General features: G+C 66.1%; 444 protein-coding genes, 11 tRNA genes, 1 other RNA gene and 1 pseudogene (2 of these 457 only partly in view). 231 read left to right on the top strand and 226 right to left on the bottom strand.

The genetic code is table 11. The annotated features are described in order from the left end of the window. The 9 genes and pseudogenes from ectB to B9C43_RS18790 form a co-directional block, all read right to left on the bottom strand. Positions 1-945, bottom strand: partial view of a diaminobutyrate--2-oxoglutarate transaminase gene (gene ectB, locus B9C43_RS18830; protein WP_084427900.1) — the 5' portion only. Its footprint begins 306 nt before the window's first position; 945 of the gene's 1,251 nt are visible here — the first part of the coding sequence; its start codon is at positions 943-945; its stop codon lies beyond the left edge, outside the window. Between the two features lie 24 nt (positions 946-969). Beyond that, positions 970-1,476 carry a diaminobutyrate acetyltransferase gene (gene ectA / locus B9C43_RS18825; protein WP_033392481.1) on the bottom strand — a complete coding sequence of 169 codons (507 nt, stop codon included), beginning with the start codon at positions 1,474-1,476 and terminating at the stop codon, positions 970-972. A gap of 162 nt (positions 1,477-1,638) precedes the next feature. Next, positions 1,639-2,667, bottom strand: coding sequence for an L-glyceraldehyde 3-phosphate reductase (mgrA, locus tag B9C43_RS18820; RefSeq protein WP_084427898.1), 1,029 nt, complete (start codon positions 2,665-2,667; stop codon positions 1,639-1,641). Positions 2,668-2,730: 63 nt separating this feature from the next. Next, a complete protein-coding gene (locus tag B9C43_RS18815; protein ID WP_143446400.1) occupies positions 2,731-3,465 on the bottom strand; it encodes a hypothetical protein in 735 nt (244 codons plus the stop codon). Between the two features lie 154 nt (positions 3,466-3,619). After that, entirely contained in the window at positions 3,620-4,330 is a 711-nt protein-coding gene (locus B9C43_RS18810) for a Crp/Fnr family transcriptional regulator (protein WP_160096565.1), read from the bottom strand. A gap of 95 nt (positions 4,331-4,425) precedes the next feature. After that, positions 4,426-5,665 (bottom strand): annotated as a pseudogene (locus B9C43_RS18805) (DUF445 domain-containing protein). Next, the gene (locus B9C43_RS58515; protein WP_084427892.1) at positions 5,662-6,387 is read right to left on the bottom strand and encodes an Abi-alpha family protein; all 726 of its coding nucleotides are present in this window, start codon (positions 6,385-6,387) and stop codon (positions 5,662-5,664) included. The pseudogene B9C43_RS18805 and the gene B9C43_RS58515 overlap by 4 nt, the downstream one beginning before the upstream one ends. Positions 6,388-6,445: 58 nt before the next feature. After that, positions 6,446-7,534 carry a viperin family antiviral radical SAM protein gene (locus B9C43_RS18795; protein ID WP_160096563.1) on the bottom strand — a complete coding sequence of 363 codons (1,089 nt, stop codon included), beginning with the start codon at positions 7,532-7,534 and terminating at the stop codon, positions 6,446-6,448. Between the two features lie 365 nt (positions 7,535-7,899). Then, entirely contained in the window at positions 7,900-9,426 is a 1,527-nt protein-coding gene (locus B9C43_RS18790; RefSeq protein WP_143446399.1) for a prenyltransferase/squalene oxidase repeat-containing protein, read from the bottom strand. Between the two features lie 254 nt (positions 9,427-9,680). Between B9C43_RS18790 and B9C43_RS18785 the strand changes: the two genes are divergently transcribed. From B9C43_RS18785 to B9C43_RS18745, 10 genes are all read left to right on the top strand, one after another. Next, positions 9,681-10,244 carry a TetR/AcrR family transcriptional regulator gene (locus B9C43_RS18785; RefSeq protein WP_200825569.1) on the top strand — a complete coding sequence of 188 codons (564 nt, stop codon included), beginning with the start codon at positions 9,681-9,683 and terminating at the stop codon, positions 10,242-10,244. A 61-nt stretch (positions 10,245-10,305) separates the two neighbouring features. Then, a complete protein-coding gene (locus B9C43_RS58510) occupies positions 10,306-11,118 on the top strand; it encodes a molybdopterin-dependent oxidoreductase (RefSeq protein WP_235038681.1) in 813 nt (270 codons plus the stop codon). Between the two features lie 42 nt (positions 11,119-11,160). Continuing rightward, positions 11,161-12,510, top strand: coding sequence for a molybdopterin dinucleotide binding domain-containing protein (locus B9C43_RS58505; RefSeq protein WP_235038680.1), 1,350 nt, complete (start codon positions 11,161-11,163; stop codon positions 12,508-12,510). Positions 12,511-12,550: 40 nt separating this feature from the next. Continuing rightward, positions 12,551-13,186, top strand: coding sequence for a hypothetical protein (locus tag B9C43_RS18775; RefSeq protein ID WP_084427880.1), 636 nt, complete (start codon positions 12,551-12,553; stop codon positions 13,184-13,186). 58 nt (positions 13,187-13,244) lie between these two features. Then, a tRNA-Thr gene (locus tag B9C43_RS18770) sits at positions 13,245-13,317 on the top strand. Between the two features lie 208 nt (positions 13,318-13,525). Continuing rightward, positions 13,526-14,905 carry a threonine/serine exporter family protein gene (locus B9C43_RS18765; protein WP_084427878.1) on the top strand — a complete coding sequence of 460 codons (1,380 nt, stop codon included), beginning with the start codon at positions 13,526-13,528 and terminating at the stop codon, positions 14,903-14,905. Between the two features lie 91 nt (positions 14,906-14,996). Beyond that, positions 14,997-16,421 carry an alpha,alpha-trehalose-phosphate synthase (UDP-forming) gene (locus tag B9C43_RS18760; RefSeq protein ID WP_235038678.1) on the top strand — a complete coding sequence of 475 codons (1,425 nt, stop codon included), beginning with the start codon at positions 14,997-14,999 and terminating at the stop codon, positions 16,419-16,421. Between the two features lie 67 nt (positions 16,422-16,488). Continuing rightward, positions 16,489-19,026: a trehalose-phosphatase gene (gene otsB, locus B9C43_RS18755; RefSeq protein WP_084427876.1), complete on the top strand. Its 2,538-nt coding sequence runs from the start codon at positions 16,489-16,491 to the stop codon at positions 19,024-19,026. 92 nt (positions 19,027-19,118) lie between these two features. Next, the gene (locus B9C43_RS18750; RefSeq protein WP_084427874.1) at positions 19,119-19,664 is read left to right on the top strand and encodes an RNA polymerase sigma factor; all 546 of its coding nucleotides are present in this window, start codon (positions 19,119-19,121) and stop codon (positions 19,662-19,664) included. Then, positions 19,661-20,818, top strand: a complete 1,158-nt coding sequence (locus B9C43_RS18745; RefSeq protein ID WP_084427872.1) for a hypothetical protein — start codon at positions 19,661-19,663, stop codon at positions 20,816-20,818. The genes B9C43_RS18750 and B9C43_RS18745 overlap by 4 nt, the downstream gene beginning before the upstream one ends. Here B9C43_RS18745 and radA read toward each other — a convergent pair whose 3' ends face one another. After that, a complete protein-coding gene (radA, locus tag B9C43_RS18740; protein ID WP_084427870.1) occupies positions 20,819-22,186 on the bottom strand; it encodes a DNA repair protein RadA in 1,368 nt (455 codons plus the stop codon). A gap of 277 nt (positions 22,187-22,463) precedes the next feature. Beyond that, positions 22,464-23,171: a hypothetical protein gene (locus tag B9C43_RS18735; RefSeq protein WP_084427868.1), complete on the bottom strand. Its 708-nt coding sequence runs from the start codon at positions 23,169-23,171 to the stop codon at positions 22,464-22,466. Positions 23,172-23,446: 275 nt separating this feature from the next. On the opposite strand from B9C43_RS18735, the gene B9C43_RS18730 reads away from it, so the two are divergent. From B9C43_RS18730 to B9C43_RS18655, 14 genes are all read left to right on the top strand, one after another. Beyond that, complete coding sequence (locus B9C43_RS18730; protein WP_033392499.1) at positions 23,447-23,941, top strand: CarD family transcriptional regulator; 495 nt, start codon at positions 23,447-23,449, stop codon at positions 23,939-23,941. A gap of 15 nt (positions 23,942-23,956) precedes the next feature. Continuing rightward, a complete protein-coding gene (locus B9C43_RS18725) occupies positions 23,957-24,532 on the top strand; it encodes an IspD/TarI family cytidylyltransferase (RefSeq protein WP_327222589.1) in 576 nt (191 codons plus the stop codon). Then, a complete protein-coding gene (ispF, locus tag B9C43_RS18720; protein ID WP_084427864.1) occupies positions 24,529-25,023 on the top strand; it encodes a 2-C-methyl-D-erythritol 2,4-cyclodiphosphate synthase in 495 nt (164 codons plus the stop codon). Before B9C43_RS18725 ends, ispF begins: the two co-directional genes overlap by 4 nt. A 9-nt stretch (positions 25,024-25,032) precedes the next feature. Beyond that, positions 25,033-25,428, top strand: coding sequence for a PPOX class F420-dependent oxidoreductase (locus B9C43_RS18715; protein ID WP_033392501.1), 396 nt, complete (start codon positions 25,033-25,035; stop codon positions 25,426-25,428). A gap of 18 nt (positions 25,429-25,446) precedes the next feature. Next, complete coding sequence (locus B9C43_RS18710) at positions 25,447-26,112, top strand: HAD family hydrolase (protein ID WP_084427862.1); 666 nt, start codon at positions 25,447-25,449, stop codon at positions 26,110-26,112. 31 nt (positions 26,113-26,143) lie between these two features. Then, positions 26,144-27,535 (top strand): cysteine--tRNA ligase, encoded by a 1,392-nt coding sequence (gene cysS, locus B9C43_RS18705; protein WP_033392503.1) that lies wholly within the window; start codon positions 26,144-26,146, stop codon positions 27,533-27,535. Between the two features lies 1 nt (position 27,536). Continuing rightward, complete coding sequence (gene rlmB / locus B9C43_RS18700; protein WP_084427860.1) at positions 27,537-28,496, top strand: 23S rRNA (guanosine(2251)-2'-O)-methyltransferase RlmB; 960 nt, start codon at positions 27,537-27,539, stop codon at positions 28,494-28,496. Between the two features lie 701 nt (positions 28,497-29,197). Beyond that, positions 29,198-30,631: an MBOAT family O-acyltransferase gene (locus tag B9C43_RS18695; protein ID WP_033388383.1), complete on the top strand. Its 1,434-nt coding sequence runs from the start codon at positions 29,198-29,200 to the stop codon at positions 30,629-30,631. 121 nt (positions 30,632-30,752) lie between these two features. After that, positions 30,753-31,190 (top strand): hypothetical protein, encoded by a 438-nt coding sequence (locus B9C43_RS18690; protein ID WP_051896752.1) that lies wholly within the window; start codon positions 30,753-30,755, stop codon positions 31,188-31,190. Beyond that, positions 31,190-32,920 carry a hypothetical protein gene (locus B9C43_RS56730; protein WP_160096561.1) on the top strand — a complete coding sequence of 577 codons (1,731 nt, stop codon included), beginning with the start codon at positions 31,190-31,192 and terminating at the stop codon, positions 32,918-32,920. The genes B9C43_RS18690 and B9C43_RS56730 overlap by 1 nt, the downstream gene beginning before the upstream one ends. Next, positions 32,917-33,672: an ESX secretion-associated protein EspG gene (locus B9C43_RS18670; protein ID WP_084427852.1), complete on the top strand. Its 756-nt coding sequence runs from the start codon at positions 32,917-32,919 to the stop codon at positions 33,670-33,672. Before B9C43_RS56730 ends, B9C43_RS18670 begins: the two co-directional genes overlap by 4 nt. A 12-nt stretch (positions 33,673-33,684) precedes the next feature. Further along, complete coding sequence (locus B9C43_RS18665; protein WP_235038677.1) at positions 33,685-34,197, top strand: YbaB/EbfC family nucleoid-associated protein; 513 nt, start codon at positions 33,685-33,687, stop codon at positions 34,195-34,197. A 15-nt stretch (positions 34,198-34,212) separates the two neighbouring features. Beyond that, positions 34,213-34,524, top strand: coding sequence for a type VII secretion target (locus B9C43_RS18660; RefSeq protein WP_084427850.1), 312 nt, complete (start codon positions 34,213-34,215; stop codon positions 34,522-34,524). After that, complete coding sequence (locus B9C43_RS18655) at positions 34,521-36,011, top strand: WXG100 family type VII secretion target (RefSeq protein ID WP_051896748.1); 1,491 nt, start codon at positions 34,521-34,523, stop codon at positions 36,009-36,011. Before B9C43_RS18660 ends, B9C43_RS18655 begins: the two co-directional genes overlap by 4 nt. Before the next feature lie 236 nt (positions 36,012-36,247). Here B9C43_RS18655 and B9C43_RS18650 read toward each other — a convergent pair whose 3' ends face one another. From B9C43_RS18650 to B9C43_RS18640, 3 genes are read right to left on the bottom strand one after another with little or no spacing between them, the layout of a single operon-like run. Beyond that, on the bottom strand, positions 36,248-36,979 hold the full coding sequence (locus tag B9C43_RS18650) for an SDR family NAD(P)-dependent oxidoreductase (protein ID WP_084427848.1): 732 nt from the start codon (positions 36,977-36,979) through the stop codon (positions 36,248-36,250). Positions 36,980-37,034: 55 nt separating this feature from the next. Further along, positions 37,035-38,210, bottom strand: coding sequence for a DUF445 domain-containing protein (locus B9C43_RS18645; RefSeq protein WP_084428324.1), 1,176 nt, complete (start codon positions 38,208-38,210; stop codon positions 37,035-37,037). A gap of 53 nt (positions 38,211-38,263) precedes the next feature. Beyond that, positions 38,264-39,202, bottom strand: a complete 939-nt coding sequence (locus B9C43_RS18640) for an oxygenase MpaB family protein (RefSeq protein WP_084427846.1) — start codon at positions 39,200-39,202, stop codon at positions 38,264-38,266. 96 nt (positions 39,203-39,298) lie between these two features. Between B9C43_RS18640 and B9C43_RS18635 the strand changes: the two genes are divergently transcribed. Together B9C43_RS18635 and B9C43_RS18630 are read left to right on the top strand one after the other, a co-directional pair. Beyond that, positions 39,299-40,075 (top strand): hypothetical protein, encoded by a 777-nt coding sequence (locus B9C43_RS18635; protein ID WP_084427844.1) that lies wholly within the window; start codon positions 39,299-39,301, stop codon positions 40,073-40,075. A 21-nt stretch (positions 40,076-40,096) separates the two neighbouring features. After that, complete coding sequence (locus B9C43_RS18630; protein ID WP_084428322.1) at positions 40,097-41,281, top strand: DUF445 domain-containing protein; 1,185 nt, start codon at positions 40,097-40,099, stop codon at positions 41,279-41,281. Here B9C43_RS18630 and B9C43_RS18625 read toward each other — a convergent pair. The 4 genes from B9C43_RS18625 to B9C43_RS18610 form a co-directional block, all read right to left on the bottom strand. Beyond that, a complete protein-coding gene (locus B9C43_RS18625; RefSeq protein ID WP_033388368.1) occupies positions 41,278-42,111 on the bottom strand; it encodes a metal ABC transporter permease in 834 nt (277 codons plus the stop codon). The genes B9C43_RS18630 and B9C43_RS18625 overlap by 4 nt on opposite strands. Next, entirely contained in the window at positions 42,111-42,899 is a 789-nt protein-coding gene (locus B9C43_RS18620) for a metal ABC transporter ATP-binding protein (RefSeq protein WP_200825568.1), read from the bottom strand. The genes B9C43_RS18625 and B9C43_RS18620 overlap by 1 nt, the downstream gene beginning before the upstream one ends. Before the next feature lie 14 nt (positions 42,900-42,913). Next, positions 42,914-43,831: a metal ABC transporter solute-binding protein, Zn/Mn family gene (locus tag B9C43_RS18615; RefSeq protein ID WP_084427840.1), complete on the bottom strand. Its 918-nt coding sequence runs from the start codon at positions 43,829-43,831 to the stop codon at positions 42,914-42,916. A gap of 148 nt (positions 43,832-43,979) precedes the next feature. Beyond that, complete coding sequence (locus B9C43_RS18610) at positions 43,980-45,080, bottom strand: ABC transporter ATP-binding protein (RefSeq protein WP_033388365.1); 1,101 nt, start codon at positions 45,078-45,080, stop codon at positions 43,980-43,982. 268 nt (positions 45,081-45,348) lie between these two features. On the opposite strand from B9C43_RS18610, the gene B9C43_RS18605 reads away from it, so the two are divergent. Beyond that, positions 45,349-46,449 carry a LacI family DNA-binding transcriptional regulator gene (locus tag B9C43_RS18605; protein ID WP_084428320.1) on the top strand — a complete coding sequence of 367 codons (1,101 nt, stop codon included), beginning with the start codon at positions 45,349-45,351 and terminating at the stop codon, positions 46,447-46,449. Positions 46,450-46,518: 69 nt separating this feature from the next. Then, entirely contained in the window at positions 46,519-47,715 is a 1,197-nt protein-coding gene (locus B9C43_RS18600) for a serine hydrolase domain-containing protein (RefSeq protein ID WP_084427838.1), read from the top strand. Positions 47,716-47,756: 41 nt separating this feature from the next. Here B9C43_RS18600 and B9C43_RS18595 read toward each other — a convergent pair whose 3' ends face one another. Then, a complete protein-coding gene (locus tag B9C43_RS18595; RefSeq protein WP_033388363.1) occupies positions 47,757-48,434 on the bottom strand; it encodes a hypothetical protein in 678 nt (225 codons plus the stop codon). A gap of 131 nt (positions 48,435-48,565) precedes the next feature. On the opposite strand from B9C43_RS18595, the gene B9C43_RS18590 reads away from it, so the two are divergent. Beyond that, positions 48,566-49,057: a beta-class carbonic anhydrase gene (locus B9C43_RS18590; RefSeq protein ID WP_033388362.1), complete on the top strand. Its 492-nt coding sequence runs from the start codon at positions 48,566-48,568 to the stop codon at positions 49,055-49,057. Positions 49,058-49,071: 14 nt separating this feature from the next. Next, positions 49,072-49,938 carry an HhH-GPD family protein gene (locus B9C43_RS18585; protein WP_084427836.1) on the top strand — a complete coding sequence of 289 codons (867 nt, stop codon included), beginning with the start codon at positions 49,072-49,074 and terminating at the stop codon, positions 49,936-49,938. On the opposite strand, the gene B9C43_RS18580 is transcribed toward B9C43_RS18585, so the two are convergent. Then, positions 49,935-51,380 (bottom strand): M1 family metallopeptidase, encoded by a 1,446-nt coding sequence (locus tag B9C43_RS18580; protein ID WP_084427834.1) that lies wholly within the window; start codon positions 51,378-51,380, stop codon positions 49,935-49,937. The genes B9C43_RS18585 and B9C43_RS18580 overlap by 4 nt on opposite strands. Positions 51,381-51,420: 40 nt before the next feature. Between B9C43_RS18580 and B9C43_RS18575 the strand changes: the two genes are divergently transcribed. Further along, positions 51,421-52,164, top strand: a complete 744-nt coding sequence (locus B9C43_RS18575; protein ID WP_084427832.1) for an alpha/beta fold hydrolase — start codon at positions 51,421-51,423, stop codon at positions 52,162-52,164. On the opposite strand, the gene B9C43_RS18570 is transcribed toward B9C43_RS18575, so the two are convergent. Then, positions 52,157-52,678 (bottom strand): 2'-5' RNA ligase family protein, encoded by a 522-nt coding sequence (locus tag B9C43_RS18570; RefSeq protein ID WP_033388358.1) that lies wholly within the window; start codon positions 52,676-52,678, stop codon positions 52,157-52,159. The genes B9C43_RS18575 and B9C43_RS18570 overlap by 8 nt on opposite strands. 36 nt (positions 52,679-52,714) lie before the next feature. On the opposite strand from B9C43_RS18570, the gene B9C43_RS18565 reads away from it, so the two are divergent. Both B9C43_RS18565 and B9C43_RS18560 read left to right on the top strand, forming a co-directional pair. Then, the gene (locus tag B9C43_RS18565) at positions 52,715-53,023 is read left to right on the top strand and encodes an antibiotic biosynthesis monooxygenase family protein (RefSeq protein WP_033388357.1); all 309 of its coding nucleotides are present in this window, start codon (positions 52,715-52,717) and stop codon (positions 53,021-53,023) included. Next, positions 53,020-53,829, top strand: a complete 810-nt coding sequence (locus B9C43_RS18560) for an SIR2 family NAD-dependent protein deacylase (protein ID WP_235038676.1) — start codon at positions 53,020-53,022, stop codon at positions 53,827-53,829. The genes B9C43_RS18565 and B9C43_RS18560 overlap by 4 nt, the downstream gene beginning before the upstream one ends. On the opposite strand, the gene B9C43_RS18555 is transcribed toward B9C43_RS18560, so the two are convergent. Next, a complete protein-coding gene (locus B9C43_RS18555) occupies positions 53,816-54,814 on the bottom strand; it encodes an endonuclease/exonuclease/phosphatase family protein (RefSeq protein WP_235038675.1) in 999 nt (332 codons plus the stop codon). The two genes, B9C43_RS18560 and B9C43_RS18555, sit on opposite strands and share 14 nt — an antisense overlap. Positions 54,815-54,916: 102 nt before the next feature. Between B9C43_RS18555 and B9C43_RS18550 the strand changes: the two genes are divergently transcribed. Then, a complete protein-coding gene (locus B9C43_RS18550; protein ID WP_084427830.1) occupies positions 54,917-55,864 on the top strand; it encodes an ATP-binding cassette domain-containing protein in 948 nt (315 codons plus the stop codon). Further along, on the top strand, positions 55,861-56,652 hold the full coding sequence (locus B9C43_RS18545; RefSeq protein ID WP_033388354.1) for an ABC transporter permease: 792 nt from the start codon (positions 55,861-55,863) through the stop codon (positions 56,650-56,652). Before B9C43_RS18550 ends, B9C43_RS18545 begins: the two co-directional genes overlap by 4 nt. A gap of 4 nt (positions 56,653-56,656) precedes the next feature. On the opposite strand, the gene B9C43_RS18540 is transcribed toward B9C43_RS18545, so the two are convergent. From B9C43_RS18540 to lysS, 5 genes are all read right to left on the bottom strand, one after another. Further along, positions 56,657-59,917 carry an AfsR/SARP family transcriptional regulator gene (locus tag B9C43_RS18540; protein WP_143446395.1) on the bottom strand — a complete coding sequence of 1,087 codons (3,261 nt, stop codon included), beginning with the start codon at positions 59,915-59,917 and terminating at the stop codon, positions 56,657-56,659. A gap of 75 nt (positions 59,918-59,992) precedes the next feature. Next, a complete protein-coding gene (locus B9C43_RS18535) occupies positions 59,993-62,545 on the bottom strand; it encodes an ATP-dependent Clp protease ATP-binding subunit (RefSeq protein WP_084427827.1) in 2,553 nt (850 codons plus the stop codon). Between the two features lie 811 nt (positions 62,546-63,356). Continuing rightward, the gene (locus B9C43_RS18530) at positions 63,357-64,178 is read right to left on the bottom strand and encodes an ABC transporter ATP-binding protein (RefSeq protein ID WP_084428313.1); all 822 of its coding nucleotides are present in this window, start codon (positions 64,176-64,178) and stop codon (positions 63,357-63,359) included. A gap of 149 nt (positions 64,179-64,327) precedes the next feature. Continuing rightward, positions 64,328-64,681, bottom strand: a complete 354-nt coding sequence (locus B9C43_RS18525; protein WP_033393583.1) for a histone-like nucleoid-structuring protein Lsr2 — start codon at positions 64,679-64,681, stop codon at positions 64,328-64,330. Between the two features lie 98 nt (positions 64,682-64,779). Next, positions 64,780-66,234: a lysine--tRNA ligase gene (lysS, locus tag B9C43_RS18520; RefSeq protein WP_143446447.1), complete on the bottom strand. Its 1,455-nt coding sequence runs from the start codon at positions 66,232-66,234 to the stop codon at positions 64,780-64,782. A 117-nt stretch (positions 66,235-66,351) separates the two neighbouring features. Here lysS and B9C43_RS18515 point away from each other — a divergent pair, with 117 nt between their 5' ends. Beyond that, positions 66,352-67,110, top strand: coding sequence for a class I SAM-dependent methyltransferase (locus tag B9C43_RS18515; protein ID WP_235038674.1), 759 nt, complete (start codon positions 66,352-66,354; stop codon positions 67,108-67,110). On the opposite strand, the gene B9C43_RS18510 is transcribed toward B9C43_RS18515, so the two are convergent. The 16 genes from B9C43_RS18510 to dacB form a co-directional block, all read right to left on the bottom strand. Next, positions 67,100-67,885, bottom strand: a complete 786-nt coding sequence (locus tag B9C43_RS18510) for a type III pantothenate kinase (protein ID WP_033393585.1) — start codon at positions 67,883-67,885, stop codon at positions 67,100-67,102. The genes B9C43_RS18515 and B9C43_RS18510 overlap by 11 nt on opposite strands. A 1-nt stretch (position 67,886) precedes the next feature. Then, positions 67,887-68,360, bottom strand: coding sequence for an aspartate 1-decarboxylase (panD, locus tag B9C43_RS18505; RefSeq protein ID WP_084427822.1), 474 nt, complete (start codon positions 68,358-68,360; stop codon positions 67,887-67,889). A 15-nt stretch (positions 68,361-68,375) separates the two neighbouring features. Next, entirely contained in the window at positions 68,376-69,272 is an 897-nt protein-coding gene (panC, locus tag B9C43_RS18500) for a pantoate--beta-alanine ligase (protein ID WP_084427820.1), read from the bottom strand. Further along, positions 69,269-70,159, bottom strand: a complete 891-nt coding sequence (locus B9C43_RS18495) for a Rossmann-like and DUF2520 domain-containing protein (protein ID WP_084427818.1) — start codon at positions 70,157-70,159, stop codon at positions 69,269-69,271. Before B9C43_RS18495 ends, panC begins: the two co-directional genes overlap by 4 nt. Positions 70,160-70,197: 38 nt before the next feature. Then, complete coding sequence (locus tag B9C43_RS18490) at positions 70,198-71,271, bottom strand: PrsW family intramembrane metalloprotease (protein ID WP_235038713.1); 1,074 nt, start codon at positions 71,269-71,271, stop codon at positions 70,198-70,200. Between the two features lie 165 nt (positions 71,272-71,436). After that, the gene (locus tag B9C43_RS18485; RefSeq protein ID WP_200825567.1) at positions 71,437-72,840 is read right to left on the bottom strand and encodes a DUF6779 domain-containing protein; all 1,404 of its coding nucleotides are present in this window, start codon (positions 72,838-72,840) and stop codon (positions 71,437-71,439) included. Between the two features lie 79 nt (positions 72,841-72,919). Continuing rightward, a complete protein-coding gene (locus tag B9C43_RS18480) occupies positions 72,920-73,378 on the bottom strand; it encodes a DUF3180 domain-containing protein (protein WP_084427816.1) in 459 nt (152 codons plus the stop codon). Next, positions 73,375-73,860, bottom strand: a complete 486-nt coding sequence (folK, locus tag B9C43_RS18475; protein ID WP_084427814.1) for a 2-amino-4-hydroxy-6-hydroxymethyldihydropteridine diphosphokinase — start codon at positions 73,858-73,860, stop codon at positions 73,375-73,377. The genes B9C43_RS18480 and folK overlap by 4 nt, the downstream gene beginning before the upstream one ends. Then, positions 73,857-74,219, bottom strand: a complete 363-nt coding sequence (folB, locus tag B9C43_RS18470; RefSeq protein WP_033393596.1) for a dihydroneopterin aldolase — start codon at positions 74,217-74,219, stop codon at positions 73,857-73,859. The genes folK and folB overlap by 4 nt, the downstream gene beginning before the upstream one ends. Further along, positions 74,216-75,052 carry a dihydropteroate synthase gene (gene folP / locus B9C43_RS18465; RefSeq protein WP_084427812.1) on the bottom strand — a complete coding sequence of 279 codons (837 nt, stop codon included), beginning with the start codon at positions 75,050-75,052 and terminating at the stop codon, positions 74,216-74,218. Before folP ends, folB begins: the two co-directional genes overlap by 4 nt. Continuing rightward, complete coding sequence (gene folE / locus B9C43_RS18460) at positions 75,049-75,660, bottom strand: GTP cyclohydrolase I FolE (protein ID WP_051898007.1); 612 nt, start codon at positions 75,658-75,660, stop codon at positions 75,049-75,051. Before folE ends, folP begins: the two co-directional genes overlap by 4 nt. Positions 75,661-75,680: 20 nt before the next feature. Further along, positions 75,681-77,846, bottom strand: coding sequence for an ATP-dependent zinc metalloprotease FtsH (ftsH, locus tag B9C43_RS18455; RefSeq protein WP_084427810.1), 2,166 nt, complete (start codon positions 77,844-77,846; stop codon positions 75,681-75,683). Positions 77,847-78,072: 226 nt separating this feature from the next. Further along, positions 78,073-78,627 (bottom strand): hypoxanthine phosphoribosyltransferase, encoded by a 555-nt coding sequence (hpt, locus tag B9C43_RS18450; protein WP_033393597.1) that lies wholly within the window; start codon positions 78,625-78,627, stop codon positions 78,073-78,075. Positions 78,628-78,659: 32 nt separating this feature from the next. After that, positions 78,660-79,586: a tRNA lysidine(34) synthetase TilS gene (tilS, locus tag B9C43_RS18445; protein WP_084427808.1), complete on the bottom strand. Its 927-nt coding sequence runs from the start codon at positions 79,584-79,586 to the stop codon at positions 78,660-78,662. Next, positions 79,562-80,623: a zinc-dependent metalloprotease gene (locus B9C43_RS18440; RefSeq protein WP_084427806.1), complete on the bottom strand. Its 1,062-nt coding sequence runs from the start codon at positions 80,621-80,623 to the stop codon at positions 79,562-79,564. Before B9C43_RS18440 ends, tilS begins: the two co-directional genes overlap by 25 nt. A gap of 48 nt (positions 80,624-80,671) precedes the next feature. After that, positions 80,672-84,862, bottom strand: a complete 4,191-nt coding sequence (gene dacB, locus B9C43_RS58500; RefSeq protein ID WP_084427804.1) for a D-alanyl-D-alanine carboxypeptidase/D-alanyl-D-alanine endopeptidase — start codon at positions 84,860-84,862, stop codon at positions 80,672-80,674. Positions 84,863-84,981: 119 nt separating this feature from the next. Here dacB and B9C43_RS18430 point away from each other — a divergent pair, with 119 nt between their 5' ends. Then, positions 84,982-85,485: an inorganic diphosphatase gene (locus B9C43_RS18430; protein ID WP_033391861.1), complete on the top strand. Its 504-nt coding sequence runs from the start codon at positions 84,982-84,984 to the stop codon at positions 85,483-85,485. A gap of 61 nt (positions 85,486-85,546) precedes the next feature. On the opposite strand, the gene B9C43_RS18425 is transcribed toward B9C43_RS18430, so the two are convergent. The 3 genes from B9C43_RS18425 to B9C43_RS18415 form a co-directional block, all read right to left on the bottom strand. Further along, positions 85,547-87,169, bottom strand: a complete 1,623-nt coding sequence (locus B9C43_RS18425; protein ID WP_084427802.1) for an MDR family MFS transporter — start codon at positions 87,167-87,169, stop codon at positions 85,547-85,549. Beyond that, positions 87,169-87,702 carry a MarR family winged helix-turn-helix transcriptional regulator gene (locus B9C43_RS18420; RefSeq protein ID WP_051897412.1) on the bottom strand — a complete coding sequence of 178 codons (534 nt, stop codon included), beginning with the start codon at positions 87,700-87,702 and terminating at the stop codon, positions 87,169-87,171. The genes B9C43_RS18425 and B9C43_RS18420 overlap by 1 nt, the downstream gene beginning before the upstream one ends. 150 nt (positions 87,703-87,852) lie before the next feature. After that, a complete protein-coding gene (locus B9C43_RS18415) occupies positions 87,853-88,716 on the bottom strand; it encodes an ROK family protein (protein WP_235038673.1) in 864 nt (287 codons plus the stop codon). Positions 88,717-88,731: 15 nt separating this feature from the next. Here B9C43_RS18415 and B9C43_RS55645 point away from each other — a divergent pair, with 15 nt between their 5' ends. Beyond that, on the top strand, positions 88,732-89,466 hold the full coding sequence (locus B9C43_RS55645) for a copper homeostasis protein CutC (RefSeq protein ID WP_143446393.1): 735 nt from the start codon (positions 88,732-88,734) through the stop codon (positions 89,464-89,466). On the opposite strand, the gene B9C43_RS18405 is transcribed toward B9C43_RS55645, so the two are convergent. The 4 genes from B9C43_RS18405 to B9C43_RS18390 form a co-directional block, all read right to left on the bottom strand. Continuing rightward, positions 89,453-91,018, bottom strand: a complete 1,566-nt coding sequence (locus tag B9C43_RS18405; RefSeq protein ID WP_084427798.1) for an ABC transporter ATP-binding protein — start codon at positions 91,016-91,018, stop codon at positions 89,453-89,455. The two genes, B9C43_RS55645 and B9C43_RS18405, sit on opposite strands and share 14 nt — an antisense overlap. Continuing rightward, positions 91,018-91,869 carry an ABC transporter permease gene (locus B9C43_RS18400; protein WP_033391857.1) on the bottom strand — a complete coding sequence of 284 codons (852 nt, stop codon included), beginning with the start codon at positions 91,867-91,869 and terminating at the stop codon, positions 91,018-91,020. Before B9C43_RS18400 ends, B9C43_RS18405 begins: the two co-directional genes overlap by 1 nt. Continuing rightward, a complete protein-coding gene (locus B9C43_RS18395) occupies positions 91,866-92,819 on the bottom strand; it encodes an ABC transporter permease (RefSeq protein ID WP_033391856.1) in 954 nt (317 codons plus the stop codon). Before B9C43_RS18395 ends, B9C43_RS18400 begins: the two co-directional genes overlap by 4 nt. A gap of 261 nt (positions 92,820-93,080) precedes the next feature. Next, complete coding sequence (locus tag B9C43_RS18390) at positions 93,081-94,856, bottom strand: peptide ABC transporter substrate-binding protein (RefSeq protein ID WP_084427797.1); 1,776 nt, start codon at positions 94,854-94,856, stop codon at positions 93,081-93,083. Positions 94,857-94,996: 140 nt separating this feature from the next. Here B9C43_RS18390 and B9C43_RS18385 point away from each other — a divergent pair, with 140 nt between their 5' ends. After that, positions 94,997-96,115 (top strand): ROK family transcriptional regulator, encoded by a 1,119-nt coding sequence (locus B9C43_RS18385; protein ID WP_084427795.1) that lies wholly within the window; start codon positions 94,997-94,999, stop codon positions 96,113-96,115. A 3-nt stretch (positions 96,116-96,118) separates the two neighbouring features. After that, the gene (locus B9C43_RS18380) at positions 96,119-97,534 is read left to right on the top strand and encodes a M81 family metallopeptidase (protein WP_084427793.1); all 1,416 of its coding nucleotides are present in this window, start codon (positions 96,119-96,121) and stop codon (positions 97,532-97,534) included. Here B9C43_RS18380 and B9C43_RS18375 read toward each other — a convergent pair. Together B9C43_RS18375 and B9C43_RS18370 are read right to left on the bottom strand one after the other, a co-directional pair. After that, entirely contained in the window at positions 97,531-98,874 is a 1,344-nt protein-coding gene (locus tag B9C43_RS18375; RefSeq protein ID WP_235038672.1) for a hypothetical protein, read from the bottom strand. The genes B9C43_RS18380 and B9C43_RS18375 overlap by 4 nt on opposite strands. Before the next feature lie 77 nt (positions 98,875-98,951). Then, positions 98,952-100,214, bottom strand: a complete 1,263-nt coding sequence (locus tag B9C43_RS18370) for a serine hydroxymethyltransferase (RefSeq protein WP_084427791.1) — start codon at positions 100,212-100,214, stop codon at positions 98,952-98,954. Positions 100,215-100,265: 51 nt separating this feature from the next. Here B9C43_RS18370 and B9C43_RS18365 point away from each other — a divergent pair, with 51 nt between their 5' ends. After that, on the top strand, positions 100,266-100,712 hold the full coding sequence (locus B9C43_RS18365; RefSeq protein ID WP_084427789.1) for a DUF4442 domain-containing protein: 447 nt from the start codon (positions 100,266-100,268) through the stop codon (positions 100,710-100,712). Between the two features lies 1 nt (position 100,713). On the opposite strand, the gene B9C43_RS18360 is transcribed toward B9C43_RS18365, so the two are convergent. Then, a complete protein-coding gene (locus B9C43_RS18360) occupies positions 100,714-101,787 on the bottom strand; it encodes a hypothetical protein (RefSeq protein ID WP_143446392.1) in 1,074 nt (357 codons plus the stop codon). Between the two features lie 76 nt (positions 101,788-101,863). On the opposite strand from B9C43_RS18360, the gene B9C43_RS56725 reads away from it, so the two are divergent. Then, entirely contained in the window at positions 101,864-102,010 is a 147-nt protein-coding gene (locus B9C43_RS56725) for a hypothetical protein (RefSeq protein ID WP_160096559.1), read from the top strand. On the opposite strand, the gene B9C43_RS18355 is transcribed toward B9C43_RS56725, so the two are convergent. From B9C43_RS18355 to B9C43_RS18345, 3 genes are all read right to left on the bottom strand, one after another. After that, complete coding sequence (locus tag B9C43_RS18355; RefSeq protein ID WP_033390015.1) at positions 102,011-102,400, bottom strand: uL11 family ribosomal protein; 390 nt, start codon at positions 102,398-102,400, stop codon at positions 102,011-102,013. It abuts the gene before it with no gap. A gap of 65 nt (positions 102,401-102,465) precedes the next feature. Then, positions 102,466-103,311 carry a hypothetical protein gene (locus B9C43_RS18350; protein WP_084427785.1) on the bottom strand — a complete coding sequence of 282 codons (846 nt, stop codon included), beginning with the start codon at positions 103,309-103,311 and terminating at the stop codon, positions 102,466-102,468. 74 nt (positions 103,312-103,385) lie between these two features. Next, a complete protein-coding gene (locus B9C43_RS18345; protein WP_084427783.1) occupies positions 103,386-104,387 on the bottom strand; it encodes a LysR family transcriptional regulator in 1,002 nt (333 codons plus the stop codon). Between the two features lie 254 nt (positions 104,388-104,641). On the opposite strand from B9C43_RS18345, the gene B9C43_RS18340 reads away from it, so the two are divergent. The 3 genes from B9C43_RS18340 to B9C43_RS18330 all read left to right on the top strand — a co-directional run bounded on the left by B9C43_RS18340 (position 104,642) and on the right by B9C43_RS18330 (position 108,296). Beyond that, positions 104,642-105,871, top strand: coding sequence for an MFS transporter (locus B9C43_RS18340; RefSeq protein WP_033390010.1), 1,230 nt, complete (start codon positions 104,642-104,644; stop codon positions 105,869-105,871). A gap of 262 nt (positions 105,872-106,133) precedes the next feature. Beyond that, positions 106,134-107,261: a GGDEF domain-containing protein gene (locus B9C43_RS18335; RefSeq protein WP_235038671.1), complete on the top strand. Its 1,128-nt coding sequence runs from the start codon at positions 106,134-106,136 to the stop codon at positions 107,259-107,261. Between the two features lie 51 nt (positions 107,262-107,312). Continuing rightward, positions 107,313-108,296: a serine hydrolase domain-containing protein gene (locus tag B9C43_RS18330; RefSeq protein ID WP_084427781.1), complete on the top strand. Its 984-nt coding sequence runs from the start codon at positions 107,313-107,315 to the stop codon at positions 108,294-108,296. Here the strand turns inward: B9C43_RS18330 and B9C43_RS18325 are convergent. From B9C43_RS18325 to B9C43_RS18315, 3 genes are all read right to left on the bottom strand, one after another. Continuing rightward, positions 108,293-108,661, bottom strand: a complete 369-nt coding sequence (locus tag B9C43_RS18325) for a hypothetical protein (protein ID WP_084427779.1) — start codon at positions 108,659-108,661, stop codon at positions 108,293-108,295. The two genes, B9C43_RS18330 and B9C43_RS18325, sit on opposite strands and share 4 nt — an antisense overlap. 250 nt (positions 108,662-108,911) lie before the next feature. Beyond that, positions 108,912-112,841 carry a discoidin domain-containing protein gene (locus B9C43_RS18320; protein WP_084427777.1) on the bottom strand — a complete coding sequence of 1,310 codons (3,930 nt, stop codon included), beginning with the start codon at positions 112,839-112,841 and terminating at the stop codon, positions 108,912-108,914. A gap of 179 nt (positions 112,842-113,020) precedes the next feature. Next, positions 113,021-113,308 (bottom strand): hypothetical protein, encoded by a 288-nt coding sequence (locus B9C43_RS18315; protein ID WP_143446391.1) that lies wholly within the window; start codon positions 113,306-113,308, stop codon positions 113,021-113,023. A gap of 200 nt (positions 113,309-113,508) precedes the next feature. Here B9C43_RS18315 and B9C43_RS18310 point away from each other — a divergent pair, with 200 nt between their 5' ends. From B9C43_RS18310 to B9C43_RS18295, 4 genes are all read left to right on the top strand, one after another. Continuing rightward, a complete protein-coding gene (locus tag B9C43_RS18310; protein ID WP_033390012.1) occupies positions 113,509-114,081 on the top strand; it encodes a TetR/AcrR family transcriptional regulator in 573 nt (190 codons plus the stop codon). Next, positions 114,068-115,423: a nitrilase-related carbon-nitrogen hydrolase gene (locus B9C43_RS18305; protein WP_143446390.1), complete on the top strand. Its 1,356-nt coding sequence runs from the start codon at positions 114,068-114,070 to the stop codon at positions 115,421-115,423. The genes B9C43_RS18310 and B9C43_RS18305 overlap by 14 nt, the downstream gene beginning before the upstream one ends. Before the next feature lie 153 nt (positions 115,424-115,576). Further along, positions 115,577-116,407, top strand: a complete 831-nt coding sequence (locus tag B9C43_RS18300) for a hypothetical protein (protein ID WP_143446389.1) — start codon at positions 115,577-115,579, stop codon at positions 116,405-116,407. Next, on the top strand, positions 116,407-117,000 hold the full coding sequence (locus B9C43_RS18295) for a class F sortase (protein ID WP_084427771.1): 594 nt from the start codon (positions 116,407-116,409) through the stop codon (positions 116,998-117,000). Before B9C43_RS18300 ends, B9C43_RS18295 begins: the two co-directional genes overlap by 1 nt. Before the next feature lie 49 nt (positions 117,001-117,049). Here the strand turns inward: B9C43_RS18295 and B9C43_RS18290 are convergent, their stop codons facing one another. The 4 genes from B9C43_RS18290 to B9C43_RS18275 form a co-directional block, all read right to left on the bottom strand. Continuing rightward, the gene (locus tag B9C43_RS18290) at positions 117,050-117,718 is read right to left on the bottom strand and encodes an ABC transporter ATP-binding protein (RefSeq protein ID WP_084427769.1); all 669 of its coding nucleotides are present in this window, start codon (positions 117,716-117,718) and stop codon (positions 117,050-117,052) included. Between the two features lie 11 nt (positions 117,719-117,729). After that, positions 117,730-119,772 carry a hypothetical protein gene (locus B9C43_RS18285; RefSeq protein ID WP_084427767.1) on the bottom strand — a complete coding sequence of 681 codons (2,043 nt, stop codon included), beginning with the start codon at positions 119,770-119,772 and terminating at the stop codon, positions 117,730-117,732. 68 nt (positions 119,773-119,840) lie between these two features. Then, the gene (locus tag B9C43_RS18280) at positions 119,841-120,143 is read right to left on the bottom strand and encodes a lactococcin 972 family bacteriocin (protein WP_051897046.1); all 303 of its coding nucleotides are present in this window, start codon (positions 120,141-120,143) and stop codon (positions 119,841-119,843) included. A gap of 327 nt (positions 120,144-120,470) precedes the next feature. Then, complete coding sequence (locus B9C43_RS18275; RefSeq protein WP_084427765.1) at positions 120,471-121,262, bottom strand: TauD/TfdA family dioxygenase; 792 nt, start codon at positions 121,260-121,262, stop codon at positions 120,471-120,473. Positions 121,263-121,388: 126 nt separating this feature from the next. Between B9C43_RS18275 and B9C43_RS18270 the strand changes: the two genes are divergently transcribed. Continuing rightward, positions 121,389-121,826, top strand: a complete 438-nt coding sequence (locus B9C43_RS18270; RefSeq protein ID WP_084427763.1) for an NUDIX hydrolase — start codon at positions 121,389-121,391, stop codon at positions 121,824-121,826. A gap of 4 nt (positions 121,827-121,830) precedes the next feature. Further along, positions 121,831-123,102, top strand: coding sequence for a helix-turn-helix transcriptional regulator (locus tag B9C43_RS55635; protein WP_143446388.1), 1,272 nt, complete (start codon positions 121,831-121,833; stop codon positions 123,100-123,102). A 213-nt stretch (positions 123,103-123,315) separates the two neighbouring features. Here the strand turns inward: B9C43_RS55635 and B9C43_RS18260 are convergent. Further along, positions 123,316-123,392: transfer RNA gene (locus tag B9C43_RS18260), tRNA-Thr, on the bottom strand. A 122-nt stretch (positions 123,393-123,514) separates the two neighbouring features. Between B9C43_RS18260 and B9C43_RS18255 the strand changes: the two genes are divergently transcribed. Then, positions 123,515-125,149 carry a hypothetical protein gene (locus B9C43_RS18255; RefSeq protein ID WP_143446387.1) on the top strand — a complete coding sequence of 545 codons (1,635 nt, stop codon included), beginning with the start codon at positions 123,515-123,517 and terminating at the stop codon, positions 125,147-125,149. Here B9C43_RS18255 and B9C43_RS18250 read toward each other — a convergent pair. From B9C43_RS18250 to B9C43_RS18205, 10 genes are all read right to left on the bottom strand, one after another. Then, positions 125,140-126,327 (bottom strand): DNA polymerase III subunit delta', encoded by a 1,188-nt coding sequence (locus B9C43_RS18250; RefSeq protein WP_084427761.1) that lies wholly within the window; start codon positions 126,325-126,327, stop codon positions 125,140-125,142. The two genes, B9C43_RS18255 and B9C43_RS18250, sit on opposite strands and share 10 nt — an antisense overlap. Continuing rightward, a complete protein-coding gene (locus tag B9C43_RS18245; RefSeq protein ID WP_084427759.1) occupies positions 126,324-128,405 on the bottom strand; it encodes a bifunctional MFS transporter/dTMP kinase in 2,082 nt (693 codons plus the stop codon). Before B9C43_RS18245 ends, B9C43_RS18250 begins: the two co-directional genes overlap by 4 nt. 33 nt (positions 128,406-128,438) lie before the next feature. Next, entirely contained in the window at positions 128,439-128,918 is a 480-nt protein-coding gene (locus B9C43_RS18240; protein WP_143446386.1) for a hypothetical protein, read from the bottom strand. Beyond that, on the bottom strand, positions 128,900-130,156 hold the full coding sequence (locus B9C43_RS18235) for a hypothetical protein (RefSeq protein WP_143446385.1): 1,257 nt from the start codon (positions 130,154-130,156) through the stop codon (positions 128,900-128,902). Before B9C43_RS18235 ends, B9C43_RS18240 begins: the two co-directional genes overlap by 19 nt. Next, entirely contained in the window at positions 130,146-130,418 is a 273-nt protein-coding gene (locus B9C43_RS60115) for a response regulator transcription factor (protein ID WP_084427753.1), read from the bottom strand. Before B9C43_RS60115 ends, B9C43_RS18235 begins: the two co-directional genes overlap by 11 nt. Before the next feature lie 426 nt (positions 130,419-130,844). Beyond that, positions 130,845-133,637 (bottom strand): type I DNA topoisomerase, encoded by a 2,793-nt coding sequence (topA, locus tag B9C43_RS18225; protein ID WP_084427751.1) that lies wholly within the window; start codon positions 133,635-133,637, stop codon positions 130,845-130,847. A gap of 321 nt (positions 133,638-133,958) precedes the next feature. Then, a complete protein-coding gene (locus B9C43_RS18220; RefSeq protein ID WP_327222592.1) occupies positions 133,959-134,525 on the bottom strand; it encodes a hypothetical protein in 567 nt (188 codons plus the stop codon). 49 nt (positions 134,526-134,574) lie between these two features. Beyond that, positions 134,575-135,294, bottom strand: a complete 720-nt coding sequence (locus tag B9C43_RS18215) for a hypothetical protein (protein ID WP_143446384.1) — start codon at positions 135,292-135,294, stop codon at positions 134,575-134,577. Beyond that, complete coding sequence (locus B9C43_RS18210; protein WP_084427745.1) at positions 135,270-135,905, bottom strand: hypothetical protein; 636 nt, start codon at positions 135,903-135,905, stop codon at positions 135,270-135,272. Before B9C43_RS18210 ends, B9C43_RS18215 begins: the two co-directional genes overlap by 25 nt. Before the next feature lie 114 nt (positions 135,906-136,019). Continuing rightward, the gene (locus tag B9C43_RS18205) at positions 136,020-138,287 is read right to left on the bottom strand and encodes a sodium-translocating pyrophosphatase (RefSeq protein WP_084427743.1); all 2,268 of its coding nucleotides are present in this window, start codon (positions 138,285-138,287) and stop codon (positions 136,020-136,022) included. Positions 138,288-138,575: 288 nt separating this feature from the next. Here B9C43_RS18205 and B9C43_RS18200 point away from each other — a divergent pair, with 288 nt between their 5' ends. Genes B9C43_RS18200 through B9C43_RS18190 form a run of 3 tightly spaced genes read left to right on the top strand, consistent with a single transcriptional unit; the run spans position 138,576 to position 142,116 of the window. Next, positions 138,576-140,888 (top strand): DEAD/DEAH box helicase, encoded by a 2,313-nt coding sequence (locus B9C43_RS18200; RefSeq protein ID WP_235038670.1) that lies wholly within the window; start codon positions 138,576-138,578, stop codon positions 140,886-140,888. A 43-nt stretch (positions 140,889-140,931) separates the two neighbouring features. Next, the gene (locus tag B9C43_RS18195; protein WP_235038669.1) at positions 140,932-141,594 is read left to right on the top strand and encodes an MOSC domain-containing protein; all 663 of its coding nucleotides are present in this window, start codon (positions 140,932-140,934) and stop codon (positions 141,592-141,594) included. Next, positions 141,595-142,116, top strand: coding sequence for a GNAT family N-acetyltransferase (locus tag B9C43_RS18190; RefSeq protein ID WP_084427741.1), 522 nt, complete (start codon positions 141,595-141,597; stop codon positions 142,114-142,116). 479 nt (positions 142,117-142,595) lie between these two features. Here B9C43_RS18190 and B9C43_RS18185 read toward each other — a convergent pair whose 3' ends face one another. From B9C43_RS18185 to ssd, 8 genes are read right to left on the bottom strand one after another with little or no spacing between them, the layout of a single operon-like run. Then, complete coding sequence (locus B9C43_RS18185; protein ID WP_084427739.1) at positions 142,596-143,225, bottom strand: bifunctional DNA primase/polymerase; 630 nt, start codon at positions 143,223-143,225, stop codon at positions 142,596-142,598. A gap of 52 nt (positions 143,226-143,277) precedes the next feature. After that, the gene (locus tag B9C43_RS18180; RefSeq protein ID WP_051897040.1) at positions 143,278-143,838 is read right to left on the bottom strand and encodes an Rv3654c family TadE-like protein; all 561 of its coding nucleotides are present in this window, start codon (positions 143,836-143,838) and stop codon (positions 143,278-143,280) included. After that, a complete protein-coding gene (locus B9C43_RS18175) occupies positions 143,835-144,152 on the bottom strand; it encodes a TadE family type IV pilus minor pilin (protein WP_200825566.1) in 318 nt (105 codons plus the stop codon). The genes B9C43_RS18180 and B9C43_RS18175 overlap by 4 nt, the downstream gene beginning before the upstream one ends. Next, positions 144,149-144,331 carry a DUF4244 domain-containing protein gene (locus B9C43_RS18170; RefSeq protein WP_033389970.1) on the bottom strand — a complete coding sequence of 61 codons (183 nt, stop codon included), beginning with the start codon at positions 144,329-144,331 and terminating at the stop codon, positions 144,149-144,151. The genes B9C43_RS18175 and B9C43_RS18170 overlap by 4 nt, the downstream gene beginning before the upstream one ends. Before the next feature lie 45 nt (positions 144,332-144,376). Further along, positions 144,377-145,081, bottom strand: coding sequence for a type II secretion system F family protein (locus B9C43_RS18165; RefSeq protein WP_235038668.1), 705 nt, complete (start codon positions 145,079-145,081; stop codon positions 144,377-144,379). Next, positions 145,078-145,848 carry a type II secretion system F family protein gene (locus B9C43_RS18160; protein ID WP_235038711.1) on the bottom strand — a complete coding sequence of 257 codons (771 nt, stop codon included), beginning with the start codon at positions 145,846-145,848 and terminating at the stop codon, positions 145,078-145,080. The genes B9C43_RS18165 and B9C43_RS18160 overlap by 4 nt, the downstream gene beginning before the upstream one ends. Beyond that, positions 145,845-146,999, bottom strand: coding sequence for a TadA family conjugal transfer-associated ATPase (locus B9C43_RS18155; RefSeq protein WP_084427735.1), 1,155 nt, complete (start codon positions 146,997-146,999; stop codon positions 145,845-145,847). The genes B9C43_RS18160 and B9C43_RS18155 overlap by 4 nt, the downstream gene beginning before the upstream one ends. Next, complete coding sequence (gene ssd, locus B9C43_RS18150; protein ID WP_084427733.1) at positions 146,996-148,057, bottom strand: septum site-determining protein Ssd; 1,062 nt, start codon at positions 148,055-148,057, stop codon at positions 146,996-146,998. Before ssd ends, B9C43_RS18155 begins: the two co-directional genes overlap by 4 nt. A gap of 932 nt (positions 148,058-148,989) precedes the next feature. On the opposite strand from ssd, the gene B9C43_RS18145 reads away from it, so the two are divergent. The 7 genes from B9C43_RS18145 (at position 148,990) to B9C43_RS18115 (ending at position 159,476) form a co-directional block, all read left to right on the top strand. Beyond that, positions 148,990-149,793, top strand: a complete 804-nt coding sequence (locus B9C43_RS18145) for an HAD-IB family hydrolase (RefSeq protein WP_033389965.1) — start codon at positions 148,990-148,992, stop codon at positions 149,791-149,793. A gap of 691 nt (positions 149,794-150,484) precedes the next feature. Continuing rightward, on the top strand, positions 150,485-152,173 hold the full coding sequence (locus B9C43_RS18140; protein WP_084428290.1) for a glycoside hydrolase family 3 protein: 1,689 nt from the start codon (positions 150,485-150,487) through the stop codon (positions 152,171-152,173). Further along, positions 152,167-153,417, top strand: a complete 1,251-nt coding sequence (locus B9C43_RS18135; protein WP_084427731.1) for an exo-beta-N-acetylmuramidase NamZ family protein — start codon at positions 152,167-152,169, stop codon at positions 153,415-153,417. Before B9C43_RS18140 ends, B9C43_RS18135 begins: the two co-directional genes overlap by 7 nt. Positions 153,418-153,425: 8 nt before the next feature. Next, positions 153,426-155,171, top strand: a complete 1,746-nt coding sequence (locus tag B9C43_RS18130) for a serine hydrolase domain-containing protein (RefSeq protein ID WP_200825565.1) — start codon at positions 153,426-153,428, stop codon at positions 155,169-155,171. Positions 155,172-155,339: 168 nt separating this feature from the next. Beyond that, positions 155,340-156,257, top strand: a complete 918-nt coding sequence (locus B9C43_RS18125) for a MurR/RpiR family transcriptional regulator (protein WP_033389962.1) — start codon at positions 155,340-155,342, stop codon at positions 156,255-156,257. A 16-nt stretch (positions 156,258-156,273) separates the two neighbouring features. Further along, a complete protein-coding gene (locus B9C43_RS18120) occupies positions 156,274-157,200 on the top strand; it encodes an N-acetylmuramic acid 6-phosphate etherase (protein ID WP_033389961.1) in 927 nt (308 codons plus the stop codon). 74 nt (positions 157,201-157,274) lie between these two features. Further along, positions 157,275-159,476 (top strand): penicillin acylase family protein, encoded by a 2,202-nt coding sequence (locus tag B9C43_RS18115; RefSeq protein WP_084427729.1) that lies wholly within the window; start codon positions 157,275-157,277, stop codon positions 159,474-159,476. On the opposite strand, the gene B9C43_RS58490 is transcribed toward B9C43_RS18115, so the two are convergent. From B9C43_RS58490 to B9C43_RS18100, 3 genes are all read right to left on the bottom strand, one after another. Then, positions 159,463-159,621: an excalibur calcium-binding domain-containing protein gene (locus tag B9C43_RS58490; protein ID WP_235038666.1), complete on the bottom strand. Its 159-nt coding sequence runs from the start codon at positions 159,619-159,621 to the stop codon at positions 159,463-159,465. The two genes, B9C43_RS18115 and B9C43_RS58490, sit on opposite strands and share 14 nt — an antisense overlap. A 268-nt stretch (positions 159,622-159,889) precedes the next feature. Then, on the bottom strand, positions 159,890-160,447 hold the full coding sequence (locus tag B9C43_RS60110; RefSeq protein WP_084427725.1) for an excalibur calcium-binding domain-containing protein: 558 nt from the start codon (positions 160,445-160,447) through the stop codon (positions 159,890-159,892). A gap of 147 nt (positions 160,448-160,594) precedes the next feature. Further along, on the bottom strand, positions 160,595-161,335 hold the full coding sequence (locus tag B9C43_RS18100; RefSeq protein ID WP_033389957.1) for a Fic family protein: 741 nt from the start codon (positions 161,333-161,335) through the stop codon (positions 160,595-160,597). 186 nt (positions 161,336-161,521) lie between these two features. Between B9C43_RS18100 and acs the strand changes: the two genes are divergently transcribed. Beyond that, entirely contained in the window at positions 161,522-163,498 is a 1,977-nt protein-coding gene (acs, locus tag B9C43_RS18095; RefSeq protein WP_033389956.1) for an acetate--CoA ligase, read from the top strand. A gap of 7 nt (positions 163,499-163,505) precedes the next feature. Here acs and B9C43_RS18090 read toward each other — a convergent pair whose 3' ends face one another. Beyond that, positions 163,506-163,982: an OsmC family protein gene (locus B9C43_RS18090; protein WP_084427723.1), complete on the bottom strand. Its 477-nt coding sequence runs from the start codon at positions 163,980-163,982 to the stop codon at positions 163,506-163,508. Next, complete coding sequence (locus B9C43_RS18085; RefSeq protein ID WP_084427721.1) at positions 163,982-164,767, bottom strand: carbon-nitrogen hydrolase family protein; 786 nt, start codon at positions 164,765-164,767, stop codon at positions 163,982-163,984. Before B9C43_RS18085 ends, B9C43_RS18090 begins: the two co-directional genes overlap by 1 nt. 61 nt (positions 164,768-164,828) lie before the next feature. Here B9C43_RS18085 and B9C43_RS18080 point away from each other — a divergent pair, with 61 nt between their 5' ends. After that, entirely contained in the window at positions 164,829-165,452 is a 624-nt protein-coding gene (locus B9C43_RS18080; protein ID WP_084427719.1) for a GntR family transcriptional regulator, read from the top strand. On the opposite strand, the gene B9C43_RS18075 is transcribed toward B9C43_RS18080, so the two are convergent. After that, a complete protein-coding gene (locus B9C43_RS18075; RefSeq protein ID WP_084427717.1) occupies positions 165,442-166,731 on the bottom strand; it encodes an MFS transporter in 1,290 nt (429 codons plus the stop codon). The two genes, B9C43_RS18080 and B9C43_RS18075, sit on opposite strands and share 11 nt — an antisense overlap. Before the next feature lie 77 nt (positions 166,732-166,808). On the opposite strand from B9C43_RS18075, the gene B9C43_RS18070 reads away from it, so the two are divergent. The 4 genes from B9C43_RS18070 to B9C43_RS18055 all read left to right on the top strand — a co-directional run bounded on the left by B9C43_RS18070 (position 166,809) and on the right by B9C43_RS18055 (position 170,162). Continuing rightward, complete coding sequence (locus B9C43_RS18070) at positions 166,809-167,489, top strand: DUF2848 domain-containing protein (protein WP_033389951.1); 681 nt, start codon at positions 166,809-166,811, stop codon at positions 167,487-167,489. A gap of 74 nt (positions 167,490-167,563) precedes the next feature. Then, the gene (gene nhaA, locus B9C43_RS18065; protein ID WP_084427715.1) at positions 167,564-168,724 is read left to right on the top strand and encodes a Na+/H+ antiporter NhaA; all 1,161 of its coding nucleotides are present in this window, start codon (positions 167,564-167,566) and stop codon (positions 168,722-168,724) included. 24 nt (positions 168,725-168,748) lie between these two features. After that, positions 168,749-169,228, top strand: a complete 480-nt coding sequence (locus B9C43_RS18060; protein WP_033389950.1) for a phage holin family protein — start codon at positions 168,749-168,751, stop codon at positions 169,226-169,228. Continuing rightward, positions 169,215-170,162 carry an alpha/beta fold hydrolase gene (locus B9C43_RS18055; protein ID WP_084427713.1) on the top strand — a complete coding sequence of 316 codons (948 nt, stop codon included), beginning with the start codon at positions 169,215-169,217 and terminating at the stop codon, positions 170,160-170,162. The genes B9C43_RS18060 and B9C43_RS18055 overlap by 14 nt, the downstream gene beginning before the upstream one ends. Here the strand turns inward: B9C43_RS18055 and B9C43_RS18050 are convergent. The 4 genes from B9C43_RS18050 to nth are packed head-to-tail and all read right to left on the bottom strand — an operon-like array spanning position 170,159 to position 173,297. Further along, positions 170,159-171,343, bottom strand: coding sequence for a MarP family serine protease (locus B9C43_RS18050; protein ID WP_084427711.1), 1,185 nt, complete (start codon positions 171,341-171,343; stop codon positions 170,159-170,161). The genes B9C43_RS18055 and B9C43_RS18050 overlap by 4 nt on opposite strands. Before the next feature lie 3 nt (positions 171,344-171,346). Beyond that, entirely contained in the window at positions 171,347-172,027 is a 681-nt protein-coding gene (locus B9C43_RS18045; protein WP_084427709.1) for an NUDIX hydrolase, read from the bottom strand. Continuing rightward, positions 172,024-172,590, bottom strand: coding sequence for a TlpA family protein disulfide reductase (locus tag B9C43_RS18040; protein ID WP_084427706.1), 567 nt, complete (start codon positions 172,588-172,590; stop codon positions 172,024-172,026). The genes B9C43_RS18045 and B9C43_RS18040 overlap by 4 nt, the downstream gene beginning before the upstream one ends. After that, positions 172,587-173,297 (bottom strand): endonuclease III, encoded by a 711-nt coding sequence (gene nth / locus B9C43_RS18035; protein WP_084428286.1) that lies wholly within the window; start codon positions 173,295-173,297, stop codon positions 172,587-172,589. Before nth ends, B9C43_RS18040 begins: the two co-directional genes overlap by 4 nt. A gap of 171 nt (positions 173,298-173,468) precedes the next feature. Here nth and B9C43_RS18030 point away from each other — a divergent pair, with 171 nt between their 5' ends. From B9C43_RS18030 to B9C43_RS18015, 4 genes are all read left to right on the top strand, one after another. Further along, positions 173,469-173,717, top strand: a complete 249-nt coding sequence (locus B9C43_RS18030; RefSeq protein WP_033389958.1) for a hypothetical protein — start codon at positions 173,469-173,471, stop codon at positions 173,715-173,717. 118 nt (positions 173,718-173,835) lie between these two features. Further along, the gene (locus tag B9C43_RS18025; RefSeq protein ID WP_033389944.1) at positions 173,836-174,510 is read left to right on the top strand and encodes a Crp/Fnr family transcriptional regulator; all 675 of its coding nucleotides are present in this window, start codon (positions 173,836-173,838) and stop codon (positions 174,508-174,510) included. Positions 174,511-175,204: 694 nt separating this feature from the next. Then, on the top strand, positions 175,205-176,443 hold the full coding sequence (locus B9C43_RS18020) for an MFS transporter (RefSeq protein WP_051897289.1): 1,239 nt from the start codon (positions 175,205-175,207) through the stop codon (positions 176,441-176,443). Between the two features lie 15 nt (positions 176,444-176,458). Then, entirely contained in the window at positions 176,459-177,397 is a 939-nt protein-coding gene (locus B9C43_RS18015; protein ID WP_084427704.1) for a nucleoside hydrolase, read from the top strand. Here B9C43_RS18015 and B9C43_RS18010 read toward each other — a convergent pair. Next, positions 177,394-178,761 carry a CehA/McbA family metallohydrolase gene (locus tag B9C43_RS18010; protein ID WP_084427702.1) on the bottom strand — a complete coding sequence of 456 codons (1,368 nt, stop codon included), beginning with the start codon at positions 178,759-178,761 and terminating at the stop codon, positions 177,394-177,396. The two genes, B9C43_RS18015 and B9C43_RS18010, sit on opposite strands and share 4 nt — an antisense overlap. Before the next feature lie 60 nt (positions 178,762-178,821). On the opposite strand from B9C43_RS18010, the gene dnaN reads away from it, so the two are divergent. Further along, complete coding sequence (gene dnaN / locus B9C43_RS18005) at positions 178,822-179,919, top strand: DNA polymerase III subunit beta (RefSeq protein ID WP_084427699.1); 1,098 nt, start codon at positions 178,822-178,824, stop codon at positions 179,917-179,919. Between the two features lie 177 nt (positions 179,920-180,096). Here the strand turns inward: dnaN and B9C43_RS18000 are convergent, their stop codons facing one another. Then, complete coding sequence (locus B9C43_RS18000; RefSeq protein ID WP_143446383.1) at positions 180,097-180,864, bottom strand: MBL fold metallo-hydrolase; 768 nt, start codon at positions 180,862-180,864, stop codon at positions 180,097-180,099. 9 nt (positions 180,865-180,873) lie between these two features. Beyond that, the gene (locus B9C43_RS17995) at positions 180,874-181,719 is read right to left on the bottom strand and encodes an NUDIX hydrolase (RefSeq protein WP_084427697.1); all 846 of its coding nucleotides are present in this window, start codon (positions 181,717-181,719) and stop codon (positions 180,874-180,876) included. Positions 181,720-181,829: 110 nt separating this feature from the next. Here B9C43_RS17995 and B9C43_RS17990 point away from each other — a divergent pair, with 110 nt between their 5' ends. Then, entirely contained in the window at positions 181,830-182,717 is an 888-nt protein-coding gene (locus B9C43_RS17990) for a Gfo/Idh/MocA family protein (RefSeq protein ID WP_084427695.1), read from the top strand. 30 nt (positions 182,718-182,747) lie between these two features. Here B9C43_RS17990 and B9C43_RS17985 read toward each other — a convergent pair whose 3' ends face one another. Genes B9C43_RS17985 through B9C43_RS55625 form a run of 4 tightly spaced genes read right to left on the bottom strand, consistent with a single transcriptional unit; the run spans position 182,748 to position 185,351 of the window. Continuing rightward, complete coding sequence (locus B9C43_RS17985) at positions 182,748-184,058, bottom strand: hypothetical protein (protein WP_084427693.1); 1,311 nt, start codon at positions 184,056-184,058, stop codon at positions 182,748-182,750. A 35-nt stretch (positions 184,059-184,093) separates the two neighbouring features. Further along, positions 184,094-184,717 (bottom strand): hypothetical protein, encoded by a 624-nt coding sequence (locus tag B9C43_RS17980; protein ID WP_033391304.1) that lies wholly within the window; start codon positions 184,715-184,717, stop codon positions 184,094-184,096. 26 nt (positions 184,718-184,743) lie between these two features. Then, entirely contained in the window at positions 184,744-185,199 is a 456-nt protein-coding gene (locus B9C43_RS17975) for a RidA family protein (protein WP_084427691.1), read from the bottom strand. Next, positions 185,196-185,351, bottom strand: coding sequence for a Sp36 family protein (locus B9C43_RS55625; RefSeq protein WP_125728025.1), 156 nt, complete (start codon positions 185,349-185,351; stop codon positions 185,196-185,198). The genes B9C43_RS17975 and B9C43_RS55625 overlap by 4 nt, the downstream gene beginning before the upstream one ends. Positions 185,352-185,412: 61 nt before the next feature. On the opposite strand from B9C43_RS55625, the gene B9C43_RS17970 reads away from it, so the two are divergent. Genes B9C43_RS17970 through B9C43_RS17960 form a run of 3 tightly spaced genes read left to right on the top strand, consistent with a single transcriptional unit; the run spans position 185,413 to position 187,841 of the window. Beyond that, a complete protein-coding gene (locus B9C43_RS17970; RefSeq protein WP_033391302.1) occupies positions 185,413-185,664 on the top strand; it encodes a hypothetical protein in 252 nt (83 codons plus the stop codon). A gap of 45 nt (positions 185,665-185,709) precedes the next feature. Continuing rightward, on the top strand, positions 185,710-186,714 hold the full coding sequence (locus tag B9C43_RS17965) for an ATPase BagA (RefSeq protein WP_084427689.1): 1,005 nt from the start codon (positions 185,710-185,712) through the stop codon (positions 186,712-186,714). After that, entirely contained in the window at positions 186,711-187,841 is a 1,131-nt protein-coding gene (locus tag B9C43_RS17960; protein WP_084427687.1) for an ATPase BagB, read from the top strand. Before B9C43_RS17965 ends, B9C43_RS17960 begins: the two co-directional genes overlap by 4 nt. A 3-nt stretch (positions 187,842-187,844) precedes the next feature. On the opposite strand, the gene B9C43_RS17955 is transcribed toward B9C43_RS17960, so the two are convergent. Next, a complete protein-coding gene (locus tag B9C43_RS17955; protein WP_033391300.1) occupies positions 187,845-188,147 on the bottom strand; it encodes a WhiB family transcriptional regulator in 303 nt (100 codons plus the stop codon). Positions 188,148-188,345: 198 nt separating this feature from the next. Here B9C43_RS17955 and B9C43_RS17950 point away from each other — a divergent pair, with 198 nt between their 5' ends. Continuing rightward, positions 188,346-190,835 (top strand): transglycosylase domain-containing protein, encoded by a 2,490-nt coding sequence (locus tag B9C43_RS17950; RefSeq protein WP_084427685.1) that lies wholly within the window; start codon positions 188,346-188,348, stop codon positions 190,833-190,835. A gap of 665 nt (positions 190,836-191,500) precedes the next feature. Here the strand turns inward: B9C43_RS17950 and B9C43_RS56720 are convergent. Both B9C43_RS56720 and B9C43_RS17940 read right to left on the bottom strand, forming a co-directional pair. After that, positions 191,501-191,573 (bottom strand) — tRNA-Pro (locus tag B9C43_RS56720). Positions 191,574-191,899: 326 nt separating this feature from the next. Further along, positions 191,900-192,265: a hypothetical protein gene (locus B9C43_RS17940; RefSeq protein ID WP_200825562.1), complete on the bottom strand. Its 366-nt coding sequence runs from the start codon at positions 192,263-192,265 to the stop codon at positions 191,900-191,902. Between the two features lie 65 nt (positions 192,266-192,330). Here B9C43_RS17940 and B9C43_RS17935 point away from each other — a divergent pair, with 65 nt between their 5' ends. Next, positions 192,331-193,077 carry a DUF5131 family protein gene (locus B9C43_RS17935; protein ID WP_084427681.1) on the top strand — a complete coding sequence of 249 codons (747 nt, stop codon included), beginning with the start codon at positions 192,331-192,333 and terminating at the stop codon, positions 193,075-193,077. On the opposite strand, the gene tcmP is transcribed toward B9C43_RS17935, so the two are convergent. After that, positions 193,067-194,317, bottom strand: a complete 1,251-nt coding sequence (gene tcmP, locus B9C43_RS17930; protein ID WP_084427679.1) for a three-Cys-motif partner protein TcmP — start codon at positions 194,315-194,317, stop codon at positions 193,067-193,069. The genes B9C43_RS17935 and tcmP overlap by 11 nt on opposite strands. Positions 194,318-194,878: 561 nt before the next feature. Here tcmP and B9C43_RS17925 point away from each other — a divergent pair. Continuing rightward, positions 194,879-195,670 carry a TIGR02391 family protein gene (locus B9C43_RS17925; RefSeq protein WP_160096555.1) on the top strand — a complete coding sequence of 264 codons (792 nt, stop codon included), beginning with the start codon at positions 194,879-194,881 and terminating at the stop codon, positions 195,668-195,670. Between the two features lie 2,031 nt (positions 195,671-197,701). Here B9C43_RS17925 and B9C43_RS17915 read toward each other — a convergent pair. From B9C43_RS17915 to B9C43_RS17910, 4 genes are all read right to left on the bottom strand, one after another. Continuing rightward, complete coding sequence (locus tag B9C43_RS17915) at positions 197,702-198,016, bottom strand: hypothetical protein (protein ID WP_084427674.1); 315 nt, start codon at positions 198,014-198,016, stop codon at positions 197,702-197,704. 268 nt (positions 198,017-198,284) lie between these two features. Next, entirely contained in the window at positions 198,285-198,467 is a 183-nt protein-coding gene (locus B9C43_RS60105; protein WP_407657103.1) for a DUF6355 family natural product biosynthesis protein, read from the bottom strand. A gap of 1,122 nt (positions 198,468-199,589) precedes the next feature. Continuing rightward, a complete protein-coding gene (locus B9C43_RS56715) occupies positions 199,590-199,751 on the bottom strand; it encodes a hypothetical protein (protein WP_160096553.1) in 162 nt (53 codons plus the stop codon). A gap of 265 nt (positions 199,752-200,016) precedes the next feature. Beyond that, positions 200,017-200,442 (bottom strand): tetratricopeptide repeat protein, encoded by a 426-nt coding sequence (locus B9C43_RS17910; protein WP_084427672.1) that lies wholly within the window; start codon positions 200,440-200,442, stop codon positions 200,017-200,019. A gap of 2,171 nt (positions 200,443-202,613) precedes the next feature. Here B9C43_RS17910 and B9C43_RS17905 point away from each other — a divergent pair. Next, positions 202,614-203,321: a hypothetical protein gene (locus tag B9C43_RS17905; RefSeq protein WP_143446382.1), complete on the top strand. Its 708-nt coding sequence runs from the start codon at positions 202,614-202,616 to the stop codon at positions 203,319-203,321. A gap of 180 nt (positions 203,322-203,501) precedes the next feature. Here B9C43_RS17905 and B9C43_RS17900 read toward each other — a convergent pair whose 3' ends face one another. From B9C43_RS17900 to B9C43_RS17890, 3 genes are all read right to left on the bottom strand, one after another. Next, complete coding sequence (locus B9C43_RS17900; protein ID WP_084427668.1) at positions 203,502-203,840, bottom strand: hypothetical protein; 339 nt, start codon at positions 203,838-203,840, stop codon at positions 203,502-203,504. A 455-nt stretch (positions 203,841-204,295) separates the two neighbouring features. After that, positions 204,296-204,859: a GNAT family N-acetyltransferase gene (locus B9C43_RS17895; protein ID WP_084427666.1), complete on the bottom strand. Its 564-nt coding sequence runs from the start codon at positions 204,857-204,859 to the stop codon at positions 204,296-204,298. Continuing rightward, the gene (locus B9C43_RS17890; RefSeq protein WP_200825561.1) at positions 204,856-205,626 is read right to left on the bottom strand and encodes a GntR family transcriptional regulator; all 771 of its coding nucleotides are present in this window, start codon (positions 205,624-205,626) and stop codon (positions 204,856-204,858) included. The genes B9C43_RS17895 and B9C43_RS17890 overlap by 4 nt, the downstream gene beginning before the upstream one ends. 976 nt (positions 205,627-206,602) lie before the next feature. Between B9C43_RS17890 and B9C43_RS17885 the strand changes: the two genes are divergently transcribed. The 23 genes from B9C43_RS17885 (at position 206,603) to B9C43_RS17785 (ending at position 224,993) form a co-directional block, all read left to right on the top strand. Then, positions 206,603-207,010 (top strand): hypothetical protein, encoded by a 408-nt coding sequence (locus B9C43_RS17885; protein WP_084427662.1) that lies wholly within the window; start codon positions 206,603-206,605, stop codon positions 207,008-207,010. 118 nt (positions 207,011-207,128) lie between these two features. Beyond that, a complete protein-coding gene (locus B9C43_RS17880) occupies positions 207,129-207,449 on the top strand; it encodes a hypothetical protein (protein ID WP_084427660.1) in 321 nt (106 codons plus the stop codon). Then, complete coding sequence (locus tag B9C43_RS56710; RefSeq protein WP_235038665.1) at positions 207,446-207,595, top strand: hypothetical protein; 150 nt, start codon at positions 207,446-207,448, stop codon at positions 207,593-207,595. Before B9C43_RS17880 ends, B9C43_RS56710 begins: the two co-directional genes overlap by 4 nt. Positions 207,596-207,886: 291 nt before the next feature. Continuing rightward, complete coding sequence (locus tag B9C43_RS17875; protein ID WP_084427658.1) at positions 207,887-208,450, top strand: hypothetical protein; 564 nt, start codon at positions 207,887-207,889, stop codon at positions 208,448-208,450. Continuing rightward, positions 208,437-208,931 (top strand): GIY-YIG nuclease family protein, encoded by a 495-nt coding sequence (locus tag B9C43_RS57545; RefSeq protein ID WP_200825560.1) that lies wholly within the window; start codon positions 208,437-208,439, stop codon positions 208,929-208,931. The genes B9C43_RS17875 and B9C43_RS57545 overlap by 14 nt, the downstream gene beginning before the upstream one ends. A gap of 487 nt (positions 208,932-209,418) precedes the next feature. Next, entirely contained in the window at positions 209,419-209,925 is a 507-nt protein-coding gene (locus B9C43_RS17865) for a hypothetical protein (protein WP_084427656.1), read from the top strand. Between the two features lie 116 nt (positions 209,926-210,041). Next, on the top strand, positions 210,042-210,239 hold the full coding sequence (locus B9C43_RS55620; protein ID WP_143446381.1) for a hypothetical protein: 198 nt from the start codon (positions 210,042-210,044) through the stop codon (positions 210,237-210,239). 89 nt (positions 210,240-210,328) lie between these two features. Then, positions 210,329-210,511 carry a hypothetical protein gene (locus B9C43_RS17860; RefSeq protein ID WP_084427654.1) on the top strand — a complete coding sequence of 61 codons (183 nt, stop codon included), beginning with the start codon at positions 210,329-210,331 and terminating at the stop codon, positions 210,509-210,511. A gap of 6 nt (positions 210,512-210,517) precedes the next feature. Then, positions 210,518-211,033, top strand: coding sequence for a M23 family metallopeptidase (locus B9C43_RS17855; protein WP_084427652.1), 516 nt, complete (start codon positions 210,518-210,520; stop codon positions 211,031-211,033). Between the two features lie 37 nt (positions 211,034-211,070). Beyond that, positions 211,071-211,256, top strand: coding sequence for a hypothetical protein (locus B9C43_RS17850; protein ID WP_084427650.1), 186 nt, complete (start codon positions 211,071-211,073; stop codon positions 211,254-211,256). A 265-nt stretch (positions 211,257-211,521) separates the two neighbouring features. Continuing rightward, positions 211,522-212,682, top strand: coding sequence for a hypothetical protein (locus B9C43_RS57540; protein WP_084427648.1), 1,161 nt, complete (start codon positions 211,522-211,524; stop codon positions 212,680-212,682). Beyond that, the gene (locus tag B9C43_RS17840) at positions 212,682-212,906 is read left to right on the top strand and encodes a hypothetical protein (protein WP_084427646.1); all 225 of its coding nucleotides are present in this window, start codon (positions 212,682-212,684) and stop codon (positions 212,904-212,906) included. Before B9C43_RS57540 ends, B9C43_RS17840 begins: the two co-directional genes overlap by 1 nt. Positions 212,907-212,921: 15 nt before the next feature. Beyond that, positions 212,922-213,278, top strand: a complete 357-nt coding sequence (locus B9C43_RS17835) for a hypothetical protein (protein WP_084427644.1) — start codon at positions 212,922-212,924, stop codon at positions 213,276-213,278. Beyond that, on the top strand, positions 213,271-215,502 hold the full coding sequence (locus B9C43_RS17830; RefSeq protein ID WP_084427642.1) for a P-loop nucleotide/nucleoside kinase family protein: 2,232 nt from the start codon (positions 213,271-213,273) through the stop codon (positions 215,500-215,502). Before B9C43_RS17835 ends, B9C43_RS17830 begins: the two co-directional genes overlap by 8 nt. A gap of 240 nt (positions 215,503-215,742) precedes the next feature. Further along, on the top strand, positions 215,743-216,183 hold the full coding sequence (locus B9C43_RS17825; protein ID WP_200825559.1) for an NUDIX domain-containing protein: 441 nt from the start codon (positions 215,743-215,745) through the stop codon (positions 216,181-216,183). Positions 216,184-216,190: 7 nt separating this feature from the next. Continuing rightward, positions 216,191-219,163 (top strand): hypothetical protein, encoded by a 2,973-nt coding sequence (locus tag B9C43_RS58480; protein WP_235038664.1) that lies wholly within the window; start codon positions 216,191-216,193, stop codon positions 219,161-219,163. Positions 219,164-219,393: 230 nt separating this feature from the next. Further along, positions 219,394-219,609 carry a hypothetical protein gene (locus tag B9C43_RS56705; RefSeq protein ID WP_084427638.1) on the top strand — a complete coding sequence of 72 codons (216 nt, stop codon included), beginning with the start codon at positions 219,394-219,396 and terminating at the stop codon, positions 219,607-219,609. Next, the gene (locus B9C43_RS17810) at positions 219,578-220,363 is read left to right on the top strand and encodes a hypothetical protein (protein WP_143446380.1); all 786 of its coding nucleotides are present in this window, start codon (positions 219,578-219,580) and stop codon (positions 220,361-220,363) included. Before B9C43_RS56705 ends, B9C43_RS17810 begins: the two co-directional genes overlap by 32 nt. Positions 220,364-220,479: 116 nt before the next feature. Further along, the gene (gene ssb, locus B9C43_RS17805; protein ID WP_084427634.1) at positions 220,480-220,914 is read left to right on the top strand and encodes a single-stranded DNA-binding protein; all 435 of its coding nucleotides are present in this window, start codon (positions 220,480-220,482) and stop codon (positions 220,912-220,914) included. A 183-nt stretch (positions 220,915-221,097) separates the two neighbouring features. After that, a complete protein-coding gene (locus B9C43_RS17800; protein ID WP_084427632.1) occupies positions 221,098-222,084 on the top strand; it encodes a bifunctional DNA primase/polymerase in 987 nt (328 codons plus the stop codon). Positions 222,085-222,115: 31 nt separating this feature from the next. Further along, positions 222,116-222,430, top strand: coding sequence for a hypothetical protein (locus B9C43_RS17795; protein WP_084427631.1), 315 nt, complete (start codon positions 222,116-222,118; stop codon positions 222,428-222,430). 95 nt (positions 222,431-222,525) lie between these two features. Further along, positions 222,526-223,185: an HD domain-containing protein gene (locus B9C43_RS17790; RefSeq protein WP_084427629.1), complete on the top strand. Its 660-nt coding sequence runs from the start codon at positions 222,526-222,528 to the stop codon at positions 223,183-223,185. Positions 223,186-223,328: 143 nt separating this feature from the next. After that, the gene (locus tag B9C43_RS17785; RefSeq protein ID WP_084427627.1) at positions 223,329-224,993 is read left to right on the top strand and encodes a DNA cytosine methyltransferase; all 1,665 of its coding nucleotides are present in this window, start codon (positions 223,329-223,331) and stop codon (positions 224,991-224,993) included. Between the two features lie 176 nt (positions 224,994-225,169). Here the strand turns inward: B9C43_RS17785 and B9C43_RS56700 are convergent, their stop codons facing one another. After that, positions 225,170-225,316, bottom strand: coding sequence for a hypothetical protein (locus B9C43_RS56700; protein ID WP_160096549.1), 147 nt, complete (start codon positions 225,314-225,316; stop codon positions 225,170-225,172). 680 nt (positions 225,317-225,996) lie between these two features. Here B9C43_RS56700 and B9C43_RS17780 point away from each other — a divergent pair. From B9C43_RS17780 to B9C43_RS17755, 7 genes are all read left to right on the top strand, one after another. Then, positions 225,997-226,512: an AAA family ATPase gene (locus B9C43_RS17780; RefSeq protein ID WP_084427625.1), complete on the top strand. Its 516-nt coding sequence runs from the start codon at positions 225,997-225,999 to the stop codon at positions 226,510-226,512. Positions 226,513-226,605: 93 nt separating this feature from the next. After that, on the top strand, positions 226,606-227,187 hold the full coding sequence (locus tag B9C43_RS55610) for a hypothetical protein (protein WP_143446379.1): 582 nt from the start codon (positions 226,606-226,608) through the stop codon (positions 227,185-227,187). Between the two features lie 200 nt (positions 227,188-227,387). Next, positions 227,388-227,510: a hypothetical protein gene (locus tag B9C43_RS59595; RefSeq protein WP_268811568.1), complete on the top strand. Its 123-nt coding sequence runs from the start codon at positions 227,388-227,390 to the stop codon at positions 227,508-227,510. Between the two features lie 88 nt (positions 227,511-227,598). Then, on the top strand, positions 227,599-229,212 hold the full coding sequence (locus tag B9C43_RS17770; RefSeq protein ID WP_235038663.1) for a hypothetical protein: 1,614 nt from the start codon (positions 227,599-227,601) through the stop codon (positions 229,210-229,212). A 117-nt stretch (positions 229,213-229,329) separates the two neighbouring features. Beyond that, on the top strand, positions 229,330-229,524 hold the full coding sequence (locus B9C43_RS17765; protein WP_143446378.1) for a hypothetical protein: 195 nt from the start codon (positions 229,330-229,332) through the stop codon (positions 229,522-229,524). A 605-nt stretch (positions 229,525-230,129) separates the two neighbouring features. Further along, positions 230,130-230,453, top strand: coding sequence for a helix-turn-helix domain-containing protein (locus tag B9C43_RS60100; RefSeq protein WP_084427621.1), 324 nt, complete (start codon positions 230,130-230,132; stop codon positions 230,451-230,453). A gap of 72 nt (positions 230,454-230,525) precedes the next feature. After that, positions 230,526-232,037, top strand: coding sequence for a tyrosine-type recombinase/integrase (locus tag B9C43_RS17755; RefSeq protein ID WP_084427620.1), 1,512 nt, complete (start codon positions 230,526-230,528; stop codon positions 232,035-232,037). A 128-nt stretch (positions 232,038-232,165) separates the two neighbouring features. Here the strand turns inward: B9C43_RS17755 and B9C43_RS17750 are convergent. Beyond that, positions 232,166-232,239: transfer RNA gene (locus B9C43_RS17750), tRNA-Pro, on the bottom strand. Between the two features lie 21 nt (positions 232,240-232,260). Next, positions 232,261-233,187 carry a metallophosphoesterase gene (locus B9C43_RS17745; protein ID WP_033391296.1) on the bottom strand — a complete coding sequence of 309 codons (927 nt, stop codon included), beginning with the start codon at positions 233,185-233,187 and terminating at the stop codon, positions 232,261-232,263. A gap of 100 nt (positions 233,188-233,287) precedes the next feature. Between B9C43_RS17745 and B9C43_RS17740 the strand changes: the two genes are divergently transcribed. After that, positions 233,288-233,764, top strand: coding sequence for a GatB/YqeY domain-containing protein (locus B9C43_RS17740; RefSeq protein ID WP_084427618.1), 477 nt, complete (start codon positions 233,288-233,290; stop codon positions 233,762-233,764). A gap of 212 nt (positions 233,765-233,976) precedes the next feature. On the opposite strand, the gene B9C43_RS17735 is transcribed toward B9C43_RS17740, so the two are convergent. After that, positions 233,977-234,786, bottom strand: a complete 810-nt coding sequence (locus B9C43_RS17735; protein ID WP_084427617.1) for a DUF4231 domain-containing protein — start codon at positions 234,784-234,786, stop codon at positions 233,977-233,979. A gap of 410 nt (positions 234,787-235,196) precedes the next feature. On the opposite strand from B9C43_RS17735, the gene B9C43_RS17730 reads away from it, so the two are divergent. Both B9C43_RS17730 and B9C43_RS17725 read left to right on the top strand, forming a co-directional pair. Next, positions 235,197-235,436, top strand: coding sequence for a hypothetical protein (locus B9C43_RS17730; protein ID WP_084427616.1), 240 nt, complete (start codon positions 235,197-235,199; stop codon positions 235,434-235,436). Positions 235,437-235,501: 65 nt separating this feature from the next. Next, the gene (locus tag B9C43_RS17725) at positions 235,502-237,343 is read left to right on the top strand and encodes a S9 family peptidase (RefSeq protein WP_084427615.1); all 1,842 of its coding nucleotides are present in this window, start codon (positions 235,502-235,504) and stop codon (positions 237,341-237,343) included. 73 nt (positions 237,344-237,416) lie between these two features. Here the strand turns inward: B9C43_RS17725 and B9C43_RS17720 are convergent, their stop codons facing one another. Genes B9C43_RS17720 through B9C43_RS17710 form a run of 3 tightly spaced genes read right to left on the bottom strand, consistent with a single transcriptional unit; the run spans position 237,417 to position 238,971 of the window. Continuing rightward, positions 237,417-237,893 carry a Dps family protein gene (locus tag B9C43_RS17720; RefSeq protein ID WP_033391293.1) on the bottom strand — a complete coding sequence of 159 codons (477 nt, stop codon included), beginning with the start codon at positions 237,891-237,893 and terminating at the stop codon, positions 237,417-237,419. A 45-nt stretch (positions 237,894-237,938) separates the two neighbouring features. Beyond that, on the bottom strand, positions 237,939-238,364 hold the full coding sequence (locus B9C43_RS17715) for an organic hydroperoxide resistance protein (protein ID WP_084427614.1): 426 nt from the start codon (positions 238,362-238,364) through the stop codon (positions 237,939-237,941). 52 nt (positions 238,365-238,416) lie between these two features. Continuing rightward, the gene (locus tag B9C43_RS17710; RefSeq protein ID WP_033391291.1) at positions 238,417-238,971 is read right to left on the bottom strand and encodes an NADPH-dependent FMN reductase; all 555 of its coding nucleotides are present in this window, start codon (positions 238,969-238,971) and stop codon (positions 238,417-238,419) included. Between the two features lie 74 nt (positions 238,972-239,045). On the opposite strand from B9C43_RS17710, the gene B9C43_RS17705 reads away from it, so the two are divergent. Further along, the gene (locus tag B9C43_RS17705; protein ID WP_084427612.1) at positions 239,046-240,122 is read left to right on the top strand and encodes an alpha/beta hydrolase; all 1,077 of its coding nucleotides are present in this window, start codon (positions 239,046-239,048) and stop codon (positions 240,120-240,122) included. 47 nt (positions 240,123-240,169) lie between these two features. On the opposite strand, the gene B9C43_RS17700 is transcribed toward B9C43_RS17705, so the two are convergent. Continuing rightward, on the bottom strand, positions 240,170-240,694 hold the full coding sequence (locus tag B9C43_RS17700) for a hypothetical protein (protein ID WP_143446376.1): 525 nt from the start codon (positions 240,692-240,694) through the stop codon (positions 240,170-240,172). Between the two features lie 364 nt (positions 240,695-241,058). Further along, entirely contained in the window at positions 241,059-241,502 is a 444-nt protein-coding gene (locus B9C43_RS17695) for a Fur family transcriptional regulator (protein WP_033391288.1), read from the bottom strand. A 192-nt stretch (positions 241,503-241,694) separates the two neighbouring features. Here B9C43_RS17695 and B9C43_RS17690 point away from each other — a divergent pair, with 192 nt between their 5' ends. Further along, complete coding sequence (locus B9C43_RS17690) at positions 241,695-242,891, top strand: MFS transporter (protein WP_235038662.1); 1,197 nt, start codon at positions 241,695-241,697, stop codon at positions 242,889-242,891. A 78-nt stretch (positions 242,892-242,969) separates the two neighbouring features. Here the strand turns inward: B9C43_RS17690 and B9C43_RS17685 are convergent, their stop codons facing one another. Next, a complete protein-coding gene (locus tag B9C43_RS17685) occupies positions 242,970-243,164 on the bottom strand; it encodes a hypothetical protein (RefSeq protein ID WP_033391287.1) in 195 nt (64 codons plus the stop codon). 105 nt (positions 243,165-243,269) lie between these two features. Between B9C43_RS17685 and B9C43_RS17680 the strand changes: the two genes are divergently transcribed. After that, positions 243,270-243,917, top strand: a complete 648-nt coding sequence (locus B9C43_RS17680; RefSeq protein ID WP_084427608.1) for a helix-turn-helix domain-containing protein — start codon at positions 243,270-243,272, stop codon at positions 243,915-243,917. Here B9C43_RS17680 and B9C43_RS17675 read toward each other — a convergent pair. The 3 genes from B9C43_RS17675 to B9C43_RS17665 form a co-directional block, all read right to left on the bottom strand. Then, positions 243,914-244,906 (bottom strand): IS481 family transposase, encoded by a 993-nt coding sequence (locus B9C43_RS17675; RefSeq protein ID WP_084427606.1) that lies wholly within the window; start codon positions 244,904-244,906, stop codon positions 243,914-243,916. The two genes, B9C43_RS17680 and B9C43_RS17675, sit on opposite strands and share 4 nt — an antisense overlap. A gap of 198 nt (positions 244,907-245,104) precedes the next feature. Then, positions 245,105-246,163: an aspartate-semialdehyde dehydrogenase gene (locus tag B9C43_RS17670; RefSeq protein ID WP_084427604.1), complete on the bottom strand. Its 1,059-nt coding sequence runs from the start codon at positions 246,161-246,163 to the stop codon at positions 245,105-245,107. Then, entirely contained in the window at positions 246,163-247,428 is a 1,266-nt protein-coding gene (locus tag B9C43_RS17665) for an aspartate kinase (RefSeq protein WP_033391284.1), read from the bottom strand. Before B9C43_RS17665 ends, B9C43_RS17670 begins: the two co-directional genes overlap by 1 nt. 123 nt (positions 247,429-247,551) lie before the next feature. Here B9C43_RS17665 and B9C43_RS17660 point away from each other — a divergent pair, with 123 nt between their 5' ends. Both B9C43_RS17660 and B9C43_RS17655 read left to right on the top strand, forming a co-directional pair. After that, positions 247,552-248,763 carry a hypothetical protein gene (locus tag B9C43_RS17660; protein WP_200825558.1) on the top strand — a complete coding sequence of 404 codons (1,212 nt, stop codon included), beginning with the start codon at positions 247,552-247,554 and terminating at the stop codon, positions 248,761-248,763. Between the two features lie 11 nt (positions 248,764-248,774). Further along, a complete protein-coding gene (locus tag B9C43_RS17655; protein ID WP_084428276.1) occupies positions 248,775-249,329 on the top strand; it encodes a nitroreductase family protein in 555 nt (184 codons plus the stop codon). Here the strand turns inward: B9C43_RS17655 and B9C43_RS17650 are convergent. Further along, positions 249,313-250,095 (bottom strand): S1 family peptidase, encoded by a 783-nt coding sequence (locus B9C43_RS17650; protein WP_033391283.1) that lies wholly within the window; start codon positions 250,093-250,095, stop codon positions 249,313-249,315. The genes B9C43_RS17655 and B9C43_RS17650 overlap by 17 nt on opposite strands. Before the next feature lie 247 nt (positions 250,096-250,342). Then, an RNA gene (gene ffs / locus B9C43_RS17645) (signal recognition particle sRNA small type) lies at positions 250,343-250,439 on the bottom strand. An 89-nt stretch (positions 250,440-250,528) separates the two neighbouring features. On the opposite strand from ffs, the gene B9C43_RS17640 reads away from it, so the two are divergent. Further along, entirely contained in the window at positions 250,529-252,466 is a 1,938-nt protein-coding gene (locus tag B9C43_RS17640) for a DNA polymerase III subunit gamma and tau (RefSeq protein ID WP_084428274.1), read from the top strand. 187 nt (positions 252,467-252,653) lie between these two features. On the opposite strand, the gene B9C43_RS17635 is transcribed toward B9C43_RS17640, so the two are convergent. Further along, on the bottom strand, positions 252,654-253,508 hold the full coding sequence (locus B9C43_RS17635) for an N-acetylmuramoyl-L-alanine amidase (RefSeq protein ID WP_327222588.1): 855 nt from the start codon (positions 253,506-253,508) through the stop codon (positions 252,654-252,656). Between the two features lie 20 nt (positions 253,509-253,528). Here B9C43_RS17635 and B9C43_RS17630 point away from each other — a divergent pair, with 20 nt between their 5' ends. From B9C43_RS17630 to B9C43_RS17570, 13 genes are all read left to right on the top strand, one after another. Then, positions 253,529-253,903 carry a YbaB/EbfC family nucleoid-associated protein gene (locus tag B9C43_RS17630; RefSeq protein WP_051897285.1) on the top strand — a complete coding sequence of 125 codons (375 nt, stop codon included), beginning with the start codon at positions 253,529-253,531 and terminating at the stop codon, positions 253,901-253,903. Next, positions 253,903-254,499 carry a recombination mediator RecR gene (recR, locus tag B9C43_RS17625; RefSeq protein WP_033391277.1) on the top strand — a complete coding sequence of 199 codons (597 nt, stop codon included), beginning with the start codon at positions 253,903-253,905 and terminating at the stop codon, positions 254,497-254,499. The genes B9C43_RS17630 and recR overlap by 1 nt, the downstream gene beginning before the upstream one ends. A 24-nt stretch (positions 254,500-254,523) precedes the next feature. After that, the gene (locus tag B9C43_RS17620; protein WP_084427600.1) at positions 254,524-255,078 is read left to right on the top strand and encodes a uridine kinase family protein; all 555 of its coding nucleotides are present in this window, start codon (positions 254,524-254,526) and stop codon (positions 255,076-255,078) included. 110 nt (positions 255,079-255,188) lie between these two features. Then, on the top strand, positions 255,189-256,877 hold the full coding sequence (locus tag B9C43_RS17615) for an ABC transporter substrate-binding protein (protein WP_084427598.1): 1,689 nt from the start codon (positions 255,189-255,191) through the stop codon (positions 256,875-256,877). Positions 256,878-256,901: 24 nt separating this feature from the next. After that, a complete protein-coding gene (locus B9C43_RS17610) occupies positions 256,902-257,924 on the top strand; it encodes an ABC transporter permease (protein ID WP_084427596.1) in 1,023 nt (340 codons plus the stop codon). Next, entirely contained in the window at positions 257,921-258,850 is a 930-nt protein-coding gene (locus B9C43_RS17605) for an ABC transporter permease (protein WP_084427594.1), read from the top strand. Before B9C43_RS17610 ends, B9C43_RS17605 begins: the two co-directional genes overlap by 4 nt. A 7-nt stretch (positions 258,851-258,857) precedes the next feature. Next, the gene (locus B9C43_RS17600) at positions 258,858-259,862 is read left to right on the top strand and encodes an ABC transporter ATP-binding protein (RefSeq protein WP_084427592.1); all 1,005 of its coding nucleotides are present in this window, start codon (positions 258,858-258,860) and stop codon (positions 259,860-259,862) included. After that, complete coding sequence (locus B9C43_RS17595; RefSeq protein WP_084427590.1) at positions 259,859-260,986, top strand: ABC transporter ATP-binding protein; 1,128 nt, start codon at positions 259,859-259,861, stop codon at positions 260,984-260,986. The genes B9C43_RS17600 and B9C43_RS17595 overlap by 4 nt, the downstream gene beginning before the upstream one ends. Before the next feature lie 289 nt (positions 260,987-261,275). Beyond that, a complete protein-coding gene (locus B9C43_RS17590) occupies positions 261,276-262,274 on the top strand; it encodes an ABC transporter permease (RefSeq protein ID WP_033391271.1) in 999 nt (332 codons plus the stop codon). Between the two features lie 39 nt (positions 262,275-262,313). Continuing rightward, positions 262,314-264,071, top strand: coding sequence for an ABC transporter substrate-binding protein (locus B9C43_RS17585; RefSeq protein ID WP_084427588.1), 1,758 nt, complete (start codon positions 262,314-262,316; stop codon positions 264,069-264,071). Between the two features lie 81 nt (positions 264,072-264,152). After that, positions 264,153-265,160 (top strand): ABC transporter permease, encoded by a 1,008-nt coding sequence (locus B9C43_RS17580; protein WP_033391269.1) that lies wholly within the window; start codon positions 264,153-264,155, stop codon positions 265,158-265,160. Positions 265,161-265,163: 3 nt separating this feature from the next. Further along, complete coding sequence (locus B9C43_RS17575) at positions 265,164-266,252, top strand: ABC transporter ATP-binding protein (protein WP_033391268.1); 1,089 nt, start codon at positions 265,164-265,166, stop codon at positions 266,250-266,252. A gap of 4 nt (positions 266,253-266,256) precedes the next feature. Continuing rightward, complete coding sequence (locus B9C43_RS17570) at positions 266,257-267,306, top strand: ABC transporter ATP-binding protein (protein WP_084427586.1); 1,050 nt, start codon at positions 266,257-266,259, stop codon at positions 267,304-267,306. Positions 267,307-267,764: 458 nt separating this feature from the next. Here the strand turns inward: B9C43_RS17570 and B9C43_RS17565 are convergent, their stop codons facing one another. Then, positions 267,765-268,793 carry a LacI family DNA-binding transcriptional regulator gene (locus B9C43_RS17565; protein ID WP_235038661.1) on the bottom strand — a complete coding sequence of 343 codons (1,029 nt, stop codon included), beginning with the start codon at positions 268,791-268,793 and terminating at the stop codon, positions 267,765-267,767. 74 nt (positions 268,794-268,867) lie between these two features. Between B9C43_RS17565 and B9C43_RS17560 the strand changes: the two genes are divergently transcribed. The 4 genes from B9C43_RS17560 to B9C43_RS17545 all read left to right on the top strand — a co-directional run bounded on the left by B9C43_RS17560 (position 268,868) and on the right by B9C43_RS17545 (position 271,446). Beyond that, a complete protein-coding gene (locus B9C43_RS17560; protein ID WP_084427582.1) occupies positions 268,868-269,722 on the top strand; it encodes a LysR family transcriptional regulator in 855 nt (284 codons plus the stop codon). A gap of 101 nt (positions 269,723-269,823) precedes the next feature. Beyond that, entirely contained in the window at positions 269,824-270,123 is a 300-nt protein-coding gene (locus B9C43_RS17555; protein WP_084427580.1) for a tyrosinase family oxidase copper chaperone, read from the top strand. Positions 270,124-270,139: 16 nt separating this feature from the next. Beyond that, positions 270,140-270,955, top strand: a complete 816-nt coding sequence (locus B9C43_RS17550; RefSeq protein WP_084427579.1) for a tyrosinase family protein — start codon at positions 270,140-270,142, stop codon at positions 270,953-270,955. Positions 270,956-271,122: 167 nt separating this feature from the next. After that, complete coding sequence (locus B9C43_RS17545) at positions 271,123-271,446, top strand: hypothetical protein (RefSeq protein ID WP_143446375.1); 324 nt, start codon at positions 271,123-271,125, stop codon at positions 271,444-271,446. Here B9C43_RS17545 and leuA read toward each other — a convergent pair. Further along, the gene (gene leuA / locus B9C43_RS17540; protein ID WP_033392912.1) at positions 271,427-273,214 is read right to left on the bottom strand and encodes a 2-isopropylmalate synthase; all 1,788 of its coding nucleotides are present in this window, start codon (positions 273,212-273,214) and stop codon (positions 271,427-271,429) included. The genes B9C43_RS17545 and leuA overlap by 20 nt on opposite strands. 235 nt (positions 273,215-273,449) lie before the next feature. On the opposite strand from leuA, the gene B9C43_RS17535 reads away from it, so the two are divergent. After that, positions 273,450-273,749, top strand: coding sequence for a hypothetical protein (locus B9C43_RS17535; protein ID WP_051897710.1), 300 nt, complete (start codon positions 273,450-273,452; stop codon positions 273,747-273,749). A gap of 53 nt (positions 273,750-273,802) precedes the next feature. After that, entirely contained in the window at positions 273,803-274,138 is a 336-nt protein-coding gene (locus tag B9C43_RS17530; protein WP_084427575.1) for a hypothetical protein, read from the top strand. On the opposite strand, the gene B9C43_RS17525 is transcribed toward B9C43_RS17530, so the two are convergent. Further along, on the bottom strand, positions 274,119-274,691 hold the full coding sequence (locus B9C43_RS17525; protein WP_084427573.1) for a TetR/AcrR family transcriptional regulator: 573 nt from the start codon (positions 274,689-274,691) through the stop codon (positions 274,119-274,121). The two genes, B9C43_RS17530 and B9C43_RS17525, sit on opposite strands and share 20 nt — an antisense overlap. A gap of 63 nt (positions 274,692-274,754) precedes the next feature. Between B9C43_RS17525 and B9C43_RS17520 the strand changes: the two genes are divergently transcribed. Beyond that, positions 274,755-275,345: an NADPH-dependent FMN reductase gene (locus B9C43_RS17520; RefSeq protein ID WP_084427571.1), complete on the top strand. Its 591-nt coding sequence runs from the start codon at positions 274,755-274,757 to the stop codon at positions 275,343-275,345. On the opposite strand, the gene B9C43_RS17515 is transcribed toward B9C43_RS17520, so the two are convergent. Further along, complete coding sequence (locus B9C43_RS17515) at positions 275,342-275,746, bottom strand: RpiB/LacA/LacB family sugar-phosphate isomerase (protein ID WP_084427569.1); 405 nt, start codon at positions 275,744-275,746, stop codon at positions 275,342-275,344. The genes B9C43_RS17520 and B9C43_RS17515 overlap by 4 nt on opposite strands. A 102-nt stretch (positions 275,747-275,848) precedes the next feature. Between B9C43_RS17515 and B9C43_RS17510 the strand changes: the two genes are divergently transcribed. Together B9C43_RS17510 and B9C43_RS17505 are read left to right on the top strand one after the other, a co-directional pair. Continuing rightward, positions 275,849-275,938: transfer RNA gene (locus B9C43_RS17510), tRNA-Ser, on the top strand. Positions 275,939-276,009: 71 nt separating this feature from the next. After that, positions 276,010-277,329, top strand: a complete 1,320-nt coding sequence (locus B9C43_RS17505) for a pentapeptide repeat-containing protein (protein WP_143446374.1) — start codon at positions 276,010-276,012, stop codon at positions 277,327-277,329. A 35-nt stretch (positions 277,330-277,364) separates the two neighbouring features. Here B9C43_RS17505 and B9C43_RS56695 read toward each other — a convergent pair whose 3' ends face one another. Further along, positions 277,365-277,514 (bottom strand): hypothetical protein, encoded by a 150-nt coding sequence (locus B9C43_RS56695; RefSeq protein ID WP_160096547.1) that lies wholly within the window; start codon positions 277,512-277,514, stop codon positions 277,365-277,367. A 31-nt stretch (positions 277,515-277,545) separates the two neighbouring features. Next, the gene (locus B9C43_RS17500) at positions 277,546-279,936 is read right to left on the bottom strand and encodes a lamin tail domain-containing protein (RefSeq protein ID WP_084428272.1); all 2,391 of its coding nucleotides are present in this window, start codon (positions 279,934-279,936) and stop codon (positions 277,546-277,548) included. Between the two features lie 212 nt (positions 279,937-280,148). Between B9C43_RS17500 and B9C43_RS17495 the strand changes: the two genes are divergently transcribed. Next, positions 280,149-281,471 (top strand): BNR-4 repeat-containing protein, encoded by a 1,323-nt coding sequence (locus B9C43_RS17495; RefSeq protein WP_084427567.1) that lies wholly within the window; start codon positions 280,149-280,151, stop codon positions 281,469-281,471. Between the two features lie 497 nt (positions 281,472-281,968). On the opposite strand, the gene B9C43_RS17490 is transcribed toward B9C43_RS17495, so the two are convergent. From B9C43_RS17490 to B9C43_RS17480, 3 genes are all read right to left on the bottom strand, one after another. Further along, the gene (locus tag B9C43_RS17490) at positions 281,969-282,772 is read right to left on the bottom strand and encodes a hypothetical protein (RefSeq protein ID WP_084427565.1); all 804 of its coding nucleotides are present in this window, start codon (positions 282,770-282,772) and stop codon (positions 281,969-281,971) included. Between the two features lie 235 nt (positions 282,773-283,007). Beyond that, complete coding sequence (locus B9C43_RS17485; protein WP_143446372.1) at positions 283,008-283,784, bottom strand: hypothetical protein; 777 nt, start codon at positions 283,782-283,784, stop codon at positions 283,008-283,010. A 121-nt stretch (positions 283,785-283,905) separates the two neighbouring features. Beyond that, positions 283,906-284,616 (bottom strand): hypothetical protein, encoded by a 711-nt coding sequence (locus tag B9C43_RS17480; RefSeq protein WP_033394274.1) that lies wholly within the window; start codon positions 284,614-284,616, stop codon positions 283,906-283,908. 364 nt (positions 284,617-284,980) lie between these two features. Here B9C43_RS17480 and B9C43_RS17475 point away from each other — a divergent pair, with 364 nt between their 5' ends. Continuing rightward, a complete protein-coding gene (locus B9C43_RS17475; RefSeq protein WP_084427561.1) occupies positions 284,981-285,982 on the top strand; it encodes an ArsR/SmtB family transcription factor in 1,002 nt (333 codons plus the stop codon). A 187-nt stretch (positions 285,983-286,169) separates the two neighbouring features. Here the strand turns inward: B9C43_RS17475 and B9C43_RS17470 are convergent. From B9C43_RS17470 to B9C43_RS17450, 5 genes are all read right to left on the bottom strand, one after another. Further along, a tRNA-Ser gene (locus tag B9C43_RS17470) sits at positions 286,170-286,256 on the bottom strand. Between the two features lie 32 nt (positions 286,257-286,288). Beyond that, positions 286,289-286,852, bottom strand: a complete 564-nt coding sequence (locus tag B9C43_RS17465) for an RNA polymerase sigma factor (RefSeq protein WP_084427559.1) — start codon at positions 286,850-286,852, stop codon at positions 286,289-286,291. A gap of 60 nt (positions 286,853-286,912) precedes the next feature. Beyond that, on the bottom strand, positions 286,913-287,125 hold the full coding sequence (locus B9C43_RS17460; protein WP_033392708.1) for a CsbD family protein: 213 nt from the start codon (positions 287,123-287,125) through the stop codon (positions 286,913-286,915). Positions 287,126-287,175: 50 nt separating this feature from the next. Continuing rightward, positions 287,176-287,631, bottom strand: coding sequence for a nucleoside deaminase (locus tag B9C43_RS17455; RefSeq protein ID WP_268811567.1), 456 nt, complete (start codon positions 287,629-287,631; stop codon positions 287,176-287,178). Then, positions 287,628-288,116 carry a tRNA adenosine deaminase-associated protein gene (locus tag B9C43_RS17450; protein WP_033392707.1) on the bottom strand — a complete coding sequence of 163 codons (489 nt, stop codon included), beginning with the start codon at positions 288,114-288,116 and terminating at the stop codon, positions 287,628-287,630. The genes B9C43_RS17455 and B9C43_RS17450 overlap by 4 nt, the downstream gene beginning before the upstream one ends. Before the next feature lie 122 nt (positions 288,117-288,238). On the opposite strand from B9C43_RS17450, the gene B9C43_RS17445 reads away from it, so the two are divergent. From B9C43_RS17445 to B9C43_RS17435, 3 genes are all read left to right on the top strand, one after another. Continuing rightward, the gene (locus B9C43_RS17445) at positions 288,239-289,444 is read left to right on the top strand and encodes a M20 metallopeptidase family protein (protein WP_033392706.1); all 1,206 of its coding nucleotides are present in this window, start codon (positions 288,239-288,241) and stop codon (positions 289,442-289,444) included. 70 nt (positions 289,445-289,514) lie between these two features. Next, positions 289,515-290,486 carry a prephenate dehydrogenase gene (locus B9C43_RS17440; protein WP_327222587.1) on the top strand — a complete coding sequence of 324 codons (972 nt, stop codon included), beginning with the start codon at positions 289,515-289,517 and terminating at the stop codon, positions 290,484-290,486. Positions 290,487-290,549: 63 nt separating this feature from the next. Continuing rightward, positions 290,550-292,337, top strand: coding sequence for a fibronectin type III domain-containing protein (locus tag B9C43_RS17435; RefSeq protein WP_143446371.1), 1,788 nt, complete (start codon positions 290,550-290,552; stop codon positions 292,335-292,337). Positions 292,338-292,552: 215 nt separating this feature from the next. Here the strand turns inward: B9C43_RS17435 and B9C43_RS17430 are convergent, their stop codons facing one another. The 6 genes from B9C43_RS17430 to B9C43_RS17405 all read right to left on the bottom strand — a co-directional run bounded on the left by B9C43_RS17430 (position 292,553) and on the right by B9C43_RS17405 (position 298,936). After that, positions 292,553-293,146: a putative glycolipid-binding domain-containing protein gene (locus B9C43_RS17430; protein WP_033392700.1), complete on the bottom strand. Its 594-nt coding sequence runs from the start codon at positions 293,144-293,146 to the stop codon at positions 292,553-292,555. Further along, positions 293,143-293,337 (bottom strand): antitoxin, encoded by a 195-nt coding sequence (locus B9C43_RS17425; RefSeq protein ID WP_033392699.1) that lies wholly within the window; start codon positions 293,335-293,337, stop codon positions 293,143-293,145. The genes B9C43_RS17430 and B9C43_RS17425 overlap by 4 nt, the downstream gene beginning before the upstream one ends. A 31-nt stretch (positions 293,338-293,368) precedes the next feature. After that, positions 293,369-295,315 (bottom strand): FUSC family protein, encoded by a 1,947-nt coding sequence (locus B9C43_RS17420; RefSeq protein WP_235038660.1) that lies wholly within the window; start codon positions 295,313-295,315, stop codon positions 293,369-293,371. 75 nt (positions 295,316-295,390) lie between these two features. Continuing rightward, positions 295,391-296,557, bottom strand: coding sequence for a Cys-Gln thioester bond-forming surface protein (locus B9C43_RS17415; protein ID WP_033392698.1), 1,167 nt, complete (start codon positions 296,555-296,557; stop codon positions 295,391-295,393). A 181-nt stretch (positions 296,558-296,738) separates the two neighbouring features. Beyond that, positions 296,739-298,415, bottom strand: coding sequence for a DUF885 domain-containing protein (locus B9C43_RS17410; protein ID WP_084427551.1), 1,677 nt, complete (start codon positions 298,413-298,415; stop codon positions 296,739-296,741). A gap of 11 nt (positions 298,416-298,426) precedes the next feature. Next, entirely contained in the window at positions 298,427-298,936 is a 510-nt protein-coding gene (locus tag B9C43_RS17405; RefSeq protein WP_033392696.1) for a GbsR/MarR family transcriptional regulator, read from the bottom strand. Positions 298,937-299,029: 93 nt separating this feature from the next. Between B9C43_RS17405 and B9C43_RS17400 the strand changes: the two genes are divergently transcribed. Both B9C43_RS17400 and B9C43_RS17395 read left to right on the top strand, forming a co-directional pair. Next, positions 299,030-299,917, top strand: a complete 888-nt coding sequence (locus B9C43_RS17400) for an ABC transporter ATP-binding protein (RefSeq protein ID WP_033392695.1) — start codon at positions 299,030-299,032, stop codon at positions 299,915-299,917. Beyond that, positions 299,914-301,500: an ABC transporter permease gene (locus B9C43_RS17395; RefSeq protein ID WP_084427549.1), complete on the top strand. Its 1,587-nt coding sequence runs from the start codon at positions 299,914-299,916 to the stop codon at positions 301,498-301,500. The genes B9C43_RS17400 and B9C43_RS17395 overlap by 4 nt, the downstream gene beginning before the upstream one ends. Before the next feature lie 50 nt (positions 301,501-301,550). Here B9C43_RS17395 and B9C43_RS17390 read toward each other — a convergent pair whose 3' ends face one another. Together B9C43_RS17390 and B9C43_RS17385 are read right to left on the bottom strand one after the other, a co-directional pair. Continuing rightward, positions 301,551-303,146, bottom strand: coding sequence for a tachylectin-related carbohydrate-binding protein (locus B9C43_RS17390; protein WP_084427547.1), 1,596 nt, complete (start codon positions 303,144-303,146; stop codon positions 301,551-301,553). A 17-nt stretch (positions 303,147-303,163) separates the two neighbouring features. Beyond that, the gene (locus B9C43_RS17385) at positions 303,164-303,664 is read right to left on the bottom strand and encodes a hypothetical protein (RefSeq protein WP_143446370.1); all 501 of its coding nucleotides are present in this window, start codon (positions 303,662-303,664) and stop codon (positions 303,164-303,166) included. A gap of 484 nt (positions 303,665-304,148) precedes the next feature. On the opposite strand from B9C43_RS17385, the gene B9C43_RS17380 reads away from it, so the two are divergent. Further along, positions 304,149-308,198, top strand: a complete 4,050-nt coding sequence (locus B9C43_RS17380) for a polymorphic toxin-type HINT domain-containing protein (RefSeq protein ID WP_160096544.1) — start codon at positions 304,149-304,151, stop codon at positions 308,196-308,198. Positions 308,199-308,211: 13 nt separating this feature from the next. Next, positions 308,212-308,943, top strand: coding sequence for a HEAT repeat domain-containing protein (locus B9C43_RS17375; protein ID WP_084427543.1), 732 nt, complete (start codon positions 308,212-308,214; stop codon positions 308,941-308,943). Between the two features lie 86 nt (positions 308,944-309,029). Here B9C43_RS17375 and B9C43_RS17370 read toward each other — a convergent pair. After that, positions 309,030-309,103, bottom strand: a tRNA-Arg gene (locus B9C43_RS17370). Between the two features lie 316 nt (positions 309,104-309,419). Between B9C43_RS17370 and B9C43_RS17365 the strand changes: the two genes are divergently transcribed. The 4 genes from B9C43_RS17365 to B9C43_RS17350 all read left to right on the top strand — a co-directional run bounded on the left by B9C43_RS17365 (position 309,420) and on the right by B9C43_RS17350 (position 313,525). Next, positions 309,420-310,640: an ABC transporter substrate-binding protein gene (locus tag B9C43_RS17365; protein ID WP_084427541.1), complete on the top strand. Its 1,221-nt coding sequence runs from the start codon at positions 309,420-309,422 to the stop codon at positions 310,638-310,640. Further along, positions 310,640-311,668 (top strand): ABC transporter ATP-binding protein, encoded by a 1,029-nt coding sequence (locus B9C43_RS17360; protein ID WP_084427539.1) that lies wholly within the window; start codon positions 310,640-310,642, stop codon positions 311,666-311,668. The genes B9C43_RS17365 and B9C43_RS17360 overlap by 1 nt, the downstream gene beginning before the upstream one ends. Positions 311,669-311,798: 130 nt before the next feature. Then, complete coding sequence (locus B9C43_RS17355) at positions 311,799-312,695, top strand: ABC transporter permease (protein ID WP_084428264.1); 897 nt, start codon at positions 311,799-311,801, stop codon at positions 312,693-312,695. Then, positions 312,692-313,525, top strand: coding sequence for an ABC transporter permease (locus B9C43_RS17350; protein WP_033386063.1), 834 nt, complete (start codon positions 312,692-312,694; stop codon positions 313,523-313,525). Before B9C43_RS17355 ends, B9C43_RS17350 begins: the two co-directional genes overlap by 4 nt. On the opposite strand, the gene B9C43_RS17345 is transcribed toward B9C43_RS17350, so the two are convergent. Then, the gene (locus tag B9C43_RS17345; protein WP_084427537.1) at positions 313,476-314,060 is read right to left on the bottom strand and encodes a GNAT family N-acetyltransferase; all 585 of its coding nucleotides are present in this window, start codon (positions 314,058-314,060) and stop codon (positions 313,476-313,478) included. The genes B9C43_RS17350 and B9C43_RS17345 overlap by 50 nt on opposite strands. A gap of 72 nt (positions 314,061-314,132) precedes the next feature. Between B9C43_RS17345 and B9C43_RS17340 the strand changes: the two genes are divergently transcribed. Next, positions 314,133-314,735: an SRPBCC family protein gene (locus B9C43_RS17340; protein ID WP_084427535.1), complete on the top strand. Its 603-nt coding sequence runs from the start codon at positions 314,133-314,135 to the stop codon at positions 314,733-314,735. A 39-nt stretch (positions 314,736-314,774) separates the two neighbouring features. On the opposite strand, the gene B9C43_RS17335 is transcribed toward B9C43_RS17340, so the two are convergent. Both B9C43_RS17335 and B9C43_RS17330 read right to left on the bottom strand, forming a co-directional pair. After that, entirely contained in the window at positions 314,775-315,704 is a 930-nt protein-coding gene (locus tag B9C43_RS17335; protein WP_084427533.1) for a M28 family metallopeptidase, read from the bottom strand. 175 nt (positions 315,705-315,879) lie between these two features. Beyond that, positions 315,880-315,951: transfer RNA gene (locus tag B9C43_RS17330), tRNA-Asn, on the bottom strand. A gap of 559 nt (positions 315,952-316,510) precedes the next feature. Here B9C43_RS17330 and B9C43_RS17325 point away from each other — a divergent pair. The 4 genes from B9C43_RS17325 to B9C43_RS17310 all read left to right on the top strand — a co-directional run bounded on the left by B9C43_RS17325 (position 316,511) and on the right by B9C43_RS17310 (position 323,003). After that, positions 316,511-317,374, top strand: coding sequence for a class I SAM-dependent methyltransferase (locus B9C43_RS17325; RefSeq protein ID WP_235038659.1), 864 nt, complete (start codon positions 316,511-316,513; stop codon positions 317,372-317,374). A 199-nt stretch (positions 317,375-317,573) separates the two neighbouring features. Beyond that, a complete protein-coding gene (locus B9C43_RS17320) occupies positions 317,574-319,856 on the top strand; it encodes a YfhO family protein (RefSeq protein WP_084427531.1) in 2,283 nt (760 codons plus the stop codon). A 15-nt stretch (positions 319,857-319,871) separates the two neighbouring features. Then, entirely contained in the window at positions 319,872-321,740 is a 1,869-nt protein-coding gene (locus B9C43_RS17315; protein ID WP_033386035.1) for a glycosyltransferase, read from the top strand. Positions 321,741-321,854: 114 nt separating this feature from the next. Then, positions 321,855-323,003 carry a serine/threonine-protein kinase gene (locus B9C43_RS17310; RefSeq protein ID WP_143446369.1) on the top strand — a complete coding sequence of 383 codons (1,149 nt, stop codon included), beginning with the start codon at positions 321,855-321,857 and terminating at the stop codon, positions 323,001-323,003. 36 nt (positions 323,004-323,039) lie between these two features. Here B9C43_RS17310 and B9C43_RS17305 read toward each other — a convergent pair whose 3' ends face one another. Next, positions 323,040-324,197, bottom strand: a complete 1,158-nt coding sequence (locus tag B9C43_RS17305) for an LCP family protein (RefSeq protein ID WP_084427527.1) — start codon at positions 324,195-324,197, stop codon at positions 323,040-323,042. A 123-nt stretch (positions 324,198-324,320) separates the two neighbouring features. On the opposite strand from B9C43_RS17305, the gene B9C43_RS17300 reads away from it, so the two are divergent. The 3 genes from B9C43_RS17300 to B9C43_RS17290 are packed head-to-tail and all read left to right on the top strand — an operon-like array spanning position 324,321 to position 326,909. Next, positions 324,321-324,731 (top strand): DUF6542 domain-containing protein, encoded by a 411-nt coding sequence (locus B9C43_RS17300; protein WP_143446368.1) that lies wholly within the window; start codon positions 324,321-324,323, stop codon positions 324,729-324,731. After that, positions 324,682-324,861, top strand: a complete 180-nt coding sequence (locus B9C43_RS17295; RefSeq protein ID WP_033386024.1) for a hypothetical protein — start codon at positions 324,682-324,684, stop codon at positions 324,859-324,861. Before B9C43_RS17300 ends, B9C43_RS17295 begins: the two co-directional genes overlap by 50 nt. After that, on the top strand, positions 324,837-326,909 hold the full coding sequence (locus B9C43_RS17290) for a bifunctional polysaccharide deacetylase/glycosyltransferase family 2 protein (protein ID WP_084427523.1): 2,073 nt from the start codon (positions 324,837-324,839) through the stop codon (positions 326,907-326,909). Before B9C43_RS17295 ends, B9C43_RS17290 begins: the two co-directional genes overlap by 25 nt. Positions 326,910-327,025: 116 nt before the next feature. On the opposite strand, the gene B9C43_RS56690 is transcribed toward B9C43_RS17290, so the two are convergent. Both B9C43_RS56690 and B9C43_RS17280 read right to left on the bottom strand, forming a co-directional pair. Then, the gene (locus tag B9C43_RS56690; protein ID WP_084427521.1) at positions 327,026-327,418 is read right to left on the bottom strand and encodes a hypothetical protein; all 393 of its coding nucleotides are present in this window, start codon (positions 327,416-327,418) and stop codon (positions 327,026-327,028) included. Between the two features lie 81 nt (positions 327,419-327,499). After that, positions 327,500-328,639: a phosphotransferase family protein gene (locus tag B9C43_RS17280; RefSeq protein WP_084427519.1), complete on the bottom strand. Its 1,140-nt coding sequence runs from the start codon at positions 328,637-328,639 to the stop codon at positions 327,500-327,502. A gap of 129 nt (positions 328,640-328,768) precedes the next feature. Between B9C43_RS17280 and B9C43_RS17275 the strand changes: the two genes are divergently transcribed. The 14 genes from B9C43_RS17275 (at position 328,769) to B9C43_RS17210 (ending at position 340,808) form a co-directional block, all read left to right on the top strand. After that, positions 328,769-329,494 (top strand): hypothetical protein, encoded by a 726-nt coding sequence (locus tag B9C43_RS17275; protein ID WP_235038658.1) that lies wholly within the window; start codon positions 328,769-328,771, stop codon positions 329,492-329,494. A 68-nt stretch (positions 329,495-329,562) separates the two neighbouring features. After that, on the top strand, positions 329,563-330,030 hold the full coding sequence (locus B9C43_RS17270) for a YbaB/EbfC family nucleoid-associated protein (protein ID WP_235038657.1): 468 nt from the start codon (positions 329,563-329,565) through the stop codon (positions 330,028-330,030). A 2-nt stretch (positions 330,031-330,032) separates the two neighbouring features. Further along, on the top strand, positions 330,033-330,353 hold the full coding sequence (locus B9C43_RS17265; RefSeq protein ID WP_033386042.1) for a type VII secretion target: 321 nt from the start codon (positions 330,033-330,035) through the stop codon (positions 330,351-330,353). Then, positions 330,350-331,051, top strand: a complete 702-nt coding sequence (locus B9C43_RS17260; protein ID WP_084427513.1) for a WXG100 family type VII secretion target — start codon at positions 330,350-330,352, stop codon at positions 331,049-331,051. The genes B9C43_RS17265 and B9C43_RS17260 overlap by 4 nt, the downstream gene beginning before the upstream one ends. Then, complete coding sequence (locus tag B9C43_RS17255) at positions 331,052-331,720, top strand: hypothetical protein (protein ID WP_084427511.1); 669 nt, start codon at positions 331,052-331,054, stop codon at positions 331,718-331,720. Then, positions 331,717-332,070 (top strand): DUF6086 family protein, encoded by a 354-nt coding sequence (locus tag B9C43_RS17250; protein WP_033386011.1) that lies wholly within the window; start codon positions 331,717-331,719, stop codon positions 332,068-332,070. Before B9C43_RS17255 ends, B9C43_RS17250 begins: the two co-directional genes overlap by 4 nt. Positions 332,071-332,457: 387 nt before the next feature. Next, positions 332,458-333,705: an ATP-binding protein gene (locus B9C43_RS17245; protein ID WP_084427509.1), complete on the top strand. Its 1,248-nt coding sequence runs from the start codon at positions 332,458-332,460 to the stop codon at positions 333,703-333,705. After that, positions 333,702-334,100, top strand: a complete 399-nt coding sequence (locus B9C43_RS17240) for a roadblock/LC7 domain-containing protein (RefSeq protein WP_033386008.1) — start codon at positions 333,702-333,704, stop codon at positions 334,098-334,100. The genes B9C43_RS17245 and B9C43_RS17240 overlap by 4 nt, the downstream gene beginning before the upstream one ends. Further along, positions 334,097-334,450 (top strand): DUF742 domain-containing protein, encoded by a 354-nt coding sequence (locus tag B9C43_RS17235; protein ID WP_033386006.1) that lies wholly within the window; start codon positions 334,097-334,099, stop codon positions 334,448-334,450. Before B9C43_RS17240 ends, B9C43_RS17235 begins: the two co-directional genes overlap by 4 nt. Further along, positions 334,428-335,024, top strand: coding sequence for a GTP-binding protein (locus tag B9C43_RS17230; protein WP_084427507.1), 597 nt, complete (start codon positions 334,428-334,430; stop codon positions 335,022-335,024). Before B9C43_RS17235 ends, B9C43_RS17230 begins: the two co-directional genes overlap by 23 nt. Further along, the gene (locus B9C43_RS58475; protein WP_235038656.1) at positions 335,021-336,397 is read left to right on the top strand and encodes a cytochrome P450; all 1,377 of its coding nucleotides are present in this window, start codon (positions 335,021-335,023) and stop codon (positions 336,395-336,397) included. The genes B9C43_RS17230 and B9C43_RS58475 overlap by 4 nt, the downstream gene beginning before the upstream one ends. After that, positions 336,379-337,485 (top strand): cytochrome P450 family protein, encoded by a 1,107-nt coding sequence (locus B9C43_RS17220; protein ID WP_084427505.1) that lies wholly within the window; start codon positions 336,379-336,381, stop codon positions 337,483-337,485. The genes B9C43_RS58475 and B9C43_RS17220 overlap by 19 nt, the downstream gene beginning before the upstream one ends. 994 nt (positions 337,486-338,479) lie before the next feature. Further along, entirely contained in the window at positions 338,480-339,115 is a 636-nt protein-coding gene (locus B9C43_RS17215) for a DUF4231 domain-containing protein (RefSeq protein ID WP_160096542.1), read from the top strand. Between the two features lie 166 nt (positions 339,116-339,281). Beyond that, the gene (locus B9C43_RS17210) at positions 339,282-340,808 is read left to right on the top strand and encodes an AlbA family DNA-binding domain-containing protein (protein WP_084427501.1); all 1,527 of its coding nucleotides are present in this window, start codon (positions 339,282-339,284) and stop codon (positions 340,806-340,808) included. 532 nt (positions 340,809-341,340) lie between these two features. On the opposite strand, the gene B9C43_RS17200 is transcribed toward B9C43_RS17210, so the two are convergent. The 7 genes from B9C43_RS17200 to B9C43_RS17170 form a co-directional block, all read right to left on the bottom strand. After that, positions 341,341-341,416 (bottom strand) — tRNA-Arg (locus tag B9C43_RS17200). A 37-nt stretch (positions 341,417-341,453) separates the two neighbouring features. Beyond that, positions 341,454-341,542: transfer RNA gene (locus tag B9C43_RS17195), tRNA-Ser, on the bottom strand. Positions 341,543-341,609: 67 nt separating this feature from the next. After that, entirely contained in the window at positions 341,610-343,559 is a 1,950-nt protein-coding gene (locus B9C43_RS17190) for an acetoacetate--CoA ligase (RefSeq protein ID WP_084427497.1), read from the bottom strand. 9 nt (positions 343,560-343,568) lie between these two features. Beyond that, complete coding sequence (locus tag B9C43_RS17185; protein ID WP_084427495.1) at positions 343,569-344,321, bottom strand: ESX secretion-associated protein EspG; 753 nt, start codon at positions 344,319-344,321, stop codon at positions 343,569-343,571. Beyond that, positions 344,314-345,369: a hypothetical protein gene (locus B9C43_RS17180; protein ID WP_084427494.1), complete on the bottom strand. Its 1,056-nt coding sequence runs from the start codon at positions 345,367-345,369 to the stop codon at positions 344,314-344,316. The genes B9C43_RS17185 and B9C43_RS17180 overlap by 8 nt, the downstream gene beginning before the upstream one ends. Continuing rightward, positions 345,366-345,806 (bottom strand): hypothetical protein, encoded by a 441-nt coding sequence (locus B9C43_RS17175; RefSeq protein WP_033385988.1) that lies wholly within the window; start codon positions 345,804-345,806, stop codon positions 345,366-345,368. Before B9C43_RS17175 ends, B9C43_RS17180 begins: the two co-directional genes overlap by 4 nt. Before the next feature lie 25 nt (positions 345,807-345,831). After that, entirely contained in the window at positions 345,832-346,503 is a 672-nt protein-coding gene (locus B9C43_RS17170) for a dienelactone hydrolase family protein (RefSeq protein WP_033385985.1), read from the bottom strand. Between the two features lie 165 nt (positions 346,504-346,668). Between B9C43_RS17170 and hisC the strand changes: the two genes are divergently transcribed. Then, a complete protein-coding gene (hisC, locus tag B9C43_RS17165) occupies positions 346,669-347,739 on the top strand; it encodes a histidinol-phosphate transaminase (RefSeq protein ID WP_084427492.1) in 1,071 nt (356 codons plus the stop codon). Here hisC and B9C43_RS17160 read toward each other — a convergent pair. Further along, on the bottom strand, positions 347,729-348,478 hold the full coding sequence (locus B9C43_RS17160; protein WP_084427490.1) for a sulfite exporter TauE/SafE family protein: 750 nt from the start codon (positions 348,476-348,478) through the stop codon (positions 347,729-347,731). The genes hisC and B9C43_RS17160 overlap by 11 nt on opposite strands. A gap of 108 nt (positions 348,479-348,586) precedes the next feature. On the opposite strand from B9C43_RS17160, the gene B9C43_RS17155 reads away from it, so the two are divergent. After that, entirely contained in the window at positions 348,587-349,648 is a 1,062-nt protein-coding gene (locus tag B9C43_RS17155) for a DUF1906 domain-containing protein (protein ID WP_084427488.1), read from the top strand. Here B9C43_RS17155 and B9C43_RS17150 read toward each other — a convergent pair. Further along, a complete protein-coding gene (locus tag B9C43_RS17150) occupies positions 349,641-350,636 on the bottom strand; it encodes a polyprenyl synthetase family protein (protein WP_084427486.1) in 996 nt (331 codons plus the stop codon). The genes B9C43_RS17155 and B9C43_RS17150 overlap by 8 nt on opposite strands. A 141-nt stretch (positions 350,637-350,777) precedes the next feature. On the opposite strand from B9C43_RS17150, the gene B9C43_RS17145 reads away from it, so the two are divergent. Next, positions 350,778-351,227: an excalibur calcium-binding domain-containing protein gene (locus B9C43_RS17145; RefSeq protein ID WP_084427484.1), complete on the top strand. Its 450-nt coding sequence runs from the start codon at positions 350,778-350,780 to the stop codon at positions 351,225-351,227. Between the two features lie 55 nt (positions 351,228-351,282). Beyond that, on the top strand, positions 351,283-351,579 hold the full coding sequence (locus B9C43_RS17140) for a hypothetical protein (protein ID WP_084427482.1): 297 nt from the start codon (positions 351,283-351,285) through the stop codon (positions 351,577-351,579). On the opposite strand, the gene B9C43_RS17135 is transcribed toward B9C43_RS17140, so the two are convergent. From B9C43_RS17135 to B9C43_RS17125, 3 genes are read right to left on the bottom strand one after another with little or no spacing between them, the layout of a single operon-like run. Then, on the bottom strand, positions 351,566-352,699 hold the full coding sequence (locus B9C43_RS17135) for a nucleoside 2-deoxyribosyltransferase domain-containing protein (protein WP_084427480.1): 1,134 nt from the start codon (positions 352,697-352,699) through the stop codon (positions 351,566-351,568). The two genes, B9C43_RS17140 and B9C43_RS17135, sit on opposite strands and share 14 nt — an antisense overlap. After that, complete coding sequence (locus B9C43_RS17130; protein ID WP_160096538.1) at positions 352,699-353,922, bottom strand: methyltransferase; 1,224 nt, start codon at positions 353,920-353,922, stop codon at positions 352,699-352,701. Before B9C43_RS17130 ends, B9C43_RS17135 begins: the two co-directional genes overlap by 1 nt. A gap of 38 nt (positions 353,923-353,960) precedes the next feature. Then, complete coding sequence (locus B9C43_RS17125; RefSeq protein WP_033385957.1) at positions 353,961-354,296, bottom strand: avidin-fold protein; 336 nt, start codon at positions 354,294-354,296, stop codon at positions 353,961-353,963. A gap of 222 nt (positions 354,297-354,518) precedes the next feature. Here B9C43_RS17125 and B9C43_RS17120 point away from each other — a divergent pair, with 222 nt between their 5' ends. The 3 genes from B9C43_RS17120 (at position 354,519) to B9C43_RS17110 (ending at position 356,563) form a co-directional block, all read left to right on the top strand. Further along, entirely contained in the window at positions 354,519-355,892 is a 1,374-nt protein-coding gene (locus B9C43_RS17120) for a hypothetical protein (RefSeq protein WP_143446367.1), read from the top strand. 89 nt (positions 355,893-355,981) lie between these two features. Next, on the top strand, positions 355,982-356,443 hold the full coding sequence (locus tag B9C43_RS17115) for a MarR family winged helix-turn-helix transcriptional regulator (RefSeq protein ID WP_033385951.1): 462 nt from the start codon (positions 355,982-355,984) through the stop codon (positions 356,441-356,443). 33 nt (positions 356,444-356,476) lie between these two features. Then, a tRNA-Ser gene (locus B9C43_RS17110) sits at positions 356,477-356,563 on the top strand. Positions 356,564-356,776: 213 nt separating this feature from the next. On the opposite strand, the gene B9C43_RS17105 is transcribed toward B9C43_RS17110, so the two are convergent. Next, entirely contained in the window at positions 356,777-357,265 is a 489-nt protein-coding gene (locus B9C43_RS17105) for a MarR family winged helix-turn-helix transcriptional regulator (RefSeq protein ID WP_084427474.1), read from the bottom strand. A gap of 426 nt (positions 357,266-357,691) precedes the next feature. Here B9C43_RS17105 and ypfJ point away from each other — a divergent pair, with 426 nt between their 5' ends. Continuing rightward, positions 357,692-358,615 (top strand): KPN_02809 family neutral zinc metallopeptidase, encoded by a 924-nt coding sequence (gene ypfJ / locus B9C43_RS17100; RefSeq protein ID WP_084427472.1) that lies wholly within the window; start codon positions 357,692-357,694, stop codon positions 358,613-358,615. 71 nt (positions 358,616-358,686) lie between these two features. Here ypfJ and B9C43_RS17095 read toward each other — a convergent pair whose 3' ends face one another. Together B9C43_RS17095 and B9C43_RS17090 are read right to left on the bottom strand one after the other, a co-directional pair. Next, positions 358,687-359,124: a M28 family peptidase gene (locus tag B9C43_RS17095; protein ID WP_327222586.1), complete on the bottom strand. Its 438-nt coding sequence runs from the start codon at positions 359,122-359,124 to the stop codon at positions 358,687-358,689. Positions 359,125-359,201: 77 nt separating this feature from the next. Then, positions 359,202-359,840 carry a GNAT family N-acetyltransferase gene (locus B9C43_RS17090; RefSeq protein ID WP_084427468.1) on the bottom strand — a complete coding sequence of 213 codons (639 nt, stop codon included), beginning with the start codon at positions 359,838-359,840 and terminating at the stop codon, positions 359,202-359,204. A 43-nt stretch (positions 359,841-359,883) separates the two neighbouring features. Between B9C43_RS17090 and B9C43_RS17085 the strand changes: the two genes are divergently transcribed. After that, entirely contained in the window at positions 359,884-360,861 is a 978-nt protein-coding gene (locus B9C43_RS17085) for an NAD(P)H-quinone oxidoreductase (RefSeq protein WP_084427466.1), read from the top strand. A 209-nt stretch (positions 360,862-361,070) separates the two neighbouring features. Here B9C43_RS17085 and B9C43_RS17080 read toward each other — a convergent pair whose 3' ends face one another. Next, on the bottom strand, positions 361,071-362,273 hold the full coding sequence (locus tag B9C43_RS17080) for a cysteine desulfurase-like protein (RefSeq protein ID WP_084427464.1): 1,203 nt from the start codon (positions 362,271-362,273) through the stop codon (positions 361,071-361,073). 104 nt (positions 362,274-362,377) lie between these two features. Here B9C43_RS17080 and B9C43_RS17075 point away from each other — a divergent pair, with 104 nt between their 5' ends. From B9C43_RS17075 to glfT1, 5 genes are all read left to right on the top strand, one after another. Further along, on the top strand, positions 362,378-362,920 hold the full coding sequence (locus B9C43_RS17075) for a bacterial proteasome activator family protein (RefSeq protein ID WP_200825556.1): 543 nt from the start codon (positions 362,378-362,380) through the stop codon (positions 362,918-362,920). A gap of 120 nt (positions 362,921-363,040) precedes the next feature. Further along, a complete protein-coding gene (locus B9C43_RS17070) occupies positions 363,041-363,517 on the top strand; it encodes a D-alanyl-D-alanine carboxypeptidase family protein (protein WP_160096536.1) in 477 nt (158 codons plus the stop codon). Between the two features lie 130 nt (positions 363,518-363,647). Further along, positions 363,648-364,547, top strand: coding sequence for a galactan export ABC transporter permease subunit Wzm/RfbD (gene wzm / locus B9C43_RS17065; RefSeq protein ID WP_084428258.1), 900 nt, complete (start codon positions 363,648-363,650; stop codon positions 364,545-364,547). 17 nt (positions 364,548-364,564) lie between these two features. Next, on the top strand, positions 364,565-365,371 hold the full coding sequence (gene wzt, locus B9C43_RS17060; RefSeq protein ID WP_033385916.1) for a galactan export ABC transporter ATP-binding subunit Wzt/RfbE: 807 nt from the start codon (positions 364,565-364,567) through the stop codon (positions 365,369-365,371). Then, on the top strand, positions 365,368-366,267 hold the full coding sequence (gene glfT1 / locus B9C43_RS17055; protein ID WP_033385914.1) for a galactofuranosyltransferase GlfT1: 900 nt from the start codon (positions 365,368-365,370) through the stop codon (positions 366,265-366,267). The genes wzt and glfT1 overlap by 4 nt, the downstream gene beginning before the upstream one ends. On the opposite strand, the gene lanKC is transcribed toward glfT1, so the two are convergent. Beyond that, positions 366,221-368,809, bottom strand: a complete 2,589-nt coding sequence (gene lanKC / locus B9C43_RS17050; protein ID WP_084427460.1) for a class III lanthionine synthetase LanKC — start codon at positions 368,807-368,809, stop codon at positions 366,221-366,223. The two genes, glfT1 and lanKC, sit on opposite strands and share 47 nt — an antisense overlap. Before the next feature lie 490 nt (positions 368,810-369,299). Between lanKC and B9C43_RS17045 the strand changes: the two genes are divergently transcribed. After that, positions 369,300-370,217, top strand: a complete 918-nt coding sequence (locus B9C43_RS17045; protein ID WP_235038655.1) for a DMT family transporter — start codon at positions 369,300-369,302, stop codon at positions 370,215-370,217. Further along, entirely contained in the window at positions 370,214-370,486 is a 273-nt protein-coding gene (locus B9C43_RS17040; RefSeq protein ID WP_033385912.1) for a hypothetical protein, read from the top strand. Before B9C43_RS17045 ends, B9C43_RS17040 begins: the two co-directional genes overlap by 4 nt. A 176-nt stretch (positions 370,487-370,662) precedes the next feature. On the opposite strand, the gene B9C43_RS17035 is transcribed toward B9C43_RS17040, so the two are convergent. Next, positions 370,663-372,558, bottom strand: coding sequence for a glycosyltransferase (locus B9C43_RS17035; protein ID WP_084427456.1), 1,896 nt, complete (start codon positions 372,556-372,558; stop codon positions 370,663-370,665). A gap of 26 nt (positions 372,559-372,584) precedes the next feature. Beyond that, positions 372,585-373,010 carry a GtrA family protein gene (locus B9C43_RS17030; protein WP_033381127.1) on the bottom strand — a complete coding sequence of 142 codons (426 nt, stop codon included), beginning with the start codon at positions 373,008-373,010 and terminating at the stop codon, positions 372,585-372,587. A 61-nt stretch (positions 373,011-373,071) separates the two neighbouring features. Between B9C43_RS17030 and B9C43_RS17025 the strand changes: the two genes are divergently transcribed. Together B9C43_RS17025 and B9C43_RS17020 are read left to right on the top strand one after the other, a co-directional pair. Next, positions 373,072-374,418 (top strand): decaprenylphosphoryl-beta-D-ribose oxidase, encoded by a 1,347-nt coding sequence (locus tag B9C43_RS17025; RefSeq protein ID WP_084427454.1) that lies wholly within the window; start codon positions 373,072-373,074, stop codon positions 374,416-374,418. After that, positions 374,415-375,173, top strand: a complete 759-nt coding sequence (locus tag B9C43_RS17020; RefSeq protein WP_033381129.1) for a decaprenylphospho-beta-D-erythro-pentofuranosid-2-ulose 2-reductase — start codon at positions 374,415-374,417, stop codon at positions 375,171-375,173. Before B9C43_RS17025 ends, B9C43_RS17020 begins: the two co-directional genes overlap by 4 nt. On the opposite strand, the gene B9C43_RS17015 is transcribed toward B9C43_RS17020, so the two are convergent. From B9C43_RS17015 to glf, 4 genes are read right to left on the bottom strand one after another with little or no spacing between them, the layout of a single operon-like run. Next, positions 375,170-376,156, bottom strand: a complete 987-nt coding sequence (locus tag B9C43_RS17015; protein ID WP_084427452.1) for a suppressor of fused domain protein — start codon at positions 376,154-376,156, stop codon at positions 375,170-375,172. The genes B9C43_RS17020 and B9C43_RS17015 overlap by 4 nt on opposite strands. Positions 376,157-376,167: 11 nt before the next feature. Further along, positions 376,168-377,088: a decaprenyl-phosphate phosphoribosyltransferase gene (locus B9C43_RS17010; protein WP_084427450.1), complete on the bottom strand. Its 921-nt coding sequence runs from the start codon at positions 377,086-377,088 to the stop codon at positions 376,168-376,170. After that, positions 377,060-377,599, bottom strand: a complete 540-nt coding sequence (locus B9C43_RS17005; RefSeq protein ID WP_051894985.1) for a phosphatase PAP2 family protein — start codon at positions 377,597-377,599, stop codon at positions 377,060-377,062. Before B9C43_RS17005 ends, B9C43_RS17010 begins: the two co-directional genes overlap by 29 nt. Further along, on the bottom strand, positions 377,592-378,782 hold the full coding sequence (glf, locus tag B9C43_RS17000; RefSeq protein ID WP_033381133.1) for a UDP-galactopyranose mutase: 1,191 nt from the start codon (positions 378,780-378,782) through the stop codon (positions 377,592-377,594). Before glf ends, B9C43_RS17005 begins: the two co-directional genes overlap by 8 nt. A gap of 405 nt (positions 378,783-379,187) precedes the next feature. Between glf and B9C43_RS16995 the strand changes: the two genes are divergently transcribed. Further along, positions 379,188-379,403 (top strand): hypothetical protein, encoded by a 216-nt coding sequence (locus tag B9C43_RS16995; protein WP_084427448.1) that lies wholly within the window; start codon positions 379,188-379,190, stop codon positions 379,401-379,403. A 47-nt stretch (positions 379,404-379,450) separates the two neighbouring features. On the opposite strand, the gene B9C43_RS16990 is transcribed toward B9C43_RS16995, so the two are convergent. After that, complete coding sequence (locus tag B9C43_RS16990) at positions 379,451-380,323, bottom strand: LLM class flavin-dependent oxidoreductase (RefSeq protein WP_084427446.1); 873 nt, start codon at positions 380,321-380,323, stop codon at positions 379,451-379,453. Between the two features lie 109 nt (positions 380,324-380,432). On the opposite strand from B9C43_RS16990, the gene B9C43_RS16985 reads away from it, so the two are divergent. After that, positions 380,433-381,245: an HAD family hydrolase gene (locus tag B9C43_RS16985; RefSeq protein ID WP_084427444.1), complete on the top strand. Its 813-nt coding sequence runs from the start codon at positions 380,433-380,435 to the stop codon at positions 381,243-381,245. On the opposite strand, the gene B9C43_RS16980 is transcribed toward B9C43_RS16985, so the two are convergent. The 9 genes from B9C43_RS16980 to B9C43_RS16940 form a co-directional block, all read right to left on the bottom strand. After that, positions 381,242-382,507 (bottom strand): acyl-CoA reductase, encoded by a 1,266-nt coding sequence (locus B9C43_RS16980; protein WP_084427442.1) that lies wholly within the window; start codon positions 382,505-382,507, stop codon positions 381,242-381,244. The genes B9C43_RS16985 and B9C43_RS16980 overlap by 4 nt on opposite strands. After that, positions 382,471-383,529: a LuxE/PaaK family acyltransferase gene (locus B9C43_RS16975; protein ID WP_084427440.1), complete on the bottom strand. Its 1,059-nt coding sequence runs from the start codon at positions 383,527-383,529 to the stop codon at positions 382,471-382,473. The genes B9C43_RS16980 and B9C43_RS16975 overlap by 37 nt, the downstream gene beginning before the upstream one ends. After that, on the bottom strand, positions 383,526-384,911 hold the full coding sequence (locus B9C43_RS16970) for an AMP-binding protein (RefSeq protein WP_084427439.1): 1,386 nt from the start codon (positions 384,909-384,911) through the stop codon (positions 383,526-383,528). The genes B9C43_RS16975 and B9C43_RS16970 overlap by 4 nt, the downstream gene beginning before the upstream one ends. Next, positions 384,908-385,645: an SDR family NAD(P)-dependent oxidoreductase gene (locus tag B9C43_RS16965; RefSeq protein WP_084427437.1), complete on the bottom strand. Its 738-nt coding sequence runs from the start codon at positions 385,643-385,645 to the stop codon at positions 384,908-384,910. Before B9C43_RS16965 ends, B9C43_RS16970 begins: the two co-directional genes overlap by 4 nt. Before the next feature lie 17 nt (positions 385,646-385,662). Continuing rightward, complete coding sequence (locus tag B9C43_RS16960) at positions 385,663-385,899, bottom strand: acyl carrier protein (RefSeq protein WP_037271333.1); 237 nt, start codon at positions 385,897-385,899, stop codon at positions 385,663-385,665. Positions 385,900-385,908: 9 nt separating this feature from the next. Beyond that, positions 385,909-386,607 carry an acyl-ACP--UDP-N-acetylglucosamine O-acyltransferase family protein gene (locus B9C43_RS16955; RefSeq protein ID WP_033381143.1) on the bottom strand — a complete coding sequence of 233 codons (699 nt, stop codon included), beginning with the start codon at positions 386,605-386,607 and terminating at the stop codon, positions 385,909-385,911. 205 nt (positions 386,608-386,812) lie between these two features. Then, a complete protein-coding gene (locus B9C43_RS16950) occupies positions 386,813-388,531 on the bottom strand; it encodes a hypothetical protein (RefSeq protein WP_143446365.1) in 1,719 nt (572 codons plus the stop codon). A 260-nt stretch (positions 388,532-388,791) separates the two neighbouring features. Then, positions 388,792-390,561 carry a spermidine synthase family protein gene (locus tag B9C43_RS16945; RefSeq protein ID WP_084427433.1) on the bottom strand — a complete coding sequence of 590 codons (1,770 nt, stop codon included), beginning with the start codon at positions 390,559-390,561 and terminating at the stop codon, positions 388,792-388,794. Between the two features lie 135 nt (positions 390,562-390,696). Next, complete coding sequence (locus B9C43_RS16940; protein WP_033381146.1) at positions 390,697-391,692, bottom strand: lysylphosphatidylglycerol synthase transmembrane domain-containing protein; 996 nt, start codon at positions 391,690-391,692, stop codon at positions 390,697-390,699. A gap of 296 nt (positions 391,693-391,988) precedes the next feature. Here B9C43_RS16940 and B9C43_RS16935 point away from each other — a divergent pair, with 296 nt between their 5' ends. The 4 genes from B9C43_RS16935 (at position 391,989) to lhgO (ending at position 396,257) form a co-directional block, all read left to right on the top strand. Next, the gene (locus B9C43_RS16935) at positions 391,989-393,092 is read left to right on the top strand and encodes a DegT/DnrJ/EryC1/StrS family aminotransferase (RefSeq protein ID WP_084427431.1); all 1,104 of its coding nucleotides are present in this window, start codon (positions 391,989-391,991) and stop codon (positions 393,090-393,092) included. Beyond that, positions 393,089-394,072 (top strand): Gfo/Idh/MocA family protein, encoded by a 984-nt coding sequence (locus tag B9C43_RS16930; RefSeq protein WP_084427429.1) that lies wholly within the window; start codon positions 393,089-393,091, stop codon positions 394,070-394,072. Before B9C43_RS16935 ends, B9C43_RS16930 begins: the two co-directional genes overlap by 4 nt. Before the next feature lie 260 nt (positions 394,073-394,332). Then, positions 394,333-395,082: a glycosyltransferase gene (locus B9C43_RS16925; protein WP_084427427.1), complete on the top strand. Its 750-nt coding sequence runs from the start codon at positions 394,333-394,335 to the stop codon at positions 395,080-395,082. Continuing rightward, entirely contained in the window at positions 395,082-396,257 is a 1,176-nt protein-coding gene (gene lhgO, locus B9C43_RS16920) for an L-2-hydroxyglutarate oxidase (RefSeq protein ID WP_084427421.1), read from the top strand. The genes B9C43_RS16925 and lhgO overlap by 1 nt, the downstream gene beginning before the upstream one ends. Here lhgO and B9C43_RS16915 read toward each other — a convergent pair. Together B9C43_RS16915 and B9C43_RS16910 are read right to left on the bottom strand one after the other, a co-directional pair. Next, positions 396,254-396,604: a metallopeptidase family protein gene (locus B9C43_RS16915; protein ID WP_084427419.1), complete on the bottom strand. Its 351-nt coding sequence runs from the start codon at positions 396,602-396,604 to the stop codon at positions 396,254-396,256. The genes lhgO and B9C43_RS16915 overlap by 4 nt on opposite strands. Positions 396,605-396,608: 4 nt before the next feature. Continuing rightward, the gene (locus B9C43_RS16910) at positions 396,609-397,595 is read right to left on the bottom strand and encodes a septum formation family protein (protein WP_033381152.1); all 987 of its coding nucleotides are present in this window, start codon (positions 397,593-397,595) and stop codon (positions 396,609-396,611) included. Between the two features lie 122 nt (positions 397,596-397,717). Here B9C43_RS16910 and B9C43_RS16905 point away from each other — a divergent pair, with 122 nt between their 5' ends. From B9C43_RS16905 to B9C43_RS16895, 3 genes are read left to right on the top strand one after another with little or no spacing between them, the layout of a single operon-like run. Next, entirely contained in the window at positions 397,718-398,341 is a 624-nt protein-coding gene (locus B9C43_RS16905; RefSeq protein WP_235038653.1) for a hypothetical protein, read from the top strand. A gap of 1 nt (position 398,342) precedes the next feature. Continuing rightward, entirely contained in the window at positions 398,343-399,509 is a 1,167-nt protein-coding gene (locus B9C43_RS16900; protein ID WP_084427417.1) for a glutathionylspermidine synthase family protein, read from the top strand. Positions 399,510-399,551: 42 nt separating this feature from the next. Continuing rightward, on the top strand, positions 399,552-400,010 hold the full coding sequence (locus tag B9C43_RS16895; RefSeq protein WP_235038652.1) for a DUF350 domain-containing protein: 459 nt from the start codon (positions 399,552-399,554) through the stop codon (positions 400,008-400,010). Positions 400,011-400,055: 45 nt separating this feature from the next. On the opposite strand, the gene B9C43_RS16890 is transcribed toward B9C43_RS16895, so the two are convergent. Then, a complete protein-coding gene (locus B9C43_RS16890; RefSeq protein ID WP_084427415.1) occupies positions 400,056-400,970 on the bottom strand; it encodes an RCC1 domain-containing protein in 915 nt (304 codons plus the stop codon). A 137-nt stretch (positions 400,971-401,107) separates the two neighbouring features. On the opposite strand from B9C43_RS16890, the gene serS reads away from it, so the two are divergent. After that, positions 401,108-402,373: a serine--tRNA ligase gene (serS, locus tag B9C43_RS16885; protein ID WP_084427413.1), complete on the top strand. Its 1,266-nt coding sequence runs from the start codon at positions 401,108-401,110 to the stop codon at positions 402,371-402,373. A gap of 7 nt (positions 402,374-402,380) precedes the next feature. Continuing rightward, entirely contained in the window at positions 402,381-403,145 is a 765-nt protein-coding gene (locus tag B9C43_RS16880; protein WP_033381154.1) for a GntR family transcriptional regulator, read from the top strand. Here the strand turns inward: B9C43_RS16880 and B9C43_RS16875 are convergent. From B9C43_RS16875 to B9C43_RS16860, 4 genes are all read right to left on the bottom strand, one after another. Further along, a complete protein-coding gene (locus B9C43_RS16875; protein ID WP_084427411.1) occupies positions 403,133-404,464 on the bottom strand; it encodes a hypothetical protein in 1,332 nt (443 codons plus the stop codon). The two genes, B9C43_RS16880 and B9C43_RS16875, sit on opposite strands and share 13 nt — an antisense overlap. A 22-nt stretch (positions 404,465-404,486) precedes the next feature. After that, positions 404,487-406,100 carry a PTS system mannose/fructose/sorbose family transporter subunit IID gene (locus B9C43_RS16870; RefSeq protein WP_084427409.1) on the bottom strand — a complete coding sequence of 538 codons (1,614 nt, stop codon included), beginning with the start codon at positions 406,098-406,100 and terminating at the stop codon, positions 404,487-404,489. After that, positions 406,097-406,582, bottom strand: a complete 486-nt coding sequence (locus B9C43_RS16865; protein WP_033381157.1) for a PTS sugar transporter subunit IIB — start codon at positions 406,580-406,582, stop codon at positions 406,097-406,099. The genes B9C43_RS16870 and B9C43_RS16865 overlap by 4 nt, the downstream gene beginning before the upstream one ends. A gap of 98 nt (positions 406,583-406,680) precedes the next feature. Further along, a complete protein-coding gene (locus B9C43_RS16860; protein ID WP_084428256.1) occupies positions 406,681-407,775 on the bottom strand; it encodes an RtcB family protein in 1,095 nt (364 codons plus the stop codon). Positions 407,776-407,999: 224 nt separating this feature from the next. Between B9C43_RS16860 and shbA the strand changes: the two genes are divergently transcribed. Beyond that, entirely contained in the window at positions 408,000-408,617 is a 618-nt protein-coding gene (gene shbA, locus B9C43_RS16855; RefSeq protein WP_084427408.1) for an RNA polymerase sigma factor ShbA, read from the top strand. On the opposite strand, the gene B9C43_RS16850 is transcribed toward shbA, so the two are convergent. Further along, entirely contained in the window at positions 408,604-408,927 is a 324-nt protein-coding gene (locus B9C43_RS16850) for a nucleotide pyrophosphohydrolase (protein ID WP_084427406.1), read from the bottom strand. The genes shbA and B9C43_RS16850 overlap by 14 nt on opposite strands. Positions 408,928-408,931: 4 nt before the next feature. Continuing rightward, a complete protein-coding gene (locus B9C43_RS16845; protein WP_084427404.1) occupies positions 408,932-409,126 on the bottom strand; it encodes a hypothetical protein in 195 nt (64 codons plus the stop codon). A gap of 393 nt (positions 409,127-409,519) precedes the next feature. Between B9C43_RS16845 and B9C43_RS16840 the strand changes: the two genes are divergently transcribed. From B9C43_RS16840 to B9C43_RS16820, 5 genes are all read left to right on the top strand, one after another. Then, the gene (locus tag B9C43_RS16840; RefSeq protein ID WP_084427402.1) at positions 409,520-411,235 is read left to right on the top strand and encodes a sensor histidine kinase; all 1,716 of its coding nucleotides are present in this window, start codon (positions 409,520-409,522) and stop codon (positions 411,233-411,235) included. A gap of 10 nt (positions 411,236-411,245) precedes the next feature. Further along, complete coding sequence (locus B9C43_RS16835; RefSeq protein ID WP_033381184.1) at positions 411,246-411,857, top strand: response regulator; 612 nt, start codon at positions 411,246-411,248, stop codon at positions 411,855-411,857. A gap of 104 nt (positions 411,858-411,961) precedes the next feature. Then, positions 411,962-412,381, top strand: coding sequence for a YciI family protein (locus tag B9C43_RS16830; RefSeq protein WP_033381166.1), 420 nt, complete (start codon positions 411,962-411,964; stop codon positions 412,379-412,381). A gap of 19 nt (positions 412,382-412,400) precedes the next feature. Beyond that, on the top strand, positions 412,401-413,645 hold the full coding sequence (locus B9C43_RS16825) for an RNA polymerase sigma factor (RefSeq protein WP_084427400.1): 1,245 nt from the start codon (positions 412,401-412,403) through the stop codon (positions 413,643-413,645). Between the two features lie 197 nt (positions 413,646-413,842). Further along, positions 413,843-414,391 (top strand): DUF1062 domain-containing protein, encoded by a 549-nt coding sequence (locus tag B9C43_RS16820; RefSeq protein WP_084427398.1) that lies wholly within the window; start codon positions 413,843-413,845, stop codon positions 414,389-414,391. A 40-nt stretch (positions 414,392-414,431) separates the two neighbouring features. Here B9C43_RS16820 and B9C43_RS55600 read toward each other — a convergent pair whose 3' ends face one another. Further along, positions 414,432-414,791: a PASTA domain-containing protein gene (locus B9C43_RS55600; protein WP_143446364.1), complete on the bottom strand. Its 360-nt coding sequence runs from the start codon at positions 414,789-414,791 to the stop codon at positions 414,432-414,434. Positions 414,792-414,801: 10 nt separating this feature from the next. Next, positions 414,802-415,959 (bottom strand): L,D-transpeptidase, encoded by a 1,158-nt coding sequence (locus tag B9C43_RS16810; protein WP_084427396.1) that lies wholly within the window; start codon positions 415,957-415,959, stop codon positions 414,802-414,804. Positions 415,960-416,114: 155 nt separating this feature from the next. On the opposite strand from B9C43_RS16810, the gene B9C43_RS16805 reads away from it, so the two are divergent. Beyond that, on the top strand, positions 416,115-416,855 hold the full coding sequence (locus B9C43_RS16805) for an SDR family NAD(P)-dependent oxidoreductase (protein WP_084427394.1): 741 nt from the start codon (positions 416,115-416,117) through the stop codon (positions 416,853-416,855). Here the strand turns inward: B9C43_RS16805 and B9C43_RS16800 are convergent. Together B9C43_RS16800 and B9C43_RS16795 are read right to left on the bottom strand one after the other, a co-directional pair. Continuing rightward, positions 416,843-417,478 carry a DUF4232 domain-containing protein gene (locus B9C43_RS16800; RefSeq protein ID WP_033381171.1) on the bottom strand — a complete coding sequence of 212 codons (636 nt, stop codon included), beginning with the start codon at positions 417,476-417,478 and terminating at the stop codon, positions 416,843-416,845. The two genes, B9C43_RS16805 and B9C43_RS16800, sit on opposite strands and share 13 nt — an antisense overlap. Before the next feature lie 57 nt (positions 417,479-417,535). Further along, positions 417,536-418,138 carry an FMN-binding negative transcriptional regulator gene (locus B9C43_RS16795; protein ID WP_084428254.1) on the bottom strand — a complete coding sequence of 201 codons (603 nt, stop codon included), beginning with the start codon at positions 418,136-418,138 and terminating at the stop codon, positions 417,536-417,538. A 134-nt stretch (positions 418,139-418,272) separates the two neighbouring features. Here B9C43_RS16795 and B9C43_RS16790 point away from each other — a divergent pair, with 134 nt between their 5' ends. Next, complete coding sequence (locus B9C43_RS16790) at positions 418,273-420,030, top strand: phosphocholine-specific phospholipase C (protein ID WP_084427392.1); 1,758 nt, start codon at positions 418,273-418,275, stop codon at positions 420,028-420,030. On the opposite strand, the gene B9C43_RS16785 is transcribed toward B9C43_RS16790, so the two are convergent. After that, the gene (locus B9C43_RS16785) at positions 420,016-420,624 is read right to left on the bottom strand and encodes a histidine phosphatase family protein (RefSeq protein WP_033381173.1); all 609 of its coding nucleotides are present in this window, start codon (positions 420,622-420,624) and stop codon (positions 420,016-420,018) included. The genes B9C43_RS16790 and B9C43_RS16785 overlap by 15 nt on opposite strands. After that, the gene (gene pheA, locus B9C43_RS16780; protein WP_033381174.1) at positions 420,624-421,532 is read right to left on the bottom strand and encodes a prephenate dehydratase; all 909 of its coding nucleotides are present in this window, start codon (positions 421,530-421,532) and stop codon (positions 420,624-420,626) included. Before pheA ends, B9C43_RS16785 begins: the two co-directional genes overlap by 1 nt. Before the next feature lie 52 nt (positions 421,533-421,584). Between pheA and B9C43_RS16775 the strand changes: the two genes are divergently transcribed. Further along, entirely contained in the window at positions 421,585-422,193 is a 609-nt protein-coding gene (locus B9C43_RS16775) for a macro domain-containing protein (RefSeq protein WP_033381175.1), read from the top strand. Here B9C43_RS16775 and B9C43_RS16770 read toward each other — a convergent pair. Continuing rightward, positions 422,182-422,667, bottom strand: coding sequence for a GNAT family N-acetyltransferase (locus B9C43_RS16770; protein WP_084427390.1), 486 nt, complete (start codon positions 422,665-422,667; stop codon positions 422,182-422,184). The two genes, B9C43_RS16775 and B9C43_RS16770, sit on opposite strands and share 12 nt — an antisense overlap. A gap of 69 nt (positions 422,668-422,736) precedes the next feature. Here B9C43_RS16770 and coaA point away from each other — a divergent pair, with 69 nt between their 5' ends. Both coaA and B9C43_RS16760 read left to right on the top strand, forming a co-directional pair. Then, positions 422,737-423,660, top strand: coding sequence for a type I pantothenate kinase (gene coaA / locus B9C43_RS16765; protein ID WP_033381176.1), 924 nt, complete (start codon positions 422,737-422,739; stop codon positions 423,658-423,660). 2 nt (positions 423,661-423,662) lie between these two features. Beyond that, positions 423,663-424,298 carry a response regulator gene (locus tag B9C43_RS16760; protein WP_033381177.1) on the top strand — a complete coding sequence of 212 codons (636 nt, stop codon included), beginning with the start codon at positions 423,663-423,665 and terminating at the stop codon, positions 424,296-424,298. Here B9C43_RS16760 and B9C43_RS16755 read toward each other — a convergent pair. Genes B9C43_RS16755 through B9C43_RS16740 form a run of 4 tightly spaced genes read right to left on the bottom strand, consistent with a single transcriptional unit; the run spans position 424,284 to position 431,406 of the window. Beyond that, the gene (locus B9C43_RS16755; protein WP_033381178.1) at positions 424,284-425,417 is read right to left on the bottom strand and encodes a GAF domain-containing sensor histidine kinase; all 1,134 of its coding nucleotides are present in this window, start codon (positions 425,415-425,417) and stop codon (positions 424,284-424,286) included. The two genes, B9C43_RS16760 and B9C43_RS16755, sit on opposite strands and share 15 nt — an antisense overlap. A 14-nt stretch (positions 425,418-425,431) precedes the next feature. Next, the gene (cydD, locus tag B9C43_RS16750) at positions 425,432-428,923 is read right to left on the bottom strand and encodes a thiol reductant ABC exporter subunit CydD (RefSeq protein ID WP_235038650.1); all 3,492 of its coding nucleotides are present in this window, start codon (positions 428,921-428,923) and stop codon (positions 425,432-425,434) included. Next, positions 428,920-429,927 carry a cytochrome d ubiquinol oxidase subunit II gene (cydB, locus tag B9C43_RS16745; RefSeq protein ID WP_084427388.1) on the bottom strand — a complete coding sequence of 336 codons (1,008 nt, stop codon included), beginning with the start codon at positions 429,925-429,927 and terminating at the stop codon, positions 428,920-428,922. The genes cydD and cydB overlap by 4 nt, the downstream gene beginning before the upstream one ends. Before the next feature lie 9 nt (positions 429,928-429,936). Continuing rightward, the gene (locus B9C43_RS16740; RefSeq protein WP_033381181.1) at positions 429,937-431,406 is read right to left on the bottom strand and encodes a cytochrome ubiquinol oxidase subunit I; all 1,470 of its coding nucleotides are present in this window, start codon (positions 431,404-431,406) and stop codon (positions 429,937-429,939) included. An 84-nt stretch (positions 431,407-431,490) separates the two neighbouring features. On the opposite strand from B9C43_RS16740, the gene B9C43_RS16735 reads away from it, so the two are divergent. Next, entirely contained in the window at positions 431,491-432,678 is a 1,188-nt protein-coding gene (locus B9C43_RS16735; protein ID WP_143446363.1) for an MFS transporter, read from the top strand. On the opposite strand, the gene B9C43_RS16730 is transcribed toward B9C43_RS16735, so the two are convergent. Genes B9C43_RS16730 through B9C43_RS16720 form a run of 3 tightly spaced genes read right to left on the bottom strand, consistent with a single transcriptional unit; the run spans position 432,596 to position 435,266 of the window. Continuing rightward, entirely contained in the window at positions 432,596-433,243 is a 648-nt protein-coding gene (locus B9C43_RS16730) for a helix-turn-helix domain-containing protein (RefSeq protein WP_037271421.1), read from the bottom strand. The two genes, B9C43_RS16735 and B9C43_RS16730, sit on opposite strands and share 83 nt — an antisense overlap. Beyond that, the gene (gene fahA, locus B9C43_RS16725; RefSeq protein ID WP_084427384.1) at positions 433,240-434,403 is read right to left on the bottom strand and encodes a fumarylacetoacetase; all 1,164 of its coding nucleotides are present in this window, start codon (positions 434,401-434,403) and stop codon (positions 433,240-433,242) included. The genes B9C43_RS16730 and fahA overlap by 4 nt, the downstream gene beginning before the upstream one ends. Further along, positions 434,400-435,266, bottom strand: coding sequence for a hypothetical protein (locus tag B9C43_RS16720; protein WP_268811566.1), 867 nt, complete (start codon positions 435,264-435,266; stop codon positions 434,400-434,402). The genes fahA and B9C43_RS16720 overlap by 4 nt, the downstream gene beginning before the upstream one ends. A gap of 67 nt (positions 435,267-435,333) precedes the next feature. Between B9C43_RS16720 and B9C43_RS16715 the strand changes: the two genes are divergently transcribed. The 7 genes from B9C43_RS16715 to B9C43_RS16685 all read left to right on the top strand — a co-directional run bounded on the left by B9C43_RS16715 (position 435,334) and on the right by B9C43_RS16685 (position 444,686). Further along, the gene (locus tag B9C43_RS16715) at positions 435,334-436,512 is read left to right on the top strand and encodes a homogentisate 1,2-dioxygenase (protein ID WP_084427382.1); all 1,179 of its coding nucleotides are present in this window, start codon (positions 435,334-435,336) and stop codon (positions 436,510-436,512) included. A gap of 189 nt (positions 436,513-436,701) precedes the next feature. Then, on the top strand, positions 436,702-437,538 hold the full coding sequence (locus B9C43_RS16710; RefSeq protein ID WP_084427380.1) for a helix-turn-helix domain-containing protein: 837 nt from the start codon (positions 436,702-436,704) through the stop codon (positions 437,536-437,538). Positions 437,539-437,613: 75 nt separating this feature from the next. Beyond that, positions 437,614-438,897 (top strand): SWIM zinc finger family protein, encoded by a 1,284-nt coding sequence (locus tag B9C43_RS16705; RefSeq protein ID WP_084427378.1) that lies wholly within the window; start codon positions 437,614-437,616, stop codon positions 438,895-438,897. Then, positions 438,894-440,270 (top strand): DUF5691 domain-containing protein, encoded by a 1,377-nt coding sequence (locus B9C43_RS16700; RefSeq protein WP_084427376.1) that lies wholly within the window; start codon positions 438,894-438,896, stop codon positions 440,268-440,270. The genes B9C43_RS16705 and B9C43_RS16700 overlap by 4 nt, the downstream gene beginning before the upstream one ends. After that, complete coding sequence (locus B9C43_RS16695) at positions 440,267-441,358, top strand: ATP-binding protein (protein WP_033381192.1); 1,092 nt, start codon at positions 440,267-440,269, stop codon at positions 441,356-441,358. Before B9C43_RS16700 ends, B9C43_RS16695 begins: the two co-directional genes overlap by 4 nt. Beyond that, entirely contained in the window at positions 441,313-443,541 is a 2,229-nt protein-coding gene (locus tag B9C43_RS16690; RefSeq protein ID WP_143446362.1) for a DUF5682 family protein, read from the top strand. The genes B9C43_RS16695 and B9C43_RS16690 overlap by 46 nt, the downstream gene beginning before the upstream one ends. Next, positions 443,538-444,686 carry a VWA domain-containing protein gene (locus tag B9C43_RS16685; RefSeq protein ID WP_084427372.1) on the top strand — a complete coding sequence of 383 codons (1,149 nt, stop codon included), beginning with the start codon at positions 443,538-443,540 and terminating at the stop codon, positions 444,684-444,686. The genes B9C43_RS16690 and B9C43_RS16685 overlap by 4 nt, the downstream gene beginning before the upstream one ends. Here B9C43_RS16685 and B9C43_RS16680 read toward each other — a convergent pair. After that, positions 444,683-445,306 carry a LysE family translocator gene (locus B9C43_RS16680; RefSeq protein WP_033381196.1) on the bottom strand — a complete coding sequence of 208 codons (624 nt, stop codon included), beginning with the start codon at positions 445,304-445,306 and terminating at the stop codon, positions 444,683-444,685. The two genes, B9C43_RS16685 and B9C43_RS16680, sit on opposite strands and share 4 nt — an antisense overlap. A 293-nt stretch (positions 445,307-445,599) precedes the next feature. On the opposite strand from B9C43_RS16680, the gene B9C43_RS16675 reads away from it, so the two are divergent. Beyond that, positions 445,600-447,873 (top strand): glycosyl hydrolase family 95 catalytic domain-containing protein, encoded by a 2,274-nt coding sequence (locus tag B9C43_RS16675; RefSeq protein ID WP_084427370.1) that lies wholly within the window; start codon positions 445,600-445,602, stop codon positions 447,871-447,873. An 89-nt stretch (positions 447,874-447,962) separates the two neighbouring features. Here the strand turns inward: B9C43_RS16675 and B9C43_RS16670 are convergent, their stop codons facing one another. From B9C43_RS16670 to B9C43_RS16660, 3 genes are read right to left on the bottom strand one after another with little or no spacing between them, the layout of a single operon-like run. Continuing rightward, positions 447,963-449,162, bottom strand: coding sequence for an RNA polymerase sigma factor (locus B9C43_RS16670; protein ID WP_235038648.1), 1,200 nt, complete (start codon positions 449,160-449,162; stop codon positions 447,963-447,965). After that, positions 449,153-449,467 (bottom strand): YciI family protein, encoded by a 315-nt coding sequence (locus tag B9C43_RS16665; protein WP_084427366.1) that lies wholly within the window; start codon positions 449,465-449,467, stop codon positions 449,153-449,155. Before B9C43_RS16665 ends, B9C43_RS16670 begins: the two co-directional genes overlap by 10 nt. Position 449,468: 1 nt before the next feature. Continuing rightward, a complete protein-coding gene (locus B9C43_RS16660) occupies positions 449,469-449,798 on the bottom strand; it encodes a YciI family protein (RefSeq protein WP_200825604.1) in 330 nt (109 codons plus the stop codon). 313 nt (positions 449,799-450,111) lie between these two features. On the opposite strand from B9C43_RS16660, the gene B9C43_RS16650 reads away from it, so the two are divergent. Together B9C43_RS16650 and B9C43_RS16645 are read left to right on the top strand one after the other, a co-directional pair. Further along, positions 450,112-450,873 (top strand): DUF2470 domain-containing protein, encoded by a 762-nt coding sequence (locus tag B9C43_RS16650; RefSeq protein ID WP_235038647.1) that lies wholly within the window; start codon positions 450,112-450,114, stop codon positions 450,871-450,873. 73 nt (positions 450,874-450,946) lie between these two features. Continuing rightward, positions 450,947-451,495 carry a CHRD domain-containing protein gene (locus B9C43_RS16645; RefSeq protein WP_084427362.1) on the top strand — a complete coding sequence of 183 codons (549 nt, stop codon included), beginning with the start codon at positions 450,947-450,949 and terminating at the stop codon, positions 451,493-451,495. Between the two features lie 71 nt (positions 451,496-451,566). Here B9C43_RS16645 and B9C43_RS16640 read toward each other — a convergent pair whose 3' ends face one another. Further along, entirely contained in the window at positions 451,567-452,031 is a 465-nt protein-coding gene (locus tag B9C43_RS16640) for a PPOX class F420-dependent oxidoreductase (RefSeq protein ID WP_033381204.1), read from the bottom strand. 22 nt (positions 452,032-452,053) lie between these two features. On the opposite strand from B9C43_RS16640, the gene B9C43_RS16635 reads away from it, so the two are divergent. After that, entirely contained in the window at positions 452,054-452,857 is an 804-nt protein-coding gene (locus B9C43_RS16635) for a CPBP family intramembrane glutamic endopeptidase (protein WP_084427360.1), read from the top strand. Here the strand turns inward: B9C43_RS16635 and B9C43_RS16630 are convergent. Further along, positions 452,854-453,744, bottom strand: coding sequence for an SDR family NAD(P)-dependent oxidoreductase (locus tag B9C43_RS16630; protein ID WP_084427358.1), 891 nt, complete (start codon positions 453,742-453,744; stop codon positions 452,854-452,856). The two genes, B9C43_RS16635 and B9C43_RS16630, sit on opposite strands and share 4 nt — an antisense overlap. Positions 453,745-453,753: 9 nt before the next feature. Continuing rightward, on the bottom strand, positions 453,754-454,563 hold the full coding sequence (locus tag B9C43_RS16625) for a glutamate ABC transporter substrate-binding protein (RefSeq protein ID WP_084427356.1): 810 nt from the start codon (positions 454,561-454,563) through the stop codon (positions 453,754-453,756). Positions 454,564-454,848: 285 nt separating this feature from the next. On the opposite strand from B9C43_RS16625, the gene B9C43_RS16620 reads away from it, so the two are divergent. Together B9C43_RS16620 and B9C43_RS16615 are read left to right on the top strand one after the other, a co-directional pair. Further along, a complete protein-coding gene (locus B9C43_RS16620) occupies positions 454,849-456,069 on the top strand; it encodes an arginine deiminase (RefSeq protein ID WP_051894996.1) in 1,221 nt (406 codons plus the stop codon). A gap of 130 nt (positions 456,070-456,199) precedes the next feature. After that, positions 456,200-456,730 (top strand): ferritin, encoded by a 531-nt coding sequence (locus tag B9C43_RS16615; protein WP_033381207.1) that lies wholly within the window; start codon positions 456,200-456,202, stop codon positions 456,728-456,730. A gap of 22 nt (positions 456,731-456,752) precedes the next feature. Here the strand turns inward: B9C43_RS16615 and B9C43_RS16610 are convergent, their stop codons facing one another. The 8 genes from B9C43_RS16610 to B9C43_RS16575 form a co-directional block, all read right to left on the bottom strand. Then, a complete protein-coding gene (locus B9C43_RS16610; protein ID WP_084427354.1) occupies positions 456,753-457,334 on the bottom strand; it encodes a DUF3558 domain-containing protein in 582 nt (193 codons plus the stop codon). Then, entirely contained in the window at positions 457,331-458,275 is a 945-nt protein-coding gene (locus B9C43_RS16605; protein ID WP_084427352.1) for a hypothetical protein, read from the bottom strand. Before B9C43_RS16605 ends, B9C43_RS16610 begins: the two co-directional genes overlap by 4 nt. A 2-nt stretch (positions 458,276-458,277) precedes the next feature. Continuing rightward, positions 458,278-458,568: a hypothetical protein gene (locus B9C43_RS16600; protein ID WP_084427350.1), complete on the bottom strand. Its 291-nt coding sequence runs from the start codon at positions 458,566-458,568 to the stop codon at positions 458,278-458,280. 125 nt (positions 458,569-458,693) lie between these two features. Further along, entirely contained in the window at positions 458,694-459,482 is a 789-nt protein-coding gene (locus B9C43_RS16595) for a hypothetical protein (RefSeq protein ID WP_051894997.1), read from the bottom strand. A gap of 1 nt (position 459,483) precedes the next feature. Next, positions 459,484-460,002, bottom strand: coding sequence for a SigE family RNA polymerase sigma factor (locus B9C43_RS16590; RefSeq protein ID WP_084428246.1), 519 nt, complete (start codon positions 460,000-460,002; stop codon positions 459,484-459,486). A 57-nt stretch (positions 460,003-460,059) separates the two neighbouring features. Next, entirely contained in the window at positions 460,060-460,404 is a 345-nt protein-coding gene (locus B9C43_RS16585) for a DUF952 domain-containing protein (RefSeq protein ID WP_084427348.1), read from the bottom strand. After that, complete coding sequence (locus B9C43_RS16580) at positions 460,401-461,354, bottom strand: DUF5926 family protein (RefSeq protein ID WP_084427346.1); 954 nt, start codon at positions 461,352-461,354, stop codon at positions 460,401-460,403. The genes B9C43_RS16585 and B9C43_RS16580 overlap by 4 nt, the downstream gene beginning before the upstream one ends. A gap of 9 nt (positions 461,355-461,363) precedes the next feature. Continuing rightward, positions 461,364-461,373, bottom strand: partial view of a glycerophosphodiester phosphodiesterase family protein gene (locus B9C43_RS16575; protein WP_235038646.1) — the 3' end only. 719 nt of this gene lie beyond the right edge of the window; 10 of the gene's 729 nt are visible here — the last part of the coding sequence; its start codon lies beyond the right edge, outside the window; its stop codon occupies positions 461,364-461,366.

Genomic DNA, 461,373 nt, shown 5'->3' with positions numbered 1-461,373 from the left:
GTCGTCCTGCCAGTAGACCTTCAGCGCTTCGGTTGCCGCGACGAAGGCAGGGTTGATGCCGCGGAAAGTTCCGTTGTGCTCGCCCGGTTCCCAGACGTCCAGCTCGGGCTTGAGCAGAGTCAGCGCGAGCGGAAGCCCATATCCGCCAATGGATTTGGAGAGGCACACGATGTCCGGCTGGATGCCGGCGATCTCGAAGCTGAAGAACGGCCCGGTCCGGCCACAGCCCATCTGGACGTCGTCGACGATCAGCAGAATTCCGTTGCGCTGGCAGAGATCGGCCAGTCCGCGTAGCCATTCGGCTCGTGCGGCGTTGATCCCGCCTTCACCCTGCACGGTCTCGACGATGACCGCTGCAGGCTCGTTCAGCCCGCTGCCGCTGTCGGCAAGAAGGCGTTCGAAGAACAGGAAGTCCGGAGTCTGGCCGTCGAAGTAGTTGTCGTACGGCATAGGCGTCGCGTGCACGAGCGGAATGCCTGCGCCGCTGCGCTTCATCGAGTTCCCGGTCACGGACAGGGCGCCGAGAGTCATGCCGTGGAAGGCGTTGGTGAAGTTGATGATCGCCTCACGGCCGGTCACCTTGCGGGCCAGCTTGAGCGCCGCTTCGACCGCGTTCGCACCGGCCGGGCCGGGGAACATCACCTTGTAGTCGAGGTTCCGCGGCTTGAGCACGATGTCCGCGAAGGACTCAAGCAGGTCGCGCTTTGCCGCGGTGTGCATGTCAAGCGAATGCGTGATCCCGTCGGCGAGCATGTAGTCGATGACGGCCCGCTTCAGCAGCGGATTGTTGTGACCGTAGTTGAGCGATCCCGCTCCAGCGAAGAAGTCCAGGTACTCCTTGCCGGTTTCGTCGTAGAGCAGGCTGCCGGTGGCCTTGTCGAAGGTGGTCGGCCAGCCACGGCAGTAGCTGCGTACCTCGGATTCGAGCGTCTCGAAAATGTTCACGGTTCTCCGTGTGATTCAGATGAGCTAGGAAGGCGCGTTGACCGGCACGAACGGGCCGATTCGGAACAGGAACTCGGCCGCGTGGTCGTCAGGGAACTGGTCGGCGCTGAACAGCTGGTTGCCGGTGAGGCCCGCACCCCAGCGGGCGGCGAGCGCGCGGAACATCGCGATGGACGAGTCGTTGTCCGAAGTGACAGTGGCTTCGAGATGTCTGGCGCCGGTGCGGCGCACCAGGCTGTCCAGCAGCGCCGTCGCGAAACCTCTGCCGCGATGTTCGTCCGCCACGGTGATCTGCCAGATCACCAGCGTGTCGGGCTGGTTCGGGCGCAGGTATCCGGTGACGAAGCCGATCACCTCACCGTCGATCTTCACGACCGCGGAGGTACCGGCGAAATCTCTGCACCACAGCAAGTAGGAGTACGAAGAGTTCAGGTCGAGCGTGCGCGAATCGCGCGCCAGCCGCCACATTCCCGCACCGTCCGAAGTGGACGGCACATCCACTACCGCCTGGCCGAAGGTTTTTCCGGACATGCCAAGGGAACGTAACAGAGGTGTTTCCACCGATCAGCCCATCGGGTCTCGCCCGGACGGCCGACCTGGGGGAACGCGAAACGGCCTGTGTTGATCAGTACAGACTGTTGAACGGCGCGTGCGCGCTTGCTTAGCGTCGCGCGCACGCGCGTTGCCAGAACGTCAGCCGGCTACACGTGACGGCCGCCACAGGTCCAACCCGGACTCCACGGCGTACTTGTCGATCTCGGTCAGCTCCGCGTCGGTCAGCGGCGGGCCGTCCAGCGCGGCCAGGTTCTGCTCGAGCTGCTCGACCGAGCTCACGCCGATCAGCGCGGAAGTGACCCGCGGATCGCGCAAAACCCAGGTCAACGCCAGTTGCGACAGGCTCTGACCACGCTGCTGCGCGATCCCGTTGAGGCCACGCACCCGGTTGAGATTCTCCTCGGAGAGGTGGTCTTGCTGCAACGAGCCGTGCTGCGACGCACGCGACCCCTCGGGCACGCCGGTCAGGTACTTGTCGGTCAGCAGGCCCTGCGCCAGCGGCGAGAACGCGATGCAGCCAGCGCCGACGTCCTCGAGGGTGTCCAGCAGCTCCGGCTCGATCCAGCGGTTGAGCATCGAGTACGACGGCTGGTGGATCAACAGCGGCACACCGGCCTGTTTGAGCAGCTCAGCGGCCTCTTTGGTCTTGGCGGGCGAGTACGAGGAGATGCCGGCGTACAGCGCCTTGCCCTGCTGCACGGCGCTGACCAGCGCACCCATCGTCTCTTCCAGCGGTGTTTCCGGGTCGAACCGGTGCGAGTAGAAGATGTCGACGTAGTCAAGGCCCATCCGGCCAAGCGATTGGTCGAGCGAGGCCAGCAGGTACTTCCGCGAACCGTGGTCGCCGTACGGGCCAGGCCACATGTCGTAGCCCGCCTTGGTGGAGATCACCAGCTCGTCGCGGTACGGCCGCAGGTCGTCGCGCAGGATCCGGCCGAAGTTCTCCTCGGCGGACCCGTATGGCGGACCGTAGTTGTTGGCCAGGTCGAAGTGCGTGACACCGAGGTCGAACGCGCGCCTGGCGATCTGCCTGCCGTGCTCGTACGGCCGGGCACCGCCGAAGTTCTGCCACAGGCCCAGCGAGATCAGCGGCAGTTTGAGTCCGCTGCGCCCACTGCGCCGGAATTCCGCTTTGTCGTATCGCCGTTCATCGGCTTGGTACACCACAGCGCTGAATATAGGCCGCGAAAGGCGAGGTGGCCTGGCGTTGGGGGCAAGGCCACCCCGACCTCATCCGCTGATGAACCCGCGCTGCGCAGTGGTCCGGTGCCGCCCTCGGACAACTACATCGGACACCTCATCGGCACTGACCACATAGGGCCGCGCTTGCACACCGGCGGAGTCCCACCTCGACACGATCGGACGTGCGTACATGTCGATCGTGTCCGAGCAACCGGGCAGCCACAGCCACCCGTATCCCTTGAATTCCTTCTCCCGCACGGCAAGCCGGCGGAACTGGTCGGTACGCAGCGAAGTGTGCCCCGCTTCGACGACCGACCGGTAGACCAAATCGGACAGCATCACCGCGAGGTTGGCCTCCGGCCACTGTTCGAGCACCCCGCGCAGTGGCTTGGAGTCGAGCAACCTGCTCACCACCACCGCGTCCCGGCAAGGATAACCGTTGGGACCGTTGACAACCACGCCGTGGTGCACCGCCATCCGCATCCGCAGCCGGGCCCACGGCAGCATGTCCTCGTTGTGCTGGCGCAGTTCGGCTTCCAGACGGCGGGTGAAGCCGTCGACCACCAGCGGCTCAGGTTCGTCGTGGGGAAGAACGGCCAGTTCGGCGTCGCCGTGTTGCTGACGAGACCAGCGTGTCCGGTTCAATCCCATTGACGACGCGGCGCGATCAAGAGATCGCAGCAGGGTCTCCTGCCATTTCTGCTGGCGCTGCTCCGGCGCGGCGCCGTACCCGCGAATATCAACTCCGACATAGAGCGACCGCCGGAAGCCCGTATCTGCCATACAATTAGACCCTTCGTGGACGGATCCGAGGGATGCTGGTGCTCTGCGTAATCATGCAGTAGGTCGTTCGTATGAAAGCGGCACTGGTACGGGTTCGTGTCCATTTAACGCAACAAGCTCGCCCGCTTGGTTCAACTTTTTAACAGTACAAGAGTCACGCTATTTCGGCGCGCTGTCTCAGCCTGCTCATATCGAGAACCGCGATGCCCCGGTAACGGCCGCTGACCAGGCCTTCCTGTTGAAAAGTCCGAATGATCTTTTCCGCGGTGGACAGTTTGATACCGGCGATCGACGCGAGTTCTTCCCTGGTGAGCGGCACACTCAGATCCCAGTGACCACCGGAACGGGTGCCATACGCCTCATATAGGTCGACAAGAACCCTTGCCACCCGCACGCTCGCCGGACGACCGTGTTCGATTCTTCGACGGTCGGCCCATCGAAGGCGTTCGCTCAACATCGTCGCCACCTCGATGGCCGCATCCGGGTGACGGGCCAGGAAGTTCCGCAGCTCAGCCTTGGTCATCCGCTTGAAGAAAATGTCGGTGCACGCGATCACTGTCGCAGATCTCGGGCCGACATCGAGTGCCGCCATCTCGCCGATGAGATCACCACCGACCCTGATCGCGAGCAGGGTCCGTTCCCCGGCCGGGTCCGTGGCCTGCACTTTCACCGATCCGTGCAGCAACAACAGTGCTGAGGAATCTGTTTCCCCCTGACTGATGATTGTCATACCTGCCGGCCTGCTTTCCGAAACGCCGACCGCGAGGAAATCCTCCCTGGTCCGTTCCGACAGCCGCCCGAGCAGGCTGGCCTGTGGGTACGCCAGCGACCCACCGGCCACTCGTCTTGGAATGATCTTTCCCACCTCGCCGATTGTCGAGTCTGCCGGAGAATGCGACCACCGGACCATCGACGCGTTTCCGCGGACTGTTAACAATAGTGGCACACGGATAACACGGGTCAGTTGGCCAGGTTCTCGACGAGCAGGACCTGCAGCTCGCCGACGGCGAAGCCGAGTACGGCGCCGACGGTGATCAAAATCCATTCATCCTGCTGGAAGGCCGGCCTGATCAGATCTTCGAACTCCTCGGGCGAAAGCTCTTGCATCTTCTGGACGAGCGTGTTGCGGATATCCATCGCCTCTTCGGCGTAATCCTCGATGAAGGCGAGCGTGTCCGGCATCCGCCGCATGACCTTCTCGGCGACGCTGTGCTTCAGCTGTTGATATCGGCGGCTGCCGACCGTGATCGCCACAAGCGGGCGAGCGAGCCTGGTCTGCCGGTCCATGGCGTTGGTGATCTGCCGTTCCACCACTGCGAACAGCCGATCGGCCAATGGTCCGCGCAGGACAGCGTGCAGAACGTTGTGCGGTGTGATGATCTCCTTGGCGATCAGTGCGCCGTAGTCAGCCGCGACTTCCTTGCGGCGCTTGAGAAAAAGCCCCTGCCAGGTGAACAGCCCGAAGTAGCGCCTCGGCTCACGCGGATGGAAGATCATTTTCAGTGCGAGCCAGTCGGTGAACCAACCGGTGAGGCCACCGAAGATCGGCATCACCCACGGCGATTTCAGCGTGGCCCAAGCAAGCATTTGAATGAGGCCGATGGCGAAGCCGAACACGATGCCGGACCGCGCGATGAACTGGAACTCCCGCTTGCCCGCCTCGAGAAAGATCCGGTTGAGCAGTTCCTTGTCCTTGACGAGGTTCTCGACCACCATGCCCTTGAGGTCGAACACAGAGTCCACATCGGACTGAATAGTGGCCAGAATGCCCTTGACGACCTTGGGCGCCTCGGCCTGGACCCGGCGGACGACGAGGTCCTGCGCCTGCGGCGGCAAGGACTCCCAAAGCGCGGGCTGGTACTCCTCGGCGATCTCGCGGGTGATCTCGTCAACCGCCTCGAGCAGCGGCTGCTCCAACTCCTTGGCAACCCCGCTCGGGATCGAGTCGTCGCACGACCTCACCGGCGGAGATGAGCCGATCGGTCATGGTGTCGCACGCGATGGCCGCCATCCGCGCGGCCTTGCGCGGAACGATGCCTTGCCAACCGAAGAACGGCCGGATTCCCCGGAACTCGATGGGCCGGAACATCATCCGGATGGCGACGACCTTGGTGACGTACCCGATCAATGCGGCGATGAGCGGCATGGAAGCGTAAACATGCCAGTTCCGCTGGAAATCGGCGACGATCTCGTCGATCATCCCGGCCGCGCCGCGTCCCAGAACTGCGTGCCCAAAGTAGACAGTTTGACGGTTCGTTTCAGGTACCGCGGGCTGAGCTTGTGGACAGTGCGAACCTCGGTCTCGGCGGTACGAACCCGATCCTCGGTGAGCAGGATGTCGTACTGAGTGCTGAGAGCCTGGTCCTCAGGTCCAGTTTGGACAACGCCGAGACTCAGCAGCCGCGTGACGTAGTCCGGAACGAGATCCGGCAACATCACACCGGCCGCCCGCCCAACCGAGGAAGCGTTCCGCAGCACAATCCGCTGCGGTCCACCCAACGTCGACCGCCCAGCCACATGCACAAGGGCATACACCTCACCATCGCTCAACGCAGCGAGGATCCGCGCCTCATCGGGAACGAGCTGGCGGACGATCGACATGAAGAGGTGGTGCCGCCCCTGCTCCCGATCAAGCTCGGTGGAAAGCCGCAACAACTCGGCCATCGCCGACCGCACCGGATCAACGTGCCCATCGACCACAGCGGGAGGGGCTTCGATCAGCTTGCCCGTGAAGGTTCCTTCTTCGTCGAGGCGCTTGCGTACCTGGTCGAGAACGGCCTTCTCGGCTTTCCGGAACTGCCGTTGCGCGGCTTCGCCACCTGGCAGACGGCCAGCCGCCTGCCAGCTCGTCTTGGCCAGCCAGCCCGCGAGCCTGCTCGCCTGCGCCACCACCCGGTCGACCGGATCCCGCTCCTCAGCCACGACGCCTCCCACCCTTCAGCGTCCCAGGTGTACCACACGTCCCCGCAGGTCAGCGCCCTCAGGTTGAGGATATTACGGCCGTAGCCTGACCAGACTCGAGTACATCGGTCCGCCGCGAAATCCGGGCCTGGAGCCACACGGGTTCGGCCGTCGCCGCGGTCGTCAACGGCGTTGCGCTCGACACGGCGGATGGCCGCCACCTGTTGCGCAGATAGCCCCGCAGCTGCGCCCAGCTGCCGACGCGGCGCCACTTCCACCCGCCCCAGAAGTCGTACAAACCGTCACGAGCGAGAAATCGGGCGGCCGAAACGTCCACTTCGGAGAAGGCCGCGCGAACTCCCACGTCCAGAATCGGCTGACTGTACTTGTACTGCCCGGAGACATTGTCGTAAAAGCGCCCAGCCGGGTCGATCATCGCGTAGCTGCCGACCATGTCCGAACTCGTCTCGGGAACCACGACGATGCCGTTCTTGCGCACTCGGCGATTCTTCGCGACAAAGTGGTTGAAACCGTCGCGATCCACGATCAAATCCTCGGCACACCGCGAATCGGGACCTTGAAGTGGAAGCATCTGCATGATCTTCCACCGACGAGGCCGGGCCCTGATGATGAAGTCCCTGAAGTCCTCACCGTAGTTCGCCGAGGTGACGACGGTATTTATCTTCAAATTGACACCGGCGGCGTGCACTCGCTCACAGATGGCAAGATACTGCCGCTTGGAAATTGGCTTGTGAGCCTTGACCCGGCCGATCCGAATGGCTGTCGCCGGATGCAGGCTGTCCACGCTCAGCACCAGCCAGTCGAGATGTTTCAGCAGGTCAGACGCTACAGATCGGTCGAAGTAGCTGCCGTTGGTGACCACCGAGGTCACCATGCCGAGCTTCTTGGCGTAGACGACCAGGTCGACGAGCCATGGACACAAGAACGGTTCGCCGCCTGCGAAATTGATTTTCGTGAATCCGGCCCTGGCCAGCGCTCGCACAATCCGCATGGCGTCAGGACGATCCAGGTGTCCAGCAGGCAGGACATTCTTGCGCACACCTTGGAATGTCGCGAAACAGAACCGGCAGCGCATGTTGCACGCCTGCCACACGTGATAGTTGACCGACGGCACATGTGGCGACTCGGGCGGTCCCGACGAGACCATCCGTCGAAACCTCGACGAGACCATGCGCGGGATTATCGCACCAGCCGCTCAAGGCTAAAGTAGAGGGTTGATACATAGAGACCCGCGAGCATGTCGAACTGCGACTTGCCCCTGAACAGCAGGTGACGTTCGTTCGCGAAGGCCGATTCCACCACACCGTCAGCCCACGAGCGCGACGGGTACTCACATCGGCGGGCGCCCGCCGGAACCAACGCGCTACGACCCACGGCGTTGCGAGTTACCCATGTGGAGGCACCTCGCCCAACGACTGCTCGTATCCGATAAAACCACCGTCTCGAAGCAGGCCTTCAGGCGTCGTCGCGTCCGATTTGGACGAAAAAATGATCATCGGGCTGGCCGCACGATCACGCTCCCATTGCTTCTTGAGCACCCGGCCACGGCGATCCATTGGTCAACAGAAAACTCATCATCATTGACTCGAGTGATGCGGTGGTCAGCCCGAGGACCGGTGCCGATTGGAGAATTCGTACGCCTATTGAAACCACGGTCTTCAGCGCGAAAACCGTGTCATGCGCGGCCCACATTGTCGGCGAGGCGGGCACTGTGGCGTTGCATCGCCACGCACCGCTGGGCATCTGCTGGGCGAGTAGTTGCAAGATGCCGCGCTGGACGAGCGGATCGCTCAAGCTCGCGCCTGCCTGACTCAAGGCCACCAGCGCCCATGGCGTCGTGTAGTGCCGAAAGATCAAGCGAGAGTCGGTTCGAGGATCGACAAGCGTGTCGGACAGCGCCGAACGCCACGGTTCGACGCCAGCGCTGTTGAACCGTCGACGCAAGTACGCGACGCCCTGGATGATGGCGTTGTCATTGGCGGGCACGCCTGCTGACAGCAAAGCGATGACGGCATGGGCGGTTGGTGCCGGTGGCGAGAGGTCTGGCTCCGTTGGTGAGACCACCGCACGGTCCAGTGGCCAGGAACCGTCCTCGCGTTGGTTGTCACGAAGCCATTGGACTCCTCGACCTACCGCACCCCGGTTGCCGAGACGGGCCAGCATTCTGACCGCAAAAGCCGTTGCTATCACTTGCGCTTCGGCGCTGCGTTCGGAGACACCCCAGCCGCCTGACGGTCGTTGGGTGTTCATCAGCCACGCGGCCCCGCTTGAGACCGCGATGCATTCCTCGGTACGTCCCGACTCGACCAAGGCCCACAGGCAGTAGCACGTGCTCTCCGTGATGGAGATCTGAGTGGGCTCGCCGTGCAGCGAATGTTTCACTTGCCAGCCGCCATCAGGGTTCTGCGCTTGCTCGAGGCACCGGGCGACAGGCTCGATGTAACGACTTGCGACAGACGCGTGCGCCAAGGCCAGCAGTCCTTGCGCGGAGGACATTACGCCGACGGCGTCGTTGCTCAGGTACTGCGACCAACCTGCGCGACCGTCCTCCACTGTGAAGCGCTCCTCGAGGTGCTCGACAGTTCTGGCGAGGGCGTGACGCACAGGGCCGCCGATCTTCAAAGCGAATCGTTCGGCCTCGGCCCGGCTCGCGGCTGCTTGGAAGAGGCCGATCAAGGAGATGTCCGCGCCTGCTCGAACGAGCTCCGGCAGGGTCATCAGCGTTGTACCGATGGGCCAGGTGGCCGGTTCACGGGCGCTGACCAAGACGTACATGTCTATCGCGGTTGAGGTGACTTCGAAGGACATCACCCCGACATAGGTCACAACCAAGCCGAGCGCGGACTTGGTCGCGGATTCGATGCCCGGGCCCAGTTGCTCCAGTCCGCCGGGCCCGGCGGCTAACGCGACACGGGGGCAACTGGGCCCAACCGGTCCGAGTTGCACGAGAAAGCACTCGTAGGTGTCGAATGAAATGATCAGGTTGACCAGCGGCACTCGGCCGGTACCGACCAGGCCCTGTGGGATACGGTCGTTCATCTCCACCTCCCCACCTCGAAGATGAAGACAGCAGGGAGGTTGACCGTGCGCCAAGACTGCGACCCGACTCACGGTATGGCCACGCTGACTCACGGCAATTCTACTGACAAATCTCTTGGCTACCAAGAGAACAACGCGGCAAGTCTCCGTGACGCAATTGGCTGAATTGACGGTCGGCTTCAGCTGGCTTGAAAAGATGACAGTGAAACGTCAGAGCATTTCACTATGCTGATCGTCATAGTACGCTGGTCGCCGTGGCAGGCGATGTCCGTAAGGCGATGGTGCACAGTGCGGTGACGCTCTTCCGGGAGCGGGGGATCGCGGGTACTTCCCTTGCTGACGTCATCGAGCACAGTGGGGCGCCGCGAGGGTCGATCTATCACCACTTTCCCGGTGGGAAGAACCAGCTTGCCGCCGAGGCCACCGCATGGGCCGGCGAGGTGATGAACCGGATGATCGGCAAGTTCGACGATCCCATCGAGTTGACGCGGGCGCTCTTCGAGTTCTGGCGGGCGGAGCTCTCCGAGAACGTTCAGACCAGCTGCCCGATTGTCGCTGCCGCTCTCGGCGCGGCCGAGTCCGTCGATGCTTATCGGGCTGCGGGTGAGGTCTTCGGCAAGTGGGAACGGACCATTGCGGATTTGCTGGTCAGGCGGGGTGTCTCCGAAGAACGGGCGGTGTCCGCGGCGACCTTGCTGATCACGTCGATCGAGGGGGCGACGGTGGTCGCGCGTGCTCGGCAGGACACCAGGGCTCTTGACCGGGTTGAGCGGGAGATGACTCGGATGCTTGGGCATCTTCTCGTCGACTCCGCTTGACGCCCGTGCGGAACCGGTCGAGTATGACGGTTGGCATAATCGACTCTTCCGGAGCGCTGCGATGGACCAGTGGCACAAGTCGGTGTGCATCCTCTGCGCGTGCAACTGCGGTATCGAGGTGCTCACCGAGGACCGGCTGTTCAAACGGATCCGGGGCGACAAGGACCATGTCGCGTCGGCGGGATACACCTGCAACAAGGCACTGCGCCTCGACCATTATCAGAACGCGTCCGATCGGCTGACAAGCCCGTTGCGCCGCAAGGACAATGGCGAGTTCGAGGAGATCAGCTGGGACACCGCCATCGCCGAGATCGCCGAGCGGCTCAAGGCGGTCCGGGACGCGCACGGCGGAGAGTCGATCTTCTTCTACGGCGGTGGCGGGCAAGGCAATCACCTCGGCGGCGCCTACAGCGCCGCGCTGATGCGTGGGCTTCGCGCGTGGCATCGGTCGAATGCCTTGGCGCAGGAGAAAACCGGCGAGTTCTGGGTGGACGCCCAGCTCCACAGGGGACATACCGCGCCCGACTTCGAACACGCCGAGGTCTCCGTCTTCGTCGGCAAGAACCCTTGGCAGTCACACGGTTTCCCGCGCGCACGGGTCGTGCTCAAGGAGATCGCACGGGATCCAGCGCGGTCGTTGATCGTCATCGATCCGGTCCGGACCGAAACCGCCGACCTCGCGGACATCCACTTGCAGGTCAAGCCGGGCACCGACGCGTGGTGTCTCGCCGCCATGGTGGCGGTCGTCGTCCAGGAGGACTTGGTCGATCACACTTTCCTCGCCGAGCACACCACTGACTCCGCCCAGGTGCTCGAGCACATGGCCCACATCAAGGTCGCCGAATACGCGCAGCGCTGCGGTGTTTCCGAGTAGCTGATCACCAAGGCTGCCAGGCAGATCGCCACCGCGAGCAGTATGTCCATTTTGGAGGATCTCGGTGTCCAGCAGGCACCGCACAGCACGCTGAGCTCCTATCTGGAAAAGCTGCTGTGGGCGCTGACCGGCAACTTCGCCAAGCAGGGCGCGGTGAACACGCACTCGTGGCTGGTCCCAGTCGCCAAGCACGACCCGCGCCGCGACCGCCGTACGCCGGTCACCAACACGCCGATGTTCGCGAACCTGGTGCCGTGCAACGTGATCCCGGACGAGATCCTCACCGATCACCCCAAGCGGTTCCGGGCGATGATCGTGGAATCCGCCAACCCCGTCCACTCGCTCGCCGACTCGCCGCGGATGCGCGAAGCGTTGGACGCGCTCGACCTTGTCGTCGTGATCGACGTGGCCATGACCGAAACCGCCCGGCACGCACATTACGTGCTGCCCGCGGCAAGCCAGTTCGAGAAGTGGGAAGCCACGTTCTTCAACCTGGAGTTCCCGCGCAACACGTTCCACTTGCGGGCCCCGGTGCTCGATCCGTTGCCGGGCACACTCAACGAAGCGGAGATCTACGCCCGTCTGATCCGTGCGCTCGGGCTCGTCACTGCCGAGGATCTCGCGCCACTGCACGAAGCCGAAACCCGCGAAGCCTTTGCCCAGGCGATGCTGCGGGCGATGAGCGGCAAACTCGCGCCGCTCGCACCCTTCGTGCTCTACGAAACGCTGGGTCCGAAGCTGCCCAACGGTGCTCGTAACGCCGCGGTTCTCTGGCTCGCAGCGCAGAAGTGTGCGATGACGTACCCCGACGCCGTCAAACGAGCGGGGCACGCCGACGGTGAAGCGTTGTTCGAGGCGATTCTCAACTCGCGCTCCGGCATCACGCTCACACTCGACGAGTACGCCGACGCCTGGCGCTACGTGGGCACCGACGACGGCCGGATCCACCTCGCGATCCCCAGTCTGTTGGACGAAATCCGCAAGCTGGACACCACGCAGGCCTGGACGAGCGACGAATTCCCGTTCGTACTGTCCGCCGGTGAACGACGGTCGTTCACCGCCAACACAATCTTGCGCGACCCTGCATGGCGCCGCAGGGACACGCGTGGCGCGCTGCGCATCAGCCCGCAGGACGCCGAAGCCCTTGGCCTGCAAGACGACGGCACCGCCATCGTCACCACCACACGCGGATCGGTGGAAGCAGCCGTGGAAATCAACGACCGCATGCAGCCCGGCCACGTCTCTCTGCCCAACGGCCTTGGCCTGAATTACGACAACAAGCTGACAGGCACTGCGCCCAATGAACTAACCGACTCGAACTGGCGGGATCCGATCGCCGGAACTCCTTGGCACAAGCACGTTCCCGCCAAGATCGAGAGGTTGACTGCCTGACTAGGTTGTGGGGAAAGTTCCCGCCCTGCTCGGAGCAACGATGATCACCCGCAAGCTCGATCCGTGGCAGCAAGCCCTGCTTCGGGAGTTACGCACCAGGGATCTGTCCAGCGAACGGATCGAGCAGCTGCTCGACTCGGTCGAGGCGTACTGCGCCGACACCGGCAAGACACCACAGCAGGCGTTCGGCGATCCCGCCTCGTACGCGCGGGTGTTCGCGCCAGGCCTGCAGCCGGTGAAGTTCGTGCCCGCCGCGATCCAAGGCACTTTGGGTATCGCTGGTCTGGTCATCCTGGCGTCCGGGGTTCCGGCCGTGATGAACGAGCTGCCGACGGCGGTCATCAGGACCGGTGCGGTGGTGTCCTTCGGTGCCGCCCTGGTGGTGTTCATCGCGTTCCTGGCCGTGAAACGGCACTTGGTGATCTCGGCGGGTGCCCTGTCGCTCGGGATCGTCGCTTTGGTCGTGCCGTACTTCCTGTGGCCGACGACCTTTGTCGAGATCCCTGTGTGGCCAGCGGTCACCGGGAGCCTGTTCTTGATGTCGGCGGCCTGGGCGGTGTCGGTGTACCCGGATCACGTGCTGGACCGCGACACGAAACAGCGCCAGATCAACACGATGCGCTGGTGCCTGCCCACCCTGATGGCCTGCGGAGCCCTGCTGAGCTGGTTGCGCTAAACGGGAGCCGGTGTACTTAACCGCTCGACTGTCTGCTTACGATGTTGTCGGACAGTTCGCCGGTGTAGCTCAATTGGCAGAGCACTCGCCTTGTAAGCGAAAGGTTACGGGTTCGAGTCCCGTCACCGGCTCGGGCGGCGTCAGCCGCTGGCCGGCTCCCAGCGTGGGCCGCCCAAGACGCGGTGTCTTCTGGGGGCCGAGCCCCCAGACCCCACGGTGCGAGCTCCTTCCGATCCAGCGCTGGGCACGTTGCGCTTGAACCAGCCCGGGGCGTTGGGCCGTTTCCCGCTAAACCTGTTTGTGGTGCACGACACTGTTACACCTCTTCTTCCTCCTGCGATGCCACGCGGGAAACGAGGCACGGGAGGAGTGGTAGTGGCGCAGTTCGTGCCGGCCGAGTCGGTTGTCAATCAGGTGCTCGACCTGGCGTTGCGGATCGGAGAAGTGCAGTTGAGCTCCGGTGCGGGCGCCTCCGATGTGACCGCGACGATCATTGCTGTCGCAAACGCTTGCGGCCTTGAGCAGTGCCAGGTGGATGTGACGTTCACCTCCATCACCGCGTGCTGCCATCGGGGCGCTGAGTTCGCACCTGTGACGTCGTTGCGAGTCGTGCGGTCAAGGGGGTTGGACTACACGCGCCTCGCCGCCGTCGAGCAGCTTGTCCGGGACATCACGCGACGCAGGACGACGGCAACCGAGGCTGCGCGTCGGCTCGACCGGATCGTCAACGCACGGCACCCCTACCCACGATGGGTAGCGACGGCCGCATGGGCCGGTATGGCCGCGAGCGTCACCGTGTTGCTGGGTGGCGGGCCGCTTGTCGCGTTGGCTGCCGCCGTCATCACCGCTGTCATCGACCGCATCGGACGGATTCTCAACCGGCACAATCTGCCGTTCTTCTTCCAGCAGGTGCTTGGCGGCGCCCTCGCCACGGGTGGGGCGCTCGCGGTTGTGTCGACAGGGTGGCTCGGTGAGTCACCAACGCTCGTCGTGGCCGCTGCCATCACGGTCCTGCTGTCCGGACTTAGCGTCGTCGGCACCGTGCAGGACGCCATCACGGGCTACAACGTGACGGCCGCAGGGCGCGCGATGGAGGTCGCGTTGATGACCGCGGGCCTCATTGGCGGGGTTGTGCTGGCACTGAACATGGCCTCGGAGTTGGGCTTGCCACGGGTGCCCATGGCGGAGGCGCTGCCGCCGACCGCGCTGCGGCTGCCGTTGCAGACAGTGGCCGGTGCTGCCGCGGCGGGCTGCTTCGCCCTGGCGAGCTACGCAACGATGCGGTCGATGATGGTCGCCAGCGCGGCGGGTGCGCTCGGCGCGTTGGGCTACGGCGGACTCGTGCTCGGTGGAGCCGGGCCGATCGTGGCGTCGGCGGTTGCCGCGGCGGGGATCGGGTTCTGCGGCGGAGTGATGGCGCGACGACTGGGCGTCACTCCTCTTGTCGTCGCGGTCTCCGGGATGACACCCCTGTTTCCTGGACTTACGACATATCGGTCGCTCTACGAGCTCGCGGTCGACGGCACCTCGGCCGGTGTCGTGACGCTGATGACGGCCCTCGGCATCGCCCTGGCGCTGGGCGCGGGCGTGGTTCTCGGCGAATACCTGGCACAACCTGTACGAGTGAGCCTCGGTAGGTTGGAGCGACGGCTCGGTGCCATCAGACTGGTCGGGCCGACGTGGCAACGGCTGGAGCTGGAGACAACGGCGTCTAAGTGAGACTTACCACCTGACCGTTTGCCGGACGCGCTCAGCGGCCTAACTGGCTACTGTCTTTTAGTCAGTGTCATCACAAGGAGGCTCTCTCCCGGTGAACAGCGGTGCGGACTTCATCGTCGTGGCCAACCGGCTCCCGGTTGACCTCGAGCGTGCGGAAGACGGCACGCAACGTTGGAAGCACAGCCCAGGCGGACTGGTCAGTGCCCTCGAGCCGTTCTTGAGATCCAAGAGCGGCGCGTGGGTCGGCTGGCCGGGTGTGCCGGACGTGGACGTGGAGGAGTTCGAGGACGACGGCCTGCGACTGATCCCGGTCACCCTGTCGGCCGCCGACGTCCGCGACTACTACGAAGGCTTCTCCAACGCCACCCTGTGGCCGCTGTACCACGATGTGGTGGAACCTCCGGTGTTCGACCGGGCGTGGTGGGACAGCTACGTCAAGGTCAACCACCGGTTCGCCGAGGCCACCGCGGCCGTCGCCTCGCCGGGCGCGACCGTGTGGGTCCAGGACTACCAGCTCCAACTGGTCCCGCAGTTGCTCCGCGAGCAGCGGCCGGACCTGCGGATCGGTTTCTTCCTGCACATCCCGTTCCCGCCGGTCGAGCTGTTCATGCAGCTGCCGTGGCGGACCGAGATCGTGCGCGGACTGCTCGGCGCTGACCTGGTCGGGTTCCACCGACCGGGTGGCGCACAGAACTTTCTGTGGCTGGCACGGCGGTTGGTCGGCCTTGAGCCGAGCCGTGCCGCGGTCGGCGTGCGGACCAGGCCCGGCCTGATCCACGTCGGCGACCGGCCGGTCCGGGTCGGCGCGTTCCCGATCTCCATCGACTCGGCCGGACTGGACGGGATGGCCCGCAAACGGGACACCATCCAGCGTGCCCAGCAGATCAGGACCGACCTGGGCAACCCGAAGAAGATCTTGCTCGGGGTCGATCGCCTCGACTACACCAAGGGCATCGACGTGCGGCTGCACGCGTTGCAGGAGCTGCTCATCGAGGGCCGGGTGGACCCCGATGAGGTGACCATGGTCCAGCTGGCCACCCCCAGCCGCGAACGGGTCGAGCACTACCAGCGGATGCGCCAGGGCATCGAGCAGGTGGTCAGCCGGATCAACGGCGAGTTCGGCAAAGTGGGTCACCCGGTCGTGCACTACCTGCACCAGTCGGTGGACCGGCGCGAGCTGGTCGCGTTCTTCTCCGCCGCGGACGTCATGGTGGTCACACCGGTGCGCGACGGGATGAACCTCGTGTGCAAGGAGTACGTGGCGTGCCGGCATGACCTGGGCGGCACCCTTGTGCTCAGTGAGTTCGCCGGCGCGGCCGCCGAGCTCACCAGCGCGTTCCTGGTCAACCCACATGATCTTGATGGGGTGAAGAACGCGCTGCATGCGGCCCTTACGATCGACCCTGCGGAGGGCCGCCGTAGGATGCGCGCTCTGCGACGCCAGGTGCTCACCCACGACGTCGACCGTTGGGCACGGTCGTTCCTGGAGGCTCTGGGGTCACAGGGGTTGAACTGAATCAGTTCAGATCGTAACTTCACCCGATAGTGGCAATGGCTGCCACGCTGGAGCACGAGGAGAAGGCGTGACTGCCGAGGCTCTCCCCGCCGAACTGAGGCGGGCGATCGTTCAGCTCGCACGCACCCCCCGACTGTTGGTCGCGTGCGACTACGACGGGACGCTTGCGCCGATCGTCGAAGACCCGGAGAAAGCACGGCCCCAACCGGAATCCGTGCACGCGCTGCGTTCGCTTGCCGGTCTGCACGAGACCACCACCGCGGTGATCTCCGGCCGGGCGCTGCGCGACCTCGCGACGATGTCGCGGCTGCCCGCCGAGGTGCACTTGGTCGGCAGCCACGGATCCGAGTTCGACATCGGCTTCGTGCACTCGCTCAACGGACCCGCGCGGGAACTGCACACCAAGATCGAGGCCGAGCTCGAGCGGCTGGTCGACGGGGCCGAAGGCGTCCACCTCGAGGTCAAGCCGGCCAGCATCGCGGTGCACTACCGGCGGGCCGAGCAGTCGATCGCCGACCGGATCGCCGAGGCCGTCCGCACCGGTCCGTGCACCTGGGAAGGTGTGCAGGTGACCGAAGGCAAAGCGGTCATCGAGCTCGCCGTGGTGCAGACCGACAAGGGCCACGCCCTGGACGTGCTGCGGCACCAGATGGGTGCGACGGCGGCGATCTTCGTCGGTGACGACGTGACCGATGAGAAGGCCTTCGCCCGGCTGTCCGGGCCGGACCTCGGCGTCAAGGTCGGCGGCGGCGAGACGCTCGCGCAGTTCCGCATCGACGACACCCCCGCGGTGGCCGCGATGCTCGCGTTCCTGTTGGAGGAGCGCAGGAACTGGCTGTACGGCGAGCAGGCCACCCCGATCGAGCGGCTGACCATGCTGGCGAACGAGCGTTCGGTCGCGTTGCTGACACCCGAAGCTCGCGTCACCTGGTTGTGCCACCCGGAGCCCGACTCGGCCGCGGTGTTCGCCGACCTGCTCGGCGGCCCGAGCGCCGGGCACCTGTCGATCACGCCGGAACGCGGCGGTCTTCCGCTGGGGCAGCGTTACCTGCCGGGCACGATGACCGTGGAGACCCGCTGGTCGGGCCTGCTGGTCACGGACTACCTGGAGCACTACGCCCAGCCGCACCGCACGGACCTGATCCGCACGATCACCGGCAGCAGCCGGGCGATCGTCGAGTTCGCGCCGCGCCCGGAGTTCGGCCAGGTGCCGGTCAAGCTGGTGCGCAACGAGAACGGCCTGCGCGTGGTCGGCACGTCCGACCCGATGGCGCTGCACTCCCCCGGCGTGGACTGGGAGATCACCTCGGACGGCATGCACGACACCGCCCGGGCGATCGTCAGCCCGAACGGCGAGCCGGTGCTGCTGGAACTGCGTTGCGGCACAGACGATCTGGCACCGGACCCGATCCCGGAGCCGGAGCGCAAGAACCGCGCCAACCGGTACTGGACGGAATGGCTCGGCTCCTTGCGGTTCCCGGAGGTCGAGCGGGAACTGGTGATCCGCTCGGCGCTGACGCTGCGCGGCCTGTGCCACAGCGAGACCGGCGGGATCATGGCCGCCGCCACCACTTCGCTGCCCGAGGAGATCGGCGGCATCCGCAACTGGGACTACCGGTACTGCTGGCTGCGTGACGGCGCACTGACCGCGAAAGCGTTGGTGTCGCTGGGTTCCACCGCCGAGGCCGAGGCGTTCCTCAACTGGGTGCACGGGGTTCTGGCCACGGTTCCCGGCCCGGAGCGGCTGCACCCGCTGTACACGTTGGCCGGCACCGGTCTTGGCCCTGAGGCCGTGATCGACACGCTGCCCGGCTACGCGGGTTCGCGGCCCGTGCGCGTCGGAAACCTTGCCAACCAGCAGGTTCAGCTCGACGTGTTCGGCCCGGTCGTCGACCTGGTCGCGGCGCTTTCCCTGGCACGCGGGAAACTCACCGACGACGACTGGAAGATGACCAACGCGATGGCCGAGGCCGTCGCGCGCCGGTGGGAAGAGCCGGACCACGGCATCTGGGAAGAGCGGCACCGCCCGCGCCACCACGTGTACTCCAAGGTGATGTGCTGGCTGACCATCGACCGGGCCATCACGTTGGCGGAAACCTATGGCCGCCAGCCGAACCCGGAATGGCACGCGCTGCGCGACAAGATCGCCACGGACATCCTGACCAAGGGCTGGAACGACGAGGTCAAGTCGTTCACCACGGCCTACGACGGCACGGACCTGGACGCGGCGTCGTTGTTCGTCGGCCTGTCCGGCCTGCTCGACCCGTCGGACGAGCGGTTCGCCTCGACCGTCACCGCGATCGAGGCGGAGCTGCGCAGTGGGTCCACTGTGTACCGCTACCACCGGGACGACGGCCTGCCGGGCAACGAGGGCGGCTTCCACCTGTGCGCCGCCTGGATGATCGAGGCGTACCTGATGTGCGGCCGCCGGACCGAGGCCGAGGACCTGTTCGCGCAGATGGTCGACTGCGCGGGCCCGACCGGTCTGCTTCCGGAGGAGTACGACCCGATCGCCGAGCGCTCACTGGGCAACCACCCGCAGGCGTACAGCCACCTCGGCCTGATCCGCTGCGCGCAGCTGTTGAGCGGCGAGAAGCCAGTCTGACCAACTGAGCACAGAGGCCGGGAGTCGAGTTTCGATTCCCGGCCTTTTTCTCGGAACGATCGGGCAGGCTGCGGGCAATACCCGTTGTGACGATGGCGAGCGTGGAACGGCCGGATCTCACGGGCTCCGACGCGGACAGGGTGCTCGCGCGGCTCTACGACGAGCACGCGCGTGGTCTGCACCGATATCTGGCGCGGCGGCTCGACCCGGCGACTGCGGACGATCTCGTGGGCGACACGTTCCTGCTCGCGTGGGAACAACGCGACCGCTACGAGCCTGAACGGGCAACAGTCCGTGCATGGCTCTACGGCATAGCCACGAACCTGTTACGTCGGCACGCCCGTAGCGAAGTTCGGGGGTTACGGGCGACTGCACGTGACATCGGCCGCGCTGATGTCGGCGAAGGCACCGACGCCGTGGCTGTCTCCCGTGCGGATGCCAGCGTGCAGGCTCGCAAGTTGGGCACCGCGCTCGCCAAGTTGCGCCAAGAGGAACGGGACGTGCTGCTGCTCGTGGCCTGGGCTGGTCTCAAGCCCAGCGAAGTGGCCGAGGCACTCGACATCGACGGTGGGACCGTCCGGTCGCGGCTGCATCGCGCCCGCTCCGCACTTCGGGACCACCTGGGAGCAGAGCGATGAACGACGTTGACCTGGACGAGGCGCTGGCCGCATTCCGTGCGGACGTACCGGAGATGACCGAGGACGCGTTCCTGCTCGGCAAGGTGCGCCTGGAAGCGGCGACCGAGCCATGCCCGGAGCCGTTGCCCGAACCAACCCCACTCACCGTGCGGACCGAGGTGCTCAACGTCCAACGTCGGCGCAGGCCGTCGATGCGTCGGCGGTTGGTCCCTTGGCTGACTGCCGCGGCTGCAGTGCTCATTGCGGTAGGAACGACGGTCGCGTTGCGGAGCAACGATCACCAGCCAGCCGCCGGTCGGCCGGAAGTGAACAAGACCTATCCGAAGGCGCCACAACGCCCGGCACGGATCCCCAGCGCCACGCGTGGCACCCCATTGCCTCCGGTCAGCGTCGTGTACAACGCAGCAGGCGAACTGACCGCCAGCGACCTGCCACAACAGCCCGGCCAATACCTGACCATGGGCAGGTACGAGTGGGGCATGCCGGGCATGGTGCGCGGGGATATCCGCGGTGCGATGGACATGGACAGCGAGGGCTTCTGGGAGGAATGGGTGCCCGCTGACCGGTCCGGTGTGTGGCGGCTGGTCAGGGACGTCGACACCCGGCGCGCCAACACCCGGGACCAAGACGAGCCGCAGTGGCCGACCATGGTCTCCGGATTGTCCTACCAGGAGGGCACGTTCGAGGCGCCGAAGGGCGAGTACTTCCCGCCGACGCAAGGCACGTGGACCGATCCGACCGAGCAGTTCATCGCCGGCCTGCCCCGCGACCCCCGCGAGCTGTACACCCGGCTTGCCGCGGACGCCGCGGAAACACCCGACCCACCTGGCGTCGCCGTGCAGTTGGCGGGTTCGTTGCTCAACCGGCCCGTACCCGCCGACGTACGCAGGGCGATCTACCAAGCGCTCAGCTATCACCCGTGGGTTCGGGTGTCGACAGACGCGCGAACCCGTGACGGCCGGGCCGCCGTGTCGCTGACGGTCGACAACCTGGAAAGCACTCGGTCGGTCGTGCTGCTGATCGACCCGGCGAACGGCTTGCTGATCGGCACGCGGGAAATCCGGATGGTGGCCGACCACCCGGACTCCCCTGCCGGGACGGTGGCCAGCGAGACCACCACCCACTGGGCCGTGGTCGACGGCCTCGGGAAGTAATCAGCGCTTGGACAACGTGTCGACGAGCGTGCGCAAGTCGGGGACGACGGTTGCCCTGATCTCCGGGGGCAACCGGCCGGAGTCCGGCGGGATCAGCGCGCGTTTGAAACCAAGGCGCGCCGCTTCGGCCAACCGCCTGCCGACACTGCCGACCCGGCGTACCTCACCCGCGAGACCGACCTCGCCGATGATCACCATGTCGTTGGGCAACGGGATGTCCAGCTTGGCGCTCGCGACCGCCATCGCGAGCGCCAGGTCACCCGCCGGTTCGATGATCCGCATGCCGCCCACGGTCGCCGTGAAGACGTCTGATTTGCCCAACGGCAGGCTCGCGCGCCTTTCCAGTACTGCCAGCACCTTCGCGACCCTCGACGCCTCGAGGCCGTTCACAGCGCGCCTCGGCATCGGCGCTTCGGTGTTCGCCACGAGCGCCTGAACTTCGCCCAGCAGGGCACGTTTGCCTTCGGTGATGACCGTGACGGCCGTGCCCGCGACACCTTCGACCCGGTTGCTCATGAAGATCCCGGACGGGTCAGGCACGCCGACGATGCCTTCCTCGACCATCTCGAAACAGCCGACCTCGTCGGCCGCGCCGAACCGGTTCTTCACACCGCGGACGAGCCTCAGCGACGAATACTTGTCGCCTTCGAACTGCAGAACGACGTCGACGAGATGCTCAAGGACCCGCGGACCGGCGACCGATCCCTCTTTGGTGACGTGGCCGACCAGGATCACCGGCAGGCCGCGTTCCTTGGCCAACGCGACAAGCGCCGCGGTCACCGCTCTGACCTGCGTCACGCCACCCGCCGAACTCTCGACCGCTGGCGAGGACATCGTCTGCACGGAGTCGATCACGAGCATGGCCGGCTTCACGGCGTCGACGTGACCGATCACTGTGGCCAGGTCGCTCTCCGACGCCAGAAACATCTCCTGGTGCACGTTGCCCGTGCGCTCGGCGCGCAGACGGACCTGGCCCGCGGACTCCTCGCCGGTGATGTACAGCGCGCGGCCAGGCGAATCCTCCCGCGCGACCCATTGGTAGGCGACCTCGAGCAACAGAGTCGACTTGCCGACGCCGGGCTCGCCGGCCAGCAGGACGACGGCCCCCGGGACCAGACCGCCGCCCAGAACCCGGTCGAGCTCGGGGACTCCGGTGCGCTGGGCCCTGGCGGACTCGACGTCCACTTCGGCAATCGGCCGTGCCGGGGACGCCGGGGCGCCCGCGACGACCTTGGCCAGGGCCGGCCTGGCCGCCGCGACTTCTTCGATGGTCCCCCAGGCTTGGCACTCGGGGCACCTGCCGAACCACTTGGCAACGACAGCACCACACTCGCCACACCGGAAGGCCGGGCCCGACTTCTTCGCCACGCAAGGCAACCTATCGGCAAGGTCCGACAGTGTTGGATTGTCCTCGCTTCGCTCGGACGGGCTTGGTCGCCAAAGCAGCCCCGTCCACAACAGCAATTCTCGAGGGGGTCCCCCTAATTTTCACGCTACCGCAGGGATCCGACAGTTTCGGCGTTGGCGCAGGTCAGAGCCGAGCTGGGCGGACTGCGGGACTCTTGGCACGCGGAGTGCGATCAGGCGCCGGGTAGCCAAAGGGCCCGGCATCGCAGTGATGCCGGGCCCTTCGCCTTTTGCTTTGTCAGTGGCCTCCGCCACCACCGCTACCGCCTGCGGCGGGCTGGCGCGGCGTGGTCGGCACGGCGATCGGGACCGGGATGGTCACCGAGCCGCTGCGGAAGGTGAAGGTCAGCTCGATCGTCTTGCCCGAGCGGATCTCCTCGCCGATGCCGGTCAACAGCACGGTCACCTTGCCGATGGTCACCGGCCGCTGCGTGGTCGTCGTCGGCCGCGGCGTCGTGGCGGTGGTCGTCGCACCCGAAGCCGGAGTACCGGAGCCCGAAGTCGCAGCCCCGGAAGTGGGCGCTCCGGAAGTCGGGGTGCCAGAGGTCGGCGTGCTGCTCGTGGTCGTCGGGCGCGACGAAGATGTCGGCAACCCGCCCGCGGGCATCTCGAGGATCAGCGACCGACCGGCCGGGAGGCTCTTGTCACCCGTGATCGTCACCTGGCCCGCCGGCGACGTGATCGAGACCAGTTCGTCGTCGGTCAGCGCACTGTTCACGAGCGTCCCGAGCACCACTGCCGTCGAGCCGGGCTCGTAGACGCCCTGCGGTGGGTACGCGAGCTGGATGTCGCGGACGGCGATCGGGCCGACGTCTCCTTCACCGCCGTTGACGGCCGGCTCCATGCCGGCGGTCTGCGAGATCTGGCCGGCGCCGCAACCCGCGAGTGCGAGCGCGATCCCGACCGCCGCTGTGGCGTAGCGCAGGCTGTGGCGTACACGACTCACGTTGCCGGTCCTTCCTGGGGAAAACGCGTCGGCCCGAAGGGTATCCGGCGGCTTGGTGCCCCTCGCGGGCACCTCGCCGAGATGATGTCCACAAAGGATCCGGGAGTATCCCATCAAGATCGTTAATTGTCATCTTGATGCATGCCCACATGTATTTTGTCAACCCCCAGGCGGTCCATCCTCGTGCCGCTGACCTGCGCTTACCCGTCTCACACCGGGCTGAGGGGGATTGCGGGACGTGTTAGAATGGAGTCAGCGAAAGGGGCAGAGGACACATGGTTTTCAAGGTCGGAGAGACCGTCGTCTACCCGCACCACGGTGCCGCTCTCATCGAAGCAATCGAGACACGCGTGATCAAGGGCGAGGAGAAGAAGTACCTCGTTCTCAAGGTCGCGCAGGGTGATCTCACGGTTCGCGTACCCGCAGACAACGCCGAGATCGTAGGCGTGCGGGACGTCGTCGGCCAAGAGGGTCTCAACCGCGTCTTCGATGTTTTGCGCGCTCCTCACACGGAGGAGCCGACCAACTGGTCACGGCGGTATAAGGCCAACCTGGAGAAACTCGCCTCTGGCGATGTGAACAAGGTTGCCGAAGTGGTGCGAGACCTCTGGCGGCGTGAGAAGGACCGTGGCCTATCCGCTGGCGAGAAGCGGATGCTGGCCAAGGCTCGACAGATACTGGTGAGCGAGTTGGCACTGGCGGAGGGCACCGACGAGGACAAGGCCGAGGTCCTCCTCGACGAGGTTCTCGCCACAGCCGCGGCGGTCTAGTCCACCCCGCAGTACGTGAAACACAGCAGAGTGCAGAGTTCCGTCGCGCTCGCGGTCGTGCCGGCGACCGGAGTGGTTTCCGTACATGGCATGCCATTGACAGAGCGTGCCGTGCGTTCCCTGCTCACAGCAGGGTGCGTACGGCACGTTTTCATTTGTACCCCCATTAACCTCGAATTCACGCGGCCCGACTGCACAGTTGTCGTCGGTGATCTTCATACCGCGCTGAATACCGCGATCGAGATGTTTCCGGACATTCGGTTCGGCTTGATCCACGACATCGAACGCGCGGAAACGCCGACCGAAGTGATCGAGTCCGTCGTCGACGAACTCGAGCGCGGCGCGCAAGCCGTCATCCCGGTTCTCCCGTTGACCGACACGGTCAAAGAAGTCGATCCGGACGGCCGGATCCTCGGCACCAGGGACCGTTCCGAGCTGCGAGTCATGCAGTCCCCGCTGGGTGCGCCGATCGAGCTGTTGCTGAACGCCGAAGACCCGCGACGTCTCGGTGTTCCACTCAGCACGGTCCCTGGCCATCCGCATGGGCTGCGCATCCGCACAGAGATCGACGTCGCTAGCGTGACCCCGTGATCCCACGGGTAGGAACCGCCACTGACGTCCATCCCATCGCCGCCGGTCGTGACTGCTGGATCGCGGGACTGCTATGGGAAGGCGTCGACGGTTGCGACGGCCACTCTGACGGCGACGTCGCCGCGCACGCACTCTGCGACGCGCTGCTCACGGCCGCCGGGCTCGGTGACCTCGGGGCTGTTTTCGGCACCGGCGACCCGCGCTGGGCCGGGGCGCACGGCGTGCAGTTGCTCACAGAGGTCCGCCGCCGCCTCGACGAGGCCGGTTTCCAGGTCGGCAACGCGTCCGTCCAGGTCATCGGGAACGCACCGCGGATCGGCAAGCGCCGCGCCGAGGCGGAGACAGTCCTGTCCGAGGCCGTCGGCGGCCCCGTGTCGGTGTCCGGGACGACGACCGACGGGCTCGGCCTGACCGGTCGTGGCGAGGGCATCGCCGCCATCGCGAGCGCCCTCATCGTGGAACGTTCAGTGGACGGCGGACAACCGCACTAACCTGGCCGCATGGTTGCTCTCCCAGACAAAGTCCGTGCCATCGTCGACGGGAAGAACTTCGCGACGATCGCGACCGTCAACGCCGACGGCAGCCCGCAGACGTCCGTGGTGTGGATCACGCGCGATGGCGACGACCTGCTCGTGTCGACCGTGAAGGGCCGGTTGAAGGACCGCAACCTGCGGCGCGACCCGCGGGCGAGCATCTCGGTCTTCGACAGCGAGAACCCGTACAGCTACTTCGAGGCCCGCGGCACGGTGACGTTCACCGAGGAGAACGGCTTCAAGCTGATCAACGACCTGTCGCTGAAGTACACCGGCAAGGACTACACCGGTGACGAGGGCACCGACAACGTGCGCGTGATCGTCCGGCTCACTCCGGAAAAGCTCACCGGCTACGCCGTCTGAAGCGCTTAAGATGGGTGCATGAACTTCCGAGGGGTCCTGTTCGACTACTCCGGCACGCTGTTCCGGCTCGAGCCCGATCTGTCCGGGCTGGTCGACCACGACGGCAACCCGCTGGACGGCGAGCGGCAGGCCGAGATCATGCGCCGGATGACGGCTCCGACCGGACGCCCGGAAGGGCTGCCCGAGCGGCTCTACGACCAATGGCACCGGCGTGATCTTGACCCGCCGCTGCACCGCGAGCTCTACCTCGCGGTTCTGCACGGTTCGGGGGTCGGCAACCCGGAACTGCTCTACCACCGGATGCTGGATTCCACGAACTGGGAGGCGTACCCGGATACCGCGGCCGCCTTGAAAACCTTGGCGGCAGCCGGAATTCCGGTCGGCGTGGTCAGCAACATCGCGTGGAACATCCGGCCCGTGTTCGAACGGCTCGGAGTCGCCGATCTGGTCACCGAATTCGTGCTGTCCTTTCAGGAGGGTGCGGTCAAGCCGGATCCGCGGATCTTCAGCGTCGCCTGCGAACGCCTTGGCCTGCTGCCCGAGCAGGTGCTGATGATCGGCGACAGTGAAGAGGCCGACGGCGGCGCGGCCAAGATCGGCTGCTCGGTCGCGATTGTCGATCCGCTGCCCGTCGGTCAACGGCCGAACGGACTGCTTGACGTACTGGCCGAGAACGGTTGGTAAAGCCGATTCACGGCTCCCGTACCATCTCTTTGTGACCCTTCACCTGTACGACACCGCGACCCGGAGCACGCGGGAGTTTCATCCCGCGCGGAACGGAACGGCGTCTATCTACGTGTGTGGGGCCACTGTGCAGGGAATTCCGCATATCGGCCATGTCCGTGGCGCGCTGAACTACGACGTGCTGCGTCGTTGGCTGGCGCATGGCGGCCTGGACGTCGTTCTTGTTCGCAATGTCACGGACATCGACGACAAGATCCTGAACAAGGCGGCCGAAGCGGGCAGGCCCTGGTGGGAGTGGGCACAGACACACGAGCGCGCGTTCGAGGACGCGTACGACGCGCTCGGCTGCTTGCCTCCCTCGTACATGCCGCGCGCGACCGGGCACGTGACCCAGATGGTCGAGCTGATGCAACGCTTGATCGACAAGGGGCACGCGTACGCGGCCGCGGGTGACGTCTACTTCGCCGTGAGCACGTTCCCTGCGTACGGCGCGCTTTCCGGCCAGAAGCTGGAAGAGGTGCAGCAGGGCGAGAGCGCGGCCGAGGGCAAGCGGGACAGCCGCGACTTCACGTTGTGGAAGGCCGCCAAGCCCGGCGAGCCGTCGTGGCCGACGCCGTGGGGACCTGGTCGTCCCGGCTGGCACCTGGAGTGCTCGGCGATGGCGACGACGTACTTGGGCAGCGAGTTCGACATCCACGGCGGCGGGATCGACCTGATCTTCCCGCACCACGAGAACGAGCAGGCGCAGTCGCACGCGGCCGGTGACGGGTTCGCCCGGTACTGGCTGCACAACGCCTGGGTGACCATGGCGAACGAGAAGATGTCGAAGTCGCTGGGCAACGTGGTCTCGATCCCGGCGATGCTCGACAAGGTGCGGGCCCCGGAACTGCGCTACTACCTGGTCACGCCGCACTACCGGTCGACGATCGACTACTCGGAGCCCGCACTGGCCGAGGCCGTGTCGGCGTACGGGCGGATCGAGACGTTCGTGCGCAACGTGACCGGCAGGCTCGGCGCTGTCGAGCTTGGCGAGGTGCCTGCCGAATTCACCGCGGCGATGAACGACGATCTCGGTACACCCGCGGCTATCGCGGTTGTGCACAACACGGTCAGGGAAGGCAACATCGCGCTGGCGTCCAACAAGGACGCCGAGGCCCGCGAAGCAGCGGCATCGGTTCGCGCGATGATGGACGTTCTCGGACTCGACCCGTTGTCGGACAGGTGGTCAGAGGAGTCCACAACGGACGCAGCACACCGCAACGCGCTGGCCACATTGGTCGACGCGATGTTGGAAGAGCGGCAGCGGGCGCGCACGGAGCGAGACTTCGCGGCCGCCGACGCGGTGCGGGACCGCCTGCTCGCCGCGGGAATCACCGTCGAGGACACCCCCGACGGTCCACTATGGACATTGAAGGACAGTTAGCGTGGCCGGGAACTCAAGGCGTAAGGGCGCGATGCGAAAGCCCGGCACCAAGAAGGGCGCGGTGGTCGGCTCCGGCGGACAGCGCCGCAGGGGCCTGGAAGGCAAGGGCCCGACGCCCAAGGCGCAGGATCGCCCCAATCACAAGGCTTACCGCAAGTCAGCATCGACGACGCAGAAGCGCCCGGAACGGCGCAAGGACGCCGGCCCGACCTCGGAGTTGGTGGCCGGGCGCAACCCGGTCGTCGAGTGCCTGCGGGCCGAGGTGCCCGCGACGGCGTTGTACGTCGCACTGGGCGTGGACGCGGACGATCGCGTCACGGATGCGGTGCGAATGGCCGCGGACCGGGGCATCTCGGTGCTCGAGGTCTCGCGTCCCGAGCTGGACAAGCTCACGCACAACGCCGTGCACCAGGGGCTGGCGCTGCAGATCCCGCCGTACGAGTACGCGCACCCGGACGACTTGCTCGAAGCAGCCAAGAACTCCGGTGAAGACGCGCTGCTCGTGGCGCTGGATGGTGTGACGGATCCCCGCAACCTGGGTGCCGTGATTCGTTCCGCAGCGGCTTTCGGCGCGCACGGAGTGGTTGTGCCGCAACGCCGTAGCGCGAGCATTACCGCCGTCGCATGGCGGACGAGCGCGGGCACGGCGGCCAAGCTGCCGGTGGCCGTTGCGACTAACCTCACTCGGACGTTGAAGGACTGGGCTGACACTGGGTTGATGGTTGTCGGTTTGGACGCCGACGGGACGATCACTGTTGATGAGCTGGAGCTGGCGAACGGGCCGATCGTGGTTGTTGTTGGGTCTGAGGGTCGCGGGTTGAGCAGGCTCGTTCGTGAGCGGTGTGATAAGACGGTGTCGATTCCGATGGCTGCGGGTGTTGAGTCGCTGAACGCTTCGGTGGCTACGAGTGTTGTGCTGGCTGAGATCGCTCGGCGACGCCGGATAGTTGGCCGGATCTAGCAGGGGCTGAGACGGGGCGCTCGGCTCACTGCGGCGCTTCACGGTGGTCACCACGGCGCGCTGTGTTGTTGGGTCGGCGCGCTATGGCTCACCGCGGCGCGCGCTGTGGTCGCCTTCGGCGCGCTGTGGGCCACCTGCGGCGCGCGCTGTGCCTACTTCGGCGCGCTGTGGTTCTTTCGGCGCGCTGCTGTGAGGGGTCGGCGCGATTTGGTGTGGAGCCTCTGCGCCGCAAAGGACAGGGAAAGCGGGCAGGACCTGCGGCCCTGCCCCGCCGACAAGCTTATTTGCGGCGCCACTCCACACAAAATCGCGCCGACTACTGCTTAGGGCGCGCCTCCGCTTCGGTTGGGGCGCGCCTCGTTGGTGGGCCGGGGCGCGCCTTCACTCTGGTTGGACGCCCCTTGGGCGTTGGCACCTTTGGCTGCGGGTTGAGCGCTCCTTCGTTGTGATTGGGGCACCTTCGCTGTGGACTGGGCGGTCGCCTCTGCTTGTCTGCCCCTCTTTCTGTCAGACCCTCTCGGTACTTTGGGTCATCGGGGGGTGCTCAGGTCAGGGGCCGATTTGTGTCGGTGGTGTGCCGTAGGCTCGCCGGGTTGGCTGTGCCTTGCTGTCGGTCTGGGGTTGGCGTGCGGGATCTGACCACGTTCACCCATTTGGTCGGATAGGGTCTTCGAGGCCCTGTCCTTCCAACGAGGTACTCGATGTCGTTCGCCAGCCCGCTGTTCCTGTGGTACTTCATGCCGACGGTGCTGGCTGCTGTCCTGATCGCGCCGCGTAGTTGGCGTAACGGCATCATCGCGGTCGCCAGCATCTTCTTCTATGCGACCGCTGCGGGTTCGGACACTTGGCTGCTGTTGACCACGATGGTGGTCAACTTCTTCGCTGGGCCGTTCCTCGAGCCGGATCAGTGGGATCGCAATCGCAAGCAGCGCAGGGCGATCTTGTTCGCGGTGATCGCGTTCGACCTCGCTGTGCTGGCGGTCTGGAAGTATGCGGGGTTCGCTACTCAGCAGATCGCCGCGTTGGCGCAGATCTTCGGGGGCGATTTCCCGGTGGCGGAGCTGGCGCTGCCGATCGGCATCTCGTTCTACACGTTCCACCACATCTCCTACGCGGTCGACATCTATCGCGGTGAACGGCACGCGGCTCGCAACCCGGTCTCGTTCGTCACGTACATCGCGATGTTCCCTCAGCTCATCGCTGGTCCGATCGTCCGGTACCGGGAGATCGCGGATCAGCTGCCGCAGCACCGCAGTCATCGGCTCGACGACATCGCGGCCGGCTTCCCCCGGTTCGCGCTGGGGATATGCAAGAAAGTCATCATCGCTGACTCTTTGTCGCCGTTCGTGGACGCGTGTTTCAGCACGCCCGACGACCAGATGACGTTCGCGATCGCCTGGCTCGGCGCGATCGCGTACACGCTGCAGCTGTACTTCGACTTCTCCGGGTACTCGGACATGGCCATCGGGCTTGGGCGGATGCTGGGTTTCCGGCTGCCGGAGAACTTCGCTCGGCCGTATTCGTCGGTGACGATCACCGAGTTCTGGCGGCGCTGGCACATGTCGTTGTCCCGCTGGTTCCGTGATTACGTCTACATCCCGCTTGGTGGCAACCGGCACGGCGCCGCGAAGACGTACCGCAACCTGTGCATCGTGTTCGTGCTGACCGGTTTCTGGCATGGCGCGAACTGGACTTTCCTGGTGTGGGGCATGTTCCACGGGGCGCTGCTGATCATCGAGCGCGGCTTCCACCTTGAGGAGGCGCCGTCGCGCCAAGGCGCCAAGATCGCTCGCCGCGTGCTGACGATGCTGCTGGTGGTGATCGGCTGGGTCTACTTCCGCGCCGATGACCTGACCAGCGCGATGAACATGGTCGGCCACATGTTCCTGCCGGACTTCGACGGCCTGACCGACATCGCCGAGAGCGCATTGACCAACCAGCGTCTGGTCGTCATGGTGGCGGCGTTGGCGATCCTGTTCATGCCCGCGCACCCGGTCACCGGACCGCTGATCGAGTCCTCGACCAGCAAGCCTGCCACGATCGTCCGCGTCGGCGTGATGACCGTCGGCCTGGTCTACGCCGCGATCCTGGTGGCGTCCGGCACATTCAGCCCGTTCCTCTACGTCAAGTTCTAGGCCCGTGGCGAATTTGTGCCACGTGTGCCGCTGGGCATTTCTGACGCTCTGTCGATAACCTGCGCGCGTTATGTGAGAGCGCTTCCGACCCTCATCGGGTCTCCCCTGCGAAGGAACTTCCATGTACGTCGACGAACCCGCCGACGCGCCGAACACCCCTGCCAGCCATGCCGCGACGACCTTGAGCGAGCGGATGGTGGATGTCGCGGCACTGGATACCGCGGTCAAGTCGGGCCAGGTCACACTCGAACCCGAAGCGGGCCAACGGTTATTGACCACGTTACGAGGCCAGGCTGACGCCGCCGCCGAGTGGCTGACCAGGCTGCGTGGCATGTCGCGTCCGGTGCCGCTGGGCACCAACTGGGTCGGCGAGGCCATGTCCGGCAAGTTCGAACGCCGTGCCGACGGCGAAGACGTCTCGTTCGTGAACGTGCTGGCGCAGTACCACCAGATGCTGCTGAAAGCGCACGACGCGGTCGATCACGCGATCCGCGGCTACCAGTCCACCGAGCGCGGTTCCGCGCAGGCGTTCCACGGCGTGTCAGGGGAGTTGGCCTGATGGCGGACGATCGGCACCACAGCGGGTTCGACCAGGACGAGTTCGAGCGCTACGACACCTTCGACGCACCGGTGTCCGACCAGGCCAACCCTGGCCGTGAAGGGCTCTTCGGCGACCTCGGCCGGTTGTTCGACCAGATCAGGATCGACAACGCGGCGAACAAGCTGGACGACAACGTCTCGCTGGGCGAGGACCGTGTGATCACCGAGTCCGGCAACTGGGCGGGCGTGCCGCACCGGCAGCTGTACGAATCGGTGCACACCAACAACAACCCGGCCGAGGCGTACGCGCTGGCCAAGGAGTGGACCGACCTCGGCAACATGATGGCGGAGAACTCCCGCGCCATGGACGAGGCGATCCGCAGCACCGAATCGGGCTGGACCGGCGTCGGCGCCCAGATGGCCCGCGAGTCCACGCTGAAGCTCGCGACCTGGGGCGGCGACGCGGCGCAGACCTCGCAGTACATGGGAACCCGGATCGCGGACCAGGGGCTGGCCACCGAACGCGCGAAGGCTTCGATGCCCGAGCCACTCGAGTTCGACTACCGGGCGATGCTGGAGCAGGGCTTCCGCTCGGGTGGCCTCGCCGGTTTCATGGCCGCTGCCAAGGACGTTCAGGTCGCCAGCGAGCAGTCACGTGCCGCGCATGAGCAGGCTGTCCGGGTGATGACCGAGATGGAGAACGAGTCTCGGTCCGTTGACCAGACGACTCCACGGTTCGTCGTCCCGCCGGACGCGACGTCCGATGACAGCAGCGCGATGAACGGCCTGATGATGCGTTCGCCAATGGCCACCGCGACGGGAGCCCCGACGTCGTCTGGTCCCGATGGCGCGATGATGGCGATGTCCGCTGGAGGCGTGCCGACGGGCCAGTCCGGAACACCCATCAGTTCTCCGAGCGGGTTCAGCGGCGGTGGTGCCCCCGGCGGTGGTGTCCCCACTGGTGTCCCTGGTGGCGTTCCCGGTGGTGGTGGCGGTGTTCCGCAGGGCGGTTTCGGGTACAACCCGGCGGCCGCGTCGGCCGGACCGTCCAATTTCAACAGTCCACAGTCGTACACGCCACCGAACATCCAGGTGCCCGACGTTCCCAACCTCGGCACCAGCACGTCCGGTTACACCCCGCCGACGATTCCGGGAACCGGCGGTGGCTATCCCAACGACTCCACGCACCGCGGCGTCAACTACACCCCGCCCAACCCCAACCTGCCCGGTGGGACGTACACGCCGTACAACCCGAACCTCACCGGGTCGAAGAACCCGACCATGCCTCCGAGCTACACGCCAGGAACCACGCCTCCTGGTTACGTGCCGCCGAAGGTGCCGAATTTCTTCTCCCCTCTGACCGGGGATCCCAACGCACCACGCCTGAACTACGCCGGCGGCGGTATTCCCACTGGCGGTGCGAGCAGCGGTGGGTTCGTGCCTCGTGGCATGGGTGGCGGTGCCGGCTTCAGTTCACCCGGCGGTGCCGCAGGTATCGGTGCTTACGCTGCCGAGGAAGCGGCGATGCGCGGCGGAAACAATGCCGCTGCGGCTCGGGCTGGCGCTGCAGGCGCACCTGGGATGGGCATGGGTCCGATGGGTGGCGCGCAGCGCGGCGAGGAGGACAAGGAGCACCGCTCCAAGTACGCCACCGGTGAGAAGATCGTCGAGGAGCCTGGCCGGATGGTGCCGCTCGTCATCGGTGAGAAGACAGCCAAGCAGCACAGGGAAGAACGGCAGGATTCGTGACGGACTTCAGCGTGTCCGCGCGGGAATTCGACTTCCTGTGGGAACACCTCGAACTCGGGCGCATGCCGTATCCGATCGACGTACCCAGCAACGGCACGACGATGAGCGAGCGCGACAGGATGCGTACCGAAGCTCTCGACGCATTGGCGGACAGAGGTTTGCTGCGCGGTCGCTTGCCCGAGTTGCTGCGGGTGCTGGCCGCACCGACGGTGTCGGTGGACACCGTCGGGTTCGCCGACGGCCCGATCCGGGGTTTGGCCGCGTCCGACGGCAGTCAAGGAGTGCTGGCCACGGTCGAAGACGACATCGTGTCGTTCACGGCCATCCGCCACACGTCACTACCTCGTTCCATTGTGGACGTTCTACCTGTCGGGGAGCCCGGCACCGGCAGCGCGATTTCCGTGCCGCATCAGGCCGTGCAGCGGGCGATCGACGGCGACGACGACGATCCGTTCGGCGATGACGACGAGCGCAGCATCCTGGTGCGCAACGGGGTCAGCGAGCACGACGCGAGGGAACTGCTCGAGCTGGCCAACCGTCGTGTCCGAGGTGGACAGTTCGGCGTCACCACCGCCAGCAGGGCGACCAGCATGCGTGCCAGCCGGCGAACCCGGTCCAAGACCATGATCACGTGGTTCGACACTGGTGCCGGGCGCTACCTGATGGTGCACGACGGGACGTGGGTCAGCATCGCGCCCGCCGGTGCCGACCGGATCGCAAACCGTATCGACGAACTGCTGCGCGCAGCCTGAAAGCGAGACCTGGTGACCGAAGCGATCAACGACTGGATGGCCGGGTTCGAGGCCCGGATCGCCGACCTCCAACGCAAGTCGGCGGACCTGCAGCAGAACATCGCCGCCTCCGGCGCGACCGCCACGTCGCCGGACGGTGGCGTGCGCGTGACCGTCGGCCCGACCGGTGCGCTGCAGGACCTGCAGCTTGCGCCGTCGACCACACGGTATCCGCCAGCCGAGCTGGCGGGGATCATCATGCGTGTTGCCGCGGAAGCGCAGCGGGAGGCCGCCCACCGCGTTGCCCAGGCATTCGCTCCGGTTGCCGAGGGCACGGACGCGATGCGGATGTTGCAGGAATTCCTGCCGCCACCACCCGAACACGTCTCCGACGCGCCAGTCGACGGCCTGCCCGGAGTGGACGACATCGACGAGCCTCCCCAGCCGTCCACACCGCCTCCGTCTCCACCTCCGCCTGCCGCGCCACCGCGGCCACCCCGCCGTCCATCCACACAGGACGACGACGACTTCGAGCAGCCTTGGTGACGTTGGGAGAACACCGTGCCTGATCAGAGCTTCGCAGTCGTCGACGACGAACTGCGTGCCTTCGCGAAGGCGTTGCGGGACACCGCCGACAAGGTGAACTCGTCGGCCAACGTGGTGCGTGGCGTCAGCTACAACGTGACCACATGGGGCATCGTCGGCCAGCTGTTCTCCATCGGCGCGCGCAAGGCCACCGGTGACGCGAGCGCCGCGCTGGAGAAGGGCGCGAACAGCATCCGGGACGCCGCGACCGGCGTGGACAACTCCGCGCAGGCGTACGCCGACAACGACACCTTCCTCGCGAACAACAACTTCGGGGGCAACCAGTGAGTACTGAGGCGAAGACCGAGGAAGAGGTCAGGGAGGCCTACGAGTACTCGAACTTCCGGCTCGACGACGAGAACAAGTTCGCCGGCGGCGGCATCGTCGAGTCGTTCTCCGAACTGGTCGGCGCGATCAAGAAGGAAGGCGAGAACGACGCCGCCCAGATCGCGGTCGCGAGCGTCACCGTCGGCCTTGACGTCCTCGGCATGGTGCTCGACCCGCTGGGAACGGTGTTCGCGGCCGGTGTCGGCTGGCTGATCGAACACATCGGCTTCCTGCGTGAACCGTTGGACCTGCTGATGGGCGATCCGGACGCGATCAAGGCCAACGCGGCCCTGATCCAGATGGAGGCCGCGAAGTTCAAGCAGTACGCGGCGGAACACGACCAGGCACTGGCCGCGGTCGCGGGCTGGAAAGGCGAGGCCGCCGACAAGTTCCGCAAGAGCATGCAGGACCTGTCCGAGGAACTGCAGTCCTACGGGGAAATCGTGTCCGGCGCCTCGGACACGACGGTGAACATGGGCGTGGCCGTCGCCGCGACTCGTGCGCTGGTCCGGGACATCATCGCCACGCTGATCGGCGGCCTGGTCGCCGGAGCGCTGGCCGCGGTGGCGGCGGCGTTCTTCACCTTCGGTGCGTCGATCGCCGGTTTCATCGCCACGGCAATCGGTTTGGCCGCGTCGACAGCGGCGAAGATCGCCAAGTTGATCTCGAAGCTGACCGGCATCGTCGGGCGGATGTCCAAGCGGATGGCGGACCTGTCCCAGTACATGGCCGACGTCGCCAAGCGGATGGAACGCTTCGCCGACGCGGCACGGCGTAACCCATGGCGGCCGGGCGGCAGCTGGAAGAACCCGTCGGACGACCTGGCGAACCTGCCACCGTTCAAGACCTCCCCCAGCTCCTCCGCACCGCCACCGCCCAAGCGTTCGGACACCGCGCCGCCCGACTTGGCCGTGCCGCCACCCAAGACCCCAGACCCAACGCCAACTCCGCCGCCCCGGTCGAACTCGCTGCCCGCCGACGGAACCCCGCCACCGCCGCCCAAGCGGCAGGACACAGCACCCGCAGGCACGTCGACATCGAGCACGACGCCCAAGGTCGAAGACCCGCCACCGCCACCGCCGAAGCGGGCGGACACGATGCCGAACATGCCTCCGCCCAAGGCAGTCCCGGAAAGTTCCTGGGCCGCGTGGACAAAGGGCGGCTACCGCAATCAGGAACAACTGATGCGGCCGATCAACGAGCTCAACCGCTTGCCACAGCAGGCAATCGCGGACATCGCCCGCAAACTGTTCGGCAACAAGCACAGCAATGAGGTCATGCACGCGTTGGAGACCGCGAAGAACGTCCGCGAACCGAGTTACATGGTGAGCGTCGGCGGCATGCAGATCCCGCTTGGTGCTTTTGGTGCTTCGTTCAGCCAGATGGCGAACGAGGCGACCAAGGCGGACGATGGTCGCGAGGATGCCCGCGAAGCCGCAGGCGCCTAGCCCCTCGCCAAAGGAGATGCCCCCGCCGTTCCCCGGCGGGGGTTCGTCAAGATCGGTGGCCGTAGCGGGACGGTGGTTCGGATGGCTTTCCTTGGTGAAAGCCCCTCCCTCTGAGTGGCTCCCTGCAATTCTTTTCAAGAACCCGAAACAAGAGCGTCACCGAGACACCCAACCAGCGCCGCGACTCCCGGCTCGCCAGTGACCGTGTCCCCAAGTAGCTCAGGACTTTGTCCCGGTCAGGTCGTGTAGCCGCCGTCGACGGCGATCTCCGCGCCGGTGACGTACCGGCCGGATTCACCTGCGAGGTACGAAACCATAGCGGCGACGTCCCATGCCTCGCCGTATTTGCCCAGCGCCACGTGGCCGCGGTTCTCGTCGGCCATCGGGCCGTCGGCTGGGTTCATCTCGGTGTCGATCGGGCCGGGGTGGATCAGGTTCGCGGTGATCCCCCGTGGCCCCAGATCCCGGGCCAAGCCCTTGTTCAGGCCGATCAAAGCCGTCTTGCTGAGTGAGTACAGCGAGTACGCGGGACCGGTGACGCGGGTTGCCGCGCAACTTCCGATCGTGATGATCCGGCCGTCCGGGCCCAGATGGGCGGCTGCGGCTTGTGCGGCGACGAACGCGGCCTTCACGTTGACGTTGACCACGTGGTCGAAGTCCGATATGGACAGTTCGGTGATCGGTGCGAACGCTGCCGTGCCCGCGTTGTTGACCAGGATGTCCAGTCGTCCGAACTCGGCGACGGTCTGGGATACCGCTTCTTTGACCGCTTCGGGCGATGCGCTGTCGGCTTGGATCGCCAGTGCGCGGCGGCCGGTTGTCTTGATCTGCTCGACGACGTCCGCCGCGCGTTCCTTGCTCTGGTGGTAGGTGAACGCGACGTCGGCGCCGTCCTGGGCGAGACGGATCGCCGTTGCCGCACCGATTCCCCTGCTGCCCCCGGTGATCAGGGCGACTTTTGTGTTCATGTCTCCATGAAAACTTGCTGAGGCAAGGAATTCTGGCGGCTATCCGCCACGGCGCTCAGTGCAGCAGGAGCAGCACTTGCAGTTCACCGACCAGGAAGCCGATCACCGCGCCGACCGCGATGAGTTTCCACTCGTCCTGCCGGAACGCCGGGCGCAGCAGGCCTTCGTACTGGATCGGGGTGAGCTGCTGCATCTGCGTGATGATCGTGTTGCGGACGTCGAGCGCGTTGCTGGCGTAGTCCTCGACGTGTTTCACCGTGGTGGGCAACAACTCGATCGCGCGCTTGGCGGCCACCTTCTTCATCTCCTGGTACCGGCGCGAACCGACGGTCAGCACCACCAGCGGCTTGACCAGGCTGACCTGGGTGTCGATCGCGCATTGCACCTCGCGCTGGACCAACGCGAACAGCCGGTCGGACTTCGGTCCGGTCAGCACCGCTTCGAGGACGTTCTGCACGGTCAGCACTTCGCGGGCGATCAGGTCGCCGTAGTCGTGGGCGACCTCCATCCGGCGGCGCTGGAACATACCTTGCCACGTGAAGAACAGGAACTTCTTCGGCTCCCGCGGGAAGAAGATCATCTTCAGCGCCAGCCAGTCGGTCAGCCAGCCGGTCAGGCCACCGAAGATCGGCATGATCCACGGGCTGTGCGTCAGCGCCCACGCGCCGAGTTGCACCAGGCCGATGACGAAACCGAAGTAGATGCCCGAGTGCGCGATGAACCGCATCTCCGGCTGGGCGACGTCCCGGATCAGCCGGTTGAGCAAAGCCTTGTCGCGCACCAGGTTGCGCACGGCCATATCGCGCACGTCGAGGACTTCCTCGATGTTGCCCGCGATCTCACGCATCAGCTTCTCGACCACACGCGGCGCGTCCGCCTGGATCTGCTTGATCAGCCGCTGCTGTGCCTGCGCCGGCAGCATTTCCCACAGCTGCGGCTGGTACTCCGCCATCAGCTCACGGGTGACGTCCTCGACCGCGCGCAGCAGCGGCTCGCGCAGTTCCTCCGCGACGCGTTGCGGGTCCAGCCGCGCGAAGATCTCCTTCGGCCGGATCAGGTTGGTGGTCAGCAGTTCCATCGCCACGCTGGCCATCCGGTGCGCGTTGCGCGGGATGACGCCCTGCCAGCCGATGAACGTGCCCTTGACGCCGACGAACTCCACCGGCCGGTACATCATCTCGATCGCGACACGCTTGGTGACGTAGCCGATCACCGCCGCGATGAACGGCATCGACACGTAGACCACCCACTGTGGAATCAGGATGGCCTCCCCGAGTCACGACACTATCCAGTCTGTGACAGTACCTCCGGGCGGGCCGTCGCGCGTTCGACTGCCTGCGTTTTGATCGGCGATTCACCGACGCTGTCGCGCAACAGCTGCAGCAGCACCCGCAAGGAACGCCGGGTGATCATCTGGTCGATCGGGTTGTCCGGCAGGCGGTACAGCTTTTTCGCCCACGGCGGCAGCAGGTCGAACGCGGCCTTGTTGAGCAGTTTGCTGCCCGCGCGAGCGGTCGCGGTCTTGCCGATCGGTCCGGTGAAGAAGCGGACCACATCGGCGGTTTCCTCGGAGAACGTCAGCTGCGGGCGCATCTCGGCGAAGTAGGCTTCGACGTCCGCCGCGGTCTTGGGCACGTCGGTCGCGCCGAGCATCTCGGTGATCACGGCGTACTCCGCGTAGTACCGGTCGACGTCCGCCTTGGACACCGGACGCGGGTGATAGCGCAGGTGTGCCTGGATGATCCCGTAGGCCTGCGTCACGCCGGTCCACGTCAGGTCCTCGGAGGACGAGGCGTCGTACGTGCGCCCGTCGGGCATGGTCCCGTGCACGTGTTTGTGCATACGCCGCACGGTCTGCACCATTTTCTCGGCGACCGGGGTGCTGGCCCAGCACATCGTGTTGACGAACGAGACCGTGCGGCCGAGCCTGCCGAGCGGGTCGTCCTTGTAGACCGAGTGCTTGTTCGTGCCGTGCATCGTCGGCTCGTGCAGTGAGCCGAGGATCAGCCCCATCACGCCGCCGACCACCCCGGACGGGTCGTCGTGCACGTACCACATCACCGACTTCGGGCCGAACAACCCGGGATCGCCTGCCGGGCCGGTGTACTGCTCGCCGGGCAGCTTGTCGGCGTTCAAGGCTTTCGCCCAGGTCAGCGCGATACCGCGCTTGAGGTTGCCCATCATCGCGAGGTCGCCGAGGTCGAGCAGTCGCGAAACCAGCACCAAGACCTCCCTGAGACAAAGCGGCTATGTTTGTTTCAATGTCTCACTCGATCGCGACCCTGTCAACGCGAGCCGACCAGCGGCGATAAAGCGAGTGTGAGCACGCCGGGGTACTTGTTCAAGGTTTTCGCCGGGCTGATCGGCGCATTCACGCTGATCGGCCTGGGTTACGACATCGAGAACGGCCGTGCGGACTCCGACAGCTGGCTGGCAGTGCTCGTTGTCGGGACGGTCGCCGCATGGCTGGCCGTACTGGGCCACAAGTGGCACGAACCTGAGTCAGTACGTGACTGCGATGTCGCCGATCGGCCAGGTACCCGCCGTTTCCGGCCGCCGCGGCAGCCGGAATGGCTGCCGCACGAGGCGTGGTTCGACTTCCCCGACCCGTTGCCAGACGTGCCCGACGTGACCGGAGTGCCAGAGACGGACGTCCCAGTCGGTGACGTCCCACCCGACCACACATTGCGGCGCCTCTGGCTCGTGCGTGCCCAGCTCGCCGCGCACTTGGACCCGAAGATCGCCCGGTCCCGGAAGAAGTTCCCCGGGGCGGAGGCCTTGGCGATCGCGTCCGTCGGGCTGGCCGTTTGCGCGGCCCTGGCCTTGATCGGAGCCGAGCAGCAGCCCGGGGATCGGTTCGTGTTGGGCCCGTTGCTGGCATGCGGGCTGCTGCTGTGGCCGTTCGCGCGGTGCCTTCTGCACTACACCGAGGGCTTCACGCTGGCGGCCAAGCGCAAGCGGGCACTGGAGTACGCCGAAGCCCGGCTGATGGAGATGGATCGCAAGCGGCCCGGTGGTCCACTGGGCGGCCCGGCCGTCCAAGCCGGAGAGTTCCCGTACGTCCCGCCGAGCGTGCCGCCAGGCAGACTGCCCTGAACCCTCGCTACCGTGATCGTCATGGCGGACTGGGTGGTCTACGTGGCGATGCCGTTCGTCGCGGCCGCGCTCGGATACGTCACCAAACGGATCGCCATCGAGATGATGTTCCGGCCGCTGCGGTTCATCGGGATCCCCGGTACATTCCTTGGCTGGCAAGGAGTTGTCCCCCGCAACGCCGAACGGATGATCCGGATCGCCGCGGAGATACTGACCACGCGGCTGGTCGACGCCCGTGAAGTGTTCGCCAGGGTCGATGCGGATCGGTTGGCTCACGAGCTCGAAACGGCGTTGCTGCTCGAAGTGGACGCGATCACCCGCGAGGTGATGGCCAAGCACCATCCCGGCTTGTGGGAAGCGTTGCCCGTGCTCGCCCAGGATGTGGTCGTCAAGCAGGTCCAAGCGGGCGCACCGGAAGCCGTCCGCAAGATCGTCGAAGCGTTGCAGGACAACATCGACCAGGTGCTGGACATCAAGGAGCTCGCGGTCGGCGTGCTGCGCCGTGATCCCGCGCTGATGGTCCGGCTGATCAAGGACATCTCCACACCGGAGATGGCGTTCATCGCCCGGTCGGGGATCTACTTCGGCTTCGCGCTCGGTCTGGTCCAGACACTTGTCTGGGCGCTGACCAAGGAACCGCTTGTGCTGCCGTTGTTCGGGATGTGCATCGGCTGGTTCACCGACTGGCTGGCGATCAAGCTGGTGTTCTTCCCCAGGGAACGCAAGCTCGGCTTCCAGGGGATTTTCCAGAAGCGCCGCGACGAGGTCGCCGAGCAGTACGGCCTGCTGGTGGCCAACGAGGTCATGACGGTGCCGAACATCCTCGAGTCCGTCCTCAATGGACCTCGGGCCGACCGGCTGAAGGCGTTGGTCGAGAAGGTGGTCTGGGAGACGGTCGACGAACAGGCCGAGCTGGCGAGACCGCTGGTGATCAGCGCGATCGGCGAACACCGCCTGCGGCAGATGAAACGGGACGCGGCGATGAAAGCCGTCCAGCGGCTGCCCGACACGATCCGGCACGCCGAGGACTACCTGACCGAGACGCTGGACGTCGGCAACACGATCGCGACGAAGATGCGCGACCTGACCAGGGTCGAGTACGAAGGCCTGCTGCGGCCGGCGTTCCGCCGCGACGAGTGGAAGCTCATCGCGGTGGGCGCGATCATCGGGTTCGCCGTCGGCGAGTTGCAGGTGTTGCTGCTCTAAGCGGTCGCACGGACCCGGGAGAAGGCGCGGGCGACCATGTAGATCAGGAACGAGATCGCGGTGACGAACGCGCTGACCGGGACACCGGGAGCGAGCGACAGGATGATCCCGCCGAGCACGGCCACCTCGGCGAACACGACCGAAAGAATCGTTGCCCGCAAAGGGTTCGCGGTGATCCGGCAGGCGGCCGCGGCAGGCGTGACCATCAACGCGAGCACCAGCAAGGCACCAACAGTCTGCACGCCAAGCGCCGTCGCAACGCCCACGAGCACGGCGAAAATCGGGGACAGCACACCGGTCGGCACGCCACGGGCCTTGGCCACGTCGGGATCGACCGACGCGAACATCAGCGGCCGGTATATGAACGCCAGCACGGCGAGCACCACCACCGCGCACACCGCCAGCAGCACGATCGAGCTGGAGTCCACGCTGACGATCTGGCCGACCAGCAAGCCGAACTTGTTCGACGCCCGCCCCGGATACATCCACAGGAACAGCACACCGAGGCCCAGCCCGAACGCCAGCACGACACCGATCACCGAGTCGTGCTCGGAACCCCTGCGTGCCAACAACCCCAGCACCAGAGCGGCAATGATCGCGCCGGCCAAGGCACCCAACCCGACACTGAACCCGAGCAACAAGGCCGCGGCACCACCGGTCACGGCGAGCTCGCTGGTGCCGTGCACCGAGAAAGCCATGTTGCGGCTGACGATCAACGGACCGAGCACACCGGCGAGCAGACCGAGGATCGCCGCGGCGATCAGGGCGTCACGTACGAAGCCGTACTGCAGGACCTCGATGGTCTTGTCGAAGTCGAAGAACTTGTCCATCAGTCCACCTGCAGGTGATGCGGCTGGTTGGACTCGACCGCGCCCTGCGCGCCGACCACGATGATCTGGCCGCGCACCCGGACCACGTCGATCCGAGTGCGGTAGAGCTCGGAGAGCACCTCGGAGGTCATCACCTCGTCCGGCGTGCCGATCCGGAACCGCCCGTCGACCAGGTAGAGCACCCGGTCGACCAGCGGCAGGATCGGGTTGATCTCGTGCGTCACGAACAGCACCGAAGTCCCCGCGTCGGTCCGGCGCTTGTCGATCAGCTGGCTGACCGCCTGCTGGTGCGCCAGGTCCAACGACAGCAGCGGCTCGTCACAGAGCAGGACGTCCGGATCGCAGACGAGCGCCTGCGCGACGCGCAACCGCTGCTGCTCGCCACCGCTGAGCAGGCCGACGGGCCGGTTCGCGAACGCCTCCGCGCCGACCGCCCGGATGGCCTCGTCGACGCGCTGCTTGCGCTCCCGCATGCCTTTGAGGCCGACTCCCCATCGGTGACCGTCGTAGCCCAACGAGACCAAGTCGCGGCCACGCAACGTGATCGTCGGGTCGAGCGCCCGCTGCTGCGGGATGTACCCGATCCCGGTGCCCTCCGGGGTCTGTATCGAGCCGCCGGACAGCTTCTGCAGGCCCAGCAGCACCCGCAGCAAGCTCGTCTTGCCCGAGCCGTTGGGCCCGAGCACCGCGACGAACTCGCCCTGCTTGAGCTCGAGGTCCAGGCCGGACCACAGGGTGCGCTTGCCGTAGGCCAGCGTCGCACCACGCAAGGCGACTCGCGTCGGCACCTGCGCCGTCGTCGTTACTTCGTCAGCGCGCTGGATAGCGCATCCACCTGCTTCGTCATCCAGTCCACGTAACCGCTGACTCCCTCCGGCAAGGTCTCGCTCACCTGCACGATCGGGATCCCAGCCGACTTGGCGGCTTCGTCGAGCTGGTTGGTCACCGGCGTCTCGGTCTGCTCATTATTGACCAGCGCGGCGACCTGCTTGTTCTTGACCAAGTCCGTGGTCTGCGCGATAGCGGTCGCGGGCGGGTCGGTCTCCTCCTCGACGGCCTTGGAGAACTCCTCCGGCGTCGCGTTGCGCACGCCCGCAGTCTCCAGCAGATACTCCGGCACGGGCTCGGTGACCACGACCTGAGCACCGGGCTTGGCCTTGCCGATCTGCTCGGCCTTGGCGATCAGCTGGTCGATCTGCCCGTCGAAGGCCTTGGCGTTCGCGGTGAAGGCGTCCTTGCGGTCTGGCGCGATCGCGCCAAGTTCCTCGGCGATCTTGTCCGCGACCTTCTTGACCGTCGGCAGGTCGTACCAGACGTGCTCGTTGGTGCCGTCCGGCTTGCCGGACACCTCGAAGGTGACGATCTTGCGTGCGTCCTGGCCGGACTCGGTGACCAGCTGGCTGAAGAAGTCGTCGTAGCCGCCGCCGTTGAAGATCGCCAGCTTGGCGTTCTTCAGCGCCGTCGCGTCGGTCGCGCTGCTCTGGTACGAGTGCGGGTCCGCGGCGGGGTCGTTGAGGATCGACTTCACCTCGACCTGGTCACCGCCGACGGCCTGCGCCACGCTGCCCCACACGTTGGTGGACGCGACCACCGCGATCTTCGCCGCTCCGCCCGCTGCCTGGGGCTGTTCGGGCTGGTTGTCGGCACTGCTGCCGCAACCGGCCAGCGTGAGCGCGAGGGCGGTGACGCCCGCGACGGGCCAAGCAAGGCGGGGGCTCATGCGTACTCCTGCATGGAAATGGAAACCGTTGTCGATTACGAAGTCTACGACACCTTTTGAGTTTTCCCTCCGCCGATCGAGTGACGCCCGCTACAGAAAGCGACCCCCACCGAATGTCGGCAGGGGTCGCTTTCGGGACTGCTGTGTCTCAGTCGGTGAGACGCTCGCCGGTCTCCGGGTGGAACAGGTGCACCTCGCTGGCGTCCCGGACCGCGATCTTGACGTTCTGGAGGAGCTGCGGCGGGGTACGGCCATCCACACGCACGACGAACCGCTCCGAGCCTTCGCCGATCTTCACGGTGCCGTGCACGAGGGCGTCGGCACCGAGCTCCTCGACGAGCTCGACGGTCATGTCGATGCCCTCTTCCTCCACGCTGGCCAGCCGCAGTGCTTCCGGCCGGATGCCGAAGGTCACCGTGGTCAGGCCCGCGCTCTCGGCGGCCGTCATGGCCGAGCGCTCCAGCGGCACGACGATGCCGTCGAGCCTGGCGCCCTCAGCCGCGAGCGGCACGGTCTTGAGGTTCATCGCAGGCGAGCCGATGAAACCGGCCACGAACGCGTTGGCGGGCTTGTCGTACAGCGCACGCGGGGTGTCGCACTGCTGGAGGATCCCGTCCTTCAGCACGGCGACGCGGTGCCCCATCGTCATGGCCTCGACCTGGTCGTGCGTGACGTAGATCGTGGTCGTGCCGAGGCGCTGCTGGAGAGCCGCGATGTTCGCGCGGGTCTCCACACGGAGCTTGGCGTCCAGGTTGGACAGCGGCTCGTCCATCAGGAAGACGCTGGGCTCGCGCACGATGGCGCGGCCCATGGCGACACGCTGCCGCTGGCCACCGGAAAGGGCCTTGGGCTTGCGGTCGAGGTACTTGCTCAGGTCGAGCATGGCGGCCGCCTCGGCCACCTTCTCCTTGATTTCGGTCTTGGGTGTGCCACGCAGTTTGAGAGCGAAGCCCATGTTCTCGGCGACCGTCATGTGCGGGTACAGCGCGTAGGACTGGAACACCATGGCGATGTCCCTGCCCTTCGGGGGCACGTTGGTGACGTCCTTGCTGCCGATCTGGATCGTCCCCTCGTCGACGTCCTCAAGACCTGCGAGCATTCGCAGCGCCGTCGACTTACCCGACCCGGACGGGCCCACCAGAACCAGGAACTCGCCGTCAGCGACATCCAGGTCAAGCTGGTCCACCGCGCGCACCGGCGGGCTGCCGGCGAACACCCGGGACGCGCCCACGTACGAGACCTCGGCCATCTGTTGTTCCCTTCGGTTACTGCTGTGTTCTCGCTCACCGTAGCTGGTCTTTTGTGATACGTCAGCCATCAGCGCGTATCGAAGTGGTGTAGACCAAAGTAACCGGTTACCCACTGCTATCCGACGTTTCTACCAGCATTCTTGGTCGATTTGAATGGTCTAGACCAACAGATGGAATTTCGCCGCCTGGACCTCGGCAAACAACGAAGTGATCTAGTCACCCTTCGGCGGACTTCTGCAATTGGTTCTGAACCGTTACCGTCACCGCATGGCGCGGTCAATACATGTACGGCGACCGGCGACGCTGGCCTCGCTGGCGGCCGAACTGGGGGTCTCCCGGACAACGGTCTCCAATGCCTACAACAGGCCAGACCAGCTGTCTCCAGAGCTTCGCCGAAGGGTGCTGGAGACCGCGAGACGGCTGGGCTATCCGGGCCCTGACCCGGTGGCCAGATCATTGCGGACCCGCAAGGCGGGCGCGGTCGGGCTGCTGCTGACCGAGAACCTGTCCTACGCGTTCCGCGACCCGGCTGCGCTGGGATTCCTCGAGGGACTGGCGCTGGCGTGCGAAGGCGCGGGCCAAGGTCTGCACCTCGTGCCGGTGAACCCCGAGCGAGAAGACGTCGCGGCCGTCCACCGGGCCGGAGTAGACGGTTTCGTGGTGTATTCCGTACCGGACGACGACCCGCATCTGGCGGCGGTGCTCTCCCGCCCGGTCCCGACGGTGATAGCCGACCAGCCGCACATCGAAGGCGTTGACCGCGTCGGCATCGACGACGGCACAGCGATCACCGAACTGGCCCAGAAGCTGATCACGCTCGGACACCGCCGCATCGGCGTGGTGTGCATGCGGCTCGCCCGTGACCGAAACGACGGCTTCGCCTCGGTGGAAAGGCAACAGAGCGCGCATTTCCACGTCCAGCGGACCCGTCTTGGCGGGTTGGCGACGGCCTTCGAGACCGTCGGCGTGGACTGGGCCTCCGTGCCCGTGGTCGAGCGGTTCGACCACAGCAGCGCGATGGGAGCCTCGGCCGCGGCCCAGTTGCTCGACGCAGACTCGCAGATCACGGCGTTGATCTGCACTTCGGACATCCTGGCCCTCGGTGCCTTGGCCGAGGCCAAGCGCCGCGGGCTGCGGGTTCCTCAGGACCTGACGATCACCGGGTTCGACGGGATCATCGAGGCCGAGCGGGTCGGGTTGACGACCGTGCGCCAGCCGGTGCTGGAGAAGGGCAAAGCCGCCGGGCGGCTGTTGCTGAGCCCTTCCGAGCGGACCCGGCCCCGCAGCATCACGCTGGAGACCGAGTTCCTGCCGGGCACGACCGCCGCGCCGCCTCGGACGACCGAGGAACGCTGGTTCGGGCCCTGACAGTCACGTCTGGGGCGGCGTCAGTGCGGTGACGGCACGGCGTCAGGGCGGCTGGCGATCGTTGCCGCCATGACACACACAGCCAAGAACACGAGCCGGATGACACGGGTCTTCCGGCGAATGGGAGTCACAGCGCTGGCGGTCACACTGCTGGCCGGGGCGGCCACTCCTGGCGTGGCCACCGCTGAGGTCTCGAAGGACCGCCCCGAACTGCAGCAGGCCGTCCAGGCGTGGGTCGATGCCGGTTTCGCCGGGATGCAGATGCGCGTGCACGATCAGCGCGGCGACTGGGTCGGCAGTGCCGGGGTGCGCAAGCTGGGCGCGGCCGCGAAGCCGCCGACGAACGGCCGGTTCTGGATAGGCAGCACCACCAAGACCTTCACCGCGACCCTCGTGTTGCAACTGGTGGCTGAGGGCAAGGTCGGGCTGGACGCCCCGGTGGCCGGCTATCTGCCTGAGCTCGGTGTTGACAGCCGGATCACTGTGCGGATGCTGCTGCAGCACACCAGCGGGTTGTTCAACTACACCGGCGACGTCTACGACGGGAAGTACGAGCCGGGGATCGCCGCCGTGGGCAAGGACTGGGTGGACAACCGATTCCACTACTACCGGCCGGTGGAGTTGGTGCGGCTCGCGTTGGCCAAGCCGCTGACGTTCCAGCCGGGGACGGACCAGAACTACTCCAACACCAACTTCACGCTGGCCCTGTTGCTGGTCGAGAAGGTCACCGGCCACTCGTACGACGAGGAGATGAAACGGCGGATCCTGTGGCCGCTGGGGCTGTGGGCCACCAAGGTGCCGGGCACCTCGCCGCAGCTGCCCGGACCGCACGCGCACGGCTACTTCCGCTACCAGGACGCCGGCGAGTGGAAGGTCGTCGACGTCACCCATCAGAACCTTTCCCTGCTGGCCGGCGCGGGCGACATGATCTCGACCACCGAGGACTTGCGGACGTTCTTCTCCGCACTGCTGGGCGGCAAGCTGCTGCCGGCCCCGCTGCTGGCCGAGATGCGCAAGCCGGTCGGCAAGTTCAGCCTCGGCCTCGGACTGTGGGTGCAGGACCTCGGCCCGGGCTGCGGCACCATCGTCCACCACAACGGCAGCCCGCCGGGTGGCTACGGGGCGTTCATGATGAGCACGCCGGACGGCAGCAAGATGCTGACCGCCTCGGTCACCATGGGCGACGCCGCGATCGACCCGGCAACGGAGTACCGCAAGGCGTTGGACGGGCTGCTCAAGACGGTGTTCTGCGGCGGGCAGGGCTAGCGGGTGACCCGCGCCGGAGGGGACCGGGATCGGCGCGGAGGTCAGGTCAGGACGAGCGGCACGGCGCCGCTCGTCAGACCGCCCAGTTTGCCGACGACGTGATACGTGCCCGCCTGGACGGTCGTGCGTCTTGTCGGACAGCCGGGAGCCGAAGTTCTCCCGGCCCATTTCACTTCGTACTGCTGGCGTTCACCAGGCTGCATGATCCGCAGGTCAGGTTCGTCGGACTGGTAGCAGTCCTTGCTGGACCACAGCCGGTTCGCACCGTCCACACTGGTCACGAGGACCTCGCGGAGTGAGCGGCTGAGGTCTCTTGTGCACGGGACTGTGCCCGCGTTGGCGACTACGAGTCTGAGGACCGGACGCTGGCCCACCCGGTACTGCGGTGCGCCGAGTTCCACGGTGACCTGCATCGCCGTGTCGGGGCATGGCAGGTTCGGGTCCGGCGGAGGTGGCGGCGGTGTGGTGGTTGTGGTGGTTGTGGTGACAGCGCTGGTCGGCGCTGCCGACGAAGTCGAGGACGTCGTTGACCCCGGCGGAGGTGGCGGCGGTGGGCTGGACGGCGGCTGCGATTCCCGCACGCCGGCGTTGGTGTCTTCGACCTGTGACCCGTCGCCGAAGAATCCACCGGCGGCCCAGCCGAGCACTACGAGCGCGACGACCACACCGCCGATAGCGACCATGCGCCGACGCCAGTAGATAGACGTTGGCTCATTCATGTGGGAAAAGTAACTCCGCGACTACCGCGGGTTGTGGATCTTACATTCACTAGATCGGGTTGTGTTCAGCTACGTGACGTCCATCTACCGACAATTGCGCTACCCCCACCCGAGACGGTTCCATCGGTGTCATGAGTGCCATCGACGAGCTGTTGCGCCGCAATTCGAACCTCACTGAGCGCACGCTGGGTGACCGCTCGACTCCGCAACCGTCGATGCAGATCGCGCTGCTCACCTGCATGGACGCCCGGATCAGGGTATTCGCGATCTTCGGCCTGCAGGAGGGCGAAGCGCACGTTCTGCGCAACGCGGGCGGGGTGGTCACCGACGACGTGGTGCGTTCGCTCGCGCTGAGCCAGCGCAAACTGGGCACACGCGAGGTGATGATCGTCCAGCACACCAACTGCGGACTGCAGCAGGTCACCGAGGACGGCTTCAAGGACGAGCTCGAAGAGGCCAGCGGACTGCGGCCGACCTGGTCGGTCGAGGCCTTCCGTGAGGTCAAGGACAGCGTGCGGACGTCGATGAACCGGGTCAAGCACGCGATCTACCTCCCGCACAAGGACTTGGTCCGCGGCTTCGTCTACGACGTGCACACCGGCGAGCTGACCGAGGTCGTCTGACAGAATTCCGGTCGATGGACGCACTGCTGATCGACTGGTACTCACACAACAGACGCGACCTGCCTTGGCGTCAGCCGGACACGACCGCGTGGGGCGTTCTGGTCAGCGAGATCATGCTGCAGCAGACCCCGGTCGCCCGGGTCGAGCCGATCTGGCTGGAGTGGATGGCCCGCTGGCCGGTGCCGTCCAAGCTCGCCGCGGTGTCCCAGGGCGAAGTCGTGCGGGCGTGGGGGAAACTCGGCTATCCACGCCGGGCACTGCGGCTGCACGAGGCCGCCGGTGTGATCGCCAAGGACCACAACGACATCGTTCCGTCCGATGTGGACACTCTGCTCAGCCTGCCGGGCATCGGCGCGTACACCGCGCGTGCCGTGGCGGTTTTCGCTTACGGGCAACGGGCTCCGGTCGTGGACACGAATGTCCGGCGGGTTGTCGCACGGGCCGTGCACGGCGCCGGTGACGCGGGTCCCGCGTCGAACACCCGAGACATGGCTGACGTCGAGAAGGTGCTGCCCATAGACGTTTCATCGGCCGCGACAATGTCGATCGCGCTGATGGAACTCGGCGCTTTGATCTGCACCGCGAAGAACCCACGCTGCGTCGATTGTCCACTGTTGACAGATTGCGCGTGGCAGAAGGCGGGCAGGCCGGAGTACACCGGACCGCTGAAGCCGGTTCAACGGTTCGCCGGAACCGACCGTCAGGTCCGTGGTCTGCTGCTGGATGTCCTGCGGGACACCGACGGGCCGGTCGAACGCGCCCGGCTCGACGCGGTCTGGGCGGACTCCGCACAGCGCGACCGTTGCCTGGACTCCCTGCTGGTGGACGGTTTGATGGAGCAGACCTCCAGCGGCCTGTTCGCCTTGCCTGGCGAGCACTAACCGCGCAGCGAGCCCGGGTACAGGTACTGGTCGGCTGGGATCTTGTCGCCGTGGAACCACGCGTCGTAGAAGCCGCGCAGGTCCTGACCTGCGATGTTCTGGACGAAGTCCTCGAACTGCTTCCATGACGCGTTGGCGTCCTTGTGCGCGGCCGGCCATTCCTTCAGCACGCGGTTGAACGCGTCCTCGCCGATCTGCCTGCGCAGCGCGTGCATCGCGAGCACGCCCTTGTCGTAGACGCCGTGGAACTCGTTGCCCTTGCCCATTCCGTAAAGCTTGTTGCCCCAGAACGTGTCGCGGCCTTTCACCCGGTCGATGGCTGTCCGGTACCGCTGGTCGAGGTTCTGCCGTTCCTTCGCTTCCGTCCACAACCATTGGGAATAGCTCGCGAAACACTCGTTCAGGCAGATGTCGGCCCACGAGTCCACCGACACCGAATCACCGAACCACTGGTGCGCGTTCTCGTGCACCACGGTCTCCAGATTCGTCCACCGCGCGTAAATCGGCCTGCCCTGGGTTTCCAGCGAGAACCCGATGTCCTCGTTCAGGTAGATCCCGCCCGCGACCTTCTGCGGGTACGGCCCGAATTTCGAGCCGAGGAACTCGAGGATCTCCGGCAGCCGGGCTTCGAGCTGCTTCTTGTTCTCCACGCCGGGTGCGTACGCGGTGACGACAGGCGTGCCATCAGGCAATGTCGAGCGCTCGTAGATCCATTTGTCGATGCCGATCGTGGTCAGGTACGTCGCCAACCGGGTCTCTTCCACCCAGCGGAACGTGGTCCACCCGTCCGCCGAAGTACTGGGTTCCTCGCGGCCGTTGGAAACCACTGACCACCCGTCAGGAACCCGTGCGGTCAGCCGGAACGTGGCCTTGTCGCGCGGATGGTCGTTGGCGGGAAACCAGAACGTCGCCGAATGCGGCTCCCCGGCCACGAAAGCACCGCCCGACCGGGATTTCTGCCAGCCGTTCTTGCCGAGCTGACCGTCTTCCCGCAACGCGGGCTTGCCCTTGTACCGGATGCGCGCTTTGAACGAAGTGCCCTTGGCGAGCGGTTCCGGCGGCGTGATCGACAGTTCGTGCTCGCCTTCGCGGCTGAATTGGGCGGGCTTGTCGTTGACGTCGACATTCGAAATGTCGAACCCGATCAGGTCGAGGTTGAACTTGCTCAGGTCCGACGTGGCGTTCGCGGTGACGGTTGTGTCGCCGTCGAGGTCACCGACAGCTGGGTCATAGCTGATCGAAACGTGGTAGTCGGTGACGTCGTATCCGCCGTTGCCGTCCTGCGGGTAGTACGGATCCCCCGCGCCGTCCGCGCCCGCGCCTGCGGCGTTGACAGTCGGCTGGGGTGACGGCGGGGAGTCAGGTGGTGAGCTGGTGCATCCCACGACCATGATGGATATCGCGATCAAGGTCGTCGCGAGGCGGCCGGGTGAGTGCTCCATGCGGCCTAACGTAACGAACGTGGTGTAAGGAAGAAGTCGAATGCGTCGAGTGGTCGAATTCGGGGGCCGTGGCCAGGGCATCCTGCTGCTGCACGGACTGATGGGGCGGGCGACCATCTGGTGGCCGGTGGCGCAGTGGCTGACCCGCTACGGCCGGGTCGTCGGGATCGACGCTCGCGCGCACGGCCGTAACCCCGTTCTGACCGGCCGGACCGAGGACTTCGTCGCCGACGCCGCCGAGGTGGTCCGGGACCTCGGGCCGTCGGTTGTGATCGGGCATTCGATGGGCGGACTGCACGCGTGGGCGCTTGCCGCGACCCATCCTGAACTGGTCAAAGGCATCGTGGTCGAGGACATGGCGCCCGATCAGCGCGGCAAGACCGTGGACAAGTGGAAGGCCTACTTCGACTCGTGGCCGACGCCGTTCCAGTCGCTGGCGCACGTGAAGGAGTTCTTCGGCCAGTACGGCGACCACTTCATCGAATGCTTCGAGGAACGCGACGACGGCTACCACCTGATCGCCGACCTGGAACGGCTCTACCCGATCGCCAACGAGTGGGGCGAACGCGACTACTGGGACCTGATCGAGAAGATCCAGTGCCCGATGCTGGCGATCGAAGCGGCCAACAGCGCGATGCCGCCCGGGCAGATGGCACAGATGCCGGTCCGCTCCCCCGGCGGCGGCACGCACATCGTGGTCGAGGGTGCAGGCCACGTCGTGCACCGCGACCAACCGGAGATCTATCGAGGCGCGGTCGAAGCGTTCCTGTCGTCGCTCACTTGATGATCTCTACCTCGGCGGTCTGCGTGTCCACGATCCCGACGTGCTCGACGCGCGCCTCGATCCGGTCGACCGGGTGCACCGCGGCGAACCCCTCGACCAGCTGGTGATGGTCGACGCCCTGGGTGAGCGTGCAGTGCGGCGTCCACGACCCCGGCATGAAATAAGCCTGCGGCGACTGCACGCGGCCAGCGAGCACGTCGTGGATGGCCGAGTGCACGGCGAGCAGTTCGTTGTCCACGACCGCGCCGAGCATCAGGACGTTCTCGGTGTCCGGGAACGTGCCGAGGTTCGACAGCCACAGGTTGGGGATGGCCAGCGTCCGCAGCTCGTCCTTGAGCAGATCACGGGTCTTTCGCGGAATCTGCTTGGCCGCGGCGAACGTCACACGCGGCGCCCACCGGCCGTTCGGGTGCTTGGCCAGGCTCGGCACTCCGGCCTGGTCAAGCCGCCGCCACAGCGCCCTGATCTTGCGTTCGGCCTCGTCGTCGAAGAAAACCGCCACGGTGTGAGCCACAGGTGAGCATCATGCCGGGTCAGTAGGCTGGGGCTCATGGCAGTCGTGAAGATCAACGCGATCGAGGTGCCCGAAGGCGCGGGCGCCGAACTGGAGAAGCGGTTCGCCGCACGGTCGAGCACCATCAAGGACTCCCCTGGTTTCCTCGGCTTCGAGTTGCTGCGTCCGGTCAGCGGCGACACCAGGTACTTCGTCCTCACCCGGTGGGAGAGCGAGGAGGCGTTCCAGGCTTGGCGGCAGGGGCCCGCGATGGCGGCGCACTCCGGCCCGCCCAGCGACAAGCCGGTGGCCACGGGTGCGAGCCTGCTCGAGTTCGAGATCGTCGAATCGATCCAGCCCGAGTGAATGGGCTCGACCGCGCCGCGGAGCTGATCCGAGGCGCAAGTGCGTTATTGGTGTGCGCGGGTGCCGGTATGGGCGTCGACTCCGGTCTGCCGGATTTCCGTGGCGACGAAGGGTTTTGGCGTGCGTACCCGCCGTACGCACGCCTTGGCCTGAGCTTCGTCGAGCTCGCCGATCCGGTGCACTTCCGGGAGGATCCCGAGCTGGCGTGGGGTTTCTACGGCCACCGGCTGCGGCTGTACCGGGAGACCAAGCCACACCAGGGTTTCCGGATCATCCAGTCGTGGGGCAAGCCCGTCCGCGTGTTCACGTCCAATGTGGACGGGCAGTTCCAGAAGGCGGGATTCACCGAAGGGCACGTCGCCGAGGTGCACGGGTCGATCCACCACCTGCAGTGTTTCGGCCACTGTGGACAGCCGATCTGGCCCGCTGGTCCCGATGTCGAGATCGACGACGACACCATGCGTGCCGTCGGCCAGCTGCCGTCGTGCCCGGGCTGCGGCGGCCTTGCCCGGCCGAACATCCTCATGTTCGGCGACTGGGACTGGGAAGGCGAACGCAGCGAGGACATCCTGTCCGAGGTGGCGCGTTGGCGGGCGAGGCAGGACAACCTCGCAGTGATCGAACTGGGCGCGGGCAACGCGGTCCCGACCGTTCGCCGGATGTCCGAACTGGCCTCGGCTCGTACCGGCGCGCTGATCAGGATCAACCCGCGTGAACCGGAAATCCGGCACGGCCGCGGTGTCGAACTGCCTCTCGGCGCGCTCGACGCGTTGACCGAGTTGGACAAACGGCTTACGGCAGGTTGACCGACGCGACCGCGGCCCGGTGGTCGCTGCCTGGCAAGTCGAAAACCTGGTAGTCCAGCACAGCGCAGCGGCCGTCGAGCAGGATGTGGTCGATGGCCACTGGCGGCGGCCAGATCCCCGCGGGCCAGGTCGGCGTCAGGCCCGCCCCGCGCCGCTCGGCCGCGTCCACGTAACCGCGGTCGACCACGTCCCTGAGGTCGGGGTGGTCCAGCGTGGCGTTGAAGTCGCCGACCAGCATCCTGGGCCTGTCCTTGCGCTCGGACGCCGACGGCAGCTCGGCCAGTTCCGCCTTCCACGTCCCGGTCCACTGCGCCTCGACGCCCGGCGCGGTGTGCACGACCATCACCTCGGGGTCGACCACGCCGGGCAGGTCGACGATCGCGCTTGGCTGCGCGAACGTGGCCGGGCCGGCGATCTGCGTCTGCTGCAGCGGGAACTTCGCCGCCAACCCCGAGCCGGAAGCCCCGCGCTGGGCCTCGAACAGCCGGTACGGCAGCACCCGGTCGATGCCCGCCCGGTCGAGATCCTGCACCATCGCCGGGCTGAGTTCTTGCAGGCTGAGCACGTCCACGTTGTGCTGCTTGACCAAATCCAGCAACGCCACCGCATCCGCCCGGCCGACGTACAGATTGGCGGTCATCACAGTAAGTTGCGGCCCGAACACAGTGGGCTGATCGTCGGTCACCAGCCGCGGCACCACGGCCGCACTGGCGATCATCGCGAACGCCAGCACGATCCCACCGAAAATCCAGCGGCGCATGAACAGCCCGACAACCCCCAGCGCCAACCCGACAACACCGATGTACGGCGTCAACGCCACCGTCGCGATGATGTACCGGTTCCCGGTCACACCGAGCAGCCGCAGCGCTGCGAACGCCAGGAACACCACCGACGGCACCGCCCACACCACGACGATCCAGGTCTTCACCGGCTGCCGGGCCGAGGCCCGGGGCGCCTTCGGTGCCATCTTCTGGGTCGCTGTCACGTCACCAGCTTGCCCGAAACCTTCTGACAGCGTCTTGTGCGCGGCTCAACAGCGATATCCGAGACAGTCCTCCCCGAGATCGATGAGCGAGAGGGGGACAGGGTGTCCTATGCGATCGAAGCCGAAGGCTTGGTGAAGCGGTTCGGCGAGACGACCGCGCTCGACGGGGTGGACCTCGCGGTGCCGGCAGGCGCGATCCTCGGCGTGCTTGGCCCCAACGGCGCCGGCAAGACCACGGCGGTGCGGATTCTGGCGACGTTGCAGCGCCCGGATGCGGGAACGGCGAGGGTGGGTGGGTTCGACATCCTGCGTGAACCGGTCGCGGTCCGCAGGCTGGTCGGGCTCACCGGCCAGTACGCCTCTGTGGACGACGACATGACCGGCCGGGCCAACCTTGTGTTGTTCGGCAGGCTGCATGACATGTCCAAAGTGGATGCACGTTCTCGGGCGCAGGAGTTGCTCGACCGGTTCGAGCTCAGTGACGCCGCCAACCGGCCGGTGAAGACGTATTCCGGTGGTATGCGTCGGCGGCTTGACCTGGCCGCCAGCCTGATGAGCCGTCCGCGTGTGCTGTACCTGGACGAACCGACGACCGGGCTGGATCCGCACAGCCGCAACGAGGTGTGGGACATCGTGCGCAGGCTGACCGACGAGGGCGTGACGGTGTTGCTGACCACGCAGTACCTCGAAGAAGCCGATCAGCTGGCCGATCGGATCACGGTCTTCGACCACGGCCGGGTGGTCGCGGACGGCACGTCGAACGAGCTGAAACGCAAGATCGGCGGCCAGACCCTGCAGGTACGGCCAAGCCGGTGGCAGGACATGGACGTGGTCGCGCAGATCCTGCGGGAGCTGACCGGACGGCAGCCCAACCGCGACGACGACAGCCGAGTGCTCAACACCCCGGTGGACGACTCAGGCGTCCTGTCCACAGTGGTCGATCGGCTTGATCGGGCCGGCGTGGAGGTCGACGAGCTGGGACTGCGGTTGCCGAGCCTTGACGAGGTGTTCCTGGCGATCACCGGCAGCAAGGAAGGAGTCGAGGCATGACAACGGTTTCCCCGACGGTCCCGCCGGCACAGGCGATCCGGCACGGGTTCGTGCTCGCCGGTCGCGCCTTCGGCAAGCTGGTCAAGAACCCGACCGAGGTGATCGGGCTGGTGATCCAGCCGCTGATCATGTTGGTGTTGTTCGTTTTCGTGCTCGGCGGCGCGATCTCCGGCGGCAACACCGACGCGTACGTCCAACAACTGGTGCCCGGGCTGATGGTGTACTCCACCCTTCTGGTCAGCCTCGGCACCGGTGTCGCGCTCTGCACGGACGTCACCAACGGCGTGTTCGACCGGTTCCGCAGCATGCCGATCGCACGGTCCGCGCCGCTGATCGGCGCCGTGCTCGGCGACCTGCCGCGTTATGCCATCTCGGTCGCGCTCACGCTCGGCTTCGGCTTCCTCGTCGGCTTCGACGTGCAGACGAACGTGTTCGCGGTCCTGCTGGACCTGCTGCTGATGGTGCTGTTCGCGCTGAGCCTGTGCTGGATCTCGGTGTGGATCGGCCTGCTGGTGAACAGCCCGCAGACCGTGCCGAACCTGCTGTTCCTGTTCATCATGCCGCTCAGTTTCGGCAGCAGCATCTTCGTGTCCGGCTCGACCATGCCGGGCTGGCTGGCAGCAGTCACCGAGGTCAACCCGGCGAGCTTCATGACCGAGGTCAACCGTGGCCTGCTGCACGGCGGCCCGGTCGCCGAACCGTTGCTCGGCGGTCTTGCGTGGATGGCCGGTTTGATCGCGGTGTTCTACCCGTTGGCGATGGTCGCGTATCGGCGGCGGATGCGCTGAGGGTTCAGGGTGTCTCTGGAGGGGGAACAGAGACACCCTGTCTCAGCACCTCAAGTGCCTTGTCCGGCGGCAGCTTCCTGGCTTGGGCCAGGATTTCGTGCTCCGCGGGTCCGAACTTCGCCAGCAGTGCGAGGTTTTCCGGCGAGCCGACATCCAATGCTCCGGCGATGGCGGCACTGGCACCCAACAGCCGGGCCGCGGCCCGCAAGTCACCTTCGGCGGCCACGACCACCGCCAGGCACTCGCCGACATCGGAGATGCTCTGCGCGTCGCGCATGTAGCCGATTCCGTGCTGGACCGCGTCCAACGCCTCGGCCGCGATCAGTCTGTTCTTCTCCAGATCCTGCCGCGCTTCGGTGATGTACCCGATGCCGCTCGTGGTCACGTCCAACGCCTCGGCCACCACCACTTTGGCCCTGGCCAGATCTCCTTCGGACACCAGCAGAAGACCTTCGACGATGCCGACCCAAGCACAGAACGGGTCGCTGAGGTTCTCCGGCCAGTTCCGCAACTCCCGCCGTGCCGCGGTGACGTGTGCCCGCGCGCCGACGAGATCACCACTGGCCCTGGCGACCAGGCTGAGCCGGGCCAGCACGCCCATGGTGATGGCTCGTTGCCCAGTCTTGGCCGTGAGCGCCACCAAGCGCTCCAACTCACTGCGAGCACGGTCCAAGTCACCGAGCCGGTAGTACTGCTCGGCCAGCCTGCTGGTGGTCATCGCCGGGTCCGGCAACTGCCCCAGTTCGAGCTCCAACGCGCGCGCCTCGGTGTGCAGTTCGATCGCCCCGGCGATGTCCCCGATCGTGGATCGGTGGACTGCCAAGCCGTTCAGCGCCATCGACAGTCCCCACCGGTCGCCGATCTTGCGGAACCGCCGGATCGCCGCGGTGTGCCAGCGCTTCGACTGCTCGAACTGGCCGAGGTTCTCGGCCATGATCGCCCCGCCGAGCACGACCGACGCTCGTGCCCACGGATCCGGGTTGCGCAACGCATGCCGGAAGGCCACCCCAGCGCCCGCGAAGTCCCCCAGCATCCCCAACCCGGTGGTCTCCATCAGCACTGTCAGCGGAGACGCCTTCTCGTACCCTGCTCGACAAAGCTCGACGATCCGGTTGATCTCGTGCCACCGCGGTTCTTCGATCCCGCCCAGCACCGACAGCATGCGGATCAGCACCACGGTGTGCTGAGGCGCGCGGTCCTCCAGCTGCAGCATGCGGCCGATCGGCAGGATCTGCTCGGTCAGCGTTTCACCGAAGATGCCTTGGCGCACCAGCCAGTACCACGCCCAGCTGTGCACGATCCGGAACGACGTCTCAGCGTCGCCCTGGTCGACCGCGTACCGGACCGCGGCCACCACGTTCTCCCGCTCAGCATCCAGCATTTTGAGCCATTGAACCTGATCAGGGCCGCGCAGCAGCGGATCGGCGTGTTCGGTCGTCACCATCACCCATCTGGCGAACCGGTTCATCACCTGTTCGGTGTCGCCAAGTCGTTCCGCCGCGAAGGCTTTCACCGTCTGCAGCATCCGGTAGCGCGGCGGGCCGTCGGGTCCTTCTCCCGCCTCCACAAGCGATTTCTCGACAAGTGAAGCGAGCACGTACAACACGTCGTCCGCGGGAAGCGCTTCGTCGGCGCAGACCGCCGTGATGGCCTCCAAAGTGGACGGATTGGCGAACACCGACAGCCTGCTCGCCAGGGTCTGTTCGGCTTCGGTGAGCAGGCTCCAGCTCCACTCCACCACCGCACCAAGGGTTTGGTGCCGCGGCAAGGACGTCCGGCTGCCACCGGCCAGTAGCCGGAACCGGTCGTCCAGCCGTTCGGCGACTTGCCCGACTGTCATCGAACGCAGTCGTGCGGCGGCCAGTTCGAGAGCGAGCGGCAGACCGTCGAGTTGACGGCAGATGGACACGACGTCCACGACGTTGGATTCGTCCACTGTGAACCCAGGGCGCACGGATCGAGCGCGGTCGAGGAAAAGCCGCACCGCGGCGGATTCGATCGCTTGGTGCGCCGACGCGTCTTCCTCCGGCAGTTCCAACGGCCCCACCGGGAAAAGGGTTTCGCCCGTGATCGCCAGCGGTTCCCGGCTGGTGGTCAGGATGCGCAGCCGCGGGCAGCCGGCCAGCAGCGCCTCGGCCAAGTGGGCCACCGCGGAAACGACGTGCTCGCAGTTGTCCAGCACGATCAGCTCGGACCGGTCTTCCAGAGCGTCCAGCAGCCGGGTCATCACGTCGACCGAACGGTGCCAGCGTCGCGGGTTGTCGGTGACGGTCGAGTCGCCAAGGCCCAGTTCGGTCACCAGCGCGACGGGAACGTCGACCGCTTCCCTGAGCCCGGCCAGGTGCACAAACCACACCCGATCCGCTATCCGGCTGGCTGCTTCCGTTGCCAGCCTTGTCTTTCCGGCACCGCCAGGGCCGACAAGGGTGATCAGCCGGTCGCGGTCAAGCATCCCTTCCAGCTCGCCCAGCTCGTGCGCCCGGCCGACGAAACTGGTCAACTGCGCGGGCAACCTGGTGCCGCTGTTGGGCACTTCGGCCGGTGTCGACCGCAGCAGTGAGAGGTGGGCTTCCTGCAGTTCCGGGCTCGGGTCCACGCCGAGTTCGGCGGCCAGGTTCTGGCGTGCGGTCTCGTAGGCAGCCAAGGCGTCCGCCTGACGGCCGGTCTTCCGCAAGGCCCGGATCAACAGCGCTGTCAGGCGTTCCCTGAGCGGGTTCTCTCTGGTCAGGGCGTGAAGTTCGGCGATGACGTCGACCTCGTGGCCACGCCGGATGTCCGCCTCGATCCGGTCTTCCAGCGCGGTCAGACGAAGTTCGGCCAGCCGCGCCACGGCAGCGGCCGCGAACGGGGCGTCAGCCACATCCACAAGCGCCGGACCACGCCACAGGTCCAGTGCGCGGGTGAGGACTTCGGCGGCCCGAACGACGTCGTTCTGTTTGAGCAGGCGACTTCCTTCGGCGGCAAGGCGTTCGAACGTGTCCGCGTCGACTTCCGTTGCCGCCAAGGAGTATCCGGCGGGGTAGGACTCGATCCGCTTGGCCAGTCCGGTTTTCCGCAGCCGGGACACCAGAGACTGCAAGGCGTTCGTGGCGTCGACGGGTGGCTGCGTGCCCCACAGGCCGTCGATCAACGCCTCGGTCGGCACGATCCGGTTGGCCTCAAGGGCAAGCCGGACCAGCAGCATGCGCAGCCGTGGACCGCCGACCTCGATTTGCTGGTCGGCGCCGTCGGTGAGGCTCAACGGCCCCAGCACAGCCACGCGCACTGTCCCAGCATCCCAGATACGCGAACGGGCCCCGGCTTCACCAGGAAACCGGGGCCCGTTCGGGCTATTCGGATATCAGCCGTGGTCCTCGAGACCCTCGGGCTCACCCGTGCCGGCCGAGGCGGCCAGGTCGACCGGCGGCGAGTCCGGGACGTTGCGCGGCTTGGCTTCGCCACGGAAGACGAAGTGCGCCTTGTCGTCGGAACCTTCGCCGGTCCAGCCCTCGACGTCGCCGATCACGATCTGACCCGGCTCGAGCTCGCCGAACAGGATCTTCTCGCTCAGCTGGTCCTCGATCTCGCGCTGGATGGTCCGGCGCAGCGGCCGGGCACCGAGCACGGGGTCGAAACCACGCTTGGCCAGCAGCTTCTTCGCCAGCGGAGTCAGCTCGAGAGCCATGTCCTTGTTCCGCAGCTGGACCTCCACCCGGCCGATCATCAAGTCGACCATCCGGATGATCTCGTCCTCCGAAAGCTGGTGGAAGACGATGATGTCGTCGATACGGTTGAGGAACTCCGGGCGGAAGTGCTTCTTCAGCTCGTCGTTGACCTTCTGCTTCATCCGCTCGTAGTTGTTCGACTGCTCCTGGCCACCCGCGAAGCCGAGCGACACGGCCTTCGAGATGTCCTGCGTGCCCAGGTTCGAGGTGAAGATGATGACCGTGTTCTTGAAGTCGACCGTACGACCCTGACCGTCGGTCAGGCGGCCGTCTTCCAGAACCTGCAGGAGGGTGTTGTAGACCTCCTGGTGCGCCTTCTCGATCTCGTCGAACAGCACGACGGAGAACGGCTTGCGGCGGACCTTCTCGGTCAGCTGGCCGCCCTCTTCGTAGCCGACGTAGCCGGGAGGGGCACCGAACAGCCGCGAAGCGGTGTAGCGGTCGTGGAACTCGCCCATGTCGATCTGGATCAGGGCGTCGTCCTCGCCGAACAGGAAGTTCGCCAGTGCCTTCGACAGCTCGGTCTTACCGACACCGGACGGGCCGGCGAAGATGAACGAGCCGCTCGGGCGCTTCGGGTCCTTCAGGCCGGCCCGGGTCCGGCGGATCGCCTTGGAGACGGCCTTGACGGCTTCCTCCTGGCCGATGATCCGCTTGTGGACCTCGTCCTCCATCCGCAGCAGGCGGGTGGTCTCCTCCTCGGTCAGCTTGAAGACCGGGATGCCCGTCCAGTGCGCGAGGACCTCGGCGATCTGCTCCTCGTCGACCTCGGCGACGACGTCGAGGTCGCCGTCCTTCCACTGCTTCTCCCGCTCCGCCTTCTGACCAAGGAGTTGCTTCTCCTGGTCACGCAGCTTCGCGGCACGCTCGAAGTCCTGAGCGTCTATGGCCGATTCCTTCTCCCGGCGCACGTCGGCGATCTTCTCGTCGAACTCGCGCAGGTCCGGCGGTGCGGTCATCCGGCGGATGCGCATCCGGGCACCGGCCTCGTCGATCAGGTCGATCGCCTTGTCCGGCAGGAAGCGGTCGTTGATGTACCGGTCGGCCAGAGTGGCCGCCTGCACCAACGCGCCATCGGTGATCGAGACGCGGTGGTGCGCCTCGTACCGGTCACGCAGACCCTTCAGGATCTCGATCGTGTGCTCCAGGTTCGGTTCACCGACCTGGATCGGCTGGAACCGCCGCTCGAGAGCGGGGTCCTTCTCCACGTACTTGCGGTACTCCTCAAGGGTGGTCGCACCGATGGTCTGCAGCTCACCACGAGCCAGCATCGGCTTGAGGATGGAGGCCGCGTCGATCGCGCCCTCGGCGGCACCCGCACCGACGAGCGTGTGGATCTCGTCGATGAACAGGATGATGTCGCCGCGAGTGCGGATCTCCTTGAGCACCTTCTTCAAGCGCTCCTCGAAGTCACCGCGGTAGCGGGAACCCGCGACCAGCGACCCGAGGTCCAGCGTGTAGAGCTGCTTGTCCTTCAGCGTCTCGGGCACCTCGCCCTTGACCACCATCTGCGCCAGACCCTCGACGACCGCGGTCTTGCCGACACCCGGCTCGCCGATCAGGACTGGGTTGTTCTTGGTACGGCGGGACAGCACCTGCATGACCCGCTCGATCTCCTTGGACCGGCCGATCACCGGGTCCAGCTTGCCCTCCCGGGCACTGGCGGTGAGGTTGCGGCCGAACTGGTCCAGCACGAGGGAGGACGAAGGTGTGCCCTCTCCGCGGCTGCCCGGCTCGGTCTCCGGCTTGCCCTGGTAACCCGACAGGAGCTGGAGAACCTGCTGGCGGACCCGGTTGAGGTCGGCACCGAGCTTGACCAGCACCTGGGCGGCAACGCCCTCGCCCTCACGGATCAGCCCGAGCAGGATGTGCTCCGTGCCGATGTAGTTGTGCCCGAGCTGCAGCGCCTCGCGCAGTGACAGCTCAAGCACCTTCTTCGCCCGAGGCGTGAAGGGGATGTGACCGGAAGGCGCGTGCTGCCCTTGGCCGATGATCTCCTCGACCTGCTGACGCACGCCTTCCAGGGCGATCCCGAGCGACTCGAGCGCCTTCGCCGCGACACCTTCACCCTCGTGGATCAAGCCCAGGAGGATGTGCTCGGTGCCGATGTAGTTGTGGTTGAGCATCCGGGCCTCTTCCTGGGCCAGGACAACCACCCGCCTCGCGCGGTCGGTGAACCTCTCGAACATTCGCACTCCCTGACTGCTGCGCCGGCGGCCCTTCACCACTCGTCATGTTGGTGGATTCAGCACCGTAGGACCACTGTAGTCGCCCGGCCTGTCGCGCTCAGTGCCACGCACGACCACAGATTGGTGACGGACCAGGAACATCACCTGACGTCACCGCCGAACACCCCTTACAACGTGGGTTCTCCGGCATCGATTCCACCCAATGGAACGTGTCCGCTATCCGCGAACACCATGCGTCCAAGCGTGACCGCGATCACGTTCTCACTCATTCGGCGCAACTTGGACCAACTTTCGGCCGGTCGACACATACGGGCAAACCGGACACTGGAGGTTGAGGTGGTTGTGGCGGAGTCGCTGCTGGGGTTTTGAGGAGGGTTGAGCGGCGCTTCGCTGTGGTTGGTGTCGGCGCGCTTGTGGGTTGCTGCGGCGCGCTCTGTGCCTACTTCGGCGCGCTCTGTGGTCACCTTCGGCGCGCTCCTGTGACTGGTCGGCGCGATTTGGTGTGGAGCCTCTGCGCCGCAAAGCAGGACCAACACCGCGGGCAGGACCTGCGGCCCTGCCCGCCGACAAGCTTATTTGCGGCGCCACTCCACACAAAATCGCGCCGACCACTGCTTAGGGCGCGCCTTTCTGTGCCCGGGGCGCGCCTCCACTTGGGCACGGGCGCGCCTTCGCTGTTGGTTAGGGCGCGCCTTCACTGTGTGCAGGGCGCACCTTGTTGGTGGGTTGGGGCGCGCCTTCGCGCTTTGGTCGGGCGCGCCTCCACTTGGGCCGGGGCGCGCCTTCGCTTTTGGTCAGGGCACCCGCCGGCTCAGCTCGCTGCCGCCGCCGTCGCCGCCGCACGGTGGCGCGAGCCGATCGGGACCACCATCGGCGTCCCCGCGACCGGATCAGTGAGGATCTTGGCGTCCAGATCGAAAACGTCCCGGAGCAAGTTCTCCGTCAGCACGTCGTTCGGGTCCCCCTGCGCCACGATCTTTCCGGCGCGCATTGCCACGAGCCGGTCCGAATAGCGCGCGGCCAAGTTCAAATCGTGCAACACCATGACCACCGTTGTGCCACGGGTCGTGTGCAGATCGTGAACGAGGTCCAGCACGTCCACCTGGTGCGCCAAATCCAGATAAGTGATCGGTTCGTCCAGCAACAACAACTCTGTTCCCTGGGCCAGGGTCATTGAAATCCACGCGCGTTGGCGTTGGCCGCCGGAAAGTTCGTCGACCACGCGGTTCGCGTGCTCGTCCATCTTGGTCAGCCGGAGGGCGTCGGTGACTGCCGCTTCGTCTTCCACCGACCATTGGCGGTACCACGTCTGGTGTGGGTGCCTGCCGCGCGCCACCAGGTCCGCGACGGTCAGGCCGTCGGGGGCGACCGGGGTTTGCGGGAGCAGGCCGACCGTTCGCGCCACTTCTTTGGTCGGCAGCTTGTCGATGCGCTTGCCGTCCAGCAGCACTTGCCCAGCCCTGGGCGCTAACAGGCGGCCCAGTGCGCGCAGTAGCGTCGACTTGCCGCAGCCGTTCGGGCCGATCACCGATGTCACTGTGCCGGTGGGGACGTCGAGGTCGAGGCCGTCGACCACGAGCCGCTCGCCGTAGCCGAGCGCCAGGTCGCTCGCCTGTAACCGAACCTGAGTCACCAGCACCTCCTACAAGATCCACCCGGGAGCATAGCCCCGCCGTGGTTAGGTAAGGCTAACTGACCCTCCTGGCCTGGCCCAACCCCGGAATCACCGCCACTAAAAAGGCCCGCAGCTGCTGCCGCGGGCCTTTGGGGACTTCGTGGTTATCAGTCCCTGTTGTTGTGGTAAGCCTCGGTGACTTCCTTCGGGATACGGCCGCGATCGGAAACTTTGTATCCCTTCTTCCGCGCCCACTCCCGAATTGCCTGGTTCTGGTCCCTGTCCACCGCGGCCGTCCGCGCGACCCGGCCACCGACCCCAAGCCGACCTGCTGCTCGCTTACGACCACCGGAACGGCGGGCGTGGTCCACATAGTCACTCAGGATCTCCCTGAGCTTCCCGGCATTGTCGCCAGACAGGTCGATCTGGTACGAAACGCCGTCCAGTCCGAACTCGAGCGTCTCTTCGGCTTCCGAACCGTCAATGTCGTCAACGAGGGTCACCGTGACCTTCTGCGCCATACGCCGCCTCCTCGGGGTGATTCCGGTACGGAATGATTCTCGCGTGGACGTAGGCTAGCGCAAATCCAGACGAATTTGCATAGTCACTCACCCATGTTTCATTGCGGGCGAACGAGTGGGAACAGGATCGTCTCCCTGATCCCGAGTCCGGTGAGTGCCATCAGCAGCCGGTCGATACCCATTCCGACTCCACCGCTGGGTGGCATTCCGTACTCCAGTGCGCGCAGAAAGTCCTCGTCCAACTGCATCGCCTCATCGTCGCCGGCAGCTCCCAACCTGGCCTGATCCATCAGCCTTTGCCGTTCGACCACCGGGTCGACAAGCTCGGAGTAACCGGTACCGAGTTCGAAACCGCGCACGTAAAGATCCCATTTTTCCGCGACTCCCGGCGTGTCGCGATGCTGGCGTGTCAACGGCGAAGTCTCGACCGGGAAATCCCGCACGAAAGTCGGCGCGTGCAGGTCGTTGCCGACCAGGTGCTCCCACAGCTCCTCGACCAGCTTGCCGTGTCCCAGCTTGGGCGGCACTTCAAGGCCGTGCCGCTCGGCGAACTTGCGCAACTGCTCGACAGAAGTCTCCGGGGTCACCTCTTCACCCAGGGCGCCCGACAACGATCCGTACATTGTCAGCGAGGTCCATTCCCCGGAAAGGTCGTACTCGGAACCGTCGGCAAGGGTGACCACCTGAGTACCGAAAACCGCCTCGGCGGCCTCTTGGATCAGCTCACGGGTCAGCACGCCGACCGAGTCGTAAGTCGCGTACGCCTGGTAGAACTCCAGCATCGCGAACTCCGGCGAATGCGATGAATCGCTTCCCTCATTGCGGAAGTTCCGGTTGATCTCGAACACCTTCTCGATGCCGCCGACCACGCACCTCTTCAGGTACAGCTCCGGCGCGATCCGCAGGAAGAGGTCGATGTCGAAGGCGTTCGAGTGGGTCGTGAACGGGCGCGCCGCCGCACCGCCGTGCAGCGTCTGCAGCATCGGCGTCTCCACCTCGGTGAACCCGCGGCGGTGGAAGCTGTCCCGCAACGCGCGCATCACCCCGGCCCTGGTCTGCACCACGTTGCGGGCCTGCGGGCGCATGACCAGGTCGACGTAGCGCTGCCGGATCCTGGTCTCCTCGGACAGCTCCTTGTGCGCGACGGGCAGCGGGCGCAACGCCTTGGCAGCCATTCGCCATTCCTCGGCCATCACCGACAGCTCACCGCGCTTGGAGGTGATCACCTCGCCGCGGACGAACACGTGGTCACCCAGGTCGACGTCGGCCTTCCACGCGGCCAGCGCCTCCTCGCCGACATTGGCCAGGCTCAGCATGGCCTGCAGTTCCGTGCCGTCGCCTTCGCGCAGCGTGGCGAAGCAGAGCTTGCCGGTGTTGCGCAGGAACATCACCCGGCCGGTGATTCCGACCACTTCGCCGGTGGCCGCCCCCGGCTCCAAATCCGGGTATTTCGCCCGGATCTCCGCCAGCGTGCTGGTCCTGGGCAGTTCGACCGGATAAGCCTCGACACCGGCGGCGAGCAGCCGTTCGCGCTTCTCCCGGCGGATGCGCATCTGCTCGGGGAGGTCGTCTTGCTCGGGCGCTGGGGAAACGTGCTCGTCACTCACGCCTGCAAAGGGTACGGAAAAGCCCGGCGGCGAAGCGAACCGGATATCACTAGCGTGACGGGCGTGACCGAACTCTCCGATGCCGAACTGTGGGCCAGGCGAGCGAACTCCTTCGGCGCACATGCCGAGCTGTACGCGCGGTACCGGCCTGGCTATCCATCCGATGCGATCGACTGGGTGCTGCCGGAAGGCGCTGCCGACGTTCTTGATCTCGCGGCTGGTACCGGAAAACTCACTGAATCTTTGGCCGTCCGTGGACTGAACGTGACCGCGGTCGAACCGGACGAAACCATGCTGGAGGAACTCAGAAAACGATTTCCGTCGGTCAAAGCGGTGGTCGGCAGCGCGGAACAGATCCCGTTGCCCGATTCGAGTACCGATGCCGTACTCGTCGGGCAGGCCTTCCATTGGTTCGATCAGCAACCCGCCCTTACCGAGATTGCCAGGGTGCTGCGGCCCGGCGGGATGTTGGGGGCACTGTGGAACCATGAGGACGAACAGGTCACGTGGGTTTCCACATTCGACAAGGTGGCCCGCGGCCGGGACCGCGGATCACGGGCACAGCCGGCGCCGTTTTCCGATCATCCGCTGTTCGGCCCGTTCGAACGACAGGTTTTCCGGCACACCGTCCGGCATACCGTGGAAAGTTTGACGGCCATGGTCGGCACGCATTCCCACATGCTTGTCGCCAGTCCCGAAGAACGCCAGGAAGTCAACCAGCGGATGCGCGCATACCTGTTGGCGCAGCCGGAAACCAAGGCAGGCGAGTTCGACTTTCCCTTTCAAACCACGGTTTTCCGGGGGAAACGAGTCACGTCCTGAGGTTGCGTTCGAACACCAGCCGCAAGCCAAGCAGGGTCAAATCCGGATGGTGGTGCTTGATCGTCTCCGACTCGGCGATCACCAGTGGCGCGAGGCCGCCGGTCGCGATCACGCTGACCGGCCCGGCTTTGTCATGCCCTTGGGAATGCAGTTCCGCGATGATCCGTTTCACCAGGCCGTCGACTTGTCCGGCAAAGCCGTAGAGAATGCCGGACTGCAGGCATTCCACTGTGTTCTTGCCGATCACCGAGCGGGGCCTGACCAGTTCCACCTTGCGCAGCGCGGCCGCCCGGGCGGCCAGCGCGTCCACCGAGATTTCGATGCCCGGCGCGAAAACCCCGCCGAGGAACTCGCCTTTCGCCGATATCACGTCGATGTTGGTGGACGTGCCGAAGTCGACGACCACGCAGGCGGTGCTGTACAGGTGGTGCGCGGCCAAGGTGTTGATCACCCGGTCGCCGCCGACCTCCTTCGGATTGTCCACAAGCAACGGAACGCCGGTGCGGATCCCTGGCTCCACAATGATCTGCGGCACGTCGGCGTAGTAGCGGCTGAGCATGACCCGCAGCTCCCGCAGCACGGCGGGCACCGTCGACAACGCTGAAACCGCGGTGACCCGGTCGGCGTGCTCACCGAGCAGGCCGCGCATGGTCAGGGCGAGCTCGTCCGCGGTCATCCCGGCGACGGTCCGCATTCGCCAGTCGCGGACCAGTTTCTCGCCGGAGTACAGGCCGAGGACGATATTCGTGTTGCCGACGTCGATCGCGAAGAGCACGTCAGGAATTCTCCGGCTGGAGCAAGGCGTCCAGCGCGGCAGCATCCGCCGTCTCCGCCGTTTGCTCCACGACAGCCCCGCTGACCAGGCCGGATCCCTCGGGCGCGTGCGCGGGGTCAGCGCCGAGGTCGACGATCTTGTTCTGCTCGTCCACGAACACCACTCGCGGCTGGTAGGACGCGGCCTCGGCGTTGTCCATCAGCCCGTAGGCGATCATGATCACGATGTCACCGGGGTGCACCAGATGCGCTGCCGCGCCGTTGATGCCGATCACGCCACTGCCGCGCTCACCTTCGATGACGTAGGTCTCCAGGCGTGCGCCGTTGGTCACGTCCACGATGGTGACCTGTTCGCCGACGAGCAGGTCGGCCGCTTCCATCAGGTCGAGGTCCACCGTGACCGAGCCGACGTAGTGCAGGTCGGCCTGGGTGACCGTGGCCCGGTGGATCTTGGACTTCAGCATGGTGCGCAGCATCGCGGTTACCCCCTTTTAGTGCCCGGGCTCAGGCGGTTCGCCGAGCCGTAGGCCGGTGTTGTCGATGAGTCTCGTGGTGCCGACCCGGGCAGCCACGAGCAACCTGGCTTCTCCTTGTTCCGGCGCGGGACCGAGGTCAGGGGCGCGTAGTTCGAGGTAGTCGACGGCGATCTCCGGGTGCGCCGCCAGGACCTCCCGGGCAGCTTTGATCACCTCTTCGCGCCCTTGGCGCCCCGCGTACGCGCCTGCGGCCAACGCGGCGGACAGCGCGACCGCGCTCTCCCGCTCGGTGGCGCTCAAGTAGACGTTCCTCGACGACAGCGCGAGGCCGTCGGGTTCGCGGACCGTCGGCACACCGATCACGTGCGTGTCCATGTCCAGATCGGCGACCATCCGCTTGATCAGCATCAGCTGCTGGTAGTCCTTCTCGCCGAACAGCGCGTAATCCGGCCGGACGATGTTGAACAGCTTGTTCACAACGGTGAGCACACCCGCGAAGTGTCCTTTTCGGACGCTTCCTTCCAGCTCGTCACCCAATGGTCCAGGGTGGACAGTCACTTGCGAGCCCGGCGGGTACATGTCCTCGCGATCCGGCGTGAACACGATCTCCACGCGCTCGTCGCGGCACGCCTCCAGGTCCGCCTCCAGCGGACGGGGGTAGCGCTCCAGGTCCTCGTTCGGCCCGAACTGCAAGGGGTTCACGAAGATCGACGCGACCACCACGGTGTTCGGGATGTTGCGCGCGCGTCGCAACAATTCGCGGTGACCGGCGTGCAACGCGCCCATCGTCGGCACGAGCACGACCTTGTTGCCGACCGCACGCAGCGCTCGGGTGACCCTGGCGACCTCTTTCGGGCTGCTGTGCACATGCAGCGCGCCACGGGTGAACTCGGGTGCCTTCGGTGCCGTCACTCGTGCTCCTCGTCAATGGCCTGGAAAACGTCCGGCGCGAGATCCCCGCGCAGCAGTCCGCTGTCGGTCGCCCGGCGCGCGGTCCGCCGCGCCATTTCCCGGTAACTGGGAAGCAGCTCGGGCGCGTTGTCCCGCAACACATTCAGATGCTTGCGCACAGTACCGGCATCGCCTCTGGCGACTGGACCGGTCAGCGCACGATCGCCGTGCCGCAGGGAATTGTCCAGCGCGGCCGACAAAAGCGGGCCAAGCAAGCGTTCCGGATTGCCGACACCGGACTGCCGCAGCAGGTCCGCCGCGTCGGCGACCAAGGTGATCAGGTGGTTCGACGCGTGTGCCAGTGCGGTGTGATACGCCGGACGAGCCGACGACGGCACCCGGATCGGGTCCGAACCCATCTCGACAACCAGGGCTTCGCCGACGTTCCACGCTGCTTCGTCGCCGTCCTGCGCGGTCACACCGACCGAACATGCGACAAGCCGGTCAAGATCCTCAGCGCGTCCGGTGAATGTCATCACGGGATGCAGAGCCAAAGGCAGCGCACCATGATCCGCCGCGGGCTGCAGCACGTCGACGCCGTACGCCCCGGACGTGTGCACCACGATCTGCCCAGGCCGCAGCGTTCCCGCGGCCGCGAGGCCACGAACCATGCCTTCCAGCGCGTCGTCCGGCAACGCGAGCAACACCAGATCGGCCTTGCTGACGACCTCGTCCGGCGGCAACAGCGGGACACCAGGCAACAGGTCTTCGGCGCGCCGAACGGAGTCGCGCGAAACCCCGGACGCGGCGACCACCGCGTGTCCGGCCCTGGCGAGTGCGGCGCCCATCACCGCACCGACTCGGCCAGCGGACACCACGCCCACTCCGAGGCGCGCGGGACGGCTCATTGCCCTTGTCCTTTCGTCAAGCCAAGGTCAGAGCGTAACTATTGCTGCTTTGCAGCGCTGACCGCCGTGGCCCGGCTCACGCGAACTGCCTGTATGAGCAACTGCTCAACCTCGCCGCCGGAATGGCTGTTTCGGTAAAACGCCAGTTCAGAGACGGCTGTCTGGTAGTCCGCGACGGCCCGTCCGGCATCCGGTCCGGCTTTTCGAGCGACCTTCTTGCGCCATTGCCTGCGACGTTTGAGGTTGGCCAGCACGTCGACCTCACCGGGCGCGATGAGCCCGTCACCGACCATTCGGGGCAAGGCGACCGCGATGATCTTCTGCTCCCGTTTGCGTGCCCAGTTCACCAGCACGCCCGCGCCGATGAAGACCGGCAGCATGATCAGGAAGTACACGTTGAGGAACGTGGTCGCATTGCCCAGCGTCGCCGCGGAGTTCCACAACGAATGCAGGACGACGGCACCCAGATAACCGCCCAGCGGCGCCGCGACCTTGACCCAGTTCTTGGCGGACCCCGCCGCCACGCCGATCCCGATGCCCGTCATCACGGTGAACAGCGGATGCGTGAACGGTGACATCACCCCACGCAGGATGAACGCGGCGACCACACCGGCGGAGTCGACCGTGCCGAAGCCGTGCTCGCCGAAGATGCGCCCGAAGTAGTAGATGTTCTCGGTGAACGCGAACCCGGCCGCACACATCCCGGCGTAGACGATGCCGTCGACGACACCGTTGAACTCCTGCCGCTTCCACAGGTAAACGCCGAGGACGAACGCGGCCTTCGCCGCCTCCTCGATCAGCGGCGCCGAGACCACCGCCGCGACGGCGTCGCCACCGCCCTTGCCAAGCAGGAGGTCACCGACAACCTCGGCGGTGTTGTTGATGAGCAGCGCGGTCAACGTCGCGCCACAGGCGCCCCACGCGAACGCCAACCACAGCAGACGGGCAGGTTCGGGCTCCCACCTGTCGATCCAGAGAAACGCGGCGACAACCGGCCCGACCGGCAACAACGCGACTGCCAACCCGACGAGTTCGGCGACGACGCCAACACTCGCGGTGAGGTAGGCGAACACGCCAAGCCCGGCCATGCTCAGCAGAATCAGCCCGACCATGGGCAGCAAAACGGTCTTACGCCGTGGCGTCGGCCGAACGGGCACGGCCGGCTCCTGGATCATCACAGCGGGGAACATTAGCGCCCAGAACAAACGTGCGCCCCCGAACGCTCGCCGAAGGCCCCGGCCAGCGAACTCACCGTGCGGGAATGGTGGACACGGCGGTCAGTCCTCCCGCCGCCTCCTCCTTCGAGGCGTGTCTCCTGAGGAGCCGTATGCGGCCAGGAGTTCGTTCACGGACTTGCCCTCGGCGTGCGAACCCGACGGCTGAGCAGGAGCTGCGGGCTTCGCGTGGCTTCCGGAGGCCTGCTGTTGCTGGCGTGCCTGGAACGTCTCCTGCCACGAAGGCGCGTCGTCGGGCTTGCGGCGTCGCCCGCCACCGGCGGCCTCGGCTGCCGGGGCTTCTGGCGCACGCCGACGTCCGCCGGTCTCCTCCGGGCTGGGCGGCACCTGGACAACCCGGGTGGACGGTTCGGGCTTACGCACCGGAGGCGGTGGCGGAGGAGGTTCGGGCGTACGAACCACCGGCCGCTGAACGGTTGGCTCCACGGGCTCCGGCAGCGGCTGGATCTGCGTCGGTGACTCCGGCTCCGGGCGCTGCATGGGCTGACTGGCCTGGGCCACCGGGCGCATCATCGGCTGGCTCGGCTGAGGCTCGGGTCGCTTCGGCGGCCGAGGCGGACGGCCTGCCTGTTGCCGGGGCGGCGGGGGCGTGTTGCTGCGCTCCCACGACGGAGTCCAGTTCGGGTCGATGCCCTCGCCAAGGCTGTTGGCCGAGTCCCCGGCCACCGGCTGGTGGTACGGGTTCTCGCGGCCCACCGGCGTCACCGGGTCCCACCAACCCGACCCTGGATTGCTGGGGTCGTCCCGGCGAGGCTGACGGATTTGGACCTGGCGCTCCGCAGGCTCACGCGGCGGACGCTGCGGTTGCGGCCGCTGCGGCTGTGGGCGGGCGTTGCCGCCGCGCGGCCGGTCGGGCACGCGGTCGATCAGTTCGGTCTGCGGCTCGCCGGGAATAATCACCGGCTGCTGCTTCGCGGACGGGTTCAGGCGTTTCATCATCTGGCCCTGCTGCGGCAACTGGTGCGACTCGTCGGGCAACGAGCGCATCCGGGTCGCCTGCGCCTGCAGCGCGAACCGTTCGACCAGCACCTCGCCGCCAAGCAGCGTCTGCAGGGTTTCCCTGAGCTGGCCCAGTTCGTTGCGCAGGGCTTCGATGTCCGCCCTGGACTGTTCTTCGGCCTTGCGCTTGGCCTCCGCTTCCAGCTCCAGCTCGAACTCGCGCCGCGCGGCGATCTCCCGCTCGAGTTCGAGCTCATAGATCGCCTGCATACTCTGCGCGTCATCGGTCTTGTCGGCCACCTGACGGCGGAACCGCGCGGCCAGGAACGCACCCACCAAGGCGGCCCACAACGCCGCCAGGATGCCCATCTTGAGGAACCGGGCGTCGTCGGTCAGCACCAGGATCAGCGTCGCGCCGAGTACCAGGACCAGCGCGCCACCCAACAAGAGCCGAGCCGTGCTCGGCACCCTGCTGGAGTCGCGCGTCGAGGCGGCACGGCCGGACATGCCTAACACCGTACCCGTCAGTTATCGGTCCGAGACCTGCTCGTGGCCGAACGTGCGTTAAATCCACGCTTTGCATCGATCAACGGTCGTCCGGCTCCTTCGGTTCATCCGGAGTCTTGAGACAGTGCTCCAGCCACAGACCTGCCGCGATCAGGGCGGCTGAACACACCGCGCCGATGACCGCACTGGAGGTGTCGTTCGACGCCGCGACTATGTCCCCCCGTTTGGGCAAGACGTAGACCAGCACACCGATCCAGGCGCCGAGCATGATCGCGCCGAGCACCGACGACGCCTTGGCCAACGCGACCGCACGGGCCGCGGTCAGCGCTTGGACTGGCTTTCCCGGCTTGGTCCCGCGGATCCGTGACCGCAGTGAGAAACCCAACACCACGTCGACGATCGCGATGACGACCAGCGAGACGCCGGCCAATGTGGGCAACGGCGGCAGCGAGCCGTACGCCGATTGCATGATCAGATAAAGCACGACCGCGGCGAGCAGCCCTGCGATGACCAGGTCACGCGGCCTGGTGAACCTCACACTGCCTCCAGCTTGAGATCGTCACGGCGCCGCACGCCCTCGTCCCCCAGGGCCGCCACCAGGTCGGCGATCGGGCCGTGTCCAGGCAGCTCGGCGTCCGGCTGCAACTCCAGCCACGGCACCAGGACGAACGCCCGCTCGTGGGCACGCGGGTGCGGCAGTTCCAGCCTGGGATCAGTGCTCGTGACGCCGGTAACGGTAATCACGTCCACATCGAGCGATCGCGGGCCCCACCGGACTTCTCGGACACGCCCGGCGGCGTTCTCCAGATCCTGGGCGAGTCGAAGCCAGTCCCACTCACCGAAGTCCTCACGGGACGCGATCACGATCGCGTTGAGGAAATCGTCCTGGTCGGTCACACCCCACGGCGCGGTCTCGTACACAGAAGACACAGCCAGCGCGGGCAGTCCGTCCACGGCGGACTGCAGGTGAGCGAGCCGGTCGCCCATGTTCGACCCGATCGACAGCACAGCGGTGGTCATCCGCGGTCCCGCCGCACGGTGACAGCCACGTCGGCGAACGTCAGCGGGATCGGCGCCGACGGCTTGTGCACGGTGACCTCGACCGCCGTGACCCGCTCGTCGGTCAGTACGTCGTCGGCGATCTCCCCGGCGACCGATTCGATCAGGTCTCGTGCGGGTCCGGCGACGATCGCCGCCGCCCGCTCGGCCAGTTCGCCGTAGTGCATCGTCTTGGCGAGATCGTCGGACTTGGCGGCCTCGGTCAGGTCGAGCCAGACCGTGATGTCGACGAGGAAGTCCTGGCCGTCACGCTTCTCGTGCTCGAACACACCGTGGTTGCCACGTACCCGCAGCCCGGTGAGCGTGATCCGGTCGCTCACACCCGCCCCCATTCCGCCACCACACGTACCGCGTCGAGCGAACGCATCACGTCATGTACTCGGACACCCCAGACGCCTTTCGCGGCGGCCAATGTGGAAATCGCCGCGGTCGCGTCCTCACGGCCGTCCGGCGGGCGCGGCGTGCCGTCCTTGTCGGCCAACAGCCTGCCGATGAAACGTTTGCGCGACGCACCGACCAGCACCGGATACCCGAGGTCCATGAAGACGTCCAGGGCACGCAACAACGCCCAGTCATGCGGGGCGTGTTTGGCGAACCCCAGGCCCGGGTCGATCACGATCGCGTCCGGCGAAACGCCTGCGTTCAGCGCGTCGTCGACACGCTCGCACAACTCCGCCTTCACCTCACCGACCACATCGGTGTAATCGGCCAGCGAGTTCATGTCCTTGCTGTGGCCACGCCAGTGCATCAGGATCCACGGCACTCCGGCGTCGGCGACCACCCGCGCCATGGCCTTGTCCGCCAAGCCACCCGACACGTCGTTGACGACCGTCGCACCCGCGGCCAACGCCGCCTCCGCGACCCGCGCCCGCATGGTGTCCACGCTGATCCGGATCCCGGCGGACGAAAGTTCCTTGATCACCGGCTCGATCCGGCCGATCTCCACCTCGGCGGCGACCCGCTCGGCACCGGGCCTGGTCGACTCGCCGCCGATGTCGATCAGGTCCGCACCGGCATCCCACATCTCATGGGCATGGCGCAGTGCGTCGTCCACAGTGAAATAACGGCCGCCGTCGGAAAAGGAATCCGGGGTCACGTTGAGGACACCCATCACCACGCAGCGGCCAGGATCAGGCAGCAGCCGGTGCGTCATCGACGGGCCTTGATCAGGTCCAACGCCTCCGCACGCGACGACGCCGAAGTCTTGAACTGCCCACGTACAGCGGATGTTGTCGTCCGTGCACCGGGCTTGCGAATGCCGCGCATCGACATGCACAGGTGCTCGGCCTCGACGACCACGATCACGCCGCGCGGCTCCAGCTTGCGCATCAACGCATCGGCTATCTGGGAGGTCAGCCTTTCCTGAACCTGCGGGCGCTTGGCGTAAGCGTCCACCAGTCTGGCCAATTTGGACAGTCCGGTGACCTTGCCGCCCTCGTTCGGGATGTAGCCGACGTGCGCGACCCCGTGGAACGGCACCAAATGATGTTCGCAGGTCGAATACATCGGGATGTCGGTGACCAGGACGAGTTCCTCGTGGGACTCGTCGAAAGTCTTTGCCAGTACGGCATCCGGATCCATGTACAACCCGGCGAACATCTCGCGGTACGCACGGGCCACCCGGGCCGGAGTGTCGGCCAGACCGTCCCGGTCGGGATCCTCACCACAGGCCAGCAGCAGCTCACGCACGGCTTTTTCGGCGCGAGCCTGGTCGAAAACGGGACGAACGGAGCGGACGCCGTCCGAAGAGGCGGCACCCACTCCGTTCTGTGACTCGATGCTCAGTTCTTACCGTCCCGGTCATCCTGCTCCGGCTGCGGCGGCGAGGTCGCCGGACGCCAGCCGGGAGGCGCGCCGTAGTTCGGCGGGCCACCAGGCCTGCCCTCGGCAGGCATGTACGGGCCAGGGCTGGCCGGCAAGCCGTTGGGTACCTGCCCGTTGTTGGCTTCCTTCGGCAGGTCCTTGGCCCCGCCGACGGCACCGACCGGGGTCGGCTCCGGCTCTTCCTGGATCGGCGGCCACGGCTCGCCCCGCTCCATCGCCAGCTCACCACGGGTCTTGATCGGCGGCTTGTCGGACGGCACGCGCTCGCCGAAGTCGTTGAACGCGGTGATCCGGGGCCGCTTCTCCACCCGGGAGAAGATCCGCTCGAGGTCCTTGCGCTGCAAGGTCTCCTTGTCGAGCAGTTCGACCACGAGCTCGTCGAGCACGTCGCGGTAGGTGTTGAGCACCTCCCACGCCTCGGTGTGCGCAGCTTCGATGAGCTTGCGCACTTCCTCGTCGATCTCGTGCGCCACCTCGAGCGAGTAGTCCACTGCGTGGCCCATGGAGCGGCCGAGGAACGGATCGCCGTGCTCCTGGCCGTACTTCACGGCACCCAGCCGGGCGCTCATGCCGTACTCGGTGACCATCGCCTTGGCGATCTTGGTGGCCTGCTCGATGTCCGAGGACGCGCCGGTGGTCGGCTCGTGGAAGACGAGCTCTTCGGCCGACCGGCCACCCAGCGCGAACACCAGGCGGGCGATCATCTCCGAGCGGGTCATCAAGCCCTTGTCGTCCTCGGGGACGACCAGCGCGTGCCCACCGGTGCGGCCACGCGGCAGGATCGTCAGCTTGTACACCGGCTCGAGGTCCGGCATCGCCCACGCGGCCAGCGCGTGCCCACCCTCGTGGTAGGCCGTGATCTTCTTCTCCTTCTCGGAGATGATCCGGCTCTTGCGGGCCGGACCGCCGATCACGCGGTCGACCGACTCCTCCAGCGCGGCGTTGTCGATCAGCGAGCCGTTCTGGCGCGCGGTCAGCAGCGCGGCCTCGTTGAGCACGTTGGCGAGATCCGCGCCGGACATACCGACGGTGCGCTTGGCCAGGCTGCCCAGCTCGACGTCCGGAGCCATCGGCTTGCCCTTGGCGTGCACCTCGAGGATCTTGCGGCGACCGGTCAGGTCCGGTGCGGACACCGGGATCTGCCGGTCGAAGCGGCCAGGCCGCAGCAGCGCCGGGTCGAGGATGTCGGGCCGGTTGGTCGCGGCGATCAGGATGATCCCACCGCGCGCGTCGAACCCGTCCATCTCGACGAGCAGCTGGTTGAGGGTCTGTTCGCGCTCGTCGTGCCCACCACCGAGGCCTGCGCCTCGCTGACGGCCGACGGCGTCGATCTCGTCGACGAAGATGATGCACGGCGCGTTCTGCTTGGCCTGCTCGAACAGGTCACGCACACGCGAGGCACCGACACCGACGAACATCTCGACGAAGTCCGAGCCGGAGATCGTGTAGAACGGCACACCAGCCTCACCGGCGACGGCCCTGGCGAGCAGGGTCTTACCGGTTCCCGGCGGCCCGTAGAGCAGCACGCCCTTCGGGATCTTCGCGCCGAGGGCCTGGTAGCGGCCCGGGTTCTGCAGGAAGTCCTTGATCTCGTACAGCTCTTCGACGGCTTCGTCGGCCCCGGCCACGTCGGCGAACGTGGTCTTGGGCATGTCCTTGGACAACTGCTTGGCCTTGGACTTGCCGAAGTTCATCACCCGGTTCCCGCCGCCCTGGACGTTGTTCATCATCCAGAGCAGCAGCAGGCCGAGCAGCACCAGCGGGATCGCGAACAGGAGGATCTGGGTGAAGATCGACTCCTGTGTGACCTTCGTCTCGAAGTTCACGTTGTTCGTGCGCAGCAGGTTGAACACGTCACCGCCGGCCTGTGCCGGGAACGACGTGATGATCTGCTTCTGGTTGTTCGCCTTCGCCGCGTCCTTGAGGACCAGCTTGAGCTGCTGCTCTTTGTCCTCGAACGTCGCGGACTCCACGTTGCCCGTGGTGATCTGGGTGATCGCCTGAGTCGTGTTCACCTGGGCGAACCCGCGGTTGGAGTCAAAGATCGTGCTGAACGCGAGGTACAGCAGGACCACTGCCAGGATCCAGAGCAGCGGGTTACGGAGCAGTCGCTTGCGGTCCATTCACTTACGGCCGCCGGGCGGCCTCGACCCTCCCTGACTTGCATTTCGGGTAGTGAGCCCCACTACCCGGCCGGCGGGGCAATCCGGTCCATCCAGCGTACCGCCCACTTCCAGCGCTTCACGCGCCAAGTGACTGAGGGTAGCTCGTCACGGCGGCTCCGCGCTGGACTGAAACTGATAACGGGTGAATTCCCCTGTTCGGTTCCCGACCATCCTGAGGGGTTCCTCAGGATGAGTAGACGGCCGGTTCCAGCGTGCCGATATAAGGCAGGTCGCGATAGCGCTCGGCGTAGTCCAGGCCGTATCCGACGACGAACTCGTTCGGGATCTCGAAGCCGATGTACTCGACCGGGACGTCCACCTTGACCGCTTCCGGCTTGCGCAGCAGCGTGCAGACCCGCAGCGTGGCGGGGCCGCGCGAGGCCAGGTTCTTCAGCAGCCACGACAGCGTCAGCCCGGAGTCGATGATGTCCTCGACGATCAGCACGTCCCGGCCGGCGATGTCGCGGTCGAGGTCCTTCAAGATCCGCACGACACCGGAGCTGGACGTGGCCGAGCCATATGAGCTGACGGCCATGAATTCCAGTTGGACGGGCACGGGCAAGGCACGCGCGAGGTCCGTCATGAACATCACTGCGCCTTTGAGCACACCGACGAGAACAAGGTCCTGCCGGGCGCCGCCAGCCGGATAGTCCTCGGCTATCTGCTTGGCGAGTTCGGCGATCTTCTCGTTGATCTCTTGCTCGGTGATCAGCACAGAGGCGATGTCGCCGTCGTACACGCCTGCTCCCTCTCGAATTGAGCTGTTTACTTCTACTGGCCGGGCGGTTGCACGCAGAGCCTGCCATGCGAGCGGCACGCCACAAAGCCGCCTGGCAGCCAGACGCCACCCTGACCACGCCATTCACCCACCAGAGCGTCGACCGAACGCAGATGGCCGTCGGTGAGTTCGGGCACTCCGGCCTGGATCAGCCAGCTTCGGATGACCCGCCGGCGCAGCGCGGGAGGATGCGGCCGCAGGTCCGCTACCAGCATGTTTTCGTTGTCCTGGCGGATCTTCACGGCCAGTGCGTCCAGCGCGTCGAGGTCCTCGCGGAGTTGGTCAGCGGTCCGTGCGAGCGCGCCGGCGACCCCGCCTTGCAGAACCTCCTCCATGAGGGGGATCACGTCATGCCTGAGACGCACGCGCGTGAACGCCGGGTCGCTGTTGTGCGGATCGGACCACGGTTCGAACCCGAGTTCCGCACAAGCCTGCAGAGTGACCGTCCGGCGGATCTTCAGCAGCGGCCGTCCCCACGGCGGGTCGTACGCCCGCATGCCCGCGATCGACCGTGGGCCCGATCCCCTGCCGAGTCCGAGAAGGACGGTCTCGGCCTGATCGTCGAGGGTGTGGCCGAGCAGGATCAGGCCGTCGTGCGCGGCCCGCAAAGCCTGGTAACGCGCCCGTCTCGCCGCAGCCTCCATGCCGCCGCGGCCGGTCACGTCGACCTTGATGATCTTGGCCTGGATGTCCCTGGTCTTGAGCTGACCGGCGGCCCGCTCGGCGGTCTCGGCCGAGCCGTCCTGCAGGCCATGATCGACGATCAAAGCCGTGACATCGGTCAACATCGCCGTGGCCGCGGCGAGGGCGAGCGAGTCGGCGCCACCGGAGACGGCGACGGCGACCGGACCGGACGGTGTTGTGCTCAGCAGATCCTTGACGGCCTTGCGGACGGTCAGGGTCGCACTCGACGAAGCCATGCGTCCGGGTCCGTGATCTCCGAGCGGAGCGGGAGCGTCTCGGCGGACGTCCACACCGCGTTGAAACCGGCCATCCCGGCCTGGTCCACGACGTGCTTGGTGAACTTGGCACCGGCGGCGTACTGCTTGACCTTGGCGTCCACCCCGAGCAGCGTGCGCAGCACCCGGTCGAGCAGACCGCCGCCACGGCGGCGCTCGGTGAACCGGCTGCGGATGACCTCGACAGTCGGCACGACCGACGGGCCGACCGCGTCCATCACGAAGTCCGCGTGCCCTTCGAGCAACGTGGACAGTGCGATGAGCCGGTCGAACACCTCACGTTGTTCGCTGGACTGCAGCAGTTCCATCAACGTGACCGGCCCGGAGGACGCGTCCGGGTCGAGCGACCGGCGGCGCGCCTCCTTGATCACGTCAGGGAACCGGTTGAGCGCACTGGCGGCGCTGTCGTCCATTCCGGACAGGAACTTGCGGACCTGGCCGGAGAAGTAGTCCTTGAGCCACGGCACGGCGGTGAACTGCAGCCGGTGCGTGCACTCGTGCAGACAGACCCACATCCGGAAATCGCCGGCCGGGACGTCCAAAGCCCGTTGCGCGCCAATGATGTTGGGCGCGACGAGCAGCAGGCGGCCGTCGTTGAACGGGTCGTACTGACCGAGCACGCGCGCGCCGAGGAAAGCGAGCACCATGCCGGCCTGAACCCCGGCACTGCCGGACATCACGGCACCGACCGGGCCGGAGTACGCCCGCGGCAAAGCGCCTTCGGTCAGTACCTCAAGGCCTTCTGCAGCGGCCCGGATCCAGCCAGGCCGGTCGACGACCTCGCCGGGCGGCAGCGGGAGCCCGTGGCCGAGCCCGGTGAGCTCGCGGACGTGGCCTTCGGCGACGTCGGTGGCGTCCCGCAGTTCACGGACGGTGACCTCCGCCTCCGCCATCGGAACGTCGGGTCCACGCCGCACCAGGCGTTGCCCAGTCGAGATGGCCAAAGACCAGTCGACCGGCGAGGACGCACCCCGCTTGAACTCCGTCGCCGCTTCCACAACACCGACGCTACCTGAGCATTTGCGCTCTGTGTGATTGCCTGCTCATTATTTGCAGCCGCAAGATCGCAGAGTGGCCGCGACCGCGTCGAGTGCCGGGCGAGCGGCGAGGGTGTCGCTCTGGCTGGTCATGAGGGCGAACACCAGAATCCGCCCGTCGGCGTCGAGGACGACGCCTGCCAGCGAGTTGATCCCCGCCAAGGGAAGAGTGCCAGTCTTGGCCCGTACCCAGCCACGACCGCTCGCGGCCTGGCCGTCGCCGAACCGGCCGGCCAACGTGCCACTACCGCCCGCGACCGGCAGCCCGCCGAGCAACGGCCGCAGCTTCGCGGTCCTCGGGTCCTTGCCGTCACCGGCGGCGACCGCGAGGACCTGCGCGAGCAGGCGGGCGGGTGTCTTGTTGCTCGTGGACATCCCGCTGCCGTCGAACAGTTCGGCGCCCGTGACGTCAAACCCGTTCTCGGACAACACCTTCAACGTCGCCTTGTGCACACCGGCGAACGACGCCTCCTCACCGGCAGCCTTCGCGACCTCACGGGCGATGACGTCGGCGAGAACGTTGTCGGAAGCCTGCAGGAACTGGTCGACGAGCTCGGTCAGCGGCGCGGACTTCACCTCGCCGAGAACCTGTGCGTCGGCCGGAGCGGTGACCGCCGGCTGGGCGGCGACGGTGGCGCCGAGGCGCTTGGCGAACTCGGTCGCGACAGTCTTGGCCGGGTTCGGGCTGCGCGGGCTGCGGTCCTTGGTCGGATCGGATCGCGCGCCGTCCATCATCAAAGGGCTGATCGGCGAGATGTAGCCCTCGGCGACGTCACCAGGAAGGACACCAGGGGCGAGGCCGTCGTCGGCGTACCGGGTGCGGTCGTAGAAGACCTGGGAGACCGGACCCTTGGCTTTCACCTGTGCGACAAGGTCATCGAGACGCGGGGAGCCGGGGAAGACGGAATTCTTGCCGGCTGGCAAGGAGTTGAGCGTGCCGTCCCCGCCGCCGACGATGATGACGGTGCCGGGATCCTTGCCAGCGACGACCTTGGTGCTGAACTGCTGACTGTGCGGGATCTTGAGAAGAGCGGCGGCCGCGGTGAGGACCTTGGTGGTGGACGCGGGGGTGAGCGGAGTCGTCGGATTCTTCTCCCACAGGACAGTCCCTGTGGCGGGGTCGATGACGGAACCAGTCAGCGTGCCCAACGCGGGGTTGCTCGCCGCACCAGCCAAAGTGCTTTGCACGCCCTGTGGGGTCGGTAGCGGGCCTGCGGCGTTCGGTGCCCTGAGGCGGGGCGTGAATGCGACGGGTGCGGGAGGTGGGGCGACGGCAGCCTCAGTCTCGGACCCACCAAACCCAAGCCCTTCCTTGACACCAGGGACAAGGAAGACGACACCGGCGCCGAGCGCGATGACCGCGACGATGGCCACGAGGACAAGGAGGCGCTTGGGCCGTTTCCTGCTTGGCAGGGGCTGGAGGGCACGGTGGGTGTCCTCATTGGATGGAGGTGGCTGCTCGGGCTCGGTTTGTGGCTTGGGTTGTTCGGTCTCGAGGTTCTTCGGCCTCGGCGGAGGCACGGGCAGATGGCGGGTCGGACCTTCGGTTTCCGGCCGCTTCGGCGGGGTTCGTGTCGGCGGCCCGGCCAAACCCTGCGGCATTTGGCTGCGTGTCGGTGAGTCGGTTGGGCTCTTCGGCCGCTGCGGTGGTGGTGTGCGCGTCGGCGCAGGGGCGGCGAACGGCCGCTGACTCTCCGGCGCTCTGCCAAGGTTCTCTGGAGTCTTAGGCCGCGGCGGCGCAGGTGGCATTGGCTGGCTGCGCGTCGGCATCGCGAACGGGCCGTCCGGCCGTTTGGGGGTCGCGGTGTCTGGAGCACCGAGCCGGGTGGTCTTGTCGCCGACCGGCCGGTTACGGGGCTCGCTGCGCTCTCCGGGCCTGGTTGGCGGAGCCGTGGGCTCGCTGCGCGTCGGCACCGAGAACCACGAGTCAGCGGTTGCGGGTGGCTTTTCACTGGGCTTCTGGACTGGCCGTACCTGGACAGTCTTCTCACCGACAGGCTCATCCCGGGTGTCCGGGCGCGGCTCCGCCGGCTTGGGCGGCTTGGGCGGCCGCTGAACAGGCAGGGTCTTGCCGACATCAGCAGCGGCAGGCCGAGCCTTCTCACCAGGGCCAGCCGAATCGTCGGGTCCCTTCTGGCTGACCGGTTGCGTCTCGTCGACGGGCTGAGGGGCTTGCTGCTCGGGCGCCTTAGGCCGCCGCAGCCCGCCAAAGCCTTCCGGCTTTCCACGCGTGACTGGCTGCTCGGGTGTGGCGGCAGGCTTTTCATCGGGGGCTTGGGTATCGCTGGACTTGGCGACCGGGCGCATCTGCACGGTCTTCTCGCCGACAGGTTCCGGCTTCGTGCCGGATTCCTTGGGGCTTTCGACAGCCTGCGGCTTCTCCGGCTCCGGCTCCGGCGACGGCTCGTCACGTGTCGGCGCGGCCGGAGCCTCTGGCTCCTTGACCGGCTGGGCCGCAGCTACCTGCTGAACCTGAGCGGTCTCCTCAGCGGCAGGTTCCTCCGCCGCGAGCGGCTCGGTCCCATCGGCCCTCGGCGGCTCCGGCTCGGCACCGACCGACGGCGCATCACTCGCCTTACCAACGCGCTCGACCTGCGCGGTCTCCTCAGCGGCAGGTTCCTCGGCAGCAGGCGGCTCGGTCCCATCGGCCCTCGGTGGCTGTGGCTCGGCACCGACGGGCGGCGCATCGCTGGCCTGCTGAACCGGCACGGCTTGTGCACCGCTCGGCTCGCGCTCGACCACCGGCGGCGCATCGCTTGCCCCGCCAACCTGCTCAACTTGCGCGGTCTGCTCACCACTCGGTTCCGGCCGCTCGGCCGAAGGCGGCGCATCACTCGCCCTGCTGACGGGCTCAACCTGCGCGGTCTGCTCGCCACTTGGTTCCGGCCGCTCGGCCGAAGGCGCCGCGTCACTCGCCCTGTCGACCTGCTCGACCTGTGCTGTCTGCTCGCTTGGCTCAGGCTTCTCGGCCACGGGCTCCGTGGCCGCCTGCGGCTCGTCGTCCTCTGCGACGGGCTGGTCTGGGCCTTCAGCGGTTTCCTCTACCGAGGCAGCAGGGCTCTCCGGCGCCGTCTCGCTGATTGGTTCGGCGTCGCCGTCTTTCGCGACCTGCTGGACCGGCACAGTTTGCTCGCCAGCAGACTCCACCTCATCAGCCACCGGCGAGCCCGGCTGGTCGGCCAGCTCCGCATCGTCGTCCGGAGTCTCTTCGTCGGCGGGCTCGACCTGGGGCGCCTCCACCGCCGGGTCGGCTTCCACTGATTCCGGTGCAGCCGTATCGGCCTCACCCGACTCGCCCGAGCTCTCCTGGTCGACGGCCGCCGCCTTCTCGGCGTGGGCCTCACGCTCCGGGGTCTCTTCGGCAAGCTTCTTGTCGCCCGACTCGGGCTCGCCCTCAGCTTCAAGTTCGGGATCGCCGGACTTGGCGGCAGAAACCGCCGGACCCTCAGCCGACTCCTCCGACACTGCTTTCTCTACGGAAGCGGCCCCTGACTCGGGCTCGCCGTCAGCCTCAGGTTCGGGATCGCCGGACTCGGTGGCAGAAACCACCGGACCCTCAGCCGACTCCTCCGACACTGCTTTCTCTACGGCAGGTTCCGGGTCAGCTGCCACAGCCTTCTCGCTGCCCTCAGTCCCAGGAGCGTCACCGGCCTGCTCCGCGCCCTCAGCCTCTTCACGGTCAGCACCGGCCAACGCCCCCTGCTCCTGGGCAGTCGGCTCCACGTCAGCCGCCGCAGGCTGCTGCCCGGCAGCCTTCTCGGCGTCAGCCACCGCAGTCTCGTCCCCCGCAGCCTTCTCGGCGTCGGCGGCCTCCTCCTTGGCGTCCGCCGCTGAATCTCCACCAGGCGCCACCGGGCCGTCGCCCTCTGCAGCCGTCGCTTCCGATTCTTTCGCCGTGACCGGTTTCGGCTCGTCCCCGGTCTTTATCGGCTTGCCGGGTTCGATGCGCATCGGCAGTGCCCGGGGTGGTTCGCCGGGTGATTCGAACCACGTTGCCGCCCCCGCGGGCGGGTCGCTTTTCAGCTGCGCGGGCTTCGGGGGCTTGCCCGGCTCGATCCGCATGGGCATCGCCCTCGGCGGTTCACCGGGCTGCGAAACCTCGTCCGCCGGCTTCGTTTTATCGGGATCTACCTGCGGAAAACCTGTGGACGAACGGTCGTCGTCGGCGGTCGGCCAAGCGGGGTTGTCCTGGTCTGCCACTCAGTGTCTCCCTGTCCACCATCACTTCCGCTGACCGACTGCGGTGATGTCGGCCGAGCCCGAGGCGTAGTCCAGACTAGTGGCGAGCAAATACAAGAGATGATGAGCGAGGAACAGACGTGGAGTTCGACGTCACGATCGAGATCCCCAAAGGCGTGCGCAACAAGTACGAAATGGACCACGAGACGGGGCGGATCCGGTTGGACCGGACTCTGTTCACCGCCACCCAGTACCCGGCTGACTACGGGTTCGTCGACAACAGCCTCGGTGAGGACGACGACCCGTTGGACGCTCTTGTGCTCGTGCAGGAACCGACGTTCCCCGGCTGCCTGATCCGCAGCCGCGCGATCGGCATGTTCCGCATGCGCGACGAGAAGGGTGGCGACGACAAGGTCCTGTGCGTGCCCGCTGACGACCCGCGGTCGGAGCACCTGCGTGACATCCACCACTTGAGCGAGTTCTACCGGCTGGAGATCCAGCACTTCTTCGAGGTCTACAAGGACCTCGAGCCGGGTAAGAGCGTCGAGGGCGCGACCTGGGTCGGTCGCACCGAGGCCGAGGCGGAGATCAAGCGTTCGTACGAGCGCTACCAGGCTCTGCACGCCGACTCCGAAGGACACTGAGCAACAACACGGAGGGCCCGCTCGAAACCGAACGGGCCCTCTTTCTTCGTGGTGGGAAACCTCAGTGCACCGCGGCCACCGGCGCCGCGGAGTCCTGTTCGGACGCTGCGCGCTGCAGACCGGACTTGTTCGACAGCGGCACCTCCTTGAGGAACCAGATCAGCGCGAACGCCACCAGGACCACGATCCCGCCGACCATGAACACCGTGTCGAGCGAGCTGGCGAAACCGTCGAGGATCGGCCTGGCTTCCTGCGGCGGCAGCGCGTTGATGAACGCCGTGTTGTTCAGGTCCAGCCCACCGGTGCCCGCAGGCATCGGAGGCAGGCTCGCCGCGGCGCGGGCCGCCGTGATCCGGTCCGCGACGATCCCGAACAGGATGGACAGGAACACCGCGGTACCGACCGTGCCGCCGATGGACCGGAAGAACGTCGCCGACGAGGTCGCCACACCCATGTCCTTGACGGGCGCGTCCGCCTGGATCGCCAGCAGCAGGCTCTGCATGCACAGACCCAGTCCGGCACCGGCCAGCGTCATGATCAGCATCGTCTGCCACAGCGCCGTGTCCGTCCCGATCTGGGCGAACAGGAACAGCGCCACCGTGGTCGCACCGAGGCCGATGATCGGGAAGATCCGGTAGCGCCCGGTCTTGGACGTGACCCGGCCGCTGCCCATGGCCGCGACCAGGATGCCGAACGTCATCGGCAGCGTCATCAGGCCGGACTCGGTCGGTGTCGCGCCCTTGACGATCTGCAGGTACAGCGGCAGGGACATCATCATGCCGAACATCCCGATGCCCATGATGAAGTTGATGACGTTGGTCAGCGCGAACACTGGACGACGGAACAGGCGCATCGGCAGCAAAGCCGCGTCGCCCATCCACCGCTCGACGAACACGAAGGCCACCAGACCGACGACACCTGTCACGTACATCGCGATCGAGGCCCCGGAGTCCCAGCCCCATTCACGTCCCTGCTCGGCGACGATCAGCAGTGGCACGAGCCCGATCGTCAGCGTCGCGGCGCCCCAGAAGTCGATGCGCTGCGGCACCTTGGTGTGCGGCACGTTCAGCACCCGGCTCACCACGACCAGCGCGATCAGCGCGATCGGCACGTTGAGCAGGAACACCCAGCGCCACCCGGTGATCCCGAGGAACGAGTCGAGGCCGGCGAACAGCCCGCCGATCAACGGACCGCCCACACTGGACAGTCCCCACACTCCCATGAAGTAGCCGGTGTAGCGGCTGCGCTCAAGCGGTGACGTGATGTCCGCGATGATCGCCAGCGCCAGCGACATCAGGCCACCGGCACCAAGACCCTGCACCGCGCGGTACGCGGCCAGCTCGTACATCGAGGTCGCGATGCCGGACAGCAGCGAACCGATCAGGAAGATCGTGATCGCGGCCAGGTACATCGGCTTGCGGCCGACGATGTCGGACAGCTTGCCGTACAACGGGGTCGAGATGGTCGCCGTGATCAGGTAGGCCGTGGTCGCCCACGCCTGGATGGTCTGGCCGTGCAGCTGGTCCGCGATGGTCTTCATGGCCGAGGCCATGATCGTCTGGTCAAGTGCCGCCAGGAACATGCCGAGCATCAGCCCGGACAGGATCGTCAGGATCTGGCGGTGGCTCAGCGCGCCGGCCCGCGAGGGGGCTTCCCCAGCGGCGGCTGTTGCCTGTTCGGACATCAGTTTTCTCCTTTGGAGCGCGCCATCAGGGCGGCGTGCTCTTCGATGAAGTTCGGGATGTTGCGCTCGTGATCGACCACGAACCGTTCGAGCAGTTCTACGAACCGCTCGCGGTCGTCAGGCGACCAGTGCGCGAGCATCCGGGCCAGCGAGCAGCTGCGCTGGCGGTGCCGGGCGTCCAGCAGGGCACGCCCTTCGTCAGTGACGGCGAGCAGGCTTGCCCGCCCGTCGGCCGGATCGGCACGGCGCTCGATCAGGCCGTCCTTGACCAGCGCGGCGACCTGCCGCGAGATCGTGGACGGGTCCGAGTACACCGCTTCGGCGAGTGCGTTCGACCTGACCGGGCCGATCTGTTTCAACGCGCCGAGCAACACCATCGACGTCTTGTCGATACCGACCTTGCTCAGCTGGGACGACACCGCTGCCCACTGCCGGCCGAGCCCCATCATCGCGTTCCCGAGACGCGATCCCAACTCGATTTCGGCCTCAGTGGGCGCCTCGGTTGTGGTCGATTCCGTGCTTGTCCCGACCATGCCGACCCCTCTGACTTGCTTGCATCATCCAATTACTTGCTCGATACAAGCATGCGCTTGGTGTCGGTATTCCAGCAACCGATTAACCAGAGACCCAAGTCACAGAACGTCCCTGGTGAGTGTTTCGCCCGGTCCGCCCGGACTGCCCACTTACGAGGCTTGACCTGCGGCAAGGGCGGCTGCGCCAATGGCGACCGCGTACGCCCCTAGCTGTGCCGGTTCGATCAGCAGGTCCGCGTTGGTCGGCAGCACGGTGGCCTGGACAGTCGCCCGGCATGTTGGTTCAAGCAAGTCCCATGACCCGAGCACCCCTCCCCCAAGCACCGCGATCTGACTGTCCAGGACGGTAGCCACAACCGCGATCGCCTGGCCGAGAGCGGCGCCCGCCTCGTCGAAGACCCGCTTGGCCTCCGGATCGCCGAGACGAGCCCGTTCGGCCACCTGACCTGCACTGATGTCCCGTCCATAGCGCCGGCTGATGGACAGCCCGGACGCGATCGATTCGAGGTGCCCGCGAGCGCCGCACGTGCAGGGCTCGTTGCCGAAGCCGGGTGTGTGGCCGATTTCCCCTGCGCCTCCGCAGGTGCCACGCAGCAGTACGCCATCGCTGATCAGCGCGCCACCGATGCCCGTGCCGACCGTGATGCCGAACGCGTGCTTGTAGCCACGTGCCGCACCGGCCGTGGCCTCGCCGTGCAAGAAGGCGTTCGCGTCGTTGTCCACGACAAGCGGCAGGCCGAGCTCCCTGCTGACGACCTCGGTCAGGTTCGTGCCTTCCCACCCAGGGAAGACGTCGGTTGTAGCGGCGACCGCACCGTTCGGGTCGATCACCCCGGCCGCGCCGATCCCGATGCCCTGTGCGCCTTCGGCCAGTTCGGCTGCCAGTCCGATGGCCGTCGCGAGGATCTTGCCCGGCGGCGACTCCACGCGTCGGCTGTCCAGCACACGCAGGTCGTCGTCGCACCGCACGAGCTGGATCTTCGTGCCGCCGATGTCCACTCCGAGCCAGCTCACTGGATACTCGCGATCATGGCAGTGCGGGTGGAGATCAGTGTGGAGTCGATCGAGGGCGTCCGGATCGCGTCCAGGCATGGCGCGGACCGGGTCGAACTGTGCAGTTCGCTGTCCGACGGCGGCCTGACGCCGAGCTGGGCGCTGCTGGAACTGGCCGCGATCCGTGCCGGGAACACCGAAGTGCACGCGTTGATCCGGCCGCGGCCGGGCGACTTCCGGTACTCGAAGGACGAGATATCGGTGATGGTCCGAGACATCCATGGCGCCGACAAATCCGGCGCGCACGGGGTCGTGGTCGGCGCTTTGGGTGAGGACGGCCTGCTGGATCCGGCGTGTGAGGCGTTGATCGACGCCGCCGAGTACAAGCCAGTCACGTTGCACCGGGCGATCGACGTGAGCGCTTCGCCGCAGCGGGTGCTGGAGCAGGCCATGGAATTGGGCTTCAAGCGGGTGCTGACCTCCGGGCAGCAGCGGTCGGCGCTGGACGGCGCACCGCTGATCAAGTCGCTGGTCGCGCAGGCGGGCGACGACATCCAGGTAATGGCCTGCGGTGGCGTCCGGGCCTCGAACGTCCTGGACGTCATCGCCGCGACTGGCGTTTCCGATGTGCACGCAGGTGTCCGCGCGCCGGTGCGCGGTGCTGCAGGCGATGCGGTGTCGTTCGCGGGCGTCGGCGTGCCGGAAGGGTTCGACCACTTCGAGACCGACGCCGACGGGGTCGCGGCGCTGATGTCGGTCATCCGCGGCTGACCCGTCGTTCGCGCTGCTCAACCGGGTCGGGAACGGGCGCGGCGGCCAGTAACCGCCGCGTGTAGTCCTCCTGCGGGCTGCCGAACACGTCGGCTCGGCTGCCTTGTTCGACGATCTTGCCGCGGTGCATCACGGCGACCCGGTTGGCCAGCATGTCCACCACCGCGAGGTCATGGCTGATGAACAAGCAGGAGAACTTCAGTCGTCGTTGCAGGTCAAGGAAAAGCTCAAGGATGCTGGCCTGCACGGACACGTCCAGGGCACTCGTCGGCTCGTCCGCGATCAGCAGGTCGGGGTCCAGCGCGAGTGCCCGGGCGATGCTGACCCGTTGCCGTTGCCCGCCGGACAGCTCGTGCGGGTAGCGGTCCTTGGTCGCGGCACCCAGTTCGACGGCGTCCAGCAGTTCCGCGACTCTTTCCTTGTGGTTTTTGGCTTTGTGCAAGACCAACGGTTCCGCGACACATTCAGCGACGGTCATCCGTGAGTCCAAAGAGGACGCTGGATCCTGGAAGATCATGCCGAGCCGGGCGGTGAGCGGACGCATCTTGCGGGTCGAGAGCTTGGCGATGTCCTGCCCGAACAGCTCGACGACGCCTTCGGTCGGCTTCTGCAGGCCGACGGCACAACGTCCGGCGGTCGTCTTGCCGGAGCCGGATTCACCGACGAGCCCAAGCACTTCGCCTTCGCCTATTTCAAAGGAGATTCCGTCGACCGCACGCTGACCGCCGAAGGACACCACGAGGTTCTGGACCTTCAGCACCGGCTCGGTGACCACCTCGGCCCGCCGTGATCCGCTGCCCAGCCTGGGCACCGCTTTGAGCAAGCGTTTGGTGTAGTCGTGACTGGGCCGGAGCAGCACGTCCTCAACGCCGCCCTGCTCGACGACTTCGCCCCGGTACATCACCACGACTCGGTCAGCCAGGTCCGCGACAACGCCCATGCTGTGGGTGATCAGCACGATCGCGGTCCCGAGCCTGTTTCGCAGTTCCCTGAGCAGGTCGAGGATCTCGGCCTGGACGGTGACGTCGAGTGCGGTGGTCGGCTCGTCCGCGATGATCACCTTGGGATCGCACGCGATGGCCATCGCGATCATCACCCGTTGCCGCATACCGCCGGAGAGCTCGTGCGGATACTGCTTGAGACGCTGCTCAGGACGGTCAAGCCCGACCATGGTCAGCAACTCGGCGGCTTTCTGCCTGGCGTTGGGGATGTCCTGGTGCAGCTCGATCGCTTCGACGAGCTGCCAGCCGACCGTGTGCACGGGGTTGAGCGCGGTCATCGGCTCCTGGAACACCATCGCGATCTCGTTGCCGCGAAGCTCCCTCAGTTCCCTACTGTCCAGGCCCTGGACGTCCCGGCCGCCGAGCATGATCTTGCCGGTGACGTGTGCCTTGCGCGGCAACAGGCCCATGGCTGACATCGCGGTGACGGTCTTGCCGGAGCCGGACTCGCCGACGACCGCGACGACTTCGCCGGGGTTCACCGTGAAGCTGACTTCCTTGGTGGCTTCGACGTCGCCGAACGTGATGGAGAGGTGGTCGTAGTCGAGCATCAGCGGCCCTCGAATCTCACGTCGAACGCGTCCCGCAGCCCGTCACCGATGAAGTTGAAGGCGCACACGGTCATCACGATCAGCAGACCGGGCGGCAGGATCAGCCACCAGGCGCCGTCGTGCGCGTAAGTCAGGCCGTCACTGAGCATCCCGCCCCAGTTCGCCGCGGGCGGTGGAATACCGAGGCCAAGGAAACTGACGTACGCGACGAGGAGAACGGCGTCAGCGATTTGGAAGGTCACGTTGACGATGACCGTGCCGATCGCATTCGGGATGATGTGCTTGCCGATCGCCCGGACACTGCCGCCACCCATGACGCGCATGGACTCGACGTAAGCCCGGCTTCTCAGGGCAATGGATTCCGCCCGCATGAGCCGCGCGGGTACAAGCCACGACACAAGCCCGATCACCAGAATCAGCATCGGCACACTCGGCGTCGCGATCGCGGCGGCGACAACGAGAAGGAAAAGCGCTGGGATGGCGATACCCGCGTCGACAATGCGCATCATGACCGCGTCGACCCAACCGCCCGCGTAACCCGCGATCGTGCCCCACAAAGTGCCGATCATCGTGGCGAGCACACCCGCGCACAGCCCGATGATCAACGAGGTCTGCCCGCCGAGCATGAGCCTGCCGAGCAGGTCGTACCCGAGGTCGTCGGTGCCGAGCGGATGCCCGTTCACGCCCGGTTCGAGCTTGCTGTTCTGCAGCGATGTCAGGACTTGTTCGGTGTGGTAGACAAGCGGCCCGGCGAAGCAGAAAAGAATCAGCAGCCCGAGCATGGTGATGCCGACAACCGCGAGTTTGTTGCGCCTGAAGACTTTGAGTCGTCGTGTCGTCGGGCCGGTCATGCCTTCACCCGCCTTGTCCTCGGGTCGATCAGCGCCTGCGCGACGTCCGCGAGGAGGCTGCCGGTGACGGTGGCGACGGAAAGGACCAGCACCACCCCAAGGAGAATGGGGAAATCACTCGTCTGGGCGGCATTCCAGAAAAGAAGACCCATCCCCGGGTAGTTGAACAGCTTCTCGGTGACCAACGCACCACTGAACAACACCGGCAGGTAGTACCCGAGCATCGCGACAAGGGACGTGAGCGAGTTCTTGAACACGTGCCGGGTGAGGATCCTTGTTTCGGACGCCCCCTTGGCGCGGGCGGTCCGGACGTAGTCCTCGTCCAGATTGTCCACAACGGACGATCGAAGGTACCGGCTGAACACCGCGAGCACGACTCCCGCACCGGTGAGCACCGGCAGAACAAGCGCTTGTGAGTCCGCGAAGATGCCGCCGAGGGTGTCGGCTTGTGGTGCTTCGACAGGGAACCAGGCCGCGTTGATGGCGAACACGATGATGAAGATGAACCCGACCAGGAACACCGGGGTCGAGTAGATCAGCAGGGTCAGTGCGCCAAGCAAATAGTCGGTTGGGCGGTTCCGCTTCACCGCCTGCCACACGCCGAGCGGGATGGCGAGCAGCAAGGCCACGAGGGTGCTCAGAATCGTGAGGACCAGGGTTTTCGGCAGCCGGTCACCGATCAGGTCCGCGACACTTTGGTTGAGCTGGAAGGACTCGCCGAGGTCGCCTTGCAGCAGACGGCCGAGGTAGTGCAGGTACTGGATCGGCACCGGCTGGTCGAAGCCCTGCTCGTGCTCGAAGGCCTGGATCTGGTCCTCGGTGGCTTGGATGCCAAGGATTCCGCGCGCCGGGCCGCCGGGGATTTGGTGCAGGAGGAAGAAAACGACGACAGTGACCACGAAGATCACGACGACTGCCTGCACCACCCGCCAGAAGAGGTACCTAGCCACGGCACCCCTGCCTCGCCTGCGCGCAAGTCACCCACAGGTGTGAACATCGTGCGAACGGTCCGTTCGCACGGGTTCGCCCCTTGAAAACCCCTTCCACCATGCCAATCCCGATAGAATGGCGTCGGGGTCGCCCCCCGGGAGTGGTGGGGGCTGTTTGGGTGGCGGTGGTTGTTCGGGTGGCGGTGGTTGTTCGGGTCGCGGCGGCAGATCGGGTCGCGGCGGCAGATCGGGTGGCGATGGGGTGGGCATCCGGACCGGGGGTCATGAAACCGTCCAGCGCTGGGGTTGCATTGCTGCCAACGGGTCCTGGTTGCCGATGTTCACGTTCTTCTTCACCGCGGAGATCTGGTACACCGGGTTGGGCAGCCAGATCACTGGCAGTTCCTTCGTCAGGTAGTCGCCGTACGCCTTGATCGAGTCGTGGTCGGCGGTCGAGGTCGAGGCGGCGATCAGCTCGTCGGCCTTCGGGTCGCTGTAGCTGCCGAGATTCGAGGTCGCACCCGTGCCGAAGATGCGCTCGCCGCTCGGGTACGCGTTGAAGTACCAGCTGCCCTGCGTGCCGAAGAACGACATCTGCCACGAGCACTCGGGCGCCGTTGGCTGGCAGGCCTTGCTGTTGCCCAGCACCGTGTTCAGCGGTGCCTGCTTGAGTTCCAGCGCCACGCCGATCTTGGACAGCGAGGATTTCAGCTCCGCCATCATGTTGTCGGTCTCCTTGGAGCCGCTTTCCGCCAGCAGCGTGAACTTCAGCTGCGTACCGGCCGAGATCCCAGTTCCGCACCGCGAGGGGTCTGTGCACGCGGCCACTCCGTCGGCACCGATCGTCCAACCGTGCGACTCCAGCAGAGCTTTGCCCTTGGCGATGTCGAACGGGTACGGGTTGTTCTTCTGGGTGTCCGACAAGAACGGTGACGACGGGTCTTGCGGGACCGGGCCGTAGCCCGCGACCGCCATGTCACGCCAGATGTTCTTGACGATCGAGTCCTGATCCACCGCGTGCTGGATCGCCTGGCGCACATACAGCTGCTTGAAGATCGGGCCGGCCTGCGGGTTGTTGAAGTTGTACGGGATGTACGTGATCGCCCAGCCCTTCCACGGCTGCACTTGGTAGCCCTTCGATTCCAATGAGGACCGCTGGTTCAGGTTGGCCGACGCCAGGTAGCCGTAGTCCACTCCGCCGGTCTGCAGTACGTTGAATTCCGCGTCGGCGCTGGTGAACGGCTTGAACACGACCTTGTCGACCTTGGCGGCGTCGTCGCCGGTGTACTTGGGGTTCTTCACCAGGGTCACTTGGCCGCCGGTGGTGAACTCCTGCACCGCGAACGGGCCGTTTCCGGCTTTCCACAGTGGATTGGTCTGGTAGGTCGGCAGGTCTTTCGCTTGTCCCACCAGGAAGCTGAAGACCTGCTTGGCGCCGGCTTCGGTGCGGTCGTGGTCGCCGATCGCGCCGTCGGCCGAGGTCTTGTCGAACACCTTCTGCGGCATCGGGCGGACGTTGACCAGCTGGTTCGCGGTGAACCAGTCCGGGTTGTACGGCTTGTCCAGTACGAACTGGAAGGTCTTCTCGTCGATCGTCTTGAACTCGACCATGTTGTCGGGCATCCGCCCCTTGGCGTAGCCACCCCACTCGGTCTTGTTGTACTTGACCAGGTTGTACCAGAACTCGACGTCCCTTGTGGTCAGTTTCGAGCCGTCTGCCCAGGTCAGGTTGTCCTTCAGGGTCACCGTGACGGTCTTGCCGTCGGCGCTGTACTCGGGTTTGCGAGCCGCGCTCGCCTTCTCGTCGAAGCCGACCGTGCCCGAAGTGCCGTTGTAGGTGATCAACGGCACGAACAACAGCTGGTAGATGCTCGAGTTGTACGTTGCCAAATGCCCCGGAATGCTCAGCGGCAGGATCCAGTTCGGGGTCGCGTTGGGCGGCAACGCGAAGGTGACCGTGCCGTTCTGGGCTGTGGACTGCCCAGAGCCTGAAGAGCTGCTACAGCCTGCCGCGAGCAGTGCCGCAGCGAGCACAGCGGTCAGCAAACGGCGGGACATCGCGCCTCCCCGGGGTCGGTCGGTGATTTGCCGGACGCTAATCCCTGGGATGAACAAAAAACAAGACCCATCGTCGTAAGATCTGGGTTGATATAACGTTTCCGGCGTAACTTGATTCGATTTCGAACAAAGGAGGGCATATGCCGCAAGCGTCCACGGCCGAGATCCTGCGGCTGGTGTCCTCCGGCGAGGCCTCCTCCCGCACGGATCTCGCGCGCATCCTCGGCCTCGCCCGATCGACCGTCTCGCTGCGCGTCCAGGAACTCATCGACGCAGGCCTGCTGACCGAGACCGGCGAAGGCCCATCTCGCGGCGGACGCAAACCCCGCGTGCTCAAACCGGCGGGCGACGGTGGTTACGTGGTCGGCGCGGACCTCGGCGCCCAACATGTGCGGCTCGCCGCGTACGACCTGTCCGGCGAACGCCTGCACCTCACCGAGACCGAACTGGACATCACCGAAGGTCCCGAAGCCTGTCTGACCGGCCTGCTGGAGATCGTCGGCGACCTGAAGCAAATCCTTGCCGGGCAACGGCTTCTGGGACTCGGCGTCGGCCTGCCCGGACCGGTGAACTTCGAGGACGGACGAGTCGAGCGGCCCGCGCGAATGCCAGGCTGGCACGGTTTCGAAGTACGGGACTGGCTGACCGAACGGCTCAACATCCCTGTCGCGGTGGACAACGACGCGAACGTGGTGGCGCTGGGCGAACTGCACACCCGAAACCGCGGCCCGGAACACTTGGTGGTGGTCAAGGCCGGAACCGGCGTGGGCTGCGGCGTGATCGTCTCCGGTGTCGTACACCGAGGCGCCAACGGGGTTTCCGGCGACGTCAGCCACGTCCGCGTGCAAGCCGCAGGCGAAAACCTCTGTGCTTGCGGCAATACCGGCTGCCTCGAAACCATCGCCAGCGGCGCCGCGATCGCACGAGGCGTGGGCGCACGCGACACCAGGCACCTCGTGGAGCTGGCGAACGACGCCGAGCCACAAGCGACAGCAGCGGTACGGCGAGCCGGTGGGCATCTCGGCGAAGTACTGTCCACAGTGGTCAACTTCTTCAACCCGCACGCAGTGCTGCTGACCGGCCTCCTTTCATCCGTGGAGCCGTACGTGGCAGCCGTCCGTGGCGCTCTGTACGAACGTTGCCTGCCGATGGCCACTCAGAATCTCCAGGTCGCGGTCGCGCAGGCCGGTCCGGACGCAGGCCCGCTCGGTGCCGGAATGCTTGCGCTGCACCAGGTTCACCGCAAGGAAAGGAACTAGCCCGTGCGTATCGGAATCGCTGGCATCGCCATCGAGAGCAGCACGTTCTCACCGCATCGCACCGGCATGGCCGACTTCCGGGTGACCAGGGGCGCGGACTTGCTCGCCCGCTACACCTGGACCGAGGACTCAACGCTGGACGTCGAGTGGGTGCCGCTGCTGCACGCGGTCTCATTGCCCGGCGGAGCCGTATTGAAGGACGTGTACGACGAGCTCAAAGCCGAAATCCTGGACCGGATCGGACAAGCCGGTCCGCTGGACGGGCTGCTGCTGGACATCCACGGCGCCATGAGTGTGGTCGGCATGCTCGACGCCGAAGCCGATCTGGCACAAGCGGTCCGCGCCGCCGTCGGACCGGATGTGCTGATCTCGGCTTCAATGGACCTGCACGGCAACGTGTCGTACGACTTCGTCCAGCACCTCGACCTGGTCACGTGCTACCGCATGGCGCCACACGAAGATGCCTGGCAGACAAAGGAAAGGGCCGCGCGTAACCTCGTCGCCCGGCTGCACGAGGGCGGGAAGCCGCACCTGGCTTGGGTACAGGTCCCGGTCCTGTTGCCCGGCGAGAAGACCAGCACACGCATCGAACCGGCCAAGAGCCTGTACGGTCAGATCGAGGAAATCGAAGCCATGGAAGGGATCCTGGATGCTTCGATCTGGGTCGGCTACGCGTGGGCGGACGAACCTCGTTGCCAGGCGGCGGTTGTCGTGATGGGTGACGACGCCGAGCTCGTCCAGCGGCAGGCGACCAAGCTGGCGAACGACTACTGGCGGGTCCGCAGCGAGTTCGCGTTCGTCGCGCCGACCGGATCGCTGGATCACTGCATCCGCGAAGGCCTGGCCAGCGACGCGCGACCGTTCTTCATCAGCGACTCCGGTGACAACCCGACCGCGGGTGGAGCGGGCGATGTCTCCTGGACTCTTCGCGTATTGCGGGCATATAAGTCGCACACAATCATTTACGCCTCAATCGTGGACCCTGAGTCCGTCGCGATCGCCAAGGGCGGCGGCGAGGTCGAGCTGATGGTCGGCGGCAAGATCGACTCCGGCCCGGCCGGCCCGGTTCCCTTGTCCGGCACGGTGGTGAAGGTGCACGAGGATCCGGTCGGCGGCACGATCGTGGTGGTGAAGTCCGGCGGCCTGCACGTGATCATCACCGAGCGCCGCAAGCCGTACCACCATGTCAAGGACTTCACGGACCTCGACCTTGATCCGGCACATGCCGACCTGACGGTGGTGAAAATCGGATACCTGGAGCCAGAGCTCTACAACCTGGCCAATGGCTGGTTGCTGGCACTGACTCCAGGCGGTGTCGATCAGGACCTGCTCCGCTTGGGGCACAAGCAGATCGTCCGTCCGCTCTATCCGTTCGACCCGGACATGGCCACGCCGGATCTGACCGCGCGGCTGATCTAGCGCGGCAAGTACGCGGGCTGGAACCGGACGAAGGCGGGCTGCACGACACCGAACTCGTTGTGCAGCCAGTCGAACAGTCCGCCGAACTGAGGTCCGTACCGGCCAGCGGTCGCGTTCAGCGCCTCCGGCGACGCGTCCGGCCACCGTCCGGTGTTGACCTTGTGCTCGAGCACACCCAGCGCAGTGAGCTCTTCGGCGGCCGAGTGCATGCAGTGCCCGCCGCGGTTCACGTACAACTGCCTGATCCGCGACGAATCAACGCGAGCGCCGTAAGTCCGCTCGTGCTCCGGCGCGACGCCGTCGCCGACCGGGTGCAGCGTCACGACCGGCGCCTTGCCACGCCCCATCGGTGTCCCCAGGCGCGTGAGCGTTTCGACCGCACGCCAGTCGGGGGTGATTCGTGGTGCGGCAGCGAGTTTGTCCAAGTCGGCGGCCAGGCTCATGCCCGCCTCGCGGTACGCCTGCTCGACCAGATTCCGTTCACTGGCACGGGAAAGCACACGCCCGTAGTCGACCCCGATGTTCCAGCTCGGGTTGCCGCCCGCGGTGATCTCCACGTCCGACCGCAGGTCACCCCAGATCAAGTCGTCGTACACGCCCGCGACGAACCGGGTCTGCTGGCGAATCTGCTCCGCCACGTCGGTCGACCGCGGCTGATGGGTCCGTGACCAGCCAGGAACGCTGGCGAACGAGTTCGCGAGCGCCAACCGGGCCCGCCCGGACGCAGTCGCCAAGGCCGCGTTGACGACCTCGTGCGCCTTGGTCAGATTGGCTGCGGGGTTGGCGATCCGGACGATCTCCAGCTCGGGCGCGAGCAGGGTGCGGACCGTGAACCCGATGTCGAGGAACTGGTTGAACAGCGCGGTCCCGCCCGCGACCGGCCCGCACATCGCGAGCACGCCGTCGATGCGGCGATCCTTCTCGCCCAGCACCACGGAGTTCAACCCGCCACCGGACGCTCCCCATGCCAGGACCTGGCGCGGCTGACCGACATTCCTGGTGAACCACGTCAGCAAAGCGCCTTGGTCGTGGACCGCCTCGCGGACCGACAGCCCGTGCGGCTTCGAGTACAGCGAGGCCGCGAGCGCGTAACCCCGCTCAAGGAGCACCGGCTTGGCTTCGACCCGATTGGTTAACTCGATCTGTTCGGGAATGTACCCATTCGGGTAAATCCCGTGGCTGTAGATCAGGACCTTGCCGTTCCACTTCGACGGCACCTCGACGCGGTACTGCGCGCCGTCGATGACACCGGTGTGGACACGTACTTCCTCTTGCGCTTCAACGACAGCCGCGCCGGGCGCGACCAGTGCGGCAACCATGACTGCTGTCGTAATCATCATGGTTGTCAGCCTGGCCTAGCCCGGCGCGACAACAATCCGTCTTAGTACGGCCTCTCGGCTACGTCAGCCGACGTACGTCAGCGCCAGCCCGGCATCGGGTAGGCGGCCAGCAGCTCACGGACCTCGCCCGCGATTCGCTCGATCGTGGCCTCGTCACCGGCGTTCTCGGCCTGCACGACCTGGTCGATCCACTCGGCGACCTTGACCATCTGCTCGGTGCCCAGGCCCCGCGTGGTGATCGAGGGAGTGCCGAGCCGCAGGCCGGACGGGTCGAACGGCTTGCGCGGGTCGAACGGGACCGAGTTGTAGTTCAGCTCGATGCCCGCGCGGTCCAGCGCCTTCGCGGCTGGCTTGCCCGCGATGCCCTTGTTGGTCAGGTCGATCAGGATCAGGTGGTTGTCCGTACCGCCCGACACCAGGTCGAAGCCGCGCTCGATCAGTGCCTCGGCCAGTGCCTTGGCGTTGGCGACGATGGCGTGCGCGTACGTCGAGAACTCGGGCTTGCTGGCCTCACCCAACGCGACCGCGATGGCGGCGGTGGTGTGGTTGTGCGGACCGCCCTGCAGGCCCGGGAACACAGCCCTGTCCAGGGCCTTCGCGTGCTCAGCGTCGGACATGATCATGGCGCCACGCGGGCCACGCAGGGTCTTGTGCGTCGTGGTGGTGATGACCGGCGCGTGCCCGACGGGCGACGGGTGTGCGCCACCGGCGATCAGGCCGGCGATGTGTGCGATGTCGGCGACCAGCACGGCGCCGACTTCCTGGGCGATCGCGGCGAAGCCCGGGTAGTCGATGGTGCGTGGGATCGCCGTGCCGCCGCACCAGATCAGCTTCGGCCGCTCGGCCAGAGCAAGGTCGCGGACCTCGTCGAGGTCAACCGTGCCGGTGTCCTTACGGACGCCGTACGCGACGCTGCGGAACCACTTGCCGGTCGCGGAGACGTTCCAACCGTGCGTGAGGTGACCACCTGCGGGCAACGCCATACCCATGACGGTCTCGCCGGGCTGCAGGAAGGCCATGTAGACGGCGAGGTTGGCCGGAGAACCGGAGTACGGCTGGACGTTGGCGTGCTCGACGCCGAACACCGCCTTGGCACGCTCGATCGCCAGGCTCTCGATCGGGTCGATGAGCTGCTGGCCTTCGTAGTACCGCTTGCCGGCGTATCCCTCGGAGTACTTGTTGGTCAGCACCGTGCCGGTCGCTTCGAGGACCGCGGTGGACACGTAGTTCTCCGACGCGATGAGCCGGATCTTCTCGTATTGGCGCTGGGCTTCCTGCTCGACGAGCCCCGCGATCTCGGGGTCCGCGGTGGCGAGGTCGTTAATCGCGGGCTGATGCACGGTGGCAGATCCTATCTTCCCTCTAAGTTACTGACGAGTAGTATCGACGCCATGGACTTGAGCATGCTCGGCGAAGCGATGAAGAGCACCGTGCCCTGGGTCAAGACCGCTGGCATCGAATTCAAGGATGTCGCCAGCGACCGTGTCGTCACAGTGCTGCCGGACAATCCGGCGAACCACAACCACGTCGGCGGCGCGCACGCGGCAGTCGCGTTCGGCCTCGCCGAGACCGCGTCGGGCGCGGTCGTGCTGGCGTCGTTCAGCGACCAGCTCGCTCGGGCAACGCCGTTGGTCAAGCGCTCGGAGATCGACTACAAGAAGGTCGCGATGGGCGACCTGACCGCCGAGGCCGTGCTCGGCCGCCCGGCCGAGGAGATCGTCGCCGAACTGGACAACGGCACGCGGCCGGAATTCCCGGTACACGTCACCATCCGCAACGCCGAGGACGCGACCACCGCCGAGGTGACCGTGACCTGGACACTGCGTCCCAACCGCTGATCTACTCGACGTCCTCGAGCAGTTCGGAGACCGCTTGTTGGGCCAAGGTGCGGGCGTACATGCAGCCGTTCCCCTTGTTGAAATGGTCGCGGTACTCGATGCGCAGCAGCCTGCCCGGCACGATTTCGACTGCGTACGCGCAGGCGAGGCCAACGATCTCCTGGCGCGCTGGGAGTAGGCCGATCTTGTGCTCGCTCACTTGTGCGCCCTTGGCCGGGTGCACCTGAGCGAGTCCTTGGTCAGGGCCGTTGGTCAGTAGCGTCTCCGCTTTGCGCACGTCGGTCTGCGCCAGGCAGGTCGTGCCCATGTCGTTCTTGCCTTGCACGTGCTTGCGGTCGCCGATCTCGATGACCGCGTACGTTGTGACGACGTCATTGACGAGCTTGCATGCCTCGCTCACCGAGCCGCGGACTGGTTGCTGCGGCGTCCGGTCCCAGACTTTGCCGCCGGCCAGCGGGACCATCGCCTTGACGATCCGTTCCATGATCGTCTTCGCGGTCTGGCAGCTCTTCGCGCGGTCGATGGGCTTCTTGTTCTGGTTCCAGACCAGCAGGTCGACCTTGTTCACCGACCGGGTGTTCACCTCGACCTGGCATGACCCGGGGTATGCGTCCTGGTTGCGTTTCAGGTCGTAGACCCTGGCCTGCAGGCCCGCGATCGTCGCCGGTTCCATGAAGGCCACCGGGTCGTAGTCGAACGGGTTGAACGATCCGCCCCAGGTGATCTGGACGGCGTCACCGGCCGCCTGGTCGAGGAAGAACGAACAGAAGTGGCCTGCCGGGCCCGGTGGCGTGGCCGCGATGCCGTCGAACAAACCGGCCGGGACCCACGCGCACCGGCCGCTCGGCTGCTTGTCCCAGCCCCGCCAGTTGAACCCCGGCACCGGATCGGGCTGGTCGATCTCGCCTTGGGCGAAACCCGAATTGTTCTCCGGGAAGCTGTACTGGTCGGGTTTCTTGCCTTCGCCGACCTTGTTGACGCCTTTCTCGCCGACCGGCTGACCGTCGACATGCATCGCGCACGCACCGGCACCCAGCAGTGCCAGCGCGGTCAAAACGGAGGCCAATCGTTTCATCAGTGGCGGACGCTAGCAGCAGAACTGGACTATTGTCGGGTTAACCGGAGATCTGCTCGCAGGATCGAGGTCCACCATGGACATCTTCCGCAACGGCTGTGTCGATCTGCGTGACTGGCGCGAGATCGTCAAGGAGAACGACGACAAGTGCATCGAGGTCCGCAGCCTCGCCGACGTCATTCGCGAGGCTGCCAAGGCGGATCCGCCCTGCCAGCCTCGCTGATCAGCTCACCTGCACGCCCATCGACCTCGCGGTGCCCGCGACGGTCCGCATCGCGGCCTCGATGTCGGTGGTGTTCAGATCCGGCAATTTCCGCTCCGCGATCGCCCGCAGCCGCTCGCGGCTCAAGGTCTTGTCGCCGTTCAACGCCTGCTTGATCAGAAACGAGGTCGGCGGCGTCTTGAGTTTGAGCGCGAAGGAGCGGTCGTCGAAGACCGTGATCACGGCGGGCACGATTTCGCCGCGCTGCGCCGCGGTCAGCGAGTCGTATTCCTTTTTCAGCGCGACCAGGTTGACCCCGGTCATGCCGAGCATCTTGCCGAGCTCGGCGACCGGCGCCTCACCAGCAGGTAGCGCCATCGTCACCTGATGGCTTTGTTTCTTCGGTGGCATCGCTCGCCGTCCTTTCCGTCAGACGGCGAGCGACGTTAAAGTCTCCCGTTACGGGAGAGTCAAAACTATTTACGGAATCGCCAGGTCTTGCTGTCGAACAGCAGGCAGATGCTGGGCGACAGAACGACCACCCGCAGCGTGCCGTCGCGCTCGTCGTAATCGATGCCTTCGACCTCGAAGTCGCCGCTGCACCCGCTTTCCAGCGGCAGCTGACCGAGTGCGGTCACCTTGCCCGCGACGTCACTGCCGTTCAGCGGCGACGCCAAATCGACCTGCAGCAAGGGTTTCTTGATGCCGAACAACGTCCCATCCGGGTCGTCGGACGCACAGAGCAGCTGGGTCGGCGCGGTGAAGTCGCAGCCCTGGACGTCCCGTACCGGCCGGTCGAGCCGGATCTGACCGGCCAACGGCAAGTTCTGGCCCGGAGTCGTGAACCTGATGCCTGGCATGGGATGGACGAGCAAGCGGCTCATCGTTCCCCACTCGCCCGCGACCATCCACTGGCCGTCCGGCGAGACGGCGGAGAAGGAGTTGTTGGTGGCCTCCCATGACTCCAGCGCGTGGGTGTACTCCGACCACTGGTTGTTTGGCGCCTGGACACGGAACAGCTTGGCACCGCGGTCATCGCGCTGATAGGGCTCGACGTAGTAGCCGTGGCCCGCACCCGGGTCCCCGACGTGGTTCCAGCCGCGACTCGACACTCCAGCGGGGATGGTGCCGACGCCTGTGTAGCGGATGATCGTCTCGTTTGGACGGACAATGGTGGCGAGGCCTTGGCTCTCGTCGAGCGGGCGAGCCCGATCGGAGCCAACGGGATTCCACGGCCCCACCGCCGACGCGGCCTGCGCGACGGCGGGGACCAGGGTCATGCTTACCGTCGCCAGCAGGGTGACTACGGCAACTCTGCGCATGCGCTGTGCATACCGGGCCGAGGTGACTTCCCGTAAGCCGCCACATGAACCATATTCACGTTTTATCGGTCGGGTTATTGCGGGGTACTCGGCCGGGCCAGCCGCAGCGCGGCGTCCAGCTCGACGTGTGCCTCCGGATGCTCGGCCCACCACTTGGTGAAGTGCGGGTTGCGGTCGACCACGGCCCGATACGCATGCGCCGCACAAGCGAAAGCCTCATGAGCCCGACCGGCGACCAGGCCGTCGGTCCGGGTCGCGACCATGATCCTGATCGAGATCGGGTCGCCGACGAGCGGACGGATGGCGATCCCGTCCCAGTTACGAGACGCGGGCGACGCCAACGACACCGCACCGCTGGCGACCAACGCCCGCGCATTGCCTGTCTCGATGACGTGGTGCGTGATCCGAGGCGTGAACCCCAGCGCGGCACAAGCGGTGTGCAGCTGCATGCGGGCGCTGTCGTACTCCGGGGGCAACGCGACCCAGTCGTACTTCTCCAACTCCGCGAGGGGCACGACGTCGTATGCGGCGAGCGGGCTCTCCGCGGAGACCGCGACGAACTGAGGTTCGTGCAGCAAGGTCCGTACTTCGATTCCGGTCAGGTGCCTGCGGTCGACGCCTTCGAAGTAGTCGAACACGGCCAGGTTGGCGCGTTTGGACACGAGCATGTCCAGCAACGTCTGCCACGACCAGTCGATCTCGGTCCGGACCTCGGTGCACCGGAACCGCGCGCGCAACTCGTCGACGAGCTGGCTGACCCACAGCATGGGCATCGCCGCTGCCACAAAGGGACCTTGGGACGGGACGCTGGCGCGTTCACGCGCCGAGGACAACAGCTGGGACAGGTCGTCGAGGACCACGTGCGCCGAGCGGATCACGTACCGCCCGAGATCCGTCGGCACGCTGCCCGCCGGGGTGCGTTCGAACAACTGCCCGCCGACCAAGCGCTCGACCGAGCGCAGCTGCGCGCTGAGCGCGGGCTGGGTGAGCCCGAGCCGCGCTGCGGCCTTTGTCACACTGCCTTCTTCGGCGATGGCGCAGACCGCTCGCAGGTGGCGTAGCTCCAACTCAGCCATAAGTGTTCTTGATACCCCTTTCGGATGAGCCAGAGCTAGTGGCTGGAGCCATATTTTCGGTATCCGTTCCGTTGCCTCCGGTCAACGACAGCGGCGGAACCACTCCACAGGGAGGTAGGTACCGGGTCGGTGCGCCGACACCGACCCGGTACCGCTTTCGACAACGGTGCGTGATCGCACCCATCAGATGCGTGAGCCGTCGATTCCAGGCGGTATTGGCTTAGTGACCGTCGGCACCTACATTGGGTATCGACATGACACAAGCAGCGCAGCGTTCTGGCTTCCGGTCGGCCTTCGGCGTACGCGAATTCCGCGCGCTGTGGGCCGCTGAAGCGCTTTCCCAGCTCGGTGACCAGCTCGCGCGAGTCGCTCTCGCGGTCCTCGTCTACTCGCGAACCAACTCGGCCGCGCTGGCCGCGTTGACCATCGCGCTGAGCTACACGCCGTCCTTTCTGGGCTCGGCGCTGCTGTCCGGTCTCGCCGACCGGTTCCCCCGCCGCGAGGTCATGATCGTCTGCGATCTGCTCTCGGCGAGCCTCGTGATCCTGATGGCGCTGCCCGGGGTGCCGCTCACGGTTGTCTGCGTGGCGATGGCTGGGGTCTCGCTCGTCGGCGGTCCCTTTAGGTCGGCACGGCTGGCGTTGCTGCCCGAAGTGCTCAGCGGCGAGGCGTACGTCGCCGGGCTCGCGATCCGTAGCATCACGATCCAGACCGCCCAGTTGCTCGGATTCGCTTTGGGCGGCGTGGTTGTCGCGCTGATCAACCCGTACCTCGCGCTCGCGGTCGACGCGTTGACGTTCCTGGCGTCCGCGCTGCTGCTGCGTCTTATGGTGCCGTGGCGTCCCGCGCCGCAGCATCCGAACGCCCGACGCGCCTTCTGGGCCTCGTCGATCCACGGCGCCCGCGTGATCGCCGGCATCCCGGGCCTGCCGGCACTCTTCGTCCTCGGCATGCTCGCGGGCCTCTACATCGGACCGGAAGGACTCGCGACCGCGTGGGTCGCGGAAATGGGCGAGACGACCAAGACGGTCGGTCTGGTGATGGGTGCTCCCGCAGCCGGTCTGGTCGTCGGTGCGTGGCTGATGACCAAGTTCGTCCCCGCGGAGACCCGGCTGCGCCTGGTCGGCCCGATGGCCTCGCTCGCCGGCATCGTCCTCATGCTGTGCGCGTTGCGGCCAGGGTTGTTCGCGGTACTGGGGATCCTGTTCGTCAGCGGGATGTTCACCGCCTACCAGGTCCTTGTCGGCGCCGCGTTCGGAACGTCGACACCCGCCGACAGCCGCGCCTCGGTGATGGGCCTGTTGAACTCAGGAGTGCTTACCGCACAAGGTGTCGGCGTGTTGATCGCCGGGATTCTGGCGGACTACGTGGGAGTGGGACAGACCGTCGCCATCGCCGGAGCACTGGGAGCGGTGATCGCCATTCCGGCGGCGGTGGCCTGGAATCGGGCCACCACCGCACCACAGCCCGCTACCGGTGTGTGAGGATTTCAGTATTCGATCCCGCCCATGGCCGGTACCTCTTTCACGTGCATCGATTCGGCAATTGAGAGTGTAGCTTGAAGACATCCACGTTCCAGTGGCTGAGCGGGGAGGAACTTTGAGCGGGTCAGCCGGGCCCTTTAGCCGAAGCCTCCATCCTCGAGGGTGGACGCTTTGGCGGCAGCCCCGCGCCTTGGTCCGGTTTTTCCTCACTATTGAACTCGCTGTAGCCGCACTGACGGTGTTTTTTGCTTTCCGTGACGAAGTGACTACCAAACATTGGTGGCAGTTCGCGGTGCTGTGCGGGTTCGCACTGCTGCAGGCCGAGGCGAGCCGGAAGATCGAGAAGGCCAGGCGGCTGATCACCAACGCGCCGCACGTCAACATGACGTCGGTCTGGGTGTTCGCCGGTGTGCTGCTGCTGCCGTACAGCCTCGCCGGAGTGCTGGTGATCATCGTCTACGGCCACCTGTGGCTGCGCATTCAACGCAAGATGGGCACCCGGCCGATCCACCGCGTGGTGTTCTCCGCGTCGATGATCATGCTGTGCGCGTACGCGGCCGGGGGCATCTACACCGCCGGCCGGATGCTCCAGCAGAGCCACGGCTGGGTTTCGTCGACCACCACACCGGTGATCATCGCCGTCGCGACGCTGGTGTTCCTGGTGATCAACAACATCCTGGTCGCCACCGCCGCCTCGCTGCACGGCCGGCCGAGCCATGTACTGGTCTCGTGGCCGGATCTGGCGCTGGAAATCGCCACTTTGTGCCTCGGTTCGCTCACCGCATTGGCGTTGGACAATGTCCCTTACCTGATCGTGCTGATCCTGCCGCCGCTACTCGTGCTGCACCGTGCGGTACTGGTCAAGCAACTGGAAGAGTTGGCGATTACCGATCAGAAGACAGGATTGCTGAACGCGACCGCGTGGCACGAAGCGGCGAAGAACGAGCTTTCCCGGGCCGAGCGTCAGCAGTCGTGTTTCGGTGTCCTGATGGTCGACCTCGATTACTTCAAACGGGTCAACGACACCTACGGCCATCTGGCTGGCGACGAAGTGCTGAAAGCAATCGCCCGAATGCTCAAGGACGAGCTGCGTGACTACGACTCGGCAGGCCGGTTCGGCGGCGAGGAATTCGCCGTGCTGATCCCGGATTCCTCACCGACGGACATCGTGGCGACCGCGGAGCGGCTGCGTAAGCGGGTGACCGAGCTGGAAGTGCTCGCGCCGACCGAGAACGGCGAGTCGATGATCACCAACCTCAGCGCGTCGATCGGGGTGGCGATCTACCCGAGCAGCGGTACGTCCCTCGAACAGCTGATGCTGACCGCGGACTCGGCCGTCTACACAGCGAAATCCAACGGCCGCAACCAGGTCGTCACACTGTCCACATAGCTGCCCGTTGGTGATTGCCGGCACTGACCGCGGCCTCGTTAGGCTTCGACGGTGCTCGCCGAAGAGATCGAGAAGCTCGCCGCCGAAACCGGATTCTCCGGCGTGGTGTCCGTCGACCGTGCCGGCCGGATCGAATTCGCCAAGGCCTACGGCTACGCTCATCGCGGTCACCAGATCCCGAACACAGTGGACACCAGGTTCGCGATCGCCAGTGGCACCAAGGGATTTACCGCGCTCACGGTCGTCAGCCTGATCGTCGACGGCGTGCTGGAGCTCGCCACCACGGCCCGATCGGTGCTGGGCGAGGACCTGCCGCTGATCGACGACGCGGTGACCGTTGAACACCTGCTGGGCCATCGATCCGGTATCGGTGACTACTACCAGGAGGATCCCGATGACGACATCGCCGCCTATCTGCTTCCGGCTGCTCCGGAGAAACTCGCCGACACCGAGCAATACCTGCCCGTGCTGGACGGGTATCCACAGCGGTTCGCACCGGGCACTGATTTCGCGTACTGCAACGGCGGTTATGTGGTTCTCGCCCTGATAGCCGAACGGGTCAGCGGTACGCCATTCCACACCCTCGTCCGAGAACGCGTGTGTACGCCTGCCGGGATGACGTCGACTGAATTCCTGCGGAGCGACGAACCGGGACCGCGAACCGCGCTCGGATACGTCGGCAATCGCACCAACATCTTCCACCTACCGGTTCGTGGCAACGGTGACGGCGGCATCCACTCGACCACAGCGGACATCACGGCCTTCTGGTCCGCCCTGCACAAAGGGGCGATCGTGCCGGCCGATTGGGCGGCGAGGATGACCCGTCCACGCAGTGATCACGACGAAGCTCTGCAATACGGGCTGGGCTTCTGGCTGCCGCCTGGAAAGCACACGGTGATGCTCGAGGGCTACGACGCGGGCGTGTCATTCCGCAGTACACACAAACCGGCGACCGGCCTGACGTACACGGTGATATCCAACGATTCCGAAGGCGCCTGGCCAGTGACGCGCCGGCTGGCGGAAATACTGGACTAGAGATCCGGCAACGGATCCGGCGGCAGGAAGTCCGCGGTCATGATCTCCGCATCCGCCGCACGGACAACGGAGACGTACTCCTCGTCGATCTCCAGCAACAACGGGCCAAGGGTGACCGTCGGCGACAACGAGCCGTACAACTCGACCGGCCCAAGCTTGGTCCGCCGCGGATATGTCGCCAGCACCCCGGCCGGTCTATGGCGGCTGAACCATCTGCAACCCAATACCGTCACCGTGTTGTCGGTGACCACGATCAGGTACTCCCCCATCGCCGCCACCGAGCTGGCCGGAAACATGTATCGGATCTGCTCCCCCTCTGGTAACAGATCACGGCACCGTTTGCGCACCACGGAGGACACCGGCATCCTCACGCACCCCCTCACCCGTCCTGCCCTCCCAGTCTGCGCACCGGCGTGCTCCCGTCAAGCCCCCATTAGCACTGGTCACACCGACGTTGTGGAGTGGATCATCGGACGTTGCTTCGCATCGACCCGATTGCCGGTGGCCAGTGGCCAGCGCGGTATTGCCGCCGTTGCGCATGCAGTCAACGGAATGCTACGGCATGCGACCGGGGCCGTACCGGCGCTGGCGGTACGGCCCCGGAGTCATCACCCCTCAGTTGATATTGATCTTGAACGTGGTCGTGGTGTTCTTGATGTCCTGATGGTTGTTGGCGAACCGCAGGTTGTTGAAGGTGACCTCACCGACCGCCGGACCTTGCCCAGGTTCGGGCATCTCGTTGGCCCACAAGCCGAAGCCCGACTTGGACTCGAACTGGTCACCCGACAGCCGGGCGCCGCTGATCGAGATGTCGGTCAGCACCGAGTCGGTGATCGGGTTCTCCGGCTGGCTGCCGGTGTACTTGGTCTGGAACATGATCCCGCTGTACGTCGGGTCCACGATGTCCACGTCGGACACCCTGATCCCGCGGTACACCTTGCTGGCCGAGAACATCCAGATCGCGCCGAAGGTCTGCGCGCCCCAGAAGTGCCCGCCCGCCCGGATGAGCGAGATGTTCTCGAACGACGTGATCCCTGGCCCGAACCCTTCCATCGGGTACCCGAAGTCCAGCGAGCTGATCGTGACTCCGGAGTACGTCAACGTGTCCGCGATGTACAGGTTGCGGAAGGTGTTGTTCTGCCCGCCGTACACCGCGAGCCCCGCGGCCCGCCACGTCGTGGTGGAGGACAGGTTCTCGTACACGTTGCCGCTCTGCCCGCTGCCGCCCGCATCCGTCGCGGCGAACAACGCGAAGCTGTCGTCACCGGTCGACCGGGCGTCGATGTTGCTGAGGCGGTTGTTCTTGCTGCCGTTGGTCATGTTGACACCGTCGGCCCACATGTTGCGGATGCGCGAGTTGGTGATCGAGATGTTCTGCACGTTCGCGCCCCAGAACAGGCACACCATGTGCTCGGTCCAGACGTTGTCGATCGTCAGGCCGGTGACGCCGTTGGCGTCGAAGACCTTGCCTGGGCCGTCGATCCGGTTGACGTAGTTGCCGAAGTAGGCGAACCCGGAGAACTTCGAGGCACCCGCCGCGGCCTCGATCCGGAACCCGATGTCGGTGCCGTCCTGGTTGCTGGGCGCGAGGAACCGCGAGAACCACGGGCCCGCGCCGACAACCTGGATCGGCTTGCCGTACACCTGGAACTTGCTGCTGGTCTGGTAGTCGCCTCTCGGCAGGTACACGCCCACCAAGTTGCCCGTGGTGTCCATCCGCACCCGGTCGAGCGCGTTCTGCACGTCCTGGTGGGAGAAACCGGACGGCACGGCGAACTTGGCCGGATCCGGGTTCGGGGTCTCGGACACCTGCTCGAAGTCGACGAAGTCGATCGCGTACGTGCTCGTGTTGGACGCGGACTTCTGCAGCCGGATCTTGCTGCCCGCGGGCACTGTGCTGTTGAGCAGAACGCTTGCCTCGTCGTAGATGTGACGCGGACCGCCCGCGCCGGGATCGTTGCCCGGGCTGGCTTCGTTGCCGTACACCCACGAGTAGCGCGAGGTCAGGTTGATCGACTTGTGGAACGTGCCGTTGACGAAGATGTCCAAAGTGGAGTTGATACCGCCACCGCCCGGTGCGTCCGGGATCGAGAACCGGGTGACCAGGGTGTTGGTCGCCTGGCGGTTGGTGAACTCCACCGAGGCACCGGTGCTGTTCAACGTGACCGCACGCCGCCCGGACGCCTCACCGGCGAGGTCGCCGATTGTCCGGTTAGGACCGACGACGGCCGCGCCACCGGCGAGCACACCGGTCTCGGCTTCGTAATGGTCGTACGGCATGTTGGCGCCACGACCGACGAACAGCGACTGGGTAGTGGTGTTGTTGCCACGCTTGACGGGCAATTCGTTGCCGTCATTGGCGATCACGGTCTTGATCGTGTACCTGCCGTTGGCTGCGGTCCACGTACCGACGGCCACGGGCGCCGTCGTAGCTCCAGCAGCGATCACGCCATTGTGGGCGCCACTGAGGTTGGCGACAACGGCGCCCGTGTCCGCGTTCGCCACCTGCAAGGTGACGTTGTGCGCACCACTCGCCGAGGCGATGGTGCCTTGGTTCTTGATGGCGACCGAGAAGTTCACCGTGTTCCCGGCCGAGGGGTTGTCCGGCGTCCAGCTGACCGGTGACGCGATCAGGTCGGAGCTCGAGACCGGGTTGACCGTGAGCGAGCTCGCGTTGGTGAATGAGTTGTTGGCCTCGCTCTGTTCGACGACTTTGTTCGACTCGTCGACCTTGGCGATCAACTGGTACGAACCAGCCGTCTGCGCGCCGATGTTCGCCGAGACCGTCGCTTGTGCGCCTGCCGCGAGAGAGGAGACCTGCGCGGTGCCGACCTTTGTAGTGCCGAGGTAGAAGTTCAGATCCGTGGCACCGGAGGCGAGCGCACCAGCGTTGCGTACGGTCGCGCTGGCCGTGATCGAGTCCGTCTCCACCGGCGACGACGGCGACCACGACGAGGCGGAGATCGTGAGGTCGGGGTTCGGCGCCGCGACACCGATGACCTGGAACTCCGCGGCCTGCCCTGCGGGCGCACCAGTGTTCGCGGTGAACTTCAACTGGACGTCGGCAACCCGTGCAGCCACCGGGATGGTCACGGAGTTCCCAGTCGCCGGGTCGAAGCTGTACGTCGTCGACGGCACCAGGCTGGTCAAGCCGGATGCGCTCTGCTCACGGCCGAGGACCTCGATGGTCTGCGTCCGCGGGCCCCAGATCGTGGCCGGGTTGAGCCGGACGACCACCGAGCTCGTGTCCACATTGGAACCGAGCTGGACGGTCAACGTGTTCGGGTACGAGCCGCCCGCGCCTTCCCAGTACGTGTTCACGTCGTTGTCGTTGGCGTTGGTGGCGATGAAGGTGTGCACGGTCGAGGACGCGGTGATCGGCTTGCCGACAGCGAGGTTCGTGGCTCCGCTGCCGGTTCCCGTGCGGGTAACGCTGTTGCTGTTCGGGGACTGGTTGCCCGCAGCGTCCTTGGCGCGCACGAAGTACGTGACAGTCGCGCTGTCCGGCTGGTTGTCCGTGAAAGACAGGCCCGTCACGCTGGTACGCAGGACGTTGTTGGCGTAGACGTCGTAGCCGGTGACGCCGACGTTGTCCGTGGCCGCGTTCCACTGCAGGTTGATCTGACCGGAGCCCGGCTGCGTGAACCGGAGGTTGGCCGGCGCGGTCGGCGGTTCGTTGTCACCGCCGTCGGGGCCGTAGACCTCGAACTCGGACACCTGACCCGCGGGCCAACCCGTGTTCGCGGTGACGTGCAGCCGCAGGTACCGCGTTGTCGTTGCGGTGTAGTTGATCGTGACGGTGTTGTTGGTCGCCGGATTGAACTGATAACCCGCCGAGGCAACGATGTCCGTGAAGGTGCTGCCGTTGGCGCTGCCTTGGACGGTCAGCGTCTGCGTACGGGAACCCCAGTTGGCGACAGGCAGTTTCAGCACGATCTGGGTCGTGCTGATCGACGCGCCGAGGTCGACCTGGAGCCACTGCGGGAAGGCGTTGTTCGCGCTTTCCCAGTAGGTGTTCTGGTTCGAGTCGTTGCTGGCGCCAGGGCCGTAGCCGCCGACGGATCCGCTGGCAGTCATGGTTTTGCCCAGCGCGAGGTTCGGTCCGGCCAGTATCGTCGGCGTGGTCTCGATCTCGGCCAGCGCGCCGTCAGTGCCGGCGAAGTCCACCCGGACGTACCGGGTCACCGTGGCCCCAAAGGGAATCTGGACGGTGTTGTTCTCCCGTGGCTCGAACTTGTAGTCCTTGGCCGCGGCGATGGTGAAGTACCCGACGCCGTCGTAGCTGCCCTGCACGGACAGGTGCTGAGTCCGCGCCTCCCACTTGGCGGGCAGTTTGAGCACGACGCCGGAGATGCTCTTGGCCTGGCCGAGATCGATCTGCGCCGGTGCGCCACCGCTCTGCCAGTACGAGTTCTGATCGCCGTCGTGGATGACACTGGTGCTGCTTGTGATGTCCGCGTTCGGCGCCGCGACGGCAGGGGTGGACACGCCGAACAGTGCGAGGCTTGCAGTGAGCAATGTGGCTGATAGCCGAGATCTGGTCATGCCTGACTGACCTCTCGTCCGGGGGCAGGGGTAAACGAGAAGGTTGGATCTTCCGGCCGCTTGTCCTCAATATTTCGGCCGGTTGTCACTTTTTTGCGGTCGGGAGTCCGAGCGTTACAGATGCGCTACGGCCACGTCAATAGCCAGTTAGCGCTGGGTGAGGTCGATTCGCAGGGAAGTCAGGGCATCAGGCCGCGCAGCCGCACGCCCGCGGTGACCCGCTCGAAGCCGTTGCCGGTCAGCACGATCTCGGCGCTCTGTCCCTTGACCATCTCGTTGAAGAACTCGCCGTGGTAGACAACGGCGCTGACCTTCAGTGCGACGTCGAACTTGCCCCCGCCGCAGCGCGCCTCGGTGAAGAAGTCGCCGACCCGGACCGGGCCCTTGTAACAGCGTCCGGTGATCCGCACGCCGTTGCCGTCGACTACCGGACCGCCACCCAACTCGGCGAACTCGATCTTGCGCATGCCGCCTCCGACGTTCGCCCCCATTGGTGAACCCGCTGCATGCTCCCTGGCGAACACGATCAGTAGCAAGCCTCGTGACCTTGAAATTTCCGAAGTGTGATAACTCGGGCCAGCGCTTCGGCAGATCACACCGACCGTAGGCATCGGTCTCACAGACCGTGAAGGTGTACGCAGTACACATCGACGTGTACGTTGTACACGTGACTCCGACTCCGAACCGGCTGACCGCCGCGGCCCTGGCGATCCTGCTGAGCGAAGGCGCACAGGCGGTGACGATGCGTCGAGTGGCGGCCGACGCGGGCGTCACCACGATGGCGACCTATCGGCACTTCCCCAACAGGGAAGCCTTGCTGCACAAAACAGTCCACGACGCTGTCGCCGAGGAGACCGCCTCGTGGAGCGAGTGGGCCCCCGGCTTGGACTTCGCCGCGCGCGCGGACCAGTTGCTTGACCTCTTCCTGGACTTCGCGCTCGGCAAACCGAACCTGTACAAGTACCTGGTCACCGAAGAGCGGCCAGATGCTCGCCAGTTCCCTTCGGACTTCCGGCAAGGCGGATCACCGGCCTTCGCGCCGGTGTTCGAAGCCGTGTCGCGCGGGATGCGCGACGGAGTCCTGCGCCAGGACGACGTTCTCGAAGTCACGCTGGCGATCACCACACCGGTCATGGGCCTGCTGCAGCAGTACCACGGCGGCCGGATCACGTTGCCGGAGCAGGAGTTCCGGTCGCTGTGCAAGCGAACTGTCGAAAGGGTCCTCAATGGCCTTCGTTAGCGTGCTCGCCTCTGGTGCACTGTTCTTCTTCGGCACCGGGCTGACACCGATTCCGCTCCTGACCTGGCTCGCGCCGATTCCGGTGCTGGTGCCACGCTTATCCGGCTGGAAAGCGTTCGGCGCCGGGGCCGTCGCCTACTTGCTGGGCACCACCAACAGCTGGGTCTTCTACTCCGACTCGCACGACATGCCGCTCTGGCCTTGGGGACTGGTCATCAGCATCGGGTCAGCGCTGGCATTCGGCCTGAGCACATGGCTTTTCCATCGGCTGCGCGACCGCAGCCCTGTGCTCGCGGCCCTCGCGGCACCAGCGGCCTGGATTTCCGTGGTGTACCTGGTGTGGGTGTCCAACCCGATGGGTGTCCAGGGCACGTTGGCGACGACCCAGGCGGACTTCCCCTTGCTTCTGCAGGTCTCGTCGGTGACAGGGGCCATGGGCGTCGAGTTCCTGGTGCTGTTCATCCCAGCGGCGATCGCCACGTTGCGGCTTCGAAGTGCCCTGATTGCTTGCGGTGTCGGGTTGATCGTCGTTTCCTTCGGTGCGATACGAATGTCGTCTGGTCCGACTGAACGAGTGGCATTGGTGGCCAGCGGCCAGAAAGGCTGGGCCGCCGATCTGCGCACCGACCGTTCACTTCTCGACGCCTACGTCGCTGAACTCAAGGCACTGCCCGACGGCGTCCAAACCGTCGTCTTGCCCGAAGCGGCCTTCGGCTCGTCAGATCCGGCGACCCTCATTCCGCCAATGGAAGAACTCGCGCAGCGCTTCACCATCGTGGTCGGCTACGCGGAATGGACAGACGCGAAGTACAACTACGCGTTGACGTTCCCGGGAGCGGCCCGATATCTCAAGCACCACGACACCGTGAGCCCGCCAGGTGATTCCCTGACATTCGCCAAACCGCATGTGGGCATCGCAATCTGTATGGACGTAAACCACCGCAATCCCAGCGCCACCTACGCCGCCGCAGGCGCTCGGCTGTTAGCCATTCCCGCCTCGGACGAAGACGAAAACGGCTGGCAGCACAGTCGCACCGCCCTGCTTCGCGGCGTGGAGAACGGCGTCGCCATCGCTTGGGGCGGCAGGCAAACCAACCTGATGCTCGCTGATGGCTATGGCCGCGTGATCGCATCCGAGCCCACGGGCAGCACTGGCTTCACGACTGTAATTTCAGACGTTCCACTAGGTCCCGGCGCGACCGTCTATACCCGCTTCGGCGACTGGTTCAGCTGGCTCTGCCTCGCCTTCACCGCTGTGATCTTGTGCCACGCCAACGGGCTATTGCGAGGACGACTGCGGAAGGCGAAGATAGTAAGCACGCGCCGTGACGAGGTTGCGTAAAATTTTGCCCCTGACCTTGGGATCCGGTTTTTGTTACAGGTTCTTCCGGTGAGGTTGTTCACGCATAACCGGCTTGGCGAAAACGCCGTCCTCGGGTTAGCTGAGCGGCATTCGGGGGATTTTCGCTGTTATGCGTAACAAGGGGAGAAAGTCTTGAAGAAGTCGATGGGCCTGCTGTCGCGCGCTGTCCTCATCGGGGTTTCCGCCGCCGTGCTGGCAGCCCCGGCAGCACTGGCCACCCCGGCCACCGGCACGCCGGAGACCGGCGCCGAGCAGCCGCAGTCGGACGTGAAAGAGCGGATCGCCAAGTACAAGAAGCGCGTCGAGCAGATCGAAGCCGACCTGAAGGACGCAGTGAAGGCGGTCGACGCGGCGACCAGCAAAGCCGAGGCGCAGAAGGCGAAGGCAGCGGCCGAGAAGGTCAAGGCCGCGGCGGACGCGCTCGACAAGGAGCTGCAGGCGTTCCTGGACAGCCCTGACCTGAAGGAGCACCAGGACCGGATCGCGGTCGGTCAGGTCATGCACCGCGCCCACGAGGCGAGCAAGGCCGCGGACGCGGCGATCACCAAGGCGCAGAAGAAGATCGACGACGACCAGCCGACGCCGCCCGTGCCCGCCGCGGACATCGCCGTGGAGCCGCAGTCCGCCGGCCGCGGCGGCATTGTCGCGATCGTCGTGTTCTGCCCCGAGGGCAAGGTGAGCAACTTCGCCTCCGACGCGCTGAACATCGTTGCCGAGTCACGCTTCGAGGACGGCCCGATCACCGCGATCGGCGCGATCGTCAAAGAGGACGCGGCACCCGGCAAGCACACCGTCACGGCCTCGTGCGACTCGCAGAAGCTGACCACGTCGTTCACCGTGACCGCGGACGCACCGGTCCAGTCGAAGCCGCCGACAAGCGATGACGTGCGCCGCAAGAGCGTCGTCAAGCCGAAGGGCAAGATCGAGACCGGCGGCGGCGCGACCGCACTGCAGACGGTCTGATGCACCGCAAGCTGATGGGTGGCCTCATAGCGGCCACCCTCACCTTCGCCATCGCCGCATGCGGCTCATCCCCGGCGCCTCCCGCTGCGCCACCCGCCCCCACGTCCTCCGCTGCCGTCGCGGCAGCGACAACGGAGGACGGACGGGCGAAGCCGACGAACGTGCGAATCCCCAAGATCGCCGCGGAGTCGACACTGGTCGAAGCGGGCCTGGACAAGAACAAATCGATCGAAGTCCCACCGGTCGAGCAGCCGATGCAAGCAGCTTGGTACAAGTACAGCCAAGTCCCCGGCGACCCCGGCCCGGCGATCCTGCTTGGCCACGTCGACGGGAACAAGAAGCCGGGAATCTTCTACAAGCTGCACGAGCTGAAAACCGGCGACGAGATCTTCGTGAAGCGCGAAGACGGCAAAGAACTGCGTTTCGTAGCGACCCGCACAGAGCAGGTCCCGAAGGAAAAACTGCCCGAAGAAGCCATCTACGGCACGACGCAGGAGTCAGAGCTACGCCTGATCACCTGCGGCGGAGTCTTCGACAAAGCAGCTCACAGCTACAAGGACAACGTCATCGTCTACGCGAAGCTAGCCGCGTAACCAAGCACCAGAACGCCCGGGCCTCACAGCGGCCCGGGCTTCTTGCTGCTTATCGCGGTGCGGCGCCGACACCGACGCGCGAGGCTGTCCCTCGCGCTTCCAATGAGACGGTCTCGTCGCACTGGTCACGGACCCAGTCGTCGTGCGTGGCGATGACCACGCACGCACCGCTGTCCGCCAGATTGCGCAGCAACGAAACGACAATCTCCGTGTTGCCGTGATCAAGGGCGCCGGTCGGTTCGTCGGCCAGCACCAGGCTCGGTTCCTTCACGATGAGACGGGCCAACGCGACCCGTTGCTGTTCACCGCCGGAAAGCCGGCTGACCCGGTCGTCTTCACGGCCGGCCAGCCCCACTCGCTCCAGGGCGTCCGACATCGCCGCGTTGCCGCGACGGCCGCGGACCTTCAGCGCCACATCGATGTTCTCGGCGATGGTCGCGTTCTCCACGAGCGCGTAGTTCTGGAACAGGTAACCCAAGTGGTCACGGCGGAACCGGCGAACCGCACCGGGCCGCATCCGCGTCAGTTCACGCCCGTCGAACCAGATCTCGCCGCTGGTCGGCTGTTCCAGCAACCCCATGCAGTTGAGCAAAGTGGACTTTCCGGATCCACTTGGGCCGGTCAGTGCCGTCAACTGGCCCGGCTTCAACGTCAGGTCGAGGCCAGTCCACAGTGTCCGCTCGCCGTAGGACATGGTGAGGTCGCGGGTTTCCAGCATTGTTGCCTCCATTACGCTTCACTGGCTCCAGCGCGGACTACCCGGCGGTGCGCGCGAATCAGAGCCGCGACCACGCCGCCAACGGTCAGTACGGCGAGCCCGCCGATGGCGCCCCATTCCGGAAAGCCAAGCGTCACAGGGCCGAACGGCGGGGACGAACCTCGGCTCGTGTACTCCGCGAGGCGGCTGTTGACGCGTGCAGCCTGGTACGGCAACCAACCGACCAGGACTGCGAGCACGACCGCCTCGAAGGCCAGGAACATCCGGTGTGTCGTGATGAACCGCCAGCCGCTCACGTGCCTCGCGAAGATGAGCTGTGCGTTGCGCCGAGTATGGATCAGCACCGCACCGATCCCGCTGACGAACAGCACCAGCATGCCCGCCCCGACTCCGAACAGTGCCAGCCGGAAGTCGCGCAGCGCGTCGGTTCGCTCTTCGGCGGCCTCGGCTGCCGCAGGGGTCGCCGACACGACGAACCGGCGAAGTTCGGGGTCGGCGGCCACCGCGTCCGCGACTGTCTGTGGATTCGGGAACAGTACGCGTCCCTGCGTTGCGAAGGCGACCAGGTTGTCCACAGTAATCAGTCCGCTTCGCGAAGGAAGGAAGACCACGATGGGGTCCTTGGCGAAGGAGTGGTCCTTGTCGACCTCACTCGGCGCCACCGGCCCGTCGATCTCGGATGTGTAGGTGAAAACCTCTTGGCCCGCTGCTGTTTCGGCCCGCTTGAAGTCCACTGTGGTCAGATTGCTGGGCAGTAGGCGGACCACCTCGTCGCGGTGGTTCCACAGGTCCGCCGGGATGAGCAGAGCCGGCCCATCCGTCGTGGCCCTCGTCCCGTCAGCCAGGCGAATCGGCTGGGCGTGCAGGAAGTTCTCGTTGACGTACATCAGGTCTCGGCCACGCAGCGCACCTGCGTCCTGGACGATTTCACGTCCCGCGAGGACTAAGTGGTTCGCCTGCTCCTCGGCACGAAGCCACGCACCGACGACCGAACTGGCCTCTGTGAAGCCGACAGCCGACTTGACGTTGCCCACACCGATCCGCGACGTGCTGCCAAGTTGCGTGTAGGCGGCGGAAACGTCGGCACGCCGTTCGAGGTCCAGCCCCGTCTCGATCGCTCGCTCGGCGAGGACCACTGTGGCGACGACGGTCACCGCCTGCAACAGGTAAGCCGCGGCGGAGGCGGTTCTGGCAGGCAGTTCGCCCTTCACGGCGGCGAGCACGCGCAACTGCATGAGCAGTGCCAACGCCAGGGCGTGCGTGCCGATGGCGACTATGGCCAGCACACAGCTGATCACCAACGCGGTCAGCAGGTAGATACCGAAGCTCGCCAGGCCGTTGTAGATCGCGAGAAAACCCGCGGCGACCGTGAGGACCAGCGCACCGGCGGCCAACCAATACGTGGCGGCACGGCGCAGGTCGGACAGCAGCAGACCGCCGTAACCAAAGCCCTGAAGCCTCTTGACGCCGTACGCACGCGCTCCCAACAGCACACCGGCAGCGGCCACAGCGACCGACACCAGCACCATCATCTTCAGGACGCTGGCCTGCTGGTCCTGGACCGCCCGGTCGATGAGGGCCAGGCTCCACCGGTCGGCCCGCTCGTTGACCCGCATGCCCTGCGTAGAGAAGAACGCGCCCAGCTCGACGGCCTTGGCGTAGTCACCGAACACCACGTAGGAGCCGATCGGCTCCTGAGCGCCCAGGTCGGCGAACGGGCGCACATGCGTGGTCACCGACCTGGTGAAATCCGTATAGCCGCCGTGCAGCCACTGTTGCACTACCGGGTCGCTACCGGCGACATAGAGCGTACGGCCGTTCCCGTCGAAATTGTTGGACACCCGCCCTGCCGTAATGGCACGGTCCATCACGAACTGTTCGATCTGGGCATGCAGCTCATTTGCCGGCTTGCTTCTGTCCCATTGCGTGACCGTGACAGCCGACTCAACCGGAAGTGGGGAAAGCTCGTCCCAATGAGTCACCAACGTGAACGAGAAAAAGCAGGCGAAAATCCAGTTCGCGATCAGAACGAACCGCAGACTCTTGGCGGACAAAGACTTTCCTCACTTGCGGGGAAAGGTTCCCGCTCCGGCTGGAGCGGGAACCCCTTACCGGCTCAGGCTCACGGGCACGGGGCCTGGCTGTTCCAGAAGGCCTCGTTGCCGAACAGCGCGGCCTCGTCGCGGACCGCCGCCAAGTCGCCCGGCCGCTTGTTGCCGGACCCCTTGACTCCGTTCGCGCCGTCGACCGCGGAGCTGTGGCACTTCTGGTTGTGCTGGTACTCCGACCACACCCACTTGGCGTCGGCGCCGTGCTCCCACCAGCCGCCGTCCTGCCACGAGCCTGCAGCCGTGGCGGCGCTTGCGGCACCGACAATCAGCGCAGCAGCGGAAAGACCCGTGACAGCAAACTTCTTGAAATTCATGTTTTTCAATCAACCCTAACGAAATACGTTGAACAAACAGGGCGGACAACCGGCGTTGTCGGCTGCCGGACACAAAGTTAGAGATTTTCCGTCAACCAGAACAGCGGTTTCAGGCAGGGATTAAGTGGTCAATCTCTGCTTGACTTCCCAACTGACCGGCGCGCCACCCACACTGTCCACACAGGACAAGCTGAGGAACCAGACGAGGCTCAGCCTGTGGATGGACCGCGGCGACCGTAGCCAGATGCGGCCAGACGACAGCGGTGCAGGAGACCGATCCGGACATCCGCGACACACTTCGGGCCTCGCCCGAGCGGACATGGCAGGTCACCGCATCCCGCTCGACGCTGCTACTGGACTCGGCCGGAAACCGAACGGAATCCCCAGGTGTGGCAAAGGGTTCGCGTTGACGCGGAAGATCACGCGCTGACCGGTGAAGGCGCGACGGCCATGCAACCAACGGTGGTTGTTCAGTACGTACCCTTGCCCCATGTCCAGCTTGATCATCATCGCGTGCCGGTCGATTGCAGCTCGCAAGGTCGGCAGCCAGCGGCACACCTCCGGTGAGAACTGGGCGAGGTCATCCAATCGCAGGCGGACCTCAATCCGACCGTCATCGGCATCAGTGAAGATCGAACCGAGGTAACCAGCAGCGCCGCCGAACAACACGGAGCGGGGAGCGCAAAACGCGCGCAACGCATCCGGCTCGGACTCGGCGAGATCGTCGTAGACCGCCTGGCCGTCGATCAACACGCATTCGCCGCCCGTGGCTGTTGGCAGGCCGCAGCTCGTCATCAGCAGCACAGGCGGATGGTCGACGCCCGATCGATCGGTGTGCGGATTGAGGGCACAGGCACTGAACCCGGCGAAGCCGCTCTGAACGCGCTCAGTCCCAAGATCGGCAATCGTGGTGACGCCATCGGCTCCGCTGTCCCGATGCGGCACAACCGTCCCGATTGACTCAGCCAACCGCAACAGGTCCGACGAGTCGGCCAGACCCTCAACCAATGCGAGCCCACGCCCAGCGAGCGCGGCCGGTATCCCGTGAACTTCGACGCGATAGCGCTCAAGCGAGTCGAGCACCATTCCTACCTCCCCAAACTGGTCGAGCCGGTACATCCAGCACAACCGGAGTGAGCGGCCACGTCCAGTGACAGACTGTCAACCCTCCGTCGCCCACCTAGCTAGTGCCGCGGTGCTACGTTGCCGGTAAGCAGCTAGTCAGCGACTTCGGAGGACGCCTCGATGAGCCAGCCCGACTACGTTCCGCGCACGTTTCCCGTTTCGATCAAGGGCGTGGTCGTGCGCGACGGAAAAGTGCTGCTGCTCAAGAACGAGCGGAACGAGTGGGAACTGCCTGGGGGCCGGATCGAACTCGACGAGACACCCGAAGAGTGCGTCGCACGTGAGATCACCGAAGAGACCCAATGGAAAGTGACCACCGGCCCGATCCTCGACACGTGGATGTACTACATCGACGTGGCCGAGAAGCACGTGTTCATCGTGACCTATGGCTGCTATGCGAACGGCGACACTGAGCCGGTGCTTTCCCATGAGCACAAGGAAATAGGCCTGTTCCCCGAACACGAAGTGCCCACTTTGAACATGCCCAAGGGCTACAAACGCTCGATCGCGACCTGGTACGACCGGCTGCGCGAAGACACCGCGGAACTGGTCGGATAGTGCCATGACAGGCGGAAGGTGCGACGCGTGTGGCGCGGAGTTGAGCAGGTTCGCCACCGAGCCTGTTTGCCCCACCTGCCGCGCCAGCGCCAAGCACGAACCGCCATCGATCCCGACCCCTCGACTGGCTCCCGCGGTGTGGATGTGGTCCGCACCCGAGGCAAGCATCGCACTCAGAAGCCGTGATCTGGCAACAATTCTGCGCATCTATCGGCGGCTCAACCGGATCAGCCAAGAACGGCTCGCGGCGCTTCTGGGCTACGACAAGACCTACGTGTCGATGATCGAGACCCGCCGAAGGATCATCAGTGACGTCAGCACCCGACGCCACATCGCTCGAACTCTTGGACTGCCAACCCACGTACTCGGGGTGACTGACACCAACGACGCCGACTTCGCCGCCATGCTCCAGTTCGGCGATTCCACCATCCGACTCGCCGAAATCGCCCGGCAGTCCGGTCGGGCAGTGGACGCGGTAAACGAGCTATGGCCTCTGGTTGCCCGCCTTGAGGCACGCGCCGCCGAGGGCCATGCCGAACGAGACACGCTCATCCTGCTCGGCCACGGCAGAGCTGCACTCGGCGTCTCGCTCGGCACCGTATTGCCCGAAGAACGACTCACTGCCGCCGCACGGTGGACCGGAAAAGCGTTGCAGGTCGCCGAACGCCTCGACGATCCGGTGTTCCTAGCCCACGCCCTACGAATGCACGGCAACGAACTCCGTAAAGCAGACCATCTGGCGGCAGCCGTCGCACGCCTTGGCCGAGCCGTCGACGTATCTACTGACCGCGAAGGCCAAGGCGCTGCTTACGCGCTGCTCGCGAGAGCAGCTGGCGAACGAGGTGACCCGGACCTGTTCGACTACGCCATCAGCGGCTACCAGGATCTCCTCGACAATGGAACCGCCCGCGGAATGCTGTTCAACCCCTTTACTTTCCACGAAATACAGCTACGCGGTCTGATCTCCACCGGCCGCCCCAACATCGCTGCGCGGATCATGGAGACCGCACAGTCGGATGCTCTGCCTGCCGCGCCGCAGTGGCACATCATTGAGCGCGTCACCGCCGGGCAAGTCCTCCTCGCCGCAGGCAAACGAGACGCCGCCGAAGACGCTCTTCTCACCGCTTTGGCATCCGCCGAAGCACACCGGCTACCGCACCAAATCCAACGCACCATCCGCGCAGCCAACGAAGGCGGACTCACCGACATCAGCGACGCCGGGAACGCTGCCCTCGGGCGCCTGAACGATCTGCTCAGGCCAGCCTCCAGCGGCTGACAGTCCCGCGCGCGCGGACTGGCCGCGACCGGTCGACAGCGTCTCGGTGGCTCAAAATCTGCTCCGCGATGTCGATAAGCCCGGCTGGTTCCTCGGGCTCACGCCCGACCTCATGGGCTCACAAGTCGCCGCATCAGACGGCGCGCCTCTCCAGCAGATCAGCTCCTGATACACAAAACCGCAGCTCACACGACGTGAACTGCGGTCTGGTGGTGGAGCCGCCTAAGGGAATCGAACCCTTGACCTACGCATTACGAGTGCGTCGCTCTGGCCGACTGAGCTAAGGCGGCGTGTCCTCGATCAGTGTACCGGGCCCCGTCGAGGCGTTTACGACCACCCGCTCGGGTGAGTCACCGATCGGCTGGCCGGTCGTTGGATGTGTGACGGCGGTCGCACGAGGAGGGGTTCGTTCATGCGCAGAAGCGCCCTGGCTATGCCGGCTGTTGTGGCTGTGCTCGCGCTTGTGTCTGCTCCTGCCGCGCTGGCTCAGCCGCCTGCGACCACGCCGATTCCCGCTCCGAAGGACCCGAACGCGCCGCCTGCTTCCGCCCCCAATGGGCCGCAGCCGTTGGGACACGCGATCGGGGATGCCGGGACCGCTCTTTCGATGATCCGGTTGCTGCCTGCTTCCGCTCCGACCAACACGATCCTGCCCGGCTATTCCGACAAATTGCCCAAGCAGTCCGCGCTTGAGGTCGGGTTCGGGTTGTCCAGCGCTCAGGTCAACTCCGAGTCTTACCTGGCCACCGAGCATTCCATCGCGCAGGCTTCTCCTGGCGGTGTCGCTGTTCAGGGCAAGAGTCCGCAGTCGCCGGGCGCGGTCGCGCAGACTTCTCCGCCGGACAACGAGAAGCCGATGACGTTCGGGCTCAACCCGCCGCAGACGCCGCTTGACGCGTTGGTTCGGGTCGGGTTGATGAATGGCAGTGCGCACGCGCGGTGGAGCGAGACGCTTGGCCCGTGTGTCACGCCGTTGTCGGACGCGAGCACGTCCGTTGCCAGTCTGAGCCTGTTGAACGCGATTCCGACGCTTCCCGGCACCAATGACCTCACCGGGAAGCTCACCGAGTCGAAGCTCAGCCCTGACCAGCTGACCGCGTTGACCGACCAGCTCAAGGCGTTGCCTGGGCCGTTGGCTGAGCTCGGTGGGTTGTTGCCGGGCCCGGCCAACAAGGGTGACGGGTCGCTGATCAGCCTGCCCAACACGTTGTCCACGCGGTCTGTCGTCGAGCTCGTCGACCTTCCTGGTTCTGCCAACAAGGCCGTGCGGTCGACGTCCACGCTTCAGGTCGCCAGCCTCAACCTTCTCGGCGGCACGCCGTTCGCGATGTCCATCAACGTGGTCAGCCAGCCCACCCTGCAGGTCACGTCCACCGGTGACGCCAAGACTTCGACCGTCAAGTACGTCGCTCCGGTCCTGCAGGTCAAGCAGGGCGACAAGGTTCTGTACACACTGGACGCCGCGCACCCGACTTTCGACGTCCCGATCGGTATTCCGCTGCCCAGCTTGAGCAACCAACTGCCGGACGCGATGAAGAAGCTGCCGCTGATCGGCGACTTGGCCAACGCGCTGCCGAAGGACTCGCCGCTGCTGCCCAAGGCCGGTGAGCTCAACCAGTTCAAGCTCGACATCGGTGTTTTCCGGCTGTCCATCGCCGGCCTGCAGCAGAAGGCCGAGGACATGACGCAGCCGTTCAAGGGCCACCAGCTCGCCGCCAGCGCGCGCATGCTCGACCTGCAGGTGCTGCCGACGCAAGCGCTTGGCCTGCCGGGTCTTCCGTCGGCGTTGGCGCAGGTGTCCCTGGGTGAGCAGGTCGCGCGGGCCGCTGCGCCGACCGGTGGCGTGGTGTGCGGGACCGCGGGTGGGCCGCCGCCCGCCAAGGCGCCCGCGCCGAAGGAGCCGCCGCTCGCGTACACCAGTGCCTACCAGGCCATTCCGATGTTCTGGACGGGCACGACGCTGTTGTTGCTCGGCGTCATCATGGTCGCAGCGCTGCCCCAGCGCCGGATCCGCCGGGTTCAGCCCAGCAGCGAAAGTCAGCCGTAGTAGAGCGTGGTCACCATTGCCTCGACGGCAATGCGTGGCTTGACGTTCAGCTCCAGCGCCTCGCGGCACGCCAGGACCGCTTCGAGGCGCCGGAGCGTCGACTCGGGCGACCACGATGCAGCGGCGGTACGGGCGTCGTTCGCGTGATCGGGGTGGTTCAACGCGGCCTCTGAGCCGCTCGCTGTCACCAGGACGTCGCGGTAGAACCCAGCCAGGTCAACCAGAGCGAGGTCGAGGGTGTCTCGCTGCGTCCGCGTGGCGCGGGATTTCTGCCGACGCTCGAGTTCCTTCAAAGCACCTGCCGAGCCACGGGTCGCCGACGCCGTGCCCTTGCCTGTTCCGCCTGCGCCCAAAGCGGTTTTCAGTGCTTCGCGTTCGATCTCGTCCCGGGAACCGCTCTGCTCGGACGCCTCGTTCTCGGCCGCTTTGACCAACTCGTCGGCGAGCGTGAACACGTCGCCAGGACGCCGCAAACCCAACGGGATCCGCAACACCGCGGCACGGCGCTCGCGCGCGGCTTCATCGGTCGCTAGACGTCGCGCGCGCCCAACATGGCCGCCGCACACCGAAGCGGCCCATTTCGCGGTGTCGGGATCCACAGAATCGCGCTCTATCAACACTTCCGCGATCGCCTTGGCCGGTGGAATGCGCAAAGACACGCCACGGCAACGGGATCGGATCGTCACCGACACGTCGTCAGGGTGGTCCGACGGCGCACACAACAGGAACACCGTGCGCTCCGGCGGTTCCTCGACCGCCTTGAGCAGCGCGTTGGCCGCGCCCTCGGTCAACCGGTCAGCGTCTTCGATGATCACGACTTGCCAGCGGCCATTGGTTGGGCGCCGTGCGGCGGTCTGCACGAGCGCACGCATCTCAGCGACCGAAATGGACAGACCCTCTGGTACGACGAGTCGCACGTCCGCGTGTGTGCCAGCCATGGTTGTGCGGCAACCACTGCACTCGCCACAACCAGTGCCGGAATCGCACTGCAAAGCCGCAGCAAACGCCCGTGCCGCAACGGAACGGCCCGAACCGGGCGGTCCGGTGAACAGCCACGCGTGCGTCATGCCGCCTGATGCGGCTTGTTCGCCACGCACGATCAACGCGGCCGCCTGCGCAGCTTTGGTCAGCACTTCGACGGCTTCGGCCTGCCCGACAACTTGCGACCAGACGGTCACTGGGCCTCCACTGGCGTCCGATCATTGGCTTCGTCGAGCCCGAGCTTGCGAGCCGCGATAGCACCACGCACGGCCATGATGACCCGCTGCGAGGTGGCTTCGTCATCGTTGTCCGCATCGACCACGACGTAGCGGTCCGGGTCGGACGACGCCATCTCCAGCAAGAGGTCCTGCACACGCCAGTGGTGGTCGTTGGACTGGTACCTCGTCTGCGGCAGGGTCGCCGGGTCGCGGTCGAGCAGCACAGTCAGGTCGGGCCGCAGTTTCGCGGTCGCCCAGTCCGTCAGCCCTTCCATTTCCTCTGGGTCGAGCCCGGCCACGGCCGACAAGTGCGCGAACGGGCTGTCGACGAACCGTTCCATCACCACGATCGCGCCACGGTCCAACGCCGGACGGATCTCACGCTCCACGATGTCCGCTCGCACAGCCGCCGCGACCAACGCGTGCGCCCGTGCACCGGTCAGTTCGGCCCCGGCGAGCACCGCACGAAGTCGCCGGTCGTTGAGCGTGGGATCGGTCGCCAGGAGGATCTCGCGGTTGCCGGACTTGCGGAGCCAGTCGGTGAGCAGCCGCGACTGGGACGCGGTGTCCTGCGCGGTGTCGCCTTCGATCGCGATCAACAGGCCGGTCGACCGGCGTGGTTTGCCCCGGATCGCGGCCTTCAGGTCGGCGAGGATCGTCTCGGCGCGACGGTCGTCCATCTGCCGGTAGGCGATCACACCGACCAGCGCGGCGATCAAACCGGCGACGAACAGCACCGGCCGGGTGCCGTCGACTCGCACCGCGGCACCGAAGATCTCCACGTTGCGCGGTCGGACCAGGCCGATGAACAACGGCACCATGATCATCGACAGCGCGAGGATGATCTTCATCAGCGACTGGTAGATCGCGTTGATCCGGCCCCGGATGGCGTCCTCGACCTGCGTACCGATGATCGTGACGCCGGTGAGGAACGCGATTCCGGCACACGCGCCGACGAACGCGACGGCGAGCAGCGACACCCACAGGTGCGGCGAGGCGGCGATCGGCAGCAGGCCAAGACCGGCGAGCACGATCGAAATGCCGAACAAGCGGTTGTGCGGGATCCGCTGGGCCATCTTGGTGGCCGACGCCATGCCGCCACCGAGGCCGATGAACAGGGCCGCGAACAGCCAGCCGAACGCCGAGTCACCGCCAAGCAGGCTGGAGGAATACGGCTTCGAACTGCCGACGAGCGCACCCGCTGCGGCGAACGCGCCGGTCATGCCGATGAGCAGGCCGCGGACGAGTCGCGTGCTTCGGATGAAGCGCAGCCCATCGCGCAGCATCGCCCACAGGCTGGTGTTCTCCTTCGGCGCCTCGTCCTTCTTCACCGGTGCGACGACCCGGATGGACAGTTCCGGGATCCGGGTCGCGACGATGACCGCGGAGGTCAGGTAGAAGAGCCCGTTGATCGCCACGATGATCGTGGCCATTCCCATGCCGGTGTCGTCCAGCTTGACGTGGAACACCTGCGAGGAGATACCGGTGATCAGCGCGTAGAGCCCGGCCCCGGCGATCACCGAGATGCCCCAGGTCATCACCAGCGCGAGCTGGTTGGCCGTCTCCACCTGGTCCTTGCGGCGCAACAGGTTGGGCACGGCCGCGTCCTTGGAGGGGATCCACAGCAGCTGGCAGCAGCCGACCAGGAAGTTGGCGATGAGCAGCCACACCGGGGTGCCGACCACGGCGATGGAGATCAGCAGGCCGCCCCGCATCACGTCGCAGGCGACCATGACCTTGCGCCGGTCGAACTTGTCCGCGAGCAGGCCGCCGAAGGGCGCGAACAGCAGCCCAGGCAGCAGCTGGGTCAGCACCACACCCGCGAACGCGTAGTTCTGGAACGCGTAGTCGTCGGTGAGCTTGGTGATCAGCCCGGTCAGGGCGAGCAGCGACAGCCAGTCGCCGGTGCTGCAGATGAAGCTGACACCCCAGAGCCTGCGAAACGGCCGAATGGCCAGCACGCTGCGGATCCGGTGCGCCAGCGATGCGTCAGAGCGGACCGAGGGGATGTCCTCGGCCCGTGCAGTCTGGTCCCCGCCTACGCTGATACGACCCACCTCATTCCGGCACCAGCGTATCCGCGCCCGATATCACCCGAAGAGCTGGCTGAACGTGTTGGCGAGGCTGGTGATCACGAAGTACAGAATCACGACTGTGACCAGCACTATCACGATAACCACGGTCATTCCGCTGCGCATGCCGGCCGGTTTGCGCAAGGCGGGCGGTGCCTGAATCCGCTCGCGGGTGGCGCGCAGCGTGCGGGCCACGGCGGCGGCAGATGGCCACTGCCGCAGCGGACGCATGATCCCCGTTGGCGTCTCCGCGGCCGGTGGAGGTGGTGGTGCGGGTGCTTGCGGAGGCGGGGGCTCTTCTTCCTGGAGCGCGGCGTCGACGGCCTCACGCAGGTCATCCGGGGTCGGCAGTTTCGGCGCGGCGACGGGCAGATGCTCGTCACGGCGTTGGGTCGGCAAGTTCGCGCCGGTCACCAGACCGGACAGCGGATCGGACAGCAAGGGAGGCGGCGCCGGCTCGAAAGTGCCGTCGACCCCGGTCACTGAGTCTTCTGCCACTCCAGGTCACCCTCCGCTGCCAAAGGCCCCCCTTCAGGGTAGCCCGATGTGGGCTCATCTCCCTCCCACAACGTGAGATAAGCGTCCCTTGCGGCGAGGCTCACGGCGACGTCGGCCATGAAGGGTTCAAAGAAAGACTTGCGATACGTCGCATCTGTCGCAATCGAGGCGGCGAAGTACACACCGGAGAACCCGGCGAAGAACATCGAGACGCGAATCAGTTCGTCGCTCACTCCGGGTAGCAGAATTGTGAAGAGCTTCCCGCCCGCGGACGGCGGGTGGCTCAGCCACGATTCGATCACGCTGTCGTCGATCGCGATCAGCCCGAACACCACCAGGAACCAGAACACCACGAACGAGAAGACAACGGCCTGCAAGGCCTGAGCGAGGTACACGACGACGGCCAGGTTCGCCTTCTCCCGCCGCGTCAACCGGAAGTTGCGGACCTCGGGCACCAGGCCGCGCAACGGCGTGGCCCGCAGGACGACCTCGTAGTCCATCGCTCCGGCTGCGCGGTGCTTGGCCATCATGTCGCGGCCCTCGTCACGCAGGATCGCGATCAGGAAGAGCGAGCCCATCAGCGCGAACAAGCCGATGACCAGCCACAGGTTGGTCCGGTGGCCGTTGACTTCCAGCTTCTCGGAGATCTGCCAGGTCTCGGCCGAACAGAACCCGAACAACAGGAACAACAGCAGCAACGGCAAAGCCCGGCTGGCCATGCTGCCGATCCCGACCACATGCCGCATCGCGACCCGCAGCGCCCAGCCAAGGATCGACCCCGCACCGACGAGGACGAACAGCAGCACGAACAGCGTGGCGATGACGGCCCCGCCGATCGAGGTGGTGAGGTTCGTGCCAAGGCCGGTCACTTTGCGCACGGCGGGGAACAGCACGAGCCACACCACGAGCGCGGAGATCGCGATGATCAGCCGCGTCTTCTCCGTGCGGCGCCGCAGGCCCCAGGCAGCGCCCCAGGCGGCCAATGCGGGCACGACCACCATCGCGAGGGCCAAGGCGACGACACCGAGGGAGGCCGACGTGCTGACCGCGTCCACGTCGATGTCTTCCAGCACCTCGCCAGTCAAGGTGACCAGTGGCAGGAAAACGATCAGGAACACCAGGCCGGGCGTCGCCCGGGACACCAGCGGTGTGCCTCGTTTCGCCCGGCGCACCATCATCGGCAAACCCCGGCGGCGAAACCAAGTCTCGACCACTCGCCGCTCCGCCCTACCGTGCACAGCCGTCCTCCCCTGCACGCCCCAGTCGGGAGGTAACGCTATCGGCCCCCTCCAAGCCGCCTGCACCCACGACCGGCCCTCCCGCGAGCCGGACCTCGCCACGCGCCGTAGCCAGAACTGCGAGAGCCGGGTCGGTGAGCAGTTCCGGCCGTGCAGGCATCGGGCTGACGTAGCCGTTGCCGCCGGCGATGCGCCGGGCAGCGTGCAGGATCTTGGCGCCGTCGGAGTCCTTCGCCAGGTACCCGCTCGCACCGGCAGCCATCGCACCAGGTTATCCACAGGCACATGCCGCGCCTGACCTGGGCGAATACTCAAAACCACCGCCTCATCCCAAGCCCTGTGGACAACTTGTGGGCAATGATCGCGCCCCGTCGCCCCTCCCCGGTAGATTGAAAATTAGGGGGATCCCCCTCGGGCATGGCAGACGTGTGTCCAAAAGCGTTGGGGGGTAAGGGGTTTTGCGGGAGGGGTGGAGGCGCGCCGGCGGGGCGGGTTGCGAGGTTCGGCCTTCGGCCCCCGGTTGCCAGCCTATCGGCGCGGGCCGACAAGGCGGGGCCAGGAGGGGCAGTTATCCACAGGATTTTTGGCCTTTGAGCTGCTGAGACCACAAGAGTTTCATGATCCACAGGGTGCTTGTGGACAACTCGGGTAGTGCCCGGAGGCGGTTCGGCCGCCTCCGGGCGTCCACTCAGGACTTTGACTTGGCGCGCGAAGAAGTCGCACGCGGCTTGGCCGCGGTCTTCGTCGCGGCCGACTTCGTCGTCTTGGTCGCGGTGGTCTTGCGACGAGCGGGCGCCTTCTTCGGCGCCGGGCCCTTCGCGCGCTTCTCCGCCAACAGCTCAGCCGCACGCTCGTCGGTCAACGCCTCCACGCTGTCGGACTTGCGCAGCGACGCGTTGAACTCGCCGTCGGTCACGTACGGGCCGAAACGGCCGTCCTTGACGACCATCGGCTTGCCGGAGACCGGGTCGTTGCCGAGCTCCTTCAGCGGCGGCGCCGAGGCTGCGGCCGCACGGCCACGCTTCTTCGGCTCGGAGTAGATCTTCAGCGCCTCGTCCAACGTGACTGTGAAGATCTGGTCCTCGGTGGCCAGCGAGCGGGAGTCGGTGCCCTTCTTCAGGTACGGGCCGTAGCGGCCGTTCTGGGCGGTGATCTCCTCGCCGGACTGCGGGTCCTTGCCGACCACACGCGGCAGCGACAGCAGCTTCAGCGCGTCCTCCAAGGTCACGTCCGTCAGGGACATGGACTTGAACAACGAGCCGGTCCGCGGCTTGACCTTCTTGTTGCCGTTCTCCTCCGGCAGGATCTCGGTCACGTACGGCCCGAAACGGCCGTCCTTGGCGACAATCTCGTGCCCGGACACTGGGTCGGTGCCCAGCGAACGGCCTTCCTGCGGGGTCGCGAACAGCTGCTCGGCGATCTCCAGCGTGAGCTCGTCCGGCGGCAGGTCCTCGGGCAGGTTGGCGCGCTGCGACTCACCGTCGACCTCGCGCTCCAGGTAGGGCCCGAACCGGCCGACGCGCACGACGACCTGGCGGCCTTCGGCGTCCTCGAACATCGGGATCGAGTTGACCAGTCGAGGGTCGATCTCGTCGACACCCGTACCGACCAGCTTCTTCAGCCCGCCTGAACGACCGACCGAGCCCTCGGGGCCGACCGCGCCGCCGAAGTAGAAGCCGGACAGCCAGTCGTTGCGCTCCTGGCGGCCCGCGGCGATGCCGTCGAGCTCGTCTTCCAGAGTCGCGGTGAAGTCGTAGTCCACGAGCCTGCCGAAGTGCTGCTCCATCAGGCCGACCACGGCGAATGCGATCCACGACGGAACCAGGGCGGCGCCCTTCTTCCACACGTAACCGCGTGCCTGGATGGTGCTGATGGTCGGCGAGTACGTCGACGGGCGGCCGATGCCCAGCTCTTCCAGGGCCTTGATCAGGCTGGCCTCGGTGTAGCGGGGCGGCGGGTTGGTCGAGTGCCCGTCCGCGGTCAGCTCGGTCGCGGTCACCGGCTGGTCTTTGACCAGCTGCGGCAGCCTGCGCTCGGCGTCGTCGGCCTCGCCGCCCTGCTCGGAGTCGACGGTCTCGACATACGCCTTGAGGAAGCCCGCGAAGGTGATGGTGCGGCCGGACGCGGAGAACGTGCACTCCTCGCCGGACGCGGCCGTGCCGACGATCCGCACGGTCATCGTGGTGCCGCGGACGTCCGCCATCTGCGAGGCGATCGTGCGCTGCCAGATCAGCTCGTAGAGCCGGAACTCGTCGGACTGCAGCTCGTTGGCGACCTGGCCGGGCGTGCGGAACACCTCGCCGGCCGGGCGGATGGCCTCGTGCGCCTCCTGCGCGTTCTTCACCTTGCGCGTGTACTGGCGGGGCGTCGGGTGGACGAACTGCTTGCCGTACAGGCTCTCGGCCTGCGCACGGGCCGCCGCGATCGCTGTCTCGGACAGCGTCGTGGAGTCGGTACGCATATAGGTGATGTAGCCGTTTTCGTACAGACGCTGGGCGACACGCATGGTCGTGTCGGCGGAGAAGCGCAGCTTGCGGCTGGCCTCCTGCTGCAGCGTCGAAGTCATGAACGGCGCGTAGGGCTTACGGGTGTACGGCTTCTCCTCGACGCTCGCGACACGCATGTCGGCGCCGTTGAGGGCCTCGGCCAGGCGACGCGCCTCGGTCTCGTCGAGCAGACGCACGTCGCCGGCGTTCTTCAGCTTGCCGTCCGGGCCGAAGTCACGGCCAGTGGCCAGCCGGGAGCCGTCCACGGCGATGAGCCGGGCCCCGAAGTTGCGCGGGTCGGCCTTCTCGCCCGCGTCCATGGTCGCCGCGATGTCCCAGTACGACGCGGAGACGAACGCCATCCGCTCGCGTTCACGCTGCACCACGATCCGGGTCGCCACGGACTGCACGCGGCCTGCCGAGAGCCTCGGCATGACCTTCTTCCACAGCACCGGGCTGACCTCGTAGCCGTAGAGCCGGTCGAGGATGCGACGGGTCTCCTGGGCGTCGACCAGGTGCTGGTCGAGGTCACGCGGGTTGGCGGCGGCCTCACGGATGGCCGGCTCGGTGATCTCGTAGAAGACCATCCGGCGGACCGGCACCTTGGGCTTGAGCGTCTCCAGCAGGTGCCACGCGATGGCCTCGCCCTCGCGGTCACCGTCTGTCGCGAGGTAGACCTCGTCGACGTCCTTCAAGGCCTCTTTGAGCTCGGTGACGGTCGACTTCTTGTCCGGCGTGACGATGTAGATCGGCTCGAAGCCGCTGTCGACGTTCACGCCGAGGCTGGCCCACGACTCGCCCTTGTACTTCGCCGGTACCTCGGCAGCCTTCCGCGGCAGGTCACGGATGTGCCCCTTGGACGACTCGACCACGAAGTTACGGCCGAGGTAGGAGGCGATCTTGCGCGCCTTCGCCGGCGACTCGACGATCACCAGCCGGCGCGGTTCGGCACCGTTGGCCGAACTGTCGCTCTTCTTCGTCCGAGTTGCTGCCACGCTTTCCTGCCCTCTGTCCCGCCATGTCGAGATGCCCGACTTCGAGCATCAGCCCGTCAGTGTGCACTGCCCGGTGCCGGTTGCCGTAGCGGAGGTGGCCCGGGGCACACCTGCCGACGGCGTTTCGCCTGGGTTACCGCCGACGACCCTCTCTAACTCGCCGAGAGCGTCCGGCTCGTTACTTCAAGTGCGTCTCGTCGCACGTGAAACCCGATACGGCTCGGTCTACGGGCAATCCACTACTAGCACGCCGACCTGTCCGCGTGCATCACCGATAGCGACCTTACGCGCGCGAGGGAATTTCACCCATTTGGATGAATCTCAGACCGGCCAGTACGGCTCGGCGGCGACCGAGGGCAGCCTGCCCACCAGTTCGACCAAGCGGCCGATCCGGCGTCGACCAGTCAGCCGAAGTCCGGGACCGCCACCGCGGACCCCGAGCAATCCGGCGGGCAGCCCAATCCTGGTCAGGGCCTGGACCAGCGGCTCGTGCGTCTCCGGCGCCCTCGGGTCGAGGCCGAGCATGTAGCCGTTGTCGACCCAACGACCGGCCGCGAGCGCCCATAACCGCAGGGCCGCGCCGTCCAACGCGAGACCGACCGGCACGGACTTGACCGCGCCACGGGTCCACGCGTCGGCCATGCCGATCAGATCAGTCCGGAAAGCGGTCCTGACCAGCGGGTGCTCCTCCTCGGACACGCCCACCTCAGGATCGATGCCGCGCTCGGCGAAGGCCTGCGCCAACGCGTCACGGCGCCACAGTTCGTCGACCACCACCGAGAGCCGCGCCGCCCGGCGGGCGAAGTGCACGACCTGGCCGGACGCGCACAAAAGTCCAGCCAGGTCGGCCAAACCTGGCTGCGTCGCCTCGGCGGAGAAGAACGACATCTGCCCCACGTGTCACAGAGTAGAACATATGTTCCAACCCCGCGAGACGTCAGAAGGTCGGGTATGTCGGCTCAGTGGTCACAGACGGCGGGGATGGAATGCCCGACCCAGGCGGGGTCGATGGAGTTGTCGGAAATTCGTCAGGGTAGGACGGTGCCGGTGGCAGTGCCGACCTGCTCGCCCGCACCCTGGTGATCTCCGTACAGCTGTCCGAGCTGCGGGCGGCGGCCTGCAGCTCCGGGAACCGTGAGCCCATGCCTTCGAGCGGGTTCACTGGCGGCTTGAGGTTCTGCAGGTCCCTGCCGATCTTCTGAAGCACCGCAGTGGCCGCCGTACGGTCGCTGGCGAGGTCGGGCCTGAGGTCGGCCTGCGACCTCTCCAGGACCGCCTTGCGGCCCTCCAGGAGCGTGATCAAGCTCTGTGTGGCCTCGTCGCCGCCGGGGACCGGTGCCTGGCCGACCTCCCTCAGCTTCGTAAGAGTGTTGTCGACCTGGGCCGTCATCGCCTCCAGGGAGCGCTTCAACGACGTCACCGCCGCCTCCGTGCTGGTCGAGTCCACTTCGAGCTTCACGGTGGCGCTGTCGTAGTCCAGGATCACGCCGCAGAGCCTGTCGGCCCACTCCACCGCGGCCAGCGCGGCCGGCGGTGTCGTCGTCGGCACCTGCCGGTTCGACGAGCTCGCGGGCACCTGGCACGCGCTCACACCGACCAGCAGCAACAGCGCGATGACGGCACGGCGCACGGTCAACTGGTCAGCAGGTCCTTGCATCGTGGTGCCTTCGCCATCGCGTCCCGCACTTCGGCGGGGTCGTTGTCCTTGAACGGGTCGACCATCTTCGCGGTCTCGTCACCCAGGCTCTGCATCACCTGGCCCATCGCGTCCTGGTCGCCCGCGCGAATCTTCGCCGCGGCCTCCCGCAACGCGTTCTGCGACAGGGTGTACGAGCTGATGATCTTGTTCTTGACCTCGTCACCGCCCTTGACCGGCGCGGGCTCCAACTGGTTGAGCCGGGCGACTGTGCCGCCGAGCCCACCGGCGATGCTGTCGATGAACTGGCCGAGCTTGGCCTGCATCTGCGCCTGGTCGGTGGCATTGGCGAGGTCACCCATCCGCCCGCCGAGCGACCTGGTGAAATCGCTGATCGGGATGCAGAGGTTGTCCATCCACTTGACCGGGTCGCCGTTGCTGGGCTCCGGCGGTGGGGGCGGCGGTGTCTGCTCGCCACCACCTCCGCCACCGTTCTGCGGCGGCTGCCCGGGCTGCTGCCCGGCCGCGGCGCCTTTGCCCGCGGTGTCCTGCGGATTCTCGCCGTCGTTGCTCGAGCACCCGGCTAGGGCCAGCGTGGCCGCGAACACAGCGATCGTGAGGCGACGACTCATGAACTCTCCTGGCCTCGATGACGTGGCTAGCGCGACGGTACCCGCGTCCGGGTTTGGGCAAAGTGAGGGCCACCCCGCCGAAGGAGGGGTGGCCCTGCACTCGAGTTCAGCTGATCAGGCGTTGTTGACCTGTTCGGCTGGGCTGTCCGCGATCGCGCTGCCGCGACGCTTGGACACCACGACCGCCGCGGCGATGATGGCCACCGCGACCAGCGCGATGACGATCCGCAGCGCGGTGTCGCCGTCGATGTAGAACGTGACGATGGCGGGCGCGATCAGCACCGACACCAGGTTCATCACCTTGATCAACGGGTTGATTGCCGGGCCCGCGGTGTCCTTGAACGGGTCACCGACGGTGTCACCGATGACGGTGGCTTCGTGGGCAGGAGAGCCCTTGCCACCGTGATTGCCGTCCTCGACGAGCTTCTTGGCGTTGTCCCATGCACCACCGGAGTTGGCGAGGAACACGGCCATCAGCGTGCCAGTCGCGATCGCGCCGCCGAGGTAACCGGCGAGCGATTCGACGCCGAGACCGAAGCCCACAGCGATCGGTGCGAACACGGCCAGCAGACCCGGCGTCACCAGCTCACGCAATGAGTCCTTGGTGCAGATGTCCACAACACGCCCGTACTCCGGACGGACAGTGCCGTCCATGATTCCGGGGTTGTCGTGGAACTGGCGCCGCACCTCGTACACAACCGCCCCCGCCGCACGGGACACGGCGTTGATAGCCAGACCGGAGAACATGAACACGACCGCGGCACCGATCAGCACACCGACAAGGGTGTTCGGGCTGACGATGTTCGCCGCGAAGTCCACCGACGCGTTGGCCGCGTCGCGAATCGCCTCGCTGTACGAACCGAACAGCGCGGTCGCGGCGAGCACGGCGGTCGCGATCGCGATGCCCTTGGTGATCGCCTTGGTGGTGTTGCCGACCGCGTCCAGCTCGGTCAGGATCTGCGCGCCTTCGCCGTGCACGTCGCCGGACATCTCCGCGATGCCCTGCGCGTTGTCGCTCACTGGGCCGAAGGTGTCCATCGCGACGATGACGCCGACGGTGGTCAGCAGACCACAACCGGCCAGAGCGATCGCGAACAGCGCGACAGTGACGTCACCGGAGAGCAGGAAGGCGCCGTAGACCGCGCCGCCGATCACGATCGCGGTGTACACCGCGGACTCGAAACCGACCGAGATACCGGACAGGATCACCGTCGCCGCACCGGTTTCCGACGTCTCACCGACGTGCTTGACCGGCTTGTGCTCGGTGCCGGTGTAGTAGCCGGTCAGCCACAGGATGATGCCCGCCAGCACGATGCCGATGATCACGGCGACCGCGGCGATCAGACCCGGGTTGCCGGCCAGCGCGGCGTTCTTCGCGCCCTCCAGACCCGCGAACGAGGTCGGCAGGAACGCGAACGCGGCGACGGTGCACAGCACCAGCGAGATCAACGCGGAGATGTAGAAGGACCGGTTGATCGCACTCAGACCGTTCTCGCCGGGACGCGCCTTGGTGATGAACACACCGATGACGGCCGTGATCACACCGATGGCCGGGACGATCAACGGGAACAGCAGGCCCTGCGTGCCGAACGCGGCACTACCCAGGATCAGTGCGGCAACCAAGGTGACGGCGTAGGACTCGAAGAGGTCCGCGGCCATACCGGCGCAGTCACCGACGTTGTCACCCACGTTGTCGGCGATGGTCGCCGCGTTGCGGGGGTCGTCCTCGGGAATGCCCTGCTCGACCTTGCCGACCAGGTCGGCGCCGACGTCGGCGGCCTTGGTGAAGATACCGCCACCGACACGCATGAACATCGCGATCAGCGCGGCACCGAAACCGAAGCCCTCCAGCACCTTCGGGGCCTCACCGGCGTACACGAGCACGACCAGTGCGGCACCGAACAGACCGAGGCCGACGGTGGCCATGCCGACAACACCGCCGGTACGGAACGCGATCCGCATCGCCTTCTCGCGCCCGGCCTCGTCGTTGGCGGCCGCGGCGACCCGGAGGTTCGCCTGCGTGGACAGCCACATGCCGAGATAACCGATGGCGAATGAGAACACCGCGCCGGCCAGGAAGAAGATCGATCGGCCGATCCGTTCGTTGACGGTGTCCGCCGGTAGAGCGAACAGCAGCAGGAACACCAAGACGCCGAAGATCGTCAGGGTGTTGCGCTGTCGTTTGAGGTAGGCCGCCGCGCCCTCTTGAACCGCCTTGGCGATGTCCTGCATCTTCGCGGTGCCCTGGCCCGCGGCCAGCACCTCCCTGAGCAGCACATAACCGACGGCAAGAGCAGCGAGGGCGACCACGGCGACTACAGCGACAACGCTGCGGTCACCACCGGAGAGCGCAGCCTCCGCAAGGTGGTACTGCCCGGACATCCATGTCCTCCTGTGACATCTGCCGATTTCTCCCGTCCGCTGTACTACCCCGACGGGACGTGCTCACCACCACAAGTGGTGGGACGTCGGCGGAGTCTATGTGTAAGGGAAACCGTGGTTGTGAGGCGTCCCCGGCCGTGCACGTTCCGTTATCTTCGTTTGATCGATCTCGTTATCGATCAAGGCCACTGGTAGGGGCGGTAGATCGGCAAGTCGGAGCCGTCTTCGGCGCTACGGAACGACCAGGGCGAACGAATACTGTCGGACGTGTGTGCTTAAGTCGGAAGGGTGGGTGACGTGCGAACGGAGCGCGGGCGGCAGTTGCTTTCCCGTGTGCTTGCCGGTGTACCGGCTGACGAGAACCCGTTGACCCACGCGGAAGATCTGCCCGAACGACTCCCGCAGTTCACTGAATGGCCTGGTTGGGCGCCTGCCGAGGTGGTCGAGGCGTTCCGGGCGCGTGGACTGGAAAGGCCGTGGGCACACCAGATCGAGGCCGCCGAGCACATCTGGAACTCCCGGCACGTGGTGCTCTCGACCGGCACGGCGTCCGGAAAGTCCTTGGCATACCAGCTTCCCGTTTTGTCGTCGTTCGCGACCGACCGCAAGTCCACCGCGCTCTACCTCTCGCCGACGAAAGCCCTTGGCGCCGACCAGTTGCGCGCACTGCGTGAGCTGGACTTGCCGGACATCCGCGCGGCGAGTTTCGACGGTGACACGCCGATGCAGGAACGGGACTGGGTGCGGGCACACGCACGCTGGGTGTTCACCAACCCGGACATGATGCATCGCGGGATCCTGCCGTCGCACGCGCGCTGGGCCCAGTTCTTCCGGCGGTTGCGATACATAGTTGTGGACGAGGCGCACGCGTACCGCGGTGTGTTCGGTTCGCACGTCGCTCTGCTTCTTCGCAGGTTGCGCCGAGTAGCCAAGCATTACGGTTCGGACCCAATATTCATTGCGGCATCCGCAACGGTGTCCGAGCCAGCGATCTCAGCGACTCGACTGTCCGGTGTCGAATGCGTCGCGGTCACCGAAGACGGCTCGCCGCGCGGTGCACGGACCGTCGCGTTGTGGGAACCGCCGTTGATGGATGAGCTCACGGGCGAGAACGGCGCGCCCGTCCGCCGCTCGGCAGGTGCCGAGACTGCGCGGATCCTCACCGACTTGGTGGTGGAAGGCGCACGCACGCTCGCGTTCGTGCGCTCGCGCCGCGGAGCCGAACTGACCGCGCTCTCCGCCCGGCACGCACTGTCCCAAGTGGACAGTACGTTGGCCGGGCGGGTGGCGGCGTACCGTGCCGGGTTCCTGCCGGAGGAACGCCGTGCACTGGAGAAGTCGCTGGCCTCCGGCGAACTGCTCGGCGTGGCCAGCACCAACGCACTGGAGCTCGGCGTGGACATCGCCGGCTTGGACGCGGTGGTGGTAGCCGGATATCCAGGCACTTTGGCCTCGTTCTGGCAACAAGCCGGGCGCGCGGGCCGAGCAGGCGACGGGTCGTTGGTGGTGTTCGTGGCCCGCGACGACCCACTCGACACCTATTTAGTGCACAACCCGGCGGCGATGCTGCACCGGCCGATCGAGGCAACGGTCCTCGACCCGCTCAATCCGTACGTCCTGGCGCCGCACCTCGCTTGTGCCGCGGCGGAGTTGCCGGTGACCGAGAAGGACCTCCCGGCATTCGGTGGCGACGCCGCCCGCGAGGTCCTGCAGGAGCTGGTCGCGGATCGAGTGCTGCGCAAACGTCCGGCGGGGTGGTACTGGACGTCGCGGGACAGGCCACACGCGAACGTGGACATCCGCGGCTCGGGTGGCGAGCAGGTGATGGTGGTCGAGGCCGACACCGGGCGGATGCTCGGCACCGTCGACCCCGGATCGGCCTGTGCGACGGTGCATCCCGGAGCGGTGTACCTGCACCAGGGCACGTCCTATGTGGTGGACGAACTCGATCTGGAGTCCGGTGTGGCGCTCGTGCACCCCGAGGACCCGGAGTGGACCACCCAACCACGGGATGTCGTGGACATCTCAGTGCTGAAAACCCTGACCAAACAGGACTTCGACGGCGTGACCCTGTGCCTCGGTGACGTCGCGGTGACCTCGCAGGTCGTCGGCTACCTGCGGCGCCTGCCGTCCGGCCAAGTGCTCGACCAGGTGGCACTGGACCTGCCCGAACGGACCCTGGAGACCCGCGCGGTCTGGTACACGATCTCCGAAGACCTGTTGCGCGAAGCCGGAATCGAACGCGCCCGCACCGCCGGGGCACTGCACGCAGCCGAGCACGCGGCAATCGGCCTGCTCCCGCTGCTGGCAACCTGCGACCGATGGGACATCGGCGGTGTCTCCACCGCGATGCACCCCGACACCGGCGAGGCGACCGTCTTCGTACACGACGGACATCCAGGCGGGGCGGGCTTCGCCGACCGTGGCTTCCATTCACTGGCCGACTGGCTCACCGCGACCCGGACCGCGATCATGTCCTGCGAGTGCCAGTCCGGTTGTCCGTCGTGCGTGCAATCGCCCAAGTGCGGGAACGGAAACGAACCGTTGGACAAAGCGGGGGCGGTGTCCGTGCTGGACATCGTGTTGAAGGCGATCACCTGAAAACCAGTTCGGCACGAGCTTGACCGGTGGCTAGTGTCGGGTCGTGGCGTCTGTGTTGTCCGTGAACCTGGGAGCGGCAGTTCACCTGCCGGGAGTCGGCATGACCGGCATCGACAAGCGGCCGGTCACCGGCCCTGTCGAGGTACGCGCGCCTGGCCCGTCAGGCATCGGTGGCAGCGGACTCGTCGGCGACAAGATCATCGACCTGCGCCACCACGGCGGCGCCGACCAAGCGGTGTATGCCTACGCGCGCGAGGACCTTGACGCCTGGGAGGCCGAACTGGGACGGCCGCTGGCGTCCGGAGCGTTCGGCGAGAACCTCACGACCACTGGTCTCACCATCACCGAGGCCGTGATCGGCGAGCGGTGGCAGGTCGGCCCGGAATTGGTGCTGGAGGTGTCGACGGCCCGGGTGCCGTGCCGGACCTTCGCCACCTGGCTCGAAGTCCGCGGCTGGGTCAAAACCTATGTCGCCAAGGCGGTTCCCGGCGCCTACCTCCGCGTGATCACCCCGGGGTTCGTGCAGGCAGGGGATCCGGTCGAAGTCGTCCATTGGCCTGACCACGACGTCACTGTCAACGTCGCGTTCCGCGCGTTGACGCGTGAACCAGACCTTCTGCCGAGGTTGCTTGTCGCGGAGGCACTTCCCGAGGAGGCGAGGCAATTGGCCGCTCGGCGCACGACGATCGAACTCGACAAGGCCTAGATGAACGCCGAAGCGGTGCGGATCGTGCATCTGCCAGGTGCCACGTTCGAGGCGTTGGCCAGGGGTGACCTGGAAGCGGCCAACGCGCTCAGCCCCGTCGAGTTGACCGACTACTTCGCAGGTCCTGAATGGCGAGGCGTGTGGCAGATGCGCCACGCCCAGATACAAGAAGACCCCGCGGTGGCGGACTGGGTCACCGGTGTCATTTGGGACGAACAACGGCACTTGGCCGTGGGGCGGGCCGGATATCACGGGCCGCCCGACGCGTCAGGGATGGTCGAGATCGGTTACGCCGTCGACCCGGCATACCGACGGCAGGGTTACGCCCGTGCGGCTTTGGAAGCTCTGTTGCGTCGGGCCGCCGATGAGCCGCAGGTCCGGACTGTCCGAGTGAGCATCAGCCCGGACAACGTCGCCTCCTATCAATTGGCGTCCCAGTACGGCTTCGTCGCGGTGGGAGACCAGTGGGACGAAGAAGACGGGCTGGAGATCATCTACGAGGTCCCCGCGAACAGCCCTTGACGAGTCCGGATACGGCAATACGCAGGGGATGCCGGTTCCGTACGACATCCTCTGCGTATTGCCTTTGCCGCCGAGCCAGTGGCGTGGGGCCTGCGACCGTTCGACGCGACTGCCGTCAGCGCGTCGACGCCGGGAGGCGAAGGCGTCGACCGCCGGAGATTTCATCCCGGGGGCAGGATCGCCGATCGCGGCTGGTGGGGCCGCGTTCACCGGAGGCAGTCGCGGAACGGGAGGCCGCACGCCAAGTGCTGGTGCTCGGCAGGCCGCCAGGTCCTCATCGTCGCTGCGGTTGCGGGAAAACCGGCGAATCGACTGAGAACGAGGCAAACCTGTATGGCGCTATTGAGTTGTCGGTGTGTACCTGGGCCGGCTGAGCCTGACCTCGGCACTGTTGAGTTGTCGCTGTACCTGGGCCGGTCGGGCTCGGGACTCGGGCTGTACTTGGCCTTGGCACTTGTGAGTTGTCAGTTCGGGCTGGCTCAGTCGGCTGCGACGAGCTCGGACATCGAGCTCAGCCTGCTCGGGGTCGCCAGTGCGTCCGCGAGGGCTTCCTGGACCACGGCCGACTCGGGCAGCCGCCAGCCGCACACCTCGGGCTTGACGCGCCAGTGCACGACACCGTGCTCGAAGGGGCTCGGGGGCAGCGGCACGTAGCTTCCGGCGCCGTGCAAGGTGACCTGCTCGTCAGCGGCCAGCTCGCGGCGCAGCGAACGCCCGGTCTTGGTCAGGAACATCCACCGGCCGGTCGGGGTCGCGACGATCGGCACCGGCATCCCGTAGGTGCGCAGCACACCGGCCGCCTTGCGGCCGAGCGAGTCGTCAACCTCGATCGCGTCGAGCACCACACCCGTTGCCACCAGCAGGCTGTAGGGGCGCCCGGTCCACCATGCGGCGACCTGCTCCGGCTTGGTGCCGATGCGCTCCTGCCAGTCCCGGTGCACGGGAACCGGTCCGACGTTCTCAGTGCCCTCGCGGCCCGCCCACTGCGAGCCCGCCGGATAGGTGCCGGGCAGCACTGGCCACCCACGCCACGCGAGGCCGACCGCCTCCGCACGAAGTTCGATGCGGAAGGCCCCGCGCCAACTATCCGACCAGTCTGTCTCCAACATCTTGGGTACTTGCCTCCTAAACCGGCGGGCACCGTCCGTGCCCTGCATCTGACTAAACGGCACGACCGCCGTCTGTAGTAACTGCCTGTCGGCAACTGGTCGGTAATGAACGCCGAGTGAAAGCGGCCTGACGTTCCAACCGAACGTCAACCGGTCGGCGGTACCGCTCGCCGACACGCCCGGACCCGTCCGTGATGCCGCTCACCGCTCTTGGGCGACCGTTGCCCGCGATCGGTCCCGCGTTTTCTTCACCCGGACTCATCTCGGCCACCGGTCCGGCCGTGGCACGAGCGGTGATCTCGCCAAGACCGATCACCGTGGTGATCACCTCGACACGTGCCACCCAACCGTTCATCCGGCATTCGCCCAGCCGCATCTGCATCTGATCGACCACCCATCTCGCCTGGGCACAGGCCACCTGCTCGCCCCACGGCCCGTAGGCCGCGGCGGCCAGCGCGGAGAGATCAGCGGCGCTGTTCGCCCGGTGGCGGGCCGAGGCGGCAGTGCCGATCACGAGCATCAGCCCGAAGATCATCACCAGCGCCGCCACCACGAACGCCGCCCAGACCGTCGCCGCACCGTCGTCGGTCCGAGTTCGATGGCATCGGCTCACTCCGCGGCCTCCGGTTCGGCCACCGCGTACGCCGCGCCTGTGATGGCCAAGTCCGGCAGCAGGCCGACGGGCGCGTACGAGACTTCGACGGTGATCTGGTCTCCTTCGGTGACCACGTGCAGGTTCGCCCCGCTCGGCGCGATCTTGTCCACCGCCTCCGGTGCTCTGTCGTCATCGCCACGAGCGACGAGGCGCGCCGCCTCCCTGGCCGCGTCGACACATCTCAAATGCGCACCCATGGCCATGAACCCCGCCGCGATGAGGGAGACGACAGTCATCAGCACACCGAGCACGATGGCGGCCTCGACAGTCACGGCACCTGAATCGCCCCCTTGATCAAGTCGGTGATCAGTGCCCGGAACCAGTCGCTGGTGATGAGCATGACCAAGAAGGTGGCGGCCGCTCCGACGACGAGGTAGAGCATCGCGTACTCGACCGTGACCGCACCTTCGTCGTCGTCGGAGAACAGGTGCAACCGGTTGGTGCTCGGCATCGTTCGGTCCTTTCGGATAGCCGATTCGGGTCTTCTCCAGCCCAGTCATCCGCCCAGTCCCAGGTGCCCGGCCAGCCCGGCGATGACGGGCACGATGCCAAGGCACACGAAGGCGGGCAAGAAACACAGCCCGAGCGGGCCTGCGATGAGCACGCCGGCTCGCTGAGCACGCGCCTCGGCGATGTCGTGCGCCGAAACTCGGACATCGGTGGCCAATGCTGCGGCAACTGTCGCCAGCTCGGTCCCTGACCTGGCCGTTCGACGTGCACTCCGCGCCAACGGCGCGGTGGCGGGAACGTTGAGCGCCGGTCTCCAGGCATCGGTGGCGTCGGCGCCCAAAGCGAGCAACCCAGCAGTTGTCCGCAGTGCCTTGCCGCCGTCACCGGGCACCCGGTCGGCGATCACTCCCACCGCGGCAGGCACCGGCAGGCCAGCCCGCAGGCAGGCGGCCAGCAGATCCCAGCTCGTCGCCAGCCGAAGCGGATCTGCCTGGGGCTGCGGCGGTCTGAGCAGCCGCCTTGCGCCGAACCACGCGGCCACAGCGACAGGCAAGGCGATCATCCAAGCGCCCAACACGGTTGCAAGCACCACCGATATGGCTGCGGCCGTCGCGGGAATCAGGTGGCTCCCGAGCAGTTTCCGTCTGGAACGTCTCGACAGAGCGGCCAGCCTCAGCCTGGTCACCCCGGCACCCGGCGCCACGAGCAACGCCGCCGCCAGCGCCACAAGCGCCCACGAGTCGATCGTCATGGCAGCACCACCTGACGAGTGAGCCGCCCGCTCCACAGGACGCCCGCACAAATCAAGACGACACCGGCGACGAGCAACAACTGGCCGGCGATGGTGCCGGACAGCATTCGCAAAGGCTGCGCACCAACGAGTTGTCCCAAGCCGATGCCGGCCAGCGGCAAGCACGCCAGTACGACCGCACTGGTTCTCGGGCCTGCCATTCGCGCGTGTGTCTGCTTGGCGAACCGGACCCGCTGATCGAGGTCGCGCACCACAGCCGCCAGCACGTCGGCGAGCGGCAGGCCATGGCGTTGCGCCAACGCCCAGGCATGGGCGACGTCGGCAAAGAGCGGTTCATGGACCGCCTGCTGGACATCGCCGCCCATTCGGGCCGCCGCCGCGATGGCCCGCATCGCCTCGGCTCCGCTTGGCGGCGCGTCGGCTGCCACTGACTCGGCAGCGGTAACGGGATGCGCACCCGCTTTGAGCTCGCTCACCAGAGACCGCAGGGTTTCGACGAGTTCTTCGACCGCAGTCACTCGTTGCCGGAGCCGTTGCCTGGCTTGCCAGTACCGCCAGCCGACCGCCGCGCCGACCGCGCAGGCGATCGCGCCGCCGGGCCCCAGCAGTGCCCAACCAGCCAGTCCACCAACGACTGCCACCAGAGCCGTGCTCGGTCTCGGCAGACGAAAGACACGCGTGGGCGGGCTTTTCAGCGCGGTGAGTCGTTTCGATGCTGTGGCTGCCGGCCAGATGAGCAGCGCGGCTGCCACGATCAACGCGGTCATGGCGTCCACGGCGGCATCACTCCTCTTTCGGTGAGCAATTCGGTCAAGACGGCCCTCGCTGGTAGCCGTTCGCCTGGACGCCACGCCGGGCTGACTTTCACGTAGTCGCCATTTCGTTGCAGCACACCGACTTCGGCGAGCCGCCGGGCGTCGCCGTCGCGGCGCATGAACAGGACTGTCCGCACGGCGGCGGCCAGTTGGCTGTGCAAAGCGGACCGGGGCAGACCGCCAAGCGCTGCCAGTGCTTCGAATCTGGCCGGTACCTCGGCCGGTGAGTTGGCATGCAGCGTTCCGGCGCTGCCTTCGTGCCCTGTGTTCAACGCCGTCAGCAGTTCGACGACTTCCGCACCACGAACCTCACCGACGACCAGACGATCCGGCCGCATCCGCAACGCCTGCCTGACGAGCTCGCGTACGCCCACGCCTCCCGTGCCCTCGATGTTGGGCGGTCTCGCCACCAGCCGGACGAACTGCGGGTGCGTCGGGGCCAGCTCGGCAGCGTCTTCGACACAGACGATCCGTTCACCGGGCGGGACCGCGCCGAGCATCGCGCCAAGCAAAGTTGTCTTACCTGAACCTGTGCCGCCCACTACGACGAAGGCAAGCCGGGCCGACACAACGGCTCTCAACAACTCGGCGCCTTGCCCATCGACCGTCCCAAGTCGACAGAGTGTGTCCACGTTGTGCACTGCGGGCCGGAGAACCCGCAAAGACAGACACGTCCCGGCCGGCACGATGGGCGGCAGGACGGCGTGCATCCGAATGCCGCCCGGCAACCACGCATCCACAAACGGCTGTGCGTCGTCCAATCTGCGCCCAGCTGCCGCTGCGAGGCGTTGCGCGAGCCGCCGGACCGACGGCTCATCCGGGAATCTGACGTCGGTCCTGCGCAGGCCGGTCCTGCCTTCCACCCAGACCTCACCCGGGCCGGTGACCAGAACATCGGTCGTGTCGGGATCTCGCAACAACGGATCCAGCGGCCCGGCGCCTTCGAGTTCCTGGCCGAGCAGACGCAAGGCGTCCAACACATCCTTGTCCCCTGCCACACCACCGGACTCGTCTCGGATCGCCGCAGCGACGCCGGCGAAGGTGATGCCCGTGCCCGCGTTGACGACACGGCGGCGCACGCGTTCGACGAAGTCTGCCTTCACGATGCCACTCTCTGTTCCACGCCAAGGGTTTCCAGCGCTCGCCGGGCCGCGTCGAGCAACGGCCCGCGCCTGCCGGTGAACTCGCCTTTCTCCAACGCCTCGGCCAGCCCACGCTGGTGCGGCATCCACGACATCAACGGGAGGCCAACGGCCTCGGCCACTTCGTCCGCCGTCAACCCGCCCGGCGCCGGGCCGCGGACAAGCACCTGCGCGACCACACCTCGGGCTTTCAACCGGTCGGCGACCAATGACGCCGACGCACACGCACGAAGCTCCGCGGGCACCACTATTACTGTGAGATCCGCGAGATCCAGTGCGGCTCCGGCCGTCGCCGACAACTCACGCGGCAGATCGCAGACGACAATGTCTCCGCCGCGTCTGCCCGCTTCGATGACAGCGGTGACCGCGTCCGGCTCCGGTGCGAATCCCTTTCTCGCGCCAGAGACCACTTTCAAGCCTTCCCGGCCGGGCAGCGCGGCTCTCAACGACGACGCCGCGACTCTGCCTTTGACGTTCATCTCCGGCCAACGCAAACCTTTCTCACTTTCGGCGCCGAGTACCAGATCGAGTCCACCCGCCAGCGGATCGCAGTCGACCAGCATCGCGCGATGCCCTGCCCGAGCTGCGGCTCTGGCAACGGCCGCGGCGAAGACGGACGCGCCCGCACCGCCTCGGCCACCTACCACCGCCATCACCCGGCCGGGCGGTCCACCTGGACCTTCCGCGGCGTCGGCGATCGCATCGGCCAGCCAAGGCTCTGCCGCAGGCAGCTCGACGACCCGTTCGGCACCGAGTTCGATCGCCGCCTGCAGGCTGTCGATCGTCGACGCGTCAGGGGAAACGATGACGACACGGCTGCGCTTCGGCAGCCGCTCGGCTTGGATCTCGCGCGCGCCAGCGGGATCGACGAGCACGAGTGGAGCGTTTGACCACAGTGGTCTGGCCGCCAGCGCGTCGGGCACGCGCCGCAGATCGCACCCGGCCGCGGCGGCGAGACGCAGCAACTCCTCGAGTACGGCCTCGTTGTTGACCAGGACTAGAGGACGGTTCTCAGTCATCGGATTACCCCCGGGATTCGGCTGACAGGCTTGTGCGGCGATGAGTTCCACGCTCCCGCTTGGTGGTTTTCGGCGCAATGGGTGCGGGTTGGGGCTGTGGACAAGTGGGGCGGGTGTGGATAAGTCGCCGGAAATGGGGCTTCGCGGGAGCTTTTTGTTGATCGGGTGTGGTATACGCAGGCACGCCAGTGGCTGATGATCTTGACACTGAGCCGGGTTCGCGCTGGTGGTGTGAGGTTTTACGGAACAACGCGCCGAGGTTGACGGGAATTGCCGAGCAGCGAAAAGGGCGCCACAGAATTGCCGAAGAGACTGGCTCGGATTTGTGGTGGATCCGCGATTCGGCGCGACCGGGGTGATTCCGCGCAACGGATGGTGGCGGATCCGCTGGCGCGCCGCACGGAGTTGTGTCCGCAATGACCCTCAGCCGGCTTTGCCAAGCGATGAGAAGTGTGGCAAAAGACGAGGACGTGACCGAATTCCACCGCACGACGAGCTGAACTGTTCCGGGAGAGTCCACATGCCGCCGAGCCCCAGCCGACTCGGACCCTGAGGGGACCGCGCGACCACCCCGGGCGTCGCAGGTCCACAGTGGACGCACCAGGAATCGACACGGTGTCGAGACATCGTGTCCCGGTGCGCGATAGATTTCTACGCTGACGTAGAATTTACCCGCGCACGGATCGGTGGCCGGATTCTCCGGCTGTGCAACGGGTGTGGATATGGGACGACCCCCGCCAGGGGGGAGGGACGGGGGTCGTCAATAGGTTCAGTCCCGGGGGGTCGGACTGAACCGGCCCGGTGTCGAAGACCGGACGCTCTTACTGTATCCCCTTCCCGCGCGCTCGTGGTCATGGATACAGGTTTTTATTGGTGTGTCTTATGCACACCGACCATGCAGGGGTCGGCCAGACGGGGCATATGCTGGGCTTATGACCGAAGCGACGAAGCGGGTCGCCGCGTTCTTCGACCTGGACAAGACGGTCATCGCCAAGTCGAGCACGCTGGCCTTCAGCCGTCCGTTCTTCCAGGGCGGCCTGATCAACCGCCGCGCCGTGCTCAAGAGCGCGTACGCCCAGTTCGTCTTCATGCAGTCCGGCGCCGACGCCGACCAGGTGGACCGGATGCGGGCGCACCTGACCGCGTTGTGCGAAGGCTGGGACATCGAGCAGGTCCGGTCCATCGTCGAGGAGACGCTGCACGACATCGTGGATCCGTTGATCTACGCCGAAGCCGCCGAACTCATCGTCGACCACAAGAACCAGGGTCACGACGTGGTCGTGGTTTCCGCCTCAGGTGAGGAGATCGTGCGCCCGATCGCCCGCATGATCGGAGCCACCGACAGCGTGGGCACCCAGATGGTGGCCGAGGACGGCCGCTACACCGGGGAGATCGAGTTCTACTGCTACGGCGAGAACAAAGCCGTGGCGATGAAACAGCTGGCCGCGGAACGCAACTACGACCTGCCCGCCTGCTACGCCTACAGCGATTCGATCACCGACGTGCCCATGCTCGAAGTGGTGGGGCATCCGGCGACCGTCAACCCGGACCGCGCGTTGAAGAAGCTCGCGACCGAGCGCGGTTGGCCCATGTTGACGTTCTCCAAGCCCGTTTCGCTGCGCTCGAGGATCCAGATGCCGTCCGGGACCGCGGTGGCCATCACCGCGGCGAGTCTTGGCGTTGCGGCGGCCGCTGGAGCCACCTGGTACGGCATGCGGCGGCGGAGGCGTAAGTAGCCATCCATGTGGGGGATGCCGATAGCCCGGTCGGAGGTAGCGGCGACAGCCGCATGCCCGCTAGCTATGGGCCATTCGACCACGAGGCGTGTTGATCTACCGCTTACCGACTCTGTACCGGTGCACCCGTCCGTGCCCTTGAAGTGACCGCCCTCACTAGGTACAAAGTTAGTGCGGACTTCTGATCGGCCCGGGACCAATCGAAGAGAAGCTTGGTCCACCCCGATGGAACTCCGTGCGCGGACTCCGGGCACCCACGCGCAGCACGCCGCGGGAGGCTTGTCGTCAAGGGACTGCGTACCGGGACGCCGGGCGCCGAGGCCCAGTGAGTACGACGTGAGTTGCACGCTTGGTAACCCGAGACGTTCGCGCTTGGCGGCGGTGTTCGTAAGCTTCGGCATACGGACACCGCCACTTCTTATATGCAGCCGCATCCAGGGGATGATCCGTGCTTTGGCCAGGCGGGTAGCGTGGCGTCAAGCAACAGTGACGTGAACAAACACCGCCGTTTGGCTCTTTGCTTCCCTCAAGTGACGTGGGTAACTTACCGATTGAAGCTCCGAGTCGGTAAGAATCTTACGCCTCCAGGGAGGCAGAGGTGTCACGTCGCTGGATCCCCCCAACGCTGGCCGCGGTCACAGCCTTGGCCACCGTTACCACGCCCGCTTCCGCCGCGCCCGAAGCTGACGCGATGACGAGCTGGGCCAACGCCGCCTTGCGGCACTTGACCTTGGAACAACGGGTCGGGCAGCTGTTCGTCGCGACGGTGTGGGGTAAGTCCGCCGACGAAGCACACCCGGAGAACAAGAAGCGTTATGGCGTCGACACGCCTGCCCAGGTCGTGCAGCGCTACCAGGTCGGCGGCGTCATCTACTTCAACCACGCGGGCACGGACAACATCGACGATCCCGTGCAGCTCACCCGGTTCTCCAATGGCTTGCAGCGCGCGGCTTTGACCTCCGGCGCGCACATCCCGTTGTTGATCTCGATCGACCAGGAAGGTGGCAACGTCACCAGGGTCGTCGCGCCCGCGAGCGAGTACCCGAGTGCAATGGCCGTGGGTGCCGGGCGCAACCCGGAGGACGCCAAGCGGTTGGCCGCCATCAGCGGGCATGAGCTGCGCGCGATGGGTATCAACCAGAACTTCGCGCCGGTTGCGGACGTCAACTCCAACCCGATCAACCCTGTGATCGCGGCGCGGTCGTTCTCCTCCGACCCGACGCTGGCCGGTCAGATGGTGTCCGGTCAGATCGCCGGCTACCAGCGGGCCGGTTGGCCAGGTGACACCGTTTCCGCCGCTGCCAAGCACTTCCCGGGGCACGGTGACGCGGCCGACGACAGCCACTACGGTCTGCCGACCATCAACCGCACCGAGGACCAGTGGCGCAAGACGGACTTGCCGCCGTTCAAGGCAGCGATCGCGGCGGGCATCGACTCGATCATGACCGCGCACATCGCAGTCCCGAACATCGACCCATCCGGTGAACCAGCCACGCTGTCCAAGCGGTTCATGACCGACATCCTGCGCAACGAACTGAAGTACGACGGTGTCATCGTCACTGACTCGCTGGCGATGGAAGGTGTGCGCAAGAAGCACCCGGACGCCGAGATCCCGGTGCTGGCGCTGGAAGCGGGCGTCGACCAGATGCTGATGCCGCCGAGCCTGGACACCACGATCAAGGGTGTGCTTGACGCCGTGCGCAGCGGCCGGATCAGCGAGGAGCGCATCAACCAGAGTGTGCTGCGGATCCTCAAGCAGAAGTGGAAGCGAGGCGTCTTCCTCAAGCCGTTCGCCGACGAGCGCGCGTTGCCGCGTGAGGTGGGCACCAAGCAGAGCCTCGCGGAGATCCAGCGGATCAGTGACCGCACGGTCACGGTGCTGCGCAACGACGCCAAGCTGCTGCCGATGCCCAACCCCGGTAAGGTCCTCGTCACCGGCTGGAACAACCCTGCCTTCCCAGGCAAACCTGCTGAACCGGTTGCGGCCCTGGCGAAAGAGCTCGGTGCCACGGCACTGTCCACCGGCGCCTCACCGACGACCGCACTCATCGACCAGGCAGTCGCGGCGGCGAACGGTTCGGACGTCGTGGTCGTACTGACCAACGGCCTGCGGACGTCAGCGCCGCAACGCACCCTGCTCACACGGCTGCTGCAGACCGGCAAACCCGTGATCGCAGTCGCCGCGCAGGTGCCCTATGACCCTGGCTTCGTCGACGCGCCAACGTGGATCACCACGTACGCATGGCGTGACGTCTCGATGGCATCGCTGGCCAAGGTGATCCTCGGCAAGATCTCCCCGCGGGGCAAGCTGCCGGTCAACGTGCCGACCGCCGACCCGGCACAGATTCTGTTCCCGTTCGGAACGGGCCTGACATGGTGACCCGACGCAGCCTGCTGGCTGCTGCCCCTGCCGCGGTGGTCGCCGCCGCGAGCCCAGCCGTGGCACAGGAAGAACGGCGAGGCGGAGTCACTCCGGGTGCCGACCGCTTAGCTGAACGGGGTTGGCGTGAATTCGCGGGCCGTAAGGTCGGTGTGCTGACCAACCCGACGGGCGTACTGAAAGACCGTACGCACATCGTGGATTCTCTGGTTGACGCGGGAATGGCGCCGGTCGCGGTGTTCGGTCCCGAGCACGGCTTCCGTGGCACGGCCCAAGCCGGTGGTTCTGAGGGTAGTTATACCGACCCGCGAACCAAGGTTCCGGTGTATGACGCGTACGGCATCACCACGGCCAAGCTCGCGGAGATGTACCGCAAGGCGGGCGTGGACACGGTCGTGTTCGACATCGCGGACGTGGGCGCGCGCTTCTACACCTATATATGGTCGATGTACACGGCCATGGCGGCCGCGGTGGAGACCGGTGCGTCGTTCGTCGTGCTCGACCGGCCCAACCCGGTCGGTGGCAAGGCGTTCGGGCCGATGCTGGATCCGGCGTTCGCCTCGGGTGTCGGCCGCAAGCCGATCGTCCAGCAGCACGGGATGACCGCGGGCGAGCTGGCCAAGTTCTTCGACGCCGAGTTCCTGCCGGCCGACACCGGCGGGCGCAGGTTGTCCAAATTGGACGTTATCGCGGTCAGGGGCTGGCACCGGGACACCTTGTTCGGCCGGACCGGGCTGGACTGGGTGCCGCCGAGCCCGAACATGCCGACGCCGCAGACCGCGCTGGTCTACCCGGGCACCTGCCTGTTCGAGGGCACTGTGCTGTCCGAGGGGCGTGGCACGACCAGGCCGTTCGAGATGATCGGCATGCCGGACATCGACTGGCACTGGGCGCGGGAGCTGAACGAGCTGAACCTGCCGGGTGTGCGGTTCCGGGAGAACTACTTCGTCCCGACGTTCAACAAGTTCGTCGGCAAGACCTGCGGCGGCGTCCAGGTGCACCTGACCGACGAGCAGACGTTCGACCCGATCACCACGGCGGTGGCCATGCTGGTCACCGTGAAGCGGCTCTACCCGGCCCTGTTCGCATGGCGGCCGGACAACTTCATCGACAAGCTCTCCGGTTCGGCCCGGCTGCGCACGATGATCGACGCGGGCGCCGGCGTCGCCGAAGTCACCGGCGCGTGGCGCGACGAGCTGGCACAGTTCCGCCAGCAACGACGGCAATACCTGATCTATTGGTGAGGTAGGACATGTTTCGTCGAGCGGTGCTCGCGCTGACGATGGTCGGTGTGACGGGTGCGAGTGTGGTGTCCGCCGAGGCGCACGGCGGTGACGCCGGCCGGTTCGACCGGCCGAAGGTGGGTTTCGCCGCGCCGTGGACACAGCTGCGCGAGGGCATCCCCGAGCAGGTGAACTTGGACCGTGCGCCGATCGACGCGGCGCTCAGGCAGATCGACGAGTGGACACGGACGAATCCCACGCAGCCGCCGGTGCCCAAGCCGTTGATGGCCGGCGTGGTCACCTTGCTCGCGCACGAGGGCGTCATCGTCAGCCGGTCAGCATCTGGTTACGCAGTGCGGTATTCCGACGCGGCAGGCACCGAACTTCCTGCCGAACAGCGTGTTCCGATGCGCAAGGACACGATTTTCGACATGGCGTCGATCAGCAAGCTGTTCACGTCCATAGCCGTGATGCAGCTGGTCGAACAGGGCAAGGTGGACGTCGACGCGCCGGTTTCCCGGTACTTGCCAGAGTTTGGCGTTAACGGCAAGGCCGGCATCACGGTCAAGCAGCTGCTGATCCACACGTCCGGGCTGATCGCGTTCATCCCGCTGTGGAGCATGTACCCGGACAAGGCGTCCCGGCTGCAGGCCGTGATGGACATCGCGCCCAAGCACGTCCCAGGTTCCACGTACGAATATTCTGATCTCAATCTGATCACTCTCGGCGTGCTCATCGAGCGGCTGACCGGGTCCACGTTGGACAACGTTGTCAGCAAAGGCATCACCGAGCCGCTCGGGATGACCGACACCGGCTACAACCCGCCATCGTCCAAACTGGACCGGATCGCGGCGACCGAGTACCAGTCCGCCCCGCCGCGCGGAATCGTTCGAGGGCAAGTACACGACGAGAACGCGTGGTCACTCGGCGGCGTCGCCGGGCACGCCGGCATCTTCTCCACCGCCTCGGACATGGCTGTGCTGGCGCAAACTCTCATCAATGGCGGCATTTATGCCCACAGGCGGATACTCCGTCCGGACACCGTGCGGGCCATGCTGACCGACTACACGGCCAACTTTCCTGGCTACGCCCACGGTTTGGGCTTCGAATTGGACCGAAGGTTCTACATGGGAGGGCTCAGCGGTCCGGCGACCGCGGGCCACACCGGCTACACGGGCACGACTCTGGTGCTCGACCTGCAGTCGCGGTCCATCGCGATCCTGTTGTCCAACAGGGTTCACGTGTCCCGCAACTGGGGATCGATCAACCCGGCCCGCGAGACGCTCGCGACCGGTTTGGCCAAGGCACTGGCTGTCCGACCGAGACACGGCCGTGATGCTTGGTACACGGGGATCGGCAACTCGGCGACCGCGACACTGTCCACACGCGAGCTCAACACGCGCGGTGCGGCCATCCGGGTTACCTTCGACACGTTCGTGGACACCGAAATTTCAGACCACCTCGTTCTGGAGTCGAGCAGTGACGGCGCGTTGTGGCAGGCCGTCCCGGTGATCGCGCGAGGGCGCGGCGCACCGAGCGGCGAACGCACGTTTCTTTCCGGCGCAGGGCACCGGACCTGGTGGAACGTTCTCGCGGAGGTGCCGACTGTCGACAAGATCTTCTTGCGGTGGCGCTTCAGTACGGACAGAACCCTCACCGGTCGCGGGGTGTTATTGGACAACATCAAAATCACCGAGGGTAGCCGGACACTTCTGGACGGTGAAAAACAACCAGCCGCGCTCGATTCACAAGCTTGGGATCGTCGAATCCGATGATAAAGTTTGTTAACGACACCCCCATTACCTGCGATTTCCCACGCAAGCCCACAGTGGTTGCAGGTTCAAGTTTCGGACACGTTTGGGTGTCGTTGCGTCAGGAGGTCTAGCCGTGACCTTGTCGGATCCCGTAACTGTTAGTAAGTTTCCCACGTGAGCACCGCAGAGATGGTCGACGAACGGAGCGAGTCCAGCCCGCTCGTACGCATCAGGTCGCTCCTGCCGGGCCTCGCCCGCGCAGAGCAGCGAGTCGCCAAGGTGGTGCTGGACAACCCGGCGGCAGTAGCACGCCGAAGCATCACCGAGGTCGCCGACGCGGCAGGGACCAGCGAGACCACGGTCACCCGGTTCTGCAAGGCGATCGGCGTCGGCGGATACCCCGAGCTGCGCATAGCGCTGGCCGCGGACACCGCCAGGACGGAGGCGCGCGCCGAGCGTGACCTCGGTGGTGAGATCAGCCCGGAGGACGACCTCATGCAGGTCGTCAGCAAGGTCACCTTCGCTGACGCCCGTGCCGTCGAGGAAACCGCCGACCAGCTTGATGTCGCCACGTTGCAGCAAGTCGTCGATGTGATCGCCGCCGCCGGCCGCGTCGATGTCTACGGCGTGGGAGCGAGTGCCTTCGTGGCGCTCGACCTGCAGCAGAAGCTGCATCGCATCGGCCGGGTGAGCTTCGCGTGGAACGACACGCACATCATGCTCACGTCGGCGGCGGTGCTCGGCTCCGGAGATGTCGCGGTTGGCATCTCGCACACCGGAGCGACCACCGACACCGTTGAAGCGCTGCGCACCGCGCGGCAGCACGGCGCCACAACCGTGGCGTTGACCAATTTCCCGCGCTCCCCGATCACCGAAGTGGCCGACCTCGTGTTGACCACCGCGGCACGGGAGACCACGTTCCGCTCCGGCGCCATGGCCAGCCGTATCGCCCAGTTGACGGTGATCGACTGTCTGTTCATCGGGGTGGCCCAACGGCACCTGCCAACGGCGATGGGCGCGCTGGAAGCCACGCGGGACGCGGTTGGTCCGCACCGGCTGGAGACCCGGCCGGACGGGCGTCGCAAGACTCGCGATACCGGAAAATGAGAGCACCAGGACGGCGATGACGGTTCCCCAGCAAGCGGTCTACGTCGACTCCCCGACCGAAGGCCGAAATCCGAGAACCACCGAGCTGGACACGTTGCCCACGCTCGAGGTTCTGCGCGTCATCAACGCGGAGGACCGGCTCGTGCCGGGCGCCGTGGCTGAGGCGTTGCCGCAGCTGGCGGAAGCCGTCGACTTCGCAGCGGAGGCGTTGCGGCAAGGACACCGGGTGCACTACGTGGGCGCGGGCACGTCCGGGCGGCTGGCCAGCCTGGACGTCGCCGAACTCGCTCCCACGTTCAACGCTCCGGCCGACTGGTTCGTCGCCCATCACGCGGGCGGCAACCAGGCTTTGCGTACGGCCGTGGAGAACGCGGAGGACGACGCGGCAGCAGGGGCCGCGTTGCTGACGCGTGAGGCGGAGGCCGGGGATTTCGTCCTCGGCCTCACCGCATCGGGCCGGACTCCGTTCGTGCTCGGCGCGTTGTCCGCGGCGCGGCGCAAAGGCGCGACTACTGGGTTGGTTTCCAACAACCCGGTCTCGGCACGAACGGCCGATGTGGACGTCGTCATCACTGTGGACACCGGGCCGGAAGCGGTCGCCGGGTCCACGCGGATGAAGGCCGGCACGTCGCAGAAACTCGTGCTGACCGCGTTCTCGACCGCGGTGATGGTGAAGCTGGGACGCACGTACTCGAATCTGATGGTGAGTATGCGTGCCACGAATGCCAAACTGCGTGGCCGGACTTTGCGGATCCTGCGGGAGGCGACCGGTTTCAGCCTCCAGGAATGCGCGGAGGCGCTGACCGCGGCGAACGGTGATCTGAAGGTCGCACTCGTGCACTTGCTTTCCGGCGCGGACTCCGAGCGTGCCGCGAAGGCGTTGAGCGAGACCAACGGTCACGTCCGCAACGCTTTGGACATGCTGGGCGCCGCAGCCCGGTAGTGAGGCTGTCCCCACCCCGGATTCGGTGGGTGTCACCAATGTCTGTCTGATGGCTGGTCGGCAGGGTTGTTGCCATGCTGACTTCGCTTACGGTCGCACTGACACTCGCTGCGGGAGCGGTCGCTCCCACCTCATCGGGTATCACTGTTCGCTACACGGAATACGATATCCCTCATATCGTCGCCCACGATTATCGAAGTCTCGGCTACGGCCAGGGCTACGCGGCGGCTCGGGCCAATCTTTGTGCCATTGCCGACGGGGTGATCACATTACGTGGCGAGCGATCCCGGTATTTCGGTCCTGGCCCGGCGACGACAACGTTGACGCGAGCGACCGACAACGAGACCAGCGATCTGTACTTCAAGAGTGTGTCGCTGGACGGACTGCTCGATCAGCCGTCACCCGACGTTCGACAAATGGTTCGCGGATACGCCGCCGGCTACAGCGCGTATGTTGCTGAACGGCATTCGACCAGCTGCCCGGAGATCGCGCTGCCGATCACCGAGCAGGACGTCTACCGGCGGGTATATGCGTGGAGCACATTGATGGCGTCCGGCGGTAATGCCGACGGAATTGTCGCCGCGGCTCCCGGCGCAGCCACCAACGGCTCGCTGGACGAGCTGGCCAAGACCACGCAGGATATGTCCGGTCCAGGCAGCAACGCGGTTGTTCTCGGGCGTGACGCCACCAAGTCGAAACGCGGTATCGCGGTGGTCAATCCGCACCTGCCGTGGCACGGCGATGTCGCGTGGGACATGCTCCAGCTGACCATTCCCGGCCGGCTGAACGTCAGCGGCGTGACATTCACAGGGACGCCTTTCGTGATCGCGGGTGCGACCCAGAACATGGCGTGGTCCGGCACGATCGCGGACGCGGTCGTCCCGGCGACGCTGTTCGAGCTCAAGCTGACCGATCCGACGACTTATCTTCTCGACGGCAAACCGGAACGAATGCGCCGCCAGGACGTCACCATTCAGGTCAAACAACCGGACGGAACACTCAAACCGGTCACCAAAACGCGATACTCGACGCGGTACGGCCCGGTTGTCACAAAGGCCTATGGCCTGGCATTGCCGTGGACGGCGGAGAAGGCGTACGCGTTCGCCGATCCGAACACCCGGAATCTGCGGTTCCTGAACACCATGGCCGAGTTCGCCAAGGCGCAGAACGTCCGTGACTTCACTTCGGCATTGCACCGGACCCAAGGCAATCCCATCTTCAACATGATGGCGACCGACGCACAGGGCCGAACTGTCTACTCGGGACAGACTGTGATTCCGAACGTGCCCGACTCCTTGGTGGAGCACTGCAGCACCGCACTCGGGCACGAGACCTTCAAACGTGGCCTCGCCACACTGGACGGTTCCCGCGGCGATTGCGCGTGGCGCAATGACAAAGACGCGGTCCAACAAGGGATTTTCGGCCCGGGCAACCTGCCCGAGCTGTGGCGGAACGACTACGTGGCGAACTCCAACGAAAGTTATTGGCTAACCAACGCTCGTGCGCCGATGAAGCGGCTGAACCGGATCGTCGGCAGCTTCGAGACCGCGCGCAACGTCCGCACTCGTGACACCCTCACCGAGGTGCACGAGGGGTTGGGGAAGTTCGACCTGAAGTCCACACAGGACCTTGTGTTCTCCAACCGGGTCTTCGCGGCCGAGTTGACGGTCGACGACACCGTGGCGATGTGCCGGACGCTGCCGGAGATGGGCAACGCTTGTGACGCCCTCGCGAAGTGGGACCGACACGCCAATGTGGACAGTCGAGGAGCGTTGCTGTTCAGCCGGTTCTGGACGCGAATCGGGCGCGAGCCGGATTGGAAGGTGCCGTTCGACGTCAAGGACCCGGTCCGCACCCCGCACACGTTGAACACCGCCAACCCGGCTGTGGTCAAGGCTTTCACCGACGCGGTGGCCGAACTCAAGGCCGCGGGCATCCCCTTCGACGCGCCGCTGGGTGAACACCAGTACGTCGAACGGGACGGCAAACGGATTCCCTTTGGCGGCAGCCGGCCGGAGACAGGCACGTTCAACGTGATCGCCAGCGACTGGGACAACGGGTACCACGGGATCGGCCAAGGCCGGGGCGGCACCAACAGCTCCGGATACGTCCGCGTCGTGGCGTTCAACGGAACACCGTGCCCGGACGCTCGTGCTGTCGTGTCCTATCAGCAGCCCGAACTGTTCTCGGCAAAGCAATGGATCACCGAACGGTTCTGTGAGCGGGACATCATGGCCTCACCGGCCCTGAAGATCCTGCGGCTCAACGCTTTCTAGGGAAGCACGCGACCCCGTCGCCGTCGTGGTCGAGCCAGTCGGCCCAGCCTGGCTCGCCGCGCCGGATCGGTCCCTTGCCCGCTGCGGTGACCTGGGAGCAGTTCTTGTACGCGGACTTGGCCGGCACCGGCATCGACGGAGTCACGGATGTGGGCGTCGAAGTCACCGCCACTGGCTTCGGCGTGGTTCTGGGCGGCGGCTCCGGAAGTGGCGGTGCCACCACCGGGGCCGCCGGAACCTCTGGTACCGGAGCCGTGATCGTCGGGATTTGTGGCGGGGGACCAATCGTGCGATCAGGTACGGCACACGCACCCATGAAGGCCACCATGACGATCGCGCACACGAGCCTCATGCCCGTGGAGTCTTCGCAGGTCGGACGGGCGTTACGGCTTTCACACCATCGTGTGACATGGTTACTTCTCGCAACCGATGCCGTCGCCGTCCCGGTCGAGGTGCCTCCCGTAACCCGGCTCACCGGCATAGACGGGTGCGGCGCCCGCGGCTTTGGCCGCGGCACAGTTCTTGTAGTACGCGGCCTTCGGAGGCGGAGGCGGCTGTTGGGTCTTGGGGGGCGTGACTTTCGGAGGAGTGGACGTCTTCGGCGCGGGCGGCGGAGCGGGTTTGTCGACCTTGACATAGACGACCGAGTCCGGGCGCACCGCACCGCCCGCGCCGACGACCGACACGACTGTCCACGTTGAATCGCCCCAGACCTCTTTTCCGTCCGGGCTGAGGTATTTGATCGCGGTGAAGCCGAGCGCGCGGAGTTCACTGTCGACTTTGGACGCCGTGCGGCCCGCGAGGTCGAGCGGGATGGTGACCGGCTCGACCGTGGGCGTTGCCGAGGTTGTGGTGGTGGTCGTCGTCGATCTCGTCGCCGTCGGACTGATCGGCACCGGCGCCGATGTGGGAGTCGGTGTGGCACAAGCACTTGCGAACACCAAGAGCGCGATGGTGCCGATGATCCTCATAGCAGACCCCGAATTCCGGGAACCGGTTCGTCCTGACTGACCGTCCGGCTGTGGGGTCATTCCCCGCAGACCTACGCTCTGTTACCAAGGTCACACCATCGAGCGAATTTCAGTCTCGCTTTGGCCACGCGCTGTGACGGACCGGAGTCAGGCGTTGGCGGAGTCCGCGATGGACACCGCTTCGCGGGAACCGATCTCCATCGCCTCGCAACACAACAGCACCCACCCGCGGACGCCCTCGGCCTCACCGCTGGCGAAGCCTTCGGCCGCTTCGCGGTAGCGCTCGGGACGACGGAGGTATGCGACCTCAGGCACGGTGAGGCCCTTCGGGTCGAGTCCGGTGCCGATCATCGTCAGCCGCGCGGCGGCTCGTGCGACGACTCCGTCCGCGATGCCGAACGGCGCCAACGTCAACAACTCACCATGTACCACCGCTGCCAGGACAGGACCTGGCGCGTTGGTCGCGCCGGTGAGCAGGTTCGCGAGCAAGTCCAGTCGCCCGGACACACCACGCGCGGTCCGCGGCCGGCCGAGCCGCTCGTCTTCGGACGCGGGAACAAGGTCAGCGGCGGCCAACAGGTGCAGCCGGGCCAATGCCTGCAGCGGAGCGCGCTGCCAGACCGGCAGCAACGGCCCCATAGCCTCTGCCACCCGCAGTGCACCAGCCAAAACAGGGTCGGCTACCTCACCATCGTCGGGGATCTCCGGATTGCCACCGTCCAGGTAGGCTGACGATCGCGCGGCTCGGACGGACGCCTCGGCTGCGGTAGTCGGCCAGCCACGACGGTTCGCCGGATGCTTGTGGACGGCGTCCACGCTCTCGCGAGCAGACTGCACAGCCTCGGCGATCCCGGGGAGGTCAAGCAGCGGGCCCAGCGGATCGGTCACGGGCTGACACTATCGGGGCCCTGTGGATCATGGGAACCGAGTCCCGGCTCGATCTTCGCCGGTCACCGGTCACCTGAACGGGGTAATTGGTCTGGACCTTTTTACCTCCCGGCCTGTTAATGCGCGCCGCCCCGCACTACGGTCACCCCATATCTGAATTCTCGCGTTTCGAGGAGGTCACACGAGATGACCGAGCAGTCCCAGGGCCCCGCACTGGACAACCTGCTCACCGAGAGCAGGACTTTCCCGCCGTCCGACGAGTTCGCCGCCGCCGCCAACGCGGGCCCGGACCTGTACGCGGCCGCCGAGGCCGACCGGGAGGCCTTCTGGGCCAAGCAGGCTGAGCGACTGCACTGGGACAGCAAGTGGGACCAGGTCCTCGACTGGAGCGACGCGCCCTTCGCGAAGTGGTTCGTCGGCGGCAAGCTGAACGTCGCCTACAACTGCGTCGATCGGCACGTCGAGTCCGGTCACGGTGAACAGATCGCCATCCACTGGGAGGGCGAGCCCGGCGACACCAGGACCATCACGTACGCCAACCTGCTGGCCGAGGTCAGCAAGACGGCGAACGCGCTGACCGAACTCGGGCTGCAGGCAGGCGACCGGGTCGCCATCTACATGCCGATGATCCCCGAGGCGATCTTCTCGATGCTCGCCTGCGCGCGACTCGGCCTGACGCACAGTGTCGTCTTCGGTGGGTTCTCCGCCGAGGCGCTTCGGTCCCGGATCGAGGACGCTTCGGCCAAGTTGGTCATCACGACCGACGGGCAGTACCGCCGTGGCAAGCCCGCCGCGCTGAAGCCGGCCGTGGACGAGGCCGTCGCACAGACGCCGACCATCGAGCACGTGCTCGTCGTCAAGCGGACGGACACCGAAGTCGCATGGACCGAGGGTCGCGACATCTGGTGGAGCGACCTGGTGGACAAGCAGTCCGACCAGCACACGCCGGAAGCGTTCGACTCCGAGCACCCGCTGTACATCCTGTACACCAGCGGCACGACCGGTAAGCCGAAGGGCATCCTGCACACGTCCGGTGGTTACCTGACGCAGGCGTCGTACACGCACTTCAACGTATTCGACCTCAAGCCGGACACGGACGTCTATTGGTGCACAGCCGACATCGGCTGGGTCACCGGGCACAGCTACATCGTGTACGGGCCGCTGTCGAACCGCGTGACGCAGGTGGTCTACGAAGGCACGCCGAACACCCCGCACGAAGGCCGACACTGGGAGATCGTGCAGAAATACGGTGTCTCGATCTACTACACCGCGCCGACCTTGATCCGCACGTTCATGAAGTGGGGCAAGGACATCCCGGCCAAATACGACCTGTCGTCGCTGCGTGTGCTCGGCAGTGTCGGCGAGCCGATCAACCCCGAGGCGTGGATCTGGTACCGGGAGAACATCGGCGCCAACCGGACGCCGATCGTGGACACCTGGTGGCAGACCGAGACCGGCGCGATCATGATCTCGCCGCTGCCCGGCGTCACGTCCACCAAGCCCGGTTCGGCGCAGCGGGCACTGCCCGGCGTCTCCGCGAAGGTCGTTGACGACCAAGGCAAGGAGGTCCCGCACGGCGGTGGCGGGTACCTGGTGCTCGACAAGCCGTGGCCCTCGATGCTGCGTGGCATTTGGGGCGACAACGACCGCTACCGCGACACGTACTGGTCGCGCTTCGCCGATCAGGGCTTCTACTTCGCCGGTGACGGCGCGAAGTACGACAACGACGGCGACATCTGGCTGCTGGGCCGGGTCGACGACGTGATGAACGTGTCCGGGCACCGGATCTCCACCACCGAGGTGGAGTCCGCGCTGGTGTCGCACCCGACCGTGGCCGAGGCCGCGGTGGTCGGTGCGACGGACCCGACCACCGGCCAGGGCATCGTCGCCTTCGTGATCCTGCGTGGCGACGCGGTCGACGGCGGCGCGGACGCGGTCAAGGCACTGCGTGACCACGTGGCCAAGGAGATCGGCCCGATCGCCAAGCCACGTCAGGTCATGGTCGTGCCGGAGCTGCCGAAGACCCGCTCCGGCAAGATCATGCGCCGGTTGCTGCGTGACGTCGCCGAGAACCGGTCAATCGGTGACGTGACCACCCTCGCCGACTCGTCCGTGATGGACATGATCTCCCAGGGCCTGAACAAGGGCGGTTCGGAGGACTGAGTCCGTCTTACGAAGCGGGCCCCTCGTGCACTGTCACGAGGGGCTCGTTGCGTACCGGGAAGTTCATCGACCGCGCGATGAAGCACATCTTGTGCGCCTGGTGGTGCAGTTCGGTGGCCTGCTCGACCTGGTCCGCGCTGCTGATCACGACCTGCGGGCGCAACAGGACCTCGGAGAACTGCCCGGAGCCGTCCTTTTCCATCTCCATCAGGCCGATCGCCTCGTCGACATACGACTCCACGACCACACCTGAAGTCGCGCACAGGTGCAGGTACCAGAGCATGTGGCAGTCCGACAGCGAAGCCACCAGCAGCTGCTCGGGGTTCCACCGCGTCGGGTCGCCGCGGAACGCGGGGTCGGACGTGGCGAGGATGTCCGGGCGTCCGTCGGCGGAAAGCGTGTGGTCACGGCCGTAGGCACGGTAGTTCGACGTTCCCGTGCCCTTGTTGCCGGTCCACGTGACGGTCACCCGGTAGTCGTGCATCAGAATTTCCTGTTCGCCAGTACTGGCACGGTCTTGCGGGCCTCGGTGACCTCGCTCGTGTCGATGTCGACAATACGCAGCGCGGGTTCCGGGCCGAGCTGGGCACGGATCTCACCGAGCGGCGACACCGCGAGGCTGTAGCCGATGCCGGTCGGCGCGCGGCCGGACGGCTTCTGGCCGACGGTCTCCGGGTCTGCCTGTCCACACGCGACTATCCACGTTGTGGAGTCCAAAGCGCGGGCGCGGGCGAGAAGTTCCCATTGTTCGCGTTTTCCGGGACCTGATCCCCATGACGCGGGCACGATGGTGATTACCGCACCTTCGTCGGCAAGTCGTTGGAACAGTCCGGGAAAGCGGATGTCGTAGCAGGTCGCGAATCCGACCATCACGTCATCCACTTCGGACACCACAATTCGCTCACCAGGCGCGACCGTCTCGGATTCGGCGAACCCGAAAGCGTCGAACAAGTGGATCTTGTCGTAGTAGGTGTCCACGCCACGGCCGGTGATCAACAACGTGTTGGTGACCCGGCCGTCCGGGCTCGGGGTGAACATTCCCGCGACGATCAGCTTGCCCGCTTCCTCGGCGATCTCGCGGACCGCACTGGCCCACGGGCCGTCCAGCGGCTCGGCGATCGGGCCGAGCGGGATACCGAAACGCGCCATCGTCGCTTCCGGGAACACCACGATCGAAGCGTCACCCGATTGGCGGGTCGCCGCCCGGATGTGGTCGAGATTTCGCTCCGGATTGGTGTCCGCTGCGAACTGACTTATCGCTATTCGCATCACACATCACCTCGCACCGGTCTAATATTACTTGTATACAACGTGTATGTAAGGAGTATTCATGCGCGTCTCTGGCCGGGAGCGGGCGTACGACTTCGTGAAACACGAGTTGCTCACCGATCCGGGCATGCAGGGCCAGTTCATCAACGAGCAGACCCTGGCCGACCAGCTCGGCGTGTCCCGCACGCCGATCCGCGAGGCCTTGCTCATGCTCGCCGCGCAGCAGCTGGTCGAGCTGGTGCCCAAGCGCGGCGCGTACGTCGCGCCGATGTCCGGCCGTGAACTCACCGAGCTCATCGAGGCCCGTGGCGTGATCGAGCGGCACGCGGCCACCTTCGCCATCCAGGACGCGCCGGTAGCCGCGATGCGGGACGCGCTTGCCGCGCAGCACCTGCTGAAAGGCACCGCGCAGGCCAAGGAGTTCATCGAGGCGGACACCCGCTTCCACGCCGCGCTCGTGCGCTCGACCGGCAACGAGATCCTGACCGCCACGTACGAAGGCCTGCGGTACCGGCAGATGCGCGCGGGCATGATCGCGCTGGCCAACGTGCCCGGACGGCAGGACAGCGTGCTCAACGAGCACGCCGCCATCCTGGAAGCGTTGGCCGACAAGGATGTCGAGCGCGCACGGGAGGCCATCGACGGTCACCTGCGGGAGACGTTGCGAGTCCAGCTCATGCTTTGACGGTGATTTTTTCGGGGTCTTTCCCCAGCGCCAGACCGATCACTGTGATCACCGCCGTCACCACGATGTACGCCCCGATCGCGGGCCAGCTGCCGGTCCACGAGAGCAAAGCGGTGAACAGCAACGGCGCGACCGCACCGCCGATCACGCCGGCCAATGTATAGGCCAACGAGCTCCCGGTGTAGCGGAGCCGTTCGGAGAACTGCTCGGTCACGAACGCGGCCTGCGGACCGTACATCGCCGAGTGCAGCACCAACGCCACGATCACCCCGAAGATCAGCAGGCCGACCGAGCCGCCGGAGATCATCGGGAAGAACACGAACGGCCACACCGCCGCACCGAGCGTGGCCACCAGGTAGAGCTTGCGCCGGTTGATCCGGTCGGACAGCGCGCCGAACGCCGGGATCAGCACCAGCTGCAGCGCCGAGCCGAGCAGCACCGCGGCCATCCCCCAGCCGCGCGAGATGTGCAGCTTCTGGGTGGCGTAGGTCAGGACGAACACAGTGAACAGGGCATAGTGGACATCCGGGCAGACGCGGGTGAAAACACCCGCGAACAACGCCCGCTTCTCGTCCCGGAACACCTCGCTGATCGGCGCGCTCGGCCGTTCGCCGTGCGCCTCGATCGCTTTGAAAACCGGGGTTTCCTCAAGGCGGACGCGGATCCACAGTCCGAATGCGATCAACACGGCCGACAGCAGGAACGCCAGCCTCCAGCCCCAGCCGATGAACTGCTCGTCGGTCAGCACCGCGCCGAGCAGCGCCAAAACACCGTTGGCCATCAGGTTTCCCGCTGGCGGGCCGATCTGCGCGGCGGATGCCCAAAATCCCCGTTTTGCCGGATCACCGAACTCACTGGACAGCAGGACCGCACCGCCCCACTCGCCACCGATGCCCACACCTTGGGCAAACCGCAGCAGCACCAACAAAACTGCGGCGGTACCGCCGATTGTGGCGTACGTTGGCAGCAGTCCGATGAGGAACGTGGCCACCCCGGTCAGCACAAGCGTGATCACCAGGACTCGCTTGCGGCCGATCACGTCACCGAGTCGGCCGAACACGAATCCGCCGAGCGGCCGGGCGATGTACCCGACCGCGTAAGTCGAGAACGCGAGCATCGTGCTGGCAAGAGGGTCGCTGCCGGGGAAGAACAGCGGGCCGAAGATCGTCGCCGACGCCACCGAGTACGCCGCGAAGTCGTACCACTCGAGCGAGGTGCCGGACAGGCTCGCGGTGAACGCGCGCCAGAGCGAACGCCTGTCGACAGTCGCAGAAGTCATGTCGCACCTCCTCGGAGTTGTCGCATATCGTATGTATACAAGTCGTATACGCAAAGTATTACGGAGAGTGTTAGGAGGTGCCGGTGCTGCACTTCAGCCTCCCTGACGGGCAACGCGTCGCGGTTGACGTCCGCCAGCTGCTCAACGCGGGGTTCGCCGGCCGCAGCCAGGACGACGTGGCCGCACACGTCGCCGAACTGGTCGCGATGGGCATTCCGGCACCGACCAAGACGCCCTGTCTCTATCCGATCGCCCCGTTCCTGGCCGTGCAGTCCGGTGAGGTCTACGCGCAGCACGGCCGCACGTCCGGTGAGGCCGAGTGGGCGATCGTGATCACCAGGGACGAAGTCCTGCTCACCGTCGCCTGTGACCACACCGACCGTGACCTCGAGGTGCACGGCGTCGCGTGGAGCAAACAGGCCGCGCCTGACATGCTCGGCCGTCAGGCGTGGCGGCTCTCGGACGTCGCCGACCGGATCGACGACCTGACGCTCACCGCGTGGGTGCGTAACGGCGAATGGACCGAGATCCAGTCGGGCACCTGCGGGGAATTGTTACCGCCCGAGTACTGGATCGACGTCTTACACGCCCAGAAACTCTACGCACCCGGCACGGTTTTGCTTTCCGGGACGATTCCGATGAAAAAGGGTGTCGACCAATTCGCCGACGAATGGCGGGTGGAACTCGGCGATCCGCTGACCGGACGGACGATCGCCACCGAATACCACGTTCGCCGTCTGCCTGACCCGATCGCGTGAGTTAAGATCACGTATTGGTGCGCCGGGAAGCCTGGTCGGCAACAGTCCGAGTGCTACCGGTTTCCAGGAGTGACATGCGGCGCAGCCCTGTCAGTGAATTCGCGCGCTTCCTGCGCACCGAGACAGTCGGCGGGATGATCCTGCTCGCGGCGACGGCCGCCGCGGTGATCCTCGCCAACTCCCCCGCCCGAGGCCTCTACCAGGCCGTCCGGGACTTCCACATCTGGCACCTGACCGTGGGCGACTGGGCCAAGGACGGCCTGCTCGCGGTGTTCTTCTTCGTCGCCGGACTGGAGTTGAAGCGCGAACTGGTGGTCGGTGAGCTGTCCCGGTTCAAGGCCGCGGTCCTGCCGGTGGTCGCGGCCGCCGGCGGCATGGTCGTGCCGATCGGGGTCACGCTCGCGGTCGGGTGGGGCGCCCCGGGAATGGACCAGGCATGGGCGATCTCCGCGGCGACGGACATCGCGTTCGCGTTGGGTGTGTTGAGTCTCACCGCGTCCGGTCTGCCGAGCAGTGCGCGCATTTTCCTGTTGAGCCTCGCGGTGGTCGACGACCTCGGCGCGATCATCATCATCGCGGTTTTGTTCACCGCGAAATTCAATCTCATCGCGGCAGCGGCGGCGATCGTCCTGATCGCGTTGTACGCGTATTTGCAGCACAAACGAATTCGATCGTCCTGGCTTTACGTGCCGATCGCGCTCGGGACGTGGTTCGCCGTACACGAGTCCGGTGTGCACGCGACCATCGCGGGTGTCGCGCTGGGCCTGCTGACCAGGGTCAAGAAAGACCCGTACGAGCGCGAGGCGCCGGCCATCCGGCTGGAACACCGGCTGCAGCCGTGGTCCGCCGGGTTCGCCGTACCGGTGTTCGCGCTGTTCGCGGCGGGTGTGCCGGTGTCACCGACGGCACTGGGCGAGATGCTGGACGACCGGGTCGCGGTCGCCGTCATCCTGGGACTGCTGGTCGGCAAGCTGATCGGGATTTTCGGCGCGACGTTCGCCGCGGTCCGGTTCAAGCTCGCGGTGCTGCCCACCGATCTGGGCTGGCGGGACATGGCCGCGGTGTCGATGCTCGGCGGCGTCGGGTTCACCGTGAGCCTGTTGATCGCCGACCTCTCGCTGGACACGGACGCGGCGCAGCGCGTGAAAGCCGCCGTACTGCTGGCTTCCGCGGTCGCGTCCTTGCTGGCCGCGGCGATGTTGGTGCGGCGCAGCCGGGCACACCGGGCCTCCTGACTGCCCACGTGGCACGATGACCAAGTGACGAGTGCGCAGCAGAACGACCGTGCAGGCGCGGGACTGCCACAGGTCCCGTCAATTCCGTTGACCGAGGACCGTGTCGGTCTGCCCCCTGGCGACCAGTCGATCGGCGCGCTGGTCAAGGACGCGACCACACATCTGTCCACACTGGTGCGGGCCGAGATCGAGCTTGCCAAGATCGAGATATCCCGTGACGTCAAACGCGGCCTGCGCGGCAGCGTCTTCTTCATCATCGCCCTGGTCGTACTGCTGTTCAGCCTGTACTTCCCCTTCATCGCGCTGGCCGAAGGGCTGGCCGAGCTGGGTCTGCAGCGCTGGCTCGGGTTCCTGATCACGTGGGGCGTGATGCTGCTGCTGGTCGGCCTGTTCGGCTTCCTCGGCTACAAGAAGGTGCGCGGCATCAAGGGTCCACGGCGGACGATCAAGACGGCACAGGACACCATGGCCGCGCTCAAGCGCGACAGTGATGAGAAGCCCTGATCCGGCGACGGTCCGGATCGACGGTCCGTGGGCACACCGCGATGTGCACGCCAACGGGATAAGGCTGCACGTCAGCGAGACCGGTGAGGGCCCGCTCGTGCTGATGCTGCACGGGTTCGGTGAGTTCTGGTGGGGCTGGCGCCACCAGCTCACCGCCCTGAGCGACGCCGGTTACCGGGCAGTGGCCGTTGATCTGCGGGGATATGGGGATTCAGACAAGCCGCCACGCGGCTACGACGCCTGGACGTTGGCAGGCGACGTCGGCGGGTTGGTCAAAGCCTTGGGGGAACGCAAAGCGCACGTGATCGGTCACGGCTGGGGTGGCCTGTTGGCGTGGTCCGCCGCAGCGCTGCACCCACGGCTCGTGCACTCGGTCGTCGCGCTGGGCGCGCCGCACCCGCTCGCGCTGCGCCGTCAGATCCGCCGGACGATGTTGCGCCGTAAGGCACATAACCAGGCACGGGCAATAGGGACGCTGTTTCGCGGGCAGATACCGATGTACCCGGAGCGCAAGCTCGTCAAGGACGACGCCGTCGCGCTGGAACACCTGATGCGCCAGTGGGCGGGCCGCGAATGGGCCGACAGCAGTGATTTCACCGCCGCCGTCGAACGCTACAAGCACGCGATCCGCATCCGTGGCGTCGCGTTCTCCGCGATGGAGTACTACCGGTGGGCGGTGCGGTCACAGATCCGCAGCGAAGGCCGCCGGTTCACCGAGGCGTTGGACAAACCGGTTCCCGTGCCTTCGCTGCGGATCCATGGCGCGAAGGATCCGGTCATGCTCCTTGCCACGGCCGAAGCGTCACGCCGATGGCTCGGGCGCGACGCACCGCTGCAGGTGCTGGCTGACGTGGGCCATTACCCGCACGAGGAAGCACCAGACACCGTCAACAAAGCCCTGAAATCCTGGCTCTCCGGGACTTTCCAGTTCTAGGCCGCGCAGGCCCCGGTGTCGACCCGGCGGGTCAGCCGGGGCGCCTGCTGCACCTCGTCCGAGACCTCCTTGGCGGTCAACACGAAGCCCGTCTCGTCGTCGTCCACCGCGGCACCGAACACCACGCCGACCACGTTGCCACTCGGGTCGACCAGCGGACCGCCGGAGTTACCGCTCTGCACCTTGGCGCGCACTGTGAACACGTCTCTGGTGACCGTGCTGGCGTCGTAGATGTCCGGGCCACGCAGGTTGATCCGCTCACGGATCCGCGCCGCTGACGCGGTGTACGGACCGTCCAACGGGTAGCCGAGCACAATGCTGGAGTCACCCTTGTTGGCTTCGTTCGCGGCGAACTGCAACGGCCGCGCGTTGAGCTCAGGCACCGACAGGATCGCCACGTCGACCAACGGGTCGTACAACACGACGCGAGCGTCGAGCTGGCCGGCGTCGGTCTCCACGGACACCTGGTCGGTTCCGGCGACCACGTGCGCGTTGGTCATCACGCGCTGCGGCGAGATCACGAACCCGGTGCCTTCCAGCGCACGCGAACACGACTGGGCCCGCGCGTGGATCTTCAGCACGCTCGAGCGGACCCGCTGCACGACCGGGCTGGACTGCAACGCCGGGTCCGGCGGGCTGGTGTCGACCAGCGGTGTCTGCGAGAACGGCCCGACCACGCTGGGGAAACCCGAGTCGTCGAGCAGCTTCTTCACGCCGTTGGGCAGTTTCTCGGCACCCGGCGGCATGATGTCGTCGACGCCGCCCAGCACGACCGAACCGCGAATCGCCTGCGCCAGGCCGGGCAGGCCGGTGACCGTGGTCAGCGGCAGAGCGATGATCCAGGCGACCACGAACACCACGACGCCCTGCACGAGCGCACCGAGGATGCTCTCGACCGGCGTGAGGTTGGGCGTCTTCATCTTCCGGCGCAGGGTTCTGCCTACCCACACCCCGGCTGTCTCACCCAGAGCGACCAGGAACACCACGATCGCGATGAAGAAGGCGGCCCGGGTGGCGAAGTTGGTGAAGTTCTCCACGATCAGCGGCGCGATGACCGCGCCGAGCACCAGCCCGCCGAACACGCCGATCAGGGCCGGCAGCGCGATCACAACGCCCTGCCGTGCGCCGGAAATCGCGGCAAGCACGACAAGTGCGAGCACCAGCACGTCGACCCAGTTCAAGCTTCACTCCTCTGGACGGCTAGACCGCCACGCTACGTCAAGTTCCCGGACATCGTTCGTGTCCCACGGCACTTCCCAGCCGCCGACCGCCAGCACGACCGTCAGCAACGCCGCCGTGAAGCCCCACACCAGCATGCCCGGCGCGGAGAACGCGGGCCCGGTGAACCCGGACGGGTGGCGGACCATGAAGCGGTTCGCCGGATTCGCCAGGTGATCAATGGGGATGCGGGCGACGGCCGCGGTCTCCGCCGGATCGACCGCCCGCACCGGCGAGGGGGTGTGCCAGTACGCGAGTACAGGCGTGACAAGGAACTTGGAAACGGGCACATACAAAGCGGGCATAACGGCGACCGGCTGGACACCGGGCAGGAACACCCCGGTTTCCTCAGCCGCCTCACGAAGCGCGGTCCCGATCGGGAAGTCGTCGCCCTCGTCGGCTTTCCCGCCGGGGAACGCGACCTGGCCCGCGTGCGAGCCCAACGCGTCCGACCGCAGCAACAACAACACATCCGGCCCGTTGGGGCCTTCGGCGAGCAGGATCAGCACGGCCGCGTCCCGCGCGATCACGTGATCAGGCGGGCTGAGCCTGCGGAACACCTCGGCGTCCATCTCCCGGGTGCCCTCGACGAGTTTGCTCATCCAGTGCGGCACATCGGCCGGATCCACCAGCGGACCGTGCGTCATCGGCCTACCGCCTCGCGTACGTCCGCCACAGACTTGAACACGCGCGGATCGTTGACGAAGTTCACCGTTCCCTGCGCGTCGATCAGGTACGACGCGGGCAGCGCGTCCGGCACCTTCAGCGCCTTGCGCACCGAGCCGTCCTTGTCGAGCAGCGCGGGCAGTTTGATGCCCAGGTTCGTCAGCATCGCGATCGCGGTGGACTGGTCGCTTTCGATCGCGAGCGTCACGACCGGGATCGCGTCCGGCTCGGCGGCGTAGGCCGAGAGCACGGGCAGTTCGTCCTGGCACGGCGGGCACCACGTGGCCCAGACGTTCACCAGGACCGGCCCGGCAAACGCTTGCGCGACGTCCGCGACACCGCCGTCGGCCAGGCAAGTCGCCTTCAGACCCTGCATGGTCTCCAGTGCGACGCCCTGCCGTGCGCACGTCGGCAGGTTGGTCTTGATCGGCTCAGGCGGCGGTGCTGCCTGAGCCGGTGTTTCCTCATCGCGCGGCCATAAGGCGATCGCCCCGGCCACGACCAAGACCAGCGCGACAATCGCCCAGCGAACCCTGACGCTCAACCGACCGCCTTGCGCTTCGGCTTGCCGGCCTTCTCGGCGAGCGCGATCAAGTGCTCGGCCTCCACGCCCTTGACGAGCTTGGCGGCCACTTCGAACTCCGTCGGGCCGGTGCCGTACGACGGGCAGTCCTTGGCCAGCAGACATGCGCCGCATGCGGGCTTCTTCGCGTGGCAGACGCGGCGGCCGTGGAAGATGATCCAGTGCGATGCCATCGTCCAGTCCTTGGGCGGCAACAGCGCGCCGACCGCGTACTCGACCTTGACCGGGTCCTCTTCGGCCGTCCACTCCCAACGCCGGACGAGCCGGCCGAAGTGCGTGTCCACGGTCAGCCCTGGGACGCCGAACGCGTTGCCCAGCACGACGTTCGCGGTCTTGCGGCCAACACCCGGCAGCGTGACGAGCTCTTCCATCGTGCCGGGGACCTCGCCGTTGTAGCGCTCGACCAGCGCCGCGCCGAGACCGATGAGAGCGGCGGCCTTGTTGCGGTAGAAGCCCGTCGGCCGGATCAGCTCCTCCAGCTCGGTGCGGTCGGCGCCGGCGTAGTCCTCGGCGGTCTTGTACTTCGCGAACAACGCGGGCGTGGTCAGGTTGACCCGGACGTCCGTGGTCTGCGCGGACAGCACGACCGCGACGATCAGTTCAAGCGGGTTGGTGAAATCCAGCTCGGCACGCGCGTCCGGAAACGCCTCCGACAACGCGCGGATCATCCGGCGGGCACGGCGGACCAACCCCGTCGCCGGCTTGACCGTCTGCCCGGGGGGCTGCTTGGTGGCGGGAGGCACGGGACTAGCCTACGGGCCGCCGAACAACGTCGACCGACCCCAGACGTCTTAGTCAATGTGCCGATGCAAGCACGTTAAGCGAGGATCAAACCGATGGTGGCTGTCTGGTTCGTGTTCGTGGTACCGCTCGTGATCATGCTCTTCGCGCTGTTCATGGAGCGCGTCGAGACCCGCCTGCGGGACGCGGCGGTGCGTGAGGATGAGGTCACCCAGCTGCTCGAGGACATGCGTCCAGACGAGGCCCGCGCGCTCTACGGCCACGGCATCGGTCGCGCTCTGGACCTTTTCCGGCTCCGCCGCCGCGGCGGGCGCGCCGCGCGGACAAGGCAACGCGTGCGCATGTGACTACCACGCGGTAGCGTGCGGCGTGCCCGGTAAGTGCATCCGGGTGAACGTCCTACACTGCAGGTAGTGAAGACGGCGACGGCGTCTAGTTCGCCGTGTCTCGACAGGAGGGACGAGCGTGGACGAGACCCTGGCCAGGGCAGGCATCTTCCAGGGGGTTGAGCCCGCGGCAGCCGAGGCGCTGAGCCAGACGCTCGAGAACGTGGAATTCCCCCGTGGGCATGTCATCTTCGCCGAGGGTGAGCCCGGCGACCGGCTGTACATCATCCTGTCCGGCAAGGTGAAGCTTGGCAGGAAATCGCCAGACGGGCGGGAGAACCTGCTCGGCATCTTCGGGCCGTCCGACATGTTCGGTGAGCTCTCGATCTTCGACCCGGGCCCGCGCACCTCGACGGCGACGACCGTGACCGAGGTCCGCGCGGTGACGATGGGTCGCCCGGAACTGCGGCAGTGGATCGCCACCCGCCCGGAGATCGCGGAGCAGCTGCTGCGGGTCGTGGCGCGCAGGCTGCGCCGGACCAACGGCATGCTCGCCGACCTGATCTTCACCGACGTGCCCGGCCGGGTCGCGAAGGCGCTGCTCCAGCTGGCGCAGCGGTTCGGCAGCCAGGAGGCTGGCCTGCTCCGGGTCACGCACGACCTGACCCAGGAAGAGATCGCCCAGTACGTCGGTGCGTCCCGGGAGACGGTCAACAAGGCTCTCGCGGACTTCGCACACCGCGGCTGGCTGCGGTTGGAAGGCAAGAGCGTCCTGATCCTGGACCCCGAGCGCCTGGCCCGCCGCGCCCGCTGACCAGACCACCCGAAAGGCCCCGGCCCAGCCGGGGCCCTCGCGTGTCCACCGTTGCAGCCCCCCGAGATGCACTTTCAAGCACGCCGTGTCCACCGCTGCAGCACCATGAGATTGCCGCTCGAGGGGACCACCTAGCCTCTCCCCCGGCGCGTGTCCACCATTCCGGCACGGTGAGTCAAACTGCTCGACTCGCTTCCAGCTCCGCTGGTTTTCGCCGTTCGCCGCTCGCGTTCAACACACCATGCCGGAGCTGGTGGACACGCGCGGGTTTCCTTTCTCTGCCCGCTGTCGCTTCGCTCCCGCGGTACGAGAAAGGCGCCTGGCGGCCACCCCCGACGTGGCCACCAGGCGCCTTTCTTCTTCGCGCGAGCCATCCCCCGACGGTCCGCGCTCCCCGCCCTCCGTGCGTCTTGGCCCCGACCCTTCCGCCGGAGGGAGCTTGTTGCGCCGCCTGCTGTGTACCCGGGTGACCGGCGGCGAAATCCACCATCGCCCGAGGGACCCCTGCTCCTCAAGTCTTTTCACCCTCCAGGACTCGGTTGAGTCGTATTCGTTGCGCGAGTTCGCAGCGAATTCACTTTCCGTTACGGAACCGTGATCCACTTGTCCAGCGATTGCCCCGATCGGACGAAGGTGAGGAAACCCACCGTAATTTAGTGGTACGGGTGTACCAGTTGACCTCATACTGGTACGCGTGTCCCACAACGTCTCGTTCGCCGACTACCGGACCGCCCTGACCACTCCTGGCGCTCGCGGCCCGATGATCGCCGCCGTGTTCGCCCGCCTGCCGATCGCGATGGTCGGCTTCGCGCTGCTGTTCTACGTGCAGCGCACGACAGGTTCGTACGCGACCGCGGGCCTGGTGTCGGCGGGCGCGCTGGTTGGCGCCGCCATCGGATCGGTGCTGCAGGGCCGGGTCATGGACCGCCTTGGACCGAGTCGTCCGCTGCTGGTCACGTCCTCCGCTTTCGTCGTCTTCGTGACGATCGCCGTCATCAGTGTGGAGTCAGGCGCGAGCACTCCGGCCCTCGTGGCGTTCGCCTTCTTGGTCGGCAAGACACAGCCGACCGTCGGTTCCGCGTCGCGGACCTTGTGGTCTCGGCTGTTGCCCGCGGGCCGCACGCGTCAGGCCGCGTACAACTACGACGCGATCAGCATCGAGGTGTTCTTCATCCTCGGACCAGGTCTGGCCGGGCTGCTCGCGGCGCTGCCGTGGGCCGGTACGGGCGTGCTGATCAGCGCGGCAACCCAGGCAGTCGGGGCGGTCGCGTTCGCGCTGACCAAGACCGTTCGCGCGCAGCGGCCGATGGCGGTGCAGAGTGGGTCGCGTCTGCTTGGCCCACTGGTCAGCCCGGGTATGTGGACCGTCATCCTCGCGGTGATGGGCTTCGGCGTAGTGATCGGTTTCGTCGAGGTCGCGGTTCCTGCCGCGGCGACAGCGGCCGGTCAGCAGGCGATGGGTGGCCTGATGCTCAGCGTCTGGTCGATCAGCTCGGTGATCTTCGGCGTGATCTACGGGATGCGCCCGTGGCCACGGCCGTTGCACCTGAGGCTGCCCGTCCTGCTTGGTGTGTTCGCCATCCTCGTCACGTTCTCGGCCATCCCGACCACGTTGTTCTGGTTGGGGGCGACGCTGCTGATCGCCGGCGCGATGATCACCCCGCAGTCGACGTCGCACTCGACCGCTCTGGAGCAGGTCGCGCCGCCGAGCACGATGACCGAGGCCTTCGGCTGGGTGATCACCGCTGTCACGCTCGGCCTCGCGCTGGGGCAGTCGGTGAGCGGCTACTTGGTCGAGCACGTCAGCGTGTCGTCCGCGTTCGTCGCGGCGGCGGTCGCCGGTGTCATCTTCGCCGGCCTGGTGTTCGTGTTCCGTGGCACGATCGCGGCAGGTGTGCCTGGCCGGAAAGCAGACCACGCACTCGCGAGCTAAAGAGCTAGGAGAACCATGCGTCGCCTGATCATCGACACTGACCCTGGCGTTGACGACGCCTTCGCCATCGCGTTGGCGGCTCGCCATCCGGACGTCGACCTGCTCGGGGTCACCACCGTGGCAGGCAACATCGGCATCGAGCACACCACACGCAACGCGCTGAACATCCTGTCGCTGTGCGGGCGTGAGGACGTTCCTGTCGCAGTGGGTGCGGACAAGGCCCTGTGCAGGCCGCCCCGCACCGACGACGCACACGGCAATGACGGCCTCGGCGGGCACGGGTACAACATCGGTACTTCGTCGGCGAGCGTGGACCCGCGCGACGCCGTGACGTTCATGGTCGATCAGCTCAGCGCGGCCACGGAACCGGTCACGATCGTCCCGATCGGGCCGTTGACCAACATCGCGCTGCTGCTGGCCGCGCACCCGGGGATCAAGTCCAAGATCGACCGGCTGGTGATCATGGGCGGCGGCATCTCCGGCGGGAACATCACGTCGACCGCCGAGTTCAACGTGTGGGTCGACCCCGAGGCGGCGCGACGGGTGCTGGTCGTGGAGGACGTCCCGGTCACGCTCGTCCCACTGGACATCACGATGAAGTGCGCGGTCGGCGACGAGTGGCTGTCCGCGGTCTCGTCGGCCAACGCCGTCGGCCGTGAACTGGCCGCGATGACGCCGCACTACCGGGAGTTCTACCGGCAAGAAGTCGGCAGGGACGACTTCATCATGCACGACGCCATCGCGGTCGCCGAGGCGATCAGGCCGGGCATCCTCAAGACCACGCCGCTGGAGCTGGAGATCGACTGCACCGACGGACCGGGCAGCGGCGCGACCTTCGCCGATCTGCGCAACGGCCTCAAGCCGCCGGCTCACCGCCTGGTCGACGTCGCACTGGACGCCGACGTCGACGAGTTGCGCGCCTTCGTGCGTGACGAGCTGACCAGCCGGTACTAACGGAAGAAGATCGGATTCGTCAACGCCACCATGGTGTCCCGTGTGGTCGGTGTCGGCTCCTCACGCCGGATCTCGACGCGAACCCATTTGCTGTAACGGCTTTGCGTCGTCCACATGATCGTCGCACCCTCAGCGGGAACGTAGCCGCCCCACTGGGGACCGTGGTGGTCCAGGATCCGGACATGCGTGTCGGGCGCGCCGCTTGCCTTGATCTCAATGGCGATCGGCGTGCCCGGATCGGTTTTCATGGTCTCGCCGATGCCCACGGTCGTGCCGCCCGCGGTCGCGGTGAATTCGAGTTGGACACTGGACGACTCGGCGATCCAGTTGCGTCCCTTGGCAAAGCCCTCCATCAGCTGACTGCCGGTCAACCCGTCGGCCAGGACTACGTTGTGCGGCAAGCCAACTCGGTCACCATGGGTGTGCGAGTCGCTGTTGCCGACCGCGGGAATCCAGCGTCCGGCACGCAACAAGCCGTCCCACGCGATGACCGCGGCCTCGTCGTCCAGCGTCCACGGTCCGTTCCAGATCTCGACCAGATCCGCGCTTTCGTAGCCATATTCCCAAGTGCAGCCGATGCACGGGCCGAACGGGTGCGCCGCGACGACCAGGCCGCCGGACTTGTGCACCTCGTCGACGAACTTCTGCAGCTGACGCGGGTCGTCCGCGCGGTAGCGCCAGTCGATCCAGGTGCCTGCCGGCAGGTTCCACGCAGGCCAGTGCCCGGTGCGGGTGGTGACCTCTTCTCCGTTGAGGATCAACAGGTCCTCGGTCGCATGGTCGCCCCACTGCAGGTGGGCGCTCGGAGTGTTGTGCTCAGTGGAAACGATGAAGTCCAAGCCCGCCGCGCGTGCGTCGGCGACGAGTTCTTCCGGTTTGCGTCGACCGTCCGAGTAGATCGTGTGCAGGTGGCCGTCGCCTCGGTACCAGCTCTTCCCACGGTCAGCTTGCGGCGCCCTCGCGGGTGCCGGGTTCGGCTGGAACGCGGGACCATCGAGTCCAAATCGGACAGTCACGTCCACTTCGAACGTCATGCCTTGCGGGGAAACCGTGTACGGCGCGAGGATGATCTGCCATTCCCCGGGCTCGATCGGCCCGGGCAGGTAGCCGGGCGTCGCTTCGGTCGCGTTGACCACGAATCGGTCCCGCGCACCACCGGACCAGCCGCGGAACTGTTCGTGCGGCCCGAAAACGCCGATGTCCAGCGCGTTGCCCTTGACGCCTGGCGGGACGTCCGGCCTGTCGTAGCGGTAGACGACCTCGATCTCCCGGACACCTTCGGGGATCTCGACCGGCAGGTAGTGCCAGTCCGGTGCGCCCGGGTCGAACGCGCCGGTGATCGTCCAGACCTGATCATCCGTCATATTCACGAACCTACCTGCGAAAACACGAAATTGTCACAGGTGCCCGCTACGGTGCGGAGCATGGACCTGACCGCCACCACGACAGACCTGGCCAACGCGGCCGCCGAGGCAGTGCGCCTGCTGCCCGGCCGGACGCTCGACCCTGTGCTCGCCGGGCTGCTGCTGACCACGACGGACGACGGCGTCGTCCTCGCGGGCAGCGACCGGGAGCGTGCCATCCGGCTGTCCTGCTCGGCCGCCGTGCACACACCGGGGCGTGTGCTCGTACCGGCCAAGCCGTTCGCCGAAACGTTGCGCGCCTTGGACGTACCGATGGTGCGTATCGCCGTGGAAGGTGCGCGGTTGGCTGTCCGGACGCCGAATGCCCGATTCGCGTTGCCGCTCCTCGACGCGGATCTGCACCCCGGCGTGCCCACCGCGCCTCCGCTCGCGGGGTCGGTCGACGGCGACCTGTTCGTCGCCGCACTGACGACCGTCGCCGCGACCGCTTCCCGTGATGAGGCGCTGCCGTTGTTCACCGGCGTACGGGTCCGCGCCGACGGTGACCGGTTGGTGCTGGCCGCGACGGACCGCTACCGCATGGCAGTCGCTTCCCTGCCGTGGACGCCGGTCGCCGCGGACCTCGACGCACTGATCCCGGCAACGCTCTTGGCCGAAGTCGCCAGACAAGCCCGGGGCCAGGTCGCCCTGCACGTCGACGACAACCGCGTCGGCCTGGCGTGGGACAACTCGGTCGTCACCACAGCACTGCTGGACGGTTCGTTCCTCAGCGAAAGCAAGCTGGTTTTGTCCGCTGTGGACACCACTGTCGAGCTGGACGCCGACGCACTGCTGGCCGCCGTCCGACGAGTCGCGCTCTACGCGGACAGCCGAGGCGTGCTCAAAATCGAGGTCGGCGACAACGAGATCCGCCTGCGCACCGCGGACCAGCAAGCAGGCGAAGCCGAGGAGACACTCAAGGCCGACGTGTCCGACGGCCGCACATCGCCGTCATTCCAGTCACGGTTCTTGATCGACGCCCTGAAGCCGTTCTCCGGCGGCCGAGTCCGCCTAGCCATCCAGCCAGGCATGCGCGCAACCGTATTCAGCTCACCCAATGCCGAGGAGGTGATGGACCTGCGCTACATGGTCGCGCCAATGCGCCCACCAGCCACCTGACGGGCGTGTCCACCACACCGACACCATGAGATGCACATTCCGGCACCACGAGATGCGCATTCCGGCACCGCGAGTTCGCCGGTCCGGTGCGCGCAGGGGAATTTCATGGTGCGGCAGTGGTCGACACGGGGTGTCGGAAAGGCGGACACGAGGTGCCGGAAAGGTGGACACGCGGGTTCAGGGTGTCGGGATGCTGCGCAGGTATTCCAGCTGTGCGCGGACCGACCACTCCGCTGGCTCCCACAAGGACTTGTCCACGTCCGCGTAGACGACTTCGACGACCTGGCGGGCTGTCGCGTCCGGGCCGAGCTGCTCCAACGCGGCACGGACCTGGTCGAGACGTTCCTCGCGATGCGCCAGGTATTCGCTGGCGACGGCGGCGAGGTCTGGGAGTTCCTCGCCGTGGCCGGGCAATGCGGCGACTCCGGGGATTGTCCGCAGGAGGCGCAGGGTGTCGAGGTAGTGGCCGAGTGAGGAGATCACCGTTGTGCCGCGGCCGAGGATGGTGTCGCCGGTCAGTACTGCGTCGTCGAGCTGGAAGCAGATCGAGTCGTCGGTGTGGCCTGGGGTGTGCAGGACGGTCAGCTCGAGGCCGGCTGCGGTGACGACTTCGCCGTGCGACACGGGGTCGGCGTCGCGGCAGAGCTTGCGGTCGAACGCGCGGATCGGAGCTCCGGTGAGCTCGGCCAACCGAGGGGCGCCACCGACGTGGTCCTCGTGGTGGTGGGTCACCAGGATCAGCGCGATCGGGCCGGTGTCCGCTACCCGGGTCAGGTGTGGGATGTCCTCGTAGCCGGGGTCGACGACGATGTAGTCCTCGGCGTCCGGGCCGCGCAGCAGCCAGGTGTTCGTGCCGTCGAGTGTCATGTGGCCGGGGTTGTTCTCGAGCATCACCGATGCGGTCGGCGTGACCTCACGCAACACGCCATACGCCGGGTGCTTCACGCGTCCTCCTCAGCCGAGGGTGTCGTCCGGTCGGGCGTCCAGGTGACCGACAGCCCGGTCGTAGGCCGGGTCGCCGGGCAGGACCGGCCGCAGGATCCGGCCTTCCCTGATCACCTTGGGAATGATCTTGCTGATCGTCCGGTCCGTGGCCATCGCGTCGGCGACGGTCGCCTTCTCGCCGAGTTCGGTCAGGGTCATCCAGGTCGGCGGCAGCAGGCCGCGTTCGCCCGCTTTCCACAGGCCGATCGCATCGGCCGGGCGGCGCCATTCGGCGTGGTCCGCCTCGGACGTCGATCCGTCCGCGCGCTGGCCTTCCGGGAGTGCGGCGATGAAGAACTTCGTGTCGTAGCGCCGCGGTTCTTCGGCGGGCGTGACCCAGTTCGCCCACGGCCGCAACAGGTCCGCACGCAGCACGAGCCCAGTGTCCGCGAGGAACTCGGCGAACGAGAATTCGCGCTCTACCAAGGACTTCCGAGCACCGGCGTAGGGCTGAGTGTCGGATACCACGCTGTCGGCGGACGGGCCTGCCAGCAGGACGCCGGATTCCTCGAATGTCTCGCGCACAGCCGCGCACACCAGAGAACGGGCGAGCGGCACCGGACAGGCGAACTTCGAAGCCCACCACTCGGCCGGCGGACCGGCCCACGCGATGTCCGCGTCGGCGTCTCGCCGGTCCACGCCTCCGCCGGGGAACACGCTCATCCCGCCCGCGAACGCCATGCCGACGACCCGGCGCAGCAGGAAAGCCTCGATCCCGGCCGAGGTGTCACGCAGCAACACCACTGTGGCCGCGTCCTTCGGCGTCACCGGCGGATCAGGGAACTCGTCCGGAACCATCGATTCCGGCAGAACCATCTCCTTCGGCAGTTCACGCACTCCCCGAGCCTAAAGCCGAGATCGAAGAAGCACGCCGTGACCCCGGCCTCATTCCCCGTGGGCATACCCGGGGAGTAAATACTGGGCCCGTGGACGAACAAGTGCGGGTTGGACTGATCGGCGCCGGGCTGTGGGCGGAGCGCGCACACGCGCCTGGGCTGGCCAACCATCCAGGAGTGCATCTGACCTCCGTCTGGGCTCGTCGCCGCGAGGCTGCCGAGGCGATAGCCAAGACTTATTGCACCCAGGCCGCCGATACCCCGGCCGAACTGATCGACCAGGTCGACGCCGTCGCCTTCGCGGTCCCGCCGGAGGTGCAGGGTGAGCTCGCTCTGCAGGCGGTCAAGGCAGGCAAGCACGTGATCCTCGAAAAACCACTCGCCGCCACCGTCGACCAAGCCGAACGCCTGGCCGGTGCGATCGCCGACGCGGGTGTCGCGTCGCTCGTCTCCCTGGTCCGGCGATTCACCCAGGAAACTATGGATTGGCTCGCTGACCTGCGCACAGTGGGCGGTTGGGTCGGCGGCAACGCGCAGTGGATGTCCGGCGCGCTGCTGTCCGAGGACTACTCGGGCTCGGCGTGGCGCCACGAGAACGGCGCGTTGCTGGACATCGGCCCGCACGTGATCGACTTGATGGACGCAGCGCTTGGCAAGGTGACCGAAGTCCGTGGCGCCACGCGCGGCAAGCGCGACCTCTGGCACTTCATGCTCGGCCACGAGAACGGCGCGACAAGCACCATCACGATCTCGCTGCAGATGCCGCTGGAGCCGACGGTGGTCGACTTCAGCGTGTACGGCGACCGCGGCTACCGGCTGCTGCCTGGCCGCCAAACACCGTCAGACCAGGCTTTCACCGTCATGCTGGACGACTTCGTCGCCATGGTGCACAGCGGCACAACCGAGCACCCCTGCGACGCCCAGCGCGGCCTTCACCTGCAACGCGTCATCGAAGCGATCACCGAAAAAGTGTCGTAGGTGTTTGGCCGGTTGGCACCGGCCAAACACTCAGGCTCCGGGTGGGAAGCGAGGTGGCTCGGCCGAACCGCCCGCGGTCGGCGGGACGCCGTTGATGATCCGCGGCGTCACCGTCGAAGGGGTCTGCCACTTGGGCTCGGGATCCGAGTGGCGGCTGGACTTGTCGGTCTGCCAGCTCAGCTTCTTGTTGCTGGACGCCGCCTCGGCCTGCTCCCGCTTGGCCAGCTCTTCCTGCAGCTGACGCAGCAGGTCGCGTTCCTGGTCGTTGAGGTCGCTGTCCTCGAACGTGTCCTTCGACGACAGCGAGGTCGGCGACAGCGAGGTCGGCGACGGCGCTGGGGCCGGCTTCTTCGGCTTGCCGGCAGGCTCCGGCTCGTCGACAACCGGGCTTGCCTGACGCAGGGCTGGCTGGTCGAAGTTCGGCCGCTCGGGCCGGGCAGGTGGTTCCGGCGCCGCGTCGACGACGGGGTCGATCACCGGGTCGAGGACGTTCGTCGTCTCCTTGGGCGAAGGCTTGGGCGCCTTGGCCGGGGTGGTCGACGGCGAGTCCATCTCCGGGATCCAGCTGCTGGTCGCGGGCTGATCCTCGACCGGAGCCGGGACCGGGACCGGGACCGGCAGCGGGACCGGAGCCGACGGGACGTCTTCCTTCCACGAGTCACGCTGCTGGCCCCACGTCCGCGGCACCTCTGAAGCAGGCTCCTCGGGCGCGCCTTCGAACGACACCCGGCGCGCCTGCTGCATGCCCTGGCGGTGGTACTCGGTCAGCGGGGAGTTGTCGCGCAGCACCTCGACCGCCGCGCGGATACCGGCCCGCCGCAACGCGTGCTCGATCCGGTACGCGGTCGCGGGCGGGAAGCCACGCGGTCCGATCTCGACGAGCACGATCCGGTGCGGCACCGGCCCAGCCACGGCTCCTGCCGGGGTGGTCCGCCACACGCACCACAGCGCACGCACGTCCGGCAGCACCTCGAGGATGCGGTGCACGGCCTCGCTGACGCCTGCCTCAGCCCCGCCGATCTGCGAGTCCACCAGTCCCGGGTGGAACTTGTGCACCGGCGGGCGGGCCCTGCCGTCGTCGACCTTCAGCTGCTGGATCAGGGTCGTGTCGCAGTTCGCCTCGGCGAACATCGCGTCCAGGTCCCGGCGCTCCACCGGCGACAACGGGATCCGCCCGGCGACCAGGCAGCCCGCGATCAGTTCCAGCGAGCGGTCCAGTTCCGCCGATGCCAGCAGCTCACGGGCATCGGTCAGGGCGTCGTCGTCCAACCTGCCCGCGAGGCCCAGCAAAAGGTCATGGACACGGATCGGGAGTGCGACGCGGTCTGCGACCTGGGTCACGACTTCTCTCCATTCCAGCTGGTCGAGCGGGCGCGTCAGCTCGGGACCAGATGGCCCCCTTCTGCCGCACCCATGGCCAACGGCACCGACGCAGCCAGTGCCGCCTGGTGATACCGAGGAAGCAGGATGCCCCTCGGGATCACCTCGACGCTCGGTTCGTGTTCACCGAGCGCTCGCAGTACGCGCTGCAGCTCGCCTGAGAGCTTCGCGCACTGCGTGGTCGCGGTCACCAAGACGACCCGCGTGGCCTGACCACCACCCGTTCGTGGCAGCCGCCACGTTCCGCGAACCTCACCGATATCGGTGCGGTCCCGAACAATCGCCCCGAGGACTACGCCCGCGGAGTCACCCATGCTCACCCATTCGGGCGACTCCGACGTGAAGGTGTAGTCGACTTCGGCGATTTCGTCTACCCATGGAAGCGCATTCAGCCGCTCCGGATCTGCTCCAGCCGGCCGCAATGCGTTCGTGAGCAGGCGAGACTCTTCGGCTGTGAGTCCGACACGTTCTCGCAACAGAGTGAGCGGCAACGTGCGCGCGAGTGCGGTCACCGCACCCGCGGCGAGCCAGTCACGGAAGCGCCAGAGCTGACGGTCAGGCAGTCGACCGGCCAGCCGCAGCAGCAGCTCGTGGCAGTCCGACTCGGCGTAGCTGTCCATTGGAGCTTCTCCTCCCACCGGCGGGCTCAACCCACCTCGAAGATCACTTCGACCTCGACCGGCGCACCGAGCGGCAGCTCAGCGACACCGACCGCGGCGCGGGCGTGCCTGCCCGCATCCTCGAACACCTCGCCGAACAGCTCCGAGGCGCCGTTGATCACGGCGGGGATCGCCGTGAACCCTTCGGCGGCGGCGACGAAACCGCCCACCTTGACCACGCGTACCACCGCGTCGATCCCGACGAGGCTGTGCACGGCGGCGAGTGCATTCAGCGCGCACGTACGGGCGTGTGCCTTGCCCTCCTCCGGGCTGATCTCGCCGCCGACCTTGCCAGTAGCGGCGAGCGCGCCCTCGATGAAGGGCAGCTGACCGGAGACGTACACGTGCGATCCCGACTTCACGGCGGGCACGTACGCGGCGACCGGCGCCGCGACCGTGGGCAGCTGAATGCCCAGCTCAGAGAGCTTCGCCGACCAACTCATGCCTTAGGCCGCTTCAGGAAGGCGACGAGCTGCTCACCGGTCGGTCCCGGCTGCACGGTGACGAGTTCCCAGCCGTCCTCGCCCCACTGGTCGAGGATCTGCTTGGTGGCGTGCGTCAGCAGCGGAACGGTCGCGTACTCCCACTTGGTCATGAGCCGGAGACTATCCCGTGTCCGTTACGTGACCGCCCGGACGTCCGGGTAGCGTCAGCGTGTGGAGACGTGGCGAGTCATCGCGGGCATACTGATCGCCATCGGCGGCGTGATCCTTGTGCTGCTGGCCATGGCACAGACGCGTGACCGCAAAGGCGCGACCAACTCGAGTGTCGCGCTCGCCGGTGCGATCTCGTTGACCATCGTGGTGTTGCTCTGCGTGTTGTCCCTGACGGTCCTGCCGGGTCCGGTGGTGTGGGTGATCGTCGCGGCCGTCGGAGTCGTCAACACAGTGCTCTTGCTCACGAGCTGATGCTTGTCGGCAGCACAGGGTTAATCCGACATTTACGCTGAACTTGTGACCACCCCTGTCGTTGGTTGGACCGATCACGTAGCCAGAGCAAGGCTGCACGTGGTGACCGGCAAGGGCGGGACCGGCAAGACCACCGTGGCCGCGGCGCTGGCGATCGCGCTGGCGACCGGCGGGAAACGAGTTCTGCTCGCCGAAGTCGAGGGCCGCCAGGGCATCGCGCAGCTCTTCGACACCCAGCCGCTGCCGTACGAGGAGCAGCGCATCGCGGCCGCACCGGGTGGCGGCGAGGTCCGTGCCCTGCACGTGGACGCCGAGGCCGCGCTGCTGGACTACCTGTCGATGTTCTACAACCTGGGCATCGCCGGGCGGACGCTGCGCCGGATGGGCGCGATCGACTTCGCCACCACGCTGGCTCCTGGCCTGCGTGACGTGCTGCTCACCGGCAAGATCAAGGAGACAGTCGGGCGTACCGGCGACAACGGGCGGCACGTGTACGACGCGGTTGTCCTCGACGCCCCGCCGACCGGCCGTATCGTGAAATTCCTCGACGTCACAAGGGCCATGGCCGATCTGGCGAAAGTCGGCCCGATCAAAGGCCAGAGTGAGGGCGTCGTCCGGTTGCTGCACTCCGACGACACCGCGGTGCACCTGGTCACGCTGCTCGAGGAGATGCCGGTCCGGGAGACGATGGAAGCCGTCGGCGAGCTGGACGGCGCCGATCTGCGGCCGGGTGCGGTGATCCTCAACCGGGTCCGCCCGCCGCGCCTGCCGGCCCGATCGGTCACGTCCGCGGCCGGAGGTCGTGTTGACGGGTCGCGCATCCGTACCGGCCTTGAGGCTGCCGGGATCGACCTGGCCCCGGATGTGCTGGACGGCCTGGTGGCTGAAACGGTCGAACACGCCATCCGCGTGCAGGCCGAGAGCGCTTCGCGCGAGGAGCTCGCCGAGAGCGACCTGCCCGCCTTGGAGCTGCCGGAGATGACCGACGGAGTCGACGTGGCCGCGCTGTACGAAATGGCCGAGATCATGGTCGAACAGGGGGTCAGGTGACCACCACCCCAGCACTGAAGGTCGACGAGCTGATCGACGACGCGTCCACCAAGGTGATCGTCTGCTGCGGCTCCGGCGGCGTCGGCAAGACCACCACCGCCGCCGCCCTCGCGGTGCGGGCCGCTGAGCGCGGCCGCAAGACCGTCGTGCTGACGATCGACCCCGCGCGACGGCTCGCGCAGGCGCTTGGCCTTCCTGAGCTGGGCAATCAACCGCGCAAGGTCGAGGTCGACGGGTTCGAGCCCGCCGGTGAACTGTCCGCGATGATGCTGGACATGCGCCGCACGTTCGACGACATGGTGCACGCGCACGCCGGGCCGGAAAAGGCCAAGGAAGTGCTGGCCAACCCGTTCTACCGGACCATCTCCAGCTCGTTCTCCGGCACGCAGGAGTACATGGCGATGGAGAAGCTCGGGCAGCTGGCCGCGGACGGCGAGTGGGACCTGATCATCGTCGACACGCCGCCGAGCCGTTCGGCACTGGACTTCCTCGACGCGCCGCAGCGCCTGTCGACCGCGCTGGACGGCCGGATGATCAAGCTGCTGGCAGGTCCGGCGAAGGCAGGTGGCTGGGGGCTGCGCAAGATCGTCGGCGCCGGGTTCTCGCTGTTCGCGAAGGCCGTGTCGACGATCGTCGGCGGGCAACTGCTGGCGGACGCGTCCGCGTTCGTGCAGGCCTTCGACAGCATGTTCGGCGGGTTCCGGGAACGCTCGACCCGCACGTACGAGCTGCTCAGGTCGGGCGGGACGGCGTTCCTGGTCGTCGCGGCGCCCGAGCCGGACGCGTTGCGTGAGGCCAGCTACTTCGTGGAACGACTGGCAGGTGAGTCGATGCCGCTGGCCGGGCTCGTGGTCAACCGCACCCATCCGGTGCTGGCCGGCCTGCCCGGCCCGAAGGCCTTGGCGGCCGCCGAGGCGCTGGAGCGTCGTGGCGACTCGCCGCTGGCAGCGGCGGTGCTAAGGCTGCACGCCGACCGCGTGTCCGTCGCGGACCGGGAAGCACGCCTGGTCGCCCGGTTCACCCGGGCGCATCAGGGTGTGCCTGTCACCCGCGTGCCCGCCATGCCGTCGGACGTGCATGACCTGGCGGGCCTGCGGCAGATCGGTGAGCAGCTCAGCTCGGGCTGAACTTCATCCGACGCGAGCGTCCTCCGATTGCTCGCGGCGTGCGTTGTCCAGCAGGTCGCGCCACGATGTGACGTCCGGCCTGCGGCGCAACAGCGCACGGCGCTCGCGTTCGGTCATCCCGCCCCAGACGCCGAACTCGATTCTGTTGTCGAGCGCCTCGGCGAGGCACTCGGTGCGCACCGGGCATGCCACGCATACCAGTTTGGCCTTGCGTTGTTCCGCCCCGCGTACAAAGAGCTCGTCTGGATCGTCACCGCGGCAAGCCGCGTTGACGCGCCAGTCCTGCGGTTTGGGTTGCGAATACATCTCCCCCAGCTCCTACCGTCGTGTCCATTGCCCGAAGCCCCCCGGCTCCAGCTGCCTGTCGTGACAAGATTGACGACGTTCGAACGCCCCCGGTTCCACCCCTTCGTTGACTACTTCGCACACAGGGCGCTCTGATGTCAATGCGATTGACGTAGCGTAGCCAGCGACTCTAACGGGTCACTCGGTACCCTGGCCTTCGTGCGTTTCACCAACGGCGTGTTCAAGATGCTCAGCCTGTGCCTGCTGGCGGGCGTCCTGGTAGCCGGAATCATGTTTCCGGTGGTCGGGGCACTCGGCGTGGCGTCGAACAGGGCCAGTGACACCATCGACAGCGCACAGGCGGAAATGGTCGAAGTGCCGCCTGCCTTGATCACTTCCATGGTCGCGTCGAACGGCCAGCGGATCGCCACGCTGTACGACCAGTACCGCATCCCGGTGGCGGCCGAGCAGATCTCGCCGATCATGAAGGAAGCGTTGATCTCCATCGAGGATCGGCGGTTCTACGAACACCACGGCGTGGACTGGAAAGGCACAACGCGTGCCGCTCTGAGCACGAGCGGTGGCAACCAGCAAGGTGGTTCCACACTCACGCAGCAATACGTGAAGAACTATCTGATCAATGTGGTGTACCGGAACAACAAGAGCGAGCAGCAAAAGGCTCAGGAACCCACCATCGCGCGAAAGCTGCGCGAGGCGCGGATCGCCTTGCAGCTCGAGCAGAAGATGTCGAAGGAAGCCATCATCACCGGCTACCTGAACGTGGTCGAGTTCTCCAACTCGATCTACGGCATCGGCGCGGCCGCGCAGACGTACTTCAACACCACGCCGGACAAGCTGACCGTGCCGCAGGCCGCGATGCTCGCCGGGATGGTCCAGAACCCGTCGTTGTTCAACCCGTGGCGGTTCGCCCCGAAGGCGCTGGAACGACGCAACGTCGTGATCGACACGATGATCGAGACGGGCAGGCTGACCAGGGCAGACGGCGATGCCGCGAAGGCCAGCCCGCTCGGCGTGGCCGAGGAGCCGGTCAAGCCGGCGAAGAACTGCACCGGTGCCGGTCCGGAGGCGGGGTTCTTCTGCCAGTACGTGGTGGAGTACCTGGAGAAGCTGGGCTTCACCCAGGACCAGCTGGCCATCGGCGGCTACACGATCAAGACGAGCCTCGACCTGAACGCCACCTCGCTGGCCAAGAAGGCCACGATGGACGAGGTGCCGAAGACGACAGAGGGCATCGCGAACGTGATGGCCATCGTCAAGCCGGGCAAGGAGAAACACCAGGTGCTCGCGCTGGTGTCCAACCGGGACTACGGCACGGACGCCGCGAAGGGCCAGACGACGTACCCGCAGCCGTACGGCATCGAGAACAAGTTCGGCACCGGCTCGATCTACAAGATCTTCACCGCGGCCGCGGCGCTGGAAAAGGGCCTCGGCATCAACAGCGTCATCGACACGCCGAACTCCTACACGTCCCGCCTGTTCATCGGCGGCAACCCGAAGAACTGCCCGCGCACGGAGAACCCGCGCGACGGCCGGGACACCTCCTGGTACTGCTTGAGCAACTCCGGCGACCACTACCCCGACCGGATGACGCTGCAGCAGGCGCTGGCGATGTCGCCGAACACCGGCTTCGTGAAGCTGGAGGAGATGCTCGGCAGCACCGACCCGGTCGTGGACATGCTGACCCGCCTCGGCATGCGCGACACCATGGCGTCGAACATGAACGGCAAGCCGGCCAAGCCGGGCGAGGAGACCCAGGCGCAGCACTTCAAGAGCAAGCCGGGCTACCCGGGCAACGCCGCGCTGACGCTCGGCCCGAGCCCGTTGAGCCCGCTTGAGCTGGCGAACGTGGCCGCGACGCTGATGAGCGGCGGCGTGTGGTGCCCGCCGTCGCCGATCGTCGAGATCATCGACCGCAACGGCAACCCGGTCGACATGAAAGGCAAAGAGGCGCCTTGCGAGCAGGCCGTGGCCGAGCCACTGGCCAACACCCTGGTGACGGGCCTGAGCAAGGACCGCGAGCCCGGCGGAACCGCGTACAACGCCGGACGCCGCGCGGGCTGGACCCGCCCGATGATGGGCAAGACCGGCACGACCCAGGAATTCAAGTCGGCAGGCTTCGTCGGCGCGACCCCGCAGTACGCGGGAGCAGTGCAAACCTTCAACGACGGTCCTCGCCCGAGGCCGATCCGCGACACGGATCCGCCATCGTTCTCGAACACCGGAAACATCTACGGCGGCAAGGTGCCGGCACAAACCTGGTTCGCGGCGATGAAACCGTTGCACGGCAACGAACCTGAGCTCCCACTGCCACCGGTCGACCAGAGGTACGTCGACGGTGGCCCGGAGATCAGGGTGCCTGACGTGGTCGGCAAGACCGAGCAGGAAGCGACGAACATCCTGCAGGGCGCGGGTTACCAGGTCAGCGTGGTGCAACGGGACGACAGCAGGAAACGTGGAACCGTTGTCGGCCAAACGCCTCGAGGCACCAAGCTGCCCGGCGGCACGATCACGATCTACGTGTCCACAGGCGTCGCACCGGTGCAACACGACACCACAACCAACCCGCCGCCTTCGTCAGGCGGCGCACCACCCAGCGGTGGTGAAGGCGGCGGAGGCGGGGGCGATCCCGGCGGCGGCGATCCCGGTGGGGGCGGCGGAGGCGGGGGCGGCGACCCCGGCGGCGGATAACGGAACAAAGAAGCCCGCAGGCTATGTGCCTGCGGGCCTCTATGTATGGAACGGGCTTCGAGCAGCAAAGCCTGCGGCGAACGTTCGTCAAGATTCCGCAGAATCGCTAATGCGGACTGAAGAACGGACGCCACGCGAACTGCGGCACAGCTTCGTGTCGCTCCTGTCGGATGACGGCATGTCGGTTGAGCAGACCTGGTGCCTGGTGCGGCACTGCGGAACATCGGTAAGCGAGGCTGTCTACTGTCCCCAGATCAGGCCAGTGGCCGAGGATGGGGCGGACAGCCTTTTCGCGGTAGCTCGTCCTCAGGACTCCGACGAGAATTACAAGAATTCGGCGTAAGGGACAATATGAAGACCGGCTTGTCTGGCCGGGTTTTCCCCGGAATGGATGGTGCGGCCATGTGTGCCGATGACTCGTAGCGAGAGGCCCTGCAAGGGGCGATCCCGTACCTGCTTGAGTTGCGAGCGGTAGCTGGCGACTGGCGACAAGAGCGCAAGGCGATGAGGGACCTGCACAGGTACTACCGGAACATCGGCGCTCCGTACTCCTCGACGTACGCGGACGCGATCGTCTGAGACGGTCCGAAGGCTTAGTCACTCACTTAGTTCACACAGAACGAAATTAGGGCCTGTCCACACTGCCGTGGACAGGCCCTAACCTGCGTCGGGGTGGCGGGATTCGAACCCACGACCTCTTCGTCCCGAACAAAGTCCACTGTTGTCGTCGACCTCGACGTTTACGCAAACGCCCAGGTCAGAGGCGTCGGTCAGCGTTGGTTTGCGGAGGTGTCTGGGCAGGTGGATCGGAGAGTCTTCTCCCGGATTTCTCCCATGAGTGGGCCTCGTGAGTCGGTGCGGGTCGGCGACCTCTCCGAGATGAACGACAAGAGCGGCAGCTGGCCCGTCCCAAGGAGCGCGGTGATTCAAGCTCCGACGGCTTGCACAGAAGCGGACCGTGAACACGCACTCGGTGGTCATCGGATGCTGCTAGCCAGGTGCGGCAGCTCGTGCGGCGTTTCTGATGTTGCGCCGGGTCGTGGTACCCGCCCCATACGTCACGATCATCCGTCCGAGTCAGCGGGGTCTGACAACGCACGTGCACGGTCACGTTCGCTCTCGCTGCCTGCGGAGTCTTCACACGAAGCATAGAGCTCTGCGGCCCACTGCCACGCTGAGCTCGGATTACGTAGGTAGAACCGGCGTCGCGAATCATTACGCGGCAAAGGCGTCAGCAGGCCGACCGCTACTAGGGCCATTAGCGGCTGCTGCAGGTTGCTGACCGTCACGTCCAGGGCTCGTGCGAGGTCGGTCAGGCAGACGATCCCGTCGCTTGAGTCAGCGACCGCGAGCATCAGTTCGAGCCGGTAGCGCTGACCAAACGCAGCCCGGGAGAGTTCCCGGAGCCTGGTCAAACGATCTTCCGACACACATCAATGGTACGGCTTACCCATTACGGATATCCCGTAAGATGTAACGTGGCGAGAGGTGGACTATGAGTGACCGATCCGCGATTGAGTGGACTGAGGCGACGTGGAATCCGACGACTGGTTGCGACCGCGTCTCGGCTGGCTGCGACAACTGCTACGCGTTGGCATTGGCCAAGCGGCTTAAAGCGATGGGCGCTGAGAAGTATCAGACTGACGGTGATCCTCGGACCTCGGGTCCTGGCTTCGGCGTTTCCCTGCACGAAGCCACGCTTAAGCAGCCGTACCGCTGGCGTAATCCACGCGTCGTCTTCGTCAACTCCATGAGCGATCTCTTCCATGCCAAGGTTCCGGTGAGCTTCGTCCGGCGGGTGTTCGAGGTGATCGCCGACACACCGCAGCACACGTATCAAGTACTCACAAAAAGAGCCACTCGCCTACGGAAGTTGGCTGACCAACTCGACTGGCCGGCCAACCTGTGGATGGGCGTCAGCGTCGAAAGTTCCTCCCAGCTTGGCCGCGTCGATGAGCTCCGTGCGGTCCCGGCCGCGGTGCGCTTCTTGTCGTGCGAACCACTGCTTGGCCCGCTGACGGGCCTTGAGTTGAACGGCATTGGATGGGTGATCACGGGCGGTGAGTCCGGGCCAGACGCACGGCCTGTGGATCCTGCCTGGGTGCGGGACATCCGGGACGCATGCCAGGATGCGCGAGTGCCGTTCTTCCATAAGCAGTGGGGTGGACGCACGCCCAAGTCGGGAGGGCGTGAACTTGACGGCCGGATTTGGAATGAGATGCCGATAGCGGCTACAGCATGACGACGTGTCCGGCCCGAATGATTGTGAGTTTGCGCAGCTTCTCCGCCTTGTTACGTGGCTGAACGACCTTCTCGTCAGCTAGCCGGTCCCAGGCGCGGCGCAGGTGCTTTTCACGTGCCAGCCCAAGAGTCGTGCCGTATATTTGGTCGAATTGACTTTGGACAGATACTGTCGGCTGCCGGGCAATTAGTTGCCGAATATTGGCTGTCACTACGTCGGTCCATGCCGTTTCAAGCTGTTGCTCGACCGTCCTTGCATCCTTCTCGGAAACCTCGACTACGAAGTCGCTGCCAAACAGGTCAGGCTGCGTTTGTTGCTTGGCAAGTTCTTCCGCCAGATCGACCTGTCGGAAGTGTGACCGCCAATCGCCGTTCGCCCCGGAGGCTGCATCATTGAATTGGTAAGGCGCAGCTGGATGGCGGTAGAACAGAATCATCAGAAATAGTGGCGTGTGACCGGGTCGCCGACTGATGGGTACGGCAAAGGATCGAAACCCCGTTGTTTTTTCAACTCTCTGGCAGAATTCGGATGCGACTTTCCGCGCCGCCGCGGCTGCGGACCCACGAAACCCGGAGGCCCGAGCTTGCCGAAAGCTGTCGCGCCACCACCGGCCGCCGAGGAAGTTGTCAACTCGCTCAAGTGTTGCTGATCGGCCGGAAGTTGTGCGTTCGTCATCGGTTTCTTCACCGGACAGAAATCCGCCGATTCGCCAGACCATTTCAAGGTTCAAGTTCAGCAGCACCTCGGTCTTGAGGTCGCCGCGATTCATGAGCCGCTTGACCATTTGTTGATACGGGAGCGCGGTGCCGAACGGATCCAAAAAGGCGAGCAGGGGTGAATCGCCTGTAAGGCTGAGCGCGTCGTCGAGGCGGTGTTCGACGTCACCTTGCATTACCTCGTATTTCAGTGTCGCTGGTGCCTCCATTGACAACACTTGGCGGAGGTTGTTCGCATACGTGGCGTCGCGTTCGATGAAGATGCAATGCAGGTCTCGCGACCACTTCGCGACGGTGCTTGCATTCTGTACGGCTAGCAACGGAGAGCCGGGCGCGCCGATGGCTTCGCCCGGCTCTGGCTCGTAGCGACCAGGGCCGGCGTAACCGTCCAGGTAAACGACACGGCCGCCAGTGCTGGTGGACCCGGTCATCGTGGCGAACACTGGCGGGTATCGAGTGAGAATTCCGTGTTTGAGCACGGCGGCGGCCTGCTTTTTCTGGAAGAAGTCGTCATGTGCCGTCATGTCGCCTGCGGCTCCCGCTTCGGTTCCGGACAGCAATGCTCAATCAGACTGACAGAAGTGCAGGGAGGCGTCGTCGCCTGCATGGGTGACTTGGCCGCAGCATAGGGCGCAGGGCCTCTTCGCCGCTTACGTGGAGCAGGACCGGTCTGTGGTAGCAAGGCGAGCAGTGACGCGTCCGCTCACCATGGCTCGTACGCAGTGAGTGGCCCCCTGGGTCTCGGGGTTGAAATCCAGGGGCCTTGACCGGTGCGGTTCCGCGGAAGGCAGCACATCGGCCCGAGTACCGGCTACCCACGCAATGGTTGACCAATCGCCTGTTACGCCTGCTCTCCACGGGCTGGGACAGAGCGGTGTTCAGCTTCGGCGATGAGGGCGAGGATGCGTTGCTGCAGGTGCTCGCGTCCCGCCTTGTCGTGTCAGCACGTATTCGGCACAGCATGGCAGTCAGCACCTCTTCCCTGCTGGGTTCTTCCCTTCACGCCTTTAGTGGGAACGCATTGGGAACCGGGGTATCACTGCCAAGGGGACGTGACATCTCAACCTGGTTCACTCAGCGCCTGGTTGACTAAGGTCATCAAGGTGGACGTTGCCTGGTGCCGAGAGCGCCTGATGCGCTTGAGAAAAGCAGTTGATGGGATTGACGACGGGCGTGGGAGCTTCGGTGGGACCGAGAGGGAGTGGGATGAATTCCATCGGAGCCAACCTGTTGCGGTAGCTATCTTGAAAACTCTCGACCCGGGTGATGGCTCGTTGTCGTGGGAGGCCGCTAACACTCCTTGGCAGTGGCGCGCTGTGCTTGAGAAAGCCATGGGCTACCTGGACGATCGCCGCGAACTGGCCCAGGCTCTGGCGCCTGATGCGCCTTCCTTGTCAGCAAGCGAGTTTCATCGTTGGGTGTGGGAACCGGCTCGGCCTTTGTGGGAGATCGGACAGTTTCGGCAGGCACTACTTACCGCATGGACATCGATTAATGCTCATTTGCAGGCAAAGGTAGGCCGACGAGACATAAGCGATGACAGACTGCTTCAGGAATGCTTGAACGAACGGGACCCGGTTCCTGGTAAGCTGAAACTTCGGGTTCCTGGAGATCCTGCCGATCAGACAGTGCAGAGCTTGCAACGCGGAACTCTGCAAATGGCGTTGGGATGCGTCTGGGCGATCCGCAACCCGTCCGCCCATCTGGCTGCGCATGATGCTGGTGAACTGGACGAACAGATAGCCTTTGAACAGATGGCGGCACTAAGCGCGTTGGCCCGCCTGTTGGACAGCTGTACGGTCATGACCACCGCTGACGGCACAGCAGGGGGACGTGCGACGCATTCGACTCCCGCCGAGCGCCCGGCGGGCGAGTGACGGACTCGAACCCGCGACTTCCTGGACCACAACCAGGTCTACTACCGTCCCTGACCTCGATCGCCAGGTAAAAGGCCAGGTGAGATCCGGTGGTCTGTGTTGGTTTACCAGAGGCGTCCAAGTAAGTCTGTCGGGAGTTCTTCTCCCAGATTTCTCCCCAACAGGTGTCGCGGATAACAACGGAACTCCTGGTAGGACGGTGGCTTCAGCAACCGACCGAACTACCAGGAGTTCCTCCATGAGCAGCGCAGACACGCCGAGCAAGATCAATTAATCCGGGATCAGGTTCAGGAACAGGCAGGCTCTTAGTATCTGACTATGCCCCCGATGCCGGCGTCGCCCGCGAAGTTGCGACGCTGACACCAGATGTCGAATACTGTCCCTGCCTGCAAGCGGGCAAGGTTCTTAAAGCTGCCATCGCCCGGGTTGATGAATACCCTGGGAGGGATGAATCCACCGGTCCGGGTGTTCCTGACTATGCACGACTCCCCACCACTGGCGTGGTTGTTGATGGCGACTTGGACGGTGGTAGTACGTGCCGTGAAATAACCATACGGGTGGCACCTCGTTAGGCGCACGGCCCCAAGGCAGATGAAATCAGCGAGCGGGTCGGAGGCTCGCGCGGCCCGCGTTGTGGGAGTGTCCGATGGTGCAGGTGCAGGTGCCGCTGATGCGACGACCGGGGTCAACAGAAGCATACAAGCCGTTAGGAACGGTATCGCCAACCGTGTAACACACGTTTTTGTGGCCATGTTTGGGGTTCTCCTCTCAAGGAGCAGGCCGGATGCGATCTCAGTACGCATTGACTTCCACTCGTCGTGCCAGACGAAAGCAGCGAAAATGCTGCAATAACCAAATCTATGAAGATTGACAGCCCTTGAAGCCAAGTTATATGTCGCCAGCAACCGACATAAGGGGCCAGTTCACTGGCTTCCTGCTGGTCGGTGACGGAGCAAGATCATGGTTTCGCGTCAGTAGCGATCGGGTCTATGTCGAGGGCTTTTACTTCGCGGACGGGGACGCTCACCTGGGTGCTTGGGCGGCCACGACCGCCGGCGAGGTTCTTGTCGGGCCAGCTGCCGCGGCGTATCTCGGTGTGGCAATGCGCGAGGCGTTTAGGCGAGTCGTGACACGGCGTACTGGTTCTGCAGGCGTCCTCATCACCCAGCCGCAAGACCGATTTCGTCTTCTCCGTCACGGACCACCCGCCGAAGCCACGGTGGACACATGGCCTGGCGATGCAGCCTGTGCGGAGGCGGAATTCGCACAGATCCAGGTCTACCACCACGTTGTCCCCTGTTGCCCGACATTTCGCCGGGCGCAGTTGGGACCGCGCTACGGGGGTTCCACGGGCGTGTTCGCCTGTGGGCGGTCCATGGTTAGAACATCACCGCAGGTTCTTTCGCGGAGCCAGATTGTGAGAATCTTGCCGTGAACACAGCGGCCTGCTAGCTCGGCGGTGCCCTGTGGTGGCACCGGAATCCACGGGCCGAAGTAATCCGGCGGAACGGAGCAGCGCACGACCAGTTGCAGCTCGACCGGCTGGTCCCCGTGGTTCGTGCAGATCGATCGCACTGTCGTGTCGGTCTTTGTAGTGCTGCAGGTCACCCGCAGTACGGCCGGTGCCTCGGCTGAGGCTGGGGATCCGACGCTGAGCAGCGTAACCGCAGTCAGGAGAGTGCGGGTGAGCCGTCGCATTGGTTCCCTTCCTTTCTTCCGGTCTTCCGGCGAACATCCACCCGATCTGTGTCGATCGGCTGACAGGGAGGAAAGGATGAAAGCCGCATGAGCCCAGCGCGCTCGCGGAACCTTGCCAGCTTCGTGTGATGGCGCGCGCCTCCGACGACGGCGCCACTGCGCTAGCAGAGCGCGGACCTCCGCCTCTCGCCCTACCATAGGAATGGGAGATAGCTTCGATTGAAATCGACGACCGTGTGGGTGTCCCCGTCGAACCACGCCTACACGACGGCGTACTGGCATGCAGCGTGGTCTGTGACCACGGCCGAACGGCCACGTCGCTCCTTGATTCGATCAGGGACCCACCCAGCCCGAGCACGAATCCGGCCAGAAGTCTATTTCCTCGCACACGCGGAACTCCCTGACGCGGTTGAAGATCGCGTTCCCGCACCCGCCCGCATGCCCGTTGCCGTCAAACACCCTGTGGGTGCCGGTGGTGGTTTCGGACTCGCCGTAGACGCGGTTGGCGTCATCCTCCATGTCGCAGACCTCCACCCACCTGCCGTCGGAGGAGGCGTAATCGTGGCCATCCCACGCCCGCCCCGGGATGGCCACGTCGGCCGAACTCGGGGGCGCCAGCGCCACGATGGTCGTCGTCGCAACTCCCACTGTGCCCCAAGTTCGTCGACTCGGTACACGACGCTTCCATGAGGTTGCCACTTAGAACCGACTGGATCGCCTGACAAGACCATGGCTGAGAATGACGGAGCTGGGGCCGAATCCCCTCCGTACACGCTGGAGAAAGCCGAGACCGGGATCCTGGCTGGACGTTAATGCAGCGAACGTCATGGATCCCGATCACCGTCTGTTTACGACGCCATGCCTATCAGGCACCTCTCCGGTTACGAAGAGCGATGGACGCGGCTGACCGGCTTACTCAGCACCCGCGTTCGTACCAGGCCCTCGTAATATTCCAACTGCTCCCGAGTTCCGTAGTGCCAGGACTTACACACCTCGTCCACGTTTCACCGTGGCGATTGACGATGCGGATCTGTACCCACCCGGGGCCGCAGTGGGTGTAGTAGGCGTAAAAGCCCGACTCCCAGAAGCCGCACACCATCAACTTTGGATCGGTTGTGATTGTTCCTCGGTGGGTAGCCGTCTCCGTAGATATCGCAACATTCGGCTCAGCGTACGCGACCGGAGAAGCGACTCCTCCGACTATGAATGCGCCAGTAAGAGCCAGCGCGACAGCGGTCGCACGCACTCGTTGGACTGTCATGACAATATCTTTCTCTTGTTGGCGATATGGAGCATTACATCGACCCTACGGGGCGAACAGTGGAAATAGTTCACGCGACCCGGAAGTTTGTGAGAATTTTAGAGGCGGAGCATGCCGCCAGCTCCCGGAGACGGAACGAACGGCGGAAATAGCAATCCCAGAGAATTGCAGCAGCCATAGTGAATGATTTCCCAAACGCCTCCTGATCAGTGGACGAAACAGGAAGTTCAGGCCCTGGGGACGCGGTGACCGCACAGAAATCTTCCCGCAAGGTTTGACAAGCTCATTGTCCATGCTTGACCAGAGAGATGATCACGCATTTCTGTTGATTGGCCTGGTTCCTCTCAAACTTTGCCCCCGTTGCACTACCCTTCGTGACGGAGTAATTACTCTACATCTGCGGCTTATCCACAGGAAGGACCAGGACCGGCGAGCTCGTGTCAATGACCAGAACGAGTCACACAGCAATCTAGCCCGAGATCGAGCGAGACACTGCCCTGAGTCAGGTGCTACGTGCCAACCGACTCGCTTGGCGCGCGGTCGGCGCCGGATATCTCTGGGACTCCGTCGGGCACGCGGTCCTCTACAGGGCTGGGCGGAGCGTCGGCAAGAGTGGATTGGTCCTGAAGCCATTGATCATTCCAGCGGTTGTGCGATACCGCCGCCCATTACCTGGGTGCCGACATGGAACTCGACCGCCGCGGCGCCGAATGACGGCTACTTCCTCGCCATCCCGGCCGATAACGCGAGCGCCGCCGCCGTTCACTGGAACGGCGCGCCAAATCCCTGGTGTGGCTTGACGTGCCCGCTCGCGCAACCGTTCCGATGCTTCGTGGACGTCCCTGGCCGCACTACGCCGTTCGTGTTCGAACATGCGTTCGATCGTCAATCGTTGGGCTTGGCACTCGCAAGTCGCGCCACCCGCGCGGGGGAGCCCGCAGTTGGACGTCACGTCCCCACTCAGCATGTTTTCGGCCACGGCCATACAGGCGCCGCCTGCTGTTCGTAGCCCTGGAAGAACGCTTCCCACTGACCGGCGTCGGCAAGGTCGTCGAGGTCCACCAGCTTGCCGAAATCCAGAATCGGCTGCGCCGCCTGCATGTTCTCCACATCGAACGGCACCGGGAACGTCTCTCGCGTCCCGGCACATCTCACTAGAACGGCTCTGACCTGCACCCACGTACCAGCCCGTCTCACTGGTTACATCCAATTACCTACTGCATAGCGGACTTGCAGCTACCGCAAAAGCTACCGGTCGAATCCACTTTTACCAGTCAACAAGATGTGGATTGGTCTAGTGCAGACGGGGTGCCAAGCGCGGGCCACGCTCTCGGGACGTACGTTGACGCGATCTGCACGGAGGCAGATGTCCACGGTGCAAAGGTGATCAGGTCGCCGTACTCGCGTCGTTGATGGAGCTGGCGGTGCCACCCGCCTTGCTACGCCAGTAGGCGAGGTTGCCGCGGGTGGCGAGGAGATCGGGGTGCTCAGAGCCGAGGTACCGGGCTGCGGTGGTGTGCAGATGTTCGAAGTAGGCGATTGCCTGGGCAAGCTGCCCGGCATGGCCAAGGCTCCTTCCCGCATGGAACAGCACTGGGTGGCCGCCGAGGTCGGGAGCGGAGTTCCACAGATGTGAGTCGGTGGTGGCGTGCAGTGCCGTGGTGTTGGCACGTAGCGCGACGGCCAGATCGGTGTCGCGTTCAATTTCAGGCCAGACCTCCATTAGCGCATTGCCTGCGGTCCACGCCAACCGCTTTGCCAGGTTGGTGGGGGTGGCATCGCGGGTGACGCGTTGGACCAGGGCGGCGTGCACGCGGATTGCACGTTGGGGTTGGGTGGTGTCCAGGGTGATCAGGCTGAGCCGGTGTAGGCAGCCCAAGGCGTCCCCGGCCGTTTCCGGGTCGACCGTTTCTCCGGTGCGTGCGAATCGGTCGTGGAGGGTTGCGTGTCGGAATTGGTAGATGGGTCCGACTGTGCGTAGTAGGTGGCGTGTGTGGGCGTCTTCGAGGAAGTGACTGAGTCGTAGGGGGTGTGGTTGGTGTTCGCTAGGGGATAGTTTCCGGTGGAGACTGGGACTGCCTTTTCAGCGCGTCCTCCAACTTGGCTTGTGCGTTGGCCAACCCCTCTTTGGACACGTCATGTGGAGCGTTGCTGTAGGCGATATAGCTATCCTTAGCGGTGACATTTTCGGCTCGCAGTGCGAACGCAACAAGAGTGCTCCACTGTTTTCGATGGCCTAGCTTGACATCGATCACAGCGCGGTACTCACGAGTCGCAAGAACGAAGCCAGGGAGAGGCGCTCCAAATTCGATAAGGCGAACCTCGGCGGTTCGGCCAGGGATAGCGAAGACTGCTGGTAACTGAGTTTCCTCCCCTTGCCGGGGGTCAACCCGGGTCCGTGAAGATCTCCACGGGAGGGGGAGTGTTAGGCCCGCTCCCGGAATCCGGAGCCGCAGATTTTGCACCACTAGTGGGGCGGCGCCAGTGTTGTGCAACACCAAGGGAATCCGCAGGAGAACCAACTCGGGCTGGTTAAACGCTGCGAACGAATATGGTTCAAACGATCGCAACTTCCCGCGGCGCGCGTTGAGCCACCAAAAGGACCCCACGGCGAACAGAAGCGCACAGGCTGCAACAACTACTGTTGGAGTCAGCGAGTTCAGCCAGAAGCTCATGCCTGGACATATCGACACGCGCGTACATCGTTACTGAGGACGGCCGCCTGGCCGTGCGGTTACATCAAGGCGGAGCTGTCACTGTCACACCTGTAACTCTGTCACTCTAGGGCTACTGACCAGGGCAAACGTAAGTGACAGGATGATTGACAGCCAACGTGCGTAGTCGCTCTGGCGGCCGTCATGCTCGCCTGGAAGGAAACGGGGCGATCCCCAGCGATCACGCCCTGAGATGGCCGACTCGGTAGGGGAGGGCTACCTAGCGTCGTCTCCTGTTTGTGGTGTCACACGGTTGGCGGACGTGCCACTCGCGAGCGTGCCAGTACTTTTCGTATTGGACCGATCACTTTTTGTGGAACGGAGATCCAATGAGCCCCTCCGCTGACGCGTCCGCCGCAGGTAGGGCCCGTGGACCTGTGATCCTGTGACTTCCAGCGGTACTGTTCCCGTTCCTGCCTCGGCCGGCTCAGATCATAGGAACTGTCCTAGTCGTCGTGACCGTGGCAGCAGGTGCACTCGCATGGATAAGCAACATCAGCGGTACTGGTGTTCTGCTAGCGCTCCAGCGACCGATTCCAGTGTTCACCGGAGTCATGCTGACTGCGTTCACAGTTGCCGCTGCCGCGATTCCTCGTGCTGTCTATGCTTGGCTTCAGCGCGCCAGTTGGTTCAGTGCCAGCCTAGAGCAAGGTCTCATAAATTTTCTGCTCTGTTGTGGGGGCGCACTTCCCTTTGCTCGCTTCCGTCATTGTCAACCTGGTCTTGACTGCTGGGCCGACCCAATCCGCCTTTGCTCTCGTGGCTCTCGTGGCCGCCTTTCTCTGGATCATCCACGAAATGTTTCGCGCGAGAAGGATCTACGAACTGGCTTAACCGCGCTACGCTCGTTGGTCCTCGCTGTCTGCCCGAGTAGAGGGAGAGGACTACCCGACGTCGTCCGCGCAAACATGCCGACGCAAGGGCGCAACAGGGCCAGGGGAGGCCTCACCTGCTGGTTCAGGTTCTTCGATCCCTCCCCGTAACACGTGGATGATCAGTCTTAGCCAGAAAAGCAAGGAGACCTGGACGGCTAGAATTTCGGCACACGCTCGACAGATACCTCAGATCCCTGCCCGCGGCTGGACAGCACAAGCCGACCCCTTAATCCTGTTTTACACAGCTGAGGGGTCGGTTTGCCTGACGGGGTGTGAGAGCGCCCCTGAGCGGACACCGAATCCGCTCAGAACCGGATAGGCGAAGAGAGGCGGCGGCTGGCGGTTGTGGGGGACGTGACGTGTTGAACCGGAACTGGCTGGTGAGAATGGTGCTCATGCCTGACGACAACGATTCCGGCGTGGATGCCGTGAACGAACGCGTGGATGCGGTTCTGGCTGCCGCGTGGCGCGCGATTCAACACCAGCACTCGGCCGTGCCGGACGCGGCGGTGCGCCTGAGCGTTACCAGCCCGCAGGCACCGTGTGGCGCGGCGACTTGGCGCACAGCCGCCGACGACGGCCGAACGCCGGACATCACGATCGGCACCGAGCATCTGCGGGATGGCGCCGAGGCGGTGTTCACCGCCTTGTTGCATGACGCCGCGCACGGCATCGCTGCCGCCACCATCAAGGGCAAGGACGTCGCTCAGGATGGCCGGACGCACACCGTTCGGTATGCGGTCATCGCCCAGCAGCTCGGCCTGGACGCCGTGGAGATCGGTGATCGCGGCTACGCCGCCACCACGATGACGCCGACGACCCGCACCGCGTACGCAGGCGTGATTGACCAACTGGCCACTGCGCTCGCCCCGCTGCGGTCAACGAGCCCGACCTTCCCGCCCGTAGGGCACAGCGACACCGTCCGCATCACCGTCTATCAGCGGTCTGCGGGTGACGGCAGTTGCTGGATAGGCGTGCATGTCTGTCCACGGTGCGAACCAGACACCGCAGAATCCACGGCGCGTCCGGCGTTCTCGGTCGACGCGACGTGTCCGCGCTGCGGTGGTGCGGGTGAGCTGGAATGGCGCCGGGTGTTCCTGTAAGCCCCTTGACCTCAGTGGCAAATCCGCCTCCGACGTCCGGCCGGGGGTCATTGAGCTGCACATCGCGCCCGGAAAGCAGTACGCCACCACGTTGCGTGACAAGGCGCGCCTGACGGCGGCTCCGTGTCGCGATCGTTCCCCGGACGCCGCTCGGCGTACTGAGCGGCGTCCCGGGGATGACTACTCGGCCAGGATCGCGGCCGCGAGTGTTCGGAGTTGAGCGGCGATGGGGCTGGGCAGCTCACCGCGTCGTATCGGCGCTTCGCATCGCCACATCAGTTCGGCGATGATGTAGGAGGTGTGAGGGTCGACGGTGGCCAGGTAGAGCGCTGTGCCGCTCGCCCATGCGCCGGTGGCCACGGCCACTTCCTCCCCGTCCCGGCCGATGATCCGGGCGCCACCGCCATCCGTCGGAACCGCACGCCAAACTCCCGGGGTCGCACGGCGCGCCCGCTCGCGCAACCGCTCCGATGCTCGGTGGATGTGGTTGGCCACACCCCGCCGCTCGTAGTCGAACATGCGTTCGATCATGGTTTGTTGGGATTGGGCTCGCAAGCTGCGATACCCGCGCGGGGGAGCTGCGGTCGCACTCAATTCGCCAGACGTCACGTCCCCGTGCCTGAGCGCGGCACAGTGAGCGGATGGAAGACGTGAACGACGACGCCCAACGGTTGCGTGAGCAGTGGCGTGCCGAGCGAATGCGCGCGGCAATCACTCCAGAGTCGCGCGAGGTCGGATGTATGGCGGTGGGGCGTTGGGCGGTATACAGGTCGGGCACAAAAGCTTGCATGGGTCCCATTCTCCGCGCCACCAACCGTGTTGATTCACTGCGAATTCACGTGCTTGCTCTGGGCTTCCACCGGTCACCCGAACCTGATTGGGGCAGTCGGTCAAGTGGTCGTGGTTGTGGTAAGAGCAATCGCACATGACAAGATGTGCAGGCACGCCCTCGCTACTGTCAATGGTGGTTACGCTCACAGGATCGCCTCGCCGGTGCCTTGTGTAACAATCTCGTTTGCCAGCTCGGGGATGTTCATCGCGTCAAGTTCGAAAAGTGCACCGGACCAACGGTTTGTCACGTCCTCGGTGCGTATATGTCGCGCACCTACGGTCATGTAGTAGTCCTGCAATCGCTTATTGGTCCGCCAAACGTCCCATCGAACAATCTTGGCGCCGATCTTTGACGCGTGATTCTGCGTCCAGGAAAGCAGCAACCCGCCAAGGCCTTCCCCTTGTCGAGTAATGCTTGTTGCCATCTTCTCGATATATAGGGCTTTCTCTGCAAGTTCGCGAGGTGTCCAAAAGTCCGGGTCGCCCTCGGTTCGAACGGTGACGGTTCCTATCAGCGTCTCACCATCTCGGAGTACCCATGTTTCACCGCGGTCGATAAAGTTCTCCATCCTTGTTCTAAAAGGGCGCCCAGTATTCCATTGGTCGCTGTTTTGCTCCTGTAGCCACTCGATGCGCTGATTGATGAGCGCCATGACTTCGTCCAGTTCGCCTGGCTTGGCGCGCGACATGTAGTAAGGCTTTGTCACGACACTGAGCCTCCGACGGCTTTTGAGCGCTCGAACAGCATCACATGCTTCGACCCGATCAGGACGTTGACGGTACAGCGGACCGGCTTGTCGTCGATGGTGAATCCTGTGACCCGATGTACGAGAACGGGGTTACCGGGACCAAGCTGTAGACGGTTCACTTCGTCGGGCAATGGCATTCGCGCCTCGACTTCATCGATAGCGCGCACCTGTTCGTATCCGAGGTCTGCCAGTGCCTGATTTGTGCCACGGGGGATGTCAGTTGGGTTGAGGATTTCTGACCCCTTGATCAGGTCGTACGAATAGAAAGAATCATTCAGGTTGAACGGTTCGTCATCGATGTAGCGGATGCGCCGCCGAGCGACGACCAGGTCGCCCTCGTTTAGTCCTAGTCGCTCCGCGACTTTGGCTGGCGGCGGGATGATTTCGACGCTGATGTGCTGCGATGGGGTTCGACCGAGGACAGTCTGGTCTTCCATCCATCGGTCCATCTCCGGACTTGCAGGCTGCTTTCGCCACTCAGCTTGTGGGCGGACGTAGGACAGCTCGTGTGGTCGCACGAAGTAGCCCCGGGGTCGAGCTGGCACGATCAACCCTTCGTTGACCAGCACCTTCAGTCCGTCGCGCACGGTCCCCCGAGTGATGTTGAACTCCTCGCCGAGCTCCTGTTCGGTCGGAAGACGGTCTCCTGGCTTGAGCTCCTCGGTCACGATCTTGGCCCGGTATGTGTCCGCTAGCTGGTGATACATCGCTCTTGCTGACGCCATGCCGACGAGTCTCTCCCGGCCGCGACCCATTGTCTAGTCAATCTGCTCAAAGGGGTTGACACCCCGCAGTGACGAGTGCCACGATCTGCGTATCGTTCATATTGACTAGACAATCTAGTTAGACCAGACCTTGCGAGTGGCGAGTTGGGCAGATCGGTCAAAGCGAGGAGGTGGTTCAACTCCTTGTCTGCTTGATGGGCTTCAGCGTTCCGGCCGGGTGCCCGGCCCTGATATCCCCGGGCATCTTCCAGGCCGCTGGATCTCGAATTCCCTTGTCTCTTAACGGCTTTCGATGACGGCTGCGCCTGTGTTGTTTGAGAACTGCATACGTTCCTGGATTCAGCGACTAGGTATAGGGGCTGACAACGGGGGCAGATCGTACAGCGGACATAGCGTTTGCCGTGTGCGTCAGGTCTGTCCAAACCGGAGGGATACCGCCTGACGTCGATCGGGTTGGTCCTGAAGGTGATTAAGCCTTTCCCTTCCGCACAACGGCTTCAGCCTGTGCGGTCGTGGGTCGATTGCCTGGCTCGTTGTGTGCGCATGGTCCCGGTGGGAAACCGCCGCGACGCGTCTCAACCCGTGCGCCTGTCCGCCGTGGACGTGTCGCAGTTGTTGTTTGACAACGTCAATCCCTCCTAGCTGGGCGAAAAACTAGGGCCGGAGTCTGTAGCTAAGCCGCGAGGTGACCCGCAGCTTCGGTGCCCGTAGCCCTGGAAGAACGGGCGATTATGAACGCAAGCGGGCAAGAAAACGCACATTGCACATTTCGCGCTGGTTCGATCTGCGACCCCACACGCACGGCCGTAGCCGTGGCGACACACCTTGATTGCTTCTCGCAGACCGTGCTGGCGCCGTTGAGTGCCGATCCTCCACAGCCTGTTCGTGACGAGTTTGAGCCTGGGTGTGGAGGTTTCGGGAGCCAACGGTCTCTCTTTGTCCGATCCCGCAACGAGTAGCAGGTAAGGAGTCGCGTGTGGACGCGGAGAACGCGGAGTTTGATCTGTTGACGATTTTGGGTGTCACGCACGGGTTTCCCACGTACGGCAGCCACCAGCAGCACATCTTGGAGTTCCTAACGCAAAGTCCGGTACCGGGCCCGTTCTTCGGATTGCTGGTGACCGCGGCGTGCCGGGAGTGGCTGTTGGAGCTGCATCCCGTGTTGCGGGATGTGCCGGCTCGCCCGGAGTACAGCGACGGCGACTACGCGGCCGTGGACGCGTGGGCGGAACAGCTGGTCAGTCGGATTGGCACCCGCTTGGTGGTTCGGCCGATTCCGCCGGAGCGGCGGGACCGGCGTCCGCTGATCGACCGCGTGTTGGACGTTGCCGAGCCCAGCACGGTGTTTCTGGCCGACCCGACGACACCGGACTGCCCGGATTAGGCCCCGCATGTCGTTGGATGCCGATCCTCCACACCGTCCCCCGAGGGGGTGCGGTGTGGCGGTGTCGGGGGACCAACGGCCACAACGACGTTCACCTTTGACGAAGGAGCTCTTGCCGATGTACGCCGACGATGATGTGTTGCTTGACGAGTACAACGCGGACTTTCTCGCCGATGTCGACTTCGGGCAGGACACCGCGCTGACGCCGTTGGATCCCGAGTTTCACCACCTGGTCAGCAATCCCAGGCTGTCGGCGGAACTGGCGCAGCTGCGGGAGCCGGGCCCGGAACCCACCACCGCGCTGCTGGACGGTTCGGCTCGTGCCCGCCGTGATCGCCGCATCGCGGAGCGCGCGCTCGAGCACGGAGGCGCGCCCGCCGGGCAGGCGCGTGGATCTGGCGAGCGCCGTGACGCTCCGGTGACGACGGAGGCGGCGTGATGTTGGGCCGGGCAGAGTGGGCCGACCTGGGGACGTGGGTCACCACGCCCGGCGGCGGACGTGAGCGGGTTGTCGAGAAACCATTCACCGAGCACGGGTTCACCTATGTGCAGACGACCCGGTGGCCTGTACAGGGTCCGGTCTGACGCGTTGATCGAATTCTTTCGTCCGCGCACGGCGTCATCTGACAGCGCTCGTGTGCCGGGCCGCACCTTTGGTTTCAGGGACAGGCCGACGTGCTGCCTGCGACGCCGTTGAGTGGTGCGGCTAATTGTGCGTTGTCCGCAGTTGTTTCGAAGTGCACTGAAGTCGTTGGGAGGTAAAAGGATGGGGAAGCGTTTACGTGGTGCGATGGTGGGGTTGTGGGTGCTGATCGTCATCGCCGCGGTGCTCGCGGTCATGGTGACGCTCAAGCGCTATGGGGGTGTGGTGTGGTGGTGAGAACCGACCGGCCGTTCCGGCCTGACGATGTCTACGACCGCGACCAGGCCAGTGACGGTGTCTCGCGCTACGGGGCCTATCTGGCACGGCACCGCGGAAAGTTCCTCGACTTTGACGAGCAGCCGACGACCGGCCGCCTGGAGTTCGCCGCCAACGCGTGGCGGGTGGCGAGCTCGCCGATCATGGCCCCGCCCTACGTCAAGTCGAACCCGCGCGTCCAGTCGGCTGAGGTCATGTGGGACGAGTTTGGTCACATGGCGGTGGATGTGGTCATCGGGGCCAAGGGGGCACTGACGTTGCCGCGGGAGTTGCGGTACAAGGCCAGGGGCTGGCAGCGGGATTCGCTGTCGCCTCGCCGCTGGTTTGACCCGCAGGATCCTCAGCACTTGACGGTGTTGCCGATGGTGCTGGTGCGTGTCCCGATCACGCTGGGAGATCTGCCCGAACCGGTGTACCGGGACACCGCGACACCGGAGACGTTGACGGCGAAGGACGCTGTCTGGGAGATCTGCGCCATGCTCAACCGGGTTGTGGCGGGTGTCCTGGATGGACTCGACTAGCCCGGTGATGGTGCCGGACCGGTACGTGGGCACGGTGTATTTGTTGCACTTCGACCGGCCTTACCGGCATGCCCGCCACTACATCGGGTGGGCGAAGGATGTCACGTCCCGGCTGGCGCTGCACCAGACCGGGCAGGGCGCGCGGCTGCTGCAGGTTGTTCGGGCAGCGGGCATCACGTGGACGCTGGCCCGCACCTGGAAGGGCACTCGGTTGCGGGAACGGCAGATCAAGCGCATGGGCGGCGCTGCCCGCCGGTGCCCGTTGTGCGGTGTGCGTCCGCAGCGCGACCGCCGCGCCGTACCGGATGCGGCGTGGGCGACGGCGTACCGGTTGCGTGCGCTGACCGATTTGTGGTGGGAGACCACCGATCCTGTGGAGCGTGACCGGATCGATGCGGAGATCACCGCGTTGACCGAGTCGGCTCCGTGCACGCCGCTGCCGGGTGTCACGTCCCCGTCGCACGGTGAGCTGGCGGCATAACCGCCGCTGTTCCGTAGTCACGGGGCCTGTTTCTCGTGGAGCTCGGCGATCGCGATTCCTGATCGCCGCTGCCACTCCGTCTACTTACCCACGCGCAGCGTGTCTCGGCGCGGCCGGTGATGTCGGCCGCGGCAATGACCAGCTGCCCGCGTGGTGCGTGAGGTCCAGAAAGGACATTGTCATGAACTTTCCCCACCCTGAAGCCGTCAGGAAGTGTCCCCGCGGTTGTGGATTGCTGACCGTGGTGGCGCGTCTCGGTGACGGCCGGACGACTCGGGTGCATTGCGGCACGTGGCGGTCCACCTGCCCCGGGCAGACCGCACAGCCGCCCACGCCTGTGTTCGGTGGCCCGCAACCGATGGCGCTGGCGGCGTGATGTCCCCGCGCATGAGGACGGTCGTGCTGCTGGTCATCGTCGCGGCGTGCATGTGCGCGACCGCGGCGGTGCTGCACGTGGCGGCCCTGATCGGGCCGTGGTGATGGGGCGATGTCGCTGGCGACCAAGGCCGGTGGAGCGCTGTGCGTGGTCGCGCTGATCGGGTATCTGGTCGGCCCGGACGCCGGTACCGGCAATGCCCAGTGCGCCGCGCCGGTTGTGCCCGGTTACGGGGCGGATCAACTGGGCAACGCCGCCACCATCGTCGCGGTCGGCCGGGACATGGATGTGCCCGAGCGCGGGCAGGTGGTCGCGGTGGCGACCGCGATGCAGGAGTCTGGGCTGCGCAACGTGAACTACGGTGACCGTGACTCGCTGGGCCTGTTTCAGCAGCGTCCCAGTATGGGGTGGGGTTCCCCGGCGCAGGTGATGACCCCGACCTACAGCGCCCGGAAGTTCTACGAGCGTCTGCGCGCGGTGGCGGGCTGGCAGCAGATGAGCGTCGCCCGTGCCGCCCAACAGGTCCAACGGTCCGCGTTTCCGACTGCGTATGCCAAGCACGAGAACACCGCGCGGACGATCGTGGACGCCGTGCACCGCGGTTGTGTCACACCATGACCGTCTCACGCGCATGACTGGCACGGCACCACAACACACGTCTCCGCGCCACGCCCCGGCCCGGCGCGGAGGGAAGAAATGTATTGCACACCAACGAGAATGATGGAGGAAGAGTCATGAGGGGTTTTGTTCTGGGAGTGCTGTTCCTGGCTTTCGTGATCCTGTCCGCTACCGCGGTCACCATGAACGAGTACGTGATCGCCGTGGTGATGGGCGTCCTCGCGGCCGTGTGCGCGGTGGCTCTCGCCGGTGGCAAGCCGAAGGAAGACATCGACGAGTACGGCCGCGTGCGCAAGGCCGGCCGCCGCCGGTGACGTCGCCCCGGCCCGGCGGCTCTCCGGCCAAGAAGACCCCGCCGGGCCGGGTCTCCCACCCGCATCCCTGATGCAGTCAGGAGATCCCCATGCTAGACACCCCACCCCTGCATGATCAGACCACCACCGCGACCCGGGCTGTGGAGCATGACCTGTTCACCACACCGCGGCCGGTGGTGGGGCTGGACACACCACACGCCGCGTCGTGTCCCGTGTGGACCACCCCGAATGGTGAGTTGACCGACGAGATCTGCACGTGTGGCGAGCGGTGATGCCTGATGGCTCGCAGATCCGGCCGCCGCGTGCTGATCGGCGCCACCGTGGTGCTGGTGGTGGTGGCGTATCACCACACCAGTACCGCCGACACCCCTCCGGTCACGTCCCCGCCCGCCGGGAGCGGTAACCGCTACGTCAAACCTGTTGAGGGACGGTTCACCTCCGGTTACGGGCCCCGCCGCGGCGGGCCGCACTACGGCATCGACATCGCCGCCCCGACCGGCACCCCGATCCGCGCGGTCACCGCCGGCACCGTGATCGAGGCCGGGCCCGCGAGCGGATTCGGCCTGTGGATGCGGATCCGCCACCCGGACGGGACAGTCACCGTCTACGGCCACATGCACACCATCGACCAGCGCACGGGCTCCACTGTGGACGCAGGGGAGCAGATCGCCACGGTCGGTTCCCGTGGCCAGTCCACCGGGCCGCACCTGCATTTCGAGGTCTGGCCGCGTGGTGATCGCAGCGCGCGTGTGGACCCGGTGCCGTGGCTGTCGCGGCACGGCATCCGCTACTGACCACACCCCCTGTCGGCGCAGGCACGGGGTGGTGTGCATGACCACCCGCCGCGTCAACCATGGCAAGGGCGACCGGGACGCCAGCGACTGGAAACCACCGCGCCAGGCGGCGTGGTGTGAGTTCGCGACCGCCTACATCCTGATCAAGATCCGGTACCGCCTGTCGGTGGATCACGCCGAGCTGCACGGGCTGCGCCAGATGATGGCCGCCTGCCCCGCGTAAGGGCCAGGTCTCTTCCACTGGCAGGCGCCGCGCTGCCCGCGTCCGCCGCACAGATCGGGTTGCCCCCTGGTTCCAGCAAGCCCTCGCTGGGCTGGCGGGGTGTCGATCGTTCGTAAGACAACGTGACCGACCGCAAGCGGCAGCAGGCCAGCGCCGCCGACACGGTCAGAGTGTCCTATCAGGACACACCAGAGATTGTCCGGCGGCAACTCGCGCGTCGGAATCCTACGAACCCTGGCGGCTGTCAGGGAGGAGGTGATCAGCCATGACCACACAGCAGTCCACAGCGGAGCAGATGCGGGCGCCCACCGAGTCCGGGCGAGAGCACCGCAAGGGTGGTCCCGCTGGGGCACGCGGGTTCTACCTGGTGGCGGCGATGTCGCTGGCCGTGTCGGTGGATACGTCGTGGCGGTTTTTTGGTGAGCGGCTGGGGATCACAGCCATCTGGGAGCGGGCGATCATGTTCGCGGTGGTCGAGGTGGCGTTGATCGCGTGTGGTTACGCGATGCGTGCGGGTGTCCAGTCGGCGAGGGGTCGACCTGGCCCGGCGCGGCTGGTGGCCTGGATGCTGTGCGGGCTATCGGCGTACATGGCGCTGGATCTGTCCGGCCCGATCGAGGGGCTCGCCCGGGTGGCGTTGGGCCCGATCCTGGGCTTGGTGATGCTGCACCTCGCGCTGGGGATCGAGATTCGGCACGCTGCTGGTGGGCGCATGACCACCTGGGCGAAGGTCGGCCGTGAGGTGCGAGAGCGGCTGCTGTCCCGGCTGGGTCTGGCCGATGATCAGCGGGACGCGTTGGCCCGCACCCGCCACCGTGCTGCTGGTCGGGTGGCGCACCTGTCTTCCGCGCCGCGGGTCGTGTTCCGAGACCTCCGGCTGCGGCGTGCGCTGCGCGCGTCGAACGCCGCTCACGACCCGGCGATGCGGGAGCGGATGCTGGCGGAGTTGGCAGCGGTTCAGCACATGCGCGAGCTGGCCACCCTGCAGCAGCCGTCGCCGTGGCTGGCCGTGAGGTCCCCAGCGCTGCCCACCGATCTCCCCGGCAACGCCGCATCCACCCACACTGGACCGCTCGTGAACCCTGCCAGCCAGGTTCACGACAACGCTGCCGACCACGTTCATGAACACCGTGACGACCAGGTTCGTGAACCGCACCGGCCGACACGCACGACACCAGCCAAGAAAGCACGGCGCACATCACGGGCGAAGAAAGCCAGAGTGCTCTACGGCGACTACCTCGCCGCCGCTCGCAACGCGCTCACACCGGGCGTGATGCCCACCGCCAAGTGGGCTCAGGAAGTAACCGGCTGTTCGGCCGGGACCAGCGTGAAGCTCGCTCGTGAACTGCGCGATGAACTGGCCACACACACCTCCGTGAACGTCGCCGAAACCACGCAAGAGACGCCGGATCGGCAGGTGGCGTGATGTCCGCGTGTGAGGTGCTGGAGAAGTACGGCACGTGGGCGTTGGCCAAATTCACCGTCGCGTTGCTGGTGTTTCTGCTGCTGCACCTAGCCAGGTTGCCGCTGCTGGCGGTGGCCCGGTTGCTGGAAGCGGGCATGAGCGGCATCGACCGGCTGATCACCACCCGCGTCTCCACCGGCGACGGGTCGTGGTCACGGCAGGAACCGTTGCGGCACAACACATGAGGAGGTGACGACGCAGTGACCGCGGACAACGCGAGGCACATCAACCGCCAGCCCGATCCCGCCGTCGAGCCCCGGTCGAGCACAGCCCCGGCGGTGGTCGGTCGGGTCACGTCCCCCGCCGCGTCCCGGCGGGTGGCGGCGTGGCTGGGCTGGCACGGGCTGGAATTGGTCGGGGTCGGGGTGCCGCTCGCGCTGGCCGTCATGGTGGATGGCTGGTGGGCGGTGCTGGCCGGTGTGGTGGGAGCAGGGTGGGCCAGTCACGAGATTCAACTCGCGCGCCGCCACCGCTCCCACCGCGCTGAGACGCAGAAACCGTTGGGGGACAGCGGAAACGACGTGGAACTGTCCGGGAAGGACCGTGATCATGACTGACCGGCTCACGCCCGGCGAGGACCCGTCGGGCGAGCTTGCCAACGTGCACTACCTTTCCCCACCGGCTGGGTCCGGGCCGGTGGTGGACGCCGAAGTGGTCTCTGAAGAGGAGTACCAGCAGCGACGCAGCCAGAAATCCCAGGCCTTGGCCCGATACCAGGGCTACCGGCGCGATGTCACGCTCGCGGTGCACGCTGTGCGCGCCGCGGCGACACACCGCCGGACCGTCACGGTGGTCAAAGCGGTGGTGCGCAACGTGTCCTACCCGATCGCCGGGGCCGGGATCGTGCTCAAACACTGGCGCGACACGCACGGATCCGCCCGCTACGAGCGGCAGATGCGCGCCGCGGAACAGGCCGGCGACCAGGAAGCGCTGCGCGAGTGGGAAGCGCGGGACGTCGCGGAGAAACAGCGCCGCCACCAGCGGGCGATGGACTGGGTCGACACCCCGGTCACGCTGGTCAAAGCGGGCGCGGTGGCGGTCGCGGCGGGCGCGGCACTGCTGGTGGCGTTGGGGGTGATCCTCGCGGTCGCTCATGAGGACATCGACCAGGTGATCGGCCCGATCACCGCGGTGATCGACGCGATCGCCTGGCTAGTGTGGTTCGCCACCGCCTACGGGACCATTCTGATCAGCGGTTTCACCGCCGCAGTGCTGGTGTACTTGTGGAACAAGGGCCGCACGCATGCCGAGTGGACACCGACCTGGATGTCGGCCGACGCCGCCGCGCAGGACGCCGACCGGATGGATGAACTGCCCGATGAGGGCACCATCCTCAACGCCTTGAAGAACCTGAACATCAGCGGGTTCAACAAGGCGATCAAAGCGGGCTGGCGGATCCAGTTCCTGATGCCGCCGGTGATCGACGGCAAGGGCTGGCGAGCGCAACTGTCGTTGCCGCCGGCCTGCCCGGTGGAAGAGATCGTCAAGCGCAAGGCGATGCTGGCGCACAACCTCGTCCGCTACCCCAACGAGGTGTGGCCGACCGAGCCGCAGCCCAGTGTGCTGGACCTGTGGGTGGCCAAGTCCGGGGCCCTGTCCGGGCCGGTTGATCCGTGGCCGCTGCTGGCCGACCTACCTACGGCAACCTGCGATTACTTCGCCGGGGTCCCGGTCGGGATGACCATCAAGGGCGATGTCGTCCGGGGCCGGTTGTTCGAGGCCAACTACGTGATGGGCGGCGTGATGGGCTCAGGCAAGTCGACCCTGGCCATCAACCTCGTGCTGGGCGCGATGCTCGATCCGCTGGTCGACATCGACGTGGTCGTGATGGCGGAGAACGCCGACTACGAACCGATGAAACCGCGGTTGCGGTCGCTGGTCACCGGCAGCGGACCCGGCACCGTCGACCACGCCAAACGCCTGCTGGACAACCTGTTCGACGAGTGCACGGTGCGTGGTGAGGCATTGCGGGAGCACGCGACGGCCGGGATCGACGCCCGGAAGGTCAGCCGGGAGCTGGCCGAACGTGATCCGAGGTTGCGGCCCCGGCTGGTGATCATCGACGAGTGTCAGAACCTGTTCATGGGTGAGCACGGCAAGTCCGCGATCGAGGTGGCGTGCAAGGTGGTCAGCACCGCCCGCAAATACGCGATCACCTTCGTTTTCCTCACCCCCGAACCGTCCAATGACGCTTGCCCCCGCAAGCTCGTCAGCATCATCAGTAACAAGGCCTGCTTCGCGATCGGGGACCAGACCGGCAACGACGCCATCCTGGGCACCGGCTCCTACAAGGCGGGCATCTCCGCGGTGGGGCTGGAGCCGAAGACTGACGAGAGCGACGGCGACGTCGGAACCTGCATGGCGCGGGGCTTCATGGCCAAACCCGGTCTGCTGCGGTGTTTCTACGTGCCTCAGGCCGACGCGCACCGTGTCACCGAGCGGGCGATGCAGCTGCGGGACCAGGCCCAGATCGCAACAACCGTCCGCGCCGCCATCACCGCGGGCGACGCGCACGATCCGCTGGACGACATTGCCGCTGTGCTGGGCGAGGAGCGCAAGATGCGGACCCAGGAAGTGCTGCAGCGGCTGACCGAACGCGACCGCGCCCGGTACGCCGACTGGACCTTCGAGAAGCTGACCGCCTTCCTCGCCGATCACGAGGCCGCCCCGTACAAGACCGGCGGCGTCATGCACGTCCGGGCCGACCTGATCCACGACGCGGTCACGCGCCGTGACCAGGACGCGGCGTTCGACGACCCGGACAACGAGCTGGAAATGTAGCCGGACCCTCAGGGAGGCAGGGAGTTCTCCCTGCTGGTGTCCCTGAGCCCGCCTCCCCGCCCCTGCCTGTGCGAACAACGCGCAGGGACGCGGGGAGGCGACCACTCAACAGTTCCGGGAACCAGCCGGAAACCACACCCCGCGCCGGTGGTGCGCCGCTCCCTCCCAGGGACGTGCCTCTCCGCACCACACCCATCGAAAGTCACGCAGAGTGACAGACGTTTGGAGGTTTCGACCACCGTGACGAGCACCGACCACACCGCCGACATCGTGCTGTTCGCCCGCGACCACAACCGCGTGCTGTGCGTGTTGCTCATTCAGCGCATTGCCACCAGCGATGTGTTCCCGGGCTGGTGGGCGCTGCCCGGCGGCCACGTCCGCCCAGGGGAGACACCCGAGCACGCCGCCCAGCGCTACCTGGGTGCGGAGACCGGCCTGACCGCTTCGGTGTCCCTGACCCTGGTTGACCGGTACGACACGCCGGGACGTGACCCACGCGGCGACGTCATCAGCACCGCCTACACCGCCGTGCTGGATCCCATGCCATGGCCCGGCGATGATGCCCAAGCAGCGCAATGGATCCCGGTACCGCTCGCGATCGAACGCGGGTTGGCGTTCGACCACGCCACCATCCTGACCGACGCCCTGCGCAGCATGGGGCCCGTGATCGAGGGGACGTGACTGCGTCATGTGCAGAGCTGGCGGGCGGCGTTGCAAAGGCGGCGCCTCCCGCACCAAAACCAATCAGGCCGCCCGGCAACGCCTGTCCCGCGCCAACCGCGCGCTCGCCGCCGCGCAAGCCAGCGGCGATGAGGCCGCAATCGCTGGGGCGGAACAGAAACTCGCCGCTGCCAGGTCCCATATGGACACCATCAAGCAGGCCTGCTCTCACGACCCGGCAACACCGCAAGGGGACGTGACCACGCCTGCCGACGGCGCGAGCGTGGCCGACCAGATTCGTCACACCGTGCGCAGCATTGCCCAGGAACCCGGACGTTGGAGCAGCCTCGGATGGGTCTGCCTGGCCGACCTGCGCGAACGACTGCCGCACGTGGACCGCGAGGCCATGGACCGCGTCCTGGACGAACTCATCACCGACCCGGACGTGTCCCTGATGGCCGAAATGAACCAGAAAGCGCTGACCGACCGCGATCGAGCCGCGGCGGTCATGATCGGCGGCAAGCCCAGGCACCTGATCAACGTGGGAAGTCGTCCAGAACCAGACCCGGACGCGCTGGAACGTGTCCGGCGTCAAGGCCCGGCGAAGTCAAGCAACGCCGACCTCGCCGCCGCCCTGATCACTCCCAACGTCGGTGATGATCTCTACACGCAAATCCGTCAGGAAGAACAGCGACGCATGTGCGCAATCAGTAACCCTGATGCCACAGGGGAATCCCACGCCACCCCCGACGACCACCAACAGCAACGTCACGGGGATGTGACATCCACGCCATCTCCGGCGGTGGACCCCCGCGCTGACGACTACTACGTGGGCGAGCGAACCCCCACCCAGCCAGAAGAACGCGTCCGGGATATCGAACGCCAGATCCGGCGGGCCTATCAGAACATCGTCGAGGCGAAGGGGTTGGGACAGTCGGGATTGGTCGACCTGGCCGATCTGCGCAGCGAGCTCAACTGGGACGTCACCAAGGACGAGGTCGACGCCGTGCTCCGCAAGATGGACGGTCCTGGCGTGACCCTTATGCCCGAGGCGTCCGGCCTGCACCGATCACAACCCGCCGCGCAAGCCAACGCAGTACGCATCGGCAACGAAGACAACCACGTCATCAAGATCTGGGGCGGACCCGAGAACCACGACGCACACTCCATGATGGACACATCGGCCACCACAACACGGAACCAGGCGGCTCACGCGAAGGACGTGACACGCGCCGACCCGTCTGACGATGGCCGGACCCCGACCGACAACCGTGACGCACACGTTCAGGGGCAGGTCGTCCAGGCGTACAGGGACTTGCTTGCCGAGCGCCCTGGCCGTGACTGGGTCGGGCTGGACCAGTTGCGGGCACGCCTCAACCCGGACATCACCAAGGCGGAAGTCGACCAAGCGCTCAAAGGGCTGAGCCGAACCGGCACGGCCCACATCGCGCCGGAGTCGAACCGCAAAACGTTGACAGCAGCGGACCACGAGGCCGCCGTACGGATCGGTGGCGAAGACAACCACCTGTTCGCGATCACCCCGGCGACGCTTCGCGAACTCGGCAACCACCCGGCCACTGGCAGCACCGCGACAACGGATGATGCCCAGCCGATCGGAACGCGACCATCTGACCGTGCGGCGACCACCCCACCCGGTCACCTGCCGCGCAAGCCATCCGACGCCACGCGCAAGCCCGACAATGGGAACCGGGCAACCTCTGCCAGGGACGTGACCGCAGATGCCAGTGGGGTACGTGCTCGACTCGCAGCTCTCACGAACCGTGGGGAGGCGGACCGTTACCTATCCGATCTGAGGCTCAAGAAATCTGAGCTGGTTTCCCTCGCCAAACAGTTGGACGTCGCCGTACAGAGCAATGACACGATGATGGTGATTCGGCGCAAGATCGTTGATGGCACTGTGGGAGTGCGGGAGGACCACGCAGCGATCCGAGATCGGACCTGGGCACAGCAGAACACCACACCACCGACCGGACAGGACGTTCCCCCAACCGCCAACCAGGGGCGCGAATCCGCCGATTCCAAGTTCAGTGTCCACGGGAATGTCGGATCGCACGTCGTGATCCACGGCAACGTCACCTTCGGCCCAGACGGATATTCCGTCACTCCGGTCGATCCGGCCGAGTCCCAGCGACGCGCCCAGGAACGTGCCCGGCGGGCCGACGCCACGCGCAAGCCCGACAACAGGAATCGGGCAACCGCTGTCACATCACCCGACCGGAGCGAGCCAGCGAGGCAGAATGCCGGCGCGTCGGCCATCGCATCGCGTCTGCGGGAAACCGAGACGGAGGACGAGGGTGCCGAGTTGCTGCGGGCACAGAACCTGGACCGGGAAGGGCTGCTCGCCGTGGCCGGTGAGTTGGGTCTCTCACGGGTGGATCGCCTGAGCCAGAAGGCACTGCTGGACAAGGTGCTGAAGCAGGCGATCGGCGCTCGCCGCAAGTTCGCTGGGCTGCGCAAGTGGGACAGCGATGAATCCACGGCGAAACCCGAGCCTGGCCACGGCGGAGAACGTAGCCAACCGCGCACAGCCGCCCCCTCCGGACAGGCAGGACAACCAGGTCGACGGCCTGACAGGTCTGGCAAGTCCAAGCAGGGCAAGGCAACTCCCAGTGGGGACGTGACCACCGCGAAGGCCGACCGGGCGGCACGGCCGTGGAAGGACTCCACAAAGCCGGATACTGGCCTGTCACCCATCGCGGCACGCCTGCGGACAACCGAGACCGAGGACCAGGGTGCCGAGATCCTGCGCGCCCAGAACCTGGACCGGCAGGGGTTGCTGGCCCTGGCGAGCGAGTTGGGACTCTCCCGTGTGGATCGCTTGACCGACAAAGAACTGGAGAAGCGGGTCCTCAAACAGGCCATCGCCGCTCGCCGCAAGTTCGCCGGGCTGCGGAGCTGGAACAAGTGGAACGCCGACCTCGCGGACAACACAACCCTCGGCAACGACAGCACGACGGCCACACAGCCACCACGTGCCTGATCCGCGAACCGCGAGGCAGCGAGGTCGTACACCGCGCCACCCCGGCCCGCCTCGCGACGATCAACGCGAGTGTGCGGGACTGCTGGGACAAGGCGAATGCCCAGGGCGCAGAGGCAAGCTGACTGCACAGTCCAGTGAGGACGAACTGCCTCTTTTCACGCCCTTAGGGACGTGACACCAGCCATCTACACCGGTGGCTGGTGTCCCCAACCGGAATCAGGAGTACAGCTGTGAAGATCCGTCTTGAAGGGACAGCGCCCGAGATACTGACTGTGTTGGCCGCCGTGACCAACGTGTCCGAAATGGGTGAGGCCACGGTCATGCTTAGGCGTGTCGACGCGGAAGTGAACGTTCGACCCGATCCGCGATTCCTGTCCTACCCGTGGCCAGACAAGCAAGGGGACGTGACTCGCCATGACGATCACGACACCAACCCGATCGGTTGACAGCGGCTGGGTGCCGACCACGCCCGTCTACCGTGACCGTCCACAATTGTCGTTTCCCGGCGAGCCGACTCCCGCGCCGGGACTGGTGATCGTCCCGAGCATCAATGTGTTCACCGGCCGCTACACCGGTGGATGGACGATCATCCATACCCGCACCGGCCTGCACCTCGCGCTGGTTTCCATCCCGCTGGCCTACGCTCGGGAAGCCGCCGTGCTGTTGGCCGACGCCGGTGTCGACTGGACGTTGCCCGCGCAGCAATTGCGTGAGCAACGCGGGGACGTGACGCACGTGGTGTGGGACATCCGCAACCGTGTACACGAGTCCTGGCAGGACGGACGGCCGACCTGGTGGGCACGCCACAGCTGGCAGCACCTCGCCCCCGGCTGGATCGTGCAGACGGACGACTGGACCCAATCCGACTACGTGTTCGACACCTGGAACGACTTGGACGCCTGGCTGACCGAGCACGGTGCCAACCCCGCATACCGGGTAGAGGACGTCACCCGGCAGATCGAACCGACCTGGCGGCTGTGCTGTGCCGCACCGCTGTGCGACAACCGGTTCAACAACCCGGTGCTGCTTGACCAGACTGACGACGACGATGTGCCGTTCGAGGTCCGCGAACGCGACCGCGGCGACGTCGCCCGCTTCGCCGCCACTGTCGGCTGGACCCGGCACGACCGGGCCCATTGGACATGCCCGGACTGCACCCGGGAACACACCCGCAAACCGGATCGCGAGTTCGGCAGTTGAACCCTGCGCCCCCACGGTGGCGCAGCAGACATCCCGGTGCGGCGCGGAGACCTGACGCGCGCCCGCGCCGCACCGGCACCCACCTTCAGTCACTCCAACCCGAGGAGTTCCTTGTCATGTCAGGCCTTCCCGAAGTCACCATGTCGGGCACCCTTACCGCCGACCCCGAACTGCGGTACACCGCGAACGGCATGCCGGTCGCCAACTTCACCGTCGCAGCCAACGACCGCCGCTACGACCAGAAAACCGGTACCTGGATCGATGGGGACGCGACGTTCCTGCGCTGCACGGTGTGGCGCCAGATCGCCGAGAACCTCGTCAACTCGCTGAGCAAGGGCGCCCGCGTCATGGTCACCGGCGCCTTGCGGCAACGCTCCTACACCACCAACCAGGGTGACAAGCGCTACGCGTTCGAACTGGACGTCACCGAAGTCGCTGCCTCGCTGCGCTGGGCCACTGTGACCGTCACCAAGGCCACGCGCACGGACGAGAACACCGGCGCGCAATCCGGAGCCACCGGCAGTCAATGGAACAGCGAACCGCCCTTCTGAACCTGATCACGAGCCACACCGGCGCTCGGACAACAGATCAACTCCGATAACCCACCGAATCCGGCGGCGTGCCGCACTGCTCTCCAGCGGAGCGGCTACGCCGCCGCCCCATGTCCAGCGGTGCACACACCGTCACCGCCACCGACCGGACAACGCCCTCCTGGCTGCGAAAGGACACCGGTGATGGACACCGCCCACCGCCAGTTGCTCAACGCCGCCCTGGCCGCCGCCGACCGCGGCTGGCACGTCTTCCCAATCCAACCCGGCCGCAAGAAACCGCCCGCGCTGCACGGTGACACCCCGCGCAAGCCCTGCCCCCGCACCGGGATCTGCCGTACCGGGCACCAAGGCTGGGAGCAGCGGGCCACCACCGACCCGGACCGCATCCGCGCGGCCTGGACCCGAGCCGCATACAACATCGGCATCGCCACCGGCCCCAGCGGACTGATCGTCATCGACCTGGACCGCCCCAAGTCCGCACAGGACACACCACCGCACGACCTTGCCCAGCAGGGCATCCGGGACGGGCTTGACCACTTCGCCGCCATCTGCTCCCGCCACGGTCAGCCGTTTCCCCGTACCTGCTGGGGACTGACCCCGCGTGGCGGGACACACCTGTACTTCGCCGCGCCGACCGAGCGACAACTGCGCAACACCGAAGGGGAACACGGCAACGGCTTGGGCTGGAAAATCGACACCCGCGCGTGGGGCGGCTACATCGTCGCCCCCGGATCGATCACACCGGACGGTGAGTACCAACTCGCCGTCGACCTGACCCCGGCGCCGCTTCCCGCATGGCTGACAGCCTTGCTGACGCCCCAACCGGTCGTGCACACCACAGCACCCCCGCCGCGCACATCGCCGCGTCTGGCGGCCTACACAGCCGCCGCCGTGCGCGGCGAATGCGAACGGATCGCAACCGCGGCCGGCGGGACACACAAGAAGACCCTCTACAGCGCGTCGGGAAACCTCGGACAGCACGTGGCGGGAGGCGGGCTGTCCTATGCCGACGCGCACACCGAGCTCTACGCAGCGGCTCGGCACCTGCTCACCGCCGACTGCGACTGCACCGACTACGAGATCCGCCGCACCATCACCAACGGCCTGCGCGCGGGAATGCAACGCCCCCGCATTCCACCCGCGAAAACCCGTACTCACCAAGGGACGTGACCGCCCCACGTTGGAAAGGCACCACGGTGTAATGGACTTCGCCTGGAACGACCCGCACAGCGACTTGGTCAGTCTGTCCGGCGGGCCGCGTGATCACCGCTGGTTCTACTACGGCGATTGGATCGCCACTCGCAGGGCCAGCCGTCGCGGCCGGTATCCGCTGGAGCACCCGTGCGGCAGCAGCCGCTGTTACGCGCCCACCACCGCATTCGCCCACCAGGTCACCAAGGCGGGCACCGACATGGTGGCGCGCATTTGGCAGTACGTGCCGCCGCCGCAATGGGCGGCGTGGGGCGGCGAGTACCGCACGCCCGAAGAACAGCACCAGACAGAAACCCCTTCGTAGCAGGGGACGTGACATGCCAGCCCCTCAGAGTACGTGGCTGAGCGGCGACATCAACCCACCACGCGCGTACACCTCGATGACTTCAGGGAGACCGGATGCTCGATCCACCAATCACTAACGGGGACCTGACCTCGGTTGTCCAACTTGGTGTGCTGGCCCTCGCATTCGGACGGGTCAACCGGATCACCTTCCACGAAGACGGAGTCACACCGGAGTCCGACACCGACCACACCGTCATGCTCGGACTCGTCGCGTGCTCGTTCGCAGCACGCCATCTGCCTCACCTTGACCTGGGTCTGATCGCCCAGCTCGCGTTGGTACACGACGTGGTCGAGGTCTACGCCGGGGACACACCCACGTTGCGGATCACCACCGAACAGCAGACCAGCAAGCAGGAACGGGAACACGTCGCCCTTGAACGCATTCGGGCCGAATTCAGCAGACTTCCCTGGCTAAGCACGGTGATCGACCTGTATGAGAACCGAAGCACGCCAGAGGCACGGTACGTCAAGGCCATGGACAAACTCCTGCCGAAGATCACGCATATCGCCAACGGTGGCAGGACACTCCGAGACCAAGGCTTCACCATGCGCGAGTTGATCGGCCGATACGAACGACAACTACGCGAACTGCAGGACTATGCGGCGGATTTTCCGCCGCTACTCGAACTTCGCGCCGAGCTGGTCAGCTGGGTTTACAACGCCGTCGACCTATGTCCGATCGACGAGGAAGCCCAACGGAGCGCGGGGACGTGACATCCATCCATCGCGCAAGGTGTGTGACCACATCGGACGGAACAGAACAGAACACCAGGAGAACATCCATACCTCAAGGGACGTGACACCCGGCAGTCGCCACGTCACACGACAACGTCACTGTGGACAGAAGCGAGGCAACCATGATCACGGTCACGGACTTGTTCTGCGGTGCCGGGGGCAGCTCGTCCGGCGCTGAATCCGTTCCGGGAGTGCGTGTGGTGATGGCCGCCAACCATTGGGACTTGGCGATCGAGACCCACCAGACCAACTTCCCGCATGTCGATCATGACAGGCAGGACATCGCCCAGGTCGACCCCGGCCGATTCCCACGCACCGACGTGCTCTGGGCCTCGCCGGCCTGCACGTTCTGGTCCATCGCCCGCGGTGAGCGGCAGGACTTCGCCGACCAGCCCACCGACCCAACTCTGTTCGATCTCGATACCCCCGACGACACCGAAGACGAACCACTGCCAGATGAGGCGCGGGAACGCAGCCGGGCGCTGATGCAGGACGTGCCCCGCTTCGCCGAACATCACCGCTACCGCGCGGTGATTGTCGAGAACACGCCGCCGCTGCTGAAATGGCGGCATTTCAGCAAGTGGATCGCCCGGATGCGCAACGCCGGATATGAGCACAAGGTGCTCACACTCAACTCCGCGTTCGCCCACCAGCTGGGCGCCCCGGCGCCACAGCTGCGGGACCGGGTGTACGTGGTGTTCTGGCAGAAGCGGTACCGGGCACCGGATTTCGACCGGTGGACCCGACCGCGGGCATGGTGCCCATCGTGCGATCAGACCGTGACCGCGCTGCACGCGCCGAAGAACCCCAAGAAACCCTACGGCGCCTACGGCCGCCAGTACGTCTACCGCTGCCCGGCGGTGGCCTGCCGGGGAACCGAGGTCGCGCCGTACGTACTGCCCGCCTTGGCCGCGCTGGACCTGTCAGTGCGGGGAGAGCGGATCGGGGATCGCAAGGAAGCGTTGTCGCCCAAGACAACCGCGCGGATCGAGGCGTGGCTATCTCGTTTCACTCACGCACCCAAGGGACGTGACACTGTGGAGGAGCTGCGGGTGATGCCCGCGCTGGTTCCGGTGGAGGGCCGGGAGAACAAGAACGCCGCACCGGTCATGGCCCCGGCACGCACGCAGACCGGTCGGCACGAGACCGCACTGCTGGTCCCGGCCGGGGGCACCTGGAACGACACCGCACAGACCGCGGACGTGCCGATGCGCACCCGCACCACCCGGGAGAGCGACGCTGTGGTGGTAGTGCCGCTGCGCAACAACAACCGGGTCAAGACGACACTGGATCCGTTGGACACCTTCGCCGCGGGCGGCAACCATCACGCCCTGGCCATGGTGATACGCAACAACACACCCCGGGGCAACCCCGGCCAGATGTGCACGCCGGTCGGCGAACCGCTGCGCACCCTGACCACCGCTGGTCACCAGAGCCTGGTGACCTGGGATCCGAACATGCTCTACGCCTACGACACCGGCCGGATGCGTGGCGTGGACAGCCCGATGCCGACACAGACCACGGTCGAGGGCGACGCCGTGCTGCGCACCGCGCCATCGATCGAGGACTGCCTGTTCCGGATGCTGCTGGTCGAGGAAATCAAACTCGGCATGGCCTTCCCCACCGGATTCGTGCTGCTGGGAACGTCCAAACGCGTCAAGGTCCGCATGTGCGGCAATGCCGTCACCCCACCGGTCTCCCGCGACCTCTGGGCAGCCGTGGTCGAAGCCATCACCCGCGACGACGTCACGCCCCCCATCGACACGACACCAGGCGTGGCGGCATGAACGGGCCGGATCCCGCTCACCACCAGTCGCGAATGGACAGCACCCTCACGCAGACCGTGGTCGCGCGACAGGTACGCCATGGGCGCCGCGGTACTTGTCTTCCGAGCGGTCAAGTAAAGTGATGTCCCGGTCCCCAGCGTGCGAGACTGGAGACCGGGAATGGGCATTCCTCCTCGTTACTTGGACTTCAGGAGCCAGTTAGCGACACGACGGAACGTCCGCGCGAGAGCCTGGTCGACGTGGTCGTCCGGGCTCTCGCTGTTCCGGCCACTCAGTAGGTCGGCGCACAGCCAGAGAACGTGGCCAAGCCACTGGATCTTCATGCTCCTCCTTATGGTTTCCACTGCTAGATGATCCTTCATGTCCCTGATGAGTCAGCAGGACCGAACGAGTCACTAGCCGGGAACCCGCCTTCTGCGGGATGCATGAACGCTACCCGACAGTCCGGATTGTTCGACGTGCGGGTGTCCATTGTTCGGCCCATGATGTCTCGTTTTTCCGAACATCGCAGGTAGCGGCAGCCGCAGATCTGCCCATGTGTGCTAGCTGGTCAGGATAGGTCACGCCACCCGCCGCAGTTGTCGAAGCAGACGAACACAACGACGACTTCCCTCACCGTGTAGCCAGACTGACAGAGCGCTATCTTTCTGACTGTTAAATCTTCTGTCCGTGTAACTCGCATGCATGCATGAGAGCGTTTATGCATGCCTGCATACATGCGAGCCTTTATGCGTGCCTGCATACATGCGAGTCGCAACTTGAACGATTCGCAACCAGAATTGGCGATTTCCGCACTCTCAATTTATCGCTCATTTTTTGCAATGTCGTCCCAGTCGACCGGGCCGGTTGATGCGGCCACGCCGCGTGGTCCGCGAGGCGAGCAGACGGGCAGAACCTTCGAGGCCTGCGTCACCGGCTCACCAACGAACGATGACAACACACCAGCGAGTCCACATGAGACGGACGCAGATGTCGATCCGTCAAAGAGGGGACGTGACACCCCGTGATCGCGCTACCGCTACCCGACCCCGCACTCATCGTGTTGATGGGCGCGAGCGGTGCGGGCAAATCCACCCTCGCTGCGGCGCTGGCCGCGCAACACCCGGACGCCGTGGTCGTGTCGTATGACGCGTGCCGCAAGGAGATCAGCGGTGACGAGTCCAACCAGGCTGTCACCGAGCAGGCCGTCACCTTGGCGCTGCGCCGGATCCGGGAACGTTGCCTGCAGCGGCGAACGACCATCGTGGATGGCACCCACACGCGACTCGACCAGCGGACGTCGCTGGCCAGTCTCGCCGCGTGGTACCGGATTCCGGCCGTGCTCATCGCAGTGGCCACACCGCTGGAACTCTGCCTGGCACGCCAGAACCAGCGTGCGCGTCACGTCCCCGCCGACGTTGTCACGCAACAGCACGGCGACGTACTGCGCGCACTGACCCATCGTGGCCTGGCCGACGGCTACGCCCAGGTCCACATCGTCGGTCTGGACGGACAGGCTGGATTCGTCACGTCGCCCTGACACAGACAGACAGGTTGCCATGACCGCAGTAGCGCACCGGCCAGACGACTCGCGCCGCGGAAGTGACGACAATCGGACCACGAGGAGACAGCAATGGCATGGGAATGGCTGGCACCGGCAGGAACTGTCATCGGGACATTGATCACCGCTGGTCTGGGCGGTTGGATTGGTAGCCGACACTCAGGACGGATCCAACAGCGTCAACACGCCTTCGACAGAGAGACCAGCGTCATCGAGCGGGGACGTGAGCGAGCGGACGACGCCATCGCCGCTCTCCGCACGCTTCAACATCATTCGACCACTATCGCGCGCTGGCATTACGTTCCCCCCTCACTCGACTCGGATGATGTGACGGAATCCCGCGCGGCACACGAGCGACTCGGTGCGGCCATTGAGTACTTGACAGTTCAGACCGTACGGAGGCAGATCGAGCTGATTTATCTTGTCATCGGCATGTCCGCGCTGGTGACTCGCTACGGGCGCACCGAATTCGAAACTACCGAGATGATGATCGTCTCTGCCTGTGCAGAGGGCATCACTGTCCTGGGCCGCTACCTGCGAGACGAACAGGCTGACGAGCCATCGCAGACTGTGCAGGCATTGCTCAACGCCTACAACCGCACACGAGCCCTCTTCGCGTCCCCCTCTCCGTGTACCTACCCGAAGTTCACCTGAACCGTTCTCCACCGCCTCCCGCAACATGCGTGATCACGGCAGTCGCAGCGCCGGATTCTCCTTGTGTCACAGAAACAAAGGCGGGTTGCCCGGAACGCCAACATTGCGGCGGATAGCCATGTCCAGCACGAAGGCGTCGCACCACGAAGCCTGTACATACCAAAGGGACGTGACATCACCAAGCACTTGTGGACGCGATCGTGGCTACCGCCGTACGCAAGCCGGAATACGACGTGTACCACGGCGACGGCCCGGGGCCGTCGCACCCCACGTTGCGCGACAACGCCACTGCCGTGGTCATCCGAATCCAACGGACCGCATGACAGCCCGCGCCGGGCTGCCGCCGACCCAAGCCTTCGCTGGCGGCGGCAGCACGGCACACGCGTGAACTCCACAGAAAGGCAGGTTGCCATGACCACAGCGGCGCACCGGCCCGACGACCGGCACCTGCATCCCGTGCCCACAGACGATCCGGTGGACCGTGCCGATCAGCCACCACGTGACAACCGGCCGGTGATCCGGGTCGGCTCCGACCCGGAAACGATCCGGGCCCTGACCACCGCGCTGGACGCCCGGATCATCCCGGACACCTACGTCACCGACGGTGCCCCGGTCGTGGTCGAGGCCGTGTCCGGCGCGGGGGACGTGACATCCGGGGACGTGGATGTGCCCCTGCCGCTCACCGTGTCGGTCCTGCGCCCGGCGCTGCTGGCCAGCCTGCTGGCCGAACACACCACGGTGTTGAGTGACAAGGGCGAGGAGTCGCCCAAACGCGACGTGCTGGCCGCGGTGCTGTCTCGCCAATCCTGGCCCGGGCTGCCGCCGATGCGGCGCATCATCTCCACCCCAGTGCTGCGCCCGGACGGCACGTTGCTGCAGACGCCCGGCTACGACCGGGCGACCGGGTTCTACCTGGCACCCGGCGATGGGATGCACCTCGAGCCCATCCCGGACAAGCCCACCACCGCCCAGGTCAACGCCGCGTGCGAGTTCCTGCTTGATCGGTTTCTCGCTGACTTCCCGTGGCGCACGCCGGCCGACCGCGCGAACTACATCGGGTTGCTGGTCACGCCGATCATCCGGCCGTTCACGCACGCTTTGAGCCCGTTCGCGATCGTGGACGCCACCATGCCTGGATCGGGCAAGACCATCCTCACCAGCTGTGTCGGGCTGCTGGTCGGGCAACGGGTGCTGACCTGGACTGACAGCGAAGACGAACTGCGCAAGTCGATCACCACCGTGCTGTCCGACAGCGCCGGTGCGGTCGTGTTCGACAACTTGGAGGAAGGCAGTGTCGTGAACTCCGCTGTCCTGGCCCGGCTGGTCACCGAACGGACGTGGGCCGACCGGAAACTCGGCACCAACAGCGCCGCGGTGTACGACAACGACCGGCTCTGGCTGGCCACCGGCAACAACCTGCGCACCGGCGGGGACATGGCCTCGCGCACGGTCTGGGTCCGGCTGGACCCGGACTGCCCCCGGCCGGAAGCCCGCACGGGATTCAGCATCCCGGGACTCGATTCCTGGATCCTCGATCCGGCCAACCGCGCGGTGGTGCTCCGCGCGGTGCTGACGCTGGTGCTGGACTGGACCGCGCACGGCGCACCGACCAGCAGTGCCGTGCCGGAGATGCGGCAGTTCACCCGCTGGGCACGCTATGTCGGCGGGTTCCTGGAACACCACGGCGTGCCCACGTTTCTGGGCAACGCCGAAACCGCCCGGGAACTGGACGACGACGCCGCCGAATGGGCGGCGTTTTTGCTGCGCTGGCACCAACTGCACGGCGACACCCGCCTGGCCGCCAACGACGTACGCCGCAGCGCTGAACCCAGCGCCTACAGCGACGACCCATGGAATGGCCTGTTTCCCACCACCCCGGCCGGAAAGCTGCTGTCAGTCAAGTCCTTGGGACGACGCCTCACCGGCCAGGTTGACCGGTGGCGCGGCGATGTGGTGCTGCGGTCGGCGAACGACCCGGCCACGAACGCCCGCATCTACTGGGTCCACCGCGCAAGCGCGGACTGATCGCCAAGACAAGCACTCGCGTCGCGAGCACCCCGTGCGGTGCCGCGCGGTGCCTTCTCACGCCATCCGCATCGAACAAATCAATCCATAGTGGACAGAAAGGGGTATGACCAGCTGATGAACGAGCAATTCCGGACACCCGGCGGCGGCAAGCGCACCAGCAACGACACCGGCAGAGGGACGCGGGGCCGGGTGCTGCTTCTGCTTGCCCTCGCGGTCGCGTTGCTCCTGGCCATCATCTACGTCCCGGACGTCATCTCCAACCTCTGGGACGTCATCTCGGATGTCCTCTCCGAGCACACGGGGACGTGACAGCGCGCCGGGAACGAACCATGGCGAACCGCGGACCCCGGAGTGCGCGGAGATCCAACGGCCCCCTCCGACCCCGTCGGTCGAAAAATTACGCGCAGTGACGTACACGGGGGTGATGGCGGACCGGTCGAGTCGGCCGGGGGCGTGGCGATGTGGTGCCGTGGTCCGCGAACGACCGGCCGCCAACACCCGCATCTGCAGGGTCCAAGGACACAGCTCGGACTGACCCCCCGAAAACAAACCCGGAAACCCGGAAACCCGGAAAACACTGTCTGACCAGGCAACGCAACCGCCGGGTTTCTCCTCAGGGCATCCGGCTCAAACCCGGAAACCCGGTGATTCCGGGTTTGCAAACCCGGAGATCAATTCAAACCCGGCACCTGTTTGCCCAGGTCAACCCGCGTCTGCCGGGTTTCCGGGTTTAAAACCCCTCTTACCGCCCCCTCCGGTTACAGCCACACCAGACAGGCTGGAACCGGAGGGGGCAGCGGGGGGCGTGACACCTCACTACGACCGTTCCAGCGCGACCAAGACGCCCAAAGTGCCGCACGGCACCGTTACGGAGCGCATGCGTTGATGCAACGGTCAGAACGGGAGACCACCGCGTGACCACCGCCGGTACCCAGCCCGTAGCCGAGCCGCTGTATTACCTGCCGCGCGAAGTGGCAGCCATGCTCCGCTGTTCGGAGTGGTGGGTGAAAGAACAAGCCCGGAAGCGCCGAATTCCCTTTATCTGGATTGGTGGCAGTTATCGGTTCACAGCAGACCACATCAGGGAGATGGTGGCGCTGTTTGAACGCCGCCCAGCTGGTGAATCGACTGCCCCAGCAGCTGATCAGGCCCGCGCCCATCGCCCGGTGGACGCGCATGGGCAAGTGGTGCGGCTTACCGCGCGCAGACCCCGTCGGGCCCGTAAGGCGGCTGGGTGATTAGGCAACAAGCGCAACCGAGCGCCCGTCATCGTCCTGATGGCGGGCGCTTCTCAAACGAGGCAGGTCATTGTGGGGTACGCCGAAAACCGTGGAACCTACTACCGCGGGCGGTACAAGATCGCGCCGGGCAAGTACGGCACGGTCAGCGATGCGACCGGCGCGACCATCAAGTTCCGCACCAAACGCGACGCCGAGCAAGCCGCCAACGATGAGGAAGCCAAGGTCCGCAACGGCAAGTGGCGCGATCCGGCGGCTAGCCGGATCAAGTTCGGCACGTACGTGTCGACTTGGTACGCGCGGCAGGATCTCGCGGCGTCCACGATGCAGAACTACTTGCGCCACATAGAGGAGCACCTGCTTCCGGAGTTCGAGGAGAAGGATCTCAACGAGATCCATGGGCCCGATGTCGGTGCGTGGGAGAAAAAGGAAAACAACGCGGGTTACGCAGCGTCCAGCGTCAAGACATGGCGGAGCACGCTCCACCTGATACTGGAGGACGCCTTTGACGAAGGGCTGATCGACGCCAATCCCGTCACGAAGCGGCGAGGCCGCGGGAAGCGGGCGGGCCGATCTCGTCTGCGAAGCCCGGAAAAGGTCATCACAGATCCACTCGGTCTGCTGCTCATCGCCGAACGCGCCGCATTGCTGTCCGGTCGAGACGATGAGTTTGTGGCCATCACCGTCAAGGGATATACCGGCATGCGATGGGGCGAGATAGTGGGACTGGAGACCAAGTTCGCCCGGCCCAAGGCGATTCGAGTGGAATGGCAGTTGTACGAACTGAGCACCGGCCTGCATCGGTGCCCACCCAAAGACGACAGCTACCGCACGATCGACTTGCCGAGTTTCCTGGCGATGCTGGTGTCGGACCATATCGCGCGAACCACGCCGCGACCGTGCGCCTGCCACGGCCGAACGTACGTGTTCCGAGGTCTGCGTGCCGCGAACAAAGCTGCGCATCGCCCCGGGGCGAAACTGATCGATGTGGCTCGCCGAGCGGGTGTCTCGGCGACGACCGTGTCGAACCTGTTCAACCATCCGGAAGTGGTGGCGGAGGAGACGCAGGCACGGATCAAGCAGGCGATCGCCGACCTCGGGTACGTCCGTGGCGGTGTATCAAGCGAGCCCGCCGCGCATTGGCGCCGGAACGGGTTCGCCCCGTGGCTGTTCGAGCCAGCCGCGACGGGGTGGTATCCGAAGAAGGCGCCGCACGAGGCCCACCCGGTCCCGCTGCTGGGTGAACCATGGCCGGGCATTCCTGTCCGTGGTCGCAACGCTTCCGGACGCGCGGACGCGTGTTGGGTGCCAATCGCGCCAGGACTCACGCCGCACGGCTTGCGCCACACGCACAAGACGCGGATGCGTGGATTGGGCACGCCTCCGCCGCTGATGGATGAGCGGCTGGGGCACTCGGACGGCACTGTCCAGGCCCGCTATGACCACGTCACGCCCGAGATGCGCCAACAGCTGATGGCCGGGTTGACGGCCGAGTGGGAGGAGGCTCTCGGCCAGCGCAAGGCAATGTGTCCGACGTCGCCGGTGGCCGTGCTCGATGAACTGTTGAGATCGCGGCCGAGTTGACCTGACGGACCAGAAGACGCCCTGAAATCCAAGATCGTCTCCCCGATTTCTCCCAACAGCGGCCGGAAATGCAAATCAGGGTGGGTCTCAATCTACTTGAGACCCACCCTGACCTGGGCTTACCGGTGTCGGGGTGGCGGGATTCGAACCCACGACCTCTTCGTCCCGAACGAAGCGCGCTACCAAGCTGCGCCACACCCCGGCTTGTCTTGCAGGGGATACTCTAGCGGACGTCTGCCCGGGCCCCGAAACGGGTATTGGGTTTTGCTGCTTCTCCGCCGTTCGTCCTGGGTACGAGGGTCAGCAGGCTGGCTTCCGGCGGGCAGGCGAATCGCACTGGGGCGTATGGGGATGTGCCGAGTCCGGCTGAGACGTGCAGCCACATGTGGCTGCCCCAGCGGGAGGCGCCGCGGGCGCGGGAGCGATCGAGATCACAGTTCGTCACCAGTGCGCCGTAGCCGGGGATGCGGAGTTGGCCGCCGTGGGTGTGGCCCGCGAGGACCAGGTCGTAGCCGTCGTTGGCGAAGGCGTCGAGGACCCGTGGTTCGGGTGAGTGGGTGATGCCCAGCCTGAGCGCTGCTGTGGGGTCTGGGCGGCCTGCGATTTGTTGGTAGCGGTCGCGGCGCAGGTGTGGGTCGTCCACGCCGGCGACGGCGATGTTGCGGCCGTCGACGCTGACGATCTTGCGGACGTGGGTCAGGTCGTGCCAGCCGCGTTCGATCATGGCGGCGCGCAGGTCGCGCCAGGGGAGTTTGATGCCGTGGATGCGCTTCTTCTTCGCGCTGGGCAACAGGTAGCGGACTGGGTTTTTCGGTTTCGGCGCGTAGTAGTCGTTGCTGCCGAAGATGAAGATTCCTGGCCTGTGCATCAGGGGGCCGAGGGCGCGTACGACCGCGGGTACTGCCTGCTTGTGCGCGAGGTTGTCGCCGGTGTTGACGACCAGGTCTGGTTCGAGTGCGTCGAGGGCCGCGATCCAGCGCTGCTTCGACCGCTGCCCGGGCAGCATGTGGATGTCCGAGATGTGCAGGATCCGCAGTGGCCTTGCGCCTTCACCGAGGACGGGAAGGGTGGCTTGGCGCAGTGTCCAGCGTCGTCGTTCGATTCCTGCCGCGTACGCGACGGTCGCCGCACCTGCTGCTGTCGTTGCCATAGCGATTCGGGCCCACGTACTCACACCTTCGAGAGTACGGCGGCTCGCACTCGCCGTGGCAGCCGCCGCCATGTTGGAAGGCGGCGGTAACGTTCGTGTTATGGCGGAGCTCAAGGACAAGTTGAAGTCGGACCTGGTCGTCGCCCTGAAGGCCAAGGACACCGCCCGGCTGGGCACCCTGCGCATGGTGCTCGCCGCGGTGAGCACCGAGGAGGTCTCGGGCAAGGAGGCACGGGAGCTCACCGACGAGGAAGTCCAGCGCGTGCTCACTCGTGAGGCGAAGAAGCGCAAGGAAGCCGCCGAGGCCTTCGAGTCCGCGGGCCGCGCCGACCAGGCTGCCGCCGAGCGCGCGGAGGCTGACGTGATCGCCGAGTACCTGCCCGCTCAGCTGTCCGACGACGAGCTCGCTGATCTCGTCGGCCAGGCCGTGGCCGAGGTTGCCGAGCAGACCGGCGGCGCGCCGACCCAGAAGCAGATGGGGCAGGTCATGAAGGCCGCCAACGCCAAGGTCGCCGGTCGGGCCGAGGGCGGCCGGGTCGCCGCCGCGGTGAAGGCGCGCCTCAGCCAGGCGAACTGACCGGCGCTGTCCGTCTAGAACAGCGCTGACGAATAGGCCTGGATTCCGACTGTCGGCGCTACCACCGATGCCTATTCATACAGCGGTCGGCATATCAGTCACGCCAGCCGGACGCCATGTGCTCGACGCGTAAGGCCTCGGTCAGCCGCCCGATCGCGTCGAGGAACTCCACCACGCTGGAGAGCCGGCACGTCAATCATCCTTTCCAACCATCAGCGTTCAGAGCCGCCCTCCGGGAGTGTTGGCAACGTTACTTCTGAAGCTTGATCCAACTGCCTTTCCAGAAGGTTGTGTTCAGCCCGCGCCGATTCCACACGCGCGATGAGTTGCTCAAGTACGGCATCGTCCGACTTACCGACATAGTCGCCTATGCGCAGTTCGGCGGCGCGAAGCTCGGTTTCCAACGTGTCGGCGAAAGCTTGGTGATTAAGGCTGCGCTCCTTGAATTTGAAATAAGTCGACACAGTTGCAGCAAGCCCCACGAGCAAGGTGTTCACAACCGCAGCGACCCGCATCAACCCAGACTCCACAGAAAAAGCGACAAGCGCAGAAGCACTGATCGACCCCACGATCACAACACTCTGCAGAAAATTGTGAGTACGACGAAGCTTTCTCGCACCCAGCCGGTAGGCCTCTATCTGGTCAGGAATCATTGCTCGATATGCGAACCGCTGAGCCCCGACGCCTTGTTCTCGTGAAGAAGTCCGGGCAAGATGAGCCATCCGCCTTCGAAGCTTCGACGTCAGCGCCAGAAGCGCATCCTTCTCGGTATAGTACTCCGGGCCGATGAGCAATCCTGACATCAACAGCATCGACCCGACGAGCACCGCACCCGACGAGAACCCACGCACACCGGTTACAATTGCCAAGACCACAAAGACAGCCAGAAGCAAGACGAGACCACCAGGAATTGCTCGCATTACCGTAAGGCCGAGTTTCTTTCGACGAATCTGCTCGCGAAGCTCCAGAACCTGATCATCCGATTCAGCCGGACGGCTAGCGGAGGCATTCGTAGCACTCATGACCCGTAATCTATCGGACTGCCCCGGCCGCAGCGTCAAGTCACAACGGGTTGCCTCACCGCCCTTCGACCCGATGAACCCGCAGATCAGCAGGCGATGTCCAAATGAGGACCTTGCCCCCTGTCAAGCGAAGCGACGCGTGATCCTCATCCAAACCGGCCATTTCGTTGCGAGGCGAACAAATAGATATCTCTGCGGGGCCTGTCGGACCGTTCCCCACTCACGCCTGACGCCACGACAGGGTCTTTAGTCCTCAGCCGGACGACTGGAAGTCACCAAGGTTTGGCTGGTTGCCATCCGATCGGCCGAATGTTTAGGGTTCAACTCACGGTGGGTAACAGGGAGCTTGATCAGTGCGAGTAGAGCTTGAGTGTTCAACTCGGGACGCTCTGCGGGTGGAAGGACCCATCATGAGCAGCCTTTCCACGCTTGACCCCCGCTTGCGGCTGCATGCCGCTCGCCTTGCCACCGTCTCCGCATTCGTCGGTTTCCTTGTCTTCCTTGGGTTTCTTGTTCCTTTTTGGATTGTCCTGATCGTCGCGGGCGCCATGGTCGTGATCGCACGGGTTGTCCGGGCGTTCCGGGCCGCGGCGCGCAAGGTTGATCAGATCCTTGCCGAGGAGCTTCCGCCGAGTGGACGCATCGGGTGACTACCGCCGGTCATTGATTTGGCGTGTCAACAAAATCTTCAGTGGGATGAGGCAGGATCGGACCTGTGACGAAGCATCCCGCAGCAGAGGAGCCCGAGCACCTGTTCACCGACGCGGACGCGGACGCGCGGTGGCGGGCTAGATTTCGGGCCGCCCGAGTAAGCCTTCCCGAATGGGCCCGTGACGCGCCCGACCGCAATGTGTACACCTCCAACGCCAGCGGGGTGTGGGAGACATACGCGTGGGACCGGCTGACGGGCAACCACCGACAGGTGACCGACCGCCCCAACGGCACGTACAACTCCACCATCAGCCCGGACGGCGAGCACATCTGGTGGTTCGCGGACACCGACGGCGACGAGTTCGGCAACTGGGTGGCCGAGCCGTTCGCCGGGCGCCCGATCGACCAGGAGCCACAGCCCGCGATCGCCGAGGTTCCCCGTGGTTATCCCGCAGGCGTGGAGATCGGCCGGTCCATCTCGTCGATCGGGATCTCCACCGACGACGGCACCACAATCGTTGTCTCCCAAGACGGTCAGCCTGGCCAGGTCATCTACGTCAACGAGAACGACGCCGGGGTGTCCGGGCTGTCGCGCGACGAGCAGTACCTGGTCATCTCGCATTCGGAGCACGGCGACAACCGGCATCCGGCTCTCCGGGTGGTCACCACGACCGGTACGACCGTCTCCGAGAAGTGGGACGGCAAGGGCAAAGGCCTCGACGCCATCGGCTTCAGCCCGGTCGAAGGCGACTCGCGCCTGCTCGTCCTGCACGAGCGGCACGGTCGCGAGGAGCTGCTGATCTGGGACGTCGCCGCGGACACCGAGACCGAGATCAGCCTCGACCTGCCCGGCGAGCTGACCGCGACGTGGTACCCGGACGGCCGCTCACTTCTCGTCGTCCACACGCATCAGGCGCGCAACACACTGCACCGCTACGAGATCGAGACCGACTCTCTGTCCCTTCTGGACACTCCGGCTGGGACGGTCGGTTCGGCGGGCGTACGGCCGGACGGGACGATCGAGTACTCGTGGTCGTCCGCGGCCGAGCCGTCGGTGATCCGGGCGTTGCACGTGGACGGCACCGATCGGGTCCTGTTGACGCCGCCAGGCGACAGGGCTCCGGGATCGGTCAACCTCACGGATGCCTTTGTGCCAAGCGAAGGCGGCGAGGTGCACGCGCTCATCGCGCGTCCCCTTGATGCCCCGGATGGCCCGTTGCCCACGGTCTTCAGTCTGCACGGTGGCCCGCATTCCGCCGACGAGGACAGGTTTTCCGCCTATCGGGCGGCGTGGATCGACGCAGGCTTCGCCGTTGTGCACGTGAACTACCGCGGCTCGACGGGCTACGGCTCCGCGTGGCGGGACGCGATCGAAGGCCGTCCTGGCCTGACCGAGCTCGAGGATGTCGCGGCCGTGCACAAGTGGGCGGTCAGCACGGGCCTCGCCGATCCGGAAAAGTGTGTGGTGGCAGGCGCTTCCTGGGGTGGATACCTGAGCCTGCTCGCCGCGGGCATCCAGCCGGACAAGTGGGCGGCGGCCGTCGGTGGCGTGCCCGTTGCCGACTACTTCGCGGCGTACGAGGACGAGATGGAGCCGTTGCGCGCGTTCGACCGCGCGTTGTTCGGCGGCTCGCCGGAGGAACTGCCTGACCTGTACCGGGAATGCTCACCGATGACGTACGTCGACCAGGTGCGTGCCCCGATTCTGATCTGGGCAGGCGAGAACGACCCGCGCTGCCCGATCCGGCAGATCGACAACTACCTCGACCGGCTCGCCGAGCGCGGCGCCAAGTACGAGGAGTTCCGGTACGACGCCGGGCACGGTTCGCTCGTGGTCGCGGAGATGATCAAGCAGGTCGGTATCGAGGTGCACTTCGTCATGCGGATGCTCGGCATCAAGAAGTAACGGCAGACAGGATGCTGCCCCACGTACGTACCTCCCTGCCAGATACGCACGCGGGGCAGCTTTTCCGGTTGAGCTAGGCCAACTGGGCCTGCCACATCCAGTGGGCCTGCTCGAGGTCCTTGGCGATGTCGATCAACAGGTCCTGGGTGACCAGATCGGCCTTGTCGGTCTCGTCGATCCGGGCCCGCAGGCGTTTGATCAACGCCTCCAGGGTGCTGACGATCGCCTTGACTGTCTGGTCGTCGGAAAGCCAGCCATCGGGGTAGTCGGGAATCCCGGAGCTTTCCACGACCGTCTTGGCTTTGCCGTTGGGAGAGACGCCGATCGCGTTGGCACGCTCGGCGACCTCGTCGACGTACGTGCGTGCGGTCGAGACCAGTTCGTCCAGTTGCAAGTGGGCACTGCGGAAGTTCTTGCCGACCACGTTCCAGTGCGCCTGCTTGGCGACCAGCGAAAGGTCGATCAGGTCGACGAGGGTCGCTTGAAGAATGGCACCGGTGGTCTTCTTGTCCGCCTCCGGCAGCGGACTGGTGATCGGTGACTTGCTCACTGCACATCGCCTCCTCACCAGAAGACCTACCCGGTGCCTATGGCGTCAAACCGTGGCGATAACAGTGACTTCGATATTTCCGCGAGTGGCGTGGGAGTACGGGCAGACCTGGTGCGCCTGTGCCACGAGCTGGTCGGCTTGTCCCTGCTCAAGGCCGGGAAGGTGCGCGGTCAGCGTGACGGAGAGCACAAACCGGCCGCTGTCGTCCTTGTTCAGCGTCACGGCCGCGGTCACATTCGTCTCCGGGACGTCGATCTTGGCCTGCCGGGCGACCAGGCGCAGCGCGCTGTGGAAGCAGGCCGAGTAGCCCGCCGCGAACAGCTGCTCCGGGTTGGTGTGCGAGCCGCCGGGTCCGCCCATCTCCTTCGGCGTCGCCAGCTTCTCGTCGATCACGCCGTCGGACGAGACGACCTCACCGTTGCGACCGTCCCCCTTGGACGTTGCCTCGGCTGTGTACAGCGCCTGCACCATGCGATTGCCTCATCTCTGATGTGAAGTCGGTGAACGCCGCCAACGCTACGCGTCAGCGACTCTGGGCGAACTCCACTACTTGCCGTCCGATCGTGCGCAGCGTGGTGGCCACGGACTCGCTGGAAGTCTCGCCCGCGCCGTCGAAGCGCACTTCGGCCGAATTGATCGCGGCGCCGAGCGGTGTCGGCCAGCCACGCAGGGCATGCACGATCGACCGCAGCGATGTGAGGGTTGTAACAGCGGCCTGCCAGCCTTGCGCCGTCGCGACGCAGCCGACCGCGCGGCCGTCGAGGTACACGCGGGAGTCGTCACGCAGGTCTTCGATGTAGTCCAGTGCGTTCTTGATCAACCCCGAGATGGTGCCGTGGTAGCCGGGTGAGACGAGCACGACGCCGTCGGCTTCGCGGAGGTACTCGACGAGTCTGCGCGCCGCGGCGGAGCGTTCCGGGACGGCCGGGTCGTAGAACGGCAGCACCAGGTCCTCACCGGTGATCACCGTGGTCTTGGCGCCCAGCTCCTCCGCACCGGCCAACGCGACCCGCAAGGCCCGCTCGGACTGCGAGTTCTCTCGTAGGGAACCACCGACTCCCACCACATGTATGGCCACGAATCGAGCTTAGGACTTCAAGCCCGGTTGAGTTCCAGACCCGCGAATGAACTTACCGACAGTAGGATCGAGTGATGCCGCTCTCGACCATCGCTCTGCAGGGCGCCGCGCTTCGTGCCCTTTATGGCCTGCCGCGCCGTATGCGCAGGTTGATCGCTGGACGACCGATTCGCCTCGATAACCAGGAACTGGCGCTGGACGCGCAGTTGTTCCTGCGTGCGCGCGAGATGTCCAAACTCCCGCCGCTGTCCAGCGGCACCCCGGCGAAAGCTCGCCACGATCTGCTCGCGGGAGCCCAGATCGCCGCCGGGGAGCCGATCCAGCCCGTGGCCACGCGGGACCTGACGATCAACGGGTCGATCCCCGCACGCCTCTACACACCCGATGAGCTGCCCGAGGGCTCTCCGCTGCTGGTGTACTTCCACGGCGGCGGGTTCGTGATCGGCAGCATCGAGACACACGACAACACGTGCCGGTTCCTGGCGAAGCACGCACGAGTGCGGGTGCTGTCGGTGGACTACCGGCTGGCGCCCGAGCATCCGTTCCCCAACGGAGTCGAGGATGCAATCGCCGCATTCAAGTACGCGTACGCCAACGCGGCGGATCTGGGCGCAGACCCGACGGCGATCGCAGTCGGCGGCGACAGCGCGGGTGGCAACCTCGCGACCGTCGTCTCGCAGGTGACCACGCGCGAGGGCGGCCCGAAGCCGGCGTTCCAGCTGTTGCTCTACCCGTCGGCGGACGCGACGAAGCAGACCAGGTCGAAGGAGCTGTTCGCCCAGGGCTTCTTCCTGACCAAGGACGACATGGACTGGTTCATGGGCCACTACGCCACGGTCGAGCAGGACAAGCAGGACCCGCGCTACTCACCGGCGCTGGCGCCCGACTTGTCCGGGTTGCCGCCCGCGTACATCGCGACGGCGGGCTTTGACCCGCTGCGCGACGAAGGCGAGGCCTACGCCGAGCTGCTGCGGAAGGCCGGCGTGCCCGTCGTGTTGTCCAGGCAGGCTGACCTGATCCACGGTTACGCCAATTTACTCGCTATTGGAACTCGTTTTCGAGAAGCGATGTTCGAAGCCGCCGGAGTTTTGCGCACCGGCCTGGAAATCGGCCCAAAGGAATCGTTGACCGGCGAATCGGCTGGAGAATAGCCGAATGTCCGGCGCGAAAAACGCGCCGGACATTCACGTCGGGTCGGTCAAGGGGTGACGGGAGCGACCGGCAGCGGCGGCACTGGCAGCGGCGGCAGCGGAACTGGCACCGGCAGGCCACCCAGCAGGCTGGTGACCAGGTCGAGCAGCGTCGACAACAGTGAGGTGAGTAGCGCGGTCACGCCGGACAGCAGGTCCAGGCCGGGCAGGCCCTTCGCGGTGCCGTCCGGCATCGAGGCCAGCTTGCCTGCCAGTTCGGTGTTCAGGTCGTTGGCCTTGACCGAGTTGTCACGGGTCTCCGCGCGGGTAGCCCACTCATCGGTCCTGGTCACGAGCGCGTCGAGGACGCCGTCGAGCTCGCGCACATTGCTCTTCACACCGGCGACATCGCCGGCTTCATACGCGGATTTCAGCTGGTCGTGCATGCGTTGGACAGTCTTGGCAGCCACCTCGGGGTCTGCCGTGGCGGTCCAGCCGGACCCATGCCAGTCATCGGCGGAGGCTCCGCCTGCCAACGCGATCATGCTCCCGACTACGACGACGGCGAGCTTTTTGACGAATCCCATTCTCATTCTCGACTCCTCCCCCCGCTCAAATGATGACGTAGCCAACAATGAGCGGACTCCGCTAGTACCGGAACATAGTCACCAGCCTGGGGCAGGCTCGCCAGAGTTCTTTACCAAGGTCGTAATCGACGATTTACGCTAGGTAATCGATTTGGCGGCGTAGATCAACTAGTTCCGACACGGGGTGGGGACGTGCGTCAGGAAGCTGATCACGGACCGGCGCCGGACACGCCAGGCGCACGGGCGCTGAACAGCCACGACGGAGCGAACCCTCACCTCAGTGAGTGAATTCGAGATATTCGGCGCGCACAGCGAACGGCCCGGCGAGCGAGGGGCTCACCGGGCCGTTCTTCCTCGTGGTGGGAGGGCTTTAGGGAGTGATGTTCGTACAATCAGGACAAATGCCCCAGAACACCACCTCGGCCTCGTCGACGACGAAGCCTGCCGACTCCGACGGTGTGAGGCATGGCGCCGGGCCGACCGCGCAGTCGACATCCTCGGTGCGGCCGCACTGGCGGCAGACAAGGTGATGGTGGTTGTCCCCGATGCGGGTCTCGAACCGGGCCGGATGCCCGGCCGGCTCTATCCGCCGGACCAGCTTCGCGCTGGTGAACACGTTCAGCACGTCGTACACCGCCTGGGTGGATACGGAACCCAACAGCTCCCGCACCCCGGTCGCGACCTGGTCGGCGGTGGCGTGTGGGAGCTCGTTCAGCAAGGTCAGCACCGCCAGCCTCGGTGCTGTCACCCGCAGACCGGCAGCCTTGAGCCGGTCACGCAGCTGGGCTCGATCCGGGGCTGTCGGTGTCGCCATCACTGCCACCTCACCACTTAATCTGGAACGAGTCAATAAAGCGACTCGTTCGGGGGACCGCAGGGTGGTCACCCGTGGCTACAGAGTGGCCCGGAGTGTCCTGGTCTAGACCTCGTCCATTCGTGTGATTGCGAAGAACCGGGCGAAAACTCGGTTGCTCGGTGGGGTAATCAGATGATCCCCTGACTGTTCGTGGAGAGATACCAAAAGCTGTTCGCGCTGCCGGGTGCCCGGTCTCTCCTGATCTTGATCTTCCTCACCAGAATCCCGGTCGCGGCGGCCGGAATGACGCTGACCCTGCACGTGGTCCTCGGTCTCGGCCGCGGTTACGGAGCAGCGGGCCTGGTCGGCGGCGCCACGACGATCGGTATCGCGATCGGCGCACCGCTCTACGGCCGGTTCATCGACCGATACGGCCTGCGCAAGGCGCTGATGATCACGACCATCGCCGAGACCGCGTTCTGGGCCACCGCGCCACTGATGCCGTATCCCGTGCTGCTACCGATGGCCTTCCTCGGCGGCCTGCTCGCCATCCAGCCGATGTCCATCGGTAGGCAGGCGGTCGCCGCGCTCGTGCCGGAGGCACATCGCCGCACGGCCTACTCGCTCGACTCGATCTCGGTCGAACTGTGCTTCATGATCGGCCCGGTGGTCGCGGTGGCACTGGCCACCCAAGTCTCCACATCAGTCGCGCTGCTCGTGCTCGCGGCAGGGTTCCTGGCAACCGGTGTCTCGTTGTTCATCTTCAACCCACCGCTTCGCGGCAGCGAGGAAGTCACGACCGCCGACCGTCCGCCAAGACGTGAATGGCTCAGCCGCAGGCTCATCGGAGTGTTGCTGGTCGGGTTCGGCGCAGTCTTCGTGTTGTCCGGCACAGAAGTGGCGATGATCGCCGTACTGCGGCAGCACGGCGAAGTCGAGTGGGCAGGCGCGGCAACGGTGATCCTGTGCCTTGCGTCGATCGCGGGCGGACTCGTGCACGGCGCCGTCCGCAAGTCGTTGCCACAAGTCGTATTGATGGCTTTGCTTGGCGCATTGACAATGCCAGCGCTGTTCGCGGACGGCAGCACATGGTGGATTCTCGCACTCGCACTCGCGCCGGCCAGCGCGATGTGCGCACCTGCCATCGCATCAACGGGAGAGCGCGTCGCTCAGCTTGTTCCCGTTGCTGTGCGCGGGGAAGCGACGGGGCTACAGAGTTCGGCGTTCACCTGTGGTGTCGCGCTGGGCTCCCCGGTGATCGGATTTGTGGTCGACCACAGCGGATCACCGGGTTGGGGCTTCGTCGGCGCCGGTGCCGGCGGACTGGTCATCGCCGCATGCGCGGCCGTGCTCATCCGCCGGACACCGGCCCCCGCTCTCGCGGAACCCGCAAGCGTCAAAGTCTGAAGGCCGAGATCGCAAGCTCAGCAGCGCCGCTGCGCAAGCGCGCATACCGCCACCCGCAACCCCCGCCAAAAGCATCTTCTATCGCGCGGCTTGCAGTTCCTCGAGCGCCAACGCACCGACGCGCAGTAGCTGTCGGAGACTCTGCTCGTCGGCGAGCAACGTGAAGTGCTTGCCCATCATGAACTCGACTTCCATGACGCCGATCGTGTACTTGATCTCGCAGTCGGGCGAGATCGACGCGTACGTGTCAACGTCGACACCGGTATATCCCATGCGACACACCTCCTTTCCTGGTAGGCACTTCGAGTGTGCCGGAGCGTTCGATGATCTTGAATACCACGATCGGGTAACGGGATTTCCAGTGCTGACAATGATGTGATGGCACTGCGCAAAACGATCAGGTCCCGGCGCCTTGGCAAGCAGCTGCGCGAGTTCCGCCATCAGGCGAACCTTCGCCAGGAAGACCTTGTCGTGGTGATGAACGAAGGCCTGAACTCTGAATACAGAATTTCAGGCAACCATTGGCGGAGAACGGAGAACGGGTTGTCCCGGCTCACTCCCGTGCACCTCGCGAGGTTCTGCGAAGTGTTGGAGGTCGAGGAGGAGCAGGCCACCGCGCTGGAAAGGCTCAGAGCGAAGGCAGACGAGCCGGGCTGGTGGCAGGAGTACTCGGACATTCTGTCGGAGATAGGCGAGATGCTGCTCGAACTGGGTGAGGACGCCGTCCGGATCCGGACCTACGACACGGTGTTCATCCAGGGCCTACTGCAGATAGAGACCTACACCGCTGCCGTTGCCAACAGCGCGATAGCGACCGTTCGTACAGTCGATGTAGATCGCGTGGTCGAACTCCGGATGCGCAGGCAGAAAAGGCTCTCGGATCCCGACTTCCGCGGGCTCTCCGCAGTGCTGACCGAGGGAGCGATCCGCACCATTGTCGGTGGCCCCGCGGTCATGGCCGCTCAGCTGCGGCATCTGTTGCAGATCAGCCAGAACCCGAAGGTGGAGATCCGTATCCTGCCCTAGATGTGATGCCCAGGGAGGTTGGTTAGCCGGGTGATGGGCGGCTTGCCTCCGATGGCTGAGTGGGCTCGGTGGTGATTGTAGAAGTGGAGCCAGCCCGGTAGTGCTGCTCGGCGCTGGTGTTCGGTGTGGTAGAAGCGGGCGTAGGCCCAGCCGTCGGCCAGGGTGCGGTGGAATCGTTCGACCTTGCCGTTGGTCTGTGGCCGGTAGGGGCGTGTGCGTTTCGGTGTGATGCCTAGTTCGGAGCAGGCGTCGCGCCAGGCGAAGGATCGGTAGGCGGCGCCGTTGTCGGACAGGACTCGTTCGATGACGACTCCGCGTTCGCCGAACCAGGCGACCGCGCGGCGCAGGACGGCGGTCGCGGTCTCGCCTCGCTCGTCGGCGTGGATTTCGGCGTAGGCGGCACGGGAGTGGTCGTCGACGACCGTGTGCAGAAAGGCTTTGCCGGTCCGCGGTTTGTAGTCCTCGCCCTTGGGCAGGCCCGCGGTGGCTCGCTTGTTGCGGTCTCCTTGCTGACGTCCGACGAACCGGTGGCCACCGCCGTCGGGGATGTTGCCGAACTTGGTGACGTCGACATGGATCAAGCAGCCGGGATGGGGATGTTCGTAGCGGCGCAAGGGTTCGCCGGTGACCCTGTCGATCCGGGAAAGCCGGTTGATCCGGCACCGGGTCAGTACCGCATGCACGGTGGAGGCTGGGATGCCCAGCCGGCCGCCGATCTGGACCGGGCCCACCCGGTGGCGCCAGCGCACACCAACGATCGCGCGAACCACCGGCTCGGGTGTGCGAGTCGGGCTGTGGCGCGGCCGCGAGCTGCGGTCGGCCATCCCGGCTTCGCCCTCGAGCCGATAGCGGTCGGCCCATTTTCTTGCGGTCCTGGGCGCGACCATGAACATCTTCGCCGCCTCGGCGGGCCGCCAGTTCTGCTCGACGATCAGACGCGCCAGCCGTAGCCGGGTACGCGGCGTCAGCGTCGCGTTAGGGTGGGACACGAAGGCCTCCGGACATGTGAAGCGGTTCCTAGACAGCTCCACTTCACAACCAGAGGCCTTCCCCTGTCTTCACGACAGGCCGTCACACACCCAAACCGGGACAACCTCCCTGGACATCACACCTAGACACTTCCGTTGTATGCGCGAAGGCCCGGACTCTCGTTTCATTCGCGACGAGAGCCCGGGCCTCCACCTGGCCTAGCTGACGACCAGGGCCTCCGCGATCTCATACGTGTTCAGCGCCGCGCCCTTGCGCAGGTTGTCGCCGCAGACGAAGAAGTCCAGCGTGTTCGGGAAGTCCAGGGCCTGGCGGACCCGGCCGACGTAGGTCGGGTCCCCGCCCACGACGTCCGCGGGGGTCGGGAACTTCGACGCCGTCGGGTCGTCGATCAGGACGACCGACGGCTGCGCCTTGAACACCTCGTGTGCTTCGGCCACCGTCACCGGGTTGGCGAAGGTCGCGTGCACCGCAAGGGAATGCGTCGTCACGACCGGGACACGCACACAGGTCGCCGAGACCTTCAGATCTGGGATTCCCATGATCTTGCGGGCTTCGTTGCGGACCTTCAGCTCTTCGCTGGCCCAGCCGTCTTCCTTCAACGACCCGGCCCATGGGACCACGTTCAGCACCAGTGGTGCCGGGAACGGTGAGTCCTCACTGGACAGTCCAGCGGCCTGCAGTGCCTCGGCCACATCGCCCGCGCGACCGCCGACGTGCTTGCCTGCCACGGCTTCCATCTCGGCGTACAGCCGGTCGATGCCTGCTTGGCCCGCTCCGGACGCTGCCTGATACGACGCCACCACGAGTTCGGTCAGCTCGAACTTCCGGTGCAACGCACCCACCGCGGCCATCATCGACAGCGTCGTGCAGTTCGGGTTCGAGATGATCCCGCGTGGCCGCTCGTTGATCTTGTCGATGTTCACCTCGGGCACCACCAGCGGCACGTCCGAGTCCATCCGGAAGGCGCCGGAGTTGTCCACCGCGATCGCGCCGTGCTCGGCCGCGATCGGTGCCCACTGCGCCGAGATCTCGTCCGGCACGTCGAACATCGCGACGTCCACGCCGTCGAAGGCTTCCGGTGAGATCTCGATGACGGTCAGCTCCTGGCCGCGCACGGTCATCTTCTTGCCCGCCGAGCGCGCCGAGGCGATCAGCCGGACCTCACCCCATGGGAAGGAGGGGCGGTTGTTCATGATGTCGATCATCACGCCGCCGACGGCGCCCGTTGCGCCGACGAGTGCCAGTACCGGTGCCATCAGCGACCACTCCCCGCGTACACCACTGCCTCTTCGTCGCCGCCGAGGTCGAACGCGTCGTGGATCGCGCGCACCGCCGCGTCCAGCTCGGTGTCCCTGATCAGCACCGAGATCCGGATCTCCGAGGTGTTGATGATCTCGATGTTCACGCCCGCCCTGGCCAGCGCCTCGCAGAACGTCGCCGTCACACCGGGGTGCGAGCGCATGCCCGCGCCGACCAGCGAGACCTTGCCGATGTGGTCGTCGTAGAGGACCTGCTCGAAGCCCAGCTCGGCGCGTACCTTCTCCAGCGCGGCCACCGCGTTCGGGCCGTTCGCCTTGGACAGCGTGAACGTGATGTCGGTGCGGCCGGTGTGCGTGGACGACACGTTCTGCAGCACCATGTCGATGTCCACGCCGATGTCGGCGATCACCCGGAAGATGCTGGCCGCGACGCCGAGCTTGTCCGGCACACCGACGACGGTGACCTTCGCTTCGGAACGGTCGTGCGCGACGCCCGTGATCATCGCTTGTTCCACGGAGAGCTCCTCGATCGACCCGGTCACCACAGTGCCGGGCTTTTGGTTGAACGACGACCGGACCCGGACCGGCACCCCGTACCGGCGGGCGTATTCGACACAGCGCAGCATCAGCACCTTGGCCCCGCTCGCGGCCATCTCCAGCATCTCCTCGTAGGTGATGCGGTCAAGGTGCTTGGCGTTGGGCACGATCCGCGGGTCGGCGGTGAACACGCCGTCCACGTCGGTGTAGATCTCGCAGACGTCGGCACCGAGCGCGGCCGCGAGGGCCACCGCCGTGGTGTCCGTACCGCCCCGGCCGAGCGTGGTGATCTCGTTGGTGCCCTGGCTCACGCCCTGGAACCCGGCCACGATCGCGATGGCGCCGTCGTCGAGCGCCTCCTGGATCCGGCTCGGGGTCACGTCGATGATGCGGGCGTTGCCGTGCGCGGCTGTCGTGATCACGCCTGCCTGCGAGCCGGTGTACGACCGGGCTTCCAGGCCTTGCGCGTGAATCGCCATGGCCAGCAGCGACATCGAGATCCGCTCACCGGACGTGAGCAGCATGTCCAGCTCACGAGCCGGCGGCACCGGGGCGACCTGGCCGGCGAGGTCGAGCAGCTCGTCGGTGGTGTCCCCCATCGCGGAGACCGCCACGACGACGTCGTTGCCCGCCTTCTTGGTGGCCACGATTCTCTCGGCGACACGTTTTATCCGGTCGGCGTTCTCAACGGATGAACCGCCGTATTTCTGGACAACGAGCGCCACGCCGCTCAACCCTCTCCTCAATCGCTTCAGACCACGTCGGGATGAGCCTACCTGCGCCTGGTAGGGGGTTTTCCGCATCGTGTGGTCCCGGACACTCAGGTCAGGAAGCTTTAGCCTTGTCGCGTGTCCACGACGGAGGTGACTCGGCAGCCGGCGGCAATCGCGGAAAAAACTGAACAAATCCGGCTCAGAACCTGGACCGTGCGCCGAGTCGCCTACATGCTCGCGCCCGCGCTGATCTACCTGGGCATTCGCGAGTTCGGCCTGCTCGTGCTGTCGTGGATGAGTTATCAGACACGTTTCCCGATGGGACAGGCGCTCACATCGTGGGACGCGGACTGGTATCTGGGCATCGCCGCAGGCGGCTACGACAACGTGCCGCACCGGCTGGTCGACGCCTACAACCAGCGCAGCCCCGAGACACCGCTGGCGTTCTTCCCCGGGTACCCGAAGCTGATCAACTACCTGGCCGCGCCCTTCGGTGGCACCGAGACCGCACGGCTGGTCGCGGCCTTCACGATCACGGTCGTAGCCGGGGTCTTCTGTGCGTACGCCCTGGCCAGGATCGGCAGACGGATCCCAGGCGGGTCCATCCGGATCGGGCTGATCCTGGTCGCCCTGTTCGCCGCCGCGCCGATGAGCGTCGTGCTGGTCATGCCGTACTCCGAGGCGCTCTTCTGCGCCTTCGCCGCGTGGGCGCTGGTCGGAGTGCTCGAACGGAACTGGATCCTTGCCGGTCTGGCTTGTGCTTGCGCTGGTCTGGTTCGGCCGACGGCCGCGGCCCTGGTGCTGGCGGTCGGTCTCGCCGCGCTGGTCGCCGTGATCAAACGCCAGGACGGCTGGCGTCCCTGGCTCGGCGGGCTGCTCGTGCCGCTCGGGCTGTTCGGCTACCTCGGCTGGGTGGCCCACCGGACCGGAGAGCTGTTCGGGTACTTCAACCTGCAGGAACGCGGCTGGGACTCGCGGTTCGACGGCGGCGTGGCCACGTGGAGGTTCGCGGTCGAGGCGCTGACCCGGCAACTGTCGGTGCTCGAAGGCGTGACGATCCTGCTGCTGCTCGGAGCAATCGCGCTGGTCGTGATCGGGTTCAAGATGAAACTGCCGTGGCCGCTGATGGTCTTCGGGCTCGGCGTGCTGATCATGGACATCGGGTCGAACGGGCTGATGGCGTCCAAGACGCGGCTGTTGCTGCCCGCGTTCGTGTTGCTGATCCCGATAGCGGTCGGCCTCGCCAAACGACAGACCGCTACCGTCGTCGCCACGCTGACCGGACTGGCAGTGATCACGTCCTGGTTCGGCGCTTACTCGCTGACGGTGTGGAGCTGGGCAATCTGATGCATCCGTTGATGAGGGACCGGTGGAGCCCGCGCTGGCTCGACGCTTCCGCCGAGGTGACCGACGCGCAGCTTGAGGCGATGCTGGAGGCCGCGCGGTGGGCGCCTTCGTACGGCAACTCGCAGCCCGCGCGCTACATGGTCGGGCGTCGCGGTGACTCGACCTACTCACGGATTTTCGAGGTGCTGAGCCAGCGCAACCAGGCGTGGGCGCAGAACGCGCCGGTGCTGATCCTGGGCATCGCGATGACCGTGAACCACAAGGGCACGCTGCCGTTGAACGAGTACGGCCTCGGGCTGGCGACTGAGAACCTGGTGCTGCAGGCGGTGGACGAAGGCCTTGTCGCACACCAGATGGGCGGGTTCAACGCGGAAGGCGCGCGGATCCTGTTCGAACTGCCGCCCGAGGCACGGCCGGTCGTGGTGATCGCGGTCGGGAAACTCGGTGACCGGTCGAGCATTCCGGAAGATCTCCGAGAGCGAGAACTCGCCCCGCGCAAGCGGTTGCCGCTCTCGGAGATCGCCTTCACCGGCGAGTGGGGAAAGCCGTTCAGAGCTGAGCCGTGATAGCGGCGTGGTAGGTCGCTATGCGGCCGTACACGCCTGGGTAACCCGCGAGCGCGCAGCCACGGCCCCATGACGTGTCACCGATCAACTTGCCGCCCGCGATCAGCGGACCGCCCGAGTCGCCCTGGCAGGTGTCCACGCCACCGTTCGGGAAACCAGCGCAGACCATGGCCGACTGGATGAACGAGGAACCGTAGGCGGTCCGGCAGGTCGCGTCACTCGTGAGCGGGACGTTGGCCTTGAGCAGATAACGGGACGCGGAACCACCCGATCGGGTCGTGCCCCAGCCGAGGATCGTGGTCTGGGTACCGGCTGCGTAGAGGGCGGTGTCCTGTGGCGTGGCCAGCGGGAGATACGGCCCCGGCAGACTGGTGCCCAGGGTCAGCACGGAGACGTCGAACCCGCGCGTGGCGCTGGTGTAGCTCGGGTGCACCCAGATCCGGGTCACGGTCGCGACCGTTCCCGCGGTGCTCTGCTTGTCCTCACGGCCCCACACCACCCGGGTGCTCGACGGGCTGCGGCCCACGGTGCAATGCGCCGCCGTGACCACCTTGGTGGCGCTGACCAGCGTGCCTCCGCAGAACTGCGAACCGGAGGAACTGGCGAGGTAGACGGTGTACTTGAAGTCGTTGATGTTGGCCCGGGTGCCGCCAACGATCATCGGGGTGACGTCCGCCGATGCCACCGACACGGACGACAAGGTGGCCGCGACCGTCGCGACCGCGACAGTGCAGGCTCGAACCAGGCGGGGCAGGGTAGCCGCCATGGCTGTCTCCTTTTCCTCAGTGCCGCTCTACGTCGAGCGACATGATCCATGAGTAATCGGGCGACGACAGATCGTGCAACCGCTGATCGGCGCATGACATTGCCAGAGACAGCAACAAGTGCTGGTCAACGCCAAGAAGCACCCAGCGCTGGTTCGAGAGAAGCTCGCACCGTGGGGGTCTGGGGGCTCGGCCCCCAGAAAACACCGGGACACGGTCCGCGCCACAGCGGCGGCCAGCCCAGCTGAAAGTAAGCGGACCCCGTGCACCTGTCAGAGCCCGCTTATCCTTGCTGCCTTCCGGCCCTGGGGAGGTTCACGAGATGGACACCGCACGAGGTCCAACGACAGTGTAGCGAACCTCGGTCCGGCCGGTCGGAGGGCAGGGTCGGTACTGGCGCCGGGATTGTCGGTGGCTTTGGGTAGGGTCGTCGTCGTGGCGCTCGCCCTTTACCGCAAGTACCGTCCGGCGACCTTCGCTGAGGTGGTCGGTCAGGAGCACGTCACCGAGCCGCTGCGCATCGCGCTCGCGGCCGGTCGGGTCAACCATGCGTATCTCTTCTCCGGGCCTCGTGGCTGCGGGAAGACGTCCAGCGCACGCATCATGGCTCGATCCCTCAACTGCGCGCAGGGGCCGACGCCCGATCCGTGCGGCGAGTGCGAGTCGTGCATCTCCCTCGCTCCCAATGGCCCGGGCAGTGTCGATGTGGTCGAGCTCGACGCGGCCAGCCACGGTGGTGTCGACGACACTCGTGAGCTGCGCGACCGTGCGTTCTTCGCACCGGCTATCTCGCGGTATCGCGTCTTCATCATCGACGAGGCGCACATGGTCACCACACAGGGCTTCAACGCCCTGCTCAAGATCGTCGAGGAGCCACCAGAGCACCTCATCTTCATCTTCGCCACCACCGAGCCGGACAAGGTCCTGCCGACCATCCGCTCCCGTACCCACCACTATCCGTTCCGGCTGATCCCGCCGGGCGTGATGCGGGAGCTCCTGGAGCGCAACTGCGCTGCCGAAGGTGTCACGGTCGAGCCTTCCGTCTTCCCGTTGGTCATTCGGGCGGGTGGGGGCTCGGCGCGTGACACCCAGTCCGTCATGGACCAGCTGCTGTCCGGCGCCGGACCCGATGGCGTGACGTACGAGCGCGCGATCTCGTTGCTGGGTGTCACGGACATCGCGTTGATCAACGACATGGTCGACGGGCTCGCGACCGGCGACTCGGCCGCTGTGTACGGCACGATCGAGCGACTTGTCGACGCCGGCCACGATCCTCGGCGGTTCGCTTCTGACCTCCTTGACCGGCTGCGTGACCTGGTCCTGCTCAGTGCTGTACCCGATTCCGGCGCGCGTGGCTTGGTGAACGTCCCCGACGACGAGCTGACCCGGATGTCCGCGCAAGCGGATCGGATGGGCCCGGCGACGCTGTCCAGGTTCGCCGAGATCGTCCACACTGGACTCATCGAGATGCGTGGCGCGACTTCGCCGCGTCTGGTGATGGAGCTGTTGTCCGCGCGGATGCTCCTTCCCGCCGCGGTTCAGGGTGACCCGGCGCTTGATTCCGCTGTGCTGCAACGACTTGAGCAACTGGAGCGGCGCGCTGCCGTGGCTCCGGTCGCCGCAGCCGCCGTGCCCGCCATCGCTCAGCAGCAGGCAGCCCCTCCGTCGGCTCCTCAGCCCGCGGCCGCTGCCCCGGCACCGCCACCACGGCAGCCGGAACCCGTTGCCGCGCAAGCACCCCCGCCACCGCCAGCACCAGCGCCCGCAGCGCCGCCTGCGGAACCGGGTGCGTTGGACGCCGCGTCCGTGCGACGGATCTGGCCGGAACTGCTTGCCGAGGTACGCAAACAGCCAGGCGGCCGCAGCACCGAAGCCATGCTCACCAACGCGACCGTGCAGAGCATCGAGGGCGACACGGTCGTCATCGCGCACGCTGCGGCCCCGTTGGCCCGGCGGTTGGCCGAGGCGCGCAACGTCGACCTGATCGGCAAGGCGCTGAACAACGTGATCGGCGGAAACTGGCGGGTCACGTGCGTGCACGGCAGTGGCACCGCTGCCCCGCCCGCGCAGGCCGCACCGCAGCCTCGACCGCAACCGACGCGCCCGAGCCGTCCGGCGGCCGCGCCGGAGCCGCCACAGCGTCAGGCTTCACGCCCGGCGACGGATCACGACGACATCCCGCCACCCCCGGAACCGCCCGAGCCCGACGACCCCCTCCCGCCTCCTGCGCCGAAAACCCAGGAGGAAGAAGAGGAGGAAATGCTCGCCGAGGCTTCCCAGAAGCCGAGCGACGGCGAGCGGATCGTAGCCCGTGACCCGGAAGAAGTGGCGATCGAGCTGCTGACCCAGGAGCTGGGAGCGAGGAAGATCTAGGCCCGCGGCTAGGAGCCGTGTCCACCTTTCCAGCACCATGAAATGCGCATTCCGACACGGTGAAATGCGCGTTCCGGCACTATGAGATCGCGGCGCGGGTCAGCGAGTGCGATTTCGGTGTGCCGGAATGGTCAACTCATGGTGCCGGTGTGGTGGACACGCGGTGCTGCAACGGTGGACACGCGGGCTAGGCGAGGTAGGCGAGGATCGCGGCTGCGATGGCGTCGGCGTAGCGCTGGCGGCCGGAGGGGCTCGACAACACCGCGGCTTCGTTCGGGTTACGCATGTTTCCGCATTCCACCAGGGCTGCTGGGCGTTCCGAGAGGTTCAGGCCGCCGAGGTCGTCCCGTGGGGACAGCCCGGCCGAGCCGATGTAGGTCGACGTCGCGAAACCCGCTGAGCGCAAGCCATCCCGCAAGGTCGTGGCGAGCCGCTTGGCCGGTTCCCCTTGGGCCGCGTTCAACGGAGGCGCCGAGTACGCGATGTGGAACCCGTGCGCGCCAAGGGAATTCGAGCCGTCAGCGTGAATGGACACCACTGCGTCCGCGTTGGCCTGGTTGCCGATCGCGGCTCGTCTGTCCACACAGGGCCCGACTCCGGTGTCGTTGTCGCGGGTCATCACGACCTTGATCCCCTTGGCCGCCAACAACTCCCGCACACGCACCGAAACGTCCCAGGTGAACTGGTGCTCGGCGTAGCCGGCGTTGGTCGATGTCCCGGTGGTGTTGCACGCCTTGGTCTGGCCGCGTCCCGCGGGCACCTTCTTGTTGATCTCCGCGGGGTTCGACGCGTTGCCGCCGTTGTGCCCGGGATCCAGCACGACGACTTTGCCCGCAACCGGCGGCGGAGGCACCGGAACAGAAGTGCTGCTGGTCGAGGTGGGCACCCGGGTGGCGCTCACCGGAGATCCCGGCGGCACGGACACCGCCGTCTCGACCTTCCTCACCGAGGGTGGCGAGCCCGCCTCGCTCGTGCTGCATCCGGCGAGAAAGACAAGCGCCGCAGCGAGGGCGAGACAGGCGCGGCGAGGCGAAGGCGTCACGTCAGGAGAGACTAGTCTTGATGGCAGCAACACTGACGCGACTCGAGGAGCCAGCGGTGCAACCCGGACCAGGAATGCCCAACATCCAGGACATCCTGCAGCAGGCCCAGGCCATGCAGGAGAAGCTCGCGTCGGCTCAGCAGGAGCTCGAGGACGTCGAGGTGACCGGCACGGCCGGCGGCGGACTGGTGACCGCGACGGTGTCCGGCGCCGGTGAGCTGACCGCGCTGACCATCGACCCCAAGGTGGTCGACCCCGAGGACGTCGAGACCCTGTCCGACCTGATCGTCGCCGCGATCAGGGACGCCAACCACAACGCGCAGAAGCTGGCCGAGGAGAAGATGGGCGGCCTGGCCGGTGGCTTCGGCGGCGCGCTCGGACTGCCTGGTTTCTGATGTACGAAGGCCCGGTCCAGGACCTCATCGACGAGCTCGGCCGGCTGCCGGGAGTGGGTCCGAAGAGCGCGCAGCGCATCGCCTTCCACCTGCTGGCGGCCGAGGCCGCGGACATCGCGCGGCTGCAGGACGCGCTGCAGAAGGTCAAAGAGGGCGTGGTGTTCTGCGATATCTGCGGCAACGTCTCCGAGCAGGAGACCTGCCGCATCTGCCGGGACGCCCGGCGCGACCCGCAGAAGGTGTGCGTGGTCGAGGAGCCCAAGGACGTACTGGCGATCGAGCGGACCCGTGAGTTCAAGGGCCGCTACCACGTGCTCGGCGGCGCGCTTGACCCGTTGTCCGGGATCGGCCCCGACCAGCTGCGGATCCGGCAGCTGCTGACCAGGATCGGCGAGCAGGACGTCACCGAGGTGATCCTGGCGACCGACCCGAACACCGAGGGCGAGGCGACCGCCACGTACCTGATCCGGCTGCTGCGGGACTTCCCCGGGCTGACCGTGACCAGGCTGGCGTCCGGCCTGCCGATGGGCGGCGATCTGGAGTTCGCCGACGAGCTCACGCTCACCCGCGCGCTCTCCGGGCGTCGCGCCGTCTGATCGACACAGGATGATCGACACAGTGTGATCGAAGAGATCCGCACGGCCATCGAGGCGGCGCCGCCAAGACTCGGCGGTGTCCGCTTGGTGGCGGTCGACGGTCCATCCGGCTCGGGCAAGTCCACGTTCGCCCGGCGGCTCACCGCGGGGTTGGGCAACGCGGCCCTCGTCTCCACCGACGACTTCGCGACCTGGGACGACCCTGTGGCCTGGTGGCCCCGGTTGGTCGAGGGCGTACTAGACCAATTGGCGGCGGGTCGACCTGGTGGTTATCGCGCCGTCGAGTGGGTCGACGGGATCCCGCGGCCGGGCCCCTGCCGGACAGTCGATGTGCCCGAGTTCCTGGTCCTTGAGGGCGTCTCGGCGGGCAGAGCCTCGATCCGCCCGCTGCTGTCCGAGCTGATCTGGTGTGAATACGCTGACCAGGCCGAACGCCTCGAGCGGGCGGTGGCGAGGGACGGCGAGGCCTGCCGGTCGCACCTGGTGGCCTGGCAGTTGTTCGAGCAGGGCTGGTTCGCTGTCGACCGCACGCGCCAGTACGCGGATCACGTCGTCGACGCGGCGTTGGGCAGTCTCTGACCGAGCCCTGTTTGGCCGATTCGTGACCAAGCGGAGTACCAGTAATCCGCTTTGGTCGATATAAGGTCCGTCCCCAAGACTGCCTTCCCGACTTTGTTTTGAGGTGTGCGATGGTCCAGACCCGTAGGGTTCGAGCGGGCCGCCTGGTGGCGTTAGGCCTCTCCACGGCTCTCGTGCTGTCCGCCTGCGCGGAGTCGCAACGGGGCCAGAACGATCAAGGTGGCGGCGGCGGCGCGGCGAAGGTCGGCGGCACCATGACGTTCGCGACCGAGGGCGCACCCAAGCTGTTCGACCCGTTCTTCGCGACGGATGGTGCGACGTTCCGGACCTCGCAGCAGATCTTCGAGGGGCTCATCGAGTTCAAGCCGGGCACCGCGGAGGCCGAAGCCGGTCTCGCCGAGAGGTGGTCCTCCACCCCGGACGGCAAGACGTGGACGTTCAACCTGCGCAAGGGCGCGAAGTTCCACGACGGCACGGAGTTCAACGCCGAGGCTGCCTGCTACAACTTCAACCGCTGGTACAACCAGAAGGGCGCGGGCCAGAGCCCGGCCGTCACCGGTTACTGGCAGGACAACTTCGGCGGGTTCTCCGACGGCGCCAAGCCGTCGCTGTTCAAGTCGTGCACGGCCAGCGACCCGTCGACCGCCGTGGTCGAGCTGACCAGCTACACCAGCAAGTTCCCGGACATCCTCGGCCTGCCGTCGTTCGCGATGCAGAGCCCGACCGCGATGAAGCAGTACGACGCGGACAACGTGGTGCAGCAGGGTGAAAGCTTCGTGTACCCGGCGTACGGCCAGGAGCACCCGGTCGGCACCGGCCCGTTCAAGTTCTCCAAATACGACAAGGCGAACGGCACTGTCGAGCTGGTCCGCAACGATGACTACTGGGGTACCAAAGCCCTGCTCGACAAGCTGATCCTGCGGGCGATCCCGGACGAGACCGCACGCAAGCAGGCGCTGCAGTCCGGTGACGTGCAGGGTTACGACCTGCCGGCCCCGGCGGACTGGGACCAGCTGAAGAAGGACGGGCACAAGCTGCTGATCCGTCCGGCCTTCAACGTGATGTACCTGGGCATCGGCCAGAAGAACAACGCCAAGCTGCGTGACCTGAAGGTGCGCCAGGCCATCGCGCACGCCGTCGACCGCGACGGCCTGATCAAGCAGCAGTACCCGGAGGGTGCGAAGGTCGCCGAGAACTTCTACCCGGACACGGTGTCCGGCTGGATCGGCGACGTGCAGAAGTACGAGTACAACCCGGAGAAGGCCAAGACGCTGCTGGCCGAGGCGGGTGCGACCGGTCTCGAGGTCACGTTCTACTGGCCGACCGAGGTCACCCGGCCCTACATGCCCAACCCGCGTGACATCTTCGGCTTCATCCGCGGCAACCTCGAAGCGGTCGGCATCAAGCTCAACGTGGTCAGCAAGCCGTGGAACGGTGGCTACCTCGAGGACGTCGACCAGGCCAAGGCAGACGTGTTCCTGCTGGGCTGGAACGGTGACTACAACACGCCGGACAACTTCATCGGCAACTTCTTCTCCGACCCGAACAACCGGTTCGCCACCGGCTCGGCGACGTGGGGTGCCCAGCTGTCCGCGGAGATCAAGGCGGCCGACGCCGAGCCGGACGCCGCCAAGCGCAAGTCGATGTACGAGGCGCTGAACAAGAAGCTCAAGGCGGAGTACCTGCCCGCGATCCCGGTGGCCCACTCGCCGCCCGCGCTGGTCACCTCCGCCAAGGTCAGTGGTCTGGTCGCCAGCCCGTTGACCGACGAGCGGTTCGACACCGTCAGCCTCGGCTGAGGCGCAGAAGGACCTTAGAAAACTGTGCTCCGTTACACCGTCCGGCGGCTGCTGCAGCTCGTGCTCGTCGTCGTAGCACTGTCGCTGCTGCTGTTCGCGTGGTTGCGTTCGCTCCCAGGAGGGCCGGTCTCGGCCCTCCTGGGCGAGCGGGCCACCCCCGCCCTGCGCGCCCAGTTGACCGCCGAACTGGGCCTTGATCAACCGATCTTCGTGCAGTACTTCAAGTTCCTCGGGCGCGCCGCGTCCGGGGACTTCGGTGTTTCCACCGGCGTTCAGCCGGGCGATTCGGCCATGGAGATCTTCCTGCAACGGTTCCCGGCGACCCTCGAGCTGTCGGTGCTGGCCATCGTGATCGCCATCGCGGTCGGGATCCCGCTGGGTTTCCTGGCTGCTCGCCGTCGCGGCGGGATCCTGGACAACCTCAGCGTGGTCGGTTCGCTGATCGGCGTCGCCGTGCCGGTGTTCTTCCTGGCGTTCGTGCTCAAGCAGGTCTTCGCCGTCGAGCTGGGCTGGTTTCCCACCACGGGAAGACAGGAAGGCGGGCTCGACGCGACCCGGGTCACCGGGTTCTTCATCCTCGACGGGCTGATCACGCGCGAGTTCGACGCCGCGTGGGACGCGTTCAAACACCTGATCCTGCCCGCGGTAGCGCTGTCCAGCATCCCGTTCTCGGTGATCTTCCGGATCACCCGTGCCTCCGTGCTGGACGTGCTCGACGAGGACTTCGTGCGCACCGCCGAGTCGAAGGGCCTGACCACTCCGGTGATCCGGCGACGGCACGTGCTGCGCAACGCGATGTTGCCCGTGGTCACCACGATCGGCCTGCAGACCGGTGCGCTGCTTGCCGGTGCCGTGCTGACCGAGAAGGTGTTCGCCTTCCCCGGCATCGGGCAGGCGTTGGCGATCGGCTTCGAGCGCCGTGACTACCCGGTGCTGTTGTTGCTGATCCTTTGCGCTGCCGGGGTTTTCGTGCTTGTCAATCTGGCGGTCGACCTGTCGTACGCGGTGATCGACCCACGGATCCGGACCTCGGGTGGTGGGCGATGACGGCTCGTACGAGCAAGATCGACGAACTGGCTCAGCGAGCCGCCAAGTCCGACGCCGGGGTCAGCCTGGCCGCCGCGGCCTGGCGCCGGTTGCGCCGCAACCCGGTGTTCCTGCTCGGCGCGACGATCGTGATCGCGTTCGTGATCCTGGCGCTGCTTTCCCCGTTCCTGGCCCCGCACGACCCGGGTGAGCCGATGCTCGGCGACCAGGTCATCCGTGCCCGCAACGAAATCCCACCGGCACAGCCCGGTCATCCGCTCGGCGGCGACCAGGTCGGCCGCGACCTGCTGTCCCGGCTTCTTGTCGGCGCACAGCAGACGCTGCTGGTCGGTGTGCTGGCCACGCTGATCGGACTGGCTGGCGGCTTGGTGCTCGGCACGCTCGCGGGCGCGTTGAGCGGGTGGGTGGACTCCACGGTCATGCGCGTGGTCGACGTGATGCTGTCGATCCCGGGCCTGCTGCTGGCGGTGTCCATCGGCTCGTTGTTCGCCCAGCCCAACCAGTACACGGTCATCCTCGCGGTGGCCGTCGTGCAGATCCCCGTGTTCGCAAGGCTGTTGCGTGGTTCGATGCTGGCGCAACGGCACAGTGATCACGTGCTCGCCGCGCGCTCGCTCGGCGTGCGAGAGGGCTCGATCGTGTTCCGGCACATGCTGCCCAACTCGCTCGGACCGGTGATCGTCCAGGCCACGCTCGTGCTCGCGATCGCGATCATCGAGGCGGCCGGGTTGTCGTTCCTCGGCCTCGGCAACCCCGACGACCGGGTCCCGGAGTGGGGCCAGATGCTCGGCCAGGCGCAGAACGTCATCGACAGCCACCCGGAGCTGGCGTTCTGGCCGGCCGGCTGCATCGTCGTGGTCGCATTGGGTTTCACATTGGTGGGCGAGTCGCTGCGTGAGGCTCTCGACCCGAAGAGCCGGCGGTGATGTAAAGGTGGCATTGCTCGACGTTCGCGACCTCAGGGTCGAGTTCCGGCGCAAGGGTGAAGACCCCGTGTACGCCGTCGACGGCGTCAGCTTCCAGGTGGAGCCCGGCCAGACGGTCGGGCTGGTCGGCGAGTCCGGCTGCGGCAAGTCCGTCACCGCGCTGACGATCATGGGCCTGCTGCCGAGGCGGGGCCCGCGTGTCTCCGGTTCGGCCCGGTTCGAAGGAACCGAGCTGTTGTCGTTGTCCGACAGGCAGATGCGTGATCGGCGCGGCCGCGACCTCGCCATGGTGTTCCAGGACCCACTGTCCTCTTTGAACCCGGTCATCCCGATCGGCTTGCAGGTCACCGAGGTGCTGGAGCGCCACCGGGGCATGACCCGCCGACAGGCCACAGTGGAGGCTGCCGACCTGCTGGACAAGGTCGGCATCCCCGACCCCAAGCGTCGGCTCGACGAGTACCCGCACCAGCTGTCCGGTGGCATGCGGCAGCGCGCGATGATCGCGATCGCGCTCGCCTGCCGGCCCCGGCTGCTGATCGCCGACGAGCCGACGACCGCGCTCGACGTCACCATCCAGGCGCAAATCCTTGCCCTGCTGACGGATTTGGTGCGGGACACCGAGACCGCACTGATCATGATCACGCACGACCTCGGTGTGGTCGCCGGACTGTGCGACGAGGTCAACGTGCTCTACGGCGGCCGGGTGGTCGAACGGGCCAAGCGGCACGATCTGTTCGCAGTGCCAAGGCATCCGTACACCCACGGCCTGCTGTCCTCGATCCCCCGGCTGGACGCGCCGCGGGGTGAGCGGCTGTCGCCGATCAGGGGCTCGGTGGCCGACAACATCCCGTGGACGACGGGTTGCGCGTTCGCACCCCGCTGTCCCAACGCCGTGGACACCTGCGTCGAGGTGACTCCGGAGATGGCGGCCGACCAAGCCGTGCCCGACGACCGACTGCTGCGTTGCCACAACCCGGTCGAACCGGTGCGCGATGGGGAGGCCCTGGTATGACCGAGGTTGTGGCGACCGAGACACTGGTCGAGGTCGAAGACATCAAGGTGCATTTCCCGATCAAGCGCGGGGTCGTGCTGGACCGGACCATCGGCTATGTGTACGCGGTGGACGGAGTCGATCTGGCCATCCGGCGAGGCGAAACCTATGGCCTGGTCGGTGAGTCCGGCTGCGGCAAGTCGACCCTCGGCCGTGCCATGCTCAAGCTGACCCCGCCGACGTCCGGCCGGGTCGTCTTCGACGGGACCGACCTGTCGGCCATGCGCGGTGAGCCACTGCGCAAGATGCGCCGCCGGATGCAGATGGTCTTCCAGGACCCGATGTCGTCGCTGGATCCCCGCCAGTCGGTGGAGTCCATTTTGGTCGAGGGCATGCGGGCGCACGGGCTGGACAAGGACCGCGAGACGACCGCGAAACGTTTGCGCTCACTGCTTTCGTCGGTCGGCCTGCCGAGCAACGCACTGCGCCGGTACCCGCACGAGTTCTCCGGTGGCCAGCGGCAACGGATCGGAATCGCCCGGGCGCTCACCGTCGACCCCGAGCTGATCGTGGCCGACGAGCCGGTCTCCGCGCTCGACGTCTCGGTGCAGGCCCAGGTGATCAACCTGCTTGAGGACCTGCAGGAAGAGTTCGGACTGACCTACCTGGTGATCGCGCACGACCTCGCGGTGGTCCGGCACATCTCCGACCGCGTCGGCGTGATGTACCTCGGTGGCCTGGTCGAGGAAGCACCATCGGACCTGCTGTACGCCGAGCCGCTGCACCCGTACACCCGGGCGCTGTTCTCGGCGGTGCCTGTGCCTGACCCGATAGTGGAGGACAGCCGCGAACGAATCCTGCTCGCCGGGGACCTCCCGTCGCCCGCGCGCCCGCCGGCCGGTTGCCGTTTCCACACCCGCTGCCCGTGGCGCCAGGAGCAGCGCTGCGACACCGAGCGCCCGGCACTGAGGGAGATCGTCCCAGGCCATCGGGTAGCGTGCCACTTCGCCGAGGACATCAGGTCCGGGCGGCTGCGTCCACACGAAGTCAGGCCGGAACTGATCGAGCAGGACGGCACGGGCGGCGTTGTCGGAGCCGACGACCCGCTGGCCGGCCCGGCTTCGATCACTGAGGCACTCGGCTAGTCACTGTCCTATTTGTGTCAGTCGACTGAAACAGCACCGCAGACCGCTACATTCCGTGATCAGTCCTGCGCGTCAAGGTGTTGGCCTGCCCGTGTTCCCGGATCGTGACCTCAGGGTGGTCAATCGATGGCGAACAAGAGGGCTAAGGTCGCCACCAACGGACAGATCCCGGACCGACTCGGAAGGAGTGCGTGATGGCTTACCCGCTGTCGCCGCAACCCAGCCGCATGGCCTCCCGGTACAGCAGCGCCCTCATGCGCGCGACGCGACGGGTGGGTCTGGCACAGCGATGACCGCTCCGATCGAGGTCACCGACTCTGACAAATCGGCACAACCGGAAGCCGTACTGCAAGGAGTCAGCCGCAAGGCGATCCAGGGCCGGTCACTCGGCCGGATCGCGTGGATGCGGCTCAAGCGCGACAAGGTCGCCATGGCCGGCGGTGCCGTGGTCCTCCTGCTCATCCTTGTCGCCATCTTCGCCCCGCTCATCGTGAAGCTGCTCGGCCATCCGCCCAACGAGTTCCACCAGGAACTGGTCGATCCCACGCTCGGCAAGCCGTACGGCTCGTTCGGCGGGATCAGCTGGGACTTCCTGCTCGGCGTCGAGCCGGGCAACGGACGCGACCTGTTCAGCCGGATCGTCTACGGCGCACAGATCTCCATGCTGGTCGGGTTCCTCGCCACGCTGGTGTCGGTGATCATCGGCACGGTGCTCGGCGTGATCTCCGGCTACTTCGGCGGGTGGGTCGACACGCTGATCTCCCGCACGATGGACGCCTTCCTGGCCTTCCCCCTTCTGCTTTTCGCGATCGCGCTCGCGGGTGTGAGCCCGAACGAGCTGCTCGGCCTGAGCGGCAACGGCCTGCGAATCGCCATGCTCGTGTTCATCATCGGCTTCTTCAGCTGGCCGTACATCGGTCGCATCGTCCGTGGGCAAACGCTGTCGCTGCGCCAACGTGAGTTCGTCGACGCGGCGCGCAGCCTCGGGGCTCGCAGCCCGTACATCCTGTTCAAGGAGATCCTGCCGAACCTGGTAGCCCCGATCCTGGTGTATTCGACGTTGATGATCCCCACCAACATCCTGTTCGAGGCGGCGCTGTCGTTCCTCGGTGTCGGTATCAACCCGCCGACACCGTCGTGGGGCGGCATGCTGACCGAAGCCACCAGGGTGTACAGCGTCGCACCGCACTTCGTGATCATCCCCGGGCTTGCCATCTTCCTCACGGTGATGGCCTTCAACCTGTTCGGAGACGGTTTGCGCGACGCGCTCGACCCGCGCGCCCGATGACCTTGCGTCGCACACCTTGGCGACAGTGAAAGGAAACCGATGAGGAAAACCAATACCCGGATAGCGGCTGTGTCCGGCGCAGTCGTCCTAAGCCTGGTGCTGGGCGCCTGTGGTGGCGACAGCGGAGGCAACGGAGGCGGTGCCAATGGGGGCGGCTCGGTCGCATTCGACGCCGGCTCCAAGGGCGTCGTCAACGCCTCGGACAAAAAGGGCGGCACGCTGAAGTTCGCGAGCAGCGACGACTTCGACTCAACCGACCCGGGCAACACCTACTACGCGTTCGGCAACAACTTCATCCGCCTGTACGCGCGGATGCTGATGACCTACGCGTCCAAGCCCGGTACCGACGGTGCCAAGCCAGTGCCCGACCTGGCTGAGGCGCCCGGTGTGCCCAGCGACAGCAGCAAGACCTGGACGTACAAGCTCAAGAAGGGCATCAAGTACGAGGACGGCACCGAGGTCAAGGCCAAGGACATCAAGTACGCCGTGGCCCGTACCTTCGACCGCGGTGTGCTGCGCAGCGGTCCGTCGTACTTCAAGAGCCTGCTCGCGGCCGACGGCTACGAGGGTCCGTACAAGGACACGAACCTCGACAACTTCAAGGGCGTCGAGACCCCGGACGACTACACCGTCGTGTTCAAGCTGAAGGACTCGTTCGCCGAGTTCAACGAGCTGGTCATGTTCAGCGGCCAGACCGCTCCGGTCCCGCAGGCCAAGGACACCGGTGAGCAGTACGCGCTGCACCCGCTGTCCACCGGCCCGTACATGTGGGAAGGCAACTACAAGCCCAAGCAGGGTGGCGCGCTGGTGCGCAACCCCAACTGGGACCAGGCCACCGACCCGAACCGCAAGCAGCTGCCCGACCGCATCGAGGTCGCCGCGGGCGTCAACGCCGAGGAGCTGGACAACCAGCTGCTGTCCGGCGACGTCCAGGTCGATCTGGCCGGTACCGGTCTGCAGGAGGCTGCCCGGCAGCGGGTTCTCGGTGACCCGGCGCTGAAGGCCAACGCGGACAACCCGTACGCCGGGTTCCACTGGCTCGTGCCGATCAACACCAAGGTCATCCCGAACGTGGACTGCCGTCTGGCGATCATCTACGCCGCGGACCGCGACGCCATGTGGCGTGCCTACGGTGGCGATGTCGGTGGCGAGATGTCCACGTCGATCCAGCCGCCGATCATCCCGGGCCGTCAGGCGAACGACCTGTACAAGATCGGTCAGGGCTACAAGGGCGACGAGGCCAAGGCCAAGGAGTCGCTGGCCAAGTGCGGTCAGCCGAACGGCTTCTCCACCACGATGATCTTCCGCAGCGACCGGCCGAAGGAGAAGGCCGTCGCCGAGGCGGTCGAGCAGTCGCTGGCCAAGGTCGGCATCAAGCTGACCCTGAAGGGCTACCCGCAGGGTTCGTACACCACCGACCAGCTGGGCTCGCCGAACTTCATGGCGAACGAGAAGGTCGGCCTGGGCACCTACGGGTGGGCCGCTGACTGGCCGAGTGGCTACGGCTACCTGCAGGCGCTGACCGACGGCAAGGCGATTCAGCCGAGTGGTAACACCAACGCGCCTGAGCTGAACGACGACCAGATCAACAAGATGTGGAACGACGTCGTCAAGATCGACAACGCGGCTGAGCGCGAGAAGATCTACAACCAGATCGACCGCAGGGCGCTTGAGCTGGGTGCGTACTTGCCGAACGTCTACGCCAAGTCCCTGCTGTACCGGCCGGCGAACCTGACCAACGTGTACTTCCACGCGGGCTTCGGCATGTACGACTACGCCAACCTCGGCGTGTCCTGATAAGTCGCATCGGTCAGCTGAAGGAGTGAAGGCAACGGGTGGTCTGCGCGACGCCGCGCAGACCACCCATGGCCGCATGCTGTGATCGCTTATATCGTTCGTCGACTCGCGGGCGCGATCGTGCTGCTGCTGGTGATCAGCGCGGCCACCTTCGCGATCTTCTTCCTGGTGCCACGCATTGCCGGGGTGACCGCGGACGACCTCGCCGCCCGGTTCGCGGGGAAATCCCCCACGCCGGAAACCGTGCAGGCCATCAAGGAACGTTTCGGTTTCGACAAGTCGGTGGCCGAGCAGTACGGGATGTTCATCAAGGCTGTCGTCGCCGGGGACACCTACCAGAGCGGTACCCGGACGATCGACTGCCCGGCACCGTGCCTGGGCTATTCGTTCCGCACCAACGTGCCGGTGCTCGAGGAAGTGCTCGGCAGACTCCCGGTGACACTGTCCATCGTCATCGGTGCCGCGATCATCTGGCTGGTCTCTGGTGTCGGTGTCGGTGTGCTGTCGGCGCTCAGGCGCGGCACCGTCGTCGACCGATCGGCCATGGCGATCGCGCTGGCCGGTGTGTCGTTGCCGATCTTCTTCACCGGTCTGTTGTCGCTCACGTTCGTTGTGCACCAATGGGGACTGCTGCCCCCGGTGAAATACACGCCGTTCCTGGACAATCCCGGCCTATGGGCGCAAGGGCTCATCCTGCCGTGGATCACACTGGCGTTCCTGTTCTCCGCGATCTACGCCCGGCTGACCCGCGCCGGGATGCTCGACACCCTGGGCGAGGACTTCGTCCGGACGGCAAGAGCCAAGGGGTTGCGTGAGCGGACCGTCATCAGCAAGCACGCGCTGCGCGCCAGCCTGACACCGATCCTGACCGTGTTCGGTCTGGACGTCGGCCTGCTGCTGGGTGGTGCGGTGCTCACCGAAAAAACCTTCTCGCTCAAGGGACTTGGTCAGCTGGCACTCGACGGGGTGATCCAGAGTGACCTGCCCATGGTGCTCGGCGTGGTCATGTTCGCCGCGCTGTTCATCGTTCTGGCCAACCTGGTGGTGGACGTCCTGTACGGCGTCCTCGACCCGACTGTGAGGCGTTAGCTGATGGGGCGAACCCCAGACACCGAGCTGACCGGTGACGAGCAAGCCACGGCTGACGCCGCGTTGAACCTGCCGTCGGCTTTCCTTGAGGTGCGCGACTTGCGCGTGCACTTCCCGACCGACGACGGCGTGGTCAAGTCCGTCGACGGGCTGTCGTTCAGCCTCGAGCGGGGAAAGACGCTCGGCATCGTCGGCGAGTCCGGCTCAGGCAAGAGCGTCACCAGCCTGTCGATCATGGGGCTGCACAAGCAAGGCTCGGCTCGCATCACCGGCGAGATCAGGCTGAACGGCGAGGACCTGGTCAGCGCGGATCCCGAAACCGTGCGCCGCAAGCGCGGCAAGAACATGGCGATGATCTTCCAGGACCCGCTGTCGGCGATGCACCCGTACTACACGGTCGGCAACCAGATCATCGAGGCCTACCGGGTGCACCACAACGTGTCCAAGGCGGCGGCCCGCAAGCACGCGATCGACATGCTCGACCGCGTGGGCATTCCGCAGCCGGACAAGCGGGTCGACGACTACCCGCACGCGTTCTCCGGCGGTATGCGGCAGCGCGCGATGATCGCGATGGCGCTGGTGTGCGACCCGGAGCTGCTGATCGCGGACGAGCCGACCACCGCGCTGGACGTGACCGTGCAGGCGCAGATCCTCGATCTGATCGTGGATCTGCAGAAGGACTTCAACTCCGCGGTCATCATCATCACCCACGACCTCGGCGTGGTCGCCGAGCTGGCCGACGACATCATGGTGATGTACGCGGGCCGCTCGGTGGAGTACGGCAGTGCGCACGAGATCTTCTCGTCGCCGCAACACCCGTACACGTGGGGCCTGCTCGGTTCGATGCCCCGGCTTGACCGGGAACGCACCGAGCGGCTGCAGCCGATCAAGGGCACCCCGCCCAGCCTGATCAACGTCCCGACCGGCTGCCCGTTCAACCCGAGGTGCGCCTACGGGGAGCTCAACGGCGATCTCAGCACGACCGAGCGCCCGGAGTTCCGCGAGATCAGTCCTGGACACCGGATCGCGTGCCATCTGTCTGGCGAAGACCGCCAGCGGATCTGGAACGACGAGATCAAGCCGAAGTTGTGAGTCGATGAGCGAACTGACCTCTCCCACCGCGCCCGCCGAGAAGACCAGCGAGACCCTGCTGTCGGTGTCGGGACTGCAGAAGTACTTCCCGATCCGCAAAGGCCTGCTGCAGCGGGTGCAAGGGCACGTGCAGGCCGTTGACGGGCTGAACTTCTCGGTGCAGAAGGGCGAGACGCTCTCCCTGGTCGGCGAGTCCGGCTGTGGCAAGACCACAACGGGACGGCTGCTGACCCGGCTGCTCGAGCCGACCGCCGGCAAGATCGTCTTCGAGGGTGAGGACATCACCCACATGTCACAGTCGAAGATGCGCCCGCTGCGCCGCGACGTGCAGATGATCTTCCAGGACCCGTACTCGTCACTGAACCCGCGGCACACCGTGGGCGCGATCGTCGGCGCGCCGTTCAAGCTGCAGAAGGTGCAGACCGAGAACGGCGTGAAGAAGGCCGTGCAGGAACTGCTCGAACTGGTCGGCCTGAGCCCGGAGCACTACAACCGGTACCCGCACGAGTTCTCCGGCGGGCAGCGGCAAAGAATCGGGATCGCCCGCACGCTCGCGTTGAAGCCCAAGCTGATCGTCGCGGACGAGCCAGTGTCCGCTTTGGACGTGTCGATCCAGGCGCAGGTGGTGAACCTGCTGGAGGATCTGCAGAACGAGCTGGACCTGACATACGTGATGATCGCGCACGACCTGTCGGTGGTGCGGCACGTGTCGGACCGGGTCGCGGTGATGTACCTGGGCAAGATCGTGGAGCTCGGCGACCGGACCGGCGTGTACGAGAAGCCGATGCACCCGTACACGATGGCGTTGCTGTCGGCGGTGCCCGTGCCGGACCCGGAGCGCAAGGCCAAACGGGAGCGGATCCGGTTGAAGGGCGACGTGCCGTCGCCGATCAACCCGCCGTCCGGCTGCCGGTTCCACACGAGGTGCTGGAAGGCTCAGGAGATCTGCAAGACGGAGGAGCCGGAGTTGCGTGAGCTGGCGCCGGGTCGCCGGGCCGCGTGTCATTTCCCGGAGAACACACCGGACTCCGACCACACTGTCAAAGTGGTGTAGTGACAAGGGCCCTCGTCGTTGACGGGGGCCTTCTAGTGGCGGTGCTGGGGTTGTTTTCGGCGCGCTTGGCTCACTGCGGCGCGCTGTGCCTACTGCGGCGCGCTCTTTGGTCGCCACGGCGCGCTCTGTGGTTGCTTTCGGCGCGCTCCTGTGACTGGTCGGCGCGATTTGGTGTGGAGCCTCTGCGCCGCAAAAGGCAGGGAAAGCGGGCAGGACCTGCGGCCCTGCCCCGCCGACAAGCTTATTTGCGGCGCCACTCCACACAAAATCGCGCCGACTACCACTTTTGGCGCGCCTCTTCGTGCTCCGGGCGCGCCTTCGCTTGGGCTGGGGCGCGCCTCCACTGTTCTTCGGGTGCGCCTTTGGGCTAGGGACGCCTCCGCTTTGCTTTTGGCGCGCCTTCGCTGTTCGTTCTTCGGGCGCGCTCCAGGACTTGGCCCGGCTGACCAGATGACCCGCTAGCCCTTTGTGGACTCCCGGACTGCCAGCGACACCGGCAGCACCCGGCGACGTTCCTCCGGAGTTTGGCCCGCAAGCAAGTCCAGCAGCATGTCCACCATCTGCTTGACCTGCTCGGCTGGTTCCTGGTGCACCGAGGTCAGCGGTGGGTCGGCGGCTGGCGCCAGTTTCGGGTTGTCGTCGAAGCCCACGATCGCCACGTCTTCGGGGACTCGACGCCCCGCGGCCTTCAGTGCTCGCAGCGCGCCGATTGCCATCGGGTCGCTGGCGGCGAACACTGCGTCCAGGTCGGGTTCGCGTTCCAGCAGCTTGACCATTGCCGCTTCGCCGCCGGTTTGGGTGAAGTCGCCGTTCTCGGCGCGGCCGTTGGTCGGCATCCCTTTCTCTGCAAGGGTTTCTCGCCAGCCGGTCAATCGGTCCATCGCTGCGGGGTGGTCCTGCGGGCCGCAGACGGTCACGATGTTCCGCTTACCGACACTCAGCAGGTGCTCCACCGCGAGCTGGGCGCCTGCGGTGTTGTCGTAGTCCACTGTGTACAGGTCTGAGCTCGATCGGCCTGGGCGGCCGCCGAAGACCACTGGGACTCGCAGTAGTTTCAGCGCGACCGGCAACGGGTCGCCGCTGTGCGGGGCGAAGACCAGTGCTCCGTCGACGTGGCCGCCGTCGAGGAACTTCATCGTGCGGGGGATGTCGTCGGGGGCGTCGACGAACATCACCAGCATCTGGCTGCCTCGGTTCGCCAGTTCGCGGAATGCCGCCCGCATCACGATCAGGAAGTACGGGTCGTCGAGGACCTTCGATTCCGGTTCCGACAGGACCAGCGCGACCGCTCCTGTCCGTTTGGTGACCAATGAGCGGGCCGCCTGGTTCGGGGAGTATCCGAGATCTCGCGCGGCCGCGAGTACCGCCTCCCGAGCCCTCGGACTGACGTACATTTCCTCGTTCAGCGCGCGCGACGCGGTCGAGCGGGATACCCCCGCGTATGCCGCGACATCCTCGAGCGTCGGCCGGTCTTGAGTTGACCCCACCTGTAGAGCATAAGCCAGAGGGGTCGAAAGATACTGTCGCAAACAGGCCATTTCACGAGAAGATCTGAAGCATTATGGAGCTCGGACAGGGACATTTGAAGACCATCATCGCCGTGGCGGAGTGCGGCAGCATCGGCAGGGCGGCGATCCGGCTCGGTCAGAGCCAGGCGGGCGTCAGCGGCAACGTCCGGCGGATCGAGAAGTACTTCGGCGGGGAATTGTTCCACCGATCAGCCGAGGGCGTACGCACCACGCCGTTGGGTGATTGGGTGTTGGTCAAGGCGCGGACGTTGGCGGCGGACATGGACCAGTTGGTGTCGTCGGCCCGCAGCGTCGCAGGTGGCGCGGATCGGCTGCGGATCGCGGGGCAGCCATGCCCGACGATGCTCGCGTTGATCCCGCTGCTGCCCAGGGACGTCGAAGTGCGCGTGGATCATTCGGCCGACTGGCTGCTGCAGCAACTGAGTGCGGGTTCGTTGGACGTGTGCGTCTCTGTTGAGCCTGCCGGGTTTTCGGTGCCGGACGGCGTGCACAGGAAGGTGGTCGCCGACGAGCCGTATGCAATCGGGCTTTCGCGGGTCCATCCGTTGGCTGACCGGCCTCACATCGGACTGTCCGAGCTTTCCGACAACGACTGGGTTGACACTCCGTTCGGCGACAGCGGTCTGCGACTGGCCTGTCAGCAAGCGGGGTTCGAGCCACGGATCCGGTACTGGGTCGCCGATCCCAGCGCGGCTCGCCTTGTCGTGCGTTCCGGGCGCGCAGTCGGATTGTTCACCCGCAGCGCACCAGACGGCTTGGTTCTTCGTCCGCTGCAATGCAATCCAGTGCGTCGGCGGACCGTGCTGTACTGGCGCGAACCGGCTTCGGCGTTGATTCGGCGGTTAACCAACGTTACAGTGAACAACCGCACAGAAAGCCCTTTCTAGCCTCCTATCTGGCCGTCTGGTCATCGCATTTGCCTATGACCAAAGGTTTTCCGCTACTTGGCGGCGGCTTATCCCGTGGCACAGTCGATAGCGTCGATGTCATGTTGAGCAGACGGAAACTGCTGATGACCGGGGCAGCCGCGGTGGCTGGCGGGGCGGTCGTCGGCTGGAACGCCCTCGCCGCGCAAACCGACTTCGACGAGATCTACGCGGGCCGCCGGATCCACGGCAAGGGCGAACTCATCTTTGTCGACGGCGACGTCGTGCACGTGATGCGCAACGGCGACGGCTCGTACAGCACCTCGATCAACCACTACGAGTCGTTCACGTCGCTGCGCGACGCGGCCCGGCGCGCCGTCGACACCCTCGGCGACCTGCGCCCGGTCACGCACGTGCACTGAGAAGGGGGGAGCATCCATGGGCGTTCGCAAGAACCAGCAAAACCTGACCGCGACCGAGAAAACCAATCTGGTCAACGCGTTGCTGGCGATCAAACAGTCCGGCGTCTACGACACCTTTGTCCGCCAGCACATCGACCGGCTGAACGGCGACAGCGACAACGGCACCAGAATCGGTCACCGGTCGCCGTCTTTCCTTCCGTGGCACCGGAAATTCCTGTTGGACTTCGAACGTGCGCTGCAGGCCGTCGATCCGACGGTCAGCCTGCCGTACTGGGACTGGACCACGGCAGGTGCCGGATCATCCTTGTGGGCAACGGACTTCATGGGCCCCAACGGGAGTCCGTCACAGAACGGCCGGGTCACCAGTGGTCCGTTCGCGGGATCCAGCTGGCCGCTGTCCGTACGCAGCGATTCAGCCGGGTTCCTGCGCCGAAGCTTTGGCTCAGGCGGCGTTTCGCTGCCGACGGCTCGGGATGTCCGGACTGTGCTGGACATCCGCACGTACGACACCGCGCCGTGGAACAGCACGTCGGCCGGGAGCTTTCGCAATGGCCTTGAGGGTTTCCGCGGCCCGAACCTGCACAACCGGGTACACGTATGGGTTAACGGCACGATGGCGGGGGCGGGATCGCCGAATGATCCCGTGTTCTGGCTACACCATTGCCATGTCGACAAGCTGTGGTCCGATTGGCAGATCCGCAACGGCAGAAATACCTACATACCGGTCGCCGGGACAGCCAACGTCGTGGACATTGACGAGGTGATGCAGCCGTGGGGTGATGTCACACCACGCGACATGCTGGACCATTCCTCGCACTACACGTACGAGTAGCTTCCCGGAATCGGTCAAGTCACAACGCTGCGCAATGGGTCGTACACAGGGTGTTTTCCCTTGTACGCCAATAGGTTGACATGGTCGCGACTCGGTAACACGATCGTGGATAACATCGATTTATGGGCCAAGCGTCCAACCTGGACCCTTCCGCACGGGAGTTGCCCATGAGCGCCGCGATCCGGCCGCCAGAGGCCGCTACGCCGATCTTCCGCAATGGTTTCGCCACGACTGCCCTCGCTTTGGGCATCGTCGGCATCGGGTTCGGGCTGTCCGTGTTGTTCGGTCTGCTCGCAACCGTTTTCGGGGCACTCGCCGTGCTTTTCGGGGTCATCGGAGTCATTCGCGCGCGCAAGGGCCGGGCCACCGATGGCGGGATGGCCGCCATCGGTGTCATCGCCGGCCTGATCGCGGTCGCGATCGGGATCGGGATCATGGTCAGCATGCCTGACCAGCCCGATTCCCTGAGCTCTATCGATTTGCTCGGTTGACCGCCGATACGACGGCACGCAGTGACGCCGTCACGATCGACGAGTCGACGCCGACACCCCACAACACACGGTCTCCGACCGCGCACTCCACGTAGGCAGCGGCGCGCGCGTCGTCACCCGCGGTGAGGGCGTGCTCGGTGTAGTCAAGAACCCGGACGTCGAAGCCCACGCTGGCCAGCGCGTCCACAAAGGCCGCGATCGGGCCGTTGCCGTTGCCCCTGACCTCGTGCTCGTCGCCTTCGACGTGCACGACCGCGGCGATCTCGTCGTGGCCGTGGCCGTCGTCGGACAGCCGGTGCCGCTGAAGCGTCAGCGGGGACGTCGCCGACAGGTACTCGGCCGAGAACATGTCCCACATCTGGGCCGGGCTGACCTCTCCGCCCTCGCTGTCGGTCATCTTCTGCACCACGCCGGAGAACTCGATCTGCAGCCTGCGCGGCAGCTCCAGCTGGTGTTCGGTCTTCATCACGTACGCCACGCCGCCCTTGCCGGACTGCGAGTTCACCCTGATCACGGCCTCGTACGTGCGGCCGACGTCCTTCGGGTCGATCGGCAGGTACGGGACTTCCCACTCGAACTGGTCGACCGGGGTGCCCGCCTTGTCTGCGGCATCGCGCAGCGCGTCGAAGCCCTTGTTGATGGCGTCCTGGTGGCTGCCGGAGAACGCGGTGAACACCAGGTCACCGCCGTACGGGTGGCGCTCGGGGACCGGCAGCTGGTTGCAGTACTCGACCGTCCGGCGGATCTCGTCGATGTCGGAGAAGTCGATCTGCGGGTCGATGCCCTGGCTGAACATGTTCATGCCCAGCGTCACCAGGCAGACGTTGCCGGTGCGCTCGCCGTTGCCGAACAGGCAGCCCTCGATGCGGTCCGCTCCGGCCTGATAACCCAGTTCAGCAGCGGCAACGCCGGTCCCGCGGTCGTTGTGCGGGTGCAGCGACAGGATCACCGAGTCGCGGCGTTCCAGGTTGCGGTGCATCCACTCGATCGAGTCGGCGTACACGTTCGGCGTGGCCATTTCCACGGTCGCGGGCAGGTTCAGGATCACCGGCCGCTGCGGCGTGGGCTGCCAGATCTCCGTGATGGCGTTGCAGACCTCGGCGGCGTAGGACAGTTCCGTGCCGGTGTAGGACTCGGGCGAGTACTCGAACCGGAAGTCGGTGTCGGTGTACTTGTCCGCCAGCTCGGCCACCATTTCCGCGGCCGACGTGGCGATCTTCTTGATTCCCTCGCGCTCCTCGCGGAAGACCACGCGGCGCTGCAGGATCGAGGTGGAGTTGTAGATGTGCACGATCGCCTTGTTCGCGCCCTGCAGGGCCTCGAAGGTGCGTTCGATCAGCTCGGGACGGCACTGCGTCAGCACCTGGATGCGTACGTCCTCGGGGACCGCGTCCTCGGTGATGATCTCGCGGACGAAGTCGAAGTCGGTCTGGCTGGCCGCGGGGAAACCGACCTCGATCTCCTTGTAGCCCATCTTGACCAGCAGCTCGAACATCCGGCGCTTGCGGGCGGGCGACATCGGGTCGATCAGCGCCTGGTTGCCGTCGCGCAGGTCGACCGCGCACCACAGCGGGGCCGTGGTGATCTTGTTGTCCGGCCACGTCCGGTCGGCCAGCGTCACGTCCTCGACCACCTCGGCGAACGGCCGGTACCGGTGTACCGGCATCGAGGAACCGAGTTGGGCGTTCCATACCGGCTGGTCGGCGGGCGCCGGGCGCGCGGGCTTGCGGATCCGGGACGAGCGGAACGAATCGGGATTTGTGGTCATCGAAAGAGGTCTCCAGCTTCATCAGCGGACGACCGGCGGCAACGCTGAGCTCCGCGGCGGGGAGCCGGTCTTTCGTCAGGCCCCGTCGCGGCAGCGAAGCAGGAGGGATCGAGCCACGGCACCACAGTAGCGAGCCGACCCCCTGATCCGTAAACCAGGCGTCCCACATGCTGGGCGGAGCGGGTTACTCCGTTCAGCGGGGTTTCCGGGTGCCCGCCGAGGTGAACCCCAAGATATGACTACTCGCAGATGGCATGTCACGAGCGGGCGGGGAACGGCGGCTCGGGTTGTGTTCGGGGTCACGGCGATCTTCGCACTGATCGAAGCCGTGTACATCCTGCTGATCGTCCTGGATGCGAACACCACGAACGGCTTCTTCACGTTCATCCAGTCGCTCGCCGAACCGCTGGCGCTGTTCTTCCCTGGCCTGTTCGCGACGGGTAACTACAACCTGGACGTGATACTGAACTACGGCCTCGCAGGCGTGTTCTGGCTGGTCATCGGGTCGATCCTGGCGCGAATCATTGGCCGGTAACGGTTTGTTACTGGGAAGTAGCCAAAGCTGCTGGGCCGTGCCAGACTCCTGACATGGCCCAGCACGCCGAATCAGGGCGCTCGTCCGAGAGCGCGGGGGTCACTCGTGCGCAGGTCGTTGGCATCGTGGCCAGTGTGGTCCGATGGGTCGGCCTGCTGTGCACGTTGATCCTGGTCATTCACATCCTGCTGACCGTCGGCAACGCCAATCCGAACAACGGGATCACGAGTTTCTTCGCCTCCTGGGCGGATCCGCTCGCCCTCGGGTTCCGTGATCTGTTCACGCCGAGCGACCCGAAGGCGTTCGTGCTGGTCAACTACGGCATCGCGGCCTTGTTCTGGCTGATCGCCGCAAGTGTCCTGGCCAAGATCATCCGGCGCTTCGCCTAGGCACGTAGCCGTACAGGAACGCGTGCACGACTTGCTTGTAGTCCCTGCCCTCGGTCAACATCACGCTCAGCAGATGGGCGGCGAACCTGGTGTCGGGCATATCCAGTTTGCCCTGGTCACGTAGTTCGTCGAACTTCGACGCCAGTGCGCGCTGCACCCGCCACGGCCCGGTTTCCCGCCAGGCTTCGTAGATCTCCTTGGGGAAGTGCTCCCGCTCGGCGGCCATCCTGCTGCTCAGCGCGAAGTGGTCGGCGAGTTGGGGGGTCGGCCGGTTCCAGTCCTCCGCGAGGTTCACCAGCGCCGTTTCCAGATCGGTGGCGTCGTTGAGGTTGCGGTCGATGAGTGCCTCGTGCGCCTCGGCCACCTGACGTGAACTGGTCAGCAGCACCTCGGCGAACAGCTTCTCCTTGTTGTCGAAGTGGTTGTAGATGGTCCTGGTCGACACATTCGCTTCGGCCGCGATCACGTCGATGCTCGCAAGCAGGTAGCCGACCTGGCCGAACACCTTCATCGCCGCCTGCATGACCGCTTCCCGCTTGTCCGCCCGGACCACTCGACCTCCTATGGATACAACGACCGTTTTACAAATTTGCCATGCACGTTGTACTTTACCTTCATGGCTCAGATGAAACTCGCCGTGATCGTGGGCAGCGTGCGGGAAGGCCGCCGCGGCCCGCTGATCACCGACTGGTTCGTGGACTACGCCCGGCAGCACGGTCAGTTCGAGATCTCCGTGATCGACCTCGCCGAGGTCGAACTGCCTCTGGTGATGCCGCCGCAACCACCCGCCATGGCCGAACCGGCACGGCCGTCGGCGTTGGCCGCGGCCACTGAGGTTCTCGCGGACGCGGACGCCTTCGTGATCGTCACGCCGGAGTACAACCACAGCTTTCCGGCTTCCCTCAAGGCTTTCGTCGACTGGCACTGGAGCCAGTGGCGCGCGAAGCCGATCGGCTTCGTGTCGTACGGATCGATCGGCGGCGGCCTGCGCGCGGTCGAACAGCTCAGGTCAGTCTTCGCCGAACTGCACGCCACGACCGTCCGAGACCAGGTCAGCTTTCACCGCTACTGGATGGAATTCGACGCCGACGGCAAACCGGTCGACGCCGAGACGCACAACGAGAACGCCAAGCTGATGCTCGACCAACTGACGTGGTGGGGCACCGCTCTGCGCGACGCTCGAACCGCTGTGCCGTACGCCGTTTAGAGCTGCGCGATGTTGGCGGCCTCGTCCGGATCCGGTTCGCTGACGCCAAGAAACGCCTTCGTCACCTCGACCGCCACGTCCGGCGCGAGCCGCTTCAGGCTCATCGCAAGGACATTCGCGTCATTCCACTTGCGAGCGCCTTCGGCGATCCACGCCTCCCAGGCCAGCGCCGCCCGCACACCGGGAACCTTGTTCGCCGCGATCGCGGTGCCCGTACCGGTCCAGCACATCACGATGCCGAAATCCGCGTCCCCGTCGACCACGGCTTGGCCCACCGCCGCGCCAAGCTGTGGCCAGGACTCACCCTGTGCCGGGCGAACCACCTCGTGCTCGGCCGCCAAGTAGTCCAGGACAGCCTTCGTGGTCTCGTTCTCGTCGTCTGCGGCGAAAGCGATTCGCATGTCCCAACCGTACCCCCGGGTCGCGAGCCCATCACCGCACGTCGAGGCGCTTGCGACCACCCGTTTTGGCTGGTCCAGACCCCATCCGGTAACCTCTCCGGCGGAGGATTCGCATAGTGGCCTAGTGCGCACGATTGGAAATCGTGTTGGGTGTGATAGCCCTCAGGGGTTCAAATCCCCTATCCTCCGCCACAGATCGCCGGTCGCCGTCAAGGTGACCGGCGTTTTTCATGGTGGTGCCGGGTGCGGCACGATGACCGGCCGTGAGCAAGAAATCCGGCCGGGTGCTTTCCAATCGCTCGATCGTCATCAGTGCGGCACTGGTGGTGCTGCTGGCAGCCGGGGCTGCGTGGCTGCTGCTGGCCAACTTCGGTGGTGGTAGCGAGGCCGACCGAGCACGGTTGGACGCGATCCGGACGGTCGGGTCGTTGGTGCTGGGGGCTGGTGGTGCCATCGCCTTGCTGCTTGCCGCGCGTCGGCAGCAGACGGCCGAGCGGGATCTCGCGCAGAAGGAGCAGGTCCAGCTGCATGCCGAGCAGGACGCTGCTGAGCGGCGGATCACTGAGCTCTACCTGAAGGCCGTCGACCAACTCGGGTCCGACAAGGCGCCTGTGCGGCTGGCCGCACTGCATGCCCTTGAGCGCGTAGGACAAAGCAATCCCGCCCAGCGCCAAACCATTGTGGACGTGATCTGCGCCTACCTGCGAATGCCCTACACCGCGCCGACCATTCACCCGGCCGGCCCGCGGCGCTTGGGGTATCGGCGGCCGATTCGGCCAGGTCACCCGCTGCCCGCGCATCGGCCGACGGTGTCCGCGCCGGTGCGCGACAGTGCGAACGCGGCCCAGCAGGAACGCGAGGTTCGGCTGACCGCGCAACGCATCCTGACCACACATCTGCGCCCGGCGCAGCCGGACACGTTCTGGCCTGCCATCGATATCGATCTGTCCGGCGCGACGCTCATCGACTTCACCCTCCTCGACGGCCGAGTCGGCAGAGCCTGGTTCGACGAGGCGTCGTTCACCGGGTTCACCACGTTCGACCTCACCGAGTTCACCGCGGACACCTCGTTCCAGGCGGCCACATTCGCTGGGGAAGCATGGTTCATGGGGACCAAGTTCGCCGGCAGCGCCTTGTTCATGGGAGCCAAGTTCAGCGGGAACACCATGATCACCGACGCGGAGTTCGCCAATGAGGCCACCTTCAACTACGCCGAGTTCGCCGACCGGCCGGCGTTCAGCGGCACCAAGTTCGCCGATGGGGCGTCATTCGCCGAAGTGAAGTTCCCCGAGGGCGCCTTCTTCGCCGCTACCAAGTTCGAGGGGGACGCCTGGTTTCGCGAGACCGTCTTCGCAGGCGACGCGGATTTCAGCGAAGCCGAGTTCGCCGGAGACGCCGAGTTCACCGACGACGGGTTCGCCTCGAACGTCACATTCGAGTCTGCTTGGGCGCGCACGGATGTTGCGGACGTCTCGGTCTCGTTGCCCTCGGGCTGGACCGTCTGCGACGGTGCGGGGGAACGCCCTGACCGGCCAGGTACTTGGGCGCGGGTGGTTTCGCACTCATCGGGCGCCGGGGCTTGAGTCGTCGGCGTCAGACTCAAGCCCCGGCGCGCCAATTAGTCCTCTTCGTCCGGTTTGGCGTGATCCGCGATACCCGGGTGCGGGTCACGTGACAGGTCCACCAGGGGGTGCGGCCCCTCGGCGTCGTCCGGCAACGCGTGGCTTGGCCGCCGGGTTACCACCTGTTCCTGATTGTCCGAACTCATCCACGCCCTCCTCTTCGTGTCAAAGTGGACACTACCTATGGGAGGCGTGTGCCTGCTCGATGAGGTCGAACAGATCGAACAGCAGATCCAGCCACTCATCGCCGGTACTCGGCCGGAACCGGACCACCTGCGGGTCGTGGTCACTGGCCTGACCGGCGAATTCCGCGTTGATGTGAACGACGTCATAGTCCACACCGCGCGGAGCTCTGCTCATCAGTGTGTGATCGAGCACTTGCGAATTGCCTTCGAACACATAGGTGTAGCGCTCGTTCACCGGCAATGTGTCGATCAGGGCACGGACAGCGCCGCCCCTGGTCAGTTCGGCCAACGCCGGCGAGAACTGGAAGTCGTTCAGGTCACCGGCGAGCACGATGTTCGCCTTGCGGTCCACCGCGAGCACGCTGTCCACGAACGCGCGCAACGTGATCGCCTGCTTGATCCGCTGGTCTTCGGTCACCCGGTTCGGCGGCTGGAACCGGCCGTGCACGGACTGGTCGCCGCCCTTGGAGTTGAAGTGGTTCGCGACTACGAACACCTTGCGGCCCTTGAACACGAACTCACCGGCCAACGGCTTGCGCGACCGTTCCCACGCCGCGTTGCCCGGGTCGATCCGGCCCGGTGACACCGAAAGCGCGGCCCGGCCATGCTGCTTGACGACCTGTACCGGCGTCGCGGCGTCACCACCCGGCCGATCCACAAAGGACACACGGGCTGGGTTGAAGATGAACGCGACCCGGATGTTCCCGCCCGGTTCACCGCCGTCGGCGTTGTTCGCCGGGTTGATCTGCCGCCATTCGTAGCGCGGGCCGCCCTTGGCGACGATCGCGTCGGTGAACTTCCGCAAGGTCTGATCGGCCGACACCGTTCCGTCGTTCGTGACGCCGTTGTCGTCCTGGATCTCCTCCAGCGCAACGATGTCCGGGGTGGCCAGGTTCTCCACTATGCCCGCGGCCAGCCGGTCGAACTTGGTCTGCTCGTCGCCTGGGTCGAGGTTTTCGACGTTGTACGTACCGATCGCGAGCTCACCCGTGCGCTGCTTGCGGGTCTTCTCCGGCTTCAGTCCGCCACTGGCGATCTCACCGAGAGTGGTGGCCTGCAGCGTGTACCCGCCGAAGTTGGAGTAGTCCAACGGGCCCTCGGTCCGGCCGGTGAGCTTGTCGTTCACGTTGACCTGCGGGAAAGGCCGCTGCGAGAACGGGATCAGCGACATGACCTTCAACCGGCCGGGGTTCGGCTGGTCGTAACCGCCGTACAGGGTGCCGCCGCGCGCAGTCGGGTTCTCGTCCGGCCGCACGGTCACGTAGAACTCGTTGAACTCCGTGGTCGGGCCGACAACGCGAACGTCAGCGACCGCGACCCGCATGCTTTCCCTGGACTCGAAGTAGTCCAATGTGTACTCGGCCGGCTTCAGCTCGAGCGAGTCGATGTTTCCACCGGTCGGCACGTAGCCCGCCGGCAGCGCACCGATACTTTCCGCTTGTGGCAAGGGGTTCCCCGCCGACGACACGGTCCACGTCGCGCCGATCAGTTCGGTCAGCGACTGGAACGTCGAGTTCGCGTCGTCGTTGGGCAGCGCTTCCTTCACGGTTCCCGCCACCACGACCGCGTCGCCGACCTTGACGTTCGGGGTCGCCGAACCGGTCAGCACGAAAAGACCTTCGCTGGTGCGCACGTCGGCGTCCGGAGCGGTGTCCTGGAACCAGAAACCACGCTGTTGACCGAACGCGCGGATCGCGGTGACCACACCGGTCACGTCCGCGACCTTCTTGCCCGCCAAGGGCGAAACGCGCGTAATGCCCTGGATGGCGTGAATCTTCGCGGAAACCGGTGGCGTACCGCCGCCAGGGCCTTCACCCGCGGCATTGCGCGGACTCGGCTCGCCGGACGCGAAGTCGACCGAGTTGTTGTCCGTGTCGGTGGCGTTGACGCGGGCGGACGAGGTCGTGTTGCTGGTCGCGGCCGCCGGAGCGGTCTCACGCACCGTAGCGTTGCCGTAACCGATCAGGTCGTGAATTCGGGTGTCCGCGACGCAATCCGCAGCGGTCAGGCACGTCAGGAGCTCGGTGCTCTTCACCAGCGCGACCGTGCCCGCACTCGCGGCCATCGGGATGGTGCCCACCGCATCCGACGCAGGCAGCTCGACGGATCCGCCTGTGCCCTTCGCCTCGCTGACCAGGTAGGTCTTGCCCGGCTGCACCGATCCGGTGAGGGGTGTCGCCTGCCAGCGGCTGCTCGAGCTCGGTGCGGCAGGCAGGTACTGCACGCTCCACCCGGCCACCGAGACGGGTGCCGTCCCGACGTTGGTCAACTCGATGAAGTCCTGTGTCAACGTGGCGCCGGAGTTGCCGCCGCCCCCGTAGACCTCGCCGATCAGGATGTCCGCGCTCGGTGCGGCGCTCGCGGCCGGAACCACCAGCACCATGCCAAGCCCGACGGACGCCGCCACGGCGAGCCCGCGTAAGGATGAGGTCACGCTCTGTCCCTCCTCATGAAATCAACCGTGGCATCGTCCCCCGGCCGAGTGAACGAAGGAAGTACGCGGAGGCAACTGTTCGGCCTCTTCACTCACGGCAGCCGATGTGAAAACATGTGGTCGCTCCCGCCGCCTGGGTAGATTGACCAGGAGGCATCTATATGCGCCCAACGCAGCGCATTCTGACGACTCTGACGGTCCTGGCGACGGCGGTGGCACTTGCCCCTGCCGTCCAGGCGGCTCAGTCGTTCACAGTCATGACGCCGGCCACCGAGGTCGCGTCCCGGACCGACCGCAGACCGGTCGCAGGCGGTCTGTACGACGCGAAGGTGAACAAGACGTTCATCTCGTGGTCGGGCAAGGCGGCGGACACCTACGTGCAGGCGTACGACCACCGCAGCAAGACCTGGTCGGCGCCCAAGTTCATCGCCGCAGGGCAATCCGACCCGCACAACTACCCGACCATGATCCAGGCCAACGACGGGCACATCCTGCTGGTCCGCGGCATGCACAACACCGCGACGGTGATCAGCCGCGCACCGCAGCCGCATTCGCTCGACGGCGACTGGACGACCTACGAGGCACCTGCGGGTAAGGCCGCCAGCTACCCGATGCCCTTCAAGACGGTCGATGGAACACTCTTCGTGTTCTACCGCGAGACCACGCGTGACATCGACAAGGTCACCCCGACCGACACCAGGCCGATGAAGTACCTCGTGTCCAAGGACAACGGCCTGACGTGGAAGAACTCGGTGGAATTGACCGGAAAGCCGTTCGCGATCGGCTCAACCTCGCGACCGGACAACATGAACGAGATCTACATCGGACAGTTGCGGCAAGACCCACTGACCGGTCTGGTGCACATCGTCTACACCCTCGCAGGCGGCGGACCCACGCAGCACGTGCACGACTACTACCACCGCAATATCTACTACGCGGTGTTCAACCCGTACAACCTGCACTTCTACTCGGCGAGCTGGCGTGACCTCGGCTACGACATCGACGACGCCGACCAGGAAACGCACCTGAAAGTCGCCGAAACGCCACTGGAGCGACCAACCGGCACCCTGAAATCCCCGGACTACATCCAGCAGGTCGGCGGCAACATCGGCAGGCCGTTCCTGTTGTGGTTCACGTTCGACAACACAACGGGCACGCAACTGAACCACGCAAGCGTGTGGAACGGCCGGACCTGGGAAACCCAGCAGGTCGCCTCGGGCCTGCGGACACGCGAGGTCGAACGGGTCAACCTGGCCACTTGGCGGGTGTACGCGACCAGGGACGGTCAACCGAACATCGAGACATACCTGCTGACCTTCGGAAAGAACTGGCGCACGGAAACCGTGATCCCCACCCGCAAGCCAGTTCAGCGCGTCGAAGTGATCGGCAACTTCCGTGACCCAGCACGAATCCTGGCCAGCGGCGCATCGAGCGCCCGCGACGTAGCCATCGCCGACGGCGACATCTACGTGGCCGGAAGGTAGAGCAAGGGTGAAGGGCGCGCCCAAGCAAACGGCAAAGGCGCGCCCGAAACCAAACGAAGGCAACCAAAAGCAAAGCAGAGGCACGCCCAGCCCAAAAGTGGAGGCGCGCCAGAAGCACAGTGGAGGCGCGCCCGGAGCACGAAGAGGCGCGCCCTAAGCAGTAGTCGGCGCGATTTTGTGTGGAGTGGCGCCGCAAATAAGCTTGTCGGCGGGCAGGGCCGCAGGTCCTGCCCGCGGTGTTGGTCCTGCTTTGCGGCGCAGAGGCTCCACACCAAATCGCGCCGACCAGTCACAGGGGCGCGCCGAAAGAACCACAGCGCGCGCCGCAGCAACCCACAAGCGCGCCGCGGCGACCCAAGAGCGCCGAAAGCAACCACAGAGCGGGCCGAAGGCGACCAAAAAGCGAAGCCCCACCCCACAAGCTCCCAAACAAACCCAAAGAAAATGGCCCCGCCGTTCCCAGCGAGGCCATCGTCCTATTCAGTCGCTAAGCCAGATCAGCCGATCAGCCGCGTGCCGCCCCAGCCAGCACCGCGCTGAGCCGCAACCCAGTACCACTGCTGCTCGGTCTCATCGAAGACCAGAGCGAACTCCCACAGCGAGCCGTCGTTCGGGATGAACACGAAGTGGTCCGCGTCCATGCCGGCGATCAGGCGAACATCCGAGAAGTTCACGGTGCCGAACGGCCACTCCTCGAACGGACCGCCGGTGGAGTACCACTCGGAGACCGCACCGGAGTTCTTGATCTCCATGAAGTCGATCACGTGGTCCTGCGGGCCACCGAGGCCCGCGATGGTCCTGGCGTTCTGCCAGCCCGCACCGACGTTGGACGCCGACAGCCCGCCCGAGGTGAACGTCCACTCGGTCAGCGTGCCGTCCTGCTTGATCTCCAGGAACCGGTTGTCGTCGATACCGGTGATGACCCTGGCGGGCTGCCAGCCCGTACCGACGATCTCCTCGATGAACCCGTTGCCGGTCCAGGTCCAGCGCGCGAGCCGGTAGTCCGGCTTGATCTCGAGGAACACGTTGGCGTTCAGCGAAGTGATCTGCCGGGTGTTGTGCCAGCCCGAACCACGAACGCTGCGCTCGAAGCTCTCGCCGGAGCGGTACCAGTAGTTCAGCTCACCCGAAGCGTTGATCTCCCAGAAGGAGTGCCCATTGGTCCGCTGTGCGCTGACCCCGCTGTCCTTGGCGGGAACCTTGACCTTCTGGTCGCTGTAGTCGTTCTGCGCAGCCGAGCCAGTACCCGCGGCACCGATGGCCATGGCCACGGCGACACCGATAGTCGCCGCCACCTTCATGAGTCGCACTTTGAGGTCTCCCCTTTGCTTGTCGGTCGTTTTACGACCTGCCACCATTCTCGTGGGTTTCCGACACGACGGACAACACTGTTGCGCCACAGTGGAAACATCACTTCACCGCTCGGGATCAGCCACTTCGGACGAAGCCGTTCGGCCGTTCGGCCGAACGCTCCACATAAGACGGCGGGTCCGCCTGTGACGGACCCACCGTGATCATGCTGTTGTGGACGCCTGTTCAGCCGATCAGACGCGCGTTGCCCCAGCCGTTGCCGCGCAGGCCTTCGTAGTAGTAGCCGTCGCTGCCGAGCGTGTACTCGACCAGCAGGCCGTCCTCGCGGACCGTGACGAAGTGGTAGAAGTCAGTGCCGATGATCAACCGGACGTTGCTGAAGTCCGCCCCAGTGAACTGGATCTCCTGCAGCGAGTGCCCCGCGTTGTTCCAGTCGAACCACTCGGAGACCGAGTTGTCGCCCTTGATCTCGACGAAGTCGACGAAGTCCTTGCCCGCGATGGCACGGGTCTTGTGCCAGTCGGACCCGATCTGCTCGTAGCCGAGGATGTCGTAGTTGTCGTTGAAGTACCAGTTGCGCAGCTGGCCCTGGTCGTTGATCTCCAGGAACGCGTGCGAGTGGATGCCGGTGACCAGTCGCGCCGGGCCCCAGTTGGTGCCGACCACCTTGGGGGTGTAGTGGCTGCCGGTCCACGTCCACAGCACGAGGTCGTTGGCGCCGTTGATCTCCAGGAAGCGGTCGCGGCTCAGGCTGGTGATCAACCTGGTGTTCTGCCAGCCGTTACCGCGTTGCTGCCCGGTGAAGGTCTCGCCGGATCTCGACCAGAACATCAGGTTGCCCTGGTTGTTGATCTCCATGAAGACCTCGCCGTCGGTCTTCTGCGCGGAGACGTCGCGGGTCTCGTTGATGTTCACGCCGCCCCGCGGGACCAGCGGCTGGCCCTCAACCGCGGAACCCGTACCCGCCGCACCGATGAACATCGCGGCGACAACGGCCGTCATGGTCGCTAGTTTGGTGAATCGCACTGCTTGCGTCCCCTCTATTCGCTCGCTCTGGCAGTACCGCACCAGACTCGCGCGTGGGACCACACGTTCACCACACCGTTGCGCCACAGCGGAAACGTCAGCCAATCAGCCGTGCGTTGTTCCACCCATTGCCGCGCTGGACCTTCACGTAGCCCAGCTCGGGGTCGAGTGTGTACTCGAACAGATCACCGGCAGGCGTGTCGATGACGAGGAACCGGTCGAGGTCGATGCCCGCGATCAGCCGGACGTCGGAAAGGTCCATACCATCGTGGAAGACCTGCTGAACGCCTTGGCCCCAGCCGAAGTCGTACCAGTCCGCGAGGCCGCCGTCGCCCTTGACCTCCATGAAGTTGATGTTTCCCTTGCCCGCGATCAACCGGGTGGCGCCCCACTGCGAGCCGATCACCGACGGGGTCAGCTGGTTGCCCGCACCGAACTCCCAGAGCACCAACTCGGCCTGCATGTTGATCTCGATGAACCGGTTCGACGTGATGCCGGTGATCAGCCGCGCGTTGTTCCAGCCCTGCCCGACGACGGCCTCGATGTACGTGATGCCGTTCCACGTCCACTTCGACAGCCGGTAGTCCGGCTTGATCTCGAGGAACGTGTTCTCGTCAAGACTGGTGATCGCGTGGGTCTGTCCCCAGCCGGAGCCGCGCACCTGGGACGTGAACGAGTTGCCCGATCGTGTCCACCGCACCAGTTGGCCTTGGAGGTTGACCTCCATGAACGAGCCGTCAGTGGTCGCTTGAACACCGATCGACTCAACCGCCGCCGAGGCACCCGCGGCTTCGTTGTCGCTTCCCATGGCAGCCATCCCCTCTGCTCCGTTCGGCCCTACAACCGCACATCGCTCGAGACGGCGAAAACATCACGCGCTGGGGGCGGTGTGCCCACAGCGACGCCCCATCGTGTCCAAACCTTGTCGTGATCAGCCCGTGCGACCAGTCCTTGCCACGGACCGTGGGCAGGTCGTCACCGAACCGAACTCCGGGAAAACAGTGGCGGCGCGCCGCCATGACACACCACACTCTTGCGGCTCATTGGAAACATTCCGGACACGTTCGGCGATGGACCGAACGGGAGGGGCGAGTCTGTCGTCTCGTGGCAACCTGTGGGCCCGGCGGCACGTCTTGAAGGGAAGGGGTGGCTTCGCACTGGGGGTGTCTAAGGTGCTGAGGATTCATTTCACTACTGCCGACTTGATCCAGACGAGAGTGGCCGCGGCCGCGGATCCGTTCTGGGAGATGGTCCTCAGCCGTCGTCGGCTGTTCGAACAGGACACTGCGCTGGTCCTGCGGCCTTGGGTGGAACAGATGCGGCCGCAGTCCGGCTCGTCCCAGCTGCGGCCGGGACTGGTTGCGTTGGCCGCGTTGAGTCCACGTGGTCCGTACTTCCCCGACTTCATGACGCCGGCACAAGCCGCGGCAGGCTTTGACGCGGGCATGGAAGCGGTGCTCAGCACACCAAGAGTCCGGCTGAGCACGGAAATCGCGAGACTGGCGACCACTTCGGAGTTACCGACGTGGGTGCGCCGGATGTCCGACGGCGAACCCGAAGTTCTGACCGCATTGGACAAGTCACTGCGGGCGTACTACGAAGGCGCGATCAAGCCGCTGGACACCCAGATCCAGTCCAGAGTGGACGCCGACAGGCAGCGCAGGGGACGTGACCTCCTCGACGGCGGGATCGACCAACTGCTCGCCGGGTTCGCGCCGACGATGCGATGGCGCGCACCGGTACTCGAAGTGGACTATCCCGTTCAGCGCGACCTCTACCTCGGCGGCCGCGGACTGCGCCTGGTGCCGTCGTTCTTCTGCAGAGGTACGCCGGTGGCGTTAGCGGACCCCGAACTCCCGCCGACCCTCGTCTACCCGATCGACCACGACTCACACTGGGAGATCGCAGGCACCAAGTCATTGGCAGACCTGCTCGGCAACACCCGCGCCACAGTGCTGCACGCCGTCGACGGCGGCGCGACCACGACCGAGTTGGCCCGTCGTGTGGCAACTTCACTCGCGTCTGTAAGTCGCCACACGGCTGTACTTCGCGAAGCCGGCCTGATCGAGACCCAGCGCCGAGGGGCTGCGGTCCTGCACACCTTGACCCCGCTCGGCGAGTCGCTGCTGTCGAACGAACGCAGACCGACTGCGCCATCGCTCCTGACTGCTTGAGTCCCGAGATGACAAACGCCCGGCAGGTCTGCCGGGCGAGCCAACGCCACCTTCAGGTTTGGGGCCGCGCCAATGACTGCGGCACGCGGGCGAAGCCCGCCTTCGGGGGGTTTGGGGGGTCGTCCCCCCAAAATTATGGCGAGGGACCTGGTCCGCGCTTTCCGCGGACACAGGTCCCTCGACCGAGCGGTAGCGGTGGGATTTGAACCCACGGAGGGCGTGAACCCTCACACGCTTTCGAGGCGTGCTCCTTCGGCCGCTCGGACACGCTACCGCCGAAGAGCTTACCGGACGGCCTGACGGGCCTTACCGCCACGCCCGCATTTCAGCGGCGAGACGCACCCGGGCCCTGGCGAGGCGGGCGCGGGCGGCTTGCTCCGTACCGCCGGAGAGGCGGGCGATTTCCATGTGGGGCAAGCCGTGGACTTCGGCGAGCAGCCAGGTTCGCTGCTGTGGTGGTGGGAGTTGGGCCAGGGCTGTGCTTAGGGCGTGGAAGGCGGCGACGGATTCGGCCATGCGGGGTGGGTCACTGGCTGGGTTGTTCGTCGCTACGTCGGGGACCGCGTCGATGCGGTCGTGGGCGCGGCGTACGCGCAATACGTGCAGGCATTGGCGGTGCGTCACCCGGAACAGCCAGGTGCGCACCGCCGCAGGTTGTGTGAGTTCAGCCAGGCGCCGCCAGGCGATCACGGACACCTCCTGCGCCACGTCTTCGGCGTCCGCGCGGTCGCCGAGGATGCGCGTGGCCATCAGGAGGATCCGGTCGGAGTAACGGCCCAGCAAGCAAGCGAAGGCTGTTTGATCGCCGTCGAGCGCACGGCCGACCAGCGTCGCGTCATCTTCCACACTGGACGGCTCGTGGCTCGGCAATCGCCTGTCCTCCAACGCAAATGTTGTTGGCCGCCATCGTGGCAGCCGGTGGACGCTGAGTCACTTATCGTCGCGCAGCGAGTCCTTCGCGTCCTTGGCGGCGCCTGCGGCCTTGTCCCTGATGTCGTGGCCGGTTTCCTTGACCTCGCCCTTGAGCTGGTCGCGCTTGCCCGCTGCTTCCAGTTCCTCGTTGTCGGTCATCTGACCGAGCTTTTCCTTGCCCTTGCCGATCAGCTGTTCGGCCTTGTCCTTCACTTTGTCGAAGCCACTCATGGCTATGGAATTCCCGTTCCAGGGAGTGGCACACCGCGATGTGATCTGGGTCACATCCGATGTGACCGGAAGAACTCCTCCAGCAACGCGGCCGCTTCTTCCTCGAGCACGCCGCCCACGACTTCGGGCCGGTGGTTGAGCCTTCGGTCCCTGATCACGTCCCACAACGACCCCGCGGCGCCGGTACGTGGCTCCCACGCGCCGAACACCACGCGGTCAATCCTGGCGAGCACGAGAGCACCCGCGCACATCGTGCACGGTTCCACCGTGACGACGAGCGTGCAGCCAGTCAGCCGCCAGCTGTCCCCCAGCTCACGGGCTGCCGCGCGCAAGGCGAGGATCTCGGCGTGCGCAGTCGGGTCACCCAGGGCCTCACGCGCGTTGCACGCCCTGGCGAGCTCCACACCGGACGGATCCAGCACAAGAGCACCGATCGGCACGTCACCGGTGTTCACCGCATCCGCGGCCACCGCCAACGCCGACCGCATCAGCTCCTCATCGGTCACTGCTGGATACGGTCGAGCAGCGCGTTGAACTCGCTGGCGAACCCGCACCGCTGGGCGATCATCTGGAGCTGCTGGTCCGGGTAGAGATCCACCTCGCCGGTGATCACCTGCAGCTCAGGCGCGGGCAGGCCGAGGTCGGCGAGGATGTCCAGCGAGCCTTCCGGCCACAGCTCGTCGTCCTCCTCGTCCGGCGGATCGACCCGCAGCAGGTCCAGCGCGTCCGCCGCGACGTCGTAGTCGAGCGCCGCCGCGGCGTCCGACAACAACAGGGACATCCCGCCTGGGCTTGGCCTGATCAGCAGGAAGAACTCGTCGTCGACGGCCAGCATGCCGAAGACCGCTCCGGTCGACCGGATCTTGCGCAGCTCGGTGATCGCCGAATCGAGCTCACGCAGGGCGCCAGCGCCCATGGAGTCGCACCGCCACTTGCCGTCCTCCCGGACGACCGCTACCGCGAAGCCGGCGACTGGCTCCTGGAGAGACATGTGCACACCGTATTCCCCTCGGGTGTTCACCCGGAAGAACCAGCCCCCATCGGCGCGCCTGCGGTGTCACTATCGAAGACATGAACGCCTCACGCTCGACCCATTCACCGTCAGTTCCTCCGATGGCAACCGACCCGAGGTTCGCAGGCTTGGTCGAGGCGGCCCGTGCGCTTCAACCGCGCACAGTGGCGTTGCGCAGGAAGATCCACAAATTTCCGGAACGGGGCCTGAATCTGCCCGGCACGCAAGCGTCCGTGATGCACGCCCTTGACGGCCTGGGCATCCAGGTGATGAAGGGCGAGAAGGTCAGCTCGGTGATCGCGGTGCTCACCGGCGCCCGACCTGGCCCGACCGTGCTGCTGCGGGGCGACATGGACGCGCTTCCACTCCAGGAGGACAGCGGTTTGTCGTACGCCTCCGAGGTGGACGGCGTGATGCACGCCTGTGGGCACGACACGCACACCGCGATGCTGGTGTCCGCCGCCCGGCTGCTCACCAGCCGCAAAGAGGCCTTGGCCGGCCGCGTGGTGTTCATGTTCCAGCCCGGCGAAGAGGGCTACCACGGCGCCAAGTACATGATCGACGAGGGCATTCTCGACGCGGGCGGACGGCCGATCGAGCGGGCGTTCGCCCTGCACATCACGGCCACGGACACCTCCGGCGTGATCCGCAGCAAGGCGGGCGCGATGCTGGCGGCCGCGGACAACTTCGTCGTCAGGATCACCGGCCGTGGCGGGCACGGCGCGATCCCGCACGACGCCCTCGACCCCGTGCCCGCCGCGGCGGCCATCGTCGGCGCCCTGCAGACCATGGTGACCAGGCACATCAGCGTGTTCGAGCCGGTCGTGGTGACCGTCGGACGGCTCACCGCGGGCACCACGTCCAACATCATCCCGGAGACGGCCGAGCTTGAAGGCACATTCCGGTCGTTGTCCGAGGCCAGCCGGGCCAAGGTGCGCGAGGAGCTGCCCAAGCTCTGCCATCACGTGGCCGCGTCGTACGGCTGCACAGCCGAGGTCGACCTGCACCAGGGCTATCCGGTGACGGTCAACGACGACGTGATCGGACCGCACGTGGTCGAACTGGCCGGCGCAGTTCTCGGTCAGCGGTACGCCGCGCCGATGCCCACCCCGCTGATGGGTGCCGAGGACTTCTCGTACGTCCTGCAGAAGGTGCCGGGGGCGTTCGCGTTCCTCGGCGCGTGCCCGCCGGGGGTCGAGCCGGCCGATGCGGACCCGAACCACTCGAACCGCGTGCATTTCGACGAATCGGCACTGGCCAACGGCGTAGCGATGTATGCCGCGTTTGCCCTGGACACATTGCGTTAGGACAAAGGACTGGACAGAACGTGTTCGCGGGGCCACTATCCGCAACCTGTACTTGTTCCGTTAGGGCAGGATGTGCGGCGTGCGGCCAGTGTGCGTGATCGGACTTGGGCTCATCGGCGGTTCGCTGCTGCGTGCGGCGAGCGAATCGGGCAGGCAGGCGTGGGGCTTCACCACGTCCACAGTGGATGCCGACGCCGCCACAGTGGACGGCTTCCAGGTCGAGTCCAGAGTGGATGGCGCACTTCGGCTCGCCGCGCAACGGGACGCGATCGTGGTGATCGCGGTTCCGCTGCCCGCGGTGGACCAGACCTTGGCGGCGATCACCGCGTACGCCCCCGAGTGCGTCCTGACTGACGTGGTGAGCGTGAAAGGGCCGGTTGAGATGTCGGTCAGGCAAGGCGCACCACGCACTCGGTATGTCGGCGGGCACCCGATGGCGGGCACGGCCTCGTCCGGCTGGGCTGCCGGATCGGCCGGGCTGTTCAAGGACGCGTCGTGGGTGTTGACCGTCGAGGATGAGACCGACCTTGACGCGTGGCGCGATGTGGCGCGTTTGGTCCTGGATTGCGGCGCGCAGATCGTGCCCGCGAGCGCGGCAGGACATGACGACGCGGTCGCGCGGATTTCGCATCTGCCCCACCTGCTCGCTGCGGTTCTCGCGGCGGTTGGTGCGGACGGCGGAAGCCTTTCGCTGGCATTGGCCGCAGGCTCCTACTCCGATGGCACACGCGTCGCGGGGACGCGTCCGGAACTGGTCCGTGCGATGTGTGAAGGCAACCGGGGACCGTTGCTCGACGCCGTCGATGACGCACTCGGCAGGCTCGGCGCGGCGCGCGGGGCGTTGGCGTCAACGGGATCCCTTGGTGCGACTGTGGAAGCAGGCCATCAGGGCTGGCAGGCGCTGCAGAACTACCGCACCGCCGAGCGTCCGCACAGCAGGATCGACCTGAGCGCGCCCGACACCCGGGAAACGCTGCTGGCGCTGGGCGAACGCGGTGGGCGGATAGTCGGACTCGACGGAGACTTCGCCCTCACCGGCTGAGGTTCGATATCGACAACGCAACGAATGTGTGAACCAGGGCACATTCCCGCCTAGCTTGTCTGGGTGGAGCGTCGTGTGTTGCGTCGGGCCGGATACGTGGCTGGTGGCCTGGTGCTCGTCGCCGGAGCCGTGGTCGCGCTGCGTAATGTCGACGCTCCGAGCGATCAGAAACCACCGCCGCCAGCGCCGATCCAGACGACCGTCAAGGAGTTCGTCAACGACGCCGCGGTGGCGCCGAAACCTGGTGCCCGGCCGGACAGACCCGCGAATCTGACGGTCATCCCTGGCCCGCATCGATTACAGGTGACGTGGGCGGGCCGAACTCCCGGCTATGAAGTGCAATTACGTGGTGATGGTGACGTGCGCACCCAACTGGTGGCCGGCAACGCGGTGCAGTTCGACGGCCTCGAGAACCCTGTCGAGTACCAGGTCGATGTGCGCGCTGTGGATTCCTTCGGACAACGGTCGGAACCGTCGACCGCGCGGAAACGGCCGTCTGCCAACCGTCCTGACGAAAGCCGGTACCCGCTGATCGATCATTTCGACGGCCCGGTGGTGCCTGACCCGGCGCGCTGGCGACTGGCGAACAACGCCGCATGCGCGCGAATGACCCGTGGTCTCGGCGATGACAGTCGCCGACTGGTGATCAGTGCCGCGTGCGGCAACGAATCTGTGGCCCTTCGGTCACGAACCCCATTGCAGCTCAAGGACATCGGCGGCGAACTCGGCCGGATGATGATCGAGACCGACTGCCCGGCCAAGGACGGCAGCCTGGTGTTCGACCTGGTCCCCGGGCCCGCCGACCTGATCGACACCAGCCCACCACCCGGAACGCTGCGCGTGCGGATCACGGCAGACTCGGTCACGTTGCCCGGCGCCGACGCGGTCGCGATCCCGCCGAAGATCGGGGTGAGCGTGCGCTGGGAACTCGTGTTGCGGACCGACGGCGTGTCATTGTGGCGCGACGGAACGAAAGTCGCCGCCAGCGCATTCGTGCCCACGTGGACCACCGCGACACCGCTGTTCGGTTTCACCGGACCGCCCAACGGTTTGACCTACATCGGCATCGACGCGATCGGGCTTTCCAGTGCGGACACGCCCCCGTTCGTCGCCCCGCCGAGGATCACGTCGACCAACATCGGCAGGGCGGCGAACACCGAGCTGATGGACGGCGTGTTGGGCGGGCAGCTGCGGATGACTGTCCGGACAACGATCCGGGAACAGATGATGCCGTTCACGGTCGAGGTGGCTGGGCGGGTCTTCCCGGCGCGGCCCGCGGTCGAGGGACACGTTTTCGCGCCGTCGTACCGGTTTCCGATTGTCGCGGACCTGCCTGCCGACGCGCTCGTGCTGTCCGGTGATCGCCGGGAGTTGCGGATCACGGTTCGTGGCGCGAATCCCGCGATCTCCCCTGTCGTGCAACACGCTGAGCTGGAGCTGGTTCCGGATCCGGCCAGCAAGCCGTCGCCCAACCAGGCCGAACCTCCGCCGGAACCCGCCGCACGGCCTGTGTTGACGCTGGCGTCATTCGACACGCAGTTCCTGGACGCCGCCGGGCAGAAGATCGAGAACAACGAGATCCTGTCGCGCAGTCGCGTCGTGCTCGAGGTGACCGCCGACGGCGGTTCGGCGCGGGCGGGCTTGGCCGGAATCGAGGTTTTCGTCGACAACAAGCGCATAGTCGGAATTCCGACCATGGTCGACGGGCCTGCTGTCGCCGGTCAGTGGCGGGTCGCGCTCAACAGCGGGGCATTCGAACCCGGGCCGCACATCCTCGAGGTCAAGGCGGTCAGCGCGGATCCGAATGTCGCCCCGGGTTTCACGAACACGACGTGGTCGATCCCGCGCTAGCAATGGGAAGGCCGACCACAGAGCGGCGCGATTTTGTGTGGAGGGGCGCCGCCCATAAGCTTGTCGGCGGGCAGGGCCGCAGGTCCTGCCCGCGGTTTTGGTCCTGTTGGGCGGCTGCACCAAAATGGATACAGTCTCCATGGAGCCCCGAGCGATAAGGGCCAGGCAGTGTGCTCCACACCAAATCGCGCCGCCCCGGCCACTTACACCCGTCTTCAGACCCGTCGCGCCAGTTCCGGGTAGTCGATCACGAAGCCGTTGCTGTCCACGGTCAGGTCCGCGCTGAACGTCTCGTCGGCGTAGTTCACGACCGAGGTCTCCTCGCCGACCGAGACCGTTGTGTACGTCTGCTGCGAGACGCGGACTGCGAGGTCCGGCAGGGACACGTACACGACAGGCAGTTCGTGCCTGCCGGATTCCTTGTGCAGGCCGAGCCTGCGGATCGGCAGGGAGTTGAAGAGCACCGCACCGGCGACGTCCACGTCCAGCGCACCACCGAAGGCGGCGCGTTCGCTGCCTTGGCCGCGGTCGACCAGCCAGAGGCCGTCCTTGGTGCGGGTGACCGAGATCTGGCACTCGTCCTCGGCCGTGGTCGAGCGGATCAGCAACCGGCCGAACGCGCCGGACTGGTCCGTCGTCGCCTCGAGGGAGGCGCTGAATGCCGGCTCGTCGTCCGAGGCCGCGGCGATGATGCGACCGGACGCCTTTAAGCGGTTGTCGGCGACGAGCAGCCGGACCGACTCGAGCCGGGGCGCGCCGACACCCTGCCAGGTCAGGATGGTGGGTTTGCGGGTGATCGTCGTGGTCACGCGTTGTCCTGCTTGGGCTTGTCGGGGATCATGCCCTGGATCTTGTCGACGACCGCGTCGACCTGGGACTCGTGCCCGAATTTCTGCTTGGCGAACTCGCCTGCCTTCTCGACACCCTCTTCGATCTTGTCGCCGTGCTGGTTGACAAGGTCCTGCGCCTTGTTCTTCAGCTCGTCGAAGTTAATTCCCATGTCATCTCCCTTAACAGGCCCGTCTCGCAGGCTACCGTTCGCGGCGCACCGGCTGCAGCAGTCGTCGGACGATCTGTCCCCCCGTCCGGGTGTACCAGTCCGGTCCACGCAGCGTGGCCAGCACCGACACCAGTTCAGTGACCAGGCGTGACAACCGGTCGAGGTCCGGCATCGGCATCCGCTCCGGCGGGCGTTCCGCCCTGATCGACGTCGCCGCCTCGGCCACCGCGTCGGTCAGCGCCTCGATCGCTTCGGGGTCGATCGGCTCGGCGCCGCGCTGGATGCCGACAGCCAGTCCGGTGACGGCGTCTGTCGCCCGTTCGAGGGTCACGATCACCGGCCACCACGCGGCGGCCTGCAACCCGGCGGCCGACGGCTCCACAACGGCCTGCTGGAAGGCGTTTCGCAGGTCGGAAAGCTGCCGGTAGGTCTCCCTGCGCAGTTTCACCCGTTTGTCCGACCCGGCCAGCCCGTGCTCGATGTACTTGCCGAGCGACTCAAGCGTGCCCAGCAGCTGGGTGCCGACCCGTGGCCGCAAACTGCCTGGCCACAACAGGTATCCGAAGACGATCACGATCGCGCAGCCCAGTGCGGTGTCGGTCAGCCTGGCCAGCACCAGGCCCCAGTCGCCTGTGTGCGCGAGATCCAGCTGGACGATCACCAACGGAGTGACGAACGCGGAGAAGATCCCGTAGTTGCGGTCCCGTCCGTACGGCAACGCCCCGGCGATCAGCGCGACAAGGACGACGAGCACCCAGCCACGCGGATCGATGCCCAGGACAGCCGCGCCGACCAGCACACCTGCCAACGTCCCGACACCGCGCAGGACCGCGCGGCCGAACACCGAGCCGAAGTCGGGCTTGAGGACGATCGCGACCGTCAACGCGACCCAGTACGAGTATTCGAGTTTCAACGCCCAGCCGACGAACTCCGCCACGCCCATGCACAGCATCAGGCGAGCCGCGTGCGACCACGCGACCCGGCCGGTGAAGATCGTCTCCAGCCGTTCGGTGAACGGCACATGGTCTTCGGGATCGCGGTGATCACGTTTGCCGCTCGGCGAGGAAAGCCCTTCCAGACCGGCACGCAACGCGGCCAGGCCCCGTGACGCCTCTTCGAATTCGGGCACCGGCGGCAACGGTTGATCCAGGCGGATCGCCTCGGCGATCGCGGTCATGTGGATGACGACCTCAGCGGGCGGCTGGCGCCCGACGTTGACTAACGCCACGCTCGCCTCGACCACGGGCGTCGTGTCCGCCAGGAGCGTCATCAGCCTGCGGTACGCCCTATCCCGCCCGGAAAGGTGCGAACGGGCCGTCAGCAAGGCGTCGTAGGCGTTGTTGAGGGCCGTGGTGAGGTCACGCCTCGCCGCTCGCGCTCCGGCCGTTCCAGAAGCCGCGAGCATCACGGCGATCTCGTCGTAGATTTCGGCGACAGCGGCCCGTTCCGGCGCTGTCGCCTTGAAGGGCCACGCGGCGATCGCCAGCAGCCACACCAGACCCGCGCCGACCAAGAACCAGAAGGTGGCCGTGAGCGTGTCGCGCGGCTGTCCAGCCCCCAGAGCAGCGAAGACCAACATCTGCAAGGCCGCCAGCGAGGCGATGTTGCCGCCCGCGCTGATCAACGCGGACGCTCCTGCCAGCAACACGATGACCGCGGTGGACCACCAGCCGTGCCCACCGGCGAGGCTGCCGAGGAAGAACCCGATCCCGCCGCCGATCGCGGCCCAGCCGATCCGCCGGGCGCGATAGCGGTAGGGGCCTTCCGCGTCGCCGAAGGTCCCGCAGAGCGCGCCCATCGAGACGATCACGCCGATGTCGAGCCGGCCGATCACCAGCCCGATCGCGATCGGCCCGGTGATCGTGATCGCCGCCCGGGTCATCCGTTTCCACGGCACGGGCAGCTTCTTCGACCGGAGCAATTGGACAAGCCAATGTGGAGCGGCGACCTGCTTGCCCGCTGCCGTCGACCCCGCCACAAGACCATCTAAACAAAAACCAGGCCCGGTGGACTCGCCACCGGGCCTGGAGTGCTGCTCAGATCACGCTGTCTTTCACGCCTTGCGACGGCGGCGCTGGAACACCAGCGCGGCGACACCGCCACCCACGAGCACGACACCGATGATCAGCGGGGTCAGCACCGAGGCACCGGTGTTGGCCAGCTCGTTGTCGTTGTTCTTCGGCTGCGGCGCCGGGGTCTCGTTCGGCGTGGTCGGCGTCGTGGCGCCCCACTCGGCGGTGCCCTGGGCCGACAGCCGGACCTTCTCGCTCTTGGCCAGGATCAGCGACTGCGACTTCTTCTGGGCGACCTTGGAGATGAACAGGCGGCCGAGGGAGAACTCGGTGTCACCGGAGACGGTGAACTCGACCTTGCCGGTGGCCAGCGACGCCGGGACCTTCACGTAGAACTCGTACTTGTCCAGCTGCTGGATCTTCGCGGCGACGTCGGCCTTGGGCAGCTCGTTGCCGTTCTTGTCGCTGAAGATCACGCCGTCGGGCAGCTTGGCCGCGATGGTCACGCCGCTGGCCGAGGTGGTCACCACGAACGGGCCGATCAGGCTGTCCGGCTTGCCGGTCAGCTTGTTCGGCTCGAGGTTGAGCACCGGCTTCGGCTCGGTGGAGATGCCGTCGCCCGCGTTCTTGGTCAGGTACTCGTAGACGGCGAAGACGTCCTTCTTGTCCGCCTTGGCGTGCTCGGGCTTGGTCGGCGCCTTGACGTCCTTGAGCTTGCGGTTGTCGCTGAAGAACCAGACCGCTGCCTGGGTGCCCGCGACCGCCTCGGCGTCGGACAGTCCGCCCTCGAACTCGCCCTTGACCTTCTTGGCGAGGTCACCGGCCGACAGCTGGGGGAAGCCGTTGTGCAGCACCCAGTTGATCTGCGCGGAGTTCTTGTGGAAGGCCGAATCCGGCTTCGGGTGCTTGTTCCAGTCCGCCTCGACGTACCCGGGCCCGTTGTCGTCGATGGGCTGGTCGATGTCGACGCAGTAGGTCTGGACCGAGGAGCCCTTCTCACCGTCCAGCTTCAGGCCGATGAGCTTGGTGACGACCTCCTTGTCACCCTTCTCACCGGACATCACGACCAACGGTCCCTTGGTGTCGGCGTCCGTGTCGATCTTCCCGGTGACCGACCCCGCCGAGGCGGGCGTCACCGAGGCCATCATGGCCGTGACCGTCACGCCAGCAAGCGCGGCGCCGATGCGCAGCTTCTTCACCCGACTCACGTTTGGTGCTCCCTCTTTCGGTTAGTGCCCCAGCTACCCCGTGTTGCTCTCGCAGCTGTTCGCGACACACGCTCGCCCTATATCCCTCTAACGGGTTGTGCGAACAACTACCTGGCGTACATCCACCGATCAGCGGCGTGACTCTATCCACCCTGTGAAGTCACTGTGATGCGGGGTACGTTTACCGCGACGCCCATTCGGTTACGACCTGGTCAAGCACAGTGAGCGGGAGCGGCCCACTGCCGATCACGAGATCGTGGAACTTCCGGATGTCAAACCGTGACCCGAGCGCCTTTTCCGCCGCCGCCCTGATCCGTTGAATCTCCAGCCTGCCGACCATGTAGGACAGTGCCTGTCCCGGGTAGGCGATATAACGGTCCACTTCGGTCCCGATTTCCAGCTGCGGCATCGGCACGTTCTCGGTCATGTAGTCCACGGCCCGCTGCCGTGACCAGCCCTTGGCGTGCAGTCCGGTGTCCACGACGAGCCGCCCGGCCCTGGTCGCGTCCAGCGCCAACATGCCCAAGCGGGCGATGTCCCCGGAATACAGGCCCATTTCATCGGCCAGCCGCTCGCAGTACAGGCCCCAGCCTTCGACATATGCGTTGACGTCCGCCAACCGGCGCAACAACGGCAGGTCGTCCAGTTCGCTGGCGATGGTCAGCTGGAAGTGGTGTCCCGGCACGGCCTCGTGGAATGCCGTGGCCTCGGCGATGTGCTTGTACCGCTCTCCTGGCTGATATGTATTGGCGAAATAAGTGCCGGCGCGCTGGCCGTCCAATGACGGCGGCAAGTAATAGGCCATCGGCGCGCCAGGGGCTTCCGCCGCGGGCACGGGTTCGACCTTGCAGCTGTGTGACGGCACGTGCCCGAACCATTTCGGCGCTTCGGCTTCGGCCCGCTCGATGGACGCCCGTGCCGTGCTGAGCAGTTCTTCTTCCGAGCTCCACCGCAATGCCGGGTCTTCCCGCAGCCGGGTGAAGATCTCCTGAACATCCGTTGTCCCGAAGACGCGGGAGCCGACCTCGGCGAACTCCTCGAACAACGAGTCGATCAGGTCGAGTCCGGTCTGGTGCAGCTCCTCGGCCGAACGCTTGGTCGAAGTGTGCACACTGGACAGCCGGGCGTAGAGCTCGTCCCCATCGGGCAGCCAGGTCAGCCCCGGCTTCTCCGCCGGACGGCTGTGCGGGACGATCTCCTCGGCCAGGACGGCACGGTATTCGGCGAATGCCGGGCGGACGACCTCGTCGATGATCCGGTCGCGCTCGGCCACAAAGGACTCCGCCACTTCGGCTGGCGGCCGCGGCCTGCGCAGTGCGTCGTCGTCCGCGGACGCACCGATGTATCGGTCGAGGTGGGTGATCGCGGCCTTGACCAGGTGCGCGACCGGAACACGGCCGGCGGCAACGCCTTCACGGTGCCTCGCCGCGTAACCCTCCAGATACCCGGGCAGGGCCCGCAGCCTGGTCAGGTAGTCCGTCGCCTTCTGCGCGGTCGGCAACGTGGTCATCGGCAACAGCGTCAGCAGGCTGGCCGCCGGGCTGATGAACATGTCGGTGATCGTGTACTCGGCCAGCTTCGAGTCGACCCGGTCGGCCATGGCCCGCCCCTGCTGCGCCACCACGGCCAGGGTGATCGCGTCCTTGGCGTCCACTCCGGCTTTGTCGACCGCGTCGGCCCGCTCGGCCAGTTCCAGCGCACGCGCCTTGGTCGCCTCGTCCGCCGCCGCCGACGGATCGCCGACAAGCGCGTCGTACCCGGGAACGCCGAGGATCGACGCGCTGATCGGTTCACGGTCGAAGCCCAGCCGGATCAGTTCGTCCGCCAGTGCGTCGGCCTGGCTCGGAGGGGTCGTCATAGATCTAGAAACTAGTCGTTCAGACCCCACTTGCGGTGCAGCTGCGCCCGCCGCTCTTTCCACTCCTCCATGAACATCGGTAAACGTTCGTGCATGAAGGCGTAGAACTCCAAGGTCTCCTTCCACCGCAACCCCGCAGGCGTCTGTTCGCCAAGCAGCTCCATGCCCTCGCGCATGGTCGACTCCCAGCGGTGCATGGTCTGCTCGCGGCGGGTGATCACGTCGTACCAGAGGTCGTCCTTGACGACGTAGTAGTCACGCCGGGAGCCCGGCTCGCGTTCCCGCTCGAGCATGTTGACCTGGCCGAGGTAGCGCACCGCTCCGGAGATCGCGGCCGGGCTGACTTGCAGCGACTCGGCCATGTCGGTCGCGGTCATCCGGCCGGAGTCCTCACACAGCAACGCCACGAACACCCGGGCGGCCATCCGTTGCATACCGGCGTCCGCCAGCAGCGCGGCGTACCGCTCGATGAACCGTCCGATCGCGACTGGGTCGCGTTGCGTTTCCTGCGCCTCGCTCACCGCGACATCCTCTCCCGGGAGTTGGTTGCCGCATGTAAGTTTATACGCTTTCTTAACTTCATGACTTTGTGAAGTGAGTGTAACTTCTGGGTCATGACACCAGCGATATCCGTGTCCGGCCTGGTGAAGACGTTCGGCCGGACGCGTGCGCTCGACGGTCTTGACCTGACCGTCCACGAGGGGGAGGTGCACGGCTTCCTGGGCCCGAACGGCGCAGGCAAGTCGACGACCATCCGTGTTCTGCTGGGCCTGCTGCGCGCTGACGCGGGCACTGCCCAACTGCTCGGCGGCGACCCCTGGGGGCAAGCCGCCGAACTGCACCGCCGCCTGGCCTACGTGCCCGGCGACGTCACTCTCTGGCCGAACCTGTCCGGCGGCGAGGTCATCGACCTGCTCGGCAGGCTGCGGGGCGGCCTGGACGTGAAGCGCAAAGCCGTGCTGCTCGAGCGCTTCGAACTCGATCCCACCAAGAAGGGACGCACGTACTCCAAGGGAAACCGGCAAAAAGTCGCCTTGGTCGCCGCGTTGTCGTCGGACGTCGAACTGCTTCTGCTTGACGAGCCGACATCCGGCTTCGACCCGCTGATGGAGGCGATGTTCCGCGAGTGCATCGAAGAGGAGAAGGGCAAGCGGACAGTATTGCTGTCCAGCCACATCCTGTCCGAAGTCGAGGCACTGTGCGACCGCGTGAGCATCATCCGCAACGGCCGTACGGTCGAGACCGGGTCGCTCGCCCAGTTGCGGCACCTGACCAGGACCTCGATCGAGGCGGAACTGGCGGCCGAACCCACCGGCCTCGCCGAGCTGCCGGGCGTGCACGACCTGCAGGCCCGTGACAGCCACGTCAAGTTCGAAGTGGACACCGCCGAGCTCGACGGCGTGCTCAAACACCTGACCACGTTCGGCGTGCGGTCGCTGACCAGCCAGCCGCCGACGCTCGAAGAGCTGTTCCTGCGGCACTACGAGGACGAGCTGAAATGAAGACCCTCGTAGGCACCGGATCGCTGATCCGGCTGGCGCTGCGGCTCGACCGGGTCCGGCTGCCGATCTGGATCCTGGTCACGGTCCTGCTGACAGTCACGACGGCCGCCTCCATCGCGGACCTCTACCCGGACGAGGCGTCACGGCAGCAAGTCAAGACGACCATCGGCAGCAACCCCGCGATGACCGCGATCTACGGCGAGGTCTACGCCACATCCGTTGGCGCGGTGGTGATGTGGCGACTCGCGATCATCGGCGCACTGCTGGTCACGTTGATGAGCATCATGACGGTGAACCGGCACACCCGTCAGGACGAGGAAGCCGGACGGCTGGAACTGATCGGTGCGACCGTGGTCGGCAGGCACGCGCCCATGGCCGCCGCATTGATCGTCGCCACCGGCGCGAACCTGATCGCGGCACTGCTGATCGGGGCAGGCCTGACGGGTCAGAACCTGCCCGCGGACGGGTCCTTCCTCGCCGGGTTGACCTTCGGCGCCCTGGGAATCACGTTCGCCGCGGTCGCCGCCGTCGCGGCGCAGCTCGCCGAGAATGCCCGTACAGTCACCGGGCTCGCGGTACTCGCCATCGCGGTGGCGTTCGTGCTTCGGCTTGTCGGCGACGCGGGTTCGGCCACGTGGCTCAGCTGGCTCTCCCCGATCGGCTGGCTGCAGAAGGCTCATCCGTACGCGGACAACCGTTGGTGGATCCTGGGTTTGCTGCTGGTCGTCGCGATCGCCCTTGTCGGCCTTGCGTTCGCGCTCGTGAGCAGGCGTGATCACGGCGCGGGTCTGGTCCAGCCACGCCCCGGACCACCCGAGGCGAGCGCGTCGCTGCGCGGCCCGTTCAGCTTGGCATGGCGGTTGCACCGCGGGTCGATCATCGGCTGGATGGGCGGATTCATCGTCATGGGCGTGATGTTCGGCAGCATCGTCAACAGCGCGACGGACCTGGTGAAGGACAACCCGCAAATCGCCAAGGTCGTCGAGCAGATGGGCGGCAAGTCGGCCATGGTCGACGCCTTCATGACGGCGATCCTGGGCATCATCGCGTTGATCGCCTCGGCTTACGCGGTCGCGGCGACCCTGCGGCTGCGCGCCGAGGAGACCGCCGTACGGGCCGAACCGGTGCTGGCGACGAACGTCAGCCGCGTCCGGTGGGCCTTGAGCCACTTGGTGTTCGCGGTGGTTGGCGCGGCCGTGATGCTCATCGCCGCAGGCCTCGCCATGGGCGTGGCGTACGGCATCTCGGTGGATGACGTCGTCGGCCAGTTCGGCAATGTCCTTGAGGCAACGCTGGTCCAGCTGCCCGCGACGCTGGTCGTCGCCGGAATTGCCATGGCGCTCTTCGGTTTGGCGCCTCGGTACGTCATCGGGAGCTGGGCGGCGCTGACGGTCTTCTGGTTGCTGGGCCAACTCGGCCCGATCCTCCAGGTGCCGCAGTGGCTGATGAACGTCTCGCCGTTCACCCACGTGCCCAAGCTGCTCAGCAACATCAGCGCCGGTCCGCTGATCTGGCTGTCAGTGGTGGCAGTAGTGCTGATGGCCGCAGGTCTCGCCGGTTTGCGCCGCCGCGACATCGGCTGAGGCACGACGAAAAGTGGGTGAGCCGGGAACGGCTCACCCACTTCGCCATCTCAGGGACGGGTCAGACGGCAGCCGCCTGGGTCCGCAGTCGCCCGGTACGTGGTGTTCCAGTCCGGGCCGTAGTCAGCGACGTAGCCGAGGCCGTCGGGTGCGGATGGTCCCCACCGGTCTGACTCCGGGTAGTAGCGGTACCAACGCAGTGCGGGGTTCGAGCCCTCCTTGGTGCCCAGGCCGTAGAGGATGTCGGCGCCAGGCGAGAAGATCTGGGTGAAGACGTTCCATCCCACGCCCGCGGACTTGTTGCGCTGGACCCATTGTTTGGTGGTGTGGTTGTACTTGAACCGGTACAGCTCGCCTGCGGCGGTGCGCGCGTAGATCACGCCGTCGCCCGCGGCCGTGATCGAGTTGTAGTTCAGCCAACCGGTGTCCATCACGTCCCCGCTCGGGTTCACCCAGCTACGAGTGGTGTCGTTCCAGACATAGGAACGCAACTCACCGGCGGCGGTGATCGTGTAGATCCGGCCTTCCGCGTCCACCGTCATCCTGTTCGGGGACTGCAACTGGGGTGTCCAGCCTGATCCGATCCGCTCACCACCCGCGAGTGCCGCACCGTTTCGGCGCCAGAGCCGCAAGTCACCGTTGGCAAAGGGATCCGAGGCGTTGACCTTCCTGTGGACCTCCCAGAGCAGGCCGTTGCCACCGGCATACGTGGCCCCGAGCCAGCTTGGCCCGTAGGCGTCGATGTTGGTGTCCGGGCTCCACCCGATCTCGGCCCGGTAGTCCTCGACGTAGTCGCGCCACAGAATGCCGCCGCGGTTGGTGAAGATGTCGATCTCTTCGTCGCACTGGATGGCCAGATCCGGGGCTTCCTGGCGGATCCAGTCGTAGATGTCGTCAACGCGGACTTCGGTCGACTCGCTGCGAGTGTCCGTGACACCAAGGCAACCGCGTTGCCACGACGGGCCGTGGATGCCGACCAGCTCCAAAGTGCCGTTGTTGTCGCGGAAGGCGGGCCCGCCCGCATCTCCCTTGCACGTGCTCGAGTTACCGGAGACCGTGAACGACGTCGGGTTGACTGCCGTGACCGAGACGTCGGCGGCATGTGCCTGCTTCGGGATCCACTCCGTGCCTGTCCGGCCAGTTCCGACGATCTTGAGCGACTGTCCCAGTGCCGGTGGTGTCGTCGCGAGCTTCGTCCGCGAACCGAGCGGGTCACTGGCTTTGGCGAGCACGAGATCCCGGTCCCGGCGCGGCACGATCTCCTGGATGTACGTGGACGAGCTCTGCACCTGCCCGCCCGGGCGCGGCGCGTCCATGTATCCCGCCCGGTCCACGATGCTGTCGAGTTTGTACGGACCCGCGGGCAGGTTCTGCCACTGCTTCGGGTCGTCGGCGAAACAGCTGGCCGAGGACAGGATCCAGTACCTCGAGATGACAACCCCGGTGCACTCGTGATGTTTGCGCATGTAGGTGCCGGACTTCTCGATGGAGATCCGCACGACATCCGCGGCCGGGCCGTCGAACCCGGTGACCGGAGTGCCGCCGCTGATCGCCGAGGCAGGTACCGCGGCCACTGTCGCGGCCATCGCCATGGTCACGCCCCCGACCAGAACCGCCCTAAGAACACGGCGCGAGATGCTGTTCATCGCGAATCGTCCCCCTGTCACGGCGCTTCGGCCCTGATCTCCAGCAGTGTCTCCGGCGGATTGCCCGGCCCGGCGCCCTCACCGACCGGGGTCCACGCGTTCTTCTCGATCGGGTAGACCTTGGACTGGTTGTTCACCGTGAGCGTGGCTTCGACGTCCTTCTCGTCCCCCTTGATCGTGTAGACGCTGGGGATCTCCACGGTGATGAACGCGGTTGTGGGATACCGGCCGCCCCAGTAGGCGGGTTGTGCCTTGAAGCAGATACGGCCCTTCTCGGTGCTGCGCACCTCGATCAAGCCAGGCGGTCCGCAGTCGGTCAGCACGATGTTGCCGTCGCCCGCGATCACCTTGATACCGCGTTCGGCGAGGATCTGCGCGGCGCCCGGGTATGAGGTGTCCTCGACTGTGTTCGGCGGCGTTTCCTCCGGTGCCTCGGCCATGACCGGTGCGGCAAGTGCCACGGCGACAACGCCTGCCGCGACGGCCATTGTCGCCAATAGTCGGCGATGGACGCGCATATGCGCTCCCCTTCCTCATTCTGCACATGAAATGGTTCGACACCCTGAAAAGGGCAGCATTAATCACCGACACGCCATAAACCGACGTGCACCGAAAAGACACGCACTGAACTCACATACCCCCCAGCCGGGCATGCGCGGTGAAGGCGAATCAGCCGCGCTGGACTCCTCGCCGGTTCCCCCGGTTCACCAGTTGGACAACCCCCTTGCCACCTGGGCCTAAGCATCCGCGTCGCCGCGTAACGAATTGAACGTAGCGACGGTCAATCATATGCAGGTACCGCCGTTTGCCGCCTTCCGCGCTCAGGCAATCGGACCCATTGAGCCAACTGGACCGAAACCGATATTCGACCTGTCACAGCGGCCGATAACGGTGTACCTTCACCACTCGGAGCGTGCCGACATCGCCATGGCACGCCGGTTAGCGCACACCCTGAACACATATTTCGTTTTCGAAGGTTCCGGGATCTGGGGGTTGTATGTAATGGCGAGAATTCGTGCTGCCCTGTCCGCGTTCATCACGACGGCGTTGGTCGCCGGGCTGGTCACCGAGGTTCCGGTGGCAGCCGCCGCGCCTGACGATCCGGTCAGCGAACGCAGGCAAGTGGTCAACCTGCTCAAGACCGGTGGACCGGACACGGTCAAATCGGCCCAGACCGCACTGCTGGGCTCCGACAACGACGTCCGGCAGTTCCTGCAGACCGGTCGGCAGCTCGCGAGCGAACGGGACCTGCGTGTCCAGGTAACGCTCGTGCTCAGCGCCGGTGGCCGGGTAGTCAGGCAAGCCGCGCAGAACGCGCTCAACGGCACAGCTGCCGACCTGCGGGCTTTCCTTGACACAGGCTGGAAACAGCCGTGGGAGGAGGACCTGCGGATCCAGGTCACCCAGGCCATGGCCGCGGGTGGCCCCAAGGTGAAAGCCGCCGCCCAGCGGGCGCTCGACGGCACGCCGGACGACTTGCTCGTCTTCTTGCAGTCAGAGCAACAAAAAGCACAGGACGACGACGACACGATCCGCACCGTGCAACTGTTGTCGGCGGGCGGGCCCGAGGTCCGCAAGGCCGCACAACGCGCACTCGACGGGACGATCGAGGACGTCCGGGAGTTCCTCCGGCTCGGCTACCAGGCAGCCGCGGCACGGGATCAGGAGGTCATCTCCGTCTCCCAGCTGGCTGATCTGGCCAGGAGCGCCACGGCACGTGCCGTCGCGGAAACCCAGTCCGCCAAGGAAGCTTCGGATCGCGCGGTGCACGCGGCGCGGTTGGCGAAAGAGGCGGCCGCCAAGGCCGCGGACGAAACCAGAGCGGCCAAGGACTCGGCCATCCGTGCCGCGGAAGCCGCCGGTCGCGCCGCCGACGCTGCGAAACGTGCGGCGCAGGCCGCGCAAACAGCGCTGTCCGCGGCCGCGGTGGCCAACGAAGCCGCCCGGATCGCTGCCAACGCGGCAAGCCAAGCAGCGACTGCGGCAGCGTTGGCCGGTGAGGCCGCGTCACGCGCCAACAAGGCGGCGCAGGCGGCACATGCGGAGAAAGCCAAGGCAGGCCAGGCCGAACAGGCCGCGAAAGATGCCAGGGCAGTCGCCGAGGGCGCCAAGATGGCCGCTCAGGCGGCGCAAGCGGCAGGCCAGGCAGCACAAGCCGCGGGCGCCGCCGCGGTCGCTGCGGCGCGAGCCGGGCAGGAGGCCCTCGCCGCGTCGAACGCAGCCAAACAAGCCGGCGGATACGCCAAGGAAGCGGGCGCCAAGGCGGAGGAAGCCGAACGGGCCGCTGCCAACGCCAAGCGGGCAGCGGACGAAGCAACTCGCGCCGCCAACGTCGTCCAGGCGATCGCCAACGAAGCCGCCGCCGCCGCGTTCGAAGCCCGTGACGCTGCCAACCAAGCAGCCATACACGCCGAAAACGCTGCCACCCAAGCGGACTACGCGTTCAGGCACGCAGGCGAGGCCGCTGGGCAAGCAGACATCGCAGCACAGCACGCCGCGCGTGCGCAGCAAGCGTCCGACGAAGCGAGCCGCGCATCGGACAAAGCACGCCAGATCACTGTGATCGCGCGGAAGACTGACACCGAACGACTCGCTTCCCAGCAGGCGCAGGCCATGGCCGACGCCGACCAAGCGCTTGTCGTCGAAGAGGAGCGGAAGAAGCGGCAGGACTGGGAAGCAGGCGAGCAGGCCAAACTGGAGGCTGAGACAGCCCGGCTGCTGGCGGAGGCCCGTAATCCGGCGACACCGCCGGAAGTCGTGGTCGCCAACGGCCGCAAGGTCTCCGCACGCCTGGTCTTCACCGGTGGCGCCTGGCTGAAGACCGCGGCGGAGGACGCGCTCGCGGGCACCGAGGCCGACGTCAAGGAATTCGTCCGGATCGGACTCGACAACGCCACCGAGGCTGACGATCGCGCGTCGGTCAGCTACATCGCGGACTCCACGACCGTGCCCGCGATGCGCCAGGCCGCGATCACCGCGCTGAACGGAACCTGGGCGCAGGTCAAGCAGTTCCTGGACATCGGCCAGCACGAGATCCGGGCGGACGAGTACCGCATCAAGGTCGTGCAGTTGCTCAACGGAGCAGGACCCCGCGTCAAGGCCGCCGGGAACGCGGCGCTGAACAACGGCAGTGTGCAAGCGTTGCGCGACTTCCTGAAGACCGGCCACGCGGCCGCGCAGGAGGAAGACGACCGCGTCACCGTCACGCAGATGCTCAGCGCGGGCGGGCCGGAGGTCAAGGCCGTCGCGCAGGCAGCGTTGTCCGGCCCGGCGTCATACCTGCGTGACTTCCTGCAGACAAAGGTGCATACGGCGAAGCAACGTGACGCCGACACCGCCTCGCACGTCGCCAACATCGACACCTATCTGGCGGGCGCGGCGATGTCCGCCGCCGAAGCCAAGGTCAGTGCGGCACAAGCACTCCATGCGGCCGCCATCGCCCGTGGCGCGGCGCAGGAAGCCGAGCTCTGGGCGCAGGCCGCCAGGGAAAGTGCCGACCTGGCCAAGCAATACGCCGACGATGCGAAGGAATCGGCGAACCAGGCACAACAGTCCGCCGACCAGGCGGCCCAGTCGGCGAAGCTCGCACGAGAAGCAGCTGCCGCGGCGCAAGCGGCTGCGCAGGCCGCGGCGAAGTCCTCGGCACAAGCCCAGGCGTCGGCCGAAAAAGCCCGCGCGTCCGCCGATGAGGCATACGCGGCAGCCGAACGCGCTCGTGCCGACGCGATCGCCGCGGGCAAGAGCGCTGCCGAAGCCGCGAAGGCAGCAGCTGACGCCGCCCGGATCGCCGCTGAAAAGCAACGGCAGGAGCAAGAACAGAAGCGACAGGACGACGACCAACGCCAGAAGGACCTGGAAACCGGGGTCGGTACCCCCGGCACCGGTGACGACCCGGACATCGACTACAGCCAGTTCCGGTCGGACAACGACATCCTGCTCGCCGAGGGCGGCCAGGAGATGGTCGACCGGTACCGCGGCTCGGAGAGCGAGTCCCGCAAGGACGTGCTCGACTTCGTGATCTCGGTCGGTGGCCAGGTGTTCCTCGACCTGATCGGCTGGACCGACGCGAAGAAGTGCTTCACCGAGGGCGACATCGGCTCGTGCATCTGGACGCTGATCAACGCGCTCGGCCCGCTCAAGCTGATCAAGGCAGCGCTGAAGCTGCCGGAGATCGGCACCGCGATCTTCAAGATCGTCCGGGGGCTCGGCGCGTTCCGCGACGGAGTGGCGGCCGCGCGTTCGTTCGTCGAACGAACCCGCACCCTGATCAGGGACATCTTCGGCCGGATCAAGAATCCCTGTGCGCCCAACAGTTTCACCGGTGACACCCGGGTACTGCTTGCGGACGGGACCAGCAAGGCGATCAAGGACGTGACGGTCGGCGACCGGGTGATGGCCACCAACCCGCAGGCCGAACCCAGTGTGACCGGGGCACGCGCGGTGACGCGGTTGATCACCAACTTCGGCAAGAAGAACCTCGTCACGATCAGCGTGGCCGGTGGCGGCTCGATCGACGCGACCGACCAGCACCCCTTCTGGGTCGCCAGCCAGCAAAGGTGGCGTGACGCCAAGGATCTCGGGCCGGGCGACAAGCTCCTCGCCCCGGACGGCCACTACGTCACCGTCACCGCGACGCATCCGTGGGTCCAGCGGGTCGCGGTCTACAACCTGACTGTCGCAGGTCTGCACACCTTTTACGTCGTCGCCGGGGATGTCGCGGTTCTCGTGCACAACTCCGGTGGTGCGAAGGCCTGCGCGATCGGTCAGGCAGGCGAGGCGGCGATCGGCCGGACCAAGTACAGCGGCCCGCTGATCCCGATCAACGGGCGCAACCGCAAGCCGGACTTCCTCGACCAGTGGGATCTCGGCGAGGCCAAGAACGTCGGCTACCTGTACCTGTCCACGCAGATCAAGGACTACCTGCAGATCGCGAGGTCACGGGGCCTGAGCTTCACCATCTACGTCCGCACCAACGGCCGGACCAAGCTGTCCCAGAAGCTGTGGGACTGGATCAACGACAACAATGTGGAGATAAAAGAGATCATCCCCTGAGAGGAGCGGGCCGGTGGCGGACCGTGAACTGGTCGAACGGATCCTCAACGACCCGGCGCTGCGCACCGAGCGCCCGGCGGATCCCCAGTACACCAAGGCCGCTGCCGGCCTGATGGCCGAACTGGACGGGCTGGTCCCCGATCTGGCGCGGTTCGGGCTGCCGCTCGACTACGTCCAGGACCTGTACCTGCCCGCCATCGTGAAGTACGACGAACAAGGCAATGAGGTGTCCCGCCGTCCGGTCGACTACCGGGCGGCGGTGCCCGTTCTGCTGAAGTGGCTGCCTGAGGTCCGCTACTACCCGGTGGCCGAGTCGATCGTCCGGGCGGTGTCGGTCCGGTTCGCCAAGAAGCAAGCCGTTCCGGTGCTGTTGCGGGTGTTCCGCGATCTGCCACCGGTCAAGCCGGAGCAGCGCCGTGAGGTGCTTCGGACGTCGATTGGCTCGGCTCTGGGCAATTTCGCCGACGCGTCGATCGCCGACGAGCTCATCGACCTCGCACAGGACCGCTCACTCGGGGCGGCCCGCGCGGGCATCGTCAACCCAGGGCTGCCGAAGACCAAGGATCCCCGGGGCCCTGACGTGTTGCTGAGCCTGCTGGACGACCCGGCTGTGGCTCCGTACGCCGTTCAGTCGCTCGGCAGGTTGCGGCACGCTCCGGCTCGGCCGCAGTTGGAGCAGGCGCTGACCAGCCCGGACGAGAACGTCCGAGCTCAGGCGAAGAAGGCGTTGAAGCGGTTGGGGTGAGCCGGTTGTTGTGTGGGGGCGGGCGCACGGACCCGTCCCCACCAGCACCCCACATGTTGCTCCACATCGCCCGCCGTGCCAGGCGGTGCCCCCGCGAGGATTCGAACCTCGGACCTCGGCGTTCGTAGCGCCGCGCTCTATCCAGCTGAGCTACGAGGACTTAAAGAAAAGAGCCGCCGAATCGGATTCCCGATCGGCGGCTCTCGCGCGTCGAATCATTTCCTCAACGCGGAGAGCCAGCCTGAGCTGCATGGAAGCTCATGTCACGGTCGTCCTCTCGGTAACGCCACGCGTTCATTCTTGCTTCCTCCCTTCCGTTGTTGATGGACATAACTATGACCGATTCGCCGAGTGTGGTCCACCGATTATTCGCCGTCCGGAGGTCTGGACCAGCCGGTCCGGCGGCAGTAGCCTCTGTAACAGCTGAAAACGTATTCATCCTATGTTTCCCTGGCAGCGACGCCGTGAGGAGAGCCATGAGGACGAAGCTGTTACTGGCCATCAGCTGCTCCGCCGCGCTGTTAGCGGCGTCCTGCGGTGCGCCAGAGCAGAAGCAGCCCGCGCAACAGCAACAACAGTCCGGTTCCGCCGAGCCGGTCAAGCGGCCCGACCAGCCGGTCAAGCTCACGGTCGCGGATGTGGCAGGCAACCTGCAGCTCACCCAGAAGGCCATCGAGAAGTTCCGTGACGACCGCAAGGACCTGGTCGCCAGCGTGGAGTTCACCCGGTCCACGGCACCGGAGCTGCCCGGCAAGATCGACGCGCAGCAGAAGGCCGGGCGCGTCGAGATCGACCTCGTCCTCACCGGCACCGACGCGCTGGCGGCGGGCGCGTCGAAGGGCCTGTGGGAGAAGGTCGCCGACAACGCCAAACCCGTGCTCGGCGACTTCGAGTCGACGCTGCAGGAGCCGGCCAAGCGGATGCAGCAACTGGCCGAGGGCAACGGGATCATCGTGGTGTACTACCCGTCCGGCCCGCTGATCGAGTACAACCCGGCGAAGGTGCCCAACCCGCCGAAGACCGCGCAGGAGCTGCTCGACTGGGCCAAGGCCAACCCGAACAAGCTGATGTACGCCCGTCCGGCGAACTCCGGCCCTGGCCGGACGTTCCTGATGGGACTGTCCTACTTGCTCGGTGACAGCAACCCGAAGGACCCGAAGGCAGGCTGGGAGAAGACCTGGCAGTACCTCGCCGAACTCGGGCAATACGTCGAGTACTACCCGTCCGGCACGTCCGCGGTGATGAAGGAGCTCTCCCAGGGCACGCGCGACATCGTGGTCTCGACCACCGGCTGGGACATCAACCCACGCGCGCTCGGCCAGGTCCCGAAGGAGATGAAAACCGCCGCGCTGCAGGGCTTCCACTGGGTCGCCGACGCGCAGTACATGGTCGTTCCCAAGGGCGTCTCGCCCGAGAAGCGATACGTGCTCTACGAGCTGATGAAGTACATGCTCAGCAAGGAAGCCCAAGCCCAGACCTACGACCAGGGCTACTTCTACCCCGGCCCCGCGGTCAAGGACGTGCCGCTGTCGATGGCACCAGCCGAGTCGCAGAAGGCGATCACCGAGTTCGGGCGCCCCGAGTACGAGGCGCTGATCAGGGACAACCCCATCGAGACACCGCTGGACGCCAACGCCATGGTCGCCGCGTTCGAGCGGTGGGACAGGGAGATCGGCGGAAGCAAGGTGAAGAAGTAGTGCCGCGGTCGTCGCCGTCGCTCGCGAAGCTGGAGCTGACGGGCGTCAGCCGGGACTTCGGATCCGTGACCGCACTGGACGGGCTGAGCCTCACCATCACCGGGGGCGAGTTCATCGCCCTGCTCGGCCCGTCCGGCTGCGGCAAGTCGACCGCGCTGAACTGCCTCGCCGGTCTGCTTCCGCTGACCGCGGGACAGATCACCCTCGACGGCAAGCGCGTCGACACCCAGCCAGCGGAGAAGCGCGGCTTCGGCATGGTGTTCCAGAACTACGCGCTGTTCCCGCACCTCTCGGTCGAGCGAAATGTCGCGTTCGGGCTGAAGATGCGCGGGGTCGGCAAATCCGAGATCCGTGACCGGGTCCAGGAAGCGTTGCAACTGGTCCATCTGGAGCATCTCGCGCGCTCGCATCCCGGCCAGCTGTCCGGTGGCCAGCAGCAACGGGTCGCCATCGCGCGGGCGATCGTGTTGCGGCCGCCGTTGATCCTGATGGACGAGCCACTGTCCAATTTGGACGCAAAGTTGCGGCTGGAGATGCGCACCGAGATCAAACGGCTGCACCAGGAACTGGGGCTGACCACGATCTACGTCACGCACGACCAGGAAGAGGCGCTGTCGTTGGCCGACCGGCTCGTGCTGATGAAGGACGGCAAGGTCCAGCAGATCGGCACGCCGGAAGAGCTCTACGCCAAGCCGGTCACGCCGTTCGTCGCCGACTTCATGGGGTTCCGCAACCAGATCCCCGGCACGGACTCGTTCACGTTCGCCGACGCGACGTGGACCAGTGATTCCACCGTGACCGGCGCGTCGATCGCGATGTGCCGCCCGGAGGACCTGCGGGTCGGGGTGCCGCAGAACGCCATCGAGGTGACCGTCGAGGTCGTCGAGTACCACGGGCGCCAGTTCCTGCTGGAGGTCCGGACCGAGTCAGGGCTCGCGCTGCATGCGGTGTCGCCGGAGGCTTTGGCTCCCGGTGACAAGGTGAAAGTCGGCGTCGCGCCGGACCGCCTCTTGGTGTTCGGGTCATGAGGGCCAGGACGACGCGGGCCGGGATCCCGCAGAACGCCATCGACGCGACTGTCCGACCTGTGTTCTCGGCAGGATTGGCAGCCATCGACAAGGTTGGTGTCGCTGCTGAATGTCGCATGGTGGTCGCGTCATGACCGCGGAAGTCGCCGCTCCGGCTTTGCGGCTCAGGCTGGCCGAGCGTGGCGTGGATCTGCGGCTGCTGTTGCTGGCGCCCGCGGTGATCGTGGTGCTGGCGCTGTTCATCTACCCGTTCATCTTCGGCATCCAGCTTTCGCTGTCACCGCAACGATTCAACAACCCGCTTGATAATTATCGAGCCTTCTTCTCTGATCCGTACTACTTCAGTAGCCTGGCCAATACGCTGGCCATCGCGGTCCCGGCGACGTTCGTCAACGTCGTCGCCGCGGTGCCGATCGCGGTGCGGATGCGGCGGGCGTTCCGTGGCCGCCGCCTCCTCGCCGCGGCGTTGGTCGTGCCGGTCAGTCTTGGCACGGTTTTCCTGGCCGACGGCATGCTGAACGTGCTCGGACCGGCCGGCTGGCTGAACAAGGCGTTGCTCGGCATCGGCCTGATCGACGACCCGGTCCGGCTGACCAACAACTGGTGGGGTGTGTTCCTTTCCCTTGTGGTCAGCGGATTTCCGTTCGCGTTCCTGCTGATGCTGGCGTACGCGTCCGGCATCGACCCGTCGCTGGAATCGGCCGCGGCGACGCTCGGAGCCTCACGGGGGCAACGGTTCCGATACGTGATCTTCCCGCTGTTGTTGCCTGGCGCGGCAGTCACACTCTGCCTGAACTTCGTAATGGCCTTCTCGGTGTTCCCATCAGCGGTTCTGCTCGGCGATCCGTCAGGCTCGTCGCGTGTGCTCGCGTTGATCGCGTATCAGGAAGCGCAGGAACGGCTTGATCCGTCGATGGGTTCGGCGGTGGCGATGCTGCTTGCTGCGTCCCAGCTCGTGTTCGTGGTTCTCGTTCTCGGCGCACGCTCGTTGCTGTACCGCGGTCCGGCTTCCGGGGGTAAAGGATGAAACGGCTCGTGCTGTCCCCCACCGCGTGGCTGACGTGGTTCGGGGTCGCGGTGTTCCTGGTGTTCGTGCTGGCGTTGATCGTCGCGGTGTTCGTCAGCTCGTTCGGCACGGTATGGCTCGGCACATGGCTGCCCGACGGCTTCACGTTCCGCTGGTGGGAACAGACGTGGACGGAGTTCGGCCTCGGCAGCACCCTGCTGGTGACCATGGAGGTCGCCCTGCTGGTCGTGCTGTTCTCGGTGCTGATGGGCGTCCCGGCCGCGTACGTGCTGGCGCGACGGGACTTCCCGGGCAAGAAGCTGGTCAGCCTGCTGTTGTTGCTGCCGTTGCTGGTTCCGCCGATCACGTACGGCATCCCGTTGGCGACCTTGCTGTACCAATGGGGCCTCGGCGGCAACATGACCGGCGTCGTGCTCGCGAACTTGGTGCCGTCATTGCCTTTCGTGGTGTTGACCATGACCCCGTTCGTCGAACAGGTCGACCGTCGCGTCGAAGACGCCGCGCGAACGCTGGGCGCGGGCACGGCCAGGATCATGATCAGTGTGCTGGGACCGTTGCTGCTGCCCGGAATCCTGGCCGGCGCGGTGATGGTCCTCGTCCGGACGGTCGGCATGTTCGAACTGACGTTCCTGACCGCGGGCGCCGACAGCGAAACGCTCGTCGTCGCCTTGTACGCGGCCAAGAGCGGCGCGGGCATCCGAGCCGATCAGACCGTGGACGCGATTGCCGTGGTCTACATGCTTTCCACGGTGTTGCTACTGCTCATCGCGCTGCGGTTCGTCAACCCGACGCAGCTCGTGACTCGGGTGAAGGAGGCGCCGCGCGGTTAGCACCAGGCCACGGTTCCAGCTTCGGTCCGTCGGCCTGCGGTTTCTCCACCTGCTCCTCGACTTTGTAGACCTCGAGGCCGCGTGCCTGGTAGTTGTGCAGGGCCTGGGCACTGTCCAAGGTGTTGGTGTGCAGCCAAACCCTGGTCGTGCCCGGGATGGCCCATGCGCGCTGCAACACTTTCGTCAGCAGGTATCCCCCGAGGCCACGGCCGATGAAGGAAGGCACAAGCCCGAAGTTCTCGATCTCCACCTCGCTGTCGCGCCGAACGAGCTCGGCGTATCCGGCCGGTGTGCCACGGACCCACGCCACCCAGGTCTCGTGGCCCGGCTCGGTGAGCCACTCCATCCATCGCTGCCAGTCCCAGTCCAGCCGAAACGCCCAGTACCAGTCGCTGCCGACGGCCGTGTACAGGTACCTGTTGAACTCCGGTGACGGTTCGCGCGACTGTACGAATTCGACGTCGATGTCCGGCTTCTTGGCCGGTTTCAGCTGGTCCGGGCTGGTCTGCTGGAGGTAGTACCTGGTTGCGAGCACATCGCCAGTCCACCAGATCTACGTAGTTTTCGCCGACGCGGTCGCAGCCTGTGTCGCGACATCGTTTGAGTCATGAACGCACGAGCACTTCTCGCCATCCCGCTGATCGCCGCCGGTTTCCTCGGCGCAGTCACCCCGGCGCAGGCAGCCACCAAGCCGACTTCGTTGACGTGTCAAGGACAAGGCGTCGATCCGGCGGCCAAGATCCGCTACCGGACCGAGACGCTGATCAAGGCCCCGCTGCACACCGTCTGGAACGTGCAGACCGACATCGAGCGCTGGCCGACCTGGCAGCCGCCCGTCACCAGCGCCAAGCGCCTCGACCACGGCCCGCTGCGGAAGAACTCGCAGTTCCGTTGGACGACGCCGGTGCCTGAGACGCCGGTCAGCCCGCCGACCACGCTGGTCATCACGTCCACCGTCGAGCAGATCCAGCACGGCAAGTGCATTCGCTGGACCGGGCCCGCGATCGGTGACGGGCTGCGCATCGACCGTGGCGTGCACGTCTGGAACTTCGTCAAGGTCAAGGACGGCGTCCTGGTGCGCACCGAGGAAACCCACACCGGCAAGCAGATCGAGTCCGATGTCCCGCTCGCCACCAAATTCCTCGGCATGGGACTCGAAGGCTGGCTCAAGGACCTCAAAACCGCCGCGGAAGCACGAAACTGCGACTGACAGCCGCGGCCACCACACGTGGCCGCGGCCATCCAACCCTTACGCTCCGGCGAGTGTGTACACCGCGTGTGCGATGACGTCGCTGTGCCGGTCAAGCGATGTGGCGTTGATGTTGCTGGTGGTGTCGCAGGCCTGGTGGTAGCACCGGTCGAACGCGACATTGGCCGAGCCGCCCCACTTCTGGGCCTGCGAGGCGGTCTTGCGACCCTCGGCGCCACTGAACGTGCCGCCGATCGGAATGCCCGCGCGGGCGAATGCGGCGTGGTCGGAGCGACCGCCGACACTGGTCAGCTCGGTCGGTACGCCCTTGGCCGAGAAGCCTTGTTCGAGCAGGTCCTCGATCGCCTGCGAGCCACTGGGCTGGCCGGACGCGGAGTACACGAAGTAGGCCGGGTTCGGCGAGCCGATCATGTCGAAGTTGACGTAGGCCTTGATCACGCCGCGCTGGGCGGTGGTCAGGCTGTTGACGTAGGCCGTAGAACCGATCAGGCCGAGTTCTTCGGCACCCCACCAGCCGAAGCGCAACCGCTTGGTGGGCCGGACGTTCTGGCGTGACACGGTCAACGCGACCTCGAGCAGGCCGGCCGAGCCGGAACCGTTGTCGTTGATGCCGGGACCACGGCTGACGCTGTCGAGGTGGCCACCGGACATGATCACGTTGTTGGCGTCACCGTGTGGCCACTCGGCGATCAGGTTGTATCCGGTCGCGCCGCTCGCGGTGAACTGGTGGATGCGGGTCTGGTACCCGGCAGCGTCCAGTTTGGCCTTCACGTAGTCCAGCGATGCGCGGTAGCCGGGCCGCCCGTGCGCCCGGTTGCCGCCGTTGGCGGTCGCGATCCGTTGCAGCTCAGTCAAATGCGCCTGGACATTGGCGACCGGGATGTCCGGCGGCGCCACGACCGCCTGTGCCGGGGTGACGGTTCCGACGGTTGTCCCGACCACGAGGAGCATGGCCGCGAGGAGCTTCATGGGTTCCTCCTGAATATGCCGTTTGCAGGGGAAAGGACGGCATGTCTTATTCAGGGCCATGCATGTGTACGGCGGTACCCGCCGGAAGTTGGTCGCGCACCCTGGGGTCGAACCAGGCTTCCCGGAGTTATGAGCTCCAGGTGGTCGCCGGACCGTGCGCGCTGCTGAAACACCGCTCCCGCACCAGGATTCGAACCTGGCCTTACCGATTAACAGTCGGTTGTGCTGCCGCTGACACCATGCGGGAAAACAAGGGCCCCGCGCCGGACGCCACAGTCGGTTGTGCTGCCACTGAGACATCGTGCGGGAAAACAAGGGCCCCGCGCCGAACGCCACAGTCGGTTGTGCCGCCACTGAGACATCACGCGGGAAAACCCCGGAAAAACAAAAGCCGCCCATCGCAAGCGACAGGCGGCTCCCTCAGCCGGGACGTTTCAAGTCCTCACGGCGGGGAACCACCACTGTGCATGCGATTGCGCTTCGTCATAGGAGAAGCGTCGCATGGCGGTCAACGGGGTTTTCCACCTGTGGACAACTCTGTGGATGAGTGGCCTGGTCTGTGGATAACTCCCCTCGCATCCGCAGGCCGGGGCCCTCGCCGATGTGGATGACGGTGACGTACGTCCCCTGTGGACAAACCAGATGCCGGTGAATATTCCACCATTCGGCCTAACGATGGCTCCTACCTGCGGGTTCATCGGAACGTGATGATCCATCTCGGCAATCTGGTTCAGGCGCAGTTCACTCCGCACACCGGACGCCTTACGATGCGTATCCATCGTGGGGCCGGAAAGGAGCAGCCCAGGGTGCCTAAGAAAGTCAATGACCTGTTCAACCTGGAAAAGGTCAAGCACGCGGTACGCGACAAGGCGATCAGCGTCGTCGACCAGGTTGTCGGCCGCTACCACCGTGAGCAGGCTGAGCACATCGCACGCCTCGAGCGGCAGGTCAGTGAGCTGCGCGAGCAGCTGCACAACGAGATCGTGCACCAGGGCGACCGGACACGCGACCGAGTACTGGAGTTCGAGATCCGGCACCGCCGCGATATCCCGTTCGCCGCGGATCACGAAGCCGCGCAGGAGAGCGCGCGGTTCGTGCACGAGCAGATGCCGACCAAGCCCGCATTCCCGCACGCGCACAAGACGCTGGAGCACGCCCTGTCGATGGCGCCGACCGGCGGGTTGGCGTTGGAGTTCGGCGTGTGGCAGGGCACCACGCTCAAGATCATCGCCACCGAACGGGAAGGACAGGGTGTCTACGGCTTCGACTCGTTCGAAGGCCTGCCGGAGGACTGGCGCAGCGGCTTCCCGGCCGGCCACTTCACCGTCGACGGGCTGCCGGACGTGCCGGGCGCCGAACTCGTCGTCGGCTGGTTCGACGACACGCTGCCCGGATTCCTCGAAGAACACCAGGGTGTCGTCGATTTCCTGCACGTCGACGGCGACCTTTACAGCTCGGCGAAAACCGTTCTCGACCTGGTCGGACCGCGATTGCGCGAAGGCAGCGTGATCCTGTTCGACGAGTTCTTCAATTTCCCCGGCTGGCAGAACCACGAGTACAAGGCGTGGATGGAGTACGTGGAACGCACCGGCGTCCAGTTCACGTACGAGGGCTACACCTGGAACAACGAGCAGGTCATCGCGAGGGTGACCAAACCGGGCAAACACTGACGTAAACCCGTAGCCCGCAGGCCGCGTCCACATCAGGACGCGGCCTGTTGGCTGCTTTGGGGCCGAGTACTGGGTCGTCAAGCCCCTAACTACACTTTCGGACTGTTCGCAGCCGGGGGACGGATCGTTGCTGACCGAGCCGAGCGCGGAAAAAGAGCGAGAGGGCAGACCGTTGACTAACGGGAGTACGGCCGCCGACGTGCGACCGGACGAAGGAGCCACCGGACGGTCTGTCCCTGAGTGGCTATGGGTCATCGCGATCGGCCTGATCGGTGCGGTGGTCTTCTTGATCCCGTACCTGCAGAACCCGTACTTCTACTACGTCGGCGACAACCCCGAGTCGTTCGTGCCGAACTGGTACCACTACGGCGAGCAGCTGCTCAAGGGGATCTGGCCGACGATCGACTCGGCCGGCTGGTACGGCGGCAACTACATCGGCGAGGCCGCGGCGTCCACCTGGAACCCGTTCTTCGTCCTCTGCTACATCGTCGTCGCGCAGTTCAACAGCCTGACGGCCGCCGCGGCGTTCGTGATGGTCGCGCACCTGTGCCTGCTGTCCATGGGCACGTACCTGCTGGCCCGCGAGTACGGCGCCGCGCGTGTGTCGTCGACGGTGTTCGCGTTCGCTGTGCCGCTGAGCGGGTTCACGCTGTACTACGAGGCCTCCGGCTGGCCCGCCGGCCTGGCCGCCTTCGTGTGGGTCACCTGGTTCTGGTGGGCCGCGCGGCGGTTCTCGCGCGGGGCGTCGACCCCGCTGCTGCCGTTCCTGATCGGCGCGATGGCGATGACCGTCGGCAACCCGTACGCGGCGCTCGGCCTGATCATCGTGATGTTCGGTATCGGCGTCGAACTGCTGGTCCGCAAGAACGTCCGTACCTTCGTGCACCTGGCCATCATGGGTGCCTGCGTCGGCTCCGTCGCCGTGCTGGTGTTCTTCCCGCTGCTCGGTGCGATGCCGGTGACCTCGCGGCAAGAGCTGGCCATGATCGCCAACGACACGTTCATGGTCCCCGGCGTCGGTGACCTCGTCTCGTCGAGCGCGCCGAGCTACCTGCCCGCGATCACCAACTGGAACGGCCAGGTCCGTGAGAGCCTGCCGTCCACCTACTTCGTCTGGTTCGCCATCCCGCTGTTGCCGTGGCTGCGCTGGCGCACGCTGCTCAAGCCGGCTCGTTCGCTGGTCAGCCTGGCTGTGGTCGGCGGGATCTACGCGATGCTCACCTTCGGCCCGTCGAACCTGTGGCTGTTCCGCTGGCCGATCCGGCTCGTCGAGTACCTGTACCTCTCGATCGCCGTCGTGTTCGCGGTGCTGTTGTCGAAGGGCCTGGCCAAGGACCACTTGCGCAACCGGACCATCGCCACGATCGGCCTGGTCGGGGTGGGCGCGTACCTGTCGTTCGCGGTACGGCCCGAGTACTGGCGGATGCACGCCGTCGCGACCGTGCTGGTGCTGCTGTTCTTCTTCGCCGCGCTGTGGGCGTACCGCAAGCGCGGCTGGATGGCGCTGGGTGTCGCGTTGCTGATCGGCACGATCGGCGTCGCCGCCTACCAGACCAACCGGATCCCGTACCCGGGTGTCGAGGTCGGCCCGCCCATCGTGCCTGCGAGCGACGTCAACCAGGTCAAGGCAGGTACCGCCGAGTTCAAGGGCACCTACCTGCAGCTCGCGGCGCAAGGCCTGGTCAAGGGCACGAGCGAGCAGGACGAGGGCGAAGTCATGTTCGGCAACTTGTCCGTGCTGACCGGCCACGAGTCGATCACCCGGTACAGCGGCATCGGCTTCACCGAGTTCACCCAGGCACTGTGCATGGACTACAAGGGCTCGGTGTGCCCGGACGCGTACCGCAACGCGTTCCGCCCGGTCCAGGGCACCAACATCCCGCTGATCGACGCGTTGCGCGTGGAGACCCTGGTGCTGCAGGACGCGCTGTTCCCGAACGTGGTGAACAACCCGCCGCCGAAGGGCTGGACGGTGGTGGCCCGCGAGGACGGCGCCACGGTGTGGACGCGGGACGCGCCCCTGCCATACCCCGGCCGCGTATCCTGGGCCTCACGTGGCGTCACCGTGGCCTCGTCCACCTCGGAGCCCGCCACCGAGCAAGTCAAATTCAATGCGCCAACCGGGGGCGGTCAGCTGATATTCGCTCGCCTTGACTGGCCCGGGTACAGCGCCACAATCGACGGCAAGACGGTCGAGGTTCGCAACGGCGACGCCGGCCTGATCACCGTCGATGTGCCCGCCGGTGAGCACACGCTCGCACTGGACTACGAAACGCCGGGGCTTCGGCTTGGCGTCATGCTGGTGGGTGGTGCCACTCTGGTGGTGCTGATCCAGACACTGTGGTGGTGGCGGACCGTCCGCCGCACCCGGCGCCGCAACGACGCGGTGCACCAGAACGGACCCGATGGCGGCGTCGCCGATGCCACCACGGACATCTCCCCGGTCCTGACGCACGCGGGACCAAACGACGAGAGAATCTGAGGAGCAGGAAACCGCATGCCGACCCAGCAGGAGCAGAAGGTGGCCAAGCCCCAGAAAACAGGCGGCTCCCAATCGAGCATCCGCGGCGTGGTTCAGCGAATCCTGTTCGCCTCACCCAGCCCGCAGGCCCCCAACGAGCTGTACTCGCTCGGAACGTACGGCGCCGTCCGGCCGGAACGGCACCGCGTTGTCGTCGAGCCGGACGCCCGGCTGACCACGAACACGTACTTCGGCCGGCTGCCCGCCAGCTACCTGCAGCGGTGGACGCAGATCCGCGAACTGGAGGCGGTGTTCCGCGTCCGTGGTTCCGGCAGGCTGGAGATCCACGCGTCGGACGCCGAGGGCGAGCCGCGGATCCTGTCCACCGCCGAGGTGGCCACGCCCGCCGAGCAGGAAGTCCGGCTGAAGGTCACGCTGGACCGGTTCATGGACGGCGGCTCGATCTGGATCGAGGCCGTGACCACGGCGGAAGAGCTGACGATCGAGGACGTCCGCTGGGTGATCGGCGAGCCGCTGCGCGACCGGCTGACCTCGGTGGTCATCTGCACGTTCAACCGTGCCGACGACTGCCTGAACACCATGCGCGCGCTCGGTGAGGACACCGAACTGCTGGCCGCGCTCGAGCACGTGTACGTGGTCGACCAGGGCAACGACACCGTGCAGAGCCGTGAGGGCTTCGACAAGGTCGTCGAGCTGTTCCACGGCAAGCTGCGCTACCTGCGTCAGCCCAACCTCGGCGGCGCTGGCGGCTTCACCCGCGGCATGTTCGAGATCAGCGGCGTCGGCGGCAAGCACGCCAACGTCCTGCTGATGGACGACGACGTGCTGCTCGAGCCGGAGACGGTCCTGCGTATGGCGTCGTTCGCCAACAACGCGACCGACCCGGTCATCGTCGGCGGCCAGATGCTGTACCTGTACCACCCGAACCGCCTGCACATCGGCGCGGAGACCACGGACCTCGCGCTGCTGCGGCCGGGTGTGCCGGTCGCGGGCGCGCTGCACAACGTGGACCTGACCAAGAAGCTGCCGCACCGGCGCGTGACCGCGGGCTACAACGCGTGGTGGTCCTGCCTGATCCCGGCCGAGGTCATCGAGCGCTGCGGTCTGCCGTTGCCGCTGTTCTTCCAGTGGGACGACATCGAGTACGGCACGCGCGCGGGCCGTAACGGCTTCGCGACCGTGACCCTGCCCGGTGCGGCCGTGTGGCACGCCGACTTCGCGTGGAAGGACTGGGACGACTGGGCCCGGTACTTCAGCCTGCGGAACTCGCTGATCACCTCCGCGCTGCACTTCGACGGCTTCGACGGCAAGGCCGCGGCGAAGGTCCTGGCCAAGCAGATGGCCGAGTACCTCGTGTCGATGCAGTACGGCATGGCCGCGACCCTGCTGAAGGCCCTTGAGGACTTCCTCACCGGCCCGTCGGTGCTGACTGACGGCGGTGTGGCCGCGGCGGCGGAGATCCGCAAGCTGCGCAACGAGTACCCGGACACCCACCGCAAGCAGCCGGCCGACCTGGAGGTCGACGGCGCCGCGACACTGCCGATCATCGACGACCCGGGCAACCCGTCGCTGCCCAAGGCCGTGATGGTCAAGCGTGTGCTGAACATCCTGACCGGCCGCAACGGCGGTGCCGCGCAGATCATGGCCCGTGACGCCAAGTGGTGGCACGTGTCGCTGTTCAAGTCCGTGATCGTCACGGACTCCGCGCAGGACGCGTTCCGGGTGCGCAACTTCGACCGTGACGTGGTCGTGGACCTCGCCAAGCGCGGCACGAAGCTGCTGGCCAGGCTGGCCAAGGAAGGCACGCTGGCCCGCGAGGAATGGCGTGGCGCGATGGGCGATCTGACCACTCGCGAGAACTGGGACCGCCTCTTCAAGTCCTGATCCCCGCACGTGAAAGGCCGGGCTGGTACACCAGCCCGGCCTTCGTGCGTTTCGGACCGCCGCCGACCGGGCATCCCGAATGGGCTTGTTCCCCAGGGCGGAGGAGTGGCTGTGTTGGCCGACCGCTACAGGATCGACGAGTTACTCGGCACGGGCGGGATGGCCGACGTATACCGAGCGTGGGATACGCGCCTGCACCGCTCGGTGGCCATCAAGATGTTCCGCCCGCAAGCGGACGACACCGCGCGATGTCGTTTCGACAAAGAGGTCCGCACGCTGGCCACGTTGTCGCATCCCGGGCTGGTCTCGGTCTACGACGCCGACACGACTCAGCCGCAGCCTTTCGCCGTACTGCAACTCGTCGACGGCCAGACGCTGAGCTCCCGGATCAACGAAGGGCCACTGTCGGTCGCCGAGGTCCGTGCGCTGGGCGCTCAGCTCGCCGACGCCCTCGGATACGTGCACGACAACGGCGTGATCCACCGCGACGTCAAGCCGTCCAACGTTCTGATCGACAGCGACGGCACGGTGTACCTGTCTGATTTCGGCCTGGCCCAGCTCAGCGGGGCGAGTCGGCTGACCCAGGCCGACATGCTGGTCGGAACGGCGGCGTACCTGGCTCCCGAACAGGTCCGTGGCGAAGAGGTCGACGGTCGCGCCGACATCTACGCCCTCGGCTTGGTGCTCCTGGAATGCCTTACCGGGGAACGGGAGTACCCGGGCAACGAGATCGAGACAGCGGTCGCCCGGTTGCACCGGTCGCCGACCGTCCCCGAAGACCTGCCAGCGGACTTACGTCGGTTGCTGACGCTGATGACGTCGCTGACTGCGCGTCGCCGTCCGACCGCCGGGCAGTGCGCCGAGGCTCTCCGTTGTCCCTCCACTCAGCTCTTGGAACCGCCGCCTCCCGCTCCCGCGCCAACGAAGCGGCGGTCCCTCGCAGCCGCTGCCGCGCTTGTCGTTCTCGCTGGGGCCACGTGGCTACTGGTAAGCGGCGGCGGCGCGCAACCAACGACAACGCCTCCTGCGGCTATCCCGCCCTCGTCCACCAGTGCAGTCGCTCCCGTCGCAGAGCCGCCCCGGTCGCCCGTAACCCAGCCTCAGGTCGTTCCGGTCGATGACAGGACCGACACCACCGTCTCCCCCACCCAACGCAACCGGCCGGCCGAATCGACCGCAACGAAATCACGCAAAGGTCCAGGCAAAGGCTCGGACAAAGGCAAAGGTGACGACCGCGAATCAGACAAGGAAAAGGACGACTGAGTCGACACCGTCGCCGTGATCTACGGGATTGCCGTTTCAGTCAACGCATGGGATCGGCGTGGGTGGTGGTGGTGGCACGGCTGGTTGATTGACCGGCGGGGCCGCCGCTGGTGCTGCCGGAGTTTCCGGCTTATTCGGCCTTCTCGGCGTCGGCTGCGGGGTGAGGCTTTCGGCGACTTTGGCGCGGACTTTCTGCGTATCGACGATGTTGATGCTTTCGCCGTCCACCGTCTGGGTGTCCTCGATCGGCAGGGTCAAGTACCTCATCCGGCTGCCGGTCAGATTCGACATGCGCACCGCGAAGTCGAAGAGTTCGATGCCCTCGTCGACGACCACGTTCTGCTTGGCCACGTCGACGAGGCCGGGCAGTGCCGAGGCGCCCTGGCTGCGCACCTTGTGCATCACGGCCGCGATGAAGGCCTGTTGGCGGCGGGTGCGGTCCAGGTCGCCGTTCTTCAAGCCGTGCCGTTGGCGTACGAAGGCAAGCGCTTGGGAAGCGTTCAGGGTTTGGTTCCCGGCCACCAGGTTCGCGCCGGACATCGGGTCGTGGGTGGCGTTGTTCACGCAGACCTCGATGCCGCCGAGCGCTCCGGCCAGGTAGTAGAACCCGGCCAGGCTGACTTCGGCGATGTGGTCGATCGGGACGTCGAGGAACGTCCGCACGGTCTCGACCTGCGCGCGACGGCCCGCTTCCCGGCCGAGGAACTCCAGTTCGTGCGTGTCCTGCACGCCCTCGGCGCGCAGCCGCGTCTCCTCGGCGATCTTCGCCCTGCCGTAGGCCTCTTTGATTTTCCCTCGGACAGGACCACCCGGGATGCCCTGCAAATCAACAAAATTGTCGCGTGGCACGGACAACGCGGTGGCTTGTGAACCGTCATTGGGGATGTGCAACAACATCAGCGTGTTGGCGTTGTACCCGCCACGATCGCTTTCCCCGGCTTGCAACTGGGCCAGTACGGCGTCCGGCAGCGGTTCGCCGTTCAGGTCGAGGCGTGTGGTGAGACCCATCACCAGGATGTTCATCGCATCGACGGACCGCGGGGCGTCCGGCGCGATCGCCTTGGACCGCCGGACGCCTTCGTCGAGGTCCTGGTACGTGGCCCAGGCCACGCCCGCGGCCACCATCAGCGCCACCGACACCAGAATCCAAGTGGTCCGGACCACTACGAGCGCGGAGGTCCGCAGCCACCCCATGATCCGGATGTTACGCCACGGGGTCGTTGAGCTATATCCTCAGTGGAGTCCGATCTAGACATTGGGACGGCAGTGGTGGGGGATACACCGGTACATCCGCGTGTACCAGTGGAAATACCAGCGGTGGCTGCCATTGCCATGCTCGCTGTCTTCGTCGGTATGGGGTTGATCACGGACGGCAGCGCCGGCTGGGTCTTCGGGACGTGGGTCATCATCGGCACGGGCGTGGCAGCGACGCTCGTCCGGCCGGTCGGCCTCTGGGTCGTCGTGCCCGCGCCCCCGATCGCCTTGCTGATCGTGGTGACGATCCGCATCGCGTGGCAGTGGCAACCGGTGTGGGGCAACACAAAAGCGCTTGTCGCCGAGTTCGCGCCGCCGTACCTTCACGGGTTCCCGTGGCTCGCGGCCGCCATCGGCGTCGGCATCGGCATCGCGGTCATTCGTCTCTTGAGACGCGGAAAATCGTTATCTGGGGGAGAAAATAATGCAGGACGCCGACAGACCGGTCTTCGCCTCGACCAGCAGAGGCCGTAAGTTCGTCCGGCTGACCAGCAGGCTGCTGGCGGTCGGCATGATTGTCATTGCTGTCGTGATCGTCGCGACCACGTTCGGCTCGGTGCACAACGACTCGGCAACGCCATGGCCCGTCACCGATCTCAGGTAGGCCGGATCCCCTGGGCGCACTGGATCACCCTGCTCATCGCGGTGTTCCTGCTGCTGGGAACGTTGACGATGCACGCGTACAACGTGACCACATCCCCAGCGGCTTCGACCGAACCAGCCGACGGCACCGTGGACATCGCGGACAACACGATCGCGCTGGTGATCCAGGACGGACCTAATCCGAAGTGGACACCGCGCATCCTGGACGCACTGCGCAGGCACAACGCGCACGCGACGTTCATGGTCGTGGGAACGCGGGTCAACGAACACCCCGAGCTCGTCCGCCGGATGCTCGACGAAGGACACGACGTCGGCATCACCGGGCTGCGACCTGGCGATGTCACGCAGCTGCCCGGCTGGCAGCGTGATCTGGAACTCTCGCTGGCCCAGCAGGCACTGGCCGCGGCCGCTGGTGTCCACACGCGACTTTTCGGGCAGCTCTCGGAGACGTCCGACGAGGTGCTGTGGACGCTGCGGCGCGACGGCTACCTGGTCGTCGAACCCACCACGGACGCGTTGTCGCTGCCATGGGGCGATCTTTCGGCACTCTCCGCGATCGCGCGGCGCGGCACGGTAGTCGGCATGTACGACAACGGCAGCGTGACCGTGGACGAGGTGAACGGCTTACTGTCCACAATGTCCCCTCGTGGGCACCGGTTCGCCAACATGTCCGAGGCGCTGATCGTCCCGCGGCCACACGAAGAGGCTGGTCTGGGCAGCAGGATCACCGGGCATCTCGCGGCCGCGGCCCAGAACTACGGCGGCACGCTCGTGTTCGTGCTGAACGCGTTGATCATCATCGCCGCGTTGCTGGCCGCGCTTCGCGCGTTGATGCAGCTCGGCTTGGCGAACACGGCACGACGCCTCGCGCGGGAACGGGAGCAGAATCCGCCGCCGTGGTACTCGCCGCCGGTGTCGGTGATCGTGCCCGCGTACAACGAAGCAGCGAACATCGTTGCGACAGTTCAGTCATTGCTAGCAAATACGCACACGGCTGACGTCGAAGTGATCGTGGTGGACGACGGTTCGACCGACGGCACGGCCGACCTAGTGCTAGGTCTGGGGCTGCCGGGCGTCCGGGTCGTGCGGCAGCGCAACTCGGGCAAGCCGGTGGCGTTGAACACCGGCATCGCGCACGCGGAACACGACATTCTGATTCTTGTCGACGGGGACACGGTGTTCGAGCCGGAGACCATCGGCCATCTGGTGCAGCCGATGATCGACCCGACTGTGGGCGCGGTGTCCGGGAATACGAAAGTCGCCAACCGAAGCAGTCTGCTTGGCCGCTGGCAGCACCTCGAGTACTGCGCCGGGTCCAATTTGGACCGGCAGATCCTGAACGCACTGCAGTGCATCCCGACCGTGCCCGGCGCGATCGGGGCCTTCCGGCGCGAGGCGCTGCGTGCGGTCGGCGGCATCAGCTCGCAGACCCTTGCCGAAGACACCGACCTGACAATCGCGATCACCCGCGCGGGCTGGCGCGTCACGTACACACCCGATGCGCGGGCGTGGACCGAAGTTCCTGCCACGCTGGGTGCGCTGTACCGGCAGCGCTACCGATGGTCATTCGGCACGTTCCAGTCGATGTGGAAACACCGCGCCAGCTGGCGGGACAGCGGCCCATCCGGCCGGATGGGCCGCTACGGCCTGATCTACCTGTTCGCGTTCCAGCTGCTGCTGCCGTTGCTCGGCCCGGCGATGGACGTGTTCGTGCTGTACGGCATGTTCATCGCGGACGCGCCGTACGCGATCGTGATCTGGTTGCTGTTCCTGGCAATCCAGACCGCGGGCGCCGGATACGCCTTGCACCTGGACGGAGAATCGCTGCGCCCGCTGTGGGGTCTGCCGTTGCAGCAAGTGGTGTACCGGCAGCTGACATATCTCGTGGTGATCCAGTCGGTGGTCACGGCGCTGCACGGCGCCCAACTGAAGTGGCAGACCAACGCACGGACAGGGCAAGCCGCCAGACTGCTGACCTACGCGCCGAAGCCTCCGTCGACATCCCACGTCGAACCGGTGACGAAGCGCGACTCAAGGCTGGCCAGGTAGGCGACGACACCAGCCGGGGCGCCGCCAAAGCCGGCCAGCGTCAAGGAAGTCATGTGCTCGTTCATCCGAGTACGGCCTTCCCCTCTCCCGGAGGAAGGCCGCACCCTGTGGATGACTCAGTCGGCGCTGCCACCCGAGTCAGCCGAGTCGACGGGAGCCTTCTTCTTGGGCGCCTGCGCCTTCGCCGCCTTGGTCACCTTTGTCACCTTGGCTTCCTTGTTGACCTTCGCGACCGGCGCGGCGACCTTGTCGTCCGGCGAGTCGGCCGTGTCGAGTGCCGGGTCGACCGAGTCGACGACCGACGCCGTCGGCGAATCAGCGGTCTCAGGCGAGTTGTCGAACACCCCGTTCTGCGTCAGCGGTGCGTCGAACTTCTGCACAACCGGTGCGGGATGCGGATCACGCACAGTGCTGCCGCCGTCGTCGTCGGCGATGGCCGCTGCCGCACCGAAGCCTGCCAGCGCGAAGGTGGTGACGCCTGCGATGATCCACGGTCGTTTGCTGTTCATGGTGTCCTCTCCTTGCTTGGCTGTACTTCCACAATGGCGGCCGGAGATGAAAGGAACGGGTGGATGTCCATGAAGGACTTCTCATCCAAGCCAGCGCTCGGCCAACTCGACGCGAAGTTCCGTGTTGCGCAACCAGTTCTCCTCCTGCACGCGATGCGGGCCCGTCGCGAGCGAGAGCACCACGGCCGCAGTCCGCCGATGGAGTGCTAGCGGGTCAAGCTGTTCGCTGAAATGTGCGGCCAGCTCATCTTGGACGTCGGTGATGTGCGCGGCATGGTCCGCGCGGATCTGGGCCAGCACGGACAGGTGTCCCAGCAGGCATGCCGCGTCGTCGAGTCGTTCGCCACGACCGGCGGTGTCGATGTCCAGCAGCCTCGCTTGTCCATTGTGGATGATGAGCTGACTCTCGTAGAAGTCCCCGTGCACCGGGACGTCCGGGCCCTCGGGTGATTCGTGGTGAACCTTCGCCGCGATCAGCCAGGCACGTTTGCTCAGGTGCGGCGCGGTGACGGCGACGACTTCGGCGTAGTGCGCGGCCTTCTGACCCCATGTCGGTCTCCGCTTGCCCCCGAGCTCCCACGGCAGGCCGTCCAAGGCATCGGTCACGCTGCGCGGGTCGACTCCCTTGTAGTCCAGCAGTTCTTCCCGCAAGGTCCGGCCGGGCAGACCGGCCAGCAGGACAAGACCGTCGTCCGTCCACCCCAAGGACTCCGGTGCCGTCGTGGCGATTCGGTGCCGGTCATGCAGATCTTTCGCCAGCTTCGGCCGTACCACCTTGATGAAGACCCTGCGCTGGTTGGGAAGCCGGACTTCGACGACCGCGCGCCGCCGCGGCCGGTACGCCCTCGTGTGAATGGACACGTCACCACCGACGTCCAGGCCACTGGCTTCGATGAGGATGCGCGCCTGCGCCGGGTCAACGGCGCGCGGCAGCCCAGGCAGGTCCGGATCGAACGGAAACCGCCACACACCAACGTCCGTCGTGCCGTCGGTGATCCGGACAACGCCGTCGGGCAGTTGTCCGGACGAGGCACCCAATATCTCGTTGCGTGTCCCGTCAGGCCATTTGACAGTAGCCGAGTAGCTGACCGTGGTCCGCTTCCCCGGCTGATGATCCACCTGCGCGGCGGACCAGTGCAGCAGTTCCCCGCCGGCCCCGGCCACCACCGTGGCGAGCATGTCACCCGCCGCCGCTCCCGTCAGAAGTGCGAGATCAGCCATGCCAGCACGATCTACGACGGGAATGATGCGGCCATGAGCCGCCGATGAAGAAACCTTCATCTTGCGTTCGGCGGGGTGACCTTGCGCTAGCGTGCCCAAGTCCCAATTGTCCGATTACCGGAGGCCGTGGTGGAAGCAGACACCGAGCGGATCTTCGTCCCCCGCCGCGCAGGCCTCCGAAGAACCGGCTGGACCCTGCTCGGCGTGACCTTGGCGATCAACGTCGCCAGCATGGCCGTGCCCGCGTTGATCGACCACCCGCTGACGACGAACCGTGGCGAAATCCACGACTACCTCGACGTTTTCGTAGAGGGGAATCTGCCAACCTGGTGGAGCACAGGGCTTTTGGTGATCGCGGCGGCGTCCCACGCCTTGCTCGGCGCCATCGGGCACGCGGCGCGCGTGCGCGGCAGCTGGGCCTGGTTCGCCAGCGCGACAATGCTCGGCGCCTTGTCCCTCGACGACCACACGCAATTACACGAACGCCTCGACCGTATCGGCCGCCACCTCGTGACGTATGAGGGCGGCTTCCCGTTCTACTGGCTCCTCCCCGGCCTGGTAGCCGGTCTCATCGTCGCCATCGGCCTGCTGCTACTCGCCCGGCACCTGAACGGCCGCCCCCGCTGGTACATGATCGCCGGCTGCACGTTGTTGCTGGCGGCGGCTTTGGGCGGCGAGGCGCTTCAAGGTTTGCTCATCGCGTCAGGCGAAAGCGGACCGCTCTACGTGCTGACCTATCACGCCGAGGAACTCGGCGAAAACCTCGGCGTCCTCGCAATGCTCGCCGCGGCAGCCCACTCAGTGTGGATAACCCGTACCCAGCACTCGCTGGAGATCGCTTACGCCAAGGCGTAATCCCATCCATTTCACTGTTACGCAAGCGTCCCCCTGCCTACACTCGCACCTCGGCGCAGACACTCCAGGTGAATCGGGGCGATATGGACGGCAACATCCTCGACCCGGACAGCGCACGGGAGCGCTTGGCCGCGTGGAAAGGGCGGATCGACAAACTGGCCGCCGACACGCAGGCAATGAGCGACCAGCTGCGTGAAGTCCGGATCAGCGTGACCGACCCCAACGGACTGGCCGAGGTGACGGTCGACTCCACCGGCGCCTTGGTGGATCTGCGATTGACCGATCGGATGTCGCGGTCGACCCCGGAAGCCGTATCGCGGGCGGTCATGGCCGCGATCAGCGAAGCCCGCAACCAACTGGCTGACCGGTCGCAGGAAATCATCGCAGCGACAGTGGGTACCGAATCGGCTGCGGCACAGGCGATTGCTGAGAGTGTTGGGCGGCAGTTGCGCAGCACACCGGTCGAGCAGCCCGCTCCAACCACGTCCGTCGACGACGAGGACTACGACGTCCGTTCCGACTTGTGGCGGAAGTGACCATGGGACAGGGACTCGAGGTCGACACCGAGGAACTCCTCGCACACGCGCGCAAGATCGAAGCGATCAGGGATCGGTTCGACGCCGTGAAATCCGCCAGTGCGCACATCGCACAGGACGACCAGGCGTACGGCCTGCTGTGCGGATGGATCTCCGGTGTGCTCGAAGGCAGGCACACCAGGCAGGACGAACTGCTCGACCAGGTCAAGGAGAATCTGGATCTGGTCGCGAAGTCCTTGCGGCACAGCGCGAACGAGTACCAGGCCGTCGACCGGGCGAACGCGGGCCTGATGGAGGAAGTCGCCGACGGGGGCCTGCTGTGACCGACAATTCGCTGATCGCCCCGGTCGAGTCGTCGAGGGAGGCGTGGACCGGCTCCGGCCTCGCGGACAGCATCGAAGGCCTGGTCGATGCGATCAAGAGCGAAGGCTGGGTGGACGACGCGCTGGCCGGTGCGGCAGCCGGAGTCGAGATCACGGCCACCGTGATGGATCCGATCAGCGCGTTGCTGGCCAACGGCCTTGGCTGGGCGATCGAGTACTTCGAGCCGCTGCGCGAAGTGCTCGACGAGCTGACCGGCAAGCCGGACGTGGTCAGGGCGCACGCGGCAACCTGGAACAACATGGCGACCGAACTGCACGACATGGCTGCCGACCTCAAGGCGGACCTGCAGAACGACCTGCCCGGCTGGAAAGGTGACGCCGCTGCGGCTTACCAGAGCCTGATGGTCAACAACGTGGAGGCGATCGGCGGCCTTGCCGCGGTGTCGGCCGCGATGGCGGCGGCCACCGAAGGCGCGGGCGGGCTGGTCGAGCTGACCCGGGAACTGGTCCGTGACCTGATCGCCGACCTGGTCGCCCGCGTGATCGTCTGGGCGGTCGAGGCGATCTTCGTGGTGACGATCCCGGTGATCGCGTCACAGATCGCGGCGGCGGTGGTCAAGTGGGCAGGCCGGATCCTGGTCTACACCACCGCGCTGATCACCAGTCTGACCGACCTCACGAAGCTGCTCGGAGCGTAGATGCGACTTCTCGTAATCCTTGTGTGGTTCGCACTGCACCGGCGCACTCCGCCGGACGGCCCGGGCAAACCACCCGACGGCAACGGTGATGGGGACGGCAAACCGTCGCAGCAACACGGATCGATCAACGCGGGCGAGAACGTCAGCAACGCACAAGACGCCATCGGCACCGCCCGCGACCGCGGTAAGCCAGCCGAAATCCCGGGCAGCACAAGCGAGTCCCGCCCAGGTGGCGGACAACAGCCGGGTGACCCGGCCGAACCACCGCCGGGCGTCACGTTCGACGACCCGAAGCGCCCGAATCTGGGCAGCGACGGCAAGTACTACATCAGAGACGGCGTGGACCACGACGTTCCGATCGACGATCCGACGGACCTGTCCCGGACGATCACGGACATCGACCGCCCGGAGAGCGGCGTGCTGTGGGAGGAGAAGTCCGCGGTCAACGCCACGGATGTCGACAAGTGGGTGAACAAGCAGGTCATCAAGAAGACCGAGGCCTACATCGCGGCCCGCCAGCACATCGCGGGCCGCGAGAACGCCCCCGTCGGCATCGACTTCACCAGCCCGAACCCCGACCCGGCATTCAAGGCCGCGGTGGAGAAGGCAATAGCCGACCTGCGCGTCAAGTACCCTGACGTAACCATCCTAGTGAAGTGGGCGGAATGAGCTACGTATTCGACGTCGACGACGAGACGGTATGGAGTCCTGCGCTGCAAATCGGCGACCTCTACGTCCGCTTCCTGCAGGAAATCGCAGACATGCTCAAACTCCCCACCGGACTCGTCGAAATCGCCTCGGATATGTACGAGATCGACCTCGATTCGTACGAAACACTGGTGAAGGCCATTTTCGAGATGAATTTCTCCTCCGGCCATCCTGTCCTGCGCGGCTTGCTGGAAGCGGTGCTCGCTCCGTCCGTTGTAGTTCTCGACCGCGCCGGACGGCCATTGACCGCGACCTCCCAGGAACAAATGGACTTGGTCACGCGCGCGCAGGCTCTCTCCATGCCCAGATGAGCTACGGTGCTCAGCGGTGCCCCAGGAGGTCAGCGACCGGCTCCTTGCCGCCGCGATGAACCAGCTCGGCGCAGGCGGTCACGTGTCGACCAGACCCCACGCTTAGTCGGTGACATCCCCGCGGAGGCGATCTACGCCTTCCTGTTGCGTGACAGGGAATTCCTACCGGCGCGAAGGAAACGGCGAAGTCGCTTGTCAACGACACCGTGGCGGCACATGAAGACGGCGTTGAATGTCCTTTGTGGACATATGGTACCGCTTTGTGTGAAAGTTGGTCCATCGGAGGGAAACTACTGCAGCCACTTGGAGTCGCACCGAGTCACGTGATAGAGATCAGTGCCTCATGACTCACTGGGATCCGGCAACTCGCCCGCACCAGAGGATTTGATGGATCAACAAACACTCGCGGTGGCGTTCTGGTTCGTGCTCGCTGCCGCGCTCGTCGCCGTGGTGCTGCTGGTCCGCCAGCACCGTGTGGTCCGTGAACTGCGCTCCCGCTGCGCAGCGGCGGAAGCCGGGCTGCAGATGAGAGCCGAGGAGGAAAACCATTTGGTCGCCACCCGGCTGCCCGCGTTGGCCGAGGCTGTGAACCACCGGCCGGTGGAAGTACCCGGGCCGAGGCACGCCGAGCTGGCCGAGACACACGCTCGCGTGCTCGACCTGTTCACCGAGTCGGTGCAGGACGCCACTGCGCGGGGTGTGCAGGCTGCCAAGGCGACGGTCAAGTCGATGATGCGGACGGTGCAGAGCCTCGCCAACGAGCAGCAGGTGACGATCTCGTCGATGCAGCAGCGGCACGACGATCCCGACGTGCTCGCCGACCTGATGCGCATCGACCACATGAACTCCCAGCTGGGACGGCGCGCGCAGGCGACGGCTGTGCTGTGTGGATCGTGGCCGGGGCAGCAGCGTTCGGCGTCCGCGCTGACCGACGTGGTGCGTGGTGCCACTTCCCGAATCCGGGACTATCTGCGGGTCAGCGTCCCAGCTGAGGTTGACGTCGCTGTCATCAGCCGTGCGGTCGAACCCGTTGTGCTGGCAGTGGCCGAGCTGCTCGACAACGGCGCCCGGCACTCACAGCCCAACACGATGGTCGAGGTCAACTTCCAGCAGGCGCACAACGGCATGGTCATCATGATTGACGACGCCGGCGTCGGTATGACCGTCGAAGAACTTCAGCGCGCGGAACGGCTGTTGACTGGTGACGGTGGCAGCGACATCAACCGGCTCGGTGACCCGCCGCAGATCGGCTTCGCGGTCATCGGCGTGCTGGCCAAGCGGTATGGCTTCCGTGTCTCGGTGGACACGCGCTCGCCATATGGCGGCGTACGCGCGGTTGTCTTCCTGCCGACGGAGTTGCTCACCCGCGTCACCAAGCCTCAGATGCCGAACGTAGCGGTCACGCCGGAAGCGGCGCCATCAGTGGACACGGGCGAAACGGACCGTACGCCGAGCGGTCTGCCACGGCGACAACGCCGTGAACGGGCCACCGGGGAACGCAGCACGCCTGCGCCCACCACCAAGGCCGTGCAGTCCAACGAGCGGACCGCCAAGGGCCTCGCGGCATGGCAGCGTGGCACCCGCTCCGGCCGCGATATTTCCCCGCCCGTGGTTGAAGGGAACCCCCAGACATGAACAAGTTGGGCTGGATGCTCGACAACGCCATGACGATGCCGGAGACACGGCACGCGATCCTGCTGTCCGCCGACGGGCTGCTGATGGCGCACTCCAAGGACATCAGCCGCGACGACGCGGAACGGCACGCCGCGGCCATGTCCGGGCTGCAGGCGCTGGCTCGCAACACCGCCGAGTTCTGCGGTCAGACACCCGACGGATGGCAGCAGACGGTCAACGAGTTCCCCGGCGGTTACGTGTTCCTCGTCGCCGCCGGTCCGGGTGCGTACCTCGCGGTGTCGGCGACAGACCGGGTCGACATGGAGGCGGTTTCCTTCCGGCTGCAGGAACTCGTGCAGCGACTCGGCAAGGAACTGACCAGTCCGCCGCGACAGGACGCCGGTAGCCGGGTATGACGGACCCCCGGCGGGAACGTGCACTGGTGCGGCCGCACGTGGTGACCGGCGGCCGTGCCCACCCCAGCCGCAATACGTTCGACGTGGTCACCGTCGTGATGGCGACGCGCGAGAACGTGGCTGGGCTGTCGCCGGAGAAACGCCGATTGATGGAGCTCTGCCGTGGCGGTGCGCTGTCGGTCGCCGAGGTGGCGGCGCACCTGTCGTTGCCGATCAGCGTCACCAAGGTCCTGCTGTCGGATCTCGTCGACAGCGGCCACATCGTCACGCACGCCGCTGTTCCGTACACCACCCGCCCGGACATCAAGCTGCTGAAGGACGTACTAGATGGGCTCCGCGCTCGCCTCTGACGGCGTGTATCTGCCTGACACGGTGCGGACGGCGGTGAAACTGCTGATCGTCGGGCACTTCGCGGTCGGCAAGACCACGTTCGTCGGCACGCTCTCGGAAATCCGCCCGCTGCGCACCGAGGAGACGATGACGCAGGCGGGCGCCTCCGTCGACGACCTTTCGGGAGTCAACGGCAAGAGCACCACCACAGTCGCGCTCGACTTCGGCCGGCTGACGCTCAGCGACGACCTCGTGTTGTACCTGTTCGGCGCACCCGGTCAGCAGCGGTTCACCCAGATCTGGAAGGACATCGCGTACGGCGCACTCGGCGCACTCGTGCTGGCCGACACCCGCCGCCTGGAGAACTCCTTCGAGGTAATGGGCCTGCTGGAGGAACTCGGCGTTCCCTACGCGGTCGCTGTCAACGAATTCGACGGCGCGCCAACATTTCCCACTGAGGAACTGCGCGACGCACTGGATCTGCTCGACGAGACACCGCTGGTGTTCTGCGACGCTCGCGACGCCGGCTCGTCCACCCAGGCGCTCATCGCCCTGGTCGACTATCTGCTCACCCGCACCCAGGAGACTGTGTGACTTCGAAAGCCGCGCCAGGACAGGCATGTCCGGTGCAACACGGCCGGATGCCCTTGTACGGTCCGGAATTCGCCGCCGATCCGGTTGCCACCTATCAGGCGCTGCGGCAGTACGGCCCGGTCGCGCCAGTTGAGCTGGCGCCGGGCGTGTCGGCCAACCTGGTCGTGGGATACGACGCGGCGCTGGAGGTCCTCCGCAATCCCAACACATTCCCGCGTAATCCGGTGCAATGGCAGGAGAAGATGCCGCCGGACTGCCCGGTGCTGCCGATGATGATGTACCGGCCGAACGCCCTGTTCGCCGACGGCGCGGCGCATGCCCGCTACCGGGCGGCGGTCACCGATTCACTGGCCAGAGTGGACTTGAGCGCGCTGCGGGCGCAAGTGGAGTTCACCGCGGACCTGCTGATCGGCCGGTTCGGCCCACGCGGCGAGGCCAATCTGCTGGCTGAGTACGCGATGCTCGTGCCGCTGATGATGTTCAACCACCTGTACGGCTGCCCGCCGGAACTGGGTGAACGGATGGTCGCGGGCATGCGCGGCATCTTCGACATGATCGACCCGGAGAAAGCCAATGCCGAGCTGACCCAGGCGATGCTTGAACTCATCGAGCTCAAGCGGCGGCAGCCAGGACAGGATGTGCCGTCGTGGATGATGGCCCACCCAGCGCAGCTGTCCGACGAGGAAGTGCTGCACCACTTGATATTGCTGATGGGGGCGGGCACCGAGCCGGAGCAGAACCTGATCGCCAACGGGATCCGCCTGCTGCTGTCGGACGAGCGGTTCGCCGGTGACCTCTCCGGCGGCAGCCTGCCGGTCGAGGAGGCGCTCGACGAAGTGCTCTGGACAGACCCGCCGATGGCCAACTATTCGGCGAGCTATCCCGTCGAGGACACCGACTTCGCCGGTGTACGACTGCCCGCAGCCGAACCCGTGGTGATCAGTTTCGCCGGCGCGAACAACGATCCTGTGCTGGCCAACCAGCAGCGCTCCGGCAACCGCGCACACTTGGCGTGGAGCGCCGGCCCGCATTCCTGCCCGGCGCAACAACAAGCCCGGCTGATGGCGTCGGTCGCCATCGAGAAACTCCTGGACGGCCTGCCTGACATGCGGCTGGCCGTCGCCGTGGACGAACTGGTCTGGCGGCCAGGTCCCTTCCACCGTGCGCTGACCGCGCTCCCCGTGCGTTTCACCCCGGTAAATGTGCCCGTCCAACCCGACGAGACGCCTGGAGAAACACCATGGACCGCAACTCCCGCCCCTTCGTCCTCGACCCGACAGGCAGAGACATCCACGCCGAAGCAGCCAAGCTCGCCGAGCACGGCCCGGCGACGCTGGTGGAGCTTCCTGGCGAAGTGGTGGCGTGGTCGGTAAACCGCCAGGAGACGCTGCGGCGGTTGTTGAGCGACTCGCGTGTGTCGAAGAACCCGCGGATGCACTGGCCGCGGTACGTCAACGGGGAGATCGCCGAGGACTGGCCGCTGCACCTGTGGGTCTCGGTGCAGAACATGTTCACCGCGTACGGCACAGATCATCGACGGCTGCGTTCGTTGGTGTCCAAGGCTTTCACCCCCCGCCGAGTGTCCGGGATGCGGCCGTGGATCGAACAGATCACCGCGAGCCTGCTGGACACTTTGGACTCATCCGAGCAACCAGTCGACCTGCGGGAAGGCTACGCGTACCCGGTCCCGATCGAAGTGATCTGCCAGCTGTTCGGCGTGCACGACTCGGTGCGGGCAGATCTGCGCCGGGTGGTGGACGGTGTGTTCGACACCACCGCAACGCCTGAGGACGCGATGGCGAACGTCGAGGCGATGTACCAGATCATGCACGAGCTCGTCGCGGCGAAAAAGCAGACCCCGGGTGACGACCTCACCAGTGGGCTGATCTCGGTGCGCGAGGAGGACGGGTCGCACCTCACGGAAGCCGAACTCGTCGACACGCTGATCCTGCTGATCTCGGCAGGGCATGAGACGACCGTGAACCTGCTCGACCAGGCGATCACAGCGCTGCTGACCCACCCGGACCAGCTGGAACTGGTGCGCGCGGGCACAAGGTCATGGGGTGACGTGATCGAGGAAACCCTGCGCTGGCAGGCACCGGTGGCGTATCTGCCGTTGCGGTACGCGATAGAGGACATCGAGCTCGACAACGACGTGACCATCAAGAAGGGCGATGCGATCTTGGCGGCGTACGCATCAGCAGGCCGAGATCGCTCGATGTACGGCGATACAGCGGATGCGTTCGACATCACCAGGGAGGAGAAGACGCACCTCGCCTTCGGCCATGGCGTGCACTACTGCTTGGGAGCACCGTTGGCGCGGTTGGAGGCCGAGATTGCGTTGCCTGCCCTGTTTGACCGGTTCCCGAATATCAAGCTGGCCGCAGCACCCGACGAGCTAGAGCCCAGCCAGTCGTTCATCTCCAACGGTCACGTAGCGCTGCCGGTCATGCTGCACTGATCACACCCGAAGCCGACCGCACCGCACAGGCGTGCCTCGTTGCAGCGAATCCTGGAAATAAGTCGGCAACGGTCTACATAAAGTCGAACCCCCAGGCCGATGACCTGGGGGTTCGACGCGCTCCATACTGGACACATGTCAACCGTTTGCTAACCCCGTTGTCCCGCAAAGGAATTGCCACTCGGCACCTCTGATGATATCTCACCGATTCGCAGCATTCTATGTGGGTGCGGCTTTGATCTTGCTTCCCTGCACGCTAACGAGTCGACCTAGCGGTCCGACGTAGACACTACGAGCGGACGGCACGCGGTCCTGCTGAGCATCACAGCTCTCACTGTAGGTGCACTATCCGCATGCTCGGGTGAATCACGCGGAGCCGTCTCATACACCACTCTGGGGATACCACTATTGTCCAGAGTGGACGATGTGAGCCACCGGTGTTTCGGCAGAGACGCTATGCCCGTGCGGCCGTGCGGTGGACACCGAATAGCCCAGGAGTAAGGGACGGGTCTGCCCGGGCATCTCGTCTTGACGAGCGCCATCCGTCACGTCACAAGGATGGATCACCGGCTCGTGCGTGCCTTCACCGCTATACGCGTTATTCGTCTGCTTCGCACTAAGAAGGACGGATCCATCTCACCGGACACGGTCGAGAAGGTGCTGCGGGCGCTGCCGGCCGACTCCGAGCCACCGCCGGAGGAACGGAAACCCGAACAGGGCACCGACGCGAATGGATCATCTCCGCCAACATCAAGTCCACCAAATAGTGATCCACCGCCGTAGCTGGAGCATAGACCCGATAAACATCTGGGGTCATGACAGTGGTAATGCTCGATCTGCTGAACGCGGGAAGTAACGTACCTGCCTTGACGAGCTAACAGTTGGGCAACGCGAAGCACAAAGCGAAACATCCTCCCTCCTGCGTGCGATGCGAAGGCACATCAGCAGGGCGCCCAGGCCCGATGAGCGGGTACAACCGACGCAAGGAGGACATGTGAGCGGTTCCGACATTGACACTAAGACCACGAAGGCTGAGGCAACCAAGTCGTCGACGCTTACTCGCAAGCAAAAGCGGTGGCGCAAGAGGCTGCCATGGTCGGACACTGTCACAGAGGCTTTTCCTACCTACGCTGAGGTGATGGATCGAGCGGTGCGGACCGCTCAGCACCGATACAGCAAATTCGGCTGGTGGCACATGGCGTGGTTTCGCATCGGCGGCATCTTGGAAATTGTGCTGAGCGTGAGCTTCCCATTTGTCTACACGGCCCTACGGAGTGCCGATGGTGGTTGGCAAGACACAGTGATTACCGGCATTAGCGTAGCTATCGCGGTAGTGGGCGGCATCCGCGGCTTCTACGGCTGGAATGAAAATTGGCACTTGTACAAGACTCAGGAACTGGCTTTGACCGGCATCATCCAGCGCTGGGAACTGGAACTTATGGCCTTGGCGGCCCAGCCCAAGGAGAACGTTTCCAAGACCCATAAGGCCACGAAGCATGCCCTTGAGCAAGTTGCCATCGCCCTTGAGCACGAGCAAGATGCCTTCTTTGGATCGGTTCGCTTGCCAGATGAGCTCATCCAGCGCAACGGCTCTCCACGCGCTGGAGTCCCCAGTTCGCCGCAGGAATAGTGGGCCCGCGAATGAATCTTACGAGTAAAGCCTTGGCAGAATACTCCCGCGATATCGCGCTAGTCGCTCAGCTTGCCCCAGACGACAGAATTACCCACATGGCAAATTTATTCGTAATCACGATGACGAAGGTTAAAATCGGACTCTTGACAGAGAGGTACACGTCATGGTCGTCGTCGAACCAGTAGTTACGAAAGAGAAGCTGCTGGAGCTCCTGGTCGAACGCTGCGAACTGTCCTGTTTGGACTATAAGCGGCAGTTCAATTTGGGTAGGGGAAACACCCAGGACATCGTCGACCTTGCCAAACACATCGCCGCCATGCAGAGTGAGCCGAACGGCGGATACATCGTAGTGGGGGCCGATGACCACGGCAATGTAGTCCCGGATCTGAGTCGAGACCTCGCTCGCCACTTTGATGACGCCACCCTGCGGCCCAAGCTGGCCAAGTATCTCTCTGAGCCAGAGATCCGCGTCGCTCGGCACGACATCGACAGCTCCATCGTTGCGCTGATCTACGTCGCCCCCAGTGACGTCGGCTGGTGCATCTTCAAAGCCAACGGTGAGTACGAGGTGGACACCAACGGCAAGCGCCGCAAAGAGGTTATCTTCCGCGTCGGCGACGTGTTCGTCCGCCATGGCACCCGCAGCGAACGGTGGACGGACGCGGATCGAGAACGGTTGGTTAGCCAGATTGTGGCCAGGCGGAAGGAAGCATGGCTCGTCGAGATGCGAACGGAACTGCAGGCGATCATGACCACGGCCAAGACGGTTCAGGACATCGAGGCGCTGCCAGCTGCGGCACTGACCTGGCGCCTAGACGCCGGCGCCTTCGCCGAGGTCAGCACCGAGCTGATTCGCCGCGGGGATGACATCCCGCTACGCCGGCTGCTGAACACAGCTGTCGGAGAAGCCGCTGAGCTGTTGGGTAGGGACCAGGAAGAACTCCGGCGCTTGCTGGACCGCTTGACGACAATCGCGGCACTGGCCATCCAATACGAGCGGCAAGATTGGCTTAAACGCGTGGTAGATGTCTTGGTCCGCACCTACAAGCGTGGCTTCGACAAGCCTGGCTATAACGCCGCGGGAACGGCGTCGGTGTGGCTCTGGCTTGACATCGTGACGAGAGTCTACGGCTTGGGGGCTTTGGCCGTGCGGCTCGAGCGATGGGGAGCGGTTCGGCTCCTGGCCGACCGCCGACCAAACGTTGGCGCCTTTGACGAGTACGGCAGTTGGCTTCGGCACGCACTCACTGAAGCCGCACGAGCCAGGATCTTCGAGACCGAAGAGAAGGCCGGGCTGCTAGCCCGAGCCCATAACATCGTGCGCAGCAACGACGCCCTGCACCTAGGCGAGTTCGCCGATGATGATGCGATCTTGAACAGCCTCTGCCAGTTCGATGTGTATGGCTGCGTCATAGTGATCGGCGGGCGCAGAAGCCTGGACAGCGGCAACTACTACCCCAACTTCGCGCGCTACTACACGCCTCGCAGCCAGCCAGCGTTTATCGCCGTTGTGACAGAACAGGACGTGCGGAATCTGCTGTTCGACGGGACTGATCAGCTGCTGGCCGACGCCATCGTCAGGCTTGATGAAACAGCTGCCAGGGAAGGGCTGAGGTACCAAGGCTGGACTGGCCTCACGGACCAACGTGTCCTCAAGTTCGTGGAACGACATCAGACCCAGTCCAAGTAAGGAAGACCCTCATCCCGAAGCGGAGACCGGCGACGACCAAGACACATGGACGTAGTGTCAGCGACAGGAAGTCCGTCAACGTGAAGGACAGCACGCACCCAGTCATCTCGCCGCCGCCCTGCTGCTGATATCGATCGCGCCGTCTGCACGAATGAGGGAGCCCCGATCCGGATCGCCCAGCTCGATCCTCGAAACCCGGCCAAACCTGGCAATGGCCAGCACAAGACCCGCGCGATGCGTGGCGTAGGTGTGAAAGCCATCCTGGTCGCCCGCACACCGTGAACCATCCGTCGACAAAGGTTGATCGACCGCCCTCGTAGGTCCCACGTCCACGAACCCAGACAACTTTCGGTACACGCAGTGGTCTGAGTGCCAGTTGGACAGACATCATGACCTACATGCAGCGAAAACTACAGAACGTTATCCCTTAACACCCAGTCGACCATGCACTGCTCAAGGGACGCTATAGGGAAACGATCTTGCAGGACGGCCTGAAATAGACAAACCACAGGTCGGTGACCTGCGGTTTGTCTGGCGCACCCGAAGGGATTCGAACCCCTAACCTTCTGATCCGTAGTCAGATGCTCTATCCGTTGAGCTACGGGTGCTTGTTCAGTTGTCGCTCAGCCGGAGCCGAACGTCCTGCGGAGGCTCCGGGATTTGAACCCGGGAGGGGTGTTATCCCCAACCGCATTAGCAGTGCGGCGCCATAGACCAGACTAGGCGAAGCCTCCCGGGGCCCTCGGCCGCTTCGGAGAGAAGAGTACTACAGGGCCCTGGGAAGGCTGAAAAGCGGCCCCCTCATTCGCCGCCGGCGGCCAGTGTGACGAAGGGGTCCAGTGCGTCCGGGTTGGCCAGGGCGTCCCTGCTCACGGCCTTGTCGGGGGCTACGCCTGCCAGGATTTTCTTGACCGGGACCTCGCATTTCTTGCCGTTCAGCGTCCTGGGGATCGCGTCGACCTCGATGAACCGGTTGGGCACGTGGCGGGGTGACAGCGCTGTCCGCAGTTCGGCTCGCAGGCGGGGTTCGACCACGGCCAACGACGCGCCTGGGGTCAGGACCAGGAAGCAGAGGAGTTCTCCTTCTGGCTGTCCCACTCCCGTGGTGTCGATCACAAGACTGTCCGCGACCTCTGGGAAGCCTTCGACAACTCGGTAGAACTCGCTTGTTCCCATTCGGACTCCGCCCCGGTTCAGGGTCGAGTCACTTCGGCCGTAGATCACCGCTGAGCCGCGGGGTGTGATCCTTATCCAATCTCCGTGCCGCCAGATGCCTGGGTACTGCTCGAAGTAGGACGCCTTCAGGCGTTCCCCGGAGGGATCGTTCCAGAAGGACACCGGCATCGAGGGCATCGGCTCCGTGATCACGAGTTCGCCCACTTCGTCGATCACTTCTTTGCCGTCGTCGTCAAAGGCCGCGACCGCTGCTCCGAGTGCGCGGCAGGACAGTTCACCCATCCAGACTGGGACTTCGGGCGCCGCGGCCACGAATGCCGTGCACAGGTCCGTCCCCCCGGAGACCGAGCAGATCTGGACGTCTCGTCCGACCTCGTCGGCCAGCCAGCGGAAGCCTTCGGGCGCCAGCGGGGCCCCGGTCGACCCGATCGCACGCAGGGCCGTCAGGTCGAATTGGGCTGCCGGTTTGATGCCTTTCTTCAGGCAGGACTGGATGAAGGGCGCCGAGGTGCCGAAATACGTCACCCTGTGCTGCTCCGCGAGCCGCCACAACGCCGTCAGGTCCGGGTAGCCCGGGTTTCCGTCGAACAGCACCACTGTGCAGCCGACCATCAGGCCGGAGATCAGGAAGTTCCACATCATCCAGCCGGTGGTGGTGAACCAGAAGAACCGCTCCCCTGGCCCCAGGTCGCTGTGCAGCGCCAGCATCTTCAGGTGCTCGACCACGATCCCGCCGTGGCCCTGCACGATCCCCTTCGGCAGGCCTGTGGTGCCCGACGAGTAGAGCACCCACAGCGGGTGGTCGAACGGCACCGCGTCGAATGCCAGCTCTCCCGACGCGTCCAGCAGCGAGTTCCAGGACACGGTGTCCGGCAGGGTTGCGCCGTTGTCGAGGTAGTCGATCAGCACGGTCGCGCGGAGGCTGGGGATCTCGGCGCGCAACGTGTCCACGGTCGGCCGGGTGTCGAAGGACCGTCCACCGTAGACATAGCCGTTCACCGCGATGAACACCGTCGGTTCGATCTGGGTGAACCTGTCCGCGATGGCGCGCGGGCCGAAGTCCGGCGAACAGGACGACCAGATCGCGCCGAGGCTCGCCGCCGCGAGGAACGCCACCAGGGTCTCTGGGCAGTTCGGTGCCAGCGCGACCACCCGGTCCCCGCGTTTGACGCCGAGGGACGCCAGCGAGGCGCGGACAGCGGCGACCTTGGCCCGCAACTGGCCGTACGTCAGCTGCGACGACTTCCCGTCCTCGCGGTGGAAAACCACTGCCAGGTCGTCCGCGGGCTGACCGGTCAGCGCCTGCTCGGCGTAGTTCAGCGTCGCGCCCGGGAACCACTCCGCGCCGGGCATCGAGGTCGAGCCAAGCACCGCGGTCGGCGGCGAGTGGAAGATCACTCCGAGGAACTCGGCCAGCGCACCCCAGAAACCCGTCAGGTCCGTGGTCGACCAGCGCCACAGGGCGTCGTAGTCGGGCAGGTCGAGATCACGGTTGGCACGCAACCAGGCACGGAACTCCGCCAACCGGGTCTCGGCGGCGGGGTCGGGCTGCCACAGCAACTCTGGAGTGGTCATGCCCCGTTCTTAGCTCATGGCCGATGCGGAAACCACCATCTCGTCAGCCATAGCACCCAGTCGATACGGGTCGACAGGTGTGACGCTCACCCACCCCGCCACCGCACGCAGCGCGTACCGGCCGTCTGGAGTGTCCACCCAGGACATATGGGCTCGGTCACGTCCATGGCTCACGCCGAGTCGGCCACCCCCGAGCCGGGTGGTCAGTGCCCGCGCGACCATGCTGGCGTCCGTCTGCCGGATACCCGCGTCGGTCAGCGTTCTGATGAAGCCGGATAGCCCGTCGTACGCGCCCTCAGCGCACGCCATCTCGTAGTCAGCCACACGGATGTTGGTCGGCGAGCCGGGACCGGCCTGGAGCGGGATTACGGCGTCCAACAGCGCAATGACGACGCGGTCCACGAGTCCGACACGAACCTCGTCGCCTACCCGCGCAGCCACGGCACGGCCTCGTGAGCTGGACGCACCGATCGCGGCCAACGAGGAGTCCTGGCCGTCGACGGTCAGATCCACGAGCGTCTGGTGCTCGGCCAGCAGTCGCAGTACGCCGACGACGTCACGGGCAGGGGCGTGGACTGTGCCCAGGTCACGGGACTGAAGCGTCAACGAGGCCTCGTCCATCAGCGCCTTGCGGGTCCGGGTTGTCCGGCCGATCGCGGGGATGCCAAGCGCGAGCGGGATCGGGCCGAGCTCAAGGGCGGTCCAGAGCAGCACGAACTCGGCCGCGGACAGCTGGATCCACCCGGAATGCGGGTCACGCACCGCCGTTTTCCTCCCCGATCACCGGTGGCGCGAGCCGGTCCGCGATCCGGAACAGCTCCGGGTCGCCTTCCAGGTACTTGGGCGCCTTGCGCTCCTGGTCCTCCTCCTTCGAACCGCCACCAGCCATGCCCATCGGCGACATGCTCATCCCGCCACCACCGGAAGACACCGCGGGCGCCACGCGTGGAGCGGGCCGGGACTCCTCGACAGGCAGCGGCACAGCGGCACCCCCAGGCGCGGCCGGAGGACGAGCCGCTGGCGGAGGAGGCTGCACAGGCGCAACCGGGGACGCAGGACCGCTACCTCCGGCGACAACGGGACCGCGAGTTGGCGGCGGCGGTACCGCAACCGGAGGCACAGGTTGAGGCTGAGGCGGTTGCGGCGGCTGAGGCGGCGGCGCAGGCGGAACGGACTCAGGAAGCCGGTATATGCCACGGGTGTCCGGCGGCGCGAACTGCGGAACGGTCCCGTAGACCTCTTGCGACGCGGTCTGGAACTGCTGCATCACCTGCGCGGCTTCTTGGTGCGCGGCGTGCTGCGTATGGGTGGGGCCGTGCGGGTCCTTGACGATGTCCACGGCGGACTCGAAGGCCGCGCTCATCGGCGACGTGGCGTTGGCCGGGATCGGGATGGCGGGCCGGAACGTCGCCACCGGCTCAGGCATGGTGCGGCGTGCGTTCTCGGCGTTGCTCGCCTCCTGAGCCACCAGCGCCGAGACGTCCCTGGCGGTGACACCGGCATCGGTGGACCACGCGGAGAGCGCGGCCAAGCTGCCGCGTGCCTGGTCGGCTGCGGCGCCCTGCCAGGCTTCCAGCGAGGCCGCAAGCGCTTTCGCGAGCTCGTCGCCGATCTCCTGCATCGCCGTGCCGAGCATCGCCCACTTCGCGGCGACCGCGTTCGCCCCCGAGACGTCGATGCCCTGGTGCACCATCTCGTAGAGCTGCTCGTGGGTGAAGGTCATCCAGTCGACGTTGTCGTAGAGCGCGTCCTCGCCGGGCGTCGGCTGCGGCTCCGGCTTGGGCCACGGAAGCGGCGCGCGGACCGTCATCGCGCCTCCAACCCGAAGGGCGACATGAAGGTCTGCATCTTCTTGGCGGCCTCGTCGTCGGCCACCATGTACCGGCCGGACGCCACCTGGATGAGCGACTGCAGATCCCCCAGCACCTTGCCGAACGAGCTCAGCACCGGCGTGACCGACGCGTTGCCCCCGGAAACCGTGTCCTGCAACCGGTTGGCGACGGTCTTGCCGACGAAGTTCGCGCCGAACTTCAGCGGCTGGTCCAGCTCAGCGCACTCGGTGACCAGGTCGTCGACCCGCGCCCGCAGCTGGGCGATCGTGTTGAGCAGCGCGGTCGCCGCGGCCGGATCCAGCGTCAGCCCTTCGACTTCCGCTTTCCGCTTGGTTTCCTCGACCTGGCCCGCAACGGGTGCGAGTCCGGCCGCAGGCGCCGAAAAACCACCTACCGGCTTTGGTGTCTGGGGCATGCCCGGCACGATACCTACGAAAGGCCTACCTCAGGTGCGCATCGAACCAGTTGAGCGTGCGGTGCCACGCTTCCGTCGCAGCAGCGGGATCCGCGTCGAAACGGTGCCCTGCCGCGGGATAGCGCACGACATTCGTGGCCACGCCCGCACCGACCGCCGCATCCCGTAGCTTTTCCACTTCGGTGGAATGGATTACGTCGTCTTGGTCGCCGTAGATGCCCAGCCACGGGCACTTCAGGTCACCGGCGATCTCGACCAGTGGCGGCAGGGCGGAGGAAATCGGCTCGATGATGCCACTCGCGCCGACGCTCACGGCCGCACCAATGGATCGCTTCGCCGCGACGACCATGGCCGCGGTCCCACCGAGGTCGAACCCGACCACACCCATCAGGTCGGCGGTGATCTTGCGCTCGGCGAGCACGGCGAACGCGATGTCGGTACTGGCCAGCACCGAGTCGCCGGAAAGCTGTCTGACCTGCTCTTCCTGCGGCAATGAGCCGTGGTAGAGATGCGGGGCGACGGCAAGCCACCCCTCCGCGGCGAGTGAGCTCACCAGCAGGCGCACTGTGTCGGTCACACCGCCGGCCTCATGCAGCACCACCAGGCCGCCCCGGACGACCTGTTCCGGCTCGGCGACGGTCAGCACCGCGGCGCGACCGTCCTTGAGCTGGAACTCCTCCGTGCGTGTCTCGGTCATGGCTCCACCCAATCACGTAGGGGTGAACATCAGTCAACGTGACCAAACAGACGAGGCAATCACGATAGACCGTCCAGCAAGAGGCCGGAAAACCGCATCCGAGTCCAAATGGTTGCGCGGCGCCCGCCCATGGAGAGTTACCGTTCGCGTGTGGCTGAACCTGATATGACGACCGTCCGCCCCAGTAACGTCCAGCCGAGGGCTGACCTGGCGACTCTGCCGTCGTACGTTCCCGGCCGGTCGATTCCCGGTGCGATCAAGCTGGCCAGCAACGAGGTCCCGGCGGGGCCACTGCCCAGTGTGGCGAAGGCGATCGCGGAGGCGGCCCTGCAGGTCCACCGTTACCCGGACACCGGCGCGGGCGAGCTCACCGCGCGGCTGGCCGCGAAGCTCGGCGTGCCCGAGGCGCAGATCGCCATCGGCTGCGGCTCGGTGAGCCTGTGCCAGCAGCTGATCCAGGCGACGTGCACCGAACGCGACGAGGTGGTGTTCGGCTGGCGCTCGTTCGAGGCGTACCCGATCGTCACGCACGTCGTCGGCGCCAAGCAGGTCCGCGTGCCGTTGACCAGCGACCACGCGCTCGACCTCGACGCGATGCTCGCCGCCATCACCCCGCAGACACGGCTGGTGTTCGTGTGCTCGCCGAACAATCCAACTGGAACGCTCGTGCGTAAGGCCGAGCTGGACCGGTTCCTGGCCGCGGTGCCGTCCAATGTGCTCATTGTGCTGGACGAGGCCTACTTCGAGTTCGTCACGGACCCTGACGCCCCCGACGGCATCGACCACGTGCGCGAGCGCGACAACATCGCTGTGCTGCGGACGTTCTCCAAGGCGTACGGTCTTGCCGGGCTGCGCGTCGGGTACTGCGTGGCCTCCAAGGAGATCGCCGCCGCTGTGCGCAAGGTCTGCCTGCCGTTCAGCGTCAACCACCTGGCTCAGGCCGCCGCGATCGCCTCGCTGGACGCGGAAGAGGAGCTGTTCGAGCGCGTCCACGAGATCAAGGGCGAGCGGGTCCGGGTGCGGGACGAATTGATCGCCGCGGGCTACGACGTGCCGGAGACGCAGGCGAACTTCGTGTGGCTACCGCTCGGTGAGCACACAGCCGCGTTCAACGAGCACTGTCTTGAGCACAAGGTCGTGGTGCGTGCGTTCGTCGGCGACGGCGCGCGGGTGACGATCGGCACACCCGAGGAGAACGACATCTTCCTGGCCGCGGCGAAGTCGTTCAGTCGATAACGAGCAGTACCACGGCGACCAGTCCGACTGCGACAATGAGCCCGCGCAGCACTGCCGGCGGCAGTCTCCGGCCGATCTTGGCCCCGAGGATGCCGCCGGCTGTCGAGCCGGCGGCGATCAGCAGCACGATCCACCAGTCGACGTCCGCGATCGCCACGAACACCAGGCCTGCGACCAGGTTCACGCCAGCTGTCAGCACGTTCTTGAGCGCGTTGAGCCGTTGCAGCCGCTCGTCCATCAGGATGCCGAGCATGCCGACGAGCAGAACACCTTGCGCGGCACCGAAATAGCCGCCGTACACGCCTGTGCCGTACGCCGCCGCGATCGCGCTGGCGCCGCCGTGCTCGTGGCGTTCCATCGAAGCGAGTTTGCGTGACAACCACGGCTGCGCCACGACAAGTATCAATGCGATCACAATCAGCACCGGCACGACCGCTTCGAACACGTCCGGCGACAACACAAGCAGCAGCACGGCGCCCGTGACGCCGCCGAGCAAGGACGCCCCTCCCAGCCGCAGCAAGCGTTTGCGCTGGCCGATCAGTTCACGGCGGTAGCCGATCGCGCCCGCGACACCGCCCGGCACCAGGCCGATGCTGTTGGACGCGTTGGCCACCACCGGCGGGTAACCGAGCGCGAGCAGCACCGGGAACGTGATCAACGTGCCGGAGCCGACGACCGTGTTGATCGCTCCGGCGCACACGCCAGCCAGTGCGATCAGTGTCGCCTCGAGAGGAGTCATCCGGGCGATCGTGACACGTGACTAGGACGTTCGAGTGGCCGAGGTCGTGCAGATCACCGAAGATGTCCGCATACCTGCACGGAGAGTGACCATCGGGAAGTGATCTGCATGCGCGCGTCGATCGTCGCTTCGAGCGTGATCACGCTCGCGGCCATCCTGACCAGCCCGGTTCATGCCGAACAGGAGCGGGCGGTCAGCTACCGCGGATACGAACTGAACGTGCCCGCCGACTGGCCGGTGATCGATCTGGCCGAGAACCCGACCGAGTGCGTGCGGTTCGACCGCAACGCGGTGTACCTCGGCAAACCCGGGCCTGATCAGCGGTGCGGGGCCGGGATGGGGCCGACCGCCGACGCCGTGCTGATCGAACCGGTCGGCGACCAGACCCGCGTGACCGTGACCGGGGACCGCTACGCCGCGATGGCCACCCGCGTCGACGAGGCCGCCGAGCCCGCAAAGGTCCGTACGGTCCAGCCTGGTGTCTACACAGGACTCGGGTTCGACGCGTGCGCGGCCCCTTCGCAAGGCGCGATGGACGCGTGGCATGGAGGATCGCAGTTCCGGGCGATCGGTGTGTACATCGGCGGCATCCACCGAGCGTGCGCGCAGCCGAACCTCACACCTGGCTGGGTGGGCACGCAGGTCAAGAAGGGGTGGCACCTGATCCCCACTTACGTTGGCCTGCAAGCACCTTGCACGTCGTTCCGGCACCGGATCGACCTGAACACCGACGCCGCCCGCAGGCAGGGCAGGGAGGCCGCGTCCGACGGCGTCGCGCAGGCGTCGCGGTTGGGGATGAACCCGGGAACCGTGATCTACAACGACATGGAGGCGTACAACATCGGCGACGGGCCATGCAGTGCGGCCGTGATGTCGTTCCTCAGCGGCTGGACTGATCAGCTGCGGGAACGCGGTTACCGTTCCGGCGTCTACAGCAGCGCGGGTTCGGGCATCACCGATCTGGTGCGCAACCACGACAATCGGGCGTACTCACGGCCGGACCACGTCTGGTTCGCCTGGTGGAACGGACAGGCGAATGTGGACGGAGGCAAGTTCCTGCCCGCCGACCGGTGGCTGGGCGGCCGGATCCACCAGTACCTCGGCGGTCACGACGAGTCGTACAACGGCGTGACGATCAACATCGACAGCAACTTCCTTGATCTCAAGTAGTTCTGCTGGTGACGAAGTCGCACAACGCGAAAAGGGCCGCCCGCGCGGGGATTTTCGGCAGGTCGTGGAGCATGTCCTTGGCGCGCTGGACATGCCGGTCCGCCTCTTGACGTGCCCGCTCCAGTCCTGGTGAGGCACGCAGGATGTCGAGCACCTCGGCCCGGCGGGCGTCGTCGGTGATCGGCTCGGCGACCAGGTCGGCGATGTCCGGATCGTGCTCGATCGCGTAAAGCACGGGCAATGTCACGATTCCCTCACGCAGGTCGGTGCCTGGTGCTTTGCCGAGGTCCCGCTCGGTCGCCTCGATGTCGAGGATGTCGTCGGAGATCTGGAACGCCATACCGAGAACTTCGCCGTACATGTCCAAAGCGCTGACCACATCGCGGTCCGCCCCGGACACCATGCCGCCGAGCCGGATCGACATCGAGATCAGCGAGGCCGATTTGTCCGACATGACCCGCAGGCAATGCCCGATCCTGTCCACACCCGGTTGCGGGCCAACGGTTTCGGCCATCTGGCCGCGAACAAGTCGGCCGAGTGTACGAACCTGCAGGCGCAACGCGGCATCGCCGAGGTTCGCACCCAGATCCGCCGCCCTGGCCAGCAAATAGTCGCCGAGCAGCACCGCGACCGTGTTGTTCCACCTGGTGTTCGCGGTGACGGCGCCGTGCCGGACCTGCGCCTCGTCCATCACGTCGTCGTGGTACAGCGTCGCGACATGCACGAGTTCGGCCACAACCGCCGCGTCCAGCACGCTTTCCGTGCGTGATTCACCGAACTGCGCCCCCAACAACACCATCATCGGCCGAAACCGCTTGCCACCTGCGTCGATCAGGTGCGTGGCGGCTCGGGAGAGGAACGGGTTGTCCGGATCACGCAACGTTTCCCGCAGCCGGTCCTCGACTTGGCCGAGTCGCGTGCGCAGGGCGTACGCCAGCTCGTCATCGATGGCCTCCATGATCGTTCTGGCGCCGGTGGTTGTGTTCATAGCGTTCACGGTCGCTTTGCCGCAGGTCCCGGCGCATCGACCGGTGGAGCGAGGCAAATCCCTCCACAGAGGGAGATCCTCGCTGTAACACCGGGACCCCCGGCGGGGATCTGTCCGGTAACCGAACCGGTTAGGAAAGCTATGGGTGGCAGACCGTGGCACTGGATCGCCGCAGGTACGGCCGCAGTCGCGGTCGTCGGCGCGGTGCTGATGCAGGACACGTCGAACGTCAGCGGCTTTGTCTCGCAGCCGTTCGGGACTGTCGACTACAAACCTGATGTCGGCAGCCCGATCCTGGTGACGCCGACGGTGGACGCGACGACCGTGCGCCAGACGCCTGCCGCGGCCACACCGCCGCCGGTGAAGGCGACGAATCCGCCGCCGAAGCAAGCTCCGGTGCACGAGTCACCTCGTCACGAACCGTCAAGGACGACAAGGTGGACGATCACCATCACGGTTCCCGAGCTGCCGCTGTACTTCCCGGATTGCGACACCGCGAAGTTCTTTGGCCGCGCTCCACTTCGCCGTGGCGAACCGGGCTACCGGGACGAACTCGACAGGGACCGCGACGGCGTCGCCTGCGAGCGTTAGACCGGTAGGTGCGCTACTTATGTAACGCACCCAGCCGCATCGGGTACATGCAGGTGTGACCACGGAATCGAAGACAGCAGCATGGCTGGTTGGCCTCGTCGCAGTGGTCGCGATTTTCCTGACTTTCTCCTTGGAGGACAGCGAAGCCGAGTCGACGATCCCAGGTGACCTGCCCGGAAAGACCGCCGTCGTAGCGGACAACCAGCTCAGGAAACTGGGATTCGCCAACATCATGTACATGTCGGACATCGGCGGCTCGGCCGTCGTCCGTCCGGAGTGGACGGTAGTTTCGGTCGAAGGCGCCGGTCAGACCGTTGGACTGGACGCGTGGATCACCGTCAAGGTGCGGTGAACACGGCGGCGAGCACACCGAGCGTTGCCCAGTCGGCGTGTCCGTTGTCCAGGATTTCCCCGTAGGTGCGCACTTCGACGAACGTCCGTTCGGAGTCCTCCAGAACGCCGTGCGGGCCTGGGTTCTCCCGCAACTGGACGATCTCCGCATCGGTCAGCAGCACCGAGAAAACGTGCACGCGATGCGCGGACAGTGTGGCAATTACTTGCCGCACTTGGCTTTGCCGCAACCGTTCGGTCGCGATCCGCAATCCGGTCTCCTCGGCGAGCTCATGCACGGCCTGCGTGACCGGCTCGCCTTGCAGGACTCCCCCACCGGGCAGCTCGTGCACATAGCCGTCGGCCGAGCACGCCGGTGACCGGAACTCCCGCACCAGCACCACTTCATTCTGCCGGATCGTCGCGCCCGGCCGATAGGCCACAATGGACACAACGTCCGGCCGGCCGAGCACGATCTCGTTGTGCTTCTCCCGGTTTTCCGCGCCGACACGCATCCGCGCGTGGAAGGCCCAGAGGAACTGCCGGTGAATCCACAACAGACGGCCGTCGATCAGAACATTTCCCGCTGCTTGCTGTGTGGACAACCAGTTGCGGAACGTCGGAATCCGCCACGCGAGCAAAGGCACGTGCCGCTCACCATCGCGCCGATACGCGCCGTCACCGAGCAAAGCGAGCGTGGCGCGAACAGTTTCCGGCAACGTCGACGTCACTTGCGCGCCGCGCTGCCGTGCGTGGTGCTGCATGTAGCGCACGTGCTCCGCGTTCTCAGGGGCGCCGAGCACGACCCGGCCAGAGGACTCGTACCGGCCGAACTCGATGTTCGTGGTGAGCCCGGGCAATGTGGACATTTCCCTTGGTACCCAGAAGAGAATGCCGTCCGCCGCGTCCAGCCACCGCTCCTCCCAAGCGATCTGGTCGTCGTACGACGGATATCTCGTGCCGTCAGGCGGTTCCGGGACGAAGACGACCAGGCTGGCCGGTTTGGTCCACTGGCGCTCGATCTCGGCGAGCGCCTCCGGCCGCCAACTGCGCACGTCATCACGGCGTGGCGTCGGGCCGGCCAGGAAAATCGACGCGTCCCACGCGTCCGGCGGTTCTTGTCCCGCGTAGACGACCTTCATCACGCCGGCTTCCTCGCAACGACAACGCTGTAGCCCGCGGTGGTCGGCCGCAGGTGGATGTCCTCGAACCCGATCGGGCCGAGGATCGCGGCCAGCTCAGGCGTCGAGTAGCACTTGCCCGTGGTCATCAGCATCATCCGGACGGAGAACTCAGCCTGCCGCAACGGGCCGGACTTGGTGTCGTCCAGGTGCATGTCGTGATCGACGAGGACACCGCCCGGCGGCAACGCGGCGAACGAGGCGGCAGCGAGTTTGCTGATGCTCCCGGCATCCCAATCGTGCCAGACGTTCGAGTACAGGTGCAGGTCGAAGCCGTGCGGCAGGTCGCCGAACATGTCGCCCGCGATCACGTCCACCCGGTCGGCCAGGCCACGGGCCGCGATCGACTCGCGGGTGAAGTCGACAACCGAGGGCAGGTCAAGCACGGCCGCGGATGTCCCCGGCAGGGCCTGGACGAGCGAGCAGGCGTAGATCCCCGAACTTCCGCCGATATCAAGGATCTTCCGAACCGCCCCACTACCCCCATCCCCCACCATTACATCCCCCACCACTCCCGGGGGGCTCCCCGCTTGCCAGCCTACCGATGGGGGGTGATCAACAGGGGTTGTGTCGTGCGCGCTGTGGACAACCGGTGGGGTGTGGACAACTGGGCTGTGTGGATCTTCCGCCGGGGCTTCTTGTCGGTCGTCCCCGGTAGGCTGGATTTCGGGGGCCGCAGGCCGTCCGAGGTCGCGGAGCACTTCGGCGAGGGCCGGGCCCAGGTAGGTGCCTCGGGCGTTCATCGCGGCGCTGAACGAGTCGGCGAAGTCGTTCTCCGACATCCGGTCCAGCCAGTCACCGCCGTCGCCTTCCCATGACGCGGGCCGCCCGGTCCTGAGCACCTGGCTGGCCTGCCGGCAGCCCTGCCGGGTGCTCACCGTTCGCACGTAGTGCCGCAAATCGATACTCGAACCGGCCTTCAAGTACTGCTCCGCCGGCTCGGTCGGCCGAACGGCGCCATCCGGCAGGCGTTCGAGAAGCCCCAGCGCCGCAAGGTAAGTCAGTGTGACATCGGCGGCGCGCTCGTCGATCTCGAGCGACTCGCTGAGTTGCCGGGCGGTCGTCGCCTCCCGTTGCGCCAACCGAGTGAAGATGTCGAACTCCGTCACCACCGTGACGAAGAGATCAGCCGCGTACGTGCTGTTCACCAATCCGACGATGTCGCCGGGCCCCAGTATCGTCATACAGTGATCTTGGCCGTCAAAGCCGGGACGGCGCAATGCTAGCCGACTTCTTCGACAACGCTCGTGCCCGAGCCGGAGCGCGACTCCCACTCCCATTTCTCGGTCAGCCGGAGCCGGCCGTCGGCGAGTGTTTCGATCCTCGACACACAGTGCCCGGTATTCGTCTCGCCCGCTGTATTCAGTTGCGTGTAACGAAAATCGAGGGTGTCGCCGGTCCGCGTACCGACCAGGTAGCCACGGCTGATCTTGCCGCCGGCGTACTCCGCCCAGATCTCGCCGTCTTTCTCGTGATACGTGAACTCGGTCGATGCTTCGACCTCGCCGCCGACCGTATCGGCAACCGCCTTGAACTTCCGGCCGTCAAGACTGTCCACTGCCGCGCGCTCCTTGAAATGTCCACTTTTCCGCCCGAACGGGCAGCCGTCAGCGGCAAGCCTACTGTCACGGCTGGTCACCTAGGGGAATCGACAGAACACAACGCGTATTTCGCCCTGACGCGGTGAAACATTTCCGGCTGGTCGCCGATGTTTCTAAAGCACTGCAAGATTTGCGCAAGCCCCGCGCGTCATCCTGGTCTTGACCTGAGGGGGGTCGAAATGACTGTTTACATGTTCGCGCACAACCGAACTGACATCACGCCGACCAAGAACAACGGCGGCAATCCATGGATGGCAGGCTACGGCTGGGACCGGAGGGCAAGCCGGCTTTACATCGCGAATCGGAAACTCTACGCCGACTGCATCGCGATCAAGCCGGACTCGGCACCACCACTTGTGATGGTGCGCCTCGACGTGGTCAGCATTCCGCCCGTCATTCACAACCAAATTCGTGACCACGTCGTTACGCAAGGGCACACGAACGTCCAGTCGTTCATGATGGTGTCCAGCCACACGCATTCCGGACCGGTTTTGCCGGAATCGCCAGACCCGTACGTGATTTTCGGGCTGACGCCGACGAACCTGGCCCGTGTCCAGGCGTACTCCGACTGGCTGGTCGGCGCGCTGAAGCAGCTGATCGACGACACGATCGTCGAACTGGCCGCCCAGACCCAGCCGGTGACCCTGAAATACGGCGAGGGCACCACCTCCGGGCTGTTGGACAACCGCAGCGGCTTCCCCGACGTGATCAGCCGGGTGCCGATCCTCGCCGGGTTCCGCGGCACGACCAAAGCGTTCGTGCTGTACGGCTTCTCCGCGCACCCGGTGTGCCGCGGCGACGAGGAGTTCTACGACAGCGATTACCCCGGCGTGGCGACGAAGGTCATCGAGGACGCACTGGGCTGCCCCGCGATGTTCTTCCTAGGCTGCGCGGGCGACCAAGACCCACTGATCCGCGGCGGCAACACGGAGACGGTGCAAACCGGTACCGCCGTTGGCAATGCGGTGCTGACGAAGATCCAAAGTGGACTGCAGGCGGTGGACGGAACGGTCGTCAGGGAGATGCAGACCGCATCGCTGCCGCTGGTCGTCGACACCGAGAACGCGACAGTCCGCCAGAACCTCATCCAGACCTACGAAGCCCGCAAGAGCGCACAGAACATCGCGCCGCAGAACCTGCGCTTCTGTGAGGTGATGCTGGACGAACTCAGCGCCAACGAGTCGCCGAACCACGTCGAGGTGCCGATCCAGTGCTGGAAGTTCGGCACCAACTTCGCGATCATGGGCATCGGCGGCGAGGTGATCTCGCGCTACGACACGTTCTTCCGTGCCTCGACCAGCAGACGCCTATGGGTGATGGGCCACGCCAACGCGGTGCCCTGCTACATCTGCGACGACAAACTCCTCTGGGTGCCACGGTACGAATCAGGATGGGCAAACCCCGACGGCCCGAACATCGCCGCCTTCGGGTCGAGCTTGATGCCGTACGCCTGGCCCGTGCCGATGAAGGCGTCACCGGTCAACACCAGCCCGCCGGCCGCGGGCACCGCGGAACACGCGATGCGCACGACCGGCCTGGACGTCCTGAACTAATTCGTCGGATGGTCCGGCTCCGCGAGGAGCCGGACCCGGCGTACCCGCTGAGCGGTCGAAGGCGGCCATCAGGCAGTTAGCCTTGAACAGTGACCGCTGAACCCCGTTGGTTGGATGACACCGAGCTACGTTCCTGGCGCGCGTACGTGATCGGCAGCGAGCGGCTGCGTCAACGCCTCAACACGGAGTTGCAGGACGGCCACAACCTGCCGCTGGCCGACTACGAGGTCCTCGTCCGACTGTCGGAGCAGGACGCAGGCCAGATGCGGATGACGCAGCTGGCCGAAGAGGTCGCCCAGTCCAAAAGCAGGCTCTCGCACCAGATCTCCCGCCTCGAAGCCGCCGGCCTGGTCCGCCGCACCCACTGCCCCAACGACGCCCGCGGCGTACTCGCCGAGATCACCGAAAAAGGCATGGAACAACTGCGCACCGCGGCCCCAACCCACGTCGAAGGCGTCCGCGACCACCTCATCGACCTGATCAGCCCAGAGGAGCGCGCAGTGCTGGCGACGGTGTTCGAGCGCGTGCTCACCCACCTCGACCAGACCTGAATCCACACACGGCGATCGGCTAGGCTCATCGGCGGTAGCGTGTCCGAGCGGCCGAAGGAACATGTCTTGAAAACATGAGAGGGTTCACGCCCTCCGTGGGTTCGAATCCCACCGCTACCGCGGGCTCGGGCGATCCATGTCTGCCGGAAAAAGGCAGACCGGGTCGCCCGCCATAATTTTGGGGGGACGACCCCCAAACCCCCCGAAGGCGAGCTTCGCTCGCCGACATGTCTCGGACAGCGCGGACCACGTCGCGTTAGGTGTCTTCTGGGGGCACGGCCCCCAGACCCCCGGCTCCCCGCCGTGCGTCCGCGGACAGCCTGCCCCGTCAGCTCATTGCTCCATTGCGGTGAGCAGGCCTCTGAGCAGGGACGCGAGGTTGGTTTGCTGGTCCTTGTCGAGGGTGGTGAGCAGGTCGCGTTCGCGGGCCAGGCGGGCTTCGATGACGTTGTCGATCAGGGTTCGGCCGTCTGGGGTCAGGGAGACCTGGATGCCGCGGCGGTCGTTCAGGTCTTTCGAGCGGGCGACCAGGCCGCGCTTTTCCAGGCGGTCGAGGCGGTGGGTCATCGTGCCTGAGCTGATCATCATGGTGGCTTGCAGGCGTCCTACCGACAGGACGAAGGGGGATCCGTTGCGGCGCAACGATGCCAGCACTTCGAACTCCCAGCTGGCCAGTCCTTGGGCCGCGAGGGTGTCGTCCACGCCGCGTTCCAGCAGTGCCGCCAGGCGGGTGAGACGGGCAGTCACGGCCATCGGTGCCAGGTCCAGCTCCGGTCTTTCATGCCGCCACTGCTGAATGATCTTGTCCACGGTGTCGCCCACGCCGAAAATTCTGCCAGTTCGCTCGATATCGAGATAAAAACGTCCTGTTCGGACAGTTACCGGAACTTCACCAATTCAGGTCCCTTGTGACGCGGGACACAAAGGTGCATGCTCGAACCAGACGTTACTCCGAACGTGAAGGGCAGGTGGTGCCGTGGCAATGCGCTTAAGGCGAATGGTCGCGCGCTCCCTGCCGCATCCCCGCGGCTGAGCTGAAAGCATCGGCGCGGTCGCGATTGCGAGCGGCGGGTCCAGCCTGATCGGTATGTGCATCGCACGTCGACGCGTTGAGTCCCCGCTCTGGACTCCGCGCCAGTCGGGCGAGGGCGGCTGCGGCCAGACAAGTCCATCCGATCCGGGTGCGGCGTTTCAGAGCACGCCGCACCCGGCCTTATATCGTTGGCTTCCACACACCACGGAGGCGACGTGGAATTCAACGACGACGCGGGTTTGGACACCTCTCAAGTCGAGGACATGCGGTCATCCGGCGGCGGTGTCGGTGGCCGTGTGCTGCTGGGCGGCGGCGGGCTCAGCATTGTCGGCTTGATCATCTACTTCGTCATGTCCCAGTTCGGCGGGGTCGCCGGGCTGGACGGCAACTCGGCGAGCGGACTCGGCGACGTCACGTCGGGCCAGCGCGTGGACAACGCGCGGATCTCCGAGCAGTGCCGCACCGGGCGCGACGCCAACACCAACCATGACTGTGCGCTGGTCGCGGTGATCAACTCGATCCAGGGCTACTGGCGTGACCAGTTCGCGCGCTCCGGTCAGACGTACCAGCAGGCGCCCACCAATTTCTTCAGGGGCGGTGTGACCACAGGGTGCGGCAGCGCGACCGCTGACGTCGGCCCGTTCTACTGTCCCGCCGATTCCGAGGTCTACATCGACCTGTCGTTCTTCACCCAGCTGCAGAGCCAGTTCGGTGCGCAGGGCGGCACGTTCGTCGAGGCTTACGTCCTGGCGCACGAATACGGCCATCACGTGCAGAACCTGCTCGGTACATCCGATCGGGTGCGGACGAGGCGTGGGCCCACGTCCGACGCGGTGCGGCTCGAACTGCAGGCGGACTGCTACGCGGGCGTCTGGGCGAACCACGCGACGACCACGCCCAGCGCCAACGGTGGTCCCCCGCTGATCAGGAACATCACCGAGGACGACATCCGGCGCGCACTCGACGCCGCTGGCCGGATCGGCGACGACTTCATCCAGCGTGAGCTGGGCGGCGGCCGGGTCGACGAGAGCCAGTTCACCCACGGCACCTCCCAGCAGCGGGAGAAGTGGTTCACCACCGGCATCCAGTCCGGCAACCCGGCCCAGTGCGACACGTTCCGCACGAACAACCTGGGCTGAAAACCCGTGAGGGGTCAGAGACAAGCGAAATGGGGCGCCTCGGCGGGGGCGCCCCATTTCGGTCCCGGCTACTAGCTGACCGCGTCGTGGTCATGCGTTGCCGAGACCGACACGGTCTTGGCAACGGCGCGAGCCTGCGCCCGCTCGGAACGCGGCGGCACGCCGTTCACGTCCTCCGTGCTGATCCCGTACGCGGTGATCACGTACGAGATCGCGGCGGCCTGCTTGGCAAGCGCCGCCCGGTTGACGTTGAACAGATTGTCGCAGGCTTGGTGGTAGCACTTGTCAAAGGCCACCCCGGCCTGGCCGCCCCACTTCGCGGCCTGCTCGGCAGTCTTGATCACTTCGGCGCCGGTGAACGTGCCACCAGCGGGAATGCCCTGCGCGATGAACTCGCCGTAGTCCGAACGACCGTCGAAGTCCTTGCCTTCGGTCGGCGCGGCCGCGAATCGCGCCGCCAGCGCTGCCTCGATCGGGCCCGATCCGGTCGGTCCAGGGCCGGAGCCCACGCCGTCGGAGTCGTCACCGTCGTAGTTCCTGCATGATGGGCCGTCAACCTCTCTCCGCGCTGCACGCCGGTCAAGAGTTACATGCGGCCCAAAGGCTCCGAAACGAGCAAGCTGCGGCAGCCGTCCAGACCATCGACCTCAATCGACCATTCCGGACGGACGAACTGCTCCGGGGTGAGCGCGAGCCGCTCGTTGAAGACCAGTTTTCCTTTGATCGACTGCCTTTCCACGCCGTCGGGGCGATAACCGAGCTTCCTGCTCACGGTGTGTGAAGCCCGGTTGTCACTGTGCGCGGCCGATGTCATCCGCTCGGCGCCGAGGTAGTCGAACGCGAACATGACCACGGCGGCACGCATTTCGGTGCCGTACCCCTTGCCCTGATGGGCGAGGCCAAGCCACGAACCGGTGTGGATCTCACGTGTGACAGCGAAATCCTTGGCGACCGCTCCCTGCATTCCGACGACCCGGCCGTCCACTCTGGTCAGAAAGTTGAGGCTCCAGTCGTCCGGCGAGAACGCGGCCCGTTGCCCCCAGTAGAACTTGACCCATTCGATCGGCGGCCGATCTGTCCACGGCACCCCGAACGGCATCTTGTCGGGCGCGTGCACCCCGGCCTTGGCCACCTCGACGAGTTCGAACAGCCCCGCGTCGTCGTCCGGGCGCAGTTCGAGGCGCGGAGTCCGGATAACGAGGTTTCGCAAGGGCCAGGGATCCATGCCCCGAGCGTATTCACCGGCGCGAGAGGTTTACCGTGGTGATGTGTATGCAATCGTGGCCCGCGAGCCGGGTGGACCTGACGTACTGGAATGGACCGAGGTGCCGGACCCCCAGGCAGGGCCGGGCGAGGTGCTGATCGATATCGCGGCGAGCGCGGTGAACCGCGCGGACCTGCTGCAACGCCAAGGCTTCTACCCGCCACCGCCGGGCGCCCCGAACATCATCGGACTCGAGTGCTCCGGCACCATCGCCGCGCTGGGCGAAGGCGTGACGAACTGGGAAGTCGGCGACGAAGTCTGCGCGTTGCTGGCAGGCGGCGGTTACGGCCAACGCGTCGCCGTCCCCGCCACACAGGTTCTCCCGCTGCCCGACGGCGTCGACCTGGTCACCGCGGCCTCACTGCCCGAGGTCGCGTGCACGGTGTGGTCGAACATCGTTCAGCACGCAGGCCTGCAATCCGGTGAGATCCTGCTCATCCACGGCGGCGCGGGCGGCATCGGCACGCACGCCATCCAGGTCGGCAAAGCCCTCGGCGCGACGGTGGCGGTGACCGCGGGCTCGGATGAGCGGCTGGAGCGCTGCGCCTCGCTCGGCGCGGACATCACGATCAACTACAAGACCCAGGACTTCGTCGAGGTGCTCGGAAAGCGCGGCGCCGACGTGATCCTCGACAACATGGGAGCGTCCTATTTGGACAGAAACCTCACCGCGCTGGCGAACGACGGCAGGCTGATGGTGATCGGATTCCAAGGTGGACGGAAGGCCGAGCTGGACTTCTCGAAGATGCTGCCGAAGCGGGCAAGCGTTACCTCCCTTGGCCTTCGTGGCCGCCCGGTGAGCGGCCGCGGGAGCAAGGGCGAGGTGGTCGCGGGCGTCCGCGAAGGTCTGTGGCCGCTGATCGCCGAGGGCAAGGTGAAGCCGATCGTGCACGAGGTCCGGCCGATGCAGGACGCTTCCGGGGCACACGCGGCGCTGGAAAGCGGCGGCGAGGTCTTCGGAAAAATCATCCTCAAGCCGTAACGACGAGCCGGGCCCACCCCAGAAAAGGACATCCCACCCCAGAAAAAGGGCATCCCCCACCACTCCCGGGGGGACGACCCCTGGCCAGTCTACCGGGGATATGGGCAGGTCAAAGGGGTACTGGTTGGTTGTGGACAACCGGATTTGCCGGTGATCCCTTTGCCTCGTTTCTCCGGTGCTCCCCATGCCACAGCGGGAGCACCGGAGACCTAGTGGCGTAGCTCCGCGACCGCGTCGACCAGCTGGTCGACCTCGCTTGACGTCGAGTAGTGCGCGAGTCCAACCCGGACCGCGCCGCCCACTTCGCTCACGCCAAGCGCGGTGAAGACTCCGCTGGGCACGTCGTCGGCGAACGCGCAGATCCCCCGGTCGGCCAGGGCGACGATCGCGTCGGAGGCTTTCATGTCCCCGATTGTGAACGCGAGTACCGGGATTCTTCGCATCGCGTCGCCGATCACCATCACGTTGCGGATCGCCCGCAGCTCGGAGATCAGCTTCGCCAGCAGCCCGGCCAGGTAGGACTTCGCCGATGACAACGATGTCTGCAGCCGCTCCCGGCGCGTCCCGGTCGCCGTGTCGTCCAGCATCGCCAGGTAGTCCACCGAGGCGACCAGGCCTGCCAGCAGCGGATACGCGTGCGCCCCGAGCTCCAGCCGTTCCGGGCCACGCGTGCCGGGGTCGAGGGAGCTCACTGGCAGCCGGTCAAGCAGGTCCGGGTCGGCGAACACGAGCGCGCCGACGGCCGGGCCGCCCCACGCCGAGGCCGACACGGCGATGATGTCCGCGCCCATGGCCTTCATGTCGATAGGCATGTACGGGGCCGCCGCTGAGGCGTCGACCACCAGCAACGCGCCTACGCTGTGCGCGATGTCGGCGATCTTGCGGACGTCGGGTCTTGTGCCGACGGCACCGGATGCCGCCGTCACCGCGACGACCTTCGTCCGGCGGGACATGAGGCTCTCGTACTGCCACGCGGGCAGCTCGCAGGTCTCGATGTCGATCTCGCCCCATCTGATCGCCGCGCCCGGCCGTTGGGCCGCGCGCAGCCATGGGGCGATGTTGGCTTGGTGGTCCAGCCTCGACACCGCGACCTCGTCACCGATCAGCCAGCCGCTGCCCATCGACTCGGCCAGCCGTTGCAGCAGTACGGGCACGTTCGGGCCAAGAACCACTCCAGCGGGGTCACCCCCGACCAGGTCGGCCACCGCCCGCCGGGCGGCGTCCACGATGGCCTCGGCCCGTTGTGACGCCGGGAAGGCGCCACCAGGTCCGGACACGGGTGCACGCATCGCCGTGGCCACTGCCATGGCGACTTGCTCAGGCACCTGCATACCGGCCGATGCGTCCAGATGAATCCAGCCGTCACCCAACGCGGGGAACAGCCCACGGATCCGAGCGACGTCGAACGCCATGGGCCACACCGTACGGACCGGTCCAAGTGTCGCGACCGCTACCCTCGGGTATGTGGTCTTTCGGGGGACACGACGGCTTCCATGAGCGGGTCAGGATGGGACAGATGAGCCAGCCAGAGCAGAACGGCAAGGACGACGCACACCACGTGGTCGTGGTGGGACCGGACGGGTCCCCATTGGGCGCCGCGCGCATTCCGGACGGCTCGGATGAGGGCGACAAGCCCGAGACGATCGGCGACATGGTCGAGCAGCCCGCCAAGGTGATGCGGATCGGGACCATGATCAAGCAGCTGCTTGAGGAGGTCAGGGCCGCTCCTCTCGACGAGGCCAGCCGCACCAGGCTCAAGGAGATCCACGCTTCCTCGATCAAGGAGCTCGAGGAGGGCCTGGCCCCTGAGCTGCGGGCCGAGCTGGACCGCCTCACGCTGCCGTTCACCGACGACAGCGTCCCGTCGGACGCGGAGCTGCGGATCGCGCAGGCTCAGCTCGTCGGCTGGTTGGAGGGTCTTTTCGCGGGTATTCAGACCGCGTTGTTCGCGCAGCAGATGTCCGCGCGCGTGCAGCTCGAGCAGATGCGCCGCGGCGCCCTGCCGCCTGGTCTGGGTGAGCAGCAGCCGCACGACACGACACGTGGCCAATACCTCTGAAGGCAACTCGGTGGGGGCGCCAGGCGTCTTCATTAGGTGCGGGGATGGATTAGAGCCGTCCTGGTAGCTGGGGTTGTCGTGGTGTTCTCTGGATCACTTTTCGGGCTGTGGAGCTTGAAGGTGATCGGCTACGACACGGTCAGCGGCCAGGCCACATTCGACATCAGAGGCGTCATCGGGCCGGACAACGGCCCGCCGTGCCCGGCCGACCGGCGCTACGTCGACGAACAGCCGAAAGGGCTGCGAGACGACGTGCTTCCCGAGTTCGAGAAGATCAAGGCCGCGGCGCGCAGCCAGAACGTCACGTTGTGCCTGAACGACGGCAAACGCAGCTCCCGCCAGCAACAGGCCCAGTTCGACGACTATGTCCGGCGGTACGGCAGCGTCGAGGAGGCCCGTAAACACGTCCTGCCTGCCGGTCGGTCGATGCACGAACTGGGCACCGCGATCGATGTCCAGCCGTTGTCGGCGGCCGGCTGGCTGGAACGCACCGCAGGCTCATATGGCTGGTGCCGACGTTATGAGAACGAGCCATGGCATTTCGAATACGACCCGGGATATCGCAACGGATGCCCGGCCATGCTGCCGCATGCCTAGCGGACTTACCATGCCTTTTCATGCGCAGCACAGGTGTGGGTGAGCCCGGTGACCGACCGGTCACCGAAGGGGTGAATGGCCGCCGGTACTCTCGGGAACCGTGCATGCGACGAGCACGATCGACCGACCGATGACGGCGGCAGAAAAGCCTCTCGACAACCCCAGCCGGACCTTCGGCCGGGCTTGGGAGGACATCCGGAGCGGTATCAAGCAGCGTGACCTGTGGGGCCACCTCGGCTGGCAGGACATCAAGCAGCGGTATCGCCGCTCGGTGATCGGACCACTGTGGATCACCATGAGCATGGCGGTCACCGCCGCCGGTCTCGGCATCCTCTACTCCACGCTGTTCAAGGCGAACATCGGGACGTTCCTGCCGTATCTGACAGTCGGCTTCATCGTCTGGAACTTCATCGTCGGCTGCGTGACCGAAGGCACTGAGACCTTCATCGCCAACGAGGGCCTGATCAAGCACCTGCCCGCGCCGCTGACGGTCTACGCGCTGCGCACGGTGTGGCGGTTGACACTGATGATGGCGCACAACCTGCTGGTCTACTTCGTCGTACTCGCGATCTTCTTCGGTGCGCTGACCACTGCGAACTACCAGATGACCGCCGGTGGGATCCTGCAGCCCGGTCTCGACTGGACCGTGGTGCTGGCCATCCCCGCGTTCTTCCTGATCGCGTTGAACGGTGTCTGGGTGGCGCTGCTGTTCGGCATCATCTCGACCCGCTACCGCGACATCCCGCAGGTCATCAACGCCTTGATCCAGCTGGTGTTCTTCATGACACCGATCGTCTGGTCGGCCGACATCCTGCACGACCGGCTCGGTGCGGGCACCGAGCTGTGGAAGACCCTGGTGCTCGAGCTCAACCCGCTCTACCACTACGTCGAAATCATCCGCGCCCCGCTGATCGGCAGCGCGCAGAGCTGGCACCACTGGGTGATCGTCGGCGGCATCACCCTGATCGGCTGGGCATTGGCACTAGTGGCGCTGCGCAACTACCGTGCGCGCGTCCCCTACTGGGTCTGAGTGAGGCAGGACAGCACATGGTCAGCATCGACGTCTGGAACGCCTCGGTCGACTTCCCGATCTTCGACGCGAAAACCCGTTCGCTGAAGAAGGCCGTGTTGGGCAAGGTCGGCGGCACGATCGGCACCGACAGCAAGATCCCGGTGATCGAGGCCCTCAAGGACATCAACCTCTCGCTCAAGGACGGCGACCGCGTCGCACTGGTCGGCCACAACGGCGCGGGCAAGTCCACTCTGCTGCGGCTGCTCTCCGGCATCTACGAGCCGGTCACCGGCGGATCGAAGATCGTCGGCAAGATCGCCCCGGTCTTCGACCTGGGTGTCGGGATGGACCCGGAGATCTCCGGGATCGAGAACATCATGATCCGCGGGCTGTTCCTGGGCATGAGCCGCAAGCAGATGGAGTCGAAGATCGACGACATCGCGGAGTTCAGCGAGCTCGGCGACTTCCTGCAAATGCCGCTGCGGGCGTACTCGACCGGTATGCGCGTGCGGCTGGCGCTGGGCATCGTGACCTCGATCGACCCGGAGATCCTGATCCTGGACGAGGGCATCGGCGCGGTGGACGCGGCGTTCATGGACAAGGCCCGCGACCGGCTGACCGACCTGGTGAAGCGCTCCGGTCTGCTGGTGTTCGCGTCGCACTCGGACGATCTGCTGATGGAGCTGTGCGACTCGGCGATCTGGATGGACGGCGGCCGGATGAAGATGCAGGGCAGCCTGCGTGAGGTGCTGACCGCCTACAAGGGCCGAGATCCGTACGAGAACCTGAGCCAGGAGATGCTCGAGCGCCTGGGTGTGACCGCGGGTGGCGATCCTCGATGAACAAGGCGCTGGGACCGGACTCCGTCGTCGCTGTCGTCGTCACGCGGCACCGGCGTGAACTGCTCGTCGACTCGCTGAAGATCCTGGGCGCGCAGACCCGCCCGCCGGACCACTTGATCGTGGTGGACAACGGACCGGACCAGCCGGTCGAGGACCTCGTGAACGCGGCCGCGGTGCCGTCGACCTACCTCGCGTCGCACCGCAACCTCGGTGGCGCGGGCGGTTTCGCGCTGGGCATCCTGCACGCGCTCGCGATGGGCGCGGAGTGGGTGTGGCTGGCCGACGACGACGGCAGGCCCGCGGACGAGAACGTGCTTGAGGTCCTGCTGAGTGAGGCCAAGCGACGTGGGCTCGCGGAGATCTCGCCGGTGGTCGCGAACATCAACACCCCGGAGACGCTGGCGTTCCCGTTGCGCCGTGGCCTGACGTGGAAGCGCCAGACCTCCGAGCTCGGCACGGACTTCCTGCCGGGGATCGCCTCGCTGTTCAACGGCGCCTTGTTCCGCGCGTCCACTTTGGACGTGGTCGGTGTGCCGGACTACCGCTTGTTCGTGCGCGGTGACGAGGTCGAGGTGCACCGCAGGCTGGTGCGGTCGGGACTGCCGTTCGGCACGTCGTTGCGGGTGACGTACCTGCACCCGGACGGGTCGGACGAGTTCAAGCCGATGCTCGGCGGCCGGTTCCACGCACAGGACCCGGACAACGACGTCAAGCGCTACTACACGTACCGCAACCGCGGCTACCTGTTGTCCCGCCCGGGAATGCGCAAGATCGGCGCGCTCGAGGTCCTGCGGTTCGGCCTGTACTTCCTGACCGTCCGCAAGGACCCCAAGGCGTTCGTGCAGTGGCTCAAGCTCGTCCGCCAGGGCCAACGCGAACACTTCTTCCGCTACTGACGCTTTCCAGCCCGAACACCGCGAGTGCGGTGTTGTCACTTAGAAAAGGCAACAGCTGCACTCCGTCCAACGCGGATGCGAGGGCCAGCAGCACGCCCGCGCTGCCGGTGGCCACATCCATCGACAGCCGGAACAGATGCGTGCCGGGGAAGGCGACATGGCCCTGGTACGGCACGGCGTGCAGTGCCAGCCATTCCAGGTGCTGATCCAGGGCCCGTGACGCGAGCGGGTCCGGTTCGCGTCGTAAGCCCGTGGCCAGCGCGCCGATCAGACCGGCACGGCCGAGCATCAGGCCAGGCTGGATCACGAACTCGGCCAGCAGCGCCCGGCGCAGCCTCGGCAGCTCGCTCGCCACGGGCGCCGCGGGCCACGCGGTCAGCAGTTCCTCCATCGCGATCGCGATGCCCGCACTGCCGACTTCCAGGTACGGCAACGTGTTCTGCCGATCCCGGACTTGCAATGAGCCGTCCGGTGTCCGCGCGCACTCCATCAGGTCGCGGCGTATTGCCAGGTCAGCGTGGTCGAGCCAGCTGCGATCCCTGGTGCGTTCGAAGAGCCGGAGGAACAGCAGCGCGGGCCCGGACCAGCCGTGCATCAGCCCAGCGCGGCCACGCGTCGGCAGGGGCGCGTTCTCCAGCATGTGGGTCAGCCGGCCGCCGATCTCGATCGCGTGCCACAGATGCCCGGCGTCCTGCCTGTTGGCCGCGAGATGCAGCAGGTTGAGCCCGATCCCGGCCAGTCCGGTGCGCAGGCTGTGGCACGTGATCGACGACAGCTGCGGCTCGACCTTTTCGATCAGCTCGTCGGCGTCGTCGTGGTAGCCGAAGTTGTCCAGTACGTGGATCGTGCCGTGCGCGCCGTCCCAGAATCCCGCTGTGGCAGGGGGTTGCCTGCGGACCGCGTCGATCAGCCACTTCTCGTGGGCGGGAAACCGGCCGAAACCGCTGACGTCCAACGCGTGCAGCACTCCTGCGGCGCCATAGCCGAAGCCCGTGCCGCCCGTGGCGAATTGCTGGATGTCGCCTGGGAAAAGGCGATCCGTACGGTGTGGCGTCGCGCTGGCGAGCACACCGTCCGCAATGGACCTGCGGACCGACGTCCAGTTGATCTCCGGCTGGTCCAACGGGGTCCGCCTGCGGGCCGAGCGCGCCGAGCGTGGCCGCAGTTCGGCGAGGACTTCCTCGAGGTAGCCCAGCGGCAGGTCGAACCGTTTGCGGACCTGGCGGACGAAGTCGGCGAGCTTGTCCGGTTCGAGGTCGAGCACCATCGTCATCGGCAGGAACATCCACAGCCGCAGCACGGCGAAGGCGTAGCGGTCGACTTCGTATCCGCTGCGGTCCACGGGCGCGCGGAATCCCGGTGTGCCGCCGCTGGGCCTGCGCCGGTCCACCGCGGGGAACGCCAGCTCGAAGTCCACAAGGGACACTGAATCGTCGTCGTCGACGATGATGTTGCGGTCGTTGAGGTCGCCGTACACCAGGCCGCGGCGGTGCACGTCGGCCAGGATGCGTTCGACCCTGGCCAACAGTGCCAGTGCGCGTTCGACGTACCGGCTGCGGTCGCTTTTGGTCAGATCCCGTTGTGTCAGTGGATAGTTGCGGGCGAGCCAGCGGCTGAGCGGGACCCCGGGCATCGGACTGATCAACAGGACTTCGTTGCCCGCCACCGAGATCCGTCCTTGCAGTTCCGGCGTTCCCGGCACACCCGACAGCCGGATCAGCGTCCGGGCTTCGCGATCGAGCCTGGTGACCGCGTCGGTGCCGTCCGGGTCCAGTCCGGTGTGCGGCCGGGCCTCCTTGAGCACGACCTGACGACCGTCGGACCGGCGGTGGGCCAGGTACACACCGCCCGCGTTGGTTTGCTGCAAGACCTTGACGACCTGGTACCTCGAAGCCTCGCCTGGTTGCTGTGCGTTGAGGTGCGGGCTGAGGTAATCGGGCACTTCGAGCCAGTCGGGCAGGCCAACCGGCTCGGGAACGACTTCGCCGTCCGGGCGTTCGAGCGCCGGTATCACCGCACCCCGTGAATCGGTGATCATACGTTCGACAAATCCGCCGTACCGCACGTAAAGCGGCCCATCTGCATAGCGCAAGTCGCCAGGGATATACGGACCACGCACGCCGTCCAGTTGGCGGTTCAGGTCGTCAAGAACGCGTTTCAGCTGCCGGTCCCCGGTCGGGTAAATCGTGATCAATTTTCCACTCGCCGACCGATCGGCGTACTTCGCGTTACGATTCGCGTAAATACGGGGTGAGCGCAGGAATTTGAAGGGCAGCCGGGCGGCGACGCAGTAGGGCCGCACCACTTCGAGCACCCGTGCGGCATCGGCGCCGGTCGCGGCCACGTGCACCTTCCACCCCTGCATCGGCAGGTCCACACCCTCGGGAAGACAGACGTGCCAGTCGCCGCGGTCGAACCGGTGCCAGCCCGTGGCACAACCAGAAAGCGAACTGACCCAGCTTTCCAGCGTCTCGATTCCATAACCATCGGCGTCATAGAAGTAACGATCCGCGAAACAGAACGCCTCATAACGCAGATCCATGCCGGCAAGCGCCTCCCCTATCGAAATCCGCCATTCGCGCCCAAGCAGGAAATAATTTCCGCACGAAACCAACCGGCAGGTCGATCCGCCGTTCGAGGGTTCACACTGCCAATTAGACGACTGGACGCATTTACTACTCCCGAGTATCCGAGAGCGGTCTGTCAGAAAATGACGAAAACCACCCGATCGCCGCTTGCGACTCCGCCATATGCAGCATTGCCGCACGGTCCGGCCCGGACTATCGGCAGCTACGGAGAGTAGTGGATCTACCGAGAGTGTGTCGCCTGATAAGAGGTTCACTCCAATGACGCTTGACAACGGCATTAATGTGCTTGACGTGCATCGCATGTTTCCGATCACCCCGCCGCCGGCCGCCTAGGCGGGGCTGAGCTGCCACCACGCGCGGATGTGACTGCCGCGCGCTGTGAACCATGCCTGATCGCCCCGCGGACGAACAGCACCTGTTCCTTCTGCGCTGGAGCGTTTTTCCTTGTCTACCAAGCTGTTTCTGATCCTTGCCGGTGTGCTCTGGGGAACCGGCGGCCTGGCAGGCGCACTGCTGCAAAACCTGGCAGGCCTGCACCCATTGGCGGTGGCGGCGTACCGCCTGCTCCTCGGCGGAGCCATCGCAACGGTGTTTCTGTCCACACAGATCCGACGCCTGCGGTTCACCAAAGCGGTGACACGAAGGCTGCTGGGAGTCGGCGCGCTGCTGGCGATCTTCCAAGCTAGTTACTTCGGTGGCGTGGCTATGACTTCGGTCAGCCTCGCCACGTTGGTCACCATCGGCAGCTCGCCGGTGATCCTCGCCGTGGTCAGCGCCGTCCGCTCCCGACGGCTTCCCAGTCCGCGAACGCTGTTGTGCATCGTGCTGGCGTTGACCGGACTGGCATTGCTGGCGGGGATGCCGTCCACACGGGACATCTGGCACACCGTTATCGGAATCGCGCTGTGTCTCGTGGCGGCGTCCGGATTCGCGGCATTCACCGTGATCAACCGGGTTCCCGTACTCCCGGCGGGACCAACGATCTCACTGGGCCTGCTGATCGGCGGGCTGATCTTGCTGCCCGTCGCGTTGCCACTGGGCATGGCTTTGCCTTTGCGGTTCGACGTTTTGATGACAGCGTTGTTCTTGGGCTTGGTGCCCACCGCGGTGGCGTACGGCTCGTATTTGCTCGCTCTGCGAGGCGCGAGTGCAGTGGCCGCAGCACTGTCAGCGGTGCTCGAACCGTTGACCGCAACAGTGTTGTCGGTGCTGTTCTTCAACGAATCGCTCGGGGCCGTCGGCGTGATCGGCGCGGTGCTGCTCGGAATCGCACTGGCGGTGAACTATTCCGCCGAGAGCGGATCTGCTCAGAGTGAACCGTCGTTGCCGGTCCGGCGGCCCGATGCTGGAGTGGGAACATGAGCGAGCCCAAGAAGAACGCCCTCGTGCTGCACCTCGCGAGCGGCGGGGAGCCACTGGTGTACGCGCTGTCCGTGGCGGCCGCCAAAGACATGAGCGGCCGACTGCAGACGTTGATGACGTCCGGCGCAGTGGACACCCCCGAGTTGGAGGACGGCTCACGCGTCGCCATCAACTTCAGCCACGTGGCCACCGCGCACTTCGACGAACTGCCACCGCTGTCACGGGTGTACGGCAGCGCAGCCAAGGGCGGCCGCGGCTTCAGGGGGTAGGTGAGACGGTCCGTTTGCGGCCTTTCGCGCGAACGGACCGTTCGCAAATCCAGCTGTCTACAACCCGCTGGTAGCCCGGTTGACCTGCCCATATCCCGATAGACTGGCAGCGGGGTCGCCCCCGGGAGTGGCCGGGGCCTGTTCTGGGCCGGTTGGTGTCAAATGGGCCGTGGCCGTCAGAGTTGGTAGAGGCGGGCCCAGTTTTCGCGGCTGGTCAGCTCTGGCATTGCTGCCTTGTACTGGTGCTGGATCGCGTTGCCTTCGGCTATGAAGCGCTTGAGCACGGCTGCGGACTGCTTGCCTAGCTTGAGCATCAGGTCGCGGTCGTATTTGCGCAGGCGGACGCCTTCCTGGGATGCGTCCGTCACGGCTACGTTCGCGAACCGCGAGACGTGCCACCAGGTTGCGTCCTCGAGGCTGACCGCTCCCCTGTCCAGTGAGTGCTTGCCCAGCAACTGGTTGGCGACTTGTTGGAGCAGGCGCACCGGCTTGTTCTTGGGCGATGGGCCTGCTGGGATCAGGGGCAGTTCGCCGTTCTGCAGTTCCGGCACATCCGCTGGACTGTGGCGGAATGTGTCCGGGTATTGGGCGCGTAGGGCGCGGATCTCCGCTACCACCGCCGCGCCGCCGTCCTGCAGGATCGATGGGCCGACGAGGAAGTCTTCTACTGCTTTGAGCATCGTGGCCGCTAGGCCGTACTGCATCGACAGCAGGTATCGGGTCAGTTGGGCGGCGATCACTCGGGCGACGCGCTTGGTGTTGAACGGGCTGTGCAGGGCTGCCGTGATCATCGAGTTGCGCAGGTTGAAGTACCTGTGCCAGTCGTCCCAGTCTTTCCACATGAAATCGGCGTGCCATACCGCCGCGCCCGGCAATGTCACCGTGGCGAAGCCGGCGGCTTTGGCGCGGTAGCCGTATTCCGCGTCGTCCCATTGGAAGAACACCGGCAGTGGGTAGCCGACCGCTTGGACTATCTCCGTGGGGATCAGGCAGGACCACCAGCCGTTGTAGCCCGCTTCCACTCGCCTTTCCTGGCGGTTCGGCTTGCCGGAGGCATCCACGCCAAGCAGGTCCGCATTGGACAACGCGCCTTCGGAAACCCTTCCCGCGGCAAGGCCTTCCAGGTCCGCGTACTCCGCACCGACGTGCAAGTTGTTGGGGTGCAGCAGGTTCAGCATCTGGCCGCCGACGATCACCGGGTGTGCCGTGCGGTTGGCGAACGCCGTCAGGCGGATCGCGATGTCTGGCTCCAGCAACACGTCGTCGTCCATGAACAGGACGTTCGCGTGGTCGGATTGCTTGGCGGCCTCGAACAACCCACGGGTGAAGCCTGCGGCGCCGCCGAGGTTCGGCTGCTGGATGTACGCCAGCTTCTTGCCCAGTTTCTTCGATACCTCAGCGAACTTCGGCCGTGAGTCCACCGTGTCCGTGCCTTGGTCGGCCACATAGATCGTGTCCACCACGGCAAGTGCTTCGGGGTCCGCGGCCAGGGCTTCGAGGGTGTTCAGGCAGTCATCGGCACGGTTGCACGTGCAGATCACCACTGCCGTCGGGCGCAAGGTCTCCGGCGGGGCGACGGTCCAGCGGACCTGTGACACGGTCAGCGTCTCGCCGACGCCGGTTTCGATGTCGAGCCACAACGCGCCGCCGTCGATGAACCGGTCGAGTTTGGCGGACAACGTGACTGGGCCGTCAGCGGCAACAACCGATGAGGCGACGGTCCGGGACACGCCCTCGTAGTCCGAGGCGTGCACGGTCAAGCGTCCGGTGCCTGACGCGACGAGCTCGACGGTCACCTCGCGCACGACCGTCCAGCGCTGCCAGTAGCTCGCGGGGAAGCGGCCGAAGTACGTGTTCATCGACACGGCCGACGACGGCTCGACGGTCACACCGTCACGCGAGCGCTTGGCCGTGCCGGAGGTCACCTGGGCATAGAGGTCGTCGCTGACGAGCGGCGACGGGCCGCCGAACAGGGCGCGCTGGGTGACCAGCTGGGCGGGCTTCTCCGGGGCGCGACCGTTGCTCCGCGCGCGGGGCGTGCTGGTCCGGGCCGGTGCGGTTTTGCCGGGCATCGCGCCTCAGTCCTCCAGGACGGCTCTCAGTCGCGGAACACCACGGTCCGCAGCATCACGAAGTTGATCAATGTAGCCGTGCCCTGGGCGATCACCCACGCCACGGTGAGGTGCCACCGGAAGTCACCGAGCAGGTGCAGCATCAGCGCGTTCACACCCACGTTCACGAAGAACGTCGTGGTGTAGAGCAGCATGAACTTCGCGACCGGCGCGGTACCGCCCGTGGCGTTGAACGTCCAACGCCGGTTGATCAGGTAGGCGGTGGTGGTACCGAGGATGAAGCTTATCGCCTTGGCCAGGTGCACCCACGCGCCCATTGCCACCAGTGCCTGGTAGCTGCCGTAGTCCACCGCCGCGGCCAGCACGCCGACCACGACAAAACGGATGATCTGGGTGAGCAAACCCACACTTCGCGAACCGGTGGGAGAGCCAGTGTCCACTGCCGTCACCATGATTCCTCACTGCTCGGCGCCCCAAGCAGTCTAAAAGTCGGCGCTGGGTACGCTCAGCCGGGTGGATGCCGAGTTGCGAACGCTGGCCGGCTGGGGCCGGACAGCGCCGAGTACCGCGCGAGTCGTCGTCCCACGGACCGTCCAGGAAGTGATCGATGCGCTGCGGTCCGCCGACGAGCGCGGCGTCATCGCACGCGGCCTCGGCCGTGCGTACGGCGACCCTGCGCAGAACGCGGGTGGCCTGGTCATCGACATGACGGGCCTGGATCGGATCCACTCCATCGACGTGGAGACCGCCACGGTCGACACCGCCGCCGGCGTGAGCCTGGACACGCTGATGCGCAGGCTGCTGCCGTTCGGCCTCTGGCTGCCGGTGCTGCCGGGAACGCGGCAGGTCAGCGTGGGCGGCGCGATCGGCGCCGACATCCACGGCAAGGCACACCACGTGGAAGGCAGTTTCTGCGACCACGTCGAGTCCATGGACCTGGTCACCGCGGACGGCCAGATCCACACGCTCACACCGGACGACGACCTGTTCTGGGCGACTGCGGGCGGCATGGGCCTCACCGGCGTGGTCGTGCGGGCGAAGTTGAAGCTCAACCGGGTCGAGACGGCGTACTTCAAGGTCGACACCGAGCAGATCGACAACCTCGACGAGCTGATGGCCCGGCAGTCGGTCGACGACGACAAGTACCTCGAGTCGGTCTCCTGGTTCGACACCACAGCCACCGGCAAGCACCTCGGCCGCGGCATCCTGACCAGGGCGAACCACGCAACGCTCGACGACCTGCCGCGCAAGCTGCGGGCCAGCCCGTTGAAGTTCGACGCACCTCAGCTGCTGACCATCCCGAACATCTTCCCGCCCGGGCTGCTGAACAAGCTGACCGCGCGGGCGTTCTGCGAGCTCTGGTACCGCAAATCGCCGACCAGGCACGGCGCGATCCAGAACATCACGATGTTCCTGCACCCGCTGGACATCCTCGGCGAGTGGAACAGGGCCTACGGGCCACGCGGCTTCCTGCAGTACCAGTACGTCATCCCGTTCGGCCAGGAAGAAGCGGTCAAACGCAGCGTGCGGATGATGGTCGAGCGTGGCCACGTCTCGCTGTTGAACGTTCTCAAACGGTTCGGTGAAGGCAACCGGTCCCCGTTGTCGTTCCCCGAGCCGGGCTGGACGCTGGCAGTCGACCTGCCGGTCCGGCGCGGTCTCGCGGAACTGTGTGCCGAGCTCGACGAGCTCGTGCTGACCGCCGGTGGGCGGCTGTACCTGGCCAAGGAGTCCAGGACGACGCCCGAGGCGATCGAGAGGATGTACCCCCGGATCGACGAATGGCGAAAGGTGCGCGCCGATGTCGACCCGACCGGAATCTTTGTCTCCGATATGGCCAGAAGGTTGAGGCTTACGTGATCGACGCGGTTGGCAGCCCACAGTCCCTGTTGTTGCTCGGCGGCACCTCCGAGATCGGCCTAGCGGTCGCTGAGCGATACGCCCGTCAGCGCCCGTCGTTGCGGGTCACGTTGGCGGGCCGCCCGTCCGACCGTCTCGACGCCGCGGCCGCGCGGCTGCGCGAGGCGGGCGCGACTGTCAGCACGCTGCCGTTTGACGCCCGGCAGCCCGACACACACGTCGAGGTGATCGAGAAGGCGTTCGCGGACGGCGACATCGACGTGACGATCGTGGCGTTCGGCGTGCTCGGTGACCAGGAAGAGGCGTGGACGAACGTCGACGTCGCGCGCGAGCTCGCCGAGATCAACTACGTGGCCGCGTTGACCATCGGCGTGCCGCTTGCCGAGCGCCTGCGCAAGCAGGGCCATGGCTCGATCGTCGCGTTGTCGTCCGCTGCCGGTGAGCGCGCTCGCCGGTCGAACTTCGTGTACGGCTCGACCAAGGCCGGCTTCGATGCCTTCTACACGGGCCTGACGTACGCCCTGAAGCCGCACGGTGTGACCGTGACGGTCGTCCGGCCGGGCTTCGTGCGCACGAAGATGACCGAGGGCCTGAAGGAGGCCCCGCTGTCGCAGACCGCCGACCAGGTCGCCGACATCATCGTCAGTGCCGTGCGTAACCGCCGCGAGCAGGTATGGGCGCCCGCGGCCATGCGTGGCGTGATGTCGATCCTGCGGCACGTGCCGCGACCGATCTTCCGCAAGCTGCCGTTCTAGACGATCTCGATCGTCACACCAGGCAAAGAGGCAACCGGCGTCCGCCCCGCGACGGGGCGGAACGCCGCGACCACCTCGTCGAGGGCAGCCTCGGGGATGGCCACAGTCAGGATCCCGTCTTGGGACTGCTCGGCGGAGAACTGGTCCGCCGGCAGGAAACCGACGGCTTGCTCGGCAGACGCGACCAGCAGGCCGTAGCCGAAGGGCAGCCTGCCGCGCAGCGTGCGACCGATGCGTTCGGCGGGCTTTGTGCCGAACCGCAACGTCACGCCCTCGCTCAGGTCCCACTCGGCCACGTCGACCATCAGCTCGCCGCTGTTCGAGCCGTCCCGCTCAACGCCTGCCCGGACTTGCTCGAGCAGCTCAGGCGTCAGCAGCGACGTCCGGTCGATGTCCGTGACGGACAGCGGCATCCGGGGCTCGAACAACGCCAACAGGGCTTGTGTGTGCCACTCGGCCGCAGCCTCGTATTCGTCCGGCGTGAGCCCGACGAGCTGGAGGAACTGCACGGCGCCGTTGGGGGTGTCGATTTCGCCGAGCTCGGGGTCCTGGATGAACGCGAGCGTACGAATCAGTGAGTCCGCACTGTCCGCCGCGATCGGGCCGTTCGCGTCGATGTGATGGCCGGGCGCGAACCAGTTGCCCGTCTGGATGACGTAGCGGGCCAGGTTCTGCATCAGGTTCGCCGGCCAGATCGGGGCCTCGGTCTGGTCAGCCCGGCGAACCAGCCGGAACGTGAACTCGAAGCCCCAGCCGGAGGCGTCCGCGTCCTCGGATTCCTTGTCGTACAACTCGGACATGCCGTAGCTGACGTAATGCCAGTGCGGCACGGGCTCGGTCCGCGTGTACGCGCTGACGCCGTCGAGCGGGTCCTCGCCGCCCAACGACCATTTCAGCAGCGTTCCCCAGTGCTGGGGCTTCTCGTCGCCGTAGATCCGCGCACACGCCGCGTCGATCGCTGACCAGCCGGGGGCATCGTCCATGCCGGAGGAGCCTAGATATAGACCGCCAACGCGAGGGACGCGACCCACGCGACCCCGAGCACCTGCAGGACACGGTCCTTCAACGCGATGTCCTCCGGCGCCCCAGCCGTACCGCCGTCGACGTCGACGGCGTAGCGCAGCACGGCGATGACGAACGGGATCATCGACACCGAGGACCAGACCGAGTTGTGGTGGTCCTGCCGGATCTCGAACGCCCACAGGCCGTAGGTCATGATCACCACAGCGGCCGAAGTCGCCCAGACGAACCGCAGGTAGCTGGCCGAGTACTTGGCCAGCGACGCCCGGATCTTCGCGCCGGTCTTCTCGAACAGGGTGATCTCGGCATAGCGCTTGCCGGACACCATGAACAGCGAGCCGAACGCGGTGACCAGCAGGAACCACGGCGAAAGCGGGATACCCGCGGCCGCGCCACCGGCGATCGCGCGCATCAGGAAGCCGGAGGCCACGATGCACAGGTCGATCACTGTCTGGTGCTTCAGGCCGAAGCAGTAACCGAGCTGGACGAGCTCGTACACGCCGATCACGACGGCCAGCTGCCAGCTGGCCACAAACGAGATGCCGAGCGCGCCGAGGAACAGCACGGCCGCGATGGCCCAGGCAAGCTGCGTGGGCACGATCCCGGCCGCAATCGGCCGGTTGCGCTTGGTCGGGTGTGCGCGGTCGGCCTCGACGTCCAACGTGTCGTTGACGAAGTACACGGCCGAAGCCGCGAGGCAGAACGCGACGAACGCGATACCGGCGTCAGCCAGGACCGTGGTGTCGGTGAGCCGCGACGCGGTGAACGGCGCGGCCAGCACCAGGATGTTCTTGATCCACTGACGTGGCCGCGCGGTCCTGATCAGGCCGGCGACCACGCTGGTCGATGCCTTGGGCGCCGCAGCTTCAGTCGCTTCGTCCACTTTGTTGCCCATGGCTTCCTTTCCTGCCGTTCAGCTTGCGGCGCACTATCCCGCCGATGGCGGCACCGAGGACGGAGCCGGCCACCACGTCACTGGGGTAGTGCACGCCGAGCACCATCCTCGACAGGAGCATCGGCGGAACCAACATCGGTGATAGCCGCCTGCCGGTAAGGGCTCCATAAACAACGGCGGCGGCTGTCGTCGAGGTCGCGTGCGCCGACGGGAAGCTCAGCTTCGACGGCGTACCGACATGCACCTGCACAGTCTCGTGATCCGGCCTCGTTCGCCTGACGACGCGCTTGACCACAACGGACGCGGCGTGAGCGGCGAACACAGCGCCGGTGGCCACCATCCAGTCCTTACGGCGCTCGCGGTCGACGGCGGCACCCACCGCCCCGACCGCGAGCCACCCAAGGCTGTGCTCACCGAAGAACGACATCCCGCGGGCGACCTTGAGCACCGCGGGAGTCGCAATCGCGCCCTGCACCGAAGCCAGGACCGCGATCTCCTTCGAATCAGGCATCAAGCGACCCGTCGAGCGGTGCACCCGTGGTCAGGTGCGGCGCGACCTTGTTGTCGAACGTGCTCAGCGCGGATCCGATGGCCATGTGCATGTCGAGGTACTTGTAGGTACCGAGACGGCCACCGAAGATGATGTTGCGCTCCTTGGCCTCGCTCTTGATGAGCTCGCGGTAGCGCTCCAGCATGCTGCGGTTCTCGGGGGTGTTGATCGGGTAGTACGGCTCGTCGTCTTCCTTGGCGAAGCGCGCGTACTCCCGGACGATGACGGTCTTGTCGGTCGGGTAGTCCCGCTCCGGGTGGAAGTGGCGGAACTCCAGGATCCGGGTGAACGGCACGTCCTCGTCGGCGTAGTTCATCACCGAGGTGCCCTGGAAGTCACCGGTGGTCGAGACGACTTCCTGCTCGAGGTCGACCGTGCGCCAGCCCAGCCGGCCTTCGGAGTAGTCGAAGTAGCGGTCGATCGGTCCGGTGTAGACGGTCGGAGTACCAGCCGGGATCTGGGTGCGGACGTCGAAGTAGTCCACGTTCAGCCGCACCTCGATGTTCGGGTGCTCGGCCATCTTCTCCAGCCACGCGGTGTACCCGTTCTTGGGCAGGCCCTCGTAGGTGTCGTTGAAGTACCGGTTGTCGTAGTTGTAGCGGACCGGCAGGCGCGTGATGATGCCCGCGTCCAGGTCCTTCGGGTCGGTCTGCCACTGCTTGGCGGTGTAGCCCTTGATGAACGCCTCGTAGAGCTTGCGGCCGATCAGCGAGATCGCCTTCTCCTCGAGGTTCTGCACGTCCTTGGCGTCGACCTCGGCGGCCTGCTCGGCGACGAGCTGGCGGGCCTCGTCCGGGGTGAACGCGCGGCCGAAGAACTGGTTGATCATCGCCAGGTTCATCGGCATCGGGTACACCTGGCCCTGGTGGTTGGTGTAGACCCGGTGCTTGTAGTCGGTGAACTCGGTGAACTGGGTCACGTAGTCCCACACGCGCTTGTTCGAAGTGTGGAACAGGTGCGCACCGTACTTGTGGACCTCGATGCCGGTCTCCGGCTCGGCCTCCGAGTACGCGTTGCCACCGATGTGCGACCGGCGCTCGAGCACCAGGACGCGCTTGTTCAGCTTCGTCGCGGTCTGCTCCGCGACCGTGAGGCCGAAGAATCCGGCACCGACGATTACCAGGTCATAGCCATCGAAGTTCACGGGCGCTGAGGGTACCGACTCGACTGCGGCCACGTTCGACCAGCCCCTTTAACCGAGGAAGAAGTCCTGCGCAAGCATTATCACCAGGCGTGTCGTTCGGTGATACGTCACCTGTCGTTCATCAGGGTCAGCCCCCGGCGCCAGCCGTGGTGCGCGGGCTCCCCCACCCGTCGCTCGGCTGATCGCCGGGGGCGTTGCCCCCGCCCCTCCGGTGTGCTCGCCGGCACATCACAAGAGACGTGCGTGACGGGTAAGCGGTTCCACGTGATCACTCGAATGGAGCAATCCGCGCCTCCAGTACTCCGAAAGGCCGCTTGACCTCGTCCTTTTAGTCCACAGTGAAGCCTTCTTGTCATTCCGGCGAACGGCGTAATTCGATGAGATGATCACCAACATGAAGAAGACATGGGACGCGTCGCGGCCGCTGTCGCCGCCGTGGGCATCATGTTCGCCGGTGCTGGCACCGCCTGGGCCGACTGGGTCTACATCGGCAGCTACCCGAATGAGGCACAGTGCGAGGCTGAGGCCGTCAAGTACCGCAGCAGCGATGTCGGCGCCGCGTGCTACTACGACCGCGGCCATGCCGAGTGGGACCTCGTCATCTGGTCCATCGGCGGCTGAGCAGGCAGCAAGCGGAGGGCGGGCCGGGGGCTCGCCCTCTTTTGTTGTCAGCGCAACGCTGGCAGGACTTCCGCGGCGATGTCCTCGACGAGTTGCTCCGAGCCCGCGTAGATACCGTCGTGACGGGGCCACGGCACGGTCACGTCGGTGAAGCCCAGCGCCTCCGCGCGGCCGAGCACCTCGCGGAAGTGCTCGACGCTGGTGAGGACGTACTCCGGCGCGCCGTCGAGGTTCAGGTAACGATCGATGGTCGCCTGGTTGCGGCCCACTGTTTCCAGAGTCGATGCGAAACGGTTGGACACCTCGTCCACCGAAGCCCACCACGACTCCATGTCGTCGACGGGCCCGGCGCCTGTCGTCACCCAGCCTGTGCCGTAGCGGGCGGCCACAGTCATCGCTTTCGGGCCGTTGGCGGCCACGACGAACGGCAACCGTGGTTTCTGGACGCATCCGGGGGCGTTGCGGGCCTCGACGGCTTCGTAGTACTCGCCACGCCAGGTGGTCCGGTCTTGGCGGAGCAGCAGGTCGAGGAGTTCCACGAACTCGGCGAAACGGTCCGACCGGCTGCGGGGTGGGTCCGAGCCCATCACCTTCGTGTCGTAGCCGCTGCCACCTGCGCCGACGCCCAGGATGAAGCGGCCGTCGGAGACGTCGTCGACGGCCGTGAGCTCGCGGGCGAACGGGACTGGGTGCCGGAAGTTCGGCGAGGCGACCCACGTCCCCAGGCGGATCTTGGAGGTCACCATGGCCGCCGCGGTCAGTGTGGGGATGGCACCGAACCATGGCCCGTCCACCAGGCTGCGCCAGCCCAGGTGGTCATAGGTCCACGCGTGGTCGAAGCCGTATTCCTCCGCGGCACGCCACTTGGGCTCGGCTGCCCACCAACGATGCTCGGGGAGGATTTCGATACCAACTCGCACGATGATCGACCGTAGCGCTTTCCACTATCTGTCGCCCAGCTTACGGCCATTTGGACGCTCAAGTTGACGTCGATCACAAGGCTCGGTGCGCGGCGGGGCATCAGGCAGGATGGATTGTGTGGAGAAACCCCTGCTGATCGCCTCAGATGTCGATGGAACCTTGCTCGATGTGACCGAAACGATCACCACGCGTACCAAGGACGTCGTCGGCAGGGTTGTCGCGACCGGGACTCCTTTCCTGCTCGTCAGCGGCCGTCCGCCACGCTGGATCACGCCGATCGCCGCGATGGCGGACCTCAACGGGTACGCGGTCTGCGCGAACGGCGCCGTGCTCTACGACATCGGCAAAGACACTGTGGTGTCAGCGGAAACGCTCGATCCCGTGCTGCTGAGGAACATCGCGGACACGGTCAAGGATCTGCTGCCGGGATCGGTTGTCGCGGTGGAACGCCTCCCGTACAACGGAATCGACGAAACCTTTGTCTGCGAACCGGAGTACGCCAGCCCATGGGGCGACACGAAGATCGCTGAGCGCTCGCTCGCGGAGGCGGTCGGTCAGCCCGGGGTGAAGATGCTCATCCGGCACCGCGGGATGACCAGCGACGAGATGGCGCGTGCGGTTGTTCCCGTCTTAGCGGACGCGGCGAGCATCACCTACTCGACCAATCAAGGCCTGCTGGAGTTCTCCAAAAAGGACGTCACCAAGGCGACTGGGCTGGCCAAAGCCGCCGAGCTGTTCGGCGTCGCCAAGGCTGACGTGGTCGCGTTCGGCGACATGCCCAACGACATCCCGATGCTGGAATGGGCAGGCCACGGCGTCGCGATGAGCAACGCGCATCCCGACCTGCTCGCCGTCGCCGACGAGGTCACCGCGACCAACTCCGAGGACGGCGTCGCACAGGTTCTTGAGCGCTGGTTCTAGACACTGACCGTCGTCAGCCGCGTGAACTCGTGCAGCAGGTCGAAGCCGTCCCAGATGGCCGAGAACGTCAACGCCGAGCCAAACGGCACCACACGGTCGATCCCCCGGCCAGCGAGCGTGTTCACCAGGCCGATCAGCTCGTCGCGGGAGAACCCGAACACGCTGAGCGTCTGGTCCTTGCGCTCGATCGCGGGCACCAAGTCGGCCAGCCGGTCCACGGTCACCTGCGGGAAAGTGCCTGTACCCAGCCATTCCCGCACGAGCACCGTCGGCTCGGCGAGCTCAAGAGTCGCAAGGACGTTGCCGTCGAAGCGAATCGAGGTCGCCACACCGTCAGCAGCCGCGCCATACGTGGACACACGCTTCTGCACGGCCATCGCGGGATCGATGACCTCGCCTCGCGCGACCAGCACCTCGCCGAGCAACCGGCGGAACTCCTCGCGACCGGCCTCGGCCTTCTCGGCGTCCCCGACCCAGAACACCACCCGGGGCGAGGAACACGCGGCCTGGTCGAACCAGTACGAGTCGTTGTAGAACCCGACAGCCGCTTCCTTGCGCGCCTCAGCCGAAGCGGCTTGCCAACCGTCCACTGAGATCACCGCGAAGGACGCCCGGTCCGGGAAAGTCAGGTCACGGGCGTGCGGCGCCAACGGCAGCTTGCGGACCTCGTTGACCGACCGGTCGCCGCCCCAGATCACCCTCAGGTCGGCAGCAGCCGAGAAAGTCGCTGTGACAGCGTCATTCCGGTCGTACGTGACCATCCGCTGCGTCTGGACCACCGCGGGGTGCGCGTCGGCCAACGCCTCGTTCAGAGCGTCTACAACGGCCTCCGCGGCACCGGCGGAACGCGGCGAGATGCGCACGACGTTCCGGTTGCCCGCCAAGGCCGACAACGCCCACGAGTACACGAAGATCGTGTCCACATTGGCCGGTGGGATGTGGAAGACGAGGCCACGCGCGAAGCGCAAAGTGGACGCGTCGCCGTCGCTCAAGCGCGCCAAGGCTTTCGCGATCTCCGCCTTGCGCAGGAAGAAGCCGAGCGAGGCGAGCTCGGGGAACCGCCGGGCCACCGCGGGTGCGAGCAGTTTGCGCGCGAAGCTGGTCAGGAAACTGATGATCCGCTCGTCGCCGACCTTCAGCGGGCCGCCTTCGGGCTCGGCCGAGATCTCCGCCAGCAGTGCGTCGGCCGCGATGTCCGCGCCCGCCGGGAAACGCTGCCGCAACTTCACGCCGCCTGCCCTCCCGAGAACGTGTCCGAGCATCCGCGAGCTTCGGCCCTTGGCAGCCGCCCGAGCACCGAGAACCGCTTGCCCGGCCAGTCACCGTCGTCGATCCCGTTGAGCACACCGAGATCCTCGGTCAGCAGGACGTGTCCCGGGTAGGACCGGGGCAGTGTGCTGATCACCTCGATCACGCCGGGCTTGCCGACCGGCTGCTCCTGCCAGGTCTCCGGGTCGCGGATCACGATGTCGGCGAAATCGGGGCAGTACAACGAGTTCCCGGACGGTCCCTCCAGGAACACCGTGCCGATCTGCTCGATCATCCCGTAGTAGTTGTGGATCCGGGTCAGGCCGGTGTCCTCGGCGAACCGGCGGCGGAACTCCGCGTTGTCGACCGACCGGTCGATCAGCTTCTTCCAGCCGCCGGAGTGGATCAGGATCCCGTTGGACAGGTCCAGGTTGTGCTCACGAGCGACCTCGTAGAGGTACAGCCAGACCATGAAGGTGAAGCCGAAGATCAGGAACGGCTCGTTGCCGTGCTTGGCCAGGAAGCCCTTGACCGCCTCGACGTCCGGCTGGTCGTTCTCGTCCAACGCGTACACGTGGTTGCGCCCGAACGTTGCCATGCCGAGCACCCCGGCGCCACGAGCGGAGAAGGACCGGCGGTTCTTGATGATCGAGACCGTGTCGACCATCAGCATCGGCAACCGCTTGCCACCCAGCACGGTCTGCAGCGTCGCGCCGAGCTGACGGGTCTGCGCGCCCGCGGCCTCCTTGTCCAGGTAGATCCGCGAGGCACCGGCGCCGGTCGTGCCCGACGAGGTCAGCGTCTTAAAGACCTCGGAGTCCGGCACGCTCTTCAGGTCGTGGTTCTTGAACATCCGCACCGGCAGCCACGGCAGGTCCGCGATCGAGTCGAAGTGCCTGCCGCGCTCGATCCCGAGCGCGCCGAGGACCCGGTCGTACGGCTCGCAGTTGGCGCGGTGGTGTTCGGTCAGTTCGGTCAGCTGTGGCAGCAGAGTGGCTTCGCGCTGGGCCTGGGTGAGCTCGAACAGGGCCGTCATACTCGGGCCTCCAGAGACCGGTAGTCGATCTTGCCGCTGGGCAGCAGGGGGAAGTCGTCGGCCGGCCGCACGTCGAAGCCGGTCACGTGCAGGTGCAGCCGCTCGGACAGCGTCTTGGCCGCGGCCTTGCAGGCCTCGGCGTCGGCGTCCTGCAGCCAGACGACCACCTTGTCGCCCGCGGGTACCGCGGCGGCCGGGCCGTATCCCTTCACGACCTGTTCAAGGTCGTCGAGATTGACCCTATTCCCGAACACCTTGCCGATCCGCTTCAAGCGGCCGGTGATGTACAGGTACCCGTCCTCGTCGAGGTGTCCGAGATCACCGGTGACCAGCACGCCACCGACCTCGTCACCGTTGGCCAGCTCGGCCTCGTTCTCGGCGTAGCCCATCATCACGTTCGGGCCGCGGTAGACGACCTCACCGTCCACACCGGGCGTGGTGATCTCGCTGCCGTCCTCGGCACGGATGCTGAACTCGCCACCGGGCAGCGCCGGTCCGGCCGAACCGAGCTTCTCAGCGAGCCGATCCGCGGGCACTGTGGACATCCGCGGCGCGGCCTCGGTCTGGCCGTACATCACGAACATCTGCCCGCCCACGGCGCGCATCTTGTCGTTGAACTCGGTGACCAGGTCGACGCGCAGCTTTCCGCCTGCCTGCGTCAAAGTACGCAGGCTCGGGTACTTCGCCGGGTCGAACCGCAAGCGCCGCAACATCTCGTAGTGGTACGGCACACCTGGCAGCGACGTGACCTTGTACGTCTCCACGGTCGTCCAAAATGGACGAGCCATGACGCCGTTGGCTTCCACGACAACGGTCGCGCCACGCAACAGGTGGCTGTTGAGCACCGAAAGCCCGTAGCTGTAGTGCAACGGCAGGTTGGTCGCGGTGACCTCGTCCGCGTCGATCCCGAGCACCTGCGCGATCGAGTCGGCGTTGTGCAGGATCGCCGACCGGCTCAGCCGCACCAGCTTCGGGTTGCCGGTCGAGCCGCTTGTCGGCAGCAGCACCGCCAGATCCGGATGCGGTTTCACGCCTTCCGGAGAGATCCGCTCCCAGGACATGCCGCGAAGGCGATAGCCCGCAGGCGCATTGCCCTCCGCACCAAGCACCGCAGCCGGGCGGAACCGGGCAACTAGCCCAGCCAGCACGTCCGCGTCCAGCGACGGGTCGATCATCGCGATCGCCCGGCCGGACTCGAAGGCACCGAGGTAACGCAGCACGCTCGGCATGTTCTGCGACATCCGGGCGAACAACACGCCGTCAGGCAGCGCGGAGAGTTCCTCCGCACTCTGCGCCACGCGCGCCGACAGGTCGGCTCCCGCGAGCACGGACCCGTCCACCGCGTCGATCAGCCGCGCCTGGGATCCGATGAGCGAGCTCACAGCACGAGCCCACCGTCGACACCGAGCACCTGCCCGGTGATGAAGGACGCGTCGTCGCTGGCCAGGAACCGGATCACGGCGGCGACCTCCTCGGGCTGGCCGAGCCGCCCGAGCGGGGTCTGCTTGGCCCGCTCAGTCAGCACGTCCTCGCTCAGATCGGCGGTCAGCTGGGTCTCGATCACGCCGGGCGCGACCGCGTTCACCCTGATCCCGTGCCTGCCCAGCTCCTTGGCCGCGGACTTGGCGATGCTGCTCACGGCCGCCTTGGACGCGGCGTACACGGTCTGGCCCGCACTGCCCTGTTCACCGGCGATCGAAGCGAGCACGATGATCGAGCCGGTGCGCTTGCGCATCATCACGCGCGCGGCGGCCTGCACGGAGTGCAGCGTGCCCGCGACGTTGATGCCCAGCGTGCGGTCCACGGCGTCGGCCTTGACCATGCCGAGCAGGCCGCCCTCCATGATCCCGGCGTTGGCGACCATGATGTCGAGCCTGCCGTGCTCCTTGGCCACGGAACGAACCAACGAACCAACGGCGTCGGCATCGGCGACGTCAAGGCCGAGCCCGGTGCCACCGAACTCCTCGGCGACCTGCTTGGCGACGGCCTCGTCCCGGCCGGTGATCACCACGGTGGCACCCGCCTGCGCGAGCGCCTTCGCGGTGGCGAGGCCAATGCCCCTGGTCCCACCCGTGACCAGGGCAACCCGTTCAGCGAGCGGAGTTCCAGAAGACAAAGCTCCAGGAGAAAATGTCACTTCGCTCCCATGGTGGTCAGCATGTCCACGGCGACCTTGAAGCTGCTCATGTCGATCACCTGGTCGGTGTCGAACTGGACGTCGAACTCGTCCTCGATCGCCGCGACCAGCGCCATGTGCCCGACCGAGTCCCACTCCTCGATGTCGCGGTACTTCAGGTTCTCGACGTCGAAGTCGGCGTCGAGCTGCATCGTCTCGATGAAGACGGTGCGCAGCCGGTCGTTGAGTGACATGACTCTCCTTCAGTCCTGGGGTGCCCGGTCGGCCCACGCCTTGAGCAGGGCCGCCACCTCGTCCGGCAGACCGGCGGGAACTTCGGACTCCTTGCCGGTCAGGAAACCTTGCAGTGCCGCGATGGCCTCTTCGTCACATCCCCTGCGCTGAAGACCCACGACGTTGATCCCGGAGGTACGGGCCGGGTTGCCCAGTGTGATGGTGAACGCGCCCACCTCCTTGCGGATGGCGGAGCCGAGGCCGACCATCGCGCCGGGGCCGATCACGGTGCGCTGGTGCACGACGGTGCCGAGGCCGAGGTTGGAGCCCGCCCAGATGTGGCAGTGGCCCGCGACCTGCACCGCACTGGTGAGGATCACACCGTCGTCGATCGTGCAGTCGTGCGCGACGTGCGCGCGGCCCATCACGTAGCAGTCGTCGCCGAGGCGGGTCGGCTCGTGCACACCCTGGTTCACGGTGACGAACTCGCGGATCTTGTTGCCGTCGCCGATCACCACGCCGGGGCCTTCGACCTCGCCCTCCCAGCCGACCGGGTGCGCGCCGCGCAGGTACTCCGCGGGGCCGCCGATGCTCACGTGCGGGCCGATCCAGTTGCCGTTGCCGATCCTGGCCGGGCCGACGATGACTGTGTACGGGCCGATGACGTTGTCGTCGCCGAGCTCTACGCCGTCGCCGATGATCGCCGTTGGATGGATTCGGTTCGCCACTGGATGTCAGTCCTGCCCGGGTTTGGTGGTTGTCACGCACGTTCCCGCCGCGCAACCGCAGAACGCGTCCGTACTGTGACGAAGGCCGGCGAAGGCAACGTGTGGACCCGCACGCTTCAGGCGGGACCGGGAAGTCACTGTACCGGACGCGCCACGGGCACCTTGACCGCTACTGCTCCGACCAAGCTGCCTGGTCAACGCGGTTCTAGCGAGCCCACACACCGATGAAACCGCCACAGTCGACCCGCTGGCCGGTCAGCCTGAACCTCACCTGCACGACGCTCAAATCGGCGCTCCCGACCACTGGTGTGTCGGTGCCCACCGAGTCCGGCACCGGCTTGCCCTTGCGCATGTCGGCGACCTCGACGGTCTGGAACAGCACCAGGTAGTTGCCCTCGCGGTTCAGCTGATCGGCCGTCGCCAGCATCCGCTGAGCCGAGTCGTCGACGAGTTCGAGCGGCAGCGGCCAGTCCAACGGGAACGGGTTGCGCAGTTTCATCACCGGGTAGACAAACGCGTTGTCCGGAAGAACTGCGACCTTTTCGGCCGGATAGCGCTGCACGCAGTCTTTGATTTGCTGGACATAAGCGGCCACGCCCGGGCTTGTGCGGATGCCGTTCATTTCCGGCGCCACCGAACCGAGATTCACGGCAAGCTGATCGTGTGGCAGATCTGCGGCGATGCCCTTGTCGTGCGCCTGGACAAGCCCATAACCCGCTGCCGCCAGTCCGATAACGCCGAGGAGCGCGGTCACCACCCTCGGTGCGACTTTCACCTCGGGAACGGCGGAAAGCAGAAGTTCAAGCGTCGCCAAGACGAGTGTGCCCGCCAGCAGCGCCGGATAGTCGTATCCCCACGAGAGGCTGACCGAAAAAGCCAGAACCACGAGCAGAACCGGCCGCCACGGGAAATGCTTGTTCACCACCGCGTCGAGGCCGACGACCGCTACGAAGATCCATAAGATCTCGATCGCCCAGAACGGCGGATATTCCAACTCGGTCTGCACCAACGCGACGATGGTGAGCGTCGCACCGGTGCCGGCCAGCAGAATCCGCAGCCATATCCCAGCCGACCCGATCCGTTCGCGCAGCAGCCACAGGATGGCAATGGCCGTCGCGGTCGCGAAGACCCAGAGGATGGCCGTGCGCCATTCGGCCTGAGTCAGCTCCGGCAGCAGGTGGAAATCGTTCCCCCAGAACGAGACCAGCGACTCACCGTACGTCGGGCTCGCGCCGGTGAACTGCCGCAGCGCGTCGTCGAGCCCACCCGCGGCCGCTACGACCGCGACGTAGACGATCGGGAACCCACCGAGGCACAGCACGTCGGCCACGATCTGCTGCCAGGACTTGCGCTGCCGGCGAGCCGCCGGGTGCAGGAACAGCAGCAGCAAACCGATCGGTACGACAAGCGCGAAGCTCTGCTTGGTCATGACCGCGAAACCCAACAGGAACAGCCCGATCCGGCGTTGCCACCCGGAACCCGACCGCAGTCCGGCGTCGATCAGCCACCAGCCGACCGCGGACAGCATCAGCCCGTCGATGGTGTGCCAGGCCATCAACGTGAACAGGTGCAGGTTGATCAGCGCCGCCCCGGCGACCAGCAAGGTCCGCATCGGACCCCACTGCAACGGCGAGGTTCTGGTCAGCAGCGCGGCGCACGCGATCGTGAACACGATGATCTGGACCATCGCGATGTAGACCGACGAGATGAACAGCGGCGCCGGACTCAGGAAATCAATGGTGTGCAGCACCGCGGAACCGAGCGGCCGCGCGGACACGATGTCCGCGTGCGGGATCTCACCGTGCAGCAACCGCCAACTGCCGGCCAGGATGAATCCCTGGTCGGCAGGCGTGAATCCATATCGGGCGACTCGCGCCACGACTACGGCCGCAAGACCGAGAACCCAACTGATGTGCAATACCACTTTGGGCCACATTGGACGCTGTCTGCCGGCGTCGTCCGGCTGTACTGGGAGTACACGCGTTTCAGGCGTGAGTGTATCCACCACTGTCTGTCCCTTGGGTCAAGCGAAACCCCTACCGAAACTCCCCAGTCTCTCTATAGATAGATACGCAGCCGGTTGGGAAAAGTTGCCATCGGCCAAGGAGTTCTTCGATGATTAACCTCACTGAAACGCTCTGCTGAGCTGAACGGATCAACGCCTTTGATCCACCTGCTCACATTTCACGCGGACCAAGGCGCTTGGTAGACACGGTTGTTGACGCTGCGGTGTGGACCGAGCACCTCGCGCCAGCCCAGTCGCCGCAGTCCCGCGACCGCCGTGTTGTCGTCCCCCTCGAACACGACGAATCGCGTGCCGTACTTGCGGGCGATCATTTCCACCCGGTCGGCGGACAACTTCTGGTACACCTCCGGCCGGACATCGAGGCACTGGCCGAACCCGCCGAGGTCTTCGATCCGGTCCTGATAGTCCTGCCAGGCCGGACCGCCGTACGGGCCGCCTTTGCAGTCCGCGAGCACGCCCCGGGCAGTGGCGAGCCTCATGTGCATCGCCAACGGCGGAGCGATCAGCTGCTGGCCCGGTGGGACCACCCGCTGCACGGCCTCGCCCCATTCGCGCAGGTCGTCATCCTGGATGAAGGTCGCATCGAGCGCCTTGAGGGTGATGCTGGGGCTGTCGGTGATCGACAACGCGATCGACAACGCCATCACGGTCGCCGCCACCCGGACCGCGGCCTTGGTCCGGCTCGCCCAGGCGCACGCGACCGTCAACGCGAACGCGAAGACTGCCATCCACGGGCCACCGTTCGGCCGCTCCAGCGGGTACGCCGACTCGTAGAACTGCATGCCGACCACGTGGAAACCCAGGAACAGCACCACCCCGAGCAAGGCCCAGCGCTGCCATTCCTTGAACCGCCCGAAGATCGGCAGCAGCACGCCCCACACCGCGAACGGCATCAGCAGCACGTCCAGCCGGTAGATGTTCAGGCCCTGCGCCAGCACGCCGAGCGTCGGTACGTCCCAACGGTCCACCGTGACACCGACGAGCAGGCCGAACGCGGACAGCCCGAGTGTGGCCGCCCACACCGGCCATGACTGCCGTGTCATGTACAACACGGACAGCAGGGCGAGGCCGACCATCGCGATTCCCTGCCACAGCACCAGAGACGGCCAGCTCGTGGCCTCACAGTGGTACGGAATGAGTTTCTGGCATGCCTGGGCGAAGTCGTTCACGTTGCCGGCGACCGGCCGTGCTTTCAGTGCGGCGACCATGATCCCGAGGCAGGCCACGGCCGAACCGGCCAGCCACCAGTCAATTCGGCGGTTCCGTACAAAATGGACAACCGCGACGGCGGACAACAGCACCGCGGCCACGCCGCCTTGCTGGACATGCACGATCGCGGTGAGCAGCGCAACGATCCCGGCCATCCGATAGTTGCCGGTCAGCAGGGCCGCGAGGACCAGGTAGATCAGGAAACCTGCCAGCACCCCTGGCAAGGCGATCGCCAGCATCGGCGAACCGGTGCCAAGCAACCACCATGGCGTGATCCCGCCAAGCATGGTGACCATCACGGTGGCGACCCATGGATGCACAGGCGCCCATTTGTGCGCCAGCAGCACGGTTGCCGCGCCGAACACCACCAAACTGATTGCCCAGTAAAGGAAGTACACCGCGCCCAACTGGTCGATCGTCGCGCCGAACCACGTCACGACATCGAAGAACCAATGCGGCTGCGGCGCGTTTTCCAAAATCCAGTCATTGCTGAACTTCGTCGGGTCGGCCCAGTTGATGCCCTGCGGCGACAGGATCCAGTGGTCGACCTTGCCCGCCCCGTAGCCGTACCGCCAGTGCAGCAGAAAACCCAGGAGTGACGCGCTGAGCAGGGTCTGTAAAGCGCGGACGCCCAGGTCCCGCCGCACCTGTCTGTCCGGGGTGCCCGACGGCGGAGCACCGACGTGGACGTCCTTGTCCGCGACAGCAATCGTGACCATGACCCCAGACCCCCTGGAAAAAGACACATTGGACGATGGGGTGACGAGGTGGCGTCGCGGAAAAGTTGTCCTGACACAGCAGAAAACCCGGCAGGAAACTCTGCCGGGTTTTCAGTGTCGCGATGGATGGAAGGCTCAGGCCTCCGCGGGGACCTCCGCAGGTGTGCGCTTGAGCTTCGGCAGCACCCAGCCGACGCCGGCCGACAACACCTCGCCGACGATGAACATCAGGCGGGAGACCAGCGCGAACGCCAGCGCCTGGGACGCGGGAAGGGTGCTCGCGAGCACGCCGACCAGGATGGCGTCCCGGACACCCGCGCCGGACGGCAGGATGAACACGAAGATGCCGCCGAGCAGGCCGACCGAGATGGCGCCGATGGTCAGCAACCAGTCGCGGAAGGTCGGTGAACCCGCCGACTCGGCCAGCACCCACAGGTGCGTGCCGTAACACACATAAGAGGCAACCTGAACGCCGAGCAGCTTGCCGACGATGCCGTAGCGCAGCTCGTGGTCCAGCGGGGCCTTGCGCAGCAGCTTCAGCACGAGCGAAGTGCCCCAAGTCAACACTTTCGGGTGCAAAGCGATGATGCCGAGCGGCAGCAACGCGAACAGCCACACGGCATTCGGCGCATGATCCAGAACACTCGGCAGCGACAGCAATCCGAGCAGCGACATCGCGACGACCGAGACACCCAGCGAGATCAACGTGCCGACGAAGATCCGGGCCCGCGGCACACCGGCCTTGCGGCCGAGCTCCATCTGCAGCAGGTACGCCCACACCGAGCCGGGAACGTACTTGCCGAGCGAGCCGACCAGGTAGAACTGCGAGCCACGCAGGAAGCCGATCGGCTTGCCGAGGTCGTCGACCATGATCTGCCAGGCGTACGCGCCGAGGAAGATGCCCGCGAGCACGAACAGCTCGCTGATCAGCACGGCACTCCAGGACAAGGTCTTGAGCGTGGCCCAGACCTCGTTCCAGCTCTTGGCCACCTGCCAGCCCGCGAAACCGATCACCACGAGGACGAGGACACGCCGCGCCCACGCGATCACGATCTGCTTTGTGGACTTGGCCGGCGGGGCTACCGGAGCCTCCGCGTCTTCCTTCTTGGCATCGTCCTCGATGCTCGTCATATGGTCTCCGTGCTCGGTTGGCGCCTTGCTCGTCGACGGCGATGGGCCTTGGGGAACGCGCCTATGTGGACTTGGTAAAGACGCTCGCACGGCCGGAAAGGTTGTCTTGAGACCGTCGGGCATCGGCTAGGCGGCTCAAGGGTACAGGCGAGCGGCCGACCGTCTGGCAACGCCACCGCGTAGCTGCTCGATCCCGCAAACGGATCTTCGGTCGTGTCCGGGTAGCCTGCCCACGAAGTCCGCCTCAGGCACGTCCACCAGACCGGGGACGACCAGCCTCAATCGGAAGATGGAGAATGATCCCTATCACCGTGGTCGACGTCGCCGACGCCGAGCCATACGTACTGGAAGTCCTTCGCTCCGGCGTCATCGCGCAAGGCCCGATGGTCAAGCGTTTCGAAGACGCGTTCGCCAAGGTCGCGGGCGTCGAGCACGCGGTCGCCGTGAACAGTGGCACGACCGCGCTGGTCGCATCCATCGAGGTACTGGACCTGCAGCCGGGTGACGAGGTGATCACCTCACCGTTCACCTTCGTCGCGACGCTGAACGCGATCCTCGAGGCGGGTGCGTCGGTCCGGTTCGCCGACATCCGGGCCGAGGACTTCAACATCGACCCGGACGCCGTGTCGGCGGCTGTGGGCCCGCGCACCAAGGTTCTGATGCCGGTGCACCTGTACGGCCAGATGGCGGACATGACCAAGCTCATGCCGCTGGCCACGCAACACGGCCTGGCCGTTGTCGAGGACTCCGCGCAGGCCGTCGGCGCGACGCTGGACGGCAAGCCGGCCGGTAGCTACGGCCTCGGCTGCTTCTCGCTGTACGCGACGAAGAACATCACCACCGCCGAGGGCGGCGTGATCACGACGAACGACGCCGCGCTGGCCGACCGCCTGCGCGTACTGCGCAACCAGGGCATGCGTGCCAGGTACCAGTACGAAATGGCCGGCCACAACTACCGGCTCACCGACCTGCACGCCGCCGTCGGCATCCCCCAGCTTGAGAAGCTGCCGCAGATCACCGAGGCGCGCCAGCGCAACGCCGAGGCGCTGTCCAAGGGCCTGGCCGGCCTGCCCGGCCTCGAACTGCCCGCGGTCCTGCCCGGACGTACCCACGTGTGGCACCAGTACACGGTGCGGATCACCGAGGACGCGCCGATGAGCCGCGACGAGTTCTCCGCGAAGCTGCTGGAGAAGGGCGTCGGCAACGGCGTCTACTACCCGAAGGTCGCGTTCGACTACGACTGCTACCGGGACAACCCGAAGATCACCGCGTCGCTCGCGGACGTGCCGGTCGCGGCGAAGGTCGCGCAGGAAGTGCTGTCCCTGCCGGTGCACCCGAAGCTGACCGAGTCCGATGTGGACACCATCGTCGAGACGATCAGGGAGGTGCTGGGCGCATGACCACCGCACAGCCTCGTATCGCACTCGTCGGCTCCGGCCGGATGGGCTCGCTGCACGCCCGCGTGCTCGCCCAGTCACCGCGCACGAACTTCACGACGCTGGTCGAGAAGAACGAGGAGACCGGCCGCGCAGTCGCCGAGAAGTGGGGCGTGAACTGGGTCCCCGACTTCGACTCGCTCGACGGGATCGACGCGGTCGTGATCGCGGCGGCGACCGAAGCGCACTACGGCATCGCCAAGCGCGTGATGGAACTCGGCAAGCCGCTGCTGGTCGAGAAGCCGCTGACGCCGACGTACGCCCAGTCGGAAGAACTGGTGAAAGAGTCCGAAAAGCGCGGTTTGCCGCTTGTGTGCGGGTTCCTTGAGCGGTTCAACCCGGCCGTGATGACCGCCCGGCAGTTCGTCAGCGACATCGCCCAGATCCACGCGATCCGCCACTCGCCCTTCGTGCCGCGGATCAAGACCGGCGTGGCGACGGACCTGCTGATCCACGACGTCGACCTGGCGATCAGCTTCCTCGGCGAGAAGCCGAACGCGGTGAAGGGCTCGTTCGGCTACTTCCACGAGGAGTCCCGCTCGAACAACGCCGAGGACAGCGCGGACGCGACGATGTCGTTCCCGAACGGCGCGCTGGCGACGATCTCGGCGAGCCGGATCAGCCAGCGCAAGGTCCGCCAGCTGCACGTGCTGGAAATCGACCGGCTGACCGAGATCGACCTGCTCCGCCGCGACATCACGGTCTACCGCCACGTCGAGCACGAACCCGCACGCGACGGCGTCGGCTACAAGCAGCAGACGATCATCGAGATCCCGACCCTGATGCCCGGCGGCGAGCCGCTGGCAGCGCAGCTGGACCACTTCCTGAACCTGCTGGAAGCGGGCGCGGGCTCGGACGAGGTCGCCAAGGAGCGCGAGGCCATCCTGCCCGCGCACTACGCGATCGAGCAGGCCTCGTTGTCGGCGACCAACGGCCACCACTGAGGTTTTGAGCAAATGCGCCCAGGATCCCACGGTCCCGGGCGCTTTCGCATGTGCCTCCAGAGTGGCTTTCGGGCCCGAGAGCTGACGCGAGCGGCGAATAGCGCCTGGTCAAGCCCCTAATCGACGCATGTGGACAACCAGATTCGTGAACGGGCCGTTCATATGACAAGGGGTGGCAGACCTAACCCGGGAAACTGGGGCCTGGCTTGCACGGTACTGTGCGTGTCGCCCTCAACCGAGCAGTTCGTCAGGGAGTTCCGATGGCCACCGACCACGCGGTGTCACTCACTTACATCGTCCCCGCACACAACAGCACCGCCACGATCGAGGGCACACTCAAGGAGCTGCAGGACCGGCTGGCCGGCACGAACTCCGAGATCGTCGTGGTGGAGAACGGCTCGCGGGACAACACGCTCGAAGTGCTGCACAAGATCGAGGCCGACTGGCAGACCGCCGGGGTGCAGCTGCGGGTGACGAGCAGCAAGAAGGGGCTCGGCAACGCGCTGCGCAAGGGGATCGAGGAGAGCCGTGGTGAGCGGGTGTTCTTCGGTGCCGACGACTTGCCGTTCGGGTTCGACGACCTGGCCAAGGCCGAGAAGATCGACCACAAGCAGCACAAGATGGTCATCGGCTCGAAGGCCCACCCGGAGTCCGAGGTTGGCCGCGGCGTCCTGCGGGCCATTCTGACCTGGGGTTTCCTCACGCTTCGCTTCATCGTGCTCGGGATGCGCACTCGCGACCCGCAGGGCACGTTCGCCATCGACGGCGAGTGGGTTCGCTCGGTTGGGCCGCAGTTGACCGAAGAGGGCTTCCTGCTCACCACCGAGCTGACCTACCTGGCTGAGCGCAGCGGGATCAAGACCATCGAGGTGCCGGTGCGGCTGCGTGAGTCGCACGCCGCGCACGGCAGCCGGATCCGGATCAGCGACGTCTGGAAGATGGGCCTCGGCCTGCTGACGGTCCGCAAGCGGCACCGCAAGGGCGTTCGCCCGGTTGCTAACGTCGCCTAGTGCCGCATGTCGTTGTCATCGGGGGCGGGATCGTAGGTCTGGCGGTCGCGCGGGAATTGTCCGTGCGCGGCAACCAGGTGACGGTTCTGGAGAAGGAAGATCATTGGGCTGCCCACCAAACGGGCAACAACAGCAACGTCGTGCACGCCGGGCTGTACTACAAGCCCGGTTCGTTCAAGGCACGGATGTCCGTTGCGGGCAACAAGTCCATTGTGGCGTTCGCGCGTGAGCACGGTGTCGGCGTTGAGGTGTGCGGCAAACTCGTCGTCGCGACCTCCGAGGACGAACTGCCCGCGTTGTACACACTGGAATCACGGGCGAAGGCCAATGGTGTTCCGGCGGACCTGATCTCTTCCGCCGAAGCTCGGGAGTACGAGCCTGAGGTGTCCTGTGTTGCCGCGCTTCGCGTGCACAGCACCGGAATCATTGACTTCCCCGGGGTCTGCCAGGCGTTGGTCCGGTTGCTTGACAAGGCCGATCTGCGACTGTCCACTCCGGCATTGGGGATCCGGCCCGGCCGCACCGGGGGCGTCGAGGTCGCGACCGGCCGTGAAGTGCTGAAGGCCGACGCCTTGGTGAATTGCGCTGGCCTGCAAAGTGACCGCGTCGCGCGGCTGGCGGGATTGACGCCACGGGCCACGATCGTGCCGTTCCGTGGTGAGTACTACGAGCTCAGGCCGGAGCGCCGGCATCTGGTCAAGGGCTTGATCTATCCGGTGCCCGACGCGGCTTTGCCGTTCCTGGGCGTGCATCTGACCCGGATGCTCGACGGCAGCGTGCACGCGGGCCCGAATGCCGTGCTCGCGTTGCGGCGTGAGGGTTATCGTTGGCGTGACGTGTCCGTCGGCGATCTGCTGGAGACCGCGCGGTTCCCTGGTTCTTGGCGTCTGGCAAGGAAATTCGGCCGGACCGGTGTTGACGAGGTGCGGCGGTCGTTGTCCCGCAAACGTTTCGCCGCGAGTCTGGCCAGGCTCGTACCCGCTGTGCAGGCGGAGGACTTGGTTGCGGCGAATGCGGGTGTTCGTGCGCAGGCGTTGCTGCCGGATGGCTCGCTGGTGGACGACTTCCTGATCGAGACGGCGCCGCACCAGGTGCACGTGTTGAACGCGCCCTCGCCCGCCGCGACCAGCGCCTTGGAGATCGCGCGATACGTGGCCGATCAGGTCGTGGTCTAGCCCCAGCCCAGTTCGTGCAGGCGGTGGTCGTCGATGCCGAAGTGGTGGGCGATCTCGTGGATCACGGTCGTCACGATCTCGTCGACGACGTCGTCCTCGGTCTCGCAGATCTCCAGGATCGGCTGGCGGTAGATGCTGATGCGGTCCGGCAGGACACCGCCGTAACTCGACGTCCGCTCGGTCAGCGCGACGCCGTGGTACAGCCCGAGGATCGACGGCGCTTCCTCGTTGTACTCCTCGACCAGAACCACGACGTTGTCCATGGCCTTGGCGAATTCACGAGGTACGAGGTCCAGTGCTTCGCCGACGAGTTCTTCGAACCGGGTCCGCGACATCTCCACTGGCACGTCATCACCCGCCGCTGCTGGGTGGCGGGCTGGCCGCGCTGGAGGGCGTCGCCGGGGCCGATGACTGCGCCGCGGGCCCCGCGTCCTTGATGCTGCCGGTGATCGGGGCGAGGCCAGTGTTGTCCGGCAACGGCGCGCCGACCTTGCACACCGCGTGATGCGAGCCGGCTTCCCAGCTCTCCGGCTTGCGGGTGTCCCACGTCAGCAGCAGCTTCTTGCTGGCCAGGTCCAGGCCGCCGGAGTAGTCGTTGGTCAGCTTGGTGCACTGCTCGAGCATCGCGGCCTGTTGCTGTGCCTCGTCCGGGGCGGCGTCCTTGAAGATCTGGGCGAGGTCGACCACGGCGGTGATCTCGTAGGCGTGCTCTTCGGCGCAGCGGATCGGATCGCCGACGTTCTTGTTGACCAGCGCGAGGCACGTGCCCGGGTCGTAGACGTCGGACTGGTCCTGGTTCTTGGCCGATCCGGTGGTCGCGACCAACGTGTTGCCGGACGGGGCCGCGCGCTGCAAACCACAACGCAGTTTCCGGTCACCGTCACGCCACTGTTCGTCACTGGGCTTCAACGCGCCGACGCTGTACTTGCCGAACGGGTCGAGCTTGCCGCCGAGGTAGGTCGCCGCACCCGTGGTGCACTTCTGCTTGGCGATCTCCCGCCAGGCCTCTTCGGTCGGCGACGGCGCGCTCGCGTTGTACTCGGCGGAGATGTCCACGTCACCGGTGACTTCGAAAAGGTGTGGCTGGTCACATCCGACCGGTTTCATGTCCGAGCCGTCCGGTTTCCAGTTCAGACAGCTGCCCGCGGGCGCCTCGAACGCGGCGGCCAGATTCTCCGCGGCCACGTCGGCCGGGCTCTGCTTGCCGCCGGCCACCGGCCACGAGAACACCATGCTCAGAGTGAGGATGGCGAGCGCACCGACGAACGCACCAGCCATGACAAGGCGTGTGCTCAAGGTCCGGCCGCCAGACTGCAACCGTTCGGCGTTCGTCGACATCTACTCCATAATGCCGTACCTGCCCGAGTGGGCGGATGTGTGTTGCGATCAGGACACTCATCGCCCTGCCGCGCTCCACCTGCCAGGTCGGCGAATGTACTGTCCGCGAGTGGGAGGGCCGGATGACAGACAACAGGGACGAGGGCGTCGAGCCCAGCGGTGAGCAGGGCCAGCCGCAGCCACCGGCTGAGCCCAAACGCGGCGCCATGCGGTACCAGGACGCGGAGAGCACAACCCCGCGGCCACCGACGCTGGCCGAGCAACGGGCTATGCGCCGGGCGCTTGAAGAGCAACAGCAGCACGAGCAGGTCGTGGTCGCGGAGGCCGAGCGCAAGTCGCTGCGCCGCCGCAGGGTGATGATCGGCGCGGGTGTGACTGTCGGCATCGTGGCGACGGTCGCCGTCTGGTACGCCGCCGCGACTCCTGACGAGGTCAACGCCTACTGCGTCGACGACAGCAGCACGCTGGCGACCGACGAGAACGTCTGCTCCGACGACTACGTTCGCAGCCACGGCGGTTACCACTCGGGCGGCTTCTGGTTCATCCCGATCGGCAACGGTCAGTACCGGAGCTACCACTACAACTACGGTGGCACGGTCACTGGCACTGGCCCAGGCCGCCGCGTGACGGGCGGCTCGACGGCAGCGCCCGGCAGCGGCACCACGGTCAAGAGCGGTACGTCGGGCAAGACAGTCCAGCGCGGTGGCTTCGGTGTGAGCGGCGGCGGAAAGAGCGGAGGAAGCTGACTTGCACCGGGAGTCCTCGCAACCCCGGCGGGACTGGCAGAGCAAGATCGCGGAACAGGGCTTGGTGTTCGGCACCCCCGCACGCGACGAAGCCGGGAACCGGCGTCCTTACTGGGACGAGTCGGTGCACTACGTGTTCGACATCGACGAGGTCCTGTCGATCGAGGCGGACGTCGAACTGCTGCACTCGATGTGCCTTGAAGCCGTCGACACCGTCGTGACGACCGAGCGGTACAAGGACTTCGGCATCCCCGAGTGGACGTGGCCGCACATCGCCGACTCGTGGCGGCGGCACGATCCGCACGTCTACGGCCGGTTCGACCTGCGCTACGACGGCTCGGGACCGGCGAAGCTGCTGGAGTACAACGCCGACACGCCGACGTCCCTGCTGGAAGCGGCGGTCGTGCAGTGGTTCTGGAAGACCGACGTGTTCCCCGACGACGACCAGTGGAACTCGATCCACGAGAAGCTGGTCGACCGCTGGCGGGAGATCGGCGACAAACTCCCGTCCAACGAGGTGCACTTCACGTGGTCCACCGCCGACCCGACCGGTGAGGACCACGTCACCACGGCCTACTTGCAGGAGACCGCGGCCGAGGGCGGACTGGACACGGTCGGCCTGGCGATCGAGGAGATCGGCTGGCACTCGCTGCTCAACCGGTTCGTGGATCTGGAAGAAGCGCCGATGAACGCCGTCGTCAAGCTCTACCCGTGGGAATGGGTGGTTGACGAGGAGTTCGGCAAGCGCGCGGTGCAGAGCCTGCCGCAGACCATGTGGATCGAGCCGCTGTGGAAGATGCTGCTGTCCAACAAGGCGCTGCTGGCGATCCTCTGGGAGATGTACCCCGGGCACCCGAACCTGCTGCCCGCGTTCCTCGACCAGCCCGGGCTGCTGACTGAGTACGTGCGCAAACCGCGGCTGGGGCGGGAAGGCGCGAACATCCAGATCGTGGCCCCCGGCTACGAGACCCAGACTGGTGGCGTCTACGGCCATGAAGGCTTCGTCTACCAGGCGTTCGACCCGTTGCCGGAGTTCGACGGATACCGGCCCGCTCTGGGGGCGTGGATCGTCGGCGACTCGGCTGCCGGACTGGGCATCCGCGAGACAGCGGGCCTGGTCACCGACGATGGTGCGGCGTTTGTCCCCCATCGGATCCCGGAATCGTGATAATCCACCCACGACAGATGTCCACTTAGGCCGGAGGGACCCGTGCACACCCATCAGATCCTCGCCCTGGATCCAGACTTCGGGGCACAGCTCGGCAGGGGCATCGGCGCGATCGCGCTGTACGCGATCGTCGGCCTCGCGCTGATCCTCGCCGGCTTCTACGCCATCGACTGGACCACCCCGGGCAAGCTGTCCGACCTGGTGCGCACCGGCAAGCCGAACGCGGTGCTGGTGACATCGGCCGGTCTGGTCAGCATGGCGTTCATCATCGTGCTGGCGATCACCTCGTCGGCCAGCGACCTGACCGCCGGACTGATCACATCGCTGGTCTACGGCCTGCTCGGGATCATCGTGCAGGTGGCCGCGGTCCGGATCCTGGAGTGGGCGACCCGGATCGACATCGGCGAGGTCATCCAGTCGGAGAAGTTCAGCCCGGCCAGCGTGGTCGTCGCGTCCGCACACGTGGCCCTCGGCCTGGTCGTCGCGGTCGCCATCAGCTGATGTTCCCGCCGTGCGGCTTGTCAGGAGCCGCACGGCGGACACGGCCTACCTGAGCACCAGGTTGTGGTACGGGCCGGATGAGATCTGCGTGATCCCGCCTTCCTTCACGGTGGCCGGGATGTTCATCTGGCCTTGGCCGTTGTAGTTCCAGACGATGACCTTGCCGTCCTTGAGCACTGTGTTGTGCTGGGAGCCCGCCGCGATCGCCGTCACGCCCGACTGAGCGATCGTGGGGACCGACGACTGCTCATACAGGTTCCAGCCCCACGCGATCACTTTGCCGTTCTTCAACGCCACGCTGTGCTGGGCGCCCGCGGCGATCGCCGTGACACCGGACTGGGCCTCCTCGGGCACGTTGAGCTGCCCGTGCTTGTTCGATCCCCAGGCGATGACCTTGCCGTCCTTCAAGGCGAGCGCGTGCCGCAGCCCTGGGGCGATCGCCGTGACACCCGACTTCGCCTCCTCGGGGACGTTCAACTGGCCCAGGTTGACGTTCGGGTGATCCCAGCCCCACGCGATCACGCCGCCGTTCTTCAGGGCGAGGCTGTACTCCTGGTTGACGGCGATGGCCGTGACGCCGGACTTCGCGTCCTCAGGGACCTTGCACTCGATCCACCGGCCCCAGCAGACCACCTTGCCGTTCTTGAGAGCCAGGTTGTGGTACGTGCCCGCCGCGATGGCCGAGACACCGTCCCAGACCTCGACCGGCACCCGCGCCAGCTCTGGCTCCAGTTCCGGCACGTTCCATTGGATGACCTGGCCGTCCTTGAGGGCGAGGTTTTGGCTCCACCCGGCGGAGATGGCGGTGACGCCGGATTTCGCCTCGTCGGGGATGGGCACTCGCGCGCTCACCCCGCCCGTACCCCAGGTGAGCACTTCACCGATCGGGGCGGGCGCTGCCATGGCCGGGACGGCTCCGAACAACAGCAAAGCAGCTGTTGCCCCCAATAACTTCCGCACTTCGAGTCTCCAGCGACTAGGGAACGGGAAGCCGCGGAGGCTAGCGGTCAGACGCACACAAGCTGCACAAAGATCACGTAATCCACTAACCACGGCCTTCGGAGAATTGAATTCCGGGGGCGTCTAGGCTATTTAGCGTGATTGACCTGAAGACGTTGCGCGAAGACCCGGAGGCGGTGCGCGCTTCTCAGCGTGCCCGTGGTGAGGACGAGCAGCTGGTGGACCAGCTGCTGTCTGCCGACGAGCGTCGCCGCAGCTCCGTCTCCAGGGCGGACTCGTTGCGCGCGGAGCAGAAGCAGTTCGGCCGTCAGGTCGGCAAGGCCAAGGGCGAGGAGCGCGAGGCACTGCTGGCCAAGGGCAAGGAGATGGCTGCCGAGGTCAAGGCGGCCGAAGCCGAGCAGGGCGAGGCCGAAGAGGCCTTCGTCAAGCTGCACCGCGCCATCCCCAACATCGTCCACCCGGCCGCGCCGGAGGGTGGCGAGGACGACTACGTCGTGCTCAAACACGTCGGCGAGCCCAAGCCGTTCGACTTCGAGCCCGCCGACCACCTCGACCTGCTCACGAAGCTGGGCGGGGTGGACATGGAGCGTGGCGCGAAGGTGTCGGGCTCGCGGTTCTACTTCCTCACCGGCGTCGGCGCGCAGCTGCAACTGGCGTTGCTGAACCTGGCCGTGCAGCAGGCCGTGGCCAACGGCTTCCAGGTGATGATCACGCCGTCGCTGGTGCGGCCGGAGATCATGGAGGGCACGGGTTTCCTCGGCGCGCACTCGACCGAGGTCTACCGCCTCGCCGACGACGACCTGTACCTGGTCGGCACGTCGGAGGTGCCGCTCGCGGGCTACCACGCCGACGAGATCCTGGACCTGTCGAAGGGCCCGCGCCGGTATGCGGGCTGGTCGTCGTGCTACCGCAGGGAAGCGGGCTCGTACGGCAAGGACACCCGCGGCATCATCCGGGTGCACCAGTTCGACAAGGTCGAGATGTTCTCGTACTGCAAGCCCGAGGACGCCGAGGCCGAGCACGACCGGCTGCTGGCGTGGGAAGAGGAGATGCTCGGCAAGATCGGCGTGCCGTACCGGGTGATCGACACGGCCGCGGGTGATCTGGGGACGAGCGCCTCGCGCAAGTTCGACTGCGAGGCCTGGTTCCCGTCGCAGCAGGCGTACCGCGAACTGACGTCGACCTCGAACTGCACCACGTTCCAGGCCCGCAGGCTCGGGGTGCGCTACCGGGACGAGAACGGCAAGCCGCAGACCGCCGCGACGTTGAACGGAACGCTGGCGACCACGCGGTGGATCGTCGCGATCGTGGAGAACCACCAGCAGGCCGACGGTTCGGTCGTGGTCCCGGAAGCGTTGCGGCCGGGACTCGGCGGGGTCGAAGTCCTCGAACCCAAGCAATAATGAGCCAGTGCCCCGCAGCAAGCACCAGCCCGATCCCTCTGTGCCCTTACCGGAGCACTTGAGCCGGACGGCGCCGAAAGGTGACGAGCTGCGGGGCATTTTGGAACGGCTGGTCGCCGCCATGCGGCCGGGCGACATGCTGCCGTCGGAGCGGGTCCTCGCCGAGCGCTTCGGCATCGCCAGGATGACCGTGCGCCAGGAACTGCACCGGCTTTCCGCTGACGGCCTGGTGGTCCGGCGTCCTCGAGGCGGGACCTACGTCGCCGAGCCGACCGTGTCGCACGTCGACTTCCTCACCTCGTACAGCGATTTCATCCGTGCCAAGGGGTTCACGCCTGGCGCGCGAGTGTTGTCCGCCGAGGTCGAGCCCGTGTCCGAACGGATGGCCACTCGGCTGGAGCTCAACGCCGGCGATCCGGTGTTCCGGCTGGTGCGGCTGCGTACCGCCGACGGGACGCCCATGGCGATCGAGCGGACCCACCTCTCGGTCGAGCGTTTTCCCGGCATCGAAGGGATCGACTGGAACGACCGTTCCCTGCACAAGGCACTCAAGGAGCGTTGGGGAACCGAGCTTCGCGTGTCCAAGGCGCACATCTGGGCGGTGTTGCCGGACGCCGACGACGCCAAGCTGCTGCAGATCAGCGCGGCGCAGCCGTGCTTCTCCATCGAGGCAACGCCCCGGGACGCGTCCGGCCGGGTGATCGAGACCGGCCGGTCGGTGTACCGCGGCGACCGCTACGACGTTGTCGCGTATGTCGGTCAGCCTTCCTGACGCGCTTTCTCAAGCAGGGCAACGCTTTCCTTGACGAGGATTTCGCCTGCGCACTCGTCGACGAGGCTCATCAGCGCTTCGAAGCAGCCTTCCCGGTATCCCTCCGCGTCGGACACGTAACCGGCGTAGCCGTCGGTGTACCCGATCACTCTGGTGACCGGGAACGGGCTTGCTTGCTTGATCCTGAACCCGAACGAGGCGAACAGCTCGACCGGCAGGTGCACCCACGCGAGGTCGCCGAGTGCGACGACCGTGAGCGGCAGGTCGAGATGGGCAGGCAACTCCACGGTGCCAAGCCCGAACAGGGCGAGCGCGCCTTCGAGCCGTGTCCTGCGCAACCGTTCCTCAGGAGTGTCCTCCGGCCCGGCGAGCTTCTCTTTCGCGTCGGTCACCAGCTGGTCGCGTACCTCGGGAAGTGGCACTTCACGCGTCGGTACCTGGACGATCTTCTTGTGCATCGTCGGCTTGGCCGGAGCCATCGCGGTGGCGTCCACCTGGATCGCTTGCAGGACAGCACCGCCCAGCAACGCGCCGAGCCTGGCCACTTCCGCGTAGTCACGGCCCCGGCGCACGAACCGAGGACTGCTGTCACCGGCCGCACCTTGCAGGAACGCGACCACCGGCTGGGCGGGATCGCTGGTGCGGGGATCATCGACGGCGGCCAAAGCAGCGGCCAGTGACCGGCGGGCGGATCCCGGCCAGTCAGCCGACCACACCTGGCTGCGCGGTCCGAGCACGGTCGGATGGCACGCGTAGTCGACTAACAAGGCCGCTGTCCTGGCCGGTGATGTCGCGTCACGCGGCCGCGCGGTCACCACGCCCGCAGACGTGTCGTGCAGGCCGTCCTTGCGATTCCTGTTGCTGCCCAATCCTTTGACGCTCGCGACGCACCAGGACAGATCGACCGGAACGCGCTGCTCAGGAAGATCGGCCACGCCGTCGATCACCGAGTCGACCAAGCTGTCGACCAACGCCTGGTCACGGTCGCCGGACATGGCGGGATGCAGGCGTCCGGTCCATCCTCGCGGTGCGGCGTGGGTGTGGCTGGCACACACCAGCACTCGATCAGACGGTATTCCCGTCGCGCGGCCGACAGCGTCCGACAGCTTGCCGGCCAACTCGGTGTCCACAGCCAGGGCGTCCAGACTGAGCCAGAACACGCCCGGGTCGTCCTCAGTACTGAGCCAGAACACCGTTGCTTCCAACGGATCCAGCGTTCCCACGGCGGGCGCGTCACCTCGCGCCACGTAGCCTGCCATCGGATGGCCGGGTGGTGGCGTAACGTCCACTGTGGAGCACGCGAGCAGTAGTTCGGTCATCCCCCAGGCCCTTTCCTCGTGGTCACTTCGGCGGTTCGGGCAGCGTCGGGGCGAACCAGCCGAGCCAGCCGAGTGCCAGGCCGACCAGCCCGACACCGGCGATGAGCCACATGGTCCGGATCCGGAACTTCCGCAGCAAGAGGTACGTCACCGCGGTGACGGCCACCGGCAGCAGAAACGGCAGCAGTGCGTCCAGCTGTTCCTGGATATGCACGGTCTGGGTCGACGGAGTCCCTTGGACAGTGATCGTCTGCTGGTAGGTGAGCGTGGTGACGATCTTGACGATCGACGGGATGAAGCCGCCGAGCACCACCAGCCCGAGGATGGTCGCACCGTCGCTCAACCGGGCCAGCGCGCCGGACGCCAGGCGCGCGGCCAGCCGTTTTCCTTGGTTGTAGGCGAAGAAGAACTGCCAGCGGCGCACGAGGAAGTACGGGACCAGCACGAGCACCATGGTGAAGATCGGCCCGATCGCGTTGCCCTGCAAGGCCCACGATGCGCCGATGGTGAAGATGATGCTGTTGTACACCGCCCAGGTCAGCGTGTCTCCGACACCGGCGAGCGGACCCATCAGCGCCACCTTCACACCGGCTGCCGACGTGCGCTCGTTCGCTTCCTCCATCGCGATCGCCGAGCCGAGCACGAGCGGCCCGCCGACGATCGGCGACGTGTTGAAGAACTGCAGATGTCGTTGCAGCGCCTCGGAATACGCGCCCTGCTCCGGGTACAGCCTGCGTAGCGCGGGCTCGATCGAGTAGGCGAACCCCATGGCCTGCATGCGTTCGTAGTTCCAGGAGATCTGGTACGACCAGAAGTACCGCCAGAACGACCGGCGCAGATCGCGCTTGGTCAGTGTGGACTCGGTGTCCGGTGGCTGGTCGTCCGCCGCCTGCTGACCGGGCTTTCCTTGGGCGGTGACGAAAACCGCGGCCGCGACGAGCCCGCAGAGCGCGATCCCGATCAGCGGCATCTCCAGGTACGCGAACAACACGAACCCGGCGATCAGCAGATACCAGTACCTGCGCACCGGCATCACGTTGAGCAGCAAGGCAAAGCCCACGGCGGGCAGCAACGAACCGGCCAGCTTCATGCCGTCGACCAGGCCGGACGGGATCGCGTCGGCGATGTCCTGGACAGCCCCGCTCGTCGCGGCCAACGCCGCGAGGAACGTCGGAATGGCACGCACAGCCGCCCACGGTATGAACGCCGTCCAGTGCATCAGTCCGATGCCGCGCCCATTGCCTTGCTGCGCATAGTGATCCGCACGGTGTAACCAGAAAACCGGGAGGAACCGGCCGAGCGGATCAAGCGCCGCCAGCAACAACGCGGCGGGCAGGCCGATCCCCAACGCGACCGCCACCTGCTGGTCGAAAGGCGCCGCGACCGCGCTCGCCAATGCCGTACCGACGATCGCACCGGTCTGGTAGTCCGGGATCGTCGCGCCGCCGTACTGGTAGACGCCCAGCGCGGTCAGTTCCAGCGTCGCGCCCACTGCCATGCCGAGCAGCGGCTGCCCGATGATCAGGCCCGCGAGCGTTCCCGCGATGAGCGGGCGGCCTGCGTGGAAGAGGAACGGGCCAAGCGAGTCGTAAATGCAGAAGACACTCAGCAACGTCAGCAGCAACGCTGTGGTCAAAGGCCCTTCTTCCCGAGCAGGGACACCAGGTCAGAGCCCTTGTCAGTGGGCATCAGCCGGCACACGAACCGGGTGCCGGACTCCGCGAGCTCGCGGTAGGTCCGAGCCTGCCCGGCGGTCACAGCGACCCACCGGGTCAGGCGAGTGGTCTGCTCGCCTGGCCGTGCCGCGGCGTTGCCGACCACTACTTCGGACACGTCGAGCCCACCCCTCAGGAGCTCGAACGCGTCTTCCGGGTGCTTGGCGATCACCAGGACACGCAGGTCGTCGTGATCACGGCACCAGGCCTGTACTTCCCCGACCTCCAGCACCGACGTCGGCAACCCACGGGCCGCCTGCGGCAGCAGCATTCGCTGTATCTCGTCGGCCGCCACCTCGTCGTTGGCGACCACGATGTGTTCGACACCGAGTTGCCCGGTCCACACGACCGTGACTTGGCCGTGGATGAGCCGGTTGTCGATCCGCAGATGGACCCGGCTCATCCCACAGCTCCCCCTCTGTTCCTCCTCCTCAGACTGTGGATCGACCTTACTGGTCTAGTCCAGAACAGCCCAAGGTCCGTTCGAGGGACACCACAGCGTCAGCCCTTTACGCAGACCACCTGCTTGAGCTTCGCCACGACCTCGACCAGGTCCGACTGGTTGGCGATGACCTCGTCGATGTCCTTGTACGCGGCTGGGATCTCGTCCACGACGCCGGAGTCCTTACGGCACTCGACGCCTGCCGTCTGAGCCGCGAGGTCACGCGCGCTGAACTTCTTACGCGCCTTCGTCCGCGACATGCGACGGCCTGCCCCGTGCGACGCCGACTCGAACGAGTCCGCGTTGCCCAGGCCACGCACGATGTAGGACCCCGTCCCCATCGAGCCGGGGATGATGCCCAAGTCGCCGCGGCCCGCCCGGATCGCGCCCTTGCGGGTGACCATCACGTCGGTGTCGAAGTGCGTCTCCTCCGCCACGTAGTTGTGGTGGCAGGAAATCGGCTCCTCGAACGTCACCTGCGGGAACTGGTCACGCAGCACCGAGCAGACCAGGCGCAGCATGACCGCACGGTTGCGGCGTGCGTAGTCCTGCGCCCAGTACAGGTCCCGGCGGTACGCCTCCATCTCGGGCGTCTTGGCCAGGAACACTGCCAGGTCCGGGTCCGGCAGCTCGGCGTTGTGCGCGAGTCCCTTCGCGATCGAGATGTGGTGCTGCGCGAGGATGTTGCCCACGCCGCGCGAGCCGGAGTGCAGCATCACCCAGACCTGCTGGTCGGTGTCCAGGCAGACCTCGATGAAGTGGTTCCCGCCGCCGAGCGTGCCCATCTGGTGCAGCGCGCGAGCCTTGTCGAACCCACCGGCCAGCGAGTCGAAGCCGTCCCAGAAAGCACCCCAGTCCTGCGCGTCACGCCCGTCGAACGTGGTCGCCCGGTGCATGGCGAACCCGACGGGCACGGCGTTCTCGATCTCCGAACGGATCCGGCCGAGGTCGTCAGGCAGGTCCGACGCGCGCAGCGAGGTCCGTACGGCCGCCATGCCGCACCCGATGTCCACACCGACTGCCGCTGGCGAAACCGCGTCTCGCATGGCGATCACGGACCCGACTGTCGCGCCCTTGCCGTAGTGCACGTCCGGCATCACCGCGACGTGCTTGAAAGCCCAAGGCAGCGCGGAGATGTTGTGCAGCTGGCGCATGGCCTGCTCCTCGACCTCGTCGGGCCGAGTCCAGAGTCGGATGTCCACGTTCTTGCCGCGGATCACGGTTGCGTTCACACATACGAGGCTAGGTCAACACGCCAACCGCTTTTCGCCTTCGGTGACAACTCGGTCACAGTCGGAATTGGCCCCTAACACCCGGTATCTGGGGAGCATCCGCTGACTCCTTTCTTATCGGGGAGGCCCGCGGCGAGGAGGCACGAATGTCCGTAAGTGCGTTGGCGGAACGCGAGGACACGAGGACACGGTCTGGGGAGCCCGTGGACGAGATAGTGCTCAACGCCGTGGTCGAGGCGGCCGTGTCGGGGGACGCGGCCGCCACGGAATGGCTGTTGACGTACGTCCGGCCATTGGTTCTGCGCTATTGCCAGGCGCGGATCGGGGGGCACCGAACGGCGATCTCGGTCGACGACGTCGCCCAGGAGGTGCTGTTGGCGCTGTTCCGGGCATTGCCGGGATATCGCAATCAGGGCAGGCCGTTCCTGGCGTTCGTCTACGGCATCGCAGGCCACAAGGTGGCGGATGCCCGGCGCAACGCGGCGCGCGTGGCCACGGCATTGTCCGTGCCGGAGATCCCGGATGTCGCCAGCCAGGAAGCGACGCCGGAACAGCACGCGCTGCAGTTCGAGCTGACCAGCCGGGTAGAACAGCTGCTGCGCAAGGTGTTGTCACCGCGCCAGCACGAGATCCTGGTGTTGCGTCTGGTGGTCGGCCTGTCCGCGGAAGAGGTCGCGGACGTGATGGGCTCGACTCCCGGTGCGATCAGGGTGGCGCAGCACCGGGCGCTGACCCGGCTGCGCAAAGTCGTCACGCGTCCTTGATTCTCGGGAAGCGTGTTTCGTTGCGGTCGATCTTGGCGTTGGCGGCTTTGACGAGGTCGACGTCGAGCACGTCGGCCAGCCTGACCAGGTAGATCAGCACATCGGCGATCTCGTCCTCGACGTTCGCCGCGAGCTCGGGATCACTCATGGCTTGTGCCGCCTGTTCGGGCGTGAGCCACTGGAACAGGCTCAGCAGCTCGCCGGCCTCGCCGGACAACGCCATCGCCAGGTTCTTGGGAGTGTGGAACTGCTCCCAGTCCCGTGCGGCGGCGAAGGCACGCAGACGCGTACTCAGTTCGGCGAGGCTCATGTGCTCAATGGAACACCGGGCGAGCGGCGACGTTCGCGGCGGCCTGCTGCTTGGTCTCCGTCGCGACCTTGCGAGCGCGCTCACGACGACGTTGCGCGAGCCAGCCGTCGAGTTCGACGATCACCGGCCCCAGCGCCATCACCAGCACGATGGCGATGCCCAGCACCGCCCCGATCCACGTCAGCACCAGCGTGACCATTGTTTTCTCCTGTCATCTCGAAGCTGATACCAGACTGGCTCCGAGAGACCCTGTTTCGAATCGGCCGAACAGCCATGCCGAGCCGCCAGATGGCCATGACCAGGCGTTACGCGGGTCAGGGTGACCATCCGGGTTCAGCCCCGGCCGGTTTTGTCGGACCCCGCTGCTAACGTGAAATCAGGGGGTCCCCTGGGGAATTGCTGTTGCGGTGGAGGTGGGGCTCTGGGCGGGGTGCAATGCCTCTACGGCGGGTGCGCGGGGCTAATTTGGACCGTGTAGGTGGCCATCGGCGCCTCAAAGGGGCTCAGGGTTGTCCCGGATGGCCATTTGGCTGAGGGACACACACCGGTTGACCGAGGCAGAACCGCACGGGAGGTGCGAAGCTTTCGTTCCGTGACGGTGCCCCCTGTCCAGCCCCGGACCAGCCGGTGGCTGCTGACCCTGCTCGCCGCGGCCTTCCTGGTCGATGTGCTGCTGTCGGTGGGCAACGGCCGGTCAGCTCTGGGAGCGCTTCCAGGGGCCGGGTTGATGGCGCTCTGCGCACTGCTGGGGGCGCAGAAACCGACGCAGGGAGTGCTGGCCGGGTCGGTCGTGCTGGTGATGTCGACCGCGCTCATCCGGCTCAGCCACACCAAGCCGGCGTCGATCAGCCTGAACGACATCATGCTGACCGAGGTCGCCGCGGGCGTCGCGCTCGTGGTGCTCGTTGTCTGGCGGACGCGTCCGTGGACAGCGGGGTTCTGCACGGCGGCACTGGTTGCCGCCACCTTGTTGGCAACGTTCTTCCGGACCAACAAGTGGTCGTCACTCTCCGAGCTGCGCAACCTGCAGATCGGCTTGCTGATCCTGATCGGTTCCATCGTCATCGGCGTCTACCTGCGTGGGGTGAGCGGCAGGCGGACCGAGACCGAACTCGGCGGGCTGGTTCGCAGGCAGTGGCCGCTGGCCGCGGCTCTCGCGCTGATCTTCTTCCTCGACCTGCGGCTCGGTCAGGCGCCGAGCCAGATCTTCGCGCTGGGCGGTGCGGTTGTCGCCTCGGTGTGCGCGTTCTTCGCGCCGCGGGCACCGGTCACGTTGACCCTGATCGCCACGATCGGCATCGCGATGGCGCCCTTCGCGCTGTATCTGACCGGCGGGATCCTGCCGGGCCGGTCGGGCGAGGACGCCCTCGTGTTCACCGAGGTCGCCGCGTCGATGGCGTTGATCGCGTACAACATCAGATGGGCGCCGCGCTGGCCTGCCATCTTCAGCAGTGCCGCGCTCGCCCTGGCCACCTTCCTGGCGCTGAAATTTCGCAGCCTGCTGGACAACAGCTCAACCGACCGTGGCGATCAGTTCGGGCTCTTCCTGGCGTTTCTTCTCGTTGTCGCGGTGGCGACGGGCATGTACTTCCGGTCTCGCGACCGGGAGCGCACGCAGTCGGTCCGCTCGGCGGTCACGGGTGCGCAGCAGAGTGAGCGGCTGGCGCTGGCGCGGGAGCTGCACGACGTCGTCGCGCACCACGTGACGGGCATCGTCGTGCAGGCGCAGGCAGCGAAGCTCGTCTCCGACAAGGATCCGCAGATCGCCGTGCAGGCGCTCGCGAAGATCGAGACCAGTGGGGTCGAGGCGTTGAAGGCGATGCGGTTCCTCGTGGCCAGCATGCGTGGCGCCAAGCCCGCCGGTACGTCCGAGGCCACCGAACAGGCAACGACCGATCTCAACGCCGACCTCACCGCGGTGGTCGAGCACTTCAGCGGGCCGCCGGTGCGGCTCAACCTCGACGTCCCGCAGGTCGTGCCGCAGGAGGTCGGCCGGTCGGTGCTGCGGCTGGTCCAGGAGTCGCTGACCAACGTCGGCAAGCACGCGCTCGGTGCGACCGCCGTGCTTGTCGAGGTCACCACGACCACGTCGGAGATACACGTCAGAGTGGCCGACAACGGCACCGGCCGACGCCAAGATCCGGTCGGCGGGTCGGGCGGCTACGGTCTGGTCGGAATGCGTGAACGCGTCGAGTTGCTCGGTGGCCGGTTCGCCGCCGGCCCGGCCGACCCGGTCGGCTGGCAGGTCGACGCTTGGCTGCCGGTAGAGGAAGAGGAGCCACGTGACGATCCGCGTACTGATCGCTGACGACCAGGAGATGGTCAGGGCCGGGTTCCGGATGATCCTGGAGACCCAGGACGACATGGAGGTCGTCGCGGACGTGCCGGACGGCCGCGAGGCCGTGGCCAAGGCCCGCGAGCTGCGCCCGGACGTGTGCCTGCTGGACATCCGCATGCCGGGTATCGACGGTCTCGAAGTGACCAGGATGCTCGCCGGGCCCGGGGTGGCCGATCCGTTGAAGGTCGTCGTGGTGACCACTTTCGACCTCGACGAGTACGTGCACACCGCGCTGGCCAACGGCGCCAGCGGGTTCCTGCTGAAGGACGCGGGACCGGCACTCCTGCTTGAAGCCGTCCGCGCGGCGGTGCGCGGTGACGCGCTGATCTCACCGCAGATCACCGTCCGGTTGTTGCAGCACTTCGGTCAGCCCGCGAAGTCCTCAGTGGCAACCGATGTCACGCTCACCGAACGCGAGCAGGACGTCGTTCGCGCGGTCGCCCGTGGCCTGACCAACACCGAAATCGGCAATGAACTGTTCATGTCACTGTCCACAGTGAAGACCCACCTGGCCGCCGCACAGGCCAAAATCGACGCCCGCAACCGGGTCGGAGTCGCGGCTTGGGCGTGGCGGACCGGGCTGATGAACTAGTCTCCAAAAAAATTTTGGGGGCGGTGTCGATCCGCGTCGGGGCCCGTTCGACCTAAGGCCGAACGGGGCGGACAGCGACCCGGAACAACTGAGGGAGACAGACCATGAAGTACATGCTGATCATGCGCGCCACCGACGAGACCTGGGCGTCGATGGAGAATGTCGACTTCAACGAGATCATCGAGTCGATGGGCAAGTTCAACGACGAGATGATCCGGGCGGGCGTGCTGGTCGCGGCCGAGGGGCTCGACGACGCGGCGAAGGGTGTCGTCGTCGACTACTCCACCGAGACGCCGGTGGTCACCGACGGTCCGTACGGCGAGACCAAGGAGCTGTTCGGCGGCTTCTGGATTCTCAACGTGGCGTCCCAGGAAGAAGCCATCGAGTGGGCCAAGCGCGCGCCGATGGCCGGTCCAGGCAGCAAGTGCGAGATCCGCCGGGTCACCCAGATCGACGAGTTCCCTCAGGACAACGAGTGGATCCGCAAGGAGCGGGAGTGGCGCGAGGCCACCGGCCAGCTCTGAGTTATTGCCAGAGGGATCGATGACTGACCCCACCGGCCGTGAGGCCGTTGCCGCCGTCTGGCGGATCGAGTCGGCGCGGATCGTCGGTGCGCTCGCGCGGTACACCGGCGATTTCGCGCTGGCCGAAGACCTCGCGCAGGAGGCTTTGGCCGAGGCGCTGGTGAACTGGCCGCGCGAGGGCGTCCCCCGCAATCCCGCGGCATGGTTGCTCACGGTCGGCCGGCGCCGCGCGATCGACGCGTTCCGCCGGCGGTCCGCCCTGGACGAGAAGTACGCCGTCCTGGCCAACGAGCTGGACGAGGGCACCGAGGACATGCTGTGGGATCCGGACCAGATCGACGACGACATGCTGTCGTTGATCTTCACCTCCTGCCACCCCGTGCTGTCGCGGGAGGCAAGGGTCGCGCTCACGCTTCGGGTGGTCGGCGGTCTGACGAGTGACGAGATCGCCAAGGTGTTCCTCATTCCGACCGCGACCGTGCAGGCCCGAATCACCCGGGCCAAGAAAACCCTTGGCGCGGCACGGATTCCGTTCGCAGTGCCGTCGGTGCGGGAACGGGCCGAACGGCTCGGCTCGGTGCTCAGCGTCGTCTACCTGATCTTCACGGAAGGCTCTTCGGCCAGTTCAGGGTCGGATCTGATTCGCCTGGACCTCGCGAGCGAGGCACAGCGCCTCGGTCGCGTGCTGGCCCGGCTGATGCCCGACGAGAACGAGGTCCACGGTCTGGTGGCGTTGCTGGAGCTGACCGCGGCGCGGTTCCCCGCTCGCACCGGGCCGGACGGCGAGCCGGTGCTGCTGGAACACCAAGACCGCCGCCGTTGGGACCTCGCCGCGATCCGCCGTGGCCGGGCCGCGCTGGCCCGCGCCGAACAAGTCGGCCGAGGGCTGGGTTACTACGGCCTGCAAGCGGCGATCGCCGAATGCCATGCCGTGGCTCCGTCGGTGGACGAGACGAACTGGGAACGTGTCGTGCTCATCTACGAGGCGCTCGGCCAGCTGGCGCCGTCGCCGGTGATCGATCTCAACCGGGCGGTGGCGGTCTCCATGGCCCAGGGACCGGCCGCGGCACTGCCGATCGTGGACGAACTGGTGGCCGCCGGGACGCTGTCGAACTCGCACCTGCTGCCCAGTGTCCGCGGGGAGTTGCTCACCCGCCTCGGCCGGACCGGCGAAGCACGCACGGAGTTGGAACACGCGATCAAGCTGTGCGGCAACGAACGAGAACGTGCGGTGTTGCAGCGCAAGCTCGCCGATCTCGGCTAGCGCCTGTCCGTCGCCGGAAAACCAGTGGAGTAGCGCCGCTGTGCGCCCTTACCGTGCTGCCTGACCGAGTCCTCTAGGCAAGGACGTGCCGTTGTACACCCTGTGAGACCTCCCGAGCACTGACTTCGTTGCGCGTCGCGCATCTGCGCCGCGCTCCCTTTTTGCTGCGGATTTCTCACTGAAACCGGTGTACTTCCATGCTCAAAAACTGGGCTGTCGTGCCCACCTGCCTGCCACTCATCCGCCGCCGCTGCCACGCATGCGTGTCCGAGCGCTTCCGGGCAAGCGGCAAATTTCGCGTCAACGCCCACCACAAAATCCTCGACGCCTGGCTTCTCGTGCTCTGCACCGATTGCGGGGAAACAGCGAAGCTCACAATCCTGGAACGCGTCAACGTGCGCTCCGTACGGCCTGAACTGCTGGACCGGCTGCACGACAACGACCCTGGCCTGACAGCCGAGCTGCTCCAGGATCCACTGCTACAGCACCGTAACCGCATCGACCTCGACTGGGACAACGCCTGGCGCCTGGACACCGGCGAACCGGATCACCTGGACTACGAGGTGATCGACGTCTCGGTCCGCTTCGCCGCGCGGATCCCTGTCCGTCCGGAACGACTGATCGCCGAAGGCTGCGGGCTTTCCCGGGCCGAGGTCGAACGACTCACCACGGAGGGCAAGCTCGTTTCGGCAGTCCGGCTGAGCGGCAAGATCTCCGGCGATTTCACCTTCACGCTCAAACGCTGAGCCGGCACCGGCCTGTCCGGCGTCACCCGCCGGACAGGCCCTAGTCCGTGTACTTCTTCGACCGCAGCTTCACCGTTTCCTTGGGGTCGAGCACGGTGCCCGCCTTGGGGATCTGCTCGACCACCACCCAGTTGCGGTCCATCACCAGCATGCGCTTCTGGCCGGTCGCGTCCTCTTCGTCGAGCTTGTAGAAACCGGCTGCCTGCAACGTGTCCTGCGCCTGCTGGTGGTTCTTGCCGACCACGTCCGGCACGATGTGGCCGCTCGGCGCCTTCGTGCCCGGCACCACCGTCTGGCCAAGGACCACTTCGGCAGGCGCAGGCGGCGGCGGTGGTGCCTGCGGCGGGGGCGAAGAGCACGCGGTGAGCACCAGAAGCCCTGCCAGCAGCGCTTTTCGCATCGTCGCTACCTCACTTGATCGCGGAGCCCTTCTGCCAGTCGGGCCAGCTGACCGACCAGTCACCGTAAGTGTCCCAGACCGGGAGCTGTTGCCCGCCGGAATTCGTCACCTCGACGACGTCACCGAGGCCGAAGTGGTCGAAGAACCACTCCGCGTTCGCCGCGTTGAGGTTGATGCAGCCGTGCGAGACGTTGGAACTGCCTTGTGCGCCAACGCTGTTCGGGTTCTCGTGGACGAACTCGCCGTCGTTGGAGATGCGCTCGGCGAAGTGCTCCAGCGACTTGTACGCCTGCGGGCCGGAGCAGACGCCGTAGGTGCACGAGTCCATGGTGTAGTCGCGCTGCTTGTCCGAGATGACGTGGGCGCCGAGGTGGGTCGGGGTCGCGTCCTTGCCCATGCTGATCGGCATGGTCTTGACCAGGTTGCCGTTCTGGAAGATCTGCATCTGCTCGGTGTTGCCGTCCGCCTTGGCCAGCCAGGCGTCGTGCACCCGCAACGTCAGGTCCCGGTCGGTCTGGCCGTACGTACCACCGCCGAGGTCGACGCCGTAGACACCGGCGTGCACCTTGATCGTTGTACCTGCCTGCCAGTAGTCCTGCGGCCGGTAGTGCACCTCGCGCTTGTTCAGCCAGTACCAGCCACCCGGTTGGGCAGGCGTCGATGTGACGGTCAGCGCCTTCTCGGCCGCTGCCTTGTCGGTGATGTCCTTGTCGAACTTGACCACGATCGGCTGACCCACGCCGACGTCGGTCACACTCGGTGCCGGAATGAACGACGGATACGCCGTCGCCTTGGGCGTGATCGTTTTCACGGACGCCTTCTGCTCGGTTCTTTTGCCGTCCGGCGAGACACCGTCGGCGACGACGTCATATGTCGCGCCATACGCAAGCGGCTCGCTCGAAGTCCAGGTCATTTTGTCATCGGAAAGGGAACCCTTTACCTTTGTCCCTTTGGCCGAATTGGTCGCGGTGACCGAATCGATGGTGCCGCCCGCCGCGTGCACGACGATCGGCGTGATAGGCAGGTTAGCCTCACCACCAGGCGTGATGTCGAGTTTGACGGCCGATGCGTCCGCCGAGGAGACTCCGGGGACATCCGGCGACCGATCCGGTGACGAACTGCAGGCACCCACCACGAGGGCGGTCAGCAGAATCGCCCCGGTTACCATTGCTTTGCCTGTGCTTGACATTTCCCCGCCATTCTCGCCCACAATTACTCTTCCACTTAACACGACGTTTCTGGCGGCGAAAAGTTCATAGCCATCTCCCGGCTCACAGATGCCCGATTTGACCTGGAGCGCGCTCCAGGGTGTGGGATGGACGCATGACACTGAACGGGAAAGTCGCACTGGTCACGGGGGCGTCGTCGGGCATCGGCGAGGCGACTGCGGAAGCGCTGGCAGCACAGGGCGCATCGGTCGTCATCGGCGCACGCCGGACGGATCGGTTGGCGGCGTTGGAGGAGCGCCTCACCGCGAAAGGCACGAAGGTGCTGAGCCTCGAGCTGGACGTGACGGATCAGGACGCGTGCAAAGCCGCGGTCCAGGCGGCGGTCGACCAGTTCGGCCAGCTGGACGTCCTGGTGAACAACGCGGGCGTGATGCTGCTGGGCAGCATTGTCGGCGCGGACACCACCGACTGGACGCGGATGATCAACACCAACGTACTCGGCCTGATGTTCATGACGGACGCCGCGCTGCCACACCTGTTGGCCAGCAAGGGATCCATCATCCAGGTCTCGTCGGTCGCCGGCCGCGTCGCGCGGGTCGGCTCGGGTGTCTACAACGCCTCGAAGTGGGCGGTCGGCGCGTTCAGCGAATCACTGCGCCAAGAGGTCACCGCGCATGGCGTCCGGGTCGTGCTGATCGAACCCGGCATGGTCGACACCGAGTTGCGTGACCACATCACCGACCAGGCCGCCAAGGCGGCGATCGAGGAAAGGGCCAGCCAGACCAGGCAGTTGCAGGCGGCGGACATCGCGAACGCGGTGGTGTACGCCGTGACGCAGCCGGACTACGTCGCCGTCAACGAGATCCTGATCCGGCCGACCGATCAGGCGCTCTGAATCGTCTTCACGCTCAACTGCTGCCCAGGCAGGTTGCCGGCACATCCGGTGCCCGCCAACGGAACGAACATCGACGCGGTCTCCTGCGGCGGGTACACGCGCAGCCCACGGACCTCGGTCGGCTTGCACACCGCCGGATCGTAGTTCTGGATTTGCGTGAACCCGACCGGGGCGACCGCGCTCTGGCCGGGTGCGAGCTTGATCGCCGCACCCTTGGTGCCGACCCGCACGGCGGGTTCGCCGACCTGCTGACCGTTGTCACCGGTCACATAGGACACTCCGGGGAAGCCCTGGATGGTGCACGGCGCCGAACTGGCGTTGGTGAAGACCAGGTCGCGGTAGATCGTGCCGGCGGCGCCTTCGCCGCCGCGGACGCTGAGCTTCAGGTTGGCCGACTTGCACAGGCCGTTGGCGACCGGCTGCGGCGGTGGCACCTCGGCCGGCGTCGGCTCGGGAGCGGCCGACGTGGGCGTCTCCGAGGTTGACGTCGGTGTGGTGACGGTCGGCTGGGTGGACTCGATCGTCGGAATCGGTGGGCTGGCCACTGGCGGGGGCTGGCCGGTGCACGCGGTCAGCATGAACAGGCCGCTCGCTGCCAGGATGCCGATTTTCGGGACGTTCATGGCGTTCGCCTCCAGCGTGTCATCTCCTGGATGCCCACTGTGAGGACGTACCGAAACCTAGGTTGGTTGCGTCAGTGTTTCACCAACGTGCCGGGCGGCGGCTCGGTCGAACGGCCCGTCCCGTCGCACCAGCCGCTCGGCGACGTTCGCCCGGAGTTCGGCTGACTTGTTCCCGCCGTACTTGAACTTGGCCGTCACGCCGGTGACTGTGAGCTGGATACCCCGGATCCCGGACAACAAGCGCTCGCTCGAATCGACGTCCTCGCGCACGCCGGGCTGGAAGTGACCGAGCTGGCGGTTGAGGATCACGGCCTTCTCGGCCGGGTCGTCGACCACACGGACGTCACATTCGAGCAGGACGGCCGCGTAGTACGAGGTCGGCACGCCGCCATTCCAGTCCGACGGGATGAATGTGTAGTCGCTGACCACGCTGAGCATCGCGCGGGGTCGTTCGTCGAGGGCTCGCCACACTGGGTTCGGTCGCGCGAGGTGCAGCCAGACGGTGTTCTCGTCCGCACGGTCGAGCGTGAAATGCGTGGGCACCACGACCGGAAGATCGCGTTCCCGGCCCGGAACGATCAACTGACCGAAGTCGTGCCCGTCGCGCAGCCATTCCCGCCACTCGGCGGGTGGTGCCTCGTCCCAAGGGTGAACCAGCATGGTCACCAGCCTGAACGCAGATGTGGCCGTCCAGAAGGGCCATTTTCGTCCCTTTTGGAATGGCCAATTTTGTTCACCGCTGTGCGAGTACGAGTTCACGTCACGTTCGTCGAGGCAACGGAGGCTCCTGGACCATGACTGACCTCTCCCGCCGCCGCCTGCTCACCTTATCCGGAGGCGTCGCCGCCGGTTCGTTGTTGCCGCCCTCAGTGCACGCCGCGTTGGCCGAGCCCGCGAGACCCGGCGGCCTGAACGCGATCGAGCACGTGGTGATCCTGATGCAGGAGAACCGGTCGTTCGACAACTACTTCGGCACACTGCGCGGCGTTCGCGGCTTCAGTGACCCCGCCGCGCTGAAGGGCATTTTCGAGCAGTCCGGCGTGATGCCGTTCTCCGCACGTGCGGCGGCGGAGCGCGCGAACCGGCCAGGCAGCGACATCCAGTACCTCGGTTCGCTCGACCACAGCTGGGAAGGCGGCCAGGCCGCGTGGGCCAACGGCTGGAACAACGGCTGGGTTCCGGCCAAGTCGAAGTCCACAATGGCCTATTACGACCGCAAGGACATCCCCTTCCAGTACGAACTGGCCGACACGTTCACCTTGTGCGACGCCTACCACAGCTCGGTTTTCGGCCCCACCAACCCGAATCGCCTGTACATGTGGAGCGGCAACGTCGGCTACGAGCCCGGCACTCAGGACCGTGTGGTCGGCAACGACGCGTACGACGAGGACAACCACCCCGGCTACACGTGGACGACGTATGCCGAGCGCCTCGAGTCGCACGGTGTTTCGTGGAAGACCTATCAAGAGTGGGACAACTACCAGGACAACGCGCTCGAATTCTTCGTCCGCTTCAAGGAGATCGCGCGCAAGGCACTGAAGCCACTCAGCCTGCGCAGCATGGATCGCTTCTACGCCAACCTGTTCAAGGCTTCACCCGCGGATCGCGAGACGATGCTCCAGCAGCTGGCCGCCGGTGTGCAGACCCTCGACAAGGCCGAGCGTTCGTTGTACGACCGCGCTTTGGCCCGCGTCCGGCCTGGTGAGCTCGCGAAGGCGTTCCGCGCCGACATCGAGGCAGGCAAGCTGCCCAAGGTCTCGTACCTCGTGCCGTCGGCCGCGGACTCCGAGCACCCGTCGGCGTCGTCGCCCGCGGCCAGCGCGAAGCTGACGTACGACGTGCTCGACGCAATCGCCTCGAACCCGAAGGTCTGGGCCAAGACGGCCCTGATCCTCACGTTCGACGAGTTCGACGGCTACTTCGACCACGTACCGCCGCCCATCCCGCCTGCCGCGCGCACCGAGGAGTTCCACGACGGCAAGCCGATCGGCTTCGGCTTCCGGGTGCCGACGACGGTCGTGTCGCCGTGGTCAGTCGGTGGTTACGTCTGCTCGGAGACCTTCGACCACACCTCGGTGATCCAGTTCCTCGAGCGCTGGACGGGCGTGCACGAGCCGAACATCAGCCCATGGCGCCGGACCGTCGCGGGTGACCTGACCTCCGCCTTCGACTTCCGGCACAGCGGCCGCAAGCCACAGCTGGAAACGCCTGGCCCGGTCCCGGCGCCGGTGCCTCGCTGGACTCCGGCCCCGCCAGCCGAGCAGTCGATTCCCAAGCAGGAGCCGGGAACCCGCCCGGCCCGGCCGTTGCCGTACCGCCCGGAGGCGTGGGCGAAACGGGAAGGCAAGACCCTTGTGCTGACCTTGCGCAACTTCGGCACGCAGAGCGCGCACTTCGCGATCTACCCGTACAGCAAGGAGTTCGCGGCGCCGAAGCATGTGGACGTGCTCGGCTTGCAGATCGTCCGGATTCCGTTGCCCGGCAAGGACTACCACGTCGAAGTGCACGGCCCAGCCGGGTTCAAGCGGACGTTCAGCTCACGAGTGGGGTAGCTCCAAGCCGGTCCACTCCAGGCAGTTCCAGCCTTCGCCGTTGGCTTCCAGCAGGACGTGACCGGTGTTGGGCAGCACGCCGACGTTGGCGAGCTGGCCGGTCACGTTCTCGGCCAGCCACTCCGCACCGAGCCGGATCATGCCGCCGTGGCTGACCAGGACGACCAGGCCGTCCTGGTGCTTGTCCTGGATCAGCCGGACCGCGTCGAGGAACCGGCTGCGGATCTCCGCGCCGCTCTCCCCGCCCGGCATCCGGGCGTCCAGGTCGTCGTTGGTCCAGCGCAGGTAGATCTCGAAGAACTGCTTGATCGCGGCTTCGTCGGTGCGGCCTTCCAGATCACCGACGAAGACCTCGTGCACGCCTTCGATCGGCTGCACCTCAAGGCCGTGTGCGGCCGCGATCGGCGCGGCGGTCTCCTGGGCGCGGGTTGCCAGGCTCGCGTAGACGGCCACCGGCACGTCCGCTAACCGGGCGGCGAAGTCCGCGGCTTGCTGGTGACCTTCTTCGGTGAGTGGTGCGCCGGGGAGGCTGGTGTCGAGCGCGCGCTGCAAGTTGGACGCGGTCTGGCCGTGACGGACGAGCATCAACCGCATCAGAGGCCCTCCCGGACCTTGGCCAGCCACTCCGCGGCGGCCTGGTAGTCGGCGTCGGTGGCCCGGGCAGGCGCATCCGAGGTGGACTCATCGGCTTTCGGGTACGACCCGAGGAAGCGGACCTGGCGGCTGTTGCGGTGCAACGCGGCCAGCGCATCGCCGACCCGCTGCTCCGCGATGTGCCCGTCGAGGTCCAGGTAGAAGCGGTATTCGCCGAACTGCCCACGCAGCGGCCGGGACTCGATCCTGGTCAGGTTGATCCCGCGCAGCGCCAGTTCGGACAGTGTGTTGGCCAGCGACCCGGGCTCGTCGTGCGCGATGATCACGGCCAGCGACGTGCGGTCGCGGCCGGTTGGCTGCGGCAAGTGGCCTGGCCTGCGCAACAGCAGGAAGCGCGTGACCGCGGTGTCGACGTCGGCTACGTCGGTCGCCAGCTCGTGGAGCGGGTAGTGCATGACGGCGACAGGCGCGGACACGGCCGCGTCGAACTCGCCTTCGTTGACGCGCACCGCCGCGGAAGCCGTCGACGTGGTGGCGACAGGCACCGCGTTGGGCAGGTTCTCGGCAACCCAGTAACGAACTTGAGCGAGCGCATGTGGGTGCGAGGCAACGGTCTTGACGTCCTCGGCCTTCACACCAGGACGCGTCAGGATCGAGAACCGGACAGGCAGGATGGCTTCGCCAACCGCGTACAGCGGCTCGTCTTCCGCCAAGGAGTCCATAGTCGCGGTCACGGCGCCCTCGACCGAGTTCTCGACCGGCACACACCCGGCGTCGACCTCGCCCGCGCGCACCGCGGCGAGCACCAACGGGACCGTGTCCACTGCGACGAACTCGGCGTCCCCAAATGAGCGGGCTGCTTGTTCGGTGAAGGTCCCCCGCGGGCCGAAGTAGGCGATACGTGACACGGTTCAACCATAGGGCACTTGATGGCGGTTCCCGTGCTGTCCCTGGCCTGACATGCTGTTGGGCGTGACCGCCGAGTCGGAGGCAAGCACCCATCACCTGTCAGGTCCGTCTTCACCGGAGTTGGTGTTGTGCGCGGTTGAGGAGCCCCTCGCACGCGCTTGGGAGGCTGCGGCGCGACAGCGCCACGGCATACGCGTGCACCACGGCTCGGTACTCGACGCACCCGTACAGGCGGTCGTGAGCCCAGCGAACTCTTATGGCTGGATGCGTGGCGGAATCGACGCGGTTTACGCGGACGCGTTTCCCAACATCGAGCAGACGGTGCGTAGCGCCGTACTGGCGTTCCACGGCGGCGAACTGCCGGTGGGTGAGGCGTTGATCGTGCCGACCGGCGCGCCCATGCCCGCGTGGTTGATCAGCGCGCCGACGATGCGTGAGCCAGGCGAGTTACTGCCTGAGGACACGGTTCATCCCTACCTCGCCGCGCGCGGCGCATTCCGGTTATGGCGGGACGGTCTTCTTGACGAGGGGGTGCACATCCGGGACGTCATCCGCACCATCGCGCTACCCGGGCTGGGCACCGGCACCGGCGGCGTCTCGCCGGAAACATGCGCGCGTCAGGTGATGGCGGCCTGGGACGAGGTCTTCTCACAGCAGTAGTTCGAACTCCAGCTCATCCCTGATCGGGATGCCGTGCTTGCCCGTCAGCGGAATCTCCGGCTTCATCGCCCGCGCGGCCTCAATCGCCCCCGCTCGCAGCTCGCGCATATGGAAGCCGCGGCGTTGGTAGAAGCGAATCGCATCGGTGTTGTCGTTGGTCGTCATCAGGATTATGCGTTCGCAGCCCAGTTCCTTGACGATCGATTTCATCGCCTCGAGCATCGCCGTACCGATGCCGCCCTCGGCGACATAAGCGTTGAGCGTGACGAGCTCAGCGGTCTTGCCGTCGACGTAATACGTGAGCAAACCGACAATCTCGCCGTCCTGTGAGGCGACTAACCCGGGCAGCGCGGCGGCGTCCATGACCCGGCCGTGTCCAATCACAACCCTTGGCGAACCCCAGCTTTCGGTCAGCAGCTGCGCGATTTTCGGCTGGTCGGCGGCTTCTAGGGGTCGCAGCGTGTACTTCGTCACAGCGCGAGCTTGCCAGTCACCACCTACCGTTAACTACGAGTTTTCCCTGCCTCGGCGAGGAGTGGCGCGATGGCGCGCGTGCGTGATCTGACCCCGTATGTGGAATTGCATCGGGAGCAGTGGCGAGAGCTACGCAAATCAACGCCGCTGCCGCTGTCGGCAGGCGATCTGACCCGGCTGCGTGGTTTGAACGATCCGGTCGACCTCAGCGAGGTCGCCGAGGTCTACCTGCCGCTGTCCCGGCTGATCAACCTGCAGGTCCAGGCCCGGCAACGACTGTCCGACGCGACCGCGACCTTCCTCGGCGAATCGGAGAAGGTGCCGTTCATCATCGGTGTCGCGGGCAGTGTCGCGGTCGGCAAGTCGACGACGGCCCGTGTGTTGCGGGCGCTGCTGGCGCGTTGGCCGGACCACCCGAGGGTCGAACTGGTCACCACGGACGGGTTTCTGTGGCCGCGTGCCGAGTTGCTGCGGCGCGGCATCATGCACCGCAAGGGGTTCCCGGAAAGCTACGACCGCAGGGCGTTGCTGCGGTTCGTCTCGGAGATCAAATCTGGTGCACCGGAGGCCCGCGCACCGATCTACTCGCACCTGCTCTACGACATCGTGCCGGGCGAGGAGCAGGTCATCCGGCGCCCGGACATCCTCATCGTCGAAGGCCTGAACGTGCTGCAGCCAGGGCCGAGGCTGACCGTCGCCGACCTGTTCGACTTCTCGATCTTCGTGGACGCGCACACCGAGGACGTCGCGCGCTGGTACGTCGAGCGGTTCCTGACGCTGCGGCACACCGCGTTCGCCAACCCGGAGTCGCACTTCCACCACTACGCCTCGCTGAGCGACGACGAAGCACGGCGGGAGGCGATGCAGCTGTGGAACGGGATCAACGAGCCGAACCTGATCCAGAACATCCTGCCGACCCGCCCGCGCGCCACCCTGGTCCTGCGAAAAGGCCCGGATCACAACGTATGCCGGGTTCGGCTCCGTAAGCTCTAGGCATGACCGTCCGGTTGCTGCTCGTCGACGACCACGAAGTCGTCCGGCGAGGGCTGCGCGACCTGTTGAACGGCGAGAAGGACATCGAGGTCGTCGCCGAAGCTGGCACAGTCGGCGAGGCGCTCGTGCGTGCCACAGCCAGCAAACCCGACGTCGCGATCGTGGACGTGCGCCTGCCCGACGGCAACGGCGTCGAACTGTGCCGCACGCTGCGCTCGTTGCCCGACGGCCCGCGTTGTCTCGTGCTCACAGCGTTCGACGACGAGGAGGCCTTGGTCGGCGCGATCATGGCCGGCGCGTCGGGTTACCTGCTCAAGCAAGTCCGTGGACACGACCTGGTGACGGCCGTGCACGAGGTTGCTGCAGGCCGGTCCCTGCTCGACCCCGTCACGACCGCGCGGGTGCTCGACCGGATGCGCCGGGCCGCGGATTCGGACGAGCTGAACACGTTGACCGAGCGCGAACGCAAGGTCCTCGAGTTGATCGGCGAAGGCCTGACCAACCGGCAGATCGCCGAGCAGCTGTTCCTGGCCGAGAAGACCGTGAAGAACTACGTGACCTCGGTACTGGCGAAGCTCGGCATGGAGCGCCGCACGCAGGCAGCGGCCTGGGTGGCCCGCCGCTCAACGGGACGTTAGCGGCACCTTCCAGCTCACCGTCGTGCCCGTGCGGGCACTGGACCTGACCTCGCAGTCCCCACCGGCTTGCTCGGCACGTTCCCGCAGGTGGTTGAGCCCTCGCTGGGTGACGCCCGGCGGGATGCCGCACCCGTTGTCGACCACGTGCAGCTCGAGGTCGTACGGGGTGACCTTGAGCTGGACCCGGACACTGCTCGCGCCGGAATGCCGCACGACGTTGGAGAGTGCCTCCCTGAGGGCGGCCCTGGTGTGGTCGGCCACCTCACCGGGGACGGTTTTCAGCTCGCCGATGATGTCCAGCCTCGGCGTGAACCCGAGCAACTCACCCGCGGTCGCCACCTCGGACCGGACGGTCTCGGCCAGATCCATCGGCTCGGTCGGATCGGGGTTGAGCAGGGCCCGGACCGTGCCGCGGATCTCCGCGATCGTCGCGTCCAACTGGTCGACGGCGTCGGCAAGCCGCGCGGCATCCGCCTTGGCGAGCCGCTTGGCCGGCCTGCGTACGAGCAGGTCCAGCTGCATGCCCGCGCCGTAGAGCCGCTGGACGATCACGTCATGGAGGTTGCGGGCGATCTTCTCGCGCTCCTCGAGGACCGCCACTCGCTGCCGTGCGTTCGACCCCTCGGCCAACACGAGCACAAGCCCGGCCTGCGCCGCGAACGCCGTCAGGACTTCGACCGTCGGAGGCGTGAACGGTTGCGCGCCCTTCTTCCGGTAGACGGTCAGCGCGCCAAGCCTTCGTTCCCTTGTGCCGAAGGGCGCCGCCGCGAAGGGCCCGAACCCCCACAGCTCCTTCGGGACGAACGGTGAGGTGCGCGGGTCCGAGGTGACGTCGTCGACAACCATCGGGATCCCGCTGCGCGCGACCCTCGCGGCCGATGATCGCGTGGAAAGCACCAACCCGACCGGGTCTTCGAGGATGGTGTTGCCGTGTGCGGCCTCTACCGTGAGCCGCCCGTCCTCCCCACGCGCCATCACCAGCCCGAGATCTGCCTCGGCCAGCTCGGCAGCGACCTCGACGACCATGGCAAGGACCGCCTCGGGCTCCTCACCGGACAGGACGGCCGTGGCGATCTCAGTGGACGCGGTCAAGGCCCGCGCGGCCAATGTCGGATCCATAATCGTCAACAAGGCTATGCCACCCGGCCCGCGTCGACCCGGATCACCATGTCCGCATCGGCCGCTTCTTCTGGCCGATGCGTGACGTGCACCAACGTCCTGCCTTTGAGGTTCTGCGCCAAGCCGCTGAGGACAGCCTTGGCGGTCGGCACGTCAAGGTGGGCCGTCGGCTCGTCGAGGATGACGAGATCGGCCTGAGGCGCAGCGAGCAGGGCGCGGGCGAGGGCCAACCGGTCCGCTTCGCCGCCGGAGACCATGCCGACGAGGCTGTCGAGCCTGTCCGTCCAGTGTCCTAGGCCCGCGTCGGTCAGTGCCTGCTTGAGGATTTCGTCACTGGCGTCGGGGCTGCCGAGCCTGAGGTTTTCGCGGATCGTCGTGGAGACGAGCTGGGGTTCCTGCGGGCACCAGGCGACCTTGTCCGGGACTTGGGCGCTGCCCTTCTCGGCGGAGAGGAAGCCGAGCAGGAGGGCGAGCAGTGTGGACTTGCCCGCACCGGACGGGCCGACGATGGCAACGTGGCTGCCTGCGGGGATGGTGAGCGAGACGTCTTTCAGGCTCGGCTCAGCGGCCCCGGGCCAGCGGACATCAACCCCATCGAGCCTCACGGCCGGGACAGCGCCATCCCCCGAACTCCCCTCAGACCAACGAACATCAATCCCGTCACGACTCCCAGTCGGGACAGTGCCCTCCTGCAAATTCGACTCAACCGCCCCAGACCCACCGGCATCAACCCCATCGAGCCTCACGGCCGGAACAGTGCCATCCCCCAAACTCCCCTCAGACCAACGAACATCAATCCCATCACGACTCACGGCCGCGCTGGTCGCGCCCGGCTTTTGTCGCACGAACGGACCGTTGCCTCCAACTAGTTGTCCACAGCCCGCCGAATCCCCCCTTGACCAGGCCTTATCCCGATAGAATGGGTCCGGGGTCGCCCCCCTGGGAGTGGTGGGGGCTGCTTGGGGGTGGGGTGCGTGGGTCGATTCAACGGGTTTGGTTTGGCGTGGCGCGGGAATTGATTGGACTCGGGCGTAGGCGGTTTTGAGGGCGTCGCGGTGCTGCAATGCCGGTGGGAGCAGGGAAAGAACTTCGGCCAGGGCTAGTGGGACCAATGCCAGGACTGGGTTTGCTGTTGTGGCGCCGTAAGTTGCTGCCAGGCCAGTGGCCAGGGTGATCACGGCGGTCGCGGCTCCCGCACCAAATGCTTGCCGCCGGGTGCGCCGGGCCAGATCCGCGTCGATGCGGGCGAGGGTGGCCCGTTTTGCTTGCGCCGCGCCGAAAACGAGGAGTTCGGGTGCGGCTTCAAGCAGGGTGAGCACACCTGCCGCGACACTGCGTCGGCCTTCGGCGAGGGCGGTCGTGGCGCGGCGTTCCAGGAACCGCGCGAGCAACGGCGCGCCGATACCGCCGAGCACCACCGCTCCGGCAAGGACAAGGCCAGCCGTTGGTGACAGAACCGCCTGGACACCAATGGCCACAGTGCACACAACCGCAGCGATGATCGGCGGTACGAGGACTCGCGGGGTCAGGTCGCGGACGGTGTCAACGTCATCCACGAGTCGTTGCAAACCTTCGCCGCGTGCCAAGCCCGCGGTGCGCGCGGGGCCGAGAGAGACCAACCGCTGCCATAGCGACACGCGCAATTCCGCAGCGCGGCGGAAGGCGGCGTCGTGGGTGACGAGGCGTTCGAGGTACCGCAACCCCGCACGCGCCAGACCGAAGGTCCGTACGCCGACGATGGCGACGGTCAAAGTGAGGATCGGTGGTTGTTCGGCGGCTCGTGCGATCAGCCACGCCGACACGGCAGTCAGGGCGACGCCACTCGCGAGGGCCAGCGCGCCGATCAACGCGCCGAGTAGCTCTCGGCGGGTAATCCTTACGCGGGCTGCTTTCCCTGACTCGTCTGACACCGATGTAGGAACGGCCGCCACTGGCACGGATTCCTCGGTCAGCTTGACTTCGCGGTGGGTTGCCAGCAGCACGGCCACGCCATCGTTCGCCAAGTCGTACACCGATCGCATTACGTGGCTGGCGGTGGCGGCGTCCAGATGTGCGGTTGGCTCGTCGAGCAGCAGGACTCGGGCGCCGCGTTTGACGCGCAAGAACGCCCTGGCGAGCGCGATCCGCTGGCGCTCCCCTGTGGACAGTTCGATGATCGTGCGGTTCAGCAGGTGCGAGGCAGCTGCCATCGCGGCGACCGAACGCATCTCCTCTTCGGTAGGCGGCACGTTGCGGTCGCTCACCGCGAGCCGAAGCTCCTCCATCACGGTGACGCCCGCGAAGGCGGGGCGCTGTGGCACCCAGGCGACGATCCGCCGCCAGGCTGGGAGGTCCGAGGCTCCGACGACAACGGAACCTGAAGTCACAGGGACAAAGCCCAACAGTGCAGCGATGGTCGTCGACTTGCCGCCGCCGCTGGGCTGCGAGAGCCGGACGATCTCCCCTGGTCGCAACGCGAACGACACTCCGTCCGGTGCGAACCCGTCCCGCCGGGCCACTCGCAGGTCCGAAACAGTGGCCACGACGTCCGAAGCGAACTGCAAAGAGGAAGGCACCGAACCGGACAGGGAATGCACGCGGCGGATGGCCTCGATGCCGTCTTCGCTGGCGTGGTGCGCCGCGCCTGCCGCGCGCAGCGGGAAGTAGCACTCCGGCGCCAGGATCAGCACGAACAGTCCGACGAGCAACGTCATATCGCCGGAGACCAGCCGTACGCCGATGATCACCGCGACGACCGCGACCGACAGTGTCGCGATCAGCTCAAGCGCCAACGATGAGGCGAACGCCGTCCGCAAGGTCGTCATGGTCGCGCGGCGATGCCGTTCGGAAACGCGGCGTACCGCCTCGGCTTGGGTCGCGGCACGCCGGAAAGCCGTCAGCACGGGCAACGCCCGGACCATTTCGAGCAAATGGGCGGACAACCGCGCTGTGGCGTCTGCCGACTCCGCGACCTTCGTCGCCGTGTGTTTGCCGATCAGAATCGCGAACAACGGAACCAATGGCACCGTCACCGCGATCACGATCGCTGCGGGCCAGTCGACGAACAGGATCGCCGCACCGACTGAAATCGGCACGACGGCCGCGGTCACCAACGCGGGCAAGTACACCGTGAAGTACGCGTCGAGCGCGTCCAAGCCTTTGGTGACCAGTACGGTCAATGAGGCCGGGCCTTGCGTGGAAATCCACTCCGGTCCGCGGGCCAACGACGTGTCGAGCACCTGCGCCCGCAATTCCTCTTTCGCTCCAGCAGCTGCGCGGGCGGCGACGACCTGCGTCGCCCAGTTCAACAACGCGCGGGCGATAACGGATCCGACGAGGACGACGAGCAATCCATGCCCGGTCACCACCGAAGCGAGCGACCACGCCTGGGCGACGAGAGCCAATGCCGACAGGAAAGCAAGGACGAAACACAGGGCCAAAGCCCGGCGCGCTGATGCTGGCAACGCGCCGAGCGGGCCCCTCCCCAACCGGTCCTGGGCGGGATTACGCCGGCGGGGAAAGCTCATGGCACACGCACCGGCGGAATGTGGCCAGTGCCAATGCGTTTCCGGAACACCCAATAGGTCCAGCCTTGGTAGACCAGCACCGCGGGCGCGCCGAACCCGGCTATCCACGTCATCACCTGAAGGGTGTACGGGCTCGACGCCGTACCCTCGATCGTCAACGAGAATGCCGGGTCCACAGTGGACGGGATGACGTTCGGGTACAACGCTCCGAACAACGCGATCACCGAGCCGATGATCACCATGGCCATCAGCGCGAAAGCACGTCCTTCCCGCCCTGCGGACAATACGACGAGCGCCAGAATTCCGGTCAGTACGACGATTCCGACGACGAGCCAGGTCCACGAGGAACCGGCGCGCATCTGCACCAGGAGCAGGAGACCCAGCAGTGGTGACAAGGCCACCGGCCCGATGCGCAGCGCCAGGCGGCGCGCTCGCGATCGTATTTCCCCATCGGTTTTCAACGCTACGAACACAGCACCATGTACGAGCGAAAAACCTACGATCGCGAGCGCGCCGAGCAGGGTCTCCCATTGGAAGGCCGCGAACGCGGACCCCACCCGGTTTCCGGCCGCGTCAATGGGCAACCCAAGCACGTTCCACGACAGCAACAGCCCGACACCCAGTGCGGGCAACCACGAACCGGCCACGATCACGCGGTCCCAGTTCCGCCGCCAGCGCACCGAATCCACTTTGCCGCGATACTCGAAGGCCACACCCCGTCCGATCAAACCCACGAGTACCGCGAGCAAAGGCAGGTACGCGGAACTCAGCAAAGTCGCGTACCAGCCAGGGAAAGCCGCGAATGTCGCACCGACGGCGACAATCAGCCACACCTCGTTGCCGTCCCACACCGGGCCGATGGTGTTCACCATCACGCGCCGTTCGGTCTCGTCCCGCGAGAGCACCGGCAGCAGCATTCCGACGCCGAAGTCGAAGCCTTCGAGGAACAAGTAGCCAAGCCAGAAGAAGGCGATGATCAGAAACCAGACGAGTGCCAGGTCCATAACTGACTCCTAGTACGCGAACGCGAGTTCGTCGGACTTCTTCTCGGCGGGCTTGTCAGGCGGCGGCATCACCCCAGCGATCCCGGCGCGGGCATAACGCCGCAACAGGAACACCTCAAGCACCGCCAGTACCGCGTAAACCAGCGTCAGCACGATCAAAGACGTCAGGACTTCCCCGACCGAAATCCCGGAAACACCGCGCGCGGTGAACATCCAGACGCCGTCGACCCCGGTCGGATTCGGCACGACCACGAACGGCTGCCGTCCCATCTCGGTGAAGATCCAGCCGAAACTGTTGGCGATGAACGGTGTGGCGATTCCGGCCAACGCCGCCCGGCGGAACCACGGCGATGAAGGCATCCGGCCGCCCCGGGTCAGCCACAAAGCCGCCGCCGCGGCCAATGCGGCCAACGCCCCGAATCCGATCATGAACCGGAATCCCCAGTACGTCACGGGCAGATTCGGCACGTAGTCGATCGGCTGCCCGGACAGTTCGCCCAACTGGGGGTCGACCGGGTAGAACTCGCCGTATTTCGCCTTGTACTCCTTGACGAGGTCCTCGATACCTTTGACCTCGCTGGAGAAGTCGTTGTGCGCCAAGAACGACAGCAACGCCGGCACGGTGATCGACTTGACGTTCTCGCAGTCCGGCCGCGCCACGTCGCCGTACGCGAAGATCGAGAAACTGGCCGGCTGTTCGGTGTGGCACAACGCTTCCGCCGCGGCCATCTTCATCGGCTGCTGCTGGAACATCAGCTTGCCCTGCAGGTCACCGGTGACCGCGAGCGCCGCGAAGGCGACCATCCCGACCACGCCGCCGAGCTTCAACGAAGCCCGCCAGACCTGGCGTTCCTCGTTGCGCCGCGTCAGGTGCCACACCGCGACACCGACGAGGAAAGCACCTGCCACCGCGAAACATCCTGCGATCGTGTGCGGGATCGCGGCCAGTGCGGTGTTGTTGGTCAGCAGCGCCCAGATCGAGGTCAGCCGCGGCCGCCCGTCGACCAGCTCGACACCCACCGGGTGCTGCATCCACGAGTTGGCGGCCAGGATGAAGTACGCCGACGCGACCGTGGCCAGCGAGAATGCCCATGCGCAGGCCAGGTGGACCTTCTTGGGCAGCTTGTCCCAGCCGAAGATCCACAGGCCGAGGAACGTGGACTCGACGAAGAACGCCAGCAACCCCTCCATCGCCAGCGGCGCGCCGAACGCGTCGCCGACGAACCGCGAGTAGGCGCTCCAGGTCATCCCGAACTGGAACTCCTGCACGATCCCGGTGACCACCCCCATGGCGAAGTTGACCAGCATCAACTTGCCCCAGAACTTGGTCATCTTCAGGTACTTCACGTCACCGGTACGCACCCACGCCGTCTGCATCCCGGCGACGAGGACCGCGAGTCCGATCGTCAGCGGGACCATCAAGAAGTGGTAGACGGTGGTGATGCCGAACTGCCACCGCGCCAGGTCCAGAACGTCCACACCAGAATCATGCGATCGGTGAAGATCTTTCGCTGGGTGCGGCAGTCCTCTATCGTCGGGACCTAGGTCCTGGGGGGTGTGACTGTGCGCACGCGGTTCGCCATCGCGTCCATCATCGATTCCACCGCGAGTGGCGCATGGCCACCGTTCGCGTTGCTCTTCCTGGTGAACGCACAGCACCTGAGCGTCACCGCGGCGGGGATGAGTCTCACCGTCGGGGGACTCATCGGCCTGACCGTCGGCCCTGCCGTCGGCATGCTGCTCGACCGGATCGGGCCTGCCAAGCTGGTGATCGCGTCCAATGTGGTCAGACTGGCCGGTTTCGCGTACTACCCGCAGACCGACACGGTCGCTGAAGCTGTGGTCGTGGCTACCGTGCTCAGCGTCGGCGACCGTCTCTTTTGGACGTCAAATGCGCCGTTCGCGAAGGCGGTCAGCAACGGCGAGCGTGATCTCGAACGGCTGCTCGGCCGCCAGTCGATCGGCCGGTTCGTGGGCTTCGGCGTCGGATCGGCGCTGGTCGGGATCATGCCGAACGTCGCGGATCCGACGGTCTACAACGTCGTGAACTACGTGACCGCGGCGCTGCTCGGGCTGGCGGGCGTGATCCTGCTCGGCATCTCGACGCCCGCGAACCCCACGGCGAAGGCGGGCTGGCCCCTCGTCCTGCGGGACCGCAGGTATGTCGCGATCTGCGCGACACAGATCCTGTTCTGCCTCGCCAGTGTCGGCAAGTACACCGTCCTGCCGATCGTGATCATCAACGAGCTGCACAGACCGGCGTGGGTGGCGGGTGCCGCGATGATCATCGGCACGGTCGTCTACGTCCTGGTGCAGGAACCCGTGCTGCGGATCGCGGAGAAGTACCCGCGCAGCCTCGGCATGATCATCGCGGCCGGGTTGTTCGCGACGAGTTTCGCGGCGCTGGCGATCTTCCCCGCGACGCCGGTCATCTTCGCGACGAGCGCGGTCATGTCCGTCGCCGAAGCCCTCTTCAGCCCGCTCAGCACGGCCGCAGCCGCCGACGCGGCGCCCAAGGACGCTCAGGGCCGTGCCAGTGCCCTGTTCCAGCTCTCCTGGGGCACGGCGGTCGCGGTCGGCCCGGGTCTGCTCACCGGCCTCATGACGCTCGGCACAACCACGCTCTGGCTGACACTGGCCGTCATCTCAGCAGCAGCCGTGCCCGCGGTCATCGCAACGCAGCGGCGACCTCTGCAGCAGTCCGCACAACCTGAGGCCCCACAACCTCCGCGTGCAGACGTTCAAAAGTGACCACGCCAACGCTGGCCCGTAGCCCTGACACACCGCGTACGGGGGCCGCGATGCCATACGCCCCAGCTTGCAGCTCTCCCGCCGTCGCAACCCATTCCGGACCGTCGAACGGCAACAGAATGGCCTTGCCCGCAGCCCCCTTGCGCAGCGAATGCCGCGTCCCCACACGGTAGGCGACGTGATACGCCGTCCACGACGGCTCGACGACCGCGACCGCCTGCGCCTCATCTCCGTCGGCGACGGTCAGGTGCGCCGTCGCCCCGATCGACTCGGCGAGTTCACGCAGCGCGGGCAACGCAGCATGCCGCAATTGCGGCAGAACGCGCGCTGAGAGCCGCAGAAGCCCCAGGCCCAGCCGGACACGCGACCCCTCCCGCCGGACGAGCCCACGGGCCTGCAACGGCACCAGAAGGCGGTACACGGCGGCCCGGCTGGCGCCGATCGCCGCCGCGAGGTCGCTGATGGTCGGCGCCTCGGACTCCGAGTCCGCGACCGCCTGCAGCAACGCCAGCCCCCGGTCGAGCGTCAGGGAGCTCTCTTTGCCGTGCACGCCCGGCGAGGTCATGACGCGGGCAACACAGTGCCGGCCACCTCCGCGAGCCCCACGACCGAGCCGTTCGGACCCGGCGCGGTCGCGGTGATCCGCACGGTGTCGTGATCCTCCAAGAACGTTCGCTGCGCACCGTCGGCCAGCGTGATCTTGTCCCGGCCGCCCCAGCTCATCTCCAGAAAACAGCCCAATTGGTCCCGCTCGGGACCCGACACCGTGCCGGACGCGAAGAGGTCGCCGGGCCGTACGGTCGCGCCGTTCACAGTCATGTGCGCCAGCTGCTGGGCGAACGAGTAGAACATGTCCGCGAACCGCGGCCGGGACACGACCGTGCCGTTCCAGTCGATCTGCAGCAGCAGGTCAAGCCCCCAAGGCTGGTCCTCGAGCAGATACTCCTGCACCGGGTGGTCACGCGGCGGCGTGTGCACGCGCGCGGCCGAGAACGCGTCGAGCGGCGTCACCCACGCCGACACAGATGTGGCGAACGACTTGCCGAGGAACGGCCCGAGCGGCTGGTACTCCCAGCCCTGGATGTCCCTGGCGGACCAGTCGTTCACGAGTACGACGCCGAACACGTGGTCCGCGGCGGACGACGTCGACACGCGGCTGGCCACCGGTCCACCGCAGACGAACCCGACCTCGGCTTCGATGTCCAGCCTCTGCGTCGGTCCGAAAGCAGGACCGCGCTGCTGGCCGTGCGGCCGTACGACGGGCGTGCCCGACACGACGACGGTCCCTGCGCGGCCGTGGTAGCCCACAGGCAGGTGAGTCCAGTTGGGCAGCAACGGTTCGTCGTGCGGGCGGAAGATCCGGCCCGCGTTCTCCGCGTGGTGTTTCGACGAGTAGAAGTCCACGTAGTCGGCGACCTGGAACGGCAGAACGGCGTTATCTATAGGTATCAGTGTGGCGCCCTTCGGCGCCGCTGTTGCCTGGGTGAGCTCGATCAGCCGGGCCCGGACGTCCGTCCACGTCTGTCTCCCCGCTGCCAGCAGGGGGTTCAGCGTGTCCGCCGACACCAGGTCGGCGTGCTCACCGAAGGAAGACGCGATCGGCCTCAGCGGCAACGCCTGGTCGCCCACTCGCACGGCGATCTGGCCGTCGACGACGCCGTACGGCAGCGTCTGCGGACCGAACGGCTGGTCGGCGCTGAAGGCCTCGTCTTCCACCCACGTCACAGCAACCCCAGTTGTTCCAAGTCGGCGACCGGCTCGGCCAGCGAGCACGAGCCGTAAGACGCGAAGACACCGCGGACCGCATGTGCGGCTGCCTCCGACAGCTCGCCCGCTTCCTTGGCGAGTGCGTCCGAGTCGGTGCTGCCCAGCGCCTCACGGACGTCTCCGCCGGACAGCGACCGCGCCGTGGCGACCAGCAGGTTGAGGAAGCCGTGGTGGGTGAATCCGGTCTCCTCATCAGTGTGCCGGACCGCGTTGTGCAGACCGGCGGTTGCTTTGAACGACACGCCGCCCGCGGTGACCACGGACAGGAAGTCGGAGATCTCGTCGACGGTCGGGAACGCCTGCTGGCTCAGCCCGCCGCAGCGCAGCTTGGGCCAGCTGCCGTGCTCGGCGACCTTGCGGATGCTCTCCAGCCAGTCCGGGCCGCCGCGGCGCGGCTCGATCACCCGGATGACGTCCTCGGGGACGAACTCGGAGACCCGCTCGAGCCACTGGTCGTCCACGTCGTTGGGGGCCGGCATCTCGACCATCCGCAGGGCGAGCAGCTCGGTGCGCGACTCGACGATGGACAGTGCCTTGGGTACGCCGCCAAGGCCGGTGTCGATCACCAGCGACAAGGCGACCGGCTTGACCGGCCGGGCCTTGATCAGCTCGGTGATCAGTTCGGGCAACCGGGACGCTGGGCACAAGAAGAGGCCCATCACAGCGGCCCGGTTCGACGACCGCATTTCCAGGTGCGCCGCGATCGCATCGGGCATCGCGGCGTTGCCTGGCGGGAACAGGGCGGCGTCGTCGACAAGCCTCGCGAGCAGGGGCGGAACACCTCGAGGGCCGGGCGGCGGGAGTTCGACTGCGCTTGACACGGCTGACACGCTAGTAGCGTACCGGCAACTGAACAAAAATGTCCGTTATCCGGACACAGGAGAGGACATGCCTTACTACCGAAGCGTGGGCGAGATACCCCGAAAGAGGCACACCCAGTTCCGCGCACCGGACGGTTCGCTTTACGCCGAAGAGCTGATGGGTGTGGAGGGGTTCTCAAGTGATTCGGCGCTGCTGTACCACCGCCACCTGCCGACGGCGATCGTCAACGCGGTCCAGGTGTCCGACGAGCGGACCACGACCCCGAACCTGCCGTTGAAGCCCCGGCACTTCCGGTCACAGGAGCTGAAGTGGGACTCCCCGGCCGAGGTTGACGCGGTGACCGGGCGCCGCCTGCTGTTCGGCAACGCCGACGTGAAGATCTGCTTCGTCGCGGCGACCCAGCCGTCACCGCTGTACCGCAACGCCGCGGGCGACGAACTGCTGTACATCCAGACCGGGACCGCGGTGATCGAGACGATCTACGGGGCGCTGACCGTCGGCGACGGCGACTACGTGGTCATCCCGACCTCCTGCACCTATCGGGTGGTTCCCGGCGAGGACCTCCGAATGCTGATCCTGGAAGCGACCGGTCACATCGGCCCGCCCAAGCGGTACCTGTCGGCGAAGGGCCAGTTCCTCGAGCACTCGCCGTACTGCGAACGCGACCTGCGCGGCCCGACCGAGCCATTGCTGGTCGACGGTACGGACGTGGACGTTTTCGTGCGGCACCGCGCGGGCGTCACTCGCTTTACCTACGCGCACCACCCATTCGACGTGGTCGGCTGGGACGGCGCGTTGTACCCATGGGTGTTCAACATCCGTGACTTCGAACCGATCACCGGCCGCGTGCACCAGCCGCCGCCCGTGCACCAGACGTTCGAAGGCCCGAACTTCGTGGTGTGCTCGTTCTGTCCGCGCAAAGTGGACTACCACCCGCTCTCGGTGCCGGTGCCCTACAACCACGCCAACGTGGACTCGGATGAGCTGATGTTCTACGTCGGCGGAAACTATGAGGCACGTAAGGGTTCTGGGATCGGGTTGGGTTCGTTGTCGCTGCACCCTGGCGGGTGCACGCACGGCCCACAGCCAGGCGCTGTCGAGGCGTCGCTTGGCGTGGACTACTTCGACGAGACCGCAGTCATGGTCGACACGTTCCGTCCGTTGGAGCTCGGTGAAGGCGCCGAGGCCTGCGAGGACCCTCGTTACGCGTGGAGCTGGGCACAGCGCGGCCCCGACTGGACCTGATCTGTAGTACACAGTGGATCCGCGTGGCCATCGGCCGCGCGGATTCTTCATGTCCGCGCATTCCCAAGCAATTGTTTGATTGGGATTTTCAGTACCCGCGACCAGCACTATCCACATGCGACACGCACATTCGGCCGACACGCGACCGGAAATCCCAAAACTGGACAGCTGTGTTGAAAAATATGGGACATGGCAAAACCAGAACGCCCACCATACGTACGTAGGAGGCTGGGAGCAAAGCTAAAGCGTATGAGGGAAGCGTCCGGCCATACGCTTGACTCAGCCGCGTTGGCGTTGGACAAGACACGCAGCGCGTTGCACCGCATAGAGACTGGTGAGACCAAGGCGAACGTGCACCTCGTACGCACTATGATGGACCTCTACGACCACTTCGAGCCCGCTCTTATCGAAGCGACTCGCAAATCTCTGAGAAAGCCTTGGTTCGCCGCGTACGGCGTGCAGGACAATGGCGGTTATCTCGGTGTGGAAACCGAGGCTAGCCATGTCGACGAGTTCTCCGCACAGGTTGTTCCCGGTCTCCTGCAGACCGATGGATACATCCGTGCACTATTCATGACTCGCGGCAATACGAATCCTGAGCAGGCCGCGCTGATCCGATTGTTCCGGCAACGGAGGCTGATCTCTGAGACCGAGCCGCTCACGTTCACCGCCATCGTCGACGAGGCCGCGCTGCTGCGACAGGTCGGTGGCCACGCGGTGATGCGCGAACAACTGCACCACCTCTTGGAGGTCGCGAACCTCCCGACCGTCACACTCCGCGTGCTGCCGCTCGAGCTCGGCGCGCACGACGCCCTGCCCGGCCCGTTCTGCCTGCTGTCCTTCCCGGATCCGGAGGATCCCGAGTACCTCTACGTCGAGCACGTCACCGGCACACTGCACTGCGAGGACGAGCAGGAGGTCACCGAGGCGCGGATGGTTTTCGCCCAGCTGCAGTCGGTCGCGCTCGACCCGGACGACTCGGTCGCCCTGATCCGCCGCCTGACCCACACCATGATCAACGGCTGACCTGCGACGACAAGAACTGTCGGTGGGTGGCCCTAAAGTCTCATTCGAAATCGAGACTTTTGGGGGTCTTGCGGGATGGATGTCGACGCGGTCCTGGCGCTGAGCCCGGACAAGCAGGTCGCCGGGAGCGCGGCCCGGCTGGCCGCGCCCGGCAACTGGAGCGAGCTCGGGCACGACGAGCACGCTCTGTGGGGCCTGTGCAAAGGCAGCGGCAAGAAGCCGTACCAAGTGTGCGTCGACCTCACCGACCGGGCCACCACATGTTCCTGCCCGTCAAGGAAATTCCCCTGCAAGCACGCCGTCGCGGTGCAGGTCATGCACGCTCGCGGCAACGCACCGGCAGGTCAGCCGCCGGAGTGGGTGAGCGAATGGCAGCACCGCCGGGAGGTGCGCAAAACGCCGAAGCCGCTCGACGACTCGCCGGAGGCCGTCGCTCGGCGGGCCGCGCAGCGGGCGAAAACCGTTGAGGCGCGGGACCTTGCTGTGCAGGGCGGGGTGGCCGGGCTGCGTGAGTGGCTGGCCGATGTCGCCCGGCGCGGTGTCGCCGAACTCGCCGGGCGGGATCGCGGGTGGTGGGAGTCGATCATGCGGCGGATGGTCGACGCGCAGGCTCCTGGCCTTGCCGGAGCGTTGGAGGATCTGGCAACCGTGGTCTTCTCGGGCGGTCAGCACTGGGCCGAGCGCGCCGCTGATCGCCTTGGCAGCCTGCACCTTCTTGCCACGCTCGCGGCCAATCCGCCGCCTGAACTGAACGACGTCATCCGTATGCGCCTCGGCTACACCGTCACCGAACAAGAGGTGCGTGAGAAACCCGCTTGGCACGACTCGTGGGTTGTCCTCCTTCGCAAGGACGAGGACGACGGTCGCGTACGCACAACCCGTCAGTGGGCGTGGGGGCGTGAACGGCGTGAATGGGTGACGGTCATTCGTCACGCGGCGGGCAACGCGATCCCTGGACCTGCGCTGCCTGTTGGGGAATTCACCGGCGATCTTCATCCGTATCCGGCGGGCGCACCGCGTCGGATGGCGGTCGGCGACCGCGACCCGTCGACGGCCGCGCGCCCCATCGAGCTCTCCGCGACTTGGACAGATGCCTTGGCAGGCTTGGAACCTCTGCTCCGCCAGGACCCGTGGCAACGACTGCACCCGTTGACGTGCAAGCACGTCCGGCTGGCCGAAGGTCTGCACGCCATCGATGCCGACGGGCGTGCCTTGCCTGTCGTCGACGACCTCGCGGCCGACCGTGCACTGGCGATTCATGGTGGCCAACCGTTTGACGCCATCGGCTTGTGGGACGGCTGGTCATTCCGGCTGGGTGCCGTGGCCGAGCCCGGTGAAGCGCCGGAGGTGGTCTCATGAGCTGGTCCGAGGCCACCCAGAAGATCATCATCGGCTCACCGGACCCTGAGCAGGCGCTGGCCGATTGCGCGGCGTATGGCCTGGCCAGACGGGGTGGCCGGATCGCGCCGACGAGTGACGCCGAGCCGATCGCGCCCGCACCGAACGACAACCGCAAGGAAGCGTCGCCGCGGGTAGGCGCGATCTTCAGCCAGGTCATGGCGACCGAGGACAACGAGATGCTGCGCGAATGCTGCCTGGCGCTCGACCGCGCGAACCTCGTCGTGCCGTATCGCCAGTTGCCGGACATCCTCGCGGCCGCAACGGCTCGATCCGTTGTACGAGACGCGGTTCTGCCCGCGCTCGGCTCGCGCGGCCGTTGGCTCGCGCAACGCCGTGTCGGCTGGGCATGGGCCGCGGGCGACGGCGTTGAGGACACCGTCATCGACATCGACGATGCCCTGGACCTCTCGCCGGTCCAGCGCAAAGCACGGCTCAGCACGGCTCGCAAACAGGATCCCGAGCGGTTCCGGGCGTACATCGTCGAGCACTGGCCCGAGCTGCGCCGGGTCGAGGACCGCAAGCTGCTCATCGCCGCACTGTCGGAAAGCCTTACCGCAGCGGATGAACCGGTCCTCGAGCAGGCTCTCGACGACCGGTCGGCCAACGTTCGCGAAGAAGCGGTCGCGCTGCTCAGGAGGATCCCGGGCTCCGCACTGTCCAAACGCGCCGAACAACGCCTGCGCAGTGGCTTGCTTGAAGAGACTGTCGACCTGCACCCGGACGGTCCGTACGAACAGGAGCCGACTCGGGAGGAGTTGCGTGACTCACCGGTCCGCCGGACGGGGTCCGCGCGGCTGAAAGCCGACGCTGCCAGTGTGTCACCGGATTTCTGGATCGAGTGGCTCGGGCCGAAAGCGCCGCGCAAGCTGCGGCTGAGCACGTGGGGTACCGCGCTTCTGCAAGGCGTGGCGGAAAACCTGGCCGCGGCCGAGGATCCCGTCCCGTGGCTGACCGACCTCGCGTCGACCATCAGCTCGACGGCACTGCTCGACACGCTGGACAAACTCCCGGCCGAGATGTTGGGCCGAGTGCTGATCAGGCTCGCGGGTTCGTGGGACGCCAACGAACTCGACTACTTCTGCGGGCTGCTCCCGTCACCCTGGCACCCGGACGTGACCAGGGTGGTGCTGGAGCGATTCGCCGAACTGGCCGACCGTGGCTGGCGCGTCGGCCGTCCACCCGAAGCCTTGTTACGCCGCGGCGACCTTCGCGTCCTGCACGACCACTGGCCGCGGATCGCCACCCGCTGGCCGGTCCACGGCGCCGAAGAACTCGTCCTGCGGCTGCGAACCGAACTTCACGAAGAAATCGAACGGAGCGAAAACCCGTGACCACACCGACTGTGCTGCGCCCCAGCGCGGAAACGCAGTACGCCGACGAACTCGTCGCGCTCGCCGCGACCGACGACAAGCCGCGCCCGCCGCAATGGAAGCTCTCGCCTCAGGCGGTCGTGCGCTATGTCCTCGGTGGCACGCTGTCCGACGGAACTGTCATCACGCCCAAGTACGTCGGCGAACGTCGCCTCGTCGAGGTCGCGGTGGGCACGCTCGTGACCGACCGCGCGCTGTTGCTTGTCGGTGTCCCCGGCACCGCGAAGTCATGGCTCTCCGAGCACCTGGCCGCCGCGATCAGCGGAAATTCCACGCTCATCGTCCAAGGTACGGCCGGCACCAGCGAAGAAGCGGTCCGGTACGGCTGGAACTACGCGCGGCTGATCTCTGAAGGCCCTAGCGAGGCCGCTCTGGTGCCGAGCCCTGTGCTGCGCGCGATGCAGACCGGTGCGGTGGCGCGGGTCGAGGAGCTCACGCGGATGCCGGCTGAGGTGCAGGACTCGTTGATCACGATCCTGTCCGAGAAGGCGTTGCCCGTGCCGGAACTCAACCTGCAGTTCCAGGCGATCCCCGGGTTCACACTGATCGGGACGGCCAACGACCGTGACCGTGGCGTGAACCAGATGTCGTCCGCGCTTGCCCGGCGGTTCAACACCGTTGTGCTGCCGCCACCGGCCACTGAGGACGCCGAGGTGGAGATCGTCAGCCAGCGCGCCGCGCAATTAGGCCGCGCGCTGGAACTTCCGTCCGAACCGCCAGCGCTGGACGAGGTCCGCCGGGTGGTCCGCATCTTCCGCGAACTGCGCGGCGGGAGCACGGTCGACGGCCGTACGCAGCTCAAGAAGCCGAGCGGCAGCCTGTCGACGGCCGAGGCGATTTCCGTTGTGACCAGCGGAATGGCGCTGGCCGCGCACTTCGGCGACGGCAGTCTCGGAGCCGACGAGCTGGCCGCGGGCCTGCTCGGCGCGGTGATCAAGGACCGGGTTTCGGACACCGCGGCCTGGCAGGAATACCTCGAAGCAGTGGTCAAGGAGCGCAAGGAATGGCGCGACCTCTACCGGGCATGCCGGGAGCTGGATCCGGCTTGATGAAACCGATTCCCGACCGGGTGACCTTATTGGGCATCCGGCATCACGGTCCTGGCTCGGCCCGCATGGTCCGTGCCGCGCTCGACGTGGTGCGGCCGCAGGTCATCCTGGTCGAAGGACCACCGGACGCGGACAACCTCATCGAGCACGTCGGTGAGCTCATTCCACCGGTGGCGTTGCTGCTGCACGACGCGGCGGATCCGTCGGAGGCGGCGTTCTGGCCGTTCGCCCGCTTCTCGCCGGAATGGCAGGCGCTGACGTGGGGTGCTCGGCACAACGTCGACGTCCGGTTCGCCGATCTGCCCGCTGGGATCTCGTTGGCCCGTGAGAAAACCGAGGAGGTCGACCGGGTCGTCGTGGATCCGCTTGGCGTGCTGGCCGAGGCGGCCGGGTTCGACGACCCGGAACGCTGGTGGGAGGACGTCGTCGAGCACTCCAGCGCGGAGCCGACACAACTCGCGGCCGCGGTCGCCGAGGCGATGACGGCATTGCGTGAGGAGTTCGCCGACACGGTCGACCAGCGCACCTTGCAGCGCGAGGCGTGGATGCGCCAGGTGCTGCGGAAGGCTTTGACCGACTACGACGGCCCGATCGTCGTGGTCTGCGGTGCATGGCACGTCCCGGCTTTGCAACAGTTGCCCGCGGCCAAGGCCGATGCTGACCTGGTCAAGGGCCTCACGAAGCGCAAGATCGCGGGCAGCTGGGTGCCGTGGAGCCATGGTCGTCTCGCCGCGACGTCGGGATATGGCGCGGGTGTCGCGTCTCCTGGTTGGTACGCGCACTTGTGGGAGTACACAAAGGACACGATCCCACGCTGGATGGCACGCACTTCGCACGTGTTGCGGGAGGAAGGTCTGCCCGCGTCCACGGCGAGTGCTGTCGAGGCCGTCCGGCTCGCTGACACGTTGGCCGCGTTGCGTGGGCGTCCGTCGCCCGGGTTGTCCGAGGTCAGCGAGGCCGCTTTGGCTGTGCTGTGCGGCGGTGACGATGTCGGGCTCCGGATCGTGCACGAGAAGCTCGTGGTGGGCGAGGAACTCGGCCAAGTCGGTTCAGGTGTTCCCCGCTCGCCCTTGGCCACGGACCTGGAACGGTTGCAGCGCAAGTTAAGGCTGCCCGCGAGCGCGGCCGAGAAGAACATGCGGCTCGACCTGCGGCGGGACATCGACCGCGGCCGGTCGCGGCTGCTTCGGCAACTGCACGTGCTGGATGTCCGGTGGGGTGAGCCAGACGAGACGACCACGCTCGGCACGTTCGCCGAAGCGTGGACCGTCCGCTGGGATCCGGGCCTCGCCGTCGCCGTGGCCGCCGCGGCTCGCCACGGTGCCACCGTGGAGGGCGCGGCCGAGCATGTCCTTCTTGAGCAGGCAAAGTCCGCCGAGACAGTCGCCGATGCCGCCGAGGTGTTACGTGAGGCGGTGGCGTGCGAGCTTGTCAACGCCGTGACGGCCGCGCGGGCAGCGCTGGACCGGTGCGCAGCGGCGGCAACGGATGCTCTGGAGTTGTTGCAGGCGTTGCCCGCGTTGGCCGGGACCGTTCGATATGGATCCGTTCGCGGGACGGATCCCGAGCTGCTGCGGGCCGCCATGCACGGCTTGCTGGCGCGTGGCTCGGCCGGTCTTCCGCTGGCCTGTCACGGAATCGACGACCAGACAGCGGAAGTCGCTTTGTCGACAATGGACAAGGCGCACGAAGCCGTTGTCCTGGCGGCGGATGAGGAGCACACCGCAGGTTGGTGGGAGGCGTTGCAGCGGCTCGTCCGCACCGACCCGCCAGCACACGGTCTGCCAACCGGCCGTGCGACACGGTTGTTGTGGGAAGACGACCGTCTGGACACTGAGGCCGTCGCGGTCCGGATGCAACGGGCCGTGTCAGCCGCGGGTACAGGCACGTCGTTCGTGGCGGGCTTCTTACGTGGCTCGGCTGTCCGGCTGGCGGCTGACCCACGATTGCTTGGCCTGGTTGACGAATGGCTCACCGGGTTGCCCAACGACGCCTTCGAGGACGCGTTGCCGTTGCTGCGGCGCGCGATCTCCAGCTTCTCCGCACCCGAACGCCGCACACTCGCCGAACGCGTCGCACAAGGCGGCGGTCCAGCCGTGCTGGTCGCCGACGACGGCGACCCAGAACGCACCGCACGTCTCGTCGAGTTCGTGCGCGGGCTTTATGAGGGGGCAAGGGTATGAGCGACGAACGACTGCGCCGGTGGCGTCTGCTGCTTGGCCCCGAGGCTGATCAGCTGACCGGCCTTGGCGAGGACGATTCCCGCCGCGACAGTGCGTTGACCGCGCTGTACGGCGGCGAAGGCGATGGCAAACGCGGTGCGGGTCTTGGTGCCAGTTCGCCCAAACTGCACCGCTGGCTCGGCGATGTGCGGACGTACTTTCCGAAGTCAGTCGTCCAAGTCATGCAGCGTGATGCCGTGGAACGTCTCGGCCTGACGAAGCTGTTGCTTGAACCCGAACTGCTGTCGTCGGTCGAGCCGGACGTCAGCCTCGTCGGGACGCTGGTGTCGTTGTCCAGCGCGATCCCTGCCCGCACAAGGGAAACTGCGCGGGCGGTGGTCCGTCAGGTGGTCGAGGAGATCGAACGCAAGCTCGCCGACCGCCTGATCGCCGCGGTGAACGGCGCCGTCGACCGGTCCCGCCGGACCAGGCGACCACGCATGTCCGATGTGAACTGGTCGGCCACCATCCGCGCGAACCTCAAGCACTACCAGCCGGATCAACGCACGCTCGTGGTGGAAAGCCTGATCGGCTCACACCGCAAATCCCGCAGCGCGGCACTGCGCGACGTGATCCTCCTGGTCGACCAGTCCGGCTCGATGGCCGAATCGGTGGTGTACTCCGCCGTCTTCGGCGCGACGCTGGCGTCGCTCCGGTCGGTCACCACGCGGCTGATCGTCTTCGACACCGAGGTCGTGGACATGACCGAAACCCTGGACGACCCCGTCGACCTGTTGTTCTCCACGCAACTCGGCGGCGGCACGGACATCAACCGCGCGGTCGCGTACGCCCAACAACACATCCGTCGTCCCGCCGACACCGTGGTCGTGCTGATCAGCGACCTCTACGAAGGCGGCGTGGCCGCCGAACTGCAACGCCGCGTCCGCGAGATGGTCGCCAGCGGCGTCATGGTCGTCGTTCTCCTCGCCCTGTCCGACAGCGGGAAACCCGCGTACGACCACGAACTGGCCGCCCGCCTCTCCGCCATCGGCGCGCCGTCCTTCGCGTGCACGCCGGATGCGTTCCCCGACCTGCTCGCCACCGCCCTCCGCCGCGAAGACGTCGCCGCATGGGCCGAACAGGAAGGCATGGCCGTGGGGCGTTAGTCCAGGGCGATCTTGATGCCGAAGGCGACCAGGATCGTGCCGGTGACCGAGTCGAGGACCTTGCGGACCTTCGGGGAGGTGAAGAAGCGCTTCAACAGGCCGACGAGGTTCGCCAGAACGCTGAACCAGACGGCGCTCACCAGGACCGCGAGGGCGGAAAGCAGCAGGGTCTCGCCGACGTGCGGTGTGCTGGAGAGGAACTGAGGCATCAACGCGACGAAGAACACCGCACACTTCGGGTTCAGCAGGTTGGTGACCAGGCCCTGCCGGAACGCCACGCCGGCTCCTGTTGCCGTGAACTGGGCCTTGACCTGCACCTTCTCGCCCCGGCGCCACGCTCCGATGAGGGCTTTGAGCCCGAGGTAGCCCAGGTACACCGCGCCGATCAGTTTCACGACGGTGAAGGCGATGGCTGACGCGGCCAGCAGGCTGGCCACACCCAGTGCGGCGACCACTGCCCAGACGAACACGCCACTGGCGATCCCCAGGCCAGCGGCCACGCCCGCGCGCCTGCCGGACACCGCTGCGTGGTGGGTGACGATGATGAAATCCGGTCCCGGCACCATCGCGGCGAGCAGGACGACGCCCATGAACGCGAGCATTTGCACCCCAGAAACCATGTCGCGAGCATAACCCCAGTTCGCGACCGGTTTTCCGGCCCAATCTCGCCAACCACGACCCCGGTCACTGCCAGATCGGGTCCGATGCACGCTGAGTCATCCCACGCCGACCGACGTCGCGGGCTGGACACCACTGCACCCCGTTGTCACCGACCAGCGATGTACGGCCTCTGGGCGAGATAGATCGGATCATCCGTACCTAACAAACGTTTACAAGACTTGACCACTCCCGTCCGACCCGCCTAGTTTCGAGGAAACATCGGAGGTATACGACACACCGGGTAGGTGGCAGAGTGGCCGACCTCAACCGACGCACGATCCTCTCCGGGGCACTGGCGGGCCTCGCAGGCGCCACGTTGGCTTCACCCGCTCAGGCACTCTCCATGCCGACGGCGCAGGGTGGCATCGACTGGCCGCGGTTCCTCGCGGGTTCCGATCTCATCTGGCGGCGTGTGCCCCAGACTTGGTACGAGGGTCCGTTCTTGGGCAACGGGTTCCTGGGTTCCGGCATCTACGCCGAGCCTGGCCGCAACGCGATCCGCTTCAACGTGCAGCACACGCAGGTGCAGGATCACCGGCCCGAGTTCGGCTCGCTGTTCGGCCTGGCCAGGCTGCCGATCGGTTACTTCACGCTCGAGCCCGTCGGCACCATCACCGCGCTCGACTGGCGCCTTGACCTGTGGAATGCCGAACTGCGCGGCACGCTGACGACGTCGAAAGGAAGCCTGTCGCTGCGCGCGGTCGTCCACAGTGTCCGGTCATTGCTGATCGTCGAGGTCACGCCGTCCGAAGGCGAGCGCGCCTTCAACTGGGTCTTCCACCCCGCCAAGGCCGTCAGCCCACGCACTGACCCGGTCTTCGGCCGTGAACCACCCGCCGGTTACACCGCGAACCCGCCTGCCCAATTGCACACCAGCGGTGACGTCAAACTCTCCGTGCAACCGTTGCACGCAGGCGGCGAACACGTCACCGCGTGGCGCGAGGTCACTCGCGGTTCTGTCCGCACCTTGTACACGTCCGTCGCGTGGTCACATCCAACGAAGACCGCTGTAGCCCAAGCCCAACGGGCCGTACGGGCGGTCGTTCCGTTGTCCTCCTTCGTCCGTGATCACCAGGCGTGGTGGCACACGTTCTACCAACGCAGCTTCCTGTCCATCTCGGACAGTCGCTTGCAGTCCTTCTACTGGATCCAGCTGTACAAAGTCGCGTCAGCCGCACGCCGCGACGCGCCCGTGATGGCTACCTGTGGCCCGTGGCTCGAGTCGACGCCATGGCCCGCGACCTGGTGGAACTTGAACGTACAACTGGAGTACTGGCTGATCCACGGCTCCAATCACCTCGAACTGGACGCCGTCACGTACGCGTTGGACAAGTTCCGGCAGAACCTCCGTGACCAGGTGGCCGCGCCATACCGCGCCGACTCGTACGGCATTCCACGCACGACCGACATGACGTTGCTGAACGGTGCCGGGACCGGCACTTCCGGTTACGCCGTGGGCATTCCCGGCAAAACCTCACCGACACCTGAGGTCGGCAACCTGACGTGGGCGCTGCACAACGTCTGGCTGTCCTATCGGCACACCATGGATCCGAGGATCCTCAACGATGTGCTGTTCCCGCTGCTGCGCGGCGCGATCAACTACTACCTGCATTTCCTCACCCGTGGCTCCGACGGGAAACTGCACCTGCCGTTCACGTTCTCCCCCGAGTACGGCGAGAACGCGCCCGACTGCACCTACGACCTGTCGTTGATCCGTTGGGGCTGTGCGACTCTGCTCGCCACCGCGCCCGACGACGCACTCGCCGGACGTTGGCGCGATGTCTTGGCCACCCTGACACCGTATCCGGTGGATGCGAACGGCTACATGATCGGCGCTGGTGTCCCGTTCGCGAAGTCCCACCGGCACTATTCGCACTTGCTGCAGGTGTACCCGCTGTACGAGATCACCTGGGAACAGCCGGAAAACCGCGCCCTGATCGAGAAGTCGCTCAACCACTGGATCAGTTTCGAGGGTGCGCTGCAGGGCTACAGCTTCACCGGCGCCGCGTCGATCTCCGCGCAGATGCTCCGCGGCGACAAGGCCGCGTTCTACCTCGGCGAACTACTGCGCCGATTCGTCCAGCCGAACACGATGTACAAGGAGTCCGGCCCGGTCATCGAAACCCCGCTGTCGGCGGCCCAGTCCGTGCACGACATGCTCTGCCAGAGTTGGGGCGACGTCATCCGCGTCTTCCCCGCCGTCCCGTGGCCCGACGTGGCCATCCAGAACTTCCGCACCCAAGGTGCGTTCCTGCTCAGCGCCTCCCGCACATCCGGCCAAACCCGCTGGCTGCGCGTCCTCAGCGAAGCCGGCGCCCGTTGCGTGATCCGCCACGACATCGCAGGCGCCATCGCCGTCCGCAACGCCCAAGGCCGCGACCTGCCGTACCGCCACATCAGCCCGGACACCATCGAAATCGCCCTACCCCGCGGCTCCGAGGCCGTCATCCACCCAGCAGCCGACCGCCCCGACTTCACCATCTCCCCAGTCCCCACCACACCATCCGCCCCATGGGGCCTCCCCTGACCAGCCTCCACCACAACACCAATTCCCTTGGGGGAACCCCTAATTTTCACGCTACCGCAGGGGTCCGACAGAAACCGAGTCTTCGCAGGTCAGGAGTGACCTAACTCAGCGAGGCGCCGTGTCAGGAAGCGGCGTTCGGCGTCGGTCGGGGCGAGTGCCAGAGCTTCGCGGTAGGCCGCAGCGGCTTCGTCCACACGGCCGAGGCGGCGCAAGAAGTCCGCGCGGGTCGCGGGCAGCAGATGGTAGTCCGCGAGTTTGCCTTTGTGCTGCAAGGATTCAAGCAAGGCGAGGCCTTCGGCGGGGCCGGAGGCCATTGCCACCGCGACCGCGTGGTTCAGGGATATGACCGGTGACGGGTTCAGTCGCAGCATCGCCTCGTACAACATCGCGATCCTAGGCCAGTCCGTGTCGGACGCCTGCCGCGCTGTCGCGTGGCATGCCGCGATTGCGGCCTGGAGCTGGTAAGGACCCGTATTTCCGTGCTCGAGCGCGGCGTCGAGGACCGACACTCCTTCGGCGATCGCGTCCTGGTCCCATCGCGACCTGTCTTGGTCTTCCAGTGTCACGAGGTCACCGGCGGCGTCCAGGCGGGTTGCCCGGCGGGAGTTGTGGAACAGCATCAAGGCGAGCAGGCCGCCCGCCTCGGGCTCGGATGGCATCAACTCGACCAGCAGCCTGCTCAGGCGGATTGCCTCGTCCACCAACGAATATTCCGAGTAGCCGTGGTTGAAAAGCAGGTACAGCACGCCCAACACGCCTGCGGTCCGCGCAGGCAACAATGCGGCGGGCGGTACGCGGTAAGGAATGCGGGCGTTGCGGATCTTCCGCTTCGCGCGGACCAACCGCTGGGCCATCGTTGCTTCGGGGACCAGGAACGCGCGGGCGATCTCCGGGGTGGTCAGCCCTGTCAGGGTCCGCAATGTCAGTGCTACCTGGGCTTCCAGCGGTAGCGCCGGATGGCAACACGTGAACATCAGCCTGAGCCGGTCGTCCGGGAAATCGTCCTCTGTGGACTCTGGAACACCGACGATCGCGATGTCCCGGGCACGGGAGGATTCCGCTGCTGCCCGGCGGATACGGTCGAGGGCGCGGTTCCGCGCCGTTGTCGTGAGCCACGCCCCAGGGCGGCGGGGGACGCCGTCCTGGGGCCAGTGGGTCAGGGCGCGCGCGAACGCTTCCGAAGCGCACTCCTCGGCGAGATCCCAGTCGCCGGTGAGGCGGATCAGCGTCGCGACCACACGACCCCACTCCGAGCGAAAGGCCTCGTCAACGGCCTCTTTCACTCCCAAATCGGACGCACCTCGATCGCTCCGAACTTGGCCACCGGGTGCTTGGCCGCGATCGCCAGCGCCTCGTCCATGTCCGCGCATTCCAGGATGTCGTAGCCCGCTATCTGCTCCTTGGTCTCCGCGAACGGGCCGTCTGACACGAACACACCACCGTCGCGTGGCCACAAGGTCGTCGCGTCGGAGACGGGCCGGAGTTGGCTGCCCTCAAGGCGGCGGGAACCGGTCTCCGCGATCCAGGCGCCCGGATCGTCCTCTGTGGTCCCGACGAGTGCATCGTCCACGCAGACCCACATCATGAACTTCATCTCAGTCCTCCCAGTAGGGCCGGATCTCGATCGGGAATCGGCCCGCCGCCTCGTGGGTGGACGCCACCGCGATGGCTTCGTCCAGGTCAGCGCACTCGATCAGTTCCACGCCCGCGACCCATTCCTTGGTCTCGGCGAACGGACCGTCGGACACCAGCTGCTTGCCGTCGCGGACCCGTACGGTCTTCGATTCCGCAGGCGGGCGCATCAGATACCGGCCACGGCTTATGTCACGTTCTTCTAGATCAACCATCCAAGCCACGTGGCCGGACTTCGCGTTCAGCTCGTCGGGACTTTCCACCTTCGAGCCGTCGTCGCAGATCAACAGCATGTACCGCACTCCGGACCTCCTCGTCGGATCAGGTTCTCACCCACACGACGCGGCGACGACCGGAAATCGACACCTCGCCGTGTGTCGATTTCGCCGATCTGTCGCGTCGTGGTGATGACGAAGGAGGAATCCATGATCATAACCACGCGTGGTGCATCGAGCACGAGCACCGCCGGGACCGGCAAGAAGTCGACAACCGCCTCGGCAAGCTGGTCAAACGCCTGGCCGGGCGGCGCAGGACCCCCAGTTCGGGTGACGGCCACTTCCCAAGGACCGCCGATCCAAGTTAGGCTGCCCTAAGTTGGAGGTGACAGTGACCGAGACACCCACACCGGCCGAGCGTGCGCGCACTATCGCGACGCGAGGCGGCAAGGCAACGCTGATGCCGTCCGCCGAAGGCGCCGGGAAAGTCGTGCCACTGACACACCACGTGCACGCGGATGGCGTGGCCAGCGTGCTTGTCGCGCAGAGCAATCCGTTCGTGGCGGCCGTGTGGGCGGCGCCTCGCGGTGAGCTCGCCGCGATGCTCGAGCTCGCGGACACCGCTCCGGTCCCGTTGCGGGAACCAGTGCGTGGGCTGCTGTGGTTCACCGGGTGGGCACGGGCTCTGTCGGATGACGAGGCCAGGCGCGCGGCGATGCTGGTTGCCGAGGAACGCCCGGATCCGCGTCTGCTCGACGTCGGCCACGGCGCCACGATGCTCCAGCTCATCCCCGCGTCACTGGTCCTTGCCGACGCCGAAGGCACGCATTCCTTGCGACTGGACGATTTCACCGCGGCAACACCGGACCCGTTCTGCGCGTACGAGGCGGATTGGTTGCGGCACTTGGAAGTCGCACACACTGACGTCGTCGCCCTGCTGGGCCGCCATCTGCCGGACAACCTGCGCGGCGGGCACATCCGCCCGCTTGGCCTGGACCGGTTCGGGCTGCGGTTGCGTGTCGAAGCCATCGACGCCGACCACGACGTCCGACTCGCCTTCGAGCAGCCGGTGACCAACACGACCGAACTGGCGAACGAACTACGCCGCCTGGTCGGCTGTCCGTTCCTCGCAGAGACAAGAAAGTCTCATTAGCTGAACCGAGTCTCCTCCCGGGGCGTTACTAACCACTGGCGTGGCCCCTTTGAAGGTGAGGAGGCATGTACTGATGATCAGACGCGGGCGTCTGTTGACAGTCGCCGCCGCAGTGGGTGCCGTCGTCGCGTTGTCGGCGACCGCGAGCGCAGCGGCGCCGCAAGACGCCGAGGGTTTCGGCGGACGGCACTCCGTACGAGAACACCTGTCCAGCTACCACGAGCATCCGCTCGCGTTATCCACCACCGGAAACGGGCAGTTCCGGGCGACGCTGAACGAGCGGACGGGCGAAATCACCTGGCAGCTCAGCTATGCCGACCTGTCAGGCGCCATCACCCAAGCCCATATCCACTTCGGCCATGCGTTCCAGGCGGGCGGGATCAGCGCCTTCCTGTGCACGAACGCGGGCAACGGCCCGGTCGGCACCCAGACGTGCCCGGCCGCGCCCGCGACCATCAGCGGCACGTTGCGGGCCGCCGACGTGATCGGACCGGCGGCTCAGGGCATCGCGGCAGGTGAGTTCGCCGAGTTCGCCAAGGCTTTCCGGGCAGGCGTGACGTACGCCAACGTGCACACGGCCGCGTTCCCGGCCGGCGAGATCCGCGCTCAACTGGACCGTTAACCGCAGGGGAATGCGCGGTGGGTGAGACCGCGCAGGCGAAGGCGGCGAGTTTCTCCGCTCGCCGCCTTCCGCTATTCGGCCAGTTCCGGCGGGAAACCACCGGTCGAGATCGGGCCCCACCGCTCGATGGTCACCCGGATGAGGCTTTTGTTCTGCTTGCGCATGGCCTCGCGGTATTCGTCCCAGTCCGGGTGTTCGCCCGAGATGCACCGGAAGTACTCCACCAGCGGCTCCAGCGCGTCCGGCATGTCGAGTACCTCGGCCCGCCCGTCGACCTGGACGTACGGGCCGTCCCAGTCGTTGGACAACGTGCACAGCGAAACGCGCGGGTCACGGCGCGCGTTGACCGCCTTCGCCCGCCCTGGGTAGGTGGAGATCACCACCCGTCCCTCGGGGTCGATGCCGCACGCCACCGGGGACATCTGCGGGCTGCCGTCCGCCCGCCGGGTCACCAGGACCGTGTGATGCCTGGTACGCAGGAAGTCGATCAGTGCCGCACGGTCCACTTTGTCTTTCGTCGCGATCCGTCGAGCCATGGGCTAACGGTAACGTGCGGACGTGGCGAATCGACTCCGTGCCTGGCTGGCGCCCCACCGGGATCAACCGATCGTGACCGATCCGGCCGAGCGCCGCGCGATCGGAATCGAGTTGATCATCGTGTTCTCGGTGACGCTCGGCATGTCCGGTCTGCGGTCGTTGGTCAGCTTGATCGACTCGCTGCTGCGCCCGGAACCGCTGGCCAACCAGAGCGTGGCGTTGAACGTCCCGCAGGCCACCCTCGACCTGCTGGACCTGCTCAAGCAGTTGCTCAGCGCGGGGCAGCTGTTCGCGTGGGGCGCGCTGGGGCTGTACCTGTTGTGGCGCGCGGGAAGCAGGCTCGCCGATGTCGGGCTGGACCGTCGGTTCATCGGCGGTGACGTGCTGCGTGGCGTCGGGCTCGCCGCGCTGATCGGGATCCCTGGCCTCGGGCTTTACCTGGTCGCGTACGCCGTCGGCGCCAGCCTCGAGGTGGTGCCGAGCGCGCTGACCGACACGTGGTGGCGCCCGATCGCACTGACGATTTCCGCTGCGGGCAACGCATGGGCCGAGGAGGTCCTGGTGATCGGCTATCTGATCACCAGGCTGCGCCAACTCGGGTTCGGCGAGAACAAGTCGCTGCTGTTCTCGTCCGTGCTGCGTGGCTCGTACCACCTCTACCAGGGGTTCGGCGGGTTCGTCGGCAACCTCGTGATGGGCCTGGTGTTCGGCCGGATCTGGCAGAAGACCAACCGGCTCTGGCCGATGGTCATCGCGCACACGCTGCTGGACGTGGTCGCCTTCGTGGGCTATTCGCTGCTCCGCGGGGTTTCCTGGCTGCCTTAGGACGGTCCGTAGCGCATCTTCGTCATGCCGTTCTCGGCACCGGCCGGGATGCCGGACGCCTCGAACAGCTCGCCGACCCGGTCGCCAAGTTCGGCCGGATCCCAGCGCCTGCCGCCCGCCTTGATCTCGGCGACCGAGGTGAACGGCTGGAAGATCTCGATGCTGTCGCCCTGCACGCCGAACACCTTGCCACTGATGTGCCCGGAGTCCGCGGAGCACAGGTACGCCACCATCGGCGCGACATTGCCGGCGTCCAGGAACACGAACTCGCCGTCGCGACCGCGGTGCTCGTCGTCGACGACGTCGGTGGTCATCCTGGTCAACGCCATCGGGGCGATCGCGTTCGACGTGACACCGAACTGCTCCATCTCAGACGCCACAATCGCGGTGAACGCGGCGATTCCAGCTTTGGCACTGCCGTAGTTCGTCTGGCCGGAGAACCCGTACAGACCGGCGATCGAGGTCGTGTGCACGATCCGGCCCGGTCGCCCGCTGGCACGCCAGTAACGGCATACCGCGCGTGTCGGGACGAAATGCCCACGCAGGTGTACGCGGATCACCGAGTCCCACTCGTCGTCGGACATGTCAGCCAGTTCGCTGGTCCGCAGGATGCCCGCGTTGTTCACCAACGCGTCGAGGCGCCCGAACTCCTCGACCGTTGACGCGACCGTGCGGTCCACGAAATCGGTGTCCGCCACGTCGCCGGACGCGACGATCGCCCGTCCACCTGCGGTGATGATCTCGTCAGCCACGTCGTAGGCCGGGGATGGATCGAATTCGGCCAGTACGACCGAGGCGCCTTGGCGAGCGCATTCGAGCGCTTCCGCGCGACCGATGCCCCTGCCCGCACCCGTGACGATGACGACTTTGCCGTCGAGAATGCCCATAACACGAGATTACGGACTGTCCACAATCTCCGGTCGGCTCGAGACTTGGTAGCCACCCAGGTTGTCGCGGACAAACCGGTCCCAGCTGCCGTCCGCGAGCATGGCCCGCAAGGCCTCGGTCACCTTGGCGCGGCGGTTGTCGCCCTTTCGCAGGCCGATGCCGTAGTGCTCGGTGGAAAACGGCTTGCCGACGACCTTCAGCTTGTCCGGCTGCTGCGCCGCGTAACCGGCGAGGATCACGTCGTCGGTGGTGACGGCATCGACCTCGCCGTTGAGCACAGCTTCGACGCATTCGCGGTAGGAGCTGCGTTGATCAAGGGTGACGCTGTGCGCGTACGTCGCCTGGACCTGTTGCGCGGGCGTGGAACCGGTCACCGAGCACAGCCGCCAGTCGCTGTCGTTCAACGACTCTGGGCCGTCGATGTCCGAATTGGTCTTGCGCACCAACAGACTCTGCCCGGCCACGAAGTAAGGCCCGGCGAAGTCGACGCGCTGCCTGCGGGTCTCGGTGATCGAGTACGTGGCCACGACCATGTCGGCTTTCCGCTGCTCGAGCATCGCCTCCCGGTCGGCGGGACGCGCCTCGACGTACGTGATGTTGCGTTTGTCCGTGCCCAAGCGCTCGGCCACATACTCGGCCACGTCGACATCGAACCCGGTGTAGCCGCCGTCTGGCGCTCGCATCCCCAGGCCCGGCTGGTCGAACCGGATACCGACGGTGAGTTTCGGGCCTGCGGGCGGCTCGTCACCACCGCCGCATCCCGCGGTCATCAGCAGCCCTATCGCCGCTGTCGCCGCATACAGCACGGCACCACGCATGGACTCAGCTCCCCGACTTCGCTGAACTCCGACGGGACCATACCGGCCCGCTGCGCCGCCCCCCGCGCGCCTTCCGAACTCGGCAACGAGCGAGGCGATCGCCCCGGTTCCTGCCCGGACCGATTGCGTCGAACGGGTTGACATCATCCCGACACAACGAACGACGCTCGAACCGCTCATTTGACGAAACGATTCGCTGTTTCAAGCCTCCTTCATCGCATGTTTCGATCAGAAATGCCGCCTGAGCACGACGATTTACATATCCAGCCGCTAAGCTGAGTTCTCGTGACCACAGAGGTGCGAGTCCAGGCACAGCCCCGCGTTGACAGTGAGGTAGGCACGCTTCGTTCGGTGCTACTGCACCGGCCAGGCGCCGAGCTCAAGCGGCTCACCCCGCGCAACAACGACAAGCTGCTCTTCGACGGTATCCCTTGGGTGGACCGCGCGCAGGAGGAGCACGACGCTTTCGCGGAAGTTCTCGCCGGCCGTGGCGTCGAGGTGATGTTGCTGGCGGACGTCCTGGGCAAGGCGCTGGAGGACAGCCGGGCCCGTACGACTGGTGTGCTGACCGCCGTCGACGAACGCCGTCTGGGATACGAGCTCGCGGACTCGCTGCGGTCACATCTGTCCAGTGTGGACGCCAAGACCCTCGCGCACGTGCTCACCGCGGGGATGACCTTCGAGGAACTGCCTGTCGCCGAGGGCGCTTCGCTGGTCCGGCGGATGCATTCGCCGCATGACTTCGCCATCGACCCGCTGCCGAACCTGCTGTTCAGCCGTGACTCGTCGGTGTGGATCGGTGACCGCGTCGCCATCGCCTCGCTCGCGATGCCCGCGCGCGTGCGGGAAACCTCTGTGCTGGACCTGGTTTACGCGTACCACCCGCGCTTCCGGTTGTCCGGGCGTGCTTATGGCGCGCACTCGGCCCCGGTTGAGGGCGGCGACGTTCTGCTGCTCGCGCCCGGCGTTCTCGCCATCGGCGTCGGCGAGCGCACGACGCCCGCGGGTGCGGAGTCCCTTGCACGGTCCGCTTTCAACGACGGCCTCGCGCACACCGTGCTCGCCGTACCGATCGCGCAGGACCGCGCGACCATGCACCTCGACACCGTGTGCACGATGGTCGACCGGGACGCGGTCGTGATGTACCCAGCCGTACGGGACACGTTGGTCGCGTATCCCATGCAGTCCGACGGTTCCGGCGGAGTTGTCGCATCCGGCCCCGTGCCTTTCTTGTCGGCCGCCGCCGAGGCAATGGGAATCGACCGACTTCGCGTCATTGACACCGGCTTGGACTCCGTCACCGCCGAGCGCGAGCAATGGGACGACGGCAACAACACCTTGGCGCTCGCTCCGGGCGTTGTCGTGGCGTACGAGCGGAACGTGGAAACCAATGCGAGACTAGAGGAGGCCGGCATCGAGGTCCTCGCCATCAGCGGCTCTGAGCTGGGCTCGGGGCGGGGCGGGCCACGCTGCATGTCGTGCCCGATCAACCGCGACTCGCTGTAGAGAATTTAGGAATGCCTAACCTGAAATAGGGCATCCTTATTTTCAGTTAGGCTTTCCTAAAAGCGGCACAATCGGTTGGTTTTCGCCACATTATTTTGCCTCTAATGGGTGATGGCGTTACCGTGGAAATATGACCAGCAAGTTCCATCAGCTGCTGCAGCAGCAGATCCGCAACGAGTTCACGGCTTCCCAGCAGTACATCGCGGTGGCGGTGTGGTTCGACGACCAGGACCTCCCGCAGCTGGCCAAGCACTTCTACCACCAGGCGCTGGAAGAGCGTAACCACGCGATGATGATCGTGCAGTACCTGCTGGACAACGACATCAAGGTGGCCATCCCCGGCATCGACGAGGTGCGCAACGACTTCGCCGAGGCGGCCGAGCTGATCGAGCTGGCCCTCAACCAGGAACGGCAGGTCACCGACGAGGTGATCGGCCTGGCCAAGGCCGCCCGCGACGAGGACGACTACAAGGGCGAGCAGTTCATGCAGTGGTTCCTCAAGGAGCAGGTGGAAGAGGTCGCGCAGATGTCGACGCTGCTCAACGTCGTCAAGCGCAGCAACGGCAACCTGTTCGACGTGGAGACCTTCATGGCCCGCGAATCGGTCGGCGACAGCGGCAGCGACTCCGGCGCACCCCGCGCAGCAGGCGGCTCGCTGTAAGCAGGCCCCTCAGGTGACCGGGTCACCCCCGCACGTTGCGGACAACGGTCTCAGCGATGCGGACGGCCCGGTCACAAAAATCCACTTTCGGGTCACCGAAGACGACTTCGATGCTCTCGGTAGCGGACAGTCCAATGAGGACTTTGCACATCCGCGTGCCCGGCAGCTTGGCTGCCGGTTGCCCAGCGACTGCAATCGGGGCCGCGTCGTCAGCGAGCCACTCTTCCTCGCGGCGATGGACCTTCGCGAACCGATCGGTGCCGTCGTGCCGGTACCAGATGGAGAAGTGGAGATCCAGGTTCGACTCATCGTGCCGCGCGCAATAGGACTGCCCGGGCAGCACACCGGGACGCTTGATCGGCGGATAGCCGAGAGCTTGCACTTGTTCGTCGGTGAACAGATCGCACGGCCTGTCGCGGTACCTGCTCGCATCCAATGGGAGAGGAATCGGCGGCGGGCTGGTGGGAAGCCCACGAGGCGTTGGTGCGGGAATGGAAGTAGCGGGTGGGGAATCCGGCGGCTTCTCGGGCGGTGCCCCGGAACACCCCGCAAGCAGGAACAACGCCGCGATCCCCAGCAGAAGCCCGTTCGGTAGAAGTTTCACACCGCTCTCCCGCCGAGTCGTCGGCTGATCTTGCTCTCGCGTTCGGCTTCAGCCCGCTTCTCCTCAATGTATTTCCGGTGTTCATCAGCCACGATTCCAACGACTGGCCCGCTGCGCAGCAGATCGTTGTAGAAGTACTCGTAGCTGAACGCGGCGCCCTTGACGTCGCACATAGCGGGCAACGGTGCATGCATTGGGCTGGGCTTCTCAGCACGAACCGACTGATCGGTCAGGGTACTGGTGATCTTGTTGAGGGAGTGCCCCAATGACTGGAACAGTTCGTCCGCCTGGCGCCGATAGTTCTCCATCACCTGATCGGAATCGTCGCCTTCGATGACTCGTTGCGTGTAGTCCTTCGCGACCTGGACGACGACCCCGATCGACGTTCCCAGCAGCCCACCTGAACCAGCAGACAGCACACCATCGGCAACATCGAACACCGCCGCCCACGCGAACTTGGTGTCCTCTTTCCTGGCTTTGTCCTTCGCGTTGCGGGCGGCCGCTTCAGTGGCCATCACCAGGTTGTAGTAAACGTCCCGGGTCTCCACAGCGGCCGCATAAGCCGCTGCCAGACACTGCATCCCTTGGAGCAACATGGTCTGCTGCTCCTCGCAGAAGAGCTCCATCATCTCGATCTGGGCCTTGAACGCATCGGCGCCACGGCCCTTCCAATCAGCCAGATTCCGCACGCTCGCCCTGATATCGGTAATGGCCGGGTAGTTGTAGCCAACGGCCATCGCGACCTCGTTCAGCCGGTCGTACTCGTCCTCGAGTTTCTGCGGGTCAAGGCTCAGGACGATCTTCATGTCGACATCGACGCGCTCGACGTGCTCGCGTGGATAGCCGGAACTGAACCACTCGTCGTCCTTCAGCCAGACGAATGTCGCCTGCAGGTGATCGGTTATCTGCTCGATTGTTTGGTCGGATCTCCAGGCGCCCATGGCTATAGCCGCCCGTCGGCGCGCCGGTACAGTTTGATGATCTCGCGCAACGCGGCGGCGTTGGCTTCCAGGACATCGCAAGCGAGTCGCAGGCGCCGAGCGTGCATGTCACCCCAGTGGTGATATGCCGGTTCCAGCCGGTCGGCCGCGTCGAAACTGCCGGTTCCTTTGAGGCTTTCGTTTGCCATCAAGGTTTGCACTGGCTGGCGCAGGTGCTCGACCGCCCTGGGCAATGTCCTGCTGGCGGTGATTTCGGCCTCGTCGAGGTCGATCTTGAAGCCCTCGTTGGACATGAGTTCCCCTCTCCCCTGGGTGAACTGCTGGTCGCGAAACTTCGACGCGTGCGCACGTCGATACGTTCCGCAACCGAGTCAGCACGTTACGAGGTTGGGAGAGTGCCCGGATAGCGCCGAATCGGCTAACTGACGCAGTCCTGTTGGGCGGCGAGCAGGTTGAGGCCGGAGACTTTGCCGCCTGTGATCGAGAATTGGTATTTCGCCGACGCGTTTCCGGGCACCTTGGCCGAGTTGCCGCTGAAGTCGGGGTAAGTGGCCTTCACCGCTTCCAGTGTCGAGCCGATTCCGACTCGTTCCGGTGTGGCGACACCGGATCGGAAAACGAAGGCGACTACCCCGCTGTCCGGTGATACCCAGACGGTTCCGCCCGCCGTTTTCGTCGTGTACGACGTGCAGCCGGTTGTTGGTGGTTTCTGGGTTCCTTGCACCTGGCCGGTGGCGAGGAGTTCTTCCTCGGTCATGCCGAGGCGCATGTTTCCGAAACCGTTTGGTCCCAAGGTTGCCGCGGGGGCGATTGGCGGCACGGTGGTCGAAGTCGTCTTCGGTGGGTTACGGACAGTTCCCGGGGCTGGTTCGACCGGCCTGCTTGTGTTCGGGGGTGCGGCGGGCAGGGTGGACTGTTCCGTTGTCGCCGACGACGGAGGTGCCTCCGATGGCGACGACGGGTTGTCGACTGGAAGATCGGTGGGTTGGTTGGCTATCTGGCTCGACTGCGGGCTTGGTTGGGCCAGGACGAAGGCACCGCCTGCGAGCACTGCCGCGCTGAGTACGCCGGCCGCGGACATCATCGCGACGCGACGGCGCTTTACCCGCTTGGCCCCCGCGACAACATGTGTCTCGGCGTCGGGTGCGACGCGCATGTCCAGTCGCTCGTCTTTGAACAAGCGGTTCAGCTCGTCTTCCAGATCCATCTCAACACCTCCCTTCTTCCGTCGCCTGCAGGCGTGTCCGCAAGGTCGCCATCGCCTTGCTCGCCTGGCTCTTCACCGTCCCCGCGCTCACTCCGAGGGTTGTGGCGATCTCCGCCTCCGAGAGACCTTCGTAGTAGCGCAGCACTATTACCGCACGTTGCCTTGGCGGCAGTGCACGCAGTGCCTGCCAGAGGGGCTCGTTGTCAAAAGGATCCCGCGCCGCCACCGCCGCGATGTCAGGCAGATCGGCGACAAGGTTTTCCTTCCGCGTCCGGCGCCACTTGCTGATGTGCGTGTTCGCCATGGCGCGGCGGGTGTAGGCGAGCGGGTCTCCGGTGTTCTTGACGACACGCGCCCACCTCGAACCGATCTTCTCCAGCACGGTCTGCACCAAGTCAGCCGCGTCATGTGGATTGCCGGTGAGCGCGTGGCCGTAGCGGAGCAGCCCGGGCAGGGCAGCCCGGACGAACTCGCCGAAGTCATCCACGGCGTAGCTCTCCCCCAGTTCGGGGTTGAGCATTCCCACCGTCACACGCAGGACACGCCCAAGGCTGTGCAGGGGTTGCCTCGAGTTCCATCACGGGTTCGCCAGCGCCGCGGGTAGCGCGAAAATCCCGTCCGGGCCTGGCGGGAAGTCGACGACGTCGACCACCGCGTCTTTGTTGATCGGGCCGTACACGTGCGGGAACCACGGTCCGTCAGGCGGTCCGACGACTGGACGCTCCCACCTCACTGGAGCGTCCAGCCGAGCCGGGTCGATCACCAGCAGCACCAGATCCGTCCGCCCGCTGAACAGCAGGTTCGCCGGCAGGTGCACGGTGCCGAAATCCGAGCAGTGCACAAAGCCTTCGACGTGCAGCGACTCCGGCCGGTACACGTCTTGCGGTGGCCATTCGTCCCGGCCACACATGTGCAGGATCACCGGATCGTGACCTGCCGGCCGATCAGCCCGTCCCGGGCGCGACGCTCTTCGCTGGTCAGCGGCTTGTCCACGAGAGCTTCTGTCAGCCGCGCACCGAGTTCGGCGACCGGCTGCTCCCACTCGCGCGCGTGCATCTCGTTGTCCAGGTCCCACACCGGCACCAACAGGCCGTGGGCACGGAACGAGCCGGCGTACTTCGAGCCCTCGCCGAGGGTGAGGCCGCCTGCGGCGCTGAGCCGGGCCAGTGCGGCCATCAGCTCTTCCTCCGGCTCCGGGCGGACCCAACGCAGGTACGCCTTGTCACCCGCGAGCGTCCAGTACGCGGCGTCGCCGACCCGCTTGGTAGGCATGATCGCCTCGTTGGCGCGCTCAAGCGACAGCGCGACGTCACCGGTCGGTTCGGCGTCCGGCGCGAGCCACCAGTTGAAGTTGTCGTGGATCTCCGGCTCGAACGGCGCGTCCACGTCGAGGATGTCCTGCAGCCGCTCGGTGTGCTCGTCGTCCTGGCTGACCACGCTCAGCACGTCGCCCGGGTTCGCGTCCTGTGTCCACAGGATCGCCCTGGCGATGTCCCGGCTGATGTCCAGCGACCGGGTCTGCACCTGCAGCCCGATGAACGCGGCCTCGTCGCCGTCGCCACGGACCAGGCCCGCGGACGCCAGCGGCAGCACGGTGCCCAACGTGACCGGACGCTTCGGGTCTGACGCGAGCTTCAGCTGCACGGTGGCCGACGGCACGAACTCACGCAGCGCGACCAGCTCGCACTCACCGGCAAGGCCCTCGAACGGCCGTGCGACGGCGACCTCGGTGACTCCGCCCGGCGCGCCGTGGCACGCCTTGTAGCGCTTGCCTGAGCCGCACGGGCACGCCTGGCGCGGGTTGATCCCCGCGTCGCCGGCTGCCGAACGCCGTGCTCTTCTGGCCTGCTTCGCCCCGGCGCCCTTGCCCACAACAACTCCCTATCTCGAC

Origin of the sequence: Kibdelosporangium aridum (assembly GCF_900176515.1) — a bacterium.
In the GTDB taxonomy this organism is placed as follows: Bacteria; Actinomycetota; Actinomycetes; order Mycobacteriales; family Pseudonocardiaceae; genus Kibdelosporangium; species Kibdelosporangium aridum.
This window is presented reverse-complemented; position numbering and strand designations above follow the sequence as displayed.

Bases quoted from the DNA above. Each gene is read 5' to 3' on its own strand.
- B9C43_RS16590 (WP_084428246.1), bottom strand. From the start codon at position 460,002: ATGCTCAACCCCGAACTGGGGGAGAGCTACGCCGTGGATGACTTCGGC.
- B9C43_RS17380 (WP_160096544.1), top strand. From the start codon at position 304,149: ATGGCGAGAATTCGTGCTGCCCTGTCCGCGTTCATCACGACGGCGTTG.
- B9C43_RS17485 (WP_143446372.1), bottom strand. From the start codon at position 283,784: ATGACGGCCGTTGTCGCCGCGATGTTCATCGGTGCGGCGGGTACGGGT.
- B9C43_RS17575 (WP_033391268.1), top strand. From the start codon at position 265,164: ATGGGGCGAACCCCAGACACCGAGCTGACCGGTGACGAGCAAGCCACG.
- B9C43_RS16860 (WP_084428256.1), bottom strand. From the start codon at position 407,775: ATGCGCCAGCTGCACAACATCTCCGCGCTGCCTTGGGCTTTCAAGCAC.
- B9C43_RS18115 (WP_084427729.1), top strand. From the start codon at position 157,275: ATGCTGACTTCGCTTACGGTCGCACTGACACTCGCTGCGGGAGCGGTC.
- B9C43_RS17795 (WP_084427631.1), top strand. From the start codon at position 222,116: ATGGACTTCGCCTGGAACGACCCGCACAGCGACTTGGTCAGTCTGTCC.
- B9C43_RS16630 (WP_084427358.1), bottom strand. From the start codon at position 453,744: ATGGGCATTCTCGACGGCAAAGTCGTCATCGTCACGGGTGCGGGCAGG.
- B9C43_RS16615 (WP_033381207.1), top strand. From the start codon at position 456,200: ATGACCAGCAAGTTCCATCAGCTGCTGCAGCAGCAGATCCGCAACGAG.
- B9C43_RS56730 (WP_160096561.1), top strand. From the start codon at position 31,190: ATGGCGGACGATCGGCACCACAGCGGGTTCGACCAGGACGAGTTCGAG.
- B9C43_RS18605 (WP_084428320.1), top strand. From the start codon at position 45,349: ATGGCGCGGTCAATACATGTACGGCGACCGGCGACGCTGGCCTCGCTG.
- B9C43_RS16775 (WP_033381175.1), top strand. From the start codon at position 421,585: ATGCTGTTGGGCGTGACCGCCGAGTCGGAGGCAAGCACCCATCACCTG.
- B9C43_RS17350 (WP_033386063.1), top strand. From the start codon at position 312,692: ATGAAACGGCTCGTGCTGTCCCCCACCGCGTGGCTGACGTGGTTCGGG.
- B9C43_RS16600 (WP_084427350.1), bottom strand. From the start codon at position 458,568: ATGTCCAACGAGGGCTTCAAGATCGACCTCGACGAGGCCGAAATCACC.
- B9C43_RS17560 (WP_084427582.1), top strand. From the start codon at position 268,868: ATGGAGCTCGGACAGGGACATTTGAAGACCATCATCGCCGTGGCGGAG.
- B9C43_RS17170 (WP_033385985.1), bottom strand. From the start codon at position 346,503: ATGACCGAGACACGCACGGAGGAGTTCCAGCTCAAGGACGGTCGCGCC.
- B9C43_RS18645 (WP_084428324.1), bottom strand. From the start codon at position 38,210: ATGCCGTTCATCGCGGCGGTGATCGGCTACGTCACCAAGCGTGTCGCG.
- B9C43_RS17315 (WP_033386035.1), top strand. From the start codon at position 319,872: ATGCCGACCCAGCAGGAGCAGAAGGTGGCCAAGCCCCAGAAAACAGGC.
- B9C43_RS18325 (WP_084427779.1), bottom strand. From the start codon at position 108,661: ATGCCGGTGTCCTCCGTGGTGCGCAAACGGTGCCGTGATCTGTTACCA.
- B9C43_RS17850 (WP_084427650.1), top strand. From the start codon at position 211,071: ATGACCACCCGCCGCGTCAACCATGGCAAGGGCGACCGGGACGCCAGC.
- B9C43_RS17595 (WP_084427590.1), top strand. From the start codon at position 259,859: ATGACCGAGGTTGTGGCGACCGAGACACTGGTCGAGGTCGAAGACATC.
- B9C43_RS17150 (WP_084427486.1), bottom strand. From the start codon at position 350,636: ATGAACACAACCACCGGCGCCAGAACGATCATGGAGGCCATCGATGAC.
- B9C43_RS17730 (WP_084427616.1), top strand. From the start codon at position 235,197: ATGAGCAGCCTTTCCACGCTTGACCCCCGCTTGCGGCTGCATGCCGCT.
- B9C43_RS18190 (WP_084427741.1), top strand. From the start codon at position 141,595: ATGAACGCCGAAGCGGTGCGGATCGTGCATCTGCCAGGTGCCACGTTC.
- B9C43_RS17700 (WP_143446376.1), bottom strand. From the start codon at position 240,694: ATGAGAATGGGATTCGTCAAAAAGCTCGCCGTCGTCGTAGTCGGGAGC.
- B9C43_RS17590 (WP_033391271.1), top strand. From the start codon at position 261,276: ATGACCGCTCCGATCGAGGTCACCGACTCTGACAAATCGGCACAACCG.
- B9C43_RS16730 (WP_037271421.1), bottom strand. From the start codon at position 433,243: ATGACCTCGCCGGGCGTGCACGGCAAAGAGAGCTCCCTGACGCTCGAC.
- nhaA (WP_084427715.1), top strand. From the start codon at position 167,564: ATGCGGCGCAGCCCTGTCAGTGAATTCGCGCGCTTCCTGCGCACCGAG.
- B9C43_RS18270 (WP_084427763.1), top strand. From the start codon at position 121,389: ATGAGCCAGCCCGACTACGTTCCGCGCACGTTTCCCGTTTCGATCAAG.
- B9C43_RS17495 (WP_084427567.1), top strand. From the start codon at position 280,149: ATGCGCCCAACGCAGCGCATTCTGACGACTCTGACGGTCCTGGCGACG.
- B9C43_RS18305 (WP_143446390.1), top strand. From the start codon at position 114,068: ATGGCCTTCGTTAGCGTGCTCGCCTCTGGTGCACTGTTCTTCTTCGGC.
- ftsH (WP_084427810.1), bottom strand. From the start codon at position 77,846: ATGGACCGCAAGCGACTGCTCCGTAACCCGCTGCTCTGGATCCTGGCA.
- B9C43_RS16685 (WP_084427372.1), top strand. From the start codon at position 443,538: ATGAGCGACGAACGACTGCGCCGGTGGCGTCTGCTGCTTGGCCCCGAG.
- B9C43_RS16755 (WP_033381178.1), bottom strand. From the start codon at position 425,417: ATGGATCCGACATTGGCCGCGCGGGCCTTGACCGCGTCCACTGAGATC.
- B9C43_RS17480 (WP_033394274.1), bottom strand. From the start codon at position 284,616: ATGGGAAGCGACAACGAAGCCGCGGGTGCCTCGGCGGCGGTTGAGTCG.
- B9C43_RS18355 (WP_033390015.1), bottom strand. From the start codon at position 102,400: ATGCCACCGAAGAAACAAAGCCATCAGGTGACGATGGCGCTACCTGCT.
- B9C43_RS18815 (WP_143446400.1), bottom strand. From the start codon at position 3,465: ATGGCAGATACGGGCTTCCGGCGGTCGCTCTATGTCGGAGTTGATATT.
- B9C43_RS17295 (WP_033386024.1), top strand. From the start codon at position 324,682: ATGCAGGACGCCGACAGACCGGTCTTCGCCTCGACCAGCAGAGGCCGT.
- B9C43_RS17080 (WP_084427464.1), bottom strand. From the start codon at position 362,273: ATGGCGTTCGACGTCGCTCGGATCCGTGGGCTGTTCCCCGCGTTGGGT.
- B9C43_RS17160 (WP_084427490.1), bottom strand. From the start codon at position 348,478: ATGACTCCTCTCGAGGCGACACTGATCGCACTGGCTGGCGTGTGCGCC.
- B9C43_RS18320 (WP_084427777.1), bottom strand. From the start codon at position 112,841: ATGACCAGATCTCGGCTATCAGCCACATTGCTCACTGCAAGCCTCGCA.
- lysS (WP_143446447.1), bottom strand. From the start codon at position 66,234: ATGCGCATCCGCCGGGAGAAGCGCGAACGGCTGCTCGCCGCCGGTGTC.
- B9C43_RS18345 (WP_084427783.1), bottom strand. From the start codon at position 104,387: ATGGCTGAGTTGGAGCTACGCCACCTGCGAGCGGTCTGCGCCATCGCC.
- B9C43_RS17975 (WP_084427691.1), bottom strand. From the start codon at position 185,199: ATGAGTTGGTCGGCGAAGCTCTCTGAGCTGGGCATTCAGCTGCCCACG.
- B9C43_RS17040 (WP_033385912.1), top strand. From the start codon at position 370,214: ATGAGCGAGCCCAAGAAGAACGCCCTCGTGCTGCACCTCGCGAGCGGC.
- B9C43_RS16820 (WP_084427398.1), top strand. From the start codon at position 413,843: ATGCTCAAAAACTGGGCTGTCGTGCCCACCTGCCTGCCACTCATCCGC.
- B9C43_RS16710 (WP_084427380.1), top strand. From the start codon at position 436,702: ATGGCAAAACCAGAACGCCCACCATACGTACGTAGGAGGCTGGGAGCA.
- B9C43_RS16910 (WP_033381152.1), bottom strand. From the start codon at position 397,595: ATGTCGACGAACGCCGAACGGTTGCAGTCTGGCGGCCGGACCTTGAGC.
- B9C43_RS17535 (WP_051897710.1), top strand. From the start codon at position 273,450: ATGACTACTCGCAGATGGCATGTCACGAGCGGGCGGGGAACGGCGGCT.
- wzm (WP_084428258.1), top strand. From the start codon at position 363,648: ATGACGGCGGCAGAAAAGCCTCTCGACAACCCCAGCCGGACCTTCGGC.
- B9C43_RS55600 (WP_143446364.1), bottom strand. From the start codon at position 414,791: ATGCGAAAAGCGCTGCTGGCAGGGCTTCTGGTGCTCACCGCGTGCTCT.
- B9C43_RS16665 (WP_084427366.1), bottom strand. From the start codon at position 449,467: ATGAAGTTCATGATGTGGGTCTGCGTGGACGATGCACTCGTCGGGACC.
- B9C43_RS17440 (WP_327222587.1), top strand. From the start codon at position 289,515: ATGTGCGGCGTGCGGCCAGTGTGCGTGATCGGACTTGGGCTCATCGGC.
- B9C43_RS17715 (WP_084427614.1), bottom strand. From the start codon at position 238,364: ATGGTGCAGGCGCTGTACACAGCCGAGGCAACGTCCAAGGGGGACGGT.
- B9C43_RS16980 (WP_084427442.1), bottom strand. From the start codon at position 382,507: ATGCTCGGACACGTTCTCGGGAGGGCAGGCGGCGTGAAGTTGCGGCAG.
- acs (WP_033389956.1), top strand. From the start codon at position 161,522: ATGACCGAGCAGTCCCAGGGCCCCGCACTGGACAACCTGCTCACCGAG.
- B9C43_RS17015 (WP_084427452.1), bottom strand. From the start codon at position 376,156: ATGGACGATGCCCCCGGCTGGTCAGCGATCGACGCGGCGTGTGCGCGG.
- B9C43_RS56725 (WP_160096559.1), top strand. From the start codon at position 101,864: ATGGACATCTTCCGCAACGGCTGTGTCGATCTGCGTGACTGGCGCGAG.
- B9C43_RS17410 (WP_084427551.1), bottom strand. From the start codon at position 298,415: ATGACGACCCCTCCGAGCCAGGCCGACGCACTGGCGGACGAACTGATC.
- B9C43_RS60105 (WP_407657103.1), bottom strand. From the start codon at position 198,467: ATGGTGTGCGGCTTCTGGGAGTCGGGCTTTTACGCCTACTACACCCAC.
- B9C43_RS18275 (WP_084427765.1), bottom strand. From the start codon at position 121,262: ATGTACCGGCTCGACCAGTTTGGGGAGGTAGGAATGGTGCTCGACTCG.
- B9C43_RS17365 (WP_084427541.1), top strand. From the start codon at position 309,420: ATGAGGACGAAGCTGTTACTGGCCATCAGCTGCTCCGCCGCGCTGTTA.
- B9C43_RS16905 (WP_235038653.1), top strand. From the start codon at position 397,718: ATGACAGACAACAGGGACGAGGGCGTCGAGCCCAGCGGTGAGCAGGGC.
- B9C43_RS16875 (WP_084427411.1), bottom strand. From the start codon at position 404,464: ATGACCGAACTACTGCTCGCGTGCTCCACAGTGGACGTTACGCCACCA.
- B9C43_RS18765 (WP_084427878.1), top strand. From the start codon at position 13,526: ATGCCACGCGGGAAACGAGGCACGGGAGGAGTGGTAGTGGCGCAGTTC.
- B9C43_RS18375 (WP_235038672.1), bottom strand. From the start codon at position 98,874: ATGATGATTACGACAGCAGTCATGGTTGCCGCACTGGTCGCGCCCGGC.
- B9C43_RS18625 (WP_033388368.1), bottom strand. From the start codon at position 42,111: ATGGACAAGTTCTTCGACTTCGACAAGACCATCGAGGTCCTGCAGTAC.
- B9C43_RS17120 (WP_143446367.1), top strand. From the start codon at position 354,519: ATGACTGTTTACATGTTCGCGCACAACCGAACTGACATCACGCCGACC.
- B9C43_RS17630 (WP_051897285.1), top strand. From the start codon at position 253,529: ATGGCAGCAACACTGACGCGACTCGAGGAGCCAGCGGTGCAACCCGGA.
- B9C43_RS17655 (WP_084428276.1), top strand. From the start codon at position 248,775: ATGAGGGACCGGTGGAGCCCGCGCTGGCTCGACGCTTCCGCCGAGGTG.
- B9C43_RS16640 (WP_033381204.1), bottom strand. From the start codon at position 452,031: ATGGCTCGACGGATCGCGACGAAAGACAAAGTGGACCGTGCGGCACTG.
- B9C43_RS18075 (WP_084427717.1), bottom strand. From the start codon at position 166,731: ATGACTTCTGCGACTGTCGACAGGCGTTCGCTCTGGCGCGCGTTCACC.
- B9C43_RS17180 (WP_084427494.1), bottom strand. From the start codon at position 345,369: ATGACGGTCCGCGCGCCGCTTCCGTGGCCCAAGCCGGAGCCGCAGCCG.
- B9C43_RS17745 (WP_033391296.1), bottom strand. From the start codon at position 233,187: ATGGCAACGACAGCAGCAGGTGCGGCGACCGTCGCGTACGCGGCAGGA.
- B9C43_RS18695 (WP_033388383.1), top strand. From the start codon at position 29,198: ATGTCGTTCGCCAGCCCGCTGTTCCTGTGGTACTTCATGCCGACGGTG.
- B9C43_RS16995 (WP_084427448.1), top strand. From the start codon at position 379,188: ATGGGACGCGTCGCGGCCGCTGTCGCCGCCGTGGGCATCATGTTCGCC.
- B9C43_RS18365 (WP_084427789.1), top strand. From the start codon at position 100,266: ATGGACTTGAGCATGCTCGGCGAAGCGATGAAGAGCACCGTGCCCTGG.
- B9C43_RS17400 (WP_033392695.1), top strand. From the start codon at position 299,030: ATGACACCAGCGATATCCGTGTCCGGCCTGGTGAAGACGTTCGGCCGG.
- B9C43_RS18750 (WP_084427874.1), top strand. From the start codon at position 19,119: ATGGCGAGCGTGGAACGGCCGGATCTCACGGGCTCCGACGCGGACAGG.
- B9C43_RS17230 (WP_084427507.1), top strand. From the start codon at position 334,428: ATGGGCTCCGCGCTCGCCTCTGACGGCGTGTATCTGCCTGACACGGTG.
- B9C43_RS16660 (WP_200825604.1), bottom strand. From the start codon at position 449,798: ATGCTGTTGATCTGCGACGACGGCTCGAAGGTGGAAAGTCCCGACGAG.
- B9C43_RS16605 (WP_084427352.1), bottom strand. From the start codon at position 458,275: ATGGGCGCCTGGAGATCCGACCAAACAATCGAGCAGATAACCGATCAC.
- B9C43_RS18085 (WP_084427721.1), bottom strand. From the start codon at position 164,767: ATGCGAATAGCGATAAGTCAGTTCGCAGCGGACACCAATCCGGAGCGA.
- nth (WP_084428286.1), bottom strand. From the start codon at position 173,297: ATGATCCGCGCGTTGTCGGAGGCGTTTCCGGACGCGCGTGCCGAGCTG.
- B9C43_RS18650 (WP_084427848.1), bottom strand. From the start codon at position 36,979: ATGAACACAAAAGTCGCCCTGATCACCGGGGGCAGCAGGGGAATCGGT.
- B9C43_RS18745 (WP_084427872.1), top strand. From the start codon at position 19,661: ATGAACGACGTTGACCTGGACGAGGCGCTGGCCGCATTCCGTGCGGAC.
- B9C43_RS17445 (WP_033392706.1), top strand. From the start codon at position 288,239: ATGGCAACCGACCCGAGGTTCGCAGGCTTGGTCGAGGCGGCCCGTGCG.
- B9C43_RS18045 (WP_084427709.1), bottom strand. From the start codon at position 172,027: ATGACGCACGGTCCGCTGGTGGATCCGGCCGATGTGCCGCACTGGATG.
- B9C43_RS17175 (WP_033385988.1), bottom strand. From the start codon at position 345,806: ATGCCCCAGACACCAAAGCCGGTAGGTGGTTTTTCGGCGCCTGCGGCC.
- shbA (WP_084427408.1), top strand. From the start codon at position 408,000: ATGTCCGTAAGTGCGTTGGCGGAACGCGAGGACACGAGGACACGGTCT.
- B9C43_RS18535 (WP_084427827.1), bottom strand. From the start codon at position 62,545: ATGTTCGAGAGGTTCACCGACCGCGCGAGGCGGGTGGTTGTCCTGGCC.
- B9C43_RS18015 (WP_084427704.1), top strand. From the start codon at position 176,459: ATGCGTCGCCTGATCATCGACACTGACCCTGGCGTTGACGACGCCTTC.
- B9C43_RS17250 (WP_033386011.1), top strand. From the start codon at position 331,717: ATGAGCTACGTATTCGACGTCGACGACGAGACGGTATGGAGTCCTGCG.
- B9C43_RS57545 (WP_200825560.1), top strand. From the start codon at position 208,437: ATGGACTCGACTAGCCCGGTGATGGTGCCGGACCGGTACGTGGGCACG.
- B9C43_RS17695 (WP_033391288.1), bottom strand. From the start codon at position 241,502: ATGGCGACACCGACAGCCCCGGATCGAGCCCAGCTGCGTGACCGGCTC.
- B9C43_RS18565 (WP_033388357.1), top strand. From the start codon at position 52,715: ATGGCAGTCGTGAAGATCAACGCGATCGAGGTGCCCGAAGGCGCGGGC.
- B9C43_RS60110 (WP_084427725.1), bottom strand. From the start codon at position 160,447: ATGAGGATCATCGGCACCATCGCGCTCTTGGTGTTCGCAAGTGCTTGT.
- B9C43_RS17335 (WP_084427533.1), bottom strand. From the start codon at position 315,704: ATGAAGCTCCTCGCGGCCATGCTCCTCGTGGTCGGGACAACCGTCGGA.
- B9C43_RS17280 (WP_084427519.1), bottom strand. From the start codon at position 328,639: ATGGCTGATCTCGCACTTCTGACGGGAGCGGCGGCGGGTGACATGCTC.
- B9C43_RS17670 (WP_084427604.1), bottom strand. From the start codon at position 246,163: ATGGCACCGGTACTGGCACTCGTCGGCGCAACGGGCGCCGTCGGCGGC.
- B9C43_RS16830 (WP_033381166.1), top strand. From the start codon at position 411,962: ATGAAGTACATGCTGATCATGCGCGCCACCGACGAGACCTGGGCGTCG.
- B9C43_RS17735 (WP_084427617.1), bottom strand. From the start codon at position 234,786: ATGAGTGCTACGAATGCCTCCGCTAGCCGTCCGGCTGAATCGGATGAT.
- B9C43_RS17390 (WP_084427547.1), bottom strand. From the start codon at position 303,146: ATGAACAGCATCTCGCGCCGTGTTCTTAGGGCGGTTCTGGTCGGGGGC.
- B9C43_RS17305 (WP_084427527.1), bottom strand. From the start codon at position 324,197: ATGGGGTGGCTGCGGACCTCCGCGCTCGTAGTGGTCCGGACCACTTGG.
- B9C43_RS18485 (WP_200825567.1), bottom strand. From the start codon at position 72,840: ATGTCCGGCCGTGCCGCCTCGACGCGCGACTCCAGCAGGGTGCCGAGC.
- B9C43_RS18255 (WP_143446387.1), top strand. From the start codon at position 123,515: ATGCGCAGAAGCGCCCTGGCTATGCCGGCTGTTGTGGCTGTGCTCGCG.
- B9C43_RS17890 (WP_200825561.1), bottom strand. From the start codon at position 205,626: ATGGCGTCAGCAAGAGCGATGTATCACCAGCTAGCGGACACATACCGG.
- B9C43_RS17740 (WP_084427618.1), top strand. From the start codon at position 233,288: ATGGCGGAGCTCAAGGACAAGTTGAAGTCGGACCTGGTCGTCGCCCTG.
- B9C43_RS18710 (WP_084427862.1), top strand. From the start codon at position 25,447: ATGAACTTCCGAGGGGTCCTGTTCGACTACTCCGGCACGCTGTTCCGG.
- B9C43_RS16810 (WP_084427396.1), bottom strand. From the start codon at position 415,959: ATGGTAACCGGGGCGATTCTGCTGACCGCCCTCGTGGTGGGTGCCTGC.
- B9C43_RS17500 (WP_084428272.1), bottom strand. From the start codon at position 279,936: ATGGTGCTGGTGGTTCCGGCCGCGAGCGCCGCACCGAGCGCGGACATC.
- B9C43_RS16935 (WP_084427431.1), top strand. From the start codon at position 391,989: ATGATCCCTATCACCGTGGTCGACGTCGCCGACGCCGAGCCATACGTA.
- B9C43_RS18125 (WP_033389962.1), top strand. From the start codon at position 155,340: ATGGTCGACGAACGGAGCGAGTCCAGCCCGCTCGTACGCATCAGGTCG.
- B9C43_RS18350 (WP_084427785.1), bottom strand. From the start codon at position 103,311: ATGCGCAGAGTTGCCGTAGTCACCCTGCTGGCGACGGTAAGCATGACC.
- B9C43_RS18595 (WP_033388363.1), bottom strand. From the start codon at position 48,434: ATGAATGAGCCAACGTCTATCTACTGGCGTCGGCGCATGGTCGCTATC.
- B9C43_RS17810 (WP_143446380.1), top strand. From the start codon at position 219,578: ATGACGATCACGACACCAACCCGATCGGTTGACAGCGGCTGGGTGCCG.
- B9C43_RS18490 (WP_235038713.1), bottom strand. From the start codon at position 71,271: ATGGTCGGGCTGATTCTGCTGAGCATGGCCGGGCTTGGCGTGTTCGCC.
- B9C43_RS18170 (WP_033389970.1), bottom strand. From the start codon at position 144,331: ATGCCGAGCACCAACCGGTTGCACCTGTTCTCCGACGACGACGAAGGT.
- folP (WP_084427812.1), bottom strand. From the start codon at position 75,052: ATGACGCACCGGCTGCTGCCTGATCCTGGCCGCTGCGTGGTGATGGGT.
- B9C43_RS16705 (WP_084427378.1), top strand. From the start codon at position 437,614: ATGGATGTCGACGCGGTCCTGGCGCTGAGCCCGGACAAGCAGGTCGCC.
- B9C43_RS17355 (WP_084428264.1), top strand. From the start codon at position 311,799: ATGACCGCGGAAGTCGCCGCTCCGGCTTTGCGGCTCAGGCTGGCCGAG.
- B9C43_RS18795 (WP_160096563.1), bottom strand. From the start codon at position 7,534: ATGGTCTCGTCGGGACCGCCCGAGTCGCCACATGTGCCGTCGGTCAAC.
- B9C43_RS16790 (WP_084427392.1), top strand. From the start codon at position 418,273: ATGACTGACCTCTCCCGCCGCCGCCTGCTCACCTTATCCGGAGGCGTC.
- B9C43_RS17245 (WP_084427509.1), top strand. From the start codon at position 332,458: ATGGATCAACAAACACTCGCGGTGGCGTTCTGGTTCGTGCTCGCTGCC.
- B9C43_RS17190 (WP_084427497.1), bottom strand. From the start codon at position 343,559: ATGACCACTCCAGAGTTGCTGTGGCAGCCCGACCCCGCCGCCGAGACC.
- B9C43_RS18215 (WP_143446384.1), bottom strand. From the start codon at position 135,294: ATGCAAGGACCTGCTGACCAGTTGACCGTGCGCCGTGCCGTCATCGCG.
- B9C43_RS17840 (WP_084427646.1), top strand. From the start codon at position 212,682: ATGTCCGCGTGTGAGGTGCTGGAGAAGTACGGCACGTGGGCGTTGGCC.
- B9C43_RS18495 (WP_084427818.1), bottom strand. From the start codon at position 70,159: ATGAGCCGTCCCGCGCGCCTCGGAGTGGGCGTGGTGTCCGCTGGCCGA.
- B9C43_RS56695 (WP_160096547.1), bottom strand. From the start codon at position 277,514: ATGAGTTCGGACAATCAGGAACAGGTGGTAACCCGGCGGCCAAGCCAC.
- B9C43_RS17905 (WP_143446382.1), top strand. From the start codon at position 202,614: ATGCCTGACGACAACGATTCCGGCGTGGATGCCGTGAACGAACGCGTG.
- B9C43_RS18360 (WP_143446392.1), bottom strand. From the start codon at position 101,787: ATGAAACGATTGGCCTCCGTTTTGACCGCGCTGGCACTGCTGGGTGCC.
- cydD (WP_235038650.1), bottom strand. From the start codon at position 428,923: ATGAGCTTTCCCCGCCGGCGTAATCCCGCCCAGGACCGGTTGGGGAGG.
- B9C43_RS17530 (WP_084427575.1), top strand. From the start codon at position 273,803: ATGGCCCAGCACGCCGAATCAGGGCGCTCGTCCGAGAGCGCGGGGGTC.
- B9C43_RS18205 (WP_084427743.1), bottom strand. From the start codon at position 138,287: ATGTCCGGGCAGTACCACCTTGCGGAGGCTGCGCTCTCCGGTGGTGAC.
- B9C43_RS18730 (WP_033392499.1), top strand. From the start codon at position 23,447: ATGGTTTTCAAGGTCGGAGAGACCGTCGTCTACCCGCACCACGGTGCC.
- B9C43_RS17830 (WP_084427642.1), top strand. From the start codon at position 213,271: ATGACTGACCGGCTCACGCCCGGCGAGGACCCGTCGGGCGAGCTTGCC.
- B9C43_RS17515 (WP_084427569.1), bottom strand. From the start codon at position 275,746: ATGCGAATCGCTTTCGCCGCAGACGACGAGAACGAGACCACGAAGGCT.
- B9C43_RS56690 (WP_084427521.1), bottom strand. From the start codon at position 327,418: ATGAACAGCAAACGACCGTGGATCATCGCAGGCGTCACCACCTTCGCG.
- B9C43_RS17490 (WP_084427565.1), bottom strand. From the start codon at position 282,772: ATGAAGGTGGCGGCGACTATCGGTGTCGCCGTGGCCATGGCCATCGGT.
- B9C43_RS18210 (WP_084427745.1), bottom strand. From the start codon at position 135,905: ATGAGTCGTCGCCTCACGATCGCTGTGTTCGCGGCCACGCTGGCCCTA.
- B9C43_RS17800 (WP_084427632.1), top strand. From the start codon at position 221,098: ATGGACACCGCCCACCGCCAGTTGCTCAACGCCGCCCTGGCCGCCGCC.
- B9C43_RS18590 (WP_033388362.1), top strand. From the start codon at position 48,566: ATGAGTGCCATCGACGAGCTGTTGCGCCGCAATTCGAACCTCACTGAG.
- B9C43_RS18575 (WP_084427832.1), top strand. From the start codon at position 51,421: ATGCGTCGAGTGGTCGAATTCGGGGGCCGTGGCCAGGGCATCCTGCTG.
- B9C43_RS16760 (WP_033381177.1), top strand. From the start codon at position 423,663: ATGACCGTCCGGTTGCTGCTCGTCGACGACCACGAAGTCGTCCGGCGA.
- B9C43_RS16715 (WP_084427382.1), top strand. From the start codon at position 435,334: ATGCCTTACTACCGAAGCGTGGGCGAGATACCCCGAAAGAGGCACACC.
- B9C43_RS16945 (WP_084427433.1), bottom strand. From the start codon at position 390,561: ATGGTCACGATTGCTGTCGCGGACAAGGACGTCCACGTCGGTGCTCCG.
- B9C43_RS16595 (WP_051894997.1), bottom strand. From the start codon at position 459,482: ATGGATCTGGAAGACGAGCTGAACCGCTTGTTCAAAGACGAGCGACTG.
- B9C43_RS17255 (WP_084427511.1), top strand. From the start codon at position 331,052: ATGCGACTTCTCGTAATCCTTGTGTGGTTCGCACTGCACCGGCGCACT.
- B9C43_RS18385 (WP_084427795.1), top strand. From the start codon at position 94,997: ATGCCGCAAGCGTCCACGGCCGAGATCCTGCGGCTGGTGTCCTCCGGC.
- B9C43_RS17075 (WP_200825556.1), top strand. From the start codon at position 362,378: ATGAGCCAGCCAGAGCAGAACGGCAAGGACGACGCACACCACGTGGTC.
- B9C43_RS18585 (WP_084427836.1), top strand. From the start codon at position 49,072: ATGGACGCACTGCTGATCGACTGGTACTCACACAACAGACGCGACCTG.
- B9C43_RS18160 (WP_235038711.1), bottom strand. From the start codon at position 145,848: ATGACCGCGTTGATCGTGGCAGCCGCGCTGCTCATCTGGCCGGCAGCC.
- B9C43_RS17680 (WP_084427608.1), top strand. From the start codon at position 243,270: ATGGCACTGCGCAAAACGATCAGGTCCCGGCGCCTTGGCAAGCAGCTG.
- tcmP (WP_084427679.1), bottom strand. From the start codon at position 194,317: ATGACGGCACATGACGACTTCTTCCAGAAAAAGCAGGCCGCCGCCGTG.
- cydB (WP_084427388.1), bottom strand. From the start codon at position 429,927: ATGGACCTGGCACTCGTCTGGTTTCTGATCATCGCCTTCTTCTGGCTT.
- B9C43_RS17460 (WP_033392708.1), bottom strand. From the start codon at position 287,125: ATGAGTGGCTTCGACAAAGTGAAGGACAAGGCCGAACAGCTGATCGGC.
- leuA (WP_033392912.1), bottom strand. From the start codon at position 273,214: ATGACCACAAATCCCGATTCGTTCCGCTCGTCCCGGATCCGCAAGCCC.
- B9C43_RS16800 (WP_033381171.1), bottom strand. From the start codon at position 417,478: ATGAACGTCCCGAAAATCGGCATCCTGGCAGCGAGCGGCCTGTTCATG.
- B9C43_RS16690 (WP_143446362.1), top strand. From the start codon at position 441,313: ATGGCGCGACCTCTACCGGGCATGCCGGGAGCTGGATCCGGCTTGATG.
- B9C43_RS18420 (WP_051897412.1), bottom strand. From the start codon at position 87,702: ATGGTCGGGACAAGCACGGAATCGACCACAACCGAGGCGCCCACTGAG.
- B9C43_RS17605 (WP_084427594.1), top strand. From the start codon at position 257,921: ATGACGGCTCGTACGAGCAAGATCGACGAACTGGCTCAGCGAGCCGCC.
- B9C43_RS16805 (WP_084427394.1), top strand. From the start codon at position 416,115: ATGACACTGAACGGGAAAGTCGCACTGGTCACGGGGGCGTCGTCGGGC.
- B9C43_RS18390 (WP_084427797.1), bottom strand. From the start codon at position 94,856: ATGTCCCGCCGTTTGCTGACCGCTGTGCTCGCTGCGGCACTGCTCGCG.
- B9C43_RS58480 (WP_235038664.1), top strand. From the start codon at position 216,191: ATGTGCAGAGCTGGCGGGCGGCGTTGCAAAGGCGGCGCCTCCCGCACC.
- B9C43_RS18630 (WP_084428322.1), top strand. From the start codon at position 40,097: ATGGCGGACTGGGTGGTCTACGTGGCGATGCCGTTCGTCGCGGCCGCG.
- B9C43_RS18280 (WP_051897046.1), bottom strand. From the start codon at position 120,143: ATGAATTTCAAGAAGTTTGCTGTCACGGGTCTTTCCGCTGCTGCGCTG.
- B9C43_RS16785 (WP_033381173.1), bottom strand. From the start codon at position 420,624: ATGCGGTTGATGCTCGTCCGTCACGGCCAGACCGCGTCCAACTTGCAG.
- B9C43_RS17010 (WP_084427450.1), bottom strand. From the start codon at position 377,088: ATGGGCAACAAAGTGGACGAAGCGACTGAAGCTGCGGCGCCCAAGGCA.
- B9C43_RS18145 (WP_033389965.1), top strand. From the start codon at position 148,990: ATGACCGAAGCGACGAAGCGGGTCGCCGCGTTCTTCGACCTGGACAAG.
- ssd (WP_084427733.1), bottom strand. From the start codon at position 148,057: ATGACTGAGAACCGTCCTCTAGTCCTGGTCAACAACGAGGCCGTACTC.
- ectA (WP_033392481.1), bottom strand. From the start codon at position 1,476: ATGTCCGGAAAAACCTTCGGCCAGGCGGTAGTGGATGTGCCGTCCACT.
- B9C43_RS18220 (WP_327222592.1), bottom strand. From the start codon at position 134,525: ATGTCGTTCTTCTCCGCCGAGGCGACGCAGCCAGGTTTGGCCGACCTG.
- ssb (WP_084427634.1), top strand. From the start codon at position 220,480: ATGTCAGGCCTTCCCGAAGTCACCATGTCGGGCACCCTTACCGCCGAC.
- B9C43_RS17650 (WP_033391283.1), bottom strand. From the start codon at position 250,095: ATGGCGGCTACCCTGCCCCGCCTGGTTCGAGCCTGCACTGTCGCGGTC.
- B9C43_RS17520 (WP_084427571.1), top strand. From the start codon at position 274,755: ATGGCTCAGATGAAACTCGCCGTGATCGTGGGCAGCGTGCGGGAAGGC.
- B9C43_RS18135 (WP_084427731.1), top strand. From the start codon at position 152,167: ATGGTGACCCGACGCAGCCTGCTGGCTGCTGCCCCTGCCGCGGTGGTC.
- B9C43_RS16835 (WP_033381184.1), top strand. From the start codon at position 411,246: ATGGTCAGGGCCGGGTTCCGGATGATCCTGGAGACCCAGGACGACATG.
- B9C43_RS17865 (WP_084427656.1), top strand. From the start codon at position 209,419: ATGTCGCTGGCGACCAAGGCCGGTGGAGCGCTGTGCGTGGTCGCGCTG.
- B9C43_RS17425 (WP_033392699.1), bottom strand. From the start codon at position 293,337: ATGGGAATTAACTTCGACGAGCTGAAGAACAAGGCGCAGGACCTTGTC.
- B9C43_RS17385 (WP_143446370.1), bottom strand. From the start codon at position 303,664: ATGCGCGTCCATCGCCGACTATTGGCGACAATGGCCGTCGCGGCAGGC.
- B9C43_RS17395 (WP_084427549.1), top strand. From the start codon at position 299,914: ATGAAGACCCTCGTAGGCACCGGATCGCTGATCCGGCTGGCGCTGCGG.
- B9C43_RS17785 (WP_084427627.1), top strand. From the start codon at position 223,329: ATGATCACGGTCACGGACTTGTTCTGCGGTGCCGGGGGCAGCTCGTCC.
- B9C43_RS18545 (WP_033388354.1), top strand. From the start codon at position 55,861: ATGACAACGGTTTCCCCGACGGTCCCGCCGGCACAGGCGATCCGGCAC.
- B9C43_RS17030 (WP_033381127.1), bottom strand. From the start codon at position 373,010: ATGGTGACGGCAGTGGACACTGGCTCTCCCACCGGTTCGCGAAGTGTG.
- B9C43_RS18405 (WP_084427798.1), bottom strand. From the start codon at position 91,018: ATGCTCGACTACGACCACCTCTCCATCACGTTCGGCGACGTCGAAGCC.
- B9C43_RS16825 (WP_084427400.1), top strand. From the start codon at position 412,401: ATGACTGACCCCACCGGCCGTGAGGCCGTTGCCGCCGTCTGGCGGATC.
- B9C43_RS17450 (WP_033392707.1), bottom strand. From the start codon at position 288,116: ATGTCTCTCCAGGAGCCAGTCGCCGGCTTCGCGGTAGCGGTCGTCCGG.
- B9C43_RS17555 (WP_084427580.1), top strand. From the start codon at position 269,824: ATGTTGAGCAGACGGAAACTGCTGATGACCGGGGCAGCCGCGGTGGCT.
- B9C43_RS55645 (WP_143446393.1), top strand. From the start codon at position 88,732: ATGGCAGTGCGGGTGGAGATCAGTGTGGAGTCGATCGAGGGCGTCCGG.
- B9C43_RS58510 (WP_235038681.1), top strand. From the start codon at position 10,306: ATGGACCAGTGGCACAAGTCGGTGTGCATCCTCTGCGCGTGCAACTGC.
- B9C43_RS18580 (WP_084427834.1), bottom strand. From the start codon at position 51,380: ATGGAGCACTCACCCGGCCGCCTCGCGACGACCTTGATCGCGATATCC.
- B9C43_RS18690 (WP_051896752.1), top strand. From the start codon at position 30,753: ATGTACGTCGACGAACCCGCCGACGCGCCGAACACCCCTGCCAGCCAT.
- B9C43_RS17035 (WP_084427456.1), bottom strand. From the start codon at position 372,558: ATGCCCGGCAAAACCGCACCGGCCCGGACCAGCACGCCCCGCGCGCGG.
- B9C43_RS18615 (WP_084427840.1), bottom strand. From the start codon at position 43,831: ATGAGCCCCCGCCTTGCTTGGCCCGTCGCGGGCGTCACCGCCCTCGCG.
- B9C43_RS17265 (WP_033386042.1), top strand. From the start codon at position 330,033: ATGGGACAGGGACTCGAGGTCGACACCGAGGAACTCCTCGCACACGCG.
- B9C43_RS16680 (WP_033381196.1), bottom strand. From the start codon at position 445,306: ATGGTTTCTGGGGTGCAAATGCTCGCGTTCATGGGCGTCGTCCTGCTC.
- B9C43_RS17240 (WP_033386008.1), top strand. From the start codon at position 333,702: ATGAACAAGTTGGGCTGGATGCTCGACAACGCCATGACGATGCCGGAG.
- B9C43_RS55635 (WP_143446388.1), top strand. From the start codon at position 121,831: ATGACAGGCGGAAGGTGCGACGCGTGTGGCGCGGAGTTGAGCAGGTTC.
- B9C43_RS17995 (WP_084427697.1), bottom strand. From the start codon at position 181,719: ATGGTTCTGCCGGAATCGATGGTTCCGGACGAGTTCCCTGATCCGCCG.
- B9C43_RS16865 (WP_033381157.1), bottom strand. From the start codon at position 406,582: ATGAGCCGGGTCCATCTGCGGATCGACAACCGGCTCATCCACGGCCAA.
- B9C43_RS17545 (WP_143446375.1), top strand. From the start codon at position 271,123: ATGAGCGCCGCGATCCGGCCGCCAGAGGCCGCTACGCCGATCTTCCGC.
- B9C43_RS17570 (WP_084427586.1), top strand. From the start codon at position 266,257: ATGAGCGAACTGACCTCTCCCACCGCGCCCGCCGAGAAGACCAGCGAG.
- B9C43_RS55625 (WP_125728025.1), bottom strand. From the start codon at position 185,351: ATGACCAAGTGGGAGTACGCGACCGTTCCGCTGCTGACGCACGCCACC.
- glfT1 (WP_033385914.1), top strand. From the start codon at position 365,368: ATGAACAAGGCGCTGGGACCGGACTCCGTCGTCGCTGTCGTCGTCACG.
- B9C43_RS18090 (WP_084427723.1), bottom strand. From the start codon at position 163,982: ATGCACGACTACCGGGTGACCGTCACGTGGACCGGCAACAAGGGCACG.
- B9C43_RS17770 (WP_235038663.1), top strand. From the start codon at position 227,599: ATGACCACAGCGGCGCACCGGCCCGACGACCGGCACCTGCATCCCGTG.
- B9C43_RS17685 (WP_033391287.1), bottom strand. From the start codon at position 243,164: ATGGGATATACCGGTGTCGACGTTGACACGTACGCGTCGATCTCGCCC.
- B9C43_RS17130 (WP_160096538.1), bottom strand. From the start codon at position 353,922: ATGACGATACTGGGGCCCGGCGACATCGTCGGATTGGTGAACAGCACG.
- B9C43_RS18610 (WP_033388365.1), bottom strand. From the start codon at position 45,080: ATGGCCGAGGTCTCGTACGTGGGCGCGTCCCGGGTGTTCGCCGGCAGC.
- B9C43_RS16845 (WP_084427404.1), bottom strand. From the start codon at position 409,126: ATGGTCACGCTGGTGCTGACGTGGATCGGGGCGGTGCTGGGCATCGCC.
- B9C43_RS18425 (WP_084427802.1), bottom strand. From the start codon at position 87,169: ATGTCCGAACAGGCAACAGCCGCCGCTGGGGAAGCCCCCTCGCGGGCC.
- B9C43_RS17235 (WP_033386006.1), top strand. From the start codon at position 334,097: ATGACGGACCCCCGGCGGGAACGTGCACTGGTGCGGCCGCACGTGGTG.
- B9C43_RS16985 (WP_084427444.1), top strand. From the start codon at position 380,433: ATGGATTGTGTGGAGAAACCCCTGCTGATCGCCTCAGATGTCGATGGA.
- B9C43_RS16975 (WP_084427440.1), bottom strand. From the start codon at position 383,529: ATGACGGCCCTGTTCGAGCTCACCCAGGCCCAGCGCGAAGCCACTCTG.
- B9C43_RS18130 (WP_200825565.1), top strand. From the start codon at position 153,426: ATGTTTCGTCGAGCGGTGCTCGCGCTGACGATGGTCGGTGTGACGGGT.
- B9C43_RS16960 (WP_037271333.1), bottom strand. From the start codon at position 385,899: ATGTCACTCAACGACCGGCTGCGCACCGTCTTCATCGAGACGATGCAG.
- B9C43_RS58505 (WP_235038680.1), top strand. From the start codon at position 11,161: ATGTCCATTTTGGAGGATCTCGGTGTCCAGCAGGCACCGCACAGCACG.
- B9C43_RS16700 (WP_084427376.1), top strand. From the start codon at position 438,894: ATGAGCTGGTCCGAGGCCACCCAGAAGATCATCATCGGCTCACCGGAC.
- lanKC (WP_084427460.1), bottom strand. From the start codon at position 368,809: ATGGATCTGCGTTATGAGGCGTTCTGTTTCGCGGATCGTTACTTCTAT.
- B9C43_RS16645 (WP_084427362.1), top strand. From the start codon at position 450,947: ATGATCAGACGCGGGCGTCTGTTGACAGTCGCCGCCGCAGTGGGTGCC.
- B9C43_RS18080 (WP_084427719.1), top strand. From the start codon at position 164,829: ATGCGCGTCTCTGGCCGGGAGCGGGCGTACGACTTCGTGAAACACGAG.
- B9C43_RS17900 (WP_084427668.1), bottom strand. From the start codon at position 203,840: ATGTTCGACTACGAGCGGCGGGGTGTGGCCAACCACATCCACCGAGCA.
- hisC (WP_084427492.1), top strand. From the start codon at position 346,669: ATGACGACCGTCCGCCCCAGTAACGTCCAGCCGAGGGCTGACCTGGCG.
- B9C43_RS17145 (WP_084427484.1), top strand. From the start codon at position 350,778: ATGGGTGGCAGACCGTGGCACTGGATCGCCGCAGGTACGGCCGCAGTC.
- B9C43_RS17585 (WP_084427588.1), top strand. From the start codon at position 262,314: ATGAGGAAAACCAATACCCGGATAGCGGCTGTGTCCGGCGCAGTCGTC.
- B9C43_RS18165 (WP_235038668.1), bottom strand. From the start codon at position 145,081: ATGACGATCGACTCGTGGGCGCTTGTGGCGCTGGCGGCGGCGTTGCTC.
- B9C43_RS18295 (WP_084427771.1), top strand. From the start codon at position 116,407: ATGCACCGCAAGCTGATGGGTGGCCTCATAGCGGCCACCCTCACCTTC.
- B9C43_RS55610 (WP_143446379.1), top strand. From the start codon at position 226,606: ATGGCATGGGAATGGCTGGCACCGGCAGGAACTGTCATCGGGACATTG.
- folK (WP_084427814.1), bottom strand. From the start codon at position 73,860: ATGACCACCGCTGTGCTGTCGATCGGGTCGAACATGGGCGACCGGCTC.
- B9C43_RS18315 (WP_143446391.1), bottom strand. From the start codon at position 113,308: ATGCGCAAGATCGAGTTCGCCGAGTTGGGTGGCGGTCCGGTAGTCGAC.
- B9C43_RS18140 (WP_084428290.1), top strand. From the start codon at position 150,485: ATGACGAGCTGGGCCAACGCCGCCTTGCGGCACTTGACCTTGGAACAA.
- B9C43_RS18775 (WP_084427880.1), top strand. From the start codon at position 12,551: ATGATCACCCGCAAGCTCGATCCGTGGCAGCAAGCCCTGCTTCGGGAG.
- B9C43_RS17090 (WP_084427468.1), bottom strand. From the start codon at position 359,840: ATGGATCCCTGGCCCTTGCGAAACCTCGTTATCCGGACTCCGCGCCTC.
- B9C43_RS56700 (WP_160096549.1), bottom strand. From the start codon at position 225,316: ATGAAGATCCAGTGGCTTGGCCACGTTCTCTGGCTGTGCGCCGACCTA.
- B9C43_RS17790 (WP_084427629.1), top strand. From the start codon at position 222,526: ATGCTCGATCCACCAATCACTAACGGGGACCTGACCTCGGTTGTCCAA.
- B9C43_RS17290 (WP_084427523.1), top strand. From the start codon at position 324,837: ATGGCCCGTCACCGATCTCAGGTAGGCCGGATCCCCTGGGCGCACTGG.
- B9C43_RS17935 (WP_084427681.1), top strand. From the start codon at position 192,331: ATGAGTGACCGATCCGCGATTGAGTGGACTGAGGCGACGTGGAATCCG.
- B9C43_RS17705 (WP_084427612.1), top strand. From the start codon at position 239,046: ATGCCGCTCTCGACCATCGCTCTGCAGGGCGCCGCGCTTCGTGCCCTT.
- B9C43_RS18600 (WP_084427838.1), top strand. From the start codon at position 46,519: ATGACACACACAGCCAAGAACACGAGCCGGATGACACGGGTCTTCCGG.
- B9C43_RS17210 (WP_084427501.1), top strand. From the start codon at position 339,282: ATGGTCGTCGTCGAACCAGTAGTTACGAAAGAGAAGCTGCTGGAGCTC.
- B9C43_RS16940 (WP_033381146.1), bottom strand. From the start codon at position 391,692: ATGACGAGCATCGAGGACGATGCCAAGAAGGAAGACGCGGAGGCTCCG.
- B9C43_RS16930 (WP_084427429.1), top strand. From the start codon at position 393,089: ATGACCACCGCACAGCCTCGTATCGCACTCGTCGGCTCCGGCCGGATG.
- B9C43_RS57540 (WP_084427648.1), top strand. From the start codon at position 211,522: ATGACCACACAGCAGTCCACAGCGGAGCAGATGCGGGCGCCCACCGAG.
- tilS (WP_084427808.1), bottom strand. From the start codon at position 79,586: ATGGCTTCGTCGAGTGCGACCCTGACCGTCCGCAAGGCCGTCAAGGAT.
- B9C43_RS18340 (WP_033390010.1), top strand. From the start codon at position 104,642: ATGACACAAGCAGCGCAGCGTTCTGGCTTCCGGTCGGCCTTCGGCGTA.
- recR (WP_033391277.1), top strand. From the start codon at position 253,903: ATGTACGAAGGCCCGGTCCAGGACCTCATCGACGAGCTCGGCCGGCTG.
- dnaN (WP_084427699.1), top strand. From the start codon at position 178,822: ATGGACCTGACCGCCACCACGACAGACCTGGCCAACGCGGCCGCCGAG.
- B9C43_RS18290 (WP_084427769.1), bottom strand. From the start codon at position 117,718: ATGCTGGAAACCCGCGACCTCACCATGTCCTACGGCGAGCGGACACTG.
- B9C43_RS17955 (WP_033391300.1), bottom strand. From the start codon at position 188,147: ATGTATTCGCAACCCAAACCGCAGGACTGGCGCGTCAACGCGGCTTGC.
- B9C43_RS55620 (WP_143446381.1), top strand. From the start codon at position 210,042: ATGAGGGGTTTTGTTCTGGGAGTGCTGTTCCTGGCTTTCGTGATCCTG.
- B9C43_RS18120 (WP_033389961.1), top strand. From the start codon at position 156,274: ATGACGGTTCCCCAGCAAGCGGTCTACGTCGACTCCCCGACCGAAGGC.
- B9C43_RS18790 (WP_143446399.1), bottom strand. From the start codon at position 9,426: ATGAACGACCGTATCCCACAGGGCCTGGTCGGTACCGGCCGAGTGCCG.
- B9C43_RS18400 (WP_033391857.1), bottom strand. From the start codon at position 91,869: ATGACCGGCCCGACGACACGACGACTCAAAGTCTTCAGGCGCAACAAA.
- B9C43_RS17615 (WP_084427598.1), top strand. From the start codon at position 255,189: ATGGTCCAGACCCGTAGGGTTCGAGCGGGCCGCCTGGTGGCGTTAGGC.
- B9C43_RS17135 (WP_084427480.1), bottom strand. From the start codon at position 352,699: ATGAAGGTCGTCTACGCGGGACAAGAACCGCCGGACGCGTGGGACGCG.
- B9C43_RS18185 (WP_084427739.1), bottom strand. From the start codon at position 143,225: ATGTTGGAGACAGACTGGTCGGATAGTTGGCGCGGGGCCTTCCGCATC.
- B9C43_RS17765 (WP_143446378.1), top strand. From the start codon at position 229,330: ATGAACGAGCAATTCCGGACACCCGGCGGCGGCAAGCGCACCAGCAAC.
- B9C43_RS17860 (WP_084427654.1), top strand. From the start codon at position 210,329: ATGCTAGACACCCCACCCCTGCATGATCAGACCACCACCGCGACCCGG.
- B9C43_RS16625 (WP_084427356.1), bottom strand. From the start codon at position 454,563: ATGCGTGGTGCCGTGCTGTATGCGGCGACAGCGGCGATAGGGCTGCTG.
- B9C43_RS18010 (WP_084427702.1), bottom strand. From the start codon at position 178,761: ATGACGGATGATCAGGTCTGGACGATCACCGGCGCGTTCGACCCGGGC.
- B9C43_RS17340 (WP_084427535.1), top strand. From the start codon at position 314,133: ATGAACGCACGAGCACTTCTCGCCATCCCGCTGATCGCCGCCGGTTTC.
- B9C43_RS17980 (WP_033391304.1), bottom strand. From the start codon at position 184,717: ATGGACAGCTACGCCGAGTCGGACTGCCACGAGCTGCTGCTGCGGCTG.
- B9C43_RS60115 (WP_084427753.1), bottom strand. From the start codon at position 130,418: ATGGCTGCCGGTGCGAGCGGGTACCTGGCGAAGGACTCCGACGGCGCC.
- B9C43_RS18525 (WP_033393583.1), bottom strand. From the start codon at position 64,681: ATGGCGCAGAAGGTCACGGTGACCCTCGTTGACGACATTGACGGTTCG.
- B9C43_RS16850 (WP_084427406.1), bottom strand. From the start codon at position 408,927: ATGAGCCTCGCCGAACTGAGTACGCGTCTGCGTGCCTTCGCCGCCGCA.
- B9C43_RS18055 (WP_084427713.1), top strand. From the start codon at position 169,215: ATGAGAAGCCCTGATCCGGCGACGGTCCGGATCGACGGTCCGTGGGCA.
- B9C43_RS17550 (WP_084427579.1), top strand. From the start codon at position 270,140: ATGGGCGTTCGCAAGAACCAGCAAAACCTGACCGCGACCGAGAAAACC.
- B9C43_RS16925 (WP_084427427.1), top strand. From the start codon at position 394,333: ATGGCCACCGACCACGCGGTGTCACTCACTTACATCGTCCCCGCACAC.
- wzt (WP_033385916.1), top strand. From the start codon at position 364,565: ATGGTCAGCATCGACGTCTGGAACGCCTCGGTCGACTTCCCGATCTTC.
- panD (WP_084427822.1), bottom strand. From the start codon at position 68,360: ATGCTGCGCACCATGCTGAAGTCCAAGATCCACCGGGCCACGGTCACC.
- B9C43_RS17855 (WP_084427652.1), top strand. From the start codon at position 210,518: ATGGCTCGCAGATCCGGCCGCCGCGTGCTGATCGGCGCCACCGTGGTG.
- B9C43_RS16795 (WP_084428254.1), bottom strand. From the start codon at position 418,138: ATGCTGGTTCACCCTTGGGACGAGGCACCACCCGCCGAGTGGCGGGAA.
- coaA (WP_033381176.1), top strand. From the start codon at position 422,737: ATGGCGCGCGTGCGTGATCTGACCCCGTATGTGGAATTGCATCGGGAG.
- B9C43_RS17005 (WP_051894985.1), bottom strand. From the start codon at position 377,599: ATGCCTGATTCGAAGGAGATCGCGGTCCTGGCTTCGGTGCAGGGCGCG.
- B9C43_RS18715 (WP_033392501.1), top strand. From the start codon at position 25,033: ATGGTTGCTCTCCCAGACAAAGTCCGTGCCATCGTCGACGGGAAGAAC.
- B9C43_RS17880 (WP_084427660.1), top strand. From the start codon at position 207,129: ATGTACGCCGACGATGATGTGTTGCTTGACGAGTACAACGCGGACTTT.
- B9C43_RS17155 (WP_084427488.1), top strand. From the start codon at position 348,587: ATGCGCGCGTCGATCGTCGCTTCGAGCGTGATCACGCTCGCGGCCATC.